This is a genomic window from Bifidobacterium longum subsp. longum JCM 1217 (assembly GCF_000196555.1).
Lineage (GTDB): Bacteria > Actinomycetota > Actinomycetes > Actinomycetales > Bifidobacteriaceae > Bifidobacterium > Bifidobacterium longum.
The window spans coordinates 864,240-1,320,978 of sequence record NC_015067.1; the positions used below are offsets into that span (position 1 = coordinate 864,240).

Annotated in this window: 441 protein-coding genes, 29 tRNA genes, 1 other RNA gene and 2 pseudogenes (1 of these 473 running past the window's edge); 200 read left to right on the forward strand and 273 right to left on the reverse strand. The window is 62.0% G+C overall.

The window, feature by feature from the left end:
• Positions 1–574, reverse strand: the 5' portion of a protein-coding gene (locus BLLJ_RS03545; protein WP_007053428.1) for a pyridoxamine kinase. It extends 299 nt beyond the left edge of the window; only the first 574 of its 873 coding nucleotides appear in the window; the start codon lies at positions 572–574; its stop codon lies beyond the left edge, outside the window.
• Positions 575–1,047: 473 nt separating this feature from the next.
• Here BLLJ_RS03545 and BLLJ_RS03550 point away from each other — a divergent pair, with 473 nt between their 5' ends.
• The 3 genes from BLLJ_RS03550 (at position 1,048) to BLLJ_RS03560 (ending at position 6,188) form a co-directional block, all read left to right on the forward strand.
• Entirely contained in the window at positions 1,048–2,364 is a 1,317-nt protein-coding gene (locus BLLJ_RS03550; RefSeq protein WP_007053427.1) for an O-acetylhomoserine aminocarboxypropyltransferase/cysteine synthase family protein, read from the forward strand.
• 348 nt (positions 2,365–2,712) lie between these two features.
• A complete protein-coding gene (locus BLLJ_RS03555; protein WP_013582511.1) occupies positions 2,713–3,504 on the forward strand; it encodes an ABC transporter ATP-binding protein in 792 nt (263 codons plus the stop codon).
• Between the two features lie 41 nt (positions 3,505–3,545).
• Positions 3,546–6,188, forward strand: a complete 2,643-nt coding sequence (locus tag BLLJ_RS03560) for an ABC transporter permease (protein ID WP_013582512.1) — start codon at positions 3,546–3,548, stop codon at positions 6,186–6,188.
• Positions 6,189–6,279: 91 nt separating this feature from the next.
• On the opposite strand, the gene BLLJ_RS03565 is transcribed toward BLLJ_RS03560, so the two are convergent.
• Together BLLJ_RS03565 and BLLJ_RS03570 are read right to left on the reverse strand one after the other, a co-directional pair.
• Positions 6,280–7,026, reverse strand: coding sequence for a response regulator (locus BLLJ_RS03565; protein WP_013582513.1), 747 nt, complete (start codon positions 7,024–7,026; stop codon positions 6,280–6,282).
• A 76-nt stretch (positions 7,027–7,102) separates the two neighbouring features.
• Positions 7,103–9,712: a sensor histidine kinase gene (locus BLLJ_RS03570; RefSeq protein WP_013582514.1), complete on the reverse strand. Its 2,610-nt coding sequence runs from the start codon at positions 9,710–9,712 to the stop codon at positions 7,103–7,105.
• A gap of 177 nt (positions 9,713–9,889) precedes the next feature.
• On the opposite strand from BLLJ_RS03570, the gene BLLJ_RS03575 reads away from it, so the two are divergent.
• The 3 genes from BLLJ_RS03575 to ychF all read left to right on the forward strand — a co-directional run bounded on the left by BLLJ_RS03575 (position 9,890) and on the right by ychF (position 13,223).
• Positions 9,890–11,233, forward strand: a complete 1,344-nt coding sequence (locus BLLJ_RS03575) for an alpha/beta fold hydrolase (RefSeq protein WP_013410963.1) — start codon at positions 9,890–9,892, stop codon at positions 11,231–11,233.
• 74 nt (positions 11,234–11,307) lie between these two features.
• Entirely contained in the window at positions 11,308–12,108 is an 801-nt protein-coding gene (proC, locus tag BLLJ_RS03580) for a pyrroline-5-carboxylate reductase (protein ID WP_013582515.1), read from the forward strand.
• Positions 12,109–12,125: 17 nt separating this feature from the next.
• Complete coding sequence (ychF, locus tag BLLJ_RS03585; protein ID WP_003836618.1) at positions 12,126–13,223, forward strand: redox-regulated ATPase YchF; 1,098 nt, start codon at positions 12,126–12,128, stop codon at positions 13,221–13,223.
• A 247-nt stretch (positions 13,224–13,470) separates the two neighbouring features.
• Here ychF and BLLJ_RS03590 read toward each other — a convergent pair whose 3' ends face one another.
• Positions 13,471–13,836, reverse strand: coding sequence for a YccF domain-containing protein (locus BLLJ_RS03590; RefSeq protein ID WP_013582516.1), 366 nt, complete (start codon positions 13,834–13,836; stop codon positions 13,471–13,473).
• A 605-nt stretch (positions 13,837–14,441) separates the two neighbouring features.
• Here BLLJ_RS03590 and BLLJ_RS03600 point away from each other — a divergent pair.
• Both BLLJ_RS03600 and BLLJ_RS03605 read left to right on the forward strand, forming a co-directional pair.
• Entirely contained in the window at positions 14,442–16,493 is a 2,052-nt protein-coding gene (locus BLLJ_RS03600) for an MDR family MFS transporter (RefSeq protein WP_013582517.1), read from the forward strand.
• A gap of 312 nt (positions 16,494–16,805) precedes the next feature.
• Complete coding sequence (locus BLLJ_RS03605; protein ID WP_013582518.1) at positions 16,806–18,296, forward strand: MFS transporter; 1,491 nt, start codon at positions 16,806–16,808, stop codon at positions 18,294–18,296.
• Positions 18,297–18,333: 37 nt separating this feature from the next.
• Here BLLJ_RS03605 and BLLJ_RS03610 read toward each other — a convergent pair whose 3' ends face one another.
• The gene (locus BLLJ_RS03610; RefSeq protein ID WP_013582519.1) at positions 18,334–20,034 is read right to left on the reverse strand and encodes a serine/threonine protein kinase; all 1,701 of its coding nucleotides are present in this window, start codon (positions 20,032–20,034) and stop codon (positions 18,334–18,336) included.
• Positions 20,035–20,095: 61 nt separating this feature from the next.
• Positions 20,096–20,536, reverse strand: a complete 441-nt coding sequence (locus tag BLLJ_RS03615; RefSeq protein WP_013582520.1) for a helix-turn-helix domain-containing protein — start codon at positions 20,534–20,536, stop codon at positions 20,096–20,098.
• A gap of 433 nt (positions 20,537–20,969) precedes the next feature.
• Here BLLJ_RS03615 and BLLJ_RS03620 point away from each other — a divergent pair, with 433 nt between their 5' ends.
• The 3 genes from BLLJ_RS03620 to BLLJ_RS03630 all read left to right on the forward strand — a co-directional run bounded on the left by BLLJ_RS03620 (position 20,970) and on the right by BLLJ_RS03630 (position 24,051).
• Complete coding sequence (locus BLLJ_RS03620; RefSeq protein ID WP_007055486.1) at positions 20,970–22,514, forward strand: DUF6591 domain-containing protein; 1,545 nt, start codon at positions 20,970–20,972, stop codon at positions 22,512–22,514.
• Positions 22,515–22,597: 83 nt separating this feature from the next.
• On the forward strand, positions 22,598–22,804 hold the full coding sequence (locus BLLJ_RS03625) for a hypothetical protein (protein ID WP_022527556.1): 207 nt from the start codon (positions 22,598–22,600) through the stop codon (positions 22,802–22,804).
• An 83-nt stretch (positions 22,805–22,887) separates the two neighbouring features.
• Positions 22,888–24,051 (forward strand): SPFH domain-containing protein, encoded by a 1,164-nt coding sequence (locus BLLJ_RS03630; RefSeq protein ID WP_013582521.1) that lies wholly within the window; start codon positions 22,888–22,890, stop codon positions 24,049–24,051.
• A 119-nt stretch (positions 24,052–24,170) separates the two neighbouring features.
• Here BLLJ_RS03630 and BLLJ_RS03635 read toward each other — a convergent pair whose 3' ends face one another.
• Complete coding sequence (locus BLLJ_RS03635; RefSeq protein ID WP_007052097.1) at positions 24,171–24,725, reverse strand: helix-turn-helix transcriptional regulator; 555 nt, start codon at positions 24,723–24,725, stop codon at positions 24,171–24,173.
• Between the two features lie 155 nt (positions 24,726–24,880).
• Here BLLJ_RS03635 and BLLJ_RS03640 point away from each other — a divergent pair, with 155 nt between their 5' ends.
• From BLLJ_RS03640 to BLLJ_RS03660, 5 genes are all read left to right on the forward strand, one after another.
• The gene (locus BLLJ_RS03640) at positions 24,881–25,462 is read left to right on the forward strand and encodes a haloacid dehalogenase-like hydrolase (protein WP_013582522.1); all 582 of its coding nucleotides are present in this window, start codon (positions 24,881–24,883) and stop codon (positions 25,460–25,462) included.
• A 50-nt stretch (positions 25,463–25,512) separates the two neighbouring features.
• Positions 25,513–26,343: a histidine phosphatase family protein gene (locus BLLJ_RS03645; RefSeq protein ID WP_007053407.1), complete on the forward strand. Its 831-nt coding sequence runs from the start codon at positions 25,513–25,515 to the stop codon at positions 26,341–26,343.
• 104 nt (positions 26,344–26,447) lie between these two features.
• Positions 26,448–27,737 carry a uracil-xanthine permease family protein gene (locus tag BLLJ_RS03650; protein ID WP_007052100.1) on the forward strand — a complete coding sequence of 430 codons (1,290 nt, stop codon included), beginning with the start codon at positions 26,448–26,450 and terminating at the stop codon, positions 27,735–27,737.
• A 360-nt stretch (positions 27,738–28,097) separates the two neighbouring features.
• The gene (locus BLLJ_RS03655; protein ID WP_013582523.1) at positions 28,098–30,284 is read left to right on the forward strand and encodes a DEAD/DEAH box helicase; all 2,187 of its coding nucleotides are present in this window, start codon (positions 28,098–28,100) and stop codon (positions 30,282–30,284) included.
• A gap of 198 nt (positions 30,285–30,482) precedes the next feature.
• Positions 30,483–31,067: a TetR/AcrR family transcriptional regulator gene (locus tag BLLJ_RS03660; protein WP_007053405.1), complete on the forward strand. Its 585-nt coding sequence runs from the start codon at positions 30,483–30,485 to the stop codon at positions 31,065–31,067.
• A 28-nt stretch (positions 31,068–31,095) separates the two neighbouring features.
• On the opposite strand, the gene BLLJ_RS03665 is transcribed toward BLLJ_RS03660, so the two are convergent.
• Complete coding sequence (locus BLLJ_RS03665; protein WP_007057983.1) at positions 31,096–32,361, reverse strand: alpha-amylase family protein; 1,266 nt, start codon at positions 32,359–32,361, stop codon at positions 31,096–31,098.
• Positions 32,362–32,635: 274 nt separating this feature from the next.
• On the opposite strand from BLLJ_RS03665, the gene BLLJ_RS03670 reads away from it, so the two are divergent.
• The 4 genes from BLLJ_RS03670 (at position 32,636) to BLLJ_RS03685 (ending at position 37,103) form a co-directional block, all read left to right on the forward strand.
• On the forward strand, positions 32,636–35,035 hold the full coding sequence (locus BLLJ_RS03670; protein WP_007055496.1) for a carbon starvation CstA family protein: 2,400 nt from the start codon (positions 32,636–32,638) through the stop codon (positions 35,033–35,035).
• Positions 35,036–35,092: 57 nt separating this feature from the next.
• Positions 35,093–35,290 carry a YbdD/YjiX family protein gene (locus BLLJ_RS03675; RefSeq protein ID WP_007052106.1) on the forward strand — a complete coding sequence of 66 codons (198 nt, stop codon included), beginning with the start codon at positions 35,093–35,095 and terminating at the stop codon, positions 35,288–35,290.
• A 119-nt stretch (positions 35,291–35,409) separates the two neighbouring features.
• Positions 35,410–36,462 (forward strand): inorganic phosphate transporter, encoded by a 1,053-nt coding sequence (locus tag BLLJ_RS03680; RefSeq protein ID WP_007052107.1) that lies wholly within the window; start codon positions 35,410–35,412, stop codon positions 36,460–36,462.
• Positions 36,463–36,479: 17 nt separating this feature from the next.
• Positions 36,480–37,103 (forward strand): DUF47 domain-containing protein, encoded by a 624-nt coding sequence (locus BLLJ_RS03685; protein WP_007052108.1) that lies wholly within the window; start codon positions 36,480–36,482, stop codon positions 37,101–37,103.
• A 183-nt stretch (positions 37,104–37,286) separates the two neighbouring features.
• On the opposite strand, the gene BLLJ_RS03690 is transcribed toward BLLJ_RS03685, so the two are convergent.
• Together BLLJ_RS03690 and BLLJ_RS03695 are read right to left on the reverse strand one after the other, a co-directional pair.
• On the reverse strand, positions 37,287–37,940 hold the full coding sequence (locus BLLJ_RS03690) for a response regulator transcription factor (protein WP_007052109.1): 654 nt from the start codon (positions 37,938–37,940) through the stop codon (positions 37,287–37,289).
• On the reverse strand, positions 37,940–39,292 hold the full coding sequence (locus BLLJ_RS03695) for a sensor histidine kinase (protein ID WP_013582524.1): 1,353 nt from the start codon (positions 39,290–39,292) through the stop codon (positions 37,940–37,942). The genes BLLJ_RS03690 and BLLJ_RS03695 overlap by 1 nt, the downstream gene beginning before the upstream one ends.
• A gap of 385 nt (positions 39,293–39,677) precedes the next feature.
• Between BLLJ_RS03695 and BLLJ_RS03700 the strand changes: the two genes are divergently transcribed.
• The 3 genes from BLLJ_RS03700 to BLLJ_RS03710 all read left to right on the forward strand — a co-directional run bounded on the left by BLLJ_RS03700 (position 39,678) and on the right by BLLJ_RS03710 (position 43,399).
• A complete protein-coding gene (locus tag BLLJ_RS03700) occupies positions 39,678–40,661 on the forward strand; it encodes an ABC transporter ATP-binding protein (RefSeq protein WP_007057287.1) in 984 nt (327 codons plus the stop codon).
• Positions 40,662–40,761: 100 nt separating this feature from the next.
• Positions 40,762–42,000: an ABC transporter permease gene (locus BLLJ_RS03705; protein ID WP_007052113.1), complete on the forward strand. Its 1,239-nt coding sequence runs from the start codon at positions 40,762–40,764 to the stop codon at positions 41,998–42,000.
• The gene (locus tag BLLJ_RS03710) at positions 41,987–43,399 is read left to right on the forward strand and encodes an ABC transporter permease (RefSeq protein WP_007052114.1); all 1,413 of its coding nucleotides are present in this window, start codon (positions 41,987–41,989) and stop codon (positions 43,397–43,399) included. The genes BLLJ_RS03705 and BLLJ_RS03710 overlap by 14 nt, the downstream gene beginning before the upstream one ends.
• A 4-nt stretch (positions 43,400–43,403) precedes the next feature.
• On the opposite strand, the gene BLLJ_RS03715 is transcribed toward BLLJ_RS03710, so the two are convergent.
• Positions 43,404–44,882, reverse strand: a complete 1,479-nt coding sequence (locus BLLJ_RS03715) for an ATP-binding protein (RefSeq protein ID WP_013582525.1) — start codon at positions 44,880–44,882, stop codon at positions 43,404–43,406.
• A 251-nt stretch (positions 44,883–45,133) separates the two neighbouring features.
• On the reverse strand, positions 45,134–45,748 hold the full coding sequence (locus tag BLLJ_RS03720) for an isochorismatase family protein (RefSeq protein ID WP_007052116.1): 615 nt from the start codon (positions 45,746–45,748) through the stop codon (positions 45,134–45,136).
• Between the two features lie 158 nt (positions 45,749–45,906).
• Here BLLJ_RS03720 and BLLJ_RS03725 point away from each other — a divergent pair, with 158 nt between their 5' ends.
• Positions 45,907–46,308 carry a VOC family protein gene (locus tag BLLJ_RS03725; RefSeq protein WP_007052118.1) on the forward strand — a complete coding sequence of 134 codons (402 nt, stop codon included), beginning with the start codon at positions 45,907–45,909 and terminating at the stop codon, positions 46,306–46,308.
• Between the two features lie 88 nt (positions 46,309–46,396).
• Here BLLJ_RS03725 and BLLJ_RS03730 read toward each other — a convergent pair whose 3' ends face one another.
• On the reverse strand, positions 46,397–47,335 hold the full coding sequence (locus tag BLLJ_RS03730) for a cobalt transporter (protein ID WP_013582526.1): 939 nt from the start codon (positions 47,333–47,335) through the stop codon (positions 46,397–46,399).
• Positions 47,336–47,622: 287 nt separating this feature from the next.
• On the opposite strand from BLLJ_RS03730, the gene BLLJ_RS03735 reads away from it, so the two are divergent.
• The 3 genes from BLLJ_RS03735 (at position 47,623) to BLLJ_RS03745 (ending at position 49,074) form a co-directional block, all read left to right on the forward strand.
• Positions 47,623–48,444 (forward strand): alpha/beta fold hydrolase, encoded by an 822-nt coding sequence (locus BLLJ_RS03735; RefSeq protein ID WP_013410947.1) that lies wholly within the window; start codon positions 47,623–47,625, stop codon positions 48,442–48,444.
• A gap of 153 nt (positions 48,445–48,597) precedes the next feature.
• The gene (locus tag BLLJ_RS03740) at positions 48,598–48,858 is read left to right on the forward strand and encodes a DUF2975 domain-containing protein (RefSeq protein ID WP_008782983.1); all 261 of its coding nucleotides are present in this window, start codon (positions 48,598–48,600) and stop codon (positions 48,856–48,858) included.
• A gap of 6 nt (positions 48,859–48,864) precedes the next feature.
• Positions 48,865–49,074 carry a helix-turn-helix domain-containing protein gene (locus BLLJ_RS03745; protein WP_003829211.1) on the forward strand — a complete coding sequence of 70 codons (210 nt, stop codon included), beginning with the start codon at positions 48,865–48,867 and terminating at the stop codon, positions 49,072–49,074.
• A gap of 129 nt (positions 49,075–49,203) precedes the next feature.
• On the opposite strand, the gene BLLJ_RS03750 is transcribed toward BLLJ_RS03745, so the two are convergent.
• On the reverse strand, positions 49,204–50,568 hold the full coding sequence (locus BLLJ_RS03750) for a nucleobase:cation symporter-2 family protein (protein ID WP_007052123.1): 1,365 nt from the start codon (positions 50,566–50,568) through the stop codon (positions 49,204–49,206).
• 50 nt (positions 50,569–50,618) lie between these two features.
• Positions 50,619–51,200 (reverse strand): xanthine phosphoribosyltransferase, encoded by a 582-nt coding sequence (locus BLLJ_RS03755; RefSeq protein ID WP_007057285.1) that lies wholly within the window; start codon positions 51,198–51,200, stop codon positions 50,619–50,621.
• A 116-nt stretch (positions 51,201–51,316) separates the two neighbouring features.
• Between BLLJ_RS03755 and BLLJ_RS03760 the strand changes: the two genes are divergently transcribed.
• The 5 genes from BLLJ_RS03760 (at position 51,317) to rpsD (ending at position 57,665) form a co-directional block, all read left to right on the forward strand.
• Positions 51,317–54,019, forward strand: a complete 2,703-nt coding sequence (locus BLLJ_RS03760) for an ATP-dependent helicase (protein WP_013582527.1) — start codon at positions 51,317–51,319, stop codon at positions 54,017–54,019.
• 144 nt (positions 54,020–54,163) lie between these two features.
• Positions 54,164–54,562, forward strand: coding sequence for a DUF4418 family protein (locus tag BLLJ_RS03765; RefSeq protein ID WP_007052126.1), 399 nt, complete (start codon positions 54,164–54,166; stop codon positions 54,560–54,562).
• A gap of 90 nt (positions 54,563–54,652) precedes the next feature.
• Positions 54,653–55,870, forward strand: a complete 1,218-nt coding sequence (locus BLLJ_RS03770) for an ABC transporter permease (RefSeq protein WP_007053390.1) — start codon at positions 54,653–54,655, stop codon at positions 55,868–55,870.
• A gap of 1 nt (position 55,871) precedes the next feature.
• Positions 55,872–56,840, forward strand: coding sequence for an ABC transporter ATP-binding protein (locus tag BLLJ_RS03775; protein WP_007052129.1), 969 nt, complete (start codon positions 55,872–55,874; stop codon positions 56,838–56,840).
• A gap of 198 nt (positions 56,841–57,038) precedes the next feature.
• The gene (gene rpsD, locus BLLJ_RS03780; RefSeq protein ID WP_007052130.1) at positions 57,039–57,665 is read left to right on the forward strand and encodes a 30S ribosomal protein S4; all 627 of its coding nucleotides are present in this window, start codon (positions 57,039–57,041) and stop codon (positions 57,663–57,665) included.
• A 90-nt stretch (positions 57,666–57,755) separates the two neighbouring features.
• On the opposite strand, the gene BLLJ_RS03785 is transcribed toward rpsD, so the two are convergent.
• Positions 57,756–59,720 (reverse strand): acyltransferase family protein, encoded by a 1,965-nt coding sequence (locus BLLJ_RS03785; protein WP_007053388.1) that lies wholly within the window; start codon positions 59,718–59,720, stop codon positions 57,756–57,758.
• Positions 59,721–59,899: 179 nt separating this feature from the next.
• Here BLLJ_RS03785 and BLLJ_RS03790 point away from each other — a divergent pair, with 179 nt between their 5' ends.
• The 6 genes from BLLJ_RS03790 (at position 59,900) to mltG (ending at position 65,879) form a co-directional block, all read left to right on the forward strand.
• On the forward strand, positions 59,900–60,574 hold the full coding sequence (locus BLLJ_RS03790; RefSeq protein WP_007055085.1) for a histidine phosphatase family protein: 675 nt from the start codon (positions 59,900–59,902) through the stop codon (positions 60,572–60,574).
• Between the two features lie 202 nt (positions 60,575–60,776).
• On the forward strand, positions 60,777–61,175 hold the full coding sequence (locus BLLJ_RS03795) for a DUF948 domain-containing protein (protein ID WP_007052133.1): 399 nt from the start codon (positions 60,777–60,779) through the stop codon (positions 61,173–61,175).
• Positions 61,175–61,411, forward strand: a complete 237-nt coding sequence (locus BLLJ_RS11120) for a hypothetical protein (protein WP_007053386.1) — start codon at positions 61,175–61,177, stop codon at positions 61,409–61,411. The genes BLLJ_RS03795 and BLLJ_RS11120 overlap by 1 nt, the downstream gene beginning before the upstream one ends.
• Positions 61,412–61,538: 127 nt before the next feature.
• On the forward strand, positions 61,539–64,220 hold the full coding sequence (gene alaS, locus BLLJ_RS03805; RefSeq protein ID WP_007053385.1) for an alanine--tRNA ligase: 2,682 nt from the start codon (positions 61,539–61,541) through the stop codon (positions 64,218–64,220).
• 8 nt (positions 64,221–64,228) lie between these two features.
• Entirely contained in the window at positions 64,229–64,687 is a 459-nt protein-coding gene (gene ruvX, locus BLLJ_RS03810) for a Holliday junction resolvase RuvX (protein ID WP_007053384.1), read from the forward strand.
• A gap of 10 nt (positions 64,688–64,697) precedes the next feature.
• Positions 64,698–65,879, forward strand: a complete 1,182-nt coding sequence (gene mltG, locus BLLJ_RS03815; protein ID WP_013582528.1) for an endolytic transglycosylase MltG — start codon at positions 64,698–64,700, stop codon at positions 65,877–65,879.
• A 167-nt stretch (positions 65,880–66,046) separates the two neighbouring features.
• Here the strand turns inward: mltG and BLLJ_RS03820 are convergent, their stop codons facing one another.
• Positions 66,047–66,520 (reverse strand): prepilin peptidase, encoded by a 474-nt coding sequence (locus tag BLLJ_RS03820; RefSeq protein WP_007053382.1) that lies wholly within the window; start codon positions 66,518–66,520, stop codon positions 66,047–66,049.
• A gap of 63 nt (positions 66,521–66,583) precedes the next feature.
• On the opposite strand from BLLJ_RS03820, the gene aroC reads away from it, so the two are divergent.
• From aroC to BLLJ_RS03880, 12 genes are all read left to right on the forward strand, one after another.
• Positions 66,584–67,771 carry a chorismate synthase gene (gene aroC / locus BLLJ_RS03825; protein ID WP_007052139.1) on the forward strand — a complete coding sequence of 396 codons (1,188 nt, stop codon included), beginning with the start codon at positions 66,584–66,586 and terminating at the stop codon, positions 67,769–67,771.
• An 82-nt stretch (positions 67,772–67,853) separates the two neighbouring features.
• Positions 67,854–69,476: a bifunctional shikimate kinase/3-dehydroquinate synthase gene (locus BLLJ_RS03830; protein ID WP_007052140.1), complete on the forward strand. Its 1,623-nt coding sequence runs from the start codon at positions 67,854–67,856 to the stop codon at positions 69,474–69,476.
• 163 nt (positions 69,477–69,639) lie between these two features.
• Positions 69,640–70,086, forward strand: a complete 447-nt coding sequence (gene aroQ / locus BLLJ_RS03835; protein WP_007052141.1) for a type II 3-dehydroquinate dehydratase — start codon at positions 69,640–69,642, stop codon at positions 70,084–70,086.
• Positions 70,087–70,181: 95 nt separating this feature from the next.
• A complete protein-coding gene (locus BLLJ_RS03840; RefSeq protein WP_013582529.1) occupies positions 70,182–71,738 on the forward strand; it encodes a Sapep family Mn(2+)-dependent dipeptidase in 1,557 nt (518 codons plus the stop codon).
• 145 nt (positions 71,739–71,883) lie between these two features.
• The gene (locus BLLJ_RS03845) at positions 71,884–73,545 is read left to right on the forward strand and encodes a CTP synthase (RefSeq protein WP_007052143.1); all 1,662 of its coding nucleotides are present in this window, start codon (positions 71,884–71,886) and stop codon (positions 73,543–73,545) included.
• 246 nt (positions 73,546–73,791) lie between these two features.
• Positions 73,792–75,387: a L,D-transpeptidase gene (locus BLLJ_RS03850; RefSeq protein WP_013582530.1), complete on the forward strand. Its 1,596-nt coding sequence runs from the start codon at positions 73,792–73,794 to the stop codon at positions 75,385–75,387.
• Between the two features lie 223 nt (positions 75,388–75,610).
• Positions 75,611–77,110: a Fe-S cluster assembly protein SufB gene (sufB, locus tag BLLJ_RS03855; protein WP_007055081.1), complete on the forward strand. Its 1,500-nt coding sequence runs from the start codon at positions 75,611–75,613 to the stop codon at positions 77,108–77,110.
• 5 nt (positions 77,111–77,115) lie between these two features.
• Entirely contained in the window at positions 77,116–78,351 is a 1,236-nt protein-coding gene (sufD, locus tag BLLJ_RS03860; protein WP_007052146.1) for a Fe-S cluster assembly protein SufD, read from the forward strand.
• 25 nt (positions 78,352–78,376) lie between these two features.
• Positions 78,377–79,156: a Fe-S cluster assembly ATPase SufC gene (gene sufC, locus BLLJ_RS03865; protein WP_007053376.1), complete on the forward strand. Its 780-nt coding sequence runs from the start codon at positions 78,377–78,379 to the stop codon at positions 79,154–79,156.
• Between the two features lie 138 nt (positions 79,157–79,294).
• Positions 79,295–80,569, forward strand: coding sequence for a cysteine desulfurase (locus BLLJ_RS03870; protein ID WP_013582531.1), 1,275 nt, complete (start codon positions 79,295–79,297; stop codon positions 80,567–80,569).
• 11 nt (positions 80,570–80,580) lie between these two features.
• Entirely contained in the window at positions 80,581–81,135 is a 555-nt protein-coding gene (sufU, locus tag BLLJ_RS03875) for a Fe-S cluster assembly sulfur transfer protein SufU (RefSeq protein WP_007052149.1), read from the forward strand.
• A 6-nt stretch (positions 81,136–81,141) separates the two neighbouring features.
• Positions 81,142–81,735, forward strand: coding sequence for a metal-sulfur cluster assembly factor (locus tag BLLJ_RS03880; RefSeq protein ID WP_007052150.1), 594 nt, complete (start codon positions 81,142–81,144; stop codon positions 81,733–81,735).
• A gap of 89 nt (positions 81,736–81,824) precedes the next feature.
• Here the strand turns inward: BLLJ_RS03880 and glgC are convergent, their stop codons facing one another.
• From glgC to BLLJ_RS03895, 3 genes are all read right to left on the reverse strand, one after another.
• On the reverse strand, positions 81,825–83,069 hold the full coding sequence (glgC, locus tag BLLJ_RS03885) for a glucose-1-phosphate adenylyltransferase (RefSeq protein WP_007052151.1): 1,245 nt from the start codon (positions 83,067–83,069) through the stop codon (positions 81,825–81,827).
• 200 nt (positions 83,070–83,269) lie between these two features.
• Positions 83,270–84,148, reverse strand: coding sequence for a TrmH family RNA methyltransferase (locus tag BLLJ_RS03890; protein ID WP_007055088.1), 879 nt, complete (start codon positions 84,146–84,148; stop codon positions 83,270–83,272).
• Positions 84,149–84,208: 60 nt separating this feature from the next.
• Positions 84,209–84,296 (reverse strand) — tRNA-Leu (locus BLLJ_RS03895).
• A 95-nt stretch (positions 84,297–84,391) separates the two neighbouring features.
• Between BLLJ_RS03895 and BLLJ_RS03900 the strand changes: the two genes are divergently transcribed.
• The 6 genes from BLLJ_RS03900 (at position 84,392) to era (ending at position 89,883) form a co-directional block, all read left to right on the forward strand.
• A complete protein-coding gene (locus tag BLLJ_RS03900) occupies positions 84,392–85,189 on the forward strand; it encodes a 16S rRNA (uracil(1498)-N(3))-methyltransferase (RefSeq protein WP_007052153.1) in 798 nt (265 codons plus the stop codon).
• A gap of 48 nt (positions 85,190–85,237) precedes the next feature.
• Positions 85,238–85,576 carry a histidine triad nucleotide-binding protein gene (locus tag BLLJ_RS03905; protein ID WP_007057286.1) on the forward strand — a complete coding sequence of 113 codons (339 nt, stop codon included), beginning with the start codon at positions 85,238–85,240 and terminating at the stop codon, positions 85,574–85,576.
• Between the two features lie 18 nt (positions 85,577–85,594).
• A complete protein-coding gene (locus BLLJ_RS03910; protein WP_007052155.1) occupies positions 85,595–86,770 on the forward strand; it encodes a PhoH family protein in 1,176 nt (391 codons plus the stop codon).
• On the forward strand, positions 86,760–87,308 hold the full coding sequence (gene ybeY / locus BLLJ_RS03915) for an rRNA maturation RNase YbeY (RefSeq protein ID WP_007052156.1): 549 nt from the start codon (positions 86,760–86,762) through the stop codon (positions 87,306–87,308). The genes BLLJ_RS03910 and ybeY overlap by 11 nt, the downstream gene beginning before the upstream one ends.
• 75 nt (positions 87,309–87,383) lie before the next feature.
• Positions 87,384–88,817: a hemolysin family protein gene (locus tag BLLJ_RS03920; RefSeq protein ID WP_013582532.1), complete on the forward strand. Its 1,434-nt coding sequence runs from the start codon at positions 87,384–87,386 to the stop codon at positions 88,815–88,817.
• A 1-nt stretch (position 88,818) separates the two neighbouring features.
• On the forward strand, positions 88,819–89,883 hold the full coding sequence (gene era, locus BLLJ_RS03925; protein WP_007053368.1) for a GTPase Era: 1,065 nt from the start codon (positions 88,819–88,821) through the stop codon (positions 89,881–89,883).
• Between the two features lie 52 nt (positions 89,884–89,935).
• On the opposite strand, the gene BLLJ_RS03930 is transcribed toward era, so the two are convergent.
• On the reverse strand, positions 89,936–91,969 hold the full coding sequence (locus tag BLLJ_RS03930; RefSeq protein ID WP_013582533.1) for an AMP-dependent synthetase/ligase: 2,034 nt from the start codon (positions 91,967–91,969) through the stop codon (positions 89,936–89,938).
• A gap of 418 nt (positions 91,970–92,387) precedes the next feature.
• On the opposite strand from BLLJ_RS03930, the gene BLLJ_RS03935 reads away from it, so the two are divergent.
• The 3 genes from BLLJ_RS03935 to BLLJ_RS03945 are packed head-to-tail and all read left to right on the forward strand — an operon-like array spanning position 92,388 to position 95,296.
• Positions 92,388–93,551, forward strand: a complete 1,164-nt coding sequence (locus BLLJ_RS03935) for an NAD(P) transhydrogenase subunit alpha (RefSeq protein ID WP_007052160.1) — start codon at positions 92,388–92,390, stop codon at positions 93,549–93,551.
• A gap of 15 nt (positions 93,552–93,566) precedes the next feature.
• Positions 93,567–93,872, forward strand: coding sequence for an NAD(P) transhydrogenase subunit alpha (locus BLLJ_RS03940; RefSeq protein ID WP_010080599.1), 306 nt, complete (start codon positions 93,567–93,569; stop codon positions 93,870–93,872).
• Positions 93,872–95,296 (forward strand): NAD(P)(+) transhydrogenase (Re/Si-specific) subunit beta, encoded by a 1,425-nt coding sequence (locus tag BLLJ_RS03945; protein ID WP_007055089.1) that lies wholly within the window; start codon positions 93,872–93,874, stop codon positions 95,294–95,296. Before BLLJ_RS03940 ends, BLLJ_RS03945 begins: the two co-directional genes overlap by 1 nt.
• Before the next feature lie 135 nt (positions 95,297–95,431).
• On the opposite strand, the gene BLLJ_RS03950 is transcribed toward BLLJ_RS03945, so the two are convergent.
• Positions 95,432–96,469 (reverse strand): alpha/beta hydrolase, encoded by a 1,038-nt coding sequence (locus BLLJ_RS03950; protein WP_007053364.1) that lies wholly within the window; start codon positions 96,467–96,469, stop codon positions 95,432–95,434.
• Between the two features lie 428 nt (positions 96,470–96,897).
• Between BLLJ_RS03950 and BLLJ_RS03955 the strand changes: the two genes are divergently transcribed.
• The 4 genes from BLLJ_RS03955 to BLLJ_RS03970 all read left to right on the forward strand — a co-directional run bounded on the left by BLLJ_RS03955 (position 96,898) and on the right by BLLJ_RS03970 (position 101,002).
• Positions 96,898–97,518, forward strand: coding sequence for a 50S ribosomal protein L25/general stress protein Ctc (locus tag BLLJ_RS03955; RefSeq protein ID WP_007052163.1), 621 nt, complete (start codon positions 96,898–96,900; stop codon positions 97,516–97,518).
• Positions 97,519–97,742: 224 nt separating this feature from the next.
• On the forward strand, positions 97,743–98,870 hold the full coding sequence (locus tag BLLJ_RS03960; RefSeq protein ID WP_011068176.1) for a branched-chain amino acid aminotransferase: 1,128 nt from the start codon (positions 97,743–97,745) through the stop codon (positions 98,868–98,870).
• A 193-nt stretch (positions 98,871–99,063) separates the two neighbouring features.
• Complete coding sequence (locus BLLJ_RS03965; RefSeq protein ID WP_007053362.1) at positions 99,064–99,963, forward strand: MazG nucleotide pyrophosphohydrolase domain-containing protein; 900 nt, start codon at positions 99,064–99,066, stop codon at positions 99,961–99,963.
• Between the two features lie 247 nt (positions 99,964–100,210).
• Complete coding sequence (locus tag BLLJ_RS03970) at positions 100,211–101,002, forward strand: trimeric intracellular cation channel family protein (RefSeq protein WP_007053361.1); 792 nt, start codon at positions 100,211–100,213, stop codon at positions 101,000–101,002.
• A 251-nt stretch (positions 101,003–101,253) separates the two neighbouring features.
• On the opposite strand, the gene rpsT is transcribed toward BLLJ_RS03970, so the two are convergent.
• The gene (gene rpsT, locus BLLJ_RS03975) at positions 101,254–101,514 is read right to left on the reverse strand and encodes a 30S ribosomal protein S20 (protein WP_007052167.1); all 261 of its coding nucleotides are present in this window, start codon (positions 101,512–101,514) and stop codon (positions 101,254–101,256) included.
• Positions 101,515–101,660: 146 nt separating this feature from the next.
• On the opposite strand from rpsT, the gene lepA reads away from it, so the two are divergent.
• Positions 101,661–103,541 (forward strand): translation elongation factor 4, encoded by a 1,881-nt coding sequence (gene lepA, locus BLLJ_RS03980; RefSeq protein ID WP_007053360.1) that lies wholly within the window; start codon positions 101,661–101,663, stop codon positions 103,539–103,541.
• Positions 103,541–104,950 carry a radical SAM family heme chaperone HemW gene (gene hemW, locus BLLJ_RS03985; protein WP_008783712.1) on the forward strand — a complete coding sequence of 470 codons (1,410 nt, stop codon included), beginning with the start codon at positions 103,541–103,543 and terminating at the stop codon, positions 104,948–104,950. Before lepA ends, hemW begins: the two co-directional genes overlap by 1 nt.
• Positions 104,951–105,029: 79 nt before the next feature.
• Here hemW and BLLJ_RS03990 read toward each other — a convergent pair whose 3' ends face one another.
• Positions 105,030–106,130 carry a LacI family DNA-binding transcriptional regulator gene (locus BLLJ_RS03990; RefSeq protein ID WP_011068174.1) on the reverse strand — a complete coding sequence of 367 codons (1,101 nt, stop codon included), beginning with the start codon at positions 106,128–106,130 and terminating at the stop codon, positions 105,030–105,032.
• A gap of 186 nt (positions 106,131–106,316) precedes the next feature.
• Here BLLJ_RS03990 and BLLJ_RS03995 point away from each other — a divergent pair, with 186 nt between their 5' ends.
• Positions 106,317–107,447 carry a glycerate kinase family protein gene (locus tag BLLJ_RS03995; RefSeq protein ID WP_081291469.1) on the forward strand — a complete coding sequence of 377 codons (1,131 nt, stop codon included), beginning with the start codon at positions 106,317–106,319 and terminating at the stop codon, positions 107,445–107,447.
• Positions 107,448–107,824: 377 nt separating this feature from the next.
• On the opposite strand, the gene BLLJ_RS04000 is transcribed toward BLLJ_RS03995, so the two are convergent.
• The 4 genes from BLLJ_RS04000 to BLLJ_RS04005 all read right to left on the reverse strand — a co-directional run bounded on the left by BLLJ_RS04000 (position 107,825) and on the right by BLLJ_RS04005 (position 111,182).
• A complete protein-coding gene (locus tag BLLJ_RS04000) occupies positions 107,825–109,189 on the reverse strand; it encodes an MATE family efflux transporter (protein ID WP_013582535.1) in 1,365 nt (454 codons plus the stop codon).
• Between the two features lie 366 nt (positions 109,190–109,555).
• Positions 109,556–109,684 (reverse strand): hypothetical protein, encoded by a 129-nt coding sequence (locus tag BLLJ_RS11515; protein WP_007056674.1) that lies wholly within the window; start codon positions 109,682–109,684, stop codon positions 109,556–109,558.
• Positions 109,685–109,799: 115 nt separating this feature from the next.
• Positions 109,800–109,931, reverse strand: a complete 132-nt coding sequence (locus BLLJ_RS11520) for a hypothetical protein (protein ID WP_015512252.1) — start codon at positions 109,929–109,931, stop codon at positions 109,800–109,802.
• 297 nt (positions 109,932–110,228) lie between these two features.
• A complete protein-coding gene (locus BLLJ_RS04005) occupies positions 110,229–111,182 on the reverse strand; it encodes a hypothetical protein (RefSeq protein ID WP_007053354.1) in 954 nt (317 codons plus the stop codon).
• 587 nt (positions 111,183–111,769) lie between these two features.
• Between BLLJ_RS04005 and BLLJ_RS04010 the strand changes: the two genes are divergently transcribed.
• Positions 111,770–112,816 (forward strand): LacI family DNA-binding transcriptional regulator, encoded by a 1,047-nt coding sequence (locus tag BLLJ_RS04010; RefSeq protein ID WP_013582536.1) that lies wholly within the window; start codon positions 111,770–111,772, stop codon positions 112,814–112,816.
• 262 nt (positions 112,817–113,078) lie between these two features.
• Positions 113,079–113,267 carry a hypothetical protein gene (locus BLLJ_RS04015; RefSeq protein WP_007052178.1) on the forward strand — a complete coding sequence of 63 codons (189 nt, stop codon included), beginning with the start codon at positions 113,079–113,081 and terminating at the stop codon, positions 113,265–113,267.
• A 56-nt stretch (positions 113,268–113,323) separates the two neighbouring features.
• On the opposite strand, the gene BLLJ_RS04020 is transcribed toward BLLJ_RS04015, so the two are convergent.
• Positions 113,324–113,650, reverse strand: coding sequence for a hypothetical protein (locus tag BLLJ_RS04020; RefSeq protein WP_007052179.1), 327 nt, complete (start codon positions 113,648–113,650; stop codon positions 113,324–113,326).
• Positions 113,651–114,107: 457 nt separating this feature from the next.
• On the opposite strand from BLLJ_RS04020, the gene BLLJ_RS04025 reads away from it, so the two are divergent.
• Positions 114,108–115,133: an NAD(P)H-dependent amine dehydrogenase family protein gene (locus BLLJ_RS04025; RefSeq protein WP_008783636.1), complete on the forward strand. Its 1,026-nt coding sequence runs from the start codon at positions 114,108–114,110 to the stop codon at positions 115,131–115,133.
• Positions 115,134–115,185: 52 nt separating this feature from the next.
• Here the strand turns inward: BLLJ_RS04025 and BLLJ_RS04030 are convergent, their stop codons facing one another.
• On the reverse strand, positions 115,186–115,470 hold the full coding sequence (locus tag BLLJ_RS04030) for a substrate-binding domain-containing protein (protein WP_013410935.1): 285 nt from the start codon (positions 115,468–115,470) through the stop codon (positions 115,186–115,188).
• 343 nt (positions 115,471–115,813) lie between these two features.
• On the opposite strand from BLLJ_RS04030, the gene gltB reads away from it, so the two are divergent.
• From gltB to BLLJ_RS04080, 10 genes are all read left to right on the forward strand, one after another.
• Positions 115,814–120,385: a glutamate synthase large subunit gene (gene gltB, locus BLLJ_RS04035; protein WP_013582537.1), complete on the forward strand. Its 4,572-nt coding sequence runs from the start codon at positions 115,814–115,816 to the stop codon at positions 120,383–120,385.
• Position 120,386: 1 nt separating this feature from the next.
• On the forward strand, positions 120,387–121,922 hold the full coding sequence (locus BLLJ_RS04040; RefSeq protein ID WP_013582538.1) for a glutamate synthase subunit beta: 1,536 nt from the start codon (positions 120,387–120,389) through the stop codon (positions 121,920–121,922).
• Positions 121,923–122,110: 188 nt separating this feature from the next.
• Positions 122,111–123,751 (forward strand): peptide ABC transporter substrate-binding protein, encoded by a 1,641-nt coding sequence (locus BLLJ_RS04045; protein ID WP_007052185.1) that lies wholly within the window; start codon positions 122,111–122,113, stop codon positions 123,749–123,751.
• A 159-nt stretch (positions 123,752–123,910) separates the two neighbouring features.
• Positions 123,911–125,806: a DUF5696 domain-containing protein gene (locus BLLJ_RS04050; protein WP_013582539.1), complete on the forward strand. Its 1,896-nt coding sequence runs from the start codon at positions 123,911–123,913 to the stop codon at positions 125,804–125,806.
• A 107-nt stretch (positions 125,807–125,913) separates the two neighbouring features.
• Positions 125,914–126,378 carry a membrane protein gene (locus tag BLLJ_RS04055; RefSeq protein WP_007053345.1) on the forward strand — a complete coding sequence of 155 codons (465 nt, stop codon included), beginning with the start codon at positions 125,914–125,916 and terminating at the stop codon, positions 126,376–126,378.
• A 128-nt stretch (positions 126,379–126,506) separates the two neighbouring features.
• A complete protein-coding gene (gene glgA / locus BLLJ_RS04060) occupies positions 126,507–127,757 on the forward strand; it encodes a glycogen synthase (protein WP_007053344.1) in 1,251 nt (416 codons plus the stop codon).
• 151 nt (positions 127,758–127,908) lie between these two features.
• Positions 127,909–128,757: an ABC transporter ATP-binding protein gene (locus BLLJ_RS04065; protein WP_007053343.1), complete on the forward strand. Its 849-nt coding sequence runs from the start codon at positions 127,909–127,911 to the stop codon at positions 128,755–128,757.
• A 94-nt stretch (positions 128,758–128,851) separates the two neighbouring features.
• The gene (locus BLLJ_RS04070; protein WP_013582540.1) at positions 128,852–129,697 is read left to right on the forward strand and encodes a Cof-type HAD-IIB family hydrolase; all 846 of its coding nucleotides are present in this window, start codon (positions 128,852–128,854) and stop codon (positions 129,695–129,697) included.
• A 47-nt stretch (positions 129,698–129,744) separates the two neighbouring features.
• A complete protein-coding gene (locus tag BLLJ_RS04075) occupies positions 129,745–130,041 on the forward strand; it encodes a hypothetical protein (RefSeq protein WP_074709744.1) in 297 nt (98 codons plus the stop codon).
• Between the two features lie 39 nt (positions 130,042–130,080).
• On the forward strand, positions 130,081–130,629 hold the full coding sequence (locus tag BLLJ_RS04080; protein ID WP_013582542.1) for a peroxiredoxin: 549 nt from the start codon (positions 130,081–130,083) through the stop codon (positions 130,627–130,629).
• Positions 130,630–130,716: 87 nt separating this feature from the next.
• Here the strand turns inward: BLLJ_RS04080 and BLLJ_RS04085 are convergent, their stop codons facing one another.
• Positions 130,717–131,541 carry a hypothetical protein gene (locus tag BLLJ_RS04085; protein WP_008783627.1) on the reverse strand — a complete coding sequence of 275 codons (825 nt, stop codon included), beginning with the start codon at positions 131,539–131,541 and terminating at the stop codon, positions 130,717–130,719.
• A gap of 307 nt (positions 131,542–131,848) precedes the next feature.
• On the opposite strand from BLLJ_RS04085, the gene BLLJ_RS10895 reads away from it, so the two are divergent.
• Both BLLJ_RS10895 and BLLJ_RS04090 read left to right on the forward strand, forming a co-directional pair.
• Positions 131,849–132,358 carry a hypothetical protein gene (locus tag BLLJ_RS10895; RefSeq protein ID WP_126623110.1) on the forward strand — a complete coding sequence of 170 codons (510 nt, stop codon included), beginning with the start codon at positions 131,849–131,851 and terminating at the stop codon, positions 132,356–132,358.
• A gap of 559 nt (positions 132,359–132,917) precedes the next feature.
• The gene (locus BLLJ_RS04090) at positions 132,918–134,201 is read left to right on the forward strand and encodes an IS3 family transposase (protein WP_013582543.1); all 1,284 of its coding nucleotides are present in this window, start codon (positions 132,918–132,920) and stop codon (positions 134,199–134,201) included.
• Positions 134,202–134,287: 86 nt separating this feature from the next.
• On the opposite strand, the gene BLLJ_RS04095 is transcribed toward BLLJ_RS04090, so the two are convergent.
• The 3 genes from BLLJ_RS04095 to BLLJ_RS04105 are packed head-to-tail and all read right to left on the reverse strand — an operon-like array spanning position 134,288 to position 137,504.
• Positions 134,288–135,343 (reverse strand): tyrosine-type recombinase/integrase, encoded by a 1,056-nt coding sequence (locus tag BLLJ_RS04095; RefSeq protein WP_013582544.1) that lies wholly within the window; start codon positions 135,341–135,343, stop codon positions 134,288–134,290.
• A complete protein-coding gene (locus BLLJ_RS04100; RefSeq protein WP_013582545.1) occupies positions 135,340–136,305 on the reverse strand; it encodes a tyrosine-type recombinase/integrase in 966 nt (321 codons plus the stop codon). The genes BLLJ_RS04095 and BLLJ_RS04100 overlap by 4 nt, the downstream gene beginning before the upstream one ends.
• Positions 136,302–137,504 (reverse strand): site-specific integrase, encoded by a 1,203-nt coding sequence (locus BLLJ_RS04105; RefSeq protein ID WP_007053137.1) that lies wholly within the window; start codon positions 137,502–137,504, stop codon positions 136,302–136,304. The genes BLLJ_RS04100 and BLLJ_RS04105 overlap by 4 nt, the downstream gene beginning before the upstream one ends.
• A gap of 158 nt (positions 137,505–137,662) precedes the next feature.
• Between BLLJ_RS04105 and BLLJ_RS10085 the strand changes: the two are divergent.
• Positions 137,663–137,959, forward strand: a pseudogene (locus BLLJ_RS10085) (IS3 family transposase); the annotation flags it as partial.
• A gap of 743 nt (positions 137,960–138,702) precedes the next feature.
• On the opposite strand, the gene BLLJ_RS10355 reads toward BLLJ_RS10085, so the two are convergent.
• A complete protein-coding gene (locus BLLJ_RS10355; protein WP_074709755.1) occupies positions 138,703–138,927 on the reverse strand; it encodes a helix-turn-helix transcriptional regulator in 225 nt (74 codons plus the stop codon).
• A gap of 89 nt (positions 138,928–139,016) precedes the next feature.
• Between BLLJ_RS10355 and BLLJ_RS04115 the strand changes: the two genes are divergently transcribed.
• From BLLJ_RS04115 to BLLJ_RS04140, 7 genes are all read left to right on the forward strand, one after another.
• Complete coding sequence (locus BLLJ_RS04115; RefSeq protein ID WP_013582547.1) at positions 139,017–139,838, forward strand: ADP-ribosylglycohydrolase family protein; 822 nt, start codon at positions 139,017–139,019, stop codon at positions 139,836–139,838.
• A gap of 509 nt (positions 139,839–140,347) precedes the next feature.
• The gene (locus tag BLLJ_RS11395; RefSeq protein WP_013582548.1) at positions 140,348–141,238 is read left to right on the forward strand and encodes a hypothetical protein; all 891 of its coding nucleotides are present in this window, start codon (positions 140,348–140,350) and stop codon (positions 141,236–141,238) included.
• 52 nt (positions 141,239–141,290) lie between these two features.
• Positions 141,291–141,962, forward strand: a complete 672-nt coding sequence (locus tag BLLJ_RS11400; protein WP_231837335.1) for a hypothetical protein — start codon at positions 141,291–141,293, stop codon at positions 141,960–141,962.
• 14 nt (positions 141,963–141,976) lie between these two features.
• Entirely contained in the window at positions 141,977–142,915 is a 939-nt protein-coding gene (locus BLLJ_RS04125) for a TerB family tellurite resistance protein (RefSeq protein ID WP_013582550.1), read from the forward strand.
• A 24-nt stretch (positions 142,916–142,939) separates the two neighbouring features.
• Positions 142,940–143,932, forward strand: coding sequence for a hypothetical protein (locus BLLJ_RS04130; protein WP_013582551.1), 993 nt, complete (start codon positions 142,940–142,942; stop codon positions 143,930–143,932).
• Positions 143,933–143,959: 27 nt separating this feature from the next.
• The gene (locus BLLJ_RS11405) at positions 143,960–144,187 is read left to right on the forward strand and encodes an ImmA/IrrE family metallo-endopeptidase (RefSeq protein ID WP_016507610.1); all 228 of its coding nucleotides are present in this window, start codon (positions 143,960–143,962) and stop codon (positions 144,185–144,187) included.
• The gene (locus BLLJ_RS04140) at positions 144,187–144,678 is read left to right on the forward strand and encodes an ImmA/IrrE family metallo-endopeptidase (protein WP_013582552.1); all 492 of its coding nucleotides are present in this window, start codon (positions 144,187–144,189) and stop codon (positions 144,676–144,678) included. The genes BLLJ_RS11405 and BLLJ_RS04140 overlap by 1 nt, the downstream gene beginning before the upstream one ends.
• 308 nt (positions 144,679–144,986) lie before the next feature.
• Here BLLJ_RS04140 and BLLJ_RS04145 read toward each other — a convergent pair whose 3' ends face one another.
• The 3 genes from BLLJ_RS04145 to BLLJ_RS04160 form a co-directional block, all read right to left on the reverse strand.
• On the reverse strand, positions 144,987–146,762 hold the full coding sequence (locus BLLJ_RS04145; RefSeq protein WP_013582553.1) for a hypothetical protein: 1,776 nt from the start codon (positions 146,760–146,762) through the stop codon (positions 144,987–144,989).
• 475 nt (positions 146,763–147,237) lie between these two features.
• Positions 147,238–148,185: a zinc-binding dehydrogenase gene (locus tag BLLJ_RS04155; RefSeq protein ID WP_013582554.1), complete on the reverse strand. Its 948-nt coding sequence runs from the start codon at positions 148,183–148,185 to the stop codon at positions 147,238–147,240.
• Between the two features lie 235 nt (positions 148,186–148,420).
• Positions 148,421–149,356 (reverse strand): alpha/beta hydrolase, encoded by a 936-nt coding sequence (locus BLLJ_RS04160; RefSeq protein ID WP_008783478.1) that lies wholly within the window; start codon positions 149,354–149,356, stop codon positions 148,421–148,423.
• A gap of 256 nt (positions 149,357–149,612) precedes the next feature.
• Between BLLJ_RS04160 and BLLJ_RS04165 the strand changes: the two genes are divergently transcribed.
• Positions 149,613–150,572: an aldo/keto reductase gene (locus tag BLLJ_RS04165; RefSeq protein WP_013582555.1), complete on the forward strand. Its 960-nt coding sequence runs from the start codon at positions 149,613–149,615 to the stop codon at positions 150,570–150,572.
• Positions 150,573–150,612: 40 nt separating this feature from the next.
• On the opposite strand, the gene BLLJ_RS04170 is transcribed toward BLLJ_RS04165, so the two are convergent.
• Positions 150,613–151,245 carry an alpha/beta hydrolase gene (locus tag BLLJ_RS04170; protein WP_013582556.1) on the reverse strand — a complete coding sequence of 211 codons (633 nt, stop codon included), beginning with the start codon at positions 151,243–151,245 and terminating at the stop codon, positions 150,613–150,615.
• A gap of 82 nt (positions 151,246–151,327) precedes the next feature.
• On the opposite strand from BLLJ_RS04170, the gene BLLJ_RS04175 reads away from it, so the two are divergent.
• From BLLJ_RS04175 to BLLJ_RS04240, 15 genes are all read left to right on the forward strand, one after another.
• Positions 151,328–152,398 carry a tRNA (adenine-N1)-methyltransferase gene (locus tag BLLJ_RS04175; RefSeq protein ID WP_007054214.1) on the forward strand — a complete coding sequence of 357 codons (1,071 nt, stop codon included), beginning with the start codon at positions 151,328–151,330 and terminating at the stop codon, positions 152,396–152,398.
• Positions 152,399–152,503: 105 nt separating this feature from the next.
• Complete coding sequence (locus BLLJ_RS04180) at positions 152,504–153,061, forward strand: SixA phosphatase family protein (RefSeq protein WP_007052218.1); 558 nt, start codon at positions 152,504–152,506, stop codon at positions 153,059–153,061.
• 110 nt (positions 153,062–153,171) lie between these two features.
• Complete coding sequence (metE, locus tag BLLJ_RS04185) at positions 153,172–155,475, forward strand: 5-methyltetrahydropteroyltriglutamate--homocysteine S-methyltransferase (RefSeq protein WP_007052219.1); 2,304 nt, start codon at positions 153,172–153,174, stop codon at positions 155,473–155,475.
• Positions 155,476–155,533: 58 nt separating this feature from the next.
• A complete protein-coding gene (gene metF / locus BLLJ_RS04190) occupies positions 155,534–156,388 on the forward strand; it encodes a methylenetetrahydrofolate reductase [NAD(P)H] (protein WP_013582557.1) in 855 nt (284 codons plus the stop codon).
• Positions 156,389–156,521: 133 nt separating this feature from the next.
• Positions 156,522–157,475 carry a choloylglycine hydrolase gene (gene bsh / locus BLLJ_RS04195; protein WP_007052221.1) on the forward strand — a complete coding sequence of 318 codons (954 nt, stop codon included), beginning with the start codon at positions 156,522–156,524 and terminating at the stop codon, positions 157,473–157,475.
• A 55-nt stretch (positions 157,476–157,530) separates the two neighbouring features.
• Positions 157,531–160,761 carry a bifunctional [glutamine synthetase] adenylyltransferase/[glutamine synthetase]-adenylyl-L-tyrosine phosphorylase gene (locus BLLJ_RS04200; RefSeq protein WP_007052222.1) on the forward strand — a complete coding sequence of 1,077 codons (3,231 nt, stop codon included), beginning with the start codon at positions 157,531–157,533 and terminating at the stop codon, positions 160,759–160,761.
• A gap of 141 nt (positions 160,762–160,902) precedes the next feature.
• Positions 160,903–161,865: an aspartate carbamoyltransferase gene (gene pyrB, locus BLLJ_RS04205; RefSeq protein WP_007054218.1), complete on the forward strand. Its 963-nt coding sequence runs from the start codon at positions 160,903–160,905 to the stop codon at positions 161,863–161,865.
• A complete protein-coding gene (locus BLLJ_RS04210; protein WP_007052224.1) occupies positions 161,865–162,284 on the forward strand; it encodes an aspartate carbamoyltransferase regulatory subunit in 420 nt (139 codons plus the stop codon). Before pyrB ends, BLLJ_RS04210 begins: the two co-directional genes overlap by 1 nt.
• Positions 162,281–163,777, forward strand: a complete 1,497-nt coding sequence (locus BLLJ_RS04215) for a dihydroorotase (protein WP_007054219.1) — start codon at positions 162,281–162,283, stop codon at positions 163,775–163,777. The genes BLLJ_RS04210 and BLLJ_RS04215 overlap by 4 nt, the downstream gene beginning before the upstream one ends.
• 17 nt (positions 163,778–163,794) lie before the next feature.
• Positions 163,795–164,748, forward strand: a complete 954-nt coding sequence (gene pyrF, locus BLLJ_RS04220) for an orotidine-5'-phosphate decarboxylase (RefSeq protein WP_007052226.1) — start codon at positions 163,795–163,797, stop codon at positions 164,746–164,748.
• 135 nt (positions 164,749–164,883) lie between these two features.
• Positions 164,884–165,708, forward strand: coding sequence for a dihydroorotate dehydrogenase electron transfer subunit (locus BLLJ_RS04225; RefSeq protein ID WP_016507613.1), 825 nt, complete (start codon positions 164,884–164,886; stop codon positions 165,706–165,708).
• A 2-nt stretch (positions 165,709–165,710) separates the two neighbouring features.
• Positions 165,711–166,682: a dihydroorotate dehydrogenase gene (locus tag BLLJ_RS04230; RefSeq protein ID WP_007052228.1), complete on the forward strand. Its 972-nt coding sequence runs from the start codon at positions 165,711–165,713 to the stop codon at positions 166,680–166,682.
• 8 nt (positions 166,683–166,690) lie between these two features.
• Positions 166,691–167,386, forward strand: a complete 696-nt coding sequence (pyrE, locus tag BLLJ_RS04235; protein ID WP_007052229.1) for an orotate phosphoribosyltransferase — start codon at positions 166,691–166,693, stop codon at positions 167,384–167,386.
• Positions 167,387–167,494: 108 nt separating this feature from the next.
• Positions 167,495–167,647, forward strand: a complete 153-nt coding sequence (locus BLLJ_RS11260) for a hypothetical protein (protein WP_007054223.1) — start codon at positions 167,495–167,497, stop codon at positions 167,645–167,647.
• A gap of 214 nt (positions 167,648–167,861) precedes the next feature.
• On the forward strand, positions 167,862–168,983 hold the full coding sequence (locus BLLJ_RS04240) for a DUF2974 domain-containing protein (RefSeq protein WP_007054224.1): 1,122 nt from the start codon (positions 167,862–167,864) through the stop codon (positions 168,981–168,983).
• 154 nt (positions 168,984–169,137) lie between these two features.
• Here the strand turns inward: BLLJ_RS04240 and BLLJ_RS04245 are convergent, their stop codons facing one another.
• From BLLJ_RS04245 to BLLJ_RS04265, 5 genes are all read right to left on the reverse strand, one after another.
• Entirely contained in the window at positions 169,138–170,061 is a 924-nt protein-coding gene (locus tag BLLJ_RS04245) for a LysR family transcriptional regulator (RefSeq protein WP_007052232.1), read from the reverse strand.
• A 101-nt stretch (positions 170,062–170,162) separates the two neighbouring features.
• The gene (locus BLLJ_RS04250) at positions 170,163–170,792 is read right to left on the reverse strand and encodes an HAD family hydrolase (RefSeq protein ID WP_007056272.1); all 630 of its coding nucleotides are present in this window, start codon (positions 170,790–170,792) and stop codon (positions 170,163–170,165) included.
• A gap of 101 nt (positions 170,793–170,893) precedes the next feature.
• Positions 170,894–172,657 carry a bifunctional ADP-dependent NAD(P)H-hydrate dehydratase/NAD(P)H-hydrate epimerase gene (locus tag BLLJ_RS04255; RefSeq protein ID WP_007052234.1) on the reverse strand — a complete coding sequence of 588 codons (1,764 nt, stop codon included), beginning with the start codon at positions 172,655–172,657 and terminating at the stop codon, positions 170,894–170,896.
• Between the two features lie 39 nt (positions 172,658–172,696).
• Positions 172,697–173,887, reverse strand: coding sequence for a pyridoxal phosphate-dependent aminotransferase (locus BLLJ_RS04260; RefSeq protein WP_007052235.1), 1,191 nt, complete (start codon positions 173,885–173,887; stop codon positions 172,697–172,699).
• Between the two features lie 371 nt (positions 173,888–174,258).
• Entirely contained in the window at positions 174,259–174,948 is a 690-nt protein-coding gene (locus BLLJ_RS04265; RefSeq protein ID WP_011068129.1) for a virulence RhuM family protein, read from the reverse strand.
• 352 nt (positions 174,949–175,300) lie between these two features.
• Between BLLJ_RS04265 and BLLJ_RS10360 the strand changes: the two genes are divergently transcribed.
• Positions 175,301–175,723: a type 1 glutamine amidotransferase family protein gene (locus BLLJ_RS10360; RefSeq protein ID WP_230473300.1), complete on the forward strand. Its 423-nt coding sequence runs from the start codon at positions 175,301–175,303 to the stop codon at positions 175,721–175,723.
• Between the two features lie 79 nt (positions 175,724–175,802).
• Here the strand turns inward: BLLJ_RS10360 and BLLJ_RS04270 are convergent, their stop codons facing one another.
• Together BLLJ_RS04270 and BLLJ_RS04280 are read right to left on the reverse strand one after the other, a co-directional pair.
• Positions 175,803–176,183 carry an ATP-binding cassette domain-containing protein gene (locus tag BLLJ_RS04270; RefSeq protein WP_197530260.1) on the reverse strand — a complete coding sequence of 127 codons (381 nt, stop codon included), beginning with the start codon at positions 176,181–176,183 and terminating at the stop codon, positions 175,803–175,805.
• A 376-nt stretch (positions 176,184–176,559) separates the two neighbouring features.
• Positions 176,560–177,585 carry a hypothetical protein gene (locus BLLJ_RS04280; RefSeq protein WP_032740717.1) on the reverse strand — a complete coding sequence of 342 codons (1,026 nt, stop codon included), beginning with the start codon at positions 177,583–177,585 and terminating at the stop codon, positions 176,560–176,562.
• A gap of 185 nt (positions 177,586–177,770) precedes the next feature.
• Here BLLJ_RS04280 and BLLJ_RS11125 point away from each other — a divergent pair, with 185 nt between their 5' ends.
• From BLLJ_RS11125 to BLLJ_RS11320, 4 genes are all read left to right on the forward strand, one after another.
• A complete protein-coding gene (locus BLLJ_RS11125) occupies positions 177,771–177,971 on the forward strand; it encodes a hypothetical protein (RefSeq protein WP_013582563.1) in 201 nt (66 codons plus the stop codon).
• Positions 177,972–178,043: 72 nt separating this feature from the next.
• The gene (locus BLLJ_RS11130) at positions 178,044–178,472 is read left to right on the forward strand and encodes a hypothetical protein (protein WP_013140715.1); all 429 of its coding nucleotides are present in this window, start codon (positions 178,044–178,046) and stop codon (positions 178,470–178,472) included.
• Between the two features lie 79 nt (positions 178,473–178,551).
• Positions 178,552–179,202, forward strand: coding sequence for a signal peptidase I (lepB, locus tag BLLJ_RS04295; RefSeq protein WP_013582564.1), 651 nt, complete (start codon positions 178,552–178,554; stop codon positions 179,200–179,202).
• Between the two features lie 338 nt (positions 179,203–179,540).
• Positions 179,541–180,302: a hypothetical protein gene (locus BLLJ_RS11320; RefSeq protein ID WP_032738977.1), complete on the forward strand. Its 762-nt coding sequence runs from the start codon at positions 179,541–179,543 to the stop codon at positions 180,300–180,302.
• Here the strand turns inward: BLLJ_RS11320 and BLLJ_RS04305 are convergent.
• The 3 genes from BLLJ_RS04305 to BLLJ_RS04315 form a co-directional block, all read right to left on the reverse strand.
• Positions 180,196–181,770, reverse strand: coding sequence for an amino acid permease (locus BLLJ_RS04305; RefSeq protein WP_013582565.1), 1,575 nt, complete (start codon positions 181,768–181,770; stop codon positions 180,196–180,198). The two genes, BLLJ_RS11320 and BLLJ_RS04305, sit on opposite strands and share 107 nt — an antisense overlap.
• 320 nt (positions 181,771–182,090) lie before the next feature.
• Positions 182,091–182,723: an MFS transporter gene (locus BLLJ_RS04310; protein ID WP_007054235.1), complete on the reverse strand. Its 633-nt coding sequence runs from the start codon at positions 182,721–182,723 to the stop codon at positions 182,091–182,093.
• 31 nt (positions 182,724–182,754) lie between these two features.
• Positions 182,755–182,910: a hypothetical protein gene (locus tag BLLJ_RS04315; protein WP_007056283.1), complete on the reverse strand. Its 156-nt coding sequence runs from the start codon at positions 182,908–182,910 to the stop codon at positions 182,755–182,757.
• A 7-nt stretch (positions 182,911–182,917) separates the two neighbouring features.
• Between BLLJ_RS04315 and BLLJ_RS11525 the strand changes: the two genes are divergently transcribed.
• The 4 genes from BLLJ_RS11525 to BLLJ_RS04335 all read left to right on the forward strand — a co-directional run bounded on the left by BLLJ_RS11525 (position 182,918) and on the right by BLLJ_RS04335 (position 184,887).
• The gene (locus BLLJ_RS11525; RefSeq protein ID WP_007054237.1) at positions 182,918–183,139 is read left to right on the forward strand and encodes a YidC/Oxa1 family membrane protein insertase; all 222 of its coding nucleotides are present in this window, start codon (positions 182,918–182,920) and stop codon (positions 183,137–183,139) included.
• Between the two features lie 44 nt (positions 183,140–183,183).
• Complete coding sequence (locus tag BLLJ_RS04325; RefSeq protein WP_254150482.1) at positions 183,184–183,813, forward strand: membrane protein insertase YidC; 630 nt, start codon at positions 183,184–183,186, stop codon at positions 183,811–183,813.
• Between the two features lie 101 nt (positions 183,814–183,914).
• Positions 183,915–184,535: an NUDIX hydrolase gene (locus BLLJ_RS04330; protein WP_016507616.1), complete on the forward strand. Its 621-nt coding sequence runs from the start codon at positions 183,915–183,917 to the stop codon at positions 184,533–184,535.
• Entirely contained in the window at positions 184,528–184,887 is a 360-nt protein-coding gene (locus tag BLLJ_RS04335; protein WP_016507617.1) for a carbon-nitrogen hydrolase family protein, read from the forward strand. Before BLLJ_RS04330 ends, BLLJ_RS04335 begins: the two co-directional genes overlap by 8 nt.
• A gap of 649 nt (positions 184,888–185,536) precedes the next feature.
• Here the strand turns inward: BLLJ_RS04335 and BLLJ_RS11135 are convergent.
• The gene (locus BLLJ_RS11135; protein WP_012471870.1) at positions 185,537–185,830 is read right to left on the reverse strand and encodes a hypothetical protein; all 294 of its coding nucleotides are present in this window, start codon (positions 185,828–185,830) and stop codon (positions 185,537–185,539) included.
• Positions 185,831–185,922: 92 nt separating this feature from the next.
• The gene (locus BLLJ_RS04350) at positions 185,923–186,564 is read right to left on the reverse strand and encodes a YfgM family protein (RefSeq protein WP_007054242.1); all 642 of its coding nucleotides are present in this window, start codon (positions 186,562–186,564) and stop codon (positions 185,923–185,925) included.
• 745 nt (positions 186,565–187,309) lie between these two features.
• On the opposite strand from BLLJ_RS04350, the gene BLLJ_RS11140 reads away from it, so the two are divergent.
• The 4 genes from BLLJ_RS11140 to BLLJ_RS04370 all read left to right on the forward strand — a co-directional run bounded on the left by BLLJ_RS11140 (position 187,310) and on the right by BLLJ_RS04370 (position 189,936).
• Complete coding sequence (locus BLLJ_RS11140; RefSeq protein WP_003829406.1) at positions 187,310–187,564, forward strand: hypothetical protein; 255 nt, start codon at positions 187,310–187,312, stop codon at positions 187,562–187,564.
• Between the two features lie 162 nt (positions 187,565–187,726).
• Positions 187,727–188,533, forward strand: coding sequence for an Abi family protein (locus BLLJ_RS04360; protein WP_011068121.1), 807 nt, complete (start codon positions 187,727–187,729; stop codon positions 188,531–188,533).
• Positions 188,534–188,937: 404 nt separating this feature from the next.
• Positions 188,938–189,267: a hypothetical protein gene (locus BLLJ_RS04365; RefSeq protein ID WP_003829403.1), complete on the forward strand. Its 330-nt coding sequence runs from the start codon at positions 188,938–188,940 to the stop codon at positions 189,265–189,267.
• Positions 189,268–189,402: 135 nt separating this feature from the next.
• Positions 189,403–189,936 carry a GNAT family N-acetyltransferase gene (locus BLLJ_RS04370; protein WP_003829402.1) on the forward strand — a complete coding sequence of 178 codons (534 nt, stop codon included), beginning with the start codon at positions 189,403–189,405 and terminating at the stop codon, positions 189,934–189,936.
• A gap of 40 nt (positions 189,937–189,976) precedes the next feature.
• Here BLLJ_RS04370 and BLLJ_RS04375 read toward each other — a convergent pair whose 3' ends face one another.
• Together BLLJ_RS04375 and BLLJ_RS04380 are read right to left on the reverse strand one after the other, a co-directional pair.
• Entirely contained in the window at positions 189,977–190,159 is a 183-nt protein-coding gene (locus tag BLLJ_RS04375) for a DUF2316 family protein (protein ID WP_007054247.1), read from the reverse strand.
• Positions 190,160–190,316: 157 nt separating this feature from the next.
• On the reverse strand, positions 190,317–190,832 hold the full coding sequence (locus tag BLLJ_RS04380) for a GNAT family N-acetyltransferase (protein WP_007057098.1): 516 nt from the start codon (positions 190,830–190,832) through the stop codon (positions 190,317–190,319).
• A 178-nt stretch (positions 190,833–191,010) separates the two neighbouring features.
• Between BLLJ_RS04380 and BLLJ_RS04385 the strand changes: the two genes are divergently transcribed.
• The 3 genes from BLLJ_RS04385 to BLLJ_RS04395 all read left to right on the forward strand — a co-directional run bounded on the left by BLLJ_RS04385 (position 191,011) and on the right by BLLJ_RS04395 (position 193,800).
• Positions 191,011–191,469 carry an ASCH domain-containing protein gene (locus BLLJ_RS04385; protein ID WP_007054250.1) on the forward strand — a complete coding sequence of 153 codons (459 nt, stop codon included), beginning with the start codon at positions 191,011–191,013 and terminating at the stop codon, positions 191,467–191,469.
• Between the two features lie 61 nt (positions 191,470–191,530).
• A complete protein-coding gene (locus tag BLLJ_RS11410) occupies positions 191,531–192,133 on the forward strand; it encodes a type IV toxin-antitoxin system AbiEi family antitoxin domain-containing protein (RefSeq protein WP_016507619.1) in 603 nt (200 codons plus the stop codon).
• A gap of 653 nt (positions 192,134–192,786) precedes the next feature.
• On the forward strand, positions 192,787–193,800 hold the full coding sequence (locus tag BLLJ_RS04395) for a VanZ family protein (protein WP_013582570.1): 1,014 nt from the start codon (positions 192,787–192,789) through the stop codon (positions 193,798–193,800).
• Between the two features lie 22 nt (positions 193,801–193,822).
• Here the strand turns inward: BLLJ_RS04395 and BLLJ_RS04400 are convergent, their stop codons facing one another.
• Together BLLJ_RS04400 and BLLJ_RS04405 are read right to left on the reverse strand one after the other, a co-directional pair.
• Positions 193,823–194,437, reverse strand: coding sequence for an MFS transporter (locus BLLJ_RS04400; RefSeq protein WP_007054255.1), 615 nt, complete (start codon positions 194,435–194,437; stop codon positions 193,823–193,825).
• Between the two features lie 414 nt (positions 194,438–194,851).
• A complete protein-coding gene (locus BLLJ_RS04405; RefSeq protein WP_013582571.1) occupies positions 194,852–196,252 on the reverse strand; it encodes an amino acid permease in 1,401 nt (466 codons plus the stop codon).
• Between the two features lie 123 nt (positions 196,253–196,375).
• Here BLLJ_RS04405 and BLLJ_RS04410 point away from each other — a divergent pair, with 123 nt between their 5' ends.
• Positions 196,376–197,230 carry a deoxyribonuclease IV gene (locus BLLJ_RS04410; RefSeq protein WP_013582572.1) on the forward strand — a complete coding sequence of 285 codons (855 nt, stop codon included), beginning with the start codon at positions 196,376–196,378 and terminating at the stop codon, positions 197,228–197,230.
• A 129-nt stretch (positions 197,231–197,359) separates the two neighbouring features.
• Here the strand turns inward: BLLJ_RS04410 and BLLJ_RS04415 are convergent, their stop codons facing one another.
• The gene (locus BLLJ_RS04415; RefSeq protein WP_008783539.1) at positions 197,360–198,052 is read right to left on the reverse strand and encodes an SOS response-associated peptidase; all 693 of its coding nucleotides are present in this window, start codon (positions 198,050–198,052) and stop codon (positions 197,360–197,362) included.
• Between the two features lie 200 nt (positions 198,053–198,252).
• On the opposite strand from BLLJ_RS04415, the gene BLLJ_RS04420 reads away from it, so the two are divergent.
• From BLLJ_RS04420 to BLLJ_RS04485, 14 genes are all read left to right on the forward strand, one after another.
• Positions 198,253–200,340 carry a bifunctional indole-3-glycerol phosphate synthase/tryptophan synthase subunit beta gene (locus BLLJ_RS04420; protein ID WP_013582573.1) on the forward strand — a complete coding sequence of 696 codons (2,088 nt, stop codon included), beginning with the start codon at positions 198,253–198,255 and terminating at the stop codon, positions 200,338–200,340.
• A gap of 23 nt (positions 200,341–200,363) precedes the next feature.
• Complete coding sequence (gene trpA / locus BLLJ_RS04425) at positions 200,364–201,233, forward strand: tryptophan synthase subunit alpha (protein WP_013582574.1); 870 nt, start codon at positions 200,364–200,366, stop codon at positions 201,231–201,233.
• A gap of 112 nt (positions 201,234–201,345) precedes the next feature.
• Positions 201,346–202,293, forward strand: coding sequence for a prolipoprotein diacylglyceryl transferase (lgt, locus tag BLLJ_RS04430; RefSeq protein WP_007052284.1), 948 nt, complete (start codon positions 201,346–201,348; stop codon positions 202,291–202,293).
• A gap of 75 nt (positions 202,294–202,368) precedes the next feature.
• Positions 202,369–203,037, forward strand: coding sequence for a ribulose-phosphate 3-epimerase (gene rpe, locus BLLJ_RS04435; protein ID WP_007055745.1), 669 nt, complete (start codon positions 202,369–202,371; stop codon positions 203,035–203,037).
• A 62-nt stretch (positions 203,038–203,099) separates the two neighbouring features.
• On the forward strand, positions 203,100–203,363 hold the full coding sequence (locus tag BLLJ_RS04440) for a phosphoribosyl-ATP diphosphatase (RefSeq protein ID WP_007054261.1): 264 nt from the start codon (positions 203,100–203,102) through the stop codon (positions 203,361–203,363).
• Between the two features lie 11 nt (positions 203,364–203,374).
• Positions 203,375–204,226, forward strand: a complete 852-nt coding sequence (gene hisG / locus BLLJ_RS04445; RefSeq protein ID WP_013582575.1) for an ATP phosphoribosyltransferase — start codon at positions 203,375–203,377, stop codon at positions 204,224–204,226.
• A 13-nt stretch (positions 204,227–204,239) separates the two neighbouring features.
• Positions 204,240–204,857: a CDP-alcohol phosphatidyltransferase family protein gene (locus tag BLLJ_RS04450; protein ID WP_013582576.1), complete on the forward strand. Its 618-nt coding sequence runs from the start codon at positions 204,240–204,242 to the stop codon at positions 204,855–204,857.
• Positions 204,847–205,824 carry a DUF881 domain-containing protein gene (locus tag BLLJ_RS04455; protein WP_007052289.1) on the forward strand — a complete coding sequence of 326 codons (978 nt, stop codon included), beginning with the start codon at positions 204,847–204,849 and terminating at the stop codon, positions 205,822–205,824. Before BLLJ_RS04450 ends, BLLJ_RS04455 begins: the two co-directional genes overlap by 11 nt.
• Positions 205,824–206,156 carry a small basic family protein gene (locus BLLJ_RS04460; protein WP_007052290.1) on the forward strand — a complete coding sequence of 111 codons (333 nt, stop codon included), beginning with the start codon at positions 205,824–205,826 and terminating at the stop codon, positions 206,154–206,156. The genes BLLJ_RS04455 and BLLJ_RS04460 overlap by 1 nt, the downstream gene beginning before the upstream one ends.
• Positions 206,157–206,171: 15 nt before the next feature.
• A complete protein-coding gene (locus tag BLLJ_RS04465) occupies positions 206,172–206,993 on the forward strand; it encodes a DUF881 domain-containing protein (protein WP_013582577.1) in 822 nt (273 codons plus the stop codon).
• Between the two features lie 6 nt (positions 206,994–206,999).
• Positions 207,000–207,443: an FHA domain-containing protein gene (locus tag BLLJ_RS04470; protein ID WP_013582578.1), complete on the forward strand. Its 444-nt coding sequence runs from the start codon at positions 207,000–207,002 to the stop codon at positions 207,441–207,443.
• A 100-nt stretch (positions 207,444–207,543) separates the two neighbouring features.
• The gene (locus BLLJ_RS04475) at positions 207,544–208,176 is read left to right on the forward strand and encodes a MerR family transcriptional regulator (protein ID WP_013582579.1); all 633 of its coding nucleotides are present in this window, start codon (positions 207,544–207,546) and stop codon (positions 208,174–208,176) included.
• Between the two features lie 131 nt (positions 208,177–208,307).
• Positions 208,308–208,712, forward strand: coding sequence for a hypothetical protein (locus BLLJ_RS04480; RefSeq protein WP_013582580.1), 405 nt, complete (start codon positions 208,308–208,310; stop codon positions 208,710–208,712).
• 261 nt (positions 208,713–208,973) lie between these two features.
• Positions 208,974–210,179: a site-specific integrase gene (locus BLLJ_RS04485; RefSeq protein WP_013582581.1), complete on the forward strand. Its 1,206-nt coding sequence runs from the start codon at positions 208,974–208,976 to the stop codon at positions 210,177–210,179.
• A 75-nt stretch (positions 210,180–210,254) separates the two neighbouring features.
• On the opposite strand, the gene BLLJ_RS04490 is transcribed toward BLLJ_RS04485, so the two are convergent.
• From BLLJ_RS04490 to BLLJ_RS04565, 17 genes are all read right to left on the reverse strand, one after another.
• Positions 210,255–210,602 (reverse strand): hypothetical protein, encoded by a 348-nt coding sequence (locus BLLJ_RS04490; protein WP_013582582.1) that lies wholly within the window; start codon positions 210,600–210,602, stop codon positions 210,255–210,257.
• A 63-nt stretch (positions 210,603–210,665) separates the two neighbouring features.
• Positions 210,666–211,898: a DNA-methyltransferase gene (locus BLLJ_RS04495; protein ID WP_050579977.1), complete on the reverse strand. Its 1,233-nt coding sequence runs from the start codon at positions 211,896–211,898 to the stop codon at positions 210,666–210,668.
• A complete protein-coding gene (locus tag BLLJ_RS04500; RefSeq protein WP_230473301.1) occupies positions 211,895–212,155 on the reverse strand; it encodes a hypothetical protein in 261 nt (86 codons plus the stop codon). Before BLLJ_RS04500 ends, BLLJ_RS04495 begins: the two co-directional genes overlap by 4 nt.
• A 269-nt stretch (positions 212,156–212,424) precedes the next feature.
• Positions 212,425–213,240, reverse strand: coding sequence for a hypothetical protein (locus BLLJ_RS04505; RefSeq protein WP_013582585.1), 816 nt, complete (start codon positions 213,238–213,240; stop codon positions 212,425–212,427).
• Between the two features lie 99 nt (positions 213,241–213,339).
• Positions 213,340–213,543 (reverse strand): hypothetical protein, encoded by a 204-nt coding sequence (locus tag BLLJ_RS04510; protein ID WP_013582586.1) that lies wholly within the window; start codon positions 213,541–213,543, stop codon positions 213,340–213,342.
• A gap of 94 nt (positions 213,544–213,637) precedes the next feature.
• Positions 213,638–213,907, reverse strand: a complete 270-nt coding sequence (locus BLLJ_RS10400; protein ID WP_013582587.1) for a hypothetical protein — start codon at positions 213,905–213,907, stop codon at positions 213,638–213,640.
• A gap of 12 nt (positions 213,908–213,919) precedes the next feature.
• Positions 213,920–214,111, reverse strand: coding sequence for a hypothetical protein (locus BLLJ_RS04515; RefSeq protein ID WP_013582588.1), 192 nt, complete (start codon positions 214,109–214,111; stop codon positions 213,920–213,922).
• A 3-nt stretch (positions 214,112–214,114) separates the two neighbouring features.
• Entirely contained in the window at positions 214,115–214,660 is a 546-nt protein-coding gene (locus BLLJ_RS04520) for a hypothetical protein (protein ID WP_013582589.1), read from the reverse strand.
• A gap of 165 nt (positions 214,661–214,825) precedes the next feature.
• A complete protein-coding gene (locus BLLJ_RS04525) occupies positions 214,826–215,371 on the reverse strand; it encodes a hypothetical protein (protein WP_016507624.1) in 546 nt (181 codons plus the stop codon).
• A 255-nt stretch (positions 215,372–215,626) separates the two neighbouring features.
• Positions 215,627–215,956, reverse strand: coding sequence for a hypothetical protein (locus BLLJ_RS04530; protein WP_047379342.1), 330 nt, complete (start codon positions 215,954–215,956; stop codon positions 215,627–215,629).
• A gap of 3 nt (positions 215,957–215,959) precedes the next feature.
• On the reverse strand, positions 215,960–216,238 hold the full coding sequence (locus BLLJ_RS04535; RefSeq protein ID WP_013582593.1) for a hypothetical protein: 279 nt from the start codon (positions 216,236–216,238) through the stop codon (positions 215,960–215,962).
• Between the two features lie 47 nt (positions 216,239–216,285).
• Complete coding sequence (locus BLLJ_RS04540; RefSeq protein ID WP_013582594.1) at positions 216,286–216,774, reverse strand: hypothetical protein; 489 nt, start codon at positions 216,772–216,774, stop codon at positions 216,286–216,288.
• 37 nt (positions 216,775–216,811) lie between these two features.
• Positions 216,812–218,155, reverse strand: a complete 1,344-nt coding sequence (locus tag BLLJ_RS04545) for a type II toxin-antitoxin system HipA family toxin (protein WP_308761873.1) — start codon at positions 218,153–218,155, stop codon at positions 216,812–216,814.
• Positions 218,152–218,454: a hypothetical protein gene (locus BLLJ_RS04550; RefSeq protein WP_013582596.1), complete on the reverse strand. Its 303-nt coding sequence runs from the start codon at positions 218,452–218,454 to the stop codon at positions 218,152–218,154. Before BLLJ_RS04550 ends, BLLJ_RS04545 begins: the two co-directional genes overlap by 4 nt.
• A 161-nt stretch (positions 218,455–218,615) precedes the next feature.
• Positions 218,616–221,414 (reverse strand): DNA methyltransferase, encoded by a 2,799-nt coding sequence (locus tag BLLJ_RS04555; protein ID WP_013582597.1) that lies wholly within the window; start codon positions 221,412–221,414, stop codon positions 218,616–218,618.
• Positions 221,407–222,036 carry a DUF3841 domain-containing protein gene (locus BLLJ_RS04560; RefSeq protein WP_074709775.1) on the reverse strand — a complete coding sequence of 210 codons (630 nt, stop codon included), beginning with the start codon at positions 222,034–222,036 and terminating at the stop codon, positions 221,407–221,409. The genes BLLJ_RS04555 and BLLJ_RS04560 overlap by 8 nt, the downstream gene beginning before the upstream one ends.
• Positions 222,037–222,052: 16 nt before the next feature.
• Positions 222,053–222,400: a hypothetical protein gene (locus BLLJ_RS04565; RefSeq protein ID WP_013582599.1), complete on the reverse strand. Its 348-nt coding sequence runs from the start codon at positions 222,398–222,400 to the stop codon at positions 222,053–222,055.
• A gap of 168 nt (positions 222,401–222,568) precedes the next feature.
• Between BLLJ_RS04565 and BLLJ_RS04570 the strand changes: the two genes are divergently transcribed.
• Both BLLJ_RS04570 and BLLJ_RS04575 read left to right on the forward strand, forming a co-directional pair.
• Positions 222,569–222,847: a type II toxin-antitoxin system TacA family antitoxin gene (locus tag BLLJ_RS04570; RefSeq protein ID WP_032740723.1), complete on the forward strand. Its 279-nt coding sequence runs from the start codon at positions 222,569–222,571 to the stop codon at positions 222,845–222,847.
• On the forward strand, positions 222,844–223,335 hold the full coding sequence (locus tag BLLJ_RS04575; RefSeq protein WP_013582601.1) for a GNAT family N-acetyltransferase: 492 nt from the start codon (positions 222,844–222,846) through the stop codon (positions 223,333–223,335). Before BLLJ_RS04570 ends, BLLJ_RS04575 begins: the two co-directional genes overlap by 4 nt.
• Here the strand turns inward: BLLJ_RS04575 and BLLJ_RS04580 are convergent.
• The 3 genes from BLLJ_RS04580 to BLLJ_RS04590 all read right to left on the reverse strand — a co-directional run bounded on the left by BLLJ_RS04580 (position 223,332) and on the right by BLLJ_RS04590 (position 225,752).
• The gene (locus BLLJ_RS04580) at positions 223,332–223,751 is read right to left on the reverse strand and encodes a hypothetical protein (RefSeq protein WP_013582602.1); all 420 of its coding nucleotides are present in this window, start codon (positions 223,749–223,751) and stop codon (positions 223,332–223,334) included. The genes BLLJ_RS04575 and BLLJ_RS04580 overlap by 4 nt on opposite strands.
• A gap of 275 nt (positions 223,752–224,026) precedes the next feature.
• Positions 224,027–224,578 (reverse strand): hypothetical protein, encoded by a 552-nt coding sequence (locus BLLJ_RS04585; RefSeq protein WP_013582603.1) that lies wholly within the window; start codon positions 224,576–224,578, stop codon positions 224,027–224,029.
• Positions 224,571–225,752, reverse strand: a complete 1,182-nt coding sequence (locus BLLJ_RS04590; RefSeq protein ID WP_013582604.1) for an AAA family ATPase — start codon at positions 225,750–225,752, stop codon at positions 224,571–224,573. The genes BLLJ_RS04585 and BLLJ_RS04590 overlap by 8 nt, the downstream gene beginning before the upstream one ends.
• Before the next feature lie 164 nt (positions 225,753–225,916).
• Here BLLJ_RS04590 and BLLJ_RS04595 point away from each other — a divergent pair, with 164 nt between their 5' ends.
• Positions 225,917–227,188 (forward strand): IS30-like element ISBlo4 family transposase, encoded by a 1,272-nt coding sequence (locus BLLJ_RS04595; protein ID WP_008783747.1) that lies wholly within the window; start codon positions 225,917–225,919, stop codon positions 227,186–227,188.
• A gap of 137 nt (positions 227,189–227,325) precedes the next feature.
• Here the strand turns inward: BLLJ_RS04595 and BLLJ_RS04600 are convergent, their stop codons facing one another.
• The 32 genes from BLLJ_RS04600 to BLLJ_RS04740 all read right to left on the reverse strand — a co-directional run bounded on the left by BLLJ_RS04600 (position 227,326) and on the right by BLLJ_RS04740 (position 245,031).
• Complete coding sequence (locus BLLJ_RS04600) at positions 227,326–227,787, reverse strand: hypothetical protein (protein WP_013582605.1); 462 nt, start codon at positions 227,785–227,787, stop codon at positions 227,326–227,328.
• The gene (locus tag BLLJ_RS11030; protein WP_155244052.1) at positions 227,784–227,951 is read right to left on the reverse strand and encodes a hypothetical protein; all 168 of its coding nucleotides are present in this window, start codon (positions 227,949–227,951) and stop codon (positions 227,784–227,786) included. Before BLLJ_RS11030 ends, BLLJ_RS04600 begins: the two co-directional genes overlap by 4 nt.
• Positions 227,935–228,252: a hypothetical protein gene (locus tag BLLJ_RS04605; protein WP_126623111.1), complete on the reverse strand. Its 318-nt coding sequence runs from the start codon at positions 228,250–228,252 to the stop codon at positions 227,935–227,937. The genes BLLJ_RS11030 and BLLJ_RS04605 overlap by 17 nt, the downstream gene beginning before the upstream one ends.
• Positions 228,249–228,608 (reverse strand): hypothetical protein, encoded by a 360-nt coding sequence (locus BLLJ_RS04610; protein WP_013582607.1) that lies wholly within the window; start codon positions 228,606–228,608, stop codon positions 228,249–228,251. The genes BLLJ_RS04605 and BLLJ_RS04610 overlap by 4 nt, the downstream gene beginning before the upstream one ends.
• Positions 228,605–229,231 carry a hypothetical protein gene (locus BLLJ_RS04615; protein WP_032740727.1) on the reverse strand — a complete coding sequence of 209 codons (627 nt, stop codon included), beginning with the start codon at positions 229,229–229,231 and terminating at the stop codon, positions 228,605–228,607. Before BLLJ_RS04615 ends, BLLJ_RS04610 begins: the two co-directional genes overlap by 4 nt.
• Complete coding sequence (locus BLLJ_RS04620) at positions 229,231–229,482, reverse strand: hypothetical protein (protein ID WP_013582609.1); 252 nt, start codon at positions 229,480–229,482, stop codon at positions 229,231–229,233. The genes BLLJ_RS04615 and BLLJ_RS04620 overlap by 1 nt, the downstream gene beginning before the upstream one ends.
• A 1-nt stretch (position 229,483) precedes the next feature.
• Positions 229,484–229,660, reverse strand: a complete 177-nt coding sequence (locus BLLJ_RS11265; RefSeq protein WP_013582610.1) for a hypothetical protein — start codon at positions 229,658–229,660, stop codon at positions 229,484–229,486.
• Complete coding sequence (locus tag BLLJ_RS11035) at positions 229,647–229,817, reverse strand: hypothetical protein (protein ID WP_013582611.1); 171 nt, start codon at positions 229,815–229,817, stop codon at positions 229,647–229,649. The genes BLLJ_RS11265 and BLLJ_RS11035 overlap by 14 nt, the downstream gene beginning before the upstream one ends.
• Positions 229,814–231,085 carry a peptidoglycan bridge formation glycyltransferase FemA/FemB family protein gene (locus BLLJ_RS04625; protein ID WP_013582612.1) on the reverse strand — a complete coding sequence of 424 codons (1,272 nt, stop codon included), beginning with the start codon at positions 231,083–231,085 and terminating at the stop codon, positions 229,814–229,816. Before BLLJ_RS04625 ends, BLLJ_RS11035 begins: the two co-directional genes overlap by 4 nt.
• A gap of 120 nt (positions 231,086–231,205) precedes the next feature.
• Entirely contained in the window at positions 231,206–231,448 is a 243-nt protein-coding gene (locus BLLJ_RS04630; protein ID WP_013582613.1) for a hypothetical protein, read from the reverse strand.
• The gene (locus BLLJ_RS04635; RefSeq protein WP_032740730.1) at positions 231,445–231,999 is read right to left on the reverse strand and encodes a 5' nucleotidase, NT5C type; all 555 of its coding nucleotides are present in this window, start codon (positions 231,997–231,999) and stop codon (positions 231,445–231,447) included. The genes BLLJ_RS04630 and BLLJ_RS04635 overlap by 4 nt, the downstream gene beginning before the upstream one ends.
• A 5-nt stretch (positions 232,000–232,004) precedes the next feature.
• Positions 232,005–232,241, reverse strand: coding sequence for a cell division protein DivIVA (locus BLLJ_RS04640; protein ID WP_230473305.1), 237 nt, complete (start codon positions 232,239–232,241; stop codon positions 232,005–232,007).
• Positions 232,238–233,275, reverse strand: a complete 1,038-nt coding sequence (locus BLLJ_RS04645) for an RNA ligase family protein (protein ID WP_013582616.1) — start codon at positions 233,273–233,275, stop codon at positions 232,238–232,240. Before BLLJ_RS04645 ends, BLLJ_RS04640 begins: the two co-directional genes overlap by 4 nt.
• A 138-nt stretch (positions 233,276–233,413) precedes the next feature.
• On the reverse strand, positions 233,414–233,635 hold the full coding sequence (locus BLLJ_RS04650; RefSeq protein ID WP_013582617.1) for a hypothetical protein: 222 nt from the start codon (positions 233,633–233,635) through the stop codon (positions 233,414–233,416).
• Between the two features lie 616 nt (positions 233,636–234,251).
• Entirely contained in the window at positions 234,252–234,563 is a 312-nt protein-coding gene (locus BLLJ_RS04655; RefSeq protein ID WP_126623112.1) for a hypothetical protein, read from the reverse strand.
• 78 nt (positions 234,564–234,641) lie between these two features.
• A complete protein-coding gene (locus BLLJ_RS04660; RefSeq protein ID WP_013582619.1) occupies positions 234,642–234,971 on the reverse strand; it encodes a hypothetical protein in 330 nt (109 codons plus the stop codon).
• Positions 234,972–235,025: 54 nt separating this feature from the next.
• Complete coding sequence (locus tag BLLJ_RS04665; protein ID WP_230473306.1) at positions 235,026–235,430, reverse strand: hypothetical protein; 405 nt, start codon at positions 235,428–235,430, stop codon at positions 235,026–235,028.
• Between the two features lie 74 nt (positions 235,431–235,504).
• Positions 235,505–236,953 (reverse strand): RNA-guided endonuclease InsQ/TnpB family protein, encoded by a 1,449-nt coding sequence (locus tag BLLJ_RS04670; protein ID WP_231837336.1) that lies wholly within the window; start codon positions 236,951–236,953, stop codon positions 235,505–235,507.
• The gene (locus BLLJ_RS04675) at positions 236,950–237,372 is read right to left on the reverse strand and encodes a metallophosphoesterase family protein (protein WP_013582622.1); all 423 of its coding nucleotides are present in this window, start codon (positions 237,370–237,372) and stop codon (positions 236,950–236,952) included. Before BLLJ_RS04675 ends, BLLJ_RS04670 begins: the two co-directional genes overlap by 4 nt.
• Positions 237,369–237,974: a hypothetical protein gene (locus BLLJ_RS04680; protein WP_230473308.1), complete on the reverse strand. Its 606-nt coding sequence runs from the start codon at positions 237,972–237,974 to the stop codon at positions 237,369–237,371. Before BLLJ_RS04680 ends, BLLJ_RS04675 begins: the two co-directional genes overlap by 4 nt.
• Entirely contained in the window at positions 237,971–238,195 is a 225-nt protein-coding gene (locus tag BLLJ_RS04685; protein ID WP_013582624.1) for a hypothetical protein, read from the reverse strand. Before BLLJ_RS04685 ends, BLLJ_RS04680 begins: the two co-directional genes overlap by 4 nt.
• 42 nt (positions 238,196–238,237) lie before the next feature.
• Positions 238,238–238,744, reverse strand: a complete 507-nt coding sequence (locus BLLJ_RS04690; RefSeq protein ID WP_013582625.1) for a hypothetical protein — start codon at positions 238,742–238,744, stop codon at positions 238,238–238,240.
• Positions 238,745–239,290: 546 nt separating this feature from the next.
• Positions 239,291–240,298 (reverse strand): sortase domain-containing protein, encoded by a 1,008-nt coding sequence (locus BLLJ_RS04695; protein ID WP_013582627.1) that lies wholly within the window; start codon positions 240,296–240,298, stop codon positions 239,291–239,293.
• 53 nt (positions 240,299–240,351) lie between these two features.
• Entirely contained in the window at positions 240,352–240,693 is a 342-nt protein-coding gene (locus BLLJ_RS04700) for a hypothetical protein (RefSeq protein ID WP_013582628.1), read from the reverse strand.
• A 298-nt stretch (positions 240,694–240,991) separates the two neighbouring features.
• Positions 240,992–241,546 carry a hypothetical protein gene (locus BLLJ_RS04705; RefSeq protein ID WP_032740738.1) on the reverse strand — a complete coding sequence of 185 codons (555 nt, stop codon included), beginning with the start codon at positions 241,544–241,546 and terminating at the stop codon, positions 240,992–240,994.
• Positions 241,533–241,973, reverse strand: a complete 441-nt coding sequence (locus tag BLLJ_RS04710; protein ID WP_016507636.1) for a hypothetical protein — start codon at positions 241,971–241,973, stop codon at positions 241,533–241,535. Before BLLJ_RS04710 ends, BLLJ_RS04705 begins: the two co-directional genes overlap by 14 nt.
• On the reverse strand, positions 241,970–242,236 hold the full coding sequence (locus tag BLLJ_RS04715; protein WP_013582631.1) for a hypothetical protein: 267 nt from the start codon (positions 242,234–242,236) through the stop codon (positions 241,970–241,972). The genes BLLJ_RS04710 and BLLJ_RS04715 overlap by 4 nt, the downstream gene beginning before the upstream one ends.
• An 18-nt stretch (positions 242,237–242,254) precedes the next feature.
• Positions 242,255–243,031 (reverse strand): TPM domain-containing protein, encoded by a 777-nt coding sequence (locus BLLJ_RS04720; protein WP_013582632.1) that lies wholly within the window; start codon positions 243,029–243,031, stop codon positions 242,255–242,257.
• 19 nt (positions 243,032–243,050) lie between these two features.
• Positions 243,051–243,632 carry a LemA family protein gene (locus BLLJ_RS04725; RefSeq protein WP_013582633.1) on the reverse strand — a complete coding sequence of 194 codons (582 nt, stop codon included), beginning with the start codon at positions 243,630–243,632 and terminating at the stop codon, positions 243,051–243,053.
• Between the two features lie 20 nt (positions 243,633–243,652).
• The gene (locus tag BLLJ_RS11415; RefSeq protein WP_013582634.1) at positions 243,653–244,219 is read right to left on the reverse strand and encodes a hypothetical protein; all 567 of its coding nucleotides are present in this window, start codon (positions 244,217–244,219) and stop codon (positions 243,653–243,655) included.
• A gap of 11 nt (positions 244,220–244,230) precedes the next feature.
• Positions 244,231–244,497, reverse strand: coding sequence for a hypothetical protein (locus tag BLLJ_RS04735; protein WP_013582635.1), 267 nt, complete (start codon positions 244,495–244,497; stop codon positions 244,231–244,233).
• Positions 244,498–244,500: 3 nt separating this feature from the next.
• Positions 244,501–245,031, reverse strand: a complete 531-nt coding sequence (locus BLLJ_RS04740; RefSeq protein ID WP_013582636.1) for a hypothetical protein — start codon at positions 245,029–245,031, stop codon at positions 244,501–244,503.
• 14 nt (positions 245,032–245,045) lie between these two features.
• Between BLLJ_RS04740 and BLLJ_RS04745 the strand changes: the two genes are divergently transcribed.
• Positions 245,046–245,246, forward strand: coding sequence for a hypothetical protein (locus BLLJ_RS04745; protein WP_007054993.1), 201 nt, complete (start codon positions 245,046–245,048; stop codon positions 245,244–245,246).
• 2 nt (positions 245,247–245,248) lie between these two features.
• On the opposite strand, the gene BLLJ_RS10025 is transcribed toward BLLJ_RS04745, so the two are convergent.
• The 14 genes from BLLJ_RS10025 to BLLJ_RS04805 form a co-directional block, all read right to left on the reverse strand.
• Positions 245,249–246,184: a TPM domain-containing protein gene (locus BLLJ_RS10025; protein WP_158305763.1), complete on the reverse strand. Its 936-nt coding sequence runs from the start codon at positions 246,182–246,184 to the stop codon at positions 245,249–245,251.
• Entirely contained in the window at positions 246,181–246,684 is a 504-nt protein-coding gene (locus BLLJ_RS04755) for a DEAD/DEAH box helicase family protein (RefSeq protein WP_016507639.1), read from the reverse strand. The genes BLLJ_RS10025 and BLLJ_RS04755 overlap by 4 nt, the downstream gene beginning before the upstream one ends.
• The gene (locus BLLJ_RS04760; protein WP_013582639.1) at positions 246,678–246,920 is read right to left on the reverse strand and encodes a hypothetical protein; all 243 of its coding nucleotides are present in this window, start codon (positions 246,918–246,920) and stop codon (positions 246,678–246,680) included. The genes BLLJ_RS04755 and BLLJ_RS04760 overlap by 7 nt, the downstream gene beginning before the upstream one ends.
• Positions 246,910–247,230 carry a hypothetical protein gene (locus BLLJ_RS04765; protein WP_016507640.1) on the reverse strand — a complete coding sequence of 107 codons (321 nt, stop codon included), beginning with the start codon at positions 247,228–247,230 and terminating at the stop codon, positions 246,910–246,912. Before BLLJ_RS04765 ends, BLLJ_RS04760 begins: the two co-directional genes overlap by 11 nt.
• Positions 247,230–247,523, reverse strand: coding sequence for a hypothetical protein (locus BLLJ_RS04770; protein WP_013582640.1), 294 nt, complete (start codon positions 247,521–247,523; stop codon positions 247,230–247,232). The genes BLLJ_RS04765 and BLLJ_RS04770 overlap by 1 nt, the downstream gene beginning before the upstream one ends.
• 112 nt (positions 247,524–247,635) lie before the next feature.
• Positions 247,636–247,878: a WhiB family transcriptional regulator gene (locus tag BLLJ_RS04775; protein ID WP_050496084.1), complete on the reverse strand. Its 243-nt coding sequence runs from the start codon at positions 247,876–247,878 to the stop codon at positions 247,636–247,638.
• Between the two features lie 65 nt (positions 247,879–247,943).
• Complete coding sequence (locus tag BLLJ_RS11420; protein ID WP_013582641.1) at positions 247,944–248,102, reverse strand: zinc ribbon domain-containing protein; 159 nt, start codon at positions 248,100–248,102, stop codon at positions 247,944–247,946.
• 83 nt (positions 248,103–248,185) lie between these two features.
• On the reverse strand, positions 248,186–248,692 hold the full coding sequence (locus BLLJ_RS04780) for a hypothetical protein (RefSeq protein WP_013582642.1): 507 nt from the start codon (positions 248,690–248,692) through the stop codon (positions 248,186–248,188).
• A 2-nt stretch (positions 248,693–248,694) separates the two neighbouring features.
• Entirely contained in the window at positions 248,695–249,033 is a 339-nt protein-coding gene (locus BLLJ_RS04785) for a hypothetical protein (protein ID WP_013582643.1), read from the reverse strand.
• A 118-nt stretch (positions 249,034–249,151) separates the two neighbouring features.
• Positions 249,152–249,328 (reverse strand): hypothetical protein, encoded by a 177-nt coding sequence (locus BLLJ_RS11040; RefSeq protein WP_016507642.1) that lies wholly within the window; start codon positions 249,326–249,328, stop codon positions 249,152–249,154.
• On the reverse strand, positions 249,325–249,933 hold the full coding sequence (locus BLLJ_RS04790) for a hypothetical protein (RefSeq protein WP_013582644.1): 609 nt from the start codon (positions 249,931–249,933) through the stop codon (positions 249,325–249,327). The genes BLLJ_RS11040 and BLLJ_RS04790 overlap by 4 nt, the downstream gene beginning before the upstream one ends.
• Positions 249,934–249,938: 5 nt before the next feature.
• Positions 249,939–250,307: a hypothetical protein gene (locus BLLJ_RS04795; protein ID WP_013582645.1), complete on the reverse strand. Its 369-nt coding sequence runs from the start codon at positions 250,305–250,307 to the stop codon at positions 249,939–249,941.
• 55 nt (positions 250,308–250,362) lie between these two features.
• Positions 250,363–251,049: a hypothetical protein gene (locus BLLJ_RS04800; protein WP_032740741.1), complete on the reverse strand. Its 687-nt coding sequence runs from the start codon at positions 251,047–251,049 to the stop codon at positions 250,363–250,365.
• Positions 251,050–251,068: 19 nt separating this feature from the next.
• Positions 251,069–251,506, reverse strand: a complete 438-nt coding sequence (locus BLLJ_RS04805) for a hypothetical protein (protein ID WP_117823616.1) — start codon at positions 251,504–251,506, stop codon at positions 251,069–251,071.
• A 63-nt stretch (positions 251,507–251,569) separates the two neighbouring features.
• Between BLLJ_RS04805 and BLLJ_RS04810 the strand changes: the two genes are divergently transcribed.
• Positions 251,570–252,043, forward strand: a complete 474-nt coding sequence (locus BLLJ_RS04810) for a hypothetical protein (protein WP_013582648.1) — start codon at positions 251,570–251,572, stop codon at positions 252,041–252,043.
• 10 nt (positions 252,044–252,053) lie between these two features.
• On the opposite strand, the gene BLLJ_RS04815 is transcribed toward BLLJ_RS04810, so the two are convergent.
• The 35 genes from BLLJ_RS04815 to ssrA all read right to left on the reverse strand — a co-directional run bounded on the left by BLLJ_RS04815 (position 252,054) and on the right by ssrA (position 265,258).
• Entirely contained in the window at positions 252,054–252,425 is a 372-nt protein-coding gene (locus tag BLLJ_RS04815) for a hypothetical protein (RefSeq protein ID WP_013582649.1), read from the reverse strand.
• Between the two features lie 107 nt (positions 252,426–252,532).
• A complete protein-coding gene (locus BLLJ_RS04820; RefSeq protein ID WP_013582650.1) occupies positions 252,533–253,732 on the reverse strand; it encodes a transposase in 1,200 nt (399 codons plus the stop codon).
• A 181-nt stretch (positions 253,733–253,913) separates the two neighbouring features.
• Positions 253,914–254,111, reverse strand: a complete 198-nt coding sequence (locus tag BLLJ_RS04825; protein WP_013582651.1) for a hypothetical protein — start codon at positions 254,109–254,111, stop codon at positions 253,914–253,916.
• Positions 254,108–254,608, reverse strand: a complete 501-nt coding sequence (locus BLLJ_RS04830; RefSeq protein ID WP_230473309.1) for a hypothetical protein — start codon at positions 254,606–254,608, stop codon at positions 254,108–254,110. Before BLLJ_RS04830 ends, BLLJ_RS04825 begins: the two co-directional genes overlap by 4 nt.
• Complete coding sequence (locus BLLJ_RS04835) at positions 254,563–254,787, reverse strand: hypothetical protein (protein WP_231837337.1); 225 nt, start codon at positions 254,785–254,787, stop codon at positions 254,563–254,565. Before BLLJ_RS04835 ends, BLLJ_RS04830 begins: the two co-directional genes overlap by 46 nt.
• A gap of 418 nt (positions 254,788–255,205) precedes the next feature.
• Positions 255,206–255,388 (reverse strand): hypothetical protein, encoded by a 183-nt coding sequence (locus tag BLLJ_RS04840; RefSeq protein WP_032740746.1) that lies wholly within the window; start codon positions 255,386–255,388, stop codon positions 255,206–255,208.
• A 123-nt stretch (positions 255,389–255,511) separates the two neighbouring features.
• The gene (secG, locus tag BLLJ_RS04845; protein ID WP_013582655.1) at positions 255,512–255,754 is read right to left on the reverse strand and encodes a preprotein translocase subunit SecG; all 243 of its coding nucleotides are present in this window, start codon (positions 255,752–255,754) and stop codon (positions 255,512–255,514) included.
• Positions 255,751–255,939, reverse strand: coding sequence for a hypothetical protein (locus BLLJ_RS04850; protein WP_032740749.1), 189 nt, complete (start codon positions 255,937–255,939; stop codon positions 255,751–255,753). The genes secG (BLLJ_RS04845) and BLLJ_RS04850 overlap by 4 nt, the downstream gene beginning before the upstream one ends.
• On the reverse strand, positions 255,936–256,148 hold the full coding sequence (gene secE, locus BLLJ_RS04855; RefSeq protein WP_032740751.1) for a preprotein translocase subunit SecE: 213 nt from the start codon (positions 256,146–256,148) through the stop codon (positions 255,936–255,938). Before secE ends, BLLJ_RS04850 begins: the two co-directional genes overlap by 4 nt.
• Positions 256,149–256,339: 191 nt before the next feature.
• Positions 256,340–256,410 (reverse strand) — tRNA-OTHER (locus tag BLLJ_RS10910).
• A gap of 261 nt (positions 256,411–256,671) precedes the next feature.
• A tRNA-Leu gene (locus BLLJ_RS10915) sits at positions 256,672–256,745 on the reverse strand.
• A gap of 418 nt (positions 256,746–257,163) precedes the next feature.
• Positions 257,164–257,235: transfer RNA gene (locus BLLJ_RS04860), tRNA-Gly, on the reverse strand.
• A 41-nt stretch (positions 257,236–257,276) separates the two neighbouring features.
• Positions 257,277–257,346 (reverse strand) — tRNA-OTHER (locus BLLJ_RS04865).
• A 274-nt stretch (positions 257,347–257,620) separates the two neighbouring features.
• Positions 257,621–257,694, reverse strand: a tRNA-Ile gene (locus BLLJ_RS04870).
• 4 nt (positions 257,695–257,698) lie between these two features.
• Positions 257,699–257,771, reverse strand: a tRNA-Arg gene (locus BLLJ_RS04875).
• Between the two features lie 95 nt (positions 257,772–257,866).
• Positions 257,867–257,939: transfer RNA gene (locus tag BLLJ_RS04880), tRNA-Arg, on the reverse strand.
• A 105-nt stretch (positions 257,940–258,044) separates the two neighbouring features.
• Positions 258,045–258,115, reverse strand: a tRNA-Gln gene (locus BLLJ_RS04885).
• A 119-nt stretch (positions 258,116–258,234) separates the two neighbouring features.
• Positions 258,235–258,320, reverse strand: a tRNA-Ser gene (locus BLLJ_RS10920).
• Between the two features lie 81 nt (positions 258,321–258,401).
• Positions 258,402–258,486: transfer RNA gene (locus BLLJ_RS04890), tRNA-Ser, on the reverse strand.
• Positions 258,487–258,536: 50 nt separating this feature from the next.
• Positions 258,537–258,610: transfer RNA gene (locus BLLJ_RS04895), tRNA-Arg, on the reverse strand.
• Positions 258,611–258,792: 182 nt separating this feature from the next.
• Positions 258,793–258,865: transfer RNA gene (locus BLLJ_RS04900), tRNA-Leu, on the reverse strand.
• Positions 258,866–259,095: 230 nt separating this feature from the next.
• Positions 259,096–259,170 (reverse strand) — tRNA-Trp (locus tag BLLJ_RS04905).
• 51 nt (positions 259,171–259,221) lie between these two features.
• Positions 259,222–259,294, reverse strand: a tRNA-Arg gene (locus BLLJ_RS04910).
• 329 nt (positions 259,295–259,623) lie between these two features.
• Positions 259,624–259,695: transfer RNA gene (locus BLLJ_RS04915), tRNA-Phe, on the reverse strand.
• 164 nt (positions 259,696–259,859) lie between these two features.
• Positions 259,860–259,935, reverse strand: a tRNA-Lys gene (locus BLLJ_RS04920).
• A 10-nt stretch (positions 259,936–259,945) separates the two neighbouring features.
• Positions 259,946–260,929, reverse strand: a complete 984-nt coding sequence (locus BLLJ_RS10420) for an HNH endonuclease signature motif containing protein (RefSeq protein ID WP_080557736.1) — start codon at positions 260,927–260,929, stop codon at positions 259,946–259,948.
• A 58-nt stretch (positions 260,930–260,987) separates the two neighbouring features.
• Positions 260,988–261,059 (reverse strand) — tRNA-Gly (locus BLLJ_RS04930).
• A gap of 122 nt (positions 261,060–261,181) precedes the next feature.
• A tRNA-Ala gene (locus tag BLLJ_RS04935) sits at positions 261,182–261,253 on the reverse strand.
• Positions 261,254–261,257: 4 nt separating this feature from the next.
• A tRNA-Arg gene (locus BLLJ_RS04940) sits at positions 261,258–261,330 on the reverse strand.
• Positions 261,331–261,523: 193 nt separating this feature from the next.
• Positions 261,524–261,596: transfer RNA gene (locus BLLJ_RS04945), tRNA-Thr, on the reverse strand.
• Positions 261,597–261,725: 129 nt separating this feature from the next.
• Positions 261,726–261,790 (reverse strand) — tRNA-OTHER (locus BLLJ_RS10925).
• 92 nt (positions 261,791–261,882) lie between these two features.
• On the reverse strand, positions 261,883–262,647 hold the full coding sequence (gene istB, locus BLLJ_RS04950) for an IS21-like element ISBlo1 family helper ATPase IstB (RefSeq protein WP_012472066.1): 765 nt from the start codon (positions 262,645–262,647) through the stop codon (positions 261,883–261,885).
• Positions 262,648–262,664: 17 nt separating this feature from the next.
• Positions 262,665–264,167 carry an IS21 family transposase gene (gene istA / locus BLLJ_RS04955; protein ID WP_013140934.1) on the reverse strand — a complete coding sequence of 501 codons (1,503 nt, stop codon included), beginning with the start codon at positions 264,165–264,167 and terminating at the stop codon, positions 262,665–262,667.
• Positions 264,168–264,713: 546 nt separating this feature from the next.
• A tRNA-Tyr gene (locus BLLJ_RS04960) sits at positions 264,714–264,798 on the reverse strand.
• Positions 264,799–264,882: 84 nt separating this feature from the next.
• Positions 264,883–265,258: a transfer-messenger RNA gene (ssrA, locus tag BLLJ_RS10095) on the reverse strand.
• 1,145 nt (positions 265,259–266,403) lie between these two features.
• Here ssrA and BLLJ_RS04970 point away from each other — a divergent pair.
• From BLLJ_RS04970 to BLLJ_RS04990, 5 genes are all read left to right on the forward strand, one after another.
• Positions 266,404–268,947, forward strand: a complete 2,544-nt coding sequence (locus tag BLLJ_RS04970) for a bifunctional DNA primase/polymerase (protein ID WP_013582661.1) — start codon at positions 266,404–266,406, stop codon at positions 268,945–268,947.
• Between the two features lie 5 nt (positions 268,948–268,952).
• Entirely contained in the window at positions 268,953–269,627 is a 675-nt protein-coding gene (locus BLLJ_RS04975; protein ID WP_230473310.1) for a hypothetical protein, read from the forward strand.
• Between the two features lie 73 nt (positions 269,628–269,700).
• Positions 269,701–271,401 (forward strand): SpaA isopeptide-forming pilin-related protein, encoded by a 1,701-nt coding sequence (locus BLLJ_RS04980; protein ID WP_230473318.1) that lies wholly within the window; start codon positions 269,701–269,703, stop codon positions 271,399–271,401.
• Positions 271,402–271,520: 119 nt separating this feature from the next.
• Positions 271,521–276,623 (forward strand): InlB B-repeat-containing protein, encoded by a 5,103-nt coding sequence (locus tag BLLJ_RS04985; RefSeq protein WP_013582664.1) that lies wholly within the window; start codon positions 271,521–271,523, stop codon positions 276,621–276,623.
• A gap of 2 nt (positions 276,624–276,625) precedes the next feature.
• Positions 276,626–277,588: a class C sortase gene (locus BLLJ_RS04990; protein WP_013582665.1), complete on the forward strand. Its 963-nt coding sequence runs from the start codon at positions 276,626–276,628 to the stop codon at positions 277,586–277,588.
• A 90-nt stretch (positions 277,589–277,678) separates the two neighbouring features.
• Here BLLJ_RS04990 and BLLJ_RS10030 read toward each other — a convergent pair whose 3' ends face one another.
• Entirely contained in the window at positions 277,679–280,600 is a 2,922-nt protein-coding gene (locus BLLJ_RS10030; RefSeq protein ID WP_013582666.1) for a CAP domain-containing protein, read from the reverse strand.
• 261 nt (positions 280,601–280,861) lie between these two features.
• Positions 280,862–284,143, reverse strand: coding sequence for an FtsK/SpoIIIE domain-containing protein (locus BLLJ_RS05000; protein WP_230473311.1), 3,282 nt, complete (start codon positions 284,141–284,143; stop codon positions 280,862–280,864).
• Between the two features lie 63 nt (positions 284,144–284,206).
• On the opposite strand from BLLJ_RS05000, the gene BLLJ_RS05005 reads away from it, so the two are divergent.
• Entirely contained in the window at positions 284,207–285,481 is a 1,275-nt protein-coding gene (locus BLLJ_RS05005) for a hypothetical protein (RefSeq protein ID WP_013582668.1), read from the forward strand.
• Between the two features lie 95 nt (positions 285,482–285,576).
• On the opposite strand, the gene BLLJ_RS05010 is transcribed toward BLLJ_RS05005, so the two are convergent.
• The 4 genes from BLLJ_RS05010 to BLLJ_RS05025 form a co-directional block, all read right to left on the reverse strand.
• A complete protein-coding gene (locus tag BLLJ_RS05010) occupies positions 285,577–285,870 on the reverse strand; it encodes a hypothetical protein (RefSeq protein WP_013582669.1) in 294 nt (97 codons plus the stop codon).
• A gap of 45 nt (positions 285,871–285,915) precedes the next feature.
• A complete protein-coding gene (locus BLLJ_RS05015; protein WP_032740789.1) occupies positions 285,916–287,622 on the reverse strand; it encodes a PD-(D/E)XK nuclease family protein in 1,707 nt (568 codons plus the stop codon).
• 102 nt (positions 287,623–287,724) lie between these two features.
• Positions 287,725–288,042 carry a hypothetical protein gene (locus BLLJ_RS05020; RefSeq protein WP_032740791.1) on the reverse strand — a complete coding sequence of 106 codons (318 nt, stop codon included), beginning with the start codon at positions 288,040–288,042 and terminating at the stop codon, positions 287,725–287,727.
• On the reverse strand, positions 288,042–288,611 hold the full coding sequence (locus tag BLLJ_RS05025; RefSeq protein WP_013582671.1) for a hypothetical protein: 570 nt from the start codon (positions 288,609–288,611) through the stop codon (positions 288,042–288,044). The genes BLLJ_RS05020 and BLLJ_RS05025 overlap by 1 nt, the downstream gene beginning before the upstream one ends.
• Before the next feature lie 351 nt (positions 288,612–288,962).
• Here BLLJ_RS05025 and BLLJ_RS05030 point away from each other — a divergent pair, with 351 nt between their 5' ends.
• Both BLLJ_RS05030 and BLLJ_RS05035 read left to right on the forward strand, forming a co-directional pair.
• Positions 288,963–289,754: a nucleotide-binding protein gene (locus tag BLLJ_RS05030; protein WP_013582672.1), complete on the forward strand. Its 792-nt coding sequence runs from the start codon at positions 288,963–288,965 to the stop codon at positions 289,752–289,754.
• Positions 289,727–290,161: a hypothetical protein gene (locus tag BLLJ_RS05035; protein WP_016507653.1), complete on the forward strand. Its 435-nt coding sequence runs from the start codon at positions 289,727–289,729 to the stop codon at positions 290,159–290,161. The genes BLLJ_RS05030 and BLLJ_RS05035 overlap by 28 nt, the downstream gene beginning before the upstream one ends.
• Here the strand turns inward: BLLJ_RS05035 and BLLJ_RS05040 are convergent.
• Positions 290,158–291,108 (reverse strand): hypothetical protein, encoded by a 951-nt coding sequence (locus tag BLLJ_RS05040; RefSeq protein ID WP_013582673.1) that lies wholly within the window; start codon positions 291,106–291,108, stop codon positions 290,158–290,160. The two genes, BLLJ_RS05035 and BLLJ_RS05040, sit on opposite strands and share 4 nt — an antisense overlap.
• Before the next feature lie 48 nt (positions 291,109–291,156).
• On the opposite strand from BLLJ_RS05040, the gene BLLJ_RS05045 reads away from it, so the two are divergent.
• Positions 291,157–293,526 (forward strand): hypothetical protein, encoded by a 2,370-nt coding sequence (locus BLLJ_RS05045; RefSeq protein WP_013582674.1) that lies wholly within the window; start codon positions 291,157–291,159, stop codon positions 293,524–293,526.
• A 48-nt stretch (positions 293,527–293,574) separates the two neighbouring features.
• Positions 293,575–294,645, forward strand: coding sequence for a DNA polymerase III subunit beta (locus BLLJ_RS05050; RefSeq protein ID WP_230473319.1), 1,071 nt, complete (start codon positions 293,575–293,577; stop codon positions 294,643–294,645).
• A gap of 83 nt (positions 294,646–294,728) precedes the next feature.
• Here BLLJ_RS05050 and tnpB read toward each other — a convergent pair whose 3' ends face one another.
• From tnpB to BLLJ_RS05070, 4 genes and pseudogenes are all read right to left on the reverse strand, one after another.
• Entirely contained in the window at positions 294,729–296,030 is a 1,302-nt protein-coding gene (tnpB, locus tag BLLJ_RS05055) for an IS607 family element RNA-guided endonuclease TnpB (RefSeq protein ID WP_013582676.1), read from the reverse strand.
• Positions 296,023–296,268, reverse strand: a pseudogene (locus BLLJ_RS05060) (IS607 family transposase); the annotation flags it as partial. The pseudogene BLLJ_RS05060 and the gene tnpB, both read right to left, overlap by 8 nt.
• Positions 296,269–296,275: 7 nt before the next feature.
• On the reverse strand, positions 296,276–296,923 hold the full coding sequence (locus BLLJ_RS05065; RefSeq protein ID WP_013582678.1) for a DUF2637 domain-containing protein: 648 nt from the start codon (positions 296,921–296,923) through the stop codon (positions 296,276–296,278).
• A gap of 20 nt (positions 296,924–296,943) precedes the next feature.
• Positions 296,944–297,219 (reverse strand): hypothetical protein, encoded by a 276-nt coding sequence (locus BLLJ_RS05070; protein WP_013582679.1) that lies wholly within the window; start codon positions 297,217–297,219, stop codon positions 296,944–296,946.
• Positions 297,220–297,294: 75 nt separating this feature from the next.
• Between BLLJ_RS05070 and BLLJ_RS05075 the strand changes: the two genes are divergently transcribed.
• The gene (locus BLLJ_RS05075; RefSeq protein ID WP_013582680.1) at positions 297,295–298,590 is read left to right on the forward strand and encodes a phage tail tip lysozyme; all 1,296 of its coding nucleotides are present in this window, start codon (positions 297,295–297,297) and stop codon (positions 298,588–298,590) included.
• On the opposite strand, the gene BLLJ_RS05080 is transcribed toward BLLJ_RS05075, so the two are convergent.
• A complete protein-coding gene (locus BLLJ_RS05080) occupies positions 298,587–299,510 on the reverse strand; it encodes a hypothetical protein (protein ID WP_230473315.1) in 924 nt (307 codons plus the stop codon). The two genes, BLLJ_RS05075 and BLLJ_RS05080, sit on opposite strands and share 4 nt — an antisense overlap.
• 32 nt (positions 299,511–299,542) lie before the next feature.
• On the opposite strand from BLLJ_RS05080, the gene BLLJ_RS10035 reads away from it, so the two are divergent.
• Positions 299,543–300,922, forward strand: coding sequence for a hypothetical protein (locus BLLJ_RS10035; protein WP_050579983.1), 1,380 nt, complete (start codon positions 299,543–299,545; stop codon positions 300,920–300,922).
• A gap of 15 nt (positions 300,923–300,937) precedes the next feature.
• The gene (locus BLLJ_RS05090) at positions 300,938–301,198 is read left to right on the forward strand and encodes a hypothetical protein (RefSeq protein ID WP_012577586.1); all 261 of its coding nucleotides are present in this window, start codon (positions 300,938–300,940) and stop codon (positions 301,196–301,198) included.
• On the opposite strand, the gene BLLJ_RS05095 is transcribed toward BLLJ_RS05090, so the two are convergent.
• The 6 genes from BLLJ_RS05095 to BLLJ_RS05120 all read right to left on the reverse strand — a co-directional run bounded on the left by BLLJ_RS05095 (position 301,195) and on the right by BLLJ_RS05120 (position 310,475).
• Positions 301,195–305,343 carry a hypothetical protein gene (locus tag BLLJ_RS05095; protein ID WP_013582684.1) on the reverse strand — a complete coding sequence of 1,383 codons (4,149 nt, stop codon included), beginning with the start codon at positions 305,341–305,343 and terminating at the stop codon, positions 301,195–301,197. The two genes, BLLJ_RS05090 and BLLJ_RS05095, sit on opposite strands and share 4 nt — an antisense overlap.
• Positions 305,344–305,374: 31 nt before the next feature.
• On the reverse strand, positions 305,375–306,586 hold the full coding sequence (locus BLLJ_RS05100) for a hypothetical protein (protein WP_126623113.1): 1,212 nt from the start codon (positions 306,584–306,586) through the stop codon (positions 305,375–305,377).
• A gap of 82 nt (positions 306,587–306,668) precedes the next feature.
• Positions 306,669–307,724 carry an ATP-dependent DNA helicase gene (locus BLLJ_RS05105; RefSeq protein ID WP_013582686.1) on the reverse strand — a complete coding sequence of 352 codons (1,056 nt, stop codon included), beginning with the start codon at positions 307,722–307,724 and terminating at the stop codon, positions 306,669–306,671.
• Positions 307,725–307,820: 96 nt separating this feature from the next.
• Positions 307,821–308,582: an IS21-like element helper ATPase IstB gene (gene istB / locus BLLJ_RS05110; protein ID WP_013582291.1), complete on the reverse strand. Its 762-nt coding sequence runs from the start codon at positions 308,580–308,582 to the stop codon at positions 307,821–307,823.
• Positions 308,579–310,036 (reverse strand): IS21 family transposase, encoded by a 1,458-nt coding sequence (gene istA, locus BLLJ_RS05115; RefSeq protein WP_013582292.1) that lies wholly within the window; start codon positions 310,034–310,036, stop codon positions 308,579–308,581. Before istA (BLLJ_RS05115) ends, istB (BLLJ_RS05110) begins: the two co-directional genes overlap by 4 nt.
• 127 nt (positions 310,037–310,163) lie before the next feature.
• Positions 310,164–310,475: an AAA family ATPase gene (locus tag BLLJ_RS05120; protein WP_013582687.1), complete on the reverse strand. Its 312-nt coding sequence runs from the start codon at positions 310,473–310,475 to the stop codon at positions 310,164–310,166.
• Between the two features lie 1,046 nt (positions 310,476–311,521).
• On the opposite strand from BLLJ_RS05120, the gene BLLJ_RS05125 reads away from it, so the two are divergent.
• On the forward strand, positions 311,522–311,746 hold the full coding sequence (locus BLLJ_RS05125) for a type II toxin-antitoxin system HicB family antitoxin (protein WP_126623114.1): 225 nt from the start codon (positions 311,522–311,524) through the stop codon (positions 311,744–311,746).
• Positions 311,747–311,807: 61 nt separating this feature from the next.
• On the opposite strand, the gene BLLJ_RS11610 is transcribed toward BLLJ_RS05125, so the two are convergent.
• From BLLJ_RS11610 to BLLJ_RS05140, 4 genes are read right to left on the reverse strand one after another with little or no spacing between them, the layout of a single operon-like run.
• Positions 311,808–312,110, reverse strand: a complete 303-nt coding sequence (locus BLLJ_RS11610; protein ID WP_080557737.1) for a restriction endonuclease subunit S — start codon at positions 312,108–312,110, stop codon at positions 311,808–311,810.
• Complete coding sequence (locus BLLJ_RS05130; protein ID WP_032740806.1) at positions 312,107–312,631, reverse strand: restriction endonuclease subunit S; 525 nt, start codon at positions 312,629–312,631, stop codon at positions 312,107–312,109. The genes BLLJ_RS11610 and BLLJ_RS05130 overlap by 4 nt, the downstream gene beginning before the upstream one ends.
• On the reverse strand, positions 312,618–314,420 hold the full coding sequence (locus BLLJ_RS05135; RefSeq protein WP_013582690.1) for an HsdM family class I SAM-dependent methyltransferase: 1,803 nt from the start codon (positions 314,418–314,420) through the stop codon (positions 312,618–312,620). The genes BLLJ_RS05130 and BLLJ_RS05135 overlap by 14 nt, the downstream gene beginning before the upstream one ends.
• Positions 314,420–314,650, reverse strand: a complete 231-nt coding sequence (locus BLLJ_RS05140; RefSeq protein ID WP_013582691.1) for a hypothetical protein — start codon at positions 314,648–314,650, stop codon at positions 314,420–314,422. The genes BLLJ_RS05135 and BLLJ_RS05140 overlap by 1 nt, the downstream gene beginning before the upstream one ends.
• Before the next feature lie 177 nt (positions 314,651–314,827).
• Between BLLJ_RS05140 and BLLJ_RS05145 the strand changes: the two genes are divergently transcribed.
• The 5 genes from BLLJ_RS05145 to BLLJ_RS11045 all read left to right on the forward strand — a co-directional run bounded on the left by BLLJ_RS05145 (position 314,828) and on the right by BLLJ_RS11045 (position 317,130).
• The gene (locus BLLJ_RS05145; protein ID WP_013582692.1) at positions 314,828–315,385 is read left to right on the forward strand and encodes an oligoribonuclease; all 558 of its coding nucleotides are present in this window, start codon (positions 314,828–314,830) and stop codon (positions 315,383–315,385) included.
• Positions 315,370–315,669, forward strand: coding sequence for a hypothetical protein (locus BLLJ_RS05150; protein WP_013582693.1), 300 nt, complete (start codon positions 315,370–315,372; stop codon positions 315,667–315,669). Before BLLJ_RS05145 ends, BLLJ_RS05150 begins: the two co-directional genes overlap by 16 nt.
• On the forward strand, positions 315,666–316,055 hold the full coding sequence (locus tag BLLJ_RS05155) for a hypothetical protein (protein ID WP_013582694.1): 390 nt from the start codon (positions 315,666–315,668) through the stop codon (positions 316,053–316,055). Before BLLJ_RS05150 ends, BLLJ_RS05155 begins: the two co-directional genes overlap by 4 nt.
• 14 nt (positions 316,056–316,069) lie before the next feature.
• Positions 316,070–316,753 carry a hypothetical protein gene (locus tag BLLJ_RS10040; protein WP_050496087.1) on the forward strand — a complete coding sequence of 228 codons (684 nt, stop codon included), beginning with the start codon at positions 316,070–316,072 and terminating at the stop codon, positions 316,751–316,753.
• A 236-nt stretch (positions 316,754–316,989) separates the two neighbouring features.
• A complete protein-coding gene (locus tag BLLJ_RS11045) occupies positions 316,990–317,130 on the forward strand; it encodes a hypothetical protein (protein WP_013582696.1) in 141 nt (46 codons plus the stop codon).
• Between the two features lie 94 nt (positions 317,131–317,224).
• Here BLLJ_RS11045 and BLLJ_RS05165 read toward each other — a convergent pair whose 3' ends face one another.
• The 4 genes from BLLJ_RS05165 to BLLJ_RS11425 form a co-directional block, all read right to left on the reverse strand.
• Complete coding sequence (locus BLLJ_RS05165; protein ID WP_013582697.1) at positions 317,225–318,217, reverse strand: hypothetical protein; 993 nt, start codon at positions 318,215–318,217, stop codon at positions 317,225–317,227.
• A gap of 119 nt (positions 318,218–318,336) precedes the next feature.
• Positions 318,337–319,338 carry a hypothetical protein gene (locus BLLJ_RS05170; protein ID WP_013582698.1) on the reverse strand — a complete coding sequence of 334 codons (1,002 nt, stop codon included), beginning with the start codon at positions 319,336–319,338 and terminating at the stop codon, positions 318,337–318,339.
• Between the two features lie 246 nt (positions 319,339–319,584).
• Positions 319,585–322,536 carry a VPLPA-CTERM sorting domain-containing protein gene (locus BLLJ_RS05175; RefSeq protein WP_013582699.1) on the reverse strand — a complete coding sequence of 984 codons (2,952 nt, stop codon included), beginning with the start codon at positions 322,534–322,536 and terminating at the stop codon, positions 319,585–319,587.
• Positions 322,537–322,664: 128 nt separating this feature from the next.
• Positions 322,665–323,615 (reverse strand): hypothetical protein, encoded by a 951-nt coding sequence (locus tag BLLJ_RS11425; RefSeq protein ID WP_230595065.1) that lies wholly within the window; start codon positions 323,613–323,615, stop codon positions 322,665–322,667.
• A gap of 58 nt (positions 323,616–323,673) precedes the next feature.
• Here BLLJ_RS11425 and BLLJ_RS05185 point away from each other — a divergent pair, with 58 nt between their 5' ends.
• A complete protein-coding gene (locus tag BLLJ_RS05185; protein WP_013582701.1) occupies positions 323,674–324,369 on the forward strand; it encodes a hypothetical protein in 696 nt (231 codons plus the stop codon).
• Between the two features lie 315 nt (positions 324,370–324,684).
• Here BLLJ_RS05185 and BLLJ_RS05190 read toward each other — a convergent pair whose 3' ends face one another.
• The 3 genes from BLLJ_RS05190 to BLLJ_RS05205 form a co-directional block, all read right to left on the reverse strand.
• Complete coding sequence (locus tag BLLJ_RS05190; protein WP_126623115.1) at positions 324,685–325,995, reverse strand: hypothetical protein; 1,311 nt, start codon at positions 325,993–325,995, stop codon at positions 324,685–324,687.
• A 474-nt stretch (positions 325,996–326,469) separates the two neighbouring features.
• Positions 326,470–327,999 (reverse strand): DNA cytosine methyltransferase, encoded by a 1,530-nt coding sequence (locus tag BLLJ_RS05200; protein WP_013582705.1) that lies wholly within the window; start codon positions 327,997–327,999, stop codon positions 326,470–326,472.
• A 99-nt stretch (positions 328,000–328,098) separates the two neighbouring features.
• Complete coding sequence (locus tag BLLJ_RS05205; RefSeq protein WP_230473328.1) at positions 328,099–328,563, reverse strand: hypothetical protein; 465 nt, start codon at positions 328,561–328,563, stop codon at positions 328,099–328,101.
• A 114-nt stretch (positions 328,564–328,677) separates the two neighbouring features.
• On the opposite strand from BLLJ_RS05205, the gene BLLJ_RS05210 reads away from it, so the two are divergent.
• Positions 328,678–329,757 (forward strand): hypothetical protein, encoded by a 1,080-nt coding sequence (locus BLLJ_RS05210; protein WP_117754937.1) that lies wholly within the window; start codon positions 328,678–328,680, stop codon positions 329,755–329,757.
• Here BLLJ_RS05210 and BLLJ_RS05215 read toward each other — a convergent pair.
• Together BLLJ_RS05215 and BLLJ_RS05220 are read right to left on the reverse strand one after the other, a co-directional pair.
• A complete protein-coding gene (locus tag BLLJ_RS05215) occupies positions 329,733–330,254 on the reverse strand; it encodes a hypothetical protein (protein WP_013582708.1) in 522 nt (173 codons plus the stop codon). The two genes, BLLJ_RS05210 and BLLJ_RS05215, sit on opposite strands and share 25 nt — an antisense overlap.
• 55 nt (positions 330,255–330,309) lie before the next feature.
• A complete protein-coding gene (locus BLLJ_RS05220) occupies positions 330,310–331,536 on the reverse strand; it encodes a DNA methyltransferase (RefSeq protein WP_013582709.1) in 1,227 nt (408 codons plus the stop codon).
• 444 nt (positions 331,537–331,980) lie between these two features.
• On the opposite strand from BLLJ_RS05220, the gene BLLJ_RS05225 reads away from it, so the two are divergent.
• Complete coding sequence (locus BLLJ_RS05225) at positions 331,981–332,532, forward strand: helix-turn-helix domain-containing protein (protein ID WP_032743305.1); 552 nt, start codon at positions 331,981–331,983, stop codon at positions 332,530–332,532.
• A gap of 49 nt (positions 332,533–332,581) precedes the next feature.
• On the opposite strand, the gene BLLJ_RS05230 is transcribed toward BLLJ_RS05225, so the two are convergent.
• From BLLJ_RS05230 to BLLJ_RS05265, 9 genes are all read right to left on the reverse strand, one after another.
• Positions 332,582–332,968, reverse strand: a complete 387-nt coding sequence (locus BLLJ_RS05230) for a hypothetical protein (RefSeq protein WP_226784158.1) — start codon at positions 332,966–332,968, stop codon at positions 332,582–332,584.
• Between the two features lie 100 nt (positions 332,969–333,068).
• A complete protein-coding gene (locus BLLJ_RS05235) occupies positions 333,069–333,743 on the reverse strand; it encodes an ssDNA-binding protein (protein ID WP_013582713.1) in 675 nt (224 codons plus the stop codon).
• 87 nt (positions 333,744–333,830) lie between these two features.
• The gene (locus tag BLLJ_RS05240) at positions 333,831–334,214 is read right to left on the reverse strand and encodes a hypothetical protein (RefSeq protein ID WP_013582714.1); all 384 of its coding nucleotides are present in this window, start codon (positions 334,212–334,214) and stop codon (positions 333,831–333,833) included.
• Positions 334,211–334,915, reverse strand: coding sequence for an HNH endonuclease (locus BLLJ_RS05245; protein ID WP_230473322.1), 705 nt, complete (start codon positions 334,913–334,915; stop codon positions 334,211–334,213). Before BLLJ_RS05245 ends, BLLJ_RS05240 begins: the two co-directional genes overlap by 4 nt.
• Complete coding sequence (locus tag BLLJ_RS11430) at positions 334,912–335,058, reverse strand: hypothetical protein (RefSeq protein WP_226784160.1); 147 nt, start codon at positions 335,056–335,058, stop codon at positions 334,912–334,914. Before BLLJ_RS11430 ends, BLLJ_RS05245 begins: the two co-directional genes overlap by 4 nt.
• Positions 335,055–335,816: a hypothetical protein gene (locus BLLJ_RS05250; RefSeq protein WP_013582717.1), complete on the reverse strand. Its 762-nt coding sequence runs from the start codon at positions 335,814–335,816 to the stop codon at positions 335,055–335,057. The genes BLLJ_RS11430 and BLLJ_RS05250 overlap by 4 nt, the downstream gene beginning before the upstream one ends.
• Positions 335,813–338,770 (reverse strand): hypothetical protein, encoded by a 2,958-nt coding sequence (locus tag BLLJ_RS05255; RefSeq protein WP_013582718.1) that lies wholly within the window; start codon positions 338,768–338,770, stop codon positions 335,813–335,815. Before BLLJ_RS05255 ends, BLLJ_RS05250 begins: the two co-directional genes overlap by 4 nt.
• 19 nt (positions 338,771–338,789) lie before the next feature.
• The gene (locus tag BLLJ_RS05260; RefSeq protein WP_013582719.1) at positions 338,790–339,185 is read right to left on the reverse strand and encodes a hypothetical protein; all 396 of its coding nucleotides are present in this window, start codon (positions 339,183–339,185) and stop codon (positions 338,790–338,792) included.
• A 4-nt stretch (positions 339,186–339,189) separates the two neighbouring features.
• Positions 339,190–339,552, reverse strand: a complete 363-nt coding sequence (locus BLLJ_RS05265) for a hypothetical protein (protein WP_013582720.1) — start codon at positions 339,550–339,552, stop codon at positions 339,190–339,192.
• A gap of 56 nt (positions 339,553–339,608) precedes the next feature.
• Here BLLJ_RS05265 and BLLJ_RS05270 point away from each other — a divergent pair, with 56 nt between their 5' ends.
• The 3 genes from BLLJ_RS05270 to BLLJ_RS05280 are packed head-to-tail and all read left to right on the forward strand — an operon-like array spanning position 339,609 to position 342,041.
• On the forward strand, positions 339,609–340,598 hold the full coding sequence (locus tag BLLJ_RS05270) for a hypothetical protein (protein WP_013582721.1): 990 nt from the start codon (positions 339,609–339,611) through the stop codon (positions 340,596–340,598).
• 38 nt (positions 340,599–340,636) lie between these two features.
• A complete protein-coding gene (locus tag BLLJ_RS05275; RefSeq protein ID WP_231837331.1) occupies positions 340,637–341,356 on the forward strand; it encodes a CHAP domain-containing protein in 720 nt (239 codons plus the stop codon).
• A gap of 40 nt (positions 341,357–341,396) precedes the next feature.
• Complete coding sequence (locus BLLJ_RS05280; RefSeq protein ID WP_032740823.1) at positions 341,397–342,041, forward strand: C40 family peptidase; 645 nt, start codon at positions 341,397–341,399, stop codon at positions 342,039–342,041.
• A 321-nt stretch (positions 342,042–342,362) separates the two neighbouring features.
• Here BLLJ_RS05280 and BLLJ_RS05285 read toward each other — a convergent pair whose 3' ends face one another.
• The 4 genes from BLLJ_RS05285 to BLLJ_RS05300 are packed head-to-tail and all read right to left on the reverse strand — an operon-like array spanning position 342,363 to position 344,676.
• Entirely contained in the window at positions 342,363–342,560 is a 198-nt protein-coding gene (locus BLLJ_RS05285; RefSeq protein ID WP_013582725.1) for a hypothetical protein, read from the reverse strand.
• Positions 342,561–342,580: 20 nt separating this feature from the next.
• Positions 342,581–343,423 (reverse strand): hypothetical protein, encoded by an 843-nt coding sequence (locus BLLJ_RS05290; RefSeq protein WP_013582726.1) that lies wholly within the window; start codon positions 343,421–343,423, stop codon positions 342,581–342,583.
• A 24-nt stretch (positions 343,424–343,447) separates the two neighbouring features.
• Entirely contained in the window at positions 343,448–344,377 is a 930-nt protein-coding gene (locus BLLJ_RS05295) for an HNH endonuclease family protein (protein WP_013582727.1), read from the reverse strand.
• Between the two features lie 2 nt (positions 344,378–344,379).
• Positions 344,380–344,676, reverse strand: coding sequence for a hypothetical protein (locus BLLJ_RS05300; protein WP_013582728.1), 297 nt, complete (start codon positions 344,674–344,676; stop codon positions 344,380–344,382).
• 257 nt (positions 344,677–344,933) lie between these two features.
• Here BLLJ_RS05300 and BLLJ_RS10045 point away from each other — a divergent pair, with 257 nt between their 5' ends.
• The 7 genes from BLLJ_RS10045 (at position 344,934) to BLLJ_RS05340 (ending at position 349,530) form a co-directional block, all read left to right on the forward strand.
• Positions 344,934–345,404, forward strand: a complete 471-nt coding sequence (locus BLLJ_RS10045; RefSeq protein ID WP_013582729.1) for a hypothetical protein — start codon at positions 344,934–344,936, stop codon at positions 345,402–345,404.
• A 38-nt stretch (positions 345,405–345,442) separates the two neighbouring features.
• Positions 345,443–346,081: a hypothetical protein gene (locus BLLJ_RS05315; RefSeq protein WP_013582730.1), complete on the forward strand. Its 639-nt coding sequence runs from the start codon at positions 345,443–345,445 to the stop codon at positions 346,079–346,081.
• Positions 346,082–346,096: 15 nt separating this feature from the next.
• Positions 346,097–346,360: a hypothetical protein gene (locus BLLJ_RS05320; RefSeq protein ID WP_013582731.1), complete on the forward strand. Its 264-nt coding sequence runs from the start codon at positions 346,097–346,099 to the stop codon at positions 346,358–346,360.
• 106 nt (positions 346,361–346,466) lie between these two features.
• Positions 346,467–347,240: an N-formylglutamate amidohydrolase gene (locus BLLJ_RS05325; protein WP_016507673.1), complete on the forward strand. Its 774-nt coding sequence runs from the start codon at positions 346,467–346,469 to the stop codon at positions 347,238–347,240.
• On the forward strand, positions 347,237–347,578 hold the full coding sequence (locus BLLJ_RS05330) for a hypothetical protein (protein ID WP_230473325.1): 342 nt from the start codon (positions 347,237–347,239) through the stop codon (positions 347,576–347,578). The genes BLLJ_RS05325 and BLLJ_RS05330 overlap by 4 nt, the downstream gene beginning before the upstream one ends.
• 9 nt (positions 347,579–347,587) lie before the next feature.
• Positions 347,588–348,532: a hypothetical protein gene (locus BLLJ_RS05335; RefSeq protein ID WP_230473326.1), complete on the forward strand. Its 945-nt coding sequence runs from the start codon at positions 347,588–347,590 to the stop codon at positions 348,530–348,532.
• 332 nt (positions 348,533–348,864) lie between these two features.
• On the forward strand, positions 348,865–349,530 hold the full coding sequence (locus BLLJ_RS05340; RefSeq protein WP_013582735.1) for a hypothetical protein: 666 nt from the start codon (positions 348,865–348,867) through the stop codon (positions 349,528–349,530).
• Between the two features lie 67 nt (positions 349,531–349,597).
• On the opposite strand, the gene BLLJ_RS05345 is transcribed toward BLLJ_RS05340, so the two are convergent.
• The 4 genes from BLLJ_RS05345 to BLLJ_RS05360 all read right to left on the reverse strand — a co-directional run bounded on the left by BLLJ_RS05345 (position 349,598) and on the right by BLLJ_RS05360 (position 353,751).
• Positions 349,598–350,560, reverse strand: a complete 963-nt coding sequence (locus tag BLLJ_RS05345; protein WP_013582736.1) for an adenine-specific methyltransferase EcoRI family protein — start codon at positions 350,558–350,560, stop codon at positions 349,598–349,600.
• 230 nt (positions 350,561–350,790) lie between these two features.
• Positions 350,791–351,870, reverse strand: coding sequence for an HNH endonuclease family protein (locus BLLJ_RS05350; RefSeq protein ID WP_256337107.1), 1,080 nt, complete (start codon positions 351,868–351,870; stop codon positions 350,791–350,793).
• Positions 351,871–351,893: 23 nt separating this feature from the next.
• The gene (locus BLLJ_RS05355) at positions 351,894–353,105 is read right to left on the reverse strand and encodes an adenine-specific methyltransferase EcoRI family protein (RefSeq protein ID WP_013582738.1); all 1,212 of its coding nucleotides are present in this window, start codon (positions 353,103–353,105) and stop codon (positions 351,894–351,896) included.
• Between the two features lie 178 nt (positions 353,106–353,283).
• Positions 353,284–353,751: a hypothetical protein gene (locus BLLJ_RS05360; protein WP_016507676.1), complete on the reverse strand. Its 468-nt coding sequence runs from the start codon at positions 353,749–353,751 to the stop codon at positions 353,284–353,286.
• 200 nt (positions 353,752–353,951) lie between these two features.
• Between BLLJ_RS05360 and BLLJ_RS05365 the strand changes: the two genes are divergently transcribed.
• From BLLJ_RS05365 to BLLJ_RS11435, 5 genes are all read left to right on the forward strand, one after another.
• On the forward strand, positions 353,952–355,274 hold the full coding sequence (locus tag BLLJ_RS05365; RefSeq protein ID WP_013582740.1) for a hypothetical protein: 1,323 nt from the start codon (positions 353,952–353,954) through the stop codon (positions 355,272–355,274).
• A 48-nt stretch (positions 355,275–355,322) separates the two neighbouring features.
• Positions 355,323–355,859 (forward strand): hypothetical protein, encoded by a 537-nt coding sequence (locus BLLJ_RS05370; protein ID WP_013582741.1) that lies wholly within the window; start codon positions 355,323–355,325, stop codon positions 355,857–355,859.
• A 2-nt stretch (positions 355,860–355,861) separates the two neighbouring features.
• Positions 355,862–356,680, forward strand: a complete 819-nt coding sequence (locus BLLJ_RS05375) for a Fic family protein (protein ID WP_176966546.1) — start codon at positions 355,862–355,864, stop codon at positions 356,678–356,680.
• 67 nt (positions 356,681–356,747) lie between these two features.
• Complete coding sequence (locus BLLJ_RS05380) at positions 356,748–358,169, forward strand: hypothetical protein (protein WP_013582743.1); 1,422 nt, start codon at positions 356,748–356,750, stop codon at positions 358,167–358,169.
• A 211-nt stretch (positions 358,170–358,380) separates the two neighbouring features.
• The gene (locus BLLJ_RS11435; protein WP_013582744.1) at positions 358,381–361,572 is read left to right on the forward strand and encodes an LAGLIDADG family homing endonuclease; all 3,192 of its coding nucleotides are present in this window, start codon (positions 358,381–358,383) and stop codon (positions 361,570–361,572) included.
• Between the two features lie 206 nt (positions 361,573–361,778).
• Here the strand turns inward: BLLJ_RS11435 and BLLJ_RS05395 are convergent, their stop codons facing one another.
• From BLLJ_RS05395 to istA (BLLJ_RS05420), 6 genes are all read right to left on the reverse strand, one after another.
• Entirely contained in the window at positions 361,779–362,813 is a 1,035-nt protein-coding gene (locus BLLJ_RS05395) for a hypothetical protein (protein ID WP_013582745.1), read from the reverse strand.
• Entirely contained in the window at positions 362,797–364,056 is a 1,260-nt protein-coding gene (locus BLLJ_RS05400) for a DEAD/DEAH box helicase (protein ID WP_016507680.1), read from the reverse strand. The genes BLLJ_RS05395 and BLLJ_RS05400 overlap by 17 nt, the downstream gene beginning before the upstream one ends.
• Entirely contained in the window at positions 364,053–364,835 is a 783-nt protein-coding gene (locus BLLJ_RS05405; protein WP_013582747.1) for a DNA polymerase beta superfamily protein, read from the reverse strand. The genes BLLJ_RS05400 and BLLJ_RS05405 overlap by 4 nt, the downstream gene beginning before the upstream one ends.
• Positions 364,832–365,152: a hypothetical protein gene (locus BLLJ_RS05410; protein ID WP_013582748.1), complete on the reverse strand. Its 321-nt coding sequence runs from the start codon at positions 365,150–365,152 to the stop codon at positions 364,832–364,834. The genes BLLJ_RS05405 and BLLJ_RS05410 overlap by 4 nt, the downstream gene beginning before the upstream one ends.
• 1,534 nt (positions 365,153–366,686) lie before the next feature.
• On the reverse strand, positions 366,687–367,451 hold the full coding sequence (gene istB, locus BLLJ_RS05415) for an IS21-like element ISBlo1 family helper ATPase IstB (RefSeq protein WP_012472066.1): 765 nt from the start codon (positions 367,449–367,451) through the stop codon (positions 366,687–366,689).
• A gap of 17 nt (positions 367,452–367,468) precedes the next feature.
• Positions 367,469–368,971 (reverse strand): IS21 family transposase, encoded by a 1,503-nt coding sequence (gene istA / locus BLLJ_RS05420; protein WP_013140934.1) that lies wholly within the window; start codon positions 368,969–368,971, stop codon positions 367,469–367,471.
• Between the two features lie 180 nt (positions 368,972–369,151).
• Between istA (BLLJ_RS05420) and BLLJ_RS05425 the strand changes: the two genes are divergently transcribed.
• From BLLJ_RS05425 to BLLJ_RS05435, 3 genes are read left to right on the forward strand one after another with little or no spacing between them, the layout of a single operon-like run.
• Positions 369,152–369,922: a hypothetical protein gene (locus BLLJ_RS05425; protein ID WP_074710120.1), complete on the forward strand. Its 771-nt coding sequence runs from the start codon at positions 369,152–369,154 to the stop codon at positions 369,920–369,922.
• A 39-nt stretch (positions 369,923–369,961) separates the two neighbouring features.
• A complete protein-coding gene (locus BLLJ_RS11440) occupies positions 369,962–371,011 on the forward strand; it encodes a hypothetical protein (RefSeq protein ID WP_013582751.1) in 1,050 nt (349 codons plus the stop codon).
• Between the two features lie 19 nt (positions 371,012–371,030).
• The gene (locus tag BLLJ_RS05435; protein WP_012577532.1) at positions 371,031–371,489 is read left to right on the forward strand and encodes a hypothetical protein; all 459 of its coding nucleotides are present in this window, start codon (positions 371,031–371,033) and stop codon (positions 371,487–371,489) included.
• Between the two features lie 135 nt (positions 371,490–371,624).
• On the opposite strand, the gene BLLJ_RS05440 is transcribed toward BLLJ_RS05435, so the two are convergent.
• Together BLLJ_RS05440 and BLLJ_RS05445 are read right to left on the reverse strand one after the other, a co-directional pair.
• The gene (locus BLLJ_RS05440; RefSeq protein ID WP_016507683.1) at positions 371,625–371,915 is read right to left on the reverse strand and encodes a VRR-NUC domain-containing protein; all 291 of its coding nucleotides are present in this window, start codon (positions 371,913–371,915) and stop codon (positions 371,625–371,627) included.
• The gene (locus BLLJ_RS05445) at positions 371,903–372,322 is read right to left on the reverse strand and encodes a hypothetical protein (RefSeq protein WP_013582753.1); all 420 of its coding nucleotides are present in this window, start codon (positions 372,320–372,322) and stop codon (positions 371,903–371,905) included. Before BLLJ_RS05445 ends, BLLJ_RS05440 begins: the two co-directional genes overlap by 13 nt.
• Positions 372,323–372,417: 95 nt before the next feature.
• Between BLLJ_RS05445 and BLLJ_RS05450 the strand changes: the two genes are divergently transcribed.
• Entirely contained in the window at positions 372,418–374,829 is a 2,412-nt protein-coding gene (locus BLLJ_RS05450) for a hypothetical protein (RefSeq protein WP_013582754.1), read from the forward strand.
• 448 nt (positions 374,830–375,277) lie between these two features.
• Here the strand turns inward: BLLJ_RS05450 and BLLJ_RS05455 are convergent, their stop codons facing one another.
• On the reverse strand, positions 375,278–375,559 hold the full coding sequence (locus BLLJ_RS05455) for a hypothetical protein (RefSeq protein WP_032740835.1): 282 nt from the start codon (positions 375,557–375,559) through the stop codon (positions 375,278–375,280).
• Positions 375,560–375,595: 36 nt separating this feature from the next.
• The gene (locus BLLJ_RS05460) at positions 375,596–376,582 is read right to left on the reverse strand and encodes a hypothetical protein (RefSeq protein ID WP_016507685.1); all 987 of its coding nucleotides are present in this window, start codon (positions 376,580–376,582) and stop codon (positions 375,596–375,598) included.
• A gap of 110 nt (positions 376,583–376,692) precedes the next feature.
• Between BLLJ_RS05460 and BLLJ_RS05465 the strand changes: the two genes are divergently transcribed.
• Genes BLLJ_RS05465 through BLLJ_RS11445 form a run of 3 tightly spaced genes read left to right on the forward strand, consistent with a single transcriptional unit; the run spans position 376,693 to position 379,280 of the window.
• Positions 376,693–377,730, forward strand: coding sequence for a hypothetical protein (locus BLLJ_RS05465; RefSeq protein WP_230473329.1), 1,038 nt, complete (start codon positions 376,693–376,695; stop codon positions 377,728–377,730).
• 43 nt (positions 377,731–377,773) lie between these two features.
• The gene (locus tag BLLJ_RS05470; protein ID WP_013582758.1) at positions 377,774–378,286 is read left to right on the forward strand and encodes a hypothetical protein; all 513 of its coding nucleotides are present in this window, start codon (positions 377,774–377,776) and stop codon (positions 378,284–378,286) included.
• 40 nt (positions 378,287–378,326) lie between these two features.
• Entirely contained in the window at positions 378,327–379,280 is a 954-nt protein-coding gene (locus BLLJ_RS11445) for a hypothetical protein (RefSeq protein ID WP_013582759.1), read from the forward strand.
• On the opposite strand, the gene BLLJ_RS05480 is transcribed toward BLLJ_RS11445, so the two are convergent.
• Entirely contained in the window at positions 379,270–380,664 is a 1,395-nt protein-coding gene (locus tag BLLJ_RS05480; RefSeq protein ID WP_032740836.1) for an SNF2-related protein, read from the reverse strand. The genes BLLJ_RS11445 and BLLJ_RS05480 overlap by 11 nt on opposite strands.
• Positions 380,665–380,737: 73 nt before the next feature.
• On the opposite strand from BLLJ_RS05480, the gene BLLJ_RS05485 reads away from it, so the two are divergent.
• Positions 380,738–380,986 (forward strand): hypothetical protein, encoded by a 249-nt coding sequence (locus BLLJ_RS05485; protein WP_013582761.1) that lies wholly within the window; start codon positions 380,738–380,740, stop codon positions 380,984–380,986.
• Between the two features lie 102 nt (positions 380,987–381,088).
• Positions 381,089–381,283 carry a helix-turn-helix domain-containing protein gene (locus tag BLLJ_RS05490; RefSeq protein WP_013582762.1) on the forward strand — a complete coding sequence of 65 codons (195 nt, stop codon included), beginning with the start codon at positions 381,089–381,091 and terminating at the stop codon, positions 381,281–381,283.
• 149 nt (positions 381,284–381,432) lie between these two features.
• Here the strand turns inward: BLLJ_RS05490 and BLLJ_RS05495 are convergent, their stop codons facing one another.
• The 10 genes from BLLJ_RS05495 to BLLJ_RS05540 all read right to left on the reverse strand — a co-directional run bounded on the left by BLLJ_RS05495 (position 381,433) and on the right by BLLJ_RS05540 (position 392,790).
• On the reverse strand, positions 381,433–381,687 hold the full coding sequence (locus tag BLLJ_RS05495) for a hypothetical protein (protein ID WP_007052874.1): 255 nt from the start codon (positions 381,685–381,687) through the stop codon (positions 381,433–381,435).
• A 23-nt stretch (positions 381,688–381,710) separates the two neighbouring features.
• Positions 381,711–382,430, reverse strand: a complete 720-nt coding sequence (locus BLLJ_RS05500; protein WP_007052873.1) for an HAD family hydrolase — start codon at positions 382,428–382,430, stop codon at positions 381,711–381,713.
• Positions 382,431–382,561: 131 nt separating this feature from the next.
• Positions 382,562–382,909 (reverse strand): RNA polymerase-binding protein RbpA, encoded by a 348-nt coding sequence (locus BLLJ_RS05505; protein ID WP_007052872.1) that lies wholly within the window; start codon positions 382,907–382,909, stop codon positions 382,562–382,564.
• 115 nt (positions 382,910–383,024) lie between these two features.
• On the reverse strand, positions 383,025–385,616 hold the full coding sequence (locus BLLJ_RS05510) for a DEAD/DEAH box helicase (RefSeq protein WP_007057119.1): 2,592 nt from the start codon (positions 385,614–385,616) through the stop codon (positions 383,025–383,027).
• Positions 385,617–385,628: 12 nt separating this feature from the next.
• The gene (locus BLLJ_RS05515; RefSeq protein ID WP_007052870.1) at positions 385,629–385,946 is read right to left on the reverse strand and encodes a hypothetical protein; all 318 of its coding nucleotides are present in this window, start codon (positions 385,944–385,946) and stop codon (positions 385,629–385,631) included.
• A 10-nt stretch (positions 385,947–385,956) separates the two neighbouring features.
• Positions 385,957–387,870, reverse strand: a complete 1,914-nt coding sequence (locus tag BLLJ_RS05520; protein ID WP_007052869.1) for a helix-turn-helix transcriptional regulator — start codon at positions 387,868–387,870, stop codon at positions 385,957–385,959.
• Positions 387,871–388,009: 139 nt separating this feature from the next.
• Positions 388,010–389,539: a UTP--glucose-1-phosphate uridylyltransferase gene (locus BLLJ_RS05525; protein ID WP_007057075.1), complete on the reverse strand. Its 1,530-nt coding sequence runs from the start codon at positions 389,537–389,539 to the stop codon at positions 388,010–388,012.
• Between the two features lie 216 nt (positions 389,540–389,755).
• A tRNA-Pro gene (locus tag BLLJ_RS05530) sits at positions 389,756–389,829 on the reverse strand.
• A gap of 64 nt (positions 389,830–389,893) precedes the next feature.
• On the reverse strand, positions 389,894–392,023 hold the full coding sequence (gene der / locus BLLJ_RS05535) for a bifunctional cytidylate kinase/GTPase Der (protein WP_007055764.1): 2,130 nt from the start codon (positions 392,021–392,023) through the stop codon (positions 389,894–389,896).
• A complete protein-coding gene (locus BLLJ_RS05540; RefSeq protein WP_007052866.1) occupies positions 392,020–392,790 on the reverse strand; it encodes a pseudouridine synthase in 771 nt (256 codons plus the stop codon). The genes der and BLLJ_RS05540 overlap by 4 nt, the downstream gene beginning before the upstream one ends.
• A 195-nt stretch (positions 392,791–392,985) precedes the next feature.
• On the opposite strand from BLLJ_RS05540, the gene BLLJ_RS05545 reads away from it, so the two are divergent.
• Positions 392,986–393,954: an MIP/aquaporin family protein gene (locus tag BLLJ_RS05545; protein ID WP_007055750.1), complete on the forward strand. Its 969-nt coding sequence runs from the start codon at positions 392,986–392,988 to the stop codon at positions 393,952–393,954.
• Here BLLJ_RS05545 and BLLJ_RS10450 read toward each other — a convergent pair.
• The 18 genes from BLLJ_RS10450 to BLLJ_RS05630 all read right to left on the reverse strand — a co-directional run bounded on the left by BLLJ_RS10450 (position 393,853) and on the right by BLLJ_RS05630 (position 407,204).
• A complete protein-coding gene (locus tag BLLJ_RS10450) occupies positions 393,853–394,155 on the reverse strand; it encodes a hypothetical protein (RefSeq protein ID WP_008783527.1) in 303 nt (100 codons plus the stop codon). The two genes, BLLJ_RS05545 and BLLJ_RS10450, sit on opposite strands and share 102 nt — an antisense overlap.
• Before the next feature lie 145 nt (positions 394,156–394,300).
• On the reverse strand, positions 394,301–395,938 hold the full coding sequence (purH, locus tag BLLJ_RS05550) for a bifunctional phosphoribosylaminoimidazolecarboxamide formyltransferase/IMP cyclohydrolase (protein WP_032740837.1): 1,638 nt from the start codon (positions 395,936–395,938) through the stop codon (positions 394,301–394,303).
• On the reverse strand, positions 395,886–397,265 hold the full coding sequence (locus BLLJ_RS05555; protein ID WP_016507687.1) for a cell division protein PerM: 1,380 nt from the start codon (positions 397,263–397,265) through the stop codon (positions 395,886–395,888). Before BLLJ_RS05555 ends, purH begins: the two co-directional genes overlap by 53 nt.
• 19 nt (positions 397,266–397,284) lie before the next feature.
• On the reverse strand, positions 397,285–398,196 hold the full coding sequence (gene sucD, locus BLLJ_RS05560) for a succinate--CoA ligase subunit alpha (RefSeq protein ID WP_007052862.1): 912 nt from the start codon (positions 398,194–398,196) through the stop codon (positions 397,285–397,287).
• On the reverse strand, positions 398,196–399,398 hold the full coding sequence (gene sucC, locus BLLJ_RS05565) for an ADP-forming succinate--CoA ligase subunit beta (RefSeq protein ID WP_007052861.1): 1,203 nt from the start codon (positions 399,396–399,398) through the stop codon (positions 398,196–398,198). Before sucC ends, sucD begins: the two co-directional genes overlap by 1 nt.
• A 96-nt stretch (positions 399,399–399,494) precedes the next feature.
• A complete protein-coding gene (locus BLLJ_RS05570) occupies positions 399,495–400,076 on the reverse strand; it encodes an adenine phosphoribosyltransferase (protein ID WP_007052860.1) in 582 nt (193 codons plus the stop codon).
• A gap of 63 nt (positions 400,077–400,139) precedes the next feature.
• Positions 400,140–400,559 (reverse strand): preprotein translocase subunit YajC, encoded by a 420-nt coding sequence (locus BLLJ_RS05575; RefSeq protein ID WP_010080657.1) that lies wholly within the window; start codon positions 400,557–400,559, stop codon positions 400,140–400,142.
• Positions 400,560–400,641: 82 nt separating this feature from the next.
• On the reverse strand, positions 400,642–401,706 hold the full coding sequence (ruvB, locus tag BLLJ_RS05580; RefSeq protein WP_007057107.1) for a Holliday junction branch migration DNA helicase RuvB: 1,065 nt from the start codon (positions 401,704–401,706) through the stop codon (positions 400,642–400,644).
• Complete coding sequence (gene ruvA / locus BLLJ_RS05585) at positions 401,706–402,332, reverse strand: Holliday junction branch migration protein RuvA (RefSeq protein WP_007057108.1); 627 nt, start codon at positions 402,330–402,332, stop codon at positions 401,706–401,708. Before ruvA ends, ruvB begins: the two co-directional genes overlap by 1 nt.
• Before the next feature lie 57 nt (positions 402,333–402,389).
• The gene (gene ruvC / locus BLLJ_RS05590) at positions 402,390–402,974 is read right to left on the reverse strand and encodes a crossover junction endodeoxyribonuclease RuvC (protein WP_007055752.1); all 585 of its coding nucleotides are present in this window, start codon (positions 402,972–402,974) and stop codon (positions 402,390–402,392) included.
• Between the two features lie 5 nt (positions 402,975–402,979).
• The gene (locus BLLJ_RS05595; RefSeq protein WP_007052855.1) at positions 402,980–403,735 is read right to left on the reverse strand and encodes a YebC/PmpR family DNA-binding transcriptional regulator; all 756 of its coding nucleotides are present in this window, start codon (positions 403,733–403,735) and stop codon (positions 402,980–402,982) included.
• Between the two features lie 138 nt (positions 403,736–403,873).
• Entirely contained in the window at positions 403,874–404,458 is a 585-nt protein-coding gene (locus tag BLLJ_RS05600) for an HIT family protein (RefSeq protein ID WP_007052854.1), read from the reverse strand.
• 52 nt (positions 404,459–404,510) lie between these two features.
• Positions 404,511–406,544 carry a threonine--tRNA ligase gene (thrS, locus tag BLLJ_RS05605; RefSeq protein ID WP_013582765.1) on the reverse strand — a complete coding sequence of 678 codons (2,034 nt, stop codon included), beginning with the start codon at positions 406,542–406,544 and terminating at the stop codon, positions 404,511–404,513.
• Between the two features lie 148 nt (positions 406,545–406,692).
• Positions 406,693–406,768, reverse strand: a tRNA-Gly gene (locus BLLJ_RS05610).
• Positions 406,769–406,799: 31 nt separating this feature from the next.
• Positions 406,800–406,872 (reverse strand) — tRNA-Val (locus BLLJ_RS05615).
• A 48-nt stretch (positions 406,873–406,920) separates the two neighbouring features.
• Positions 406,921–406,992 (reverse strand) — tRNA-Val (locus BLLJ_RS05620).
• A 41-nt stretch (positions 406,993–407,033) separates the two neighbouring features.
• Positions 407,034–407,104: transfer RNA gene (locus BLLJ_RS05625), tRNA-Cys, on the reverse strand.
• Positions 407,105–407,131: 27 nt separating this feature from the next.
• A tRNA-Gly gene (locus BLLJ_RS05630) sits at positions 407,132–407,204 on the reverse strand.
• Positions 407,205–407,363: 159 nt separating this feature from the next.
• On the opposite strand from BLLJ_RS05630, the gene BLLJ_RS05635 reads away from it, so the two are divergent.
• A complete protein-coding gene (locus BLLJ_RS05635; protein ID WP_007058657.1) occupies positions 407,364–408,197 on the forward strand; it encodes a PAC2 family protein in 834 nt (277 codons plus the stop codon).
• A 214-nt stretch (positions 408,198–408,411) separates the two neighbouring features.
• Here BLLJ_RS05635 and uppP read toward each other — a convergent pair whose 3' ends face one another.
• On the reverse strand, positions 408,412–409,296 hold the full coding sequence (uppP, locus tag BLLJ_RS05640; protein WP_007055147.1) for an undecaprenyl-diphosphatase UppP: 885 nt from the start codon (positions 409,294–409,296) through the stop codon (positions 408,412–408,414).
• Positions 409,297–409,440: 144 nt separating this feature from the next.
• On the opposite strand from uppP, the gene BLLJ_RS05645 reads away from it, so the two are divergent.
• Complete coding sequence (locus BLLJ_RS05645) at positions 409,441–410,232, forward strand: fructosamine kinase family protein (RefSeq protein ID WP_007055152.1); 792 nt, start codon at positions 409,441–409,443, stop codon at positions 410,230–410,232.
• Between the two features lie 46 nt (positions 410,233–410,278).
• Here the strand turns inward: BLLJ_RS05645 and dnaJ are convergent, their stop codons facing one another.
• Together dnaJ and hrcA are read right to left on the reverse strand one after the other, a co-directional pair.
• On the reverse strand, positions 410,279–411,424 hold the full coding sequence (gene dnaJ / locus BLLJ_RS05650) for a molecular chaperone DnaJ (RefSeq protein ID WP_007058814.1): 1,146 nt from the start codon (positions 411,422–411,424) through the stop codon (positions 410,279–410,281).
• A 55-nt stretch (positions 411,425–411,479) separates the two neighbouring features.
• A complete protein-coding gene (hrcA, locus tag BLLJ_RS05655; protein WP_007052793.1) occupies positions 411,480–412,598 on the reverse strand; it encodes a heat-inducible transcriptional repressor HrcA in 1,119 nt (372 codons plus the stop codon).
• A 374-nt stretch (positions 412,599–412,972) separates the two neighbouring features.
• Here hrcA and tkt point away from each other — a divergent pair, with 374 nt between their 5' ends.
• The 4 genes from tkt to BLLJ_RS05675 all read left to right on the forward strand — a co-directional run bounded on the left by tkt (position 412,973) and on the right by BLLJ_RS05675 (position 419,105).
• Positions 412,973–415,081 (forward strand): transketolase, encoded by a 2,109-nt coding sequence (gene tkt, locus BLLJ_RS05660; RefSeq protein ID WP_013140777.1) that lies wholly within the window; start codon positions 412,973–412,975, stop codon positions 415,079–415,081.
• A 172-nt stretch (positions 415,082–415,253) separates the two neighbouring features.
• The gene (tal, locus tag BLLJ_RS05665) at positions 415,254–416,357 is read left to right on the forward strand and encodes a transaldolase (RefSeq protein WP_013582766.1); all 1,104 of its coding nucleotides are present in this window, start codon (positions 415,254–415,256) and stop codon (positions 416,355–416,357) included.
• A 129-nt stretch (positions 416,358–416,486) separates the two neighbouring features.
• Complete coding sequence (gene brnQ / locus BLLJ_RS05670; RefSeq protein WP_013582767.1) at positions 416,487–417,824, forward strand: branched-chain amino acid transport system II carrier protein; 1,338 nt, start codon at positions 416,487–416,489, stop codon at positions 417,822–417,824.
• Positions 417,825–417,995: 171 nt separating this feature from the next.
• A complete protein-coding gene (locus BLLJ_RS05675; RefSeq protein ID WP_007054290.1) occupies positions 417,996–419,105 on the forward strand; it encodes a hypothetical protein in 1,110 nt (369 codons plus the stop codon).
• A 128-nt stretch (positions 419,106–419,233) separates the two neighbouring features.
• On the opposite strand, the gene BLLJ_RS05680 is transcribed toward BLLJ_RS05675, so the two are convergent.
• The 16 genes from BLLJ_RS05680 to BLLJ_RS05755 form a co-directional block, all read right to left on the reverse strand.
• Complete coding sequence (locus tag BLLJ_RS05680) at positions 419,234–420,790, reverse strand: aminotransferase class I/II-fold pyridoxal phosphate-dependent enzyme (protein WP_007054291.1); 1,557 nt, start codon at positions 420,788–420,790, stop codon at positions 419,234–419,236.
• A 110-nt stretch (positions 420,791–420,900) separates the two neighbouring features.
• Entirely contained in the window at positions 420,901–421,752 is an 852-nt protein-coding gene (locus BLLJ_RS05685) for an HAD family hydrolase (RefSeq protein WP_007054292.1), read from the reverse strand.
• Positions 421,749–422,699 (reverse strand): L-lactate dehydrogenase, encoded by a 951-nt coding sequence (locus tag BLLJ_RS05690; protein ID WP_007056108.1) that lies wholly within the window; start codon positions 422,697–422,699, stop codon positions 421,749–421,751. The genes BLLJ_RS05685 and BLLJ_RS05690 overlap by 4 nt, the downstream gene beginning before the upstream one ends.
• Before the next feature lie 101 nt (positions 422,700–422,800).
• A complete protein-coding gene (secG, locus tag BLLJ_RS05695) occupies positions 422,801–423,049 on the reverse strand; it encodes a preprotein translocase subunit SecG (protein ID WP_003829342.1) in 249 nt (82 codons plus the stop codon).
• Positions 423,050–423,112: 63 nt separating this feature from the next.
• Positions 423,113–423,916 (reverse strand): triose-phosphate isomerase, encoded by an 804-nt coding sequence (tpiA, locus tag BLLJ_RS05700; protein ID WP_013582768.1) that lies wholly within the window; start codon positions 423,914–423,916, stop codon positions 423,113–423,115.
• A gap of 55 nt (positions 423,917–423,971) precedes the next feature.
• Positions 423,972–425,177: a phosphoglycerate kinase gene (locus tag BLLJ_RS05705; protein ID WP_007056049.1), complete on the reverse strand. Its 1,206-nt coding sequence runs from the start codon at positions 425,175–425,177 to the stop codon at positions 423,972–423,974.
• A 168-nt stretch (positions 425,178–425,345) separates the two neighbouring features.
• Positions 425,346–426,296: a DNA-binding protein WhiA gene (whiA, locus tag BLLJ_RS05710; protein WP_007052782.1), complete on the reverse strand. Its 951-nt coding sequence runs from the start codon at positions 426,294–426,296 to the stop codon at positions 425,346–425,348.
• Positions 426,297–426,494: 198 nt separating this feature from the next.
• Complete coding sequence (rapZ, locus tag BLLJ_RS05715; RefSeq protein WP_013582769.1) at positions 426,495–427,481, reverse strand: RNase adapter RapZ; 987 nt, start codon at positions 427,479–427,481, stop codon at positions 426,495–426,497.
• Positions 427,481–428,452: a shikimate dehydrogenase family protein gene (locus BLLJ_RS05720; protein ID WP_007056051.1), complete on the reverse strand. Its 972-nt coding sequence runs from the start codon at positions 428,450–428,452 to the stop codon at positions 427,481–427,483. Before BLLJ_RS05720 ends, rapZ begins: the two co-directional genes overlap by 1 nt.
• Positions 428,453–428,560: 108 nt before the next feature.
• Positions 428,561–430,927, reverse strand: a complete 2,367-nt coding sequence (uvrC, locus tag BLLJ_RS05725; RefSeq protein ID WP_013582770.1) for an excinuclease ABC subunit UvrC — start codon at positions 430,925–430,927, stop codon at positions 428,561–428,563.
• Positions 430,928–431,076: 149 nt separating this feature from the next.
• Positions 431,077–434,097, reverse strand: coding sequence for an excinuclease ABC subunit UvrA (uvrA, locus tag BLLJ_RS05730; protein ID WP_032740838.1), 3,021 nt, complete (start codon positions 434,095–434,097; stop codon positions 431,077–431,079).
• Between the two features lie 279 nt (positions 434,098–434,376).
• A complete protein-coding gene (locus BLLJ_RS05735) occupies positions 434,377–434,943 on the reverse strand; it encodes a hypothetical protein (RefSeq protein ID WP_007052776.1) in 567 nt (188 codons plus the stop codon).
• A 166-nt stretch (positions 434,944–435,109) separates the two neighbouring features.
• Positions 435,110–436,294, reverse strand: coding sequence for a DUF3322 and DUF2220 domain-containing protein (locus tag BLLJ_RS05740; RefSeq protein ID WP_013582772.1), 1,185 nt, complete (start codon positions 436,292–436,294; stop codon positions 435,110–435,112).
• A 73-nt stretch (positions 436,295–436,367) separates the two neighbouring features.
• Positions 436,368–439,916, reverse strand: coding sequence for an ATP-binding protein (locus BLLJ_RS05745; protein ID WP_013582773.1), 3,549 nt, complete (start codon positions 439,914–439,916; stop codon positions 436,368–436,370).
• Entirely contained in the window at positions 439,913–440,587 is a 675-nt protein-coding gene (locus tag BLLJ_RS05750; protein WP_008783544.1) for a DUF4194 domain-containing protein, read from the reverse strand. The genes BLLJ_RS05745 and BLLJ_RS05750 overlap by 4 nt, the downstream gene beginning before the upstream one ends.
• The gene (locus tag BLLJ_RS05755; protein WP_013410832.1) at positions 440,584–442,215 is read right to left on the reverse strand and encodes a DUF3375 domain-containing protein; all 1,632 of its coding nucleotides are present in this window, start codon (positions 442,213–442,215) and stop codon (positions 440,584–440,586) included. Before BLLJ_RS05755 ends, BLLJ_RS05750 begins: the two co-directional genes overlap by 4 nt.
• Positions 442,216–442,416: 201 nt before the next feature.
• Between BLLJ_RS05755 and BLLJ_RS05760 the strand changes: the two genes are divergently transcribed.
• The 4 genes from BLLJ_RS05760 to BLLJ_RS05775 are packed head-to-tail and all read left to right on the forward strand — an operon-like array spanning position 442,417 to position 446,046.
• Complete coding sequence (locus tag BLLJ_RS05760; protein ID WP_007052771.1) at positions 442,417–443,064, forward strand: MptD family putative ECF transporter S component; 648 nt, start codon at positions 442,417–442,419, stop codon at positions 443,062–443,064.
• Positions 443,064–443,765: an energy-coupling factor transporter transmembrane component T gene (locus BLLJ_RS05765; protein ID WP_007054304.1), complete on the forward strand. Its 702-nt coding sequence runs from the start codon at positions 443,064–443,066 to the stop codon at positions 443,763–443,765. Before BLLJ_RS05760 ends, BLLJ_RS05765 begins: the two co-directional genes overlap by 1 nt.
• The gene (locus BLLJ_RS05770) at positions 443,765–445,378 is read left to right on the forward strand and encodes an ABC transporter ATP-binding protein (protein WP_013582774.1); all 1,614 of its coding nucleotides are present in this window, start codon (positions 443,765–443,767) and stop codon (positions 445,376–445,378) included. The genes BLLJ_RS05765 and BLLJ_RS05770 overlap by 1 nt, the downstream gene beginning before the upstream one ends.
• Positions 445,375–446,046 (forward strand): hypothetical protein, encoded by a 672-nt coding sequence (locus BLLJ_RS05775; RefSeq protein WP_007054306.1) that lies wholly within the window; start codon positions 445,375–445,377, stop codon positions 446,044–446,046. The genes BLLJ_RS05770 and BLLJ_RS05775 overlap by 4 nt, the downstream gene beginning before the upstream one ends.
• A 52-nt stretch (positions 446,047–446,098) precedes the next feature.
• Here BLLJ_RS05775 and BLLJ_RS05780 read toward each other — a convergent pair whose 3' ends face one another.
• The 3 genes from BLLJ_RS05780 to BLLJ_RS05790 form a co-directional block, all read right to left on the reverse strand.
• On the reverse strand, positions 446,099–446,467 hold the full coding sequence (locus BLLJ_RS05780; RefSeq protein WP_007052767.1) for a metallopeptidase family protein: 369 nt from the start codon (positions 446,465–446,467) through the stop codon (positions 446,099–446,101).
• Positions 446,468–446,537: 70 nt separating this feature from the next.
• Positions 446,538–447,245 carry an SDR family NAD(P)-dependent oxidoreductase gene (locus tag BLLJ_RS05785; protein ID WP_007052766.1) on the reverse strand — a complete coding sequence of 236 codons (708 nt, stop codon included), beginning with the start codon at positions 447,243–447,245 and terminating at the stop codon, positions 446,538–446,540.
• A 43-nt stretch (positions 447,246–447,288) separates the two neighbouring features.
• Complete coding sequence (locus BLLJ_RS05790; RefSeq protein ID WP_007052765.1) at positions 447,289–448,890, reverse strand: ABC-F family ATP-binding cassette domain-containing protein; 1,602 nt, start codon at positions 448,888–448,890, stop codon at positions 447,289–447,291.
• Between the two features lie 95 nt (positions 448,891–448,985).
• Here BLLJ_RS05790 and BLLJ_RS05795 point away from each other — a divergent pair, with 95 nt between their 5' ends.
• The gene (locus BLLJ_RS05795) at positions 448,986–449,141 is read left to right on the forward strand and encodes a C15 family peptidase (protein ID WP_007056704.1); all 156 of its coding nucleotides are present in this window, start codon (positions 448,986–448,988) and stop codon (positions 449,139–449,141) included.
• A 64-nt stretch (positions 449,142–449,205) separates the two neighbouring features.
• Here the strand turns inward: BLLJ_RS05795 and trpE are convergent, their stop codons facing one another.
• The 3 genes from trpE to hisF form a co-directional block, all read right to left on the reverse strand.
• On the reverse strand, positions 449,206–450,762 hold the full coding sequence (trpE, locus tag BLLJ_RS05800) for an anthranilate synthase component I (protein ID WP_007052763.1): 1,557 nt from the start codon (positions 450,760–450,762) through the stop codon (positions 449,206–449,208).
• An 80-nt stretch (positions 450,763–450,842) separates the two neighbouring features.
• Positions 450,843–451,238 carry a phosphoribosyl-AMP cyclohydrolase gene (gene hisI, locus BLLJ_RS05805; RefSeq protein WP_007052762.1) on the reverse strand — a complete coding sequence of 132 codons (396 nt, stop codon included), beginning with the start codon at positions 451,236–451,238 and terminating at the stop codon, positions 450,843–450,845.
• 133 nt (positions 451,239–451,371) lie between these two features.
• Positions 451,372–452,142, reverse strand: a complete 771-nt coding sequence (gene hisF, locus BLLJ_RS05810) for an imidazole glycerol phosphate synthase subunit HisF (RefSeq protein WP_013582775.1) — start codon at positions 452,140–452,142, stop codon at positions 451,372–451,374.
• Between the two features lie 174 nt (positions 452,143–452,316).
• On the opposite strand from hisF, the gene BLLJ_RS05815 reads away from it, so the two are divergent.
• Positions 452,317–452,865 carry a type 1 glutamine amidotransferase domain-containing protein gene (locus BLLJ_RS05815; RefSeq protein ID WP_007052759.1) on the forward strand — a complete coding sequence of 183 codons (549 nt, stop codon included), beginning with the start codon at positions 452,317–452,319 and terminating at the stop codon, positions 452,863–452,865.
• On the opposite strand, the gene rlmN is transcribed toward BLLJ_RS05815, so the two are convergent.
• The 4 genes from rlmN to pyrH form a co-directional block, all read right to left on the reverse strand.
• Entirely contained in the window at positions 452,866–454,035 is a 1,170-nt protein-coding gene (gene rlmN, locus BLLJ_RS05820; protein ID WP_013582776.1) for a 23S rRNA (adenine(2503)-C(2))-methyltransferase RlmN, read from the reverse strand.
• Positions 454,036–454,245: 210 nt separating this feature from the next.
• A complete protein-coding gene (locus BLLJ_RS05825; RefSeq protein WP_007052757.1) occupies positions 454,246–455,232 on the reverse strand; it encodes a phosphatidate cytidylyltransferase in 987 nt (328 codons plus the stop codon).
• A 22-nt stretch (positions 455,233–455,254) separates the two neighbouring features.
• A complete protein-coding gene (gene frr / locus BLLJ_RS05830) occupies positions 455,255–455,806 on the reverse strand; it encodes a ribosome recycling factor (RefSeq protein WP_007052756.1) in 552 nt (183 codons plus the stop codon).
• Positions 455,807–455,882: 76 nt separating this feature from the next.
• Positions 455,883–456,623 carry a UMP kinase gene (gene pyrH / locus BLLJ_RS05835; protein ID WP_007052755.1) on the reverse strand — a complete coding sequence of 247 codons (741 nt, stop codon included), beginning with the start codon at positions 456,621–456,623 and terminating at the stop codon, positions 455,883–455,885.
• Positions 456,624–456,739: the final 116 nt, after the last annotated feature.

Below are 456,739 nucleotides of genomic sequence, written 5' to 3' on the forward strand. Positions count from 1 at the left end.
CCTTCAGCACCACGTTCTTGGCACCCAACTCCAGCAGAGCACCAAGCAGCTCGTTAACCGTGGCCTCATCAATATCCTGGCCAGGATAGTCACGCTTGGTGAGAATGCTCGCTTCGGTGAGGTTCGGCATCAACACGTCGGCACCATCGGCCAGCGCGCCCATTGCCTCGCACAGCTCCGGTGTGTACGTGGGGTACATTTCGCCGGCGTCTCCCATCACCGGGTCAACCAGACGCAGCGCGTTCGGATATTCGCGGTAGAGACGCTGAATGATCGCCACCTGATCGGGGGAGCCGAGGAAGCCTGAATACACGCCATCCAGCTCCACGTCTTCCTTCTGCCAGGCATCCAAGTAACCGGAGAGAATATCCGTGGTGTCATGGAACGTGAACACTGCATAGCGTGTGTGCGCCGAGAACAGGGCGGTCGGCACCGGGCACACATCGCAGCCGGCGGCCGAGAGAATCGGAATCGCGGCGGTCAGCGAGCACTTGCCGTAGCCGCACATGTCGTGCACGGCGGCCACGCGCGGAATATAGTTCGGATCACGGTCATACAGAGTTACATCGGTCATGTCTGTTCGAATCCCTTCACCATGTTGGCGGAATAATTCATTGGCGATGTTTGACTGTAGTCGTTCGTCATGTAAACCATGTAACCGGGCGGCAGAAAAATGAAACAGACGTCATCACCGAGCGGGCAAACCGTCTTGGTGACGGGTGGAACAAGCAATCATCACGGACACTTGAGCCATGCGCGAAAGGCATGGCAGCGATATCACCGTGACCGCAGTCGACCTTGAAAGCGCATGCGTGCGGCCCGGCGTGTCGCGATAATTTCAACGACTTTTTCGTGACTTCTGACAGTCGCTCACGTCAATGATTCCAAGGCTTTATAAGCCCTTATAGGCAAGTCCGATAACGTTCAGCTTGCGCCGCGCGGCCCAAGCGTCGTAACTTCATAACCAACACCTCGCCAACCGCCCGAACACGGCAGGCGGGTGGCAAGGAAAAATCCTCGCGACCTAGCACAACCAAGGAGAATACCATGGCCGAGAACAACAAGAAGTACCGTTTTGAAACCCTGCAGCTGCACGTCGGCCAGGAGCAGGCCGACCCGGCCACCGACTCCCGCGCGGTGCCGATCTACCAGACCACCTCCTACGTCTTCCACAACTTCGACCACGCCGAGGCCCGCTTCGGACTGGCGGACCCGGGCAACATCTACGGCCGTCTGACCAACTCCACCCAGGGCGTGTTCGAAGACCGCATCGCGGCCCTCGAAGGCGGCACCGCGGGCCTGGCCGTCGCGTCCGGCGCGGCCGCCGTGGAATACGCGGTGCGCAACATCACCCAGTCCGGCGACCACATCGTCGCAGCCAAGAACGTGTACGGCGGCACCTTCAACCTGCTGCGCCACACCCTGCCGCGCGACGGCATCACCACCACCTTCGTCTCCGCCGAGAACCCGCAGGAGTTCGAGGACGCCATCCAGGAGAACACCAAGCTCGTCTACTTCGAGACCTTCGGCAACCCGAACGCCGACCTGCCCGACTTCGAGGCCATCACCGCCATCGCCCACAAGCACCACCTGCCGGTGATCGTGGACAACACCTTCGCCTCCCCGTACCTGTTCCGCCCGCTGGAGCACGGCGCCGACGTCGTTGTGGAATCCGCCACCAAGTTCATCGGCGGCCACGGCACCACCCTCGGCGGCGTGATCGTGGAAGGCGGCAAGTTCAACTGGGCCGAAGTGCCGGGCAAGTTCCCGACCCTGACCGAGCCGGATCCGTCCTACCATGGCCTGAACTTCTATGAGGCCCTCGGCGGCGCCGCCTTCGTGACCCGCGTGCGCGCCATCCTGCTGCGCGACACCGGCGCCACCCTGTCCCCGTTCGCGGCCTTCCTGCTGCTGCAGGGCACCGAAACCCTGTCCCTGCGCGTCGAACGCCACGTCCAGAACGCGCTGAAGGTCATCGATTACCTGAAGACCGTTCCGGAAGTCGAGTCCATCTCCCACCCGTCCATCGAAGGCCGCAAGGACAACGAGCTGTACAAGAAGTACTTCCCGAATGGCGGCGGCTCCATCTTCACCTTCGACATCAAGGGCGGCAAGGACGCGGCACGCGTGTTCATCGACAACCTGCACCTGTTCAGCCTGTTGGCCAACGTGGCCGACGCCAAGAGCCTCGTGATTCACCCGGCCTCCACCACGCACTCCCAGGAGACAGTGGAGGAGCTCGAGGATCAGGGCATCCACCAAGGCACCATCCGCCTGTCCATCGGCACCGAGAACATCGAGGACATCCTCGATGACCTGAAGGGCGGCTTCGAAGCCCTTCGCGCTTCCGGCTTGGCCAAGTGAGGTCGACAGGAAGGTTGACGGCCCGATGAGAAGGGGCGCGATGCTAATGGGGTGCATCACGAATCATCGAGCCGCATGGGGTGCCTTCCGCCTGATCGCTTGACCCAAGGAATAGAAAGCTCGCACTGATGTCATGCAGTGCGGGCTTTCTTGCGTCTGTATGCCTCACACTGTTTGCGCAGAGGCATGAATAGTGTGAGACCTGAGACGACATAATCCTCAAGGATGAGGGCCGGCGCGTGGCCGACCGCCCAATTCAGTCTGGCGCACGATGGGGCGCGCCGTTATTTCTTCATAAGTTGGAATCATCATCCGGGCATAAGGCCCGGCCCAATATGGAGAGGCATTATGAACGTGCAGAACCCGTCCGCATCGCGCGGCATCGTTATTCAGGCCGTCGACTTGGTCAAGAACTACGGCACCGGCAGCAATATGGTTCACGCCCTGCGCGGCGTGAACGTGAGTTTCGAACGCGGCAAATTCACCGCCATCATGGGCCCATCCGGTTCCGGCAAATCCACGCTGATGCACACGCTCGCCGGTCTCGACTCCGCCACTTCCGGCCATATCTTGTTCGGCGGCGCCGACCTGACCCGCATGGACGACAAGCAGCTCACCTTGCTACGTCGCCACAAGATCGGCTTCATCTTCCAAAGCTTCAACCTGTTGCCCATGTTCACCGCAGAGCAGAACATCCTCATGCCGCTGACTTTGGCCGGTGATAAGCCCGACCGTGCCTGGTTCGATCTGCTCGTAGAAACCTTGGGACTCAAGCAACGGCTCAACCATCGTCCGAACGAGCTGTCCGGTGGCCAGCAGCAGCGCGTGGCCATCGCCCGCGCGCTGATTACCAAGCCGAAGCTGGTGTTCGCCGACGAGCCGACCGGCAACCTCGACTCCGTCTCCAGCGCCGAAGTGCTCGGCTTCCTGAAGCGTTCGGTCAACGAACTCGGACAGACCATCGTCATGGTCACGCATGATGCGGTCGCCGCGTCTTACGCCGACCGTGCGCTCGTGTTCGCCGACGGCCAGATCGTGGCGGACGTAAACAAGCCGACAGCAGACCAGATGAGTGAACTGCTGATGAAGGAACGTGAGGCCGCCACAATGAATGTGGCTTCCGCGAGACATTCCCGCTAAACGCACTGTAGAAGCATTCGAAGAAGGGAACAGAATCCACCATGTGGTCCATCACTTTGAAACTCATGCGAAAAACCAAGCGCATGCTCATACCCGCAGGCATCGCCATCATGATCGGCACGGCGTTCATCGCCAGCACCTTCCTGTTCGGCAATGCCATGAACGACTCCCTGACACGGCAGCTGACCGCCATGTTCGGAAACGCCAACTATGCGGTGAGCATCAACAGCTCCGACCTGAGCGATAAGGAACTCAACGAGGCGTATTCCAGCACTGTCGGCGACTTTCATCTCGACCAGATCGCCGGCATCGAAGGGGTTGGCGGCGTCCGTGCCTCGGTGGAAACCGGCGTCAGCGTTTCCAAGGGAGACAGCACCGTCAGCGGCGAGATCATTTCCACCGCGGCACAGAAGAACATGCTCCCCGTGAATATCACGGAAGGGGACCAGCCGAAGGATTCCAACGAAGTCGCGCTGCCGGAAGACATGGCGAAACAGCTGAACGTCGGCGTTGGAGACACTGTAAGCCTGACCTCCCGATATGCGGTAGGCGACGATGGCAAAGCCAAGGCGGACAACGTGCGCGTGGTAGGACTCACATCCGATCCGAACGGCGCCTACTCATACTATGGTGGTGCGATCGTAGGATCCAACAATCTGCTTGCCGCAATGCAGGGAGTGGACGATTTCAACGCCACCGGAACAACAATGGTGTATCTCGACCTTGCCTTGGATGGAAACAGCGTATCCGCAAAAACCATCAACGGTGTGAAAGCGTTGCTGCCAAAGCATTTCGATCTGATGTCACGACAGCAAATCAGTGACGAAAGCATCAAATCCTTAAGCGGCAACCAAACCAACATCGTCACCACATTCCTTATGTGCTTCGGCGTGCTTGCCATGTTCGTGGCGGCTCTGGTGATCGCCAACACGTTCCAAGTGCTCGTGGCGCAACGCCGCCGCACACTCGCCTTGCTACGCACCATCGGCGCAAAGAAAGGCCAACTGTATGGTTCCGTGCTGTTCGAAGCGGTGGTGCTCGGCTTCGTCGCATCCGTGCTTGGCGTGGTGCTGGGAAGCCTGCTCATGTGGGGCATGTGCGTCAGCGACATCATGCAAGAGGGTATGCGATTCAATTTCTCTTGGCAAGCCGCCGTCGTACCCATTCTTTTCGGTATTGTGGTGACGGTGCTCGCATCCTTGGGATCCGCACGTTCCGCTACTGCGGTGACACCATTGGAGGCATTGCGCCCGATCGAACTGACCGACAACCGTCGTTCCAGCCTCACGCGAGCCATAATCGGTATTCTGATGGTGGTGGTCGGTATCGCCATGGCAGTATTTTCCATCTGGCAGGTACAAGCCACCAATGGCGGCGAGGAAGCGAACAGCGATCAATTCACGATGATTCTGCTCATAGCCATCGCCGGTGCCGCACTGGTGTTCCTCGGCATGGTAGTCACCGCGGTGTTTTGGATGCCGGCCCTCATGAAGGGCGTTGGAGCGTTGGCCTCGCTGACAGGCCCTTCCGCAACGGTTGCGCACGCCAACATTCAGAAGAATCCGCGACGCATCGCAGCAACCGGTGCCGCTCTGCTCATCGGCGTCACCCTGGTTTCCACCATCGCAACCGGTGCCGCTAGCGCCAAAGAGACTATGAATGGTGCGCTCGCCACCCGTTATAGCGTCGACATCGTGGCCATGGGCGATGACATCAGTCAGCAAATGGTCAAGGATGTAGCCGACATCAACGGCGTGTCCGACACATTGTATGCGCCGGCGGTTTCCGTGACCTTGGAGAAAGCGGATGGAACCCAGCCTACGTCCGCATTGCTGGTCGGTGTGAAGAACATCGATCAGGTCAAGCAGGTCATGCGTGCCAACTTGGGTAACGCCTCCATCGACAGTGATAGCGTGCTCATGCCAACATACAATGCGCAAACCGGCAAGGAACTGCAGTTCGCCAATGGCACGGCTGATTTCTCCACCGAATGGAATCAGGACGGCGTCACTACGCGTTCGCTGACATTGCAAGCAAACCAAGCCGACTACCGTCGCGTATCCGCACAGTATGGAGCTGTCGGATTCGTGGATGAAAGCCATTTCACCAATGGTGACCTTGACGCCGCCACCCATGTGTTGCTGGTCAAGGCAGATACTGACAAATCGGGAGTTTCCGTTGACGGCATCTACAACAACATGCAGGCCGCATTGGAGAAGAGCACTGATGCAACAGTGACCGGACCGATTGCCGAACGCATCGAATGGGCGAACATGATCGACTCCATGATGATGCTTCTGGTGGGGTTGATCGCCGTGGCCGTGCTCATCGCACTTGTCGGCGTAGCCAACACGCTGTCGCTGTCAGTGATCGAACGCACCCGAGAATCCGCCACACTGCGTGCCATCGGCATGACTCGAGGCCAGTTGCGACGCTCCCTCGCGGTGGAAGCCCTGCTCATCTCGCTGGTATCCGGCATCTCGGGCGTACTACTTGGCACCCTGTTCGGCTGGCTGGGCGCATACGTGGTGTTCAGTATGTACGGCAAAGTGGTGTTCCCGTTCGAATGGGGCATTAACGGCATCGTACTCGCCGTGGCAGCCGTGGCAGCATTGCTCGCCAGCGTATTCCCCGCACGCAGGGCAGTGAGCACGCCTCCTGTTGAGGCGCTCGCCGAAGCCTAAGCTTCATAGCAAACACAACGAAAAGGACTCCTGCCACAAACATGGCAGGAGTCCTTTTCGCGTATCATGCATACGCAAAACAACAAATCAATCAGACCAAATGGTTTTCGTAAGCGAACACCACCGCCTGCACACGGTCACGCGCATTGATCTTCGCCAGAATATGCGCCACATGCGTTTTCACCGTCGGCAGGCTGATGAAAAGCTTATCGGCAATCTCCTGATTCGACAATCCATGCGCGATCTCAATAAGCACTTCGCGCTCGCGATCGGTCAGTTCATCTAATTCCGGATCGGTGTACGTCGAATCAGAAGTGGAAGAAGCAGTGGAATTTCCATGTGCGCCAACATTCGCAGCCATGAAATCGCCTTCCATCATTTTCTCGATAAGACGTTTCGTGGCGGACGGTGCGATAATCGCATTACCTTGAAAAACCGTGCGAATCGAATTCAACAACGTTTCCGGTTCCGTATCTTTCAGCAGAAAACCGGAAGCCCCGGCAGTGATCGCAGCCATAACATATTCATCCAAATCGAATGTCGTCAGAATGATCACTTTGGTATGAGTGACTTCTGATTGCGTTCCATCGGCAGCAAAGCGATGCTGCAACGCACTGATCTGCCGAGTCGCCTCAATACCATCCATGCCGGGCATACGCACATCCATCAACACCACGTCAGGATGCAGCGTTTCCGCCAACGCCACAGCCTCTGCACCATCGCGAGCCTGCGCCGCAACCGTCATATCAGGCTGGGAGCCGATCACCATGGCGAAACCGGCGCGTACCAATTCCTGATCATCGGCAATGACCACACGAATCTTCTGTTCTTCACTCATACTCTCCACCTTATCGGCATTGTTCCGCTCACAGCGCGAAACAAACCCTTAAATCTCCCTGAAAAACTTGAATCGGCTATCGAGGCACGCGCTGCAGCTGCTCCTCCAATGGTGCTGCGGGCCTCAACTGCAGTTCGCTCGCACTACCGGCATGAGCGTCATCGCTGAAACCAGTCTCACGAAGCACGCCAAGCAATTCGCGCATACGCTTAAGCGCGGCGCGCCCCTGCTCGCCAATGGCTTTGAACGCTGCGGAAATCTCGTCGGCGGTAGTCTCTTTGCCTTGTGCTTCGGCGCTATCCAGCATGCGGATACCATCGACGGCTTGACTAATCACGCTGTTCAACGTGGCGGTGACTTCAGCCTGAATGCTGGCACTGATACGGTCACGTTCCATATTCGCCGCGAGAATACGCTGCTTCTCCTGCTCGGCCACCAGTGCCTCTTCGCGAGCCTGCAACACCAGTGCGTTTGAATCACTGGAACGCGCCCAACGTGCCCACGCCATGATGCCGGCGCACAGCATCAGCACTGCAACCGTATACATGACGCCGGTAAAGAATGCTGCACTACTACTTGACGTGGCTGAAACCGGTTTTGTTAAGCCCACGGAAGCGGCGATGGCGCCGAACAAGGTAGTGTATCCGTGTTGATCAGCTGCGATTTTCAAGCCCATCAGAGCTGAACAGGTGACAGCGGCAAGACCGGTCCAACGCCATGCGTGTTCACGCCCATACAATACGGCTGAATACAGCGCACACAGCGACGCTACGATATGTCCAACCTCAATCAATCCCAAAAAAACCAATTGCACAACCGACAATACGAACACAATAAGCGCGCAAGTCTCGGGGAACCTGCGTCGAAGAGCCAGTGCCAGCAAGCAGCATGCGGCGATCGCATGAGAGAGCTGCGCATCGCGTGAACTATCAAAAAAGAATGTAATCGACATGCGATTCAGCAGCATGACCAATACCACGGCACCAACGGAATCCATGAGCACATAATGGTGCTGCGTCCACGCGGAAACACGTTCCACCCAATTCAGCCCTCGCGAATTGGATGTATTTGCAAGTTCTACGGATTTCAGTTTCAGCGATGTGAGCAAATCATGCAGATTGGGTGCGGTGATGCGCAAGTGTTGCAGGGCGTTCGAACGATGGTCGCGACCGGTTGGTTGGTTGGTTTCCTGCGTCTGTTCCGATGGTTGATCGGGGATTCGCGCCGATATGTTGACGGCTGTGTGAGATGCGATTGCTTCGTCGGATAATTTCGCTTTGCTGGATATGGCAGTTGTGTTGCAAGATTCGGACTGTTCCGAGGCATACTGTTCGCCGGTTTCGTCTGTCGCTGGCTCTTTACCGCCGTAAGGCAGGGTGGCCATAACTTCGAAGCCTCCGCCGAGTTGAGGGCCAGCCTGCAATGAGCCTCCGGCCGATTCGATGCGTTCCTTCATGCCCAACAGGCCGTAACCTGGCGTATGCCCGTCGATATTGGCCGCCGCGCCACGACCATTGTCGGTGACGGTCAAAGTGAGTAAACCGTTGTTCCATGACTCTTTAATATGCACATCGACGTGCGGCCCCGCATACTTGCGGATATTCGTCAGCGCCTCCTGCACTACATGGTAGGAAGCTATCGAGGCTTGTTCACCGAGTTGTTCTGGGCTGGCGGTGCCGGTGATATTCCATCGGATTCGAATGTCGGGGGAGACGTTTCGCGCTTGTTCCACAAGATTGCCTATATCGTTATAATCGGCGTGCGGTGAACCCCCGAATACTCCCAGAAGACGTTGCATGTCATGCAGTGCGCGTTCCGATTCGTGTCGAATCGTCTCCATGGTGTTTCTAGCCACCGCGGGATCATGCGTGCCTGCATAGCGGCCGCCATCAGACTGCACGATGATGATTGATAGGGTGTGCGCCACCACATCATGCATGTCGCGTGCGATGCGTGCTCGTTCCGCCAACGCGGCGATATCGCGTTCGTCCTGGTCTCGTGCGGCGATCGCCTCATTGCGTTCCCGCATCATACGAACGGTTGCCAGACGGGCACGCTGCCAGAACGCTACAATGACGGTGGAAATAATGCATACTTCGAAAATCGGCGTCAGCACCAACATGTATTGCGCCACCATGTTGGCGACTTCCGACATGGATGTTCCTGTGTAGATGGAGCCGAGAGTGTCTTCCGTGACCATTGAGCCATTTGGATTTGAGCCATTCCAACTGCTCCACGTATGCACTTTGCCACCGGTGAGCAGCGGCCCATTGGTCATGGTCCATGCCATCAACGCCGAAGCCAGAAGACCGATGGCCAACGCTAGAATAATGAAGGCTTTCGTGTTTTTGGGATTGCCGTAGACGATCACCGAATACAGCATGACCAATGCCAGAATATCGGCGCCCAATATGCAAGGGCCGAATATGAGATGCGTCAAGGCCAATGCCACACAGAGCAACGCTCCGGTCTGTGGCCGCCATCGACGGATCAGCAGCGGGATCAGCATTGCCGCTTCCCACGCCATCTGTATGGAAGGATTAAGGTCAAACAGCAATCCCGGATTATAGGTGATGCTGCCGGTCACGCCGAACAGCAGAACACCTATGACAAGCGTGAGGATGAGATCGCCTGCGAAGACATGACCATGCATCCACGACAGGAAACGCTGCTTGAAATTCGACATACGCTCCACCCTAGCGCCAGATATGCTGTGACGCCATCGTGCGCAGGAATGAAATAACGGTAAGATAAAGCCGCTTTTGTGAGGTAAGGTTATCTCCGCATGTGGGTGAGATGGAATCCATCAAGAAGTCACTACCCGCATTGAATATGCCGATGACGCCAAAGGAAAGGTGAATGCATGACGTTGCTGAGCGAATACTACGTGCCCGGATTGCATATTGAGGATCGTTCCATCAAGGTGCCGTTGGATTGGGCGGGTCACGAGCCCGGTCATGGGTTCGATGGCGAATCGATCAGCCTGTTCTACCGTGTGGTCACCGCTCCCGAACATGTGCATGACGACCTGCCGTTGCTCGTGTTCCTGCAGGGTGGTCCCGGTGGTTCCGGTCCGCGTCCGCTCGGCCCAAGTTCCGATGGTTGGATCGAGGAAGCGATCAAGCATTTCCGCGTGGTGTTGCCGGATCAACGTGGTACGGGGCGTTCGTCTCGTGTCGACACGCATGTGATTGAGGGCATGGACGGCGACGGCAAGGCCGGTGCCGCGTTTTTGAAGCGTTTCCTCGCTGATTCGATCGTTCGTGATTTCGAGCATCTGCGTCGCACCGAATTCGGGGGCGCACGTTGGGTCACGCTTGGTCAAAGCTATGGCGGATTCCTGACGTTGACGTATCTTTCGCTGTTCCCGCAAGGAGTTATCGCCAGTTTCACCACGGGCGGCATTCCTCATGTTCCCGCCGATGCGACCGACGTGTACCGTCATACGTTCCCGCGCATGGCGGCAAAGACGAAGCAGTTCTACGAGCGTTACCCGATCGATATCGAACGTGTCGTGGCCGTCGCCGACATTCTGCAATCGCGCAAGGTCACATTGCCGAACGGCGACCCGCTCACGGTGGAACGCTTCCAATGCTTGGGATCCGATTTCGGTATGAAGCCGAGTTTCGAACGCGTGCATTGGATTCTTGACCAGGCATTCCTTGACGGCGACGGTTCGGCCTCGACCTCGGCGGAACTGTCTGACGAATTCCTATCTTCCGTGATGGAGGCGACCTCGTCTCGCCCACTGTATTGGCCGTTGCAGGAGTTCATCTACGCCAACGGCGAGCTGAAAACGCCGATTTGCTGGGCCGCCCAGCGCGTGCGCGGCGAGCATCCGGAATTCGCGGGTGACATTTGTCCGCTTAATTTCACCGGCGAGGCCATGTTCCCGTGGATGTTCGAGCAGGAACGTGCGTTGCGTCCGTTCAAACCAGCCATGGATGTGCTTATGGAAGACACGCATTTCGGCACGATCTACGATGCCGACCAGTTGGCGCGTAACGAGGTGCCGTTGCAGGCCGCCGTCTATTTCGACGACATGTACGTCGACTCCGGTCTGCAATTTGATACGCTGTCCCGTGTGGGACGATCGCACTATTGGACCACCAACGAATTCGAGCACGACGGTGTACATGGTTCCGTGGTGTTCAAGCACCTGTTCGACGAGGCGTTGAACAGGGGAGACCTGGAAGAACTGTTCTGACATTCCCGAAATTCTCCGAAACCATCGCATCCAAAACAATTACGTCCATTAGAAAAGACGACAAGGAGGACACCATGTCCAATCCAACCATCGGATTCATCGGATACGGCAACATGGCGCAGGCGATCGCCGAAGGCCTGGTCAATGCCGGCACAATCAGCGGCAACGACATTGTGGCTTGTGCGGCACACTATGACAAGCTGGAATGTAACGCCGCCAAACTTGGTGTGAAAGCGGTGCATACCGCTGCACAAGTGGCCGAAGCCGCCGACGTGGTCGTTATCGCCATCAAACCGTATCAGATTGAAGCGGTGATTTCACCGATTGTTGATAAGCTGGCGCAGCCAAACACCATCGTCGTGTCCATTGCGGCAGGCTGGGATCTGAACAAATTCCGCGACCTGTTCGGAACGTCTTTCGAACAGGCACACATCCAATGCACCATTCCGAACACGCCGATGGCTGTCGGCAAAGGCGTGCTGGTCACGGAAATCGACAACACGCTCACGCAGGAACAGACGGAAACCTTCGAAAGCCTGTTTTCGTCAATCAGCCTGATTGAACACGTGGACACCGCACACATGGGCATCGGCATGTGCATCGCCGGCTGCGCGCCGGCCTTCACCGACATGTACATCGAAGCATTGGGCGATGCCGGTGTGAAATATGGTTTGCAGCGTGCCACCGCGTATCGTCTGGCCGCCAAAATGGTGGAAGGCGTGGGTGCGCTCTATCTGGCCGACGAAACGCATCCGGGTGCCATGAAAGACGCTGTCTGCTCTCCAGGGGGCACCACCATCAAGGGTGTCGCATCGTTGGAGGAAAGTGCGTTCCGAGGTGCCGTGATCAAAGCGGTCGACGCCATCGAAGCCTAATACTAAGCTAAGGAACCATGTCTCTTACTATCGGAATTGTCGGACTGCCGAACGTCGGCAAGTCCACCATGTTCAACGCATTGACCCGTAACAACGTTCTGGCGGAAAACTATCCGTTTGCCACCATCGAACCGAACACCGGCATCGTGCCATTGCCGGATGACCGTCTGCCGGTGCTTGCCAAGCTCGTGCACACGGAGAAGATCGTGCCGGCCACCGTCACCTTCGTCGACATCGCAGGCATCGTCAAGGGCGCTTCGGAAGGCGAAGGCTTGGGTAACAAGTTCCTCGCCAACATTCGCGAAGCCGACGCGATCTGCGAGGTCGTGCGTGCCTTCGAAGACGATGATATCGTGCACGTCAACGGCAAGGTCGATCCGTCCGACGACATTGAAACCATCAACACCGAGCTGATCCTCGCCGATCTGCAGACCATCGAGAACGCGCTGCCGAAGTTGGAGAAGGATTTGCGCGGCAAGAAGATCGAACCGGCCTACATGGAGGCCGTCAAGCAGGCGAAGACCATTCTTGAAGCCGGCGAAACCATTGATAAGGCGGCTCGCGAAGGTCGTTTCGACAAGGATTCCGTCTACGATCTGCACTTGATGAGCGCCAAGCCGTTCATCTACGTGTTCAACGTGGATGATGCCGAACTGCAGAACAAAGACATGCAGGCCAAGCTCGCCGCATCCGTGGCTCCGGCTCCGGCCATTTTCCTCAACGCGCAGTTTGAAGCCGACCTGACCGAACTCGACGAGGCTGACGCTCGCGAGATGCTTGCGGACGCCGGTCTTGAGGAGTCCGGATTGGATCAGTTGGCGCGAGTCGGCTACGATACTCTCGGCCTTTCCACCTTCCTCACCGCAGGCGAGAAAGAAGTGCGCGCATGGCAGATTCACAAGGGCTATACCGCTCCGCAGGCTGCCGGCGTGATTCACACGGACTTCGAAAAGGGCTTCATCAAGGCCGATATCGTCTCCTACGACGATTTCGTGGCTGCCGAAGGTTCCATGGTCAAGATCAAGGAGGAAGGCAAGCTACGTCAGGAAGGCCGCGACTACGTGATGCAGGACGGCGATATCGTCGAATTCAAATTCAACGTCTCCAAAAAATAAGTGTTTCTCTGGCTCCCCTCTTTTGAGGGGAGCTGTCGCTACAAGCGACTGAGGAGCGGCACGGATAAGGCCTGAGAAGTCGTCTTCTCAGGCCTTTGTCATGACATTGTTCTGCAAGGACTGGCTGCTGCGGCAGCATAATGTGTGTTTTATTATTCGGCCTTGGCGGCTTGCTGGTCAATCCAATTGTTAACGTCGGTGACCGCCTCGTCAAGGGTTGCTTTGGCGGCTTTGTAGTATTTGGAATCTACAGGTTGACGATTTCCGCGCCGAACGGCCAGAGTGCGAGCTTGGCCATCTTGAACGATTGCAGTCCGAACGGAATACCGATAATGGTGATGCAGTTGAGTACGCCGGCTCCCAGATAGCCGAGCGCCATCCAGCAGCCGACCAGCACCACCCACAGGATGTTGGCCAAGGCAGAGCCGACTCCGCCGCCGTATTGCACGGTTTTGCCAAACGGCGTCAAGGTGAGTCCCGCCATCTTGAACGCTTGAATGCCGAACGGGATGCCGATGATGGAGATGCACAGAATCAGTCCCACCAATGCCCATCCGATTGCGATGGCCAATCCACCAAGAATGATCCACAGGATATTGCCGAGAACTCGCATGATTAGTCCCTTTCCGATTCCGGTCGATTCCGCGCATGTTCAGCTTCACTATTTTGCCAGAAATCATGACGGAAACACGAGATGCAACCCTTAGCTCGCCCCTGATTCATCCCCGGACCGTTATTCAGGCGGAGCGTATGCGGTAAGCCCAATCCTTTTGTGAAGATTTTGTGTATTGTCAGGCATGCGTGGGTTTCACCGTCGATTTGAATGATGATAAGCTTCTCGATGTCTGCCGTACGAAGACCCCATCAAGGAGATGCCATGAACCTGTATCGCTACGCGATGTTCATCGCACGCGCCTGCCGTGGGTCGTTCGTCGGCAATGTTCTGTTTGCCAATCCACGAATGGCCCTATTCTCGATGCTGGTGTAGCGGGGACACGCCTTATGCCGGGATGTACCGATGGCCCATCCGCAGTCGACGTCGCATGAATCGCTCACCATAGCCATCAACTTACGCAAAGCCGCGAATCGTTTGCCGTATATGAATGCGGAACGGATGGCGGCTTTTCCTTTACGTCCGGACTCATCGGTGTCCTCGTGTCTTGACACAAGCATGGGGCCGGATCGCCACACATGACGTTACCAACAGAAGGAAATGCTGTGACCTCACAGAAAAACGCGGAACTCGGGTCCGCCACCAGTTCCGTAAAGCCTATTGATCCGCACACCCGATTCATCGTTGTGGGTGTGATCGTCGTCGGCTCGTTCATCGCGCTGCTCAACCAGACCGTCATGTCACCGGCCTTGCCGGCACTGATGCGTGATTTCAATATCACCACCGGCACCGTGCAGTGGGTGACCAGCGTCTACATGCTGGTCTCGGGCATCATGGTGCCGATTTCAGGCTATCTGATTGATAAATTCTCCACCCGAAAGCTCTTCGCCGGAGCTCTTGCCACTTTCATGGTCGGCACACTGCTGTGTGCCGTCGCGCCGAATTTCATGCTGTTGCTCGTCGGGCGCATACTGCAATCCGCCGGCTCCGGCGTGCTGTTGCCATTGGTCGCCGTAGTGCCGATGCTCGTCTATCCGCCGGATAAGCGCGGCACCGCCATGGGACTGGCCGGTATCGTCATGGCCGCCGGCCCGGCTATCGGCCCGGTTGTCGGTGGTCTGGTGATTGACAGTTTCGGATGGCGCCCGATGTTCATTGGCATCGCAGTCGTGGCACTGGTCATCCTTGTCGGAGGCACGATGATGCTCAAGAACGTCAGCGAGTTGAAGAACCCAAAGCTCAACATCCTGTCCGTGATCCTTTCGACCATCGCGTTCGGTGGCCTGCTTTATGGCTTCTCGTCCGCTTCCACGATGGGATGGAGCAATCCGGTCGTCATTATCTCAATCGTCGTTGGTCTTGTGGCCTTCGTCGCATTCGTATACAAGCAAGTCAAGCTCGATGAGCCATTGTTGCGCGTTGATACCCTTGCCACCCGCAACTTCCGCAACTCCGTGATTCTGGTCACTCTGATCAACGCCGCAGTCGCCGCAACCAACGTGACGTTGCCTATCTTCATCCAGAATGTGCTCGGCCAATCCGCCACCGTCACCGGCATGGTCATGCTGCCCGCCGCGGCGGTCGGCATCATCCTGAGTCCGGTCGCCGGCGCCGCATTCGACAAATTCGGCCCTCGCGGCGTGGGCATCGGCGGCCTTGCGCTCATGACCATCTCTCTTGGTCTTCTCGGCACCATCAACACCAGGACATCAGTGCTGTTTGTCGCCGTGTTCTGCGCATTGCAGGCATCCGGTCAGGCTATCGCCAACATGCCGATCAACACTTGGGGCGTCAACGCTTTGCCGAACGACATGATCGCCCATGGAAACGCCATCGCCAACACCGGCCGCCAGATCGCGGCAGCCATTGCGACCTCGCTTCTGGTCACCGCAGAAACATCCATGACCGCCTCGCACATGTCCCAGGGTGTGAAGTCCGCCACGGCCAGCGGCATCGCGTTCTCCTACCTGCTGTGCGCCGCCATCTCGCTGGTCGCCCTGATTATCTGCATCTTCACCGTCACCAGCCGTGCCAAGGAGAAGGACGCGCGCAACGCCAAGGCCTCCGAGGCGCAATCCTCCGCCGAAGTCGCGGCCGAAACCACTGAAGGCCAGCCCGCCGAGCATCACTACGCCGGCGCATACGTGGCCCCCGCCGCCTCCCTGTTCAAGCAGGCCCAGGAACAGTCCATCGGCGGAATCATGGACGATCAGCCCTACAGCTGCCTGGACAGCGATGACATCACGCATGTGGTGCGCGAGTTCATCCGCCTCAACGTCTCCAGCCTTCCCGTGGTGAACGGCAATGGCAGGCTCGTCGGCTTCGTCAGCGACGGCGATGTCATGAAATCGATTGCCACCTATGAATCCCGTACGGTTTCCACCGGCACCGGTTCGACGATGGTGGTGTTCGACGACGAAACCGTGGCCTCCAAGGTACAGGCGCTCTCCGGCAAGAAGGTGATGGACATCGCCACGCGCAAGGTCGTTGCCGCCACGCCCGACCAGCATGTCGGAGAGGTGGCCCGAATCCTCGCCAAGAAGCAGTTCAAGAAACTGCCGGTGGTGGATGGTGATGGCAGACTCGTCGGTGTGATCCGCCGTAAGTCCGTGATGGAACATGCCTTCGATGCGCTGTTCCCAAAGGATGATCGGTGATTAGGCGCCATCATCGCTGAATAGAATGAATGGAATATGAGGCTTCCCTTCTCGCGGGGGGAAGCCTCATTGCTTTGTCCGCGGAGTCTTACGGCACCTGCGCAAGGGCAACGTCACGCCTTCATGATACACTATTGAACAGTGTGTTCCTATCGTTGCATGGTGACGCTAACGCATGGCGTCACGATACTGAAGTCTGCCATCTAACGGCGGGTACGGCTCGTTGCTGGAGTCGTGCACGCATACGCGCGTCGGCGTGCGTATGCCGTGATGTGACCTTTGTAGTGGAATTGAAGAATTGAGAACACTCGTATGTCTTCTAGTCAAAAAACAACTGAACCAACTGTGCGCGAAACACCCGAGGTTTCCGACGATGACAATGTGAATGCGCGCGCAGCGGTCCATAGCGCGAACAAACCCGGTGCCGCCTATGCCGCAGCAGTGGCCAATGAGGAATCCGAGCGTGCGTGGATCCGCCGTGTAGTGCTTCTACTCACTGGCCAGGCGTTCTCACTGCTGGGCTCCAACATCGTGCAATATGCCATCTGGTGGTGGATTGTGATGCAGACGAACAGCGGCATGGGTATGCTGCTGGCCACGTTGTTTGGCGTGATGCCGCAGGCGATCGTCTCGATTTTCGGCGGCTCCTGGGCCGACCGTCACAGTCGCAAGTTGCTGATTATGCTGCCGGATATGGTGATTGCTGTGGTCACCGTCGTGCTGTCGCTGAGCTTCGCGATGGGATGGGTGAGTCTGACCATGATTTTCGTGGTGCTGTTCATTCGTTCGGCGGGCGGCGGTGTGCAGACGCCCGCTGTGCAGTCGTTCTTACCGGATGTTGTTCCCTCGGGCAAACTATTGCGCGTCAACTCAATATACGGCGTGATTAATTCGGCGAATATGATTGTGGCACCTGCGGTGGCTGCTGTGCTTATCAACACAGTGCCGCTGTGGTCGATTCTGTTAGTCGATGTGACCACGGCCATTATCGGCGTCGGCTTTGTGGCGTTGATCAAAGCGCCGAAGAAGAGCGCGGAACATGTTGCGAGGCGTATGGCTGAAGCGGAGAATAGCGGGCAACCCGCACTCGAACCGATGTCGGATGCCAATGCTGATCGTTCGCTGATTGCCGGCGTCCGTCGTGTGTTTGCTGACTTGAAAGATGGCTTCAGCTACACATGGCGCCGGGCGAACCTGCGCAACGTGGTGCTCGGTGACACCTTGGTGTGCTTCGTGGCCGTGGCGCCGATGAACCTTACGCTGTTGCTCATGACCCGCGAATATGAGGGCATCGATTTGAATCTCGGATTCATCAACCTGACCACCGCCTCCGATAAACTCGCCGCCAACGAGCTGGAATGGAGCATCGGTATGCTGCTCGGCGGCGCGCTGATGTCTACCATCGGTGCCAAGCTCATCCGCAACAACATGCGCGTGGTCGCCTTCGGCATCACTCTGGTGGGCGTCTCCGTCGTTGGTCTTGGCGTGGTTCACAATCTGCTGGCGTATTTGCTGATTGATGTGGTGAACGGTTTGGCTTCGGCCATCTGCATGGGCCCGATGCGCACCATCATCCAGACCGAGGCCGATGAGAAGATGGTGGGCCGTGTATTCGGCCTTGACACCACCATGAGCACACTCAGCATGCCGCTGGGTATGTTGATCTTCGCGCCGTTGGCCGACGTGATCCCGATTTCGCTGGTGTTCATCATCGGCGGTGTGCTGACTCTGCCCATCGGCATCTATCTGTTCGGCCAGGCGCGCCACAACACCAGTGCACAGGTGACTCGGACACAAGCCTGACAGTCGCCTGACAGCCACCTCGCAGGCGCAAAGTCAACTACCCTATTTGCGCATACAGATCGTAAGATGCATACTTCGGTAGATCGTAGACGGTGATCGAGAATGGTGCGGATCGGCCATTGCCCGGCCAATCCACGAATGTGATATCTCCATAGATGATTGCGTTCTGTGCGTTGCGCAGTACTAGGGAAATCTTGATTTGCTGCCCATCGGATGGCTTGAATCCGTCTGTTGTGGCGCGGACCTCGCCATTGAACGTCGTGCCGCCGTCCCTGTTGTCTATTTTGGATGTTCCGCTGATGGGGAAGGTAGCGGTTCCTTGAGCCTCGGTGACGTTGTACGTATCAGGGCTAAGCACAACGAAATCTACGGTGGCCGGGGCCGTGCCCTCGCCCGCTTGGCCGGCGTTATATACAGTCTGATTCGGGAATGCCATAATCAGTGTTTGCGTCTGCGAGAACACGATGGAACCGCCTTTGGCCCGCCCCGTAATGGTAATCTGCGGATACTGCACCTGCTGGGTCGTACTGGTGTTGCGCAGGGCGAAAGCGTAGTGGACATACCCTTGCTGGTTCGCCGACCAGCCGGATTCCACTATTTTCAGAGGATTATCGGTGACGGTGTCTTGGCCGTTTCCATCAGCGCCGTCAGTGCCGCCTACTCCGCCCGTGCCATTGGCATTGTCGGTTCCTGCCCCGTTCGAGGAGTGCCCGCCATCGGCCTTATCGGTTGATTGGCTGCTGGATTGTGTCGAGGAATCGGGTGATGTTGCCGACCCGATAATGCCAAGTTGGCCTGCCAACACAATGCCTCCCGCAATAGCGGCGACCACCAGCGCCGCTCCGACGATGGACCACAGCACGATGGCGCGTTTGCTCAAGTGCAGACGCCGAAATAGTCGAGACGCCGACGTGACGTCGTTCGTTGTGCTCGGTGATGGCGGATTTGCCGATGATGCGTTCGGCATGGGCGGATTGGACTGGGAGAACAGCGCCTGGCGAAACTCCTGGACGCTCTGTGGCCGTTTGCTGGGCTCGAATGCGCACGCATAGCCGATGACGGCGCGCAGTCGTGCCGGTACTGCGGCATCATCGGCAAGTCGCTGCTCGTAGTCGCTGGCATCGGGATATACGCCGGTCAGCATGAATCCGAGCAGTCGACCAAGCGAGAACACGTCGGAACGCGCGTCGGTTTTGGCGAAGCCATATTGCTCGGGCGAGGCGAAACCATAAGTGCCAAGCGCCGTGGTGTCCCGCGAGCGATTGCTTGACGCTGACCATATGCGCGCAATGCCGAAATCGATGAGATGCGCGCCGTCCCGAGCCAGGATGATATTGGCCGGCGTGATGTCGCGGTGGATAACGCCGTGCTGGTGAAGCTCCTGCACGGCTTCGCAAATTTGGTCGATAAGCTGCACGGCCACATTCGGCGCAAGCCGCCCGTTTTCCTCCACAATTTGCGCAAGCGTGCTGCCCGGCACGTAATCGTAGACGATGACGAACCGGTCGGGCAGCTCGTACGTCGCTTCCACGCGCGGCAGACGATTACTCTGGCAGGCGCTGAGCACCGCCCACACATTGCGTTGCGCTAGGGGAGAGGGAATCTTCTTGCGTACGAACGGGCCGTTGCCGTCAATGCTCACCAGTTCGGTGACGCCGGAAGGTCCGCGAGCAAGCGTGCGCTCAACATGGTACGCATCGTCGATGCTCATCGCATGCATCGCTTGCTTATCGTCCATGTCTCTCCTTGATGCCCTCTTACTTGCGTCTCACTGGTGAGTGTTGTTGGGCCGAATGTCGTCAATCGGCCGGCAGCAACGTCGCCTCTCCCATACGATACAACTCGTCGTCCGTGGCAATGCGGTCGAATCCATTGCGTATGCACCAGATGATAATCGCGTCACGTCGCTGTTTGCACCACAGTTCGGAAACGCCTGCAAGACGAAGCAGCCGTTGGGTTTCGCGTAATGTGCACTTGAGACCAAAAGCCAGCATGATGGCGTGATCTCGGCCGGGGCGGCTTTTGCCGGAGAAAATGTCATAAACCACTGTGGCGTTGAGGCCGGATGCCCGCACCACGTCGGCTCGTTTCAGGCCATGGGCTTCCATACGGTCGAACAGATAGTCGGTCAGCGTGCGTGCGCTGACGAGTCCCTCATCGAGATACTGCTCAATGCTGGCGCTGGCGAGCAGCCGATCCAGCAGTTCCTCGGTCAAATGTTCTTCGGGGATGTCTGCCATTGCCTATGCTCCTTGTCGCTGTGTTGCGGGTGCTGTGCTGCGCCATCGTACGCGGTTGCTCGATTCCCAGCGTACAGGACGCCGACTTTTCGGAAACACGCCGAAAAATTCAGTTGTCAGCTGATGTATGGCCCGCGCGTGTCGCCGACAATGGTCGATGCCATCCGTGTAGGTGCGGTGGCGGAAAGGATGTTCATGCGCGGTATCAAGCATCGACAATAAAGCTAACATGCATACAAAATGCTAATTTGCGTACATAATAACAACGCCATACACTGGTTTCGATGTATCGCAGAGCAAAGCGAGCAATAAGAAGGGACGCAATGATGAGCGAACGATACCGGCTTGCCATGGCAGTCGGATTGACCGTAACGGTTGCCGGGCTTGCCTCTTCTGTGCTGGTAATGCTGCTGCTTAAGGAAAGAAGGGCATCATGACAACGCCATTTGATCAACAACCTCAGCCGGTTCCACCGTCCGAAGGCACGAATGACGCACCGGAAGATCGCGCGAATGCGCCTACCGTGCCGAATACTGTACCGGCTGGCCAACCGAACGTAGCGTCTGATGGTGCTACCACCACTCCGATGGCTCCGGCTACGGCATCGCAGCGGCCCGCCGGCGCGCCATTTGATCGTGTATATGCGGTCAGTCCGCAACAGCTGTTCCAAGTTATTCACGACCAGCTGACTACTGGCGCCACGTTTACCTTGGATAACGAAAACACCCAGACCGGAGCGTTTTCCTTCCACTCCTATGATGGGGTGAACTGCACGCTAACCGTAGTCCCGCAGGGTGCGGCAGGGGCCGCCATTCGTCTGGAGGCGACTGGAAACGAAAGCGCCAAGCGCGTTGATGAGTTCCTCGCCGCTCTGGACAAGCGTATTGGTGTGGCTCCTGCACCCGCCACACATGGTGCCGGTGCTGCCACTGGTTTTGCTGGTGCCGCTGCGCCTGCCGTGCTTGCTCCGAATGCACAAGGGGTGAAGAAGACTTCCAAGCTGGCTGTGTTCGCCATTATTTGGGGAGTGTTGTTCGTACTCGCCCAATTTGTGGATGTTTCTGGCCGATCCTGGGGCGGACTGCTGTTCGCCACGGTGATTCCGGCACTGCTCTCAGGCTTCGCCGTATACGTGACCCGCCCGAGTGGCAAGGTGCAAGGCCGAGTGCTGGCCTGGGTGGCAGTCGGTATCACCGTTGTGGGTCTGGTAATCGGTGGCGTGTTCGTAATTCGTGACGATGCGAAGGCCAAGGCTGATCGGGCGGAATTGGAAGCATCGCTCGCCACCAAGTGCGAAGCATATTCATGGCCGGAGTCGGATATCGCGGCGCTGCTGCCGCAGCCGAAATCCACAAAGGGTGAAATTAAAAGCGAGTCTTCGGACTATTTCTCCATCGAGGTGTGCGGTACCGACGCCAAGCAGTATGCCGACTACGTCAAGTCCGTGCAAGACAACGGTTTCACCGTGGACTATAGCAAGTCCGCTGACAGTTTCAATGCCAAGAACGCCGATGGATACAGTGTGAGCGTTTCTCGTAACACTGACGACGAGACCATCATGTCCATCACTATCCAGGTTCCGGAAAAGAAGGAAGATACGTCTACGGACGGCGACGCCGCGAAACAGGATGATAAGAGCACTGGTACGGGCACTGATTCCAGCGATGCCAACAAGCAGAGCGACCAGTCTTCGGATCAGAAGGCGCAGCAGAACACCAATGACAGTGCTGACTTCAAGGCCACGATGGACAGCTACGAGGCCTTTATCGATGAGTATGTTGCCTTCATGAACAAATATCAGAAATCCGACAACGTGGTCAGCATGGCTACCGACTATGCCAGCATGATGAAGCGTTACTCTGAGTTCTCCCAGAAGGTAGACGCCATTGACGAAAACTCCCTCAGCAGTGAGGATTCGGCCTACTACACCGAGGTCATGACTCGATGCACGCAGAAGCTCGCATCGGTGGGCCAGTGATCAGACTGGCGTATCGAGGTAACGGTTTTCCAAGAAAGGAACGATGACGATACATGGGTATACGCGGCAGACAGTACACGCCAATGGATGAGCCGGTCTTCAACAAGGCCATCCCCGGAACGGAGGCTCTGGCCGGGGCGCTGAAGGACACTTTTGGCGCATTCCGTAGTGGGCTTGGGATTACCGAACCCGTGGTTTCGGTGAATTGCGAAGGTTGTGGCGCTCCGCTTTCCGGTCATCGCAAAGAAGTCGTTCGATGCGAATACTGCGATCGCGAAACGCAGCTATAACCAACATGCCAGCATAACGGCCGGTCTTGCGATTGCATAGTCGCAAGATCGGCCATATGCATGAGATATCGAGGAAAAAACAGATGGCAGTTATTAAGGCGTTCGCCGGCGCGCTCGGCGGTACATTCGCGGACCTGTGGCGTGATATCATCACCGCTGGTCCGTTCACGGAACACACCGTCGTTGTGCCGGGCATTCCCCGCGGAAGCAACAACGATCGCGGTTCGAATGAATACGGTTCCGAGGGAATAATCACCAATGGTTCGCGTATCTATGTGCCAGAGAATACTGCGGCGTTCATTTTCTCTGAAACAGGTATCGAAAACGTCATCACCGAGTCGGGCGGTTATGAATATCGCAACGGGGAGCAGAGCGTGCTCGCCGGAGACGGCATCGGATCGTTCTTCAATCAGGTTGCCGATCGATTCACCTTCGGAGGTCAGCCTGGCCGCACCAAATATGTGGCCTTCGTCAACCTGCGTGAGATTCGTGGCATCAAATTCGGCACTTCTGCGCCGCTGGTGTATAACGACCGGTTCTATGGCGTCGATTTGGAAATTCGCGCACGCGGATCCATGTCGCTAAAGGTCGCTGATCCAGTTCGATTCGTTCGTAACTTTGTGCCTGCCACTACCGTGTCGTATTCATTCGATGATGAAGGGCCACGTAGGCAGATTCTGTCTGAATTCGTACAGTCGTTTATTGTGGCCATCAATTTGCTGTCCAATGAATATCGTATTTCGCAATTGCCCGGCAAGGCGAATGACATCGCAGCATGCGTGCGTGGCGATCGGGCCAATGCAGGTACGTGGAATGATCGTTTTGGCTTTGAAGTGTCCAGTGTGGGCATCGAAAGTATCGAGTTCACCGAGCAATCACGTCAACTCGTGCAGCAGTTCGCCTCGAATAAGATGAATGTTGCCGCATACGAGGGCGTTTCCCAGCAAGCTGGCAATATGGCTGCCCAGCAGCGCATTGCGCAAGGTATTCAAGACAACGGCTTTGGCGATGGCGGCATGTTGCTTGGTATGAATATGGCGCAAGCCATCAATCCTATGACTGCCGCCCCGGTTCAAGCGCCGGCACCTGCGCCGGCACCGGAAGCCGCTGCTCCCGCCTCTCACACGGCATCCATGTCTGTGGAAGAACAAGTCGAGGCGATGAAGAAATTGAAGGAATTGGTTGATATCGGCATTCTCTCCCAAGAAGAATTTGATGCAAAAAAGCACGAAATTCTCGGCCTATAAACGGTGCATTCATGCAACTCGAAACAGCTGATAATGAGGGAAACGCTGGTGCGACACGGACAAAATGGTGCTCAGGGCTTCGAACTGGGTTGTTCAATCCGTTTCGATATTTCGGCGACTCAGCGCTTGTTCGGGCCGCCGTCCGGGAACATCAAGTAGGTGATGATGCCGGCGGCGGTTCCACTGGCCAATGCGCCGGTGATGACGGCGAGAGCCTGCATCGCCGTGCTGAGCGTGGGCTTGCCCGTTGCGGCAGTCTTTGAAGCCTTCAATGTGGCGGCACTGGGCTTGCGTTTCTCGGTGGCGGCGTTGTCGGCAACGTTGCCACCGTCCGTATTGACTGGGGCATTGTCGGCAACGGCCTCGCCGTCCTGCTCTTGAGCGCGCCGTTCGCGAATGCGTTGCTCAATGGGATCGTCGACCAAAGTCTTGATGATGCGTGCCAGATCGCGGTCTTCACGACGTGCGATTTCGGCGCTGAACACCGTACGTAAAGCGAGATACTGCAGTTTGGTCATCGGGCTTTTGCCGGTCTCCAAGTTAGACACCGTCTGTCGCGCGACTCCCAGCTCGTCGGCCAGTTGCTGAGTCGTCCATCCGGCTACCTTGCGAATCGGACCCAGGTTCTCCTGAAACTTATCAATCCACCATTGTTCGATTTCAGACGCCGCCATTACGCACCTCCTTCCACGCTGTCACCAGTGTACGTTACCTGTACCGAAATCAATCCAAAAAACAGTGTTCATGTGAAATTCACTGCGTATTTGCGCTTTCGCCGGCTTACCGAGATTAGCCTTAAACAAGGAATAACAGAGTAGAAGCAGAAGGTATGCGCGTATTCGATTTCGACGGAACCATCTATGATGGCGAAAGCCTGTTCGACTTGTACCTGTATTCCGCCCGGCACGACCCGAAAGTGTTCCGCTACATCGCCCCCGTGCTGCGGTACGCAGTCAAATACAAGCTTGGCCGGGCCACGCTTGAACAAATGGAATACGGCGTGGGTAAGATGACCGAAGGCTATCTCACGGAACTGAGCCGATCCAAACGGGTGGCGAGCGTCGAACAGCTCGTGGACGACTTCTGGGATAGGAACTATTCACGCATCAAGCCCTGGTACCAGCCTGAGTCGGACGACGTGATCCTCACCGCATCCTTCAGTCTGACGGTGGGGGAGGCCTGCCGCAGACTCGGCGTGAGGAATCTCGTGGCCAGCGAGGTGGATGTGGAGACGATGAAGGTCACGTACCTCAACTTCAGCACCAACAAGGCCAAACGGTTCCGCGAACTGTACGGTCCGGACGTCGTCATCGACGAGTTCTACACCGACTCCAAATTCGATCAGCCGATGATCGACATGGCCCGGCACGCGTTCATGGTCAAGGGGAACACCATCACGCAAGTCAAGTAGGAAACAACAGAAAACAACACAACGTAACCAATAACGAAAGGGGAACATATATGAGCATGCCGCTCGATCTATACGTAATCCGGCATGGCGAATCCGAAGCGAACGTCATCGTCCAGGCGGGCGAGCAGGGCGACAATTCCCTGTACACGCAGGACAACGTCACCGTACCCGACCGCTCCTGGAGACTCACCGCCACCGGACGCAAGCAGGCCGACTGCATCGGCCGCTGGCTGGTCAGCCAGCAGCAGCTGTTCGACCGCTACATGGTCTCGCCATACGTGCGCACCCGCGAAACCGCAGCCACCATGGCCCTGCCCAAGGCCAAATGGGAGGAGAACCGTGTGCTGCGCGAACGTTCTTGGGGCGAGATCAACACCATCACCAAGGACGAATTCAAAAACAACTACGCGCGCAACTGGAACTTCAAGAACACCGATCCGCTGTACTGGCGTCCGCCGGCAGGCGAGTCGATTGCCGATGTGGCCGAGGACCGTGTGCACAACATCCTGACCTCGCTGAGCCGCAAATCCGATTCGGAATCCGTGGTCATGGTCACCCACGGCGACTTCATGCTCGCCCTGATGCTCACCATCGAGGATTTGGCCGACGAGGAATTCCTGCATCGCGCCGATTCGGACGACTGGAAGATCACCAACTGCACCTGCCTGCACTATACACGCCGCGACCCGGAAACCGGCCGCACCTCCAAGCGTGTGCGCTGGGAGCAGACCGCCCGGCCCGTGCTCGACGAGACGACCGGCCGCTGGGAGGTCAAGGTGGAGCCGTGGCGCGAATTCAAGCGCCCGTATCTCTCCAATGGCGATTTGGTGGATGTGGTGCAGGCCGTCGACCCACACCTGCTGGAGTATTACGGCAAATAGCCTTTCCCGGAAGAGAGACTTCACAAAATCTTCGTGAGCTAGAATGGTGCGTGGTGCGGCTGGTTGTGAATGCCGTGCCCCAAGCGAGAGCGAGGAGAGTAGTAATGTCCAATATCTTCCAATGGCAATTGCATGGCGACGGCAAGACGCTGGCGCCCGGCGAGGTAGTCGAGCCCGATGAACGTCTGACTTGGGTGCGCACCGCCGGTATCGGCGCACAGCACGTCATCGCCATGTTCGGTGCCACCTTCCTGGTGCCGATTCTGACGGGCTTCGACCCGTCCACCACCCTGTTCTTCACGGCTATGTCCACCGCACTGTTCCTGCTTATCAACAGGAACGTGCTGCCGAGCTATTTGGGCTCGTCCTTCGGCTTCATTGCACCGATCACCGCGGTCTCCACCGCCAACAAGGGCATTGCGGTCGCCAGCTTCGGCATCATGGTCACCGGTATTCTGCTGGCCCTGGTTGGCGTGCTCGTGCATTACGCCGGCTCCAAATGGATCGACATCATCATGCCGCCCGTGGTCAACGGCGCGATTGTGGCCATCATCGGCTTCAATCTGGCACCTTCCGTGTGGACCAACTTCCAAGCCGCGCCCGACACCGCACTGGTTACCCTGTTGGCCGTGCTGCTCGTGGCCGTGCTGTTCAAGGGCTTGCTGGGCCGCCTCAATATTTTGGTCGGCGTGATCATCGGCTATGTATATGCCTGCATCCGTGGCCAGGTCGACTTCTCCGCCATCGGCGACGCCGCATGGATCGGCTTCCCGAAGTTCCACCTGCCGCAGGCCGATTTCTCCATCCTTCCCATGTTCATCCCCGTTGTGCTCGTGCTTGTGGCTGAGAACGTCGGCCATGTCAAGTCCGTGGCCCAAATGACCGGCCGCGACTACGACAACCAGATCGGCACCGCCCTCATGGCCGATGGCCTGGGCACCACGCTCGCCGGCTTCGGCGGCGGCTCCGGCACCACCACCTACGGCGAGAACATCGGCGTGATGGCCGCCACCAAGGTGTACTCCACCGCCGCCTACTGGTGCGCCGCCGCCTTCGCCCTGATCCTGAGCCTGTGCCCGAAGTTCGGTGCCGTGATCAACACGATCCCCGCCGGCGTGCTCGGTGGCGTGACCACGCTGCTGTATGGCATGATCGGCATGATCGGTATCCGCATCTGGGTGGAGAACAAGGTCAACTTCGACAAGCCGCTGAACATCATGGTGGCAGCCATCACCATGATCATTGCCATCGGCCAATTCGCGTTCACTGTTGGTGGCATTTCCTTCAACGGCATTGCCATTGGCACGATCGTGATTCTTGTGGCCTACCACGGCCTGAAGGCCATTGGCAAGGCAACCGGCACTATTGCCAAAGACGATCCGGATATTTTGTAGTGTGTTTTAGGGCTACTGGGCTGTATTTTGGCTCAGCCCTTTTGCACAATGGCCCCTACCTTCACGGGTAGGGGCCATTTGCGTGTTCCATGGAGCGGTGCTCGCCTTACGTGGTGGTAAAACCCATGGGGCGGCAAACATCCCATGGGGTGGTAAAACCCTCATGGGGCGGTAGGTGAAAATGGCTTTATTCTGCGGTTTCACAATTTCTTCAAACCGCCCCATGGGCAAGTTACCGCCCCGTGGGGTCATAAGTAAAGAGTGGGATGACAGTGTGGCGAGCACCAAGCAAAGTAGGGGGCTTACGCTAAGCTCGGAAAGCTTGCGTAATTTGCGTAACCTTTGACATGAAAGGCCACTGTGCCCCGTAATAATTTCGATGATCGTGACGATTCCGCTGATTTCCAGATGAACGACAGCGCGGAATCCCGCCCCCTTACCTTTGGCGAACTTGGCGTACCCGGACCGCTGGTGCGCGTGCTTGCGGCAGATGACAAGAAGACCGCATTCCCCATTCAGGCCGACACCCTGCCCGATTCACTGGCCGGCCGCGACATTCTCGGCCGAGGGCGCACCGGCTCCGGCAAAACCCTCGCATTCTCCATTCCGCTGGTCACCCGCCTCGGTTCCTACGATTCGTTCGGCGAAATCGCGATGGAGGAGTTCCGCAAGGAAATCAAGCGCCGCAAGAAGGCCAGCCTGGAAGAGCGCCGCGCCGACGACTTCCTACCGCACCCGCGCGGCCTGGTGCTGGCCCCCACCCGCGAGCTCGCGAACCAGATCAACGACGTGCTGATGCCGCTGGCCCACACGTTCGGCATGAACACCACCACGGTGTACGGCGGCGTCAAGTACATCCACCAGATCCGCGATCTGAAGGCCGGCGCCGATATCGTGGTCGCCTGCCCGGGCCGCCTTGAGGACCTGCTGCGCCAGCAGGCGCTCACGCTCTCGTCCGTCGAAGTCGTGGTCATCGATGAGGCCGACGAAATGGCCGATATGGGCTTCCTGCCACCGGTCAAGCGACTGCTTGAGCAGATTTCGCCCGACGCCCAGCACATGCTGTTCTCCGCCACGCTCGATCACGGCGTGGATGAAGTGGTGAACACCTTCCTGCACGATCCCAAGGTGCACGAGGTCGATTCGGCCACCGCCGAACCCGACCTGATGACCCACCACGTGTTCGAAACCACGCGCGGCGACAAGCACGAACTCGTGCGCATGCTCGCCTCGGGCGAAGGCCGCCGCATCCTGTTCACCCGCACCAAGTTCCAGGCCAAGAAGCTCGCCAAGAACCTGACGCAGAACGGCATTCCGGCCGCCGAGCTGCACGGCAACCTGAACCAGAACCAGCGCGATCGCAACCTCGCTGCGTTCGATTCCGGCGATGTGCGTGTCATGGTGGCCACCGACGTGGCCGCCCGTGGCATAGACGTCGGCGGCGTGGAGCTCGTGGTGCAGGTCGAGCCGCCGGCCGACCCGAAGTCCTTTGTGCACCGCTCCGGTCGTACCGCCCGCGCCGGCAAGGCGGGCGACGTGGTCACCCTCGTGCTGCCCGAGCAGCGCCGCGAGACGCGCCGCTTGCTGAACCAGGCCGGCATCAAGACCAAGATGATCGAAGTGACCCACGATTCGCCCGAAGTGCTTGAGCTTGTGGGCGACCGCGCCGAGCGCGTGGATGGTTGGAGCCTCGACAAGTCGCAGCCCGTGGGCAACCCGCGCAAGGGCAAGAACAGGGGCGCCAAGAACGCGGCGGGCGACGAGTCCGGCCGCGGCGGCAAGCGCAAGCACAATCGCAATCGCAACCGTGACGAGCAGAACGTTGCCGAGACCGAGTTCCAGCACGAGAACGCAGGCGGCGAGTTTGTTGCCGAAGGCGAGCCGCAGCGCAAGCACGGCGACAAGGCCAGCAAGAAGGCCGTGAAGAAGAACCGCAACCGTGCGGAACGCCGCGCAGGCATGAGCAACCCCGAGGCCGAGCGCCGCGACTATCTGTTCGAGCATGGCGATGACCGCCGCGAGGAGCGCCGCAAGGGCGACCGTCGCGACGGATACGGCAAGAACCGGTACGACGAGCGTCAGGACAATGGCCGCGACCAGCACGGCAAGAACCGTCGCAATGATCGGTACGGCAAGGGCGACAAGTTCGATAAGCGCGACAGGGCCGGATACGGTCGCAACGATGATTTCGGCAGCCGCAGGCACAATGCGGGCCGTGATTTCGAACGGTCCGATTCCCGCGATTTCGAGCGTCCGCGCAAGCCTCGCCGCAATGAACGCAGCCACGAGGATTACGGCTTCTCCTATGACGAGCGCTCCCATGACGGCCGCAGACAGTCCATGCGCAACACCCGTCAGGGCGAAGGCGGCAAGCGCATCCATCGCAAGAACGAGAACCGCATCGTACGCGACGAGCGTTCAGAAGGTGCCAAGCGTCACGAACGCCGCATGATCGCCAAATACGGCAACACGGAAGGCCCGAACCGCCGTCATTCCAAGAAGAATCGCCACAATGCGCCATTCCGTATGAAGTCTGGACGCCGTTAGTCCGACAGCGCGTATGAATCAGGCCCGACGACCTTTGATGGTCGTCGGGCCTGATTGTGTTATAGGCCGGTGTTTGCGATGCGGATGCCTGTTCGCCTGCCTAGCGGCCATGACGATTGCACTTATCGCCGCAGTCGTTGTGATCGTGGCCATGCCGAAACGGCGGTAATGGCCTGTACGCACCCTAGAATAACGGATATGACGCAATCGCAGCCCCGATCCAAACGCACGCCCACCCTTGAAATCCACGGGAGAATCCTTGACGCGGCAAGGCGGATCGTGGAACGGGACGGTGTGGATGGTCTGACCATCCGTGCGCTGTCCGCACAGGCCGATGTGTCGCCCACCAGCATCTACCAGCACATCGGCGGCAAGCAGGCGGTGTGCGATGCGCTCATCGACACATACTTCACCGATCTGCGCGAACAGCTCATCGCCATTGACGAATCCGACCCCGTGCTGCGCCTGCGCAGGGCGGGCATAATCTACCGTGAACACGCGCTGGACGCCCCCGGCATTTACGCGCTGGTCTGGATGGGGCAGGCGTCGGACTCGGCCCAGCACTGCCTGGACGCCATCACGCAGATCATTCGATACGGCCAGGCAGCATCTGTATTCCGCGGCGATGACCCCCATCTAATCGCATCCTCCATCTGGGTGTCCATACACGGGTTCATCCAATTCGAACTGCGTTCCGCACAACCCCGCACACGCGGCCGCGAGCGGGTCGACCGGTCGTACGGTTACCTGCTCGACCTGCTGATCCGAGGCATTCAGAGGTGAATGAGTTAGCTCCCTCTGATGAGGGAGCTCAGTATTGATACGCTGTACTGCCATCGGCGTTGCGGATGGTGAAAGTGGGGGATTGCTCGATGTTGAGGTCCACGGTCAGGGAATGCTGGGCGTCGGCGCTCGTCGAACGATAGACGAAGTGCTTGTTTTCCAGCTTCACGGCCTCGGTACGCGCATCCAGCAGCCATGGGTTGCGACGGCGCAGCGCGATCAGCGCCTGATGCAGCCGGTATGTCGGCTCTCCCAGCGTGGACAGTTCGGCAGGGGAGTCGGGGAACTTCGGACGTACGTCGTCATCGCCGCCGAAACGCTCCTGCTTGACGCCCACATAGCCCTGTTCGTCGCCGTAATAGATGCTTGGTACGCCGCCGACCGTCATGAGCACCGCCAATGCCAACGCCGCCTTGGCCGGGCCAATCTGCGATGCGATACGCGTCACGTCATGGTTGCCGATGAACGTCTGCGGCACGAAGGAATCCAGGAACGCGTTGTGCCGCTTCAAGTTCCAATCCAGCTCGAAGAAGTTCTCCGTCTCCAGCGCATGCTGGATCGACTTCCATAGCTCGTATTGCGTGATCGAATCCATCGTGGATTCCTCGATGATGCGCGGGTAATCGCCATGGATCACCTCGCCGAAAATCCACGAATACGGGTGTGCGGCTTTGACTTGCGGCAACACGCGCGCCCAGAACGGGCTCGGCACGGCATACGCGGCGTCGAGGCGCCAGCCGGCGGCTCCGCGATCCAGCCAATGGCTCATCACATGGGCCACATAGTCAACGGTCTCGTCAGCCGAATGGTCCAGCGCCACCAGATCCCCGTGCCCCTCGAACACATCCAAAGCGGGTTCGCCATTATCACCGACATGCGCGCGGACCAGACCATGCCACGGGTTGTCGGCCGGATTCAAGCGTCCGGCGGTCTCGTCAAGCGCCGTCTGAACGGCCGGATGATTGCGGCTCACATGATTGAACACGCCATCCAGCATCACCTGCAATCCCATGTCCCGGCAGGCCGCGACAAGCTGATCGAACGCGGCATCCCCGCCCAATCGCACATCGATATGCATATGGTCGAGCGTGTCGTATCCATGCGTCGCCGACTCGAACACCGGACCCAGCAGCAGGCCGGACGCGCCTAGATCGCGCACGTACTCCAGCCAGGGAATTATCGCGTCAAGGCCGCGGCCATGGAACTGGCGCGGGCCGGCGGGCCTGATATCGGCACCGCAGAAGCCCAGCGGATACACGTGCCAGAACACCCCGTACTTCACCCAATCGGGCATTGTGCGGCTCGAATCCATGCTTACAACCACTGTGCACCTCCTGATTGACACCGTGTCCATTTTCGCACATCGCGGTGCGAATCCCGGGTAATCGGCATGAAACGCAGTCCGTGAACATGTGGCCAAGCTCACATATTGGGACATTTTCCTGAGGCGCTACATGCCGTGGCTACGCTTCCAACCAGTGCCATAAGCAGACGAGAGATACCCCAAAAGGGTCGCAATGAAGAGAACCTTTCCCGCAAAGGTTATTGAAGAGGAACAGAGGGTTATTATGACCACCGCCGCAGCCCAGGCCCCGGCACCTGGCAAGTTGGAATTCAAGGACGATTACACGCCGGACGAAGCCGAACGTGTGATTCGCAATTCGAAGGGACTGCCCGTAGGCGTGCGTCCCAAAATGGTATGGACATGGAAGAAGGCCCTGCTGTGGGCCGCCATCGCCATCGTATGTGCCTGCGGATGGGCGATTCTGGCCGTCTCGCGCGGTGAGCAGATCTCCGCCATCTGGTTCCTGGTCGTGGCGCTGAGCTCCTACGCCATCGCCTACCGCTTCTATGCCTATTACATCCAGATCAAGATCATGCGCACCGACGACGCGAACGCCACCCCGGCCGAGCGCGTGCATGACGGCGCGAACTTCGAACGCACCGACCGCCGCGTGCTCTTCGGCCAGCACTTTGCCGGCATCTCCGGCGCCGGACCGCTCGTCGGCCCGATCCTGGCCGCGCAGATGGGCTACCTGCCCTCCACTCTGTGGATCATCCTCGGCGTGATTTTCGCCGGCGCCGTGCAGGACATGCTGGTGCTGTGGATCTCCGCCAAGCGCCGCGGTCGCTCTCTGGGCCAGATGGCCACTGATGAAATGGGTAAGTTCGGCGGTATGATCCTATCCATCTTCCTCGTGGTGATGACGGCCATCGCCATGGCATTCCTGGCGCTCGTGGCCATCAAGGCCATGGCCGCCTCGCCGTGGGCCGTGTTCTCCATCGGTATGACCATCCCGATCGCCCTGATCATGGGCTGCTACCAGCGTTTCCTGCGCCCCGGCCGTGTCATTGAGACCACGCTGCTCGGTTTCGTGCTGCTCGTGCTCGACATCGTCGCCGGCGGATGGATCGCCTCTATCCCGGCCGTGGCCGCCGTGTTCACACTGGACGCCAAGCAGCTCGTCATCGCCCTGGTGATCTACTCGTTCGCCGCCGCCGCGCTGCCGCACTGGCTGCTCGTCACCCCGCGCGACTACCTGTCCACGCTGATGAAGATCGGCACGCTCGTGCTGCTCGTCATCGGCATCATCATCGCCAACCCGTCCGTCAAGGTGCCGGGTCTGACCGAACTGGCCTCCACCTCCACCGGCCCGACCTTCTCCGGCAACCTATTCCCGTTCCTGTTCATCACCATCGCCTGCGGCGCCCTCTCTGGCTTCCACGGCGCGGTGAGCTCCGGCCTGACCCCGAAGGCCGTGGAGAAGGAGAACCAGATTCGCATGATCGGCTACGGTTCGATGCTCGTCGAATCGTTCACCGCCGTCATCGCGCTGATCGCCGCGATCACCATCTCGCAGGGCGTGTACTTCTCCACCAACATGTCCGCCGCACAGATCACCGCCGCATCCGGCGTGAGCATCTCCGCCACCTCCACGCCGGGCGAACAGGCCGATGCCGCCGTCAAGGCCGTGGAGTCGATGAAGGTCTCCGACATCGAAGGCAACCAGATGCAGGTCACCTGGGATTCCGTGGACGAGAACGGCGCGGCCAAGACCTACGAAGGCGCCGCGGCGCTTGAGCAGGCCGCCGCCGACATCGGCGAGACCTCCATCGTCTCCCGCACCGGTGGCGCCACCACGTTCGCCATGGGCATGGCCAACTTCCTCAAGTCCTACCTGGGCGGCCACGACTCGATGGCCTTCTGGTACCACTTCGCCATCATGTTCGAAGCCCTGTTCATCCTGACCACCGTGGACAACGGCACCCGCGTGGCCCGCTACCAGATCGGCGAAATGCTCGGCAACGTGCGCAAGCTCAAGAAGTTCGCCGACCCGACCTGGAAGCCCGGCAACATCATCACCACGCTGATCGCCACCGCGCTGTGGGGCGGACTGCTGTGGATGGGCGTGTCCGACGCGAACGGCGGCATCAACGCGATGGTGCCTATCTTCGGCATCTCCAACCAGCTGCTCGCCGCCGCCTGCTTCGTGCTGATCACCGTGTGTGTGGCCAAGATGGGCTACTGGAAGCACCTGTGGATACCGGTGGTACCGCTCGTGTGGGACATCGCCGTGACCTTCACCGCCGACTTCCAGAAGATCTTCGGGCCGCTGAGCTACTTCACCACCGCCTCCAAGTATCAGGCGCAGATCGACTCCGGCGAGCTGACCGGCGAGGCGCTGACCAACGCCAAGGCCGCGCTGTCCAACGCGTATCTGGACGGCGTGCTCTCCGTGTTCTTCCTGGTCATGATGGGCGTCTTCGTGGTAGTCGGCATCGTGGTCGTGGCGCGCACGTTCGCCGCTGGCAAGTACGGTGCCGAAACGACGTCCGAGGAGCCGTTCGTGGAATCCCAGTGGTTCGCGCCCTCCAGCCTGGTCGCCACCGCGCTTGAGAAGAAGGTGCAGCGCGAATACAGCGCCAAGCTGCATGAGCTTGTGCGGAACGGGCAGGTTGCAGCGTAGTGCGTCATTGGCTCCCCTTTTTTCAAGGGGAGCCAATAATCAGCGAAAGGAGACAAAATGCTCGGCAAACTCGTTGCCGTATGGCACGGCATCGTCTGGTATCTGCGTGAGATCAGCGGCGAGGCCCGCTACGACCATTATCTTGAGCATTTCGCGGCCGAGCATCCCGGCGAAACACCGATGAGCGAGGTCGAATTCATTCGCGCCCGCGAGGAATACGACCGTCTCCACCCCAATACCAGTTGTTGCTGCTGACAGGCCGCAATAGCATAACAACACCATAAAACCCGCGCGCCATGGGAACTACGTAGCCATTCTTCCGTTACAATCAGTGTGACGGCTTCCGCCCCCGAAGAAGAAGGTGTTAATTCCCCTTGGACGTCTCACTGGCGCATTTCCTCCAACAAGTGCTTTCCAACCCGGCTCTGACCGTCACAACGTTGCTGACGCTGGGAGTCATCTTCGTCAACGGCTGGACCGACGCACCCAACGCCATCGCCACCTGCGTGACCACACGATGCATGCGCGTACGCTCCGCCGTCATCATGGCGGCCATCTTCAACTTCCTCGGCGTCTTCATCATGACGCAGCTCAACGCCTCCGTGGCCTCCACCATCAGCAACATGGTCGATTTCGGCGGCGACACGAACGCGGCGCTCATCGCCCTATGCGCGGCGCTGTTCTCCATCGTCGTATACAGCGTGGGCGCCTCGCTGCTCGGCATACCCACCTCCGAAAGCCACAGCCTGATCGCCGGCCTGTCCGGAGCGGCCATCGCCATCCAAGGCGGCATCGGCGGCATCAACATGGGAGAATGGGTCAAGGTGCTCTACGGTCTGGTCGCAAGCCTCCTGTTCGGCTTCGCCGTCGGCTGGTTGGTATGCAAGGCCGTGACCCTGATTTGCGCTGGCATGGACCGCCGCCGCACCAACGGGTTCTTCACCTACGCGCAGATCGTGGGCGCGGCGGCCATGAGCTTCATGCACGGCGCGCAGGACGGCCAGAAGTTCATCGGCGTGCTGTTCCTCGGCATGGCGTTCTGCAATGGCCAACCCAGCGTGACCGGTGTGATGATTCCGATCTGGCTCATGATTCTGTGCAGCACCATCATGGGCGTGGGCACGTCCGTCGGCGGTGAACGCATCATCAAATCCGTGGGCCAGGACATGGTGAAACTCGAGAAATACCAAGGCTTCTCGGCCGATCTGTCAAGCGCGCTGTGCCTGCTCGTCATGACCGTGCTCGGCATCCCCGTCTCCACCACGCACACCAAGACCAGCGCCATCATGGGCGTGGGCGCGGTACGCCGCCTCTCCGCCATCAACTTCGGCGTGGTGCGCGACATGATGCTCACCTGGGTGTTCACCTTCCCTGGTTGCGGTCTCATCAGCTTCGTAATGGCCAAACTGTTCATGGTCGTGTTCTAGAAAGGAATCCACCCATCATGGCGAGACAAAAAGACACGTTCTACTTCGACGGATTCCGCCGCAGCGCGGACTACGCATGCCAGGCCGCGAAGCTGCTGTCCGAGGTCATGCACGACTTCAATCCGGGCCAGCTGCGCGAACGCATGGACAGCATGCACGCGATTGAGAAGTCAGCGGACGAGGTGCGCCACGACATGATGGACGAACTGGTGACCGCGTTCATCACGCCGTTCGACCGCGAGGACATCGACGAGCTCGGCCACGTGCTCGACGACGTGACCGACAGCATCGAAGGCGTGCTCAACCGCATGTACTACGACAACGTGACCGACATGCGCGACGACGCGGTCCAGATGTCGGATATGGTGGTGCGCGCCACGGAAAGCATCTGCGAGCTGGTCAACGAACTGCCGCGATTCCGGCATTCCAAGACGTTGCGCGAACTGGTGTTCGCCATCAACACGATCGAAACGGACGCCGACCACCTGTTCATCGAGTCGATGCGCACGCTGCACACCACCTGCACCGATCCGCTGCAGGTGTTCGCCTGGCATGACGTCTACCGTCACCTCGAACAGTGCTCCGACGACTGCGAGCGCGTGGCCAACACCATCGACAGTATCGTCATGAAAAACAGCTGAGGTTGGTTTTTCACAACCTCCCTCTGATGAGCCGAGCCGTGAAGAAAACGCCGGAGGCGTTTTTAGGCGAGGGTGAGTGACAACGAGCGAATAAGAGGTCAGCTGCAAGCTGTCCTGAATCGCGTTCGAGGTGGCATCGCGAAGCGATGTCGGAGGGAGAGGCCTACTTGACCAAAAGCCCCCTCACCTATGGGCGTTGAGCCAGAGGATGGCGAGTTGGGTGCGATTGGTCAGGCCGAGCTTGTCCAGTATCGCGCTGATGCGATTGCGGACCGTGCCTTCGCTCAGGAACAGTCTGGCGGCGATGTCGCGGTTATCGAGGCCCTCGGCGACCAGCGCGGTGATCTCACGTTCGCGCTCGCCAAGCAGGCCCTCGATGGAATCGGCGGTATCTCTGGAATCGTCGGAATCGGCAGGATCCGGAGTTCGTTCGGTGAGCTTGCCGAGCACTTCCGCGCCGAGCACCACCTGACCGGCCATCACCGCCTGCAGCGCGGGCCCGACCGCCGCCACATCCTGTTTGATGAGATAGCCCTTGGCGCCAAGTCCCATCGCCTGCGCGATATACGACTGGTCCGCAAACGTGGTCAGGAACAGTATGCGCGCGGCCGGGTCCGTGGCCAGAATCTCGCGCGCGGCATCCAAACCGCTGGTGCCGGGCATCTGAATATCGATCAGCAGCACGTCCGGTCGGCTCGCCGGTGTCTCGAAATAACGGCGCACGGCGGCGTCTCCGTCATTTGCCATCCATAGCACCTCGGCCGTGCCGGTGGCCGTCAGAATCGTCTCCAACGACTGGCAGACGATCGGATCATCATCCACGATTGCGATTCTCATCAATCCCTCGATTCCATGGTCCAACGCTTCTTCGGCACGGATACGAACACACGCCAGCCGTCCTCATACGGCCCGCAGACCGCGGTGCCGCCAAGGGCGCGCACGCGCGATTCGATATCCGCCAAACCCATGCCGCGCATCAGCTCATCGGCCGAACCACGCATATCGGCAACGCCGTCGGCGGCGAGTCGCGAGCCGACGTGCGTGGCGCGCATCGCACGCGGGCGGGCAGCGGCCGTCCGGGACCCATCGGACTCGGACACGGCCGGCCCCGGATCCTGAATGACCAACTGCCAGAACGCGGGGAAGTCACGCAACGTCACGCTCGCCTCGCGCGCCGCGCTGTGATGCACCACGTTCGACAATGCCTCGCGAATCACGGTCGCGAAACAGCGCGAGACCGGCGCAGGCGCCTTGGCGATATCGTTGGCCAGCGTCACGGCGAAACCGGGGGAGATGCCGTCGAACGACGTGACGGCATCATCGATCTGCGCGGCGAAATCAGTGCCATCATCCTCAAGATCATGCACCGAACGGCGCACTATCGTCATCGCATCATCCAACGTCGCACCCAACGTGGCGAACCCTTGCGCAGCGACCGTATCGTTCGTCGCCTTGGCCACCGTTTTGCCGGCCTGCGCCTGCATGATCGCGCGGGTCAGCAGATGGCCCACATTGTCGTGGATCTCCCGGGCGATACGCGTGCGCTCGCCGAGGGTCGCCATGCGAATCGACTGGGCGCGTTCCTCATCGATGTCGGCGATGCGCGAACGAGTGGCCCGCGAGGATTCGCGCGCCCTGTCCTGCGCGTGCAGCAACGCGCGCCGCGCCTCGTCCGAGGAGGCGCGGGCCCGGCCCAGAACGAATCCAAGCAGGGCGACCAGCGTCATCACCAGCGTCTGGAGACGGTCGGTGCCACGGGCGAACCAGAGCGCGATCAGCGGCAACACCCATATCCAGCGCGCGGCGGCCGAAAGCCACGGGGCCGAACGCATTGCATCGGCAAGGGAACGGCGAGAGGCCGCGGTCCGCGAGACACTGGGGGAGCGGCCACTTGCCGCAGTCCGTGCCCCAGCCCGGGCTCCGGTCGAGGCGAGGGCCGGCAGCCGTGCAGTATCGTAGGCGATGAGCGGCATGAACGCGCACCATGAAGGCACCGCCACGGCGATGACGAGATACGCCGTACACAAGACCCAAGACCATTGCGCGGGACGCAGCCATTCCACCAATCCGGCGACGGAAACGGCCAACAGCAGGCCGGCGATGAACACGCCATCGGACCGTAGCCTGACAAGCCAGGCCAAAGCCAGGCCCAACACGAGTAGCAAGCCCATCTCGGCCAACACGCGCATGGCACCTCCCCGGCTCGACGCTCTTCCACCACCAGTCTAGCGGTGTGCGGAACACGACGAACTTGACGGGCGTGCGGAATTACCCGCATGACGGTCCAAGACAACGGGCCTACACTTCCCGAATAGATGAGGCACAAGCGTCGGATGTCGTCGACACAACCGTAAAGGGATGATACCGATGATTACGCAAAGCCACAGGGCGTCCAACTATTCGATGGACGAGATCAGCCTGATGCCGGTCGATAAGGTGTACAAGGCCATGCAGACCGACGCCGAAGGACTGTAATGACAAATGTCACGCCTGTACGGCCAAGTCGTGACGTTTGCCTGTGGCGGCGTCCGGCCCCTTCTTGGGATGATGGAATCGCCAAGGAAGGGAGTGACTATGACAACCGACAACAGAGCTTCCGAACACGACTCGACAACCAACCCGGCTCTGGCCGTGCACGTCAGCCAACTGGTCAAACGCTACGGCGACATGGTGGCGCTCGACTATTTTGACCTTGACGTGAACCAGGGCGAGATTTTCGGGCTGCTTGGACCGAACGGGTCCGGCAAAACCACCGCGATCAACTGCATCCTCGCGCTGCTCACCTACGATTCGGGCACGATTCGCGTGTTCGGCCAGCCGATGACGCCGACCTCCTACGCGCTGAAACGTCGTATCGGCATCGTGCCGCAGAACGTGGCCGTGTTCAACGAACTGACCGTCACCGAAAACATCGACTACTTCTGCTCGCTGTACGTGCCGAAGAAAACCGACCGCGCGCCGCTGGTCGAGGAGTCCATCGAATTCGTCGGACTCCAGGACTTCCGCAAGTTCCGGCCCGGCAAACTGTCCGGCGGTCTGCTGCGACGCCTGAACATCGCCTGCGGCATCGCGCACAAGCCTAACCTGATCTTCTTCGACGAACCCACGGTCGCCGTCGACCCGCAAAGCCGCAATTCGATTCTGGAAGGCATCCAGCGGCTCAACCAGGCCGGCGCCACGGTGATCTACACCAGCCACTACATGGAGGAGGTCGAACAGATCTGCGACCGCATCCTCATCATGGACCACGGCCGGCACCTGGCGCTCGGAACCGCCGACGAGCTCAAGAACATGATCGACACGGGCGAGCGCATCACCATCGAAACGCTCGATCTGGCGGATTCGGCGATGGCCGAGGTCCGTGCGCTGCCGTGCGTGATCGAAGCCACCTACGACGGCAAGGAACTCGACGTGCGATGCCGTCGCGGCGAACACAACCTGACCGACGTGCTCGACGCGGTGAAACGCTCCGGCGCCAACATCGGCCACCTGACCAGTCGCCCGCCCACCCTCAACGACGTGTTCCTCGAACTCACCGGCAAAGCACTGAGGGACTGACCATGCTCCCCTCAGTCGGCAAGCAAATAACTTGGCTCCCCTCTCCGAGGGGAGCTGTCACCAAAGGTGACTGAGGGGAGTTCCTGAGTAAGGAGACATCATGTGGACCACATTTCTGGTCGCATTGAAAGCGAACTTGCGTAACCGGTCGGCGTTGTTCTGGATGACCGTGTTCCCGATTGTGCTGGCGACCATGTTCAACGGACTGTTCGGCGGGCTGGCCGAAGCATACGAACTCAAGCCGGTGCCGATGGCCGTCATCGAAGACACCCGTTGGCAGCAGGCGGACGGTGCCCGCACCTTCGTAGACGCGCTGGCCGGGGAAACGGAATCGGCCTCAGACGACACGACCTACGCCGAAATCGACCAAAAGCTGCTGACCATCACCACAGTCGACACCGTGAAGGAGGCCGAACAACGGCTCGCCGACGGCACTGCCAACGGCTATCTGACCGCCGACAATAACGGCCGATTGGCGATGACCGTGAGCCGGGAAACCGCCGTCACAGCCAAGGACTCCACGCAAAACAGCGGACTGGACATTAGCCTCGCGGCCCTGCGCAGCGTCATCGACCTGTACAACCGCACCGACGCCGTTACCCGGCAGACCATCGCCGACAATCCACAGGCCGCGCTCAGCCGGAACTTCTGGAACAGCGTCGGGCAGAACGTCGACATGACCCATGAGACGACGCTCACGCATTTCCAGCCTGACGAGATCGCCCGATACTATTACGCGCTGCTGGCCATGTCCTGCATGATGGCCATGGGATACTCCATCAGCACAGTCGCCGCCGCACAGGCGAACCTGTCCGCGCTGGGCATACGGCGGACCGTAGCGCCGCTGAGCCGGGCCAAACAGCTCGTCGCGGGCTTCCTCTCCTGCTGGCTGTGCTCGTCGGTCGCCCTGTCCATCGCATTGGCCTATATCCGGCTCGCCTGCAACGTCTCGCTCGGCGGACGCGAACCGGCGGCGATCCTCGCGGTCATCATCGCCTCGTTCATGACCAGCTCAGCAGGCACCCTGCTCGGTGCGGTGCCGAAGCTCTCGTACAACACGAAATACGGGCTGTCGACCGGCATCTCCTGCACGCTGTCGCTGTTCACCGGACTGTACGGCGGGTTTGCCATGCAGATCAGCGACTGGATAGCCCGCAACGCGCCCATACTCGGCACCATCAACCCCGCACAGCAGGTGACGAACCTGTTCTACGACATCCTGTACTACGACAGCTACCGGCCGTTCATCACCACCTGCATCATTCTGCTGGCGATGAGCGCGGTATTCCTCTTGGCCGGCATCGCAATGCTGAGGAGGCAACGTTATGAACACCTGTAAAGCCACGCTGCGCGTGCTGTTCGCGCACCGGGTCTACCTGATGATCTACCTCGTATTCATAGGCATCCTGATGATGTCCATCAGCTGGGCGATGCTGACCTCCGCATCCGGCTCCATGTCCGCGGTGTTCGAATCGACCAAGACGCGCGTCGCCATCATCGACCGCGACTCCGACCGGGGTGATATCGCCACGTCGATGCGCGCCTACCTGCGCGATTCCAGCGAACTGGTGGACCTCGACGACACCAGCGAAACGCTGCAACAGGCCGTCGCCTCGAACTGGGTGGACCTGATCGTCATCATTCCCGACGGATTCGCTGACGATTATGTCGCCGCGGCGGCGGACGGCGACAATCCGCCGAACGTGGACACGGTTACCAGCTACGCATCCGGCTCCGGGTCGATGGCGCGGATGAACGTCGGCGGGTTCCTCTCGCTCACCCGCACCGCACTGATCGGCGCGCAGACGAGGGTCGACCAGGCGGCGCTCGCCGGCATGATGAACGCTACAGGAGGGGCCGCCGGTTTTGATGGCGCGAGTCTGGACCAAGACATGCTGGACTCGCTGCCGGAAGGGCAAGTCGACAAGCCGGATATCAAGGATCTGTCCCAGGCCGCCAAAATGGCCGCCGAATCGGCCAGCGATACAGACGTGAACCATCAGATCGCCGTGGTCGATACGCCGACCGAGGAGTCGGCAAGCGCTGCGGATACGGCGGTCAGCGGATTCGGCGGCACCATGAAAACCGCGCTGTACCCGCTGTCCCTGGCGATGACCATCTGCGGATCGATGATCCTGGGCGCGTTCACCACCGGCGAGGTGCGGCGGCGTCTCACCGCCTCGCCCCGACGCATGGTCCTGATGGGACTCCAGCGGTTGCTGACGTTGGGCGGATTCGCGCTCGTCGTATGCGTCGGCTATTTGGTGCTGTCAATCGGTCTGATGATGGCGGCGGGGCTCGATCCGTTGCACCTGAGCGTCGGGGGAGTGCTGATGACGTTCGGCGCGACCTGCGTGTACGCGCTGATGACCGTCGCCTGCGGATTCATGCTCAGCGAGTTCGGGCTCTCGGAAGAGGCGGCCAACGGGTTCGCCAACATCTTCGGCCTGCTCATCATGTTCACGTCGGGTGTCGCATTGCCGATTGACATGATGCCCGGCGTGATGGTGACCATAGCCAAGTTCCTGCCCGGCTGGTGGTATTGCACCGCGATCGACAACGCGCTCGGCTTCGGCACGGCGGCGGAAACCGGCATAAGCGTCGCCGGCTGGTCCGGCTCGCTGGGATTGGTCGCACTGTTCGGTGTGATGTTCATCTGCATCGGCCTGGCCGCCGGCCGCTTCCGCCGATCCCGCCCCGCCCTGGCCGCGCCTGCCACCACGCAGCTGGCCGAGTGAGAAATCAGCCTTTCAACCGATACCGCTGTGCCGGGTCGTCGGCGAACTTGACTTGGGCGACCCGCCCTTCCTTCATCAGCTCGCGCATACCGGATGTGGCGGCCAGCGGCGTCAACTGTAGTTCGCGCATGATCTCCTTGACGCTCATGGCCGAATGCCGCTCCAGTACGGTCATAATCGCCTTGACCACGTCGCCCGGTGAACTGTTCGCCATCGTGCGCTGCTTGGTGATGGTCATCGTGAACGTGTTGATGTCGTTGCGCGTGGTCGCCGGCTCGATGCCGGCCTCGCGCAACGCGGCGGCGATGCGCTGGTAGCCGTCGCCGCCTTCCGGGTTCACAAACCCGCCGCCCGGATACGGCGTGGACTCCAGCAGCGTGAACAGGAACTGGTTTCGGGTGGAGACGAACGGCGCGCCCGTCACCGGATGAGGGCTCGCCAGCACATCATGTGTCACCATGCCGTACAGGCCACCCGGATTGGTGATCTCGATGCGATCGGTGAACACGCTGATATGCACCTGCGTGCCGCGCGCATCGGGCGAATAATCACGGTGGGTGAGCGCGTTCGCAATCGCCTCGCGCAACACGAGCGGCGGATAGTCGGGCTTCTTCGCGCCAATCCAACGCATCAACGAGTCGACCGCATCGTCGATCATCACCGGAATCGAACCGACCACCGACTTCGAGGCGACCAATCGTTCGTCGCCCCGGAACACATCGTCCCGGCTCGTCCCCGGAAACACGGCTATCGAAATGCCGAGCCGCGGATAGAACTTCTGCGGATAGCGGCCCAACGCCAGCAGTCCGGCCAAGGTGGGGCGCAGGATTCCGCCGACCTCCGACTCGTCGGAATCATCATGGCGCAACACCTGCAGATCCAGCAGCACATCGATGCCGTCTCGGTCGGCGAACACGCGCGGATGCTGTTCGCGCACGCGTGCCAACAGTCCGGCAACAAGCTGCGGGTCGAGGTCATCGGTCGTGGCGTCGGGCACGATATCCAGATCGTATGTGGGCTGCAGATGCTCCTCGATGAGCCGGTCGACCTCATAGGAGGTCATGCGCCGGTCGCCGTCGCCGGTACGGATGAACGAGCCGCCGTGCGGTCCGAGCGCGGTGGTGAAGCAGGGCTTGTCGCGCGGCAGCATCTCGTCGATGCGCGCGAACACCAGATTCGCGCCTTCGAACGGGCAGGTGACGATTACGGGCCGCACCACCGGCGTCATCTTCTCGCACGCCTGGCTCAGCGCCTCCTGCATGGCGCGCGCGTCGAATCCCTCGACCGGCGTGAACCCGTTCTTTTCGGACAGGCCCAGGATAATCCAGCCGCCGGAGCCATTGGAGAACGCGGACAGCGTATCGGTGATGGTCGAGGAGATCTTGCGCTTGCATTCCTTGACCTCGCACTGTTGCGTATCGTTGCCGATCAGACGCATGAGTTCGATCAGCTCAGTCATTTTGGCAGTATAGTCATCGACCATGGCGGCCTCCTTGAAACCATTGTGCCCCATAATCCGCCGCCCGCTCGCCTCCAGCCCCGCCAGTTCACCCCAATTCATGCAGAATTCATGGGCCAAACCAGACGAAACGAACGTCGATGTAGGGTTCGGTTCCGCGTGTTCGCCGATGATATCGGCCGGTCGAGGCGGGCGGGCTATGTTGGGTGGCGTGGGAATCTTGCGCGTGATTGATGCTACGGCTGTGTGCTTCGCTCTGGGTATATCCGGCCCGATCAGCGGGACTCAGCCAATGTGATGCCGCCCGCAGCCATCTGCTTGCGGGCCGCAACACCAAGTTCCTCGCTGACCGGCACGGTCAGATCCTCGAACACGGTGACCTCGAAGCCGAGCTTCTTGGCATCGAGCGCGGTGTCCTTGACACAATGCGATTCGGCGATGCCCACCACATCCACGCGACTCACGCCGGCGGCCTTCAGCGCGTTGGCCAGCGTCTTGCCGGCGGATTGCTCGGCCTCGACCTCCTCGCGGGTCTGGATACGGTCGGTATTGTCCTCGATACCCTCAAAACCGGAATATGCCGCCGAATACTGGCCCTTCTTGAAATGATGCTCGATATTCAGCGCCTTGATCGCCGGATGCAATTCGGCGTTCAGCGTGCCGGCCGCACCATGCTTCGGCCACGTGTCCACGAAATCCGGCTCCGCCGACCAGTGCGCGCCCGGCTCGATATGCCAGTCCTGCGTGGTTGCGATATACGCGTACTCGCTGCGATGCGCGTTCACATAATCGGCAATCCGCTCGGCGACCGCGTTGCCGCCTGCGACACCCAGTTCGCCGCTTTCACAGAACGTCGGCTGCACATCCACCACAATCAGTGCCTTGGTCATCGTCATTCCCCTTATTGCCTTGGATTCGTTTTGAATATTGTCTCGAACTCGACGTGCGATTGCTCTCATCATAGCCATGCGCGGCCCTGTGGGAAACGTTCGGGCTTACACTGCAAGCAGCAATCGAATACAAGAACCAGGGGAGGGCGACCAAGACCATGCTGGACCATCTGACGTTGCACGTGAAAGACATCGACCGTAGCATCACATTCTACAAACAGGCGCTCGCACCGCTCGGCTATATCGTCAAGGCGCATCATGAGCCTACGCTCGGATTCGGCGTGGATGACGGAACCCTGCACTCCGATTTCTACGTGTCACCGATTGAAGGGCTGGAGGCGGAGGCTTCGCCGGTCACGCCGGTCACACACATCGCGTTCTTGGCTGACAGTCAGCAAGCCGTGCAGGCGTTCCATGCAGCCGCGCTCGCCGCCGGCGGCCGAGACAACGGCGCTCCCGGTCCGCGCCCGTACCATCCCGGCTATTACTCCGCATTCGTGCTGGACCCGGATGGCAATAACATCGAAGCCGTCGTGGATTGGGCTCATTCGAACGAGTAAAAACATATCCGTATCGTGCCTCAGGCGGCATCGACGGCGTAGGCTCCAACCAGTCGGATTTGTGGTCGCAACGGCGGTATAGGTCACATCACGCAAGCGTGAAGGTGATGGTCTGCTCGGCGGTTTCGGTGCCGATCCATGTGCCGGCTTTGCGGTTCCAATCCATGCCGTCCGCGTGCAGTGCGTCAATGCCGTATTGACGTGCATGCGTGACCAGCCAGCCTGCCGTCTGCCAGCAAAGTCGAGTGCGGTTGTCGGCGGACAGGCCGTCCGGCAGCGTGATCGTCAACGTTGTGCTGGCCGTATTGGTCGCAGCGCCGTTGTTCGTGCCGGTTTTGCCATTTGGGGGCACAACCGAGACATTGACATTCGGCAGTGTACCTCCTATGGCGACAACCAACCCGTCCGCGTCCGAGGAGGTTGCTGGCTCCAACGCGCACGTGACGCCCGCCGACCGTTCACCGGTCAGCCCCGAGGCCCAAGCGCGTGCCATCGCATCCCATGCGGCATATAGTTCCGGGTAGCCTGAGCGCTGCACCTCCTGCGCGGCGTCCTCCACCGGAATCGTCTCCCAATCCGGCACCTGCAGCAGATGATCGTAGAAGATGTTTGTCGCATAGGTCATGTCGGACACCTGCTCCGCCGTGCCCCAGCCTTGGCTGGGCCGCTGTTGGAACAGGCCGAGCGAATCCAAGTCGCCGTAGTCCAGATTCGTCAGCCTCGACTCCTGCATGGCCGTGGCGATGGCCACCGTCGCCGCGTGATCCGGCAGTCCGCGCGTGACGGCGATGTTCGCAATCAGCGCCGCGTTCTGCGCCTGATCAGGCGTCAAGGTGCGGCGGGCTCCGTCGGACGACACCGCCGCGCAATATGCTTCCTCGGCCGTGCGCGCGGTCTCGCGAGGCGTGAATAGCCGTGGCAGCAGCGTCCATGCCGCGATCAGCGCCGCAACAACAAGTATGACGGCTGCAATCAGCGCGCCCGCGCCATGGGAGCGGCGTCTGCCGTACCGCACCTGTTGTCCCATTGCGCCTCCAATATTTCGGTGTCATGGCTGACCGTGACCGGCTGGCCTATGCAGCATGCGGGATTTGCCGTGTTCCGGCTCGGCCGTCATCATGACAGCGTGGCATATCCACCTGAACGGCGGCTGCGTCATCACGCGACTTTGTGACAAGTCTTCACGCTTCATGACATCCGCGCAAATCAGCCCCTCGAAACCGAGAATGGCGGTCGGGATTGCTCCGACACCAAGGGAGCTGCTGCCGCTATTGTGTGAAAGGCGATTTGTACCGGGTTGAAGGAGAGGAACACATGGCGCAATTGCAGCCGTACTGCGCGATTGAGGGCAATGATGATGGATTGCCCGTCGTGTTCGTGCATGGCATGGGTGTGGACCATCGTTCGCTGATGATGCTCGACAAGGCGTTTGACGGCAATGATTCAATTCGCCGTATATATCTGGATCTGCCCGGTTTCGGCCGTACGCCGGCATTGCCCGAGCATGCCTGCGGGCTGCCGGAAATGGCGGATTGGCTGCAAACGGCCATTGACGGTCTTGTCGGTAAAGCGGCTCCATTCGCCATGGTCGGCAACTCGATGGGCGGTGCGCTTGTCCGCGAAGTATTGGCGCGCGAACCTCGCCGAGTGGCCGGTATGGTATTGATCGCGCCGGTCGTGGACCCGCAGCATGCCGGCCGGCATGTGGCCGAACATGTGGTTGCACAGCCCAATCCCAAGCTGACGCACTCCTTGCCGCAGGAACAGGTGTTCGATTTCATTACCATGGGCGTCAACCAGTCATTCGACGCGTGGCGACGCTACCAACGGTTCATCCTGCCCGGCGTGGCGTTGTGCGACCGTGCGGCATGCGAACGACTGGATCAGCGCTATTGGCTGGCCGATAATCCCGAGGAAATGCTCGGCACATATGCGGGTCCGGTGCTCATCGTCACCGGCAAGCAAGACCAGATCGTCGGATACGAAGATCAGCAAGCCCTGTTGCCGCACTATCCCAACGCCACCTTCGTGACGCTGGACAATGCCGGTCACAACGCGCACATCGACCAACCCGAAGCCGTCATCACGCTCGTGCGCGAATGGGTGGCTCATATGGCGTTCGCTCCGTTGAGCTGACGGTCTGCTGACAGTCTGCCGAAGCCTATATGTATACGAGCGACCAATGCCGGTTGACGCAATACGCCTTGCAAGGTATATCGTTTTTCGATATAGTCATATCGATGTTCGCGGTGTCGCCAAAAAAACGTCGGCACCTGAAAGGACCGGGCTATGAAAAACTACATGAACCGATGGGTGTTGCTCGCGTTGAAAGCCATCGTGATTCTGGTCTGGCTGGCCTGCCTATGGGGCCAACTATTCGCCGTACCGGGATTGAGCGGCGCGCTGGCCGGCCTCTACCCGAGCCAGACGTCGATGCACTGGCCATATCTCATTATGGGCGTGCTGTTCCTGTTCTGCATCGAAGCGGCGTTCGTGGCCGTATGGAAACTGTTCTCCTTGTCCGGCTCGGGCGCGAACTCGAGCAGGTGATTTGAGATGACGATTCGCATCAATCTCGACGTCATGATGGCCAAACGCAAGATTGGCGTCGGCGAGCTCGCCGAACAAATTGGCATCACTCCCGCCAACGTGTCCATTCTGAAGAACGGACGTGCCAAAGCCGTCCGCTTCACCACGTTGGACGCCATCTGCAAGGCACTCGACTGCCAACCCGGAGACATCCTCGAATGGGAAGATGACGATTGATCGACACGCCACCGGCTCGAACTCATGGTTCAACTTGTAGTCTCTCCCAAAATCAATGATGCCCTATCATCCTGCAAGACGATAGGGCATCATCATGTGATTATGCGCAGCTGATATGTTGCGTTGTTATCACTCGGCGTCCGCGGCCGGTGCCTCCTTGGGCGCAGAGAGGAAGTGCTCCTCGCTGGGCAGCACGGTGTTCAGGATCACGGCCACCACGAACGCCACGGCGATGCAGTTCGAGGCGAAGATTTGTTGGAACAGTGCCGGGAACTGCGTGAAGATGTCGCTCACCTGGGTGAAGCCGATGCCGATGGTCAGCGAAAGCGCCGCAATCGTGATGTTGCGCTGCGTGAAGCCCGCCTCGGCAATCATCTGGAAGCCCGAAAGAATGATGTTGCCGAACATCATGATCGTGCAGCCGCCGAGCACCGCCTGCGGCAGCGAGTTGAACACCTCGGCGATGGCCGGCACGAAGCTCGCCAGCACCAGAATCAGTCCGCCGGAGAGAATCACCTTGCGGTTGACGACCTTGGTCATGGCCACCAATCCGATGTTCTGTGCGAACGAGGTCAGCGGCAGACAGCCGAACAGGCCGGATACGGTGGAGATCAGGCCGTCGCCGGCGATGGCGCCCGCGGTCTCGCGTTCGGTGGGCGTACGGTTCAGGCCCACCTTGGTCAGCGCGGCGGTGTCACCCAGCACCTCGACCGAGGAGACGACGTAGAGCAGGCCGATGGAGATGATCGAGCCCCAGTCGAACTCAGGCTTGAACGGCATGAACTGCGGCACGGACACGATGGCGAGGTTCTGGAAACCGGAGAAATCGACCTTGCCCATGCAGATAGCCGCCACATAGCCGACCACCAGACCGAACAGCACGGACAGCTGCTTGGCCGTGCCCTTCATCAACAGCTGGAACGCCAGGCAGGCAACCAAAGATATAAGCCCGAGCGTCAGGTTCTGCCAGGAACCGAAGTCCTTGGCTCCGCTGCCGCCGCCGAAGCTCGTGGCACCCACGTTGAGCAGCGAGAAGCCGATCGACGTGACCACGATGGCGGAGACGATGGGCGGCACGAACCGACGCCAATACTTGGCCGTCAAACCCAGCACAAGTTCCAGCAGACCGCCGACCATTACCGCGCCGACCACCGCGCCATAGCCCTTGTCCGCGCAGATCGCCACGGCGGCCGCCACGTAGGTGAAGGAGATGCCGGTGACCATCGGAAGTCGCGAGCCGATGAGCCACGCGCCGTACAGTTGCAGGCAAGTGCCCAGGCCCGCAACCAGCAGGCCGGACTGGATGATGGTGGCCGATTGGGCCGGGGTCATCTTCGCGGCCGAGGCGACGATGAAGATCGGGGCGAGGTTCGCCACGAACATGGCCATCACATGCTGCAGGCCGAACGGAATGCCCTTCCAGAAGGATACTGGCGCGTCCAGCGAAGACAACGCCTCAAAGGATACGGAATGATTGGTTTTCTTCTCTGACATGATTCTCTTCTTCTCTCTGTTGCTCCCGCCGGCGGGAGCAGCCAATGTGCTCAGTGCCTAAATGTGATTTCGCCGGTCTCGGGATTCATGGACTCGACGATGGCCAGCGAATCCACATCGTAGCCTTCAGCGCGCAGCGCGTCACCGCCGCCCTGGAAGCCCTTCTCCACGGCGATGCCAATGCCCTCGACCGTGGCACCGGCTGCTTCGCACAGATCGATCAGACCGCGCAACGCCTTGCCGTTGGCCAGAAAATCGTCAATAAGCAGCACATGGTCGCCGGCGTTCAGATACTTCTTGGCCACGATCACCGGGAACTCCTTCTGCTTGGTGAAGGAATAGACCGTGGTGGTGTACTGGTCGCCGTCAAGGTTGATGGACTGCGCCTTCTTGGCGAACACCACCGGCACATTGCCGAAATGCTGGGCCGCCACACACGCAATGCCGATGCCGGACGCCTCGATGGTCAGAATCTTGGTGATGTGCTTGCCGGCGAAATGAGCGGCCCATGCCGAACCCATGCGGTCGAACAGGCGTACGTCGCACTGGTGGTTCAGAAACGCGTCCACCTTGAGCACATTACCCGCCTTCACCGTTCCCTCGCTTTGGATTCGCTCCTCAAGTTCCTGCATTGAACCTCCCATTGTTGTATGTCAGTGAATGATATGGATACTCGTAAGTGTACGTTGTCCTGCGCTGACCCGTGCATGTGGTAAACATGAATGTCGCGATTCAAAGGGAGGCAACAGTGTACGACGAGCCGGAAGTCATCGCACGCAGCGCACAGGAACTCGTGGGCGACCTGAACCCGCAGCAGGCGGAAGCCGTGCAATACCGCGGTCAGGCGCTGCTGATCGGAGCCGGTGCAGGCTCCGGCAAAACCCGCGTGCTGACCCGCCGCATCGCCTGGATCTTGAGCCAGTTCGGCGCATGGCCGAGCCAGATTCTAGCCATCACCTTCACCAACAAGGCCGCCGCCGAAATGCGCGAAAGACTCGGCTCGCTGATCGGCCCGGTGGCCCAGCGCATGTGGGTCTCCACCTTCCACTCCGCCTGCGTGCGCATTCTGAGGCGCGACGGCAAGTCCATCGGACTCAAGTCCGGCTTCTCCATCTACGATTCCGCCGACTCCGAGCGACTCGTCAAAATCATCGCCACCGAATTCAACCTCGACATCAAGCGCTACACTCCACGCTCGATTCTCGGCCATATCTCCGACCTCAAGAACAATCTGACCGGTTGGAAGGAAAACCTCGCCGTTCACGCGCCCGACTTCACGCCCGGCCAGCGCGGCTACCAGTTCGGCACGGTGGGCGACCTTGAAGCCATCTACGCGGTGATCTACGCCGAATACGAGCATCGCTTGGCCCTGGCCAACGCCGTCGACTTCGACGATCTGATCGGCCGCACGGTCGAGTTGCTGCGCACTGACCCGGCCGTCGCCGAGTACTACCATCACCGCTTCCGTTACATTCTGGTCGACGAGTATCAGGACACCAACCACGCCCAGTACGTGCTCGTGCGCGAGCTGGCCGGCGTGGACACGGGGGAGAAGGCCATCCCGGGCGCGCCTAACGCCGGCAAGTCCGGCCCCGCCTGGATCACCGTGGTGGGCGATTCCGACCAGTCCATCTACGCGTTCCGTGGTGCCGACATCCGCAACATTCAGGACTTCGAGCAGGACTTCCCGAACGCCAAGACCACCATGCTCGAACAGAACTATCGTTCGACGCAGACCATTCTGGATGCGGCCAACGCGGTGATCAGCAACAACGAGGGCCGCAAGCCCAAGAAACTGTGGACCGCGCTCGGCAAGGGCGAGCCGATCGTCGGCTACGCGGCGGACAACGCCCAGCAGGAGGCCCAGTGGGTGGCCACCGAAATCGCGCGCCTGCACGCCGAAGCGGGCATCGCCTACTCCGACATGGCGATCATGTACCGCGCCAACGCCCAATCCCGCTCGCTCGAAGAGGCGCTGATCAACACGAATCAGCCGTATCAGCTCGTCGGCGGCACCAAGTTCTACGAACGTCGCGAAATCAAGGATGCGCTGGCCTATTTGCAGGCGCTCGTCAATCCGGACGACGATGTGAATCTACGCCGTATTCTCAACGTGCCCAAGCGTGGGCTTGGCGACCGCGCCGAAGGCGTGCTGCTCGCCTACGCGCGCGAGCATGGCACCAGCTTCTTCTACGCACTCATGCACTTGGATGAGATCGAGGTGCCGACACGCACCGCCACCTCGCTACGAGCATTCCGCGATCTGATGGGCGCGCTCTCGCAGTTCACGCGCGCGCACGACTCCAAGCCCAGCGAGATCGTGGCCGAAGTATTGGAGAAGTCGGGCTTAAGGGCCGAACTCGAGAAATCCGTGGACCCGCAGGACGCCTCCCGTCTGGAGAACCTCTCCCAGCTGCAGTCCACTGCCGCCGAATTCGAACAGAACACGCCTGACGCCACGTTGTCCGCATTCCTGGAGACCACCGCGCTTGTGGCCGACTCCGACCAACTACCCGGCGAGGCGGAGGACTCCGGCAAGGTGACGCTTATGACCTTGCACACCGCCAAGGGCCTCGAATACCCGGTGGTGTTCCTGACCGGCATGGAACAGGGCACCTTCCCGCATTCGCGTTCGATGGAAGACACCACTGAACTGCAGGAGGAACGCCGACTCGCCTATGTGGGCATCACGCGCGCCAAGCAGCGACTGTATGTCACGCGCGCCGCCGTCCGCTCCCAGTGGGGCCAGGCCGCCGATATGATGCCCAGCCAGTTCCTCGACGAGATTCCGGATTCGCTGATTGATTGGAAACGCCGTGAAGCCGGCGTGGAGCGTATGCGCGCCAGCTGGGAGACCGATGGATTCGCCGACGATTTGGGCGGCTGGGATGATGACGATTTCGGCGGCGCCGCGTTTGGCGGGTCGTCGACGTTCGGCTCGCGTGGTTCGTCCGGTTCGGGTTCGTCCTATGGGTCGCGGTCGCGGTATGGGTCGTCGTATGGCTCGGGTTCCGGCTCTTCGTCGTATGGTTCCCGTTCATCGTCGTATGGTTCCCGCTCCGGCTCGTCCTCCTATGGTTCCCGCTCCCGTTCGGGTTCGTCCTATGGTTCTTCAGGCTCCGGTTCGAGGTCGTCCTACGGGTCGCGTTCCCGTTCCGGTTCTTCGTCCGGTTCATATGGTGGCACCCGTGGCGGCAAGGTCACCACGCGCCGTACCGCACCGAAATCCGATTCGACCGGCTCTGCCGTGCCTAGCTCGAAGCTCACCAAGGACAATGGCCTGAATATCGCCGACTTCGCCGTGGGCGACATGATCAGCCACGACCAGTACGGTCTCGGCAAGGTCACCGACGCACAAGACAAGGGCCGCAATTCGGTAATCACCGTGGACTTCGGCTCCGCCGGCGTCAAACGCCTCATGCTCCGCGTAGCGCCGATTGAGAAGTTGTAGATAAATTGGCCCCTCTGACGAGGGGCTGAGTTATATACCAAATAAATTCGCAAAAAACAAGACTTGTGTTCTTCATCACAGTGTGGGCATAATGCGGAGGTTGTGCCTACGAGCCCTGGGAACAGGGGAGAGGAAAAAGTAGTTATGAAGAACAAGCTGTTTGCATCCGTGCCCAATATTCTGTTCGGCGCGCTGATCACCATCGCGCCCCAGACCTTTGCGCACGCCTGCACCGGCCATGACATGCCGGGTGCCTGCCACTACTCGCAGCAGGCGGCCACCGGCATCGGCGTCGTCATCCTCGTGTTCGGCGTCGTGGCTTTGTTCGTCGCCCCGCAGATTCGCATCGGCCTCAATATCGCCGCCGCAGCCGACGCCCTGCTACTACTCGCCGTACCCACCTTTCTGATCGGCATCTGCAAGGGCGCGATGATGCACTGTCGCATGGTTATGCTGCCCACGCTCATCGTGCTCGGCGTGCTCACCATCGTGTTCGCGGCCATCGCCATCTGGCTCGACTCTCGCGCCGCCAAGCGCAACTGATCGAGCAGACGGCCGGAGCCCAGCCATTCCGAACGCTGGACTCCGGCCTCGCTTATTGCAACCGCACTATAAGCAACATAAGGATTCATCGTGCCATCCCATATCGCATTGCGCGGCCTTCCGATTGAAAACCTCAAACGCAAGCCGTTCCGCACCGGCGCACTGCTCGCCGTCGTCACCATCCTCGCGCTGACATTCTTCGGCGGCACCATGCTGACCATGAACCTCAACACTGGCATGACCAGTATGGAAAAGCGCCTGGGCGCCGACCTCATGGTCGTGCCGCAAAACACCGTGCAGAAGGCCGAAGCGCTGCTCACCAACGGCAATCCCAGCACTTTCTATTTCACCAAAGACATCGCCGACGAGGTCATGCAGGCCGACGGCATCGCACAGGCCACCGAACAGACCTATATATCATCGCTGGCCGCCGCCTGCTGTGCCGAAAAGCTGCAGATCATCGGTTACGACCCGGACACTGACTTCGTCATCGAACCATGGGTCGCCTCCCAGTTCGAAGGCCCCCTTGAAGACGGTCAGATGATTGCAGGCGCAAACGTCAACGTGTCCACCGACGGCACCATCGAACTCTACGGCCGTTCATGGCCGGTCGTCGCCCAGCTCGCCAACACCGGCACCAGCCTCGACAACTCGGTGTTCATCAACCAAAACACCGTGCCCGACATGGTCGCCGCCTCGGCCAAGGTCTCCAAGCAGGTCATGTCCGCCGAATATGCCGGCAAAGCCGTCTCCACCGTGATGATTAAGACGCAGCAGGGGTACGAAGCGCAGACCGTAGCTGAGAACATCAAGCGTCTTGATTCCCGATTCGCCGATTTGGGGTACGTATACCCCGGCGGCATCACCGCCAACACCAGAACTTCGCTGACCGCGCTTGTCACCTACCTCAAGATTTTCGTGGCGGTGATCTGGGTAATGGGCGTGATTGTGCTGCTCGCCGTATTCGCCTCGTCGGTGAACGAACGCAAACGCGAATTCGCGTCCCTGCGCATCATGGGCGCCACGCGCGGCATGTTGAATGCCATCATTCTGAAGGAATCCGCCATCATCGGTCTGATCGGTGGCGTAATCGGCGTCGGCGCGGCCAGCCTGGTGATTTTCCCATTCAGTTCGCTGATCGGCAAACAGCTTCAATTGCCGTATCTGCAAGCCAGCCCGGTTGCGGTGATCGGATTCATTGCCGTGACCATTGTGTGCTCTACGGTCATCGGCATCATCGGTTCGCTGGCCACCATGTGGCGTCTCGGCCGGCCCGAAGCCTACCTGACCCTGCGAGAGGGGGAGTGATATGACTGAGACAACTACGCCGCTTCAGCCGACCACGGTTGAGCCGACCAAGCTCCAGCCGACCACGCCAGCTCAGCCGAACGCGCCGACTGCGCCGGATTCGCCGCACGTAACCGAGACGCCCTCCCCGGACCATCTGCTGACCTTGACGGACCTGACCCGCCAGTTCGTCCGCCGCGGCACGCCGTTCGACGCCGTCAGCCACGTGAACCTCACCGTCGATGCCGGCGAATTCATCGCCATCGTCGGCCGGTCGGGCAACGGTAAAAGTACGTTGATCAACATGGTCGCTGGGCTGATTCGCCCGACCTCGGGAACCGTGAGCGTGGCTGGACGCAATGTGGCCGACTTGGGCGATAAAGCACTGTCCGTGCTGAGGAATCGCACCATCGGATTCGTGACTCAAAGCCAGACCCTGCTCGGCAACCTGACCGTGCTCGACAACGTGATTCTGCCCGCAACGATGTTTCCGGAGCCGCTGCCGTTCGCCCAAAACGCAGAAGCAACGGATGCCGTGGCGCAAGCCGCTGCCACCAATGATGAAGCGGCCGCCGATTCAGCCGCCGACCCGTTCATGCCGGATGTCATTGCGCCAATCACAGACCGGGAAAACACGCCGTCAAACACGGCTGCGAGCCGTTCGGACCTGTTCGCCACCCGAGCTCGCACGCTGTTCACCCAGCTTGGTGTTGCCGATCTGGCAGACAGCTACCCGCGCGAGCTGTCCGGCGGTGAAATGCGGCGCGTCTCCATCGCCCGCGCGCTGATGAACCAGCCGAGCTTGCTCATCGCCGACGAGCCGACCGGCGACCTCGACCAAGAGAGCACCGACATCGTAATGCGTCTGCTCAGAGACCAAGCCAACAACGGCACGGCGATTCTCATGGTCACCCATGATCCCGATGCACTCGAATACGCAGATCGGGTGTATCGCATGGACGCCGGAGTGCTGTCCATAGCCTCGGTGTAATATGGTCTGCTGGTGTCTGCCAACAGGTAGATACCGTCTGGAGTCATAGCCCATCAGCGGGTCGGCGGTAGGTAATCGCAAGAAAACCAACCCGTTCGTGTTTATTCACGACGAAGCGCTGGGGAGGCCCGACTCAGCGCTTGTTAGGCATATGCAAGGCAAGCGTTCCGTTCAGATAACGACAGAAGGATTAATCCAATGACGAACGTTCAGCGTTCTCGCCGTCAGGTGCGTCTGTCTCGCGCCCTCGGCATCGCACTGACCCCCAAGGCTCAGCGCATCTTCGAAAAGCGTCCGTACGCTCCTGGCGAGCACGGCCGTGACCGCCGCCGCACCGAGTCCGATTACGCGGTGCGTATGCGCGAAAAGCAGCGTCTGCGCGCTCAGTACGGCATCTCCGAGAAGCAGCTTCGCGCCGCTTACGAGAAGGCCACCCGTACTGCCGGCCAGACCGGTAACGCCATGCTGACCGACCTCGAGACCCGTCTCGACAACCTGGTGCTGCGTGCCGGCTTCGCCCGCACCACCGCCCAGGCCCGTCAGTTCGTGGTGCACCGTCACATCCTCGTTGACGGCAACATCGTGGACCGCCCGTCCTACCGCGTCAAGCCCGGCCAGACCATTCAGGTGAAGGCCAAGAGCCAGACCATGGTTCCGTTCCAGATCGCCGCCGAAGGCGTGCACCGTGACGTGCTGCCTGCGGTCCCCGGCTACCTCGACGTGAACCTGCCGTCCCTGAAGGCCACTGTGACCCGTAAGCCGGAGGTCGAAGAGATCCCGGTGCAGGTCAACATCCAGTACGTGGTCGAATTCTACGCCCGCTGATTCGGGCCCTCTGGTCAACAAATCCAGGACATACCGCTCGAACCCCGCGCTTCTTTCGAGAAGCCGCGGGGTTCCTGCGTTGTAGGGCGATTACTGGCCGCACACCGCCTGGCGAATCATCGTCGCGTACGCATAGGCACCGGTCATATTCGGATGAATGCCGTCATCGTTGAGGTATTCGCTATGACCTTCGCTATACCCATGCCAATCGATGATGCCCACGTTCTTGTTCTTCTTGGCGGCCTCACGCAGCATCGTATTGTTGTTGTTCTCCTGCCACGGGTATGGCATACGGATGGTGATGAAGTATGTCGGCTTGCCGCCGGTCAGGTCAATGAGCTGTTGCACTTCCTGCTCATTCGAAATCACGCCGTTCGTGCCGAGGCCAAACACCACCACACTGCCACTGTGGCCGGCAGCGGTGTCCTGCTGATACACATCCACCGCCTGCGGCAGCTGACGGTTCGGCAGGCCATCGATAAAAGCGTTCGGGAATGCGGCCTGGATGGCGTCCGAAGTACCCGACGTCACTGAATCGCCGACCATCATCATATCCGCGTTGCAGCTTTCCGTTGCCGGATCATAGGCGTACTTCGAAATGTCAAGATTGTTTGGCACCTTTTCCGCAATCGGTTTGATGATGGGCGGCTGAGAATCCGAACCGTTCTTATTCGCGTCAGCGGTATTGGTTTCGCCGTTCGCGGCATTTATGGCAGAAGACTCGGGCTCGGGCTTCGCCGGTTTCTTGACCGGCTTGGCGGGTGCCGCGAGTTCGGGGCGCAGCTGAATGGCTCGCGCTTGAGCGATGCCATTCCAGTCCACCGGTGCCCACGTCAGCGCCACAACGGTCACCAATCCGATAACCGACATGACCCACGCGCCCGGGCGCAGCCGGTAGCCGGCTTTCGGCAGCGGCTTGGCGTGTTGGCTACGAGGCATCTGCACCGATTTACGGGCCGCCTCGACCAGCTGGTAGAAGGCTTCCGACGCCGCCAACACCACGACGGCCTCAAGAACCCAACCCCACCACGGCAACGCCTGCGTTCGTGTCGCCGGGTTCATGAACTGCAGCAGCGGATAATGCATGACGTACAGCGAGAACGATCGCGACCCGATATAGCGTAGGGGAGCACAACCCAGCACGTGCGACCAGATTGAGTCATTGTTCACGGCACAGGCCAAGGCGCACAACGATATGAACGCGGTAATCAGGTACCCGCCTTGGTACATGTACGACAGATACCCGTTGGCGAACCAGAATCCGGTCAGCAGTGCCGCCAAAGCCGCGGTGCCAAGAACATTGCAGACGATAGTGAGACGGGCGCCCGTCTTGTCGCCGGCCTGACGTTCGATCTGCACTGTTTGCGAAGCCGCTCCAGCTTCCGCAGCTTCCGTACCTCGCGAGGAAGGCGCAATCCAGATAGCCAACAGTGCGCCGGCGGCCAGCTCGGCGAGGCGAGTATCGGTACCGTAATACACGCGGGAGGTATTGGCCGGGTCAAACAGCAGCACCATGTCGGCGGTGGAAGCAGCCATGATGACAAGAATCGCCATGGAGCGCACCCATTTGGACTTGGTGATTTTGCCGAGCACCACCATCAGCAACGGCCAAACCAGATAGAACTGCATCGTCACGCCCAAGAACCACAGATGGGTCAGAGGAGAAGGCAATCCGGCCGCCTCGAAATACGGCACCTTGCGGAAGATGTACACCCAATTGCTGGCGAACAAGGCGCTCGGCAGCGAATCGGAAACCACTTTCTGCAACAGGCTGGGAGCGAACATCCAAGTGAGCCAAGGCACCACGGCAATGGTCGCCAGCATCACCGGCCATAAACGAGTAATGCGGCGGATCAGATATCGGCCATATCCAAAGGACCCGGTGCGGTCCACCATGTTCAGTACCGAACGTGTGGCAAGAAAACCGGTGATAACGAAAAACATCGTCACGCCAATGAATCCGCCCTGCAATAGCGACGGGCGGGTGTGGAATGCTATGACTCCAAGAATCGCCAGAGCGCGCAGTCCATCGATACCCCTGAAATGGGCAGGCACAGACGATCGAGATGGTGCAGGTTTCAAGGTTATGCTCACAGTATTCTAAGTGTACTCTCAGGAATCGTTAGGTATACTGCCCGGATTACGCATATCTCAGGTAGTGACCTATGCCGTTATGACTTATGACTTCCGGCAACCCGCACCGAAACCGCCGGAATGGTGACATAATCAGAACCATGATTCTTCATCTGCATCTGGTCCGTCACGGACAGACCTATTTCAACCGATACAACCGTCTGCAGGGATGGTCGAATTCGCCGCTGACCGAGTCGGGCGTCGCCGATGCCGTCAAGGCCGGTGAGCGACTGAAAGGATTGACGTTCGCCGCCGCCTACTGTTCGGACACCACGCGTGCCCAGCAGACGGCCGAGAAAATTCTCGACATCAACGAAGCCGCGGGTAACCCGCGCCCCGCACTCGTGACGGACATGCACTTCCGCGAGCAGTTCTACGGCTACTACGAGGGACTTGACATGGCCATGGCCTGGTACGCCGCGGGAGCGCCCCACGGCGTCAAAACCTACAACCAAATCGTCGAGAAGTTCGGGTTGGGGGCCTCGCGTGATTTTCTCAAGGAAGCCGATCCCTTCCACGACGCGGAATCCGATGAGGAATATTGGACGCGCGTCGAAGGTGCGTTCCGTCTTATCGCCGACAACCCGAATCTCAAGGACGGCGACGATGTGCTGCAGATTTCGCATGGCAACACACTGCTTAGCCTCGGTCACCGGTTCGGCGGCCCTGACCTCGATCTGAACGAACGCCCGGCCAATGGTTCGGTAACCGTGATCGACTTCGACACCGACAAGCCGTTCGGCGAAGCCGTGACCATCGTTTCGTACGGCAAGTAGCAAATAGCAAGCAATACATATCGAATAGCACGTACGGTCCACGGCGGCACGCCGCAAACGAAAGCGTCAGCAGGACAGCCTTTCGCCTATAGCCGCATACGCCTACGCGCACGGTTTTCGCCCTGCGCATGCAATGGTATGCCAAGAAATAGGGAAGGAGTGCTACCCTTAGGCGAGTAAGTGTGACCGCAAGGAGGAAACAATGGGAGTCGGAGAGATCGCTGGCCTGATCGCGGCCATCGCGTTCGCAGTATTGGCCGGTTTCATGATCTATCCGCTGATCAGGCTGGGCAAGATGTTTGATCAGATATCGCAGACGGTCCGGGAGTCCGGTGAACACGCCATCCCCGCGCTGGACGAAGGCGTGACCACCGTCAAGCAGGTCAACAAGTCGCTCGAAGACGTGAACAAGATTTCCGCCGCGGCTTCCACCACCGCCAACAACGTTGGTGCGTTGACCGATCTGTATGGCTCCTTCCTCGGTAAGCCCATCATCAAGATCGCTTCCACCTTCTACGCGCTGAAAACCACGGGTCAGTCCTTCCTTGCGAAGAACGCCGCGAAAACCACCGTCAACGACACCGCCGAGAAGGGGGAGTGATGTTCAAACGCATCTTCTGGGTCGGCGTCGGCGTGGCCATCGGAATCGTTGCCGTCACCAAGGCACAGGCCTATGTCAAGGCCAATACGCCTGATGCGGCACGCCAGTTCCTGCTTGGCCCCGATCAGGACAATGTGCCGATGAAAACACTCGAAGGGTTGGTCAACGAGTTCAATGCCACCCGTCGAGCCCGCGAGGCTGAGCTCAACCGTCAGTACATCGAGCGCGCCAACTGACACGCGCATGCCGCCTTGCCATCTAGTCACTGAATCAGCTAGAACAAACTAATCCTCATAATCCAGTCTTTTCCACCAATACCAGGCGCAACTGCGCCCATTACCCAAACAAGGAGTTCATCCGCTCATGCGCACTGCGGACATCGCAAAGCGATACCTCGATTATTTTGCCAAGCACGACCATCTCATCGTGCCCTCGGCATCCCTGATTTCCCCGAACCCCACCACGCTTTTCACCATCGCCGGCATGGTGCCGTTCATCCCGTACCTGATGGGTGAGCAGACCCCGCCGAAGCGCCGCATGGCCTCCAACCAGAAGTGCGTGCGTACGCTCGACATCGACGAGGTCGGCAAGACCACCCGCCACGGCACCTTCTTCCAGATGCTCGGCAACTTCTCCTTCGGCGACTACTTCAAGGAAGAGGCCATCCACTACGCCTGGGAGCTGCTCACCACCTCGCAGGATGAGGGCGGCTACGGCTTTGACCCCGAGAAGCTGTGGATGACCACGTTCACCGACGATGACGAAGCCCGTTCCATGTGGATCAACGAGGGCGTGGACCCCGAGCACATCCAGAAGATGGGCATGGAAGACAACTTTTGGACCACCGGTGGCCCCGGACCCGGCGGCCCCTGCTCCGAAATCTACGTGGACCGCGGCCCCGCCTTCGGCAAGGAAGGCGGCCCGATTGCCGACGAGAACCGCTACATCGAGATCTGGGACCTCGTGTTCGAGAACTACGAGGTCGACAACGTCAAGTCCAAGACCGACCTGCACATCGTGGGCGAGCTTGAGAACAAGAACATCGATACCGGTGCCGGCTTGGAACGTCTGGCCTACCTGCTGCAGGGCAAGAACAACATCTACGAGACCGATGAGGTCTTCCCGGTCATCGAGGCCGCCGAGCAGCTCTCCGGCCTGAAGTACGGCGAGAACGAGGACGCCGACGTGCGCTTCCGCGTGGTCGCTGACCACGTGCGCTCCGCCCTGATGATCATGTCCGACGGCGTGCGCCCGTCCAACGTGGGCCGTGGCTACGTGCTGCGCCGCCTGCTGCGCCGCACCGTGCGCTCCATGCGCATGCTCGGCGTGACCGATCCGGTGCTGCCCACCCTCTTCCCGACCTCCAAGGCCGCCATGGAGGCCAGCTACCCGGAGCTCAACGACACCTTCCATGAGGTGTCCGAATCCGCGTATGGCGAGGAAGACGCCTTCCGCCGCACCCTTGAGACCGGCACCACGATTCTCGACGTGGCCGTCAACAAGGCCAAGAGCGATTCCGCCGAGCCCGTCGTGGCCGGCGAGGACGCCTTCAAGCTGCACGACACCTACGGCTTCCCGATTGAGCTGACCCTCGAGATGGCCGCCGAACAGGGCGTGAAGGTGGACGAGGCCAAGTTCCGCGAACTCATGGCCGAGCAGAAGTCCCGCGCCCGCGCCGACGCCCTCAAGAAGCGTCACAACGTGGATCTTTCCGTTTACGACGACTTCAAGAAGACGCTCGTCAGCCCGATCGACTTCCTCGGCTACACCGACATGTCCGCCCGCGCCAAGGTGATCGGCATCATGCAGGAAGGCAAGGGTTCCGTGCCCGCCGTGACCGGCCCGGCCAACGTCGAGGTCATCCTCGACCGCACCCCGTTCTACGCGGAGGCCGGCGGCCAGCTCGCCGACCAGGGCGAGATCCTGTCCGACGACGGCGCCGTGCTCGAAGTCGACGATGTGCAGAAGCCCATCAAGGACCTCATCGTCCACCAGTGCCGTCTGACCGAAGGCACGCTGGTCGTCGGCGCCGAAGTCAACGCCAACATCGACCTGGCCCGCCGTGGCGCCATCGCCCGCTCGCACACCGCCACGCACATGGTGCACAAGGCGCTGCGTGAGGAGCTGGGCCCGCAGGCCACCCAGCGCGGCTCCGAAGACGCCCCGAACCGTCTGCGCTTCGACTTCCAGTGGTCCAAGGCCCCGGCCAAGTCCGTGATCTCCGCAGTCGAGGAGCGCGTCAACGACAAGCTGCGCGACAACCTCGCCGTGACCACCAAGGAAATGAAGTTCGACGACGCCATCGCCCTCGGTGCCATGCACCTGTTCGGCGAGAAGTACGGCGACATCGTACGTGTGGTCTCCATCGGCGAAGACGGCTGGAGCCGCGAGCTGTGTGGTGGTACCCACGTGGACCACGTCGGCAAGATCGGCATGGTCAACATCCTGTCCGAAGCCTCCATCGGCTCCGGCGTGCGTCGTGTCGACGCCGTCGTGGGCCAGGGTGCCTATGACTTCAACGCTCGTGAGCACGCGCTGGTCTCCCAGCTGTCCGACAAGCTCAACGCTCGTCCGGACGAGCTCGCCGAGCGTGTGAACGCCCTGCTCGCCAAGCTCAAGGAATCCGATCGTCGCTTGGCCTCCATGTACGAGTCCCAGCTGGCCGCCTCGGTTCCGGCGCTGGTTGCTGACACCAAGAACTCCGCGGCCCCGGTCAAGGTGGCCGTCAAGAACGTGGGCCACTTTGGCGCGGTCGATGCCCTGCGCAAGACCGTACTCGACGTGCGCGCCCAGCTCGGTGAAGACGCCCCCGTGGTGGTGGCCCTTGCCGGCGTGAACGAGGATGACAAGCCGATGGTCGCCGTGGCCACCAACGAGGCCGCCCGCAAGGCCGGCATCAAGGCCGGTGATCTGGTGCGTGGCGCAGCCAAGGTCCTCGGCGGCGGTGGCGGCGGCAAGCCGGACTTCGCCCAGGGTGGCGGTGTCGATGCCTCCAAGATCGACGAGGCCCTCGAAGCGCTCAAGCACGAGGCGCAGAAAGCCTGATTCCGCCAGTGGTGTGGTTAGGCGTTGATTTGGGTAATGCCCGGGTCGGACTGGCACTGTCCGACCCGGAGCTTACCTTTGCACATCCTGCTGGCAACATTCATGTTGCCGGCGACTATTTCTTTGCTATTGACGAGGTCCTGAACGTCATCGAAGACGAACATGTGGACCATGTAATCGTCGGACTGCCCCTGCAGATGGACGGTACAGAAGGCAAAAGCGCCAAAAAAGCGCGCAGGTGGGCGGCCAATCTGGAGAAGAGGCTGCAAGCAGAGAGTGAAGACAGTGATTCTACGGAGTATCAGATTCCGCAGGTATCATTGATAGATGAGAGATTGACAACAGTCAGTGCGCATCGTCAGCTGTTCGAGGCCCATAAAGCTTCGAACAAGCACAGGCCGGTGGTTGACCAGCAGTCGGCAGTGGTGATTTTGCAGACGGCACTCGACCGTACCCGGGAGCAGTGAGGTATCGGTTATGACCGATGATTTTAACGAGTTCTTTGATGACAACACGCATTGGGTCGAACAGGGGTCAGAACCAATGCGCGGGGCCGAGCCGCCAGAACCGCCGAAATCCCGCAGGGAGATGCGCAAGCGACGTGCACAGCGCAGGCGCAAGCGTATCAGTGGCATTATCATCGCTATCGCCATCGTCGCCCTGCTTATCGGCGGCGGCTATTTCGGCGTAACCAAGCTCATCGCATGGCGCGACAGCCGGAGCAACCAGTCGACGGCCATCGCGGACTATCCGGGACCGGGCTATGGCGAGGTCGAATTCACCGTGAGCGAGGGCCAAGGCGCGGCGGAGATCGCCGATAATCTGCTCAAGGCCGAAGTCATCAAGTCTACTGCCGCGTTCACCAGCGTGGTCAACGCCAATAGCACGACACTCTATCCGGGAACGTTCACATTGAAGAAGCATATGGCCGCATCCAAAGTGATCGACGTTCTCTCCGACACCAACCAGGCGGCGGGCTTCCTCGAGGTTCGTCCCGGTGAACGTGCCACCGATGTGTTCGCCAACGCCGCGAAGCTTTCCGGCATTGCCCAAAGCGAATTCGACACGATTATCAAGAACGAGGGTAAGGATATTCTGCCCAATGAAGCGGGCGGTAGCTTTGAGGGATGGCTGGAGCCGGGAACCTACAACGTCAAGAGCATGAAGAGCGCTTCGGAAATCCTCAAGGCCATGGTCGATAAGCGTATCGCCAAGTTGGATGAATTGGGCGTGCCGGCCGGCGGTGACCGCGAACGGGTGATGATCATCGCCTCTATCGCCGAGGCCGAGGTCAACAAAGCCGATTACTACGGCAAAGTGACGCGAGTCATCGAGAACCGTTTGGAGCAGGGCATGTCGTTGGGCATGGATTCCACCGTGGCCTATGGCAATAACGTCAAGCCCGCGCAGGTGACCACCGAGATGACCCAAGACGAGTCCAACCCGTACAACACGTACAAGATCTCCGGCCTGCCGCCTACGCCGATCAGCAATCCCGGCGATAACGCCATTCAAGCGGCACTGCACCCCGAAGGCGGCAATTGGCTGTACTTCTGCACGGTCAATCTGGACACCGGCGAAACCAAGTTCGCCGCAACCGCCGATGAACATGACCAGAACGTGGCCGAACTACGCAAGTGGCAAGCCGAAAACCAGTAGTCATCCCGTTAGCTTCCTTCGCTTGGGGAAGCTGATCGGACGTTGGTCTCTTCATTGGCTCCCTCGCCGAGGGGAGCTGTCCGCAAAAAAGCGGACTGAGGGGAGCACTGCAGGGAATGTAACGCTCAACTTAAGCCCGGGGCTCCCGCGAAGCGGATGGAAGAAATCTAGGACAACACCCCAACAGCCACCGCCACAATCGCGCCCGCCAATATCACCGGCACATACGGCACCTTGCCCGCATGTGCCGGTGATGTGCGTTGTGGGTCGAATCGCGTCCACAAGGCAATCCATGTGATGCCGGCAACGCCCATCGCCAGCCACCAGACCACCACAGGCAACAGGCCAAACAGTCCGACAGACAATCCCATAGGTATCAGGGCGGTCACATCGCCGAATCCCAATGACCGAGGCACCAGCAACGCCAACGCGAACTGGATCAGGCAACATAGCACGGTGAACAACAGCGCCTGCAACAGCACGAACAGGTCGTTCACCACCACTCCATACGCGAAATCGGCGGCCAGCTGAAGCAACGCGCCCGCAGCCACCCACGCGATCGGCACCCGCCGATGACGAACATCCTCAATGGACAGTGCAAGCCCACATAGCAGACCGGGTAGCGTGAACAGGTATGGCATGGCTTAACATTAACCCCTAGCTAGACGTACACATAGACGTACACACATGAAACGAGGGAAGTTATGCTGCGTTGGCAGACGGCAGGGGAGTCTCACGGAGAAGCATTGGTGGCCATGATTGAAGGGTTGCCGGCCGGCGTGCGTATTAGCACGGACGATATCGTTTCCGCACTGGCACGCCGTCGACTTGGATATGGTCGCGGTGCCCGCATGAAGTTCGAGCAAGACAAGGTCCGTCTGCTGACCGGTGTACGCCACGGCCTGACCCTCGGCTCGCCGGTGGCCATCGAAATCGCCAACACCGAATGGCCGAAGTGGACCGAGGTCATGAGCGCCGATGCACTCGACCATGACCTGCCGCGCGAAGGCCGCAATGCGCCGCTGAGCCGCCCGCGCCCGGGCCACGCCGATCTGACCGGCATGCGCAAGTATGGTTTTGACGACGCCCGCCCGGTACTGGAGCGCTCCAGCGCCCGTGAGACCGCCTCCCGTGTGGCTTTGGGCGAGGTGGCCAAGCAGTTCTTGGATCAGGCGTTCGGCATCCGCACCGTAGCCCACGTGGTGGCGCTTGGTGGCGTGCAGACCAACCCCGACCTGCCTCTGCCCACCCCCGACGATCTGGAAGCGCTTGATGCCTCGCCTGTCCGTACGCTGGACAAAGAGGCCGAAGCCCGCATCATCGAACGCATCAACGAGGCCAAGAAGGCCTCCGATACGTTGGGCGGCGTGATTGAAGTGCTGGCTTACGGTGTGCCTGCCGGCATCGGCACGTATGTGGAGTCCGACCGCCGACTGGACGCGGCTCTGGCCTCCGCGATCATGGGCATTCAGGCGTTCAAGGGTGTGGAGATCGGCGACGGCTTCCTGGAAGCCTCCCGCCCCGGTTCGCAGGCGCACGATGAGATCGTGGTCAACGCCGACGGCCGTATCGACCGTCTGTCCAACCGCGCAGGCGGCATTGAAGGCGGTATGTCCAATGGCCAGGTGATTCGCGTACGCGGTGCCATGAAGCCGATTCCGTCCATCCCCAAGGCCCTGCGTACGGTCGACGTGCTGACCGGCGAATCCGCACAAGCCATCAACCAGCGTTCCGACAGCACCGCCGTGCCTGCGGCATCCGTGGTGGCCGAGGCCATGGTGCGTCTGACTTTGGCGAAGTACGCGCTGGATAAGTTCGGTGGAGACAGTGTTGCCGAAACACGGCGCAACCTTGAGTCGTATCTCGCCTCGTGGCCGGAGCACATGCGCTGAACGAAGGGCGTATGGTTTCGTGACGACTGCCGCGGAACCATCAGCAACTGTACTCACCAATCGTCGAGAGGATTCGTAGATTATGACCGCACGCCCCCGCGCCGTCATCATCGGCATGATGGGAGCCGGCAAAACACGTGTCGGTAAGGAAGTGGCGCATATGTTGCGTCTGCCGTTCGCCGATGCCGATGTGGAGATCGAACGTGAAGTGGGCATGAAGATTCCCTCCTACTTCGAGGAATACGGTGAGCCGGCATTCCGCGAGGTCGAGGCCGATCTCATCGCCGATATGCTTGAGGATTTCGACGGTATCTTTTCGCTGGGCGGTGGCGCTCCCATGACGCCATCCACCCAGCATGCCCTCGCCTCCTACATCGACCATGGCGGTCGTGTGGTCTACCTTGATGCCGATCCGGCGGAAGCCATGGAACGCGCGAACCGTGGGGGAGGCCGGCCCATGCTCAATGGCAACGCCAACTCCCGTTGGAAAAAACTGTTCAAGCAGCGTGACCCAGTATTCCGCGAGGTCGCCAACGTTCATGTCCATACCCGGGGGCTTACGCCTCAGGGCGCAGCGAAGAAAGTGATTGATATGGTATCTGAGCGAGCAGTGCATGTTACCGGAGCGGCAATTGAGCCGTATGATGTGGTCATTGGCGAAGGTGCCATGAACCATCTGGTCGACGTGCTGGGACCCAAACCCGCCAAAATCGCGCTTATCCACACTCAGCCGGTGCAGCGACACTCCGATCGTGCCCGCGCCCTGTTGCGTCAGGGCGGCTATGAGGTTTCCGACATCGTGATTCCGGATGCCGAACCCGGCAAGACCATTACCGTGGCCAACGGCATTTGGGAACGCCTTGGCAACGAAGGTTTCACCCGATCCGATGCCGTGGTGGGGCTTGGCGGCGGTGCCGCAACCGATTTGGCCGGTTTCGTGGCTGCCACGTGGATGCGCGGCGTGCGCTATGTAAACTGCCCGACCTCGCTGCTGGCCATGGTCGATGCCTCCACCGGTGGCAAAACCGGCATCAACACCCCGCAGGGCAAGAACCTCGTCGGCTCGTTCTACACGCCTGCCGGTGTGCTGGCCGACACCAAGACGCTGGCTACGCTGCCCAATGACATCTTCATCGAGGGTCTCGGCGAAGTCGCCAAATCCGGTTTCATCCGCGACCCCGAAATCCTGCATATCCTCGAAGACCACGCAGCTGAACTGCGCGCTTTCGACGGCTCTACATTCCTCGGCTCGCCGCTCGAAGACGTGGTTGCCGAGCTCATTGAGCGCACGGTAAAGGTCAAGGCCTACCACGTCTCCTCCGATTTGAAGGAGAAGGGTCTGCGTGAATTCCTCAACTACGGGCACACGATGGGCCATGCCATCGAAAAGCTCGAGCATTTCCGCTGGAGGCATGGCAATGCGGTGGCCGTCGGTATGGTGTATGCCGCCGAGCTGGCCCATCTGATCGGTTACATCGATCAGGATCTGGTTGACTATCACCGCTCGTTGCTTGCTTCGATGGGTCTGCCGACGTCGTGGAATGGCGGCTCGTTCGACGACGTGCTCGCATTGATGCATCGCGACAAGAAGGCCCGCGGCAATGAGCTGCGCTTCGTGGTCCTCGACGAGATTGGTCACGTCGTACACCTCGACAACCCGCCCGCCGAAGCCGTGGAAGAAGCATTCCGTCGTATCCAGCAGTAATTGAACGGCCGTAGGCCGTGCCGTTCGCCATCCCCTCAGAAAAAAGTACTTGGCTCCCCTCTAACGGAGGTACCCCGGAGTCGGATTTACCTTCTACCTCCCTCTGATGAGGGAGGTGCCCCGAAGGGGCGGAGGGAGAGAAGCACAAACAAAAGGAGTCCCAATGACCAAAGTCATCGTTGTCAATGGCCCTAACCTCGGACGTCTCGGCGTCCGCCAGCCCGACGTCTACGGTCGTCAAGACCTCGACACCCTGCGCAAGCTCTGCACCGAATGGGGCAAGGACCTCGGCCTCGAAGTCGAGGTGCGCCAGACCGACGACGAAGCCGAAATGGTGCACTGGATGCACCAAGCCGCCGACGAGAAAACCCCGGTGGTCATGAACCCCGCCGCCTTCACGCACTATTCGTATGCTCTCGCCGACGCCGCGCACATGGTCATTGACGAGAACCTGCCGCTTATGGAAGTCCATATTTCCAACCCGTCCGCCCGCGACGAGTTCCGCAAGCGTTCCGTAATCAGCCCTGTGGCCACCGGCACCATCACCGGCATGGGTTTCTACGGCTACAAGCTCGCGCTCGATGCTGTGGCGCACTTGCTGAGCGAATAGAACCAAGCCCTCCAGCCAATCCCGGGTAGCAGTCGACGTTGCGCCCGGGATTCCTGTTACCTGAGGAAACCATAAGCGTCCAAGTAAAGGAAGCCATGACTCTCACCGCCACGGAACGTGATCTCGTCGATGCCGCGTCACGCTGGTTTGACGCCCACCGCGCACAGTTCGTCGATGAGCTGTGTGAGCTGCTGCGCTACCCGTCGGTTTCCGACGAATCGGACCCGAATCCTCGTCCGGGCGCGCCTTATGGACCCGAAGTACGCCGTGTATTCGACCATATGCTGGCCAAGGCAGGACGAGACGGGCTGCCTACGCGCGACTACACCGGCCACGTCATGGAAGTCGTTTATCCACAGGAGAACGTGGAGACCGACCGTGACATCGCCTTCGTCGACCACCTCGACGTAGTCCCCGCCGACGACGGTTGGACGCACGATGCCTTCGATCCGCAGGTTATTGGCGATATTGTTATCGGTCGCGGCTCATTGGACAATAAAGGCGTCGCGCTGACCAGCTATTTCCTACTCCGTTTCTTCAAGGAACACGACCACCGTTTCCGCCACCGCGTACGTATACTGTTCGGCGGCTCCGAAGAGATCGCGCTCAACGACATCAAATGGTTCGTCGCCAACATCGGCGCGCCGTACCAGGCCATCGTCACCGATGGTCCCTTCCCGGTGAACAATATCCAAAAAGGGCTGCTCGATGTGGATGTCGAACTGCCGGTCGGGCCGCAATTGCGCGGTTGGCATGCCGGCACCGCCACTAACACGGTTCCCGGGGCCGCCGCAATCACCCTCACCGGCGTCGACGAATCTACCGTGCGGCAAGCATTCTGCCAGAGCGGCAACATCGCTCCAGATATCGCCGAGCGATTGCATATCAACGCAACAGCGCAAGGCGTCACGATTGAGGCCACCGGTGTCGCCGGTCATGCCTGCCAGCCGTCCGGTACCGTAAACGCTATAGCGGTGCTCACTACGGCGCTTGCCCGGTCCGGTCTGCTCGAAGGCCGTGACCTCACTGCAGCGCAGGCGATTGCCCAATGGACAAAAGACTCATATGGCACCGGCTTGGGTATCGATTGCGAGAATGCGGAAAGCGGACCGACTACCGCCAATGGTGGTTTGATTATACCGGCGAATGAGTTCGCTGAAGCAGACAAGGTATTAGGCGCGGTATCAGGTGAGACTTCTGAAGATGCCATCGTATTGCACTTCGACATCCGTTATGCGGTAGGCCAGGCACACGAACAAATCATCGAGCGTATTCAAGCACAAGCCGAAGCGGCGGGCGGCCGCATTGTCGACATCCTTAACGATGACCCATACTACGTGCAGGCTGACGACCCGCGTGTCCAGTTGCTCACCGCAACCTACAACGACGTGCTCGGTTGCGAGGCTCGACCCGTGGCTGTCGGCGACGGCACCCACGCCCGCTTTATCCCGCGCGCACTCAACTTCGGTCCCGAATTCCATGCCGACCATGTGCCGGCGGTCGACGGCATCGACCTGGAGACCCCGCCATTCATCGCACCAGGTGCCGGCAACGCGCACGGTGCCGATGAATGGGCCTCGCTGAAAAACCTGAAAACAGCGTTTGTCCTATATGCGTTAGGCCTAGTGCGTCTCGACCAATACCTGCAATAGCTGGCGGATAAGACGTTTGACGTGATTATGACCTTGCGTATGCTTTTTGACGAGCCTACTATTCGTATTGTTCAAGTACGCCATGTCGGGGCCGACGCGTCTGGTGAACACGCCGGGTCATACACGGATGATAGAGTGAAATTCCATGGTTAGAAGAACACATGGTAATTCTCAAGAACACGTCACCAAGCATATTTTCGTCACTGGCGGCGTTGTCTCCTCTCTCGGCAAGGGCCTGACCGCATCTTCGCTCGGTCGTTTGCTGCGCAGCCGCGGTATCCATGTTCTGCAGCAAAAGCTCGATCCGTACATCAACGTCGACCCGGGCACCATGAACCCGTTCCAGCATGGTGAGGTCTACGTGACCGAAGACGGTGCCGAAACCGATCTCGACATCGGCCACTACGAGCGTTTCCTCGACGTCTTCCTGAGCCAGAAGGCCAACGTCACCACCGGTCAGATCTATCAGGAAGTGCTGCGCAAGGAGCGCGCCGGCGAATACCTCGGCCAGTGCGTGCAGGTCATCCCGCACATCACCAACGAAATCAAGTCTCGTATGCGCGCCCAGGCTTCCGATGACGTGGATGTGATCATCACCGAAATCGGTGGTACCGTCGGCGACATCGAGTCCCAGCCCTTCCTTGAGGCCGCCCGCGAAGTGCGCCGCGATCTCGGCCCGGACAACTGCATGTTCGTGCACGTTTCCCTGGTGCCGTACATTTCCGCCGCCCACGAGCTCAAGACCAAGCCCACCCAGCACTCCGTGATGATGCTGCGCCAGCTCGGCATTTCCCCGGACGCCCTTGTGCTGCGCTCCGACCGCCCGCTCAATCAGTCCATCAAGGACAAGATCTCCCTGATGTGCGATGTCGATGCCGAAGGCGTGGTCAACTGCGTGGATGCGCCGAGCATCTACGATGTGCCGAAGATCCTGTTCGAGGAGGGCCTCGACGCCTATGTGGTGCGTGAGCTCGGCCTGCCGTTCCATGACGTCGATTGGGACGAATGGGCCGACCTGCTGGAGCGTGTGCACCACCCCAAGCACGAGGTCAACATCGCCATCGTCGGCAAGTACATCGATCTGCCGGACGCCTACCTGTCTGTCACCGAGGCCATCAAGGCCGGCGGCTTTGCCAACTGGGCCAAGGTCAACGTCAAGTGGGTTGCGGCCGATCGTTGCGAAACCACCGAAGGTGCGGCCGCCGCTCTCGACAACGTCGACGGCATCGTGATCCCCGGCGGCTTCGGCATCCGCGGCATCGACGGCAAGATCGGCGCTCTGAAGTTCGCCCGTGAAACCAAGCTGCCTGCCCTCGGCCTGTGCCTGGGCCTGCAGTCCATGGTCATCGAATACTCCCGCCACGTGCTGGGCATTGAAGACGCGAACTCTTCCGAGTTCGAGCCCGATTGCGCCAACCCGGTGATCGCCACCATGGAAGAGCAGAAGGACATCGTGGCCGGCAAGGGCGACATGGGCCACACCATGCGTCTTGGCTCCTACCCGGCTGAGCTGGAGGAAGGCTCGCTGGTCGCCGAACTGTACGGCACCACGCATGTCACCGAGCGCCACCGCCACCGTTACGAAGTCAACGTGGCCTACAAGGATCGTCTGCGCGAAGGCGGCCTGCGCATCTCCGGCCAGAGCCCGGACGGCGAGCTCACCGAGTTCGTGGAACTGCCGCAGGACGTGCACCCGTTCTATGTGGCCACCCAGGCTCACCCGGAGTTCAAGTCTCGCCCGACCAAGCCGCACCCGCTGTTCGCCGGCCTGGTCAAGGCCGCGCTCGACCATCAGGCGGCACGCTGACTCACTTTTGTGCCGTGCATAATATCGCGGCATGATGTGCTGGCTGCCGTCATCGGCGTAGCGCAAGACATACGGTAAAGACGTGGTGGCGAAACATCTAATGATGTTTCGCCACCACGTCTTTTTTTGTTGTATGAGCATCATGCAGCATGATGTATTGGAAGGCGACGGTAAAAAATTACCGTTTCTATGGTGTGTTGGTAGTATGCAGATAACGCTTAGTAGGCCATCGCAGAAAGACCGACCATGACCGAACACCTTGATGACTCGACCCAGCAGTTTGCGCCTCTGTTTGGTGCGAATAATGCCGTCAGCGGCACTGTGGCAGACAGTGTGGATGCTGCTGCATCAGATTCCATTCAGGGCGATGAGATGAGGAGGCGCCGCATCTGGCCGTGGGTGGTGATTGCTTGTCTGCTGGTTGCCTTGGGGGCTGCCTGTGGCGGCGGTGTTTGGTTCTTCCAAGATCACGTGCTGCCTGGCACAACGCTATGGGGAAATTCAGTTACCGGCAAAACCGAGCAGGAGATTGTCGACCTAATCAACGACCAGGTCGACAACACCGCGGTACGAGCGAAATACCAGGGGCAGTCGGCGACGTTCACGCTGAAAGATCTCGGCATCGAAGTTGATGGTGAAGCAATCGCATCCGATGTCATCAATGCCCAACGCGGTGACGCATGGTGGCAACAGTATGCGTTCTGGATTACGCATGATGTGGCCCCGCAAATCAATCCCGAGCTCGCTGATGGCAGTGTGGTAGATAAGGCGCTGAACATTGATGCACAAGAACCTGTTGACGCGCAAGTCGCATTGAACGATAACAACAGTGGCTTCAACGTTATTGCGGGAGAAAATGGCCAGGGAGCCAACGCCACCAGCATTGCGAAGCAAGCCATTTCCACAGTGGAGTCATTGGGCAGTGTCCAGCCACAGACCGTTCGGGTGGAACTCGACGTAACCGAACCGACGATTACCAATGCAATTGCCGATGAGGCGAAAACCACGCTGGAAACCCTAGTGAACAATGCCGTGGCCATCAAGGTGGCGGATAAAGACATCGCCACCGTGAATGCGTCCATGCTGGGTTCGGCCATGCGCATCGACGCCAACCAGCAGTCAAAGCTGAAAGACAATGAAGTACGTAATGGCTACGTGGTCTTTGATGCCGATAAGCTGCAGCAATACTATGACGAGCAAATCAAGCCGAATCTCAAATTGGAACGTGAAGACAAGAAGGTCGTCGTCAATAATGCTGGCGAGGTGCTGAGCACTGAAACAGAAGGCCATGATGGCATTGTGATTGCCGATGGCGCGGATACGGAGGTTGGTGCTCGCTTGGCTCAGGTGCTGGCCACGGGAACTGGCTCAGTGAATGTGGACGGCAAGGTAGATCCCAAACAGGAAGTCAAGGTCGCTCATCGCGTGGCGATTGACCTGTCCGACCGTAAGCTCTATGCCTATGAGAATGACACGGTGGTCAAGACATTGAATGTCGTGGTCGCGGAGGGCAACGACAACGTCACCGGCGAATGCGTTGGCATGATGTGTACGCCGACAGGTGACTTCAACGTATGGCAAAAGTTGCCCAGTCAAGATATGAGCGGCACGCTGAATCTTGCCGATGGCACGGTGGAAACATGGGATGTCAAAGACGTGGGCTTCGTCAATTACTTCTCCTCCGGTTGCGCAATCCACCGTATTGCCGGCGGATATGTAGCGGATGCCGTAATGCCCTCCATTGCCAACGGATCTCATGGTTGCGTGGGTATCGGATGGGATGTGGCCGAATGGTTCTACAACTGGTGCAATATGGGCACGAGCGTGCATATCCAAGTGTGATATGCAACAGTGTGATATGTAACAAATACGGCATGCAGTGGTGCGACACATAATGCCGCATACGCGATGTTCGGTGTGCATGGGACAAGCTTGCCCGGCTCCAATATCGCTGTATCGCATTCGTGTAATCAAGCCCACAGCCAATATGCGTCAGGGCGGCTAGTGTTTGCACTTGGGTTCTGCTAGGTTTTCATAGGATTAAGTGTGATACAAGGAAGGCAGGATGGTGACCGAAAACACAGCACCAAACGCCGCCGCTGACGTGGAGATGAGCCAGTATGTGGCTGATCGTACCCGCGTCAACGAGGACAAGATCAAGAAGGATGACGAGATCATCAGCCAGTTCGGCGACTACAACTATGGTTGGCATGATTCTGATGCCGCCGGCGAAGCCGCAAAACGAGGCATTGATGAGAACGTCGTACGCGCGATCAGCGCCGACAAAGGCGAGCCGCAGTGGATGCTCGACATGCGTCTGCGTGGATTCAAGGCGTTCCTCGAAAAGCCCATGCCCGATTGGGGTGTGGATCTCTCCGGCTTCAACGCAGACGACTTCAAGTACTACGTCAAGCCAATCGACAAGCAGGCGAAAAGCTGGGACGAACTGCCTGACGACATCCGCAACACCTACGATCGTCTCGGCATCCCGGAGGCGGAGAAGAACCGCCTCGTCTCCGGCGTGGCCGCCCAGTACGAGTCGGAGGTCATCTACAACTCCATCCAGGAGGACCTGAAGAAGCAGGGCGTCATCTTCGTCGACACGGACACCGCTGTGCGCGAATACCCTGAACTCGTCAAGAAGTACTTCGGCACCGTCGTGCCTCCGGAAGACAACAAGTTCGGTGCCCTCAACACCGCGGCATGGTCCGGCGGCTCGTTCGTATACGTGCCGAAGGGCGTGCATGTGGACATCCCGTTGCAGGCGTACTTCCGCATCAACACCCCGGCCATGGGTCAGTTCGAGCGCACGCTCATCATCGCGGACGAAGGCTCCTACGTGCACTACGTGGAAGGCTGCACCGCCCCGATCTGGTCCGAGGACTCGCTGCACGCCGCCATCGTCGAGATCATCGTCGAAAAGCACGCCCGCGTGCGTTACACCACCGTGCAGAACTGGTCGAACAACGTCTACAACCTCGTCACCCAGCGTGCCTACGTGCGCGAGGGCGGCACGATGGAATGGGTCGACGGCAACATCGGTTCCAAGGCCACCATGAAGTACCCGGCCTGCATCCTCGCCGAACCGTACGCCAAGGCATCCACCATGTCCCTCGGCTTCGCCGGCAAGGGCCAGTACCAGGACACGGGCGCGAAGATGATTCACCTCGCCCCGCACACCAGCTCCACCATCGTCGCCAAGTCCATTTCCCGTGGTGGTGGCCGCTCCGCCTACCGCGGTCTGGTCAAAATCGTCAAGGGCGCGTACGGTTCGTCCAACTCGACCGTGTGCGATGCCCTGCTGGTCGACGACTTCTCCCGCTCCGATACCTACCCGCATGTCGACGTTCGCGAAGACGACGTTTCGATGGCCCACGAAGCCACCGTTTCCAAGATTTCCGAAGACCAGCTCTTCTACCTGATGAGCCGAGGTCTCACGGAGGAAGAGGCGCGAGGCATGATCGTGCGCGGCTTCGTCGAACCGATCAGCCGTGAGCTGCCGATGGAATACGCGCTTGAACTCAACAGACTTGTGGAACTTCAGATGGAAGGATCGGTGGGCTGATTCCGATGACCGACAACACAACACCCGTCAAGGAAATCAAGATTCCGGTCGCCGACCCCAACGACCCGTACGCGATTCCGGCCGCTATGCCGTCCTCCGTGGACCATGCCGTGCGCTCGTTCAACGCAGGCGACTACCCGGAGCCCAGCCGCAAGCAGGACGAATGGCGCTACACGCCTATCGAGCGCATCAACGAGTTCTTCACCGTGTTCAAGCCTTCCGGCGAAACGCAGATCGAAGTCTCCATGATTGACGGCTCGCCGTTGGCCGAAGGCGTGAAGCTCAGCCAGATCAAGCTCGGTGAGGGCCTGTCCGGCACTGTGTCCAAGCCCAACGACCGCGTCTCCGCAGTCGAATGGGAATCCGGCCGCACCGCAACCATTCTGGAACTGTCCGGTGAGATCGCCCAGCCCGTGCTCGTCAAGGTGCACGGCGCGGGGGAGGACCTCGACGCTTTCCATCTGGTGATCGCCGCCGCCGACAAGGCTCATGCGGACGTCGTCGTGGAACACGACGGTGACGCACGACTGGCCGAAGGCGTGGAAATCACCACCGGCAAGGACTCGCACGTCTCCACCACGTTCGTTCAGGAATGGGCCAAAACCGCCAAGCATGTGGCCAACCACCGCATCCACGTCGGCGAAGGCGCATCCCTGCGCCACTCCGTCGTGACCTTGGGCGGCGACATCGTCCGCATCCGCATGGATCAGGACTTCGGCGGCGAACAGGGCGACCTCAACATGCTCGGCATCTACTTCGTGGACCCCGGCGAGCACATCGAACACCGCACGATGGTGGTACACAACCACCCCGACTGCAAGTCCCGCGTGGTCTACAAGGGCGCGCTTGACGGCAAGGGCGCGCACTCCACTTGGGTGGGCAACGCGCTCATCCAGCCCACCGCCCCCGGCACCGACTCCTACGAGCTCAACCGCAACCTGGTCCTGACCCCGGGCGCCATCGCCGATTCCGAGCCGAACCTCGAAATCGAAAACGGCAACATCATCGGTGCCGGTCACGCCTCTTCGGTGGGCCGCTTCGACGACGAGGAACTGTTCTACCTCGAATCCCGCGGCATCCCCGAAACCGACGCCCGCAAGCTCGTGGTGCGCGGCTTCTTCGGCGAACTCGTCGAGGAGATCGGCATTCCCGCCATCTCCGAACATCTGATGACCGTGATTGACCGCCGACTGGCCCGTGGTGAAAACGACGCCATGGCACAGGTCCTCGAAGACAAGTAAGAACAGCATTTTTAGGAGCACAACAATGTCAACACTCGAAATCAAGGACCTGCACGTCCACGTCGAAACCAAGGAAGGCATCAAGCCGATCCTGAAGGGTGCCACCCTGACCGTCCACTCCGGCGAAACCCACGCCATCATGGGCCCCAACGGTTCCGGCAAGTCCACTCTCGCCTACACGTTGGCCGGCCACCCCAAGTACGTGGTCGACTCCGGCGAGGCCCTCCTCGACGGCAAGGACATCCTCAAGATGACTCCGGACGAGCGCGCCAAGGCCGGCCTGTTCCTGGCCATGCAGTACCCGGTCGAAATACCGGGCGTGTCCATGACCAACTTCTTGCGCACCGCCAAGACCGAAATCGACGGCGAGGCTCCCGGTATTCGCCAGTGGGCCAAGGACCTGTCCGCAGCCATGAAGCGCCTCAAGATGGACCCGAAGTTCGCCTCCCGTTCCGTGAACGAAGGCTTCTCCGGCGGTGAAAAGAAGCGCGCCGAAGTGCTGCAGCTCGAACTGCTGAAACCGAAGTTTGCCGTCCTTGACGAAACCGACTCCGGCTTGGACGTGGACGCCCTGCGCATCGTGTCCGAAGGCGTGAACCGCGCCAAGGAAGCCAACCAGTTCGGCATCCTCATGGTCACGCACTACACCCGTATCTTGAAGTACATCAAGCCGGACATCGTGCACGTGTTCGCCGACGGCCACTTCGTCAAGACCGGCGGCCCTGAGCTGGCCGACGAACTCGAAGAGAACGGCTACGACCAGTACCTGCCCGAAGGCGCCGACTCCGAGTCCGCACTGGCCTGAGTCCGTGACCGTGGGAGTCTGACATGCCCTATTCTCGACACGCTCCGGGCCGCTTAGGCCAGGTCTTTACGGTCGCGAACAGGCCATGTCAGACTCCCACTCGTTTCGTACAATTGTTACGTAAGTAGGGGGAACATAATGGTTGATTTTAAGGCGATTCGGGCGCAGTTCCCGATTCTGGATCAGGAGATTCACGGGCACCCGCTCGTGTACCTGGATTCTGCGGCCACCTCGCAGAAGCCGAATGCGGTGATCGACGCCGAGGCGAACTTCTACCGTACAATTAACGCCGGCGTGCACCGTGGTGCGCACGAGCTGGCCGCCCGTAGCACCATGGCCTTTGAGGAGGCCCGAGCCAAGGTGGCCAAGCTGGTCGGCGCGAATGCGGCCGAAGGTGAAGAGGAGGTCGTCGTCACCGGTGGTGCCACGGCCGGACTGAACCTGCTCGCCACCGCATTCGGCAATGCATCGCTGGGGCGTGGGGGAGAAGCCGCCAAGCGTTTTGCCCTGAAGCCGGGCGATGAGATCGTCGTCTCGCGTGCGGAACATCATTCGGTGCTGCTGCCGTTCCAGGAGCTGTCCTACCGTACCGGCGCCACCTTCAAGTGGATCGACCTGACCGAGGACGGCCGTGTGCGTACGGACAACCTCGACGAAGTCATCACCGAGCGTACCAAGGTCGTGGCCGTCACCCACGTGGGCAACGCCACGGGTGCCATCACCAACATCGCCCCGATCATCAAGCGTGCGCATGAAGTAGGTTCGATCTTCATCTTGGACGCTTGCCAGTCCGTACCGCACCTCAAGGTCGATTTCCACGCGCTTGATGTGGACTTCGCCGCCTGGAGCGCGCACAAGATGTACGGTCCTACCGGCGTCGGTTTCCTGTACGGTAAGCGCGACCTGCTCGAAGCCCTGCCGCCGGCCAACTTCGGCGGCTCCATGGTCGAGCTCGCCTACATGGACCACGAGGCCCAATACATGGCCCCTCCGGCCCGCTTCGAGGCCGGCACCCGGCCGGTCGCCCAAGTGGTGGCCGCAGGCGTCGCCGCCGAATGGATGATGAACATCGGGCTCGAGAACATCGAAGCCCATGAGAAGACCATCGCCGCCGAACTGCTCAAGCTCGGCGACGTCGATGGCATTCGCATCCTCGGGCCGCGCGAAAACGTGGACCGCATCGGCACCGTGGCGTTCGACGTGGCCGGCGTGCATCCGCACGATGTGGGCCAGTTCATCGACGCCCAGGGCATCGCGATTCGCGTGGGACACCACTGCGCCCAGCCGGTACACCGCCACTTCGGCCTATACGCATCCAACCGTGCCTCCTCCGGTGTCTACAATTCGGTCGAAGATGCCCAAGCGTTGGTCGAAGCGGCCAAGGGCATCCGTAAGTTCTTTGGAGTGGAGTAAAACAGAACACCATGAACGAATTCGGTATGAGCGGGGATGACCTCGAACAGATGTACCAAGAGGTCATCCTCGAGGCGTCGAAACATCCGCATGGCAAGGAATCCTTTGCGCCCAACGCAGCGGTCGAACAGTCCGCGGACGCAGCGGCCAATGTCACCGTACAAGCCAGCCACGAATACTGCACGCCCGGTGAATCGCACCAGTTCAACCCGACCTGCGGCGACGAGGCGACCATCCATGTCGAAGTCTCCGATGACGAACCGCACACCATCAAGCGATTGGTGTGGGACGGCCACGGCTGCTCCATTTCGCAGGCCAGCCTGTCGGTGATGGTCGATCTGGTGGACGGCAAAACCGTTGACGAGGCCATGGATCTGGAACAGACATTCCACAAGCTGATGGAATCGCGCGGTGCCGGTCTGGACGACGAGAACCTGGAAGAAAAGCTCGGCGACGCCGTGGTATTCCAAGGCGTGTCGAAATACCCTATGCGCATCAAATGCGCTCTGCTAGGCTGGGAAGGGCTGAAGGACTCCATCGCCAAAGCCCTCGCTGCAAAGAACTGAGGAAATATGTCCAACGATAATTTGGTTCCCGAACCACAGCCGTCCGTTTTCGATGCTGTCAACGGCGTCCTGCAGGACGAGGAGGCCGCTCGCCGCGTGATGGCCAACCCGGCCTTGGCCAAGGGCTTCCCGAACGGACGCCCGATCGAGCACTCTGCTGCGTCCGGCGATGACACCTGTGCGTGTGGCGGTCACCACGGCAAATGCGGTTGCCAGGATGACGAACAGTCCGATGGCAGCGAGATTCCGATCAAGGCGATTGACGATATCGGCCGCGCCACTGCCGAAGACGTGCGCGAGGCACTGCATCAGGTGATTGATCCGGAGCTTGGCATCGACGTGATCGATTTGGGTCTGGTCTACGGCATTGAGATCGATGAGCTAGGCCGCGCCATTATTACGATGACGCTGACCACGCCGGCCTGCCCGCTGACCGACCTTATCGAGGACGAATGCGCATCCACGCTGGCCGGTCTGGTCGAGGAGTTCCGCATCGACTGGACGTGGGATCCGCGCTGGACCATGGAGCGCATCACGCCCGAAGGCCGCGACCAGCTCGCCGCCCTAGGCTTCAGCTTCGACAATATGCCAAAGTACTGATAGCGCTTAGTAAGTTCCCTCATCAGAGGGAGCTCTATACGAGAAAAGCCCCGCATGATGCGGGGCTTTTCCATGTCTGGACTGGTCAATCAGTCATCGACGATGGTGTTCTTCGGGACAACCGTGATGCCATCCGGCGTGACGGTGAAGCCACGGGCCAGATCGTGCTCGGTATCGATGCCGACAGTGGAGTTCTCGGTGAGCACCACGTTCTTGTCAAGAATCGCCTTGTACACGCGGGCGCGGCGGTTGATGACTACACCGTCGAACAGCACGGAATCGACAATCTGTGCCCACGAGTGGATACGCACATTGGGGGAGAGCACGGAGTGGTGCACTTCACCGCCGGAGACGATCACACCGGGGGAGACGATCGAATCGGTGGCGTGGCCCAGACGGTCGCGGCCGGCGTGCACGAACTTGGCCGGCGGCAGGTTGCCGGACATCGTGTAAATCGGCCAATCCTGGTTGTACAGGTTGAACTCGGGCACATAGGCGATCAGATCCATGTGCGCATCGTAGAACTGCTTAATCGTACCGACGTCGCGCCAGTAAGCGTGATCAGTGGCCGTGGAGCCCGGAATCTCGTTCGAGTTGAAGTCGTAGACGCCGGCTTCGTTGCGGGAAGCGAAGTACGGGGCGATGTCGCCGCCCATGTCGTGCTTGGTGTCGGCAGCCTTCTCATCGAGAGCCAGAGCCTCGAACAGGGCCTTGGTGTTGGCGACGTAGTTACCCATGGAGGCCAGAATCTGGTTCGGATTGTCCGGCAGACCGGTGGTGGTGGGCGGCTTCTCCTGGAAGTTCTTGATCATGTTCGGGTGATCGGGATCGACCTCAATCACACCGAACTGGTTCGATTCCTCGATGGGCTGGCGGATACCGGCCACGGTGAACTCGGCGCCGGACTCGATGTGCTGCTGTACCATCTGTTCGAAGTCCATGCGGTAGACGTGATCGGCACCCACGATCACCACGATGTCCGGCTGGACATCCTCGATGATGTTGATGGTCTGGTAGATGGCGTCGGCGGAGCCGAGATACCAGTGCTTGCCGAGACGCTGCTGCGCGGGCACAGGGGAGACGTACGAGCCAAGCAGCGGGGAGAAACGCCAGACCTGGGAGATGTGGCGGTCAAGCGAGTGAGACTTGTACTGGGTGAGCACCACGACCTGACGGTACCCGGAGTTCACCAGGTTGCTCAACGGGAAATCGATCAGACGATACACACCACCGAAGGGAACGGCGGGCTTCGCGCGATCACGGGTTAACGGCATCAGGCGGGTCCCCTCACCACCTGCAAGCACAATCGACAGAATCTTGGGATTCTTGGTCATCGTAACTGTCCTCTCTGTTACTGAGCGTCTTTCGACACCGCACTGCCGGGCCGGATGCTTCCTTGCATTCGGTTTACATAGTTAATAATTGCAGAAAAAAACGAACATGCAAGGCTTTCGCCCCCGCGTGCCGTGAACTTGCGATGAACAGTTTCGTAGATTTGTTAAGGATCCGGCCTTTTCGGAGCGCGTGCGATTCCTTAGCGTGTCGCGTAGAACGCCACTGCGCTGGATGCCGCCACGTTCAGGCTATCCACGCCGTGGCTCATCGGAATCTTCACGGTCAAATCGGCGCGGGCAATCGTATGGTGGGACAGGCCGTCGCCCTCGGTACCGAAGATCAGCGCGAGCTTGTCGATATGCGTCGGATCTTCGGCAGGCGCGTGCAGACGGCGTGTCAGTTCGTCCAACGAAATCGAACGATCCTCCAATGCCATGGCCACGGTGGTGAAGCCCAGCGACTTCAACTCGTCGATGCCCTGGAACGGCCAGTAATGCTTGTTTTCGGTGCCGTCGTCGTTGAACCCGGTGATACGGGTCCACGGAATCTGGAATACGGTGCCCATCGACACGCGGGCGGCGCGTCGGTACAGCGGATCACCGCAGGAGGGTGTGACCAGCACGGCATCCACATCGAGCGCGGCCGCCGAACGCATCAGTGCGCCCACATTGGTGTGGTCCACGATGTTTTCCATTACTGCCACGCGGCGGGCGCTCTTGCAGACCTCGGCTACGGAGGGCAACGGCCAGCGTCGCATCGCGCATAGGGCGCCGCGATGCAAACGGTAGCCGGTCAGACGCTTGAGCTGCTCAGGTGAGGCCACGTAGACGGGAATATCCGCGCCCCAGCGCCCGTCGATGAAGTCGAAGGTGTCTTTCATGCCCTCCAGCCAAGGTTCCTCGACCAGCAGTGACAGCGGTTCGCGGTCAGCGGCCAGCGCGCGGTCGATAACCTTGGGGGACTCGGCGATGAACACGCCCTTGGCTGGTTCCAAGCGATTACGCAACTGCATTTCGGTGAGGCTCACATACGCTTCGACGCGCGGGTCGTCGACGGTGTCCAGCGTGATGAACTGCATTGGTGGCCTTTCGTGTGTGCAGATAACGAAAAACCCCTTGCAATGCAAGGGGTTTATCTGTGCCCGAGACGGGACTTGAACCCGTACGCCTGTATAAAATAGGCACTAGCACCTCAAGCTAGCGCGTCTACCATTCCGCCACCCGGGCAGGTGTCGTTTGGACAACGAGTAGATAGCTTAGCATGAAATTACAGGGATGCAATTCGCGCGTGTGCCCGGCGTGTCGCGTGTAGCCTTGAAGTCATGACTGATGCCCTTTTTCTTTTCGACCCGCAGGTCGACGACGTCCCGGTGAACAGCGACGAACTCCACGCCGGCTGGAAGCTAACCCTGCCCGCTCACATCAAGCGCCATGCCGTGCAGGCCATGCGACTCAAGGCAGGGGACAGCCTGCAACTTTCCGACGGCAACGGCTTGAGAATCCAGGCAGTGATGGCCGATCCTGAAGCCGGACTGGCTGAAGTCGTGGAAGTGGGGCGCGAACCCGAGCCGCTCACCCGTTTGGCGCTGATTCAGGCATTGGCGAAAACCGGCCATGATGAGCAGGCCATCGATATGGCTACTCAGATTGGCGTCGACCAAGTGGTGCCATGGCAGGCGGACCGATCCATTGCCAAGTGGAAGGTCGGCCGTACAGACAAGAAGTGGAATTCGGTACTGGATGCCGCCACCGAGCAGTCGCGGCGCGCCTTTAAGCCGCAACTGGAGGCGTGCGCGTCCAGCAAGGAGGTCGTGGCCATCTGCCGCAGGGCCTGCGTGCATGGCGATGTGGTGATTGTGCTGCATCAGGATGCTACCGATACGTGGTCCGGCGTGGAGGAGAAGGTTGCGCAGTTGGTGGAACGCACGCTCCAGGACGGCCGGCCGCGGACTGTCAGTGTGGTGGTCGGGCCTGAGGGCGGCATCAGTGAGCAGGAGGTAGCTGATTTCGTCAAGGCCGGAGCGGTGAGCTGCGTACTGGGGCGCAATATTCTGAGAGCCGCGACGGCCGGTCCTGTAGCGTTGTCGCTGTTGTCTCGGGTGTTGGGACGTTACGAGTAACGCCCACGCGCTAAGCTGGTGCGTAGCAACATCAAACCAAGGAGCATGATGAGCGAATCCGACGATTGCCTGTTCTGCAAGATCATCGCAGGGCAGATTCCCAGCAGCAAGGTCTACGAGGACGAGACGACCTACGCATTCAACGACATCAATCCCAAGGCCAAGGTCCACGTGCTCGTGGTGCCCAAGAAGCACTACGCCAACGTCGCCGAACTTGCCGCCGGTGACCCGACCGAGCTGGCCCACATCGTCTCCATTGCGCAGAACATCGCCGACAAGGAATTTCACGGCGCCTACCGACTGGTGTTCAACACCGGTCTCGACGCCGGCCAGACCGTCTTCCACGTGCACGCGCACGTGATGACCGGCGAAAAGCTCGACGAGTAGTAGGGGAATATCCGCTTCGTGGCAACGACTACACGTACCATCACCATCCCGCCCCAACTTGACCCCGTCGCCGTGCTCGGCCCGGTTGACGAGGTCATTCGCGAGGTAGAGCGCGCCTTTCCGGACCTGACGATTATCGTGCGCGGCAACCGCGTGGCGATCGTCTCCCGCTCCAAGCAGACCGAAGCCCAGGCCGCACAGGCCGAGGATTTGGTCAATACCATCATCCAAGCCGCCTACACCGCGCCTATGGACGCCGACACCGTGCGTCGCATGCTCGACCAGAACGTGCTCAAGAACCACGTGCGCCTCGAACATCCCGGTCACGGCCCGGTGCGTGACAAACTGGCGCAATCGACCTCAAACGAACGCGCCCATGCACGTTCTGCCGGCTCCCACGACCCGACGTACCGCAAGCCCACGGTTCCCGGCGTCATCACCTTTGCTGCCGGCGTGCCGGTCCGTGCGAAAACCGCCGGACAAGTGGCCTACGTGAACGCCATCGAATCGCACACCATCACCTTCGGCATTGGCCCCGCAGGCACCGGCAAGACGTATCTGGCCGTGGCCAAGGCTGTGCGTGCCTTCCAGGACAAGCAGATTCGCCGCATCATCCTCACGCGCCCGGCCGTGGAGGCCGGCGAAAGCCTCGGCTTTCTGCCCGGCACGCTGAATGACAAGGTTGACCCGTATCTGCGCCCGCTGTACGACGCGCTTGGCGACATGCTCGGCGCCGACCAGCTCAAGCGGTACATGGACGACGGCTCCATCGAAGTGGCGCCGCTCGCCTACATGCGCGGCCGTACGCTGAACGACGCGTTCGTGATCCTCGACGAGGCTCAGAACACCACCGAACAGCAGATGAAGATGTTCCTGACCCGTCTGGGCTTCAACACCACGATGGTCATCACCGGCGATATCTCGCAGGTGGACCTGACCGTGCCTCGCTCGGGACTGGCCACCATCGAACGCATCCTGGGCGGCATCAACGACATCGCATTCGTGCATCTCAAAACCGAGGACGTGGTACGTCACCAGCTGGTCGGACAGATCGTGGCCGCCTACGACCGTCACTCCGCCATCGCCGGCGACCACCGCGACATCGAACGCAAGGGCCGCCGCAACCATACCGACTTCGATGCCCGCCAGCAAGCGGATTCAACCAACCAAAGCGAGACAGACGATGAGCGTTGACGTCACCAATGAAACCCAGTGGGTCATCGACCCCAAGGTCTTCTCCGATTTGGGTATTTGGGTACTCGACCAGATGCGCGTGAGCACCCAGTCCGACCTGACCATCATGTTCGTGGATCCCGATCCCATCGCCGAACTGCACATGCGTTGGATGAACCTCGAAGGCCCGACCGACGTGATGAGCTTCCCGATGGACGAGCTGCGCCCCGGCGACGGCAAAACCGTGATGGAAGGAGTGCTCGGCGACATCGTCATCTGCCCGTGGGTCGCTGCCCAACAGGCTGCCGCAGCCGGGCACAGCACCATGCAGGAGATGCTATTGCTCACCATCCACGGCATCCTGCACCTGCTCGGCTACGACCACGTGACCCCCGAGCAGGAGCGCCAGATGTTCGGCCTGCAGCGACAGCTGCTGCTCACCTTCTTCGCCCTACGCCACGATGCCAACGTGCAGGCCACGCTGCCCGCCGGCACACCCGACGCGCTGGCCCTGTACGACGCCGCGCACGGTGCTGGCCGCGACCTCGATTCCAAATAAGCTCCCAAATCAATCACACCAAATCCGGATTATTCGATACCGTTCAAGGACATTCAAGGACACCGAAAAATCATTATGGAGTATTCCAGTACCACGCCGATCGCCATCACCGTCATTCTTGTACTCGTGGCGGCCCTGTTCGTCTGGCTCTCGCTGACCATGGCCGCCGCTGAAGGCGCCGTGGCCCGCGTAACGCGAGCCAGCCTTAACAATCTCATCCTCGAGGTGCAGACCGACTCCGAAGCAAGCCAGTTCCTCAAGATGAAGAAGATCGACAAGATTCATCGCGTGCAACGGCTCATCGCCGACCGTTACGCCACCGCCGGCAGCTGTGCGTTCTTCCGCATCGCCTGCAATGTGCTCGACGGCGTACTGGTGTCTTCCATCGCATCCCTGTGGGGTGCGGAACTGTGGATTGAACTGCTCTCCGGATTCCTGGTCGCGATTATCGTAGCCGTGGTCTCCGTACTGGTCCGCCCGCGCACCGCCGGCATGGCCAAGCCGGTCGGCATCATGATTTCCAACTCGCGCATCGTGTCGTTGGCCACCAAGCTCACGCCGTTCGCACGCATCGGTGGCGACAAGTCCGGTTCCAAGGGACCGGGCCGCCGCTCCAAGGACTCCGATCTGTCCGACGACGAGGAGCTTGAGAAGATTCAGCTCGAGCAGGGCAAGGCCGCCATCGACCGACTGGTGGAGTCCAACGACTTCGATCCGGAAGTCTCCGAAATGTTGCGCAACGTGCTCACCCTGTCTGATACGTTGACTCGCGAGATCATGGTGCCGCGCACCGATATGATCTGCATGGAGCGCGACTCCACACTGTCTTCCGCGCTGAAACTGTTCTCCCGCTCCGGCTTCTCCCGCGTGCCGGTGATCGGTGAGGATGTGGATGACCTGATCGGCGTGGCCTATTTGAAGGATGCCGTGCGTGCCACCGCCTTCAACCCGGCGGCCATGGAGCGCGCGGTCGAATCCATCGTCCGGCAGCCGCTGCTTGTTCCCGAATCCAAGCCGGTGGACGACCTGTTCCATGAGATGCAGCGTTCCCGCCAGCATGTGGCCGTGGTGGTCGATGAGTACGGCGGCATCGCCGGCATGGTGACTATCGAGGATGCCATCGAACAGATCGTCGGCGAGCTGGAAGACGAGCACGACCGCACCCAGCGTACTGAGCCGGAGAAAATCGGAGACAACAAGTGGAAGATGCCCGCCCGTACGCCGATTGCCGATCTGGAGGAGATCTTCGAGATCGACATTGATGAGGACGATGTCGATACCGTGTACGGCCTGCTGACCAAGATTCTGGGCCGAGTGCCGATTGTCGGTGCCTCGGCTGTGACGCGCGGTCTGCGACTGACCGCCGTGGACTCCGCCGGACGCCGCAAGAAGGTGTCCACCATCGTCGTAGAACCGGCGCACGTCGAGGGCGGCGAGGAAAATAACAAGACCCATGAGGAAACTGACGGCGAGCCCGTCGAAGGCGATGATACCGCCAGCAAGGAGTGATATGACCGATCAGAACAACAGCACGAACGACGTCGATGACATTGACGTTACCGATGCTTCCGATGTTGCCGGCGTTGCCGAAGTCGACGCGACCGGTGAAACGGCGAACGTGACCAAGCAGGACGTGCCGTATCGCTCCGGATTCGTGGCCGTGGTCGGCCGCCCGAACGTCGGCAAATCCACGTTGATCAACGCGTTGATCGGCAAGCAGATCGCCATCGCATCCTCTCGCCCGGAAACCACCCGTAAGGCGATCCGCGGCATCCTGACCGCCGACCACGCGCAGCTCGTGCTCGTGGACACGCCCGGTATTCACCGTCCGCGTACGTTGCTCGGCCAGCGTCTGAACGACGTGGTCGACGAATCTCTGGCCGATGTGGACGTGGTGGCCTTCCTGCTGCCCGCCGATCAGGAAATCGGCCCCGGCGACAAGCGTATTCTCTCCCGACTGCGTACCGACTTCGCCACCAAGCGTGAGGACGGTACGTTCAAGTGGCGCATCCCGCTGATTGCCATCGTCACCAAGATCGACGAGCTTGGCCGTCAGCAACTCATCAACAAGCTCATCGAAATCAACGATTTCGCCGATTTCTCGGACATCGTGCCGGTGAGCGCCCTGAAGCACGACAATCTGGCTGAAGTGAAGAACGTGCTCATTGAGCACACGCCCGAGGGTCCGCAGATGTACCCGGACGATCAGATCAGCGAGGAGCGTCCGGAAGACACCATCGCCGAACTCGTGCGCGGTGCGTTCCTTGAGACCCTGGACGACGAGCTGCCGCATTCGCTGGCCGTGGTGGTTGATTCCATCGACTATCCGGAAGACAACGAGACCGGTCAGGGCTATGACGGCAAGGCGCAGGTCAACGTGTCCATTTACGTGGAGCGTGACTCCCAGAAGCCGATCATCATCGGCAAGGGCGCCTCGAACCTCACCTACGTCAAGAAGAAGCTGCGCACCCCGGTCAACCGCATCGTCGGCCAAAAAGCCAAGCTCGACCTCCACGTCAAGGTAGCCAAAGGCTGGCAGTCCGACCCCAAGCAGCTGGAGCGCCTGGGCTTCTAAGGCTTATAGACGAAAAAAGCTCCCTCGTCAGAGGGAGCTTTTGCTATACGGTTTACTTCCGCTTCGTGTACATCTGGGTGTTGAGGAGGGTGGAGTAGCGCTTGATGACCTTGGGACGAATCACCTTCATGGAAGCGGTCATCAGGCCGTTTTCCTGAGTGAACTCCTCGGGCAGGATGATGAACTTGCGCACGGACTCGGCGCGGGAGACGCCCTCGTTGGCCTGATCGACCCACTTCTGCACTTCGGCGCGCACGGCGGCGTTCTTGGCGGCATCCTCCAGCGGCATGTTCTCGTCCAGGCCCTTGGCGGCCAGCCACGGGCGCAGCGACTCCTCGTCCAGCGTCACCAATGCGGAGATGAACGGACGCTTATCACCCAGCACCAGCGCCTGGGAGATGAACTCGCAACGCTGAATGACTTCCTCGATCGGGCCGGGGGAGACGTTCTTACCACCTGCAGTGATAATCAGATCCTTCTTACGACCGGTGATGTACAGGAAGCCATCGTTGTCGATACGGCCCAAGTCGCCGGTGACATACCAGCCATCTTCGGTGAACGACAGCTCAGTGGCCTCGTCGTTCTTGTGATAGCGCGGGAACACGGCACGACCCTTGACCTGAATTTCGCCGTCCTCGGCGATGCGCAGGGAGAATCCGGGGAATGCGATGCCCACGGAACCAGCGTGGAACGGCGTACCCAGCGGGCTGAACGCGCACGGTGCGGTGGTCTCGGTCAGACCATAGCCCTCGTATACAGGCACACCCGCGCCACGGAAGAAAGCCAGCAGTTCCGGGTCAAGCGGGGCACCGCCGGCCACAATCCACTTGGCGCGACCGCCGAGCACTTCGCGCAGCGAAGAGTAGACAATCGGATCGAAGGCAGCGCGGCGAGTGCGGGTCAGTGCACCTGCCTTGCCATTGGCGGAGACCTCCTTCATATAGTTCTGCGCGGCCACCACGGCGGAGGCGAACACCACGCCCTTGGGGCCGTGGCCGGCCTTCTGGGACGCGGCGTTGTACACCTTCTCCAGCACGCGCGGCACCACGATCATGAGAGTGGGCTTGGCCACCTGCAGATCGCTGATCAGCGTCTTGATGCCGGTGGCGATGTAGATGCGGACGTTCGAGGAGACGACGATGTAGTTGATGGCGCGGGCGAAGGAATGGGCCTGCGGCAGGAACAGCAGGATGGTGTTCCTCTTGTCGTGCAGCAGATCGGGCATGTAGGCCGGCAGATTCAGCGCGGTCTGGCAGTAGTGCTCGTGGGTCATCTCCACGCCTTTCGGCGCGGCCGTGGAACCGGAGGTGTACACGATGGAACACAGGTCGGTCTTCTTGACCGAATCGATGCGCTCGTCCAGCTCCTCGTCCGAGACCGTGGTGCCGTAGGCCTTGATCTCGTCCAAGCCACCGGTCTCGATGGTGATGATGTGCTCCAGGGACGGGCACTCTTCGACGGCCCCATCCGCCTTCTTACGCATGTCCGTGTCCTGCACGATCAGCAGTCGGGCATCGGAGTTGTTGACGATATTGCGAATCTGCTCGGCGGAATCGGTGTCGTAGATGGTGGCGAGCACGCCGCCGCACGCCATGATCGCCGCGTCGGTCAGGTCCCAGTCGTAGGAAGTGCGGCACATGAATGCCACGGCATCGCCCTTCTTCAGGCCGTAATGAATCAGGCCCTTGGCCACGGCACGCACGTCAGCCAGGAACTCGTTGGCGGTGACGGTCACCCAATCGTTGCCGGACTTGTAGGTGTACAGCGGCTCATCGCCCATACGTTCGGCGCGGTCCGCATACAGGTCGTAGATGGACGTACCTTCGTCCAGCGGCGGATTGCCTTCGGTGGAGGTGGTGAGCAGGCCGGTGGCGGGGTCGATGTCGGTGACGGTCAGGTGGCCGTCGTCCCAATCGTCGCTGTGAGGCAAAGCGATATTGGCCTCGACCGGCACGTCGGCGTTGGACAGGTAATCGGGCTCGTCCGGGGTGTCGTCGTGGACCGGGTGGACGAAGTCGGATCCCAACCTGAGCGCCTTACGGGTGAGATTGATCGTGTGCTGCGTGAAGGAATTGATAACCGACAAGTCTTGCTCCTGTAAACCTTTCAGTGTCGTCCAGCCATGAGGCGAACGCTTCTCAAAGTTCAAATTGTAATCGCCCAAACCGAACTCGTCACCTTACGCAACCGTAGGATTCTGGCGGGTTAGGGGAGTGCGTGGCAAAATATTGCACAGGTCCCGATATTGTTGAGTAACCGTGAGCTACGAAACGGTGATTGTCGATAATTATTGAGCGGTTGGTTGCTGATCGATGCCGGGTGATTGTTGGACGACTTCCGAGCAATTCATCCGCAATGCACATGGACACATTCGTATTTCTTACTAATTTCGGGTTCGTTTCTATTTCGATTGGCGGAATCTCAAGTCATGGTCTTTACCTTTCGACTACACTTACCATGCGGATAACCATGTCCATTTTGAAGTAGAACAAGAAAGGGCTCTCATGGCGCAAAACCCAGAAGCCACCGTGGTGTTCGGCGTTTTGAACGAAACGTCCGAAACGGAATCCCGCGTCGCGCTGACGCCGGATATCGTCACCCGGCTGAAGAGGAGCGGTGTCTCCTCACTGATTGAAGCAGGTGCCGGCATTGCTGCCGACTACACCGATGAGGATTACGAAAAGGCCGGTGCGAAGGTGACCAGCCGTGACGAGGTGCTCGCCGAAGCCGACGCGCTCGGTTTTGTGGACCGACCGTCCGCCGAGACCGTGGCCAAGCTCAAGGCCGGCCAGTGGGTCATTGGCATGCTCGGTTCCTTCACCGATGCCGATTACGTGGCCGCGCTCGAGAAGGCCGGTCTGGTGGGCATCGCCATCGAAAAGCTGCCCCGTAAGCTTTCCAGCGCCCAGTCCATGGATGAGATGACCTCTCAGAACTCCGTGATGGGCTACAAGGCAGCCATCACCGCCGCCGATGCTTACGGTTCCTTCCTGCCGATGATGACCACCGCCGCCGGCACGATTCGCCCGGCTAAGGCGCTGGTGCTCGGTGCCGGCATCGCCGGCCTGCAGGCCATCGGTACGCTGAAGCGTCTTGGCGCGGTCGTCACCGCGTACGACGTGCGTCCCGCCTCCCAGGGCGAGGTCGAGTCCCTCGGCGCGAAGTTCCTTGATCTGGGACTTGACTTCTCCAAGGGCCAGGGCGAGGGCGGTTATGCCCGCGCGCTGAGCGCCGAAGAGCAGGCTCAGCAGCAGGCTGCCGTCGACGAAAAGGCCGCCGGCTTTGACATCATCATCACCACCGCCAAGGTCCCGGGCCGTAAGCCCCCGGTGCTGCTCACCGCAGCCGGCGTCAAGGGTCTCAAGCGTGGTGCCGTGATCGTGGACTGCGCAGCATCCGACCTCGGCGGCAACGTCGAAGGCTCCGCCGTTGGTGAGCAGGTCACCGAGGGCGGTGTCAAGCTGATCGGCGCTCCCTACCTGGCCTCCGGCGTCGCCACCACCGCATCCAACCTGCTTTCGCGCAACGTGGCCGACATCCTCGTGCACTTCGTGCGTGACGGCAAGCTCGGCCAGGATCTCACCGAAGAACTCGACGACGCGCTGGTGGTTGCCGGCCGCGCCGCCGCCCCGGCAGCTGCTGCCGATGCCGAGAAGTCCGAGAAGTAAGGAAGAAGGAATACCATGCCTACTCTCGTCGTTTCCATTACCCTGTTCGTCCTCGCGCTGCTCATCGGCATCGAGGTCATCGGCAAGGTGCCCGCCACCCTGCACACGCCGCTTATGTCCGGCGCGAACTCCATCCACGGCATCGTCATCGTCGGCGTTGTGATCGTGGCAGCCGAAGCCAATAGACCGCTGGCCTACGTGTTCATCTTCCTGGCCGCTGTGCTGGGCACCATGAACGTCGTTGGTGGCTACGTGGTCACCGACCGCATGCTTGAGATGTTCAAGTCCAGCAAGAACGAGAAGAAGGGGGAGTCGAAGTAATGACCTCCGCAACCGTTGGCGCCATCGACATCGTCGCTTGGTTCGTCTACCTGTTCTCTGCCGTCCTGTTTGTGGTCGGTCTGCATTTCATGAATTCGCCGAAGACCGCCCGCAAGGGTAACCAGATCTCCGCGTTCGGCATGGTCGTGGCCGTGCTCATGGCGTTCATCGTGCTCTTCGCCAAGGGCTTCGTGAACATTGTCGCCGTGGTGGTGCTGGTCGTCGGCATCCTGATCGGTGCCGTGGCCGGTGTCGTCTCCGCCAAGAAGGTGAAGATGACCGATATGCCGCAGCTGGTCTCCGTGTTCAATACCGTGGGTGGTGGCGCCGCCGCACTCGTGGCCCTGAACGACATCCTGACCAAGGAAGGCACCCCGGACATCGTGGTGCTCATCACCGCTGGTCTCGGTATTCTCATCGGTTCTGTGACCTTCACCGGCTCGCTCATCGCAGCCGGCAAGCTGCAGGGTATCAAGTGGGTCAAGAAGCTGAACCTGCCGGGCAAGGGCGTATGGAACATTCTGTTCGCCGTGCTGTCTGTCGTCTCGCTGGTCATGCTGTGCGTCCAGCCCGAACAGCGTCTGCTGTGGTCGATTCTGACCACCGTGTTCGCCCTGTGCTACGGCTTGGTGTTCGTGATTCCGATCGGCGGCGCCGATATGCCCGTCGTCATCTCTGTGCTCAACGCATGCACCGGTACGGCTGTGGCTATGTCCGGTCTGGCGATTGACAATGTCGCCCTGATCGTGGCCGGCGCACTCGTCGGTTCCGCAGGTGTGACCCTGTCCATCCTCATGGCTCAGGCCATGAACCGCCCGCTGCTCTCCGTCTTGGCCGGTGGCTTCGGCGGTGGTGCTGACGCCGCCGCTGCTGGCGATGGTCCGGAAGGAACCATGAAGGAGACCACGCCGGACGATCTGGCCGTTCAGCTCGTCTACGCGCAGAAGGTCATCTTCGTGCCCGGCTTCGGTTTGGCTCAGGCTCAGGCCCAGCGCGAGCTCGCTGACCTCGGCGAACTGCTCAAGGGCCACGGCGTGGAAGTCTCCTACGCCATTCACCCGGTCGCAGGCCGTATGCCTGGCCACATGAACGTGTTGCTGGCCGAGGCCAACGTGCCCTACGAGGAGCTCGTGGATCTTGATGAGATCAACCCGCAGTTCCCGCAGGCCAACGTGGCTCTGGTCGTCGGCGCCAACGATGTGACCAACCCGGCTGCTCGCCGTCCCGGCACCCCGGTCTCCGGCATGCCGATTCTCGACGTCGACAAGTCCCAGAACGTCGTGGTCATGAAGCGCGGCCGCGGTATGGGCTACGCCGGCATCCAGAACGAGCTCTACTTCGAAGACAACACCCAGATGCTGTTCGGTGACGCGAAGAAGAGTCTGCAGTCCGTCATCGCCGCCGTCAAGGAATTGCTCGCGTAACCATTCTTGGCTCCCCTCTGTGAGGGGAGCTGTCGAACGGAGTGAGACTGAGGGGAGTAGCCCATACGCGGGTGCTCCCCTCAGTCAGCTTCGCTGGCGGCTCCCCTCACAGAGGGGAGCCGAGCTCTATATCTACTACAGCCCAAACACCCGCTTAACAAAGCTGTTAACGCGACGCCAATAGCGGTCCGGATCGGTGCTGGCGCTCATCGTGTGGTCGGCGCCGGGAATCAGCAGCTTCTCGCGGTCGATGCTGGCGCAGGCGTTGTAATTGATGTCCAGATACTTCGGATTGACAAAAGTATCCGCTCCGCCATGAATGAACATCATCGGAATAGTCGCGTGCCGTAATGCCTTCACACAGGAGGCGTCCTCAAACCGGTATCCAGCCTTGCGTTCAGACACATGACTGGCCACTTTGACCAGCAGCACGGCCAACGAGTGCGGCAAACGGAACATCGCCTCGGCATTATCCGTAAACTGCGAGACCACGGAACTGTATCCGCAATCGGAAATCGCGGCGACGACGTTGCGGGGGAGTCGCGCATCGCCGGCCGCCATCATCACCGTGGCGGCGCCCATCGAATTGCCATGCAACAGAATGCGTGCATCCGGATCAGCTGCGGTGATCAGCGAAACCCAGCCCAACAGATCGTCGCTTTCCAGCAATCCCATACCCACGTAACGCCCTTCGCTCAACTCATGGGCGCGCTGCGCGGGTAGCAGGACCGTAAAACCGAGTTGCGCATAGCGATGCGCCCATTTGGCCATTTCCGCGGGCTCTCCGGCATAGCCATGGCAGCAGATCGCGTATAGATGCGGCTGTGGGTCGGAACAATCCGGGTCCAACAGCCAGCCGTGGAGTTTCAATCCATCATGGCTGCGCAGCGTGACCGATTGCTTGGCCTCCTCGAACCACCGGGCGGCCTCAAGCTGCTCGGACATGTCGAATTCGATGCCTTTCGGTGTCTCCTCGTGCGGCATGTTGAACATCGAACGTTTGGCCTTGGTGTCCAGCGCGAACGTGAACATGACGTTGGCGGCCGCGGCTGTGACGCCGGCTCCTGTGGCGGCTATCGCGGCAAGTGCCGCAGCCATACCCCTGACAACGCGAGTGTGTGCGGCGATGACGTCATGGCCATCCTCATTGATGACGTCGTCCGAACGAGTCATATCAACCTCCCGATACGGTACTCACCATCGTACGTTATTTTCGAAATCATCCCCAACTTCGTGAAAGACCGTACACTGAGTGTCGCTGAGCGTACGATTTTCACGAAATGGCGGACGATTTCGTGAAAACCGTACGTTGAGAACGGGTAAGCGTACGTTCTTCACAAAGTTAGGGATTATTTCGCGGAAACCGTACGTTGACGTGGCTGGGACGGCCGGGATGCAGTGTCATCGAAGCATCACCGCGCCAAAGTCCGGAGTTGGCGTATACTTGACAATTGTTGCTTTGGCGAGGGAAGTGTGCGTGCTGACACATGACACAGCTTCCGTTATCGACTCGGTGTATTTCACTCCTTGTAGGGTGTCTTTCGGCGTGTCGTGGCGTCTGAGCGAGACAGAACGAAACGAAACTACAAGGAGTATCCATTATGGCTACCACCATTAAGCTTGAGGGCGAGGCCCGTTCCGAGTTCGGCAAGGGCGTTGCTCGTCGTCTGCGCGTTGCCAACAAGATTCCGGCCACCATCTACGCCGGCGGCGAAGAGCCCGCCTTCGTGACCTTGCCGATGCGCGAGACCACCCTGGCCCTGCGTCACACCAACGCCCTGTTCACCATCGCCTTCGACGGCAACACCAAGATGGCCGTCGTCAAGGACGTGCAGAAGAACCCGGTCAAGCGCATCATCGAGCACGTTGACTTCCTTGAGGTCAAGGCCGGTGAGAAGATCGACGTCGAGGTGCCGGTCTTCGTTGAAGGCACCCCGAAGGGCGCTGCTGTGGCATTCGTCGACATTCAGGAGCTCAAGGTTCGCGCTGACGTCGCCAACCTGCCTGAGAAGATCGTTGTGAGCGTCGAGGGCCTAACCGACGGCACCAAGGTGTTCGCTAAGGACGTTGTTCTGCCTGAAGGCGTTGAGCTCGACGTTGAGGACCCGGAAGAGTCCGTCGTCACCGTTGAGGTGCCGGAAGATGCTTCTGAGTCCACCGCCGCTCCGGAAGCTGCTGCTCCGGCTGCCGACGCTGCTGCTCCGGCTGCCGACGCCAAGTGAGTCGATCGCTTCGATAGCGAACAATTCAGAACATAACTGAAACGTGGAAGCCCGCAGCCGTTGAGAACGGTGCGGGCTTCTTCGTTTTTTCACCATGTGAACTCTGCCACACGAGTAACACATGGGTGTGCAAAAGTATGCAACAGAGCTCGCGCCACAAGCGCACAGCACACACCCCATATGGTGGCTTTCGGGCCGCCAAAGTCAAGAAGAAGTAGCTAGTAATGACTGAAAACACGCACCACGATCCGGCAGCGCTCGACAAGCTCGCCGAACCGTTCACCGTACTGCCGAACGACAACCCCGCATCCGATGAGAAGCGCCAGTCCCTCATCGACAAGCCGGCTTTCGGCCAGGTGTTCTCCGACAACATGACCCACATGACCTGGACCAAGGGCGAAGGTTGGTCCGACCGCCGCGTCGAACCGTACGCACCGCTCAAGATGGATCCGGGTGCTTCCGTGCTGCACTACGCACAGGAGTGCTTCGAGGGCCTCAAGGCTTACCGTCATGCCGACGGCTCCACCTGGCTGTTCCGCCCGGATGCGAACGCCGAGCGTTTCCAGAACTCCGCCAAGCGTCTGTACCTGCCTGAGCTGCCGATTGACGACTTCCTCGGTTCCGTGGCCGCGCTGGTCAAGCGCGACGCCAACTGGGTGCCGTCCCGCCGCGAGTACACGCTGTACATGCGTCCGTTCATGTTCGCTTCCGAGCCGTTCCTCGGCGTGCGCGCCCCGCAGGAAGTCGACTACTGCGTGATCGCCTCCCCGTCCGGCCCGTACTTCCCGGGCGGCGTCAAGCCGGTGAGCATCTGGGTTGAAGACAAGTGGTTCCGCACCGGCCCTGGCGGCACTGGTTTCGCCAAGTGCGGCGGCAACTACGCCGCCTCCCTGCTCGGCGAGTACAAGGGGGTTGAGAACGGCTGCGAGCAGGTGTGCTTCGTGGACGCCGCCACCAAGACCTACCTCGAAGAGCTCGGTGGCATGAACATGATGGCCGTGCACAAGGATGGCCACGTGGAGACCCCGTCCCTGACCGGTAACATTCTGCCGGGTGTGACCCGTCGCTCCCTGATTCAGCTGCTGCAGGACAAGGGCCACGACGTAGTCGAGACCATGATTGCCCTCGACCAGCTGCTCGAGGACATCAAGTCCGGTGAGGTCACCGAGGTGTTCGCTTGCGGCACCGCAGCCATCATCACCCCGATCGGTCGCTTCAAGTCCGAGAAGTTCGATGTCGCCGTCGCCGACGGCGGCTCCGGCAAGCTCACCTGCGAACTGCGTGACGAGCTGCTCGGCATCCAGCTCGGCGAAGTCGAGGACCCGCACAACTGGATGTGGAAAGTGTGCTGAATCGCCTTTTGTTTCTGACTAAGACCCCTTGGAACAGCAACAATTCCAAGGGGTCTTGGCGTATTGGAAATGTTCTTGGCTAGAGAGATACAGATGGATTTAGCAACATTCCGCAACAAATAATATGATCTAGGTCTTCTGCACGTTGCGGGGGGTGGTTATGGTTCATCCAGATGAGAACAGGAGCAAACCTATGAGCAAGATGAGTGACATGACGGAATACCATGCTTCAGCCTACCGTTTGCCGTCAGGCTTCGAACACTGCTCGAAATTGAAGCCGGTGGCTGAGGCAGCGACGGCGCTGGACCGGGTCAAGGCCGTGGTGGATGTGCTGTATTCGCCGGGCGGCTGCCCGTGGGACGGCAAGCAGACGAACAAGTCGCTGCTCAAGAATCTGCTCGAGGAAACCTACGAATACGTCGACGCGGTGGAGACTCACGACCGTGACAACATGCGCGAGGAACTGGGTGATGTGTTGCTGCAATCCGTGTTTCAGGCGCGGGTCTGCGAATCGGATACTGAGGACCCGTTCGGTATTGATGAGGTCGCCGATCGGTTGGTGAACAAGCTCATCACTCGGCATCCGCATGTGTTTGCGGCTGATGATGCCGGCAATTCCTCTGATTCTTCTGATGCTTTTGATGCTGACAGTAACGACGGGGGAGAAGCTGCCCAACCCGAATCCCCGGAAGCTGTGCTGGCTCTATGGGAAAAGATGAAACAGCAGGAAAAGCATCGTAAATCCGTGCTTGAGGGCATTTCCCGCGTTCAAGGTGCGTTGCCTCGCGCGGCCAAAGTCGTTTCTCGTATCTCCAAATCGCCGAATGCTGATAGATTGTTCGCGGCGTTTGATGAGTCGGCTGCGGCTGATGCTCAGCGAGATGATGTACATCCTCAAGCGGCGAACCAATCCGAATCAAGCGGCGACAATTCCGCTGAACGGGAGAAGGCCGATGCCTACGCCGATGAAATCCTCGCCGTCGTGCGCAAGGCCCGCGTTGACGGCATCGATATCGAGTCCGCACTGCGCAATCGCTTGCGTGATGTCGAAGAAAAAGTCGCCTTGATTGAATCAGAAATCAACAACGATTAAGTCCATACATGTTTTTTGATCACGGATCGTAAAACTTAGAGGTGCTGAGTTGCCAACGACTACCGGCAAGCTGGCGTCATTGCCATCCTATTCACGTCTTAGTGGCCCCTTCCTCCCCGGCCATACTACTCAGGCAAGGCCTGTTGTAGGCTCGGGTACGACGGGCTGTAGCGCCGAATAAGGATGAACGGGAACAGAACGAAGACGGACTGAGACGAACCGAAGCGGTACCAGAGGGGAGTGGCTCATGCAGGTGGCGTTGGAGAACAACATCGTTTTTGTGGTCATCGAGTATTTAGCAATCCTGTGTTGGGGATTATCGGGCGGACTTGCCGCCATTCGCAAGGGCTACGACATCTTCACCATCATGCTGTGCGGATGGCTTACCGCACTCGGCGGCGGTCTTGTGCGCGACGTGATGCTCGGTGCCCTGCCGCCGGTCGGCATCACCGACAAAGGCTATGTGCTCACCACGCTGTTTTCCGGCATTATCGTGGTGGTGGCCCATCCGGAGATCACCAAACTCAAATGGACGATGACTGTCATCGATGCTCTGGGCCTCGGACTATTCGCAGTCAGCGGCACCGCAAAAGCTCTGGCCTACGGTTCCTCAGGCATGACAGCCGTATTCCTTGGCATGTTCACAGCACTGGCCGGCGGCCTCATTCGTGACATCTTCATTGGCGACGTGCCAATGATTATTCGAGACAAACACCTCTATGCTGTGCCTTCGTTCATCGGCTGCATCCTGACCGTGCTGGTATGGCGCGGCGTAAGCTACGGCTGGTTCGACATGCGCTCGGAAATGCTGCTCGACGTGCTGATCGTCATCATCGTGGTGGCGCTGCGACTGCTCTCGGTAGGCTTCAACGTCACTCTGCCCGGAGCCGTCGAACGTCATCGCGTCTACCTGCCCAGCGAAAGCCGATATCTCAAGCGCCCGGTCATCCATCCGCACGCCGATACCGTCGATCCCGGCGATACCACCAAGGACGAAGAAGACAAGCCTCAGGATGGTTCAAGGCCGCCTCAGGGCTAACTGTCTTCAAAGAGGTACATCTGGCCTTCTGCAGAATGCTAACTGCTTTCAAAGAGGTACCTGAAGCACGAAACGTTGAGTATAAGTGTTGCAATGATGGCGTTTATAGTTGGTTTTTCCCGTATTCGGTACCTCTCTGAACGGAGATGTCATTTCGCAAGACCGCCAATGTACCTCTTTGAACGGAGATACAAAAAGTCCCGCAAGCCAGATGACTTGCGGGACTTTCTAAAACCTTAAGAGGCTTATGCTCACAGAGCGTTGATCGCAACAGCGAGGCCGGACTTGCGGTTGGCGGCCTGGTTCTTGTGGATCACGCCAGCGCCAGCAGCCTTGTCGAGCTTCTGGGCGGCAACCTTGTAGGCGGCCTCGGCGGCAGCCTTGTCACCGGCGGCGATGGCTTCGCGGGTGGCGCGGATGGCGGTCTTCAGGCCGGACTTCACAGCCACGTTGCGAAGGTGCGCCTTCTCATTGGTGAGCACGCGCTTCTTCTGCGACTTAATGTTTGCCACGTTTACTCCAAACGATGTGTGTTATAAGGACATACAAAAGTTAGAGGATAGCATGAGCCCCGGAAAAACCCGCGCAATGCCACGCCGAATACAGTCCCTCGGCTACACTAGGTGAAGTTTGAGTATATGCCAAGAGGAGGAATGCGTTGGTCGTCCAACACAATCAGCCGGGTTCCACGGATCAGTCGGTGATTCGCAACTTCTGTATCATCGCGCACATCGACCACGGCAAGTCGACCGTGGCCGACCGCATCTTGCAGTTGAGCGGCATTGTGCCCGAGCGAGAGATGCGCGATCGCTTCCTCGACCGTATGGATATCGAGCAGGAGCGTGGCATCACCATCAAATCCCAGGCCGTGCGCGTGCCGTGGACCTTTGACGGCACCGAATACACGCTCGGTATGATCGACACCCCCGGCCACGTGGACTTCACCTATGAGGTGTCCCGCGCACTGGCCGCCTGCGAAGGCGCGGTGCTGCTCGTCGACGCCACCCAGGGCATCGAGGCGCAGACCCTGTCCAATCTGTATATGGCCATCGACCATGATCTGGCCATCATCCCCGTGCTCAACAAAATCGACCTGCCGTCCGCCGAGCCGGACAAGCATGCCGAGGAGATCGCAGGTCTGATCGGCTGCGAGCCGAGCGACGTGCTGCGCGTCTCCGGCAAAACCGGCGAAGGCGTGGCCGACCTGCTCGACCAGATCGTCATGGACGTGCCCGCCCCGCACGGCGACCCCGATGCCCCCGCCCGCGCGCTGATCTTCGATTCCGTCTACGACTCCTACCGCGGCATCGTCACCTACATCCGTATGGAGGACGGCGAACTGCACGACCGCGAAAAGGTCCACATGATGGGCATTGGCATGACCCACGATCCCATTGAAATCGGCGTGATCAGCCCCGATATGACCCGCACCAAGGCACTCGGTGCCGGCGAGGTCGGCTACATCATCACCGGTGCGAAAGATGTGAGTCAGTCCAAGGTGGGCGACACCCTGACTTCGGCCGTCCGCCCGGCCGCCGAGCCGTTGCCCGGCTATCGCGACCCGAAGCCGATGGTCTACGCCGGTTTGTTCCCGATCGACAACGCCCAGTTCCCCGAACTGCGTGATGCACTCGACAAGCTCAAGCTCAACGACGCCGCCCTGATCTACACGCCGGAAACCTCCGTGGCCCTAGGCTTCGGCTTCCGCTGCGGCTTCCTGGGTCTGCTGCACATGGAAATCGTCAACGAGCGACTCTCCCGCGAGTTCGGCCTCGACCTGATCCAGACCGCCCCGAACGTCACCTACGACGTGACCGCCGAGGACGGCAGCCAGCATCATGTGACCAACCCGAGCGAATTCCCGGACGGCAAGATCAAGAAGATTGTCGAGCCGATGGTTGCCGCCGACATCATCACGCCCAAGGAATTCATCGGTGCGGTGATGGATCTGTGCCAGGACCACCGTGGCATTATGGGCACGATGGAGTACATCTCCACCGATCGTGTCGAGATGCACTACCGCATTCCGCTGGCGGAAATCGTGTTCGACTTCTTCGACCAGCTCAAGTCCCGCACCAAGGGCTACGCTTCCCTTGATTACCATGAGGATGGCGAGCAGTCCGCCGATTTGGTCAAGGTGGACATCCTTATTCAGGGCGAGAAGGTCGATGCGTTCAGTGCCATCGTTCACCGCGATAAGGCGTATTCGTACGGTGTGATGATGACCAAGAAACTGCGTAGTCTGATTCCGCGTCAGCAGTTCGAGATTCCGATTCAGGCTGCGATTGGTTCGCGCATCATCGCACGTGAGAACATTCGTGCGTTACGCAAGGACGTGCTCGCCAAGTGCTACGGCGGCGACATCACCCGTAAGCGCAAGTTGCTCGAAAAGCAGAAGGCTGGCAAGAAGCGCATGAAGATGCTCGGCCATGTGGAGGTGCCGCAGGAGGCGTTCATCGCAGCCCTGTCCACCGGCGAGGACTCCAACGACCGCGACACCAAAGACAAGATCCGCGCCGCTCAGAAGACCGAGGGCTAGTGTTCGAGGTCTACATCCACGTCCCGTTCTGCTTGCGGCGCTGCGGTTACTGCGACTTCAACACCTACACGGCTACGGATCTTGGTGCGGGGGCCTCGCGCGGCAACTATGCCAATATGGTCATTCGGGAAATGAAATTGACCAAGCAGTGGCAGCTCGACCACGGCATCGAGGAGCCGCCGGTTTCCACCGTGTTCTTCGGCGGCGGCACCCCCACAATTCTCGCCGCCCGCGATCTGGTCGCCATGCTCGATGCCGTCCGCAAGATCTGGAGCATCGCGCCCGACGCGGAAATCACTACCGAAGCCAATCCGGACACGGTCAACGAGTATTACATCAATGAGCTCGCTGCCGGCGGCTTCACCCGTGTTTCCTTCGGCATGCAATCTGCCGTGCCGCACGTGCTCAAAACCCTCGACCGCACGCATACGCCGGCCAACGTGGCCGTAGGCGTCAATGCGGCGAACAAGGCTGGGCTGCGCTCCAGCGTGGATCTGATTTACGGCGCTCCGGGGGAGAGCCTTGACGATTGGCGCACCTCGGTCACGACCGCCATCGATCTTGGCGTAAACCACATCTCCGCCTACGCATTGACCGTGGAACCCACCACGAAAATGGGCCGTCAAATCGCGGCCGGCACTCTGCCCAAGCCCAATGACGATGACGAGGCCGCTAAATACGAGATCGCTGACGACCTGTTCGCCGCCGCCGGCCTCGAATGGTATGAGGTCTCCAACTGGGCTCGCCCCGGATACGAAAGCCAGCACAACCTCGGCTACTGGCGCAACGTTGATTGGGCCGGTCTAGGGCCAGGTGCCCACTCCCACTACAACGCGGTGACCGAGGCTGACCACCCCCAGTCGGCTTCGCTGACAGCCCCCGCTGGCGGGAGCAAGTCCGAAGCCATTGCCTCTGCCTCAGCTGATGGACAGGCCAACGCCGAACTAGGTATGATCAACGCGCATGGGAACAACTCCCAAGAAATTCATGCCCCCGCTGGCGGGGGTTGTCCGGCGGATGCCGGACTGGGGGTGGTTTCTGTCTCACACGGTCTGCGCAGCTGGGACATCGCGCACCCGCGTTTGTGGGGCACGGCCATCAACGAGAACCGTGTGCCGTGGGCCGATAGCGAGACGATCACTCCCGAGGAAAACCTCGAAGAGCTCATCATGCTCGGGCTGCGCCTGCACGAGGGCCTTGACCTCGACCGCATCAACCGCGCCATCAACGATGCGGGTATGAGCAGCACGCCCCAGACTCTCCGTAATGTTTCCCTTGACCAACTCGCCCCAATGGTCAGCGAAGGCCTGATTACCGTATCCGATAATCATCGAGTGGTGCCCACTCGTCGTGGCCGGTTGCTCAATGACTCGGTAATCGAACAGTTCTTCGATTTCGTCGGTGTATGAGTCGGTGGTATGGTGCGCGGCAGTCGCCATTACCTGTTCGCTAGTTGTGGTTACACCGTCAGAGGGAGCTATTTTTGTTTTACCGGCGGGGGAGGGAACCGCGTAGGACTACGTCCGGGGCGCTTTGCACGTAGATCAGGCGGTTGGCAGTGCCGCCGGTGGCCTCCCCGTCATCGCGGTTGGACAGGATGCTGTCCACGGCGGCCTGGCCCATTTCGGCCAGCGGCAGATGCACGGTGGTCAGTGGCGGAAACACGTCGGCGGAGTAGGGGATGTCGCCGAAACCGGTGACGCCGATTTCCCGACCCGGCTCGATGCCGTTGGCGCGCAACGCGGTCATCGCACCGATGGCCATCACGTCGTTGAGCGCGATGATTGAATCGATGCCTTTGCCGTCGTACAGTGCGCCTTCGCCCGGCTTCAGCAGTCCGGATCGGGCCATTTGCATGACGGCCGCATAGCCGTCGGTACGGCTGAACTTACCATTCGCCACGGCTTTCGGATCCACGGTGATGCCTGCCTCGTCCAACACTTCCATCACGCCGGCCAGTCGTTCTTTGGAGGAGCGATGTGCGTCATCGCCCTTGAGAATCGCAGGGCGCGTATACCCGGAATCGACGATCAGCTTTGCGATGGCGCGCGCGCCGACATCGTTCGCCATGTCCACGGCCGGGAAGGGCAGGTTGCGGTTGAGCACGAACACGGCACGTCCGCCGGATGCTTCGTACTGGGTGAGTTCCGTCTGCAACGCCTGGCGTTCCGGCGCGTCGGTGTATTCACTTTCGGAGATGATGATGCCGCGCGGCCTGGTGGATACGGACTTACGCACCGCCTCCAACTCTTCGTGCGGGGTGGCTGCCACGCCGATGGTCACGGAAATGCCGCGTTCGGCCGCCGCCTTGACCACGCCTTGAGATACGGATGCGAAGTAGGGATCGGAGATATCGGAGACCAGCAGCACGATGTTCGGTGCGGTGCCTTTGGCCACTGCCTGAGCATAGGCGTTGGGACGATAGTTGAGCTTGGTGGCTGCTTCCATCACCTTGACATACGATTGGTTGCGTACCTTGCGGGTGCTGCCGTTGAGCACGCGGGATGCGGTGGCGATGGAGACTTGGGCTTCTTTGGCGACATCCATCAATGTCGCTGGCGATTGCGCCTTATCGTTCTGTACAGCCACGATCGAATCGATCCTTTTCTTCCCTGAAACGGAAAACGTGTCTAAACGTTTACCGCAACGATATCGCATTTTTGCTTGCAATAGTAGCATTGTGGATTGGAAAGCCTGAATTCTGAACAAAAAAATAATCACGCGAATTACGGAAAACGTTTACCGTTTCGTCGTGTCGTGCGGTATGCTCGAAGCATGACGCGATACTTATGCGCCCCTGACTCCTTCAAAGAGAGCCTGACCGCCATGGAGGCGGCCCGGGCGATGGCTCAGGGGATTGAGAATGCCGACCACGATGCCGAGGTCCGTTGCCTTCCCATGGCCGACGGCGGTGAAGGCACCGCACGCGCGCTTGTCGACGCCACCGGCGGATCGATGCGCGCCGTGCCGGTCCACGACCCGCTCGGCCGGCCTGTCGAAGGCCACTTCGGTCTGCTCGCCGACGGCACGACCGCCGTGGTCGAGACAGCCGAAGCCAGCGGACTGGCACTGCTTGAAGCCAAAGAACGCAACCCGTTGATCGCCTCCTCCTACGGCACCGGCGAACTCATGCTCGCCGCCGTCCGTTCCGGAGCCAAGCGCATCATCGTCGGGCTCGGCGGCAGCGCCACCAACGACGCCGGTGCCGGACTTCTGCAGGCCCTCGGCGTTCGTCTTCTGGACAAGAACGGTAACGACTTGGCACACGGGGGAGCGGCCCTCGCCAATCTGACCACCATCGATATCAGCACGATGGACCCGGCTCTCAAGAACGTCGCCATCACCGCCGCCTGCGACGTGACCAACCCGCTGACCGGCCCCACCGGCGCCAGCGCCGTGTTCGGCCCGCAGAAAGGTGCGTCCAAAGATGATGTCGCCACATTGGACGCCGCCCTCGCGCATTTTGCGCAGGTAATCGACAGCCAGCTCGGCGTTGCCGTGAACGACGTGCCGGGTGCCGGCGCGGCCGGTGGCATCGGTGCAGCGCTGAAGGGCTTCCTAAACGCCGAATTCCGCCCGGGCATCGCCATCGTCATCGAACAATCCGGACTCGATGCGGCCGCGCAATGGGCTGACGTGGTGTTCACCGGCGAAGGCTCCATCGACTTCCAGACCAAGTTCGGCAAGACGCCGGCCGGCGTGGCCGAAACCGCCAAGCGCCACGGCAAGCCGGTCATCGCAGTAGCCGGGCATATTGGCACCGGCATCGATGAGCTGCATGAGGTCGGCATCGACGCGGTATTCGGCATCGCGCCCGGAGCCGCCAGCCTCAGCGAACTGCTGGCCGACGCGGCCGCCAACGTGACCCGCACCACCGAACAAATCGTACGAACCCTACAACTGTGAGCAGGCTCCCGCTGGCGGGGGCTGGCGGGCTTCGCCCGACTGGGGGGGGCAGCGCTGAGAACCACCCTCAGTCTCGCTATGCGAGACAGCTCCCGCAGCGGGAGCGAGTACCGGAAAGGAAGACGTGCGCGCCACACTGGAAACCGTGAGCTGCGGCGAACTGACCGCCGTGTATCGCAAAGATAGCGACACCGGCATCGTGGAACTGGTATCATGGATCGTCGACGCGAGCTCGGTCTTGTGACATGATTGGTGGTGATGGAATCAACGATGAGTCCAACAAAACGGCACCGCCTCCCATTGCGCAATATCGCGCGCAATATTACGCAGCGTATTGGCTCTCCGAATGCGTGTCTGCTAAACCTCGTGTTGCTCTATCAGCGAGCTTTCCGACTGCGCAGCTCAGGCAACATCACGACGAACAGGATGACCGCCACAATCGCGGTCAGCAGATCGGCGATGGCCTGCGCGGCGATTACACCCTGATAGCCGGCCAGCCGGGAGCCGACGAACAGGGTAATCGCCAGCATCACACCCTGCCTGCTGATCGACAGCACAAAGGCGCCGACCGCCTTGCCTGCGGACTGGAAGGTGCAGGTCGTGACCATCACGACGGCTACGCACACCAGGCTCAGCAGCTGAACCCGCAGCATGCCGGCGCCCAGCGTGATGATGGTGGCGTCCTCGATGAAGAATCCCATCAGTAGACGGTCGGACAGGCTGAGCACCACGGTCATCACCAGGGCGAACAGGGACAGGAACAGGTAGGAAAAACGCAGAATGCCGCGCAGTCGAGGCATATTGCGGGCGCCGTAGTTGTAGCCGATCAGCGGCTGCGCGCCGAACGCGAATCCCACGAAAACCAGCACCGCGATCATGATGACTTTCAGCGCGATGCCCATCGCGGCTACCGCGTCGGTACCGTAGGGGAGCAGGAACAGGTTGATCATGACGATGCCGACGCTCTGCGTGAGGTTCGTGATCGCCGAGGGGATGCCGATGGCGAGGATGCTCCCGACCTCCCGGGCCGTGACCGCCAGACGCCGGCGCGCGCGGTCGATGACGGTCCGCGGGTCGATGGACAGGTTGCTGCTGTGACGCAGCGTGAACCAGACGAAATAGGCGTCGGTGCAGATGTTGGCGATCACGGTGGCACCGGCCGAACCCGCAGCACCCCAGCCGAATCCGTGGATGAACAGGGGATTGAGCACGATGTTGACCGCCGTGCCGGCCACCGAACCGATCATGGACTGCACGGCGTGGCCTTCGGTGCGCAGCAGGTTGGACGGCGTCATCGACACGATGATGAACGGCGAGCCGACGATGATCAGCGTGTAGAAGTCGGAGGCATACTGCCAAGTGTCGTCAGTGGCGCCGAGCAGCGCGAGCATCGGGTCGCGGAACGCCAGGCCCAGCACCAGAATCAGCAGGCCGGTGGCGATGGCGGCATAGAAGCAGAACGCGCTGAGTCGCTTGCCGTCGGCGAACCGGTGTTGGCCGAACAAGCGCGAGATGACCGAACTGCCGCCGAGGCCGAAGATGTCGCCGAGGGCGATCATCACGGTGAACACTGGCGCGGTGAGGGAGACGCCCGCCACCATATCGGTGTTTCCCGTATGCGCGATGAAATAGGTGTCGACCATGTTGTACACCAAGGTGACCAGCATGCTGAGCACCACGGGCATCGCCAGCGAGAAATACGCCTTCGGAATCGGCGCCTTTTCGAAGAGTTCGTTATCCATTTCCGTCCCTTGGTGTTTCGTTCTTCAGTCACTGTGCAGGATGCCGTTCGGCGTGCATCACAGGCATTGTAGAGGCAACAGTGTGGACAACGGACGGGGGAGTATCTCATGATGCGGTGAGGGCGTTGATGATGACGCATCGTGTATTGGCGGCCGTGTGCATCGTATGTGAACCTGTGCTGGCGCGGCGTACGCACGATGGGAAAAGAAAGAATATATGGACCCCGTTGTCCCGGTTATTGTTCAGTTTTACTGTGTTGAATTATTGCGTTATTCAATTATTGTGGTGTGCCGGCCGATTGCGGCCTGCGGGGGATTGCCTTCGTATGTGTCGTGCAATCTCATGAACGGGATTGTTCGCTAGATTCAGCGAGCGTCCTTGTTGGCGGCGTTGATGATGTCGGCGAACATCTTGGAGTCGGCGTAGCCGGCGCGGGCGATGGCATCCATACCGGAGAGGGCGAGACCGCGAATCATGGAATCCTTGAGAGACATAATCATTACCTTTCGTTTGCGCATCGCCGTGAGCGGCTTTGCGATTGTTGTTTAAGCTTTGTTGTTATGGGGTCCGTGGCTAATCTGATTGGATTGCCGGACCGGAGCCGATGGCTCAGCGAGCGTTCTTGTTGGCTTCGTTGATCAGGTCGACGAGCGTGCTGCTGTTGGCGCGACCGCACTGGCTCATGGAGCTCAGGCCGTACACAGCCAGACCGCGAATCATGGAATCCTTGAGAGACATCATGTTTCCTTTCGTTGGTCAAAACCTTGGGGCTTTGAGTTTTGTTTATCGGCTTCTTTCTGAAACCGGTTTCAGAATAACGCAGTCCGATGACAAACGCAAGGGGACTATTCCGCTCTCGGCGTTTCTGGCGGAATATCGCCGTTCTTTAGATACCATTCGGTAGTTAAGAGGTTGTCTAGTCGACCTTCTGACGGCCTTGTTCTGAGCGTACGGTTTTCACGAGGTATGGCCTCATGTCGCGGAAATCGTACGCTGAGTCGTCGTAAGCGTACGGTTTTCACGAAATGGGGCCTATCTTCACCGGATTTTGGGCACACCGGCCTTGAGCAGCTTGGTCTCAAGATTGATGGGGCGTAGCAGATCCTCATAGAACACATGGACGATTTCGGTGACGCCCTGTTCCCGGAGATGCCGATCACGTCTGCGGTCGTACTCCATTTTCGCCTGGAGGCTTGCGCGATTCTTGTTGCTGATGTCGGCGTATTTGGCCATGCCGTCGTATTCTGCCACGATGATGCGGCCGTCTGCGAGCTTCCAACAGAAATCGACGCGATATGACATTGCGGGATTGTCGGGATTCATGAACTGCACCTGCAGCAGGGGGATGCCGAAAGACAATTCGGTGATCTGGCCACGCATCAATGATTCGCCGCCGTTTTCGCTCAGGGGATCCGCGTACTTCAGCAGCTTGGTCACGGAGACCTCGTCGCAGACGCTTTGAATCATCAGCGACTGCACCTCTTCGATGGTCGTCAGGGACTTTCTCAGAGCCGAATCGTATATGGGCAGCGCCTGTGGGAATGGGAATGCCGCGCAGTCGAGCAGCGTTCGCGCCGGAGTCGTCAAGAGAATGCCGTTATGCTTCCGCGTCGGAATCCGATTGATATAGATGCGGTTGAGACGCGCCTCGTCTCCGCCGCCGATGCCGGACTTCGAGGCGATGTGCACTGTGCCGTCGTGCAGGGAATAGTTGTGCTGCAGTCCGTATACGCACGCCGCACTCAACCCCGCAAATACCCACTGAGGGTGGATTGCGGACAACGCACGTATGACCTGCAATGACTGTTGCTCTCTGGTCATGGTGTTCCAAAGTGTTCGGTCGGCGTACAGGTTCTTATACGGTGACACCAGCTCCCCGGCATGCAGGCGACGTTTCAGGGCGCGCCGTTGCGCATCACTGGTGCCATAGCAGCAGCGACGCTCCTGCTTCGCCTGCTGCAGCAGTGCAGAAACTTCCTTGTGTTCTTTCATATCTCGACGCTAAGGGTGATTTTGATCGTTGCACAAGCTCAACCGGCAAATGTGGATACTATGTCACGCGAATTGTTGCTGTGGATAACTTGAATCGACGTCGACGGCTTTGCCGACGGTCTTGTCGGAGGCGATATTAGCCTAGGACACCTTGCTGCGCCGCCTTCCATACCGAAAACAGTCATCAGTGACACCGGGGGCATCTTCAGCGTACGTTCTTCACGAAATCAGCTGCCATTTCGTGAAAACCGTACGCTCAGAATGACTCAGTGTACGTTCTTCACGAGATGAGGCCCCATTTCGTGAAAACCGTACGTTGACGACGATTCAGTGTACGTTCTTCACGAAATTAGGGATGATTTCGCGGAAACCGTACACTCACCGCAACTCAGCGTACGGTTTTCACGAAGTTATCGATTTGGGTATAGGTTCCCCCGTCATGAACTACAATGAATCGCGGCGAAAAACGGAGAACCGAAGTCGGAGCGCGGCTGAACGGATATGGGTGTGACTGGATGGCTGTCATAGTGATGCCGGTTCTCTAACATACGCAATAACAACAACTGACAACAACAGGGGAGACAAGGATGGCGAGAAGTGCGGGCCGCACCCGGCCGGTGATCAAGGACGTGGCCAAACTGGCCGGAGTCTCGGCACCGACCGTCTCCCGGTATCTCAACGGCACCGTCAACGTCACCGAAGACAAGCGTGAACGCATCGCCAAGGCCATCAAGGAGCTGGGCTACGAGCCGAGCATTGTGGCGCGCGCTCTGTCGAACCGGGAGATGGACTCCGTGGTGGTGTTCGCGGCCAATCCTTCCGCCTTCTCCACGTCCGAAACGAACCATGGGGTGGAGGCCGCCGCCCGTAAACGTCGGTTCCTGCTCAATATTGTTTCTTTGGACGAGTCCGACATGGACTCCGTCAAGGCTCGCGTGCGCATGGGTTTGTCGATCAGGCCGGCGGGCGTGATCGTCTACGAGTACGACCGGGCCGGCATCGCCGCACTGGAATACATTCCCAAAGATATGCCGATGGTCGTGGTGGGTGGCAGCCTCGGCGACGGTGAATACCAGGTCATCAACGCCGAAAGGGATGGCGGCCGTTGGATGACCATGCATCTGCTGGATCTCGGCCATCGCACCGTGTTCCATGTGGGGCGTCCGGAAGGTCCGACCGATAACACCCGCACCAATGGGTGGCGTGACGCGCTCAAGGAGCGCGGCGTCACGGCACCTGACCCAATCATCGTGCCCGACGATGATTTGGAGGAGTCGGTCAAGGCTGGACGCACCTTGGGCCGTCGTGGTGATGTGACTGCGATTTTCGCCGGCAACGACGAGACTGCCATCGCTGTGATCCGGGGTCTAAGGGAGGTTGGTCGCCGCGTGCCTGCTGACGTGAGCGTCGTAGGCTTTGACGACCGCAACTTCGGTGCCATGTGGAATCCGGCGCTGACCAGTTACACCCAGAACTTCCTGGACATGGGGGAGCGGTCCTTCCGAATGCTGTTCGAACAGATCCAGGCCAAGCGCGCCGGCGATGACGCGCCGCCCTCGCAGGTCGAGGTGGTGCAAGGCAAGCCGTGTCTGCGAGCCTCCGAACGCGCGTACGGCGACGGTGAAATCGCGTAGTCGATGGGGCGTGCGTATCAATCATAGTGACTGTAGCGCATCCATATCGTGGTGAGGAGTCTCTCATGCCGAACTGTAAGCGCTTACCTTAAGTAGTTTGTAATATGGTTTACGTCATACTAATAGATATTCTAAATCATAGTGTTTTGCAAGGGCTTTTGCGGAAAATGGCTATTTATCAACAGTTTTCGAAAAGTCCGCATGACGGGCGACTGTGAGCACGCTTTATGGTAACCGCTTTCTGTAGCATTATCGTTAGAGTATGACTTTTGAACAATCGGCAACTCTGAAGACTCAGCCCCAGACCTCGGGCACTATCTCAGCGGCAGACGCCGTGATGCAATCGGCCCGCGACGAACGCATCCCCGGCAAACTCATCTGTACGATCATGGCCGTGGTCATTGTTATCGTGTTCGTCGCCATGCTCCACGCCCTACGTAACCGGAAGTAGGTTGTAGGCGGGATTGGTCTGACTGGTATCCGCCACAGCCGGGTTCGGTAGAGCGGCTACCAATCGGCCAGTGTCTCTATGGCATCGAATCCTGTTCTGCGATGTTGTTCGTCAAGGTTGTTCCAGTAAGGTGATTCATCGGTGAGCATGTCGTACGGGAGCTTGATACGTCTGCGATCCGTGTGGCTATGTAGTCGCCGAGTTTCGGCATCAGGGTCGGTGATGAGGGATGCGAGCATTGCGGCATCGTACAGATGTCTATCTCCATATCCGGCATGGTCTGCTTGGTATGCGGCGCTCTTAAGAATCAACGCGCCAAGCAGATCCGCGTCGGTAGCGGGACGCACGTCGAGACCGCCCATGATGGCGTGCAACTGCACCATGAGACCGCCGGTGAGCAGTCATGATTCGGCAATGCGCTCGGCCACCATGTATACGATATTCCACGGATGAGCGCCGCTGGGGATTGCAATGCGGGAAATCATTGCTCATTTCCTTGTTGTATGCCGTGATGAGTTCTGTAAGGGTTTCGAGCCCCTGCGCGTCGTTCTCTCGGGTCGTTGGATTCGGCCAGATCAGCGGCGCATACGCCGATGGGCATGGGCCCCTGCCCGGCGGGCAGAAAATCAGCGAGATGCCGTGATTCGGCGGGAGGACCTGTACTGGCCCAGCCCTTCTGTTCGGTAGTGGTACCGCTACACCGACTCTCCCCGACACTCCAGTGCCGCCGATATCAGTGAATGCCCAGCCTGATGTCGGTAGAGTAAAGGCTATTGGCTTGGTCTCGACGGCGAGACTTCTCCAATGGCCAATATGCACTGTTGCAAAGGAGCATGCGGTATGCAACCAATCAAAGCCATTCAATACGGCTGCGGCAAAATGGCGAAGTACACGATTCGCTATATGCACGAGAAAGGCATTCAAATCGTCGGTGCCATCGACGTGAACCCGGAAGTCGTGGGCATGGATGCCGGTGTGTTTGCAGGCATCGGCCCCATCAATGTGCCGATTCGCGCCGATGCCGAGGCTGTACTCAACGAGTGCGACGCGGATATCGCGGTAGTCACGCTATTCAGCTTCGAGAACGAAATCGCCACCATGTGCGAGCAGTGCTTGGCCCGCGGCATCAGCGTGATCACCACCTGCGAGGAATGCATCTACCCGTGGACCACCGATCCGGCCACCACGAACCGTCTCGACATCATCGCCAAGGAAGCCGGTGCCACCATGGTCGGCTCCGGCATGCAGGACATCTACTGGGTGAACATGGTCTCCACCGTCGCCGCCGGATGCCACAGCATCAAGAAGATCACCGGTGCGGTGAGCTACAACGTCGAGGAATACGGCCTGGCTTTGGCCAAAGCGCACGGTTGCGGTCTGACCGCCGAGGAGTTCGAGGCCGAGCTTGCGCATCCCGAAACCGTGGTGCCCTCGTATGTATGGAATTCCAATGAAGCGCTGGCCCAGAAGCTTGGGCTTACCATCGCATCGCAGACCCAGGCCAGTGTGCCGTATTTCAGCGATGTCGACGTGTATTCCGAAACGATGGGCGAGATGATTCCGGTCGGCAAATGCATCGGCATGTCCGCCGTGGTAACCACCGAAACTAATCAGGGCATCACGTTGGAAACTGCCTGTATCGGCAAGGTGTACGGGCCGGATGATGGCGATATGTGCGATTGGAAGATCGAGGGTGAACCGGACGTGGAGTTCCACGTGGTCAAGCCGGCGACCGTCGAACATACGTGCGCCACAATCGTCAACCGCATTCCGGACGTGCTCAACGCGCCAGCCGGATATGTGACGGTCGATCAGCTCGATGAGATTTCGTATCTTACGTATCCCGCCGCGCTGTACGTGGCATAGCCTTCATATTTTCAAGGATGAAGGCCGGCACTCATAAGGGTGCCGGCCGGTATCAGGCGGCCAGAGTCGACGTGCGTGGCATCACCTGGAACTGGATATGGTCATGGGTGATGTCATCGGGCCGTTCATGCCGTAGGTTCGACTCGTTCAGCGTCACCATGCGATCGATAACCGTACGAGCCATTGCGGGGACGTCCATCGCCACAGTGCTGATGGGTGGGTTGGTGCAGGCGGAGAAGGGGATACCGTCGAATCCCATGAGCCGTACGTCGTCGGGCGCGTGGATGCCATGTTCGGTGAGTTCGCGGAGCGCGCCGATCGCTATGGTGTCAGACATGCACAGTTCTCATGTTCCCGCTGGCGGGAGCTGTCATGCGAAGCATGACTGAGGGTGGTCCACAGCCGCCAATCCGTAACATCACCCAACGCAGCATTTCACGATACGGACGTTTCCGTATCGTATTTTCGTGTGGTCAAATAGACATTTCGAGCGAAAAAGTTCGAAATACCCCCATAACTGGCCATAAAAAAATTGCTTGAGAATCACTATTGACTTTTATGGCGACTCGGTATATGGACACATGAAACGTAAATGACATGGAGCGACGGTACTGTGTCAACAGCAATGAACGAAGAGGCATGATTTTCTTACGTGCCCACAACCAATTGAGGTGATTTCGGTGACATTCAAAGCCCCGCTCGATCTCACGGTCCACGCTCCGGACGGTATGTATGATCCCGCCAACGAGCATGACGCCTGTGGTGTGGGTATGGTCACCACTTTGAACAAGCGTCCTGAGCGCAAGATCGTCACCGACGCCATTGAGGTGCTGGTCAACCTTGATCACCGTGGTGCCGTGGGTGCCGAGGAGAACACAGGTGACGGCGCCGGCATTCTGATGAGCATGCCGGATGAGTTCATGCGTGCCACCGTGCCCGCCGAACTGCCGGAAGCCGGTCACTATGCGGCAGGCATCGCCTTCCTTGACCGCGACATCGAAACCTCCGGTCAGCAGGAACAGGCCATTGCCAAGATCGTGCGCGAGGAGGGACTCGAAGTCCTCGCATGGCGCGTGGTGCCCACCAACCCGGACGGCCTTGGCCTGCAGGCCCTTGCCGCCATGCCAGGATTCAAGACTCTCGTGGTCGCCTCTCCGGACGGTGCTCTGGCCGGCGTGGACTTGGATCGCAAGACCTTCCGCATCCGCAAGCGCGTCGAGCATGAGGTGGGCGTCTACTTCGCATCCCTGTCCGCCCGTACCATCACGTACAAGGGCATGCTCACCACCATGCAGCTCACCCACTTCTTCGAGGATCTGAACGACGAGCGCATGAAGGCCACCATCGCCATCGTCCACTCCCGCTTCTCCACCAACACCTTCCCGAGCTGGCCGCTGGCCCAGCCGTTCCGTCTGCTGGCCCACAATGGCGAGATCAACACCATCCAGGGCAACCGCAACTGGCTCTCCGCCCGTGAAGGCCGCCTGAGCAGCGAACTGCTCGGTGAATTCGAGCCGCTGCTGCCGATCACCACCCCGGGCTACTCCGATTCCGGCACCTTCGACGAGTGCCTCGAACTGCTGCACCTCGCCGGCCGCTCCCTGCCGCACGCCATCTGCATGATGCTGCCGCCGGCTTGGGAGAAGAACCCGGATCTCGATCCGGACGTGCGCGCCTTCTACGAGTACAACAACACGCTTATCGAGCCGTGGGATGGCCCGGCCGACATCGTCTTCACCGACGGCACCCAGGTCGGCGCCCTGCTCGACCGCAACGGCTTCCGTCCCGGCCGCTGGCAGCTCACCGATGACGGCTACATCGTTCTGGCCTCCGAGGCCGGCGTTCTGCCGGAGATCGCGCAGGAACACATCGTGTCCAAGGGCCGTCTTGAGCCCGGCGAGATGTTCCTGGTCGACACCGCCGAAGGCCGCATCATTCCCGATGAAGAGGTCAAGAGGAACCTCGCTGCCCAGCACCCGTACCGCAAGTGGGTGGAAGGCAACTCCGTTGAAATGAGCGACCTGCCCCGCCGCGAGCACGTCAGCCACTCCGGCCAGTCCGTCCAGCGCCGTCAGCGCGCCTTCGGCTACACCGAAGAGGATCTGAAGCTCCTGCTCACGCCGATGGCCAACACCGGCAAGGAACCGCTCGGTTCCATGGGTAACGATGCGCCTATGCCTGCGCTTTCCAGCCGCAGCCGCATGCTGTTCGACTACTTCACCCAGAAGTTCGCGCAGGTCACCAACCCGCCGCTGGACTGGGAGCGTGAGGAGATCGTCACCTCGCTCGAATCCGCCATCGGCCCCGAGCCGAACCTGCTGGCCGATTCCGAGCTGCACGCCAAGAAGATCCTCATCCCGCTGCCCGTGGTCAACTCTGATGAGATGGCCCAGCTCAAGCGCCTTGACAAGGCCCGCATCCTCGGCGGCTACTACCGCCCGTACGTGGTCAAGGGCCTCTACCAGGTCGCCGGCGGCGGCAAGGCCCTCGAAGAGCGACTTGACGAGATCTTCGCCGAAATCGACGAGGCCATCGCCAACGGCAAGAACTTCATCGTGCTCTCCGACCGTGAGTCCAACCATACGTGGGGTCCGATCCCGTCCCTGCTGCTGACTTCCGCCGTGCAGCACCACCTGCTGCGCCGCCACACCCGTACACAGATTTCCATGGCCGTCGAGGCCGGTGACGTGCGCGAGATTCACCATGTCGCGCTCCTCATCGCCTATGGCGCCGCCTGCGTGAACCCGTACTTGGCATTCGAATCCGTGGAAGATCTGGCCCGTAACGGCTACCTCAAGGTCGACGCGGACACCGCTGTGAAGAACCTCACCAAGGCCCTCTCCACCGGCGTGCTCAAGATCATGTCCAAGATGGGCGTCTCCACCATCATGAGCTACCGTGGCGCGCAGCTGTTCGAGGCTGTGGGCCTGAGCCAAGAAGTCATCGACGAATACTTCACCGGCACCACCTCCCGTGTGGGCGGCGTGGGCCTTGAAGAAATCGCCGAAGAAGTGGCCATCCGCCACCGCGTGGCCTACCCGAACCAGTGGAGCGCGTCCCCGCACCGCAACCTGCGCACCGGCGGCGACTACAAGTGGCGTCGCACCGGCGAGGACCACCTCAACGATCCCGAGGCCATCTTCCTGCTTCAGCAGTCCACCCAGCGTGGCGACTACCAGATGTTCAAGAAGTATTCGCACCACATCAACGACACGTCGAACCGACTCATGACCCTGCGTGGCCTGATGAAGTTCAACACCAACCGCAAGCCCATCGACATCGCCGAAGTCGAGCCGGCCTCCGAGATCGTCAAGCGCTTCTCCACCGGTGCCATGAGCTACGGCTCCATCTCGCAGGAAGCACACGAGACGCTCGCCATCGCCATGAACTCGATTGGCGCACGCTCCAACTCCGGTGAGGGCGGCGAATCCGACGACCGTATCAATGATCCGCAGCGCTACAGCCGCATCAAGCAGATCGCGTCCGCCCGCTTCGGCGTGACCTCCGATTACCTCGTGCACGCCACCGACCTGCAGATCAAGCTCGCCCAGGGGGCCAAGCCTGGTGAGGGTGGCCATTTGCCCGGTGCCAAGGTCCCGCCGTGGATCGCCAAGGTCCGTCACGCCACCCCGGGCGTGGAGCTTATCTCCCCGCCGCCGCACCACGACATCTACTCCATCGAGGATCTGAAGCAGCTGATCAACGATGCGAAGATGGCCAACCCGAAGGCACGTATCCACGTCAAGCTCGTTTCCGAGTTCGGCGTCGGCACCATCGCCGCAGGTGTGGCCAAGTGCCATGCCGACGTGGTGCTTATCTCCGGCTATGACGGCGGTACGGGTGCAGCCCCGCTCAACGCCATCAAGCACGCCGGCACCCCGTGGGAGATCGGCCTGTCCGAAACCCAGCAGACGCTGATCCTGAACGGCCTGCGCTCCCGCATCGTCGTCCAGTGCGACGGCGAGCTCAAGACCGGTCGTGACGTGGTCATCGCCGCTCTGCTTGGTGCCGAGGAATTCGGCTTCGCTACCGCAGCCCTGATCGTGGAAGGCTGCGTCATGATGCGCGCCTGCCAGAAGAACACCTGCCCGCAGGGCATTGCCACCCAGGATCCTGAGCTGCGCGCCCGCTTTAAGGGCAAGCCCGAGTACGTGGTCAACTTCTTCATGTTCATCGCTGAGGAGGTGCGCGAGATCCTCGCCCAGCTCGGCTTCAGGACTCTTGAGGAGGCCATCGGCCACGTTGAGTGCTTGGATCAGGACGAGGCCATCAAGCGCTGGAAGTCCAGCGGCATCGACCTGTCCAACGTGCTCAAGCAGGCCGGCCCGGTACCCGGCACGATCCTGCACCAGACCATCGAGCAGAACCACGAGCTGGAGAAGGCGCTGGACAACAAGCTCATCGAACTTGCCCAGCCGGCCCTCGAACACAAGGAACCCGTGCGCATCGAAATGCCGATTCGCAACGTCAACCGTACGGTCGGCACCATGGTCGGCTACGAGATCACCCGCCGTTACGGCGAGGAAGGTCTGCCGGACGACACCATCGACATGACCCTGCACGGTTCCGGAGGCCAGTCCATCGGTGCGTTCATCCCGCGCGGCGAGACCATGCGCATCTACGGCGAAGTCAACGACTACGCCGGCAAGGGCCTGTCCGGCGGTCGCATGATCGTGCGCCCGGAAGATAGCGTCACCTTCGACAAGCACAGCAACGTCATCGCCGGCAACGTCACCGGTTTCGGCGCCACTTCCGGCCAGATGTTCGTGGCCGGACGCGCCGGCGAACGTTTCGGCGTTCGTAACGGCGGTGCTACGTTTGTGGTCGAAGGCGTGGGCGACCACGGCTGCGAGTACATGACCGGCGGCACTGTTGTGGTGCTCGGCCCCACCGGACGCAATTTCGGTGCAGGCTTCTCCGGTGGTAACACTTATGTGCTTGACCTCGATATGAAGAAGGTCAACCCGGGTGCCATCAAGTCCGGTGCACTGCTCTTCAAGTCGCTTGATGCCGAAACCTCCAAGCTGGTGTACGCACTGGTCAAGCAGCATGCTGAAGAGACCGGTTCGCAGTTCGCTGCGGCTTTGCTGGAGGACTGGAACGAGACCGTCAAGCGGTTCACTCACGTGGTGCCGAAGCAGTTCGTGGCCATGACGAAGGCCATGGAAGAGGCCAAGGCCAACAATGTAGATTTCAATGCGCCCGGCGCCTGGGAAAAGGTGTACGAGCAGGTTATGGAAGGAGCGCGCTGACATGGGCGACCCGAGAGGATTTCTGAAGGTCCGTACCCGCCGAGAGCTGGCTGAACGCCCCGTTGAGGAACGTATCAAGGACTGGTTCGACGTTCACGCCGAAACCGGCCTGCAACCGTGGACCCAAGCGCAGGCGGCCCGCTGCATGGATTGCGGCACCCCGTTCTGTATGACCGGATGTCCGCTGGGCAACCTGATTCCTGAGTGGAACGATCTGGTCCGTCAGGGCAAGTGGGAGGACGCGTACAACCGTCTGTCCATGACCAACAACTTCCCTGAAGTCACCGGTCGTATCTGCCCGGCTCTGTGCGAGCAGGCCTGCGTGCTCGGCATCCACCAGCCGCCGACCATGATTCGCAACGACGAATGCACGATTATCGATCAGGCCTGGGATCTTGACATCGTCAAGCCTTTGCCGCCGCAGCGTCTGACCGACCAGACGGTCGCCGTCGTCGGCTCCGGCCCTGCCGGCCTCGCCGCCGCACAGCAGCTCACCCGCGCCGGCCACACCGTCGTCGTCTACGAGAAGGACGACGCCATCGGTGGTCTGATGCGTTACGGCATCCCGAACTTCAAGCTTGAAAAGGGTCTGATCGACCGCCGTGTCAAGCAGATGGAGGCCGAAGGCACCCGCTTCCGCACCAACGTGGAAATCGGCAAGGACATCACGTGGGATGACCTGCGTGACCGTTACGACGCCGTCGTAGTGGCCATCGGCTCCCGCGTGCCGCGCGATATGAAGATTCCGGGCCGCGAGCTCGACGGCATCCACTTCGCCCTCGACTTCCTGCCCGACGCCACGCGCCGTATCTTCGGCGTCAAGCCGGTGCACGACATCACCGCCAAGGACAAGCACGTCATCGTCATCGGCGGTGGCGACACCGGTTCCGACTGCCTCGGCACCTCGATCCGTCAGGGTGCGAAGGACGTCACCGTGCTACAGATCATGCCGAAAGAGCCGTCAAGCCGTCCGGACAACAGCCCGTGGCCGACCTTCGCCCGCACCTACCAGAAGACCTCCTCCATGGAAGAGGGCGGCGAGTACATCTACTCCACCGACTCCGTGAACTTCGAGGGCACCGAAGAGGAGAAGGCCAAGGTCACCATTGATAACTCGACCACCGCCGAAGGCTTCGTGGCCGATGAGCGTGGTCATGTCACCGGCTTGAAGGTCGTCTCCGTGGCTCCCGGCGAAAATGGTCCGTTCACCCGCCAGCCCGGCACCGAGCGCGTGCTGCCCGCCGATCTGGTCCTCATCTCCGTGGGCTTCCTGCACCCGGACACCGAGACCATCCTCGACCAGCTGCCCGTCGAACTCGACAAGCGTGGCAACATCGCTCGCAATGACAAGTTCGCCACCTCCCAGGATGGCGTGTTCGTGTGCGGCGATGCCGGCCGTGGCCAGAGCCTCGTGGTCTGGGCCATCGCCGAAGGCCGCTCCTGCGCCGCAGCCGTGGACGAGTACCTCTCCAAGGAAAAGAGCGAGCTGCCGGCCCCGATCAAGTCCAGCCAGCGTCCGATGATGCTGCCTCGCTGAATACTTTCCAAACAGAAACATGAAAATCCCTTCTTCATGAGGGGATTTTTGCGTTTCTGGGATTAATTACTGCCTTGAGTCTTAAGTAATGTCTATATTTCGAGAATATTGCATACGTGGTTAACATGAAGCTCCTATGGTGTCTTTCGTCGCCAAAAAGACGACGCCAGAATATTTGGGAGAGATTCATGAACACACGTCATGTCACTTCACTGGTCGCGGCCGGTGCGGCAATCGTCATGCTGCTCAGCGGCTGCGGATCGACCGGTACCTCCAATTCCAGCAATGCTTCAGATTCCAATATCATTTCCGTGTACGGCAGTGAGCCGGCACACCCACTATTCCCCGGCAACACCACTGAGGCCGGTGGCGGCAAGGTTGTAGACCAGCTGTTCGCAGGTCTGGTGACCTACGATGCGAAGGGCGGCATCCACAACGAGGTAGCAGACAGCATCACCTCCAGCGACAACGCCACGCATTACGTCATCAAGCTCAAGAGCGGATGGAAGTTCACCGACGGCACTCCGGTGACCGCGCACTCCTTCGTAAACGCATGGAATTACACCGCCAACAGTGCCAACAAGCAGGCCAGCGCCAGCTTCTTCAGCACAATCGAAGGCTATGATGATCTGCAAAAGCCGGACGTGGACCCCAAGGCCACGCTGAGCGGCCTGACCGTCGTTGACGACAACACCATCGATGTCAAGCTCAGCCAGCCCGACTCGGCATTCCCGGTCAAGGCCGGCAGCCACGCCTACATGCCGTTGCCCGAATCCGCGTTCAAGGACCCGAAGAAGTTCGGTCAGCACCCAGTGAGCAACGGCCCATACAAGTTCGTGTCCTGGCAGCACAACCACAGCATCGAAATGGTGAAGAACCCTGACTACAAGGGCAATCGTGTCGCCAAGAACGATGGCCTGAACTTCAAGATCTATACCTCGCCTGATTCGGCATACGCCGACCTACGCGGTGGCAACCTGGACTTCACGAACACGATTCCTGACACCGCACTTACCTCCTTCCAATCCGACAAGTCGCTGAAGGCATACAACGAGCCCGGTGGCAATACGCTCACCTTCACCATTCCTGAATGGCTGGAACACTTCGGCCAGAACGAGGAAGGCAACCTGCGTCGTCAGGCCATTTCCATGTCCATCGACCGCAAGACCGTCGCCGAGAAGATCTTCCACGGCACCGCCACGCCCGCCGTCGACTTCCTTGCAGCCCCAATCAGCGCCTACTCCAAGGAACTCAAGGGAAATGAAGTACTGAAGTACAACCCGTCCAAGGCCAAGGAACTGTGGGCCAAGGCCAACGCCATCTCCCCGTGGAGCGGTGAGTTCGGCATTGCATACAATGCTGATGGCACTGCGAAGAACTGGGTTGAGGCAATCTGCAACTACATCAAGAACACGCTGGATATCGATGCCAAGAGCATCCCGATGTCCACTTCCGACGAGTTCCTGTCCAATGTGGATTCAGGCAAGATGACCTCCGCATACCGTAGCGGTTGGGGCCCTGATTATCCATCCGCGGACAACTATCTGGTACAGCTGTACGATTCCAGTTCGGCCGACGGCAAGGGCGGCAACAGCGGCAACTACAAGAACCCCGAGTTCGATGCCATGATGGACAAGGCTCTTTCCGCCCCGTCCACCGAGGAAGCCGACAAGTATTATCAGCAAGGTGAGGAGATTCTGCTGCAGGACCTTCCGGCTATCCCGTTGTGGAACCAGAATGCCACCGCAGCCAGCACCTCCGCAATCTCCGGCGTCGCATTCGACTACGGCGGCGGCCCAGTGTTCACCGCACTGACCAAGAAGCAGTAAGCAGTAAGTAATAAACAGACAGCGCTAGCCCCCCGCTGGCGGGGGCTGTCGGCAAAGCCGACTGGGGGTGGTCTCAAACAGCAGACCACCCCTAATCTTGTTATATGAGCGAGCTCCCGTAAGCGGGAGCAATCGAGAACATACAGGAGCACATTAACTATGGAATTCACCGTATCCGGCACTACCGTGCGATTCGATGAACGAACAATGCAGTTCGCTTTTACGCGCGACGGTGCCGAATGGAATACCTGCGCTGATTTCAAGCCGACCCTGCAATGCGCGCAAGGCACCTTCGCGTTCGCGGATGCCACTTCCATCACCCATGAGCAGCGTGAAACCGGCACGGGAACCGGCATTCGCAGCATCTTCACCGGCTTTGGGCACAGCGCATACTCCTTTGAAACCTATGTATGGGTGGAGCGTGCCTCAGGCGATGTGCTCTTCGAATGGATTCCGCTCAATGAGCAAGGCCTGAACATCACCAATGTGACGTGGCCCGCAGCCATGGACTTCGATTGCGCCGACGACCATGACACGACACTCATCACCCATGAGCAAGGTGTGATGATCCCCAACACATGGCCTACCGCCGTGAGCACCAAAGACATCGCCTTCGACGGCCGCTTCGAAACGGCTGGCGGTTACATGCCGTGGTTCGCGCAGCTCCGCGCAGACGGACACGGGTATATCGCCATCTGCGAAACTCCATGGAATGCCGGTTACGGCATCGACCATCCCAGCAATGGCCCGTACACCCATATCAATACTTGGTTTGAGCCAAGCCTCGGCACAATGAATTATCGCCGCGTGGTACGCTACCAGTTCCTCGACCACGCCGATCACACGGCGGTGTGCAAGGCCTATCGTTCGTACGTCAACGAACGAGGTCGCCTGCGTACGCTCGCCGAAAAGGCGGCGCGCAATCCCTCCGTGCGTGACCTGATTGGTCGCTCGTGGGTGCACATCGGCATCAAAACCAAAGTGCAGCCCGACTCGTACTACTACGATAAGGACCACCCCGAGAAAAACGAGTCGCTGGTCACCTTCGCACAGCGCGAAAAGCAAATGCGAACACTGCACGGCATGGGTGCAGGCCGACTGTACATGCACTTGGATGGTTGGGCACAGCCCGGATACGACAACGCACACCCCGACTATCTGCCGGCCTGTCAGGAGGCAGGCGGCTGGGAAGGCATGAAGTCGCTGGTCGACGCCTGCCATGAGCAAGGCGATATTTTCGGCACGCATGACCAGTACCGCGATTACTACTTCACCGCGCAAACCTTTGATGCCAACAATGCGATTCGGCTGGCAGACGGTACGATGCCCGAACACGCACGCTGGGCGGGCGGCCGCCAGACCTACCTGTGCGCCGAGCTCGCACCGGACTACGTGCGCCGCAATTTCACCCAGATTGCCGCGCATGGCATCAAACTCGACTGTGCATACTTGGATGTCTTCACCTGCAACGAAGGCGACGAATGCTCGAACCCCGAACACCGCATGACCCGCCGCGAATGCTTTGACCGCCGCGCCGAATGCTTCGAATATCTGCTCTCGCACGGCATCCTCTCCTCGTCCGAAGAGGTATCGGACTGGGCAGTGCCAAGCCTGATATTCTGCCATTACGCGCCATACGACTTCCAGATGCGCTCACCCAACGAGCCGCGCCAAGGTGTACCGGTGCCGCTGTATAACCTCGTCTACCATGATTGCGTTATCGAGCCGTGGATGATGGAGCGTGTGGTGGACGGCGACGATTACATGCTGTACGCCTTGCTCAACGGCGGAGCTCCATACCTGATTCGCGATGCCGCATACATCGGCGTTGACGGCGACATGGACGACGAACAGCGCGCTCGCACGGAAAACGACATCGAACGCTGCCATACGGTCGCTGCATTCCATGAGCGGGTCGGCATGCAGGAACTGGTTCGTCACGAGTTCGTGGATGATGATCCGCTGGTGCAGCGTTCGGTATTCGCGGACGGCACTGCGGTCACTTGCGACTTCCATACGCAAACCTATCGCATCACCGACTGCCCGCATCACTGACTGAAAATACAATGACACACAGTGGGTTCCGATGGACTGGTGGCAAATTGCCGCCGATAAGCGAGTAATATAGCCAACAGTGTCACCGTCGAAACAGGAGTAGTGAAATGCCGAATCGTGCAGAACGCCGTGCCCAAGCCAAAGCAGGCCGCAGGGGAGTGCCGTCGCAGTATGACCAGACCCGTGGCCGTGGCCGTTCGGGAATGATTGACGAATACCAGCTGCAGCAGAAGTCCCAGCGTCTGCAGGACGGCACCGACGGCACCGAATGGAAGCCCAGCGGCGGTACGATTGCGGACACCGAAACCCTGCTGACCACTAACCCGAACTACACGAATCCGAAGATGTTCAAGGCACCGCATTCGCTGCGTCAGTGGTTCCGTGTGGGCAGCTGGACGCTGATCGCCATCGCGATTATCGCGTTCTTCGTGGTTATGTGGCTGCCAAGCCATCCGATGTGGCTGATCATCACCGTTTCCGCGGTGTTCATTGTGGGTGTGCTGAGCCTGTTCTTTACGGCTGGCGATTCCAAGCATAATCCGAATTTGGATCAGAACGGCACGGCAGTCTGATCTTTTGCCCGGTAAATCCGGCTTGAAAAGCAAAACGCACGACGGAAGTTGTGCGTTTTCTTGTATGCGGTGCCCTAAAGTAAGAAGTGCTTGAGTTTCTTTCTGACGCACGAAGGAGAGGCAGTCCGATGAAAGTTGATATTCTAACCCGCGAATACCCGCCGCATGTCTATGGTGGGGCCGGTGTACACGCCGAGGAACTGTCCAAGGTGCTTGCCGAGCGCATCGACGTAACCGTTCGTGCGTTTGATGGCAAGCGCACCGAGGCGGACATTCCTGCTATCCCGAATGCTGCCGATGCTAAGGGCAGCTTGAAGGTCGTCGGCTATGACACGCCTTCTGAGCTGGCTGATGCCAACCCCGCATTGAAGACCTTCGGCGTTGATTTGCAGATCGCCAATGATGTGGACGCCGACATCATCCACGCGCACACCTGGTATGCCTGCCTGGCGGGCTACATGGCCAAGATGCTGCACGGCACTCCATTGGTTATTACCGCGCACTCTCTGGAACCGTTCCGCCCGTGGAAGCGTGAGCAGCTCGGCGGCGGCTACAATCTGAGCTCCTGGGCTGAGAAGGATGCTTACGAGCACGCCGATCGTGTGATCGCCGTGTCCGGTGGCATGCGCAAGGATATTCTGACTGCTTACCCGAACCTCGATCCGAACAAGGTGGTTGTGGTGTACAACGGCATCACCATGGCCGACTTCGCTACCCCGGCACCAGACGATCCGGGTTGGAAGGTGTTCGAGCGTTACCACATCGACCGTTCGAAGCCCACCCTGCTGTTCGTGGGCCGTATCACCCGCCAGAAGGGCCTGCCATACCTGCTCAAGGCACTGCACCTGATTTCCAAGGACATTCAGGTGGTGCTGTGCGCCGGTGCTCCTGACACCCCGGAAATCGCCGAAGAGGTCAAGATCGCGTTCGCCAAGCTGGATGAGGAACGCGGCAACATCGTCTGGATTGAAGAAATGCTGCCGAAGCCTGAGCTGAATGCTTTGGAACACGGCTGTGATGCCTTCATCTGCCCGAGCATCTACGAGCCGCTGGGCATCGTGAACCTTGAGGCCATGGCCTGCGGTCTGCCGGTCGTCGCATCCGCCACTGGCGGCATTCCGGAAGTCGTGGTCGACGGCGAAACCGGCTATCTGGTCCCGATCGACCAGCTGCACGACGGCACCGGCACCCCCACCGATCCGGACAAGTTTGTGCACGACATGGCCGCCGCCATCGACAAGATCATGGCTGACCCCGAACTCGCCAAGAAGATGGGCCAGGCCGGCTACGAACGCGCCCGCGACGTGTTCAGCTGGGAGACCATCGCCGACAAGACCGTGGAAGTCTACCAGTCCGTGCTCGACGAGCAGAAGAAGTAAGTAGCGCTGCAACGAGTGCTCCCCTCAGTCCGGCTGCGCCGGCCAGCTCCCCTCAGGTACCGGTTTCTTGGCTCTCCTCTCTGAGGGGAGCTGTTACCGCAGGTGACTGAGGGGAGTCGTCAGACCGCGAATCATAGGTAGTATTTCACTCATGACAAACACCGTCCTCCAACTCGACAACGTCGAATTCCGGCGTAACCGTCGCGTCATTATCACCGACGTGAACCTCACCATCAACGCGGGGGAGCGTTGGGTGCTGTTCGGTCCGAACGGCATCGGCAAATCCACCGCGGTCGGCATGCTGGCCACCCGCACCTTCCCCTCAGAGGGCCGCGTATTCATCCTCGGCCATCAACTCGGCAAATACGACGTATTCAAACTGCGCACCCGCATCGGTCTCGCCTCTGCCGACCTGGGCCGGCAGTTCCCCGAGTTCGAGGACCCGCTGGACGCCGTGGTCACCGGCCTGTCCGCCGTGACCGGGCGCTGGCGCGACACCTACACGCAAGAGGAATACGCCCGCGCCCGCCAGCTGCTGCGCGATTTTCGCGTCTCCTATCTGGAAGGCAAGGAGATGTGGCGACTGTCCGAAGGCGAACGCACCCGCGTATTGATCGCCCGTGCGCTGATGGGAGATCCTGAGCTGCTCATCATGGATGAGCCGACCACCGGCCTTGACCTGGGCGGCCGCGAGCAGGTGATGCGCACATTGAGCCGAATCGGCGAAGAGAACTCCGAGCGTGCCGTGGTGCTGGTCACCCATCGCTTGGAGGAGATTCCGGCCGGTTTCGACCACATCGCCATTATGGGACGCAAGCCGATTCCCGCTGAGGACGCCACCGAAGCGGGCGTGGACTCAATGGGTAATCCCGGTGCTGGCACCATCGTCTACACCGGTTCGTTGGAGAATGGCCTGACCGACGAACGCTTGTCGGAATTGTTCGGTATGCCCATCGAAGTCCAGCACACCCACGGCCGCTGGGCCGCCTACGCCGTGTGATGCTTGTAGGTTTTTAGGCGGGATTTTCTTCGCCCCCTCTGGAGAGGGGCTGTCAGCGTAAGCTGACTGGGGGCAACCAGTTACGAAGGCAACCATGACAACCAATAGCAAACTCGTATTCATCGATATCGACGGCACCCTAGCCGACGAAAACCACGTCGTACCCGAATCTGCCAAAATCGCTTGCAAACAAGCCCAGGCCAACGGCCACAAGCTCTTCATCTGCACCGGGCGTTCCGTGCCGAAAATCGAGCGCAGCATCCTCGACCTCGGTTTCGATGGCGTGGTTTCCGTGGCGGGCGCTCAGGCGAATATCGGAGACAGGCTGCTGTTCCAGCATCTCGTCCCTCCTGAAGCGGTCGATGCGGCGATGGCGTATTTTGCCAAGCATCATATCGAGAGCTACCAATGGCAAGGTGCGGATGGCATGTACATCTCGGAAGGCTACCGTCAACATCTGGAATCGAAAGGCAAGACCTGGAATCGTGGCGAATTCGCGCGATTCTGGCACCTGTTGGATGAGGTGGAGGTGCCGGCTGGCTCGACTTTGGGACAGACGATTCGTGTGAGCAAGGGGTCATACTTCACCTCGCCGAATCCTGACGTGACTTTCGAGGAGACTCAACATGATTTGAGCCCATGGTTTGAGCTCGTGCATGGTTCGTATGACAAGATTTCCCCGAACAATGGCGAGTTGCTGATTAATGGCATCGACAAAGGTACCGCTGTGCGCGACGTGGCTTCTTTGCTGGGCTACTCCGTTGCCGACACCATCGCCATCGGAGACTCCGACAACGACACTGCCATGCTCAAGGCCGCCGGCACATCCGTAGCCATGGGCAACGCCATTCACGGCATCCAAGCCTTCTGTGACTTCACCACCACCGACATTCACGAGGACGGCCTGGCCAACGCCTTCAAGACGTTGGGACTGGTGTGAGGCTATGTCGTTTGCTCTCAGACGGAGGATCCTTTCGTGCTGTAGTATTGCGACGCGGCACAACGTATGCTGCGCCGAGCATAGAGAATTATGAATTCAAAATGGTTTGTTCATCATGCGAAGATAGTGGTCATCTGTCCGTCGCGGTTGCGCAATTTACGGTGGCGGAGGAGCCGGAACGGAATCTGGAGATCATCGACGGATTCGCGCGTGATGCTGCGGTGGGCGATAGGGAAGCCGATCTCATTACTGCTGAGCTGAGTCGTGAGTGTCTTGATTCCGCGCGTCGAACATTGCCGGTGTTGCAGAATCGCCGTTTTGCCGATCCGCAGTTGTGTGACTGACCTCTAAATAACTTTACTAGCGCTGTTGATAAGGGTTCTATGATGGGAATCATGACCACTACTGTTGATAGCTCTGATTCAATGCCGGAACGTCTGCAAGAGGGGAGCGCGGCGCCCGATTTCACTCTGCCGGCGGTTATACCTGGGTTTACAGAGAGCGGATCAATCAACCTGTCTGACGTGCTTGATGCCGGCCGCAGGGTTGTACTGTACTTCTACCCGGCCGCGATGACGCCCGGTTGCACCACCGAGGCTTGCGATTTCCGTGACAATCTCGCCCGATTGGCGTCGAAAAACGTTACGGTGCTTGGCGTCTCCAAGGACTCGCTTGACAAGCTGCGCAAGTTTGCACAGCGTGATCATCTCACGTTCCCGCTGCTGTCTGATCCCGACCTGACCGTGCACAAGCTGTACGGCGCATATGGCGAAAAGAAGCTCTACGGCAAGATACACGTAGGCGTGATCCGTTCGACGCTCGTCATCAATCCCGACGGCTCCGTGGTTATCGCTCGTTACAACGTACGTGCCAAAGGCCATGTCGATTCGCTATTAAAGGCACTGGAAAAGTTGGAGAAGCTGGAGAAGTAGTGCGTTCTCGTTGTTCGGACACAGTGGTTCGTGCGGTATGCGCCGTATGAACCACTGCCGTATGAACCGCCGGTTGACTTCTCGGACTCACCGGCAAATAGTGAGACCGTGGGCGCGCAGTACGTCTATGGCTGGCATGTAATCGAGCGATGTTGCGGTGGGATTGAGCATCAGTTCGCGGATGGCGGCGGATGCTGAGGACTCGCTTGTCTTCGAGGATTCTGCGGCCGGGAACAGAGCGTCGGCGATTAGGGAGATGATACGGGAACGTGCATCGCCGGCATTGGCATTGTTGCTGCTGTTGCCGGCGTCGGCAGTGGCGGATTTGCCAATAATTGTGGAGCTGTTTCGTAGAATCGTATTCAACGCTGCGGCAAGCGGCTCGGGATTGTTCTTTGTCGCTTCGACAATGTCATCGAGCTGATCGAATAAGGCGAACAGCCATGCACGGCGTTGCCCCTCATCGTTGCCAGCCGCAAGCCTTTCATTGGTGACGCGCACGAGTTCATCAATCGGTACTGCTGGCGTCTTTGCCGGATCGCGATGCTCGCGGTTGTCTTCGATATCTCCCATCAGATGCTGGATTTTGCACTCGTCCTGCAATACGGTGGTCTCGGCAAATGCGGTGGCGATGGCGTCCGCATCGATGAACTTGCCACCCTCGGACTGGAAGCGCACGCGCTTAGGCTCGCTGTAATAATGCGACATGCCGAATGTGATGTACTGCGGCATCTCGTCCTGCAATTGCTTGACCGCATCCGCCACTTTGCGCATGTCCGCAAGCTGCTGATGCACCACAATAAAGGCAAGCACTGCTTTGGCGTCGGCGAGAGTGAGCGGCTGACCGATGCTGGCTCCATGATGGTGCTCATGATGCGCGAACATGTTCTTCAGCGAATCAAACAATCCCATAATGTCCTCCTTCGAACTGGGCGAATTAGCTGCATCTGCCATTCACACTAGTCCGGAATGTATGAGAATCATCGTGGAACGCCGAGAGCGAATTATTGACGCTGCACGCAGCAACGTGAGAACTGAACCGACACCAAGAACACGGGGCATACCTGCAGCATGTCGAGCAATGCGATGGCATTGTTTGTTAAGAGCTCGAAAATATCGCACAGGACGTAGAAGTGCTTGTCCGAATCATGTATGGCAAGAAGGCTCTACAGTTTGCTTGTGAACGACTCCACTGGCTAACTGGTAGAGAAGTAGCGGTTTGGTATACGCAAACAGTGCGATCGGCGATGAAGATGACTGTGAGGTTGTCATGTGTATTCCTCAGAACGATGAGCAAGAGCCATGGACTTGGTGCGTAATAGCAAATGTCGTAGATGAGCATGAGGTTGGTGTTGACCATCATATTGAGCATGGAACGAAGATATTCAGTCCTGGAACAAAAGTGTATGTGTCGACTGAATGGAGGACGAGCCTAAAGGATGACGGTGGAACATTGTTTGTGATTGGGAAAGCGCGTAAGCAATGGCGAATGGTAGGTATGTTCATTCCACGTAATCGATTGACGAACTTTCGAGTTGGACGAGTATTCGATCCACGTGTACTGCGGCGTATGGCTAAGGATTGCAGGCAATCAGTGCCAGATCCGTCTGAATGGGGTTGGCGCTGGTGGGGCAATGATGAGGATGCCCACCAAACAGTCATTAAGAGGGTTGAATACTTCAGTCAAGATGGATTTTCGTTGCCAGAAGCTGGGGCTGAAGATGATTAGAATCAGGTGAGTAACACGATGCTGAAGAATTCTGATGCGTCTAGTCTTTCTTCTTGAGGGACCTTCCACCGCCAACACCGCGACCAGGACGGCTTGCATTCCAATCATCTATTGTTCAGGTAGCTAACCTTTAGTAGTGCCATATATACGTCAGGTTCCGGCAGCTTATATACTGATGCGTTCTTGACGCCGAGGCGCTCGCTAACTTCTTTGGTGCTGAGAAACCTAAGTGCCATTTGAGTTCCTCTCATCTTCGTGGAGATTTCAGTACGTCGGTATATTGAGCATACCTGCATATTAGCGAGGCAAATCCTCTAGTGAATTGAGATCTTGACTCACTGATAGGCGGTTAGTGAAGCGATTCTGCGGTTAAGCCGAGCTTTTGCTTCGCTGAGCAGTCTCAGTGAGACAAATCCTCGGGCGGACCGAGGCATTGCTCTACTAAAAGGCCACTTAGCGAGGTTTTTCCTCTACTAACTCTCTGAGTTGCTTCGCTGACGACGATTCAGCGGGGGGGTGGTGACGTTTTCTTGGACTGTGATCCGAGGAGGAGACGGCCATGGCGAAGTACACGAGGGAACAGCGGCAACGCGCGGTCGAGTTGTATGTGAAATACGAGTGCTGCGCGGCGGATGTGATCCGCGAGCTGGGGTATCCCAGCCGGGAGGCGTTGCGCATGTGGCACCGGGACTGGCTCGACGAACAGGGGACGGGCGTGTCCTCGCAGCGTGGTGAACGGTATGCGCGCTACACGGAGGAGCAGAAGCGTGCGGCCGTGGACCATTATCTGACGCATGGTCGGCGTGCGAGCCGCACGATGCGTCAGATGGGGTATCCGAGCAAAGAGGTGCTTGCCTCGTGGATCGACGAGCTCGCGCCGGGCGAACGCCGGATTCGCCGTGGCCCGGTTCCCGGGGAATTGAAACGGGATGCGGTCCTGAAGGTCGCGTCCGGCGAATTGAGTTCGCGCGAGGCCGCGGAGGCGGTGGGTGTGGATTCGTCGGTCGTGCGAAACTGGAAGCGTCAACTGCTCGGAGACGCGAAAGGACTCATGGTGGCGAAGAGGGAACCGGAACGCGGGGATTCCTCGCAGCAGGACGATCCGGACGCGCTGCGCGGCGAGATCGCCACGTTGCGCGCCGACCTCGAGCGTCTGCGCGCCGAACAGCGGGCCATGGAGATCCGGTTGGCGATCATGAAGGGTGCGGCGGAACTGGTGGGAAAAGAGCCGGGCGCAGACCCGGACAACCTGACAAGCCGAGAGAAGACGACCCTGATCAAGGACATCAGTGAGACGTTGGGCGTGAACGCGGAGAGCCTGCTGAAGGAGGTCGGCATCGCGCGCAGCACGTACTACTACCAGTTGAAGGCCATGCGCCGGCCGGACAAGAACGCGAACCTCCTGTCCCTGGTGCGCGAGGCGTTCGGGAGCAGCAGGAGGCGTTACGGGTACAAGCGCATCCACCTCGAGCTCAAAAGCGCGGGCATCATCGTGTCGGCCAAGCGCATCATGCGCCTGATGACCAGCCACGGCATGGTCCCCGTGCTCAAGAGCGCGAAGCGCTACAGTTCGTACAAGGGCGAGATCGGAGGCGCGCCCGCGAATCTCGTGAACCGCGACTTCCACGCCACCGCGCCGAACCGGCTGTGGGTCACGGACATCACCGAGTTCTCGATCCCGGCGGGCAAGGTGTACCTGTCGCCGGTCATCGACTGCCACGACGGCATGCCCGTCGCCTGGACGATCGGCACGAGCCCCAACGCCGCCCTGGCCAACGGCATGCTTCGCGACGCGTGCGCCACGCTCAAGCCCGGCGAGACGCCGATCATCCACTCGGATTAAGCCGGGTTTGTTGTTAAGCCGGGGAACGGTTCGGGGTCTTGGTGGCTGGCCGTGTCCCATGTGGTTTCCCGGCTTAACGTTCCGGGTTATTTGAGGGTGTGTAGTTGTCGGAGTCGTTGCTCGCTGAGCCATGTCTCCTTGGAGGGGTCGGGGCCGGGGTTGGCCGCATCGACGGCTTTGCGCATCATGTCGAGGGTCGCGAACGCGTAGAACGCGCTGGTTGTGCTCATGCTTTCGTGGCCGAGCAGTTGCATGATGAGCGGTAGCGGCACGCCCTGTTGGTAGAGGTCCATGGCGCGGGTCCGGCGGATCAGGTGGCAGTGGACGCGTTCGGGCATGGACGGGCACGTCCCGCGGCGTGCTCTGGCCGCCGCGGTTTTGAGGATCTCGTCGATCCGGTCCACGGAGAGCGGCTGGATGGCGCCGTTCCTCGTCGAGTGGAACAACGGCCCGTCGCCGTCGCGCATGGACGGTCCGGGATGGAATTCCTCGAGGTAGGCGGCCAGGTGGGTTCGTGTCCTTTCTCCCAGGGGCACGACCCGGCTCTTGCCGCGTTTGCCGGTGAGCGTGACCCTGGCCGGCTTATCCATACCCACGTCCGCGATGGTCAGTGCGGCGAGTTCGCCGATCCTGGCGGCGGTGTCGTACATGAGGATCAGGAGCATGCGGTTCCTGCGCGATTTGGCGTCGCCGGTGCCCCATGCGGTCAGCAACGCTTTGGTGTGCTCCTCCCCGAGGTGGTCGACGGGTTTGCGCGCGGGTGGTTTGACACGTATGCCGGCCGCGTCGTTGCCCAGCGCGGTCAATGCCGGGTGTTCGAGGCCCGCGTGGTCGAGGAACACGCGCATCGTCGTCATCCTCAGCATGATGGTGCGGTCCGAGTACCCGCGCTCGGTCCGCATCCATTCGACCCACCGGCCCAGGCGCGCCCGGTCGAAATGCCCGAAACCGATGTGGCTGCGCTGCGTGCCTTCCGTGGTTTCGAGCCATCGGACGTAGGATTCCAGGCCGATGCGGTACGCCTCGACGGTCTTCGGCGAGCTGCCCCGCACCTTGGGCAGCCAGTGGTGCAGCCAGTCGCGCGCGACTCGCCAGAAGTCCGGTTCACCGGAGCTGGCGGCCGTTTTCCTTGCCTTGCTCATGGTTCCTCCGTTTCCGGGACCACGCGTTCGGCGTCGGCGACGAGGTCCGCGTATCCGTCCATGAAATCGAGGCTGGCGTGCACGTAGTAGAGGGTGCTGTCGATGCCGGCGTGTCCCATGTAGGCCGCCAGATAGGGCAGCATCGCCATCACGTCCACGCCGTCGCGAGTCCACCGCTCGATGTTCGCGAACGCGAACCGGTGCCGGAAATCATAGGGCCTGGGCCGTTTGCCGGCTTGTGGCCACTCGAGCCCGGCCCGCGTCCAGACGCGGCGGAACACCACGCCGGGCATGCCCGGGGAGACCGGATTGCCGGTGGAGGTGACGAAGAACGCGGGACGGTCGTCTCCGAAGCGTTCGCGGGACCGTTGGTCGCATTCCAGCAGTTCGGCGGCGACCTCGTCGCCCACGGGCAGCCTGCGGCTGCGACCGGCCTTGGAATCGACCACGTCGATGGAACGGGCCTTGTGGTCGACGTGCCCGACGGCGAGTCTCCTGACCTCTCGGGTGCGCAGCCCGCAGCAGGCCATGAGCATGAAGAACGCGCGAGACTGCCACGCCCACGGCGACGGAGACTCCAACGTTCCCGCGGCCCGCAGGAACAGGGCGGCCTCGCGGTCCGTCAGCAGGTACGGCGTCGGACGCGGGGATCCGGCCTTCCACTGGTCGGAGAGCACGTACGCGTCGGGATCGTGGGCCAGTCGCATCCACCTGCCGAAGTCCCTGATGTACGAGAACCACGAGCGGCAACCCCCGGGATTCGCGTCGATCCTATGGGCGATCCATCGCTCCACGACGCCCCGCTCCAGACGCACGGCCCCGTGTTCGAGGCAATGCCGGTCGAACGAGCGCAGGACCTGGACGCGGGTGGCGCCATGCCTGCCCATGGACGCCTTGAAACGGATGTACTCCTCCAATTCGCCGGCGAGCGGGCCGACGAATCCGTGTTCCGTGGGTCTCATGACGATCCGCCTTCCGGCACGGGCAGCACGCACGCGAGCATTCCCCCGCGGTGCGTGGCCATGTAGACGCGTGTGGAATCGGGGTCGGCGTGGCCAAGCACCGCGCTGATCGTCGGCAACGGCGTGGCCGCCTCCAGCATCCTCGTCGCCGCGTTGCGCCGCAACAGCCTGGAACCGCCCCGGCGTCCGAGCCCGGCGTGCCGCATGACACGGCTGATCGCCTCGTACACCGATGAATGACCCCGAAGCGCGACATGGGGCGCCTTGTACCGCACGAACACACGGTCGTCGTCGGTGGCGGGCCTTTCGTCCAACAGCCAGGACGCCAGCCTCGCGGCCAGCGGTCCCGTCATCGGCACGGTCAACGGATTGCCCGTCTTTCGCTGCACCAGACCTATGCTCATGGAATCCCAATCCACGTCGGCGATCCTCAGACCGATCACATCGCATGCCCTCAGCCCGCACGTCAGCGACAGCAGGGTGATCGCCGCGTCCCTCGACGGCACCGACCGCGAGGCGCACGCCTCCAGCAAGCGGCGGTGCTCGTCGTCGGGCAACGTTCCCGCGATCGCGTGGGTCCTGCGTATGCCGGCCAGGCCGATCGCGTCCGCCAGGTCATCCCGCCCGAGCCATCTGAACAACGGGCGCAGGTCCGACGCGGCGTGCCGCATCGACGACTCCGACCAGCGTGAACGCAGCCCGGCCAGGAACCCCAGCACATGCGAGCCATCCGAACCGTCCAACGACACGACCCCATGAGATTCCAGCCACGTGAGGAACAAGCCCGCCATCCGACGGTAATGCCCCACCGTCGCCGAAGCCAGTCCCGAACCGGCGAGATACGCCTCCCAACGCTCCATGACCACGGCCAAACCCGGAACCACCGGCTCCGCAAGCCTGCTCCTGCGCCACTTGCCCAGGTCCACCGAACCGGACCGCAGATACGAGTCGCACAAACGCGCCAGCCTGCCGTAATCGAACCACCGCTGCCTGCTGAAACCGCCCGTCCGCTCACTGAAGGTCGACGCGGCGAACCCCGCGCCCAACCCACGCGTGTACACCGCATCCGGGCCTCCGGCGTACCGTTCCAACGCCCTGATGGACTTGCGGTACTGGCCTATGGTGGATTCCATATAACCGGCCCCGTAAAGCGCGCGGACCACCTCGCCCGCGACATGGCCAACCGTCGTCTCACCCATGGCAAACTCCTTCGTTCGAATCAAATGGGACAAGACGAACATAACCCGGAACGTTAAGCCGGGAAACCACATGGGACACGGCCAGCCACCAAGACCCCGAACCGTTCCCCGGCTTAACAACAAACCCGGCTTAATCGGAGTTAAACCGACATCGGTTTAACAGTGACAGGGGTTGCCATTACCGGTGGCCGGAATGGATCCGCATCTGCACCGAGCACGGGCTGACCCGGTCGATGAGCGCGAAGGGCTGTTCGCCGGACAATGCGGCCGCGGAGGGGTTCTTCGGCCGTCTCAAGCAGGAGTTCTTCCACAAGAGGAGCTTCCGGGGCGTGACGATCGACGAGTTCACCGCGATGCTCGACGAGTACATGGTCTGGTACCGCGACAAGCGCATCAAGACCGAATACGGCATGAGCATCATGGACAAACGCATCCAGCTCGGGCTCGTCGCCTGAAACCATCCGGTACACTGACCAACGACCATACAGACAACGAAGTCCAACAAAACGTCACCACCCCCGGGTATTCCCTTGACCTATCCGTGTTTTCGCTCTGCAAAGTAGTTCTGAGCGGCGGATCGATACTCACACAGATGTGTACGGTGTGCTGTCAGCGTCTTTGTAGTTTCGCCGGTCAGTTGCCTGGTAATCCAGGATAAATCAGTCATGGTTCCTCACTTCCATGTGAGGCAGTACACTTGGGTACTGCCTCTATTGAGTGCATTGATAAAGGTCAGCCCCGCAAGCGCTACCAACATTTGCGGGGCATTTAAGTTTTGATACAACCGAGAGGAAACCGGGGCTGAAACCCCGGCGCGATAGCGTGTTATCCGACGTTCAGCGTCAGCACTTCCACGCCATCAATCAGGACAATCACCCTAGGGTAATCGTCTATGATTAGCAGAGTATGGTATTCGCCGCAGCAATCGCAGCGCCATACGGTGCCGAGACCATATATCATGGTTAATATCCTCTCGGTTGTAGGATGACCCGCACGTTTGTGTGGGCCAAGTTCCGCAAGGGAACACGTAAGCCGCAAGCGTTCACAGCACTTGCGGCTTTCGCTTTATGTCCCGAACGGAACAACCGAGGGGTCAAACGACCCAGTGCCTAGACTATGGGGTGAACCCAGTGAGTTTAGGCCGACTGCATACGATGCCTACAGTCGGGCGAAGAGTTGAATTGATTAGGGCACACACCTAGCTTTCGCTAGTGTTTTCTTTCGGCCTCTCAGCCTCTAACAGTTTGCGAGGGTTACTGACCTTGAGCGCGTCACATAACTTGATAGCCATGCCAAGACTCATATTTTCGATAGGTCTTGAACCAGTCTCAGTCGCGGCGATTCGCGTGTGCGGCACACCTGACTTGTCAGCTAGTTGACGCTGGGTTAACCCGCGCTTCTGCCTTAACTCCCTAAGACTCATTACCCACCTCGCTTATGCTCAGTGGGCCCGATTATACCTATCGTTGAAACATCTGTAGAGTGAGGGGCATAAATCGAAAGGCGTCAATGATGAACGGAACATTCGAGCAGTTAAGAGCAGCCGTGTATGGCCAAGCAGTCGGTGATGCCTTGGGCGTACCTTATGAATTCATGCCGAGAGATACCTTCCGATGCGAAGGTATGACGGGATACGGTACGCATAACCAGCCGATTGGCACATGGTCGGACGATACCAGCATGATGCTCGCCACATTGGACTCGCTGATCGCCAATGAATGGCAAGTCAATACTGAAGATATGCGAGAGCGATATCTGGCATGGCTGAGTAATGGCGAATACGCGATTGACGGACGAGTCTTTGATTGCGGGCGAACGGTCTCCATCGCGTTGCAGCAGCGTGTGGGCTTAAGCGGTGAACGAGACAATGGCAACGGCTCACTGATGCGGATCATGCCGTTGGCGTTCGCGGATGCTTCCGCGGATGACGTACGTGCCGCATCTGCAATCACGCACGCCCATGCAATCTCGATGGATGCCTGTTCGAGCATGGTGGATGTGTTGCGCGACGGACTCATCAAAGGCATATGGCCGCAAGAGCTGGATGATGAACCGCTACGCGGTATGCCGCGTGATGAAGTTGGTTCGAGCGGCTTCGTCAAAGACACGTATGAGGCGGCGCTCTGGTGCCTCGCGAATACCGATGATTATGCGAGTTGTGTGCTCGCCGCCGTCAACTTGGGTGACGATACAGACACGACCGCCGCCGTCGCCGGATACCTGGCCGGCATCAAATATGGATTCGATGCCATTCCCGCTCAGTGGCTGGCGGTATTGCGCGGACGTGAGTTTATTGAGGATGTGCTTGGACGGACGGAGTCGGCGTGGCATTAAGGCGCTCGCGGCGAGTAGCAACCTACTGTTTCTGTATGCGATGAAGATGGCCAGTACGCCACCATCAACAGTGAGGACTCCCTGCCTACTGTTCTCCACGATCACGCCCAAGCACTGGACACTCCCATGTCTCGTTCCGCTGAACATTGCCGAGAACTCCCTTCTTCTGGATGCGCATCATCGAATCCCACTTGCTCGACGCCCAGACTGCTTTGGACGGGGATACGCCGCTAGTGGGGGACAGAGATTGAGACGCATCCGGGTTCGAATAGTGTGAGGGATTTGGCTTTGCCAACGGTTGTTGGACACATTCCATACGGTGGTGCCTGTGTTGTTCGCAAAAGTATGTCTATCTAATCGTTAATCGAGGATGACGATATGGTGAGTTTTTCTGCCGCTATAATGTAGGATTATTAACAGGTTACGGCTGAAGAACTGATTACAGTATTAGAACATTTTTTTCTGATATATGTGGTTGGCGTAGATGTGGCATATACGAGGGGCATCCTATGGCGGATGATGAAACTCATATCGGTCGAAATAACGAGGAACGCAAGGAAGACGAAAACCGTCGCATTATGGGAAAGGCGCTGGAAGGTGCTGCGGCGGAAACCGTGCAACGCTTTGGTTCTGCCGTCAAGGAACATTTAGCGGCCTATGCGGGTGATAGAGAGAATGCTGCCGATGGTAATTCCAAACTGTCTAAGACCTTGAAGTCCATTGCTGAAACGCCGACAAGTAATGAATTCAAAAAGCAGAACATAGCTCAGCAAGCGGGTTTTAGTGCCGAGGTTGAGTCGGTAGCCAGGAAGAACGCCGATAACATTATTGCTGGCAACGATACGCGATTCAAACGATATGATGACGTGAAGCATTCAGATGGACGGCAGACATCGAACGACCCCATCGTGGATATTGTCGAAGTGGATGGATTGGGCAAAACGATCATCGGCTCCGAGGCTCAAATGAAGTTCGTCGGCAGTAGCCCGAAAGAGCTGCTTAATGCGTTGAAAAGCAAGGAATATGCGAAATATCGTAATGAAGGCGTCATCATGAATATTCCGGATGATTATTACGATGTACTGATGGGTGATGGGCCTGACGGCATCAACGGACAGATACGAAAACTTCAGGGCGAGCTGGATGGAGATCGGCTTGCCGGCAAGAATTCTCCAGAGTCTATTCAGCAGCAAATCGATGATCTGAAACAGATTAAGAAAAGCCTGCGGAAAAGTGGACTTACCAAGCGAGAAGCGTTGTATGCGCGAGAACATCCCAGACGCATGGTGGCGAAAGATGTAGCCAAAGTTGCCAATAAAGCCGGTCTGCAGCAGGCAAGGAATGGTGCGCTGATTGGTGGTGGTGTTTCTCTGATTCGAAATATGGTTGCCATGCATTAATGGCTCTATTGAGCCAGCGGAGGCAGCGAGAAACGTCGGCGTCGATGCAGGCTTGGCTGCGGCGTTCGGCTATGTCACCGCTTTTTCCGGCGCTGCCATTAAGGGTGCCATGCAAAACGCGTCGAGCGAGTATCTGCGTAGTCTATCGAGAACGAACGTTGCAGCTACGATGGTCTCCACTGTAACGGATGTTTCCAAGGTGGTTGCACTGTATTGCCGCGGCGAGATTACTGGAGCTGTTTGTATAGAGCGCCTCGGCCAGCAGGGAATGGGGCAGCTCGGAGGAGTGATGGGCGTTGCCGTGGCGATGGCCGCAATACCTGCAGATGGTGCTTTTATGGCTGCGATGGTTGGTATGGCTGGAAGCACCTTGGGATATGCTGCAGCTGTTGCCATATATGAGGAATTATCCACTGCTCTGCATGACTATGAGCTGGCGAAAGAGGAGCGTATTCGTGTGGAACGCGAATGTGCGGAAGCGGTGGAGCTCATCCGCCAATATAGGCGTGATATGTCTAGGGATGTCGAGAATTATCTGGCGACTCATGATGAATTGTTTAATAGAGCATTCGATGCAATGGATCAAGCGTTGATTTCCAATGATATTGATGGATATTTGGCCGGAAACGCCGAGATTCAAGAATCCTTGGGATACTTGCCAAGGTTTCGGACTCAGCAGGAGTTTGATGATTTGATGGCGTCAGACGACAATTTCGTTTTATAAGGAGGAGCCAGTTAATGAAGTACATCAAAACACGTGATGCATTACAAGCATTTTATTATCTGATTGCTGTCGATGGATCAGTCCGTGACGACGAACGCGCACTATTCGATCATATAGGTGACAATTTGGATGCAAAGCACTTCCATGATTATCGCAAAGAGATTATCGATTCGTGCGATGAGCGTATAAACCAGTGCCACGATTCCGATGATCGCTACGACGTAATTGTTGAGGGTGTTGATGCAGTCTTGTCGCATCGAACGGATAAAAGAGCTGCAGGAATTGCACCAAGGCTGCTTCTGTGGAATATGTTGTCAGTTGCCTTCGCCGATGGGGAATATGATGCAGTAGAAAGCAGACTCATCAGACATATTGCCCGGACGATGATTGCCGATCGTTCCATATACCCCGAAATGGAACATCTTATGCGCGCGGCGTATGACGTGCGAGGCGAGCTCGACTGGATCAGCAATTCCGAACTGCCATATAGTGAAGTTCGCCCCATGGTGGATCAGCTGGAAGAGCGCGTGAATGTTCTCCAAAACGCTGCCGTGTTGCTGATTGAAGACGAGACAGCCGCGCCAGCCCCGGAAGTCATGGTTCCAGAGAAGGACGTGTTTGATCAGACCAAGGATGCCGTTGACTCGGTGGTCGCTCCGGTTGTGGATCAGGTTCAGCAGGGTGCTCAGGGAGCCGCGGATGCGGTGAAGCATACGTTTGACAATAATGTTGCTCCTGTTCTCAACCAAGTTGGCGATGCGCTGAAGCCGGTGAATGATGCAGTGCTGAAACCGGTAGGCAACGCAGCCAATGAGGTTGCGAAACGTGCGGGTGACGCAGCCAATGAGGCTGCAAAACGTGCGGGCGATGCGGCCAATGAGGCTGCAAAACGTGCGGGCGATGCGGCCAATGCTGTACAAGGCTTCTTCGGTGGCCTCTTTGGACGCAAATAAGAGAAACCCAGGAAGGAATTCACTATGCCATTTTTTGTTGTTCCACTATTCATCGGAATGGCCGCTGCTGCCGGTACCGCAGGCGTGGGTATGGCTGCCAAAGGTAGTCTTGATCAGCACACGGCGAATCAGCTTAACGACAATTCCGGAGCACGCATTCGATGGGCAGCTAATAACCTCGAAAAGCTTCGTGGGCAATGTTCGGATTCCCTGAATGCCTTGGGCAAAGAGAAAGTCATCATTTTGGATGGGAGCGTTCAGCGCTTCCTTGATGCTTTTCAACAGTTGAAAAATGTTGATTTCACCGCGTCCGAAGGGCTTGATGAACTCAATAAACTGCGCATAGACAAAGCGGCTTTTGATGAACTTAAAACCATGGGAAACATAGCTTCGTCTTTGCTGGAAGGCGGTGTGGCCGGGGCAGCCAGCGGTGCATTGGCTGCGTTTGGCGCATATAGTGCCGCGTCGGCACTTGCCACGGCTTCCACAGGAACTGCGATCAGTGCATTAAGTGGTGTGGCTGCTTCCAACGCCACGTTGGCGTTCTTCGGGGGAGGGTCCTTGGCTGCAGGTGGCTTGGGCATGGCCGGTGGCGCCGCTGTACTTGGAGGTTTAGTCGCAGGTCCTGCATTGCTGGTCATGGGCGTTATCATCGGTGCCAAGGGTGGCAAAAACCTTGAGGAAGCGAAGACCCAGTCTGCTGAGGCAAGCAAATATTGTGAGCAGATGATGGCCGGTGCGGACCAGTGCGTTGCCATTCGTCGGCGTAGTTATATGTTCCACGCTTTGCTTGCCCGTCTTGATGCTAAATTCCTGCCTTCAATTCTTGAAATGGAAAATATCATAAAGACCGAGGGAACGGATTATTCGCAATTCCGTCAGGAAAGTAAGAAGACTATTGCCGCAGCTGCGTCCACTGCAGCATCAATCAAGGCCGTGCTAGATACTCCTCTGCTGGCCGAGGATGGGTCACTTACTTTGGAGTCGGAGAAGCTGATGAAGAACAGTGGCATTTGATGGGATGAGGATTCCGGAGCTGGACTGATGGTTCTGTGTCTTCTTCCGTTGATTTTGGGATATGGCGAGAATCCGTTGCCCGAGATGACGAGTCTTGCGGAAGCTCATGGCATTCGACTATTTAGTCTGCCGACTGTCGGACGAGAAGTGGATGCTTTCAGTTTTATGTTCGATGGTGTGCCGTATATCGCGGTAGATACCAGCAAGACCGCAGAACGTGTCCGTTTTGATATCGCACATGGAATGGGCATCTGATGATGCGTGAAATGGTATCCGAGGATGTAGCTGCCGCAGTAACGCGCGATATCGAAGGTGAAGCTCATTCGTTCGCCGCGAATCTTTTGATGCCGAAGCGCCGTGTTCTGGGCATGGTGCCGACTCACGCTTCAGTGTCGCAGATTTTGGCTGCGAAACATTATTTCAAGGTTTCCGCAATGGCTATGGCTCGCCGGGCCTATGAGCTGGGCCGATTGTCTGAATGGGAATATCGGCAGGTTTGCTCAGAACTGACGGTTCAAGGATACAAGAGTGGCGAGCCACGTGATCTGCGCCCAGAACAGTCGAAGGTATTCCGATTCGTGGCTGATACCAATAGGCAGAAGGGCATATCGGTTTCTACGGTGAGTGAGGAGACCGGGCTTGTGCCCAAAGAATTGCATGGATTGTCGTTTGGAAATATTTGGGCGGTTACGGGTGGGAGTAGCCTGAGTCAGAGAGCCATCTTGGGTCGAAATGAATCTGTTTGAGCTGACATCGCAATCTGGGTTGTGCAATGACTGAGTAACCCCTTGTTCTTTTGAGAGGTCGCTTCGCTGGTTTCCGTTGGTTTCGTTAATCGCATTTTTCGTTGCAATGACGCCGTTCTGGTGACGTTCGCGAGATTCGTTGATTGCTGCTGATTTCGCTGTTCTCTGCGGTCATTGTGTCCCGGTTGTGTCCACAGCGGCGCGGGTGTTCCCCAGTCAAATGAACTGGAATGACTGAGGAACAGCGTTGGACACCAATCAACTTGTCCGATTCTCTCCTATGAACTCTTGGAGCTGAGCATGTTGGTTTACTTACCATCCCTATGGTCACTTTCGTCGAGCGGGATTAGAGTAATGTGCGAGAAATCTATTACATCGCCGAAGAATACTTGTGATTCGTATTTCCGGACCTTGGCAGTGGCTGTGACAATTTTCTTAGCCACCACGCCATTGACTCCATCCATCGGCAGCAACCTGTATTCTCCGGTTTTCTCGGAAATCGTTTTGCATCCAGAGACGTTTGCGTACCACTGATAGTATCCAAGGAAGACTTTCCGCCTTCCCACATAGGCATTCAAACGGCTGACTCCATGAATGCAAGAAGGGAAACTCACCTTGCGTATCGACATGCCTGGATTAAGAGTGAAGGATAGTCCGTCCCACTTGTGGAAGATATAAGCATTCTTATGTTCCAGTAGAGCCAGAGCGATAATGTCGTTCTGGATGTCGAAGTCTCTGATTTCTTTGAACTCCGGGAACAAGATCTCTGACGAGGAACGCCGCTGAAGATCACTGTACAGCTGGGCAATTTCTTGCAGCTGCGCAAAATCAGGAAGATTATTAGTCGGCAAGTTGTCAATAGACAGGAAGGCTTCACCGTCAGGCGAGTGAAGGTTGAACTCCGATCCCTGCGAGAGCTCCTGACAAACGGTTATGGCGTCTTTGACCTTATCAACCGGCTTGCCCACTATATTTTTGATGGTGAAATTCATCTTGACCGTCGTGGTCGCATCACCATCAAAAATAAGTTGGACCCGAAGGCACTCGCTTTCATCCTCACCAGTCCATTGAGCACCGCCTTCAATCCCGTGAGTGCGCTCAACCTGTTTAAGCGACACGGAAGCAGAAGGCGAGGCCAAGATAAGCTCTAAATCATTCCCTTCATTCTGCGGGAGAATGAACGCCCGGCAGGACTGTATCTGCGCATCGGGCAGCGTGTCCTTCAGAAACGGGATATTGCCAGTATCCGCAAGACGAACAGGGAAATCAGCAAGTGAGGTGCCATATTTTTTGAACGACTCAAGCTGCTCACGTTGCTCTTGGTTCTGTGGCACAAACTGCACGGGGAAGGTTATCTTCGCGAATGACGTCGCTTCCTTGTACTTGGCGATCACATCAACGGTGATTGACGACCCGTCCGGCCTCTTTTCCAAAAAAGAGAAAACGAGGTTCGGTCTCGTAATGAAATATGAATGCTCGTCGAACTTACTGGCGATGTTCACGGTATAGGCATAGTTGGGATCACGATTTTCCAGCATGTCACAAATCGAGTGAAGTTTCGACAGCAGCGCTTTATCATCATGCAGATCGTCCACACGAGCGGCTTCGATAAATGTATGGACCAATCGCTCCACTTCGCGTATACCGTTACCGAGGAAATAGTCATAGACCTCGGGCATATCGGTAGCCCAAGCTTGGATGTTGGGTAGCCCGACCCAATCACAATTATATGGCAGTTCCTTCGTTATTTCCTTGAACCATTTCAGATTCTGCGGAGTTGGATCCAAGGGCAAGACCAGATACCAGTTCGCCACCTTATAGCCGGTTTCCCGGATATAGTCGTTCAGCGACTTCAGCGACTTCTTAATCTGACTCTTCTGGCTGGTTTTAAGAGTATGGGCAAACTTCTTCACCTGATAAACGTCATAGGTGCCATCACCGTTCTTCACCTGAAGATCTATCCCATTGTCACCGGATGAAGGGCGAACACGGTTTGCCTCAGGACGCTGCTTGCAAATAAATACGGCAAGCAGCGTCTCCATATCCTCGCCGGACAGATTCCCCCATGGAATAGGATCAACCACGAAAACCTCGCTTCTTGCCAAGTCGGCAACTACCCATTATCATCAGCTCTAGCTTGGTTGATTCGTCTTTGGCGCGCCGCTTGTGCCGCAAGTAACCCGCTTTGTCACGTATCTAACGAGCCGGAACCCTTAGAACATATGTTCTAACATGTGGCCTTGACGCAAGCCTACGGCGGCGGCAATCGCTGACTTCGGACGGTTGATGACAAACAGACGTACCTCGACTTGGCTAAACACTAGTATTAGCTGAGTCCAGACTCTAGACGGATTGGAGATTCGCAAGTGAGCAAGAGCCCGGTAGCTCATCCCACCAAGTATGACCCCCGGCCCACGCCCCGTTGCCGGAGACTGACCGAGCCGGATCGTGAGTCGGCTCATGCTCCCGCCAGCGAGGGCGTGAACCGACGAACCATTCCTCTAGGCGAATGGTCGGGACAGCATAGCCGAAGTACGCTGTCCCAGCTGACTCCATCCCTCACTCGTAGCTGATGACCAGACGGCCGACCACGTCGCCGCGCTCCAGTCGTTCGATCGCCTCCGGCACCTCGTCGAACGAGACGGTCGTGGTGACCGGCGTGAGCTTGCCGGTGCGCATCAGCTCGTAGACGCCTCGGATGTCGTCGGGCGTGCCGCCGTTGGATCCGCGCAGATCGCACTGGTTGACGATGAGCGACTTGGCATCGATGGTGGTTTCCAACCGGCCCATGCCGACGAGCACCACCACGCCGCCCAGCCTGATCACGTCCACCGCGTCGGCGGTGGTGTCGCCGAATCCGGCGAAGTCGACGATCACATCGAAGAATCCCTTCGGATAGTCCGTGATGGACTGGCGCGCGTCCACCGCGCCCAGTTCCTTGGCCAGCGGCCAGATATCCTCCTTGATCTCCGCCACATGCACCTCGGCGCCCAGCAGATGGGCCACGCGGGCGCCGATCTGGCCCAACCCGCCCAATCCGATGATGCCGACCCTGTCGCCGGCCTTCACGCCGCCACGGCGCACCACGGCCGCGTACGAGGTCATGCCCGCATCGGTGGCCGCGGCGCCGTTGACGAAATCCACCTCGTCGGGAATGCGCACCAGCGCCTGCGTGCCCACCACGATCTTCGGGCCGAATCCGCCGTCGAAGGAGGACCCGGGGCAGCCGGCCGGCGTGGTCGGGCATATCGCCACGCGGTCGCCCACCTGAAAATCGTCCACGCCCTCGCCGACTTGGCTGATCACGCCGGCATCCTCGTGGCCGAGCGTGACCGGCACCTGCGCCAGCATCGTCATCCAGCCCGGATCGGTGAGAATGCCCACATCGGTGTGGCAGATGCCGGCCGCCTTCACGTCGACGACGACCTGCCCCGGTCCGGCGGTCGGCTCGGGCAGCTCGGCGAGCTGCAATGGTTCATTGGTGCCGGTGAATCTCCATGACTTCATCATGACTCCTTAACTTCAAGGCGCATCGTCGCGCCATTCGGCCGAGCCCCTCGTCCCGGGCACGGACTGCGCCGTTGGGAATACGGCGACACCCTCTATCGTAGGGCAGCCGGGCGAACGACCCACGCGGCCCGTTGTCTACTTAGAAGTGCAACATCCTTTTTAAAGGGTGTTGCACTTCTAAGTAGACAACGGGATGTTTGGGTCGCACTATCTGCCCAAAAGCATGATGTGTTCAGCTCCGCTCACGAATGAAATCGAAGATCACGTCGAAGACCTGCTGGCTCCAGAAATCGTACTCATGTTCGGCGCCGTCGACTAGCACCAGCTGCGCGTCCACGCCGTGCTCGACCAGTTGGTCGCGCATCTTGACGGATTGATGATAGGGGACCACGGTGTCGGCGGTACCGTGCAACAGGAGCATCGGCGGATACTGCTGGTCATCCCGCACCTGCAGGTAGGGACTCATATCAGCCGCACGCTGACGGACCTCGGCATTGATGCCGGTCTCATGGGTCGCACCCACCACGGCCGCGAACGGGCCGAAATAATACAGCCGGAATGGATTGGTCTCATCGTCGAATGCGTCGACAGCTTCAAGCATGTCAGTGGGCGGGAAGCAGCTGACCACGTACTTCACCGCATCGCTTTCATCGGCATTGGTGCCATCCTCATACCTCGGATCGTCGGCGGTCAACCCCACCAGCAGCGACGTGTTGCCGCCGGACGACGTGCCCCAGATACCGAGACGGTCGGGGTCCACGTGCCATTGACGTGCGTTTGCCCTGAGATAGCGGATGGCTGCTTTGACGTCCTCGAGATATGCGGGGAACATGTCGTGGGGGTCGCTCGAGGCATCGCGATGATTCACCGTAGCCACCACAAAGCCTTCGCGGGCCAAAGCCGAGAGCTGCGGGATCTCGTAGTCGCGATGCGGCGTGGTCCAGGCGCTGCCTTGCACGAATACCACGGTGGGGTAGCGGCGGTCATCGTCATCGCCGGTGGATTGTGGTGAGATGATATCCATCACCAGGTTATCGGCCCCGGTCTTGTACGCCACGTTGCGGGTCAGCGTGGCCAATCCGGCAAGCGTGGGATTGTGCGGGATATGGATGACATTGTTTGCGCCGGCGTTGGCATCACTGACTTTGGATGAATCGGTAGTGTTCATGGAATCCCCCTAGCTCTGTTGCTATAGAGGTCATCATACAAGAAATAGGCATGATCACGGCACAACGATGTCTCGATCACAGCGAAGACATGAAGACGCGAAGACGCGCCCGGCAGCGCGCGCTGCCTGCCTGCGAGTTGCCTTCAAGTGCACTTCAAGCGATAAGGTGACATAAGCCGCGGCAATGGAGATTGCTGCCCGGCAACGAGGCGGACAGTGCCCGTTCGCCGATTCACGATAACAGAAATGAGACACTATGAAGACTCAGGAAATCGGACAATCCGGCATGATTGCGTCACGAGTGGCGCTGGGTGTGATGCGCATGGACGCGCTGGATGCCGCCGATGCGGCACGTACCGTGGCCGTGGCCCATGATTCTGGCATCGACTATTTCGACACGGCGGACATCTATGGATTCCATGATCATGCCGCGCACGCCAGTTCGAAGCGTTTCGGCCAAGCGTGGAAGGACGCAGGACTCGACCGCAGCACCATCTTCATCCAAACCAAGTTCGGCATCGACTACAGTTTCGGCGAAAACGATGGCGGCGCCAACGGATATGACTTCAGCGCCAAGCATCTGATTGACGCACTCGATCACGAGCTTGAGGCTTTGCAGACGGATTACGTCGACGCCGTGCTGCTGCACCGTATTGACACGCTGTTTGAGTTGAACGAGGTCGCCGAAGCATTCGACGCGTTGGAATCAAGCGGTAAAGTGCGTCATTTCGGAGTCAGCAATATGGGCCCGTGGCAGATCGAACTATTGCAAAGCGGCCTTCGTCAGAAATTGGAAATCAACCAACTGCAGTTCGGCCTGATGCATACACAGATGCTCGACGCTGAAATCCAATTCAATATGGCGAGCGATCCCGCAGCCGATCGCACCGGCGGCATCCTGCCTTATTCACGGCTGAAGCATATGACCATTCAGGCATGGTGCCCATTCCAATCCGGCACGGAATACGGTCCGTTCGTCGGCAACGAGCATTTCCCCGAGCTGAACGCCGAATTGACCCGTCTTGCCGGCAAATACGGTTCCACGCCCAACGGCATTGCCGTCGCTTGGATTCTGCGTCATCCCGCCGGTATCCAGCCGTTGCTCGGCTCAATGACACCGGAGCGCATCCGCCAGATGGCGGCCGGTGCCGATATCGAACTCGAACGCCGTGACTGGTGGTCGCTGTATCAGGCAGCCGGCAATCCGTTGATGTGATTGCGGAACCACTCGACAACCCGTGTTTCACTCACCGGCATCATATGGCACGTAGGAAATCCCGGATATCGGCGATTTCCTCATCACAGATGGCATGGGCCATGCCGGAATACTCGCGATAGGTCAGATGTCCGGCCCGTTCAAGGACCTGATGGGCCGTTTGCTGGTCGGGCAGCGGAATCGTGCGGTCCTGCGCGCCATACGCCAGGAAGAATCGGGTAGGGGAGTCAAGCGCCGCCTGTTCCTCGCCCATGAACGAAGGACTGAGCAGGATCGCGGCATCGAACAACGTCGGATGCACCTTGACCAGACGATACGACAGATAACCGCCTTGGGAGAAACCGATCAATATCTTCCTGCGATGGGCGAATGCCGAGGCATCCAGCAGTGAAGCCACCGCATCCCCGACCGCCGCGCATTCGCGTTGGCGCTCGTCCACGCCGCAGCCGTCGGGATACCAGTAATTGCCGCCCATATAGGGCCTCGCGTAGGTGGCGCGGAACGAGATATAGCTGGGTACGGCGGCAATTGCGGCCGGGGCCGCATCGGCTCGCGTCGGCGCATATACGGCGTCGAGAATCCGCATCATCTCGCTTTCGTCGTTGCCGTAACCGTGGAACATCAGGAAAATGGGGTCATTGCCGCCGGCATCGATCTGGCTTGTCATCTGCATTCGCATCGTCATCACCTCACCAGCGAGCTTACATGCATTAGACTTGTAGCGATTGACCCACCGAGCACGCAAGGAGCAAGTTATGGAGCCGAGGCGCGGGCCTCTCACCGCAGGCGAGAAAGTGCAGTTCACCGACCGCAAGGGCAAGAAGATCACCGATCAGCTTGTGGCCGGCGGCTCCACGCAGACCGAGCATGGCCTGATTCTGCATGACGATGTGATTGGCAAGACCGAAGGCACCGTAATCCTCACCGTGCATGCCAAGCGCGAGGCACAGGTCAATCAGGTCTACCCCGAGAAAGACAAGAACAAGCCGTGGAAATCGTCGCGCGCCATCGGCGGCTGGGAGTATGCGGTGATGCGCCCGCGACTGGCCGATTATGTGCTTTCGATGCCGCGCGGCGCGCAGATCATGTATCCGAAGGACATCGCCCAAGTTATTCAGCTCGGCGACATCCGCTCCGGCATGCGCGTGCTTGAGTCCGGTGCCGGCTCGGGCGCGATGAGCGTGAACCTGCTGGACGCCGTGGGCGAGCGCGGCCACCTGACCACGATCGAGCTGCGCCCCGAATTCGCCAAGGTCGCCCAAGCCAATGCCACGCTGTACTATGGCGAGGCCCCCAGCTGGTGGGATCTCAAAACCGGCGACTTCGATTCCGTTGCCGCCGAACTGCCCGAACACTGGTTCGACCGCATCATGCTCGACATGCTCGACCCGTGGAACAGGCTCGAGCAGGCATACCGCGTGATTGCCCCCGGCGGCGTGTTGGTCAGTTACGTAACTACCACCACGCAGATGAGCCGCATGGCCGAAGCCCTGCGCGCGGCCGGCTGCTGGACCGAGCCGCAGATCCAGGAATCGTTCGAACGCACATGGAAGGCCCAGGGCCTCGCCGTACGCCCCGACCACCAGATGATCGGTCATACCGGTTTCCTTGTTATCTCGCGCGCCATGGCCTCCGGGTTCGAGGCGCTCAGAAAGCGCGATCGCGTGACCAAGGACACACAGACCGACATCGACTCGCTCACCGACGAACAGCGTGAAGCGCAGATCGAGGAACTGGAACTGCGCGACATCTCCGACCACAAACTACGTAAGGTGTTGCGCGACCTCGACCGTCAGGTGGGAGAACTTGGCAATACGCACGAATAACCGCCAAACGATGAGTTTGTGAACGCTCACACACCTCTATACTGGAAGCAATACCACACCGCCACACCGCCACACCGGGCAGACGGTTCGTGAAGGGAGCCACGGATGGGCATCAAGCTGAGTAAAGTCGCCAAAGCGGCGAAGAAATACGACCATATTCTCATCATCATGAGGCATGCCAAGGCTGAGCCGTTCGGCGACAAGGGTGACTCGGAGCGCGAGCTCACCGACAAAGGTCTGAAACAGGCGAAGGCCGTGGGCAAGGGCATCGAGTCGTTGGGACTGGTGCCCGACCAAATCTCCTGCTCGTCCGTTACCCGCACGCGCCAGACGTTGGACCGCATGCTCAAGACCTTTGGCGACAAGCCAATCGTCGACTACCGCATCAGCCTGTATGACGGGGGAGTGCAGGCGGTGTTCGACGAGCTCGCCCACGTCAAGGCCAAGAATCGCGTGTTCATGATCGTGGGCCACGAGCCGACTGTGTCGATCAGCGCCCAATGGCTCGCCTCCGCCGACTCCGACGGCGAACGACTCGACCTGCTGAATTTGGGACTTTCGCCCGCATCCATCGTGATCATGGGATCGAACAAACCGTTCGACGAATGGCAGGTGCACAGCGGCGAACTGCTCGCGGTCATCAATGTGAAAGACTTCGACTAAAGCGGATATAAATTCCATCTATAACGACACTCTGCGGCCATTTATAAGGGCCGGAATCCGGATGTTTTGCTACCCTAAGTCGGGTTACGAACGCATACATTGGAGGATTCATGTCCACTCTGACTTCCGTCTCCGGCTTCCCCCGCATCGGGCAGAACCGCGAACTGAAGAAGATCATCGAAGGCTACTGGAAGGGTGCCAACGACCTCGCCGCCGTCAAGGCCACCGCCGCCGAACTGCGCGCCAAGCACTGGAAGCTGCAGCAGGCCGCCGGCATCGACCTCATTCCCAGCAACGACTTCAGCTACTACGATCAGATGCTGGACACCGCCATCCTTCTCAACGTGATTCCGCAGCGTTACGCACGTCTCTCCTTCGACAACCAGGAGGACACGCTCTTCGCCATGGCCCGCGGCTACCAGGGCGACAAGGGCGACGTGACCGCCCTGCCGATGAAGAAGTGGTTCACCACCAACTACCACTATCTGGTGCCCGAAGTCGAGTCGGCCGCGGAGATCAAGCTCAACTCCACCAAGCCGTTCGACGAGTTCAACGAGGCCAAGGCGCTGGGCATCGACACCAAGCCCGTGTTCATCGGCCCGTACACGTTCCTGAAGCTCGCCCGTACCCCGGAAGCCACCGAACTCGAGCTCGACAAGGGCCTGGTCAACGCCGTGGCCGCCGTCTACGTCGAAGTGCTCGCCAAGTTCAACGAGCTCGGCGCCGCATGGGTCCAGCTCGACGAGCCGTACCTCGTGCTCGACAAGGAGCCGGGCGACGTTGAACTCTTCAAGACCCTGTACACCAAGATCCTGTCCGCCAAGGGCAATGTCAAGGTGCTGCTCAACACCTACTTCGGCCACATCGCCGACGTGTACGAGACCGTCAACCTGCTCGGCTTCGACGGCATCGGCTTGGACCTCAACGAAGGTCGCGAGGAGAACCTCGAAGCCGTCGCCAAGTATGGCGTGGCCTCCAACACCACCATCTTCGCCGGCGTGATCAACGGCCGCAACATCTGGCGCAACAACTACGCCACCTCCCTCGGCCTGGTCGACGCCCTGAAGCAGGTCACCGCCAACGTGGCCGTCTCCACCGCATCCTCCCTGCTGCACGTGCCGTTCAGCACCGAAGGCGAGACCGGCATCCCGGCCGAAGACCTCAAGCACTTCGCGTTCGCCGTCCAGAAGCTCGACGAGCTCAAGGAAGTCGCCGCCCTGGCCGACGCCACCGAGGACGAGAAGAAGGCATCCGCCGCCCTCGCCGCCAACCAGGCTCTGTTCGACGGCACCCGCGTGGCCGCCGACCCGGCCGTCGCCGAGCGCATCGGCAAGCTGTCCGACGCCGACTACGTGCGTCAGCCTGCCCGCGAGGAGCGTCAGGCCCTGCAGCGCGAGGCCCTCGGCCTGCCGCTGCTGCCGACCACCACCATCGGCTCCTTCCCCCAGACCAAGGAGATTCGCGCCGAGCGTGCCAAGCTGCGCAAGGGCGAGGTCACCAAGGAAGCCTACGACGAGTTCATCAAAGCCCAGATCGACGCCGTCATCAAGAAGCAGGAGGAGATCGGCCTCGACGTGCTGGTCCACGGCGAGTTCGAGCGTAACGACATGGTCGAATATTTCGGCCAGAACCTCAACGGCTTCCTGTTCACCAAGAACGCTTGGGTCCAGTCCTACGGCACCCGTTGCGTCAAGCCCCCGATCGTCTGGGGCGACGTTTCCCGCGCCAACCCGATTACCGTGGAATGGTCCGCGTACGCCCAGTCCAAGACCGACCATGTGATGAAGGGCATGCTCACCGGCCCGGTGACCATCCTCAACTGGTCCTGGCCGCGCGAGGACATCACCCACGAGGAGCAGACCAAGCAGCTCGCCCTCGCCATCCGCGACGAAGTGCTCGATCTCGAGGCCGCCGGTATCAAGGTCATCCAGATCGATGAGGCCGCCCTGCGTGAGAAGCTGCCGCTGCGCAAGTCCGACTGGCACGTCAAGTACCTCGACTGGGCCGTTCCGGCCTTCCGTCTGGTGCACTCCGCCGTCAAGCCGACCACCCAGATTCACACCCACATGTGCTACTCCGAGTTCAACGACATCATCCGCGACATCGACGCGATGGATGCCGACGTGATCTCCTTCGAAGCCTCCCGTGGCGATCTGGTGGTGCTCGACGCCATTCATGACGCGCACTTCGAGACCGAGGCCGGCCCGGGCGTCTACGACATTCACTCCCCGCGTATTCCTTCCGAGAAGGAGATCGAGGATCGTATCTACGAGATCCTTGACAAGATGGACGTCAAGAAGGTGTGGATCAACCCTGACTGCGGTCTGAAGACCCGTGGTAACGCCGAGACCTGGCCGAGCCTGGAGAACCTGGTCGCCGCCGCCAAGGCCGTGCGCGCCAAGCTCGACAAGTAGCGGAAATCACCGAGCTCCCTCTGGATGAGGGAGCTCGGGTTTATGTAAGGAAATCAGCATGCATTCCCCGATGTTCACCCTTGAGGTCTTTCCCCCGAAGCGCAACGCGCCTGTTGGCACCATCTACGACACCCTCGACGGACTCGAAGGGCTGAACCCCGACTTCATCTCCGTGACCTACGGTCACGGCACCCATTCCGACCGCACCGCCACCGCGCGCATCGCCCACACGATCAGCAAGGAATACGGCATCCCCGCAGTCGCCCACCTGACCGCGCTCTACTCCGACAAGGCCAAGATCGATGAGGCTCTCGACATGTTCGAGGAAGCCGGCGTGAGCGCTGTGCTCGCGCTGCGCGGCGACTACATCGACGGCGAGCAGCTGGTCGGCGAGTTCAACCACGCCAGCGACCTCGTGTCATACATCCGCTCCGTGAAGCCGGACTTCAAGGTGTTTGGTGCTTGCTACCCGGAAGGCCACTATCAGGCTGACTCGCTGGACCAGGACATCGAAAACCTCAAAATCAAGGTCGATGCCGGCGTCACTCACCTGATTTCCCAGCTCTTCTACGACAATGAGGACTTCTACCGCTTCCTCGACAAGGCGCGCGCCGCCGGCATCACCGTGCCGATCGAGGCGGGCATCATGCCGGTGCGTGGCGCCAAGTCCGTGCATCGCATGGCCGAGCGCAACGCCTCGCGCATCCCGGACAAGCTCAACACCCTGCTGAACAAGTGGGGGGACGACATCCAGTCCCTGCGTGCCGCCGGCATCCTCTACGCTTCCGAGCAGATCGCCGACCTCGTGGCCCACGACGTGGACGGCGTCCACCTGTATTCGATGAACCACCCCGCCACCACGCGCCGTATCTGGCGCAATGCGGAACCGTTGTTCCGCGGTACGCAAGGTTGACGCATATCGCGGCGCGGCGCATCTCAATGCGTCGCGCCGCACGTTAATCTGCTGGCGAAACCCAGAGTTCCCCCAGCGGCCGATGGGTATCATGAACGTGCAATCCAACCAAAGCGATGGAAGGGAGTCCGTTATGTGCACTGGTGTCCGTTTCTCCGATGATGAGGGCAACACCTATTTCGGCCGTAATCTCGACTGGAGTTTCTCATATGGGGAGACCATCCTGGTCACTCCGCGCGGCTACCACTATGACACGGTGTTCGGTGCGGGCGGCAAGGCGAAGCCGAACGCGGTGATCGGCGTGGGTGTGGTCATGGCCGATAGGCCGATGTATTTCGACTGCGCCAATGAACATGGTCTGGCCATCGCCGGCTTGAATTTCCCCGGCTACGCCTCGTTCGTCCACGAACCGGTCGAAGGCACGGAAAACGTCGCCACGTTCGAATTTCCGCTGTGGGTGGCGCGTAATTTCGACTCCGTCGACGAGGTCGAGGAGGCGCTCAGGAACGTGACGCTCGTCTCCCAGATCGTGCCGGGACAGCAGGAGTCTCTGCTGCACTGGTTCATCGGCGACGGCAAGCGCAGCATCGTCGTCGAGCAGATGGCCGATGGCATGCACGTGCATCATGATGACGTCGATGTGCTGACCAATCAGCCGACGTTCGACTTCCATATGGAAAACCTGCGCAACTACATGTGCGTCAGCAACGAGATGGCCGAACCGACTTCATGGGGCAAGGCCTCCTTGACCGCCTGGGGTGCGGGTGTGGGCATGCATGGCATCCCGGGCGACGTGAGTTCCCCGTCGCGCTTCGTTCGTGTGGCCTACACCAACGCGCATTACCCGCAGCAGAACGATGAAGCCGCCAATGTGTCGCGCCTGTTCCACACCCTCGGCTCCGTGCAGATGGTGGACGGCATGGCGAAGATGGGCGACGGCCAGTTCGAACGCACGCTGTTCACCAGCGGATATTCGTCCAAGACCAACACCTATTACATGAACACCTATGATGACCCCGCCATCCGTTCCTACGCCATGGCCGATTACGATATGGATTCCTCGGAGCTCATCAGCGTCGCCCGATGACTCCTTCCCGGCTCATGCCCCATTCGGAGGGCATGAGCGTATATAGTGGAATCTTATGGAATCGTCGATCTTCAAACCCAGCTCCATGGACCTCATCAGGGCAGGTCTGCAAGACCTCGACAAGGCCCGCGCCTTGTTCGACCAGCTCAAGGCGGACGACATTCCCGATGAGCGATGCGCCGAACTGCTGAGCGCGCTGGCCCACGCCTGCGACCCCGATATGGCATTGAGCAATTTCGTGGATATCGTCAACGCGATGCAATCCAGCCAGCGCGATCTGGAACACGTCATCCCCGACAACGACGCCCTGAAGCGTCTGGTCACGGTGCTCGGCGTCTCCGACGCGATGGGCAAGTTCATGCGCTTCAAGCCGCAGCTTGTGGAGGCGGCAGCAGTCGACAACTGCAACAGCCATCTGTTCAATCACGCGCAACGCCGTGCACGTCTGCTCAAGGCGGTCGGCGCGGACCCGGACGAACCGGCCATGCCCGTCGCCTCCAAGGATCTGGCCGAAGCGGCCACGGCCCTGCGTTCCAGCTACCGGAACCAACTGGCCGCCATCATCGCCCAGGATGCCGTGGCGGACGACCCGACCTCCATCCAACCGACCATCAGCCGCGAACTGTCCGACCTCGCGGACGCGGCGCTCGAAGGCGCGCTGGCCATCGCCCGCCACGAAACCGAGGGCAGCGAGCACGTGCGCTTCACCATCATCGGCATGGGCAAACTCGGCGCACAGGAACTGAACTACGTCTCCGACGTGGACCTCATCTACGTGGTCGAACCGGCCGACAAGGATGTGGACCATCAGACGCTGATTCGCGTGGGCACCAAGATGGGCACCATGTTACAGCGCGTCTGCCAGTCCGCCATCATGGGCGTGGCCGAGCAGCCGCTGTGGCAGATCGACGGCGGCCTGCGCCCGGAAGGCAAGGACGGCGCGCTGGTGCGCGTGCTCTCCTCGCACAAGAACTATTACGAGCAGTGGGCCGAGAATTGGGAGTTCCAAGCGCTGCTCAAGGCCCGCCCGGTGGCCGGCGACCCCGACCTCGGTCAGGCCTACATGGACATGACCCGGCCGTTCGTGTGGAGCGCATCCAAGCGCAAGAACTTCGTCTACGACTGCCAGAAAATGCGCAAGCGCGTGGAGGATTTGATTCCCGCGCCCCTGAAGGACCGCGAGATTAAGCTCGGCCGCGGCGGTCTGCGCGATGTGGAATTCACCGTGCAGATGCTCCAGCTCGTACACGGCCGCACCGACGAATCGCTGCGCACCAGCAACACGCTCGACTCGCTGCAGCGCCTGTCCGAAGGCGGCTATGTCTCGCGCAAGCAGGCCGTGCGCATGTCCCAGGACTACCGCTTCGAGCGCGTGATGGAACATCGCCAGCAGATCTGGTCCCTGAAGCGCACGCACCTGTTCCCGGACCTCGGCCGGGCCTCGGTCGGAGGCCTCGAAAAGAAGCGCGACATCGACGTGGACGAGCTCAACCAGAACCAGGAGCTGCGCCGACTCGCCCGCGCATTCGGCCTGCACCCGGAAGAACTCGTCGACAAGTACGACGACACCCGCCGCGAAGTACGCCACCTGCACCTCGACATCTACTATCGCCCGATGCTGCCGGTCAACGCCCAGATGGAGAACGACCAGATCGTCCTGAGCGTCGAGGCAGCACAGGAACGATTCGAATCCATCGGTTTCGGCGACCCGGACGCCGCCATCCGCCACGTGCAGGCGCTCACCGCCGGCGTGGGGCGCGCGGCCAAAATCAACCGCATCATTCTGCCCGCCGTCTTGCAGTGGCTGGGCGAGGGCCAGAACCCGGACATGGGCCTGCTCAACTGGCGCAAACTGGAGGAGAACTTCGGCACCGAATCCGGCTACCTCGGCTTCCTGCGCGACTCCACCTCCGCCGCCCAGCGCCTGTGCCACATCCTGTCCAACTCACGATTCCTGGGCGACGCGCTCAACAAGTCGGTCGAATCGATCAGCTGGCTTGGCGACGACGACAATCTGCAGGCCCGCACGCGCGAGGCCTTGGACGTGCAGACCGGCTCGGCGCTGGAACGTTTCGGCTCGAACATCAACGAGTTCGCCACCTCCATGCGCGCCATGCGCCGCCACGAAATCGAACGCATCGGCCTGTCTTGGATGAGCGGTGTGATCAGCGACTCCGACAGTCTCAAGGCCATGACCGACGTGTATGACGCGATCATCGATGCCTCCCTGACCTGGGCCGTGCGCCACCAGATCGCCGAGTTCGGCGTCGAAACCGCGCCGGCCGGCATCACCGTCATCGCCATGGGCCGTTACGGCGGGCGCGAAGTGAACTTCAGCTCCGATGCGGATGCCATTCTCATCTACCGTCCGGCCGACGATGCCGACGACGGCCAAGCCAACGCCTTCGCCAAGAAGGTCGTGGAAGACCTGCGCAACATCCTGCAAGGACCGACGACGCTGGAACCCAAGATCGAACTCGACCTGGACCTGCGCCCGGAAGGCAAGAACGGCCCGCTCGTGCGCTCCTATGCCTCCTGCGAGGAATACTACGAATCCTGGGCTTCGACCTGGGAGCGCCAGGCGCTGCTGCGCGCCCGGTACGCGGCCGGCGACGCTGAACTGGCGCGGGACTTCCTGATCAACATCGCCGACCCGCTGCGCTACCCGACCACGGAACTGACTGAAGCAGAATTGCAGAACATCCGCAAGCTCAAGGCCCGCATGGAAGCCGAGCGTCTGCCGCGCGGCGTGCGCCGTGAACGGCATCTGAAGCTCGGCAAGGGCGGCTTGTCTGACGTGGAATGGACCGTGCAACTCATGCAGCTCCAGCACGCCGGCGATATCAAAGATCTGCGCGTCAACGGCACGCTGGAGGCATTGGACGTGCTGGAAGCCAAGAAGCTCATCAGCGCTATCGACGCGATTCAGCTGCGCAAGGCATGGACGTTGTGCACCGCGGCCCGCAACGGCAGCTATCTGTGGAGTGGGCGCGCCAACCAGGCCGATATTCTGCCTGATGACATCTATTCGCTGGGCGGCATCGCCGTCTACCTCGGCTACGGCGCCCACCGCGGCCAGCATTTCGAGAACGACCTGCTGGCCGTGATGCGCAAATGCCGTGACGTATGCCAGCGCTTGTTCTATGGGAAGACCGAAGGCGAGGCGGCTGCGGCAACCACCGCCACGGCCTCCGCCGCAACGCAGCAGCCGCAAACCGCCCCTCGCCCGCGTATGCACGTGATCGCACCGCGACTGGAACGAAATCGACGCCGCGCGCAGCGATAAGGCAGCATATTCGTTGGATTTTCAGGTGGACACTCGGTGAATGCGGCTGTCCGAAAAATGGCGTAAGTTAGATTAGGTCACGCAAGGGTGGCCACCTGAAAACCACGAGCGAAAAGGTGAGCCTTGTCTGAAGAAACGCCAATGGTCGGCAAAAGCGTCGTAACGCTGGACGGCCTGTCTACAAACCAGATTCTCGACCTGCTGCATAAGGCCGAATACATCGATTCCCACCGCAAAGAGATTGCCCATACCTGCGATGGGCGAGTGCTGGCCACGCTGTTCTACGAGCCCTCCACCCGTACGCGCCTGAGCTTTGAGACCGCAATGCTACGTCTCGGCGGCAAGGTCATCGGATTCGCCGGCGCGCAGCTGGCCTCCGTGACCAAGGGCGAATCCATCGCCGACACGTTGAAGACCGTGTCCAACTACGTGGACGTGGTCGCCATCCGTCACCCGAAGGAGGGTGCCGCGCTGGTGGCCTCCCGCGCCGCATCCGTGCCGGTAATCAACGCCGGCGACGGCGGCCACATGCACCCCACGCAGACGCTGGCCGACCTGGCCACGCTGCAGTCGCGCTTCGGCCGCATCACCGACCTGACCGTGGGACTGTGCGGCGATTTGACCTTCGGCCGCACCGTGCACTCCCTGATCGAGACCCTGTGCCGCTTCGGCAACGTGCGCTTCGTGCTCATCAGCCCGGACGAGCTCAAGACCCCGCAGTACGTGATCGACCGCATCAACGCCACCGACAGCTGCTCCTACGTGGAAGTGCGCGACCTGGCCTCCGTGATCGGCGACCTCGACGTGCTGTACATGACCCGCGTACAGAAGGAACGCTTCTTCAACGAAGACGACTACCTGCGCCTGCGCGACACCTACATTCTCGACGAAGAGAAGCTGCAGCTCGCCAAGCCGTCCATGGCCGTGCTTCACCCGCTGCCGCGCGTCAACGAAATCGCCGTGGACGTGGACGACGACCCGCGTGCCGCCTACTTCGAACAGGTCAAGAACGGCATGCTCGTGCGCATGGCCCTCGAAAGCACCGTGGTGGGCGACGAACTGCCCGGATACGAACCGCTCAACCCCAAGGAGGTTCAGGCCTGATGGAAGTCACCAGCATTCAGAACGGCATCATTATCGACCATGTGCCGGCCGGAACCTCGCTGAAGGTTCTCGAATACCTGAAAATCGACCCGGCCAAAACCAAGCTTGCGCTCATCATGAACGCCGACTCCAAGCGTTACGGCTCCAAGGACATCATCAAAATCGAAGATGACAAGGACATCGACCTCGACGTGCTCGGCTTCGTGGCCCGCCAAGCCACCGTGGACGTGGTGCGCGGCGGCAAGATCGTCGAAAAGAAGCAGCCGAACCTGCCCGAGCACATCGTCGGCGTGATTTCCTGCGTGAACCCGCGCTGCGTGACCACCGCCGAGCCCGGCATCAAGCAGATGTTCCACCTCGTGCACTCCGAGCGGCTCGAATACCGCTGCGACTACTGCGACGAGGAAGCCAAACTGTGAGCATCACCCTACGCAACATCAAGGTCTGGAACACCGGCGAGGTCATCGACCTCGTGGTGCCCGGGACCGCTGCCGCCTACTTCGCCGACACCTCCGCCGTGGCTGACGGCGCCGACATCGACGCCACCGGCCTGACCGTGGCCCCCGGTTTCGAAGACCCACACGTCCACTTCCGCGATCCCGGCCAGACCTACAAGGAATCGATGGTCTCCGGCTGCCGTGCGTCCGCATCCGGCGGATACACGAACGTGCTCATCATGCCGAACACGTTGCCGGCACTGGATGGGCAGACCGTGTCTGGCCCGGAAGCGACCGGTGCAAAAGAGGTTCTGGATGCCGGCTTCGACAACGTCATCGACTTCCTGCAGCAGTACGATACTGCGCATGACGTTCAATTGCCGGTTCGTTACGATCTGTGCGTGTGCGCGTCCAAGGATCGCGCCGGTCATGAGGCAAGCGACGTTGCCGATTGGCTCAAGTACGTGCCCGGATTCGAGGACGACGCCAAGACGCCGGCCATGCTCACGCACCCCATCACCGCAATCAGCGACGACGGTTCCGCTGTGACGCCGGAGATCCTGGACCAGGTGCTGGAGAACGTCAAGGCCTCCGACCTGTACCTGATCGAGCATTGCGAGCATCACGATACAGGTGCCGTGAACGAAGGCCCCGTTTCCCGCGAGCTTGGCGTGCCCGGCATTCCGGAAGACACCGAGCTCAAGATCGTGGCCCGCGATATCGAAGCGGCCCGCCGCACCGGTGTCCACGTGCACTTCCAGCATGTGAGCACTGCCATCTCGTTCGAGGCGATTCGCAGGGCCAAGGCCGAAGGACTGCCGATTACCTGCGAGACCGCGCCGCACTATCTGGCGTTGAGCGACGAGGCGCTGCTCAAGTACGGCACGCTCGCCAAGATGAATCCGCCACTGCGCTCCGAAGCGGACCGCAAAGCCACCATCGCGGCCATCGCCGACGGCACCGTGGATCTGCTGGCCACCGACCATGCGCCGCACACGTTGGCAGAGAAGGAACTCGGCTTCCTTGAGGCGCCCAACGGCATCATCGGACTGGAATGCGCGTACGGCGTGTGCCACAAGGTGCTCGTCGACGGCGGCTTCATTTCCGATGAGCGTCTGATCGAGCTCATGTCCGTTGGACCTGCCGAACTCATGGGGCATGTGCCAACCGACGTAGCCGCGCTGGTCGAGGACTACGCCGAACCCGCGCCCACCGGGGATGATCCGGATGGCGTGATTGCGGGGGAGAGCGACGCTCAGCCGCAGCGTGAAGGCGTCAACCGACTGCTCGACTTGAGCCGCGTGGATGACGCCGACAATGTCGACCTCGTGGTGCTCAACGCCGCCGAGGAATGGACCGTGGACCCCGAACAGTTCCACTCCAAGGCTCGTAACACCCCGTTCGGCGGCTGGCAGGTCACCGGACGCCCCCTCGCCACAATCATCGGCTCCCAGCTGATGTTCAGCCGTCTGTAGATAACACAAGGAGCAGCATGGATCGCCTGATCGAAGCGATTGACAACACTCAGAACCCCAGCGTCGTGGGCCTTGACCCCACTGAGGCGCTGGTGCCGCCGCAGGTCGTGGCGAGCTTTGCCGACGAGGTGCGTGACTCGGTCGAATCCCCGGAGGAAGTCGAATCCGCGCAGCTGGCCGTCGCCTACTTCGAATACAACCGCACGATCATTGACGCCATCGCCGACATCGTGCCCGCCGTCAAACCGCAGATCGCCATGTACGAGGCGCTCGGCCCCGCCGGCGTGGACATCTACACGATGACCTGCGAATACGCGGCCCAGCAGGGCCTCTACGTGCTCGGCGACATCAAGCGTGGCGACATCGGCTCCACCGCAGCCGCCTACGCCCACCACCTGAACGGCGTGGGCGACTTCGACCCGTGGCATGAGGATGCGGTGACCGTCAACCCGTATCTCGGCACCGACGGCATCACCCCGTTCGTCGAGGCCGCCGCCGAAGCCGACAAGGACATCTTCGTGCTCGTGCGCACCTCCAACCCGTCCTCCAGCGAACTGCAGATGCTCGACCTGGCCGACGGCACGAAGGTCTACGAGCACGTGGCCGATCTTGTGGAAGGATGGGGCGCCGAGACCATCGGCAGCCACGGCTACTCCCGCGTGGGCGCGGTGGTCGGCGCCACCCACCCCGAGGAAGGCAAGGCGTTGCGTGAACGTATGCCGCACACGTTCTTCCTCGTGCCGGGCTACGGTGCGCAGGGCGGCACGGCCGCGGACGTGGCAGGCATGTTCGACAAGCAGGGCAGCGGCGCCATCGTCAACTCGTCGCGCGGCATTATCGGCGCATGGAAGAAGAGCGGCAAGTACTCCGAATCCATGACCGCCGACGAGGCGCTGGACCTTGTGGCGAGCAGCGCGCGCCAGGCGGCGCTCGACATGCGCGATAATCTGCGGGTTGCCGTATATAGGTAGGTAGATTGTCCGGCTGTGGGCTATACGTGAGTGTGGGCTGGAAACCGGAGCCGAGTGTGTTTAACTACCTCTCAGTCAACCTGCGGTTGACCGCTCCCCTGATAGGGGGAGCTTGATGTGCTGAATAGGAATGAAATGACAACTTTCACCCCCACCCATGATGTGGTTACGGAAGCGACTGCGGCCGGATTCTTCCCGCCGCGCCACAACGTCGAAATCACGCAGGTTACGGAACTGACCGACCGCGTGATGCGACTGACGTTCCGCGACCCGTTCATCGCCTCCCATGCCAAGCCCGCCCAGTTCGTCAACCTGTTCACGCACGACGACTTCATGCTCATGCCGCGTCCGTTCGGCGTCAGCGAAGTCGACGGCGACGAAGTCAGCGTGATCTTCGCCGTCGTGGGACACGGCACCGAACAGTTGGCAGGACTGCAGGCCGGCGACACCGTCGACGTGCTCGGCCCGCTCGGCCGCGGCTTCAACCTCAAGGAAGACGCCAACTACATTCTTGTCGGCGGCGGACTCGGCGTGCCCCCGCTAATCTACGCCGCGCAAAAGCTCGCCGAACACGACGCCTCCTTTGCCACCGCCATATTCGGTTACCGCAACGACCACTTCGCCGAGGAATACGTCTCCCGGTACGCGGACTGGTCGTGGAGCATCGACGACGCCGAAGGCAACGTGGTCGACCTGCTCAACAAACTGGAACAAGGCGACGACCTGAAGGCCTACGATCGCAAGCCGATCATTCTGTCCTGCGGACCGCTGCCTATGATGAAGGCCGTGGCCGACTGGGCCGCCGAACGCGGCATCCCCGCGCAGCTGAGCATGGAACAGCGCATGGGCTGCGGCTATGGCACCTGCGTGCTGTGCACCATCGACACCGTGGACGGCCGCCTCAAGGTCTGCTCCGACGGACCCGTGTTCACCCGCGAACAGCTCGGATGGGGGAAGTGACGATGAGCGCAAACAACCAGTCCGCGCAGGGCGGCGACAACCACATCAACCTGTACGAGCCCCACGTGTGGAAGCACCACACCAAGGTGGCCGGTCTGGAATGGAAGAATCCGGTCGGCACCGCCTCCGGCACCTTCCAGTACGCCGCCGTCCGCTGGTTCTACGACGTCAGCCAGCTCGGCGCCGTATGCACCAAGGGCGCCTCGCCCGTACCGTGGGAAGGCAATCCCTCGCCGCGCACCGCCGAATCGCCGGCCGCGAACATCAACGCCGTGGGCCTGCAGAATCCCGGCATCGACCATTACTTGGCCGAGGACCTGCCCAAGCTCAAGGCCGCGGGCGCGTTCGTCATCTCCAATGTCGCCGGACATTGCGATGACGATTACGCGGCGGTCGTGGAAAAGCTCGCCGACTCCGACGCGGACATGCTGGAAATCAACGTCAGCTGCCCGAACGTTTCCGCCGGCGGCATGAGCGTGGGCACCGACCCGGTGGCCCTCGCCAATCTTATGGACCGGCTGCGCCCGATGACCGACAAGCCGATGATCGTCAAACTCACGCCGAACGTCACCGACATCACCGTGCCGGCGCGCGCGGCCGTGGAACATGGCGCCGACGCGTTGAGCATGATCAACACGCTCAAAGGCATGCGCATTAACATTCGCACCGGCAAGCCGATCATCGCCAACGTCACCGGCGGCGTATCCGGCCCGGCCGTGCTGCCGGTCGGCCTGGCAGCCGTCTATCGGGTGCGCACCGCACTGCCGGAGATTCCGATCATCGGCCTCGGCGGCATCGACAGCGGCGAGAAGGCGCTCGAATACCTGTACGCCGGCGCGAACGCCGTCGAAGTGGGTGCGGCCGCGCTCTTCGACCCGGTGGCCCCGCTGCGCGTCGCCCGCGAACTCGACGACCTGTTGGACAGCCGTCCCGAACTCGCTGCTAAACTGGCCGCAGGACAGACTTGGAGGTAAGGAACATCATGGCAGAAACACTCGCACATCGCTTCACTGAATTCCTGTTGGAATCCAACGCGCTGAAGTTCGGCGACTTCACGCTGAAGTCCGGCCGCAAGAGCCCGTACTTCATCAACGCCGGCGCCTTCGACGACGGCAAGAAGATCGCCGCGCTCGGCGCGTTCTACGCCGAAAAGATTAGCCAGGCCATCGTGCACAACACGATTCCCCGCAACATCGACACCGTGTTCGGTCCCGCCTACAAGGGCATTCCGCTGGCCGTGTCCACCGCGATCGCGCTGACCGCCGGCCACAACATGACCGTCGGATACACCTTCGACCGCAAGGAGAAGAAGGACCACGGCGACGGCGGCTGGATGGTTGGCACCCCGCTGACCGACGGCATGAAGGTGCTGCTCGTGGACGACGTGATGACCGCCGGCACCGCCGTGCGCGAAGTCATCCCCAAACTCAAGGCCGAGGCGAACGTCGAGGTCGTGGGTCTCGTGCTCTCCGTGGACCGCATGGAGAAGACCAAGGACTCCGACATGTCCGCCGTGAAGGCCGTGGAAGCCGAATTCGGCTTCCCGGTGCTCTCCATCGCCAACGTGCGCGAGATCTTCGACGCCGCCGCCAAGATGAAGAACCCCGACGGCACCCCGCTGCTCAGCCACGACATCCAGCAGCGCGCCGCCGCCTACCTTGAGGAATACGGCGCCTGATCGTCTTCAATCTAAAAACCAAAAGCGGGCTTGCGAGCCCGCTTTTTTTATTACGTTCCATGAACAGCAGCACCATATTAAGGCAAAAGCTTTGGTAAGGAGCGTGCTATGAACTGGTTAGTTGATATAGGGCTGTTTGCGCTCGTGGGGATATGCAGTTACTTCGGCATCGAGCATCATCTGGACAGCAAAGCGAACAAGTTGTCGCAAGGTAATGAAGAAGACCGCCGAGATGCTGATGCCCAAGTAGAAGCAGCATGAAAATGGCGGAATGACGTTGGGGTGACGCCGCTCATACTCGGGATATGACGGATGAACAGCCTCTTGAAACGGAGATAAATGTCTCCAGAAGGCCAAATCAGCTCCCTTGAAAGCGAGATAGGGTTCTAAACTCTGGGACCGACTCGCCTGTGATGAAAACCCGCTCGGCGTAGAATTACCGTAGGTTCGTTGCATTCGAACAAGGAAGGCCGCTATGGGGAACATCACCGACGATATTCGGCAACATTTCGACACTTTCGCCGAACTGCCGTTCACCGAGGCGGATAGCCTCGCTTTGTCCCAGTTGGCCTATGCTCGCATGCCGGATAACGTGCCGCGCTATCACGAGAATGCAGAGACCGCCGACGGCATGATCGCCACGGTTCCGATTCACGATTTGCTGCGTGCCGAATGCTATGACGACATGTTCGGCAAGGTGTGGTCGCCTTCGATGAATGTCGATCTGTTACGTGCGATGAGCGAGAGCCCACGTTGGAGGAACCTACGCGTGGGCGCATACGTGGACGAATTCGATGCCGAAACCACCAAGCAGTTCTCGGCCTGCGTGTTCGAACTGGGTAACGGCACGCTCTATGTGGCTTTTCGCGGTACCGACAGCTCAATCGTCGGGTGGAAAGAGGACTTCATGATGGCGTTCCGCCGCCCGGTCGCCTCGCAGGAGGCCGCCGCGCGTTATCTGACCGAGCTGGCTGGCCATTGGGCCGGGCCGATTATGGTCGGCGGCCATTCCAAAGGCGGCAATCTGGCGGTGTATGCGGCGGCCAATGTGCCTAGCGAGATTCAGGAACGTATCACGGTCGTATATTCGCACGATGGGCCTGGATTCGATGAGGCGTTCTTCGATGAGGACGGGTACGTACGCATTGCGTCGAAGATTCATAAATCGGTACCGGGCTCGTCGATCATCGGCATGCTGTTTGAGACTCGTGAGCATGTGGAAGACGGCTATACGGTGGTCAGCAGCGACGGTGCCAGCATCATGCAGCATTTCGCATTGCACTGGCAAGTCGATCATGGCCAATTCGTACAGGCTGATGGACTGACAAGTAGCGCGCAATACCTGGCACGCACGATCAACGGATGGATGGCAAAATACGACGACGAGCATCGCCGCAAGTTCATCGAAAACCTGTTTGCCATCTTCGAGGCTGGCGGATACGACACATTCGGCGACCTCACTTCGCATTTGACACAGTCACTGCCGATTATGCTCGCCGCGGCCCGCAACATTGATGTCGAAGATCGCGACGTGATGATTGAAGTGCTCAAAGGCTTCGCCGCGACAGCCGCCGCGTCGGTAATCTTGGCCAAGTAGTCGGAGGCCATCAAACTGGTTTTGCCAGTCAGTCTCAATAGCGCAAAAGCCGGCCCCTGAGATACTCAGGAGCCGGCCCTTACTTCCATTTCCCCAGCGGGGTTGGCTTAATCGCAGTATATCTCACTGCTGACCATGCCTGTTTTACTTACTCCTAATCAATGAGCTTGTAGCCGTGGTCGGAGACTACGGACTTGAGCTTGTCGAGATAGGTTTCGGCGGCCTTGGAGAGCTTGGAACGCTCGTTCGTGATCCAGCCGACCAACATCGTTTCGTCGGTGTCGAGCGGCACGGTGACGATCTTCTCGTTGTTGAGGTCGCCGTTGTCGATGCCGGTGCACACCGTGTAGCCGTTGAGGCCGATGATGAAGTTCAGGATCGTGGCGCGGTCGGTCACGTTGATCTGCTTGGGGGAGTACTCCGGCCAGACCGCTTCCTCATAGAAGTAGAACGAGCCTTCCTCGCCCTGCTCGTACTGGATGAACGGATAAGGTTTCAGGTCCTCCATGGTGATGACCTTCTTGGCGGCCAGCGGGTTGTTGCGCGAGATGAACACGTGCAGCGGCGCGCGGAAGAGCGGGTGGAATTCGAGGTGCTTCTCGCGCAGGAGCTTGCCGATCACGTCCTTGTTAAAATCGGACAGGTAGATGATGCCGATTTCGGACTGCATGTTGGCGACCTGGTTGATGATGTCGCGCGTGCGGGTCTCGCGGATGGTGAACTCGTATTCGTCGGACTTGATGGAGTTGATCATCTCCACGAACGCCTCGACGGCGAACATGTAGTGCTGGGTGGAGACCTGGCACAGCTGCTTGCGCGGTTTGGCATGCTTATAGCGCTCTTCGAGCAGGTCGGCCTGGTCGAGCACTTGGCGGGCGTAGGTCAGGAATTCCGCGCCGTCCACGGTCAGGGCGATGCCCTGCGAGGAGCGGGTGAAGATCTCGATGCCCAGCTCGTTCTCCAATTCCTTGACCGACGAGCTCAGGGCCGGCTGGGAGACGTACAGGGCATGGGAGGCCTCGTTCATCGAGCCGCACTCGACGATTTTGACGATGTATTTCAGCTGCAGCAGTGTCATAAAGTCTATTTATATCGCTAGGGATAGTCGCCACACGGCCGGTCACCGTCGTCAAGGACGGGTCCATAGACTTCAACTGCCGCGATGCAACGTTTGGCGACTTACAGACGTACGCCGAGTTCTGCGAGCGATTCGCGTGCCTGCAACGCGTTCTCGAAGAGGATGCCGTGGATGCCGACCTCGTTGGCGCCGACGATGTTCTTGGCGGTGTCGTCGAAGAACACGCAGCGCTCGGCCGTGAGGCCGAAACGGGTCAGGGCCAGCTCGTAGATGTCGGCGTTCGGCTTATGCATCTTCTCCACGCCGGAGACCACGGTGCCCTGCAACAGCTGTTCAAGGCGCGGGTACTTCTCGAAGGCCAGGTGGAAGGTCTCATGCGACCAGTTGGTCAGACCCCATACGCCGTAGCCGTGGGCCTTCAAATCCGCCAGCAGCTCGACCATGCCCGGAAGCGTGCGGGGCAGCGCGTCCGCGTAGTGGCCGATGTAGAACTTGAAGATGTCGGCGAGTTCCTGGCCTTGTTCGCGTACCACATCCGGGTAGATGTCCGCGAAATCCTCGCCGGTGTCCATGCGGTCCTCGTAGCGGAAGAAGCCGCAGGGGTCGTCGTCGGCGCAGATGCGTTCCACGATCTCATCGGGGAATCGGCCTTCCAGGCATGCGCGGGTGTTCCAGTCCAGCAGCACGCCGCAGAAGTCGAAAATCACGTCGGTGATGGGGGAGTTGGCCATGATGCTCCTTGTGTTGTTGGGGCCGTTGAGTGGGGTCTGCGATTTAGTATAGGGGGTTTCATACGTTGGCTCCCCTCTCTGAGGGGAGCCAACGTACGGAATCATGCGATGACGTCGGCGATGGCTTCGGGGATGGCGTGGGCCACGTCGCCGGCCACAATCGGGTGGCCGAGCGTCATGAAGCGCTGGCGATGCTCGCGGCCGATCAGTTCCGGCTCCTGCCAGCCTTGTTGCTCGGATTCGGAGGCGATCGCCGCCGCCAGGCCATGCAGGTAGGCGGCCGAGGCCACGGTCTCGCCCGTGGTGGCCACGTCATCCTGCTGGGCGAGCAGGGCGCCGGTCAGACCGGCCAGCACGTCGCCCGCGCCGGCGGTGCCCAGCCAGGCCGGTGCGCTACCCGACGCATAGACGTGGTCCTCATCCACCACGATGGTCACCGCGCCCTTCAACAATACGGTGGCGCCGGTGAGCTCGTGGGCACGCTTCGCGCTGGCCAACGGGTTCAACCGCACGTCGTCGGCGGTGTACGGCTCGTGCGAATCGGCATGCTCCGCGGTGCTGGCGGCGGTTTCGAACCGGTTGAGCAGTTTCGCCATCTCGCCGGCATGCGGCGTGATCACCACCTGGCCGGGCACACGCTCCGGCAGCAGGTCGAGTGCGCCGGCATCCACCACGATTGGCGGCATGTCGTAGGCGTCCTTGTTCTCATCCTCGCTGCCGAGCGCGTAATGCTTGAGCAATGCGGCGATGGTGTCCCGCTGCATATCGCCGTCGGTGCCCTCGACGCTAGCCTCGGGCACGCCGGACCCCACGACCCAGGACTGCACATGTCCCTTGCCGATCACGGCTTCCGGCAGTGCGGCGAGCACCATGTTCTGCGCGCGCTCCGGGCCCAGATACCGGACCATGCCGGTGTTCGCGCGGGCGGCGGCGCTGGCGGTGAGCACGGCGGCACCGGGGTAGCGCTGCGAGCCGGTCACCAGACCAACCACGCCCCGGGAGTATTTGGAATCCTCGAACCTGGGGAGACGGACCGCGTCGGACGCGAACGAATTATCCACCACCTCGACGTCCGGATCCTTGTCGTCGATATCGAATCCGAAATCGAGCAACTCGATACGGCCGCAGGCGAACGTGGCGGGCGGCAGCACCGCGCACGGCTTCATCGCGCCGAACGTGACCGTGACCGTGGCCGGAATGTACGGGCCGGGCAGAGAACCATCGTTCACACCGACGCCGGATGGCGTATCCACGGCAAGTACCAGCGGAAAATCGCCTGACGACTCACGGTTTGGCAGGGCGGGCTCATCGGGAGCCTCGCCGTCGAGACCAAGGGCGGAGGCGAGTGCGGCGGGGATGCCGCGTAGCGAGCCTTGGATGCCGATGCCGGTCATCGCGTCGATGATCAGATGCGATTTCCTGGCCACGGCGATGGCGGTCTGCAATCGCTCGCCGGCCTCACCGGCGGAAAACCCGGACGCGCAACCGGGAATATCAGCCGCGGGATCAAGCACCAGCACCTTGCCTCCGGCGCGCACGAATGAGGCGAATCCGGCCTCATGCAACGACCGGCCCACGGCGATGGCGGTGACGTTCGCGCCCTCCTGGGCCAGCGCGGCGGCCGCGAACAGACCATCGCCACCATTGTCTCCGGCCCCGGCCAGCAGCACGATCGACGTGTCCTCCAGCGCCAGATCCTCGTCGTCCAGCATACCGGCCGCCATGTGGGCCGCGGCCTGGGCGGCCATGCGCATCAGCGGCACGCCTTTGTCCAGCAGGGGTCGCTCCATGGCCCGGACCGTATCGGAGTCATAGGCGCTGTGCAGCAGCAGTTCGCGACGATCGGCGTCTTCGGTGTATTCCATGGCAACCCCTTTCTTGTGTTTGTTACTTGCGGTCCGTGTTTACAGGCCGTACACCTCGTGGGCGAACTTTTCGAACACGGGGATCGAGCGCTTGACCTTCTCCGTGTCGATGCAGTAGGCCATGCGGAAGTATCCGGGCACGCCGAAGCTGTCGGACGGCACAAGAATCAGGTCGTATTCCTTGGCCTTCATGCAGAACGCCACGGCGTCGTCCTCCAGCGCCTTGGGGAAGATGTAGAACGTGCCGCCGGGGCGTACCACGTCGAAGCCGATGCCGGTCAGCGCATCGTAGAGCAGGTTCATGTTCGTCTCGTAGACGTTGAGATCGGCGGTCTGGTCGATGACCTTGGCCACGCCCAGCTGAATCGAGCTCGGCGGGCAGTTGTGGCCGGTGCCGCGCGAGATCTGGCCCATCATGGGCACGAGCAGGTCGGCGTCGGTGGCTGTGGGATTCACCGCGACATAGCCGATGCGTTCGCCAGGCAGGCTCAGCGACTTCGACCACGAGTAGCAGGTCAGCGAGTTCGCGTAGAAGCTGGCCGGGTAGGGCTGGGTGGCGCCGTCGAACACGATTTCGCGGTACGGTTCGTCGCTGATCAGGAAGATATCGTGGCCGTATTCGACCTGCTTGGCGGTCAGGATCGCGGCCAGACGCTTGAGCGTGTCCGCTGAATACACCGCGCCGGACGGGTTGTTCGGGGTGTTGATAAGCACGACCTGCACGTTCGGGTTAAGTGCAGCCTCGAATGCGTCGAAGTTGATTTGGAAGTTCTCGGTGTCGGCCGGCACGATGGTCAGCTTGGCGCCGGCGCCCTTGACGTACGGCTGGTATTCGGGGAAGTAGGGGGCGAAGGTGATGATCTCATCGCCCGGCTTGGTCACCGCACGCATCGCGTGGGACAGCGCGCCCGCCGCGCCCGTGGTCGGGAAGATGTGGTTGCCGGTGTATGCCATGCCGAAACGTTCGTTGAGGTTTTCGGCGATCGCGTCCTTGACGGATGGGATACCGAGCGAGGGAGAGTAGCCGTGGATGGCCACCGGATCGCCGTTTTCGTAGAGGTCGACCATGGCGTCGGTGAAGGATTTCGGAGCCGGCACCGAGGGATTGCCAAGGCTGTAATCGAACACGTTCTGGTAGCCGATTTCGGCACCGCGGCTCGTGGCGTACTCGCTCAGCTCGCGAATCACGGACTTGCCGCCAAGCATGGCCTTGTATTCCTCATTGATCATGGCTGTTCTCCTCGCATGGTTGTACTGGTATGCACCACGCTACTACTATCGCGGCCGGTTTGCGCCATTTGCCGCGCCGTGCCTAAGCTGGCTGTTCTATTTGTTCTATTTGTTCTATTAACTGTCGAAACCGCGGAATAACGCCGATTTCCGCTACAGCTCCATGATTATCCACAACCGTTCATAGCGAGCGCTGTGGGACGGCGGGCGGAAAACGGCCGAATCCGCGTGCCGTCCCACACCTCGTGCAATCCACGTTTCGGGAAAGCACCACCGTAAGACCGGCGCGCATCCGCATCCACGACAGGAGCCTTACCGGCCGTAATCCCGCACTCGATTATTTTTTCTGACAGGGAATCGAACCCGAAACACTAACCCATGCACGCCCCACCGCAAACAGCGAATAACCAAATGTATGCATTTTCGGCACCATGAGCGAAGGAGTTCGCAAACACAACAGTGATTGGCATATACGGCATCGACCGGATGAACAGCATCGCGTCCTCATAGGTCAAGACCCACTGGGACTCGTCGCCCTTGGGTATAGGGACATTGCCTGTGTCATAGTCGTTAAGCAGCACAAGACTCGGCAAATATCGTTCCAAGATCTCGGCGGTGCCAGCAATTTCCGGTTCGGTGGACCTCGATAGCACCTTGACGACGGCGTGAAGTGCGTCAAGCCGCTTGCGATTGATGGTATAACCATCAACGAGATGCTGCTTCAGAACTGAGTTGGCCCATCGCCGGAAATAGATGCCTTCCTTGGATTTGACGCGGTATCCGACCGACAGGATCATATCCAGGTTGTAATGCTCGACTTGGTATGTCTTACCGTCAGATGCAGTTGTCGCAAATTTTGCGACAACTGAAAATCCATTGAGCTCTTCCCTTAATGCATTGCCGACATGCTTGCCGATTGTTTTGATATCGCGGCCAAACAGCAAGGCCAATTGCTGTCTGTTAAGCCACACCGTGTCCTCGTCTACCTTCACATCGAGGTGCACGGTGTGGTCCGCGCTCTCATACAAAGCAATCTGCTGCTTCAGTTCCTCGCCAGTCATGAGATCGCCTTTCTTTTTTCGGGCGTCTGTAAATCATGTCGTTGTCGTCGCTAAATTATGCATCCAGTTTATCAGGGCAGTCGAACGTTTGTTCGATTACTGTATCTCTCATATTTGTATGACTTTCCCGACGACGTATTGGCTATGACGGAGGTAATGGGCACGGGGATAATGCTGATGATGGGCATTTCCATCATGCAAAAACCTATGCCCCGTATTGAAAAAAGCTATTGGACCAAGCCGTTGGGCTTAGGCCATGATAATTGGGCCATTGCGCGGCTTATCCGTTCGACGGATGTTCCGGATTTGCGATGGCGTTGAATTGCAATTATCAAATGAAAGAGCAAATTGTATGAGCGAAAACAATGATGCCAAACACGTGCTGTTGGTGTTGATCAGTCACTCCGATTTGGGAGGTGTGAGACCTACTGGCTTTTATGTTGATGAGGCCGCACATCCTTGGCAGGTGTTCAGACGAATGGGCTTCACTGTGGGCCTTGCATCCATCGCTGGTGGCGTACCGCCGCAGGCTGGCCGTCATCCCGGTGACCCTGTGCAAGAGCAATTTCTGCATGATGCGGATATATCACGCCAGCTAGTGAATACGCGCGCCTTGGCTCAAGTAAACGCGAACCGATATGATAGCGGTGCTATTCGTTGGCGGTCACGGTGTGATGTGGGATTTCCCCAACAATTCTGTGGTGAACGCCGTCGGCCGGAACATCTGGGAGCGCGGCGGCATTGTGCCATGGGCCTGCGGCATTGGTGGATATGACGTTGTCGGATGGCAGTTATCTGATTGCCGGCAAGCAGGTCACCGGATTCACCAACGGCGAAGAGCAAAATCTCGGGTGTTATCCGTGGCTGCGGCGGGCGAATAGAAGGGAGATTGAGATAGAGGCAGGGGAGATGCCGGGTGCATCGCCGGCATCACGCCTCCGTGAAATACTCGTTTTCGTCCGCAAGCCGGCCGCCTTTGATGAACAGGAATCGCTCGCACAACTCCTGCAGCTGGAGATGAGCATGGCGATGCTGCGGTCGCAAGCCCACTGTCTGAGCACGGCGATGAGCTGGAGCACGCCGTCCGGGTCGAGGTCCACGAACGGTTCGTCGAGAATCAGGAACTCCGGATCATTGACCAGCGCGATGACCAACGCAAGACGCTGTTTCATGCTGAACGAGAAACCGGCGGGCCTGCGGTCACGGTACGGCCAAAGTCCCACAAGTTCAAGCACCGGGCGGATTGGGAGGCGCGAGCGGTGGGTCGGACGATTACAGTGTGAGCCGAATACGTTCATGAATCATCGAATCACAAGGCGAGGCGGACCGCAAGTATTCGAGAGTCGCCAGTTCGGTCGATTTCAATGACAATGGTGTGGACGATTACGCGGATATCGTGGCGGGTGCGCGCAAGGACGCCGAAAACCATCCGGCTTACGATTCCGGCTACTATCAGGGCGGCTATCCGCCGGCCGATCGCGGGGCGTGCACCGTACGTGATTCACAACATGGCGCAGCGGCAGCGCGAAAACGACTACTTCGCCTTCAAGAAGCACATGACGGTCACCGGGCACTACCGTTTCGACGCTTCGAAAGTGCTGTAGAGCGTACTCAGGGCTTGGCGGTGACGGTCGGAGCGGCGTCGGCATTGCCGGCTTTGGCTCCGACTGCATCAGCTGAATCGGTGCCGGCCGCACTGGCGTTAGCACTATCGTCAGCGTTGGCACCGCCGGCTTTGGCCTTGGCATCAGCCGCGCTCCCGCCATCGATCACCAGTCGCAGATAATCGCGGTCGGCGGACTTGCGGCGCGGCACGAACCGACTGATGATGGAGTTTTTCTTGCCGCGGTTCTTCACGTACAGGAAGCCGGACACGGAGAACACGACCGCGCCGATGAAGTTGACGATAAGATCCTCCATCGTGTCGATCAGACCGATGTCGAGGTAGCCGCCGAGGCCCAAGTCTTGGCCATTGACCGTGACCTGGGTGATGTCGTTGATGCGAATCGCATGGTTGGTGTGCGTGGGGTCGAGCATCACCGAGCTGATGGAATGCACGATGGCGTCTTTCTGCATGTCGAATCCGAACAACTGGTCCATGCCGAATTCGAAGAACTCCCAGATCACGCCGATGGTCATGGAGAAGCAGAAGGAGACGATCGCCAGATACAGGGGCGAAAGCTCGAACTTCACCCGGTCGGACCGGTTGAGCAGGTCGACCAGCGAGAAGCCGATCGCCGCGGCGAGGAAGCCGTTCATCGTGTGCAACACCGTGTCCCAGAACGGGAAGATCTCATAGAACGAACTGATCTCGCCAAGAATCTCGGACGAGAACACGAACACCAGCACGATGACTTCCAGCACCGAAGGCAGCTCGATGCGGAACTGCACCTGGATGAACGCCGGCGCCAACAGCAACAGCAACGTCAGGATGCACAGGAACACATTTTCGTAGTCGCCGTTAAAGAACTGGAGTATTGCCATGGCGAGCACCAGCATGCGCAGCACCACATAGACCGCGAATGAGCTTTTGTGTTCGCGGATTTCCATGCCTACGGCTCGGCTCATGGTCTTCCAGCGTACGCGCCAGGACGGTTTGCGTTGTGCGTCGTGCTGTTGTGACCGTTTCCGGGTCATTCTTGCCTCTTTCTCGCATTGTTCTCGCGCCAGTCTATCCGAACCTGCTTACAGGCAATCGGCAAGAACGGGCGATAGTCTGGCCGCATGAACCGAATGGAAACCGATGCTGCCTCGATTGTGGACCGCACGAATCATGCGGCGATGCTCGATAGGGCCATTGTGCCGGCGGCACGCCACCGCGTGTGCTGATTGCAGTGCTCGCCGTGCTGCTGTACCGCCGTATGGGCATGATTACACCGCCGATCGTGGCTCATGGCATGTATGACGTCTCCGCCGCCATGACCAATCTGACCGGAATCGCCGGCTCCTCATGGTCACTGGTCGTAGGGCTGGCAATCATGGCCATGCCGGTGGTTTGGGCTATCGTGAGGTGTGCGAGATAGGCTTTGTACCGGTTGGCAGCAAATCAAACCAGCGAGACAACGGAATGAACGAAGCGAAAGGAACGGTATCTGATGACTCCGATTGAATTGTCAACCCGACGCCGGGTTACGGGACTGACTTCGGATGAGTTCGCCAGGCTGTTCGTCTCTTTGCAACGCGATGTGGACGGCGAAGCCGCGCATTGGAGCGCCACGGACGTCGAATCCTGGGAGCTGGTCGGCCCGCCGGTGACCGCCGAACAGCATCTTATCGACACGTTCGCCGCGGCCAACGAATTCGTGGCCACGCTTGCGGACCGTCTGTACCACACGATCATGCCAGTCACGGAAGAATCGGTCATCACCGCATACGCTGATGACCTCACATTCTGGGCATCGCATCCAGACCTTGGCGGAGTGCCGTGCGCATTATGGAACATCGCCGCACTGCAGGCGGCCGAATGGGCCCGCAAGGAAACCGGCATCGCCTGTGAACTAGACGTGCGCGAACCGCTGGTGTGACAGCTGAGCTCAAACATGGGCGTAGGTAACGGCATGGTTTGAGGACTATGGTGTTGCGTTACCGGTCGGAAAGGATATGATGGTGGGGCGTCATAGCAAAAAAGCGCGTGGACAGTCGAGGAGACATGCGCGAAAGTCCTCCGTTTGGAGTGAAATTCGCGGCTATCTGCTGACGGTGATCGCGGTGATGCTGGTCGTGTTGCTGGGACGCACCTTCGTGTTCAACGTCTATGTGATTCCATCCCGTAGCATGGAAGACACGTTGCAAATCGGCGACCGCGTATTTGCCTCGCGATTGACTCCGAGACTCTTTGCACTGCACCGTGGCGACATCATCGTGTTCAAAGATCCCGCAGACTGGATGGAGGGGGAGCAGCTTCCCACCAATCTGATGTCGATAATCGACAGCAATCGTTACCTAATCAAACGTGTCATCGGTCTGCCCGGCGATACCGTCACCTGCAAGGGATCCGGGGAGCCCATCACGGTCAACGGCAAACCCATTGATGAAAGCGCTTATCTTAAGTCCGGCGTGAATCCAAGCGACAGTCCTTTTTCCGTAACCGTTACTGACGGCAACGTGTTCGTGCTTGGTGATAATCGCTCCAATTCCAGAGATTCTCGATACCATCTTGACGACGGCAACAATGGGCTAGTGCCATACGACGATATCCAAGGTGTGGCGTTGTTCCGCTTCTGGCCATTTACGAGAATCGGCTTGCTCAATTGAGTTTGGCGTGAATACGCAAGTTGACATGTGTCGCACGGCCCGGTGCATCCTGCAGTCGGACCGTTTCCGGAACCCTCCCCCCGAAATCTGACGACCCCCCTGTCTCACAGCTATCGCACAGCTCCGATACGGGAAACGTGCGGGTGATTCCATAACGACTACGTACTTCAGGAAGTGACGTGTATCGCATTATGGTCATGTGTTCAGTGCCGCAGATAGGCGAAGTTTATTCATGAGCCGAATAGGGCCGGTGAAGCGGGCTCTCACTGCGTTCATAATACGGCATATCGTGAACGGCGTTATCATCACAGTCAGGCCGAATTAAAGGAGGCTCGGTCATGGTCGCCGCATCCACGGCATTCAGCCCGTCAAGCACGATGACGGCCAGTTTGGTGGAATCGACTGGCCTGCCCAGTGCCGCTATTCCTGTGCACGAGGATGGTAACAACGGCAACGGCGACAGTAGTGCCGATGGCAGCGGCGACGACGGCGGCATGGTCAGATCGCTGAGCCTGTGGAACTACTTCACCATGGGATTCGGCGCAATCATCGGCACCGTATGGGTGCTGCTGGTCGGTGACTGGATGATCGTCGGCGGTGGCCCGGTCGAGGCGATGATCGCCTTCGTGCTGGGCGCCGTGTTTCTGCTGCCGATCGGCTCGACGTCCGGCGCGGTTACCATGGTCGGGTCGTTTCTGCCCGGAGTGCTGGTGATGACGCCGCTCTTCTACACCGGTTTCGACACGATTCCGCAGAGTGCCGAAGAGGCAAGCGAAGGCCTTGACTGGAAGAAGTTCGGTATGGTCATCTCAGCTTCGCTGCTGGCCGCCGGCCTAATCATCATTGGCCTGCAGGTGCTGCCGTTCTCCCCGGCCGCGCTCAAACCCACATCATGGGCAATCGTGGCGGTGTGGATTTGCTGGGTCTGGCATTGCGTTGGATCAGTGCACGTTCACGGCGCGAATAGCGGTGCGCCGGTAGGTCGCGAGCCGTTCAGTCGCGCGCGACCCAAAGCGTATCGAGGTCGTCGGCCTCGGTCGCCTTTTTGCGCTTGCGTACCCACTGTTGCAGGAAATACGCCCCATAGCAGGCCACGATGAACACGAGCTCGGCCACGAGCGCGAACCGTTGCTCCACGTCGAAAATCACCAATACGAACGATGCGGTGCACAGGATGAACGCCGCCCAAGACACGTACGGATAGCCGGGCGTGCGGTATTTGAGTTCGCTGGTGGAATGGCCGGACTCCAGCCAACGGCGACGGAACACGATCTGGCAGTAGGCGATGGCGATCCACACCACCACGGCGGACAGGCCGGAAAGCGCCACCAGCACCAGGTACACAGTCGAGGCGGCGATCACGGAAGACAGGAGCGCCAGCAGGCCACCGGCCATCGCGGCGCACAAGGCGAGCATCGGCACGCCGCGACGGTTCGTTTTGGCGAACCAGCGCGGAATCATGCCTTCGTTGCCCATCGACCACACCATGCGCGTGGAGGCGTACAGGCCGGAATTCGAGGCGGAGAGCACGGCCGTGAGCACCACGAAGTTCATGATGTCTCCCGCATAGGGGATGCCTATGCCGTTGAACACGAGCACGAACGGGCTTTCGCCCACGCCGGCCTTGCGCCACGGGATCAGCGCGCACATCACGGTGATTGAGCCGATGAAGAAGAGCACCAGACGCCACAGGGTGGTGTGGATGGCTTTCGGCACGGCGGTTTGCGGGTCCCTCGTCTCACCGGCGGTCACGCCGATGAGTTCGGTGCCGGAGAACGCGAAGTTGACGGTCAGAATCGTGGCGAACACCGGCATGAAGCCGTTGGGGAAGACGCCGTCCTTGATGAGATTGCCGAACATCGGGGCATGTTGGTAGCCGGCGACCGGGATGACGCCGAAGATGGCGAGCGATCCGATGACGATGAACGCGCAGATGGCGAACACCTTGATCGAGGCGAACCAGAATTCCGCTTCGGCGAAGAGCCGCACCGACAAGGCGTTCAGGGTGAAGATGAGAATGATGCACGCCGCGCTCCACACCCATGTGGGGCTGTCCGGGAACCAGCGTTGCATGAGCAGGCCGGCGGCGGTGAATTCGGAGCCGAGCGCCACCGTCCAGGTGAGCCAATACTGGATTGCGATCACGAAGCCGGTGCCAGGGCCGATGAACTTCTCGGCATACACATGGAAGGAGCCGGTCACCGGCATGGCCACGGACAGTTCGCCGAGCGTGAGCATGACCAGGTAGACGATCAGCGCGCCGATGCTGTATGCCAGGATCGTGCCGATGGGGCCCGCCTGCTGGATGGTGTATCCGGAGCTCAGGAACAGGCCGGTGCCGATCACGCCGCCTAATGAGATCATCTGCAGGTGGCGGGATTCCATGCCGCGCTTCAGGTTGGTATGTAGGGCGTGCTCGTCTTTGCCATCATGTGACGACTCGGACTGGCTGGTTTGCGCTGGTTGATTCATCTGTTCCGAATGGCTTCGACGGCCATCCGTCTGAATCTGCGGTTCCTGTTGCGAGGACGGCGACTGTGCCGCCGTGTCGGTGTCGGGCTGACTCATGTTTCTCTCTTTGCCATGCGTGCGTTCCATAGGCGTCGTCGTGACGGCCCGGAATAGTATACCCGCACCGAGGATATAGCTGCGCTGCATGATGCTGAGTCAAAATCAGCTTCAAGGGGCTGATTTGGCGTTTGCCGGAGGTCTACTTCCGTTTCAAGGGGCTGGTCAACTGGCGGAACGCAGATAGAAATGGCATTGTTCTATCGCTATTCCGCCGTTTTTAACCAGTGGCTACTTTGGCATCAGCCCCTTGAAACGGAAGTAGATGTTCCGCAAAGTCAAAATCAGCCCCTTGAAACGGAGATAGGCACTCGCAGCGGCTACTTCACCTTCTGGATACGCAGCACGAACACGGCAGCGCACACGGCCATGACGATGGAGATGGCGAACGCCGGCGTGTAGGTGCCGGTCGTGGTCTTGACCACGGAGGTGATGGTGGGACCGACTGCTTGGCCGAGCGTGGTGGCCAGGTTGAGGATGCCGAGGCCCTTACCGGCCTCTTCCTTGTTCGGCAGCACGTCGACGTTGAGCGCTTGGTCGATGGCTGAGTACACGCCGTAGCCGAAGCCGGCGATGCCCGCATACAGGTACATGCCCGTGACGCTCGGCATGATCCACGGCATCGCGGTGCCAATCGCGAACAGCAGCGAGGCGATGATGACTGGTACCTTGTGCGTGTGCATCTTGTCGGAGATCGGGCCGGAGATCAGCGAAGCGGTCAGGGAAACGACCATGGTGATGATGGACATGGTGGCGATGGTGCCGGCAGCCTCGGTCTTGGTCTGGTGCACGTAATCCTCGACGATGTAGAGTTGGTACACGGAGATCATCTGGTAGCTGAGCAACATGCACACTCGGCAGCCGAACGCCTTGTAGAAGTCACGCGAGGTGGAGAACTTCGGGAAGTGGAAGGAGACAGCGAGATCCTTGAGCGTCATCTTGGTGCGTTCCATGTCCTTTGAGGATTCCTCGCGAGGTCAGATGTCAAGCGCCACGAATCCGGAAGCCCATGATCACGGCGCCGATGATGAAGCCGGCTTGCGCATTGTTGATCATGCGAGAGCCGATCATGGTGCCGATGGGCTGGCCGGTGACCATGCCGCCGCCGTAGAAGGAGTCGGTGCCGCACAGCTTAGGCATCGCGATTATGTGCCTCGTGCTCATCATCCGTATCTGTCTATTGCCTCTCTTCTTCTCCCAAATGCGCGCGACGCAGCGTATGCAGGTGCTCCAACCGCAAATCCAACGTATCCAACGCAAGTACGCCGCGCGTAAGGATCCGCGTTCCAAAGAAGCCATGCAACGTGAAATTATGGCTTTGCAGCAGCGGCATAACGCCAATCCGCTCGGTTCATACCTGCTTCGCTGATTCAGGCGCCGATTCTGTGCTCGCTGTTCTACACGCTGCAATCCCTGCCCGCAAGCGCCGCCGGGAATGCGGAACCGTTGAGCGGCATCGACCGCGTCATGGCGGGCGACATCGAATCATCGTCCATATTCGGCGTGCGCATCGCCGACTCGTTCGGCACGGTCGTCTCGCCGCAGTCGCACGTCGTCATCGGCGTGGCCGTGGCGTTGATGTGTCTGATGTTGTTCGCGATGCAGTGGCTGCTCATCCATCGCAATACGCCGAAGGACGCCATGGATTCACCGCAGTTCCGCACGCAGAAGCTGACCGCGTTTGTGTTCCCGGCCATCTACGTGGTGTCGGGCGGCACCTTGCCGTTCGGCGTGCTGCTGTACTGGCTGACCAATAACCTGTGGAACTTCGGCCAGACGCTCTGCCAACTGCGATGGTTTCCGGCGCCCGGATCCGAGGCGGGGAGCGCAAGGCCGAACGCGACCATGAGCGGGAGAACCGGCATCGCGCCGCCTCCGGATTGCCGTCTTTGGAAGAAGAGCGCGCGGCGGCCGCGCGTGAGGAGGCCCACGTGCGCCGCGAGCGTGAAAAGTCGGTCGCCAGCCGCAATCGCAGACAGCGCAAGAACGTGCAGCTCGCCAAGCGTTGATGGCACATGGGAGAGGTTACGGGGGATGCGCTGAGACCCTCGTCCCCGGAACGGTTCGAAGTGCTAAACTGCTTGCACTACGCTGCGATGCCTGAGCGCAAACGGATCCAAGACCTTACGATGACAGGATGAACGATGATGGCCACGAACCGCACGTTACTGGAACAGGCCCGAGAATTGCAGGCGCTGGCCCAGACCGGACTGATGTACTGCAAGGACCCCTTCGACCGGGAGCGCTACGAGCGTATCCGCGCGATGGCGGTCGACATGCTCTCCACGCAGGTTGATGCGCCGGCCGGACAGGTGAGTCGACTGCTCAGCGCCGGATATCCGACGCCGAAACTCGACACTCGTGCGGCCATCTTCGATGAAGAAGGCAGGATCCTCATGACGCATGAGAACAGCGGGGAATGGTCACTGCCCGGAGGCTGGGTCGACGAGAACCAGTCCATTCGGTCCAACGCCGTCAAGGAGGTCAAGGAGGAGACTGAGCTCGATGTGAGGGGCGAGCGACTCATCGCGGTGCAGGACTGCGCCAATCACAACGCGCTGACCTATCCGTACGGGGTGCTCAAGTTCTTCGTATTGTGCAGCCGCGCCGGCGGTTGGTTCTCGGCCAACATCGAAACGACGGAAATCCGCTACTTCGAGGAAGACCGGTTGCCGCGGCTTTCGGAAACAAGAAACACCGCGGAACAAATCGCTATGTGTTTTGCGGCCCACCGCGATCCCGACTGGATGACGCTATTTGAGTGAACCCCGTGAAGGCATCCGCACATGCGCGTTGCGCGGTGCCGCCTGGTCATCGTGCCGACGGCGAGCATCGGTTCCGAACACTGACGCCGAACCGTCGAAGCCGTTCCTGTGGAAAATCCGTGTCCAGGCCATGCAGAACCAGGTGGCCATCGTCATGTGCAACCGGGTCGGCAAGGAAGGCGATGTGACGTTCGCCGGCCAATCGGTGGTGGTGGACCCGTACGGCAACGTCGTCAGCAAGGCCGACGACCAAGAACAGTTGATTATCGCCGACATCGATCTCACACAGACCGCAGCAGCGCGCAAACAGCGGCCATTCCTGGAACTGCGACGACCCGAATGGTACGACTGAAGGGGCGAATGGGCAATAAGCAATGTCACGATTCGCCGCACCCATCAGCCGCATTCGTGCCGGCCTACAGATACATGACCATACGCAGATTGCAGCCAGCTGGTGCAAGGCGGGAATGTGAAGTCATTGTGCGTTTGCTTCGCGAAGCCGCGCAATGCCGGATTCAAAGCAGCTGCTCATCATTGCTATGGATGCGGGACTGAATGGTCACTTCTCTTGGACCGCCGGTCTCACTGGGAGCTAGCGCGTCACCGTCGTTGTTCCAGAAGCGCAATGCGCCTTGTCGGGTCTCATCGTTGACGGATAGCAAGAGATCTCCCTCAAATAGTGTGCGTGCTGTGCGATGCTCCGAACGAGCATCTTGATGTTCTGCACGAAGCATGAGGTTCCTGCCCCAACGATCCGGCATGCAGTCTTGAAAGATGCGATGCATCGCATTATGCTCGGCCGGGAACGTTCCGGGGGGAGAGGGGCATCTCTGGACAGAGGGATACTGCGTTTGAAGAGCGCATATAGGCCGTATCGTATGTGAAATGTGCCGATTCGATGCCGCGCCTGATACTGGTGAATAATTTCCCGACGGTGACGTCTGTGCCGTTGAACTGCAGGGTGACGATTGCTTCCATGATGTGTTGCGCCTCCTGCTGTACTATCGAATACGTTTTGGAGTGTCTTCGTCGGCGCGTAATTTGCCGATATCTGTGTTAAGAGGGTCCGTCGCTTGCTGTACGCCGTCCAGCAGTCCAAGCAGACGAGCAATGCGGAGGAAGTTCTCAAAGCTGCCATTACCCGTACGCAGCATTTTGGTGACCGTTGGCATGGATAATCCAGCCCGCTCGGCCAGCAAGGCTACGGGAATGCGCTGTTGTCTGCGCGCCAAATCGAGGTTGGCGGATATCTGACGCATCGCCCGACTGACCGGGATTGGTGTGCGTGTCGGCATATTGGCACCTCCTATCCCAAATTTAAACATAAATTTGTATGGACTAGCCTTATGCGGAGGTTACGCCAATATACGACAAGAACGAACCAACGTCAGCCCGGAATCTTTTCGACGATGGTGTTCAAGGTGTCGAAAGTCTCATCGATTTGGTCCACTACCTGCTTGCCCTGGTTGACCATTTCGGTGATCTGTTCCGTGCGGGGTTGCGGCAGCGCATGAATCGACGTCTTGACGCGCTTCAAGACCGCACCGGCGTCGGACAGGTCCTGCTTGATGGAAGCGATTTTGGGAATGGAAAGCGTGCCGTCGGAGAAGTTCATGCCGGACAGCAGCTCTTCGATATTGAAGTCCACCAACGTGCCCTGCGCGGCACTGTCGATTTTGGGCAGGGCGTTGGTCGCGGCGTCGGCGGCCGCATCCAGCATGCCGCGCACCGCCTTCACGTCCGAACCGTAATACAGCACGTATTCGGCGGCCTGCCATAGCATGCCCTGGGTTTCGTCTCGCGCCGCGACGATGTGACTGCCAGCGCTGTCCATCTGCTCAAGCGCCTGCTTGAAGTCGCCCTGCCCGACGGATTGCTGTGCTTCAGCCGCATATTCGCCCGCCTGCTGCGCCTCGCCGATCACCCGTTGTACCGACTGCCAGAACAGCCAGCCGGAAACGCCCGACGCCAGCAGAGCCGCGACCAGTATCGTGAGAATTACGGTGCCGATATGTTTGCGCTTAGCCATAGGACCAATGTACCTTTTGTCCCATCTAGCGCCATTGTGTTCTGGCCTTTAGTCCATCAAAGTGTCCAACAGACTTGTCTTCTCTGAAGAAGCGCATGGAAATCAGTTATAGTCGATTCTCTCCTGTAGCTGGCGAAAAACAGATATAGTTGAATTGGACTAACGGGTTTTATGTAGGGATGCCGAGGAGGACAACCATGAATCAGGGGAGGGCTCGACTGGAACGAATTCGGTGATGGAGGGCTTTGCGAAATCCCCGGTCAATCGATTTGCTGACTGGTTGGGATGGGGATTCGTCTTCCTCGGAGCGGGTATAGGAGCGTTTCTGGGTGTCGTCGCGTACGTTCAACACTGGATTAGCTGACGGCTTCGAATAGTTCTCCGACCGCTTCTCGGATTTGCCGGGTGGCATGAGGTTTTCGACCGCTCACGTAGTGGCGGCGACCTCACGCTAATCAGTAATACACACTTTGATCTAGCAGACCCTACGGCTAAGGCTAGGAGGCCGACGATGGGAAACCGCGTATGGAAAGGTGAACCTTCCGCCGGTGGCCGGGCCGGAACGGTCATCGCTTTGGGCATCGCGGCGTTGGTAGTGGCGGGAGTATGGTTCGGATGGACTCGATACTAGGGCTATAGTCCGGTTTCGAATCTGTCGCAGACGTTCTCGATCTCATTTTCCGAGGATGCGCGGGCAATCGTCAGCAAGGACGAGGAAAGCTTTCATGGGGACGGATACCGGTACGTGAAGGTCGCCGCTGACCCAGAACAAGTCGACGGCACCATTCTGGACGGCAGGGATTACTCCAGTGGCCAACTGCCCCAGGAGAACATCCGCATAATCAAGGAAGCGGATGCGACCCTGCGATTGAACCTGGGAACACAGCTCGATGCGCTCTACGACCGGCCTCATAAGGAGATAACCAACGAGGGCGGCACGCTGATCATCATCCATGATGCCGATTCCTCGGAATGGCATTTCTTCGAATGCCTCGTCTGAAAGCTGAGCACTCCCGAAACATATGCGATTGTCCTGAAGAAGAGCCCAGACCAACCAAGCCCCGATTATCCAGATAAAAAGAAACCCCCAGTGCATCACGGCTGAGTCGAAGACCGTCCGGAGAGGCCCTTTGGGGGAATTCTTGATATATCATAATGAGCCATGAGCCGACAGTCAAATTCAACAACTGATTTCCTCTCACGGACTCCAAGGAAAGGAAGTCCGCGGGAGAAGGCGCTGCGCGCGTGCATTACCGATGAACGGCTTGCCACCTACAATTATGAGGCTCAAAGACGTTCATGCCCAGCGCTAGAGCTGTACCTGTGGGATCACGACATGGCCAGCGCCTGTATGGGCGACATCGCCATCCTCGAGGTCGCTCTGCGCAACCGCATGGACCGGCAACTCTCCCTCCTCGCTCTGGAGCAGAATGGCACTGAAGACTGGTATATGGCAGGGCTACAATTCGATGACCGAACCCAGTACCAGATTCGTGAAGCGTGGAACCATCTCACCCCGCACCAGCGAAAAAATCATACGCATGGCCATCTCATAGCGTCATTGACATTCGGATTTTGGCGCAATCTCTTGGAAGACGGCGGAACAATCCACACGAAGTGGCCAGACCAGCGCCGTGCAGATTATGAGAACGATTTATGGCGCAAAGGACTCGATAAGACATTCTCCAATGGGCGCCAGTATGCCCGTGCAGTGGAAGAACGCTGGACGAGAAAGTACGCGCTGGATATCGTAAAAACAGTGCATGCCCTGCGTAATCGGGTCGCTCACCATGAGCCGCTTGTCAACGGCATACCTCTGCCGGGTGAGAATCGACGGATTGCATTGGAGAATGCGACGCAGGCGTGCTTCGCTCTGGCGATGATCCTGGACCGAGACCTACACGCATGGTTGATGGATAACAGCAAGATGAAACTTGTGCTCGAACACGAGCTGAAGCCTAATGAATAGGTAGTGAGTATCGTTTTCGCCAATCATCTCTTCAGTGGGAATGGCAATGAGCTGCAGCGACACCAACAGATTCCTTAGGATCCGACACCGGCACGTCCGGCCTGGTATGCGGGTTATGGCAATGCTCGATCGCCACCGCGGGCGAACCCGTGCCCCACATGACATGGAAGTCCTTGGATACGGCCGAGATCATCACATCGCATCCAGGGCGAACGGATCATTGTCCAATACGGGCGATACGGATCGACCGCGCCGCAGCCCCGGTCATGTCATCATGTCCCATGCCGCTCATCGTGGCCACGGTCGCAGCCGGACAAAACCTGCTATCATGCGATTACTTGACACGATGTTGCGCTTTTGGCCATGCGCAGGTTGAATGGGATTGCGCCACGAAAGGATATGCCATGAACGATCTGCTGATTATCGACATGCTGCCCACGTACGGGCTGCTGTTCTACCTGCTGATCTCGGTATTCGTCTTCGTGGGATGCCGTGGTCTGCGCCGGAGGACCTCGGATCGTGGCCTGCTGCGTTTTGCCGTAGGCGCGTTCTTGGTTGTTTCCGCGCTCGGCGCCGTGTTCGCTGCGCTGGTGTATATCATGGCAGCGCCTTTGGCGCAGCCGGATATGGTCGACTTCTACCGCATGTACCGGCCAGGAGCTCTGATCTTCCTGCTGGGATTGTTCATCATACAATTTGTCTTCGGCGTCGCTGCCGTGTATCGGGGAAAGTAACCTGGTATATCCTGCGATAAACGCATTGGCAGACACTTGCTGCCTATCTGTAAACACACCCTAGATAAGGCTTGCGGCCGTTGGCCGAGCACAGTAGTAGTGTGGTCTGCTGTGTCAACAGGAGGAGTGTGACCAATGCGGCTGATTGAGACATGGCTGGCGGACCAGGAACGCGCGTTTGACTTGTTCGCGAAATTCCCGGCGGAGGAGACGGGATTCGAGAACCCAGCGGCCGGCATGAATCGTGAACGGTTCGCCGCATATGTGCGAGGGTTGCGTGATGAGTCGCTTGGCGTCGGCCTGCCGGACGGCTGGGTGCCAGCCACCAAATACATTCTCGTCAACGATGAGGGCGACTATGTGGGCATCTTCAACCTGCGTCACCGGCTCACCGACTTCCTGCGCAACGGTCCGGGCCACATCGGCTACGGTGTCGCCCGCGAATACCGCGGTCACGGCTACGCGACCGCCGGGCTCAAGCTCACGCTTGCCAAGGCCCGCGAGCTCGGCATCAAGGAGGCTTACCTGAGTGTCCACAAAACCAATCCGGCAAGTCTTGCGGTGCAGCAGCATTGCGGCGCACGTATCGACCATGAGGACAAGACGGAATACTACACACGCATCGCCACCTGCACGGAGAGCGATGGCCTCTATGCGCGAGGCGATTGACGGCGCCTCTTGCGTGTAAATGGCCGATTATCAATCGGTTTTAATCGATTTCGCCTCGGTCGATAAAGTCGCCGTCGAGGAACCAATAATCGTGCGGATTTCCGCGTAACGCCATGAACGGCGTGAGTTCCACGCCCTGTGTCTCAGCTCTGCTCAGCAGATAGGCTCGGATAATCCACGGATACTCCAGCACGCCCGACTTGAGGGTGATGATTTGCTCCACTCTGCTGCCGCTGACGCCAAAATCCCTGCCGCCGTTCGGCGGTCAGACCCAGCCGGCTCATGTTCTCCTGAAATTCGCGGATAGTCGCCGCGCGTTGCTCACTGTTCAAAGACATGGCTTCATGGTAGCGCCGGACGCGTGTGGGAGGTCGGGCTGCTCACTGGAATACGCCGTCAGAGTAGTTGATCATTTCGAGTTCCGGGCCCATGTCTTCGGTTTGAGTCAGGCCGGTCTCATGGAAGCCGATGTGACGGTAGAAACCTTGGGCGTTGGTGTTGAATCCGGCGACCCACAAGGCGAGCCGATCGTTGCCGATGGCGCGTTGGCCCGCCTCAACCAAAGCACGGCCAACACCATGACGATGGCAAGATTCCAACACATATAGCGAAGCCAGTTCCGCAGCCTCGGACCGTTTGATTGGCGAACGCGGCGTTTGCAGAAGCTCAGCAAAACCAATCACGTGGTTGTTCTCCAAAGCGACCAATACGACCTGATTGGGGTCTTTGGCGTGGCTGCGCGTCAGTTTGAGCGCGAATTCGGGAGTGATCGCATCCACGATTTCCTGCGGAATATGCCCCTGATTGAGTTCGCGCCACGTGCACGACTGAACTTGGGCCTTTTCCTCAAACCATGGCGGCTCAATCGAAACAATACGAATCGTCATGCCGCCCATAGTAGGCCGGTTCGTGAGTACAGTGTCACTTGTTGTCATGTGATTGCTTGGCATCAGGTTGTATTGACCGTAATGGAGGCCACTGGATCAGCGCCGGAAACTCATGGAATTCGGGCTATTATGATGGGAGTAAGAAAAGCACAGCACAATTGAACATAAAGACGATCTGGAGCATTGCATGAGCGTCAATACGGCATTTGAAACCAGTGATTTGCCCAAAGCGGAGTTTATGTTTCCTGGGCCTGAACGCGATCGCTTGGTGAAGCTCATTCTGGACGGCGTAAAAACCGCCACCGCTGCGCTGATGATTGAATATGAGGAAGAGGTCGAACCGCTGCCGTGCGTTGGCGCGCATTCGGTGTTGGTGGATTCCGATGAACGACCCGTAGCCGTACTCGTCACCACTGCGGTTGACGTGATTCCGCTCGGAAAAGTCACTGACCGGTACGCCATCGATGAGGGTGAAGGCGACGTCACGGCGGCCCAATGGCGGAGCGCACACGAATCTTTCTGGAATTCGGCGGAATACCGCGATGAATTCGCCAACCCAAACTTTCCGTTGAACGACAACTCGCTCATAGTATTCGAGCATTTCGAAGTCGAGCAACGGTTGGAGTCGAATAACGCATTAGGTTAGGCGATAGCAAAACTTTTCTTCAGGCAACTCTCCGAGCTCCGCAACATCTGAAGGAGTGCCCATGTCCACTAGAGCGACAGAAGCGGAAAGCGTATTGAAGGAGCATATGGGATATCTTCCGGTATCGGAAATGGAGCGTCGAGGAGTTTCCCGCACGGAGATTTCGCGATTCGTGCGTGAAGCCAAGCTTGAGAAAGCGGCAAAGGGCTTATATGTTTCACCGAATGCGGAGTCCGATCCGCTGTTCGAATTGCAGTATCGATATCCGAAAGCCATTTTTTCGCATGAAACTGCGTTGTTCTTGCTTGGAGAGGGGGAGCGAGCCCCCCTGACACCGACGATTACCTTACCGCAATCATCAGGTACGGCTCGTCTCAAGAATGAAGACATAACAGTGAGAAAGGTGGCCGACAATCGCTTTGCAATTGGCCTGGCGTCGGCTATCACCATGTTCGGGCATACGGTTCGCGTTTATGATTTGGAACGAACCATTTGCGATTTGTTCCGCTCCCGCAGCACAGTGGATCCGCAAGATTTGCAATCCGCCTTCCAGAATTACATGAGATCCGCGCACATTGACTTGGTCAAACTCATGAACTACGCTCACGAATTTCGGCTCGTGAACGTGATGCGTCCTTACCTCGAAGCGGTGATGCCAGCATGAATGAGAGTGAAATCAGACCCGTGGGACGCTTATAGAAAGCGGTACGGCTATGCCGCGTGACTATTCTTTTAGCGATGCAATACGGGCGTTGTCGGCTTTATGCGAGGCGATGGCCACGGCATAATCGGCAGCGAAGCATACGCGTATTCATGCAACGGCAAGTCGTACATCATATGTGCATCATAAGGAAGAAGTATTTACCCACGCAGCCATTCGACGATTGTCAGGATGCATTGCTCAGCGAAACAATCCACGGCATCGACGGTGATGCCGGCATGGTTCACCGGCGAATTCATCTTGTAGGCAGATTCAGCATCTTGTAGGTAGCTGGCCTTGGCGCGAGGTCATTGCAATGGCGGTATTCCGATCATCGCCATTGGAATCATCTGCCTACAAGAGCACGAAACACCCTACAAGATGAGACGGGCCAGTTGGGTCAGTCCCATTCATCCTGCCGGTTCGCAGGCCGCAATTGTCAGTCACAACTGGTGTACCTCCCTCATCCATGCGAATGATACGAATCGCCTTTCATCCCAATGATTTCGCTCTCGTGGCCGATACCCGCGTGCCGTCATGTTCCGTACCTTGGAATCAGAAGTCGAGAGATATGGTCCGAAACCGAATGGAGCGGACCGAAGCAGGGAGCATTGAAGATGGGATTTCTCAAGAACTTTTCCGAACCGTTTGCGTTCGCGCTGGCATTGTGGCCGTTTGTGTCCATGCTGCTGACGGTGCCGGTGCTGGCGTTGCTGTATCATCGCGACAATCGCATCCGACTGTCGTCGGCCATAGTGGCGTATGGCACGGTGCTGTACCTGCTCGGCCTGCTGTGCTTCACACTGTATCCGATGCCGGCCGATGCGGCAGCCTATTGCGCCGCGCACCATCTGACGCCACAGCTCAATCCATTGCAGTTCATCGGTGACATCCGTACCGATGGTCTCACCGCCGTACTGCAAATCGCGTTTAATATCGTGTTCTTCCTGCCGTTGGGCTTCATCATGGGCCGTATCTGGCGTTGGCCGCTGCCGGTTACCGCAGTACTGTCATTCGCCACGTCGCTGTTTCTGGAGACGATGCAGCTGACCGGCCTCATGGGCGTGTTCCCGTGCGCCTACCGTCTGTTCGACGTGGACGATCTCCTGTGGAACACGACCGGCGCGCTGATCGGATTCGCGCTGGCCATGCTTTCGCTGCGCCTGATTCCGGCGCGGGTCGCCGATATGACGCCGACCACCACACCTGGCTTCATGAGGCGGCTGATCACGTTCATCATCGACATGACGCTGATCGGGTTCGCCGTGATGCCGACGCATCTGTTCGTCATGATCGTCCGCTCAAACCTGCCCTCGGGCTCCAACGGCTCATGGCAGTCGATGGAACCGTTCGACTGGACCGGCTCGATCCTCTTCCTGGCGGCGCTCATCCTCTTCGAGGGCGTGGTGCCATGGTTGCGCGGCGGCTGCACGCTCGGCGGCAGCTTCACGCACATGACGATAGAGACCCGGCCGCGCGAAGGGTGGCTTCGCGTGGCGTTCTATGTGGCGCGCATGGCGACGCTGATCGCCGTGGTGTGGTGGCATAGTGGCGGATTCAATCTGCTGGTGTTCATCGGCCTCGGCATCTTCTGGCTGGTCAAGCGTCAGATGCCGTACGACCTGATATAAACCGGCGCTCCGCTGCTTGGCGTTACAGGAAAACCTCCGACCACTGGTCGGGATTCGGAATGCTGCGCAGCGGGCCGGCCAACGATACGGCCAATCCCGCTACGGAACAGACCACGGCTACGGCCATCACCGCCGTGAAACCGAGATCTGGCTGTTGCAACAGCCAGCCGACCATCGCCGGGCATGCTGCGCCCAGTATGCCGACCGTGGTTTCAAATACGGCAGAAGCCCGCCCCTGCATGTTGTCGGGTGTCTTGCCGTAGAGAAAGCCCAGCAGGCCAGCGTTCAACGCGGGGAACGGCAGGCCGGCCAGAATCTGGCAGATCAGAATGGCCGCGTAGCTGTGCAGGAATAGCAGTGGCATCTGGCTGACCACGAACAACGTCAGCGCGCCCGCAATCAGTTTCCCTGTGGGAACCATATCGACTAGCTTGTTGGCCAACAGCGAGCCGACCAAAGTACTCACGCCCATTGCCGTGCCGAGCAGTCCGATCATGACCGCGTTGGCGCCACGGGCGGCCAACATGATCTGCGCGCCGGTGATACTGGCTACGCAGGCGATGTTCACAATTGCACCGAGTATGATCGCGGATAGGAAATTCCTTTTGGTCAGGGCCCATCGCCAGCCTTCGACCAAGTGCGTGGGAAATGGCACAACAGAAGTGCCGTGGGCCCAAACGGCGACCACGGCTTAGCGCGACGAGTCAACGCGCATTAGCTGTCTGCGAACGACACCAACACCTTGTGCATAACAATGCCCCTTTGCAAAAAAACAAACTCCAATTATTGTACCAGTTCGAGCATAGAACCAGGCGCGTCACTGGGCACAACATAATCGGCCATCAATGGTTTCTCGGCTTCGAGGGGCTGATTTCGTCCGGTGGGGACATCTACTTGGCTTTCGAGGGGCTGCTCAAACGCCAAACCGCGAGTATAAACGGCTTTGCGGCAACGCCATTACGCCATTGTGGAGCCTTGTCTACTCGGGCATCAGCCCCTTGAAACGGAGATAGATCTCCGGCAAGTGCCAAATCAGCCCCTCGAAATCGAGTTAGGCGTTGTTTTCGCGTTTGCGCTGCCGTTCGAGTGCGTAATAAGCCGCGTAGCAGCAGGCGACGAACGGGATCATGCAATACAGGGTCGAACGCTGCGTATCATCGAGCACCACGAGCACCAGCGCGCCGATGCACATCACGATGGCCAGCCACGGCAGCACCGGGAAACCGGGCGCACGATAGCCGAGCTCATCGGCGCTGTGCCCATCCCGCGCCCATTCGCGCCGGAAACGGATATGGCACACGCATACGGAGAACCACACCACCAGCGTCGCCAAACCTGACACGGCGACCAACACCAGATACACGGTCGAGGCGGCGATCACGGAAGACAGCAACGCCAGCAGTGAGCCCGCCATGCTGAACAGCACGGCCCACACCGGCACACCACGGAAATTCGTCCTAGCAAAACGTTCGGGAATCAGCCGCTCCTTGGCCAGCGACCACACCATGCGCGAACACACGTACAGGCCGGAGTTCGCGGCGGAAAGCACGGCCGTCAACACCACGAAGTTCATGATGTCGCCGGCGAACGGCATACCGATTGACTGGAACACCAGCACGAACGGGCTCGTATCCACGCCGGCCTGATGCCAGGGGATCAAGGCCGCCATCACCAGAATCGAGCCGATGAAGAAAATCGCCAGGCGCAGCACCGTGGTGTGCACGGCCTTGGGAATCGCACGCGAGGGATCCTTGGTTTCGCCGGCCGCCACGCCCACCACTTCGGTGCCGGAGAACGCGAACACCACGGTCAGCAAAGTCGAGAAAATCGGCGCGATGCCGCTCGGGAACCAGCCGCCGGCCACGAAGTTGCCCAGCAACGGCGCGGAATCATGACCGGCAATCGGTATGGCGCCGAAGATCGCCAGCAGGCCGATCACAATGAACGCGATGATGGCGAACACCTTGATTGACGCGAACCAGAATTCCGCCTCGCCGTACAGCCGCACGGACATGATGTTGAGCGCGAACACCACCACAATGAACACGGCCGACCACACCCAGGACGGCGAATGCGGGAACCATCGCTGCATCAACAGCCCTGCGGCCGTGAATTCGGAGGCGAGCGCCACCACCCAGTTCAGCCAATACAGGATGGCGATGGTGAACGCGGTGCCGGGGCCGATGAACCGCTTCGCATACATGTGGAAGCTGCCGGCGTACGGCATGGCCACGGACAGCTCGCCCAACGACACCATCACGCAGTAGACGAGCAGGGAGCCGGCCGCGTAAGCGAGGATCGCGCCCAACGGTCCCGCCTGATGAATCGCGTAGCCGGAGCTGACGAACAGGCCGGTGCCGATCACGCCGCCCAGGGAGATCATCGTCAGGTGACGCGACTCCATCTTCCGTTCAAGGCCGGTATCGTCCTTGGGTGTGCCGGCTGCCGCCATGCTCGGGTCTCCTTTGGTCGGGTGAACAGTTGTGTCTCGTGTCGGTTGTGCGGGCGGCGCTCGATGCCGCCTACCATATGATAGCGGTAACACGAACAGCGAGTGGAACACGAGGAGTTTGGAATGATGGAACTGTATATCGGATCGCATCTGTCGACGGCCGGCGGATGGAATGCGCTGCTGGAACGTTCCCATGAGGAGGGCGGTACCGCGTTCGCGTTCTTCCCGCGTTCCCCGTACGGCAAGCGTTCGAAGGCGCTCGACCCGGCCGGCGCGGCGGCGTTCGGTGCGCGTCTGAAGGCTGAGGGCTATGGGCCGTTGGTCGTCCATGCGCCGTACGTCTACAATCTAGCCGGCAAGGATGAGGCCAAGCGCACATTCGCGATCGAGGCGTTGGCCGAGGACATCGAGCTGCTGACCGCCATCCGCGAGGCCGGCCAGGAGGTGTATATCAATATTCATCCCGGCGCGCATGTGGGCCAAGGCACCGAGACCGGCTGCCGGCTGATCAGCGAGGGACTGAATCAGGTGTTCGAGCGTACGACCGGCGTCATGGTGCTTCTGGAGACCATGGCCGGCAAAGGCACGGAATGCGGGCGCAACTTCGAGGAGCTCGCCACGATCATGAACGGCGTGGAGAACAAGGCGAACGTCGGCGTCACGTTCGACACCTGCCATGTGTTGGATGCCGGCTACGATTTGGTGCACGACTACGACGGTGTGATGCGCCAGTTGGATGAGGCGATCGGCTTGGCCGAGGTCAAGGCGATTCACGTGAACGATTCGCAGTTTGGCCTCGGCTCGCATAAGGATCGTCACGCCAACATCGGGCAGGGTCAGCTCGGCATCCCGTTCTTCACGCGACTGGTCAACGACCCGATCATGGCCAAGCTCCCGATGATCCTCGAAACCAAGGAGCAGACGCCCGCCACGCATCGCGACGAGATCGAGTTGTTGCGCGGATTGGTGCAAAAGTAGTCGTAGTCGACCAATGTCGAGCAGAAGAGACCTGTTTTTGGCTGAGGGCCATACGAGGTTAGCTATCAGCGGGGCGTTGATTGATCCGTCTTCATATACAGCTGCATAGCCGGTTCCAGCTGCAAGAGCTCAAAACAGACGCATGGGTTCGGTGGAATCCAATGGCTGAATAAGACGTTTGCCGTCGCTGTTCAGTGGCGCGACTTCGTGAAATTGCAGACGCCGGGAAAGCATGGTACCCGCTTCCCGCATGGAATCTAACAGTGCGGCTCCGTCAACGGAGCGGTCCAGCCATGAGGCAACCATGTTCCGAGGAGCCAGCAGGGGCATGCGATCATGCACCTTGACGAACTCGTCCGCGGCAGGGCAGGTGATGATGGTTGCGGTCAGCTGCCATGGCGATGCGGGAGACGGCCTCCACCATGAGTACAGGCCGGCCAAAGACAATAGTTCATCATGTGGCGCGTGAAAATAGAACGGCCTGCGACCTTTCCATTCGTAGTAGCCGGAAGCGGGGATGATGGCTCGCATGGATTTTGTGGATTCGGTGAACGCCGGCTTGACATGCGCAGACTCCACACGCGCATTATATGTGGGGTAGCTCAGCACTTTGCTGGCGCTCCATCGCGGCACCAGCGACCAATAGGCACCGGTCAGATGACGGCGGCCATCCTTGCCCTGTGCCACCACGCCAATGTTCTGCGTGGGTGCGATGTTGCAGGAAGGCTGTGGCAGAGTGTCAACGCGCACGTCATCCTCGTCTACCGCGAACTGTGAGGCCACGGCATCCCAATCCAAGTCGAGCGCGAATCTCCTGCACATGCGCTCAGTTTATGCCATCAATGGAATCAATCCCAGGCCGTATGACCGATATTCATGGCGATTTTCCTTTTTGTTGGCCGCTCTGGTTCCGTAGCGATACGAACCAACGAGGAATAGCCCAGAATGTAGGACGGGTTCGGCAATCGGGACAGGACGTGACCTAGAGTGGCGCATGACCGAACACCAACAAAGGGAGGACCATGTCGGTTTTGGACGAACTGGTGGCGGGAGCGCTGGAGGATCAGCGCGCCCGTGAGCTCACCGTATCGCTTGAGGACGTGAAGAAGGCCGCGCTGGCGGCCCCGGCTCCGATTGACGCGACACGATGGCTTAAGCGCGCCGACGGCATCCCCGTGATCGCCGAGATCAAGCGCGCGTCCCCGTCCAAGGGCCACCTGTCCGACATCCCGGACCCGGCCGCGCTGGCCCGCGAGTACGAGAGGGGCGGCGCAAGCGCCATCTCCGTGCTCACCGAAGGCCGCAGATTCCTCGGCGGCCTTGACGATTTCGACAAGGTCCGCGCCGCCGTGCACATTCCGGTGCTGCGCAAGGACTTCATCGTCACCGACTACCAGATCTTCGAGGCCCGCGCCCACGGCGCCGATCTGGTGCTGCTCATCGTCGCCGCATTGGACGACGCCCAGCTCAAGCATCTGCTCGACCTGGCGCACGAGCTCGGCATGACCGTGCTGGTGGAGACGCACACTCGCGAGGAGATCGAACGCGCACGCCAGGCCGGAGCCAAGGTGATCGGCATCAACGCGCGTAACCTGAAGAACCTCAAGGTGGACGTGAACAAATACAACGAACTCGCGGCCGATCTGCCCGATAACGTCATCAAGGTGGCGGAATCCGGCGTATTCGGCGCGGTCGAGGTCGAAGACTACGCCCGTGCGGGAGCGGACGCGGTACTGGTCGGCGAGGGCGTGGCCACCGCCGATGATCATGAACTTGCAGTGGAACGACTAGTAAAGGCAGGAGCACAAGTGAAAGCATCCGAAACGACCCCGCTCAGCGAACATCAGGGACCGTATTGGGGCCAGTTCGGTGGCCGCTATGTGCCCGAGGCCCTGATCACCGCCCTCGACGAGCTTGAGCGCGTCTACAATGAGGCCAAGGCCGACCCCGAATTCCACAAGGAATTCATGACGCTCCAGCAGCGTTACGTGGGCCGCCCGAGCCCGCTGACCGAAGCCCCGCGCTTCGCCGCACTGGTCAAGGAGAAGACCGGTCTCGACGCCCGTATCTTCCTCAAGCGCGAGGACTTGAACCACACCGGTGCGCACAAGATCAACAACGCGCTCGGACAGGCCCTGCTCGTCAAGCGCATGGGCAAGACCCGCGTGATCGCCGAGACCGGCGCCGGCCAGCACGGCGTGGCCACCGCCACCGTGTGCGCCATGCTCGGCCTCAAGTGCCGCATCTACATGGGCCAGATCGACGCCCGCCGTCAGGCCCTCAACGTGGCCCGCATGCGTATGCTCGGCGCCGAAGTGGTCGAGGTGACCCTTGGCGACAAGATCCTGAAGGACGCCATCAACGAAGCCCTGCGCGACTGGGTCACCAACGTCAAGGACACGCACTACCTGCTCGGCACCGTCGCGGGCCCGCACCCGTTCCCGGCCATGGTGCGCGACTTCCAGAAGATCATCGGCGAGGAGGCCAAGCAGCAGCTCCAGGACTGGTACGGCATCGACCATCCGGACGCGATCTGCGCCTGCGTGGGCGGCGGCTCCAACGCCATCGGCGTGATGAACGCCTTCCTGGACGACGAGCGCGTGAACCTCTACGGCTACGAAGCCGGCGGCAACGGCCCCGAATCCGGCAAGCACGCCATCCGCTTCGCCCCCGGCACCGGCCAGCTCGGCATGTTCCAGGGCGCCAAGAGCTACCTGCTGGAAACCGACGAAGGCCAGACGCTCGACACCTACTCGATTTCCGCAGGCCTCGACTACGCTTCCGTGGGCCCCGAGCACGCATGGCTCAAGGACATTGGCCGCGTGAACTACAGCTGGGCCACCGACGAGGAGGCCATGAACGCCTTCCGCGACCTGAGCCAGACCGAGGGCATCATCCCCGCCATCGAAAGCTCGCACGCCGTGGCCGGCGCGTACAAGGCCGCCGCCGATCTGAAGGCCAAGGGCTATGACAAGGCCGTGATGATCGTGAACATCTCCGGCCGAGGCGACAAGGACATGGCCACCGCCGGCAAGTGGTTCGGTTATCTGACCGACGACCAGGCCGCCGCGCTCGATGTGGCCGGCGCCCACGGCAATACTGTCGCCTGAACAAGAAGAGGAGATTTTTGATTATGACCAATGAAGCAACCACGCCGTCCGGCCAGCCGCTGGGCATCAGCCACAAGCCCAGCAAGTCGGGCGCTATGTTCACCAAGTTCAAGGCCGAGAACAAGCCCGCCTTCATCGGCTACCTGCCCTACGGCTTCCCTAACCCGGACGTCTCGCTTGACGCCTTCAGGACGATGGTCGAGCACGGCGTCGACGCCGTGGAAATCGGCCTGCCGTACTCCGACCCGGTCATGGACGGCCCGGTCATCCAGGCTGCCGCCTCCATCGCCCTGAACAACGGCGAGACCATCAAGCGCGTGTTCGAGGCCGTCGAAACCGTGGCCAACGCCGGCGGCGTGCCGCTCATCATGAGCTACTGGAACCTCGTGTACCACTACGGCGTCGAGCGCTTCGCCCACGACTTCGAGAACGCCGGTGGCGCCGGTCTCATCACCCCGGACCTTATCCCGGACGAGGCGGGGGAGTGGATCGAAGCCTCCGACCGCCACGGACTCGACCGCATCTTCCTGGTCTCCCCGGACTCGTCCACCGAGCGCCTCGAAACCGTGGCCCGCAACGCACGTGGCTTCGTGTACGCGGCCGCCCGCATGGGCGTCACCGGCGAACGCGCCACCATCGACGCCTCGCCCGAACTCCTCGTGGAACGTACCCGTCAGGCCGGTGCCGAGAACGTGTGCGTGGGCATCGGCGTGTCCACCGCCGAACAGGGCGCCAAGGTCGGCTCCTACGCGGACGGCGTCATCGTCGGCTCCGCGCTCGTGCACACCCTGCTCGCGGACGACAACAAGACCGCACGCGACCCGAAGGAAGGCTTGAAGCTGCTCGCCGCCAAGAGCGAGGAACTGGCCGAAGGCATCCACAACGCCCGGTAAACACCCGGTGCGCCTCACGCGGGTTGTGCCGTGACACGGTAGGGTAGTCACAGAGCGTCAAGCACAACCCGCGCGTGGACACACACCATGAGCACCAGCAAGTAGAGGCACGATGAATCTGGCTTATATTCCCTCGCCGACCTTCTCCAAGTTCGAGATCGGCCCGTTCACTATCCACATGTACGCGATCTGCATCCTGATCGGCATCTGCGTGGCCGTATGGATCCTCGCCACACGTTGGAAGCGGTACGGCGGCACCTTCGACCAGATTCTCGATACCACGCTCGTCACCGTGCCCTGCGCACTGGTGGGCGCGCGCCTTTACCACTGCATCACCACGCCGGCCGACTACTTCCCGCCCACCGGCAACTTGGTCAACATCCTCAAGGTGTGGGAAGGCGGCATGGCCATCTTCGGCGGCATCTCCGTCGGCACCTTGGTGGCGTTCCTGTGGTGCCGTCACAAGCACTATCCGTTCGCGATCTTCGCCGATGCCATCGCCCCCGCGCTGCCCGTGGCCCAGGCCATCGGCCGACTCGGCAACTGGTTCAACCAAGAGCTCTACGGCTGGCCCACCACGTTGCCGTGGGGCCTGAAGCTCAACGACGCGGACGCCATCGGCAAATCCGAAATCTGCTATTCTGGCGCGCAATGCCCGGACTACAGGACCACGCTGTTCCACCCGACGTTCCTGTACGAGATGATCTGGAACCTCATTGGCGCCGCGCTCATCATCTACCTCGGCCACAAGCTTGCCGACCGGCTCAAGGCCGGCCAGCAGTTCGCCATGTACCTGATGTGGTACGGCCTGGGCCGCACCTGGATCGAGAACGTGCGCATCAACTATTCCACGGTGATCCTGGGCCTGAGGACCAACGTGTGGACCGCGATCATCGTCTTCGTGCTCGGCTGCATCCTGTTCGTCGTGCTCTACCAGTACGGGCCGGACCCCAAGGCGCAGGCGCGCGGGCTTGCGGCGGTCACCGCCGACGAGCTCGAACGCCAGAGCATCGAAGAGGAACAACTTCGCCAGAAAAAGCAAACCAATCGCACTAAGTGACACCACGATAAACAGCGCCGAAACAGCGCGAAACACGGGGCTCCAAGTCCCATTGCACAGATAAGGTAGGAAACCATGAGCAATATCGCAATCGCACCCAGCATCCTGTCCGCTGACTTCTGCAACCTCGAACGTGATCTCAAGGCCATCGCCAACGCCGACTTGGTCCACGTCGATGTCATGGATCATCATTTCGTGCCGAACCTGACCCTGGGCGAGCCGATCGTCGGCCGCATCTGTCAGGTCACCGATCTGCCGGTCGACGTGCACCTCATGATCGAGGACCCGGATCGTTGGGCTCCCGAATACGCCAAGCTCGGCGCCGCCTCCGTCTCCTTCCACATGGGTGCCACCCACGCCCCTGTGCGTCTGGCCCGCCAGCTGCGCGAGATGGGCTGCAAGGCCTGCTTCGCCGTGCGTCCGGCCGAACCGGTCGAGCCGATCTTCGATATCCTCGACGAGTTCGACATGGTCCTCATCATGACCGTTGAGCCCGGCTTCGGCGGCCAGAAGTTCCTCGACAACCAGATGTCCAAAGTCCGCCGCCTGCGCGATGAGATCACCCGCCGTGGCTTGAAGACCCGCATCCAGGTCGATGGCGGTGTGAGCCCCAAGACCGCGCACATCGTGGCCGAGGCCGGTGCCGACGTGCTCGTTGCCGGTTCCGCCGTGTACGGCGCCGAGAATCCTGCCCAAGCCATCGACGACATCCGCACCAAGGCCGAGGCCGCGTTCAAGGCCTGAGCTCCAAGCCTGAACCGCAATCCACCTTTCATTCATAACCACAAGAAAAGAATCTGAATCACATGAAGACGTTTGAATCCCTGTTCGCCGAACTGTCCGAAAAGGCCCAGACCCGCCCCGAAGGCTCCCTGACCGTCGACGAGCTCGACAAGGGCACCCACTTCATCGGCAAGAAGATCATCGAAGAGGCCGGCGAGACCTGGATGGCCGCCGAATACGAGGGTGCGGACCGCACCGCCGAGGAAATGAGCCAGCTGCTCTACCACGTCCAGGTCATGATGATCAAGCACGGCCTGACGCTTGAGGACGTCTACAAGCACCTGTGAGAGGAACGCAAATGCTGAGAATCGCAGTGCCCAACAAGGGCATGCTATCCGAACCCGCGTGGAACATGCTGGCCGAGGCCGGCTACCGTCTGCGCACCAACCCTCGCCAGCTGGTCGTGCAAGATCCCGACAATGGCATCGAGCTGTTCTACCTGCGTCCGCTCGATATCGCCGTATACGTGGGCCGCGGCGCCATCGACGTCGGCATCACCGGCCAGGATCTGCTCAAGAACTCCGGTACCGCCGCGCTCGAGCACATGCCGCTCGGCTTTGGTACTTCGACCTTCCGTTTCGCCGCACCGAACGAATCCCCGATCACCACCCTGGAGGATATTCAGGGCAAGCGCGTGGCCACCACATTCGATAAGCTTGTACACGACTATCTGGTCGAGCACGGCATCCAGGCCGAGACCATCCATCTGGACGGTGCGGTCGAATCCTCCGTGCAGCTGGGCGTGGCCGACCTCATCGCAGACGTGGTCTCCACCGGTACCACCCTGCGCAACGCCGGCCTGCGCGTGTTTGCCGAACCGCTCATGCACTCCGAAGCTTGCCTGATTCGTTCGCCGCGTCTGAACGAGCAGGACCCACGTCTGGCCGTGCTGACCCGCCGTCTGCAAGGCGTGCTCACTGCGCATCAGTATGTGCTGATGGACTATGACATTCCGATCAGCAAGGTCGCCGCCGCCGTGGCCGTGACCCCTGGCTTTGAAAGCCCGACGATCTCCCCGCTGCACGACAAACAGTGGAACGCCGTGCGAGTCATGGTTCCCAAGGCCAAGGTCAACCAGCTGATGGATGATTTGTACGAAGTCGGCGCACGCGGCATCATCGTTACCGCTCTGCAAGCCTCCCGCATGTAGACTGTTAGTCGATATGACCAACCAGAAAGTCAACGCCAGATACAGTCCGGAAGCACGTGACATCTATTTCACTGTGCCCAATTTGATCAGCGCGCTGCGAATCATCTCGATTCCTTTCATCAGCGTGCTGATCTCCAAGCACGAGATGATTGCGGCGCTAGCCCTGATCGCCATTTCCTCGGCTTCAGACGGACTTGACGGCATCATCGCGCGCAGATTCAACCAAGTGAGCAAGATCGGTCAGATTCTTGATCCGATCGCCGACCGACTGCTCATTTTCTGCTCGATTCTGGCTCTCAGCGTCGCCGGCATCATCCCATGGTGGATGCTGATTATCGTGGGACTGAGGGATCTGTGGATGGCGATTCAGGTGCTATGGCTTGCCCAGTACGGTTATGGTCCGCTGCCCGTGCATTTCGTGGGCAAGGCCGGTACCGCGCTGCTGATGATTTCCATCGTCGGTCTGATTTTCGCCGATTTGTGCACCAGTACGTTTTTCCACTTGCTCTACATCGCCGCGCTGGCCGCCGGCATCTGGGGCATCGCCATGTATTGGCTCGCCGGATATATCTATACCAAGCAGGGCGTCGGATTGCTACGCAAGGAACTGGGGGAGAAGTATGGCGCTTGAGGCCACGGCCCCGGTCTCATTCCCCGTACCCAAGGAGAATGAGCCGGTACGACGCCGCGCCGTGTTCTCCCACTCAGTCCGAGGCGCGGAATCACATCATGCGCTTTCCCCGGATGACGCCGCCGCCATCCGCACCAGACGTCGCCGTAAAACCAACGACGATTCGCTTCAGCTCATCGATGATCTTGTCAATCGTCCGATGGATCCGATGTTCTCCGACTCACGACTGGTCCATGAGCATCGTTCGACCTTCTCCATCTGGTTTAATCGCATCGTCGTATTCATCATCTGCGTCGGCGTTGGCTTTGCCTGCAGCCTATTCGTGCAACAGTTGCAATCCGATCCGCGTAAGCAGGTACGGCAGACTTTGGCCACGCAATTGGAGAATCGCAACTCGCAAATAGACGAACTCACCACGGACGTCAATAATTTGCGCTCCCAAGTTGACGAACAGTCCAAGAAAATATCCGGCAGCGTGAAAAGCGATACGCTTATCCAAGACGAAATGGTCAATGGTGCCACGGTGGTCGAAGGCGAAGGAATCACCATGACGCTGGCCGATCCAATCGCGGCAAGCCAGTCGGATCAATCCTCCTCGACGAGAGTCGGCACCTCCACGAACATCCGAGTCATCACCGATCTGGATCTGCAGCAACTGGTCTCCCTGATGTTCCAAAACGGAGCCGAAGCCATTGCCATCAACGGTAATAGGCTCGGCGCGCAAACCTCGATACGCAAGGCCGGCGGGCATATTCTCATCGGCATGACCGCGATACAAAGCCCCTATACCATTGAAGCCATAGGCGATAAGAGCGCCTTGGCCGAAGCGATGGGGAAGAAGAAACTTGCAAGTCTTTACGATTCCTTCAAGGAAGCCGGTATCTACCCGCAGGTAAGCAAATCCAATTCGATTACACTTGAGGCAGCAGTCACTGGCGAAGTGAAGTACGCGGAAAGGAATGAATAATGGCAGCCGTTCTGGGACTGATCATCGGCGTCGTCATCGGCGTGTTCGTCAAGCCGGACATTCCGATCATCGTGCAGCCTTATCTGCCGATTATGGTGGTCGCTGCTCTTGACGCCCTGCTGGGTGCCGCGCGAGCCTATTTCGAGCGCAGCTTCTCCGACCGCGTGTTCGTGATCTCCTTCCTCGCCAACGTGGTGACGGCAACACTGCTCGTGTTCCTCGGCAACCAGCTCGGCGTCGGTTCGCAGCTGCAGACAGCCGTCATCGTCGTACTCGGCATCCGCATCTTCTCCAACGTGTCCGCGATCAGACGCTTCATCTTCCGAGGCTGACAAGGGTACTGACGTATGGCACGTAAAGCACAATCAGACAACATGCTGGAGAAAATGCGCGACCAGCATGTACAAGACAAGGTCAACGACCGGATGGAAACCGGGTCGTTTCCCACGGTGCGTAAGAAGCCCCGGAAGGATCTCAACCGTGCCAGCAACAAATCACGGTTACTATCCTCGATTCTCATCGCTCTGATGTGCGCGTTGTTGGGTTTCGCCTACATGAGCCAGATCAATAACACTAAATCCACGTACGAAACGATGGACGAGAGTGAACTGGTAAGGCTGCTGAACGAGTCGAATACGCAAATCTCCAATCTCGAGCAGCGTAAAACCCAGTTGAACAGCCAGCTCAACTCGCTGAAATCGGCGGCTAACGAGCAGGAGCAGGCGCGTAAGATCGCCAAGCAAAACGAGGAGACCAGCGGCTTGATCTCCGGCAGACTCCCGGCAAAGGGTCAAGGCGTGACCATCCGAATCGGACGAGGCTTGACGACTAAAGTGGACGCCTCAATCATGTTCAACCTTATCGAGGAACTTCGCAATGCCGGTGCCGAGGTAATCGCCATCAATAACGTGCGCGTCATCACCTCCACCTACATTCAGGACGCCGAGGAAGGTTTGATTGTGGATGGCACCACCATCAAGCCCACATACACGGTGAAGGCCATTGGCAATCCGCAGGAACTGTCCAACGCAGTCGATATCGCCGGCGGTGTGGGCGCTCAGCTCCAGGTGAAATACGGGTCCAACGTCAATGTACAGCCTTCTGACAGCATCATTATCGACGAAGTACGCGAAGCTACGCAAAACCAGTATGCAAAGACGGTAGAATAGGGGATTATGACCAACCCGATTCCTAGCGCAGGCGAAACCACCATTATCGGCCTGCCCGCGATTAATGTACTGCCCATTACCACCACCGGCGATCGACCGCTGACTCAAGAGGATCTGGACACCATCACCAGATTGTCCGAGGGAACGGCATTGCTGATTTCCGCCAGGGGAGCGGTCTCAGGTTCTCGTTACTTGCTTGACGAGGATGAAATCACCGTCGGCCGTGATCCGCGAGCTGATATTCTGCTCGACGACTCCACCGTATCCCGTCAGCATGCCGTGTTCCGCAGGGTCAACGGTCAGTTCTTTGTGGTTGACGCAGGAAGTCTGAACGGCACCTACGTGAACCGTCAGCGTGTTGATCAGGCGCCGCTGAAGAACGGCGACGAAATCATGATCGGTAAATTCCGTCTCGTGTTCTTCACGAAATCCGCCATTATTTCCCAATAGTCCACACCCAGCACGGGGTTAGACTGATTGCAGAAATTGCAATCATGTGATTACACCAGTGTGAGTCACATGCGAGACACGCATGAGTTAGGGGAGTGCCATGGGACAGACCGGGCTGCATCTTCATGTTTCGCTTGAGGACCGTCAGAATCTGAACGCTGACGCGATTCAGGGGGAGTTGTTCTCCAACGTCGATACTGAGGAGATCAAGCGCGGCTACCGTGGCACTGTGGCCTCCAAGGTGGCCGGCATCACGTACCGACAGCTCGATTATTGGGCACGCAAGCAGATTGTTGAGCCGTCCATCACGCCGTCTCATGGCTCCGGTTCACGACGACTATACTCGTTTAAGGATGTGGTGATTCTCGCTGTATCCAAGAAGTTGCTTGATGCCGGTGTGAATCTGCAGAACGTGACGGCGGCCATCGGATTCTTGACTCAACGCAGCACCGATCAGCTGGCCAATGTGACCATCATGTGCGATGGTCAAAACGTACATGAATGCACAACCAGCGAACAGATGCTCGAACTGTTGCAAAGCGGTAAGGCAGTGTTCGCCGTGTCGGTGGGTTCGTTGTGGCACCAGATTGAGACGGCCTTGGAACAGGAAGAATATGTTGATCTTGAGGCCAAGCCGCTGACGATTGCCACGGGCCGTCCGATTGATGAACTGACCGCCATGAGGATGCGCAAGAAGCTCGAGGCACAGCGCTTGCGACGCGCAACCGCCTGATACATGTATGGTTGTTGGCGACTTGCCGGCTTTGGTCGGCAGGTCGCTTTGTTGTATGTGTTGCTTTTATTGCCTGCCATCTTATGTTTTTTATATGTTGCGGTGATTATTATGACTGATTGGAGGATCGGGTGAACGGGATTGTTGTCGGATTGTTGCCGGGCGTTCTGTGGATGGTCGCCGTCATCTTTGCTGTGTCCATCATCACTATAACGGTCAGCCGAGGCCATCTGTTCACGCCGAGACGCCGGCGACCGCCGGTCGATCCGGTCGACTGGTCGATGGTGAAAACGCATTTCATGTCGTTTGCGGCGGCGCTGATTCCGTTTCCCGTGTTGACGTTCACCGCAGATCTGATGGATGCTCGCATGCTCGCGTTCTACGACCACGCGCAATTGCCCGGAGCAATCATCATATTCGTGCTGGTGCTGCTGGAACTCATCGCCATGTATCTGCAGGCACGCAACGCCTCAGAAACCGAAATGGATAGGCGTTTAGGTGTTGCTTCTCACCGGAATAAAGATGATATTGAATAACCGATAATGTACGTTATGTCAGATTAGGTTTTCGGAAGAAACCGGGAAGTGGCCAAAATCAGCGGAAAACGGCGGGATAACGCCGTTCTTCGTGCGCGCGTCATGGAAGGACGGCACTCCCGTTTACGGCTATATCCGGCTATTTTCGGCTGGAATAGGCACACGATAGGCACACGTTCGGTACACGCACCACGCCGACCGGACCGGGCCGATACGCATACCGGGGGTTGTCATCACACGACGAACCCGGAAGGCGACGACATGGCGGACACAGGCGGACACGCGACAAGACGAGACAAGGGAGCCGGCGCGATCACGAAACTCGGCAACGGCAGATACCGGGCGTTCGTCGAACTCTCCCCCAACCCGGCCGACGGCTCCAGACGACGCACCAGCGCCACCGGCCACACCCGGACCGAAGCCCTGAACAACGCCCGCGCCAAAGCCCGCCGCATCGAGGAGGACATCACCCTGGTGGACGAACCGCCCACCGTGAACGAATGGATGCGACGCTGGATCGACGAGATCGTGACCCCCAGACGCGCACCCAACACGACCCGGTCATACCGGTTCCGCATCGAACACGACATTACCCCCGTCATCGGCGCCGTACGCATGGACAGGCTCAAACCCGCCCACATACGCCTCGTCGAACGCCACTGCCTCGAAGGAAACCCCGCGAAAGGCATCCAGGGCAAATCCCCCGCCACGGCCGCCCTGACCCACACCGTCCTGTCCGAGGCATGCAAGGCCGCCGTCGCCGAAGGCATCATCCGCAGCAACCCCGTGGACGCGGTCGAGAAGAACCGGGTGCCGCCCGCCCCAATCGCCACCCTCACCCCCGGACAGGCCGCCATGCTCATCCACGCCGAAACCGACCCGCGATGGAGCATCATCTGGCGGCTCCTGTTCATCACCGCACTGCGCGAAGGCGAAGCCCTGGGCGTCACGCGCAACGAGATCGTCCGCTCCGACGGACTACCCTGCCTGCTCGTCGAATGGCAGCTCAAGGAATTCGACGGCATCACGGACATGCCCGCCGGCTTCGAGGCCCGCCGGCTCGACGGCCGCACATGGCTCACCAGACCCAAGACCAGATCCGGACGCCGGCTCATCCCCCTGCCCGCCGACCTCGCCGCCGACCTCGCCGCCTATACGGCCGACCATCCCGACATCGACCCGGACACCCCATTGTTCCGCTCCGGCCGAGGCAACCCCATCCGCAAGGAAACACTCCAGAACGCATGGCGAAAAGCGTTGGAACGGGTGGGACTGCCCCGCGTGCGCGTCCACTCCGCACGCCACACGGCGGCCACCGCCATGGCGCGCATCGGCGTCTCCGACCTCGCCCGCCGTGCCATCATCGGCCACGCCGACATCGGCACCACGGACGCCATCTACACGCACGTGGACGCCGACATGCTCGCCGGCGCCATCGACGGCGTGGAACGCCTCATCGAAGGATAGTCAGTCGATCACCGCGAGATCGACGAGCCCGTCGCCCGTGGACACGGCCGCGCCCCCAGTGGTCGATTACGACAATCACTCCGCGTAATACGCGGCCGGATTGTTCTGCAGGTCAATACGCCGCCATGCTTTGACCAGTTCGACGGTAGGCGCGTACCGTTCGATGGCCGACCGGCTACCGTCGTACCGTCCGGCCATATCATTGTCAAAAGAGATAACAGTGTCTGCCATGATATGACGCGCTTCCTTTGCCGTAATGGCCTCGCGATGCCAATTACCGTCAAAAACGTCGTCGGCAACCCAAGCGTCACGTTCCGCCATCGAGTCAAACACGTAGAGATTGCCCGGCCATGACCCGTCATTCCATGTCGTGCCGATACCGTAGGTCCAAGAAAAAGTGTAATAATAGCGAGTTTTAAACATGATGCACACTCCTCGTATCGTCCCGATATCATCGACACGGGCATGCATGCGTCCCCGGCGATGTCAGAACAGCACCGGGGACGTCGGCCTCGCCATCCGGCGGGCGATGAGCCGCACGTAATCCGAATCCATCTCCGCCGCCACGCAACGCATGTTTTCGACCCGGCACGCCTCCAACGTGGCGCCGCTGCCGGCGAACGGCTCCAACACGAGCCCGTCCGGCGGCGTGACCAGACGCACCAGCCAGCGCATCAGCTCCAACGGTTTCACCGTCGGATGGCGGATCCCGTCCACCGTCGGCCTCTCCCCCGGTCCCGCCTTCGGACAATACCGGAACACGGGATAGAAGCGGGATGCGCCGCCCATATCGTCATATTCGGCACCCGTATGGGTCATGCCCCAGCCGTCACCGGGTTTCGTGCTTGCGCGTGATTTGCCTTTTCGACTGACGGTGACGCCGGACTGCCGGTCAAGCTCTCCGGCCATGGTCCGGTCGAACAGCATGTTCGGCGCGAACCGGGCGTCCGCCTTATAGTCGGTGCGATTCGCATTATCCGCGCCGTATACATGGTTGTCCCGCGGTCCGGAACCGAACCGTCCATGCCGGTTCTTGTTCTTCGCCTCGGTCTCATCCGCCGGGTTGCGGAATGGGACGCGGCATGCGTCGATATGCAACGCGCCCGTCCCGTGTCCGAGCAGATTGTGGGCGAGTGTCCCGTCCAACGGCTTGCGTGCGAGGCAGATGGGTTCGTGCGCGGGCTTCAGCTGGCTGTACCAGCCGGACCATTGTTCGCCCTGTTCGGTGGCGGGCGCATCCCATTCGGATTTCGCCTTGCCGCCGTTCGCGGTGCTGGAACCTCCGAAGCCGTTGGTGTCCGAATATCCTGCGCCAGCATGACCTTTACCGGCCACATGGGTGCGTTCCGCACCCAATTCCCTGTCCACGAGCAGTCTCGCATCCGAACCGTGTGGCATGCCGCTTGCGTACACCCAGTCGATCTGGTCGCGGATTTCGAAGCCCGCGTCCTCGATCGCGCAGGCGAGCCGATGATATGTGCGGCTCGCGCCGAACGCGGCCACATGCCCGCCCGGCTTCAGGACGCGCAGAATGTCCTTCCACAGGATCACGTCGAATGCGATGCCCGTCGAATCGAAGCCCAGGTTCATGAAACCGATCTCGTACGGCGGGTCGGTGACGACGGAAGCCACGCTGTTGTCCGGCAGCATGGCGATGAGGTCGCGGCAATCCCCCGGCATCAGACGGATGCGGCCGTCATCCCATCGCATAAGACTCATGGCTTCACGTATGCGTTCCCGCCATGCAGGCGCGCGCCGGGCATGAGCGCGCGGGGACGCGCATCCACGTAGGCGAGCCGACGGCTGTCGCCCGGATAGGTGCGCACGTTGCCGCCCCCATCCCGGGTCTCATAATAGACGACCGTCACCGGCCGGCCGTTCAGGCTCGCATCATCCCAGCCGACCACCCTGACCGGCATGCTCCCCGGCCCGTAGCCGCCCGACAGGAGAAGCCTGGCGAGCAGCCTCTCCTCCATATCGCGTCTCGAAACAACCATGGGAACCGGTATGCGTCACCCGACACCATGCAAATCCGGAGGGCCCATGCAATTCTTGTTCCATATGCAATTCCGAACCCGTTTCTTAATGTCCGGATCACGTCGCAAGCCGTTGTTCCGGCATGGGAACAGGGCGCGGGCTTCGATGGTCGTATGTCATGGCCTGCCGCTGATGTCGAGCGTCGCCATCGTATCGGCGTCCTCGCCGTCCGTGATATATACTCCGATGATGTATTTTCTTCCGGCCATCACGTCCCCCAGCCGACCGGGATGTCCGCGCTTTTCGCCGTCTCCAACAGGAGCCGGAACAGCTGGATGGTATCTTCCTTGCCTTCCATGGGGTCGAACCGGATGCCGTCATTCTCCGCCATGGCGGTCTCCAACATGGAAGCCACCTGACTGTCCGCGCCGACGAACGCGAACCCGGAACCGGCTTCCACCCACTCCCGGCGGCCCACGTCCCACCGCAGGTTCAGATACCGGCCGAATCCACGATGCATGTCCGCGCCGATCCACACGGAACGGCAGCAGTCCAGGAACTCGGATGACGTGACATCCACGCTCAACCCCGATTCGACCGAACCGGACACGAACGGGATGCGAGCCGCCAGCATGGCGGCCAACGGTCTTAACCATTTCGCATCACCGCCGGACGCGATACGCTCCCCATCCACGATGGATTCGGCGATATGTCCGAACGCCTCCACGATGGCCGTGGAATCGTCGGCGCCGGAGGGAATGTCCCCTTCGCCGGTCATGCGGGACACGCCGTCCGGGTCGAACTCCCAATCGTATTCGACTGGATTGTTACAGGTCTTTGTTACAGGTTTCGTCATTGGTTTCCACGATGATGCGGTGAACCTCCCCGACCTTACGGTCGGGGCTTCCGTGCCTTCCGCAGAGTTCAATCGGGCAATGGTGAATTCGTAGGCTGTGGTGAGGCCGTCGTAGAAAGTGTATTTTTCCAACAGTTCCTTGTCCGGGGTTTCGGAGTCTTTGACGGCCTTGTCCCATTGTTGTTCCAACCATGCTATGAGGTCGGATTTAAGTTCTGACTGATTCATGTGGGGGTTCCTTGTTGTGGATGCTTTTATGTGTGGACGCAACCAATGTCCATGAGTTCTGTGAGGTTCAAATGGTTCAATCCTTGTTTCCTTTCTGCCTTACTGCGGAACGTTTTCTAACGGCACGAGTTCGGCGCCGGCCTGTTTGGCGTGCCGCTGGCAGACGCCGCCGAAGCTTTCCCCGTCGCCCTCCGGCCATCGACGGATTGCCACAATGGGTTTGCCGCACGGGTACATCCAACCGTCCGAATCGGTCACGGTATGGGCGCAGCCAATGTCCATGAGTTCTGTGAGGTTCAACATGATTCATCCTTTCCAAAGTTGAATGCTCTGCCATAGTTTGAATCGCTCGGCTATTGCCTTCGGAGATTGCCCAAACGCATTCTCATCGTCCTCTCTACCTTTCCCCGCAATCCCAACGGTCGTAGCATGCGGGGCATTCGTATTGCGCGTATTCGGGATTCCACTTGGCGTGCTCACGGCATACCAGACGCCAGCAGGCCTCACATATCTCGCCGCAGTCCGTGCAGTTGACGCGCCCGCAACAGGGGCATTTCCTCGCATGCTCCTCACATAACGGTATGCCGCAACCGCCGCAGTGGTCAGCCACGTCATCCGACTCGTACGGGCCGTGGATTGAATCTTCGCAGGTTTCGTTCGCGTTCATGATGGTTCCTTTTCATTCCTTGCCTAACAGGTCAAGTCCGGCGCACACCGTCTCCCATACGGTCTTGCCGTCGAATGCGATGAGCATGCCGGATATGCAGTATTCGCTGGCGTGCGGCGCGGGCTGTCCGCAGTCCACGCCTTCCTTGCCCAGCCTGTCCAATAGGTCGCGGACGGATTGCAGCGTCTTCTCGATGTTCAACATGGTTCACTCCTTGTCCAGTCGGCGCACGCTGGCCAGCATGCGCGACGCGGCCTGACGGCGCGTCTCATACGGGGTGCCGAGTTCCTCGCCCAGCAGCCACCCCTCGAACACGGACACCGGGTCATGTCGGCCGGAGTATTTGTTGTTGCAGGATTCGCACACATGCATGTAGTGTTCGGCCATGTCTTCCACATCCTTCGCCTCCTGTTCGTCGCCAAGCGTGTTCCGGCACCATTCGGCGGTCCTGTCGAACTTGTCTTTCAACCGCATGAGACGGTCGGTGCGCGGCATGGGCGAAGCCAGCAGGCGTGCCAGTTCGTCCAATGCCCGTTCCTCGCCCATGTCGGCTGTATCGAGGACGGTGTTATCCTCGACAAGCTCGTACTGCGTGCGGACGATGCTGATGGTGTCGCTGTCGGGAAGGTTGACGGTGACCTCGTATCCCGCTTGAGGGTCGAATGCGGTGATGCGTCCGAACTGGTGGTCGTTGTACACATGCCAGTCCGGCAGTATGCGGGTGACGATGCTGAGGATGTCGCGTGTTTTCATTCCGTCAGTTCCAGTTCTTCGGCGCGACGACGATCCAGCCGCGATGCCTGTCGGCCTCACGCCTCTCCTATTCGTCCGTTAGCCATTGCTCATGCGTTTCCGCTTCCTGCCTGTCATCGAACTGCTTGCCATCCGAAGTGGTGTATGCGATGCTTGTTTCGACACTCATGATTCCTCCAACTGGTATCCGATGTGGCGCAGCGCGTCCGTGATGGTTTCGCCCGGTTCGCCTTCAAGCGGTCGCCCGCCATACTTGTCGTATATCCGCCATTCGCCGGGTTCGGACTGGTAGGCGTATACGGTGCCCGCCGGCTTCCCGTCCGGCGCCGTCAGTTCGATCGGCTTCGATTCGCCCCGCTCCGACCGCCATCGTGCGATGCCGTGCTTGCGTTCCATGAGCGTTAGGCTCGCGCCGTCCAGTCCGGCTTCCAGCAGGCTCATATATTGGCTGTCATCGTTTTCGCGGATATGCCAGTCATCGCCGTAGTCGTCCTCCATGCCGATCAGGAGCAGGGGCAGGCCGGTGCGACCGCGCCCCTCGTCGCGCACGATTTCGAACGGACGGTCCAACTCGTTGAACGCGGTCTGCCAGACGATCCAACCCTTGTCGCTGACGCGCGGCGAATCCGGGCCATACCCGTCGTCCTGCCGGTCACCATAATGGAATCTGTCGAGCAATTGGTGTTCGATTTTTTCGCCAAGCGGCTTCATGGTCAGGTTCCTTTCTTTCGAAAAGCGTGGTTGTCGCATCCTCAAGAAATGCGGTGAACAGATCGTAGGGTTCGGCCTGATTGGGATTCAGATACCAGTCCATAGGTTTATAGCCCAGTTTCATGCACGGGAGTTTCGTGCCGATATACCGGGTGACCCGGATATGCCGGAATACCCATCGTATGATGTCGATTCCGAGCCCATATTGTTCCGCATATTCCTTATACGACTTCACAATCGACCCTTTCCTCCGCTTCACTGGTGCGCCTTCACGTATTCGGGTCCGTGGTAGTGCGATCGGCATGCGTATCGTTCGGTGACCGGGGTTTCGAGAATCCGGTCCACATCCAACGTCACGGTCTCCCGATCCGTTCGGGCGAGGTATTCACGCAGCCAGTCGCCAGCGTTGAAACTGTCCGCACACCATGCCGGATCGTCCGTCAGCTCTTGGATGCGCCGGACGCCGTTCGGGTCGTCGAGGAGCCCGGGGTTCCAGCCTGCATGCTCGCAGACCACGTCGATCAGCGGGTCAAGCCGGCTGATGGCGCGTGTTCTGCCGGGCGTGACGATCACCGTGCTCCTCATCGTTCAGTCCTTCTTCTCTTCGAGATCCTTGAACATGTCCCATCCACCGCGTCCGATATCGGCGTCTTTGCTGCCGATTACGACGATGCCGCCGCCTTTCTTGAGCCGCCGCGTGCAGACTGGGTCCGTGTTCTCCTTGCCGTAAATGTCGAAGCTCTTGAGCGGGATCGCCCGCAAACCGTATTCGTAATCGTCGTTGATGCGGTACACGGGCAGGTCGCCGTACCGGTCGCGGATGGCTTCGAGCTTCTCGATGAGTTCGGTGATGGTCAACGTGTCCATGGTCGGATGCCTTTCTTACGTCCGCATCCCACGCATGCGTCCCCGGCTCACAGGCCCTTCGCCTTGAGGATCCCGTCCGCCTCTCTGGTGAAGTCATGCCGGCGGCGCAGCCGTCCCGCCTCGTAGCGCGCATCACGCGCCGTCGGGTCGATGTCGCGCGCGAATCCGGCCATCACATCCGGGTCGATGCGGTGCGCGTATCGGAGCGCGATATACGGGTCGGCCGTCCGGACGAGAGCGTGTTCGCCGCCCGGATGCTTCTCGCACGCGATCAGCCATGTGCCCGGATCGTCGCACCAGCCGATGAGGCGTTCCAACTGGCCGGGCGTGCACTCCTGGCTGGCGATCAGCTGGTAGGCGACGTCCGGCGACCATGACGGGTTCGACTCCTCCATGAGCCGGACGAGCATGCCGATCTGTTCGGGACGCAGTCTCGCGCTCGCGGCCAGATCCGTCATGACGCCGTCCCCGTGCTCGAACAGGGCGAGCAGCTGGGGTCCGTCCAGGGTGGCTATGAAATCGTCGAATCGTTTCATGCCCTGGGTATGCGTCCCCCTAATCAGGGAAACGGGGTCAGCGGCTACGCCAGTATCCACTGACCGGATATCCGCTTCGGATATGAGGGCTCACCCAGACGCCGCCCCCGCCGAAGGATGCCGTATTCGCCTTTGGCTTCGGCATCCTTCCGTGCAGTGGCTGGATGTTCTCGTTTGCCTTCGAAACCGCCTTACGCATGGATTCCCTCAGCGAATCGGGCAAACCGGCCGATGCCTCATCCAGATGGTCGAGAACGGCTCCCGCCATGGTCCGGGCGATATGCGCCACACGCTCCCCGTCCAAACCGGCCTCCTCCGCGAAGGCCTCCCAGTCGGATGGGGTGAGCAGTTCCGCGAATTCGACTCCGTTGATGGGCATCGCCATCTCCTGATCCACATGAGGCCATATTCTGGTGACCGTCATGTCGTACATCGGCGCGAAACGGAACCCGTTTTCGGCAAGAACAATCGAATAGTTCTTGCCATGGGAGTCCGAATCGCCCGATGAGACGTTGAAGGCAAGCCGGCGAACCCACTCGTATCCGGTTTCATCGCTTGCATCGAAATGATGCAGGAAACGGACGCAGCTTGCGGCGTCGATTTCATACTTGGATTCGGGATCCATGCCCATGGCCTGCGCTAGATCCTCGCAATGGATTCGTCTCACGTTGTTTCCATCCACGATGCGGTCGAAACGTCGGGTGATGAAGGCCTCCGTCCCATTCGCGGTGAGAACGCCATGCTCGGATACCGGCAATCCGCAAAGAGTCCCGAGCGTCAGGGTGGCATCCTCCACCCTGTGACTGCCGGGGCAATCCCTCATTTCAGGTTTGATGATATGGGTGGAGGGGATGGACGCGTTGGGCCAGAGCCAGACACCGGCACGTCGGGCGAGCGTGAACTTGGGCTGGCCTCCGGCGATGGAGAAACGGCATTTCGGCGTATCCCGCTCATAGAACTCATCCTCATCATCCCGTGCGAACCAGTTGTATCCGTTCGCACGCACATATCCTATCTGATTGCCGATTTCCTCCTCGTCGAGGGGTTTCGCCTCGATGGGATGATGCGGGAGTTCGGGCTTGTCCGAGAATACGAGTCCGCCTACTGTATCCGCATCCGCAAGAAGTTTGAACATGTCCGTCGAATCCAGATGGAGTCGCAGCGCCATCCTACGACGGGCGTTCTCATCGTCGGGAAGCAGGTTTTCGAGAAAGGCCGACGCCGTTTTTCCGGAAGCTTTCCCGGTTCTGGGCAGACTGAGGCTTATCGGCGCGCCTTCCTTGGAATCATAGTGGAATGAAACACGTCCGCCGGAGGTTCGTATGAATTCCCCCACATGGTTTCCGTCGGCCCAGACATGCAGTCGTTCTCCTCGCATCATGCCTCCAGATATTCGGGCGGAACCCTATAGGGTTTGACGCCGAGTGTGGCGAACACACGCAGGGCCGCTTCCAACGGTACGATCCCGCGTTCCGCCATATCGGTCACGATGCTTTCGGAGACGCCGCTTCTGTCCGCGATTTCTGACGGGGTTCGGCCGATTTCCGTGATTCGTGCGGAAATAATCTCGCCCGCCTTTTCCAATGAGGGCATGTCGCGAATGCCGTCATGCGATGGTTCTTCGCTGATGGAGATCTCATCGGTTTTCGACGGCAAGGCGTCGAATTCGCTGTAATCCATTTCTCTTCCGCTCCTTTCCGGAAAAAGCATGCGTCCCGAAAACCAGAGGATTGCGAATCAGGCTGCTCGAACCATCATAACGTCGAATGCCTTATTCCGGCACGCGCCAGATGACGGCGGCGTGAAGACCGGCTGCCTGGCCGGGTTCCCGTCGAAAGGCATCAGGACGCCTCCCCCGTGAGCCGCGCGTACCCGTCGAACAGGACCTTCAGGCGCGTATCGTCATCGTCCTTCAGCCATTTCCCCGCGCCGAACGCCACGTCCGCGATCTTGTCCAATTCCCGGTGGGCGGCGCGTAGGTCGGTCGGCATGTAGTCGGGATCGTACAGGTCTGCCAGGGACTGGCCGGGATGGTTGGCTCGAGCCACCAGCACGTTCCTGCCGGCCTCGATCAATGCGGCGCGGGTTTCATCGTCGAGGGCGGGCAGGGGCAGGTTGTTCCAAACCACCGTGTTGCTGAAACGGCAGCGTGATTCCAGTCGCCCTCCAATCGTCTGCTGCCATGTCATGAACATGCGTGATTCGATGACGGCGAATGCGAGGCCATCCCGGTCGGGACTGGTGTACACCATGTCGCCGGCGATGATGTCCGGCGTGTACCAGTCGCAGGTCATGTATTCCCGATCCTCGCTGAACACCTTCGGGATCGCAAGATAGTTCATGGACGGCTGATGGTCGTCACGGAACAGCCAAGGTGTCGCACGATGCCTGTAGGCATCGCCCTTCATTGGAGCATTGCGACGGTATTCGGCGCATGCGTCGACACGCTTCTTCAGGAACGAGGATTTCCTCAGTTCCCCCGGCTCCGCGTCCCTGAGCCATAGGCACCAGCGGTCCGTGCCGTTGATGAGCTCGCGTCCCATGCGAAACGGCCGGACGAAGCGTGCGGCGATGGGATCGGCCATGGCCTTGGCATATTCCTCACGGTCGGCGAGCAGCAGGTTGCCTCCATCCAGGGGCATGGAACCGGAATCGGTGACATCGAGAAGAGGCGAGACCGGTCCCGTCTTCTGGCTTCGTTTGCCTACGTACAGGTCGGGGCCGTCTATGAGATACCCGTTGATGTTGTCCACGGTGCGGGCGGTCGGTTCCCCATTGATGTCCGCGTATTCGAACAGTACGGGCGCGGGCTTCGCTTTCCTGTCCAGGCCGATGATGACGACGTGGACGTGCGCGTTGTCCGTGGACTGCGCGTCCCATGCGAACGTGCGGTGCGCGAAACGGATATGCCAGCCGTCCGCATGCAACGGTTTGAACAGGGGTTCCACGGGCTGCCCCTGGGTGATCGAATTGGTGGTGACGAATGCGAACGCCGCATCCGGTTTAGACAGGTAGGAGGCGGCCTTCCGGTACCATCCGGTCGCGTAGTCGAGATATCCGTCATACTGGCGGCCCCACACGGTCTTCAGATCATCGGTCTGACCGGCGGTCTTGGTGACGTGTCCGATGAACGGCGGGTTGCCCATCACATAGTCGCAGTGGTCGCCGGGTAATAGTTCGTTCCAGTCGAGGCGCAGGGCGTTGCCTTGTTGAATATGGGCCGTATCGGTGAACGGGAGCCGGGGCAGGCCGCTGATGGTCGACTCGGTGTCGTCCAATGCTTGCTGTTCCGCGATCCAGAGCGCGGTGCGGGCGACCGCGCAGGCGAACCCGTTGATTTCAATGCCGTGGAAGTGGCTGATGCTGACTTTGACGGGGTTGATGTCGTCGCCGAGGTCGAGGGCGAGTTGTCCGTCCTTGTCCAAATCGGCGAGGATCCGGTTCTCGATGCGACGCAGTTCCAGATAGGTTTCGGTCAGGAAGTTGCCGGAACCGCAGGCGGGGTCGAGGAACCGGAGGCCGGCTATCTTGTCGTGGAGTTTGTTGAGCGCGTTGGTGCGGGAACCGCCTGCGACCGGCCTGGCCTCCGCCCCCTCGAGTTCGGCTTTCAAACCGTCGAGGAACAACGGGTCGATGAGCCTGTGGATGTTCTTGACGGACGTGTAGTGCATGCCTCCCTTGCGCCGTTCGTCATGGCTGAGGGTTTCCTCCATGAGGGAACCGAAGATGACGGGGCTGATGCCGCTCCAGTCGAAGCCTTCGCTGATTTCCAGCAGGGCATCACGCAGCTCCCCGGTCAACGGGGGCACGTCGATCCGGTCGGCGAACAGGCCGCCGTCCACGTAGGGGAACGCTTTCAACGGTTCCGGCAGGTAACGACGCCGCTTCTCGATTGGTGTGTCCAACGCTTCGAACAGGTCGTACAGGTCTTCGCCCAGACGTTCGGGCGTGGATGCCGCCACATAGTCGCGGAGCGCGTCCGGCCGAAACAGGTTCGCGTCCTCCGCATACAGGCAGAACACGAGGCGTACGGTCAGCATCGCCAGCGCATCATGCTCCGCCGGATCATCGGGATGTTCGAAGCATTCCGCCAAAGAGTCATGGAGTCTGGCGACCCGTCGGCCGGCTTTGACGGACAGTTTCTCCTGTTGGACGACACGGGAGTGCTCGTGGGCGAACAGGCGGCCGATTTCGTTGATGTGCTCCGGCAGGCCGGCAAGCGTGAACTCCGATTGCGGGGTGCGGGCCAACGGGTCGGCTTCCAGATCGTAGAGGCGGAATGTTCCGAAATTGCAGGTGATGAGCACGGACGGGTGTTCCGATGGCGGCAGGCTGTCGGAATACCGTTTCGCCTGTTCCACCGGGGTGACCATGGTTCCCTGACGTGGTTCCGGCCTGTCCAAATCCACGCCGAGGCTCTTCTGTTCGACGAGCACACGGGCTTGGATCATGAGCGCGTCGATGAACCCGTCCAATGCGGTGCGCCGTTCGAACCAGAGCGTCTGCCTGTCGCTCGTGTTCGGGATGAGCAGCACCTTGTCCAACAGGTCACGCCAGTACTGTTGGGTCTCGGATTTCTCGTCGCCTCGTCCCGCCCATGATTCGGCGAACTTGGCCGCCCTGCTCTTCAGATCATCCATGATTCCCAATGGTATCCGGTTTTCCGCATGCCGGTCGGATATCGACCACATCATGCGGCGTGATCGTCCATAGGCAGGCTTGGATCCACCGGTCCGGCAGCCGTTTCGGATCCGCGATCGCGTTCGCCCTGTACTGGAGCCGTTTCTTTTCGGCCGGATCGTCCCAATGCTCGTCCAGCCACCGGTCGTATTCGGCGGGAGTCCACCTGTCGGCATCCAGCGGGGCGCACGGCCACCGGTTGATGACGCAATGGTATTGGTCGAAATCCGTGCAAAGCACCCGGTTCTCATCGACCCGCAGATGCAGGAGCTCCAACCCGTCGTACTGGTGGCGGAAGCCCGGATACCGTCGGTCGGGACGCGTATGCGCCCTGCCTTTCGAATCGACCCAGCGCGCCCACGCCCACAAGGGGGCCGCGTCCGGGTCCGGACGCGGCATGCCGGCATGCTCCATTTCGCCCATCATCCACTCATAGGCGGGGCTGATGCCGTCCCACCAGTCCGCGTCGCCGTCGGCAATCGACCGTTCGCGGGCCGCCTTCCATGAGGGCGTGTACGAGCCGGAACGGTCGAACGCGGCCCTGACATCCGGCCACCGTTGGAACGAATACAGATCGATCAGAAAAAACCTCCTTTAGTCAGCATTCCCATTTGACGCGGCGACGGTACAGGCGGGGATCGTCCCAATCGTCGTCCATGAGGCCGGTATCCGCCTCGCGCACGGCGAGACGGCAACGATCGCGAACCGTATGGCGGCCCACGTAATCCGGATACCGGTCATCCTCGTAGTCATGCCAGCTGTGCCAGCGCCGGCCGGATGGGATGTGCGCCTTCCGGCTCTGCGAATACGCATATGCGGTCACGTCGCCTTCAAGGGTCGGCGGTTCGGTCGGGTGCATCCAGTTGTGTCGCAGGTACGCGTACCCGTGCTCCAGCGCCTCGCGTTCGAGCACACGGTACGGCTTGTCCTTGAACGTTCGGGACATTCGTTTTTTCCTTCCATTAGGTTTGTTCGCCTAGTGGAAGTCGTGAGAGAGCAGCATCGCTTTTCCTTTCCGATGGCCAACTATACAAAGAACAAACGAATAGTCTTTGCTGTTATTGCGTATCCAATGTATTGATATTGTACGTCAAGTTGACGTACAATACACGGTATGACAAGCACTATTACGGAACCGGCACGCAGCTCACGCCTCAACATGCGCCTCACGCCAGAACAGCGCCAAACCATAGATATAGCGGCCTCTCTCAAAGGCTCCTCCATAACACAATGGGCCATCGACCATCTCGTCACCGACGCGCGCCGGGATATCGAAGAGGAGACCGTCACCCGTCTGCCCTCCAAGGCATTCGACGAATTTCTCAAGGCGCTTGACAGACCCATGCCGAAGGCCGCGAAGGATCTCATCGAAATGGAACCCGACTGGATATGAGATTCACCACACCACGGCGCATAGAGTCCTCCGACATGCTCGATGGCTTTGACTGCGGCATTACGCCCATTGATGAATGGCTGTCCACGAGATCCCGTTCTGCCGAAAAACAGGGAACGGCCGTCGCGTACGTCACCTACGCCGAATCAGGGGAACTCGCCGGATTCTACTCTCTCAGCGCACACGCGATGGAACGCTCCAATATCGCCGGCGGATGGCTACAGAGGAACGTTCCCGAGCGAGTGCCCATGATACTGCTCGGCATGCTCGGCGTGGACAGACGTTTCCAAGGCGAAGGCCTCGGCAGGAAACTGTTGCACGATGCGGTCATACGTTCCTTGAACATCAGCTCCGAACTCGGGGCGAGGGCCCTCATAGTGGATCCCGTGGATTCAGCCGCAGCTAGATTCTACGAGAACAACGGCTTCCAGCACATTCCGGAATCAGAACGAATGTTCCTCAAACTCGCGGGCAAGCATCTCGTCTAGCATTCTTGGCTTCCTCCATCCAGCAGATCGCACAGCACCCACAGGGCGAATCGGGCGCCGTTCAGCGCATCCTCGGGAAGGCCGCACGGATATGAGGCCTCGACCCCCGCATGCACGTTCCCGTCCGCATCCACGCCATCCAGCACGGTGACGGCCAGGGTCAGGCATCGCAATCCGCGTTCGGGCGTCGCGTCCCCGCGGACGAGCAGCCAGACTGGCGGCATCGCCATCGGCTTGCCGGGATCGAACGAACGCGCCTCGTCGGCGACGATGCCCGGTCCGAACGGTTCCCGCAGTTCCAGCCCGTACGTGATGTTCCCGGCACGATATTCGAGCTTGATGCGGGCCGTCGTGCCGGACGGTTCGGATGTTTCGGATTCGACGGCGTACAGCCGGTAGCGGATGGAATCAAGCATTATCCCCATGGTAGTCCGGGTGCGCGGTTCCTGTTCTCGTGGGGGCCGCCGCGTGCCGTCCGCGTTGAACTGGGCGAGCTGCCCGATCGCATTGCCCGTGTTCTGCAACGCGCCATTGAGTAGACGCACACGCTCCCCCCATATCGTTGGTCTCCAACGCGAGACGCAGCTGGCCGATGGCCGCGTTCACCTGATTGCGGTACGTGTAGTTATTGTTCTCGGATGGCGCCGTCATGCCATCCGCCTTCCTTTCGTCCTTAGAACTGATATGCGTTTCAGCGAATCAGCTCCAGAAGCCCTCGGTTCTCGTTCCTGCCGAACCGGTGCAGTCTTGAATATTCCTTGAGCGCGTGTTCGAGCCGGCCGGGCTCGGCCCAGTATCGTTCCAGCCATGCGCGGCTTTTCACCTGCTTCATGCCCAGTTCTCTTTTGCAATAGTCGGAGGGCTTCAGCCGTGTGGAGCCGTTCGTGTATTTGCCGTACATGCCCTCGTTGATGATGACCAGCATTTCGATTTCGGGATGGGTTCGCAGGTTCACGACCTCGGCCGCATGTTCGTACCCTCGAGGTATGCGCAGTACATCCGAGTCCGAATCAACTATTCGGACGATGAGCAATGGATGTTCGCCGTATGACATGTTGAGGAACCGGTCGAGCATCTGTTTTGATTCCTTGCGCGTGAAGTACCATGTTCCGCGCAGCTGGTTGGGCACGATAAAATCGGCCGGTATTGTCAGTTCCCCTCGTTCGAGGAGGGTCGTGAGTATGTACTGTTCGGCCACGCCCTCGCAGACGAACAGCACATACTGGCCTTCCGCGTTAAGCATGCACGTACCTTTCCGCATAATCCTGGAGGGCGCGGACGGCCGCGTATGAGGGCGCGGTACCGGGCACCCGGTTGGCGAAGAAGGAGACGCTCTTCTTCAAATCGGTGCGGCCCAGGTATGCGCCCAGATTCCGGAGGGCGAAGCCTTTTCCATCGCGGACGGCGAACCATATCGAATCCTTGCGGGTGAAATGGTCCAGCAGCTCCGGATAGTGGGTGGAGAACAGGAGGGTGGCCCCGTGCGGGTTCGTGACCGGGGAGGCGAACAGGTCCATGATGGTGAATACGAGCTGCTTGTTGATGCTGTTCTCCAGTTCGTCCACAATCAGATAGCCGCCCGCGCGCAGTGTCTCCAATGCTCGGCCGACCAGTGCGCCGCCTCTCAGGGTGCCGGATGAGACCATGTTGACCAGCGAGTTCGGGGTGACCTCCCGCTCCTTGCCCTCATTGCGGAATTTCAGATGGATTCCGTCCTTGTCGTAGTCGAGGCGTTCGATGCTGGCATCGAACAGCGTCACGACGGGGCGGGCCGGGCTGACGGTGAGCGTCGGGGACACCGGCAGCAGTTCGGTCGCGATGTCGGTGTCCTTGACGAAGGCCCCGCAAATACTCCGGTCGGGCGGCAGATACCGTTTCGCGTCGGCGGACAGTTCGCCCCGGACGCCGGGCCTGCCCACGTTGCGGGATGAGAGCACGGTCCACCGTTCCGGATCCAACGTGCCGTTCATGGCGGAGGCAAGCATTTTCTTGCTGAGCTTGCCATGGTGGATGCTCAGGGTCTCACGGATGAACCTCAACGGCGTGCGACCCTCGCCTGTCCGCTCGAGCAGGCTGTCGATGAGATGGAAGCGACCGTCCTGTTCGAACAGCGCGCGCACCCCGATCCGGTCGTCCATGGTGTCGTACAAAGGGAACAGGTCGGGGTTCAACGATCCCAGCGACATGCCGCCGGCGACGGCGAGGGCGAGTTCGGTGACCCTCAACGCGGTGGTCTTGCCGGAGGCGTTGATGCCGGCGACGCCGATGGCCGTGTTGATGCTGATGTTGCGTGCGGCGCCGTCGAGCATGTGCGTGTATCCGGGTTCCCTTACGGCGTCGATGGCGTACAGGTCCATCCTGCATTCATGGTTTTCGTATAGGCGCAGGCCGCTGATGGCGTAGCTCAACAACCTCATGCTTTCTCCCTTGTAAACGTTTTTTCTGTATACATAGGCTATCACTGAATGGAGACCGTCGATACCCGGAAACCGTCAGAACGCCTCCCCCCCCCCTGACTCCCAGGCAGCCGGGCGGGTTCTAGTGATCGTTGCAACACCTGACCTACCGCAAGGAGGGTCAGGTGACCAGAAGCCACCGAAACGAAGACCGTGGCGGGGAACACCGTTGGACGTTCAACGGCGTCGAATATCCGACGAGGAAGCTGATGTGCGAGGCGAGACGCGCCGAGTACGTGCGCCTGCTGGACGAGGAAGGCATGAACTTCACCCAGGCCGCGCACGCGGTCGGCGTCTCGAAACGCACCGGCAAGGCGTGGCGCAACGGCAGGACGCGCGCCACGGGAAGGAACGAGAAACCCCTGGTGGACTGGTATCGTTCCACCATGGACAAACCCAAGACCCTCCATCCGCGCTACCTGAGCCAGGAGGAGCGCATCCAGATCGCGGACCGTCTGCGTCTGGGCGATTCGATCCGCGCCATCGCCCGCCTGCTGGGCCGCGACCCCGGCACGGTCAGCCGCGAGGTCGAGCGCAACAGGAATCCCGAGTCCGGCGGTTACGAGCCTTACCGCGCCCAGCAGAAGGCCGCGGACCGGCTCAAACGCCCCAAACCGCGCAAGGCGGCCGAGGGCACGCGACTGTGGGACGAGATCGCCGCCGGGTTGCGCAGGCATTGGAGCCCGGAGCAGATAGCCAACCGGCTGAGGCTGGACTTCCCGGATAATGGGGATATGCACGCGAGCGTCGAGACGATCTACCAGGCCATCTACCTGCAGGCCAGGGGCGAACTCAAGCAGGAGCTGAAACGCGCCATGAGGCAGGGGCGAACCGCCCGCAGACCCCAAGGCGGCCAAGGCCGCAAACCCCGTTTCCGCGAACCCATGGCCATGATCTCGGAGCGACCCCCGGAGATCGAGGACCGGGCGGTCCCGGGCCACTGGGAGGGCGATCTCATCACCGGCAGCCGCAACAAAAGCGCCATCGGCACGCTCGTCGAGCGCACCACCAGGTTCACGATCCTGCTGCACCTGCCCGACGGGCACGACGCCGAACACGTCCAGCAGGCCATCATCGACAAGATGCAGCACCTGCCCAAACTCCTGCGCAACAGCCTGACCTGGGACCAGGGAGCGGAACTCGCCCTGCACAAACGGATCGGCGCCTCGCTGGACATGGCCGTCTACTTCTGCGACCCGCACTCCCCGTGGCAGCGCGGCACCAACGAGAACACCAACGGGCTCCTGCGCCAGTACTTCCCCAAAGGCACCGACCTATCCGTCTACCCGGAGGACTACCTCGACGCGGTCGCCGAGGAACTCAACGACCGGCCACGCAAAACCCTCGGGTTCATGAAACCAAGCGAGAAGATCATCGAACTGCTCGACGCCGCGTGATAACCTCAACAACCGACAACGTGACCATGGAAGGCCGCTCAAACCTCAGGTGTTGCAACCACCACTAGAATCTGCCCCGGGCATGCCGCCCCGCGACGGGTCGGGCATGAACTGCTCCGGATTATCCCCGACCGCCGTCAGCAGAGCAGGCGGATGCCGGTCGCATCCAGGAGAACATCGCCTGTCAGGGCGTTCAGCGTGTTCGCGAGACGTTTCGCCGTGTTCTCGCCCGGCGTCGGCTCCGACGGGATGATGAGGCCCCCATCCGGGGTCTCCGCGATGAAGCAGGCGCATCCTTTGGCCATCTCCATGGGTTTCATGCCGTCGGCGATCGGGTTCGGCTCCCACTTGTCGCCATCCGTGAGATGACGTGCGCAGGATTCCAGATCCGAGAGGAGCGCGTCCGCGTTCATGTACGTGTCGTACAGGCGTCGCCAATGGGCGCGAACCTGTTCCATGATCTGCGGGTCGTCGCAGGACAGATGGCCTATCCCGTTCTCCGCGTCGTTGATGGCGGCGGCGAGCCCGCGGCGGGCGACCGCCAGCATCATCCTCGCCTCGGTGTTCTGTTCGAGCGTGAAATCATGGTTCGGCATCATTCGCCCCAGCTTTCCCTGTTCGTCCGGATTTCGCTACGTCTGACGGCGGCGCGCGTGCGCAGCCGGTTGGGGCGCGGATCGTGAGCGCCGGCCTTGTTGGAGCGGCGGATGAGCTGCATCGCCTCGATGTACATGGGATTCGCCGTCCTATTCGGCCGTGCCATGATCGGCCTCCAATGCGATGTCGTGCAGGATGCGGGAGAGGCGCAGCGCGGTCTCCCGGTCGAGGATGAGGCTTGCCGACCGGTAGGTGGTCCCATGGTCCGGGTCGGTGTCCTGCCGGGCTATCGCGATGCCGACCGTATCCGGCCAACGCCCGTCCGTCCACCGGCGGCGGGTGACCTCCGCCCGGTCGACGACCGTCGTATCCGAGCCGCACGGGATGGTCAGCATGACCCCCGTGTGTTCGAGCCCGCCGGCCGCGATCTCCACCTTCGATTCCCTGACGTTCGCATCCGTCATCATCCGTTCCTTTCCTCGTTGGCCTTCGACCCCGCGGGCATGCGTCCCGGTATGCCGAGCCGACGGCATTCAAGGCATTGCCCGTCCGTCCAGCCCGTCGGGTCGAGCATGATGTTCGCGCAGGATACGCATTCGGGAAGCCGGTGCGCCGGGCAGTAGTGCAGGTCGCGGTCGAGTCCGGGATGGTCGTCGGCGTACAGGATCTGCCAGCCGGCGTCCATGCGCGCATCGTTCAGCAGCTCATCCTCGTCCGCCCGCCATTCGCTGTCGTCATACCGGTTTTCGCAGCCGGGCGCGTCACAGGCGAGCATGAGCAGGGGCGTCGCGTACCCGTCGAACCGTTGGGCGAGCATGGTCATCTTGGCGTCACCCGTTTCGGGCGACGGTTCACGTCCGGCAACGGGTCGATGCCGGCCGCCTGGCGCAGCAGGTTCCCGATCCGGCGGCATGGCTTCTGGTAGAGATGCCGCCGGTCGCCGCAGGGGCCCCACATGCGGCGCAACGGCCCGCCGGCGGGGAACACGAGGTTCCCGGCAAGACGGTCGCCGTAGAACACTGGGACCGTGGGCTCGCCGTAAAGCCCGGCGAACGCGGGCCCATACGACCATCCGTCGCCCAGTTCCCCGGCCAGCGCGTTCAATCGGAGCCGCATGCAGCCCGTGACGTCCGTGGCATCGTTTTTTCCGGCTCGCCGTCCGGAGTCGGCGACGCCTTCCGCCTGCGCCCGTTCCAGTTGGGCGACCGTGCAGTGCACGCATTCCGGGTGCATGCCCGCCCAGACGCCGACCATGAACGCCATATGCCCGGTCTCGCCGGTCAGGCTTCCCATGAGGGGACGCGCCTCCCATGAGGGGAGCGGCCGCCAGCCGTCGCGCCAACAGTCCGACTCGAAGCCGATGTCATGGGTCCTGGCGGCCTTCGACGGCCATACGTGGATGAGGTCGGTCTCGACGTGCAGCGCGTATCTGAAGCGTATCGCCATCAGTCCCGCCTCTCCTTTTCGTGTTCGAGTTCGTTGACGCAGCAGGCACACGGTCCGTCCATCAGATTGGGGACGTCGTCGCCGCAGCGGCGGCAACAGCCGGCCTCCGGCACGCGGGCCATGCGGTCGAACAGGTAGTCGCCCATGTCGTTGATGTCGATGCGGCCGGCCTTGCCGTGCAGGTATCCGGCCAGCATGCCCTTCAGTTCGCGGCGGGCCACCTGCCTCGTTTCGAGATCTTTCAACGCCATGTCACCCCTCTTTCAACCGGATTTCGTATTCCGGGGTTTCGGCCATCCTGTCGTCGAACAGGAAGTCGCCCATATGCTCCACGTCGATCGGGCAGCCGCCGCCGTACGGGTATTCGGCTATCGCGTTCTTGATCTCGCGCCTGTTGATGACGCGCTCGTCGCTGTCATGCCTTGCCAAGGGTGTTTCCTTTCCCGTATTCGCCGATGCGGGCCAGCAGTCCGCCGAACATGCGTGATATGTCGCGCGCCGCCATACCGTTGTCCCAGGTCGTGAACCGGTGCAGCTCCCACTGGTCGGCCGCGGCTTTCGCGCTTTCGTCAAGAGGATTCGTCATCGACCGGCTTCCTTCAGTAGTTTGATTGTGTGCGCGGCTTCGCTGAGCTTGTATCGGATCGTGCTGGTCGGTAGAGTGCATGCTCCAACCAGCTCCTCGGCATGCCCGTCGAACCCCTGCTTGAATTCCAACACCCCACGGCCCTCGTCATCCGGGTCGTTGAATACGCCGGTGATGCCGTACATGTTGAAGCGTGGCATCCGGCTACGGTTGACGCACAGGCGGAGCATTCCCTCATGGACCAACAAGGCGGGAGCCTGATACGAACGGTATTCGGGGAGCGCGCCGGCTGTCAGATACACGATTTCACGCCGGTGTTCCACGAACAGGGCGCATGCCGCAGGAATGACGCTGCCGCGGGAAGCCAGTGCGCGCGCCTCGTTGAGGCGGTGTTCCATGGCGGTCAGGTTGCGGGTGATGTCGTCCTCCTGCCGTTTGATTCGAGATGTGGGATGATTCTCGTATTGGGTTCGCAGCAGGTCCAGCCGTTCGGCGAGTTTGTCGTATTCGGCGGTCAGTCTGGTCAGAAGTTCCCCGGCGTGGATCTCGGCGAGCATGAAACGGGCTCGGCTTCCGAATGTCTCCTTGAACCGGCGGTAATAGTCTTCGTCGCGGGCCGTGAAGCCGCGTCGTCCTGCGGTCTTCCGTTCGATGTCCACGAACGTGCCGAGCTCATCCGCACCGAGTTCGCGTACTCGCACGCCTGACGTTCTCGCCCGGTTCACGCTCCACCGGGTGCGCGGCTTATAGGAGGCGAGCAGCGTCTTCTCATCCTTGATCCCGTCGAAGGTTCTGATCCAATTCCAACGGTTGACGACTTTTCCGTATCCGGTGTCGAATCCCTGATGCCTCCAGCCGCATGACCGGTAGGCGTCGAGGATCATCGTGTCGGGGGCCCCGATCGGGTTCCCGGCCGCGTCATGCCTTTGGTATTCGATGTTCGGCCAGCATGTGACGGACACGGCATGGCGGCGGCGTGCGGCGAGCCGGATTCCACGGGTCATGTGTTCGAGGAGTTTCGGATCATCGAGCGCGCATAACGGTCCGAGCCAGATGCTGCCTTCCGGGCCAAGCCGGCCTCGTGTCCACGCGATCAGGCAGCCGGCCGATAGAACGCCGTTGCGGGTCACGCCGATCAGATCCGTGGCGTCCACGTCCGGTTCGGCGAGATGAGCCATGTGCCCGGTCTGCTGGAATCCGCCCTGCGGATGTCCGGCAGACAGCAGATCCAGTTGGTTGAAGGTGATGGGTGTGATGTCGTAGATCAATTCAGTCCTTCCATTATGAGACCGGTTCCGGCATGAAGAGCGTATGTGAAGCGGATCATCATCGATATCCCCCCTACCCTCCCGTGTTTGGGTTCGTCTAGGATCAGGGGCACGGCGCTCTCATCCAACGGGTTCGTCATCGCGGCCTCCCTCGTTCGCGATCGTCTGGAGAATGCCCGCCAGGCAGCCGATTTCGCCGGGGCTCAACCGGATTCGGCGGATCGTGCCGCCGCTGTCGGTGGACAGCACCCACGTGCGGACGCCGTGTCGGCCGTCGCCCGGCAGCCAGATGAGGCTCACATGCCCGCAGGAGGCGCCCGTGATCATGCCGGCGCGGCGTTCGACTTCGATTTCCGGCTTCATCGCACGCCTCCCAGGATCAGGGGCACCGCGGCCCACCGGCGGAACATGCGGCCCGGCGCGGCCGTGCAGTACGCATGATCGGGATGCAGTACGGTCACGCCCTTCGCGGCCATCGCCTCCAATGTGACGGGCCTGTCGTCGATGAGCACGTCCGGTGTGAGCAGCGTCTTGTCGCCGTTATAGTAGCCGTCGAACTGGAAGCCGTTGCGGTGCAGCCAGCGTTGGCTTTCGCCGCGCCGGTCGTCCGCGCGGCTGGTCGCCATGATGACGTTCCAGCCCGCATCGTGCAGCTGGTTCAAGGCTTCGGCGGCTCCCTCATAGGGTTCTTCGCGTGAGTAGAGACCGTCGGCGACGGCGCGCGTATGCCACCAGCGGAACGATTTCGCGTCGCCGCTGAACGGCCATCCGCCGGTCAGCGTGAAATCGTAGGCCGTCGGCTCCGGGCACGGGCATTCGTCCTCGCCATGTCCGCATTCGCGGATGTAGTCGCGCAGACCGTTCGTATAGTCGGCGATCGTGTTGTCGATGTCCACCATGATTGTCCTGGTCAAGGCTGTCACCTCTTTTCAAGCTGTTCCGCCAGTTCGTCAAGCCAGGCATCGACGGCTTCGCTCTCATACCCGTAGGAGCCGCAGGGCAGGTTCAGATGCCTGATCTCGTCGGCGGCAAGGCCTCCCGGCTCCCCGGGGTGGGCCAGGGTGAACGAGGCGAGGCGCTGCACCAGGTCGACGGGTACCGGCATGTAGGATGCGGGAGCCGATACGAGCGGGAACATCGGGTATGCCATGCTCATAGTCCGTTCTTCGTCAGGTATTTGTTGTTGATGATTTTGAAGCACCGATTGGCTCCCAGTTCGTTCGCCAATCCTTCGGACAACTGCTGGTCTTCGCGCAGATGCCAGACGATGCCCTCGTCCAGACGGTCTTTGGTGACGTTGCCACGCAACCCGTCTACTTTGGCGATCATGTCGTCCACGCTCCCCGTCAATGCCCACTCGTTTTCGTCGAGTTCGGGAACGGCAAGATTCGGCATTCCCGTCGGCCACTGGTCGCGGTCGATCTTGTGATGGTCTTTCCAGACGGCGAAGACGAACGGACGTTGGGCCGGCAGTTTCAAACGGTTTGATTGGATACCGGGGCCACATAGCTCGAACTGGACGGCCATGCCGGGCCATAGCATCTTGTCCAACTGGAATCTTTTGGCGAGCCGCATGTTCGAGGACATGGAGTCAAGCTCCCAGTTGCGTGAGTACACGTGGACTTGTCCTCGTTCGTCCATGCTGAGCGTGGTGCTGGCGCCATCGACCTTCACGGTCGGCACGGCTTTCAACGTCTTGATTTCATCCCAGTGGTCGGTGAGCGTCTGCAAACGTGGCGCGTCCGACTTGGAGCAGGGCGCGTCGAACCGGCCAATCTGAGCACCGCCCATCGGCAGGGGCTCCTCGTATTTGAGCACATTCGCCTTATCGGTGATGTCCGTGCCGACAGGGGGCGTATACCGGAATCCGAGTTCATCCAAACGCATGATGAGACCCTGCGAATACACTCCGCGCAGTTTCACGGTGCGCAGCACATGGCCGGTGATTTCCATGGAACCGACGATCATGGTCTTCTGACCGCGAGCCTGGAACGCCTTGTAACGCGGGTCATAGGCGGGCAGAAGACTGTCCGTCTCGAAATAGGCGACCCTGTCCCCCGGCTTCAGATGCATGTCCTTGCCGACGACCACACGCCACCCCAATATGCGGGCGACTTCGATGCGATCGGCCCCCTCGATGGGCTCGATGTTGGTGATTTCCTGTACGCTGACGAGTTTCCTGCTGCTCATGCCGCGACTCCCATGCTGTATCGTTCGGGCGAGATGGTGATGATCATCTCGTTTTCGTCGTAGGCTCCGTCTTTCATGCCTGTGACCTTTGTCATATTCAAACCGTGTCCATGTCCCGCTCCCCGCCGGTTCGCGTGGTCAGACGGGGCATGGGGCGCGCCCCTCGGACACGGTGTCCGATTCGATGGTCAGGACCGGTTCGCCCTCGTCGTCGACGAGCGTGGCGGGCCGTCCCGTCGCGTCCGCCGCGGCGCGCGTGGCGGCGAGCATGCCGGCGAACGTGAGCCCGCCGGGCAGTGGGGTCGTGTAGTCGACGGGCCCGTAGGCGCCGTCCCGGGTCGCGTGGATCTCGTATTCCATGCCCCCGGGTATGCGTCCCCATACACGCGGTCCGGGTGTATGCATTCCGGTCCGCGTGTATGCATCCGTATGCATCCGGGGATGCATACATCTTTTCTTTCCGTTTCGGCTTGGTTCCGACGTTCCGGGGATGGTCCGGAGGCGTGTATGCATTGTATGCATCATTCCCTTATAGGGGATTCGGGAAAAAGGAAGGAAACCCCATATATTGATGCATACAATGCATACAAGATAAAGGAATTATATTTTTTCCTTTATTTATAAGGGTTTTCGGGCTTTTTCCGGGCTTTTTCTGTATGCATCCCCGGATGCATACAGATGCATACACGCATACAAAACGGGCCGGAAAACTATACAATATTGTAAAGGTCGGAGGTGAGACTTTACAATATTGTAAAGCCTCACCTCCGGGATGCGGTCGCCCCGCCGGCACATCGGGATGCCTTTTTTTCAGTTCGCGACCAGATCCGACGCCATATCCATCGGCTCGCCGCCTTGGCCCCGCCGTTCCGGCGGGGCGCGCGCCGAACCTCACGGACAACGGTTCCTTGCCCAAATCGGGCTGGAAAACGGCTGATCCGGTTCTGAAGAGCCGGGCTTGCGCCGCAAAAACCGGTCAGGGTTTTCTCCTGTCCAGGTCGAGTTCGAGAAGCGTGCGCACCCGGTCGAGTTCGCCGGCGACGTCCGTCATCCACGCGGCGGCCCGTCTGAGACCGTCCGGCGTGACCGTCCCGCCCGGCGTCGGACCGCGCCGGGCCCGGAGCCGGATGCCGCCGGCGGGCGTGGGGCAGGCGTCCACGCGGGGCGGCTCCTCCGGGTCGCCGTCAAGCCGGAATCCCGTGACCCGGTAGCGGACGGTCCCGTCGTCCCGGCGGATCCAGTCGATCCGGTAACGGCCCGTATGGCCCAATGTCAGGACGTCGTTCATGGCCGCCCCGTCCGGGGCGTGCGGCGCACGACCCATTCGACCGGCCGTCCGCCGGGCAGCCCCTCGGGGCGGATGGTCTCAGTCGACATAATCGTATCCCGTCCAGTCGCGCAGCAGCTCGCATACGGTGACGTCTTTGACGAGCAGCACGTGATGATGGTCCTCCGCGTCCTCGAGCGTGACGAGCGCGCACCCGGTGCGGTCCGGCTTCGGGTCCATGGGGTCGGCGACGTCCTCCCATGCGACGGGCGTGCTCCCGTCCGCCATGTTTTCGTCGTACGGGGCGGGAGCCCACGTGCCGTCCGGCAGACGTTCGAACGTGTCCGTGGAATCCCGCCAGGCGTCCATGAGCCGTGTTTTGAGATGACCGGTGATGATGGCCCTGAACTGATGATCGTTGTCGTTCATGCCCCGTGGCATGCGTCCCCGGACGGGCATGGGACGCGTCCGCGGCGAAGCGCCTCACCGGGCGTACGGGATCGCGTGCAGGCCGGCCCCGTCCGCCAGCAGCATGCCCCGGTCGCCGATCGGCGTGCCGTCCGGCATGGTGCTGAACGTGTCGCACAGCCACACGCCCTCCACGTTACCGGCCGACGGGACGGGCGTATGGCCGGACACCTGGGTCAGGCGGCCGTCGTAGTCCCCGTGGCCGGGACGCGCCCACAACGGTCCGTCGTCGTCCATGTACAGGGCGGCCAGGCTTCCGGGACGGTCCGGCAGGCGGTTCAGACGGGCCGCGATCCGGTCGGCGGTCATGCCCGTCCAGGCGTGCCCGAACCGGCGGATCCCCCACCGGCGGGTGAGTCCCGCGTGCGTGGCGACGATCGTGCCGTCCGTCCATGCGATCCGCGTCGGGATGTCCTTCATGAGCTCTTGACGTCCTCCCCTCGGCTGAAGCCGGGGGATTCCTCCCGTCCTGACGATGGGAGAGGTTCTGGTCTCTAAGAGACCGCCACGGATTCGCGTGTAGCGTTTCCGTTGGTCTTACGTCCCTGTTCGACCGGGGTGCCGTCCGCGCCCCACAGGTTTTCCGACGTGACGGCGAGCGTGTCCAATCCCCGTTCGAGGATGTTCCGGGCGGCGTTCACGTCGGCGTTCGCCGTGTACGAGCATTTCTTGCAGACGAAGACCGCTTGGCTCTCGCGGTTCTTCTTGTCCACATGCCCGCATCGGCTGCATGTCTGGCTCGTGTAGGCGGGGTTGACGAGTATCATGCCCACGCCTTCGGCCAGTCGGGTCTTGTAGGCGAGCATGGAGGACAGTCGTCCCATGCTCGCCTGTCTCAGGCTCCGGTTGAGTCCGTGTTTCGCGGCCTGCCCGTTGGGCAGGTATCCGCCCTCATGCAACGGGTCGGGAACAGGCTTGTTGCGGCGGCTCATGTTCGCCAACCGTAGGTTCTCCAACACAATCAGGTCGTTCTCGCGCACGAGCCGGGTCGTGTACTTCTGGTACACGTCGTCCAGTATGCGCTTGGATTTCGCGTGCAGTCTCCCGATTTCCAGCCGTGTTCTCCGATACGCGCGGCTGGTCTTGCCGCTCTTCGCGTACTCCCGTTCACTGGAGTATCCCGCGTTCCCAGCCCTGCGGGCTTGGGCCTTCTGCCGTTTCCTGATTTCACGGTCGATGGCCTTCAACCTGTCTTTCGGCAGGTCCATGAACCGTCCGTCGGAGTCGGCGGCGGCGTGCACGCATCCACGGTCGATGCCGACCGCCCTGCCGGTCGGCTCATGCTTGACGGGCGTTGGGGTGTTGTTGAACACGACGGTGCGGTTCGTCCAATCCACTTGGATGGCCGTGTATTCGCGTATCGGCTGGCTGACTCGCACGTGCAGGAGGATGCGGTAGCGTAACGGTTCACCCGGCAATGACATGCCTTTGGGATTCTGTCCGGTGATGGTTATGATGCCGTGGTTGCGGTTGACCTGCCGGTATACGGCGTTGCGTCCCCCGTTGTGCCAGCAGACGAAACGCTGCCCGTCACGCTTGTATGATTTGAACCGGGGCATTCGTCCCGGCTTCAACCGTTTGCCTAGCAGGGTCTTGCGTCGTTGCACGGCGGTGAACCATTCGACCCGTTCGATTCGTGTCGGTGACTCCAATATGAGGGACGGCACCGCCGCCAGCCAAGAACATTCGCTTCGGGACCGGCTGACGCTGCGAGTGTCGGGTTCGCCTCCGATGGGGACGAGGGTTTTGTCCTTGCCGTATTTGCAACGGTTGGAACGCAATTGGTTGAACCGGTATCGCCAAGCGTCGCACAGCCAGTCCATCGCCTGACCGCCCGAACGCGCGTACAGTCTTTCGGATTCGGGGTCGTGCCGGTCGGCGTAGCCGGTGAACGGCTTGGCTCCGTCCAACGTCACGCGTTCCAACACGACTTTCTGACTCATAAGGCTGATTCTACCACATTCGCGTATAATATGGGAATAGTAATGCCGTGATTCCTCCCCACGCCTAAAGGCGGGGGCACCCTCACGGCAAAACGGTGGACGCGGCGCTGCGCGCCTGGTTTGAAGCCCGGCGCCTGGGCGCGTACGCGCGCGAACGAGGCGGATCCGCGTCGCATGTAATACGGGACGTCATGGTTGCCGAGCAGCGGGACGATCTCCCGTCGCCCGGATTCGGCCCGGTACCATGAGGCGAACCGTTCCATGAACCGTATCATGCCCGTGTTCGACACATGCCAGTCGTCGCATATGTCGCCGAGCAGCACGATCCGGTCGGCATGCTCCCGGTCTGCCATGTTCGAGATGAAAGGCAGCAGGTCGCCTTTCGCATGCAGGTCGCCGGCGAACAGGGTGCGGTTCACGCCCCGCCCCCTTCCGGCAGGACCGCCGTGCTGTCCGACGTGGCGACGGACACGAGGCCGGGACGGGTCAGGAGCACGCCGGTCCTGACCATGGCGTCCGCGTCCAGCCACCAGATCGCGTACCGGCGGTTCGCGTGTACGACCCGGACGGGCGTCTCCGGATCGTCGGGGTCGAGGACGCGCAGGACGCGGACCGGCCGGGTCGCGTCCACGCAGCGCATCACGGTGTCCGCGGGCGTCCAGTCCCAGGTGGCGGCGCGCCAGCCGGCCAATGCGGCCAGGGCGAGCAGGAGGATGACGCCCAGCGCGTTCTGGCCGGCCATGAACGAGACGACGGCGAGCAGGAGCACGCCCAGCATTTGCAGGATCATGGGCGTCAGGGCGCGACGCCATTCCGTGCGGGTCGGCCGGGGCACGGGGCTCCACGGGTCGCGCGGCCGCGTCTTCGTTTTCGCGGGTCTCGGTCCGCCCGTGGGCCGGACCGAGGGCGGACGGTCCGGTTTCACCTCGTGGAATGTTTCGGTTCGTTCGTCGGGGCCGGCGTGCGGACGGTCGGCGGCCAGGCGTCGTTCGAGCTCGTTGACCGCGCTCACCGCGCTCACCTGGCCTTCTTGCCGCGACGGCGGAGGATGACGCCCGGTTCGACGATGTGGTAGCCGCCGCATTCCGGGCATTTGCGGATCGTCTTGCCTTCCGGCAGGCGGCCGAGCGCGATCCGGGCGTCCACGGGGGTCGCGTAGCGGGTGCGGGAGCATTTGCGGCTGAACATGGCGTCGGCCTTCAACGGGCGGGGCTGGTTTTTCTCAAGGTTCCTGCGTGGCATGGAATGGTTTTCCTTTCGTTTGCCGGGTTGCTGTGCGCCGGTTCAGACGGCGGCTTCGATGGCGAGGCGCGACAGTTCCGCCGAGTCGAACGCATGTTCGGCGATCCCCTTGCCGAGGGTGACGGTCACGCCGCCGGACCGGCCCGGCTGGTATTTCACTCCGTCCGGTATTTCTCCCCCGTGTTCGCGGATGAGACGTTCGAGGAAACGTTCGCCCATGGCGTTCGGGGTCGGGTAGTTGACGGTGATGACGGCCGGCTGCCCCTCGCAGTCCAGTCCGTAGTGGCTGAGGAAGTCCGCGTAGGCGAGCGGATCGTCCACCTTGTAGTAGCCTTCCCCGTCCCTTTTCACGAGCACGGTGGCCGCGTCGAGGCCGGCGAACACCGCGTTCTCCTTCGGACTGTCCGCGTCATGCGTGCGAAGATACTGGCGTTTCGCCCCGTCCAGCGCCTTCGTGATCTTCTTCTGGAGGATGGCCAGTCCGGCCATGTGGGCGAGCAGCATGTCGGGCGTCATCTCCGACCAGTCGCATGGTTCGGTTTCCGTCATGATTCTTCCTTTCCTCCCCCGTCCGGCACGGGGGTCTTGTCCGTATCCGCGTATGCGTCCCCGTCCGTGACGCATACGCGCCCGTATGGCCGGAAATCGGTGGAATTCCGGCCATCGTGCGATGCCAGGGCTAACGCCGACGAAGCGCGAACCAGGCGGCGGCGAAAACCGCGCAAGACCTGGAGCGGACGGCCGCGGGACCGTCCTGCAAACTAGGGCAAACCAGCCTGCAACGGCGCTCCCACCGGCCGTCCGCGCCTCTTTCCCGCTTCCCGCGTGTATCGGATGATGGGGGGCGGGGGCGAGCAGGCCCGCCGCCAGGACGATGAGCCCGATCCCGATCCCCATGGGCCGGGGTATGGGCGTGATCGCGAGGAACACGCCCCACATGATCCACCACATGGGCGTGATCGCGAGCATGAGGGTCCTGCATCGTCTCAGGACGCGCACGTCCGGGTCGGCGCGCCGCATGCGCCGCCGGCGTCGCGTGCCGCCGCTCACCCGCACCGGCCTCAAGGTCCTCGTCCTGTCGTCCATGCGCGCCGCCTATGCGCCCGTCAAGGACGGGCCGGTGGAGAACAGGGGGATCGTCGCGTCGAGCCAGGGGCTGAGCCACGCCCATTCGGCGAACAGGATCATGGTCCAGAACAGGATGAAGAGGATGATCCGCAATGGGACGGGTCCCGTCTGGAGACGCCAGGCGAGGGTCAGCGGATTCCATGTCGGTTCGCGCCGGGGCCTGCCCCCATGCCATATGAGCCATGCGAGGCCGGCGAGCAGGAGCCAGGCGCCGCCCGCGGCGGCGGCGAGGACGCGGCTGACGGGCATGCGCACGCTTATGCGGCGTATGACGCGACTGGCCGCCATGCGCGCCCTGACGGCGGGTCTCGAGGTCCCGTCGGCGAGTTCGGCGGGGATCCCGTCCCCCACGTCCGACCATGATTCGAGGCGGCCTCGTATGATGAGGCGCGCGGACAGGCTGTCGGCCTCGTCGAGCGACCATTTGCAGGTGGTGAGCGTGATCGAGCGGGTGTCCCCCTGACCGGGCTGGTCGGCGACGACCGCGACGTCGTCGGGCGTGGTCATCCAGGATGACTGCACCTTGTACACGTACCAGTGCCGGGCGGTCTGGATGACGATCGGGTCGCCGGGCCGCAACGTGTCGGCGGCCCCCAGGTCGCCGGGCGTGCGGTGTCCCGCGTACGCGCTGTTGCCTTTCCCGCCGGGCATGGGCGTGTGCCCGTAGTGGCCTATCCCCTGGTTGGCGAGCACGTCCGTGCCGGTGCCTTCCTGGATGGCGCGTTTCCAGTCGTGGCCGAACCGGGGTATCCACATCCAGCCGATGACGGCGCCGTGGCCGGGTTCGGTTTCGGCCGGCGGGTCGCCGCCCCGGGGTTCGGCGATCCGGGTCGCGTCGCCCGCATCCACGTCCTTGACGCCGTGGCGGACGGCGAGGGTCTGCTGCGTGTGGATGCCGTCGAACGCGTCCCCCCACCACACCCAGCCGACGTGGAACACGCACAGGATGGCGAGCGTGAGGCTCAGCCCGGACACGAATTGGAGGATGCGCCGTCCCGTGCGGGCGCGTGGGCGCGTGTGCCGGCCGGTCAACGCCCTTCCCCGTCCCCATGGCGTCCGAGGGTTCGTGTGACCGCGTCGAGGATGACGAGGTCCGCATATCCGGGCGTGTCGGGGAAGGGGAACATGGCCTTGTAGACGAGGTCGGGCCGGACGACGAGGTTCCTGGCGGCGAGCCCGTCGAGGACGAGTCTGACGATCTCGCGGAACGCGGGCATCGTGTCCTCGGGGTCGAGGGGGATCATGATCCCGTTCGCCGCGTCGTATTCGCGTGCCAGCTGTTCGCGCAATCGTAGGATCTGCGGGTCGTGGCTGACGTAGTCCCAGTTCACGGCGTGCGTGTATTTGTCCCTGACCGGATCGTCGCCCATGGGCGGCCTCCCCTTCCCTTGTCCCGTGTCCGGCGCGGCCCGGCGGGCGCGTCGGATGCTTTCGCGTGAGGGTATGCGTTCCGGTGCGTGGGGTCTGGCCGGGGTGTCGTGTGGCGTTTTTCGACCGGGTTGACGAGGCTGATGTCCCCGCGACGCGGGTGGACGATGATCTTCGTGAACTCGCGTACCGACTTCGGCGTGATGCCGGTGAAAATGATGAAGCCCACCTTGGCCGAGGTTTTCGATTAGCCGTGTTCCGGACCGTCCGGTTCTCCCCCGATGCGATTCGTGCGGCGGTTCACTGCTTGTGCGTCTTCCGGCACAGATCGAGCATGGGGCGCAGGTCCGGGCTGCCGCCCTCGCGTTCGATCCGCACCGTATGCGCGGCCAATGGCAGCAGCCGTTCCAGGTTCGAATCCATGGTCTTACGATTCAGGACACTGTCCCAATCGGTGGTGATGCGGCGGAACGCATTTTGGAATTGCTCCACCACGACGAACCTGTCGACATCGGAACCATACACGATCTCCGGTGTTTCCGGCATGCGCCCCGAAGCGAGCTCATAGTCCCCCGCCTGTCCGTCAAGCAGTCGGGCGAGGACGATGGCGTTGTCTTCGAACCTGTCCGCCGGCAGGCCGAGCGCCCGCATCCCGTTCGTCGCCCACTCATGGTCGACGGAGGGGAGGCGCCATGGGCAGCCGCCTCCGTTCAGATGGAACTCGTACCCGTATACGTCCTTCAGGACCTTCGCGGCGGTCTCCCGAGGATGGTCCTTTTGCATCCGATGCCATGCGCGTAAGGCTTCGCACAGCATCGCGTAACAGCCGTTCAGCTCCTCGTCACGGACGCCCATCGACGGTCCCCCTCCCGTCGGATCCGGCATTCCCGCCGGCAACCAACCTGATTATCGTATCGGCCGTTTGCGCGGATTCGAGCAGCGTCTCCTCGCAATCCGCGAACTCCTCCAGCCGCTCCCAGAACATGTCCAGTTCCGGATCCGGGGCGGGTTCCGGATCGTATTCGAGATCGATGCCCTGTTCGTCGGCCGCCCGCCTCTTGCATCCCTCGAACCATTCCGTCTCCGAGGCCCACAATTCGTAGGCGAGCCGTCGAGCATCCCTGGCCGCCTTCGCGTAGGCGGCCAGGGCCTTCGCCAGTTCGGCGCGCTTGCGCCTGCTTGGTTTGAACAGCCGGTCGACCCTGTCCGCGAACCGGCGCCACTTCAGCTGGTCTTCGAGGGAATCGTCGTCGGGAATGCCGGACATATCCAGGGCGCTCACTTTTTCTCCGATCGTCCGGCCGCGTCGATACTCCGTCCGAGACGGCGGATGTCATCCCGGATGTCGACCGACGCCAGCGAGAAAGCGGCGACCGGTCCGCCGGATACGGAGACCACGTGCAACCCGGACGGGAGCCACGGGACGCCGAACTCCAGCCGGGCGCAGACGAACGCCGACAATGCCGCGGTCAGGGTAATGATGAACGCGATCGCGCCGACAGTCAGCAGACGGCTCGATTTGATGAAACGTATGAAACCATGCATGATTCCTTCCTTCCCCTCTTACCAGCTGCCGGATGCCCCGCCGCCGCCGGATGAGCCGCCGCCGAACGAGGAACCACCGTCTGAAGAGCTTCCTCCGGACCAGCCGCCAGAAGAGGAGCCGAGCGAAGACCACCCGTCATCGGAGGATGAAAGCGACGATGGATGGCCGCCCGATCTGATGAAATCACGGCACACGAGAATGCAGCTTCCGAGAAAGAACACGATGAGCATGACGGCGATCGTGATGCCACCGGCCTGTTCCTTCTTCCGTTGCGCCGTCAGGTATTTCGTGGGGGAACCGTCCTCGATACTGGTTTCGATGCCGTCCACCACCTTGTTGACCCCCTTGCTCCAGTCGCCGTCCTTGTAATCGGAGTGGGCCGTATCGATGATGTCGGCCGCATCCGCATCCGGAATCACGGATTCGAGCCCGTATCCGACCTCGAGACGATCCTTGCGATCTTCGACGGACAGCAGGTAGAGGAGTCCCGTGTCCTTGCCCTTCTCTCCCGGCTTGTATTTGTCGAACAGTTCGGTCGCCTTGTTCTCGATGCTGTCCCCGTCCAATGATTTCAGGGTGACGACCAGCAGCTGGGGTTTGTCCTTGCGTGACTCCCATGATTTGTTCAGGCCGTAGATCCGTTGTTCCGTGGCCTTGTCGAGCACGTCGCCGATGTCCTTGACGAAGATGTTGCCGGCCGGATCATCCGGCGGCACATACGTGCCCGACCTGTCGGAGGCCGCGACGGAACCGCAGCCCGCCAACAGGAGCAGTCCGGCGATGATGCCGGTCATCGCATGGCGTATCGTGCCCCTATTCAAGATTCACCTCCGGAACCTCATCGGAGCCGGCCGGAGCCTCATACTGCTGCAGCTTCTGGAAACCGAACATGCCGGCCACCAGATTCGCGGGGAACGACGTGACCTGGCGGTTGTACGCGTTCACCTGGTCGATGTACCGTTTGCGTTCCACGCTGATACGGTTCTCCGAACCCTCCAGCTGGGTCATCAGTGTCTTCACGTTCTTGTTGGATTCCAGCTGTGGATAGTTCTCGTGGATCGCGTTCACCAGGATCGAGGTCTGTTCGCCCAGCTTCCGGTCGGCGGCGAGCTTGTCGTTCGGGTCGGTCGCGGCGGCGTATGCCTTGCGTGCGTCGGCGATGGCGCCGAACACCTTCTGCTCCTGTTTCATGCTGCCTTTGACCGCGTTGGTCAGGTTGGGGATGAGGTCGTGCCGGCGTTGCATCACGTTCTCCACCTGCGCCCATTTCGCGTCAACGTCGAGTTTGGCGGTGTTCAGCCCGTTGTATGTGCCGCCGAGAATCATCGCGATGATGAGCACGATGGCGACGATGATGCCCGCCGGCATCCACTTCTTCAGAGTCTTGTTATCCATTTTTTCTTCTTCGTGTCTGTTTAGAGGTATTCGTATCTGATCGGCGCCAGTACTCCGTTGCGCGCCAATGCCTCGCACAGCATGTCGTATGTGAGGAACCGTTCCCGCTCATGGAGAATGCTCGGCGGCTCGTCGTACTGGACGTGCGAGCATCCGCTCCAGCAGCCGTGCAGATGCCAGTCCAACGCGGTGAACCAGCGGCCGCACGAGCATTGGGCTTTGAACGGACGCTCCGGATCCGTGGCGCCCGTATCCCGGTGCAGGATGAACGTGGAGAGCTCCCTGGACGGAACGGATTCGCGTCGGACATGCGCACTTGACGTCTTCGTCACCGTTCGTTCCAACTGGTCTTCCTCCATCACCAGAATCGCGCCGCCGAACAGTTGGCTTCCGATAAACGAGCAGATCACGAACGCGGCAACCAGAACGGCAAAAGGGGTTCCCGTCAGGGGGACACAGGCGCCGAACGCCAGTGTCCCCACTGCAATCAGCATCAGAACCGCCCCGGCCTGCGCGAACCGTATGGCATGGGCTGTGTTCCGTTCGATGAGTCCGATGACGGAATCCGGGAAAAAGATGTTCCTCATGATTTCCTCCTTCACGCGTTCGTATGGTCGAGGATCCACCGGGCGACGCTTCGGGCGGTCTCCTCGGGCACGTCCACCTGCATGGAACCGTTGCCGGCCTCCATATAGAAGCGGATGAGCCCGTTGCCCGTGAGCCGGTCGACTTCCAGCAGATTGTCGGCATCCTCGGCACGGCAGTATTCGCTTGTATCGTTCTTCGCCCGTTCGCGCAGATGTTCGGGCAGATATTGGTTGGCGAGAATATCGCGGCGTAGTTCGTCGCTGTCGGTGAATTCCATCGGCTACCCTTTCGAATGTTTCGCGCCCGGCTTCCATACCGGTGTCCCTGGATTCACCGGGGAAACAATCATCCCTTGGTTATCGCGCAGTTCGACGTTTGCCCCGTCGATGTCCAGCGTGCCTTCGACGCGCCGCCCGTTCCGCTTCCATGAAACCCGGTAGGATCCTTTGATTCGGGGGAAACCGGACAACGGGTCCATATATCCGGGTTCGGCGATCGCGAGACCATCGAGATTCCACACGTCGCCCACATACTCGTCCATGGTCTTCGGCTTCGGGCCTCGGGGGCTCCAGTTCTCGGCCGGGGACATGAGCGCGAGGGCGGCGAACGGCAGCAGCACCGATGCGCCGACGAGCCTGACCTCGTCCATCGTGAGATTAGGAAAGCCGTTCCGTGCCATCACCAGGCAATAGGCATACGCCATGAGCGGAATGTCCGCGAGAAAGGCATACCAACCGAGAGCATTCAGGACCCTCAACAGCAATGGCATCCGCGAATGGTCCACCGCCTGAGCGTATTCGACAAGCTCCATCAGCTGAACCTCCAATGCAGTTCGTGCTGGTTTCGCTGGCCGATGAGCCGTACCTTGACTTCGATTATCCTAGTTTCCATGTCTTGGGTTTTCTTCTCTACGAGATTGCTAATGCCGGATTTTCTTGTCACCAGCTGCCGGTTGCTCCGCTGCCAGTGGATGTGCCTCCGCCGAATGATGAAGAGCTGTCGAAGGATGGTGATGGGCCCGTATAAGGCTAGGGGTCATCGTTGATGGAATCATTTTCGGAGGAACGATCGTGCTCCTGTCTGTCCGGTCTCGATGCAAGCGCGACGGCTTGGGTGAGGATTATCGCGTCCCGAGCATCGAATCCACGAGAGGGTGCGGCTTCTGCAATATAGGATGGGTCAAGCGGTGCTCGGCCGGTGTCCGGCTCGGAATGGTCCCGCTGCGCGTTGTCTAGTTCGGAATAATCCGTTTGTTCACTCTTGTCATCTGACTGCAATCCCCATATCAGCAAGAGCACCGAGCCGACCACAACAATCACCACGCCGAGAACCCCGGTCCATGCCGGCATTGGTGCGGGGGTTGTAGCCGACGTTGATGCGGATGAAATCTCGGGCATGTCTTGCACTGTTGAAGCGATATTGTCCAGGACTTTGCTGATGCCGGCGTTCCAGTATGATTTCTTATAGTCCGCATGCCCGGAGTTGATGATGCTCTCGCACGTGGATTGGTTGAATGTCTGTCCAATCCCCGTGCCGACGGTTAGCCGGTCCTTATGGTCCTTGATGGACAGCAGGTATACGAGGCCTGTGTTCTTGCCTTTCATGCCGGGTTTGTACCGGTCGAACAGTTCCTTCGCCTTCCGTTCGATGGGCACACCATCCAAAGTGGAGACGGTGACGACGAGCAGCTGCGGCTTGTCCTCACGTGACTCCCACGACTTATTCAGGTCGTAAACATGTTTTTCAGTTTCAGCGCTGAGTACGTTCGCCTGATCCTGCACGAAGATATTGCCAGCAGAATCGTTCTTCGGAACATACGTATCATCGGTTGCGGCCAATGCCGGCATGGAAATGCCGGCCATGATGAACAGTGTGGCGATGGCCGCGATGATTCCGTTAACCAGTTTGCCCATCAGGTTTCCCCTCGATATGCCTCTTGTTCCAAAACCCGCAGAAAATCTCATATAGCCACCACCTGTGGTCTCTCGCGACTCGTGGATTCCCAGATTCCCATCCGAGCCCACGGCATGCCGGTGTATTTGGATGAAAATATGTCCAGTTCTGCCCATGCGGACCATTGCTCCCGGTCTGGAACCAGTTGGACGGACAGGATAATCGGGATACGGGCGTCACTCTCCCTTACCGTCTCCATCAAAGCTGAATCGTCTTCAAGACCCGGATTCACATGGTCGATAATCAGAAAGGAATCCGGCTCTTCCAAGATGGACGTGGGATCGTTCACCGGAATCACACCTTGCACGGGCTTGGTATAACCTCGATCCACATACCCGTCAAACATATAGACCCGTTGCCCCATTTCGTTGAGACCAGGTATCAGGGTGTGTGTCAGCCACCAGGTCTTGCCGCATCCCGCGCCACCCGTCACCAGTAGGTTCCCATCGGAAACCGGGTTCCATGTCGCAACGCCATCATCGACCAATCCGATTGTGAGGCTTTTCACCATGCGCAGCTCACCTCCATCCAGATAAGCCCGCGCCCGTCCACAATCGATTTGAACTCGTCTATCCGCCAGCGGAGCGCGGCCGAATCGACCTTGAATGATTCAAGCCCGCCGTCGCGCAACGATTCGAACAACGCGTCGGCCTCGGCCCGGGTTCCGAACGGTTCCGGCCATGCGACCCATCGGCCGGGATAATCGGCTAGCCGGCGGGCCAGCTCCTCGTATCGCCTATCGTCCATCGGTCTTCTTCTTGTCATTTGGCTTGTGGTCGCGGACGATGAGGATCATCCAGCCGAAGCACGGGAGCATCCGGTATTCGCCGTACCGGGTCAGGGCGGCCGCCAGGCGTTCCGCGCCGGGGCGGGTGGTCCATTCCTTTGAGTCCTCGTCGTAGTCCTCGGCGATCCAACCCTTCTTCAGCAGCCCGTAATGCGCCTTCTTCCACGCCCAGCTGACGATCGCGCCGAACAGATTGCCCGTCAGATACAGGAGCAGGATTCCCAGTATGATCGCGAACGGGGTGAGCACGCCCCACCAGTACCCGTCCATCAGAACCGCCCCAACCGGTGCAGGGCTTCGACCGAATGGATGCGGGCCTGTTCGCCGCCCGCTCCCCCACTGGCGTTCACGGCCGTCTCGTTTTCGGCCGGCGTGGCGAACGCCGCGGGCTCGTCCCGGCATACCAGGCGGGCGAACGCCCTCGCCTCCCCGTCCGACAGCACGACCCGGCCCTCCGACCCCTCGCGCATGCCGGCGACCGTCCACAGGCCGGACTTCGGATCGCGCCACGCGCGCCCCCATTCGCCGAGGAAATGATATCCCTCCGGAACATGCAGACCCATACGGACCCCTCCTTATTCGAAACGACGATTCCCGGTCGGCGAAGGGTATGCGTCACGTCGGATCCGACCGTCTCCGTGGCGCGGCCGTGCGGATCGGGACGATCCCACGCGGTCAGCGCGCGAGGCCCCGCATCCGGACGGCGGCGATGCGACGGCGCCGCATGTCCCGGCGCGCCAGATCACGCCGTTCCTCCGGGGTCATGCCGCCCCAGATCCCGTACTGTTCGCCCGTCTCCAACGCCTGGCGGAGGCATTCGGCCCGCACCGGGCAGGACAGGCACGCCTGTTTCGCGATCTCGTTGACATCCTCCCCGCGGCTAAAGCCGGGGGATTCCCTTCGCAGATCGGACTCCAAGGGAACTTCCGGCCTGGGTTGAGGGGTTGACGCTTCATCGGGCCGCCAACGCGGCCCTCCACGTCCTAGGCGGTGCCCCCGCCCGTTTGAATCAAAGCACGGCCCAATATGTTCTTGGCCGCGTTGACGTCCGCGTTCGCCTCATACCCGCATTCGACGCAATGGAAGACCGCTTGGCTATCACGGTTCTCCTTGACGCCATTGATACGAACTTTCTGGCTCATCGTGGACCACCTCCTTCCGTTAAGGCTCTATGCGTCCTGGCCTTGGACCCCAGCGCTGAAGCGCGGGGCATGAATTTTTTCGGTCATGCGTCCCGCCTCACGGCGGCGATGGCGGAGCCCAAGGGGCCATGCCCTTCGGCGGGTCGCCCCGGATACCAGACGGCCCAATCGCCCCCGCGCGCCCGCAGTCCGTCCATGAACCGCTCGTACCGTGGCACGCCGGACATGAGCAGGAGCGTGCGGCGCGGAAGCCTAGGGTTCGCGCCCAGCCATGACGCGATGTCCGAGACGACGTGGACCGCGTTGCCCGCCCGGTAACGCCGGGGCGGTGTGTAGTCGGCTCCCCCGCACAGGTCATAACAGTCGACATCCACGTAACGGCCGGCGAACAGCCCCGCTTGCACGCCCACGTAGCCGCCCAGGTCGACGACCGTCCAATCGGCGGGGACGAGCGGCGCGGCCGCCGCGTACAGGTCGGTGAGGCACAGGAACGTCGGGTCGATCTCGATGTCCTCGAAACGTCCGTACCAGCCGTCGATCTGCGCCATGTCGAGCCGGCCGCCGAGCGCCGTGTATTCGTCCGCGTCCACGGCTATTCCTTCCCCGCGCACCAGACGCACCAGCCCGGGACCGCGCTTTCGCAGTCCTCATTGAGCAGGACGCCGCATCCCGTACAGTAGTCGTACATGTCGGAGCTCCAGGCCTGCCCGCATATCGCACCCGCAGCCGGGGACGTCAGGGTCCAATCGGTCCTCACCTCGGCCTGCGGGAGGTCAAAGCCGCCACGGCCGTAGGCGTAGTTTTTCGCCGTCTCGACCAGCAGGTCGAGGTCCGCGCCCGTGCGGGGCGCGCCCAGCACGTCCTCCGTCACGTCACTGCCATCCCAGACCGTGACATCCAGCGTCCGGCCTTTGTTGTCCGTGTATATCATGGGCTTATCCTTTTCTCAGTACGTCCAGCACGTCGTCGGCGCAGGAGGTCATAGTCGCGGGTCAGGTCGGCCACCATGCGCATTGACGCGCAATGCGCGGTCATACGGTCCGCCATGCTCATTTTCCCGTCTCCCATCTCACCGTGTACTCCATGCAAGCCGTGACATCGACGACGACCCCGCACTCGTCGCAGTGGAACCTGTGGGTCTCCCCGTCCAGCATCCCCCAGTCGGCCATGCGCCCATCGATTTCGTTGCCGCATTCCGGGCAAATCAATGCGTCATTCACAATCATCGTCCGTTCGCCCTCTCGTATCGTTCCATGGCCTTTTCGCCCAGTCCGGTCAGCCCGTCGCATCGGATGGTGTCGGGGAACCGGTAGCCGCGTATCACCAGTCCCATGCCTTTCAGGCGCTTGTAGTCCCCGTCGGGCAATGTGACATGCGCCTGCGGGTCGCGTGCGATTCCTTCGAGAAGCCTGTAATCGTTCCCGTTCAATGCGGAAGGCTCGTCCCCGATGGGACCATGCAGTTTGTCGGCGATGTCGGCCAGCGACTTCCTGCGGGCCTGCAGATTATCGGGCAACGGCGTCTCCTCGCCGCCGCACAGCTCCCTCCACTTGTCCGCGATTGCCTTGACCTCGCCCTCGTAGTGGCGGGAGAGCCGTTCGATGACACGCAGACGGTATTCGTTGAACGCGACCTCCTGCCGCGTGAACCCGTCGTAGAAGCCGCCGTCCGGTAGGATACACCGCTCCTCCACGTATTCAAGGTCGGGGATGGAGATGCACGCCACGGCGTCCTCACCCACTGGGTCGGACAGTGCCATGTCCACGCCGATGGCGGCAAGTTCGGCCTGTAGTGTGCGTATGTCCCTCAATGACTGTTCGATTCTCAGCATGGCATTCAGTCCTCGATTCGGTAGTATTCATCGTCGGGGTCGTAGTCCAACGGGGCGCATTCGCAGTCGCCTGCGTAGTGGAAGACGTGGCGGGGCCTGCCGCACATGACGCAACGGTTCAGCACATCGTCCACTATGTCCCTCGCGTCCACGTCTGCCATGTAGCGGCGCGTCCAGTTGGGCTTGGGTGGGTTGTCCCCGTAGATGAGTACACACTCGTTCCATACGCTGATATGGATGATGCCGTCTTCGAGCGTGGCCCTAATCCAGCCGTGATTCGGCATGGAGCCTTCCAGCGAGCTTTTGTCCTCGTTGAATTCGATACCGCATTCCGCCCGCGATAGCCCCTGTTCGAGTCGTTCGATTCTCAGCATCGGGGGACTCCTTTCCCTTTCGCCCCGTGCCATGCGTCCCGGAACCGACGGAGCGTCACTCCCCTCTCAGCACGTCCAGTACGTCGTCGGCGCAGGAGGGCCTCACGGCCGGCGGCCGCGGGTCGGTGCAGCGCTCCGCCAGCGCGGGCGGCAATACCGTGCGCCCGACCGGCACCGGCCTGCCGTCCCCGTCGTGCAGGACGTGGAGCGGGCAGAAGGCGTGGCATTCGCCGTCGTCGCCCTTGATCATCGCCCAGCGTCGCGAGTCGTGCACCGCCGTCTCGGCCGCGTCCTCGTCCGGATACCACATGGCGCCGAACGGCTCGTCGGCGAACACGGCGCCGCAATGCGGATACTCGCAGATGGGAAGCAGGAAGGGATGGTCGGCCGTGACGAGCTCCGAATGGAGCAGGGCGTCGAGCGCGCCCCGCTCGCAGTCGGGATCGGGCAACGGCTCTCCCACATGGCCCTCATAAAACCCCGCCAACGCGGCCGTTTCCGGCACCACACCTTCCGGGTCGTAACGGACAAGCCGGCCGTCACCGTCGTAGAGCAGATGCTCCGGACAGATGCAGACCGGCTCATCGTGCCGGCCGTCCAGCACCAGCCAATCGTCCTCCCACGCCTGGTCGAGGGCCCAGTACGGGTCCGTCCACCACTCGGCCTCGTCCCCGTCGTATTCGTTCCCGCAGCCCGGAAAGGCGCAGACGGGGCGGTGGAAATGCCTGATGTCGTATCGCATGATGTTCTCCGGCTCCCCTCTAATGGCAGTTGGGGCAATACCTAAGATCGCCCTCGTATGCATCGTCCAGGAATGCGCCGCACTCACTGCAACGTTCTTCTTCGCACCAACACTTGTTCGACGCCTGTCCGCAGAACGGGCACCTGTACCAGATGTCCTCCGCGATGGCCTCCGGGTCGGCCGGATCGTATTCGTGCGTCCAATCCGGCTCGGGCATGGAAGTATATTCATACGGGTTATCGCTCCACGCCCTGACAGACACCCTGCCGTCCCCAGCCACCGTGATGCGGGCGAGGCCGGTCTGTTCGCCGTCGAACTGGTCGCGCAGGCCGCATTCCAGCATGCCGTCGTCCAGTCGCGTCCAGTCGCCCTCGTATTCGAGAGCCTTTTCGATTCCGGCCAGCATGTCGACCTTGTCGCTCTTGTCTTCGCCGCACGCGATGCACTCGGTCATCATCGGCTCCTTTCCGTTCATTCGTTCCGGTCGCATGCGTCCCGGCCGCGACGCATGCGACCGGACATGGAATCCCTATCCGACGGCATCGATTGGGCCATGGTCGCCCAAGCCCGCGAACCGCATCCCGAACGCCTGCACCTGGTCGAGGACGAGCGCCGCGCCAGACGCAAGGCGGCCGACGCGGCCTATTACCAGGCGAACAAGGAGCGCATCGATCGGCGCAACAGGGCCTGGCGCGAGGCGAACGAAGAGGAGATGCGCCGGTATGACAAGGCGTACGCGGCCTCGCACCGCGAGGAGCGCCGCGAGGCCGCCCGCCGCTGGCAGGCCAGGTTCAAGGCCGAGCACGGCGTCAGCTACTCCGCCTGGCGGCGCAGGCGCCTGAGGGAGACGGACCCGCAGACGGCCGCCAGCACGCCGCAGACGGCCGCGCCCGCGAGGAACACGGGCGAGAACGGGCAGGCGGCGGCCGATAACAACATCAGGTCGGTCAGCGCCGCGTCGGCGGAACCCCACAGGTCCGGCCGGCGCCTGTGACGGGCCCGGCTCACAGCCAATCGCCCCCGATGACGTTGCCGGACGTGTCAAGCACGCCGTTTTCCACGAGCCAGTCGCGGATGTCCGCGTCGAGGGCGGCCCGCTCCCCTTCGGTCAGCCGCAGGTCGAAACGCCCATCCTCGTCGCCGAGAAGATAGACGCGCAGCTCCGCATGGACGGGGCCGCCCAACCGGCCGCGCGCCACCCAGCGCCAGTCGAGACACGCGATGGCCAGTCCGTCGCGGTCCCCCACGCCGTACGCCCCGAGCGCGCCGCACCGACGCATCCATTCGTCCTCCATGCCGCCCTCATCCAGATCGGCCTCCCAGCCGTCCGGCGCCGTCAGCTCGTACGTATTCCATCTATTCAGTCCGAAATCCATATCCGGCCCCTTTCCTTCCGCCGACAGGCATGCGTCCCAGCCGAAAAACGGAAGGCCCCGTCGCATCCGTTGTCGGATGCGACGGGGCCTTCCGTGTGGAATGGCGCCTACTTGCGCTTGCCGAGGATGGCGAGCGCGATGGCCCCCGCGGCGAGCACCACCACGGCCACCGCAACGACCGCCACTGCGACGCCGGTGGAGGCGAGCCCGTCTTTCGGGGATTCGGCCTTGGCTTTGGCTCCGTTATGGAGATATTGCCCCGGCTTAGCCGGATCAGGCTTCGGCTTCGGGCGCCTCGTCATGGCCTTGACGTCCAGGTCCTCCATGGCGATAAGGATGTTCTTTTGGGCGAGCCTTGTCGTGGTCTTCTCGATCCAGTCGTTCCGACGTCGGACGATACGGCCTTGCAGAGCGTTGAATCGGCTTAGCGTCTTTCGCCTGCGCTTGGAAACGAATTTAGCGGTCCTGCCGCTCCGTGCCTCGTTGACATGGTCCTGCCGGGCCATCCGGCGCTGAAGATACTTCAACCGTTTCAATTCGGCCTTCGACGGCTTCGGCATGTCTTCGAACGTTCCATCAGACGAAGCGAGCGTATGTACACAGCCGCGGTCGAGGCCGATCGCGCCATCACCGGTCCTCGGCAACGGCAATGGCATGTTGACGAACACGAGGCTACGATGGGTCCAATCGACATGGACGCTCGTATACGGCCGTATCTCCTGACCGACACGCACATGGACGATGATGCGCCAATGCGCCTTTTCGCCGGGTTTGACCCATCGCTTCGGGTTCATGCCTGTGATGACGACCACGTCGCTCTTCCGGCCGGTCTTATGGAATATGGCGTTGCCTGATCGGGAGGCGTTGCGCCAGCAGACGAAGCCCAGGCCGCGATGGCGCGACTTGAAGCCGGGGATGCGGCCTCCAATGGTCTTCCTGCGTTTGAGTCCGGCGAACCATTCGGTATTCTCGATCCTGTCCGTGCTGGACAGTATGGGCGCCGGAATGCCCGCCATCCACGAGCATTGAAGACGCGCCTCCCTGTCCGAGATCAACTCAGGTACGTCAGGGCCGCCCAAAGGCTCCTTGACCCAGTCGACGACTTCACCTGTCGCATCGTCTTTGACGGGCACGTTGCGCGTGCGTTGCTCGCGCCTTTGGTTGAATCTGGCGCGCCATCCGTCGCACAGCCACACCATGACGCGCTCGGGATTACGCGTCCAGCATGGGTTGCCGCAGCGGTCCACGCCGAGGAAGACGCTCGCGCCGGTGTGCTTGACGCCATTGATGCGGACCTTCTGGCTCATCGTGGACCACCTCCTTCCGTTAAGGCTTTATGCGTCCCGGCCGCGAACCCCAGCGCTGAAGCGCGGGGCATGATTTTTTTCGGTCATCTCGCACGCGTACGCCCCGTCTCCGACCGGGTAGAAGATGTCGGGATCCAGCCGCGAGCATGCGGCGCGTCCCCTCCAGTCGGGCCCTTTCAAGTCATGCCCCTCCCGGTCGCCGGCGTACGGCCGGTTCGATGAATTCGAGACGGGGCACGGGGCCGCGCGTCCTGTCACGGACCATGCGGATCGCCGTGGCGACCGTCCGCCATGGCAGGCCTGTCCTCGCCGCCAGTTCGGTGGCGCTCATGCCCGCCCTGTGCGCCTCGGCCAGGCGTTCCGATTGCTCATCGTTCACGCGATCTCCTCCAACAATGCGGGCGCGGCCTTGGCGCGCGCCGTCCAATCGTGTATCACCGTGTCCTCGGGCACGCCTTCGACACGCCGGTAGGAGACGGCGAGCCCGCCGTCATGCTCCACGGCGTCCAGGATCACGCCGACGGGAATTCCGGCCGCAATCAGGATGTCGCATGCGATGCCTTTCAGATCACGGCGCGCGAGATGCCGTACGGCCTGCTCGACCCGCTCCTCGCGGTACAGGCCGAGCAGGCTCGTGGGATCGGGACCCTCCATCCCGTCGTCACGCTCCCATGAGCCGTCGTTGAGGACGCGCGTGGCGGGCGCGCCCGACACGACGACCACGCAACGCGACCCGCAGACGAACGCCTCCCTCACGTCCGCCCGGTAGCCGAGACGGTTCAACGCGGGCAGGAGGCTCGCGTAGGAGGCGGACAGTCGTGACGGGCGCATCATCGGCCGTCCTCCCCCATGCGGCGCATGTGGACCGCGCCCCAATGGAAGACCAGCAGCAGGCCGCAGCCGGCGAACAGTACGGACGAGACGGCCATGAGCCATCCATGGGTCTGCCACATGAGCATGCCGCCCGCCACGCACAGTATGACGAGCACCAGATTCGCCATGTGTTCGAATTCGCTTTCCAAGGCCGTCCCCCGTCCCGTATCGCACGTTTCCATGCCCCGCGTATGCGTCCCCGGTCAGCGCCCGTCCGGCCGTATGCGATCGCCCCGACGGGCGGCCATGCACAGGGCTGCGGTGAAGAAGCCAAGGATGAAGCCCGCGAACAGGCATATGACGGCGATCATGATGATGTCCTTTCGTTTTCTCCGGATGCGCGTGCCGCTATGCGACAAGGCAGGCCCATGCCCTCGGACATGGGAGGGTGTTGTTCCGCTTGATTTTCCTTGCGGAGCCGAGCGACGGCCATGATGCTTCTTGCTTCCGGTGATTCCGCCGGACAAAAGGAAATCCGTGAACAAGATCGTGGCCTATCGCTGTATCGTTTTTTTGAGGACCGTCGCCCCCTCTTCTGCGACGATCCACCTGTTTCCGTTGTCTGCTCGGCTGTTTCGGCGGCTTCCGTTCCGCTGAGGTTCACTGGTGGAGGAGTTTTTCGAGTTGGATTTCGGCGATGGCGGCGTTCATGTATCCGCGCGTGTGGAAGTGTTTCGGGTTGAGGCAGCCGATTGTCCATGTGATGCGTCCGGTGGGATTGTCCACGTGGCGTCGTGCCTCCATCGGCCGCCCGCAGTTGGGGCAGAACCAGTCGTTTTTCAATGGTTGTCCTTTCTGTCAGAATCTGAGTGTGATGCCGCCTGGCATAGGGCTGCGGTGAAGAAGCCAAGGATGAAGCCCGTAAACAGGCAGATGATGGCAATTGGCATGGTCTTTCCTGTTTCGTCAGATGGTTTTTGCGATGAGGCTGATTGAGACGATCAGCACGGCCCAGAGGATCGCGATGCCGACCGTCCAACGGTTCAGGTTCCTCTCCGCGACCCCGGAGGTGCCCGCGTTGGCGGTCAGGCCGCCGCCGAACATGTCGGACAGACCCCCGCCCTTGCCCTTGTGCAGGAGGATCAGCAGGGACAGCAGGACGCTCAGGACGGCGACGATGGTTTTCAAGACGATGACGAGAACGGTCATGGGGTTCCTTCGTAATAGAAGACGACGATGATGACGATCAGGGCCGTCAGATACGCGACGGCCCAACGGCGATAGGTGCTGCGATGCTCCGGGTCGTCCGTCCATACGCTCATGAGGAGGAACGCGGACGAGGCGATGAGCATCCATAGCAGCATGGCAAGGATCACGGGATGTGTTACCGTCACCCGAACACCATGAGCGTGAGTTCGCCGAACCCGAGATCCATGCCCGCGGCCAATATCATGGGCAGGATGACGAACACGAATGAGGTGATGCTCCAGGCCGGCCATTCGCGGGCGGCCGGAGTCGCGGTCTTGCGCAGTTCGTCCACGATCTGCCGGCAATATCGGCCTATCGGCTGAAACGGGTCTGATGCCAACGATTTCCTTTCCATGCTTCCTCCTATGCGTCCGGAAAACGGAAAAGCCCCTCCCGCGCGGGAGGGGCGGAACCGTTCCGGCATGAGGAACGGCGGATGGGCCATGCGAGCAAAGGAATTCTTGTCCCGCGACCGGCTCATGCCACCGATCGCAGACTATCTCCCGTTCGGGAACCCGGCGTTTCGCATGTGGCCGCCGGGCCCATCGTGCTTCGACGGGATTCGAACCCGCATCACCCCAAAAACGGGGCATCCTGACCGATTGAACGACGAAGCCATGTTGCGGATACGATGCTGGAGAGGCGGTTCCGTTCAGGCCACTGAGGTGCAGGCCTGCGCCTTGACCATCGTTCCACTCCGCCCCAATATGGCAGCGGGCGGGTGGCGGCGTTGACATCGTATTCGCAAGTTGGGTGCGGAAGCGGGCGCTGCAACGGTTACGGGTCCCAGTTATGAAGAGAACCTACCGTGGCATCGTTCCCTTTCCGGCAGACGTTCGAACCGGATCGGGCGGCGTTGACGCCCGTGTTTCCGCCAGTGCTTTCGCCGGGATTCGAACCCGGACCGGACAGTTCCTTGGATTGTCGCCTCTACCGGTTGGGCCACGAAAGCATGCGCAGGCAATCCGCAGGGATATGCCCGCGCAGTCCACTGTGGATCCGGCCACTCGTGCCGAATCCTGCACTCATGCTTGCGGTGGACGCGCATACTGCAACACGAGGCATGACAGGGATCACAGGGGCTGAACCCCCATGCTCCACCGAGACCGTTCCCACATCCTGTGGGTCGGCTGACAAGAAACGCGGTCGCCCGCGTTCCAGGAAACCTTTCCCGCACTGGGCGGATAGGCTTTATCGGATTCGCACCAACCCTTCCGACAGAGAGCTGTTCGCATCATCCACCCATAGGATGATGGGCGCTGACGATATTCACGTGTCCGTCGAACAAACGGAGGCGTGAACCATCGGACACGACCCGCATGGTCATGACTGCCCCGCCGGGAACTCCCAACGGGCATGGAATCGTATCGAGCGGTGTACGGGAATCGAACCCGCATCATCAGTTTGGAAGACTGAAGCACTGACCATTGTGCTAACACCGCAAACAGGAATCCGCACACCGTATCAGAAGCGGATTCCTTAGCGGACGCCACGGGATTCGAACCCGGATCTCCACCCACAGGGGGTGGCGTGCTGCCATTACACCAGCGCCCCGCACGGGTCATGAACTCCGTGCGTTCGCCTAGCCGTGATTCGTCAGGGTTGAGATCGGCTGGAACTCCGTTGCCCGTATCCGTGGAATGCTTTTTCATTCTGCAGATACCCCTTTCGTCGTGACGGTCAACTGAGACGACGCGCATCGAACGGCAGCACGGTACCGTGCCACCGTGGGTAGGAGCCATTCGCCGGGTCAGCGTCCGGCCCCTCTTAACCGTCCAATGGTTCTATTTTTTTAGGGTGCCGGAACCATCAAAGATATGGCACTCGTGCATTGCGCTGGAATCGAACCAACGACCTTCCCGTTATGAGCAGGGTGCTCTAACCGACTGAGCTAGCAATGCAAAGTGCCCAAGGCCGGAGTCGGACCGGCTGCGCCCGGTTTAGGAAACCGGCGCTCTATCCGTTGAGCTACAAGGGCGTTGCCTCGTAATGCACGAACCGTACGAGGCGCGACGGCGTGAGAGAGAAGAGAAGAGAGAATCCGCTCATTATGGTTGACGGAGTTTTCGTGCGTGCCCTCAACGAGAATCGGACTCGTGGCCTTCCGCTCCGGAGGCGGACGCTCTATCCACTGAGCTACAAGGGCGTGGCGTCGTTTCGCGGCTTGGGTGACGCCTGACCCTGTATGTCCGGTACAACAAACATCGAATCGAGTGTAGAGGGAAAACCGATTCGACGTGCTGCCGCCAAGCTCCTCCTCCTGGATTCGAACCAGGACCAAAGGTTCCAAAGACCCGTGTGCTGCCGTTACACCAAGGAGGAATGCGCGCGAACGCATCGGACACGTATGCCCGACTGCGTTCCGCCATGCCGATCCAACCCGTTTTTTGCCGGCCGGATTCCAGGCCCTATCCCGTGGCCTATCACTGCAGATCGGCTAGCGGATGGTGCGAGAGTCGAACTCGCCAGGGACTTCCGCCCCAACAGTCTTAGCAGGACTGCGCCTTTGCCGCACGGCCCACCATCCATGCCAGTGTTTGCGATTCAGGGGCACACCGGCCAAACCTCGATAAACCCCTCATGGGAACGATTTTCATGCGGGGGTTCGCGGAGTAGGGAGGATTCGAACCTCCGGGGGCTTGCACCCCTGCTGCTTTCGGGACAGTCGCATTCGACCGCTCTGCCACCACTCCACCGATCCACACGAAGGAACAAACTGGTCGACGTATTCGTGCGGATCTCGTGCTCCCGGTGGGATTCGAACCCACGACCATAAGGTTAGAACTCTTCTGCTCTGGTCCGCTGAGCTACGGGAGCAAGGTGGATGCCTACTTCGGTTCAGGAAAAGCGACAACCCTTTTCCAAAGGAGTAATTCGTTTTTTTTGGAATATTGTTGTTACTTAGGCATCCACGTTTTCCGCCTTCTTTTCGCGCGTGGTCTGCGGATACCACCGTATTTGCGATGTTGCGCTTACGCATGGCCTTGTGCCATGCGTCGTGTTCCCGGCAGGCTTCGAACCTGCGCCGAACGCCGTTTAGGGGCGTGCCTCTGCCGGTTGGGCTACGGGAACCTGGCCGACTGTTCCTCACCAAGGTCGACCTTCGTGGCCGATATCAACCTGAGCATCCCGCAAGAGAGAAGGAAATGGGATGCCGGTCATGGGGAAGAATGCGGGGCGATGGCTCCGGTCGAACAGCCGAAGAGAATAGAACATCCTTCAAACGACGATCGGAACCGGGTGGGACGGTATCATTCGGCTTGACGAATCCGTGAGTAGTAAGGAGCCAAACGATACCGTCCTGGCGCGTCGGGTGAGTCTCGACCTCACACCCACCGGTTTTGGAGACCGGTACTCTGCCGTTAAGCTACCGACGCATGTGGAGCAGGAAGCCGAAGATAGGCAGCGGAATAGCTTCCTGCTCCGAGTGCCCTCAACGAGAATCGGACTCGTGGCCTTCCGCTCCGGAGGCGGACGCTCTATCCACTGAGCTACAAGGGCGATGGCACATTTCGTTCCTTTAACGACGTACGCCTGTGCCGGGCCGTGTTCGGCATGGTCCTCATTGATGTCGCTCCGGAGACCATCGCTGCAAAAAGAGCGTCCTCCCCACCCGTCCTGAATGACGGATGGAGGGAATCGGGAGACTGGATTGGGTTTTCACCAGCAACGTCGAGGACAAACGGGAAGGTTCAGATCCCCTCTGGACGTGCCGCATGTTCGGTCGCAAACCACCCTGCCGGGCCATGCTCGCCTTGGGCGTCCCGTTTTCGATACGCCTGTTCAGCCACTCCCATGAAAACGACTCATTGATCGGATGAACCGTTTCGTGCCTCCGTCTGAAATCGAACCAGCATCCACGGTGCTTCAGACCGTTGCTCTACCGTTTAAGCCACAGAGGCGCCGTGCGACGGACCGTCATGGGATCTGGGTTACAGGCCCTTCCCCGGTCCGTCGCACCAGTGTGTTTCCTTCCCCTGTTTCGCGCGCGGCCGGAGGAAGAAGCTGCCGCAGCCTATCTGATAATAGATTGATGCGCTTATGCATGGCGATGTACCAAGCATCGTGCCCCCCGTGGGATTCGAACCCACGACCACAAACGGATTAAAAGTCCGGTATTCTGACCGCTGAACTAGAGGGGCTTTTCTGATATCAAGCAACAGGAAGGAATTTTGAATTGCTTCCAATGCGCTCAGGGAACCTATCGTCGACGTTGAAAATCGAAACCTTGTTTCGAAGATTTCCTGCGGCGATGACCGCATCATTCAGATCTCGATATTCACCACCGTAGAATGTTTCCCCTTTTCGGGTTACATTGACTTGCCATCTTTTATCTTTGTTGGACCAGCTCACATTGAGATGGCCACTCCGTGAATTTGTTGTTGTCGAGATATTTTGACGATTTAATTCTTGGGTGCCGAGTCTCAAGTGATTTGGATTCACACATTTACGATTGCGGCAAATGTGATCAATGATCAAGTCGTCTGGTATGAAACCATTGGCGATTCGATATGCGAATCGATGAGAACCGTAACGTTGGCCTCCATATCCGAATACTCCGTAGCCGCATCTAAGAGAGCCCGTCCATTCCCAACAGCCGTATGTCATCCGCTGGACGTTAGACCAAAATCTGACAGCGTTCTGTCGATCGACTGGCTCATTGATGCTTTTACGTCCTCCACCTTCTTGAATGGGAAGATGAGGTAATAGATGATCAGGATTGAAACAAAGCGGATTTCCACAGATGTCATCCATCCAGTTGCAATCTCCCTCATCACCTTTGAATAAACGATAAGCTATCCTTTTCAGAGGAATGGACTCATTGTTTACATAGATGCACAAATCGGCTCGACTGTTGTCTTTCACGATTACACACCCGTTATCCAATTGAGTGGTGAGCTCATCGAAGTCCTCCACAGAGAAAGACTTGTGATGTCTGAGTCTATGTATCGGCTTCCCTCGATACCACTGCTGATAATGTCCGGTGCAAAATCCTCTTGCGAGAACCTTTTTGGCGCATCCCGGAAAGGTGCATTGTGCCATATATTCCTTTCTCCTTGGGTATAAGAAAAAGAAAGCATGGAGTGTTTCGTTCCGTTTACGGTGTCCACCCACTTCGAGGTCGTGTTCGTTCATGCGTCTCCGGATTCCTCGGCACGAAAATCAAGGAATAATAGATATTGCATCCGGATAGAGCGGATGACGGGGTTCGAACCCGCGGTCTCCTGCTTGGGAAGCAGGCGTGCTGCCACTGCACCACATCCGCGTCGCGGGGGACGGGCCGGCCGGCCCGCTGTCTCGCGTATTCCATTCCGGGGGCGCGCCGTCTTGACATGACGTCGTCCCTCGGAATGTCCGCGCTTACACGCGGCGGCATGCCGCGTGTCGTGGAGCCGGCGGGGTTCGAACCCGCGACCTTCCCGTTGCGGACGGGACGCCCTGCCACTGGGCGACGGCCCCGAAGCGCCCCTGACCCGATTCGAACGGGCGACACCCGGATCCGGAATCCGGTGCTCTGTCCCCTGAGCTACAAGGGCGTGCATCCGCCATGCGACGGCATGCGTCCCCGCACTGGGCGGGGGGGATTAGGGCGGGATCATGGCGCTGGCATGGTCGCGGACGGGAGAATAAAAGAAGAAAGAACCCGTCTCGCATGCCATCGTTCCCGCACGCGCGGAGAGAAGAGTCCGGCGTCGCGTGCGGGCGGCGTTCACGCCATGAGCCGCTTCGAGCCCCGGGCCGGACACGATCCGGCGACCTTCCGCTTACGAGGCGGACGCTCTACCGGTTGAGCTACCGGGGCGGATGCCGGAAACCCCCGGCCGTCCGGCGACGGCCCCCACGCGCCCGTCACGGGCCATGGGGCCGGACCGGGAGGCGGGCATGCCGTCGTCCGGTCCGAGGGGCGCGCCGTTTCCGCGGCACGGGCCTGCGCGCCATGGAGGAGTCGAACCTCCGTCTACGGTTTTGGAGACCGTGTGTTTTAGCAAGTTGGCGTCCGCTTTGTGAGCGGTGTTTTTCCGCAGTGTAGGCAGCGGGTTTTCCGCAGGGTGTGCGGTATCGGCCGCTGCCTGTCTGCGTTGTGTTGGTTATTTGGTCATGAGGGCGTGTTCGCTTCGGTAGGAGCGGCCCTCGAATCTGATGAGCCGTCCGTGGTGGACGGTGCGGTCGATGAGGGCGGCGGCCATGTTCTTGTCGCCGAGCACGCGTCCCCATCCGCTGAATTCGATGTTGGTGGTGTAGATGATGCTCCTTGTCTCGTAGGAATCGGAAATGATCTGGAAGAGGAGCCTGCTGCCCTCCTCGTCTATGGGCAGGTAGCCGAACTCGTCGATGATGAGAAGTCGGGCCTTGCCGATGCTCGCGAGTTCCCGGTCGAGCCGGTTCTCCTGCTGGGCGCGGCGCAGACGCATGAGCAGTCCGGTCGCGGTGAAGAAGCGCACCGGGACGCCCCGCTCGCAGGCGAGCCGTCCGATCGCGATGGCCAGGTGGCTCTTGCCGGTGCCGACGGGCCCGTAGAGCACGAGGTCCTCGCATCCGGCGACGAAGTCGAGGTTCTCGAGCTGCGCGCGCCCCCAGTCGGCGGGCATCTTCAGGTTGGTCCAGTCATAGCCGTCGAGGGTCTTGTCGGCGGGGAAGCCGGCCTGTTTGAGCAGGCGCAGGCGTTTGGATCGCTCGCGCGAGTCGAGTTCGGCCGTGAACCATCGTTCGATGAAGTCGAGCTGGTTGGGCGTGGCCTCGGCGAGCGTGCCCGCGAGCACGCTGCGTGTCAGGGTCAGGCTGCGGCTCATCTTCAGGATCCTCTCGCTCTTCTCGGTCGTGGACGCGCGACGGCGGCGGGTCTCCGGGATCACCGGATCGGGTCTGACGCTCACCGTTCTTCCCCTCCGTCGTCCGTGCCGGTGATGAACCGGTCGTAGCCGCTCAGGTCGGGCTCCTCGATCCCGCCGGGGTATTCCCACTCGCCGTCGCGCATGCGCAACGCGATAGGGGTGAGCGAGTCCGCGTGCAGGCCCATGTCCCTGTTCGAGCGCAGGATCTCGCCGCACGCCTGCATCGCGGGATCGAACCCGGCCGCCCGGCACGCGTCCCCGATCGCTTTGAGGCTCTCCCTCAACGTCTTTTCGTCCATGGAATCAAGCCACGCGCGTATATCGTCGGGCACGTCCGGGCGGATCGAGCTTTCCCGCCACGCGCGGGGTTTGACCGCGAGCCGGGGAAGCACGAGCGCGGGATCCTCCACATTGCGCGACCGTCCGTACTGTCTGGGATACTCCGCGAAGAGCTCGCCGGTGGCGGGCGAGGTGAGCGTGACCGTGTCCCACCGGATCGCGGCCAATACCCTGGAACGCGCCGAATCGGGGCCGGCGAGGTACCGGTTCGAGTCGATGTCGACCAGCCCGTACTTGTCGGCCGTCCGGCTTTCCCAGCGAACCGGGTCGAACGCCGTGGACGGCAACGGCATCAACGCGGCCCTCTCCTCGTCGAACACCTCGGCCACGGGCACGTCCAGCAACCTCGGGCAATACGAGTCCCTGGCGAGCCCGTCGCACCGCTCCAGCAGGAGACGGCTCAACTGCCCATACGATTCCGCGCGCATGGGCGGCACCATGAGATTGCGCCGCAAAAACCCGACCGCGTTCTCCACGCTGCCCTTCTCGTTGCCCGAATACGGGTTGCAGAACCGGACCTCGAGCCGGTAATGCGCCACGAACGCGGAGAACACCCCGGTCAACGCGACCTCGCCCTTCGCGTTGCGCCGGCCGGCACCGGTCGCGTTGTCCATCACGATCACGGGAGGAACACCCCCGATATGCTCGAACACGAGCATCAGGCCATGGCACAGACACTCCGCGTTCTCGCCCGGCAACGCCACGCACAACCGCATGTTCGAATACGGCAACGAGACCACCAGGCAATGCACGTCCGCCATCTCGCCAGCGATCCGGGCCCGGGCCACGCCGAAATCGACCTGCATGCTGCCCGCCGCCCACTCGAGCCGCACGTACCCCTCGCGATCCGGCACGCCGCGGTTCGCCTCGCGCCACCGGTGCACGTAACGCATCGTGGTCGAATACTCGCCGTCGTAATCCGTCTCCGCCAGCAGACGGTCGTGCACGCGCCTGATCGTGTGCCGCTGCTTCCTGGGCAGCAGACGATCGGCCTCCAGCCACTCGTCCACCAGATGCGCGTACGGGTCGATCTTCGACCCGTACCTGCGATCCGCCTTCGGCTTGGGCGAGCAATCCTCCATATCCGCGTACTTCGCGACCGTCCCGCGATCCACGTGAAGACGCCGCGCTATCTGCGCGCGCGACATTCCCTGCCGGTCGAGTCTCCTGATATCTTGCACAATGGGCATCGGTATCGCCATGTTCCTTTCCTTCCCGAGCGCCGGCCGGCGGCAACCGGCCGAATCAAAACCGATTGGCAACTCGGGAATATACAGGCGGCGGCACCGATGCCTATCACATCACCGGGAAACGATGACGACACCGGGGAAAACCATCAGCCCACACTACGGAAAAACACTGCCGAACCTGTCGAACAAACATTGAAGCAAAACAGAGACCGTCGGGCTGCCGCCGTCCCGATGGCGCGTTCATTGTTTCCGCTCTTCGGTTTTCAACCATGCCATGCCGGCCGTGTCCGCGGCGGCATGGCATGGTATGCGTCTCCGGACGGCAGGCCGACGGAACGCGTTCCGCCGGCCGAGTGGTTCCGGGCGGCTTCGCTCCGCCGGCCTGTCCGATTGATTCGGGCCGTTCCGCCGGATCGGGCTACGAAACCGACCGGAATCCCGTCGTCTCATGACCAGGTGTCATCCCGGCTTCCACCGTTCGCCGTCGATCCAATGGGACTGGCCTGACAGGCGGATCAAACCGCCTGTCGTCGATCCGCCTGTTTGCGGCCAGGCGGATGGTGGTGGCGGGAGGACTCGAACCTCCGGTGTTTCTCTGTCGCAGAGTTACAGTCTGCTGCCGTCGCCGCTGGGCCACGCCACCGGTGCATCGCTTTTGCCCGTCACGGTGCGATGCGTACCGTGCCCGGTTCATCTGTGCCCGCAAGCTCATGGGAGATGGATCGGGTCGTGGAGCTGCCGGGAATCGAACCCGGGTCTGGCCTGCCGTCAACCATTGCTTGCCGTCACGTGCGTATCCGACGCTTGACGCTCATCCGTGGACGGGTGCGTTCGGCGAACCCGCACGGCTTGTAGACGATGTTCGTATGCTGGCCGGGCGAATCCATCGTCCGACTGTCCGACCAGTCCGATTCGAAGTTCTCCGGCTTTGACCCGTTAATCGGCAATGGGATCAAAGCCGGGTTTCACGCCGCGAGGGTGAAACGGGAAGAAGAAACGGTGTTGGCGTTCGTTCTTGTGGCAAGGTTGATGACGGTTGTCCCTGCCGGCCTCCGGCACGTAGCGAATGGTCTCCGGCAGGCCATCGAAAGCCTGTCAGCCCCGTGACATGGGTCGGATGGCGTGAACATCAGCCATCCGACCCATGTCTTCAATGCCGCCATCTTGCAGGGGTGGCGTCTGGTCCAAGGTCTTGTCCTCACGCCCATGCGGGTATGAGTCGCCTTGGACAGGAATGTTTCTGATGTCGCTCTTCGGTTTTCAAGTCTCGTCGCCGACCGTCCGTGCGGTGGCATGCGACGGTATGCGTCCCCGGTCGCGGCGATCCCCTATGCGGGGGCGTGTATGCATTCCGGCCGGCCTGTATGCATCCGTATGCATCCGGGGATGCATACATCTTCTCTTCCCGTTTCGGCTTGGTTCCAACGTTCCGGGGATGGTCCGGGGGCGTGTATGCATTGTATGCATCATTCCCTTATAGGGGATTCGGGAAAAAGGAAGGAAACCCCTTATATTGATGCATACAATGCATACAAGAGAAAGGAATTCTGTTTTTCCCTTTATATATAAGGGTTTTCGGGCTTTTTCCAAGCCTTTTTTGTATGCATCCCCGGATGCATACAGATGCATACATGCATACAAGACGGCCGGAAGAACTTCACAATGTTGTAAAGTCCGCGCATGCGGCTCCACGGCATCGCGAACCCCCCGGGGAGCCCGGCGAAACGGATCGGAGGATCGCTTGACGTCCTCCCCTCGGCTGAAGCCGGGGGATTCCTCCCATCCTGACGATGGGAGGAATCCCTCCCCACGCCTGAAGGCGGGGGCACCCTCACGGCAAAACGGTCGGGGCGGGCATCGGGGCTGTATGCATTCCGGTTCGCGTGTATGCATCCGTATGCATCCGGGGATGCATACGTCTTTTCTTTCCGTTTCGGCTTGTTTCCAACGTTCCGGGGATGGTCCGGGGGCGTGTATGCATTGTATGCATCATTCCCTTATAGGGGATTCGGGAAAAAGGAAGGAAACCCCTTATATTGATGCATACAATGCATACAAGATAAAGGAATTCTGTTTTTTCCTTTATTTATAAGGGTTTTCGGGCTTTTTCCGGGCTTTTTCTGTATGCATCCCCGGATGCATACAGATGCATACACGCATACAAAACGGGCCGGAAAACTTTACAATATTGTAAAGGCCGGGACCATGCCCGTCCGGCCCCGCCCCCGCGTGACGCATACATGCGCGCATGATCGAAAACCAGTACGGCCGTCCCGGCATCACGGGCCCGGCCACCCCCGGGCACGCGGACGGGGCGTTCCTCGCCCGCGTCGCCGACCAGCACGTGCTGCTCAGAAACCCGACGGGCGTGACCGGCGTATGCAACACCATCCACCCCATGGCCGGCGACCCCGCGACCGACATGCCCGGCATCCCCATGCTGCGGAGCCTCGTGCAGAGGGACGGGGCGAGCACATGGACATGGACCGATCCGAGCGGCCTCATGCCCATGTGGGCGATCCGCATGATCAGCGAGATCGTGTGCCCCGACCCCGACCTGCGCGTCCTGCCCGACCCGCAGGCGCCCGGCAAGGGCATCCTCTACCGGCGCGTCCTGCCCGACCACACCGTCGAACGCGCGCCCAGCCGATGGGCGCCCATCGGACCCGTGCGCATCGCCTACGGCGGCTCCAAGGCCAAGGACGACCAATTGGACGGGGACGACGGATGGGTCAAGGACTCGCTCCTCCTCGCCGGACAGACCATACGCCGCGGATGCAGCTTCATGTGCACGGACGGGGAGATCCGCTTCGAACACGACCCCGTGTCCGGCGCGTGGACGCGCACCGAGACCCGATCCGGCGTCACCCGCTCCTGGACCGGCGCGAAAGACCTCGAATGCCGGGAACCGGATTTCAGGACGGCCACGCTCCGGGAGACGACGCCGAACCGGGTCGACGAGCCCATGACCTACACGGTGGAGACCGGATGCACGTGCGAACAGGCCGCGACGCTCGCGAACGAGGCCGGATGGATCCTCGACCAGTGGACCGGCCAGGACACGGACAGCACCCTCAACCTGCAACGCTCGCTCGCCGCCCCGTTCCTCCGCAGCCATCCGGAATGCGCGTACGTGTACCAGGGGCCGGGCGGCACCGGCAAAAGCACGCTCGCCAAGGACCTCATGGAGCATCTCGGCGACCAGGCCACGACCATGAGCCTCGACCTGCTCGCCCAGCCGACCGCCATGAGCGCCGAAAACAAGATGGGCGACCTGATGAGCCACCTGCTCGCCCTGTCCGACGACTACGATCCGACCCACGGACGGTTCGAGAAGAGCCTGCCGAACCTGAAGACCCTCCTGACCGGGCTCCTCCCCTTCTCCGCGCGCCGCCAGGGCGAGAACAGCGTGGACGGCATGCCGCAAAGCACGCATCTGATCACCACGAACTACCATCTGCCCGTGTCCAGCTCCGAGGCCGAACAACGCCGCTTCGCGTTCAGCACCATCGCCTCGCAGACGACGCGCGCCCGCCACTATCTCCCGTTCCGCCGCAAACACGGTTTCTGGCCGTTCATGCTGGTCGGCGCGATCACATGGCTGAAGATCGGCGACCGGCAATGCCGGTCCGTCGCGTTCGTCGACCTGGAAAGCCTGTCCGACATGGAGGTCGCCGCCATCCGCAGCGTGCTCGACACGGGCGTCGTGATCCCCGACCCCGGCATGCGCGTCAACTGGAAGAACATCGGCCTGGTGCGCACCAGCACGCGTATCGGCAGCGAGGACGGGCGTCCGCACACCGCGTACCGGCCCGCCCCCGAGGGCGACGGCCTGCACGCCGTATGGAAGGCGTGCGCGGCCGCCGTGTCCGGCATGCCCGCCGACGAGCCCGAGATCCGGCCCGTCCCCGACCGGGATCTCAAGGTCACGGACCCGGACGGGTGGGCGGACATGATCCGGGAGGCGGATCCGCGGATCTTCCCCTGCCATGCGGACAAGAGCCCGTCCAGCGACGTGCCCCACCATTCGTGGAAGGACGCGTGCCAGGATCCGCGGGTGGACATGTCGCACCGGATCGACCCGTCGAAGCCGATCTACGGGACGACCGTCGCCGACGACTACATGTGGGTGGACCTCGACTGCCACAAGCAGGATCAGACGTCCGGCTGGGAGCAGATCCAGACGGACGTCGGCCCGTACGGGACGCCGCTCCTGCCGCGCACGTTCGCGGTGCGCACCCCGTCCGGCGGCGTCCACCTCCTCTACCACATCCCTGACGGGGCGCGCCTGAAATCCAGGACGCACAACGGAGGCCAGATCGACTTCAAAATCGGCCGCGACGGCTACGTGGTCATGGGCGGGTCCGTCCTGCCCGACGGGCGGCGCTACACGCCGATAGACCGGCCCGAGGATCGGATCCCCGACCTGTCCGACGCGTTCCTGCGCTGGGCGGAACGCGTCGACGCGACCGACAAACCCCGTCGCCCCGCCCCCGCGCGGACGGCGGCCGCGCCGGCGGGCGGCGCGTACGATCCGCTGGCCGCGTTCGACCTGCCCTCCCCCGGCGTGGCCGGGGGCCCGGAGGGGGAGCCGGACATGAGCCCCATCCCCGAGGGGCGGCGCAACGACACGCTCTACCGGTGGGGGTACGGGCGTTGGAAGAACCATCCCGAGGACGGGGAGCGGATCGCGCGGGACATCATGGAACGCGGACGGATCAGCGGGCTGCCCGATCGCGAGACGCTTCAGATCGTGAAAAGCGTGAGAAGTTCGGTGGAAGGAGACCGATGACGGGCATGAGCACGGACGAATGGCGGCTCCTGGTCTCGACGCGCGCCACGGGGCGCGGCGACCGGACGGCAGGCAGGGACGACAACAGCTGCGGGGCGCTCATCGACGGGCGCGGCGAACGGCACACCGCGTTCATCGACCACATGCCCGAACATCCGAGCGACGAATACAGGCAGTTGCACGAGTGGGCGGACGGATACGGGTGGATGCTCACCCCGGCCGCGGACCGGCTGGCCGACCGGATCATCGACGGCATGGGCCCGCATCCCGCGCCCGCCGTCGCGGCCGCGCTCGCCTCCTGCTATCCCGACCGGCTGATCATGGCGGACACGCGGGCCGTCCGCCGTCCCGCGGAACGATGGTTCCACGAGGCCGGACCCCTGCGTCTCGACCGGTACATGCACGGCGGCATGGGCGACGTGGCGCGCATGATCGTCCACGACCGGCTGCACCCGGACATGCCCGTCCTGGCGGGACGCCGCCTGGACGAGCTGATCGACGCCCACGCGTACGACGCGCTCATCGCGACGGGCATGGGCGACATGCTCACCGTCGCCCAATGGACGAGTATCGCCCGCCACGGCGATCCGGCAGCATGCCGGATCCTCGACGGGATGCGACGCGGCATGGACGACGCGTTCGCCTGCGGGCGTCTGCGCGGCATGTGCACGCCCGCATAGGCCCTCTCCGGCGGATCCCGCGCGCGCGGGACGCCGGAAAGGGAACCTGAGGAACAACAAGATCGTGACGGCAATGGCCTGCGCGACCGCGAGCATGCTGGCCGGCCTGGCACTGGCCCCATCCGCAATGGCAGCCGACACGACCATCACACTGCAAGGCGCAGACGGAGCAAGCCTGGCCGGACACACGTTCAACGTCTACCAGATAGGCACATACACCGGAGTGGTGCTGAAAGGCAACCAGATCTCCAGCCTCGGAATCCAAGGCACCACCGAATCCAACGCATGGGCGGATGACGCCATCACCATCGCCAACGGTTACGACAAGGACACGTCCGACGACATCACCAAGGTCGGCGGATACGATGCCGCAGGCAGCATCGCCGCCATCGACATGGCCAAGCAGGCCAAGCAGCTGAGCAACATCCAAGCCGCCCTCAACGCCTCCAGCAGGAAGCCGGCCACCGTCACGGGCGGAGCCGACCTGACCACGCAGGATGCCACCCTGAACATCACCGTGCCGGAAGAAGGCCTCTACTACATCACCGACTCCGCAGGCAGCCCGATCATCATCGGCACCAAATCCGGTGCAGGCACCGCCATGAGCGGCGCCCCCGGCCGAACCCTCGGCGTCGCGGTCATCAAGTCGAAGAGCGTGACAACCGACAAGAAGGTCGTCGTGGACCGTGACGGCCGACAGGTCTCCAAGCAGGGTGATGCCGCCGACCCGGTGGCCGTGACCGTGGGCGATACCGTCACCCACACCATCGACGTGACCGTTCCGAACACGGCCGTCAAATTCAAGCTCGCCGATGCCCCTGCCGGACAGGAATACGTGAAAGGCAGCCTGAAGGTGGCTTTGAGCGGGACTGCCACTGACGTGACCGCCGATACCGTCATCTACGACGGCGAAACCCAGCACGGCGCGAAAACCCTGCCAGGTGACGCCACTCTCAAGAAGGAAGACAGAACCCCGGCCGACCCGGATATCACCGTTCCGGCCGGAGGCTGGGCTCTGAACGCCACCAAGCTCATCACCACGCAGGGCGGCAAGAAGATCACCATCACCTACCAGAGCGTCGTCACCAAGGCCACGGCCGAGAAACCATCCGAAAACTCGGTTTCCGGCACCGCCATCTTCAAGGACGGAGCCCACTACACCGTCGTCACCAATGGCGACAAGGTTGACCTGAAATCCTACGATTTCACCCTCAAGAAGGTGAGCGCAGCCGACGTGAACACGCTCGTGGATGGAGCTGAATTCCAGATCCAACGCGGAGACAAATACCTGAAGCTGGATACGACGACCGGCGAATGGTCCGAAGCCGCCGACCAGGCTTCCGCGACCACATTCACCACCGGTGACTCCAACAACGACGGCAAGGTCGACCATAAGGACAATGCCGCGCAAAAGGGTCTTATCGCATTCAAGGGTCTCGGCTACGGCACCTATACGGTGACCGAAACCAAGGAGCCCGCCGGCTATGCCTCCTATGCGAAGCCGAGCTTCACCGTCACCATCGACGATGCAGGCACCGCCATCAGGTTCGCCGGCAAGGATCAGCCGGGCCTGACCACCGGCATCGACAACAACACGGTCCAAGTCAAGAACATCACCAACCTGACCCAATTGCCGCAGACCGGTGGAGCCTTGGCCTTCGCCTTCTGGCTGGCGGTCTCCTGCCCATTGTGGGGCAGTGGAATCGTCCTCGCCGAACGCAGCCTGAAGAACCGTCGCAAGGCAGTCAATCTGGCCGGCAACGGTCTCGCCTGATCCAAGAGAGACCATGACGCGGGACGTGCGTCGGAAAACGAAAACCCGTCGAACGTCCCGCTCAATACCTTTTTTCCAAAACCATGCCGAACATGAGATTCAGGGGAAGAGAAAACACAATGCACAGCATATTGAAACGTTCCGCCGCACTGATCGCATCCGCGGCCACGCTTCTCGGCGGAGGCATGCTCATGGCGGGCACCGCGCAGGCGGACGGGATCGGCCTGCCGGTCATGACCATCCATCCGGCCGCGAGCACATCGTATCCGAAGGAGCTGGTCAACGGCGATTTCCAGACGTTCGGCAACCGGATCGTCGACAAACGTTCCGGCGGCCGGCAGTACCTCTCGTTCGTCGACGGCAACGGCATGGCCATGGAAGGCTCGAGCGAGCGACCATGGGCGAAGGTGGACGGCTGGGATGCCGTGAAATTCGGCTGGAAATCCAATGATTCCGTCAGCGGGCACAGAGGGATCGTGGAAGTCCAACGCTTTAGGACGGCCGTCAAAGGCAGCACGGGCAACGTGTGGGGCGAGATCGCGGCCGCCACGCAGGGCAAATACCTCTACCAGGACATCGACACGGCGAACACATCCGACGCCATGTACACGGTCCGTCTGAAGCACGCCAGCCGCAACAAGGACGCCAGGGACAGCATGCAGGTGCTCGTCGGCGCGCCCGGCCGGGAGAAGCCGGTCACGATGCGCCGCACCATCGCCAATGCGGGCGACAAGGCCGGCGAGGAATCCACCACGATCACGTCCACGGGAACCGGCCAGGACGACCAGTGGGACACGTACGAGGGCACGGTCCTCGTCCCCAGGGGACAGGATGTCACACGGTTCACGTTCAAAAGCGTGGCCGATTCGAACAGTGCCGGCCGTCCCGACAGCGCGGAAGGCAACCTGATCGACGATGTCGTGTTCACCAAGGCCTACCAGCTCACGTACGACGCGAACGGAGGCGTGAAAACCCGGACCAGCCAGATCGACTACACGACAGGCGGTGAAACCCGGGGCAAGGTGAAGACCGTGCGGGATTCGCCCGCACCGCCCGCAGGCCAAGAGAAGATCGTCAACGGCGACTTCGAATACTCGGGGACCGGGGCGGGCCTGTCCGACTCCCCGTTTAACTACGTGAGCCTGAGCCGGAAATCCTACTATTACAAGGATTCCAGGAACGTCAACCACCGTGTCGCCCTGCCCGCCGGATTCGACGCGAAACGGTTCGCATGGAAAAGCGACCAGACCGGCAAGGATCTAGGCAACCCGCCCTACGAACAGGCCGGCGACGTGCAGGTGTGGAACAGGTACGACGGCTCCAACCATTACGCCGAACTCACGGCCGCCCAGGCCGGATCGGCCATCTACCAGGACATCGACACCGAATCCGACAGCGACGTGCAGTACATCGTCAGCCTCAGGCACGCGAGCCTGAACGCCAGCCACCTGGACAGCATGCAGGTGCTCATCGGCGCTCCCGGCCACGAGACCCCGGTAACCATGACCCGCGTGACCGCCAACGGGTACGGCGACAAGGTTGGCGAATCCTCCGACACGATCGCCACCAGGGTGTCCAACCCGAAACCCGCGGACAGGGAGGACTCCGACCATACAGGCCAATGGGAGACGTACACGGGAACCGTGACCGTGCCCGCTGGGCGGCCGGTCACCCGGTTCACGTTCCGCAACGTGTCGTCGAAGAGCGCATGGAACGGCAACCTCATCGACGACATCGCGTTCACGAAAGCCCGCAGGCTCGACTATGACGCGAACGGGGGAACCAAAGCGCAGGCCAGCCAGATCGGCTACAGGACCGACGCGACCCAAGGCGCGGTGGAGACCGTCGCATCCAAGACCCTTCCCACCGAACTGGTGAACGGTTCGTTCGATTATCTGCTGGATGGCGGTTGGGATACTATCAGCCCGGTAGGTCGTGGCGGATACGCTGATGACCGTGGTTGGGGCAGGTTCACAAGTGTGGACCCCGCTAGCGGCGAATACATCCAGAACGCCGGACAGAATCCGGCAACATTCGATTCCACCGGCAAGTGGGTGAAGTGGCCCGGTTTCGATGCCGCGAAGTTCGGCTGGGCTTCGGACCAAAAGGGCGGACAGCCGCAAGGCGGAGTCGGGTTGACCGACCGGCCCAATGCGGTCGAATTGCAGCAGGATTCCGTGACAGGCAACACGTATGCGGAGATCGTCGGCTCGGAGAGGGGCAAGGCGATCCTACAGAAGATCGACACGCAGCATGATTCGGACACCGTATACACGGTGCGTTTCGACCATGCGAGCCTGTCCAAGGAGCACGCGGACTCGATGCAGGTTTTGGTCAACGGCAAGCCCGTGACCATGACCCGCGTCACCAGCAACAAGGCGGGTGACGAACAGGGTTGGACCGGTACGAGCATCACCACGCACGCGACCAACACCAACCGTTTCCAGCATGACGGCCAGTGGGCGACCTACGAGGGCAAGGTCACGATCCCGGCGAACACGCCTGTCAGCACGTTCACTTTCAAAGCCCTGAACGCCGTGGACCCGACCAAGGGCAACCTGATCGACAATCTGACGTTCAAGATCGCATACAGGCTCAGCTACGACGCGAACGGCGGAACCGGCCAAGTGCCCTCGCGCACCGAGACGGGCAGGACCGAAACCGCCGCCTCCAGGATGAACGGCACGGTCAGGCTTGCGGCCGACAGGGACACCGAACCGGAGTCCGGAACCACCACCGACGATCGCAAGGTGCTGACCGACACGATCGCCAGACAGGATGATGGGACCAGTCAGCGGACGATCACCCGATCCGACGGCAGCGTGCAGGTGCAGACCATCGCCACGACGGGCGCCGTATCCGGCTGCCAGGTCTACTATCCGGCCGGCGCCAGGATCACCCTGGCGACCGCGAAAGCCGACTCCGACTGCTGGGATTCCAGCCAGATCGGCAAGACCAACCGCACGTTCTACGGGTGGAGCGCGAACACGGACGCCAACGACAGGGACGTGCCCGTCGCCGACACCATGGACCGCGCCACCCTGGATGCGAACGTCAGGACGGAGATCGTCATGCCCGCCAGGGCGAAGACCGTATACGCATTGTGGGCCATCAACCCCACCCTGTCGTACAACGTGAACGCGCCCGCCGGCAGCAACGCGCCCGGCACGCCCGCATCGCAGACCGTGCCCTACAACACGGCCGCCGCCGACAAATCCGGTTGGGCGGCCGGCGACACGGGCAAGATTCCCGGCTACCGGTTCGACGGCTGGTACACGGCCCCGAACGGCGGAAACAAATACGATTTCAACACGCCGCTCACCGGCAACGTGACCGTATACGCGAAATGGACGGCCAACGGCTACACCGTGAAATACGATGCGGGCGGCGGCAACGGCACCATGAGCGACCAGAAGTTCACGTTCGACGTGCCGCAGAACCTGAGCCCGAACACCTTCACTCGCGACGGGTACACGTTTACGGATTGGAAGCGTGCCGACACCGGAGACTCCTACACGGATGGGCAGCAGGTCCCCAACCTGACCAGCACGCCCAACGGGGTCGTCACATTGGTCGCCCAATGGACGCCCAACCAGGCGGCGATCAACTACAACGCGAACCCGCCGACAGGCAGGACGCCGGGTGGTCAGGGCACCGCCAACTGGACGGGCCATACGGGTGATACGCCGACCATCAGCCAGAACGGCTGGACGGTGGACGGTTACACGTTCACCGGTTGGAACACGCAGGCTGGCGGCAAGGGGCAGGCTTACGCGCCCGGCACCAAGTGGGCCGCGAACGGCACGCTCACCCTGTACGCGCAGTGGACTGCAGGCGAGGCCAGCCTCTCCTACGACGGCAACGGGGCGACCGGCGGCAAGACCGACCCGCAGACTGGCAAGACCGACGAGAAGATCAACGTGCGCGACAACGGATTCACCCGCGACGGCTACACGTTCGTCACGTGGAACACTCAGGCCGACTGCAAGGGCAATGCAGTGAAACCTAACAGCGAGTGGACGTTGCGTGGTTCCAGCACCCTATATGCCTGCTGGGCCGGTAACGCACAAACCCTCACCTATCACGGCAACGGCGCAACCGGAGGCAACACGGCGGCACAATCCGGCAAGACCGGTGACGAACTGACCACAAACGCCAATGGTTTGACCCGCGACGGATACACGTTCGTTCGTTGGGACACCGCCAAGGACGGTTCCGGCACCGCATACGGCGAAGGCAAGAACGGCGTCAGCCGGTACACGATGAAGCCAGCAGGCAACGACCTGTACGCGATCTGGCAGGCCAACCCCGCCAGCATCCAATACAGGGACGACTGGGGGGCCACCGGTTCGACGCCCGACACCACGGGCGTCACCGGCCAGAACGTGACCATCGCCCGAAACGGGTTCACCCGCCCCGGCTACACGTTCACCGGCTGGGCCAGGGACAGGCGCACGAATCCGAGCCTCCAGTCCGGAGGCCGGTACACGCTCACTCCCGGCACCACGACACTGTGGGCCCAATGGAAGGCCGACCCGGCGCACCTGATCTACAACGCAAACACCGGCTCCACCAGCCAGACCCGCAGGACGGACGGCGTGGTCGACCAGACGCTCACCGTCATCGCCAACCCGTTCACCCGCCCCGGCTACACGTTCACCGGCTGGAACACGCAGGCCGACGGCAGGGGCAGGGCGTACACGGCGGGCAACGGGTTCAGACTGGTCGCCGATCCGAAGAGCAACCCGGTCAACACGAGCGTCCTGTACGCGCAGTGGAGGATCAACCGGGTCACCCTGAAGTTCAATCCGAACGGGGGAACCGGCGGATACCCGGACATCACCATCGACGCGTTCACGACGGTCACCATCCCGGCCGACGCGAAGGAGCCCAAGGTGCAAAGGCCCGGCTTCCGGTTCACCGGCTGGGCCATGAAACCCACGCCCGGCGCCGGTGACACGATCCTCAGCCCCGGCAAGGGCACGGTCAGCATACCCGACCGGGGCAGCATCACCGTGTACGCGCAATGGGCGCCGGCCATGACCACGCTCCCGTTCACCGGCGGCCACGCCCAGGTGCCGACCATCGGCCTGTACGCGGGCCTCGCGTTCATGATCCTCGCCATGGGCGGGCTCATGCCCGTGATCCGGCTGCGCATGGCCGCGGCCCGCAGGGGACGCCACGCCGGCGGCACGGGCACGGCCGGAAGGCATGCCAGGTGAGTATGGGCACGGCCGCACCCGACGTGTGGGAGACCATCGCGGAAGCCGTCCGCGACCGGCGGGACCGTGACAGGCGGGCCCGCCGGCTCCTCGCCCGCAGCCGCATGTACGCGGCCGCGGCCCTCGCCTGCCTGATCGTCGGCGGCATCCTCATCTGCATGCCGCGGATCCAGCAGCTGATCGGGGACCGGACCGTCGACCGGCAGGCGCGCGGCGTCAGCCAATCCGCGGCCATGTTCCCCTCATCCAGCCGCCAGGACGCGATCCGCAGCGCCGTCGCATACAACGAACGGCTCTACCGGAGCGGGCAGCCCCAGATCGGCGAACCCGTGTTCGACGGCAAGACCAAGGGAAACTTCGAGGGCGACGACGAATACCGGCGCCAACTGTCCGTCAACGGGTTGGACGCGATGGGTGAACTGCTGATTCCGAAAATCAGCGTGGATCTGCCTATCATGCACGGCGCGAGCCAGGATGTGCTCGAACATGCTGCGGGTCATCTGGCCGGCACGAGTCTGCCTGTCGGAGGCAGGAGCACTCGTGCCGTGATTACCGGGCATTCGAACCTGAGGGGGGCGACCCTGTTCACCCGGCTCGGGGAACTCGATGAGGGGGACCCGTTCTATATCAAGGTCATGGGCAACACGCTCGCCTACCGGGTCAACGACATCCGCATTGTCAGCCCCACGGACACGAAGGCGTTGAAGATCCGGAAAGGACGGGACGAAGTCACGCTGCTGACCTGCACCGGGCAGGGCAACACGCTCCGTCTCCTCGTCACCGGGGAACGCAACAGCATGCCCGACCAGGCCCCATTGCCCGGCGATGCGCCGAGCGACACGAAACAGGCGATCGTCATCTCGCTGATCGTCATGGCCGGCGTGCTGATCAGCGGGTTCGCGGCCTGCCGCAGCCGGGATGTGTTCGGCCGGCATGTTGGAGGTCATGGGAACGGACGTCGATAGCCGTCCCATACGGATCAAGGACCCGTCTCATCCGTGATGTTGCTTCGCGGATGAGACGGGTCCTTGATGTTCCCGGCGGATTGGAATCCGTCAGTCGTTCACATGCCATCCGTCCGCATGCTTGGCGGCACGCACCCTCACGAGCACGCAGCCGGCGCCCGCGATGGTCATGATCGCCGCCAGCGTGGCGATTGCGGTGGTGTCCGATCCGGTGGAGGCCAGACCGTCGCCGGTCACGCCTGCGGCCTGCTTCCTGGCCTGTTCGGCCTTCTGCTTCTTGGCTTCGGCATCCTTCTTGGCCTGGTCGGCCTTCTTCTGGGCTTCCTGCTGCTTCTTGGCTTCCTCCTCGGCCTTCTTCTGGGCTTCGGCTTCGGCCTGCTTGGCGGCGGCGAGCTCCTTGTCGGACGCCTGCTTGTCGGCGAGCTTGGCGTCATAGTCGGCCTTGGCGTTGGCGTATGCCTTGTCGGCCTCATCCTTGGCCTTGTTCGCCGCGTCCAGCTTGGACTGAGCTTCCGTCAGCTTCGCGTTCGCCTTCTTGAGGTTCTCCTCGGCGTTCTGCAGACGCTTGATGGTGTTCTGGGCGTCGTGGAGCTTGCCGGTGGCCGTGTTGAGGTCGTCCTTCGCCTTCGCGTATGCGGCCTTGGCGTCGGCGATGGCCTCGTCGGCGGCCTTGACCTGCTTGTCGGCGGCTTCAACCTTCGCGTCGGAAACGGTCTTGGCGTCGAGCGCGGCCTGCTTGGCCTTCTCGGCCTCGGCCTTCGCGGTCTTGGCGGCGGCCAGGTCGGCTGCGGCCTTCGTCTTGTCCGTGTTGGCCTGCTTGATCGCGGCTTCCGCATCCGTCTTGTTCCTGGCGGCGGTTTGGGCCAGCTTGTCGGCGGTATCGATCTTCGCCTGTGCGGCGGCGACCGCCGTGTTCGCCTTGTCCACTGCCGTCTGGGCTGCGGTCTGGGCGTCGGTGGCGGTGGCGGCTGCGGTCTGGGCTTCCTTGGTGGCCTGCTGGGCGGCGGAGTACGCTTCGTTCTTCGCCGTCTGATCCTTCCTGGCTTCCTCCAACGCCTTGGCCTTGTCCTCGTTCGCCTTCACGGCCTCGTCATACGCTTTCTGCGCCTCGTCGGCGGCAGCCTGCAAATCCTTGGCCTTCTGAGCGGCCTGCTGGGCCTTGTCGGCGGCCTTTTGCGCGGACTGCTGGGCGGCGGCCAGCGCCTTGGCCGCGGCGGAGGCGTCCTGTGCGGCCTGCTTGCTCTTGGACAATGCGGCCTGCCAGTTCGCGTCCGCGTTGGTCAGCGAATCACGCCATGCGGTCAGATCCGCCAGATACGCGTCCACGTCCATGACACGCCCCGACTGGTCGGGGGCCGCGTACTGGAACGTCTGCCCGTGCGTGGTCCCGTAGCCGAGCGTCCCGTTCTGGCTGATCGCGAAACCGGTGACCGCGTAGCTCTTGTTGACGACATTCAGATAATGGCCGGTCTCGCCCACCGCGTTCCCGTCCTTGTCCTGGCCGTCGAGCACGCCGTCGGTCATGTCCTTCTCGTAATTGGCCTTCTCGGTCGTGTACCAGCCGTCGAACGGGTCCTTGTAACCCCAGGCCATGTTCTCGCCGACGTCGAACTGGCCGGAATGGCCGATGTTGTCGTCGGACCAGTCGACGTTCGCCATGCTCATCGCCATGAGCGTGTCCGACACCTTCAACGGCGCCAATCCCTCCTTGGCGCGAAGCTGGTTCGCCTCCTTGATATACGAGAGCGCGGCGATCATGTTGTCGAGGCTGGTCGCATCGCCCTTCGCCCCGTTCTGGATGCTGGACAGGTAGAGGGTCGTGTCCTTGTCGGTGAGGACCTTGACCGCGTCCGACGCGTTCCGGTCGCCGAAGTAGGCGACCGCACCCTGCGAGAGCTTCGACTGCGCGTCCGCCGCGACCTGCTTCAGCCGGTCGGCCTCGGCCTTCGCCTGTTCGGCGGCCTGCCGTTTCGCCGTGGCGTTGGAAGAGGAGTCGGACACCGTCTTGTCCGCGTCCTTCCGCGCCTGTTCCGCCTTCCGCTGGGCGGCCGCGGCATCGGCTGCGGCCTTCTTCGCCGCTTCGAGCTTCGCGGCCAGGTCGGAAAGACCTCCATCATCCTTGGACAATTGCTCGACCTTGGCATCGGCCTTCCGCTTGGCTTCAAGCGCCTTGGCCTCGGCCTGCTCGGCCGCGGCCAGCTTGGCCTGCGCGGCGTTCACCGCCTCGTCGGCCTTCGTCTTGTCGCCGGTCGCCGTGGCCTGCTGCTGCTTGGCCGCGGCCAGCTCCTTCTCGGCGGCCGCCTTGTCGCTCGCGGCCTGCTTCGCGTCCGCGTCGGCCCGGTCGGCCTTCTTCTGCGCATCACTGATGGCGGTATCCGCCTGATCGGCCTTCTTCTGCGCGTCCGTGGTCTGCTTGTCGGCCGCGTCGATATCGGTCTGGGCCTTGTCGGCGTCCTGCTGATGGGAGGCGGATTCGGCCGTGGCCTCATCCTTCGCGGTCTGTGCGGTCTGCTTGTCGGCTTCTGCCTTCGACTGGTTGTCGGATGCCTGTTGCATGGCCTTGTTGGCGTCGTTGATGGCGTTGGACGCGGCGTTCGCGGCCTGCTGGGCGGCGGCGATCTTGTCGGCCGTGTCGGTCGCATCCTGTGCGGCCTGCTGCTGGGCCTTGCTGGCATCGTCATAATTCTTCTGGGCCTGCTGCTGGCCGTTCGCGGCTGTCTGCTGCTGGGCGGCGGCGGCGTCGAGGTTCCGCTTGGCGGTGTCCAACGCGGCTGCGGCGGCGTCGGCCTTCGCCTGCGCCTCGGTCACGCCGGTAGGCGCGGCCTGCGCGATCGCCTGATTGGCGTCCGCCGTGCTTTGTCGGGCCTGCGCGACACTGTCCTGCGCCTGCGCGATCGCCTGACCGGCCTGATCCGTGGTCGTGGTCTCGTCGGCCATGGCGACCGCGGGGGCGGCGAGCGTGGCGAGCGTGGCCGTCGCGGCCACCGCGACTGATGTGAGTTTGCGTGACATGTTCGAATCCTTTCTTCCGGGACTTCCTCATCCAACCCTCCATCATAGGAAAGAGTGGACCATATCCGACGGTCCCGTCTCATCATGCGACGCACGGACCCGCCGGCATGCCCCGTATGCGTCCCGGGCGCATCCGCCATGACATCGCGGACCGGGCGATCCCCGACCCGTTCCCATGGGCGTATGCGGACCATCATCGACATGAATGCGGCGTACAGGCCGCTCCCGCCGCCCGTACGCCTTCCCTAGTCGAGCACCCAATCATCGTCGTCCGGGTCCGCGGCGACGTTCACCGTCGTATCCCCGTCCGCGTCCGACGATTGGTCGACGACGCCCACCTGCTTCGGTTTGGCCGGCAGCAGATCCGACCAGTCGACCGGCGTCGCGTCCGGCACGCCCGCCATGCGGGCCCGCACGTCCGCGTTCGGACCGCACCACCAGCATTGCACCATCTGCAGGCCGCGCCCCATGCGCTCGTACACGCCCCTGCCTTTCGGCATGCCGCCCGAATCCATGGCCTGACGGATCAGCCGGCCCCCCCTCCCTCTCGTTCCGCGCGCTCACGTTCCCCCTCACGTCGCCCGCGCCGACGAACAGGCGGCCCATCTGGCTCTTCGCCAGCCCCGCGTCCGGCAAAGCGTCCATGCTCTCCGCCTTCATCATCTGCGAGCCCAGGATCATCGTGATCCCCTGGGAGCGATGCTGGGTGAGGATATGGCTCACCGACGCGCCGATCCGGCGTTTCAGCCGGTCGCGCCACGCGTCCATCATGATCATGTTGTCCACATCCGGGTCGCCCGTCGGATTCCGTTTCACGCCCTTCGACAGTTCCAGGAGGCTCACGAACTCGTCCAGGAACACGATGATGCGCGGCGGGCGGATGCCGGCCGGCAGCATGTCGATGTTCTCCGCCCCATGCTCCTTCTGCAATGCGAGCCGGCGCCGCCCCTCACGGTCGATCCAGTCGAGCATGGCCGCGCACTCGTCCAACCCGGTCGCGAACCCGGACAGTTTGCCTTTCACGGGCGCGAAATCGTTGCCCGACTTCACCGGATCGCCGACGAACGCCTGCCAGCCGTGCAACAGGGCGGCGTTCACCAGGGTGACGGCCGCGCTCGTCTTGCCGCTCATCGTCTGCCCGGTGATCAGCAGATGCGCCGTGTCATGAGGGTCGAACAGGACCGTGCGCCCGTCGTCGCCGACCGCGAACGGCAGGCCCGTCGAATCCGGGTCCGCGCCCATGAGCCGCCAGTCCGCCATGACCCGTTCCGGCAGCGGATCCATGCGTGACAGGAGGAGCGTGAGCGGCGCATCTCCCCTGACGCGGCGCGCGTACATGAACCCGCCGGTCGCGCGGAACGCGTCCAGACGGCCCATCGCGCCCTCCACGCCCAGGCCGGCCGGCAGGGCGAACGACGCCTTGACGAGCCGGCCGCCCCCGTCCTCGACGCGCAGCGTGGTCACGGGACGCCCGTCCGCGCCCGTCGCCTTGGACGCGGCCCACGCCTCGTCCAGGCGCAGCCTGATCATCCGGTCCATGTCCCGGCGGGAACGCCAGTCGCGCGCGTCCATGCTCGGCACGCCGCCCGCCCACAGGATCGCATGCCCCTGGTCGCGCCACTCCCACAGCGTCTCGTCCGCACCCATCGCGCTTTTCAGACGTTCCTGCACGCGACGCAGATCCGACGCGGTCAGCCCGCCCTCCAGGCGGATCGGGATACGCCATGCGCTGTTCGCGCCCACGCCCAACTGGCTTGCGGCCCCGACCGTGGGCGGCGTCTTCAGGGCGAGCGCGCACGCGTGCGACACGATGACGCGCGCCAGGAGGCTGCGCGCCCTCGAATCGCCGGTCAGGGCGCGCAGCGTGTCCGGCATCCCCCGGTTGTCGTCCGTGTTGGGCGCGTGCACGAACTGGAGGAGCCGGGAGCGGGGCCGGTCTCCTTCCAGCCAGGGCAGGAAGTCCGCGATCGGGCTTTCCGAGAACGCGCCGCGCAGGTTCGAACGCATGTAGTCGGCGGCCGTGTACGCGCGGCCTATCGCCATCGCGTACGATGTGATCCGCCAGCCGGCCGGATCGGCGATGATTTCCGTGTTGTCGTGGAAGATCGTTTCGGGGGCGGGCAGTTTCACGGGTTCCAGGCCGCCCGACATGATCGATTTCAACCGTTTGTCCTCGCCGATCAGCCGCATGTAGCGGACCGGATCGTCATGGCGGCGGGTCAGCGTGTCGGACATGAGCGGCCGCATCGTCTCCACGTCCCATTCATAGGAGTCCCAGTCCGCGTCCACGCTCACCCAGCCGTGCCCGCCGCCCGGATCCGCGGTCACCAGTATGTTCTCCGTGTTCATCCAGTCGCCGAACGCGCCGGGCGCGGCCCCCTTCAGCCAGTCGCGGGAGATCATGTCCCAGTCGGCGTTCGACCCGTCGATGCGGAACGAGCGGACCGCGGGCCTGCCGTCCCGGGACGCGACGATCCTCACGTCCGTGACGCGTCCGGGGAACGCGCCGTACATGGCGCCCATGCGCGTCTCGTCGACCATGAGGCGCGCTTCGAGCATCGTCCGGTCGGCGAGCAGGTCCGCCGGGTCGGGCGCGTCCGCGGGGCAGACGGCGACCGTGACCCGCGTCCTGTCGCGCCCCATGAACGCGAAGCCCGCAAGCATGCCGTCCGCCTGGGTGACGGGCGTGAACGTCTTCATGGTCGAATCGTTCGCCCATTGGACGGCGTTCGACACGTCCAGTTGGAAGACGCGCGACCCGTCCGCGCCGACACGCGTGTCGTGCGCGCCGCCGGGCAGCGCGTCGAACGGCGGCTTGTTCAGGCCCGCGATCCACCGGCCGACCATGAGGCGGCTCTCATAATCCGTATGGAAGCGTTTCCGGTTCGCCCGCCATGCGGGCCACATGGGGGCGGCGGCGCCCAGGCACATGAGCATGGGCATGGGCCACCAGACGCCCGTCCACGCGGATTGGAGGACGCCGAGAACGAGTCCCGCGCCCAGTCCCGTGAGTATCCACGGCAGCCGTTTCCTCGCCCATCTGACGCGCATGCGCCGCATGTTCGAATCCAGGCCGCGCACGGTGCAGGTCATGTCGCGGCGCTGCTGGCCGACGCCCATGACGGCCAGCCAGCAGGCCAGCATGTCCGCGCCCGCCATGATCGGACGCCACGTGCCGGACGCGGACGATATCCACCCGTAGTCGAGGCATGCGATCGCCATGGCGGGCATCGCGTCCGCATACAGGGGAGACAGCCCGCCGTCGAGCCAACGGGAGGCGCGACGCCATGACGCCTCCATGCGCCGCTCCCTCTCGTCCCCGGGCGCCGGCCGGCCGTCCAGACCCTTGCCGGACAGGACGGGACGCCGGGCCGTCAGACGGGCCGCCAGCCAGCCCAGACACCAGACGGTCATGCCCGGCAGACGGAACGCGGTCAGCATGAGCGCGACGACGAGCGTGAGGACACGGACGAACGCGTGCGGGCTGGACGGTTCGTCCCGTTTCGTTTTCGGCCGCGACCGGCCGTTCCGACGGTATGCCATGCGCGCCGCCTATGCCGGCCCGCGCATAGGCGCCCCCGCAGACGACCACGGAAAGGAGCCATCATGGGCGTGGACAGGAACGGGAGGAGCCACAGGCCGAGCGGACTGCCGCAGGGGTATGCGGGCACGTTCGACAGGACGGGCGGGGATGCGGGCGGCGACGTGGCCCCGCCCGACCCGCTGATCGCCATGGCGAGCGAAAGCATGCGCATGCGCGCGCTGACCGACCATACACAGGTGAAAAGCGCGTCGGAGACGCGGGGCCTGCTCGACATGGCCGACCATGTCGAATACGGGCCGGACGGCGCGATCCTGTACGACGGGGACGGGAACATCCTGTTCCGTGAGGATCCGTCCGTGCCCGGACTCGACTCGACGGTGATGCGGCACGATCCGAAAACGCAGGCCGCGGTTCGAGCCGCGTTCCAGGCGGACCTGGGCGAATACCCGGCCGCCGGCCGGCGCGCCCTGATCCGTGCCGCGAACCGGCATGCGAGCGCGTATTCACGGCGCCGCGCCATCGATTCGAGCCCGAACCGCAGGTATCTGCCCGCATCCACGATCGCGTCGAGCCTCGCCCGGCGTGCCGACCGGGACACGGCGGACCGGATCCTGCGCGAACTGCACTACGAGGACGCGAACGCGAGCGCGAACGTGATCCGCGCCGGCTACCCGGACGACAAGGCGAGCGCGTTCAAATTCATCAACTACACGAAGATCCGACGCGACAAGGACGGCAGGCCGGTGCACGGCGAATGGACCGACCGGGACGGGAAGCGCAAGAGCGGGATCATGCCCGAACCGCGGGGGGCCGCGTCCCGCGCCTACCTCAGGATGCTGTACCAGCCGACCGACGGCGTCCCCTCGAAGCAGGAGTGCGACCGCATGGCCCACGTGTTCGCCCGCATGGACGATCCGGACATCCAGGCCAGGGCGTTCTGGAACCTGTGCCACGGCAACGCGAACCCGGACGACCGGTGGGACGACGTGAACTTCGAAATCGGGCTGATCGGCCAGAAAAGGACGGACAGGGGCGGCGCCGCGCTGCTCGACGCGTACAGTCGGCGCAAAGGCGGTCAGGGCAACGCGGCGCGCATGCTCGCCTACAGGAAATGCATGAGCCGTGACGCGGCCGTCCGTTTCCTCGCCATGGACGACATGGACGCGCGGCGCGCGCACACCCAGTACACGCGCCGCCGTCGCAGCAGGACGACGGGGCTCATGGAGGACGTGAAGCCGAAACGGCTCACCGAGATGCGCGCGTTCATCCACGCGGTCTACCAGATCCCCAACCGTGAGGTCGACGAGTACCGGGCCGTACGGGACGCGGACGCGTGACGATCAGGGAAGAAAAGAGGGGGCCGTCCGGTTCCCGCCTGCCCCGATGGGGTTGCGGGACCGGACGGCCCCTCTTCCTGTGCCGGAACGGCCCGTCATGCGACGGGTCGGGGTTCGGCGGGCTCCCAGTCCTCGCCGATCTCCTCCTCGTTGACCCAGTCGCGCTCCCACAGGGAGTAGCCGCCGGCCAGCGCGTATTCCACGCCGGTCAGGCCGTTCAGGTCGGCCACGTGCAACGCGTCCTCCTTGGACGCGCACCATGTGGCGTTCTGCGCGTCCGGCTCCCATGCGCCGTCCGTGCCGTCAAGGTCGGCGTCGTACAGCCATGCGCCGTCCATATCGCGGCGCACCGCGTATTCGACGCCGCCCTTACCGTTCAATCGGACCATGTCGTCTTCCTTTCGTCCATGATTGATGCCGTTTTCCGAAGCCCGCTATGCGTCCCCGCGCAGCATGCGCGTGGATTCGGCGAGCATGAGGGCCGCGAGGCGTCCCGCGGCGCGGATGCGTTCCAGCCGGGCGTCCAGCGTCCCCTCCCCGTCCCCGTCATGGTCGAGGATGAGGCGGATCACGCGTTCCACGTCGCGGGCGAGCGTGGAGTCCAGCCACGCGAACAGGGCGGCCCGTTCCGGCCGGCCTTCGGCCAGTCCGGGCACGTCGGGCACGATCGGCCCGTACGCCTTGCGCGCCGCCGCCCATTGGACGCGCAGCAGTTCCAGCGCGATCGGGCGGATGCGTTCCGTATGCCCGTCGGCGAGCAGGCCGGCGCGGGCGAACGTGAGCGTCAGCTGCGTGAACCCGTATCCGGCGACGTTGAACCCGTGTTCCGACCAGGACGGGTCGTACGGCCTGCGCTCCGCGAGCGTCACCTCCGGCACGGGCTCCGGCTCGGATGCGGCGGATTCCGGCGCCTGTTCCGGCACGGGTTCCGGCTTCGCCTCCGGATCCGTCGCGGGTTCCGTCCCGGATGCGACGGGTTCCGGCTTCGGCGTCGGATTCCACGGATCCTCGCCCGGACCCGAACCCATCCACCGGTCCATCGTCTCACGCCCCTGCGGCGTCTCCCACGGATCCGGCGCCGGGGCGGGCAGGCCCGCGCGAGGACGCGCCACGGCCTCCCCCTCCGGCCCCGAGGGCTTCGCCTCCGCGACGGGGGCGTCCAATCCGAACAGATCAAGCATGACGGGCTCCTTTCCCACATGATTCCAACCGCCGGTATGCGTCCCCGCGAACCCGACGCGCGGATCGTCCGGACCGACGCTCGACAAGGCGTCCCGCCGGCCCGACGGTATGATCCGGGCCAGCGGGCAGGCGCGCGCCACCGGACACCAGGCGCACAGGCCCGACGGCCTCAACGGCAGGACGCCGTCCCCGTCCGCGCCCGTCGCGCGCACAATCCCGTCCCACGCATGATGGAAACGGGACACGGTGTCCGTGCACGCCGCATCCGACAGGTCCGCGGCCGCCCACGCATGATGCTCCACATACACGTCACGCGCCGCACGCACCTCGCACACGCCGTTCGCCTCCAGCATCAGCCGGTACAGGCGCAGCTGGTCCGCATGCCGCCGGCGGGCGTCACGGTACTTCGGCGTGCCGCCCGTCTTCCAATCCACCACCGTGCCGTCCACGTCACGATAGTCCACGGCGCCACGCAACGGGATGCCGTCGACATCCGCCTCCAGATCCTGCTCCAACGCGGCCGGCTCCAACACGCGGCCCAACGCGTCCGTCAAAACGAACCCCGACAGCTTCGCCGCCGCGGCCCCCACCCAATCATCCTGCGTGGCGGGCGAACCGTCCGGCATCGCCACGCCGGGCGGGATCGGCTCATCGCCCCAACCCCGCGCCCTCCACCGCTCGTACTCCACGCCGACGCCCCTGGCGCACAGGGCCCGCCAATCCGGGGCGACACGATCCGGCGTACGGCAGGCAAGCTCCAACGCGGCGTGCGCGATGCCGCCCAGGACGAGCGGACTGCCCCACAGACGGGGCTTCGGCATCAGCTTCTCCGCCGCCCAACGCGCCGGGCACGACATCCACTTGTCCAACGCGCTGAACGACGCGTGCGAGGGACGCGCCAGACGCGCACGGGCGACACCCGCCCCCATATCGAACGTCATCAACAGTTCATCACTCATACGCGCGCTTATGCGTCCCCCGAAAAAAAACAGGCCGGGGCCCGCCGGCCCCCTCCCGGAAAAGGAAAGGGACGACGGGTCCCGGCCCATGTCGCCGCCGGTTCAGGCGGCGAGCCTCCACGCATGGTCCAGGCACTCCCACAAGGGGCAGTACCGGCGCGACGCCCACTCGAACCCCCTGAACGGGGGGACGGTCAGCCGCGGGTCGATCCGCGCGAGCTCCCTGTCGCACAACGGGACGCCCAGACGGCGCAGCCACGGCAGACGCGCCATCGCCGCCCTCACCATGCGCGCGTCATACGAGCCGTCCGCCGACGGCCGGGGCAGCGCATGATGTTCGGACAGGAGCGGGAGGAACGATTCCGGCACGTCCAAAAGACGCGCCGTCTGGCCCGCGGCCAGCATGCCCGGCATCACCATCAGGCCAACCCCCTGACCGCATCCACATCCAGGCCGGGCGCGGCGGACGCCAGCGCGTACTGCAGGTCGGTGGGCGACGAGCCCGTCGGCTTGACCGAACCCGCCAGATCCGGGTCGAGCGCGAGCGCGACCCTGGCGGCGCGCCTGACGCCCGCCATGTCCTTCTCCAACGCCTGGCCGACCAGGATCGCGCGTCGCAGCGGATCCGTCTCGTCATGCCATGCGACAAGCAGGCCGACCGGCGCCGACAGGCCGCCCTTCAACACGGCCAGGGCGAGACGGTCCGCATCGTCCGCGTCCACGTCCGCGGCGGACGCGACCACGCGGCGCGTCCGCCCGTCGTCCAGCAGGGCCAGCGCCTCGCGCGCCTGACGCACCCGATCCGCGGTCCACGCGAACGCGGGGCGCGCGCGTTTCGGACGCGGCCTCGCCTCCACGGCCTTCGGCTCCGCCGGCCCCGCGTCGGCCTGCGGTTCCGGCGCGGCCGGAACATCCGGCACGGGTTCCGGCACGGGTTCCGGCTGCGGGTCGAAACCGTTCCAACCCCGATCACCATCGAACATCGACATGCTATTGCTCCTTCAATCCAGGGACGGATATCGTCACGCCGCCCCTATGCGCGTGCGACGCATCATGCCACGCCCCGTCGAACAGACGGCGGCGCGGCCGGCGGGCGTCCGGCGCAAGCCGCGGACGAAAACGAAAAAAAGGAGACAAAGAAAAGGAAAAAGAGAAAAAGAGCAAAAGAGGAAAACACGATACGACACCATCCCATCAGCCATCGGAAAAGAAAAAAGACAGGACACCGACACCCAGGAACACACGCGACGGACATCACACCACAAAACAGCATCACATCAAGGGGAGGGATCGTTTTTCCTTGCAAAAAACCGGGTTTCGGGGGCGCATAGCCGCCCGCCATGACTCAGGCGGCTATCACGTTCGTGACCGGCGGATCCGGCGGCATCGGCAAAAGCACCGCCGCCCGCATGCTCGCCCACGCGCTCGGCTCCGCCCGGCTGCGCACCGCGCTCGTCGACGGCAACCCCGGACAGCAGTCCCAACGCGCCTGGCTGAACGTCCCCGATTCGAAGGCGTTGGAATACGCGTTCGTCGACGGATTGCAGTCCGCGCTCGTCCGGCCCCGGGACACGGGCGGCATGTTCGCGCTGCTCGCCGGACCCGCCGACCCGCATTCCAGGGACATGACCCACGACTACCTGGAAGCGGTCATCGGACTGCGGGCCATGTGCGACATGATCGTCGTGGACGCGGACCGTGTCGACGGGCGCCTGTGGGACGATCCCGCTTCGTTCGCGGGCGGCGTCATGCGGCCCATGGTCGAGACGGGCGGGGCGCGCATCCTGTTCAGGATCGGCCAGTCCGGCTCGCAGACGGACGACGGGCTCGCCGCATTGGACGCGATCCGCCGGCCGGACCGGATCCGCGCGGTGGCGGTCGCGCCTCCCGGCGTGAAGCCGTGGCCGGCCCGCCGCTGGCGGGCATTGCTCGACGGGCTCGCCGAATACGGGGGCGTGGACGAGTGGGATGAGGCGAGCCGCCGGCTCATCGACTCGCATGCGTGCGGATGGGCGCATGGCATGGAACCGGATTGGCTGCGCGGCGCATGCATATGGATGGGCGTCGACCCTCATGCATGGAACCCGGCGGAGGGGGGGCGATCATGGCTGCCATGGTCCCGGACGCGATGAGCGGCGTCCAGGCGGCGCGGGACGCGAACCTGATACGCGCGGAGGCCTTGGTCGCGGTGCGCGCGAAGGCGGAGCGCGGGGATTTCACGCATGCCCTGTCCGACCTGCTGCGTGACGCGTTGGGATCGAGGCCGCTGCTGCGCCTGCACATCTGGCGTGTCGAACAGGCCGCGTTCGACAATCGGACGGCGACATGCAAACGGCATGCGCGCATCGCGGCCGGATGGTGCGGGGTGGACGGGGCGCGCGCCGGATCCCTGACGCTCGCCTGGCTGTTGGACGAGCGGACGGGCGGCGCGAGGCTCGCCGCATGGCTGCTCGCCATCAGCCTGGACATGCGTGACGCGCATGGCGGGCACGCGTTCCGCCTGTCCGGCCCGGACCCGTTCGCGCATGTACGCTCCTAGTCGCTGATCAGGCGGGCGGCCATGGTGCCGAGCTCCCTGATCACGTCGAATTCGGTGACGTCGTTGGCGGCGGCGACCCGTTGGACGGCGCGTTTCAGGTCGGGCTGCCAGACGCGCCGCCGGCTGGTCTGGGTCGGCCAGTAGAGGCGGACGGCGTCATGCATGCCGGTCCACGGATGCGGGTCGTGTTCGAGGAGTGGCGCCATGTCCTGCGGGATGGGGGCGAGCATGAGCATGCACGCGGTGTTCGCGTCGAGCCTGTCGAGCGTATGGTCCCACAGGCCCGCGTCGCGTGCGATCCGGATCGCGTCCTCGCATGTGCCGTCGGTCACGGCGCGCATCATCTGCTCCCTGATCCGGCCGACGGGGCGCGGCACCCTGAGCGTCGGATCGCGTTCGAACGGGGCGGACGCCATGCTGCCGCCGGCCACGCTCGTGCTCGACGCGTCGTCGTACACGGGATTATGCCCGTCCTCGGTCTCGAACGCGCTCGCGCTGGGCGTCCTGGTTTTGAGCACGCGTTTCGCGTTCCACTGGGCGAGCGGCAGGCTGATGCGCCGAACCCATCCGCAGAAGCTGGTGGGTTCGGTCGGATCCCACAGGCCGTTCCAGTTCCATTGCGTGCTTTTCGATTCGACGGGCACGCCCGTGATCTTCTCGAACACGCGGACCGTGACCCAGCGGGTCATGGTGTCCCGCTGCTCCTCGACCGGGTAGAGGCGTCGCATCTCGCCTTCCACGAGGTCGGTCTGCTGCATCCACGCGGCGGCCAGCATCCGTTCCCGGGATCCGAATTCGACGGCCCTGTCGGTCCAGTCGATGCCGCGCACATGCCGGTCGAGCTCCTCCCTGGCGGCCGGATCGTCGGCCAGCCTGTGTTTCGGCTTCCATTCGCCCATCATGCGTCCGATCGAGGTCGCGATCCCGTGCCGCGCATCCGCCCCCATCGGCCTCCTTTCACGCGCGCGTATGCGTTCCGGGGCATAGGGGCGGGCATGTGGTTCGAACTGGTTCCCGCGCCGCGCGCGGATGAGACGGATGACGATGTGAGGTTCCAGCGTGACGCGAAGGCCATGGCCGACGCGATCGGCTTGTCGTCGCGTCCCGGATGGCTGGACTGGTGGAGGCATGACGACGGGTGCCGGCTCGTGGCGGCCGGCGAACGCCGGTGGGTGGAGGTGTCCGACCGGTACGGGCAGAAGGCGGGCGAACTGGTCGCCCGTGCGGCGCACGCGTCGATTCGCGCGTGCGGGCGGCCGGACGTGCTGGACCGTCCCCGCGTGTGGGCGCACGCGTTCGTCCCGATCAGCGCGTCCCTGGCGCGTACGGCGCGCGACGGGGAGCCGAGCATGGAGCGTCCCCGCCTGGATGCGGGCGAGGACACGGTGATCGTGGTGAACGTGCGCCGGCTCGGCTGGGTCGAGTCGGGCCGCCTGTCGGATTGGCTGGGCGACGAGTACAACATGCAGGCGGACACGTCGAAGCTCAGGGGCGAGGGGTTGGGCGCGTGCCGTGTGATGGCGGGCGGCGCGGATCCGCGCACGGCGATGGATCAGGCGAAGCGGGCGGCGAACGCGTTGAACCTGGGCCTGGTGCCGGGCCTGTCCGCGCATGTGAGCCGTCCCGGCCTGGGGTTCCTCCTGTGCATGCTCCTCCTGACGGCCGTGTCCGTGCCTGCCGTCCTGCTCCTGCCCGCCGCGCCCGCCTGGCTCATGACCGTCCCCGCGTTCATGCTCGCCGGGACGGCGGGGGCGGTCGTGCGTTGGCGTCTGCGCCATGATCCCGTGAACGATCTGGCTCAGAGGCCCCGCCATTACTGGTGGCGTGCGCGCAGACGGTGGGCGCGCGCCGCGGATTTGAAGACCCGGATGGCGGGCGACGATCAGAACGCGGACGGGCCGGGCCGGAAGCGGCGCGTCCACGCGTACGCGTTCCAACGGTCCACGCTGCCGTTGCCGTGCGGCGCGCTGGCCGCCCTGGCGGTCCCGTCGGGACGGCGCAACGCGTCGGTGAGCGCGCTGACGGTCATGCCCGACCAGTTGGACGGGTGCGACGGGCCCATACTGGGCGTGGACGCGGAACGGCGCACGGTGCGCATGAGCGTGGACGCGTTGTACGGCGGCGTGTTCCTCATGGGCGAGCCTGGCGGCGGGAAAAGCAACATGATGCATGGGGTGGCCGGGTGGATGGGCGGCCGGCATCGGACGGGCGACGTGCTCGTCGACTTCGAATCGAAGGGCGTGGACGCGCAGCCCGTGCTGAAGCGTCTCATCCCGGGCCTGCTCGTCGTGGACGTGAACGATCCGGGCACGCCGATGATCGACCTGCTGGGCGCCGGGTCGAACGTGGAGCGTGCGGGCCGGTTCGCGGATCTCATGCAGGCCGCGTTGGGCGTCCAGCAGATCGGCCCCCAGTCGCGCATCCAGTTGCGTGACGCGACGTTCGTCGCCCTGGAGGGTCTGGCGGCGGCGGATCTGGGGGCGCGGTGCAACGCGTGCTCCGTTCCCGTGCCGGATGGCTGGGTCGAATATGCGGCGCGCCTTTTGGGACGTAACGGGGTGATGGATGCGCGCATGCTGGGCCGTGCGAGCGTGTTCGCGTGCGACACGCGTGGGGTGCGGGACGCGGTGGAGCGATTGCATGGCGGCGTGTCGGACAAGGGGACGCCGAAGATCCGCGACGGGGAGCTTGCCGGCCTGCTGCGCGCGCCCATGAACAAGATGGACGTGCTCGCGTCCGCGGGCCGCGTGTTCGCGCCGTCCCGGCGCGTCCTGTCCTGGGCGTCCGTGATCCGCCGGTCCGCGCATGCGGGCGACGTGCGCATCATGGTCAACCTGGGCGCCGCGATCCGGACGGGCGCGGACGGCCGGCATGCGGATCTGCCCGACGGGGCGCGCCGTCTGATCGGCGCGCTCCTGTTCCGCGGCCTGAAGGACGAGATCGTCGCCTCCTGCGCGGGCTGGCAGGCGCGGGGGCGTGCGGCGCGCATCCTGGTCGACGAGCTGACGGACGTGCTGGGCGCGGACGGCGACACGGGTGGCGGCAACGCGGACATCCTCGCCTGGCTGCGTGAGAAGGGGCGCGCGTACGGCGTGCAGCTGGTGGCGGGCACGCAGAACGCGGTCCAGTTGGAGGGCGGGCTGCTCGCCTCGGTGACCGGCCTGATGACGGTCGGCACGTTCGTGTTGCGCGCGGATCTGACGGCGGGCCCGTCCGCCGTGGCGGTCGGGTCGGATCCGGCGACGGTGCGCGGCCTGCCGTTGCACACGGTGCTGGTGCGCACGGTCGGCCCTCCCCCGGACATGGCGGGCCTGCCTCCCATGATCCTGTCCGTCCCCCATTTCGACGCGGGCGCGCCCGTGTGACGCATACCCGGGTCGCAAACCGTTGTTTTGTGTGGAAAGGACATGATGGTGAGGGTATTGGTCGATGCGAGGGAGTTCGCGAACATGGTCGCGCATGCGGCGCGCGTGCTGGAGCGCGACAACCCGTATGTCGCGTTGGATGCCGCGGATGACGGCCTGGCGATCGGCGCGGCGGGCGACAGCCAGTGGTCGCATGGCCGTGTGGACGCGACCGTCCTGGAGGCGGGTTCCGCGGTCGTGTCGGGCCTGTGGCTGAACGCGTTGGCGAACGCGATGCCGTCGGGCGAGATCGGCGTGGAGGCGGATGGCGTGTATCTGACGTTGCGTGGCGGCGAGGCGTCGCTGCGCATGCGTGTGGGCGATGAGGGGGATCGTCCGGCCGAACCGGCCGCCCCGGAGCGGATGGTGCCCGTGGATGCCGACGCGTACGCCGCGTTGTGCGGCAGCGTCGCCCCGGAGGCGGGCGGCACGAGGGACCAGCCGGTCCTCGCGTCCGTCAGGTTCGTCGCGGCCGGCGGCCTGCTGACGGCGACGGCCACGAACCGGTACATGGCCGGCCGCAGGTCCATCCCGGTCGGCGGCGTGCCGGACGGCGAATGGCTGGCGGACGCGGATTGGGTGAAACGCAATGCGAAGGGGGTGAACGCGATCGGGTTCACGGACCGGATGATGGTTGTGGATACGGGTGGGTTCACGGACGCGATCATGCTGACCGCCGGACAGTATCCGATGGTGGACCGCCTGTTCGACAGGCCGGGGGATCCGGCGGGCGTGGCGGTCGTGGACAGGCGCGCCCTGATGGATGCGGCGCGCATGCTGAAAAGCGTCTGCTTCGACTCGCGCATGGGCATCATCCCGCTGATCCTGGACGAGCGGGACGGGATGCTTCGCGTCCGGTATGCGGGCGACGGGCAGGATGCGGATTCGCAGGGCGTGCGTCTCCTGGAGGCGGACATCACCGGGGATGTGGACGTGAAACTGAACGCGGATTACCTGCTGACCGTGCTTGCGGGCATGGATGCGGACAGGGTGTCGGTGGTGAAGACCCGTGAAATGAAGCCCGTCCTGTTCGAACAGGACGATTCCGCGGTGGAGCATTTGGTGATGCCCGTCCGTTAGGATTGTCCCCGACATGCGGGGGAAACGGTGTCGCGTCCGGACGGACGCGACACCGTTGTAGATGACTTTGTTTTAGCTTGTCGCTAGAGCGAAGTCATCTGCATGGCCTCGTTGCCGAGACCAGCTCCAAGCCTCACGCGGCTCTCGCCGCCGCTTGGTTCGCGTTTCACAGGGGTCGGCATTGTCCGACTGCTGCCGGTCTGTCTTACGTCCCCTCCACGCGCGTTTAACGTCTCCGGGGCACTCCCGGCGACTTGGATGTTGATGGCCGCGTTCAGATCGCGGTCGATGACAAGCCCGCACTCCTCGCAATGGTAGACGCGCTCGGACAGGGACAGTTTGGCTTTCACCGTCCCGCAGCTCGAGCATGTCTTGCTGCTTGGATACCAGCGGTCGATGACGTGGAGCCTCGCGCCGGCGCGTGCGGTCTTGTAGGTCAGTAGACGTCGGAACTCCGCGAACGCGGCGTCCTGAATCGATTGGGCGAGCCCGTGGTTCTTGACCATGCCCGCCACGTTCAAGTCCTCGATGCCGATGTCCGCGTAGGCATGGGCGAGCATGGTGGTGGTCTTGTCCAGTAGGTCGCGGCGTAGGTCCGCCACGCGGGCGTGCAGACGCGCGACTCTCGTTCTCGCCTTGCGGCGGCGGTTGGAGCCTTTCCGTTTGCGGCTCAGATTCTTCTGTTCCCGCCTCAATCGTCTGAGGTTCGAGTCCAACGCGCGTGGATTGCGGATGATGGTGCCGTCTGACAGTGTGGCGAGCTGTTTCACACCCAAATCGATGCCGACACTACCACCTTTCAGCGGCGTGGGCATCGGACCATCCTTGCGCTCGACGGTCAAACTCGCCATCCAGCGTCCCGCATGCCGGGATACGCTCATGCGCAGTATCTTCGCGCCATCCACCCGCTTGGATACGTTCTCCATGCAATGCACGCGGCCTATCTTCGGGAGCCGCAGCGCATAAGGGTCATAGTCAATGAGACCAAACGAACCCGTCGTGTACGCGAAGCGGGGTGTCGCCCTGTCCTTGGACTTGAATCGGGGGAAGCCGACCCTGCGCCCCTTCCTCAATCCCTTGCGAGACTTCGACCAGTTCGACAGCGCGTCCGCCAAAGACTTAAGACCAGCGTTGTACGCCTCCTTACTGTTCTTCCGCCACCACGTTTCGCCCGTCACGGCGTTGACGGCGAGCGTGCCCTTGGCCTGATTCCACCACCCGCGCAGCGCGTAGTATGACCATTCCGGCTTCTCCTGCCGTTCAAGCATGTCCTTGACGTGCGCCAGTCCCGCGTTGTACGCGAATCGCGCCGCACCAGCATGGGACTCCAAGAGTCGTTCCTGCCGTGGCGTCGGGTCGAGCGCCACCTTGACCGCCTCAAGCATCGCGTGCCGCCCTCAACGCCGCGTCCGTCTTGTGCTTGGCGGCACGCCTTCCGTACAGTCTCGCGCAGAACGAGGTCAGCACCTCGGTCATATCGCGCACCAAATCGTCATCCAGTCCCGTGTCATCCACCACGATGATTCGGCGTCCCTGCGCCTTCAACGCGCTCTCCACCAAGCCCGCGTTCATACGGGCGAGCCTGTCGCGATGCTCCACGATCAGCCCTTTTTTTGTCCGGTCCTGGCCGTCAGGGGCGCGTGTCGTGCGCGGCGAGCATCCTGTCGGCGAGGCTGTCCCCGGCGTCGCCGAGGGCCTGCGCCCAGCGTCGCCCCAACGGCTCCCCGTCGGCCGGCCCGGGCGTGTCCGGTCCCGGTTCCGTATCGTGATCCGTCTCGATGACGGGTCCGGGGTCGTCCGGTCCGGGCGTGATTCCGGGCGTGGGCTCCGGCGTCGGAGCCGCCGAAGGCCCGGCCGGGTCCGGCGACGCGGCCTCGGCCATGGCCTGCCGGTCGAACGTGCGGCCCGCGGCGAGCACGATCATGTGCGTGGTCGCGAGCAGGGCGACCGGCGGCACGGTCATGATGACCGGCGGCACCCAGTCGGGCAGCAGCATCCCGTTGACCCGCACCGGATGCGCGTGCAGCGCGTTGCCGGCCAGGCTGATCACGCTGAACAGGACGAGCATGAGCCACGGGTACAGGGTGCCCATGCGCCGCGTCTTGAACGCCCACGCCGCCCACGTGAACGCGAGCGTCGACCCGTCGATGATGATCGGGAACATCCACGCCAGCGACGCGTTGATCCCGCACGCGAGCCCGACGGCGCGCAACGCGTCGAAGCTGATGATGAACGCGAGCAGGGCGAGCACGACCGCGACCGTCACGCCCGGCCACATGCGCGCCTCGCGCCCCCCGTTCACATGGCCTCCGTGAGTTCCGCCGCCACCCGGTTCAGCAGTCTCGCATGTTTGAGGTCATGGGCCTTCACGCACGTGTCGTACAGGCCGAGCGCCAGGGTGGCCGCATGCGACGGGTCCGCCGCCCGGGCGACGCGGGCCGGCTCCACGCCCGCCTCTTTGAACAGGTTCAGGGCATGACGCGCCCTCGCCCGGCGTCGATCGTACTCGTTGTCCTCAAGCCAGGCCTCAATGACGCCGGCCAGGCGGCGCATGTCCTCGATCGTCTCGTCCATGGGTGGTCCCCTTTCTCGATGGTCAACCGTCCGGCCTTGTATGCGTCCCCCGGCCCCGCGCATAGCCCGGCATGCATGAAACGTCTCCTGCCCTTCCTGCTCGCCGCCGGCCCGCCGGCGCTCGTCCTGCTGCTCGCGCTCGCCATGGTGGTCGTGGGCGCGCCCGCGGGCATGACCGCCACCACCATGGCCACCATGGCGGACATGGCCGACTGTACGGACGACACGGACACGACGGCCGCGGCGGCGACGGGGACGACGGTCACGCCCAACGACGTGGCCGTGTCCCTCGCCAGGGCGTTCGCCAAGGCCGGGTATTCGAGGGCGAGCACGGCGGGCGTGCTCGGCGTCATCCAGTTCGAATCGGGCATGAACCCCGCGCAGGAGCAGATCGGCGAACCCGATCCCATGCTGCGCGGCTACGGGCTGAACCAGTGGACGCCGCGAAGCAAGATCCGCGACTGGATGGACGCGAACCACGTGTCGGGCGAGGATTCCGACGCGGACGTGCAGATCCGCATGCTCGTCGCCACCGCGCAGACCGATTTCAACAACCATTTCCTCGCCGCCGTCAGGGCCGAGGGGCACGAGCCCACCGACAACGACCTGCACACGTGGTGGCTGAAGGCCGACAATCCCGAGGATGCGGCCGTCGCCTGGATGGCCGGCTACGGGCGCCCCTACTGGGCGGACCGGCATGAGAAGGAACGCGAGCAGTACGCGCGCTCCTACTACGATTCGAAGGAGCTCGCCGACATCGACTTCCCGGCCGAATCGAAGCCGGACGGGAAGAAGGACGCCGCCTTCCCGTCGGACACGTCGGACACGGACGCGTCATGCGACGCGGATGCGGACGATTCGTCCGACGGGGACGCGAAATACGGGGATGTGGGCGGCGCTCCCACGAACACGCATGACTTCGGCTGGATGTGCGCCACGAAGCTGAAGATCTGCCATGCCGGGGACATGGGCGCCCCTCCCCTCGACTGGCAGGCCGTGGGCGACTACCAGTGCTACTGGTATTGGCTGGCCCGCTCCTGGCTGGTGCATGACGGGGACGTCATCAACCCGCACACGGCGAACGGCGGGCAACTGTCCGACTGGGCGGCGGGCACGAAGGGGTGGACGCGTTCCGACGAGCCCAGGCCGGGCGCGGGCGTCTGCTTCTGGGGCGGCGGCAACAACCACGTCGCGTTCGTGGAGAAGGTGGACAAGGATCCGTCCGGCTGGAAGATCATGATCAGCGAGGGCAACTTCAACGACGGGGGCGCGGGCCTGTGGACCAGCTACAACGCGCGCTGGCTGACGAAAGGCGAATACGCGGCCGCCTCCGGCAACGGGTTCTTCTGGAAGGACAGCTGGAAGCTCTAGCAGTAGCCCGGGTTCTGGCAGGACTGGCCGTCGCCGACCCGCACGGGGATGCTCCCCCACAGGCTCATGTCCACGTTTTCGTCGGCCATGAACCGGGTTTCGGGCGGGATGACGGTCAGCCCGTCGCCGGTCAGCGCCCCCCAGTCGGGTTCGCCCCTCACGGGGATGCCGACCCTTCCCCGGCCGTTCATCCGGTCGCCGATGCCCGTGTCCCATACGCCGAGCCACGGGTCGATCCACCAGGGGTCGGCCTGCCGGTGGCGGATCCCCGTGATCCGCCCGTCCCGGACCGTGAGCCTGTCGTCCACCGGATAGTCGATCCAGGTGGGCGTGATCCCCCACCAGTCGTCCACGTGCAACGTGTTCGGGTTCTGGTTGCCGGCCAGGTACATGAAGCGGACGGTGCCGGTCACGCGTACGCCCGTCCCGTCCGCGGCCGCGTGGGGGCCGTCCGTCCACCGGCTCCCGTACCCCCAGGCGATGCGGGCGAGCCATGCGGCCGCGTCGAGCCCGTCCGCGCACCAGGCGCGTTCGCCCGTGTCGCCGACCTGGTCGAGCCGCCGGTAGGCGCGGCATGCGGGGTTGGCGGCGTGCGGGCCCGCGTCCGCCTGGCGGGCGGGCAGGTTCTCGCCCGTGGCCGGATCGTCCGCGGGCGGCGTGCCGTGCAGTGAGGCGAGCACGCTTCCCGCGTCCTTTCGCGCGAGCGTGTCGGCGCGGATGGTGCTGTCGGCGCCCCATTCGCGCAGGCGTCTCTCGAACGTCGCGGCGTGTTCGACGGTCTTCGCGTCGGGCGCGGCCGTCACGGCCTGCGGTTTCGTCCCGGTCTTCCCCGTGTCGGTCTCCTGCCGCGCGCATCCGGCGGCCAGTATGACGCCGGCGAGCGTGGCGACGGCTATGAGGGTGCGCGATCGTGGTCTCATGCGCGCAGGCTATGCGCGCATAGGCGTCGCACATGCCGTTCAATCCTTTCGCCGCCGGTCCCGCCGAACCCGTCGCGGAGCCGTCGCCGGCGGAGCCGGCCGATGGGGGCGCGACGCGGGAATCCGACGTCGACGACGGCTGGTGGGATTTCGGGAGCGGACCGGATGCGGCGGACGCGACGCCGGACCCCGATCCGGCGGACGCCGCGGCGGACGACGGCCGGCGGGATGCGGACGGGAGGGGCGGGCGATCCGAAGACGCGCCCGATCCCATGCCGGACGACGGGGCGGACGACGACTGGTGGGGCATGGCCTCCGATGCGGGAGGGGACGACGCGCCCCCGGCCCGGACGGCGCGGGACCCCGCCGGACCCGCCGCCCATGCGGGCGACGACACGGATGCGGACGACGACTGGTGGGGCATGGCCGGCGGGGAGGCCATGCCGGGCCCGCCGGCCGGGATCCCGGCGCGCACGGGGACGGACGAGACCCCCGGCATGGACGCGGACGACGACTGGTGGGGCATGGCCGGCGGGGACGGGCCGCGATCCGACGACGCCGATCCGACGCCGCGGCTCGTCAGCGTGCCCGGCACCAGCGTGCGCATCCCCGCGGACTTCGACTGGGGCACCGACACCCCCGCGGCCGGGCCGGCCGACGGCGTGCGGGAGCCCGCCCCGGCCCCCGCACGCCGGCCCGGCCCGTCGCGCCGCATCCTCATCGCCGCCACGGCCGCCATCCTCGCCCTCGCCCTCCTGGCGGGCGGCGTCGTCGCGGCGCGCACGCTCATCGCCTCCGACCGGCAGCGGAAGGCCCACGACGAGGCGTGCGCGACGCTCACCGCGCAGGCCGGAACATGGGACGGGCTCGCACGGCAGGCGAAGACGCTCGGCGTGAAACCCGGCGACGGGCCCGACACGTCCTGCAAGGCGGACACGGACACGCTCAGGGCCCGGGCCCGCACGCTCAAGGCCCGAGCCCGCACCCTCGCCAGGGCGAACCGGAACGCGCTGGACGCCGCATGGGAAAACCTGTCCGGCCGGATCGCGGCAAGCCGCAAGAACCATCCGAAGGCCGGCGGGCAGACGCTCGCCGCGCTCGAAACGCTCGCCGAGACCGCGCCCGAGGACGCGGACGGCCTGGCCGCGAAGGAACGCGAATTCGAACGGCTCGACAAGCAGGCCGGACGGGAGCAGCAGCAGGCCGAACAGGAGGAGAAGGCGGAGGCCGAGGCGCGACAGGAGGCCGAACGGGAGGCCGAGGCGCGACGGGAGGCCGAGGCGCAGGACACGCCCCAGACCGCCGCCCCCACGCCGGCGCCCATGCCGCAGACCACCCCCACGCCGGCCCCGCAGCCCACGCCGACACCCACACCCACACCGGCGCCCGGCAACGCGGACGCCAGCATGTGACGCATACCCGACCCCATGAACGACGCATACGAACGACTCACCATCGGCCAGGCGCAGACCCTGGCCCGCATCATCGACGGCCTGCGCGACCACGGGTTCGACCCCGACGGGCAGGGCATCCACACGCCCAACCTGCACGTCGAACCCGGGGACGGGACACGCGTCAACTGGTGGCTCGACGGCGACACGGCGTTCGCCAACGGCAGCATGGACGCGCAGGGGCACGGCGTATGGTGGACGCGCCGCGCCTACGCGCCCACCCTGCGACGCTCCTAATCCAGGGAACCGTCGACGCGCACCACCACCGGGATCGCGCTCGCCGCATCCCCCACCTGCAGGTAGGCGACCGACCCGCGCAGCAGCCCGCCCGTCTCCGGATCCCTCAACGGGTACAGGCTCTCCCAGTCCGGGGCCCGGGAATCCGGATCCACATACCTGTCATGCATCATGCGCGCATGCATGCGCCCGTCCAACGGCTGGTTCGCGAGCCGGCAGGCGGCCTGCGCCTGGCTGTCGCGGCCCGAACCCTCGTTGCGGGCCCCCACGGCCAGCACGTACACCTTGCCGACGAAATCCTCGATCCCCGCGTCCACGAACTCGTCGGCCTTCTGGGAGAGCATCATCACCATGTAATGCTGGTCGCGGGCCAGACGGCCCATACGGTCGACGACGCTCCGGCCGAACCGGTCCTGCAGCAGGCTCCACGCCTCGTCGATGACGACGGCCCCGTTGCGGCCGATCACCAGGCAGGAGGCGCCCAGCGCGGCCATGCGGCACACCCAGCGCTGCACGTCGGTGGGCGCGCCCTGGATCTCCTTGTCGGTGATCACGTTCAACGAGCCCGCGCTGATCAGGGTCATGCCCTGGCTCAGGGACAGGCGGCGCCCGCCCGGCTCCGTCCCGTAGATGAGCGGCATCAACGGGTCGTTCTTGACGGCACGGTCCAACACGGGCCGGATCCTTTCGACGAGCGGGTCGATGTCCTTCGCCTCCCGCCCCCTATGGGAATACTCCTCCCAGGCGAGGCGCACGCATTCGCCCAGACAGTCGGCGCCGTGGCGCAAACCGTAGCCGACGATGCTGGACACGCCCATCTCCCAGGCGCGGTCCGGGTTCGCGCCGCCCGTGATCTGGCTGAGCATCGCGACCGACGTCTGCACGATCGTGTCCGTCATATGCCTGGGGATGCAGCGCAGCGGGTCGAGGATGCCGCGCGCCTCCGGCCGGTCGAGCTTGACGACCACGCCGCCGCGTTTCCTCACGAACGGTTCGAAGTCGGATGATTTCGGTTTCGGATCCCAGAAGACGACGGGGATCTGCACGCCGGGATGCTCGGGGTCGGGCAGACGCCCCCATTGGGCGGCGACATGCAGGCCGAGCCGGGTGTTATGCGTGGGCACGTAGCCGCCGATCAGGTACGTGCGATCGGGGCTGGCAATGCTCAGACAACGGTGCGGGCAGTCGGCGATCGGCCGGATGCCTTTCACGTACAGCCATTTCGAGGTCTCACGCAATTCAGTGGGGAGAAGCGCGCGTTTGCGCGGCAGGGAGAACACGGGCAGGCTTGTGGTGAACGTGAGGCGCAGACGGTCGCGGGTCTCGTGGCGTTCCCCGTCCGCCGTGTATCCGGCCTTCGTGCGGGTGGCCTCGTGCACGACGACGCCCAGGGAGCGCAGAAGACGGGTCAGCCCGTCGACGATCGGCTTGTGGTCGATGGACTGGGTGAACTCGACGCTCCCGTTCCGGTCGATGGCGCCGTCCTGGTCGAGCAGGCCTCGCACGAGTTCGAGCCTCTGTTCGACATCGGCATGGAAATAGGGTTCGGGGATGTGCTTGTCGCCGTAAAGCCCGTTCGCCCGGAGCTGTCGGACAAGGCGTTTCGCGTAGGTCTTCTGCGGGTCGCACGCACTCCGGGTGACCTCGTATCCGGCGGTTCGCAGACGGTTCTCCAGATGGTCGAGGTCGCCGTTCGACGGGTCGGAAGCGAAGCCGCCGCCGGTCTTCGACCCGTCAGCCAGCCATGCGCCGAGCGTCCACGGGTCGATGGGCAGGTCCGTGCGGACGCCCTGGACGGGGGCCGTGGCGCGGATCGCCCAGTTCGCCTGCCCGCCGTCGGCGAGCAGCCCCTCGTCGAGCATCTCGCGGGTGGTGACGGTCTGTTCGCCGTGTCCGGACCCGGGTTCGTCCCGGTACCGCCAGCCGATGCGGTCGGCGAGGCGGGCGAGGGCGAGCGGCGCGGGCCATGCGACGCGCATGCGACGGGCCGTTCCCGCAGGCTCCGCCCGCGGCCCGTCGTAGGATCTCAGGGCGGACTCGAACGCGCCTTTCGATACGCCGAGGTCCCCGAACCGTTCCAGGAGCCAAGCCGTGTCGATCGGTTCGGCGGGAGGGTCGGCGATGAGCCCGTCGAGCCTGGCGAGCCGCAGCGCCCTGGCTTCGACCCCGAAACCGTTGCCGACGGTGTGCTCCCACCTGTCGCGGATGTGCCCGAGCAGCGGGGCGGGCTCGTAGAAGCGTCCCCCGGGCCTGTTGCGCGCCCTGCCGGGCTGCATGCGGGAGGGCACGTCGGCGAAGCGGAGCGCGTTCCTCACCCACGTCTCCCCGCCCTTGCCCGCGAACGGCGCGACGAGGGGCCGGACCTCGCGCCAGATGCGTTCGCAGTCCCACCATTCGTCCATGCCGTGTCCGGCGGCCATGGCGCGCAGCCGTTCCTGCGCCTTCCGGACCCGTTCGCGGCGTTCGAGGCTCTTCCGGTGTTTGCCGGTGCGGGCGAAGTTGCGGTCGCGCCATGTCCACGCGCACCATTGATGGTCGCCGCTGGCTTTGATCCTCTGCCCGTCGGACAGGACGATCTCGTACATGTCGTCGTCACCGATGGGGCTCATGCCGAGAATCGGGTAGGTTTTCCCGTCGCGCGCATAGAGCATGTCGCCGTCCTCGAGGTCGCGCAACGGCACGAGGCCGCCCTCGGGGAACCTTTTCTGCGGGGGGACGGGGAGAGGCGTGTCGAGGGAAACCGATTTTCCGGATCCTGTGCTGCCCACGATTATGGAAATCGCTTTCCCGCTGCGTCTGGACGCGGCGAACGGCGAATCGTAGACCGGCTGCCCGTCCGCCTCCGTGACGCCCACGAACGCGCCCGGCAGGTCGGAGTCCAGGCCGCGCCCCGAATCGTCGCCCGTCATGGAACAGCCCGCGAGCCCGCTGAACGCGAGGATCGGGGCCGGCCAGTACAGGGGGGACGGATCGTATTCGATCATGTCGTCGGAACCGATCTGCATGTCCTCGAACGCGGCCTCCTGACGGTCCGGGTTCAACCCGACGTGCCCCGGATAGGGGACGCGGTTCGACTGCTCCACGATCATGGGCAGTGCGGCGTGCGCATGCGCCTGGACGAGCGTGGGCCACGGCTTGCCGTCCGCCTGGTATTCGCCGTTCGCCGCCTCCAGCTCGCGCGCCACGCCCAGGTTCGCCTTGCGGCCGCCCGCCGCCTGCTCGTACGCCTTGTCGAGCACCTTGTCCGCGTCCTTGTCCAATTGCTCGCGGGTCATCTCCCCCGGTTCGACCAGGCCCTTCACGCTGATCGCGACCGCCCCGCACCGGCTCGCGTCCAGGAGGCCGGCCGCCCAGTCGGAGCCGGGGGCGGTGTTGTTCTCGCCCTTGAAGGGGAGCACGCCGAGCGTGACCACGGTCAAAGGGTAGGAGCCGGGAATCCTCGCCGACCATTTGCGGCAGTCGTCGACCTTCTCGCGCATGCGGGCCGCGACGAACGCGGACCGGTAGTCGGGGAACGTGTGCATGTGGTCGTGCTCGACCATGACGGGCAGTCCCTCGGGCTTGCGGTCGGTGGGCCAGAACGCCATGGCGCGGCGCATCGTCGCGTCGGACGGGATGCGGCAGCCCGCGTCCTCCATGAGGGCGCGCACATCCTCCAGATCGTGTTCGAACGCGTCGTCGGGCGTCCACCCGTCCTCGTCGGCGACGCCTTTCAGGAACCCTTTCACGCCGCCCTGCCCGCCGCCCGTGTTCAGCCGGACGCCGAACAGGGTGAACCGGTCGCGCACGGCGAGCCCCTCCTGTTCGGCGGCGAGGCGCAGCCGGTTGTCCGGGTCGAGCGTGGGACTGGGTTCGAAGGGGCGGGAGCCGCTGACCGCGAGGATGTGGACCCGCCGGTACAGGCCCTTCATGGCCTTGCGTCCGGCGAATGGGACGCGCGGCGTCCGGTCGGCGAGCCCGCCGAGTATCGACAGCATGGGGCGGGCGGCCTTCAAACGCTCCTCCATGCCGGACGCGTCCGTGACGGACGGCTGGTCGGGCATCCTCATGTACAGCCATGCGGCGCCGTTGACCGTGCGCACGAACCCGCCGCCCATATGCCGGGCGAACGTGCCCGTCTCCCTGACAATGCGTTTCCTCGTCATGCGGCGCGCCTATGCGCGCGTCGCATGACGGTCAGCCGAGCGTGGCGAGGATCGCGCCCAGACCGTCCGGATCCGTCGGATCCGAGCACAGGCGCGCCAGCAGGCCGGCCGCCTCGCGCATCGCGCGCCGCGCATCCGGCGACCCCGCAGCCAGCAGCCGCAATTGGCGTGGCGTGTAGCCGCCGTGCCGTCGGCGCCGGTAGAGCACGTCCATCGCATGCGCGTCCGCGTAGGCGAGCAGCATGTCCACCTGCGCGGACGACAGGCCGTCGCCGAGGCGGGCGAGCGTGGCCGCGCCCGAACCACGTTCGAGGATCATGTCGACGCGGCGGGGCGTGAACATCTGCCTTTCGACGCTGAGGGAGAGGCGTTCCAGCAGGCCGGCCGACCCGTGCTCCGCCCAATGGTCGTACAGGGTTTCGGTCAGGCGTTCGCGGCGCGGATCGTCGTCGGGCATCCAGCCGGACAGGTAGGAGCCGACCATGTCCGGGTCGCCGTGTTCGAGCAGGAGGCGGATGTCCTTCTCCGTGAGCGTGGGACGGTCCGAACCGTCGCGTGCCGCGGCGTCCGGCGCGTACAGGCTCCAGCACGCCCGGTCGGCCAGGCCGGATTCGGCGATCCGGCGCAACAGGGCCGCGTCCGGCCGGCCGTACCGGAGCACGAGCCATGCGGCGTCCGGGCTTCCGGTTTCGAACAGGCGGACGGCGCGGTCGGCGATCCAGCCGGGGGCACGGTATTCGAGTTTCGTCAGGACCCCCGGGTCCGTCTCCTTGCCGAACACGTGCAGACGGTCGTCGGGCGTATGGTCCACCAGTTCGAGGCGCACCGTCGGATCCGGATCGTCCAGGAACGAATCCAGCCGGCCGTCCGTCAGCATGCCCATATGCTTCAACGCGTCCAGACGGATTTTCGGATCCGGGTCCGCGAGCACGAGGCCGGGTTCATGCGCGGCGAGCGCGCGGCGTATGGCCTTCGGCAGCGGTTCGCCCGCCTCCGCCATGCGTATCGCGTCACGGGCCGTGTCGCGTCCCATGCCGGTGACGGTCAGGCGGCGCGCGCGCCAGCCTCCGGCCGCATCGTCCACGGCGAAGCAGCCGGTGCGGGCGGCCGCGCGCGCCGCGTTCGCGCTCGCCGCCTCGAACGAGTTCGGCACGGTCCCGCCCCATCGTTCGCGGGTCTCCGGCTCGCCGTAGTGGGCCATCAGCAGGTTCCATTGGCTTTCCGACAGTTTCCTAAGGCTCATCGTGTTCTCCCGTCATCGCGCCCCGGCATCGTCGCCGCGACGCATGCGTCCCCCCCCCGGCGGACGTTTTTTTCAGCCCGATTCAGAACAGGCTGTCCTGCACGGGCATGGGCGGCCTGGGGCGGGCGAGCCGGCCCATGAACCCGGCGACCGCCGGATCGGCCTTCACGTCGCGTGCCGTGAGCGGCCGGTCGAGGCTCAGGCCGGCCAGGGACGTGCACCGGCTCAACGCGACGTACGCCTGCCCGGCGGCGAACAGGGGGCGCGGGCCGAGCTCGAGCCGCACCCGGTCGAACGTCCTGCCCTGGCTTTTGTGGATGGTGACCGCCCAGCCGGGCCTGAACGGCAGCTGCCGGTAGGAGCCGACCACCACGTTCTCCAGACGCCCGGGCTTGTCGGGCTCGTCGGGGTCGCGGACGATGCGCGGCGCGACGATCTCCCACGCGTGGACGCCCACGTCGGCGACCGTCCCGTCGTCCATGCGGACGGTCGCGACCGGGCCCGCCGGGTCCATATGCTCCAGGACGCCCATGGTGCCGTTCGCCCACAAACCCGTCGGATCGTTGGACAGCATCATGACGCGCATGCCGGGCTTCACGTCGAGCAGGCGCGGCGCGGGCTCCAGGGTCTGGTTCCATTCGCCGCCCGCCCGGGCGGCGAAGCGCATGGGCGGGGCGGGCAGACGGTCGAGCATCGCCTTGTTGATGGCGTCGGCCCGCCGGTTGGCGGCGCACAGGACGACGCTCCCCCCGGGCGTCCAGGGGGCTCCCGTCCGCCGGTTGATCACGGCGAGCGCGGCCGGTCCGGGCGTCCCGTCGCGCAACGCGTTCAACGCGTTGACGAACACGGGGTCGGACTGCCGGTGCACCCGGGCGAGCGCGACGCCGGCGAGCAGCCCCCGGTCGAGCAGGCGGGCGATCGCGTGGGATTGGAAGAACCAGGGGCCGTCCCATTGGCCGCCGGGCCGGAACGCGGCGCCTTCCCGGCGTTCGTCGACGACGGGCGGCAGTTGGGCGAGGTCGCCGACCAGTATGGTCCTGAGGCCGCCGAACGGGCGGTCGTCGCCGCGCGCGCCTTGGAGGAACCGGTCGAGGCAGTCCATGAGGTCGGCGCGCACCATGCTGACCTCGTCGATCACGATCGCGCCCAGTGTATTTAGTCAAGTCGGTGTTTCGTGTTTCGTCACTAATTTTTTTCGGTTTTCGGCATGAGGAGTGCCGGCCGGTGGTTTGTTTTACTGGTTGTCCGTCTTGCCGAACATGAGGGCCTGGCTGACGCGTCGGCTGGGGCCGGTGAATTCGATGAGGCGTCCGTGGTGGACGATGCGGTCGATGATCGCGGCGGCGAGTTTGTCGTCGGCGAAGATCGTCCCCCATTTGCTGAACTCGATGTTCGTGGTGAAGATGATGCTGCGCCGCTCGTAGCTGCCGGCGATGATCTGGTAGAGGAGGCGGGCCCCGTCGATGTCGAAGGGCACGTAGCCGAACTCGTCGAGGATGATCAGGTCGGCACGGGCGAGGTCTTTGAGCAGGTTGTCGAGGGCGCCGTCGCGTTTGGCCTTGCCGAGCTGGAGCACGAGCTCCGCGGTCTGCCGGAACCTCACGCTCCTGCCTTGCTCGATGGCGAGCATGCCCAGGGCGGTGGCCAGGTGGGTCTTGCCGCGTCCCGTCTTGCCGTAGAACACGAGGTCCTGCGCCTTGGCCACGAAATCGAGGCCGGTCAGCTGCTCCTTGGTGTATCCGTCGGGCAGGCGCACGTTCGCGAAGTCGTAGCCGTCGAGGCTTTTGGGCACCGGGAACCGGGCCTGGCGCATGAGCCTTGCCCGTTTGGAGGCCTCCCTGTTGGCCAGTTCCGTGGCGAGCATGCGGTCGATGGCGTCCAGTTGGCGGGGCGTGGCCCATTCGAGCGTTTCGTCGATGGTGGCCTGCGAGATGAACAGGCTCCTCGCCCGCTCGCGCAGCGGGCCGGGGTCGGTCCGTCCGTTCTTCTGGTTCACTCGTCCTCCTTGGTGTAGGCGATGTCGTATTCGCTCAGGTCCACGGGGTCGTCGTAGGCCACGGGTCCCAGGCCCGAGGCGTGGCGTGCCGCGGCCAGACATACCCCGGCCCGGTCCGTGCCTCCGGTGGATTCGAGGATCTCGAGCATGCCGGCCACGGCCGCCCGCCAGCCGCTCTCGCCGTCGGCGTGCAGCAGGGCACGCAGGCTGTCGCGCCGCGTGGCCTCGTCCTGCGCGTCGATCCATTCGCGAAGCGGGTCGGGCATCGCGTCGCGCACCCGGCTGTTGCGCCAGGCCGCCGGCCGGTCGCACAACAGCCCGAGCTGGCTCGACGGGTCGCCGCTGTCGGTCGGCTTGTCCCCGTAGGACCTCGGATGCGTGATCACGCGTTTGCCTTCGGCATCGAGGATCTCCACCTCCAGGGCCCTCAGGCCGACGATCATCTCATGGCCGGCGTGTTCGGGTCCGGCCGCGTACCGGTGGCGGCCCTGGACGGTGACGTTTCCGTATTTGTCGGCCTTCATCCTCGTCCACGTGACCACGTCGAACGGCTTGGCGGGCAGGGGCAGCAGCGCCTTGCGATCATCCTCGAACAGGCCGGCCTGGCTCTCGCCCTTCCTGTAATGGTCCTTGTCCCCCAGCTCGAGACAGCGGTCGGGAAGGCGCAGGTTGAAGTTGTCGAGGCTCCACACGCTGGGCACCGGCACGAACAGCCTTCGGCGCACGGCCCCGACCCTGGCCTCGACCGCGCCCTTCTCGTGGCCCGAGTACGGGTTGCAGAACGAGTACTCGAACCCGTAATGGGCCTGGAACGCCTGGAACAGGCGGGTCAGGCGGATCTCGTCGAACCGTCGGCGGCCCACGCCGGCGGCATTGTCGTACACGATGCGCCGGGGCACCCCGCCCAGCCATTCGAACAGGTTAAGCAAAGCCTGACACGTGCATTCCGCGTTCTCCCCGGGCATCAGCTGGCACGGCGAGATGTTCGAGTACGGGAAATCCAACACGAAATGCCGCATCCGCGTCACGACGCCCCGGTAGCGCACGTCGACCTGGCCGAAGTCCGCCTGGCATTCGCCCGGATGCCACGACAGGTCCAGGAAACCCATCTCGCGCTCCGCCATGAACTCACGCTTCAACCGGGCCACCGTCCGGGTCACCGTCGACAACGACGCCTCCACCCCGTACTCGTCACGCAACCGCTCGTGGATGCGCGTCGCCGTGTGACGTTGCTTGTGCCAGGTCTCCCGGTCCTCGGCGAGCATGCCCTCGATCACGGGAATCCACTCGTCGAGCACCGAGCCACGGCGTCTCCTTACCGGAGGCCTGGCCGACAGGTCGTCGGCCTTGAGATACTTGCGCACGGTCGGCTCGCTGACCTTCTCGCCGCGCGCGATCGAGGCGACGGACTCCCCATTCCTGCGCCTCTGACGGATAGACTGTATTTTGGGCATGCTGATCATTTGCCTTTCCGGCCCTTTCCCGAATGGATTCGAAGCACCATCAGGCTAAGGCCCACGGGTGGTCGGCATGCCTTTCTGCCTAAACCCGAAAAAACTACGTGACTAAAACCTCAACTCCCTATTGAACACATACAGCGCCCAGCATCCGGTAGAGGGGGTCGCGGGCGTTCTCGCGTCCCTTGCGGGCCGCCTCGGCCGGGGTGACGCCGGGCTTGGCGTGGATGAACCGGTGGATGGTGGTCCCGTTCACGTTGAGGGCGGCGATGCCGGTGGGCGCGAGGGTGAGCGTGTTGCGCGGCGCGATCGTGCTTCGCCAATGGTTGACGAGGGTGCTTTTGCCCGTGCCCGCCTTGCCGGTCAGGATCGAGACGCCCTGGGGTTCGGACAGCATGGCGAGCGCCTTCGCGTCGAAAGTGAGGTCTTCGGTCATGCGCCGGGGTATGCGTCAGTCGGCCTCCGGGCCGTGTATGCATTCCGGCCGGGCTGTATGCATCCGTATGCATCAGGGGATGCATACACGCCCGTTCTCCGTTTCGGCTTGTTTCCAGCGTTCCGGGGCGGCCTCCACGCGTGTATGCATTGTATGCATCATTCCCTTATAGAGGATTCGGGAAAAGGAAGGAAACCCCATATATTGATGCATACAATGCATACAAGATAAAGGAATTATATTTTTTCCTTTATTTATAAGGGTTTTCGGGCTTTTTCCGGGCTTTTTCTGTATGCATCCCCGGATGCATACAGATGCATACATGCATACATCGGGGTGAAAACAGTACACTGACGGACTGTTTTCCAGGCCCTTCCGACCCCGATACGGTGGATCCATGGCCCCGGCGGGCATGACGAGGGGCGGCCGACAGTACACAGACGGACTGTTCGCGATTGAACGCCCGGATCGCCGACCCGTATGTTCCAGAGGGAAAGGAGTCTCGCGATGGAAGACAAGGACAGGCTGGAAGGGTTCGGACAGCATGGCGAGCGCCTTCGCGTCGAAAGTGAGGTCTTCGGTCATGCGCCGGGGCATGCGTCCGATCGGCCTCCGGGCCGTGTATGCATTCCGGGGCGCGTGTATGCATCCGTATGCATCAGGGGATGCATACATGCCCGTTCTTCGTTTCGGCTTGTTTCCAGCGTTCCGGGGCGGCCTCCACGCGTGTATGCATTGTATGCATCATTCCCTTATAGGGGATTCGGGAAAAGGAAGGAAACCCCTTATATTGATGCATACAATGCATACAAGAGAAAGGAATTCTGTTCTTTCCTTTATATATAAGGGTTTTCGGGCTTTTTCCAAGCTTTTTCTGTATGCATCCCCGGATGCATACAAATGCATACATGCATACAGAACAGGCCGGGGGGACGTCACGATTGGCTGTACAGATGGACGCTGTACAGCCACACCGGGGCGTTGGTGAGGAAAATCCTCGCTAAGGACGTCGGACTGTCGGAGGTCGAGATTCGGGAGATACTCAAATGAGCGCACACGTGAAATCAGTGAAGATCGTATACCACCGTGACGAGGGCGCATGGTGGGCCGACTCCCCGGACATGCCGGGATTCTCCGCCGTCGGGGACACCTTCGACGACACGAGGAAGCTTGCCCTCGAGGGCATCCCCTTCTACTTCGATGGCAATAGGCCCGATATCGTGGACGAGCGCATGGAGAACGGGGCGAGCCTGAAGCCCACGAGACCGTAAGACGCAACCCGGACGCCGTTCCGGGGGCGCATGTCACATCAAAGCTTAGAATCCCCCGGCTTTAGCCGTGGGGAGAAGTCAAATCATCCGAAGCGAGAAAAGGCCGGTCTTGGTAGAACGTCTCGCCAACACTACCGTTGTAGCATACGGTAATTGTATTGGCTGGGTGCATATTCTCGGTATTACCGACCATTGCGGTGCAACCGTTGTTCATCGCAGAAGAACCGATAAAGCGTATATCACCCGGAATCATATTTGCTTTTGTCAGCCTTGTTCCTTTAACAACGTCAAACAGCTTCCAAATAACAAACTCCTGCCATTCGGCTATGCCCAGCGCATGCTTGCTCTCATCGGCTTGCCTCAGCCTCTCAAGGCTTGCTTCAGACTCTCAAGGCTTGCTTCAGACTCTTTCATGACTGCCGACATGTACTCGTCCATGTAAGCCCAATCAGGCTCGCCGGACGTATCAACGGGCAAACGAATCATTTCGTCTTCTATAGTCTTGGAATTTAACTGGTCAGAATACGTATATTTGGTCAGTGACTGGCGAATCACAGACGAAACAAATAGTCCCGACAGTTCTGTTAAACCTGCATTGTGCAACATCAAGATTGCAGAACCAGCACCACCACGACCCAGAAAAGGCTTGGCTTGATAAAAAGCTGAACCATCAATCGGACTTACTGTGATGCAATTTCCTGCATCCAGCACTTCATCATCTTTTGGCTTACACCACTTAGTGACACCATTGTTGAAATTTCCAGATGCAACAAAAGGAATATTTCCGTCTTCATACTTTGCTTGACTACGAGCAACTGGTCGCTTTATTTCAAACAACTTACCTATCTTGAACTCTTTCCATCCGTTCGTATCAATCTTCGCCATCGCCGTCTCCGCCTTTCCTCATGGTTACGGTCACGGACTTGTCATCGGCGCTCACTCGGCTCGAATACATCGCTGTGTCCAGCAGCTTCTCGCCGAACTCCTTTGCGTCGATGCCCTGCCGGAACATCAGGTAGTCCATCGCCGTCTTGCGGAAGTCCTCCTCGAATATCTCGAACGGCTTCTGCGGCATCTGATAGGACAGGTGCTCGGCGGGGTTCACCCACTGGCATGTATCGTCGCCGGACTGCTTCTCGACCACATCGACCCAATGAGCCTCAATGGCCGCCCACTTGCCGTAGACGTCATGGCGTCCCTTGTTCTTGACCGTCGCCAGACCATCGGACTCCATGTAACAGGCGAAAAACTCCTTGCCGTCCTGTCCGACGCCCGCCTCGAACACGAAGATGCTCGTGGTCACGCCCACGCCGAAGAACAGGTCTTCCGGCAGCTTGATGACCTTGCGCAGGCGATGGTTCTTCAGAATGCGCTTCATCTGCGCCTTCGATGCTTTCTCCAGCTTCTTGTCCGGCAGGATGAACGCGCACTGGGTATGTGCGGGAACGCTGTCCATCACGTTCTCGACGATGGTCATGCAGCCGTACTTGTTCTCGTACGGCGGGTTCATCAGCACCTTCGTGATCGGCTTGGACTGCATCCATTCGTTGGCTGCATCCGTGCGAGTATCCATCTGTTCAAGGTTCGTCTTGCCGTCCTTGTGAATCAGCATGTTCGCGCACGCCAGCGCGTAAATCTCGCGGTCGAACTCGATGCCGTAGAGCTGCTTGGATTTAATCTCGCCGGCCTTCTTCGTTTCCATGCCGCCGGCCTCGCGAATCATGTTCGCCATGGCCTTCACGAGGAAGCCGCCGGAACCGCACGTGGCGTCCAGAACGCAGTCGTCCATGTTCACTTCGAGAATCTTGTATATGAAGTCCGTGATGTGCTCGGGCGTGAATATCTGCCCCGATTCGGACTTTTTCTTGTAACGGTTGAACTCGTTGAAGAAAATGCCCATCACGTCCTCGCCGCGCCATTCGTTCGAGTTGACGCACTCGGAAATCTCGACGACCCAGTCGATGAAGTCATTGATTGCCTTCTGGTTGTCGGTCGTGTTCATCTTGATGTCGGAATATTCCTCCAGCAGGATGTCAATTTTCGCATTCTGTTTGCGACTGGCTATCAATGATTTTGCAAGCGTCGAGTGAATCGCCGTATGGAACGTCTCATACCCAAGGTCTTTCAGACGCTTCAATCCCGCACCGTAACGCTCGGCAACCAACGCGCATGCCGTGAAAATCATGCGGTGGTACAGGTTCTTGATGCCGAACTCGAAATGCAGGCAGTTGTTGATACGTGCCGTCAGCTGGTAGATGCGCTCCTTGTCGATGCTATCGACGGTATAGAGCGACAGGTAATAGCCGACATGCTGCAACTTGTCGGGCGTCTTGACTTCCTCCTCGCCCTTGAACACGCGCACATCCTCGCCGTTGTACAAAACGCCGACAACCTTCTCATATTGTGTCTGCATGATGCGGACGTTCTTCAGCACCTCGTCCACCTGCGCCTTGCCCAGGGCAATGCGCGTCGCCTTCGTCTCCAACACCAGCGCTACATCCGCCTTGTTCTTCGGTAGATACCAGCCGTCCGGCTTGTCGGCAATGCCTGAAAATCCGAGCTGGTTGAACGTCGTGAGCTGGCCAACGCCGGCACAAGCCAAATCACTATCCGCAAGTCCAAGAATGTCACGTGCCAAATCGCGCACGGCATCCTCTGTCATATTCTTCGCCACTACTCATCCACCTCCTCAAGATACTCCTGCACCCACTCGTGGATGATTGCGGCAATCGTCGTCCCACGCTCCGCAGCCGTCATCTTGAGCGCCTTCTTGTCGCTCACGGTGAGCGACAGCGAGAGCGTGGTGCGCTTCTCGTCCGCCGTCGTGTCGGCGACGACGGCCTCCTCTGTCTTCTTCTGCCCGGCCTCGCGGTCGGCGGCGTATTGCTCGAACATGTTCGCCATGGCCCGACCTCCTTTAATCATTTGCACAATTGCACAATCATACATCTTGCTTTATGGGATGCGCAGACGGAACATCGCCCTGACCTCCCAGAAGTGCCGGGACCGCACCCCGCGGAACCTTCCCAAGCATCCCCGTGGGATCCGCCCCCGTGGAATGCGTGACGCATACCCGGGGGCATGAGCACACACGACAATGATGACAAGCCGGTCCGCCTCCTGTGGGTGGACACGGAGACCACGGGCCTCGACCCACGCAAGGATCCCATCCTCGAGATCGGCATGATCGCCACCGGCCCCGACCTGAAGCCGGTGGACGACGGGTTCCACACGACCGTCCACTGGGAAGGCAAACCATCCGAATTCATCCAGGGCATGCACGGGCCCAACGGACTGCTCGCCGAATGCGCGCACCCGAGCGCCCCCCACATGTTCGCCGCCGCCCTGTCCGCACGCGACTACGTGGCCCGACACCTCGGCCAGGGGGTCCGCCTCCTGCCCGCCGGCAGCACCGTCCGCTTCGACCGGGACATGATCGACAGCTGGATGCCCGGCGTGCTCGACGGCTGCTCCCACCGGTCCCTGGACATCAGCGCCGTCTGCGAGGCCGTCCGCATGTGGAACCCCGCGATCCTGCCCGACATGGAACCGTCCACCGACCACCGGGTCATGCACTGCCTGGCCGACACGCTCCGCTACGCGCGCGCATACCGGGGGCTCATATGCTCGATCGGCTGAAACACGCGCCCGCCCGCCTGTGGGCGTGGCTGAAACGCCTCCCCCGCCGGATCGGCGCATGGACCATGTCCGAGCGCGGCCGCATCGTATGGACGCGCCTGCTCGCCGCCCTCCTCCTGCTCCCCCTCACCCCGTCCCTGACCGTCGTATGGAAGATCATGTTCGAGGGCGGCACCATCGCCGACCAGACCGTCGTCATCTACATCACGATCCTCATCCTCCTGATCCGGGGCATGCGACGCGGCCTGAAACGCCATCCCCGCGACAAGGAGGACGAGCGGTGAGACGCCCGCCGCGCGGGTTCACCTCCTACGCCGCCTACGCCCTCTGGCATGCGGCCGTGTTCGCGTCCATGAACCTCCTGTACTGGCCGGCGGTCATCCCCGGACTCGCCGGAACGGTCCCGCCCGCGGCGGGCGTCCTGGTCGCGGGCATCGGGATCACGCTCGCCGCAGGCGTCGAATGCACGCAGGGATACGGTTTCGAGGAGGCACGCGAAGGCGGCTTCCATACCGGCCTCGCGGTCGCATGCCAGATGCCCGCCGTCTGCTTCCGCCTCATCCTCCTGACCATGGGAACGCCGGACGGAACCCTGTTCTGGACGCGCACGCTCGCCGTCCTGGGCGTGCTCGCATGGCAGACATGCTGCATCGTCATGGACCGGCTGTGACCACAATGGGACGCATGACCAGACTCATCGACTACGGGGCGTGGGCGTCGTCCCGCTCCGACCCGTCGAAACGCCGCACATGGCCGTTGCGCCGCGCCGGATGGCGTTTCGACCGCGCGTCCGGCGCATGGGACGGGCCGGACGGCGAACGGCTGACCGTATCCTTCCTCGGGTTCGCCATCCTCGAACGGGAGGACGCGGACTGGGAGCATCCCGGCACGGGCTACGGGACGCAATGGCATGGCGGCAGGTACGGCATGCCATATGCCCGACGCGTCGACGGCGACTGGAGGCCCCGCGTGGCCGTCATGCTCGCCCGGAACGCCGTCAAGGTCCAGGATCTGATGCTCTCCCGTCCCCTGACCGCCGTGTCCGCGGCGGACGCGCGCCGGCTCCTCGTCCGGTGCCGGCGCGCCGCCGACCTGTATCCGCCCGACGATCCGGACCTGTTCCGGCGTCTCATGGACGGATTGGAGGAGAGGACGACGCGTATCGGATCGTACGCCATGGTGGAATACCGGCGGGGGTTCGCCGGCCCGGTCCTCGCCCTGGCGGGCGGCCTGCTCACCCCGGTCGGCTCGTTCCTCCTCGGATCCGATCCGGCGGGGTTGGCGGGCATCGCCGCGCTCGCCGCCGGACTCGCCTGCTCCGGACTGTCCTCGCTGATCGACGGGACGGAACGCGCGGGCGGCGCATAGGCGTCGCGCCGACGGCATGATCCGTTCATGAAAAGCGATATGCCATGACCAATCCGAACCCAACCAATCTCAATACGCGCAACCAGCCTACGGGCAGCCGAACTATGCGCCGCCAGTTCAACCCCGTATACCCGCAGCCCACGGCATCCTATGGGAGAACCCCCTCCGACACAGGCTCCTTCGGTTTGGGCTGTTCTCGGCTTCTTCATTCCTCTGGTCGGGCTTGTTTTCTGTGGATGATCTGGAAGAACGATCGTCCTGGTGATGCGGGCATGGCAGGCAAAGGCGCACTGGTTTCAGCGATCATCAACGTCGTGCTCTTCATCCTATGGATCGTGTTCGCAGGCATCCTATTCGCCGCATCCGGCTCCTACTAAAGAGACAAACCGAAACGACAGTCCCATAAAAGACGAGGGTGGCACATCCCATATCAGGATGCGTCACCCTCCTTCAAGCGGAAACTGAAAGCGATTAGTTGCAGGGTACCTGGACGCCTGGTTTGCCACTGGTATCAACCGCCCAGCAAATATCCTCGTACCCGTCATCACCGCCGCCGCCCTGGGACGGCGGTGGCGCGGGCTGCGGCTGTGGCGTCGGCGTATAACCGCCTCCGGTCGAACCACCTGTGGACTGCTGTGGCATGTACGCGTACCCGCCCTGGGATTGCGTGTAGCCTCCGCCCGTGTATCCGGTGTAGCCTCCGGTTGTATCGCCCGTGTAGGAGCCGCTGTTATCCGTCTGCGCCTGGGCGGCATTGTCGGCCGCCTGCTTCTCCTTTTCGGCCCTGGCATTCGCGTCCGCATCCGACTTCGCCTTGATGGAGTCGTTGACCGCCTTCACCGCATCCGAGATCGCCTTCCCGTCCTTCGATTTGATGGCGTTCTCCAATGCGGCGCGAACCTTGTCGTCCTTCACCCTGCCCTTCGAATCATTCAGGATCCTGGTCGCGTCGGCAACAATCTTGTCGAGCTTCGAGGCGTTCACGGCCTCGGCCTCGGCCTTGACCTCGCCTACGGTCTTCGCGTACACGTCCGCGGTCTTGTCGAGCCACGCGGTCACGGCCTTGATGTCCTTCAACCCATCCGCCGGGCATCCGGGGATATCGGTTTTCGTCTTCGAGGCCGTCTTCACCGTCGAAGCCAACGTCCCGACCGTTTTCGCGTCCCTGACCTCCGAATCCTTGACCCTGATCGCGGTCTGCAGGGCGTCCGACTTCAGGTATTCCGTCAGCTTCTTCCGCGCCTTCACCGCCCTGTCGTATGAGGTGGCGCATTCCTCTGAAGCCGCCGTCAACCGATCATGGTTCCAATACAGGCATCCGCCGATACCGCCCGCCGCGAGGACGACGGCGCATCCGCCCGCGATCACCGGCACCAGCCATTTCGGGCGCTTCGGTTTCGAGGCGGCGCGGGCGGCCCCCGACGGTTCCGTCGGGGGCTGGGGCACGGGATTCGATCCGCTCATGTTATGTTCCTCTTTCATGTTTCCGCTACGCGCACGATGATAAATCATCAAAACAATAAAGAGGTGTGGCATATCCCATTATGGGATATACCACACCTCTCACGCGGAAAGAGGAAAGATCAACTGCAGGGAACTTGGACGCCCGGCTTGCCACTGGTATCACCCACCCAGCAATCTTCATAATAACCGTCATCACCACCAGAGGAGCCTCCGTTGCCGCCGCCCTGGGAAGGCTGCTGTGGCTGCGGCTGTGGCGTCGGCGTATAGCCGTCTCCGTTACCGGTGGGCTGCTGTGGCATGTACGTGTAGCCGCCGCCCTGGGATTGCGTGTAGCCTCCGCCCGTGTATCCGGTGTAGCCATCGGTCGTATCGCCCGTGTAGGAGGAGCCGTTGTCCGGCGCCTGGGCGGCATTGTCGGCCGCCTGCTTCTCCTTTTCGGCCCTGGCATTCGCGTCCGCATCCGACTTCGCCTTGATGGAGTCGTTGACCGCCTTCACCGCATCCGAGATCGCCTTCCCGTCCTTCGATTTGATGGCGTTCTCCAATGCGGCGCGAACCTTGTCGTCCTTCACCCTGCCCTTCGAATCATTCAGGATCCTGGTCGCGTCGGCGACGGTCTTGTCGAGCTTCGAGGCGTTCACGGCCTCGGCCTTGCCCTTGACCTCGCCTACGGTCTTCGCATACGCGGTCGCGGTCTTGTCGAGCCACGCGGTCACGGCCTTGATGTCCTTCAACCCATCCGCCGGGCATCCGGGGATATCGGTCTTCGTCTTCGAGGCCGTCTTCACGGTCGAAGCCAACGTCCCGACCGTTTTCGCGTCCCTGACCTCCGAATCCTTGACCCTGATCGCGGTCTGCAGGGCGTCCGACTTCAGGTATTCCGTCAGCTTCTTCCGCGCCTTCACCGCCCTGTCGTATGAGGTGGCGCATTCCTCCGAAGCCGCCGTCAACCGATCATGGTTCCAATACAGGCATCCGCCGATACCGCCCGCCGCGAGGACGACGGCGCATCCGCCCGCGATCACCGGCACCAGCCATTTCGGGCGCTTCGGTTTCGAGGCGGCGCGGGCGGCCCCCGACGGTTCCGTCGGGGGCTGGGGCACGGGATTCGATCCGCTCATGTTATGTTCCTCTTTCATGTTTCCGCTACGCGCACGATGGTAGCATCATGCGTGGCTTGTTCCGGTCGGTTTCCTCACATCCCGGGGATTCATCCATTCCTGGCGCTTGCCTCGGCTTCAATCATCCCACGGTATGCGTCCCTCGGGAAGCCAACGGATTTAAACCATGAAAGTGAACCGGGTGCCGCATCCCCTGCGGCCCGTCATGGGCCGGGGGGGATGCGGCACCCTTTGCCGTCCCGCGTGTCAGGCGCGCCTGCGGTTGCGCAGCGCGAACGCGGCGCCCAGGCCGGCGAGCAGCATGCCGGCCGCGACGGCGGGCAGGACGCCCGTGCCGGTGGAGGCGAGCTGCTTCTCCCTGACGGTCACGGTCTCGTTCGGCTTGCGCGCGTCGCCATAGGAGACGAGCCTGCCCGTCTGGTCGTACACCTTCTCACGCCAGTAGTAGGTGCCGGTCTCCTTGACGGTCACGGTCGGCGAGTGGACGCCGTCCTTCGCGCCGACCTTGCCGGTGACGGTGATGAGCACGTCTCCCGACTGGTCTCCGTTGGCCTGCTTCCACAGTTCGAATTCGGCCTTGGCTGCCTGCTCGCAGTTCTTGAGCAGGAGCTCGTCGTGCAGGTCGGCCCTGCCGTTCTCCAACGTGACCTCACCCTGGCTCCTGGTGGACACCTCGCACCTGGGCGTTTCGGGCTTCCTGCCTTGGACGCGCACGATTTCGGATGCGAGGCCGAAAGCGTGCTGCACCCTGCCGTGGGTGAGCTGACGCCAGGCCAAGGCGGCGAGCGGATTATGGTTCTGGTCGCCGGTCAGGCTCGGTGTCATGACCCAATGCCAAGCGTAGGTGCCCGATTCGGTCAGGGTGAACGAGTCGGTCGTGTAGGTGCCGAACCTGGTGACGTCCTTGATGTCGGCCTCGTGAACCTTCACCGCGTTTTCGGGCACGGTGTCGGTCTGTTCGATCGCGGCGGACGGGTCGTCACTCACCTTGTAGAGGACGCCGTGGAAGTCGAGGCTCAACGGGGTGCTCTTCGCGGTCTCGCCTTCGGTGACGTTAGTCTCCGGGTAGGTGGGCCACACGTCCTTTTCGTTGGTCTTGGCGACGACGAGCTTGTCGATGGTGGTCTCCCCCGCCTTGACTTCCTTGCTGGACACCGTGGAGTCGAGCTTCGGGGTGAGGCGGAACATGACGGTCTCATCCGCGGTGAACGGAGCCTCATGAACATCCTTGGCGAACGGATAGTCCCTGGACGGTTCGATGCCGGTCTGGTTTTCCGTGTCCTGATCCTTGTTCGCGATGTCGAACACGAACGTGGCGTATCCGGATGGCAGGTTCGTCAGATTCACACCATCCTCGGCCTTCCATTGGGCGACAGGCTTGTCCTCGTCACTGCTGGAAATCAGGTAGTCGCCGGCCTTGTTCGTGGTGAACGTGGCGGTGGCGAGCTTCACGGCCTGCTTGGGCAGTTCGACGGTCTTGCCTGCGGCGGTATCCTTCTGAGCCTGTTCGGCCTGTTCGCGGGTCATACCACCGTAGATGGTGCCATTCACGGTAAGCGTGATCTGGTTGTCTTCCGTTTCCTTGCCTTCGCCCTGACCGTCCTTGGTGTGCAGCCAGTCCTGGGTGTCGACCTTGCCGTCACCGTTCACGTCGGTCACGTTGAGTGTGACCTTATCGCGGATGACGCTGCCCTTTTCAAGGTAGACGACATCGGTCTTGTCGGATGCCTGAGCGGAACCGATTTGCACGCTCGGACGTTCGGTGCCGTCGGCGCCGGTCACCGTGCTCTGATCGGTCTTGTAGGCGTCGCTCACACTCGACTTGATGGTCGGCTGCATGTTGCGCACGTGCTGAGTGGATTCCGCTTCGAGCACGTTGTCGGACCAGTCGTAGTCCGTGGACAGGTACTGCTTCATGTTGGCGTCCTGCATGTCGGGCGTGATCTGCCACACCCACGTGTACCAGCCGGTGTCCGGCAGGCTCGACGGGGTGGCTCCCGGGTGCGTCTTCACGAAGTCGGGGTCCATGGTGATGGAGGCGGCGTCCACGTGATTGGTGGCGCCGTCCCTGTCGCCGGCGGCGGTCGCGGTCGCGGCCTTCACCCCATCCTTGACGGTCGTCCGGCCTTCGACCGGCTTGTTCGCGAAGTAGTAGAGGGTGCCGGTGCTCTTGATGGTCGCGCCTTCAATCCAGTCGCCGCCCGTCGGGTCCACATGCCAGGTCAGATCGTCTTCGGGCGCATGCCCGTATTCGATGCGATGATCCGACTGGTCGGACTGGATGGTCGGCTTGAAGTTGTTCAGCACCTCGAACTGGATGTTCTCCGACACGGTCTCGGGATCAGAGGGACCCATCAGGTTCTGGTTCGGGGAGCTCAGCTTGACGGCCTTCGGGATCTTTCTCCATACGCTCCACGTCACTTTGCCGTTGCCCGTTGCCGTCCACGGAAGGTGGATCGCCTGACCTGTGGTGGTGCCGCTGATCGTGTTCGTCTTGGTCTGGTCGAACACGGCCGGGCCGTTCAGGGTCGCCGTGTACTGGATGCCCGCGATTTCGACGCCGTTCTCGGTCGTGATGCTCGGGGTGACCGTTCCCTTGCGTTTGCCGATGGTGTACTGGTATCTCATGTCGAGGTTCGAGGGCGTGTTGGCGACCGCCTCCGTCCACAGGCTGTTCATTTTGGCCGTGTACGTGTCCCAGCTGGTGCCGTCCTTCCAGCCGAGGCGTTCGATGCCCGACAGGTATTCGTTGCCCATCGGGTCGAGCTTCTGGTGGATGAGGCCTGCGATCGCGGCCTGCGTGAGGTCGTCCGTGTTCCCGTTGTACTTGTCGGTCAGCCATGCGAGCCGCTGCGCGTCCGGTTTCGTCTTCGCGTCGGTCCACTCGCCCCACGTGCCCGCCGTGCCCGTGTAGAGCGTGTCGGCCTGGATGCAGTACACGTTCTTCCCGTTGACCTTGTCGACCACGCCGAGCGACTGCTCCATGCCCTCGTACTTGTGTCCGTTGCTGAACGTGATCGTGCCCAGGTTCGCCCACAGGCCCGGGTTGCCGTTCTGGATGGAGCGCTCAAACGGATCACGCATGTCGGCCGCGTCCGCCGTGCCCGCGACGAGCATGCCCGCCGCCAGGGTGGCGGCTGCCGCGACGCCCGCGGCGAGCGTGCGCGCCCAGTGTCTGTCGTTATGAGTCGAACCCATAAGGATGTTTCCTTTCTGTCGGATAGGGGACGGCGTACGTCCGCCCCCGCACGCGCGTCTATGCGGGCCGGAAAGGCATGATCGTCCCGGGACATGGAAGAACGGCATGGGATTGGATTTGACGGTTTCTAGCCGAGCGCGTCCCTGACCTTGACGACGATGTCGAGCAACGGGGACAGGAGACCCGTCGGCCCGTACGTCCTTCGCAGCCGATCGTATTCGACGCACGCGTCCCGGACGGTCACGTCCCAGCCCTCACGGGCGATTAGCGGATACCGGCCGGCCGTGTTCAGGCTGCGGCGCACCGGCCCGAACATCAACCGGTATCGGAGCCATGCGAGACGCGGCCGCGCGGAATCCTCCAACGTTCGCGCCCGGTCGAGGATGAGCGTCGCACCGTAACGCAGCATGCAGGCGCGAACCGTCATGTCAAGGTCCTCCGCGTCGCCGGTCCGGTACGTCCACCCGGGGTATGGGACGCGACGGGAGCGCATGCCGTCCATCAGGCCGCGCCGTTCCCGCCCGGCCACGCATACGCTGGCGCTTAGGCCGGTGGCCCGGCCCATGACCATGAGCATCGCGGAATCCCCCGCCGTCCGCCCCATGACCAGGCTCCGCTCGGAATAGCGGAACGGGGACCGATCCCGTCTCCACGAGGCGTCCCGATGGAAGTAGCGCGCCGGGTTCGCGTCGAACACGCCGTGCCCGATGAGGAACGGCCGTATCGTGATATGCCCCTGTCCCGTCATGGCGGCCCATGGTACGCGCGTCCGAACCGGCCGGTCCCGTCGTGTCCCGTGATGCGGACGGGGGATGGCATCCCAGCCGGCCGCGTAGCCGACGGCCAGGAGCATGAGGCGCGGAGCCCACACGCCGCCGGCGGCGAACGGGGCGAGCACGGCGGCGAACAGGGCGAGACGCGCGGGCCATGGGCCGGGGCCCGCCGCCCGCGCCCACCGTTCCCGGCCCGCGTCCAGGAGCATGAGGGGGACGAGCCAGCGCAGCAGGATTCCCGCGGCCGGCCAGAACAGGATGACGATCGGGGTCATGCCTCCCGTATGCGTCCGTCCGGAACGCATACGGGAGGCATGCAGCAGGGGACGCCCGTCCCCGCACCCACAAGGAAAGGAAACCGTCATGACCGATCAGGAGCCGGGAGCCCAGCTCACCCAATCATACGAATCCCAGTCATACGCGCCGCAGGAGAGCAAGCGCCCCGAAATCACGACCGTCGCGTTCGGCGGATACCGGACGGAGGATGTGGACCGTCTGGTCGACCAGTACGAGGAGAGGATGGCCGGATACCGGCGCAGCCTCGCCCGGCAGATCGCGATCGCCGACAACCTGAGGAACCTGAACACGCGGCTGACCGCCCAATTGGAGGCCGCCTGCCGGGAACGCGACGAACTGCGCCACCGGGCGGAAAGCCCGTTCGAGGCGGCCGGCAAGGCCGCGCAGGACCTCGTCGACAACGCGAGGAACACGGCGCGCGACACGATCGCGGAGGCGCGGGCGCAGGCAAAAGGCATCCTCGACGAGGCGAACGCGAAGGCGGGGGACGTCGTCGCGTCCGCGAAGCAGACCGCCGACGGGCTCGCCGAGGAACACAAGAGGGAGCATGACAAGGCGATGGCCGACCTCGCCGAGCAACGCGACGCGTTGAAGACGGAGCACGCGAAGGCCATGGCCGACATCGAAACGCGCCGCAAGGACGCGCAGACCGCGATCGCGGAACGCGAACGACGGGCGGGGGAACTCGAACAACGGGCCAGAGGGACGGTGGACGAGATCCGGGAGACCCTGAAGAACGCGATCCGCACGCTCGACGACTGAAAACGAACGGGATCAAGGGGATGCGGGCATGCGGCCGTCCGGACCGTTTCGCCCGCATCACGATCCCCTCTCAAGCGCATACCGGGTGCGCATTCTCCCAACGAAACGCGAACCAAGCAGCCCCATGATGGCGTGAGACGTGGAGCGACCACCCGCAAGGATGGCCTGCAAGCCAGAACAAACCAGTTTGCAACGGACAAGACCATACCCGCGTCCATACGCCGGATCGGTCCAGCCCGGTTCGCCGCATGGACGCGGGTATGGTCGGGCGGACGGCGACGCCCAGGAGCATCCACGCCCAGACGTTGACGGGCGTCAGACGGCGAGCCTTTCGCGCACGCGGAGCGCCCAGTCGACCGCCATGGCGGCCTGCGGGGGCACGACCCCGTTGCCCAGGGCGCGCAGTTGGAGGTTCCTGTGATTGCCGTCCACATGCCGCCAGATCGCCGGATCGGTGACCCAGCCGTCCTCCAGGCCCATCATCCATTCCACGAACCTCGGGGATAGGTGGGCGGCCGACGGGAACCGGGGGCCTTCGAATCGGGTCTTCCAATAACCGAGCACGCTTTTGTCGGGCAGACGGGTCGCGGGGATCGGGATGTCCGGGTCCATGTCCTTGCAGCCGGGCCAGAACATGGGGTCGATGAGGCTCATCCCCCGGTCGGTTTCACGCCAGAGCGCGAGCATGCGGTCGCGCATCGGCTGGTCCAGCCGGGCTTTCGGATGCGCGTCGAACGGGGCGTGGCGGGCGAGCCAGTACGGTTCGAACAGCGTGGGGTCGTCGGCGTTCGCCCCGACCCAGCGGCGCAGGCCGCCGGTCGCCTGCGTGGGACAGGGGGCGGGACGGCCGGACACCCGCTCCCAGCGGCGGATCGCGGCGGCGAACCGGCCGAAGCGCACGCCCCGCCCGTCGTCCAGACCCCAGAGTCCCCCATGATAGGGGCCGGGCGCGGGGATCGCGCGCGTCCCCTGTTCGACGGCGCCGGTCATGCATGTCTGGTCGTTCCTCTGATTGCGGCCTTTCACGTCGCTGGCGCGCGGCGTGGGCATCATATCCACATCATCCGTCATCACGTCCTCCCTCAGGTTCCCGGTCGAATCGCGTCGGCTCCCGTCCCGGTCGCCGCGACGCAGGACGCGTTCCAACGCGGCCCCGTCGCGGGGCGCGATCGCATCCATGCAGTTCGGCGTGGCGAACAGGCGGGCTTCCGGCAGGATGTCGATGTCGTCGCTCTTCTCCGCCCAGTCGGCGACGGTGACCGCATGCCCCATGGCCGCGCGGCGTTCCGGGATCATCGTGCCCCCGTTCCACTCGTTCGACGTGGGCGTGGGCAGGTGGTCGATGTCGTCGCGCAGGTTCCGGTAGCCGGCGCCTTTTCCGGCGCGCGGCCGTTCCGCATCCGCATGCGGGGGCAGCATGTCCATACAGTTCGGCGTGCCCGGCAGTTCGTTTTCGCTCATGCCCGTCGTATGCGTTCCCATGATCCGGATCTCCCCCGCGTCGAGGATCGCGTTCACCAGGGCGACGCCCCGCCAGTTCTCCCCCGGCCGCCAGCAGCCGCGCACCGTATGCCGGGTCGCGTCCATCACCGTCGGCGTGGGCAGCCACAGATCGTCATCAGTCATGGCCACGGGTATGCGTCAGGCGGGGCAGGCGTATCGGATCATGGAAACGGGACGGTCCCCGCCGTTCCAGACCCTTAGTCTTGGCCGCATGGACATCATCCGCTTGACTTCCTCCCCCGCCTAAAGAGGCGGGAGTCTGCGCCACCCAAACAAAGATCAAGACTCCCAGTATTTCCTTCATGCCCGATCCTCCCCCATGCCAATCCAATCTCACGAAATCGCGGGAATGGCCGAACAAGGTCTTCCCCCGATGGTCACGAACATGGACGGGTGGTCGCCCATGTGGTCAAATACGCGAACGAGGCGGGGCGAGCCCATGCCGCTGCGATCCCGGTTCGGGTATCCGCTTTCCATACGAGGATCGCGCGATCCGGCTGGAATGGCGCGAGACGGGACCCGAAGGGCCTATGGACAAAGAAACCCGGCATGCCCGCGATTTCTCCATGCGCAACGAAGCCGACCATGCCCCGGGTCCTACAGGAGATTGATCGCATCCGCCAATCCGAGCTGCGCGCCCCGCCTCCGGCGGCGGACCGCATCCTCCGCTGTGCCCGCCTTCACGCTGTCGTACAACGCGTTCGGCGTGGGCAGCATGACGGCCGCCGTCCGCAAATCCGGCGCCCCGTCCCCGTGCACGCCCGCCCCGTTCGCATCGTTCGCCCTCGGGGTCGGCAGCTTCGAATCATGCTCCCTGACCTTCTCCGGGTCCATACGGCCCGGCAGGTCCATGAGACGCACCTGCGTGGACAGGAACGTGCTCCTGTCCAACGGGCGGCCCGACGTGGCCGGGGCGGCGAACACCCCGTCCGACTGCTTCGGCGTGTACAGGAACCCGTCGGCCGGGATCCCCGCAGCCTGCGCGGGCAGGGGCGCATCCCCCGTCCCATACGCCTGGCCCGGGCCGCCCTTCGCCCCGTCGGACGCCTTCGGCGTCGCCAAAACGGAACCGGCCGCCGGCTCCGGGACCTTCAGCCACGATTCGGGCACCGTATACACGCGGCCGGCGGCCATCACGCCGGACTTCGGCCACGCGTCCATGAACACGTCCACGTCCCCGAACAGATCCGGCTCGCCCGTCGTCCACACATCCCTGTCCGCATCCCACACGCCCCATGCGCGCCCCCTCGGCCTCATGGGCGGCAGTTGGGCGAGACGCCTCAGCCGGGCGTTCGACGGTTCGCGCGCCGACTTCGGATCGCGCGGCCATGCGGTCACGAAGATGCGCAGCCTGTGGTGGGGGGCGCCGATGTCGGCCGCCTCAAGGCCTCGCCACACCGCGTCGTAGCCCAGATTCGCCAGATCGCCCAGCACACGGCCGAGCGCCCGGATCGTGGGCGCCGTATGCACGCCGGACAACCGTTCGTCATCCGCCAGCACCATGTCGCCCCTCACCTCGAACACGCGGCGGCCGCACTGCCTGCACGTGACGGGCGAGCACCGCTCCGGATCCGCATGCAGGAAACCGCGCAGGACGACGGCCAGGGGCTGCGAGGTTTCCTCCTTGGGATCCGGGGCTTCGAATCCGTCGGGCAGTTCGAGGTCCGGAATTTCGCAGGAGCATAATCCGGCCTTGTCCAACGCTTCGGAGCGGAGCGCGTCCATGCGCTCGTCCTCCTTGGAGACGCTGATGCCGCTCAGGAGTCCGGCCACGTTCTCCGCGACCACGAGACTGGGGCGGATGATGCCGATTCCCTTGGCGTAGTCGAGCCACAGGCCGCTTCGCGTTCCCGCCTTCAACCCGGCACGGAACCCCGCAAGAGAAAGGGACTGGCAGCAGAATCCGCCGGCCATCACCTCGATGTCCTTGTATTTCTCCCAGTCGATTTTCGTGATGTCGCCCAATCGGCGGGCTTTCGGCGCGTGATGGGAGCCAAGGGCGAGAGGCCCGGGTTCGATGTCGGACCATCCGACCAGTTCCCCCTCGCCGATCGCCTTGGATACGCCGATGTCGAGGCCGAGATAGCCGGAGAACAGGGAAATCGTCTTGTATGTCTTGTTCTGCATACGCGGCTGTATGCGTTCCGAGGCATTCGAAAAAACCCGTCAGCCGTTGCAGATGACTTCGCTCTGGCGACAAGCTAAAACAAAGTCATCTGCAACGGATCAATCCTCGACGATCCCGTCGGGCGTCCATTCGCATGCATAATAGGGTCCGTTGTCGGTCATCCACCCGTCCTTCCCGTCCGCCGGACGCCCCTCGTAGCGGCTGATGTCGGCGATGGCCGGATCGTCGGTCTTGTGGAGGCGGATGAGGTCGCCCGGCTCCGGTTCGCGCCGTACGGCCTCGGGCAGCACGGCGTCCGGGTCGGGGAACGCGGAGCCGTCCCCGACCCAATGGTCGGTGCAGTCCGAGTCCACGATGTAGGATTCGCCCGCATCGGTCCTGCCGGCCAATGCGGGGCGGAAGCGCGACCATTCGTCGCCGTCCCGTTGGATCAAGATCCCGCCTTTGATGCGGTCGAGGAGGCTTGCGGGCAGGTTCTCCCAACCGATGATGTCCTCGTTCATGCCCGCGCGCATGCGTCCCCGACGCATGGCCTCCGGTTCCGCGGACGGGTTCGAGGACATGGTGCTCACGGCCGTCGACCTCGGCATCGGCCCGACGACCATTCCCATCCGACGGACGGTCCACAAGACGACGATCCGGCTATGCGCCGTCGCGGGGGCGCATAGCCGGATCGCATGGTCATGGACAGGAACAATCGAAGCCACCGGGCGAAGGGCCTTCCCCAAGGGTGTGCGGGCACCTTCGAGCCGGCGTCCGGCACGGCGGGCGGAGACGTCATGCCGCCCGCCGCCGAGGATCTCGACCCGAAACGCTACGGGCACAAGAGGGCCGTCAGGCTTGTGAACTGGCGGGTCGAACACGATCCGACCAGCCTGTGGCTGCAAGACCGGCTCAAGGCCACCATGCCCGGCGTGGACGCGGACGGCAACCCGTTCGACTACCGGGACGAGCCGGTGCTCGACCCGGCGGCCGAGGCGCGCATGATCGACGACGCGGTCTACCGGGAGGATGCGGACGGACGCCCGCACTACGGGCGGATCATGCGCGCCCTCGCCTCCTGGTATCCGAACGAGGCGGAACGCTTCGACATGGCGCGCAGGATCGCGGAGGACCGGTGCGACGCGCTGCGACGCAACGTGATCGGCGACCCGGCCCGATGCTACTCCGCCAGGCTCGTCGGCTACGCGCTCACCCGCCCCGTGCGCATGGAGGCGATCCTCGCCCGTCCGCCCTACAATCTGAGCGCGCACCGGATGCGCGTCGGCAAACGGTACATGGACCGGATCGGCGCGTACGCGCGCGAACACGGCGGACGACTGCCCGACAAAAGGCAGCGCGACCGGATCTGGGACGAGAACATGGGCGACTTCATCCACGAGAAGATCGCGAAGGGCGTCCAGTACGGGCGCGGCATGTACTATTCCGACGGGTCGAACGCGCGCCCCGAATACCATGGGCGCCCGCCCCGTCTGGACGCGGACGGGAACCCGTTCAACGCGCGCGAGGACTTCGAACGCATGCTGGCCGCCGGACGTGCGGAGCTCGGTCGGACGCCCGCCGAATTCGACGACGTGGTCAACAGGATGGACGCGCATGCGGCGTTCGCCCCGGGGGGCGCGGACGCGCACGCCGCATGGGCGGAGGCGCGCCGGCGCGGCCTGGACGTGCGCCTGGTCGAGGCCGCGCTCGACGTGGACGCGTCGGACGCGGCCGCATGGGAGGCGGAGTATCAGGCGAGCTCGGGCACCCGGTAGGTGCGGGGCACGGCCGCGCCCGCGGGCCACATGTCATGGTCGCGGGCGAACCTGACCGTCACGTTGACGACGGTCCCGGGCATGGGGCGGGCGAGCATCGCGTCCAGGCCCTTTTTGTCGCCGGCCAGCCAGAACACGAGGAGCGCGAGGTCCATGGCGCCGGCCGCGCATCCGGGCCTCGTCCCGACGAGCGTCGAAAGCGTGTCGCGCGCGGCCGTCAGCCGGCCGGGCCTGGGCGTGACGGGGATGGGACGGCGGCGCAGCACGTCCATCGCCTCCCCCATGCCGGCGGGCAGGCGCGGGTGATCCGCGGCGCGTGCGGCGAGCGTGCGCGCGTCGCACGTCGGGTCGAGGAGGGCGAGCGCCATCATGTCGCGTCCCCTGGGATCGTTCAGGCCGGCGGCGAGCCGGTCGGCGGTCTGGTCGTTCATCCACGTGCCCGCGCCGCCTTCGAGGCGCGCGATCCACTCGTTGGCCAGGTTCATGTAGTCTTCCATTGCCGTTCCTCCGTTTCGACGGTGTTGTGCGCCCCGGGTATGCGTTCCCCGTCCGTCAGAAGAGCGGGAGGCTTGCGGGGCGTTCGAGCCGGTCGGCCGTGAGCGGCAGGTACGTGGGGTCGAGCTCCGTGGCCGCGCACCGCAGGCCTTCCCGCCGGCATGCGTCCAGTGTGGTGCCGGAGCCGGCGAACGGGTCGAGGACGAGGCCGTGGGGCGGGCATGCGAGGCGGGCGAGCCATCGGGTCAGGTCCAGGGGTTTGACGGTCGGGTGGGCGAGCCGTCTTTCGCCCGCCGGCACGGTCAGGGCGAGCGCCGCCGTGTCGAGCAGGCACGCGGGGTACGCGTCCGCCCCGGATTCGAGTCCCAGGCGCGCGCAGCACGCCTTCCACGCCTTGTCCCGTGTCCGGGGGCGGACGATGCGTTCCAGGACGCGCACGGGCCTGTCCTGCGCTTTCGGGCAGTAGTAGAAGCGCGGCGCGTCCGCGGGCAGGAGCCGGGCCATGGCCTTGTCCATGAGGACGTTCGACGGGTGGCGGCCCGGTATGCGCGGCCCCATGGGCCTGGGCGTGTCCGAATCGCGGAACGTGTCGCCGCCGCGCGGCGCGTCCGGACGCCCCCCGGCGGTCGCGTTGAGCCGGTAGCGGCGCCCCAGCTCCCCCATGTCCGCGTCCAGGGCGCAGGCGGCCACGTTCAGGGCGCCCGTCCCGTGGTCCATGAGGTTGCGGCCGAGCATGGACTCGCGGGGGCGCTGGGCGACGAGGATCGGCTCCCATGCGGGTTTGAGCGCCGGGTTGAACCCGCGCCAGGGCCGCGCCTCGCGGGTCTTCGCCTCGTAGCGTTCCGTGTAGGCGACGTTGCGTTCCAGGGACGCGGAGTCGCGTATGACGCCGGTCCGGTCGTCCTTCACGCCGAGCGCCCGGTCGACCGCATGGTCGCCCCATTCGCCCTTCGGCATGCCGGACGCGTACAGCCAGCAGAACTGGTCGCGGATCAGCCAGCCCGCGTCCTCCATGGCGCAGGCGAGCCGGTGCCAGGTGCGGGGCGAGCCGAACACGAGGGCGAACGCGCCGGGGCGGACCATGCCGAGCATGGCCGTCCAGAATTCCGGGTCGAAGGCGATGCCGGTGGAGTCCCAGCGTTTCACCTCGCCCGCGGTGCCCAGGCCGAGCTCGTAGGGCGGGTCGGTGACGATCGCGTCCGCGGGCGCGTCGAGGAGGCCGGGCAGGCGTCTCGCGTCCGCGTTGTACAGGGTCAGGCCGTCATGGTCGATGAATGGTCTCATGGGCCCCGTGTATGCGTCCGCCGGGGCGGGCGTCGGGCCCGTATGCATTCCGGGCGGGCTGTATGCATCCGTATGCATCGGGGGATGCATACATCTTTTCTTTCCGTTTCGGCTTGTTTCCGACGTTCCGGGGATGGTCCGGAGGCGTGTATGCATTGTATGCATCATTCCCTTATAGGGGATTCGGGAAAAAGGAAGGAAACCCCATATATTGATGCATACAATGCATACAAGAGAAAGGAATTATATTTTTTCCTTTATATATAAGGGTTTTCGGGCCTTTTCCCAAGCCTTTTCTGTATGCATCCCCGGATGCATACAGATGCATACACGCATACAAAACGGGCCGGAAAACTTTACAATATTGTAAAGCCCCGGCCCCGGACTTTACAATATTGTAAAGTCCGGGGCCGGGGAGCCCGGCGAAACGGATCGGAGGATCGCATGGAAGACGGGAACGTGAAGGCGACGCTCGACATGCTCGCCGGACTGGGACTGGACGTGCGCGTGATGCGCGAGACGCCGTTCCTCGCCGTCGTGGAGAACCCCGCCATCCCCTCGCGCAGGGTCGCCGTCGCCGTCCCGGACGGGGACGGGCCCGCCCGGGCCGCCATGTTCGAAACCGACCCGCGCACCGGCCGCAACCGGCCGCACGGGGATTCCGCGGCCGTCCCCCGCGACGACCCGTGGCCGACGGTCGCCGGCATGTGCCGGACATGGCTGGCCGGGCTCGGCGCGCTCGGGGACGCCGCCGGGCTCACCCGGGCCGAACTCGCCCGCAGGACGGGCGTCGCGGCCACCAGGATCAGCGAATACGCCCGGCCGCGCCCCGGGCGCGCGGATCCCGCCAACATGACGCTGCGCACCGCCCGCGCACTGGCCCGCGCGCTCGGCGTCACCATCGACGCCCTGTACGACACCATGGCGATGCGCATCCCGGAAAACGGGCCGACGGCCCGACAGGCGGGAACATCCGATCCGGCCCGCCGGGCATGAAAAAAGGCCCGCACGGCACGTCGCCATGCGGGCCCGGGATGCGCCCCGGCTAGGGGCGGACGAGCAGGAAACGGTACGGGAGCGGATCCGTCTCGCCGCGCATCCACACGCGCAGCAGCGGCCACCCCGCGGCCCGCGCCGCCGACGCCGCATCCGACAGGTCCGAGACGGCGTCGACGATCAGGTTCGCGATCCCGTCCGCGGACACGAACGCGTCAGGCAGGCCCGGGATGCGCGCCGGCAGGCCGTCGCGCTCCATACGGTACAGCTCCCACACGTGCAGCACGCTCGCATCATACGGGTGCGCTTCCGGCCCCGCATGATCCGACCCGTCGCGCAGACGCCCGGCGGCCGCGAGGGCGGCCGCATGCGGCAGGATCGCGACGAGCCTGTCCGCACGCCTGTCGAACTCGCGGACCGTCATGCCGGACGGCATGTCACGGCTCGAATCCCACGCCACGTGCACGTTCAGGACCCCGTCGAACGTCTCGAACGGGGTCAGCTTCGAATCGGCTATGATACGCCCCCTCTTCCGGTCAGACGCCCATGCCCGCGAACGGGTCCGGGACGCCGGCCGCCGACGCGTCCGGCAGGCCGAACGCCGCCAGCGGGTCGGTTTCGCCGCCGATGCGCTCCCCGTCGCCCGTCTTGACGACCGCGTTCAGCATGGCGCCCACGCCCGAATTGTCCTGCCTGTACGGGTACAGCCAGATGTTGGCGCGCACGATCGCGCCCGAATACAGTTCGTTGGCGGTCAGACGTCGACGGTTCTGGTCCACGACCCAGCCCGCGGCGACGAGGTCGTTCTTCGTGCCGGCCTTCAGGATCCAATGGCCCTCATACTCCTTGTACACGTCCTTCTTCAGCTTGCCCACGTTGTCGCCCCTGGTGAACACGGCCGTGTCCCCGTCCTCGACGGGCAGGCCCAGGCGCTTCACCCAATCCGCGTCGTCCATGCTGTGCCCGGCGAACGGCGCGTACGACTTGCCGTCCCTGCCGGGTTCGCCGTCGATGCCGCGGCGGATCGCCTCCGTGCATTTGGCCTGCAGGTCGCGCATCATCTTCTGGGCGTCCGGATCCTTCTTGTCGAACAGGATGGACAGCGTGTACTTGCCGTTCTTCGGATCCGTGTCGAACAGGTGCGGGAAGTTCGCGATCCCGGGCACTGTCACGAGGTTCAGGCGTTCCGCCTGCTGGTTCTGGTCAGCCATCAATGGGCTCCTTTCCGATCATGGTGGGCCGCCCCACGATGGTTGCGGTCCGACGGTTCCCGTCAGCGTCCGGTATGCGTCCCCGGCTCACGCGCGGATGCTTTCCGGCCGGAAGCCCACGTCCTGGATGTCCGGCCCGTCGATGCGCACCGTCGTCAGCTCCCGCCCGTCGAACAGGGCCGCGTACGCGCCGTCCGCGAACGGGATGGAGTCGCCCGCGCACAGGGCGCCCGCCTCGTGGGCGAGCCGGCGCGCCTGCTCCCCGTCGCCCAGGTCCGCCAGCGATTCGATCCGGTCCTTCAAACCCCAGGCGCGCGCGTCGTCCTCCACGCCGCGCGCCCGCCCCCGCCGGCGGGCCGGCGGGGGCGGGACCACGTCCCCGCCGGCGGCCCGCATGGGCGCGAACGTGCCCGCATACCCCTGCGGCAGGCCGCCCGGCCTGTGCGCCCTGTTGTTCCTGTCCACGCTCATTCCAGCTCCTTCCGGTCGTCGTCCCGCATGCTATGCGCCCGCCCGTCCGGCCACGCGTAGCCGCGCAGACGGGCGGGGAAATATTTCAGGCGCGACCGGTACAGCAGCCACGTGCGCAGGAGGGTCGGTATCCCGTCCGACTTGCGCAGGTTGTGGCGGGCGCACAGGCCGACCAGATTGTGCCGGTCCGTGGCCCCGCCCCTCGACCACGGGTAATGATGGTCCATATGCTCGATCGGCCCCCGGCATCGCAGCAGGCCGAACAGGCCCCGATGCTCGCACCGGCCGCCCGCCGCCATGCGGATCCACGTCCGGTCCGCGTCCGGAAACAGGCGGACCGGATCCCGGTCGAACGGGTTGTCGGGCTTCGGCATGCGCAGGTTCGCGAGGGCCAGGAGCGCGATCAGGACGACGGCCGCGGCCAGAATCGGGACGAGGCGCGCGCCCGACGCGTCCCGGATCTGACGGAGCATGCGCGCCAGCCCCGCCGCACGCTCCCCCGCATGCCACGGGTCCACGGCCGTGTCCGCCGCGTATTCGGGCGAATCCTCCGCCAGGCCGGCCCTGAGCCGGCGGGCCAGGAGCGTCCAGTACGCGCCCGCCAGGCCGCCCGCGCCGGCCAGCGCGCCCGCCGCGTACGAGGCGACGCGGAGCAGACGGTACGCCTCCCAGGCGCGGCGGATCGTGCGCCGCACGCTCACAGCAGCCCGATCAGCCAGGACAGGAGCCGCCACACGGGGATGAGGAGGAACGAGCCCACGCCGATCAGGGCCGCCCACGGCGACCACCGGTCCGTGTCCGACGCGAACCGGTCGCGTTCCCTGTCCTCCGATTCGCGGCTCATCGCAACGCCTCCATGTCCCCGTCGGACGCGAGCCCCATGCGATTGAGGAGGCGCATCGCCGCGACCGCGTCCCCGTGCAGGTCCGACACCCATGCGGCGAGCGCGTCCCGGTCGGGCCGGTCGGGGAACAGGCCGGGCCAGACGCGCATGGCCGCGCGGATCACGCCCGTCGCCCCCTCCCGGTCGCCGTGCGCGTCCATGTCGAGGGCGCGCATGCCCGCCAACGCCAGATTGGCCGTCAACGCCAGGCCGGCCGTCCGCCGGGCGAACCCGATCTGCTCGCCGGCCGGATACCCGCCGGGCCAGGCTTTCAGCATGCGCGCGCGCATCCGTTCCACGACCAGCATCGTCCCCGCGTCATCCGCGTCCCCGTCGAGGGCGGCGAGCGTGCGGGCCGCCGCGTCCGCGTCCGACGGCGCGTCCTCCACGGACGCGTACCAGACGCCGTCCCCCGTGTCGGCGAGCAGGCCCATCGCGTCCAGGGCGACGGTGACGCGGGTCGCGTACCCCGGGTCCGTCTCATGCGGGTAGCGGGCCCAGATCTCGTCGGGCAGCCATGCGAACGGGAGGGCGAGCAGTTCCATGGTGCGCGGCGAATCCGGTCTGACGGCCATGGGTTCGGGTATGGGCAGCGGGCCCGTGCCGGGGGCGAGCAGCCATCCGGGCGGCGTGCCATGCCCCAGCTGGTAGGCGACGGCGGTCCGGTTGGCTTCGAGCAGTCGCGGGTCGGACAGGAGATACGGGTTGTGTTCGCTCATGCGCCCCTCCTATGCCGCGCCGTGTTCGCCCGCTGTTCGGCGAGGAACCTCCGGTAGTTCGGATCGTTGCTCTCGTCTGATATGTCGCCCCGCTGTTCGGCGCGGCTGAACCGCCGCTCCTCCGTGCTGCGCGCCCGTTCGCGTTCCAGGAGCGCGCGCGTCGCCTCGCTGTTCGACGCGGGTATGCGGATCGGACGGGCCGGCGTGGCGGCGCGTCCGGACGCGGGCCGGTTCGTCCGGCCGCGCCGCCGCATGTCGTTCAGGAGGCGTTCGCCGACGCGTATCAGCGTCCGCTCGTCCAACCCGTTGTTCACGGTCAGCTTGTAGCCTTTCCCGAAGCCGGCCAGGAGGGCGTTCTTCGACGGGGCGAGGGGCCGGGCGGGCGCGTCGGGGCGCGCCCCCGGACGGCCGGCCGGGGGCCGGGACGCGTCCGCCCGGCTCGCGGGGCCGTTCGCGGCGCGCATGCGCGACTGCGGGGAACCCTGGGCGAACGCGGGCCGGGACGGTGGGCGCGGGGCCTTCGCCTGCTCGTGGATGTCCTCGGCGAGCTGGCCGATGTCCTCGGCCGCCGTGTCGGAGCGCATGATCTTCCTCACCTGGCTTTCGAGCTCGTCGCCCCGCAGGGATTTCGCCAATTCGGCGCGCACCTTGTTCTCGTATCGGACGGTCGCCAGCCGGTTCTCGTCCGGGGTGGGACGGTTCGCGAGATATTCGGTTCTCGCCCGCGCCTCCTTGTCTCTGGCGGCGATGGCCGCCTTGTCCGCCTGGCTGGGCCCGTGCCCGCCGGCCGACCGGCCGCCGCCCGTCATGCCATGCATGGCCGGCCCCATGCCCGCCTTCACCCCGTTCATCGCGGTCCCGGCGAACCCGCCGCGCCCACCGTCCTTCATGGCCATGCCCGCGGAGCCGAGCGCCATGGCGGCCGAGCCGCCGGTCGCCACGCACACGCCCGCCGCGATCGCGGCGCCCGCGGCCATGGTCAGGCCCCGTTTCATGCCGTTGCCGAACCCGGCGAGCTGGGCGAGGCCGGGCAGGCTGAACGGGTTGCCGATCCTCCACACCTTCACGCACAGGAGCTTCACGGCCTTCACGTACAGGATCGGCAGGAAGATCGCCGCGACGAGCAGGCCCGCGACCCCGCCCTGCGTGTTCCCGTCCGCGTCGACCAGGCCCAGGAGGGCCATGCCGATGTTGGTGAACAGGATGCCGAGACTGCCGAACAGGGCGACGACCGTGGGGCCCGCCACCCATGCGAGCATCTGGACGAGCGCGTTGCCGACCGCCCGCCGGCCCGCGTCCGGGCTGACGGCGAGCAGGAGCAATGCGAGGAACAGGCCGAGCGCGGCCAGGCAGGCGACGAGCATGCTCAGCGTCTGCAGGCTGCCGCACAGCAATCCCCAGACGATCAGGTTCACCTCGCCGGCCACGCCGTTCAGGAACCCCTCCGACAGGGTGCCCAGGGAGCTTTTCCCGTGCTGCTGGTCGATGAGCCGGTAGGCGGCCGTGTTCTGCTGCATGTTCCCGCCGCCGTTCGTGAACACGAGCTGCTGCCAGCCGCTGGTCGCCGTGTTCACGTCGAACAGGAGCGTCAGGTTCGCGATCTCGCTGCGCTTGTTCGTCTTGTCCGAATCGTCGGTGACGGGCTTCGCCTTGTCCGCGTCGCCGCGCGTCACATAATACGTGTCGTTCCCGTCCGGGTCGATGCCGGTCAAAGCCGCCTCGCAGGAGGATGCGAGCGGCCCTCCCGCTTCCCGGCTGACGACGCCCGCCGCGGAGCCCGCCAGGGGTTTCCTCTCGATCGCGCCGACGAACTTGAAGCCCGCGCGCGCCTTGAACGAGCCGTCCGCATCCACCTTGCACACGTTCCACAGCATGACCCACCGGTCGAGCATCTGGGTGGTGGAATCCGCGGGCAGTTTCAGCGTGTACTGGACGCGCAGGTCCTTCGCCGTGCTCATCATGGTCGGCCAGAACGCGATCGCGTTCTGCTGGACGGCGTTCAAGCCGCCCATGCCCGCGGTCGTGATGTCGCTCATCGCCTTCGCGTCCGCGCCCGCACGGTATTCCAGGATCCGGCAGAACACGTTGCTCGCGTTCGCGCCCGCCCCGTAGGAGCCGCGCATCCACACGCGCAATCCGGTCTCCTCCCACATGAGGTTCACGCCGTCCGACATGGCGTTCCGGTTCTTGCGGGCCGCCTGGTTCAATACGGACGTGTACCGTCGGCAGGACGCCATGTTCGACTGGTCGGACGGGTCGGCGACCAGTCCGCCCGTCTTCTCCAACGCGCCGTTGAACGCCTTCGTGACGCCGCCGCCCGCCTCGTCGACCACGCTTTTCGCCGTGGACACCAGCCAGTACGGGGTGCCCGGGTACGCGTCCGTCGGATGGGCGGCGCTCGTCGCGCCCATCATGTAGAACAGGCCGAGCGCGAGGAACAGGCAGACGAGCCGTCTGGCGAGCACGCCCGCCCCCTGCCGCATGTAGACGGCGACGACGCCCGCCACGATGGCGACGAGGACGGGGATGGCGAGGAAGAAGCCGATGGTCGCCGGATCGAACAGGGCCTTGTAGATGCCGGCCGCCATCGTGTTCGCGGCCGGGCCGGCCAGGGCGATCGCCTTGTCCGACCCGGCCAGGACGCCGCCGTCGGCCAGGTTCGCGGCCGCCGCCCACATGCCGTTGCCCACCGCGTTCAGCATGTGGCCGAGCGAGTTGCCGATGGCGTCCGTGAAGTTGAGCATGTTCACGATCTTCGACGCGAAATCCTCGCGGCTGGTGCCCGATATGGTGGCCGTCGCCCACCGGTCGACGGGCAGGCAGTCGAGCGCCCTGCAGACCACGTCCGTGTTGAGCGTGTCCGCGCTGGCGGGCGCGCCCGGCGTGACGCCCGCCCCCTGCCCGCCGCCCGCGTCCTGCGTGGCGAGCACGATCATGTCCGACATGAATCCCATGCGGGATCCTCCTTCGTTGTCAGCGGTCGATCACGTGGTCGTGGAATTCGATGAGCTCGTAGCCGCCCGGATCGTACGGTTCGAGGCTTCCCGGACGGACGAACCGGCCGTCCATGCCGTGCCGGCGCGCCATGATCCGGTCGATGCGCCGCATGTTGCGCTCCCCCTCCACGCTGCGCCGGCGGACGAACAGGACGAGCGCGGCGACCATGCCCGCGGGGATCAGCAGGTACGGCCACCATTGGCCGGCGGCGGCCGGCAGCACGCGTACGAGCGTGGCGAGCGCCGCGCCCGCCACGGCGCCCGCCACGGCGATGAACAGGTTCGTGCTGGACACCCATTGGCGTCCGCCCAGGTGCAGTTCGTCGACCTGGGAGACGCGCTGGCCGCTGACCGACGTCAGATCGAACAGCATGATCCTACAGTCCGAACACCTGGGAGATGACGTTCAACACGATCTGGAACAGCATGGCGACCAGTCCGGCGGCGAACGGGAGGATCTGGGAGGGCAGGATGCCGCACAGGCCGAGCGTGATGCCCGCGCAGCACCATCCGACCGTGCCTCCCCCCTGCAGCGCCTGCCCGATCTGCGTGGACGGCCACCATTTGCGCAGGACGAGCAGCACGACGCAGGTGATGATCACGACCGCGCCGAGCAGGACGAGCAGGGTCGCGAGCGCCGCGTTGCCCGTCACAAAGCCGCACAGTTTCGCCACGCCGTCCATGATGGGCCGCACGATCTGGGGTGCGGCGGCGACTTCCACGCTTCGCATGGCTTCCATCCTTTCCTTCCGACGTCATGATGCACGCCCCCTATGCGGCATAGGGGGCGTGCATCATGCGAAGGAAAAGAATCGACGAGGACGCGGGCTGGCGCGCCCCCGACCCGAAACGCGACGGCGACCCGGACCGCCAGTTCTCGAGGCGCGCGTTCCGCCTCACCGGCCTGCGGCTGCTCAGATGGCAGCGGTGGATCGCGATCATGCTGCTCCTGATCGTCGCCTATCTCATGTCGAACCCGCCGGACGCGTCGAAGCCCGCCCCCGCCGCGGACCTCGATCCCGCGGGACGCGTCGAATCATGGGCGTTGACGGAGCAATGGCTCGCCAAGGGCGCGTTGGGCGCGGACGCGCGGATCGTCAGCTGGAACGGACAATCCCACGCCACCGTGTCGGACGGGTCCAAGGACATGACATTGAGCGTGAACACGCTGATCGTGGACTCCGCGGCCGGCTGGTGGCGGGTCAGGACCACGGTCACGCCCGACGGGCGCCTGTCCGGCTGGCCGAGCGTGGAACGACTCGGCCTGGCGGGCGCGGACGACAGGGGCGATACGGGCATGTGGAAGGACACGCTCGGACAATTGACCGCGTCCGACATGCTGGACACGACCGTGCGCAAATGGGCGGACGCGTTCATGGGCTCCGATTCGGACATGCTGACCGTGCTCGTCAACGATCCGGATCCGAACGCCTGGTATCGGGCGCAGGGGCTCGGCAAGGCGGCGGCGGCCACCATCGACGGGGGCGCCTACCTGGACAAGGGGAACGTGGACCGTAACGAACGCAGGTCGGACCGGGCGGCGCTCAGGGTCACCGTCACCGTCGCGCACGCGGACGCGGGCGACGGTTCGGCCGCCCAATCCCAATACTCGTACGATCTGCTGGTCGCCGACCCGGACGGCACGCCGCGCATCCTCGCCTGGGGGGCTCCCGGCACGGGCGCGACCCTCAGGGAGCATGGGAACCGGGCGCCCGGCGCGCGCCCCGCGCACGACGCGTCATCCGACACGTCCGCGTCCGCGGGCACGGGGGGCGCGGCGAAATGAGGGGAACGCATACCCGGGTCCGGCATGGGAGGACGGACATGACGGCGGACACGAGACGGGATCGGACCAGACTGCGGCGCGGGCGCGTCAGGCAGCGGCATGTCGCCCTGCTCCTCCTGTTCGCGCTCGCGGCGTCGGGCATGGGAGCATGGCTCGCGAACCCCGCGCCCGCGACGGCGGACACGACGGTCCGCGCCTCGATCGGCGTGCAGGGCCGTCCCGACCCGTTCCCCGCCGCGGACCGCGACCGGACGCGCACGGACCTGACGGTGGACGGCACATGGGATATGGGCGACCGGCCGGAGGGCAAGCTCACCATCATCCACGCGGACAATCCAACGGTCCGTGACCTGATCAACGGGCGCGACGAGGATCAGACTCCGACCGGATTCAATCCGGACCATGCGACCGGCGACACGGGCAACGCGTACGCGTACGGGCAATGCACATGGTGGGCGTATGTGCGGCGCACGCAACTGGGATTGCCGGTCGGCAGCCGGCTGGGGGATGGCGGCATGTGGGCCGATTCCGCCAAGGCGCTCGGCTATTGGGTGGATGATACTCCCCGACAAGGGGATGTGATCGTGTTCAGCCCGGCGCAGGTCAACAACGCATGGGGGCACGTCGCCATCGTGGAGAAGGTCAACGGCGACGGTTCCATCGAGATCAGCGAAGCGAACGTGAACGGGCAGGTCGGCCCGTTCCGACGCGCCATCGAGGCGAAACAGACGCATGCATACCAGTACATCCACTATTAGAAGAGCTCCCATTGTCCTGACGGTTCTCCTGCCAATCGTCATGCTCGCCATGCCGACGATCCCGGCATGGGCGGACGCCGCCGATTCGGCTCCAATCCACATGGCGAGCAGTGTCAGATCGTTCCCGAAACACTTGGTTCCGCATCGTTCGTTCAGTGAGGCCGTATCGACCGACGTGGACGGCTCATGGGGAGGCATCGAAACCCTGGACGTGCCGCATGCGGAAAGCCCCGAGGAACAGGCCACGCGCATCCAGGCCGAACAGGCGCGACAGTCGGAGGCCGCGTCACGCGCCGAGCCACGCACACCGGCCGTATCGGCGCCGACGACAGGTGACAAGGAGAAACCCGCCTCGGATACGGCCGCCGCCCTGGTCTCCTACGCGCTCCAATACCAGGGCGCGCCATACGTGTACGGGGGCAATACGCCTGCCGGCTGGGATTGCAGTGGTTTCACCCAATACGTGTACGCGCGGTTCGGCATCCAATTGCCGCACCCGTCCGGCATGCAGGCCACGATCGGCACGCCCGTTACTGACCCGCAGCCGGGTGATCTTATGGCAAACGCGGGGCATGCGGGCATTTACATCGGCAACGGTCTGATGATCCATGCGATGAACCCGGTCGACGGCACGAAGGTCACGGCCGTCATGCCCGGCATGGGATATTATCGCCTGCTCGGCTAGGGCACGCTATACTGTGTGGAAAGGGTCGGCGCGCGTTTTCCGGTTCTCTGTCCGAACGACGCGCGTCGACCCTTCTTTGTCACCGGTTGTTGTTGGCGTACGGGTTTTGCGTATTGCCTGATGTTACGGGCGGTTGGGCCGCCTGCTGTGGAGGCGCGTATTGGCCTGCGTCCGGCGGCGGGATCATGCCATTGCCGGTACCGGGCACCTGAGGCGGATACGGGTTCACCGGAGGCAACGGCCCCCGCGCCCGCGCGGCGGACGGTGTCCGGGTCGGAAGGATGGCCCGTATGGCGTGTTCCCGTAGTGGTTTTTGTCCGGTCAAGCCGCATCCTCCCGTCCGCATGCGGGTCCCAGGGGGCCGGCGGGCAGCACGATCATGACCTTGCGGCCCCGATCGTCCGCCAGGGCGGCCCGCATGCCCCGCCGTCTCGCCTCATGCAGGACGGACAACGCGAGCATGTCCGGATCCGATCCGTGCAGGACGGTGCGTTCGCCGCCGATGATGAGCATCGCCATCGCGCGTGTCTCCTTCGCCTTCAGTCGATGTTGCCGAGCAGTCGGGCGGCGAGCCGGTAGCGGCGGTCCATCCCGCGCGCCGCCGTCCCCGGATCCGCCTCCTCGCCCATATGCGCGTCCGTGTCCTCCAAAAGGATCCGCTCCCGTTCCGGATCGAGCCCGTAGCGGCCGGCGAGCGCACGGGAATACTGTCCCACGCCGTCCCCCTCCGCGATGCGTTCGCCCAACGCGTCCCATTCCTTCTCGTCCGCCAGGGCGAGCATGTTGTCGCGCCGGACCTGCTCGTTGAGCTGGCGGGCTTTGGCGAGCATGTAGGCGGCCGCCTCCCTGGTGCCGGAGATCTCCTTGCCGCGTTTCTCCTCATAGGCGCGGATCTCGTCCGGATGCCTCCGTCGATGCCGTTCGAACGCGTCGATCGCGTCCACATGCTTCTTCGACGGTTTCGGCTCCTGCCTCAACCGTTCGATCTCCGCGTCCACCCACCGGTCGAGTTCGCCGAATTCGGGATCCCGTTCGCGTTGCAGGTCGCGGCGGGCGAGCATGAACGCGGCCGCCTCCCGGTCCGACGAGATCGGGTCGCGGCGTCGGGCGACGAAAGCGCCCGCCTCGTCCGCATGCCCCGCCCGCCATCGGTCGAACGCGGCGGCCCACCGGCGGGTCGTGCGGTGTCTGACGTCCCGTTCCTCCAGTTCGAGCAGCCGACCGTAATGCCCCTCCATGAGGGAGACGAACCGGGCGTGCCCATCGTCCGTCACGGGCGTGGGCGCGGCGACGTCATCCGGGGCCGCGCCCGTGTTTTTCGCCTCGTATCGGCCGCCTTCGGGCGTGCCCTTCGGCTTGTGGCTCCTGTTGTTCCTGTCCACGGTCAAGACGCCGTTCCCCTTTCCTTACTGGTTCTTCCCGGCCACACAGCCGGCGAGGTAGGTGACGGTCTGCTGTTTCTCCCTCGGAGTCATCGTCAGACCGTATTTCGTTTTGATGCTGACGCGTTTCGCCATGTAGTCGCACCGGTACGCCTTGTTGTCCGGCATCCAGATGTCGGGCGCGCCCGTATGCTGCGTCAGGTATCCGGATCGTCCGTTCACGTCGATGCCGCTCCCCTTCGCCATGTTCGCCGGCCCGTCCGAGGCGAGGAGCACGTCCGGATCGTTCGCGTATTCGACGCGTTTCGCCTGATCCCAGTCGCGGGCGCCGGACGCCCAAGCGTCGTACAGGGACACCACATGGTCGATCTGCACGTCGGCGCTCGTCTTCACGCCCCGTCTGAACCCGATGGTCCCGCCCGTGTACGGGTCGCGCAGCGTGCCCGACACGACCCGGCATGAGGAGTCCTTCCTCACGCCGGTCATGTCACGGGCGAGGATCGTGTCCCTCGTGGTCGCCTTCCCGCAGCCGGACGAAGCCCAGCCGCCGAACCGCGTCTCACGGTCGTAGCCGCCCGGCCTGGCGTCCGCCGTGCCTATCCGGCCGGCCGCGTCCAACTGGGCCCGCCATGCGGCCGCATCCCCCGTCGGGGCCGTGTCCGGGGTTCTCCCCGTGCCCTTCGCCCCCGCGTCCGTCTCCCCGCCCGTATGGACGCCGAACAGGGAGAGCAGGCCCGACAGGCTTTTGGCATCCGGGTTGCGTCCCGCATCCCCCTTCTTCGATTCGGCCAATGCGGCCGTGGACGCGTCCGGGTTCCCGACGCCCAGCGTCTCGGACACGGTCCGCCAGCCTCCCGAGGAGACGAGCACGACGACAAGCACGCCCACCATGACCAGGGTCGCGATCATGGACAGCAGCTGCCGGAACGGGCCTCCCCCATCGCCACGTCGCATGGTCACGCCTCCGGGATGTAGACGGGGGCCTGCACCTGTTCGAGCAGCCAGTTGATCGCGGGCGTCAATCCGGTCATGTTCAGGCCGAGCACGCCGAGCACGCCCATGATCATGATCGCGGACAGGAGCAATGCGAGGACGCGCAGGCCCATGGAGAGCGCGGACTGGGCGCGGTTGAACGCGAAGCCCACGAGGAGCGCGATCATGAGGACGATGAAGTACACGCCGAACGCGCCCGGCGCGGTGACGCTCGACCAGAATGCGCGCCAGCCGGTGACGCCGATATCAACAATGCTCATGGCCTCCCCCTATGCCCCAAAGGGGCCCGTCGTACGGGACGACGGCCCCCGGGGGGGCGAGGGACATGATGGCGGATGCCGATGGACGGGATCGGCCCGTGACGGGCGTGGAACGAGAGGCTGCGGGCGTGTTCGACGAAAACGCGCGCCTGCGCGGACCCGACCCGCGGGCCGCGGCCGGCGATGCATCATGCCCCGTTGCGCACGCATAGCCTCCGCACGCAACGGGAACCGGAACGGGCGGAGGAAACGGCGTAATGACCGTGGACAGGAACAACAGGAGCCACAAGCCGAAGGGCACGCCCGAAGGCGGCCGATACGAGACGAAAGGCGGCGCCACGGGCCCGGATGACGTGAGGCCGCCCACCACGGCCGAAAACGCGTCCGACATCCTCGACCGGGCACGGGAACGCGGCCTCGACTGGGATCTGCTCGCCGGACGAAGCGAGAACGGGCGCAGCATCAACCTGGACGCGCGGGGTCACGGCGACCGGCGCGTCCACGCGGAACCCGACGGGCACGGCGGCTGGGACCTCGTCTACCGGGAATGGAGGAAACCCACATTACGCGAATACAACGGGCCCGGCATCCACCCGTTCGGCGTATTCGGCTGGATGTCCGACCGGATCAACGGGAACGCGGAGACATGGATCCCCATCCGTCGCGGGCACGCCGCCAATGACGACCAGCTGCTCGACGCCGCCGCCGACTGGTGCGGGACCGACTGAAACGGGAAGCCGGCCGACGGCACGCATAGCCATCCCGCATGAGCAAAGACACGCACGGCCGGACGCACCGGCCCGCCGGACTGCCGAAAGGCGTGGCCGGCACCTACGACAGGAATCCCGGCACGAACGGCGACGACATCGCCCCGCCCATGCCCGTCCACGACGATCCGGACATACTGCGCCGCGAACTGGCATCCATCCCCCAGCGGGACGGTCCGGAATACGACGGGCTGCGCACCAGGCTCGCCCGCGCCGAACTGAGGCAAATGGAATCGAAAGAGAAGCATGCCACCGCCGCCGACATGTTCCGCTCACTCAGCGAAACAGGAGGCGGGACATGGAGTCCGCGAAACGACGCCACTCCCGTTGTCGGGTTCTGCCATTCACCATACCCCGAACGGAGCAGGGTCGTGGCAATGCCCTCCACCACCGATGATTTCGCACGACTGTCCATGGAATATCTCATGGACAATCGCGATCTGCTGTCGAAAGACGGCAACTATCTGGGATTATGGCGCAACCCGGCCGACGACAGATTATATGTCGACGTCTCCGTCTGCGACATGGACGCGCATGACGTCCGGGACGCATGTGCCAAACATGATCAGATAGCCTTCTGGGACATCCAATTGGGTGAAGAGGTCATCGTGAATCCAGACGCGCGATCAGGACAATAAACAAGGAGAACGACAATGGCACGACAGCTTGAAGGCCTATACGATCCGAAGACCGGAGCCGTAGGCATGGCAAAGTTCAGCGTCATGATGATGCGTAAACTCAACGGGCACATCACCAGCCGTCAGGAAATCCTGGACATGCAGGACACGCTGGGCCGCGAATGGACGGAAGAGGAGATAAAGGAGATCCTCAAGGCGAACGGGACGTCCGCCGACGATCCGTCGCAGACAGCCTTACGCGCATCGACATGCGGGGGCACGCATAGCCGTCCCGCATGAGCAGAGACATGCACGGCCGCGGCCGGACCGCCGGATAGAGGACGGCCGTCCTGTCCGCGATCGCGCATGCGCCCCCGCGCGCCCGGGACGCATAGCCGGAACCATCATGAACGATAAGCCTCTCTTCGAAATCCGGCAGGGCACGACGCCCATGCTCGTCCACACACCACACGCGGGCCGGCTCGTCCCCGACGGATTCGACCGCACCCGCCTGACGGACGCGGAAGCATTCGACCAGACATGCGAACAGGTACGAGACCGGCACGCGGACACGCTCGGCCTCATGATCGCCGCCCGGCTCCACGCAACCATCATGCTCGACCACACGACCCGCATGTGGTGCGACCCGGAACGATACCCCGACGACCGGGAGGAGATGAACACGGCCGGCATGGGCGCCATCCCCACACGCGACATCGACGGGCATCCCCTCTACAAGCCCGGACAGGCACCCGGCATGAGGGAACGCGGACAACGGTTCCGCCTCCTGTACACGCCATGGCACCGCATGCTGCAAGCCCAATGCCGGACCATGCTCGACACGTACGGACGATGCACGATCATCGACGTCCACACCCACCCCAGAGAACCACGCCCGTTCGAACCGCACGCCGACCAGCCGCGCACCCAGACCATCATCGGCCACAACAACGATCCCGCATCCCGGGCGATCGGGGCACGCGCCGCCGCGCTCCTCATGGGCCGCGGCCTCACCGTCGGCGTCAACACCGCACACCGGGGCGCCATCACCCCCGACGGCATACACGACATACGGCTCGCCAGCATCATGGTCGAAACCAGATGGGACACGGCCGCCGACCCCATGGCGCGCCATGACATCGCCGACGCGATCGCACGCGCCCTGGAGGGACGCGCATGAAACCACGCATGCAATACCGGAGCCGACGCGTCCACGGCATCCTGTTCGAACCCGACCATGCGAGCATGATCATCCGCAACAAGCCCGGCCGCCACTACCTGATCCACGGCGACGACACCCGTCTCATCACCGGGTTCGACACCCCGCTGGACGCGCCCGACACCATGGGCTACGGCATCTACCACGAAGCCGACCGGCCGAACACCATGTGGATACGCGACCGGACCGGCCTACGCCGCATCCAAGGCACGCCCGCCACGCCGCTCGAACGCGACGCGCCCTGGAACCGCGTCGCCACCCGCATCCCCAACCATCCCATCCCCAGCCCATACGCATAGGCGCACCGCATGAGCACAGACAGGAACAACCGGAGCCACAGGCCGAAAGGCCTGCCCCCACGCGTGGCCGGAACATTCGAACCGGAAGCATGCGGCGGCCACGAGACCGGCATACGACCGCCCGAACCACCCGACCGCATCGAACTCATGGAACTCGAACGCCTCGCCCGCACCATGCCCGCACCACGGCCCGGCGACATCGCATGGCGTTTCGGCACGCACACCATCCCCCAGCAGGCCATCGACATGCGCTACGGGCGCGACGACATACGCCTCCAACGGCTCGTCATCCTCACCCACGCGGACGAGGACACGCGCCGCATGCTCGCCGCACGCATGCACGACCACGATTGGATTCGCAGCCACGCCACACCCCTGTTCAAAGACCGCGCATGCATCATCATCCCCGAACCGGACCCCTGGGATGAACCCGGACACGAACCCGGCCGGCCGGACACACGCCCCGTCTGGCCGCACCCCATCGACACGCGCATGATCGCCGAAGACTGCGCCGCCCACCTCGACATCCGACGCTCATACACGCCCACGCGCGTCAGCCGCACGGGGAACGAAACCCACGTCGAATGCGTGGACGACACGACCCACACGTCCCGCTCCTACCGGACCGGAACGAACATCGCGCATCTCCCCGACGGAGCCTGCATCGAACATGCGGCCGACGGACGATGGCATGTCATCCACGACGATCCGCCGCTCCCCCCACGCCCCGCCGACAGGCCGCACGCACGCGAAGACACGCGCCCGCACGACCCCCGACCCGACACGGAACCGGAACCGGAACCAAACCCGGATCCGCCCGGGCGATCCGACGAAGCGGACAGGCCGCGACGCCCGGCCTCCGACCCGCGCATGCGCCAAGCCTGGATCCGGTTCCTCACCGGACTGTTCCAGGGCGTGTCCAGCATCATCCGCGAATCCAGGCGCGCCCACTGACAGGGGGCGCCATGCGCGCCGTCCGGCGCACGCCGCGGACGAAAACGAAAAAAAGGAGACAAAGAAAAGGAAAAAGAGAAAAAGAGCAAAAGAGGAAAACACGATACGACACCATCCCATCAGCCATCGGAAAAGAAAAAAGACAGGACACCGACACCCAGGAACACACGCGACGGACATCACACCACAAAACAGCATCACATCAAGGGGAGGGACCGTTTTCCCTTGCAAAAAACCGGGTTTCGGCATGGTTTCCATGCCCGGACGCCGGGATTTCCCCTTCATGAGGGACGCATACCCGATCCGCAAGGGACGATGGAAGGGGAAGGCGTATGATCACCGTCAGTTTCGACGACACGACGGCCGGGCCGGACGACCTGCCGTTGCTTCGGATCGCGGACGCGGCGAACCGGATCCATGGCATGGACGCGCGGCGGCTGCCCGGCCTGCTGGAATCATCCTGGCTGGACTGGGCGCCGCCCTCCTCGCGTCTGCCCGACGTGGGCATGCCGTCGCCGCCCGGCCGGGACGATTGGCTGTGGGCGCGCGGGCATGCGGGGCTGCTGGGGTTCGACGTGTCCGCCTACGGGTCGGGCATGATGTTCGCGTCCATGCTGGCGAAGCGCGTGGGCGTGCGCCGGGCGGGCTGGTGCGCGCTGGCGTTGGCCTGGTGCGCGCGCATGGCCCGGTTGGATGCGCGCGCATGGACGCTGGCCCTGCTGGAGCATGATCCGGCGCGCGTGCGGGCCGATTCGCTTCGGCTTGTGCCGGTGGGCCCGTTGTCGGGGTTGTGGAGCGTGTGGGCGTCGCCCGCGTTCATGCCGGGCGTGACGGGCGTGGATGTGGCGTGCGCGTTGATGGATTGCGCGCGTGCGGGACGCTACCGGTCGGATCATGTGGTCGCGCCGGACGGCCGGACGGTCCGAATCCCGGATATGGTGTGGGATCGCGTGGATTCGATGGGATTGGCTTCCGTGTTCGCCGACACGGGGTTCTAGAACAGGGGCGTCATCGTCCCCTCGTCCGGCGTGCTGTTTTCCCGTCTGCATGCGCGGGCGGCGTGGATCATGCGTCCCGCGTCCGTCTGACGAGCAGCCGCTTGTACAGTCGGCGTCCGTTGACCGTCGGATCGTCGAGCTTGCCGAGCAGCATGAACCCGTTGCCTGGCGCCCAATGTTCGAGGAAGTTCAACGGGACGCCCATCGGCCCGTCATGATCGTCGGGCATCATGCGCATGGAGTCCACGTTGATCGCGTCGTAGGCATCATATTCCGGATATTCGTCCTCATGTCCCCGGTACGTGTGTCCCGTGGGAGGCTGGGTCTTGTCGGCGCGTGCGGCGGCGAGGCTGGTGAGCCATCGGATGCTGTTGACGCCGACCGTGCCGTCGGGCCGGATCATGCTTCCCGTCTTCGGCCGGTCGTCGGGCAGTCGGAAGAACATGCTGCCCGAGTGGATGCTCAGGCCGACGAGGCAGCGTCCCCCCTTGACCATGGGGAATACGTCGTTGGCGGTGGCGAGGTTCAGGTTGGCGACGATCAGGAAATCGGTGTCCGGATGCCGGCGGAGCATGCGCATGAACCGGATGGCCTTGCTGAACGGCGGGTTGGTGACGACGATCGCGCCGGGCCGGTCGAGCAGGCGTTCGCATTCGGGCGAGTCGAACGAGCCGTCGCCGTCCAATGGGCGGGCGGCCAGGTCCGCGATCGAATATCTTCCCTCGCGGCCGTCGTTGTCCACATGCCATTGCATGGCGGGCGTCCCGTCGTCGAACAGGGTGTCATGGTCGGGTTGGAAGCTCGTGCAGGTGAGGGACGCGATCCCGTATTCGCTCATGTGGTCGAGCGTCCATCGGACGAACATGCTCATGCCGGGCCGGTCATTGCAGTCGCAGATCACATGCCGGCCGGCCAGGTCATGGCGGTAATGGGACAGTTCCCTGTCGATCGCGTCGTACGTGGTGTAGAATTCGTCGGCCTTCGCCTTGCGCGCGCCGGTCAGGTACCGGTGATGCTTGTGTGTTCCCATGCCCCGTCGTATGCGTCAGGGGCACGGTTTTCCGGTCGGCTGTCAGACGGCGGGACCGTTGCAGTCTCACCCCCGGATGCCGGTCGGCGGCATGTCATGCGGGGACGAATACGGTTTCGACGTGAACCAGCCGTGCACGCCATGACCCGTCCTGCGCTCCGATACGGACGGGGCCATTCCAGGGGTCCGCAAAGGCGCGGGCTCCGGGGCGGCCCCTTTTCCTTTCCGTCCTACCTCTGCGCGCCCTTGCGCAGGTTGCAGTCACGGCACAGCATCTGGCAGTTGTCCGGCACGGTGTGCCCGCCACGGCTCCACGGGACGATGTGGTCCGCATGCATGTCCGCCAGGCCGAACTCGCCGCCGCACACGGCGCACCGGTGCCCTTGGGCTTCATAGGCGGCGCGCTGGGTGCGTTTGTCGAACGCCCGGATGCTGAGTCTCCGCTCGTCGCCGTCGAGCAGATACCGGTAGACGCCGCTCTTGCGGGTCACGTCCTCGTCGGCCATCAGCTCTTGGACGCGGGCCTCAAGCGCGTTCGGGTCCAGGTCGGTACGGTCCCGGTTCGCATCGTACATGGGACCCCATGGCAGGCCCTTCATCTCCCGCCGGTAGACGGGGAACACGGCCTGCGCCCAGTCGAGCACGCTGCGGAAGTAGCTCCACAGCGCCTGCGCGGTCGGGTCGTGCTGGTGTGTGCCCATGTAGTCCTCGACGCTCGCGCCGTGCCGTGCGGCCGCCCAGCCGAGCACGGTGGCCAGATAGTCCTGCCGGATGGCCGAGCCCTTCAGCCAGTCGCCGCCCACCTGGACCGCGGGGCCGCCCGGCTTGCTGAAGCGGGCGCGGGCGTCCGCGACCCATGGGCCCGCGTATACGGCGTTCAGCAGCTCCTGGTCGTTCAGCTGGACGCCGGCGATGTTGACGATGCGGAACCAGTCGAGCTTCTCCGACTCGGTGCCGGAGCATACGTACACGGTCAGCGGGTAGCCGAGGATACGCTCCTTGACGTCGCGGGGCAGGTTGAAGAAGAACCGCCCGTCGAGGCTGTACTGTCCGGCCACGTATGAGCAGACGCTGATGGTGCGCTGCTGGCCGTCCATGACCTCGTAGCGTGGCCGCGCGTCGGGTCCCCGGTCCACCCAGTACATGACGTTCAGCGGGAGCCCCTTGAGTATGGTGCGCACCACCTCGTCGCGCCGGTCGTCCCGGTAGACGAACTCGCGCTGGTAGGGCGGGCGCACGTCCAGGTCGCCGCCGTAGGCGGTCACGCCCCCGACCGCATTGTCCGTGTAGCCTTGGCTCAGGTCGCGCACCGCGACGGTGATGGGTTCGACGTTCAATTGGATGCCTCCTTGCGGCGGATGAGGATTCGCCTGTATGTCTCCTGGCCGTGTATGCGCCCGTTCATCAGACCGGGCGCACGGCGGGTCATGTTCGGATAGTCGCGGTCTATCGGCTCGGTCTGCGGCGTATGGTGATGCGGGCGTACTTCGATTTGCCGTTGACCATCGTGTCCTTCGGATTGTTGAACAGCCCGGCTATCGCCGTCGCCGGACGAGTATGCGAAAGTACGGTTGTACTCTCTCTCTCTTTCTCGGGTGAAGACCAGGTCGCGTCCGTCATCGCCCTTGCGGAACGCGACGATGTCGAATTGGTCCGGGTTGTACTTGTCCATGAACGTGATGGGCACGCCCATCACGCCGTAGTAATCCTCGGGGATGTCGGCCACCTTCGACACCTCGATGGCGTCGTGGTTGTCGTACTTCGGGTAGTCGGTCTCATGGCCCTTGTACCGGCGATAGAGCAGCAGGTCCTCGTGGCGCTTTTTGATGTCCAGGTTGGTGTACCAACGGCACAGGCCGTTGACTTGTTTGGTGGTCCCCTCGCCGGGGATGGTGAAGTCGGACGGCGAGGTGAAGCCCAACCAGACCTTGTCATCGCGTAGGAGCGGAAAGATCTCCTTGTAGGTAATGGCGTTCTTGTTGCCCAGTACCACGAATTTCTTGCCATGTTCCACGAGCGTCGCCACATACTCGCGGAACAGGCTGAACGGCGGATTGGTCACGACGATGTCGGCCTCGTCGAGCAGTTCGAGGCATTCACGGCTGCGGAAGTCCCCGGCTCCGTATTCGCCGTCCCCGTGGAGCTCGGCCACCTCGTTGCCCGGGGCGTTCAACAGCACTTTGACGTCCTCCATGTCGAAGCCGCCGTCACCGGTCGTATCCTCCACGTGGGTGACGATGGCCTTGTAGGCGTGACGCGACGGCGCGTCCGGTTCGTCGCCGAACAGCGACGGCTGGTACTCGGCCCCGGCGATAGGCGAGCCGCAGTAGCTCGTCGCCATCAGCTTCTTCAGTCCCAGATGGTTGAAGTTCAGGGCGAAGTACCTGAAGAAGTTCGACTCGTAGGGGTCGTCGCAGTTGCAAAGCACGGTCCTGCCTTTGAAATGCTCCGAGTAATGCCTTAGCTCGTTCTCGATGTCCGGCATTCGTGTGTAGAACTCGTCGTTCTTGGCCTTCTTGGCGGCTGATAGTTGGTTGTTGCCCATACCGGGCGCTATGCGTCGCGGCGAAAGGAAAGGTGCCGCCGAAGCCTTTGGCGGCACGGCCCGTCCTGGGCGGATACGCCGACGGGCCGCCGCCAATAAGCCGGAAGTCCCGCACCGTTTGCCGAACATGACAGGAGGCCGCCTCATGGGATAATCCCGTGGGGCGGCCTCCTTACGACTATTCGACGCGTTCCACCTTATCGTCGAACAGATGGAACCCATGGCGTGCGGCGGCGACGCCCTGCGGTGTCCTGTCGGCCAAACGGCGTAGGTCGCTGTCGTCGTACGCTTTGATGGTCAGCGTGCAATGGTAGCCTCCCTCGCCCTTGGTCAGGTCCAGGTCGGGGTCGGCGAGAAGCCCCTCGCGGTCGGGCTTGCTTCCTTGGGGATAGCACAGTTTGAAACGGACGGTCCAATCGGCGGGCTCGCCGATCTCATACTCGTCCGACTTTGCGCCGGGAATCCTCGCGGTGATGTCCGCAGCCTGACGGTTCGCCCGTTCGATGCGGTCCGCCTTGCCCTGATGACGGTCGAGCCAAAGATTCACCGCATGGGACACGTCCGCCCCTTCGGATCGGGTGCAGTCGCAGTCGACGTGGACGCGAAGCGCATCCTCATCCCCGTCATATCCGGCCGTGACGATCACAGCCTTGTGGCAGATGGGACATTCGCGCCCTGCATATAGGTCGCGGAACCGCTCGAACGATTCGACGCAACGATTCCACCTCCAGGCGCGCCCGTACAACAATTCCTCATCGTATCCATGCAGGCCGGAACATGCGGTCCCGCCCCGTATAGCAGGCAGCAGCCGGAACAGGATCCGGTATTCGTGGAACGGAGACGACCATGACGGCAGACAGGAACAACAGGAGCCACAGGCCGAAGGGCCTGCCCCAGGGGGTGGCGGGCACGTTCGACACGACGGCCGTGACGGCGGGGATCGACGACGTCGTCCCGCCGTCGGCCGGCGGACGTCGGCTGGACGATGCGATGCTCACAGCCGAAACATACATCATCATGGATCCGGATGTAGCCGACTGCGCGGGATACGCCGCCAGACGATTGGGTGAGCTCATCGCCCGTCCGGCGAAACCGGGCGAAACCGATGACATGCCGTTGATCATTGAAAACCTGCGATACGATCCGCAGGCCCCGGGCGGCTCCCATGCCGACTATATCGCCGACCATATAGAGGCCGCCTATGACGGCATACCGGTCAAAGCGCCTGACCGTACGCAATTGGAACAGGAAACCCGACAGCATATCCTCGAGACCGCGTTGGATCCGAACCGGGAGCTCCGCAAGCTCGGATTGGAGCCCGTACGGCCAGACGAACACACGAACGCATACGCGGGACCGCAGCCGGAGGATTGGGTAAGCGACTACGACGAGGAGACCGCCGAACGCCGCCACGAAGCCGCATGGAAAGGCACCCGGACCAAACAGGCCCGATATGCCGCGGCGACGGAGAAACACCTGTCACCGTTGAACGATGACATGCGCGACCTGTACAAGACGAACGTCGACCGTGGACTGATCAACGGCAGCGCGTTCGATGACAGGATGGCGTTCGCCGACACGCTGCACGAATTGCAGGAGGATGGCTGGAACCCGCAGGCGGGGCGCGAATACCGGAAATCCAAGGAGTTCAGGAAACTGGAGAAACAACTGCTGGACGGGCGGAAACCGACCCGACGATACCGGCAGCTGCGCGACGCGTTGTGCGACGACGAACACGGGTACCGGGCGTTCATGGCCGCGGATCCTGACGTGTTCGACCCGGACGAGAGAATCGTGAAGCCGTTCGCCGGACTCGGCCCCGACGTCGGCCAGGCCGCCATGCTGCGCCTGGCCGCCAAACACCGGGGCGTCACCGGGGCGCTCGCCCTGGCACGCTGGGATCCGGGCATCGAATACGTGACGGCGGACGCGAAGACCCACACGTTCCGCATGGAGCATGACCGGCCGGGAATCGGGTATTACAGCGACGGCTCCACCTATCCGATCGGGCACACGGTCATCACGGCGAACGGGATCAAACCCGCGAGCGTGATGAGCTGGATACACAACGAGAAGCCGGGCACGCCGGAATGGGAGGCGCGGACCCGCACCCGGTTCGAGGAGTCGAACGGCGGCGAATGGAAGCCCGCCGAAACCGACGTAATCTAATGGGGACGCATGCGGAATGCCGTAGGATTGGAATCGAAGGAGGACGTGATGGAAGAAGAATCCGTTCGGCTCGCTATCCGGCTCAAAGATGATTCGGTGTGGAAGATTTCCAATCTTTCCGGCACCGTCATACCCTACAAGGCAGCCGCCGGCATCGTCCACCACGGAAAGGGTCTTGCAGGCCGTCCCGTCGAGGAGACGGTGTTGTTGTACCGTCTGTCGAACGCATTGGAGACGACCATCGCCAATGCAGATCATCCACTTGATGAAGACCTGTTCGATTGCTTCAAGGAGCAGTTGGGGGCTTCGAAGGACATTCCCCTGCCGGATCACACCAATCCGACGGAGGAAAACGCCACGGACATGTTTATGGAGCTTTGGAATCAGGATAGGATCCTCGCCGCCGTGTGCGCGAACCATCTTCTCGTCGAAGGCGGCATCGGCCTGTTCGGAACCTACCCCGACCAGCTTCCGGCATTGGAATCCGCCATAGGGGATTCCAAGGAAGCCGCCATCTCCTATATTCACGACAATGCGGTAGAGCTTCTTCCCGGAGGCCTCACCCGGAACAGGATGCCACAATGACCATGGATGCGAACAACCGGAGTCATCGTCCCGCCGGACTGCCACAAGGCGTGGCCGGCACGTTCGATACGACCGTATCCGGAGTGGATGATGCCGATGTCGCCCCTCCCATGGGGGCGGGAACCGTTTCCAATGCGGAGGCATGCGTCAATCTGGCGAAACGCCGCACCATCGACCTGCTGTGGAAGACCGCGAGCATCGAGGTCAGGGGTCTCACGTTCCCCGATACGCGCGACGTGTTCAAGGGCATCACGCCCGGGGATGCGAGGGCCAGGGATGTGATGGTGCTGAACAATCTGAAGCACGCCTGGCAGTTCCTTTTCGACAACACGGATTGGCCGGTCGACTGGCAGTATCTTTCCGAATACAACCGGCTTGTAGGTGACGGGCTGGAGCCCTCCCCCGGCAGGCTGAGGAACGACATGGTCACCATCGGAGGCACCAGATATGTTCCCCCTGTTCCCTCGTATGATGGGGTCAGGGATCAAATCGGAAAGGATCTCGGGCTTGACGATCCGGAGGATAGGGCGTTGAACCTGTTCGCATCCATCAGCCGGGGCCAATGGTTCAGCAACGGCAACAAGCGGACTTCGGCGATGGCCGCCAACCATTGCCTCATCCATGACGGGGTCGGCATATTCGCATTGCCTCCGGAACGGATGGATGACGAGTTCAGGGACAGGCTCATCGGCTTTTACGAAAGCGATGATCGCGGACCGTTCATCGACTGGCTGAAATACCATGCGGTCGGACGTCTGGTGGACAATGGGCTGACTTCGGCGCAGAAAAACGGGGATGATCCGATCCACGACGATATGTGATATTCGACAATGACGGGGACGCATGCGGGATGCCATAAAGGATTTCTCCGCATGCAAGGAGCCCGTCATGGCCGAAAGAATCACCACACTGTTACAGGATCGTCTCCCGGTGGATTCGGACCGTCGTCTGAAGGTGCCGGCCATCCGGCCGGAGGACGACATGGTCGCCGTCCGCCGCCGTCTGGGCCGCTACCTGTACGATTCATTGGAGAAGGACACGGACCGCAAGGCGGTGGCCAAGGCCACCGCGAACGCGATCTGGCCGGGCTGCACGCCCATCGACCGCGACACGGACGCGGAGGTCGCGCGCGACCTGAGGCGCACGGAATCAAAGACCGGCAGCCCCGCGATCGCATTGCGGCATCCGGCGGGGCGGATTCTCATCATCGGGCTCGGCCCGCACAAACCCATGCTGGCGAGAATCGACTACAGGTACCGTCTCTCGAAGCGCACCGTGGACACGGTGAGCCTGCCGAGCCTGCTGGCCGCCCGCATGATCATGGAGCATATGGCGAACCCGGATCCGGAGGGGCCGATCCGCGACCTGCTGACCGACGACCGGCACACATGGCAGTATTTCCGTACGAACATGGATCGCCGGTTCGAAGGCGTGGACGGGCTCGTCGTCTCCTGCAACACCCGCGGCGTGAGCCTCCCCGACCCGCCCGAGGCGGGCGATGCGAAGGCGTTGCTGGCATGGACGGTCGGGGCGGGACTGATCGGATTGGACTGCGATGACGAACGCGCGAAAAGGCTGCTGGCGGAACGCCTCGAATGGGTGCGGTGGACGGCGGAGCTGCGGCTTGCGGCCGAGACCATCCTGCGCGTCGAATCGGATTGGCGCATGAACCGGGATCTCGCCCGCCGCACGGAGGCCGGAGTATCGGCGACCGTGTTCGAGGACAAGAAACACCGTGATCCGAAGCACGACAAGGCCGGGCAGGCCAGCCCGTTCGCCATGGACTTCGACCGGATCGAGGTCGAGGACGACGTGGACCTCGCCCTGTTCGCCCGACTGGGAGCCGAATGGGAGGCGTTGAAGCCCGCCGTCCCCATGTCCGGGACGCGCGCCGCATTGCGCTTCCGCTACACGGGACGCCACCGGGCGGACGGCGTCTACCACACCGGTTTGCGCGCGATCGCGATAGACCCGCGCCACCCCGAATCGTTCGGCCACGAGCTCATGCATCACCTCGACCACACGTGGGGCGGAACCGACCTGAGCCTCGACCCGCTGTTCCGCCCCCTGCTCGACCACTATCGTGAGACCGTGGACACGGCGCGCATGAAGGGCGCGAACCCGGACCGGTGGCTCGCCCCCGCGGAGGCGTTCGCAAGGGCGGGCGAGATTTGGCTGCACATGCGACTCGACGGCGCCGAAAACAGTCTGCTCTCCGACGGCGGGCATTACGAAACGGATTGGGCGTACGCCCCCTACCGGGGCCGGTGGAATGAGATCGGGACCGTGTTCGACCGGCTGTTCGCCTAGAACACGGCGTCGCGTATCCGCCATACGCCGCCCGTCGCATACGCGACATCCCGGGTGACGCACGTGACGCCGGCCGGCACCGGACCGCAACGGTCGGCCGGCCGGCGTTCCGCATGGCCCGGACCGTGACCGCGCAAAAAACGTCGGACGGCGCGCACTCCAGGATTTCACGCCCTCCCGTAAGCGTCCGGGCCCGGCATAGCCGGCACGCATGATCAGATTCGAATACGAATACCCCGTCCGCGTGAAGACCCAGGCAGGCGACAGCGTCGAATTCGACCCGGCGAACAACGGCGGCCACCGGGCGCTCCTCGACCGGCAGATAGCGAAATGGCAGGCCGGGTATCCGGAGGCCAAGGCCGCCCGCCTCGAATTCATCGACCGGGACCGGCATGTCGCCGTCCTCGTCGACCGGCAGTCGTCCAGCGTCGACATGCGCGACGATTCCAGCCTCGAAGTCAATCTGAGCGCCGAACATTCGAAACCCAGCAAGGGCGCCGAGGTGCAGGCCGTATACGAGACGAAATACCCCGGATACCGGCTCACCGTGTTCCACCCGTACGAAGGCAAGGCGCTCCTCGAACGGCTCACGGACGCGCAGGCCACGGCCCGCGCCCAGATCGCCACCGAACTCGGCCTGCACGACTGGGATCTCAGGGTCACGCCTTTGGAGGACGGCGGATGGAAGGTCCTCCTCGACGAGGGCATCACCTACCAGCCGTCCAAAATGGACACGCGCATGGAGAAGGCCTGCCTGACCGTCGGCCGGCTCGGCTGGTGGTTTGACGCCGACCCCGACACCGGCGTCATCGAGATCCATCCCGGCGAGCCGCCCACCTTCCCCAAACTCGTCCCCTTCCCGTTCGACCGGATCGGCGACCCGACCGTCCGCGACAAGACCCCGTTCGGCATCCGACTGGCCCGCCCCGGCGAGACCGGCGAACCCGCGTTCGTCGACTGGACCCAATCCCTCGGCCTCCTTATAGCCGGATTGTCAGGTGGCGGCAAGGCTCTTCCCTTGGATGCGCGTATCCCCGTGCCCGTCTCCGAACGCTTCCCCGCCGGCTGGGCTAGGAACCGGGACCTCAAAGAAGGCGATCCGGTGTACGGGCGCGACGGGCGGATCATCCCCATCAAGGACTTCAGCGACGTGGAGGAGCTGCCCATCTACCGTCTGACCCTGTCCGATGGCCAGATTCTGGAATGCGCGGACAACCATCTGTGGACCGTATCGGATTCCGTCATGCGCCAGGCCATGTCCGACGAACGAGGCCGGGAGCGACGCGAACAGACCATCCGGCTCGTGAATCGTTTGCGTGACGAAGCGGCCACGGTCGGGGATGGCGTGAGAGCCAACCGACGCCATATCGCCATCGACCACGGGCTGCCCCCTAATGTGACCCAGAACTGCGCGGAACGGCATGATCTGGTCGGGTCGGATGGCCTGTGCGACGAGGCGGAACTGCTGCACGCCATCGCCGACGAACGCGAATCCTACGTCATGCCCGGCGGCGTATGGGCGAACACCGTCGAAACGATCCTCACTGCACGCGAGATATCGGAGAATCCGAAACCTCACGGCAAATGCTGGGGTATCCGCCTTGCCAATCCCATCGAGAATCCGGACGCCAACCTGCCGCTCGGCCCGTATTTCCTCGGCACCTGGCTTGGCGACGGCATCTCCCGTGCCGGGGCCATCTGTCTCAACGATGACGACGAACCGCATATGCAACCCGACATTCTCTCCAGTCTGGGTGGTTCGATCCGTCGCGGAAAAGTTGAACACGGGGCGCATACCTGGTTCTATGACATGGATGACGGGCGCATCCTCGTAACCGAACTCAAAAGGCTCGGCCTGTACATGGACAAGCACATCCCCGCCGTCTATCTGCGCGCCTCCAAGAGCCAGCGCCTCGCCCTGCTCCAGGGGCTCATGGATACGGACGGTTCGGTTTCCAGTCGCGGATCATGCGAACTGTGCTTCACCAATCAGCGGCTTGCCGAAACCGCATTGGAGCTCATCCGCTCCCTGGGCATCGCCGCCGGCATGCACTCCGGACGGGCGGGCTATACAAAAGACGGCGAACGTGTGGAGGCCGGCATCCGGTATCGGATCCGTTTCACCACCTCCAAACCCGTGTTCCGCTTGCCCCGCAAACTGGCACGGCTCAAGACCGACACCCGTTCCACGCAGGATTGGCTGTACATCACGTCCTGCGAGCCGACGGGGCGCACGGAGCCGGTCCGCTGCCTGAACGTGGCGACCGACGACCACCTGTTCCTCATGGGCGGGTTCGTGCCCACGCATAACAGCGTCACCATCAATGACGTGACCACGTTGGGCATCGGCACGGGCGCGGAACTGTACGTGATCGACCATTCCACGAAGGCCACCGACTACTACTGGTGCCGGCCGTGGATCGCGGACCGGGGCTGGGGCGCGGATTCGCTGCTCCAGACCGCCGGACTGTTGAAATGGCTGCTCGACGACATCGAGGACGGCGGCGAGCGCGCCAGGGCGTGGAAGAGCCACGGCTGGCAGAACTGGTACGACGACCTGTCAGACGAGGACAAGAGACGATACCCGTACCGGCTGATCGTCGTGGACGAGCTGTCCCAGCTGACGGTCGGCGCGAAGGATGCGACCAGCCTGCCGAAGAACCCGCTGCCGCCGGTCATGGAGAAGATGTTCGAACAGCAGGTGAAGGCGCTCATCCTGTCCACCCTGATCCGCATCCTTCAGATCGGCCGAGCCTATGGCTACCGGGTGGTGGTCGCCACCCAGATCGCGTCGTCGACGACGGGCATGCCGCCCGCGTTGCGCGGCAACCTGGGCAACAAGGTCATCATGGGCGCGAAGGTCAACGACGCGCAGAAGAACCTGATCTTCAACATCGCGAAGGACGTGCCCGACATTCCGGCGAACGTGATCGACGAGGGCGTGTCCAAGGGCGCGGGCCTGAGCGAGATGGAGGGGCAGCCGCCCTACGATTTCAAGAGCTCGTTCCCCATGCTTGGGCATCATGCGGGCGTGGCGGCGCTCGGCAAGGCTTTGGCCGAACGGATCGGCCTGCCCGACGGGATCGGCATGGACGAATACCTCGACTCCCTGGACAAGGACACGCCTTCGAACCCGGAGTTCGAACAACGGGTCATGGAACGCATCCGGTTCCCCGAGGCGGAATCATATCTGCGTTTCCCGTTCCTGCAGGCCATCAAGGACAAGTGGGATGAAAGCCTCGACGAGTACGGGGGCGGCCCGGCCGATGCCGGATCCGGGGGGAACGGGGATGACGGCACCGCACCCGCCGGCCGACCGGTCGCACCGGCCGCCTCCGGCCCGGAACCGTCCGGCCCGCTCATGGACGCGGCCGAACTGGCGCGCATCATGCGCCGGGGCTGATCCGGATCCCGGTCTCCGGGCCCATCCTGTTCCAATCGGCCAGCCAAACGACGATCCGATCATCATCATGCATGTACCAGGCCGGCCGTTCAGAAGCGCAAACCGACCGTATCGCACTGATACGGGACTCCCATGCCTCAGGCATGGGAGGACGTCAACGTATCGGCTTCCGATGCTAGCGCATGCGCCTTGTCCCCGGCCGGTGGTCATCCATGCGCCGGATAAGCGTCCCGTGGCGTCCCGTCGTCGGCGATGCTCGCCCAATGGTATCCGTAGGCGACGTGATCCGGGTCGCCCGCCACATGCCCGATGTTGGTGGCCGACCCGGCGGGCAGTCCCAATGCGACTGCGGCGGCGCGCAACGACGGGTATATGGTTCCCGTCTCCACGCAGCGGATGGCGTGCCGGTTGCCTTTCGGCGCGGATCCCGCCCTCAGCCGGGCCAGGAGCGCCGGATCAGCCGAGGCCAGCCGGGCCAGCCATTCCGGGCTCGCCCAATGGAAGCCGCCGGCGCGGCGATCCGGATTGTCTCGCACATGGTTGATCAGGTCGCGCATGCCGGGCGTGTTCCTTGTCCGGCCCGTCAGGGCCAGGGTTTCGGCGGCGCGCATCGCGTCCCCGTATTCGACGCCCGTCTCCACGCATACGACCGGGCCGCGCAGCATGGTCTCGCGCATCGTCCTGCGCCAGGCGGCGAGCAGGCCGGGATGCCGGCGGCGTATCCGCCCGTACGTGACGCCGTCGACCCAGTGGACGCCCCCGTTCCGCCTGTCCAGCCGGTTGCGCTTCTGCAACCGGGATACGGGCATGCCATGCGCTTCGGCGGCCAGCGTCATCGTGTCGTACGCCTCCCCCGTTTCGGCGCACACCCACAGTCCCCTGAGCCGCTCCCCCTCCACAAGCCCCCGCAGCCGGCGGCGGCCTTGTTCGCCCAGCGCATCCCAGCGTCCGGCGGAAATCCAGTGCGCGCCGCCGGCGCTGCGACGCCATGGCTGCGCGCTTCTGGCCGCCACGCTGATCCTGCCCACGGCCGCCCCGGTCTCATCATGGGCGGCCTTCAGCGTGTCGAACCGTCTGCCGTCCTCGATGCGCACCACGCCGGACAACCGTCGCGGCTCGAACTCGAATCCCGCGGCCTCCAGACGACGGGTCTGCCCCGCGTCGAGCCGGCCATGCCGCCACGCGTCGCGGATCCGCGCCGCATACGCCTGGTATCGTCTGGCTTCAACGCTTGTCGCCACGGCGTTCCCCCAATCGTCGGATCACGTATTCGATCTTCCCGTCCATGCTCATGCCCAGCATGTCCTCCAGACGGGAGGCGAGGATGCGGATGTCGGCCGTCTCGTCCACGATCCGCATGCCCGCCAGCGGGTTTCCGGCATCCATATCCGCGCCGCCGGCCGCATCCGCGGGGGTTCCATGGGCGAGCAGCCATCCCAGCCCCGAATAATTGTCCGATATGTCGAACACGAGGGGCGTCCGGTTGCCCGTCGCGTCCAGGACGCGCCCCAACTGCTGGAGGTACACGTGCGGGCTTGTGGTGGCGCGCAGCATGACGATCGCGTCCACGCCGTCCAGATGCACGCCCTCGTTGAGCATGTCCACGCAGTACAGGATCTTCCGCCCCGGCGCCGAATCCGCCTCGAACGCGCGGATCGCGCCGTCGGGCCGCCCGTACCGGCTGTGGATCGCGTAATCCCTCGCATCCGGGCCGAACCATTCGCGGGCATGGGCGCGCGCCCCCTCCAGCCGGGTCAGGTCGGTGCAGAACACGATGACGTGCGCGTCCGGCGGCAGGCGGCGGGCGAACATGGCGTCGACGCCTGCCATGCCCGTCACGGCGCGGCGCAGCCGTTCGAACAGGCGGCGCGCGTCCGGCGTCCCGCACCGTTCCACGCGGGGGCGGACGCGTCCGATGAGCGCATCCCCCTCGTATCCGGCGATGACGTATTCGGGGACGGGCAGTATCCGTCGCGCCCATGCCTCGCTCAATGTCATGCGGGAGGCGACCCGCCCGTCGAACAGCTCGTCGGTCATGTCCCTGGCCCCGTCCCCGTACCGTCTGGGCGTGGCCGACAGTCCGACGATCCTCGCCCCGGGGTTCGCGTCCAGGAGACGGCGCACCCCCGCGCCCCAATGGCGGGCCCCGCAATGATGGTATTCGTCGAGGATGATCAGGTCCGCATGCGGCATGGGGTTCCCGCGGCGCGTGCCGATCATCAGCTTCGCGTAGGTGAGGACCGTCACCCGGTCGGCCCGGAAGCCCGGGATGTCCCGTTCCAGGCATGGCAGCCGGCCGTCGGTGATGGTCCTTGACGGAGTGCACCAGATGACGTCCCATGACGGGCGGGCGGCGATGAGCGCGGCGGCGACGTAGGATTTGCCGGTCCCGGTCGGCTGGATGACGGCCGCCCTGTCCGTCATGTCGAGCATGGCCTCCAGTCCGCGCAATGCGGTCCGATTATGCGGGAGCAGTCCGTTCATGCCGTCGGGTATGCGTTCCCCTCGCGTTTCTCGAACGTTTCGAGCATGGCGGGCACGCCTTCCATGGGGAACGTGGCCGTCGTGCCGAGGATGACGCCCTTCAACAGGTTCGCGGCCACATGCTCCGCCTCCCGGACGGCTTTCGTGTTCGAGGCGGGACGCCGGTGCGCGGCCGCGTACTCGCGCATGACGGGCAGTTGGCGCGCCAGCTCGTCGTCATGCATGCCGTGCGCGCGGATGCGCCGCAATTCCGCGAGGTCGTCGTCCGGCAGGCGGCACGGCCATGGGGCGGACGGGTCCGCGCAGACGAGGCCGGCGGCGAGCATGAGCCGCATCGATTCCGCCTGCATTTTCCGCCGCCGCCGGGCGTCCATGTCCCGTTCCAGCAGATGCAGGTTCGAGGCGACGTTGCCCAACGCCATGTCCACGGTCCGCCGTGTCGCCAGACCGGCCGCCAGGGGCTTCAGACCGTCCGGCAGCCCCGCGTCGAGGAGCAGGCACCCGTCCGGCAGGGACAGGGCCTCGAGCATGTTCGGGGATCCCTTGGCGACGCCTTTCAGGAACGCGACGGGCGTCATGATGGTGATGTCGGGATCGTGCAGCCCGATCGTCGCGTCCGCGCGATCCAGGAGGATGTCCTCCGGATCCGGCGCGATGACGATCCTCAGGTCGATGTCGCTGTCCGGACGGGCGAGCCCGTGCGCGTGGCTGCCGCCCACCCATGCGGCGAGCACGCGACGGGCCATGTGGGGTGCGAGCGCCTGTTCGAAACGGTTCATCGTTCGATTCCCAACGATTCGAGGTAGTCGTCGCCGAGCCGGGCGGCCTGCCGGCCTTCGCGGCTGTGGTTGATGCGGTCGGCCACGTCGCACGCCTCGCGGACGAGACCGGCGAACAGGCGGGCGTCGCCGGCGTCGCGGGCGCCGATGCCGGTCCATGCGATGCGGGCCTTGCCGTATTCCATGCGGATGGTCACGCAGGCCGGTTCGCCGAGGCGCGTGGCGTCCGTCCCGTTGTCGATCCGGTATGGGCGTTCCGGGTCGTCGAGACGGTGGACGGTGAAGTGTTCTGTGGAGAATGCGATGCGATCGTTCATGGAGGGATGCATGCGTCCCCGCGGACGGGTTCCGTCGGGCTTTACATTATTGTAAAGCCCCGGCCCCGGACTTTACAATATTGTATAGTTTTCCGGCCCGTTTTGTATGCGTGTATGCATCTGTATGCATCCGGGGATGCATACAGAAAAAGCCCGGAAAAAGCCCGAAAACCCTTATATATAAAGGGAAAAACAGAATTCCTTTCTCTTGTATGCATTGTATGCATCAATATAAGGGGTTTCTTCCCTTTTTCCCGAATCCCCTATAAGGGAACGATGCATACAATGCATACACGCCCCCGGACCATCCCCGGAACGTCGGAAACAAGCCGAAACGGGAAGAGAAGATGTATGCATCCCCGGATGCATACGGATGCATACACGCGCCCCGGAATGCATACACGGCCCGGGGCCGGCGACCGCCGGCCACCGTTTTGCCGTGAGGGTGCCCCGCCTTTAGGCGTGGGGAGGACGTCAAGCGATCCTCCGATCCGTTTCGCCGGGCTCCCCGGGGGTTCGCGATGCTGTGGAGCCGCATGCGCGGGACCGTGTATGCATTCCGGTTCGCGTGTATGCATTTGTATGCATCCGGGGATGCATACAGAAAAAGCCCGGAAAAAGCCCGAAAACCCTTATATATAAAGGGAAAAACAGAATTCCTTTCTCTTGTATGCATTGTATGCATCAATATAAGGGGTTTCCTTCCTTTTTCTCGAATCCTCTATAAGGGAATGATGCATACAATGCATACACGCCCCCGGACCATCCCCGGAACGTTGGAACCAAGCCGAAACGGGAAGAGAAGATGTATGCATCCCCGGATGCATACGGATGCATACAGGCCGGCCGGAATGCATACACGGCCCGGGGCCGGCGACCGCCGGCCACCGTTTTGCCGTGAGGGTGCCCCGCCTTTAGGCGTGGGGAGGACGTCAAGCGATCCTCCGATCCGTTTCGCCGGGCTCCCCGGGGGTTCGCGATGCTGTGGAGCCGCATGCGCGGGACCGTGTATGCATTCCGGTTCGCGTGTATGCATTTGTATGCATCCGGGGATGCATACAGAAAAAGCCCGGAAAAAGCCCGAAAACCCTTATATATAAAGGGAAAAACAGAATTCCTTTCTCTTGTATGCATTGTATGCATCAATATAAGGGGTTTCTTCCCTTTTTCCCGAATCCTCTATAAGGGAATGATGCATACAATGCATACACGCCCCCGGACCATCCCCGGAACGTCGGAAACAAGCCGAAACGGAAAGAAAAGATGTATGCATCCCCTGATGCATACGGATGCATACAGCCCGCCCGGAATGCATACGCGCCCCGGGGCCGGCATAGCCGCGCCGCATGAACGGCTTGAGACCATACGCGGTCCGGTTCACGGTGTCCGCCTCCCTGTGGATGACGACCACCGGCGACGAGGTGTGTTTTAGCAAGTTGGCGTCCGCTTTGTGAGCGGTGTTTTTCCGCAGTGTAGGCAGCGGGTTTTCCGCAGGGTGTGCGGTATCGGCCGCTGCCTGTCTGCGTTGTGTTGGTTATTTGGTCATGAGGGCGTGTTCGCTTCGGTAGGAGCGGCCCTCGAATCTGATGAGCCGTCCGTGGTGGACGGTGCGGTCGATGAGGGCGGCGGCCATGTTCTTGTCGCCGAGCACGCGTCCCCATCCGCTGAATTCGATGTTGGTGGTGTAGATGATGCTCCTTGTCTCGTAGGAATCGGAAATGATCTGGAAGAGGAGCCTGCTGCCCTCCTCGTCTATGGGCAGGTAGCCGAACTCGTCGATGATGAGAAGTCGGGCCTTGCCGATGCTCGCGAGTTCCCGGTCGAGCCGGTTCTCCTGCTGGGCGCGGCGCAGACGCATGAGCAGTCCGGTCGCGGTGAAGAAGCGCACCGGGACGCCCCGCTCGCAGGCGAGCCGTCCGATCGCGATGGCCAGGTGGCTCTTGCCGGTGCCGACGGGCCCGTAGAGCACGAGGTCCTCGCATCCGGCGACGAAGTCGAGGTTCTCGAGCTGCGCGCGCCCCCAGTCGGCGGGCATCTTCAGGTTGGTCCAGTCATAGCCGTCGAGGGTCTTGTCGGCGGGGAAGCCGGCCTGTTTGAGCAGGCGCAGGCGTTTGGATCGCTCGCGCGAGTCGAGTTCGGCCGTGAACCATCGTTCGATGAAGTCGAGCTGGTTGGGCGTGGCCTCGGCGAGCGTGCCCGCGAGCACGCTGCGTGTCAGGGTCAGGCTGCGGCTCATCTTCAGGATCCTCTCGCTCTTCTCGGTCGTGGACGCGCGACGGCGGCGGGTCTCCGGGATCACCGGATCGGGTCTGACGCTCACCGTTCTTCCCCTCCGTCGTCCGTGCCGGTGATGAACCGGTCGTAGCCGCTCAGGTCGGGCTCCTCGATCCCGCCGGGGTATTCCCACTCGCCGTCGCGCATGCGCAACGCGATAGGGGTGAGCGAGTCCGCGTGCAGGCCCATGTCCCTGTTCGAGCGCAGGATCTCGCCGCACGCCTGCATCGCGGGATCGAACCCGGCCGCCCGGCACGCGTCCCCGATCGCTTTGAGGCTCTCCCTCAACGTCTTTTCGTCCATGGAATCAAGCCACGCGCGTATATCGTCGGGCACGTCCGGGCGGATCGAGCTTTCCCGCCACGCGCGGGGTTTGACCGCGAGCCGGGGAAGCACGAGCGCGGGATCCTCCACATTGCGCGACCGTCCGTACTGTCTGGGATACTCCGCGAAGAGCTCGCCGGTGGCGGGCGAGGTGAGCGTGACCGTGTCCCACCGGATCGCGGCCAATACCCTGGAACGCGCCGAATCGGGGCCGGCGAGGTACCGGTTCGAGTCGATGTCGACCAGCCCGTACTTGTCGGCCGTCCGGCTTTCCCAGCGAACCGGGTCGAACGCCGTGGACGGCAACGGCATCAACGCGGCCCTCTCCTCGTCGAACACCTCGGCCACGGGCACGTCCAGCAACCTCGGGCAATACGAGTCCCTGGCGAGCCCGTCGCACCGCTCCAGCAGGAGACGGCTCAACTGCCCATACGATTCCGCGCGCATGGGCGGCACCATGAGATTGCGCCGCAAAAACCCGACCGCGTTCTCCACGCTGCCCTTCTCGTTGCCCGAATACGGGTTGCAGAACCGGACCTCGAGCCGGTAATGCGCCACGAACGCGGAGAACACCCCGGTCAACGCGACCTCGCCCTTCGCGTTGCGCCGGCCGGCACCGGTCGCGTTGTCCATCACGATCACGGGAGGAACACCCCCGATATGCTCGAACACGAGCATCAGGCCATGGCACAGACACTCCGCGTTCTCGCCCGGCAACGCCACGCACAACCGCATGTTCGAATACGGCAACGAGACCACCAGGCAATGCACGTCCGCCATCTCGCCAGCGATCCGGGCCCGGGCCACGCCGAAATCGACCTGCATGCTGCCCGCCGCCCACTCGAGCCGCACGTACCCCTCGCGATCCGGCACGCCGCGGTTCGCCTCGCGCCACCGGTGCACGTAACGCATCGTGGTCGAATACTCGCCGTCGTAATCCGTCTCCGCCAGCAGACGGTCGTGCACGCGCCTGATCGTGTGCCGCTGCTTCCTGGGCAGCAGACGATCGGCCTCCAGCCACTCGTCCACCAGATGCGCGTACGGGTCGATCTTCGACCCGTACCTGCGATCCGCCTTCGGCTTGGGCGAGCAATCCTCCATATCCGCGTACTTCGCGACCGTCCCGCGATCCACGTGAAGACGCCGCGCTATCTGCGCGCGCGACATTCCCTGCCGGTCGAGTCTCCTGATATCTTGCACAATGGGCATCGGTATCGCCATGTTCCTTTCCTTCCCGAGCGCCGGCCGGCGGCAACCGGCCGAATCAAAACCGATTGGCAACTCGGGAATATACAGGCGGCGGCACCGATGCCTATCACATCACCGGGAAACGATGACGACACCGGGGAAAACCATCAGCCCACACTACGGAAAAACACTGCCGAACCTGTCGAACAAACATTGAAGCAAAACAACGAGGACGTGATCGAACGGAAACGGCGGCGGGGACGCCTGCGCGCCTACGGACGGCAGGTGTGGCGGGAGGCGAAGACCGCGGGCGCGCCCCGGGTCAACCGGTACATGATGCTCGTCACCGTGGGGGGACGCCCGGAAAGCCCCGTGCTCGCCGCCGAGACCCTGAAGCCCCTGATCGACGCGGGCACGGACGAGGCCCTGTGGCCGGACGACGACCCGTACCATCGCGTGATGACCTGCTATCTGAGGGATCCCCGCCCCCTGCCGGGCGGCCGGGCGGAACTGTTCATCTGGGTGATCCCATTGGCCCCCGGCGTCGACCCGCTGGCCCGGCTGCTGGCCCGCGTGCCCGGCTCCAAAGCGACCCTGGCGCGCGCCACGTTCGGCGAGGATTCGTGGCTGACCAGCAACATGCGCATGACGGCCCGGGAGCGCAAGGCGATGCAGACGCGTGCCATGCGCGCCTGCCAAGGCGCATGGCACGCGAGCCCGGGCGCCTGCTGCGGCGTCGTCTGCCAGGTCCGCTACCCGGATCCGAGACGCGAATACAAGGGCGATCCGGACAACGTGGCGGAGACGGCGACCGCCATGTGGGGCGTCGGCGTCATGCAGGGCCTCCTGCCCGCCAGCCCGGGCGTCTTCTGCTTCATGCTCGCCGACGGGGAATCCGAACCGAAGCACCATGATCTCGACATGCTCGCGTTCACCGTGCCGTCCGACGCGGACTGGCCCCGCCTGCTGCTCGGGGACGCATAGGAGCATGGCGAAAACGCAACCGACCGGAGGGAGGCCGTCATGGTCATGGACAGGCATAACAGGAGCCACAAGCCGAAGGGCACGCCCGACGGCGGCCGATACGAGGCGAAAAACGGTTCGGCCGGGTCGGATGACGTGGCCGAACCGTCGGGGGCGGACCCGTCGGCCCGCATCATCGGCTCGCACGAACCCCTCACCGGGGATGACATCGAGTACATTCGCACCGTCTCCGGCCCCGACACGATCGGCCTGATGGCCGCCCACCGGCCCGAGGTGGACGCGTGCCTCGCGTCGAATCCGAACCTCACGGAGGATGACGTGGACAGGCTCGTATTCCGGCAGAAGTCGAATTCGGCACGCGCGGACACGGTGTCCGGCGCCTGCATGCGCCCCGTCATGTCGGACGCGTTCCGCGACCGCTGCGTGGGCTGGATGCGCGACCAGACCCCGCGTATCAGGCACGCGGCCATCGACGCGATAGGCTCCAACCCGCACGCGGCTCCCGAACTCGTCAAGGAAAGCCTGTGGGCCGACCCGTGCATGCGGCAGGCCGTCCGCGTGGCCGCGAACCCGGCGGCGGACGATTCGACGCTCGCCCTCGCCGTCAACATCCACCCGCGCGACAGCAGCGTGTTCGCGGGCAAGGTGCTCCGCCATCCGCATTGCGGCCCCGACGCGCTGCACGCCATCGACGAGAGGACCACGGACCCGTGGATCCGAGAACGCGTGTGGAGCCATCCGCGCATGGACATGGCGACGCTCGCCGACTGGAAGAGCCACGTGTCCTACGACCGGTACGAGGCCGCGTTCGGCGCGGCCATGAGCCCGAAGCTCGACTTCGCGCTCGCCTCAAGCCTTGCATCCTTGAACAATCCGGATGTGGACAGGCGGCTCGCCTACAATCCGAGGACGCCGTCGGAGCTGCTGGGCTCGTTCGCCGGACGCGGCGACCGTCAGACCGACCTGAACCTGGCCGGCAATCCGAGCCTGCCGTTGGCGAGCCTCAAGGTGCTGCGCGACCGGTATCCGGACGATTCCGACATGCATGCCATACTGGCCGGCAATCCGGTCCTGAGCGGCCTGCGCTGAAAAGGAAAGGAAAACCATCATGGTCATGGACAGGAACAACAGGAGCCACAGGCCGAAGGGAACGCCCGACGGCGGCCGGTACGAGCCGAAGAACGCCGCCGGCGTATCGGGGGATGTGGCCGCGCCCCGGAACACGCCGGACCCGCATGATCTGGCCGCGATCTTCGACCGGCCGGACCTGGCCCGCCAAATCGACTTCACGCTCGCGGACGGCAGCCATGTCAACGGGTACGCGATGGACTGCGAACGCCTCCCCCGCGAGCATGTGCCCGCCGGGTGGCATGTGTACGCGATCATGGAAAGCGAATCCGACGACGACGATCTGGACATCATGACCATCAGGGAGAACACGTGGGTGAATCATCGCATGGATTTCGCCACCGACCGGGACCTGACCGGCGTCATCGACGATCCCTCGTTGGAGAACGTGGCGGACTGGGGGTTCACCGACCGGACGCTTGCCGACGATCTCGCCTGATGTCAACGACCGCAATGACGAGCATTGCGGCTTGTCCCTGTCCGGTAGTGCCAATGGAAACCGCGACGGCCCCGCATTCCGGAAGGGAGGCGGGGCCGTCGCGCATGCATTGCGGCCGTGAAGACGCGCCCCGGACTATCCGACCTCATCCCCCATGATCATGTCGAAGAACGCGTCCGGATCGTCCACGACCCACACGTGGAAGCCGCGTGTTTCGAGTTTCGCGAACATGGCGCTCTGGCTGGCCCTGGGCTTTCCTCCCGGCCGTTTCAGTTCCACGAGATACAGCCTGCCGCCGGGCATGAACAGGAGACGGTCGGGCACGCCCAACCGTCCGGGCGACACCCATTTCAGGGACAGTCCCCCATGCCGTCTCGCCAGCATGTTGAACCGGCGTTCCACCGTGTTCTCCCTCACCGCCGCCATCCGAACCCCCTCCGCGCGTCCGGCCCGTCCGGCTCGACGGGGAGCATGCGGATCAGGCGCGCCCGTTCCGGGAAGCCGGCCGCCTCCAGGACGCGCGCATCCAAGTCCGTGCCGAGCACGCGCAGCGTCTCCGCGTCCAGATCGGTCCGGGTCGCGAGCACGCGGCGCACGCGCGCATCCCGGTCATGGGCGAGCGTGGACATCAGCGCCGCGTCCAGGCCGGGCCGGGCGGCCACGCGGGCGCGCACGCAGGCCGCCGGATCATCCGCCAGACGTTCCACGACACGGTCGGGCAGCGGCATGCCCGCCGCATGCGCGCGCACCACCGGATTCGGGTCGAACGCGGCCCGACGCGCGTCCCCCGACCCGTCCAGCAGGGCCAGGACCCTGTCATGCCAATCATCCATGCCCCATCGTATGCGTTGCGCGGTTGCGCATAGACGCATTCCGACGCGTGCGGGGCCGGTTCCAGGCCCGCACGACGATTCGGAAAAGGAGAACCATGGACAAACGAATCAGCAGGACCCTGGCCGCGACGCTCGCCGCGGCCACCCTGGCCGGCGGGACGGCCGCACCCGTCTGGGCCGACCAGCCGACGGCGGGCGGGGCGGCGACCCGCACCGGACAGCGCGCGCCCATCGCCGGCCTGGCCGGCGTGACGGCCCGGTGGAGGGACGCGCAAGGCGGCACCGGCCCCGTCACGGGATTCGATCCGGCCAACGGGAGGGGAGGCGACGTGCCCGCCGGCACGACCGCGGTCACCCTTGACGGCCTGCCCGACGGATGGACCCAATCCGTCTCCAAGGACGATCCGCTGACCGTCACCCTCGCCGCGCCCGATCAGGCCCAGTCCCGCACCTACACGTTCCGCGCCGTGTCCGCCGCCGACCGGTTCAGGGAATCATTGAAGAAGGCCGAAACGATCCGCGACGACAGGGACGCGACGGACGCGTACGACCGGGCGAGCCTCGACGCGCTCGGCAAGGCGATCGGCGACGCGGGGAAACTGGACGCGGACACCGCCGGCGACCAGATGCTCGCCAAGGCCGCGGACGGCCTCGACCAGGCGGTCGCGGGCCTGCGCGTCGTCAACTGGACGTTCCACGGCCAGACCCTCGCCTACGACGTCGCGTCGAAGACGTGGACGCCCGCCACCCCGTTGGGCCAGGCGCCCGGCACGGACGAGAAGATCACGGGCGGCAGCACGTCCAACCGGATCGAAGTGTCGACCACGGCCTCCGCACCCGACGTCAGGAACACGCTGGCCGGCGTCACCGAAACGGATCAGGTCCTGACCGCGTCCCACGGCGGCGAATCGTTCCGCATCCCCATACGCATCGTCCAGGGCACGGAGATCACGTTGAAGGACGGGACCCGTTTCACCGGTTCGGAGAACGGCTCCGAATGGACCGTCACCGACACCGGCCACCGGCTCGACAAGGACAACATGCCCGACACGGACAAGGTGGAACTGTCCGACGGATCGACGCTCCCCGTCGCCTGGGGCAAGGCCACGCTCGACCCGTCGGGCGCGGCCGGCCCCGTATGGACCATGAGCGGGAAGGCCACGCGCACGCTCGACAACGGGCAGACGCTCACGGTGAACCTGACCGCCAGCCGCGCCTGGGACGCGAAACTCAGCATCGGCGTGGAGCATCGGACCGCCGACGGGAACACGACCCTCATCCCCGGCGTCGACCTGGAGGACGCGACCGCCGCGGACACCCCGTTGGACGTGACCCTGCCCACGCTCCCCTACGCCGCGGCCGGCGACCAGTACGCGCCCGCCGTGACCGGCGGCGACGACGCGACGGTCACGTTGAAACCCACCGGGCTCGGCGATGACGGGATGCGCGTGTTCACCGGCACCGTCAAGGCGACCAGGACGGACGGCACCATCGTGACCCGCAGGTTCACGATCCGCCAGCCGTTCGACAAGCCGTCCAGGACCGTCGGCGCGCCGGACGCCGCACTGGACGGGCTGCTCGTCAACGGCCAGCCCATCCAAGGGTGGGATCCCGACATCCTCGAATACACGATCACCGCGGGCGAGGACGACAAGGTCACGGTCAGTCCCAGGGCGAAGGCCGGGCAGACGGTGAAGGCGTCCGACACGACCCTGACCGCGCACAGCACCGTCCAGCATTGGACGGTGACCGGGCCGGACGGCGGGAACCGTACGTACACGGTCACGCTCGTCCGCGACCACAGGACCCCCACCGCGGACGAGGCGTTCAAACCCTCCGATCCGAAGGACACGGGCGGCACCCGGGAGGCTCCCGGCCCGGACACGGCCACGCTGAAAAGCGTCGGCTGGACGAAGGACGGCACGTACCACGCGGAGAAGGGCGACGAATACCTGATCCCGGAGGGCGGCTCGTTCGCCTACGAATCGTACCTGGGCCAGATCGTGAAGATCACGCCGGGCCGCGACCACGGCATGACGTGGAAATACCGGATCGGGGTGCTCGCCCCCGACGGCGTCACCTACCGGACGCGTACCGTCACGGTCACCTACCTGACGGAGGCGACCCACAGGGCGGGCCTGACCGGGTTGAGTGTCGACGGGCGCGACGTGGACGGGTTCTCGCCGGACAGGCTCGAATACACGGTCGGGGTCGCCAACCCGGAACGCTACGTGGTCACCCCGTCGTGGGACAAGCAGACGGGCATGAGCGTCACCAAGCATGTGGACGGCGCGGACACGACGCTCACCGTGACCAGCGCCGACGGGCTGACGTCCGTCGTCTACAGGGTGCACGTCGAATACGATGCGGGGCTCGCCGCCACCGGCGCGGGCGTGACGGGCGTGATCATGATCGCCGTCGCCGCCGTCCTGGCGGCCGCCGGCACATGGTTCGCGTCCCGGCATAAGCCGCATGATCCGGACGGGGACACGGACGCGACCATGTGATCCGGATACCCATACGCGCGGGAAGGCCGGATGCGGGGGGCGCGTGTTCTCCCCGCATCCGGCCTTCCCGCGCGTATGTTCACACTGTTGGTCAAACAGGGCGGTATCCGTTATGAGGTGACACCGGGTGGTCAGAAGGTATACGATCCGCATGAGATCGACCGGTACATGGCCGAACGTCAAGGCAAGCCGATCCCCGAGGGGAAGCTCGTGTTCTATGTGCGTGACAGTGAGGGGAACATCGTTCGCATGAACACGCAGGTGGAACGGTTGACGGTCGCATACGGCAAGCCGGTGAGGGGCCGGCATCCTTCCACTCCCAAGGACTACCAGGAGTGGCGACGGCGACTATCCGGAATAAAAGGAAGCAGACAACCACCGTCACACTACGGGCCAGCGTTGCCATGCAGTTATGGCAGGAACCACAACTACCTCATCCCGAATAACCCTAGGCGGCCGGGTCGAGGGCCGCGGCCCGCCTGGTGGCGAGCATGCCCGCACGGCACATGATCGACGCCTGGGCGGGCGTCAGGCCGCCGCCGAACCGTCCCATGAGACGGAACGCGTCCTCCATTAGAATCCGGTCCGTTCCGGGCAGTGTTTCCAGGCATCTGGCGGCGCGGGCGAACACTTCCGCATCATGCTCCAGCATGGCGTACGCGTCCATCATGCGCGTCCCGCCCTCACGGCTGATGCTCTCCGCCGCGCGATCCCAATCCATTCCGGTCATGCCCCCGTATATGCGTTCCGGCCACCCGCCTGTCGCTCAGCCATGCCAATGCCCGCGCATGCGCTCCGGCAGCCGCCATGAGGCGGCGTTCGGCAGGCCGAACACGCGGCCGAGCCTGTCCATGTCATGTCCCGTCCACCCGTCCAGGGGGACGGGAATGCCGGGTGAGGGCGTCCACCCGTCCGTCATGAAACCGCCGGCCATGACGGACGCCGCGTCGCCCGCATGCTGGCGGGAGCGTGCCGCGCACAAGCCGTCCAACCGTTCCAGGATCCCCGTGTTCCCGTCGCCGCGGCCGGCCGACAGCCACAGGACATGCGTGTTCCGGCAGGCCGGATGGTCGAGCACCCTGTCCCACCGGCGGAACTTCGTCTCCAATGACTGTCCGGTGGACGCGGTCAGTTCCACGCATACGAGCAGGCCCTCGCCGATGAGCGCCAGATCGGGGCCGCCATGGCCCATGATCGGATCATCGCAGATCCGGTCGAACCGGCACCACGCCTCCCCCGCGGTCAGCCACCCGTCGCGCCGGGCGCGGATGGCGAGCCCCGTGCAGATCAGGTTGTGCCGGTCGTACTGGCGTTGCCCGCGCAAAGGGCCCGGCCCGATGTCCGCGATCTCGACGGGCGTGAGGCCCAGCCGGCGCAGTTCCGGGTCGATCGCGTGGTGGACGGGCAGGCGGACGGCCATGAAGCCCGCGCTTTTCGGCCCCCATCCGCCGCGCCCGTTCACGTTGATGGGGAAGCCCAGGTCGATGAGGCGCATGCCGGCGAGCATCATCCACAGCGTGGACCGCGGGTCGGCGGGCAGCCGCGGGTCGAGCTCGTGGAGTTGGCTTGTCTCGCAGGTCCTGTGCGAGCGGATGAGCGCGAGCGCCGCCCCCGTGACGGGGGCATGCCGTTCCAGCCATGCGAGCGCCCTCTCCCGGTCGGGGAGCCATGCGGGAGGGTCGGCCACGCGGCTGTCCCACCAGTTGAGGGCCGATCCCGCCGACCACCATGATTCGTCGAAAGCGTCGAACATGACGGCCGGCTATGCGGGTCGTCCGCGTACGGCGTGTCGCCTTGCGCCGGCCGGGATGCGGGGTGGTGGCGAAACGCATGGTATGTGTCCCGGGACGCATACGCGCCCGCATGTCAGACGATAACCTCGCATGCACTCCCGCGCAATGGGAGCGGATCATCAGCCGATACGCCGACCCGGCCCGGTCGAACTCGCCGGCGGGCCGGGTCGCCGCCCTGCTGCGCGACGACGCGCGCGCCTCCGACCTGGTGCGCGAATGGGTCGAGGACCAGGCCATGCGATGCATGGCGAAGGGGCAGACGGTCACGCCCACGCTGCTGACCATGATCTGCAAACGGTGCAGCAAGGAGGCGATCCTCCACAGGGAGCTGGGCGTGAGCGTCAAACTGCTGCGCGCCGGCGCCGCCTATGAGAAACGTCTCGCCGAATACCGTAACGATCATGCGTCCGCCCACCCCTCCCGGCCGGTCAGGGAACGCCTGTGGGACGAGGCGGTGGACGCGCATATCCATGGTCAGATGGAGCGCGGCGTGAGCAGCATGGTGTTCCTGCCCTACCATGACGGGCGCAACTCGCATCCGGGCTCGTCGAACCTGCTCGCATGCGGCGGCCTGCCGGAATGGGAGGCGCTGTTCGGATCGAAGCGGCGTCGTTTCGCCCCGTTGGAGGATGTGGACGAGGATCATGATCCGGCGCTCATGGACCATACGGGCGGCATGCCGTTCGAGGTGACCGCGGAATGGCTCGAACGGCATGGGATCACGCCCGCCATGCTGAACCGTCTGACCGACACGGATCTGGCCGTATTGGGCGTGGACGTCAGGTCCGCGCGCCTCGAATCCGCGGGCGGCGTCCTGGACGGGGTGGCGGGCCGCCTCGACCTCATATTGGACGATCCGCGGGCGAGCCAGGCCCTGGCGGCCGGCCGGCCGATGCTGGGGGCCGTGGAGATCCTCCACTCGCTGGGCATGGATGTGGGCATGATCCGGGCGGGCATGCGGCTCGGCCGCTGGTCGCGGGCCGGGGACGTGCACGATCCGGGCATGCTGCGCGCCGCATGGGACCGGATCCCGGGCCGTGGGGGCACGTACGACGAGTATCTGCGCGCCGTGTCCGACATTCTCGACAAGGCCCACGCCCTCGCATAGCGAGGCGATGAACGTTGTTTTCCCGAGGGAAAGGAGACCGGTCATGACCGTTGACGCGCATGGGAGAAGCCACAGGCCGTCCGGACTGCCCCAAGGGTATGCGGGCACGTATGACGGGGGCACGGGCGCGTCCGGGGGCATGGACGTGACGCCGCCCTCCTCCTATTACGACGGGCGCATGGGCGAGGCGGAACGCGCCGACCGGCCGACCGGCACGTGCCAGCGTCCACCCTCCGAAACCTCGCATGCAGGACAATTGCGCCGTCTTCTGGGCGACGATCCGGTCGAGGGAAGCGTTTCGAGCGTCGCCGGATCGTACCCGGGCCCGAACGCGCGCCTGTACGCTGACTTCGTGCGTCATCCGCGCCGCCGCACCTACACGCTGGAGGGCGAGACCATGACCCGCTCCCAGGCCCGCGACTACGCGCGCGGCATGCTCGTCGAATCGGCGCGCAACGATGCCGGGGCGTGGGGCGACGGGTATGATCCGGACGCCATGGCCGAACAGGCAGGCGACTGGTTCGACAGGACATATCCCATGCCGAAACGACGTTGACGGAGATCCATGACGGAGGGAAACGGTATCATGGGCGACCGTGACCGGATTCATACTGATCTTTGCCCTACTGTTCCTTCTCGGCATGATCGCCCTGCCGTTCATCCCCGTCATCGCGATCATCCTCCAGCGTCGGCATAACAGGAAACGCGCGCAAGGAGGCGTGTTCGTCTCGCATCGGAGCGAATACGCGAACATGGAGCCTTCGCCCGCGGACGTGGCGCACGTCGCCGCACGATACGGGATAATGCCCGATGCGCGTGGATGGATGGGATGGCGGTGCGTGACGCATGATGCGGGCGGCATGGGGGACAACATCCGCGGGGTCGCCGCGACCGTGGATCTGAACGGCTTGGCGACATATGGGCTTGTGCGCGGCGTGCCCGGCTCGGGTCTGGAAGACTCCTCGTTCACCGCGGATCAGATAGGCGCGGGCATATGGGGGGAAAGCCTGCTGGCCCGCGCGATCATGGCCGGCCGGCCGCGAGTCTTGTCATGGTGGAGCCTGTACGGTTTCGACGAATGCCTGCGCCTGTCGGACAGTGACATCGACTGCGTGCTGGTCGGGATTCGTCCCGACGGCAGGCCTGTCGCATGGTTCGTCGACGCGAAACGGTACAAGGGCGGTTCGGACACGAGTTACGTGAATGTGGATGCGTGGCATCTGGCGCGCGTCAGCCGGGCGAGACGCGCGTTCGTGCTTGACTCCGCGGGCCGCGCGTGGACATCGATGAGCCCGAACATGTGGGAGCAGCGGGAACGGTGGCAGGGTCTGCTGGCCCGATACGGCGTCGTATCGTATTGGGTGGTGTGCGTGACCCCGCCGGGCGGGCATGGGACCCCCGATATGACCACTGCCGTATGGCCGGGTGGCGTGACCTGCATGGACATACCATCGCTTCGCGCGATGATCGATTCCGTGTGTGTTCCGGACATGTTCGCCGCGATCCCGCCCGGACTGGTCTCCCTGCTTGATTCGCATATCAAATATTAACGCCCGCCGTCTCTCCTTCCAATGCGTCCATGACCGCCTCGTGCAGCATCATGCGGCCGGTCAATACGTCGAGCTTGCGACGGTCCACGGTGTTCGACTCCAATAACCGGTGGACGCGCACCGTCCTTTTCTGCCCCTGACGGTGTAATCGGTCGCATGCCTGACGGTAGTCGTCGAACGACCAGGGCAGGCTGGTCCACACGATCTCGTGTCCCCCGTCCTGGATGTTCAGCCCGTATTTCGCGGCCTGGGGGTGGGCGGCCAGGAGCGGGACGCGGCCGTTGCGCCATTCCTCCAGCACGCCTTGCTCATGCACCTCGCGCATGCCGGGGAAGCGTGCGCGCATGCGCTCCAATTCGTCGGTGAACTGGTAGAACACGAGCACCGGGCCGTCCGCCGCTGATATGATGTCCGCCAACGCGTCGAGCTTCACGTCGTCCACGTGCCGGATCGTCCCTTCCGGATCGTCCGCGTCCGGGTACAGGCAGCCGCACGTCAGTTGGGCCAGCTTCGCGGTCAGGACGCCCGCGTTGGCGACGGTGACGGTCGTCCCGTCATCCAGGTCGGCGACCATCTGCCGACGCAGCCGGTCGTACGTGTCCCGGGTCGGTTTCGGCATGTCGAGCCAATGGTCGGTCTCGATCAGGGACGGGAGTCCGGGCAGTTTGTCGCTTGCCTTCATGGAGAGGCAGAACGGTTCGATGAGGTCGAGGATCTCCTGTTGGGCGCCGTCGCGGGGCGTGTAGTCGATGGGCTGCCGGCGGCCGCCCATGTCGATGTACCGGGTGGGCGTGAACCAGCGTTCCCGGTAGCGGGTCATGGACCGTTCCAACGTTTCGGACCGGTCGATGACCGCGATTTCGCCCCACAGGTCCAATAGGTTTTTGGTGGCGGGCGTGCCGGTCAGTCCGAGCGCCCAACGGGCCTTCCTCGCATGACGGCGCAATACGAGCCCCCGGTTGGAGCGGGGCGTCTTGTAGCCGGACAGTTCGTCCACGACGAGGCCCGTCCACGGCCAGTCCCCCACCTTCCCGTCCAGCCATTTGAGGTTGTCCTGCCCGATGACGGTCACGTCCGCGCCGGCGTCCAGCGCCTGCGACCGTTGCCGCGGCGTGCCGACGGCGACCGCCCAGGTCAGGGAGTGCATGCCCTTCCAGCGTTCGAGCTCGTCGGGCCACGAGTTGCGGGCCACCAATGCGGGCGCTATGACGAGGAACCGGGCGTGCGGGTCGGCCGCGTGCATGATGTCCATGACGGCGATGCTGGTCAGCGTCTTGCCGAGCCCGGGTTCGAGGAACAGGCCGCATCCGCGGGACGGGGAGGCGAACGCCTTCAGGGCGAACCGGATGGCCTGTTTCTGGTAGTCGTGCAATGGGGTTTCCATGCACGCGCGTATGCGTCAGAACCGGGACGCATATGACGGGTTCGGTGGAGGACGTCCGGAAAGGGGTTCCGTCATGTTTGATTCCGTCGTGGCCTGGTATGGCATGCTGCCCGTCGGGGCGAGGGGCGCGGTCACGCTGGCCGTGGGCCTGCTCGTCGCCTGGATCGCGTTCAGGGTGGCGGTCAGGCTGGTGAAGGGCCTGGTCCGTTCGATCGTGGCCGCGGTGCTCGCGTTCCTGCTGGCGACCGTGCCGGGCAATCTCATCCTGCATGACGCGTACGCGCAGCTGAGGGAGAGGGCGTCCATGTCGGCCGTCATGTGACGTATGGCGTCCGTCCGCCTCCGGACGCGGGTCCCGGACGTCCTTTGCGGGAAACGCATATCCATGGGTGTCCATCGTGTTTCCCGTCGTAAGGAGCCTGACATGGCCGACAAGCCGTTCGTCCCCGTCGAGCATCGTCTCGCGCTGACCGTCCCCGAGGCGGCGGCCCTGTGCGGCATTCCGGAGAAGGTGGTGCGCGCCGCGGTCGTGCACGGCGATCTGAGGCATTTCGAGAAGGGGTCCACGACCGCCAGGATCCGCAGGTCGGATCTGGAGGATTGGGTGGCCTTGCTGTGAGTCCGACACGGATAGGCACACTTAGGCACACATGCCGTGTATGATGTTCTCCAGATGCGCGTGATTCCGCCATTCCGTGGTGCCGGCTGACTTAGTGTACGTTATGTCAGATTAGTTATCCTTGACAAGGATTCGGTCGCCTGTATCAACTAGTCCACGCATACCAAGGCCGACAGCCAAAGGAGCACCGGAGCATACCAGGCCGACAGCCAAAGGAGCACCGGAGCGACCACCGCAATTGCAAGAATCGCCGTGCCTTTCAGCCAATCCTTGTCATCTCGTTTCCAGTGGAATGCTCGCCAAATGAACCATATCAGCATGGGAATCTCATACAGCGACAGCAATGGCAAACCGATGAAAACCAGGTCGAAGCCCGCGGCGCAGGCTCCATCGCATCCCATCATGAAGAAGTCCTCGCCGTTGTGTTTCAGTGTGTTTGGAAATAACGGTTTACGGCTTCTTCGATCTGCTCGGGCTTCTCGATGATTTCGTAGGCACCGTGTTCTTCCATCTCACCGGCCGGAGCGTAGCCCCAGCGGCAGCCAATGGCGTCCAGATTGCAGGCGTGGGCGCCGTCGATGTCGGTGTAGCGGTCGCCGATCATCACGGCCTTGTCCCCCGCTGCAGCATCAAAACCGATTTTGTCGAAGCAGTACCGAATCACCTGATCCTTGTCCAAACGAGAGTTATCCCTGGATGCGCCATAGATGCCGTCCAACAGCTCGGTCAGATGGAAATGCTCACAGATCGGAACGCATTGGTACTCGGGCTTGCAGCTGGCCAACGCCAGATAATAGCCGTCGGCACGCAGCTTGAGCAGCTGTTCGCGGATACCGGGAAACACGACGTTCACCAAGCGGCCGGGAACTTTGTTGCCGGGCTCGTTCGGATCATCGAACACGGCGCGATCCGCATAGTAGCTGCGGTAGATGGTGACCGCCCGGTCAAGCTCATCCTCCGGCACATGGTTGCGTCGCAGCGATTCGATGATGGCCGGACCAATGAAACGATGCAGCTCGGCATCGTCGGGAACCGGGCGACCCAATTCCTCGAACGTCTTGACGACGGAGGCGATGATGCCGCCGTCGGACTTGGTAAGCGTGCCGTCGAGGTCCAACAGGACCACTTTCATCGGATGCTGTGCCATTGAGATTCCACTCCCCTTTGTTCATGTCGACTGCTTTGAATGGTCGTCAAACGATATGCGACTTGTTCCAACAATGATTATGCCCAGTCGGGATGACTGGGCATCAAGTTCACGTGTTGTTCAGTAGGAGATCACTCGTAGTCAGGAATCCAACCGTCACGGTGCATTTGCAGGCGCTTTTCGAGTAGGGTGGCCAGTTCCTCTTCGCTACGGCGTTCCAGCAGCATGTCCCAGTGGGTGCGGGTGGGTTTGCTGATCTCGTCGCCCTCACGGTCGGCGTCGCCCTCACGGTGGGCCACGGAACCACAACGGCACTCCCACTCGTCCGGGATTTCGGCACCCTCGGCAAACGGCAGGATGGTGCGGTGGCCCTTCGGGCATACATACGCCACATCGTTTCGTGCGGCGAAATCGACGTTGTCGTCGGACTCCAGCGATTTCGCTCCGATGCTCATGCCCCTGAGGCTACGTTCTGCCATATCGGCATCCTCCTTGAAAGATCTTTAACCCTACTAATTTACGCAACAGTTCGGACTTGGCCGCTATTCCAAGCTTCCGACGTCGGCTGACAAACTCCCATCAAACGGCCCCCCGTCAGTCCACGCCGGAGTAGGCCACCACGCCACGATTGACCCGGTCGGCCGCTTCGTGGGCGAGGCCTGCCAGCCGCTCTCCCCCGTCGAACGGCAGCGGCTGGGCGACAGCGATCTGCTGCAGCACGTCAGCCAGTCGTTTGGCAGTGCGCACGAAGTCGCCGCCGGTCATGTCGGTGCCGTACAGGCACGATCCCAGCGAACCGCCATCCGCCCATTCATACATGATGTCGAGAATGCCGAAGTCCGGCCGCTGCATCTCGTCCAGACCGTGATCCTCGCACAGGATATCGATGTCTTCACAGATGCCCTTGAGCTTGGACGAAGCGATTGCGATGGGCCCGGAGATGCCGCCCGGGTAGTGCCTCGGTTCGCCGTCTCCCCCGCGTCTGGCCTCGTATACCAGTGAAGAGAGCACAGCGGCCAGTCCGTTGGCGTCGAGCTTGTCGAACGTGCCGGCGAGCAGCGCCTCGCACAGTTCCAGGTCATGTTCACTGTAGATGCGGCGCAGCAGCGAGCCTTTTTCGGTCAACGTCATGTCAATGTGGCCGGCCGCATTGACATGACGTTCGAGGTAACCAAGCCCGGTGAGAATATCGCAGATGCGATCGAACTGACGGGCCACGGACCCGGTACGGGAGTCGTAGCGATCGGTGACGCGCTGCAGTTCGCGGGTCTCGCGGGCCCAGCGGTGGCCCCACTTGAGGTGTTGCTGGAGGTCCGGGCAGTTGCGGCATGGATGCTCGTGCTCCGCCTTGCGCAAATCGCGAATGCGCTGGTCAAGGTTCTGGAAGGCGCGTGAACGCTCCTGATCGGTCAGGAACACTTCGTGCTTCAGTTTGCGGCGGCCTTCCTTTTCGATGTCGCTCAGCTCCATACGCAGGGTCATGAACTGTTTGAAGTCGCCGTGTTCGCATGCGAACGCCTGTTCGTATCCGGCCAGCGCGTTCTTCAGTGTGTTGATCTGCGATTCCAGCTGCCAGGCCGATTCGTTGGCCTCCCACTGGGCAAACGACTGGTCCAGGGTAACGTGCGCGGTCTCGTAGTCGCTGGAGTTGAGCAGGTTCACGGCCATGTTGAACGTGGGTCGGAAGCTCGAGTGCAGCGGGTAGACACGCTTGGATGACAGCGCGGCGGCCGTGGCGGGCACAAAACCGTGATGGTCAACCACGATGGCGTGGCCGATGGTGTCGATGCCGCGCCGACCGGCACGACCGGTGAGCTGCGTGAATTCGCCGGGCGTCAGGCCCACATGACCGGTACCGTCGAACTTCTCGAGTTTCTCTACCACCACGCAGCGGGCCGGCATATTGATGCCCAAGGCCAGTGTTTCCGTGGCGAACACCATTTTGACCAGACCTTCTTCGAACAATCGTTCGACTATCTGGCGGAACAGGGCAATCATGCCGGCATGATGCGAAGCGAAGCCTTCTTCCAACGCAAAGCGGAACTTGGAGAACTGCAGGGCTTTCAGGTCTTCCTGAGTGAGTTGCCCCTCCACCATCTCATCCACGATGCGGCGAATCTTGGTCACTTCCTCATCGGTGGTGAGCTCCAGTCCAGCGTTGATACACTGTTCCACGGCCTGGTCACAACCGTTGCGCGAGAAGATGAAGTAGATGCCGGGCAACATTCCCAGAAAGTTAAGCTCGTCCACCACGGCCCAGCGGCGCGGGGTGTGGCGTTCCGCTTTCGGGGCATGGCCCTTGGCGCCTTTGCCGCCGCGGCCTCTGCCGAAGCCCTTGCGCTTATCGGGGCGTTCCTCGCCGCGCCGGCGTGCGGCCTTGCGGTCCAACTGGTCGAGCCGGTTGATGAGTTCGGCGTTGAGCTTGGTGGTCTGCTCGCCGTTGCCGTCGCGGCGATAGAGATCCAGCACCTCAGGCTCGGTGTGTTCGTCCGCCTGCACGATGACGTGCTGTTCCAAAGGCACGGGGCGGTGTTCGCTGATCACCAGTTTGGTGTCGCCTCGCACCGAGGCAATCCAGTTGGAGAAATCCTCCACGTTGGACACGGTAGCGGACAGGCCGACGATCTTGACCGTCTTGGGCAGGTGGATGATGACTTCCTCCCACACGGGCCCGCGGAACCGGTCGGCCAGATAGTGCACTTCGTCGAGAATCACGTAGCGCAGTGCGTTCAGCGTGGTGGAACGCTCGTAGAGCATGTTGCGCAGCACTTCGGTGGTCATGACCACGATGTCCGCCTCGGAGTTGATCGAGGTGTCGCCGGTGAGCAGGCCTACCTTGTCCGGGCCGTACACGTCGACCAGATCATGGTATTTCTGATTGCTCAGCGCTTTGATCGGTGTGGTATAGAAGGCTTTGACGTTGCGTTCCTGGGCGAGATAAATGGCAAAATCCGCCACTACGGTTTTGCCGGCACCGGTTGGGGCCGCGACCAGTACGTTGCTGCCGGCTTCGAGCGCGTCATTGGCTTCGGTCTGGAAGTCGTCCAGTTCGAAGGGCAGGGATTCGGCGAATCGCGCTGCTGCGGACGCCCGATGGCGCTGGACTTTTTGGAATGATGCGTACCGCTGCGAAGGGCTCAGCGTCTGGGAATCGGCATTGCCCTTATGGTGTTGGTGACGTGCCATTGCTGCTTTCCGTTAGTTGTTGAATCGCTTCCAGCGGGCCCATGCCTGGGTGTGGCGTTCGCGCTTGGCGGCCTTGCTGCGAATCACGTCCGCATGGGCCTCGGCATAACGATTCTGTGCCACGCTGAGCGGCTGAGTGAACAGAGGCGGCTCGCTGGTGTCGGCAGAGGTGCCAGACTCCCCCATCGCGGCCACGCGTTCACCGAGTTGGCCGCCGATGTCGGACATGTCTTTCAAGGCACGGATTCCATGAAGGGCTGCATAGATGAGTCCGGCAACAATCATGGCCAGCATGAACAGGGCCAGAATCAGCCATATCCACCAAGGCATGAAAGGCTCCTTACTTGTTCTCGCTGATGCTCAGTTCGCGTTCGGCGCGTGCCACGATCATGGTGCGCAACGTTTCCGGGGCGACCGCCGTGATATGACGCGCGTGTGCGATGCAGAAGGCCACGAACCAGGAGTCGGAGGAAACGGTCAGATGCACCTTTTCACCGGCACCGCATTGTTCGACGGTAGCGCCCGGCAATGTCTTGATGAATGCCAGATCGCGCTGATCGGTGATGAACACCGCGTCGGTACCGTTGTCGAAACTCCACTTGCGCAGTTCGCTCACCGGCATGTTCGGGATGTTGATCTGCTTGGTGGGCTTGACCAGTTCCGCCTTTTCGATACGGGCCAAGCGCAGCACCTGCCAGATGCGCGGCTTGCCGTTCGCCTTGTCGATGGTCTTGTCTTTGGAGACGTAGGCCTTCTTGTCCTTAGGGGCGGCGGAACCGACATCCGTGTAGACGGCGGCATAATACACGCCTTCGTCGATGAAAATCTTGGCGGGGGCCACCAGCTTGCGACGGGTACTACCGGTACCGTCGGAGTACTCCATGTCCAACAGCGAATCGGTGTTGATCGCGCGCTTGACGATGGAGAAGCTTCGGGGCTCCAGCTCATAGCCGGTCAGGCTCAGCCACGGGGTCTGGCCCGGGCTGACATGGCGGCGCAAACGCTCATACAGGGATTCGGCCTGCCCACGCTGCTTGTCCGGCAGTAACGGCGAATGCGCCAAGTAGCTGACCGAGGCGGTGAGCATGCTGAGGTATTGCGGCGAAATGCCGGCAAGACGTTCAAGGCCCAACGAATTGGTGGCGGAAACAATACCCTCGGCATCCAGCAGCGGCCAGTCGATATCGAAGAACTGGCTGCCAGCCATCTCACCATCGTCGGAAACGGTGGTCAGGGTGTTGATGTCCTTATGAATGATGTTAACGAATTTCTTGAGCTCGTCGTCGTTCTTCGGTTTGCCGATAAAGCGCTCGGCCAGCTCGCTCATCGAGAATTCCTCACCCAGGTGAGCGGAGAGGAACAGCATCAGACGCAGGCGACGATCCACCTCGCTGCCCGTTTGGAAAGCGGGGCCGTTCTTCTTGTTCTGGGCCTTGATCGACTCGGGATCACCCGGCTCACGAACATCGCGACTAATCGACGGGGAAACCACCGAGGCGCTTACAGGGCTGGCGGATTCGTCAGCCAGAGTGAATCGGCTGGCGGCGTGCAGGCGGCGATGATAGGCGTCCACAGCCTCCTGCGGGCTGACAATCGTGGCACCCGGATGCTCCAGCACAAACATGGCCAAATCGTCGGAATCGGTGTAGGCCACGTTCAGGTGTTCGCCGTCCACATCAACGGTGGCGGCAAAGCGACGCGAATCGATAACCTTGACCAGCGAGTCCGGAATGGGCTGCGTGCCCAAGCCAGGCGCAATCGAATCCAAACCGAGACCGGGAATAGGGGTCTGCGGCACACGCGGCGTGGTGCGCGACGCATGTTGGGCGAGCTGGGACTGATCCGGCTCGGAGGAAATCGACATCGAACGAGCCAGATAGTTGGCGGCGGCAAGCACCGGCATATCTTCCGGCTCGAACATCAGACGGATGCGCGGTTCGTCGCCCAACTGCAGACGGTAGGACGCGAAGTCCTGGCCTTCCGACTTGGACGAATACTCAGGCTGCCGTGATTCGATGGCGATGCCCATAGCGGCGAGCTTGGCGCGATCACGCTGGAACTGCTTGGCGAACGCGGCCTTGGCGGCCTGATCTGCCAGCTCTCCATACGAGTCGGCGTAAGCCTTGACGCGCTGCGCAATTTGGCGGGATGTGAGCCATTGCGGGAACGCGGATGACAACACAGCCAGTACGTCCAGCTCGTGCTTGCCCCATTTGTCGGAAAAACGCCGACGTCCGCTTGTGCCCTCTGCCATTAGTCCTCACGTATAGTTATTGTTTCGTTATAAGTGCGTATGAGTTTCCTCACACTCACTCTATCTTAGAGGCTTTTTCCGCACTTGAGCGCCATTTCACAAAAATAATATCTTTTTTATCGTTCGACCGTGTTGTAAATCACACCCAATCGTCCGGTTCGATGCCTTGCGGACCAACGTATTCGCCGTTCGGCACATAGCTTGGCTCGCCTTTATCTTCAAGTTTGGCGTCGGCGAACATCATGACGTCACGTCCGAATGTCCAGTCGCCCTGAATGGAAACCGAGTTGGCTGCGGCCAAAGATGGCACGGCGTAGGGGAACCGTTCGTCGAAATCGCGGATGTTCTTGTAGTATCGCGGATCAAGTTCGACGTTCGGGAAGATGTAATTGCCGTCTTCCATCTCATACGTGTCCGTCAGGTGGAAGCGATCGGAACGCATAATGAACAAATCATTGGTGGTTTTCACCGGAAGGAAGCGCATACGATCCACTTGGACGCAGATGGAACCGTTGAACAGACCGATTGCGGCACCCATGGCGGTTTCCAGCTGAATCACCTGTTCGGAGTTCGGGTCCGTGGGATTCACGGTCTTTTTGTTACGAATCACCGGCAACGGCAACACACCATCGCATTCGGCGAGCTTGTCTTTCAAAGCGTCGATGCGAATCCAGATCGAGTTGGTGTTGAAGTAAGGATGCTTGGCGATGTCTTGGGCCGCTTCCTTATCATCCGGATGGACCTGGCTCATTTCACGCAGGATCAGGCGACCAGTGGCCTTGTCTCGCACGATATGGCCTCCCTTGCGATCGGCCTTGGTGCGGATGGCCACTTCAGCCATAAACGGGGCACCTGTGTTTTCGAAGTGCTGGGCCAACGTACGCGAGGGGCGTGCACCGAGATTGTCGGAATTGGAGATGAACAGGTACTTGAAGCCGCGCTCCTCCAATACGTCAAGCAGGCCGGACTCCCAGATGGTGGAGAACAGGTCGCCGTGGCCGGGCGGGCACCATTCCAGCTCCGGGTTCATGGGGTAGCTCACCGGTTCGCCGGTGGCGGCCACGAGTTTGGGTTCCTGATGCTGGATGATTTCCATCGGCACGTCATGCTGGCTGAACTTGCGATGATGCTTGAGCGCCTTCATCGTGTCCGCCGAAGTGTGGAAGGAGTTCATGAACGTCAGCGGCAGTTCGACGTTCAGGCGGGTGCGAGCGGTAAGCACCTGACCGATGATGATGTCGATGAAGCGCATCTGCTTGGCCTTGTGCCTACGCACCGGCAACAGCGACTTGGCCTTGTCTAATCCCATGGAGGTGCCCAGACCGCCATTGAGCTTGAGGAATGCGGTCTTGGCGAAGGCGTCCACGGCCTTGTCGTGGTTGATGGTCTCATAGACGTCGTGGAAGCTGGGCACGTGGCCAAGCGGCTCGATGTCGTCCTCACGAATCCAGCTGGAGGCTTCTTCATGGCGCCATACGTCATACAAATGGTGGAACTGGTTGATGGCGGTTTCGCTCATGCCGTGCTCGCGCATCTTGGCGGCCGAAAGCTCGAAAGTCTCATCCACTTCGGGGGTGTTTACGGTTTCTTCGGGGGTGTCCGAGGTGACGGCGTCGGTGTCGTCAGCGGCGGCGATATCCAGTTGGGCCTTATCGTTTATTTCGGTCAATTCGGGTCCCTTTCGTCAAATCAATAGGAACCAGTCTAGCCCCTGTTTGGGGCAAACGCATACGACGGGGGTGCGGAGGCGGTGAATTGTCGGTGATAATTCATTACGAATGGCTTACAAAGGTAAGTCCGTCGTCATGTTGTCTCATATTGTCTGAAAACGGAAAAACCCCGGAAGACAACCACTCAAAAGTGGCAGAATTCCGGGGCTAATCGGTCGGGCCGGCGGGATTTGAACCCGCGACCCCTTGACCCCCAGTCAAGTGCGCTACCAAACTGCGCTACGGCCCGATGGTGCAAAAGCACCGAGTAGATAATTTACCAGATATTTGAAATCTGGCAAATTACGCGCGTGTCACTTCCGCTTCTTCTTCTCGCGGATGTTCACGGAGATCTGAATCGGCGTGCCTTCGAAGCCGAATTCCTCGCGCAGGGAACGCTCGATGTAGCGGCGGTAGCCGTGCTCGAGGAAGCCGGTGGCGAAGATCACGAAACGCGGCGGGCGCGTGGATGCCTGCGTGGCGAAGAGGATTCGCGGCTGCTTGCCACCACGCAACGGGTGCGGGTGGGCGGCCTGAATTTTGCCGAGGAAGGCGTTGAGCTTGCCTGTAGGAATACGCTGATCCCAGGATTCCAAGGCCTTATCCATGGCTCGCGTCAGACGGTTGGTGTGCCAGCCGGTCTTGGCGGACAGATTCACACGCTCGGCCCACATCACACGGTCGAATTCGGTGTTCCACAGGCGTTCGAGACGCTGCTTGTCGAACTCGTCCATCGCATCCCACTTATTGAACACGAGCACGATCGCACGGCCCGCATCCACGGCTGTGGACATGACCTTCAAATCCTGATCGGATACCGGCTGCGAAGCATCAAACAGGATCAGCGCCAATTCACAGCGCTCGATGGCGGCCTGCGTGCGCAGAGAGGAATAATATTCCGCGCCTGTGAGCTTGTGCTGGCGTCGCTTGATGCCGGCCGTGTCGATGAACAGCCAGTCCTCGCCATCGATGTTGACGATTTCGTCGACGGGGTCGCGCGTAGTGCCGGCCAAATCGTTGACCACGGCACGTTCTTCGCGCGCCAGCTGATTGAGCAGAGACGACTTGCCCACGTTCGGGCGGCCCACCAGAGCCACGCGGCGCAGGCCGGAAGGCGTGAGGTAGCCGGAAGTCTTCTCGGCCTGCTTGAGCTTGTCGAGCGCGACGTCCAGCAGGTCGCCCACTCCCCTGCCGTGCATGGCGGAAATCGAGTATGGTTCGCCGAGGCCGAGCTTCCAGAATTCGGCGGCAAGATATTCGCTGGCCTGGTCGTCGATCTTGTTGACGGCCAGCACGACCGGCTTGCCGGCGGCACGCAGCATCTTGACGATGCGCTCATCGGTGGTGGTCATGCCCACTTGACCATCGACAACGAATACCACAGCATCGGCCAAGGTCACGGCAACCTGTGCCTGTGAGGCGATGGCGGATTCAATGCCTTCCACGTCGGCTTCCCAGCCGCCCGTGTCCACCAGCTTGAAGTCAGTGCCGGCCCATTCCGCGTCATAGCTCACACGGTCTCGCGTAACGCCCGGCGTGTCTTCCACAACGGCGGCACGGCGGCCGAGGATACGGTTGACCAGGGATGATTTGCCCACGTTCGGACGGCCTACAACAGCCAGCACACCCACCGGCTTGGGGCCGGCCTTGCGCGCGCCTTCCGTGAAACCGCGGCCGGAAATCAGATCCTCATCGCCTTCGTCCAGCTCATAGCCTTCGAGATTGGCGGCATACTGCTCGTACTCCTGGTTCTCGATGGCGTCCTCGACCAGACCGATGAGCAGATCGAGCGTGTGGGCGAAGTCCAAATCGGAATTGTCGATGGTAGTAACGCCATCGGCGGCGGTCAGGAAGCTGGTGACCTTGGAATCGGCCTTGTCGCGCGCAGCCACATCCTCAGCACCCACGCCCTTGACGGCTTGGCCGGTGCGACGGGCCTGACGGACCTCCTCACGGGCGGTCAGCAGCACGCGCACCTCGGCGTCCGGGGACACCACGGTGGTGATATCGCGGCCCTCGGCCACGATGCCCAAACCCCCGGAGAAGGAGTCGGCCGACGCTTCGCGGGCGATGTAGGCGCGCTGGGCGGCGATGAGCACGTTGCGCACCGGGATGACGTTCGACACCTTGGAGACATGGCTGGAGACTTCGGAGGAACGAATGGCCTCGGAGATGTCCTCGTCGTCGGCGAATACGCGGGGGTTGTCCGGGTCCACGGAGATATCGAAATGGTCGCCGGTGAAGAACTCGCCCACCGCTTCGGTGATGACACGCTCATCCACGGTTTCGGCGTCCAGATCGATGTCCTGCTTCAGACACCACCAAGCGCAGGCACGATACATCGCGCCCGTGTCAAGGTAAGCGTATCCGAAATACTTGGCCAGCGCCTTGGACGTGGACGACTTGCCCACGCCGGCGGGGCCGTCGATGGCAACGCGAATCACAGACCAACCTCCTTGGACAGCGAACGGACTTCCGTCTGGGACAGCACGCGGTAGGAACCGGGCTTCAAATCACCGAGCTTGATCGGGCCGATCTGGGTGCGCACCAAGCGCTTGACCGGGAAGCCGATTGAGCCGAAGATACGTCGCACGATGCGGTTCTTGCCGGAGTGCAGCACGACCTTGACCATCGTGTGGTCACGCGAGGAGTCGATGATCGCGCAGTGGTCGAGCTTGATCCAGCCGTCGTCGAGCTGCACGCCGGTGGTCACGAGTCGACGGCACACGGTGCCGGAGATCTTGCCTTCCAGCGTAGCGACGTAGGTCTTCTCGACCTCGTACTTGGGGTGCATGACGTGCTGCGAGAGCTCGCCGTCGTTCGTCATGAGGATAAGACCCTCGGAATCGTAGTCGAGACGGCCCATGTGGAAGATGCGCTCGTACTTGTCGCCCACGATGTCGCGCAGCGTGTAGCGGCCCTTCGGGTCGTCCATGGCGGAGAGCACCTTGCGGGGCTTGTTCAGCGCCAGAGTGACGTGGTTCGGATTGACGCGTACGCGCGAACCGTCTACGCGCACCTGCTGCTTATGAGGGTCAACGCGAGTTCCGAGCTCGGTGACCAGTTCACCGTCGACCTCGACACGGCCTTCGGTGATCATGTCCTCGCACTTGCGGCGGGAACCGAATCCCGCTTGGGCAAGCAGCTTCTGGAGTCGAATGGAATTGGAATCGTCTTGCGCTTTCGCAGCGCGGGAATATGCGTTTGGCATCGTTCTCCCAACGTGGCCGGACAGATTCTGTCATCGCAGAGACTGTCGATTTGTATACATACTTCAGAGTTGGCGGACTGGAATCCCAGTCAATTCCAACCTATATATCATACCGCAACGTAGGACTGCTGCTAGACTGGCAACCGTTTGTGCGGGTTCGCCCGTCTTCCAACAGATGAAAAGGAATGAACAATCATGGAAGAAACCAAGCAACAGCCGCTGGCTCTGCGCGTGTGCGCCGAATTGGCCGGCAGCTTCCTGCTGTGCTTTGCCATTTACGCCTTCTCCACATGGGGTTCGGCCGTGTATGGCATCAATATCGTGTTCTTCGCGTTGGCTACCGGCTTGGCATATGCCGCAGTCACCGCCATCTTCTCCCGCGTGTCCGGTGGCCAGCTGAATCCGGCCATCACCGTAGCCTCCGTGCTGGTTTCCAAGACGAAAATCCTGGATGGCATCCTCTATGTGATCGCTCAGGTCATCGGTGCCATCGCCGCCGGCTTCGCCGTGGTCAAGCTGCTGCCCACATCCGAGCAGGTAGCTGCCAAAGTGTGGCTGACTCCGGCCGTTAACGGTTTCGAAAACGGCTCCGTGTCTTACTCGCTGCTGACCCAGTATGGCATTACGTTCTCGATTACGCTGGCGATTGTCGTCGAGGTCGTTGCCTCTCTGATTGTCGTTGCCACCGCCATGTCTTCTCTGGGTGATCACGGCGAGTCCTCGGACCGTCATGTCATTGCCATGGGTCTTGCCTATGGTCTGGCCACCGCCATCAGCTACCCGGTTACCGGTGCCGGTCTCAATCCCGCCCGTTCCACCGGCATCGCACTGGCCGCGATGAATGAGGGTCTTACGCAAAATCCGCTGCAGCAGCTGTGGGTATTCTGGATTAGCCCGGTCTTGGCCGCCGCTGTGGTGGCGTTGGTCATGATCATCGCGCAGATGATGACCACTCCCAAAGTGCCGGCTGCCGCCGATCTTCCGCAGACGGATGCCGATGCAAACGCGGACACGCTCGACGATGGCGAATTCTTCGATCAGGCCGCCTCGTCTGATGGCGATTCAGCGGAAAAAGATGTTGCCGAAGAGTCCAAAGAAGCTGAAGTAGGTAATCAGCAGGCCGATTCCCAAGGCGATGCCGATGAAGGAGTCGAACGCCACTGAGCGCACTTTCCATGGGCTTCTGTCCTGAAGAATCAGGCGAACAAGCCCGGTGATGATGGCCGTCACGGCAAGTATGACCGTGGCGGCCATCGTATATCCGAAAGCAACCAGCAGTGTGATGACGGCGACGACGCCGAGTACGCACCATTCAAACCATGGCTTGCCCTCATGTGCTTCGGATACATAGGGATGGTTGTGCATGTTGCGATTCCTTCTGTCGAACGGTTACGTGACCACAATAGCAGGCGAATAGCAAAGGTGGGATTCCGCTTGGACCCGTTGACGGGTCAGGCGGAATCCCACCTTTGTGCGTTTTGGCTGAGCTGCTCCCCTCAGAGAGTCCCGATCAGTGGAAGAAGTGGCGGGTGCCGGTGAGGTACATGGTCACGCCGGCCTTCTTGGCCGCTTCGATGACCTCCTCATCGCGGATGGAGCCGCCAGGCTGCACGATGGCCTTGACGCCCGCGTCGATAAGCACCTGGGCACCATCGGCGAACGGGAAGAACGCATCGGATGCCGCGACCGCACCGGTGGCGCGATCGGCACCATCGGCCAGCGTGTTGGCGCGCTCGACGGCCAAATGGCAGGAGTCCACGCGGTTGACTTGGCCCATGCCGATGCCAACCGTGGCCTGGTCGTGGGCCAGCAGGATGGCGTTGGACTTCACGCAGCGGATTGCACGCCATGCGAACACGAGGTCCTTCAGCGTGTCAGCGTCGGCGGCCTCGCCGGCCACGAGCTTCCAGGCGTCCGGATCGTCGCCGACGGCGTTGATCAGATCAGTGTCCTGCACAAGCAGGCCGCCATCGATCTGGCGGATGGCCTCGTGGCCCTTCGGCGGCTCGGCCACCTCGAGGATGCGCAGGTTCTTCTTCTTGGTCTGCAGCAGTTCGAGCGCGGCCGGCTCATAGTCGGGGGCGACGATGACTTCGGTGAAAATCGGGCGCACGCTTTCGGCCATCTCAAGGGTGACCTTGGAGTTGCAGGCGATCACACCGCCGTAGGCGCTCATCGGGTCGCAGGCGTGAGCCTTCTTGTGGGCCTCGGCCGCGGTCGCGCCGATGGCCAGACCGCACGGATTGTTGTGCTTGACTACGGCCACGGCAATGGCGGGAGCCATATCCCATACGGTGCGCCAGGCGGCGTCCGCGTCCACGTAGTTGTTGTAGCTCATCGGCTTGCCGCCGAGCTGCTCGGCGTGGGCGAAACCGGTCTGGTTGAGCGGGTCGATGTAGAGGGCGGCCTGCTGGTGGGAGTTCTCGCCGTAGCGCAGGGTGTGCGCACGATCCCAGGTGCGGGTGAACTGGGCCGGGAACTTGGCGGAATCGACTTCAGTGCCCTGATCGTCCTTGTCCACCTCGACGGCGTCCAGAGAGGCCGGCTTGGGCCAGTGCTTGGCGGTCCACTCGTTGATGGTGGCGTCATAGGCGGCGGTGTGCGCGAAGGCCTTGGCGGCAAGCCACTTGCGCTCGTCCAAGGAGAAGCCGGTGCCGTCGGCCACGCGGGAGGCGACCAGTGCATAATCGGCCGGGTCGGTGACGATGGCCACGGTGGCGTGGTTCTTGGCCGCGCCGCGCACCATGGAGGGGCCGCCGATGTCGATCTTCTCGATGGTATCGGCCTCGTTGGCGCCGGAGCGCACGGTGTCGGCGAACGGGTACAGGTTGACGACCACCAAGTCGAACGGCTTGATGCCGAACTCCTCGAGCTGCTTGGCATGCTCGGGGTTGGTCATATCAGCCAGAATACCGGCGTGAATGTACGGGTGCAGCGTCTTGACGCGGCCGTCGAGGCATTCGGGGAATCCGGTGACATCGGACACCTCGGCTACTTTGACGCCCAGTTCGGCAAGCTTCTTGGCGGTCGAACCAGTGGAAACGACTTCGGTGCCGGCCTTCACGAACGCTTCCGCGAGTACTTCGATGCCTTCCTTATGAAAGACCGAGACCAGTGCTCGACGTATCGGTCGGTTCGTGTTTGTCATCCTGTTCCTCCTTGGATTCTTGTGGTTGTGACGCTAGGAACCGCGCCTGATGAACGGTGGCGGTCTTCGATGTCGCGGCGGTGGTGCGGGAATCCTTGATTCTCTCAACCAACCAGACTATCGGAAAAACGAGCGCTGTGCCAATCAGCGCGAGCAGCCATGCCGCGGTAAGTCCCAGTGCGGTCGAATGACCGACGACTCTGGTGGAGGCCATGACGTCGACGCCTATGTGAGCAAGACGATGATCGCCAAGCGATCCATTGGACAGAGCGAACAGCAATGTGGATGCCAGTGAGATCAGCATCGCGCTCAGGCAGAATGCCCCGGCGGAGTAGATCAGCGAAACCAGTACCGGGCCGCGGGTGGACGTATCCCGTACATTCAACGGTCTGCAGGCGAATCCTTGCGGTAGGAATACAGCCAGCAGGCCCACGAGCGCAGCGATGGCGAGAGGCGCGTTCAAGGCAACGGTACGCCATAGTTCGCTGCTGACCGGTTCGGGCAGAATACCGAATACCGGAATTGCAGGAAGCTCTTTGGATTGGCCGAGCCATAATGTGAAACTGGCCAAATCACCGATGGCGAATCCGCCGCCGAAGAGCCAGGAAACAGCCCAGAGCATGACGTTGGGTAGCCAGATCAGCATGGCGACGGTGGTGAGAATTCGTGAACCTGTTTCCATCCCGGACAATTCGAACAACGATACGACAGCGGCATGGTTGCGTACCGACCATACGATGACGGTAATCAATCCAATTGCCAGATATATGCTCAGTATCGCGACGGCCAAGGCGACGCCGATTTTCAGGCAGTGGCGTATGTCCGCCGGCACCTGCTTGCGAGTCCAGTCCCTGAATGCTCGCATTTTGGCTGATTCCGGTACGGCTGCGCATAGGAAACCGATCGAGAATACGATGGCTGCTTTCAGCAACACCAGCCACTGGTCATCGACAAGACCTAGGTGCACGGATTGCCGGAATGCCTCGTTCAACCCGAGCCAAACAATCAATCCGGCAACATACGCATGCGGCCCGTATGCCTTGATTCGCATGGTGAGTGCATTGATCAGCCATATCAGCAGTATGGTCAACAGCAATGGCGTGATGGTGAGGGTGAACGAATCGGTTCTAAAGCCCGATCCCTCACTCAGAAGCACAACGGCCTGTGTCAGCGAGGTTGTGCCGACGGTGAGATTGTCGCCGCCCTCTTCCATAGAGACGACCAATAACATCAGCGCTGTATAGCAGCCTAATGCAACGGCATAGATGGCCATGGATGCGAGGGCGACTATGGCTCCCCGCACCCATTGGCGAATCACGGCTTTCATCACGATTGGTTGGAACCGATCAGTCGATGTTGGCCTTGGCGAGTACGTCACGCATGATTTCGGCGGCCTGGCCCGGGGTCTTGCCCACGGGGATGCCCGCCGCCTCGAGCGCGTTCTTCTTGTCCTGGGCGGTGCCCTTGCCTCCGGAGACGATGGCGCCGGCGTGGCCCATCTGCTTGCCTTCGGGGGCGGTGAAACCGGCGATGTAGGCGACAACCGGCTTGGTCATGTGCTCCTTGGCCCATGCGGCGGCGTCCTGTTCGGCGAAGCCGCCGATTTCGCCGATCATCATGACAGCCTTGGTGTCGGGGTCGGCTTCGAATGCCTGCAGGGCTTCCAGCAGCGTCGTGCCGACGATCGGGTCGCCGCCGGCGCCGAGACAGGCGGTGAAGCCGATATCGGACAATTCGCCCATGAGCTGGTAGGTGAGGGTGCCGGATTTGGAGACCAGTCCGAGCGGGCCGCGGCCGACGATGCCGTCGGGGATGATGCCCAGATTGACGCCGGGGTTGCCGAGCGTGATGAGACCAGGGCAGTTCGGTCCGATGATGCGCACGCCCTTCTTGAGCGCCAGTTCGACGAAGTATGCGGAATCGGCCACCGGAATGCCTTCAGTGATGACCACGATGAGTTCGATGCCGGCTTCGACGGCTTCGACCACGGCGGACTTGGCGAACTTCGGCGGCACGAACACCACGCTGGCCTTGGCGCCGGTGGCTTCACGTGCTTCGCCGCAGGTGGCGAACACGGGGATGTCCGCGTCGGCACCGTTCTTGGCACCGGGGAAGGTGACGGATGTGCCGGCCTTGCGCGGGTTCACGCCGCCGACGATATTGGTGCCGGCCTTGAGCATGCGAGCCGTATGGGTCATGCCCTGATGGCCGGTCATGCCCTGGACGATAACGGGAGCGCCGTCTTCGATGAACAGCATCAGCGAACCTCCTTGGACTGGGTCGCCTCACCGGCGAGCTGCGCGGCCTTGGCTGCCGCGCCTTCCATGGTTTCGGACACATGGATATTCGGGTTATTGGCGGAGGCGAGGATATGCAGGCCCTCGGCGGCGGCGTTGCCATCGAAGCGCACAACGATCGGCTTGGAACCGCCGAGCTTGGCGACCGCTTCGAGGATGCCGTTGGCGACTTCCACGCAGGAGGTGATGCCGCCATAGACATTGATGAACACGGATTCGACCTGAGGGTCGGACAGTACGATCTCCAGGCTTTCGGCCATGACGGCTGCGGAGGCGCCGCCGCCGATGTCCAGGAAGTTGGCGGGCTTGATGTTGGTGCCCTGTTCCTCGCCAGCGCCGGAGACGGCATCCAGGGAACTCATGACGAGTCCTGCACCGTTGCCGATCACACCGACCTCGCCGTGCAGGTGCACGTAGTGCAGGCCGTGTTCGCGGGCGCGCTGTTCGAAGGGGTCGGGAACGATGGGATCCACGAAACGCGCCCAGCCGTCATGGCGGAAGGAGGCGTTGTCATCCAAGGAGATCTTGGCGTCCAAGGCGCTCAGCTGCTTGGTGGATTCGTCATCCGGGTCGCCGATCTTGGCGAGCGGATTGATTTCCACGAGCGTGGCGTCGTTGTCTTTGAAGCAGCGCCACATCTTGAGCAGAATCTGTGCGGCCTGATCGACGTCCGCGTGGTAGAAGCCGATGCTCTGTGCCATTTCGGTGGCAGCGGCCAGGTCGAAGTCACCGAGCGCATCGATGTGCAGGCGCTTGACGGCCTCCGGATGTTCCTTGGCGATTTCCTCGACTTCGGTGCCGCCGTTAGCGGTGGCCAGCACGTCGAAGTCGCGCGAGGTGCGGTCCACGGAGATGGACACGTAGTATTCGTGCAGGATGTTCTTGGCTTCGGCTACAAGCACGCCGGAAACCTTGTGCCCGTGGATGGTCATCGGCAGGATGGACTCGGATTCAAGAATCGCCTCGTCGCGGTTATGGGCGATCTTGACGCCGCCGGCCTGACCACGATGACCGATCTTGACCTGCGCCTTGATTACGCAGGGATAGCCGATTTTGTCCGCCGCTTCTGCGACTTCATGGGAGTTCTGGGCAAAGATGGCGTCCGGGGTGGGAATGTCCTGTTCCTCGAGCAGCTGACGCGCCTGGTATTCGTAAAGATCCATCGATCCTTCCCTGACTATGTAATTGGTCCGGCATGTAACTGTACACAGTACATGCCGGACCTTGAAAACTGACTGTACGTTGGGTGAGACGAAATCTCAGGCCGGCATCGCGATCAGCGAGCTGCTGGGCTTGCCGTCGAGCTTATCCAGACCGTCGAGGCCATCGAGCCGCATCACGAAACTGAAGCCCACCACGGTGCCACCGGCCTTTTCGATAAGGTCGGTGGCGGCTTTGGCGGTGCCGCCCGTGGCGATGAGGTCATCGACGATGAGCACTCGCTTCCCTGCCTGTACGGCGTCGGTTTCGATTTCGACACTGGCCGTGCCGTATTCGAGGTCATAGGATTCACCGATGGTTTCAGGCGGCAACTTGCCGGCCTTACGCACGGCGATGAAACCCTTGCCCAAATGGGCGGCCATGGCCGGGCCGAACAGGAACCCGCGCGATTCGAGACCGGCAATGGAGTCGAATTCGCTCGGGGACACCGGCAGGGCCTCTTCAAGTGCTTTGAGCAGAATCTTCAAGCCCTTGGGGTCGGCGAGCACTGGCATGAAATCACGGAAGATGATGCCTTCCTTGGGAAACCCCGGTACGGAACGCACCAAGGACACCAGATATTCGGCGTCCTGTTGCCCTACCTTGCTCAATGCGTCGATGGTGATGTCCGACTGTGCCATAGTGCTCGCCCCTTTTATGCCTTTGCGATGCGATACGCGGATGGTGCTACCGAATCGAACAGCTTACTTCGTCTTGGTTTCGTTGTCGTCACCGGTCTCGTCAGCGGTGTCTTCCTCGGACACGACGGACGCCTCGATCGGAACCTGACCAGCCTCATCGTTAGCCGGAGCCTCGGTGTCTTCGTCGGGCAGCGGGTTGCCGTTCTCGTCGACCTCATCATCGGACACATAGGCCGGGCGGGTGTACTCACGGGCGATGGCGTTGAAGCCGAAACGCAGCTTGGAGCCTTCGGAGTCGATGACGATCTCCTCATACTGCTCGTCGACTTCGACGACCTTGCCGATCACCTGGCCGATGGTGATGACCTCGGTGCCGGGCTGCAGGTTGCGACGGAAGTCCTGCTTCTCCTGCTGTTGCTGCTTGGCCTTCTTGGACTGCCACCACATCATGCCGCCGAACACGACGACGATCACGATGAGCATAATGTACTGTTGTTCCACGAAACAACTCCTTCAAACGAGCGACATTGACGAAACGCCGCCAAGTGTGCAAACAGGAGAAAGTCTAGAAGAGCTTGCTGACATCATCTTTGGGCGTAATTCCCAAATGCTGCCATGCCTTCTCGGTAGCCACGCGGCCTTTGGGCGTGCGAATCATAAAACCTTCGCGCACGAGATACGGCTCGCACACGGTTTCCACGGTTTCCGATTCCTCGCCCACCATGGCCGCCAGATTGTTCAGGCCCACGGGTCCACCGTTGAAGTTGCGCACGATGGCATTGAGCACGGCGATGTCCAGCCGGTCGAGGCCTTCGGAGTCGATCTGGTACAGGGCCAGCGCCTCCTTGACGTCGTCCGGCCGCACCACGATCAGGTCGTGGACGATGGCCCAGTCGCGTACACGGCGTAGCAATCGGTTGGCGATACGCGGCGTGCCGCGCGAACGCAACGCAAGCTCATGAGCGGAACCCGCATCAAGGTTTACGCCCAGTACGTTGGCCGAACGTTCGATGAGCTTTTCCAACTCCTCATGCGGATAGAAGTCGAGATGTGCGGTGAAGCCAAAGCGTGCGCGCAACGGGCTTGGCAGCATACCTTCGCGCGTGGTGGCACCGATGACGGTGAATCGCGGCAGGGTCAGCGGGATGGAGCTTGCGCCCGGGCCTTTGCCGACCATCACATCGACGCGGAAGTCCTCCATCGCGATATACAGCAGCTCTTCGGCGGCGCGCGGCAGACGATGGATCTCGTCGATGAACAGCACTTCGCCGACGTCGAGGGAGCTCAGAATCGAAGCAAGATCACCGGCATGTTGAACCGCAGGGCCGGAAGTCACGCGAATCGGCACTTCAAGCTCATTGGCAACGATCATGGCCAACGTGGTTTTGCCCAAGCCAGGAGGGCCGGCAAGCAGAATATGGTCCGGTGGCACATCGCGTTTGCGGGCCGCGTCCAGGAACAGTTGCAGCTGGGCCTTGAGCCGTGGCTGTCCGATAAAGCCTTCGAGAACATGGGGGCGCAGCTCCTCGTCGCTGACCGGCTCGTTGCCGATCGGCTGGGAGGAGACCATGCGCAACGACTCTTCGTTGGCACCGGTGTTGGAGGCTCCGTAATCCGTTGTCTCGCTCATCAGCGGCCCCTATCCATCAGCGCCAAAGCCAGACGTAGCACACGCGGCACATCGTCGGTGGCAAGCGGCGTGGGAATATCGTTTTCGGCGCAAGCCTCGGCAACGGCCTGTTGGGCGTCCTGCTGACGCCAGCCAAGTGAAATCAGTCCTTCGACAACCTGTTCCGTACCGGTATCCACCGGAGACTTGGATATTGCCGCCTGAGCGGAAGCACCCTCGATCTGACTCAAATCAATAGAGCCCTTAAGCTCGAGGATGATTTTCTGTGCGCCCTTCTTGCCCAGCCCCGGAGCCTTGGCCAGCGCGGTGGCGTCGTTGTCGGCGATGGCGTGGGCCAGCTGACTCGGCGTCAGTGTGGAGAGTAACGATTGGGCCACTTTAGGTCCAATGCCGGAGACCTTGATGAGTTGCAGAAAGGTTTTCTTGGCGTCCCGATCCAGGAATCCATGCAGGGTAATGGCATCCTGAGAGAGGTTCATATAGGTGAAGACGCGGGTGTCTTGCCCGGCGTGCAGACGGCTCAGGTCGGTGGCGGACATGCGCACTTCGTAGCCCACTCCCCCAACATCAATCAATGCGGTATCGGTTTCGACCGATTCAACCCGCCCGGTCAGCATGCCGATCATACAGGTACTCCTTCAGGGCTCCAGGATTCAAGACTCGAACAACTGTTCGAAAGTATACTACATGCCTCGGTCGTGGTTGATGCGGCGGCGCGTGGATTTCTGTGCGGCCTCAGCCCACTGGCGTTGCGCGGCGGTCAGATGTTGTTCGCGTTCGCCGCCCTGCAATGCGCCTGCCGGGCGCAGCGCATGGCAAATGGCCAAAGCCAAGGCATCGGCGGCATCGGCGGGAGTCGGCATTTTGGTGAGGTTCAAAATACGTGTCACCATACGCTCCACCTGAATCTTCTGCGCCTGCCCGTTACCGGTGATAGCCAGCTTGGCTTCGGTAGGCGTATGCAACGCCACGGGAATATTGCGTTGCGCGGCGGCGAGCATGGCGAGGCCGGCGGCCTGTGCGGTACCGAGTACGGTGTTGCGGTTGGATTGTGCGAACACTCGTTCGATGGATACGGCATCGGGTGCGAAGCGATCCATTTTCTCGGACAGGCCGTTGTAGATGGCCAGTAGACGCAGATCCTGGGTGATATCCGGTGAGGACCGCACCACGTCCACGTGAATAAACGAAAGCCGGCGGTGCTCGCCGGCTTCGATCACGCCGACCCCGCAACGTGTGAGCCCGGGGTCGACGCCAAGGATAATCACGAGGATTACTCCTCGTCGAGCTGGGCCATCACCTCGTCGGAAGCGGTCCAGTTGGAGTAGATGTTCTGCACATCGTCGAGGTCATCGAGGTTGTCGATGAGCTTGGACACCTTGCGGGCATCCTCAAGGCTCAACTCGACCTCGTTCTTCGGCTGCATGACCTGGTCGGCGGAATCGTAGTCGAAGCCGGCTTCCTGCAGAGCCTTGCGCACGGTGAACAGGTCGGACGGACCGGTCACAACGGTGAACACTTCACCGTCATCGGTAACGTCCTCGGCACCGGCTTCGGCGGCGGTTTCGAACAGCTTGTCGAAGTCCACGCCCTCGGACGGCACCACGATCTGGCCCTTGCGCTCGAAGTTGAAGGACACGGAGCCGGAGGTGGCCAGAGAGCCGTTGCCCTTGGTCAGGGTGGAACGGACTTCGGCGGCCGCACGGTTGCGGTTGTCGGTCAGGCATTCGATGATGAGGCCAACGCCGGCAGGAGCGTAGCCCTCGTAGACGATGTCTTCGTAGTTGGCGGCACCATCTTCAGCACCGGCACCACGCTTGACGGCGCGAGCGATGTTGTCGGCCGGCATGGAGGCCTTCTTGGCCTTGTAGATGGCATCGTACAGGGACGGGTTGCCGTCCGGGTCGCCGCCGCCGAGGCGGGCGGCGATTTCGATGTTCTTGATGAGCTTGGCGAAGAGCTTGCCGCGCTTGGCGTCGATGGCGGCCTTCTTGTGCTTGGTGGTCGCCCACTTGGAATGACCTGACATAATGCTCCTAGCAATTATTGAAACGGATGATGTCAAACGAAACGATTGTAGGCCGTTAATCAGACATACCCGTAATGTTTCCGATGATTGTCTTATTGCGCGTACCGATAAAACCGGTTGCGCGGGTGCCGCACCCGGTCAGGCAAGCGGCAAATGATACTGCGGGGCCAGCTGTTCGAATGCCTGGGCATAGGCGTCTCGCTGGTCGGACAGCAGAATCGGCATGGTACGCGTCTGGGCGACGATGGGCATGAAGTTCGCATCGCCATTCCAACGCGGCACCACATGCTGGTGCAGGTGCGCGGCGACTCCGGCACCCGCGACCTCGCCCTGATTGATGCCGATGTTGTATCCGTCCGGACGGGAGACGGTCTCCATCACCTTCATGGCGAGGGTGGTGGCCTTCTCGAATTCGAACAGTTCGGCATCGTCGAGTTCGGTGATGAATCCGACGTGACGGTACGGGCAAATCATGAGATGCCCGACATTGTATGGGTAGAGGTTCATGATGGCGAACACGTGCGTGCCACGCCAGGCGATGAGGCCGTCTTCGTCGGATTTTTTGGGTCCGGCGCAGAACGGGCATTCCTTCGTCTTGGGCTTGGTTGGGCGATCCTCGCTGTTGCGCAGCACATAGGTCATGCGCTGCGGAGTCCACAGTCGTTCGACCGTGTCCTCCTGAGGCGGAAAGTCCGCCGGATTATCGACACGCACGTCAGTCATTTTCGCACCCTTTCTTGGCTCCCCTCAGAGAGGGGAGCCAGTACCATTCACATCACTCAGCCACAGCAGCGTTGAAGTCGTCGGCGGAGTTCACCTGGACGCGCTTCTTGATGACGGTGAGAATCTGCTCGCGAGCAGTGTCCACCGGCACACCGTTGAGCTGGCTACCGTCGCGGAAGCGGAAGCTGACCGCGTTGTTGTTCATGTCTTCCTCACCGACGATGAGGATGAACGGCACCTTGGACTTGGAGGCGTTGCGAATCTTCTTGCCGAAGCGATCGTCGGAGTAGTCGATCTCGCAACGGACCATCTCATCTTCAAGGGACTTGACGAAGCCGGCCAGATGCGGGGCAAACTCGTCGGCAACCGGCACGCCGAGCACCTGCACGGGGGCCAGCCACGCCGGGAAGGCACCTGCGTAGTGCTCGAGCAGCACGGCGAAGAAGCGTTCGATGGAGCCGAACAGGGCGCGGTGAATCATCACCGGGCGCTGGTGGGTGCCGTCCTTCGCGATGTACTCGAGCTGGAAGCGCTCCGGCAGGTTGAAGTCGAGCTGGATGGTCGAGACCTGCCAGGTGCGGCCGATGGCGTCGCGGGCCTGCACGGAGATCTTCGGGCCGTAGAAGGCGGCGCCGCACGGATCGTCGACGAGCTCGAGGTTGGATTCCTTGGCGACCTCGGCGAGCGTGTTGGTGGCCTCCTCCCAGATCTCGTCGGAGCCGACGTACTTGTTCGGGTCCTTGGTGGACAGCTCGAGGTAGAAGTCGGTCAGGCCAAAGTCCTTGAGCAGGTTCAGCACGAAGGTGAGCAGGCTGGTGAGCTCGTCCTTCATCTGCTCGCGGGTGCAGTAGATGTGGGAGTCGTCCTGGGTGAGGCCGCGCACACGGGTCAGGCCGTGGACCTCGCCGGACTTCTCGTAGCGGTACACGGTGCCGAACTCGAAGAGGCGCAGCGGCAGCTCGCGGTAGGAGCGCTGGCGCGACTTGAAGATGAGGTTGTGCATCGGGCAGTTCATCGGCTTGAGGTAGTAGTCGGCGCCCGGCTTGGTGATGTTGCCGTCCACGTCCTTCTCCTCGTCGAGGTGCATGGGCGGGTACATGCCGTCCTTGTACCAGTGCAGGTGGCCGGAGGTCTCGTACAGGCCGCCCTTGGTGATGTGCGGGGTCTGCACGAAGCTGTAGTGGTGCTTGCGGTGCATCTCACGGGAGTAGTCCTCCATAGCGTTGATCACGGCGGCACCCTTCGGGTGGAACACGGCCAGGCCGGGGCCAATTTCATCCGGGAAGGAGAACAGGTCCATCTCGGCGCCGAGCTTGCGGTGATCGCGCTTGGCGGCTTCTTCCAGGCGGGTCTGGTAGGCCTTGAGGTCTTCCTTGGTGGCCCATGCGGTGCCGTAGACGCGCTGCATGGTCGGGTTCTTCTCGGAACCACGCCAGTAGGCGGCGGCGGAACGCTCGATCTTGAAGGCCTTGATGTAGCGGGTGTTCGGCAGGTGCGGGCCGCGGCACAGGTCCTTCCAAACCACATTGCCATCACGGTCTACGTTGTCGTAGAAGCTGAGCTCCTTTTCGGAGATCTCGGTGGCGGCGGCCGGGTCGAGGTGTGCTTCCTTGTCTTCGATCAGTTCGATCTTAAAGGGCTGGTCGGCCTCTTCCTTCAGAGCCTCTTCCTCGGTCACGGAACGGCGGCGGAAGGACTGGGAGGACTTGATGATGCGCTGCATGCGCTTCTCGATGTCCTTGAGGTCGTTCGGGGTGAAGGGCTGGTCGACCTGGAAGTCGTAGTAGAAGCCGTCCTTGATGACGGGGCCGACGCCGAGCTTGGCGTTCGGGTAGACTTCCTGCACGGCCTGGGCCATGACGTGGGTGGCCGAGTGACGCATGATTGCGAGGCCGTCTTCGGAGTCGAGGGCGATGGGGTCGACGGTGTCGCCATCGTTCAGCGGCGTGTACAGGTCACGGTTCTCGCCGTTGATCTTGACCGCGATGATGTTCTTGTCTTCCGCGAACAGTTCTACGCCGGTGGTGGTTGCTTCCACCTCCTTCGCTTCGCCGTTGACGGTTATGGAGATGGTAGCTTGCGCCATGATTTGTCCTTTGCTATCGGGGCCCGCGGTACTAATGTGCAGGCCTGGACTGGTTAATCAACGTAGGACACGATAGGTTGGGCGTGCGACAAATACCACCAGCATCTGAACCAATACGAAAAAACCTCGCCGAAGCGAGGTTCCGTTGTGGAGCGGACAACGGGACTCGAACCCGCGGTCTCAACCTTGGCAAGGTTGCGCTTTACCAACTAAGCTATGTCCGCAAAGGAATCCGCCGTGAGAAGCGGAATCCAGTGGGCGATGTAGGAATCGAACCTACGACCCCTTCGGTGTGAACGAAGTGCGCTAGCCGCTGCGCCAATCGCCCGAATATTCGGTTCTTTAGTTATATCCAGTCGAATTGCTTCGACTTTCGTGGGCGATACAAGATTCGAACTTGTGACCCCTTCCGTGTCAGGGAAGTGCGCTACCACTGCGCCAACCGCCCGGGTCATATTTCATTCCATTGAATTGCTTCGCTGGTCTGAGAGGTGGGTACGAGAGTCGAACTCGTCTATACGGCTTTGCAGGCCGCTGCCTAACCGCTTGGCTAACCCACCGTAAGGTCTGTCAACTCACGGACCTAGAGCGGACAACGGGACTCGAACCCGCGGTCTCAACCTTGGCAAGGTTGCGCTTTACCAACTAAGCTATGTCCGCGTGTGTTTCCTTGGCGAGGTCTCCCTGCCGAAGCACGAGTGTTTACTATACACACATGCGTGTAGTTCGTCCAGCTGCGGCGTGTCGCCTGTAATTGCATACTCTCGCTTATGGCTAAAGCGTGCGCTTCGGGCAATGAACTCCAGTTACTCTAGAGGTATGAGTGAAGCAGCGAAGGACACCGGCGCAGTATTGATCGCCGCATTCGAGGGATGGAATGATGCCTGTCAGGCGGCGACGAACGCGGTGCGCCATCTGGTCAAGCGATATGAGTCCCGCGAGATTCGTCATATTAGATGTGATGATTTCTATGACTATCAGGTTGCCCGTCCTATGCTGTGCCATGTTTCGGGACGCACCAATCTTATCTGGCCGCAGACCACGTTCTACGACATCACGTTGGACGCAGGCAAGCATATCTATGCGCAGATCGCCCCCGAACCGAACTATCGGTGGAAGGAATACTGTAGCCAGAGTCTGGCCATTGCCGATGAGCTGGATGTCAATCGGATCATTACGTTAGGTTCGATGTTCTCCGATTGCCCGCATACCCGTCCGTTGCCCATCGCCGTCAGCGACGGAGACTGTCAATGCGAAGGAGACCGGTCGTATAACGGCCCGGTAGGCATTCCTACCGTTTTGGATGTGGCCGCCGCGCAGCAAGGTTTTGCTCATTCCTCGATGTGGGTGTCCATCCCCCAATATTTGGGCAGCGACGAATGTTCTGCCGGCACTATGCGATTGCTGGATGCGTTGGGCAAGCATATCGGCTTCACCTTCGATACGGCAGATCTGAAGCAGAAAGCCGAACAGTGGAAGGCGCAAGCCTCGATACTGGTTCGTTGTAATGACCAGCTTCACGATTACGTGGAGCATTTGGAGCACGACTACGACTTGCAGCAGAAAGCCGAGGCGGAGGCTTCCTTGGGAGCGCCCCAGGCCGAACAACTAGTCAAAGAAGCAGAAGCGTTTCTGCGCCAGATGGGCAATTAGCCCATATATGGTGTGCTCCCGCTGGATGAACAGCCCTGTGGGCTGTTCATAGCAGTGCACCATGTGCACGTCGCACAAAATGTCGGGAGCTGGCTCGCGTAGCGAGACTGAGGGTGGTTCTGCTGGCATATTCCAGTGACCACCCCCAGTCAGCTTCGCTGACGGCTCCCGCCAGCGGGAGCACCATTATATTGGAGTCGTCTATCGACCCGTCTTATGCCGCAGCCGCCACGGAGGGATCGATGGCCGGCAGCACGCCCACAATCAGCAGCAAGGCGACGACCACAGCCAAACCGATGCGGTAGATGGCGAAGGCCTTATAGGAGAAGTTCGATACGAACTTCAGGAATCCGATGATCACGATGTAGCCGAGTACGAAGCTGATGACCATGGCTACGAGGGTCGGCCCCCAGCCGGGGAACATCGCATCGGTTTTGTAGTTCTTCACGGCCTTGATGGCTTCGAGCAAACCTGAGCCGAACACCGCGGGGATGGCCATCAGGAAGCTCAGACGTACAGCGGCCTCACGCGTGTAGCCCAGTGCGCGACCGACGGTGATGGTGCCGCCGGAGCGGGACACACCAGGAATCAGCGCCATGGACTGGCCCAAACCGAAGAGGAACGCATCACGATACGTCATATCATTCATGGTTTTGTTCTGGCGAGCCTTGGCATCCACCATCCACAGCAGAATGCCGAATACCAACAGCACGGTTACCGTAATCCACAGGTTGCGCAACGAGGTCTCGATGACGTTCTGCAGAGTGAAGCCGAGGATGATAATCGGAATCGAGCCGACGATAATGTTCCAGCCGAGTGTGGCGTAATTGTCGCCGCGGCCCATGCGGGCCTTCCAATCCTTGCCGTTCTTGCCGAACAGGCAGCTGAACCAGTGAGTAAGGATATTGATGATGTCGTGACGGAAATACAGAATCACCGCAAGTTCGGTGCCGATTTGGATGATGGCGGTAAACGCCGCACCGGGATCAGAGCCCAGCATCAAATCGCCGAAAATACGGATATGCGCGCTGGAGGATACCGGGAGATACTCGGTCAGCGCCTGAACGATGCCGAGAATGATCGCTTGGAAAAAATTCATGACCCCTCGTGATTTCTAAGTATTTGATGTGTTATGACGATGAACACCCTATCCAAGGGGGTGTAGAACAACACTAAGAATCGGTAACATCCACGGCTTCTACAATGAAAGTGGATATAGTACGTAAGCGACGAAGGGAGCATTATGGCCACGTATCGCAAAAGCAGGGCATTCGCACCGGAAGGATTCTTCGAATGCGAGGGTCGAGGACTCGAATGGTTGGGAGCGGCTCATGCGCAGGGCGGCCCGCGCGTGGTGCAGGTATACGGCTGGGGCAAGGATTATCTGGATATCGAACGTGTGGGCAGCGCGTCCCCCACGCCTCAGGCGGCACGAGCTTTTGGTGCGGCTCTGGCCCATATGCATGATGTGGGTGCCGAATATTTCGGGTCTGCGCCTGACGGATATAACGGCACATGCTATTTCGGACCATTGCAGGACCCAGTGAAAATGGATACCGGCGAGTGGACCGACCCGATCAGCTATTTCGCTGATGGACGTCTGCGCCCGATGGTCAACCTTGGTGTGAGGCGTGGCGAGCTGGATAAGCGCGATGTCGAACTGACCGAGCGCGTGATTGAAGCGTTGCCGGATCTGATGGGCCGAGCCGCGTCCGACAAGCCGGCGCGCATCCACGGTGATCTGTGGAGCGGCAATGTGATGTGGACCGCCGATTCCGGGCAGCCCGAGGCTGTGCTCATCGACCCGGCGGCACATGGCGGTCATCGCGAGGAGGATCTGGCTATGCTGCACCTGTTCGGCATGAGCTATCTGAGCGAAATCACCGAGGGCTACCAGTCCGTGCATCCGTTGAAGGCCGGATGGCAGGAGCGTATCACGCTCTGGCAGCTCTACCCCATCGCCGGCCACTGTGTCTTCTTCGGCGGCGGCTACGTCAACGAATACCGCTCCATGTGCCGCTCCATGCTGAAGTAACAGACTTGGCTCCCCTCTCTGAGGGGAGCCAAGAACGCATCCACTCTCAGCTCAGCGCGTCCTTCAACTTGCTGAAGAAGCCTTTCTTTTGGCCAGCCTGTGGACGGGATGCCTGGGAGACGTGCGTGGCGCCTGAATCGTGCGAGGCGGCGAACTGTTCGATGAGGCCGCGCTCGGTTTCGTTGAGCTTGGTGGGAATCAGCACATTGACGTGGGCGATGAGGTTGCCGCGCTCGTCCTTGTTGCGGATGTTCGTGACGCCCAGTCCCTTAAGCGTCACAGTGTCCTCAGGCTGGCAGCCGGCCGGGATGGACACGGTCTTCTCACCATCGAACGTGTCAATGGACAGATCGTGGCCGAGCACGGCCCAGCTCATCGGCACCTGAATCCAGCAGTGCAGGTCGTCGCCATCGCGGGTGAACTGCTTATCCGCCTTGATGCGAATGTCGATGTACAGGTCGCCGGCAGCGCCGCCGCCCTCACCCACTTCGCCCTGGTTGGCCAAACGTAGACGCGCGTTGTCGTTGATGCCGGCGGGCACGGTGACGCCCACGGTACGTGTGGTACGCACACGGCCGTGGCCCATGCAGCTGGGGCACGGGTTCTTGATGATGGTACCGTGGCCCTCGCAACGTTCGCAGGGGGCGGAGGTCATCATCTGGCCGAGCATGGTGCGCACGACCTTCTGCATGAATCCCTGGCCGTGGCAGTCGGGGCAGGTGACCGGCTGTGCGCCGCCCTGGGCGCCGGAGCCGCCGCACTCCTGGCACAGGGAGAACGTGCTGATCTTGACGTGCGCGGTGCCGCCGAACACGGCGGTCTTCAGGTCGATGGACGCGGAGGCCAGGGCGTCGCGGCCGGGCTGGGTACGCGGCACCGGGCCCTGTGAGCCACCACCGAACGCGGAACCGAAGAACGTGGAGAACACGTCGCTCATATCGCCGAAGCCCGCCCCGGAGAAGCCGCCGGCACCGGCGTTCGGATCGTTCGGGTCGACGCCCGAATCATACATACGGCGCTTGTCCGGATTGGACAGCACATCGTAGGCGTTGTTCACTTCCTTGAACTTGTCCTCGAATTCAGGGCCCGCGATGTCGGGGTGGTACTTACGGCTGAGCTTGCGGTATGCCTTCTTGATCTCGTCGTCACTGGCGCCGCGTTCCACACCCAGCGTCTCGTAATAATCTGCCACTTGATTGATCCTTTGTGTTCGTTTGGTCTGCGGGTCATTGTGCCACAGACGGCGGTCAGTCTTGGGTCCGGCCCTCGGAGAGGAAGGCGGTCAAATATCTGGCTACGGCCCTGACGGCGGCCATAGTGGCCGCATAGTCCATGTGGGTCGGCCCTATGGAGCCGACGAAGGCGATGGGTTCCGTGTCGTTCGTCTGGCTCTCCGTCTCGGATTCGGTTTCGGGTTCGCCTACGGGATCGTTCCCCGCCGGTTCGCCCGCCGCACCGCTGCGCCCATAGCCACTGCTGACCACGGAGGCATGCAGTAGGCCGGGAGTGTGCATTTCGGAGCCGATGGCCACGCCCACGCCGGATGCATTCGTCTCCTCACTCAGGTTGCTCATGAGCTTCATCAGCACGACCTGTTCTTCCAGCGCGTCGAAGAGCGGGGCCAGATCGGCCAGGGACCGGGAGTGGGCCAGGTGCGAGGTGCCGGACATGTACAGTTCGTCCGCGCGTTCGTCCAATGCCATCGATTCGAAGGCGTCGGCCAGCGCGTCGGCCACGCCGCGCACCGACTCGTAGCCGGCGCTGGCGGCGATGGATCGCACGGTCTCCGCGGATTTCGATAGGGACAGTCCGACACATTGTTCGTTGACGGTGTTGGAGAGCCGGTTGATCTCGTCCACGGCGGGCATGGATGCGATGGTCAGGCCGTGCTGGGCCACGCGGCCGGTGTCAGTAATCACCACCGCGAGCAACGTGGTCATGGCAACGGGCACCATCTCCACGTGCCGCAATGTGGCCTTGGCCAGCGATGGCGAGGTGACTATGGCCACTTGACCGGTGATTTCGGACAACAGTCGTGCCGAACGCTGCAGCGCGTCCTTGAGACTCACCGATCCGGACAGGAAGCTGTTGATGCCGCGGCGCTGCGCCTCGCTGAGCGGCACCACGGTAGCAAGTCGGTCCACAAAGTATCGATAGCCCTTTTCGGTGGGCACACGACCGGCCGAAGTGTGCGGCTGAATCAGATATCCTTCATCCTCCAGAGCGGACATGTCGTTACGGATGGTGGCCGAACTGACGCCGAGATCATGGTCGCGCGTCAGCGAAGTGGAGCCCACGGGCTCCTGAGAACGGATGTAATCCTCCACCACGGCGCGCAGCACCAGCATGCGTCTTGATTGCGTCATGCGCGCCTCCTTATATATGCATACATATTCATATCAGTCACGGTTCACTCAGGGCGTACCCCGACGGTCGGTTCGCCACGCCGCGACACGCGGGAACCCAGAAATATTGCCTCTTTCTTGGCTCCGCCACGTGCAGGTGGCGCACTTCACCTTAGAACATTGTATTAGCACTCCTTAGGCTTGAGTGCTAATGCGTTCGTTTGCAGCGTAGCAATGTTCACTGTGAACGCTAACAGAACACAAACTACCAAAACACGCCAAAATTGCACCGCAACGTCGCAAACCGACGCTAGCATGGTAATCGCAATGTGAGGGCGTCAAGCGCCCGGCACAAGCCGGATACGCGGCCCGACCAATTGGAAGGAAAGTAATCCATGACCGAATTCAAGGAGACCGAGCTCGACGAGCGCGCCATCAAGATGGCGAAGGTCCTTTCGGCTGACGCGGTTGAGAAGGCAGGCTCCGGCCACCCCGGCTCCCCCGTCTCCCTGGCGCCCGTCGCCTACACGCTGTACCAGCACTTCATCAAGCACGATCCGAATGATCCCAACTGGGAAGGCCGCGATCGCTTCATCCTTTCCGGTGGCCATGCCTCCCTCACCCAGTACGTCCAGCTGTACTTCTCCGGCTACGGCGTGACCCTGGACGACCTTAAGAACTTCCGTGGCGGCGCTGCCACCCGCACCCCGGGCCACCCGGAGTACGGCCTGACCCCGGGCATCGAAATGACCACCGGCCCTCTGGGCCAGGGCTTCGCCTCCGCCATCGGCTTTGCCTACGGCGAGCGTTTCCAGCGCGGTCTGCTTGACCCGGAGACCCCGAAGGAAGATTCCCCGTTCTACCACAAGATTTGGGCCATCTGTGGTGAAGGCGACATCGAGGAGGGCATCTCCGGCGAGGCCGCTTCCCTGGCCGCCAACCAGAAGCTCGGCAACCTGACCGTGATCTTCGACGCCAACCGCATCCAGATCGAAGGCGACACCAACCTGGTGCTGGCCGAGGACGTGCTCAAGCGCTTCCAGGCCTACGGCTGGTACACCGACGAGTTCAGCTTCATCCAGCCCGACGGCTCCTACAAGGAGGACATCGAGGGTCTGGCCGACGTCATCGCCAAGGCCGAAGCCGCCGCCCCGGACCAGCCGAAGCTCATCAAGGTCCACTCCCTGATCGCCTGGCCGACCCCGGGCAAGACCAACGACCCGTCCTCCCACGGCTCCAAGCTGGGCGCCGAGGCCGTCGCCGGCCTCAAGAAACTCCTCGGCTACGATCCGGAGGAGTCCTTCCACGTCGACGAAGAAGCCCTGGCCCACGCCCGCAAGGTCGCCGATCGCGGCCTGGAGGCCCACAAGGCCTGGGACGAGAAGTTCGACGCCTGGCGCAAGGCCAACCCGGACAAGGCCGCCCTGTACGACCGTCTGAAGGCCGGTGAACTGCCGGAAGGCTTCGACAAGGCCCTTGACGACCTTGAGGCCACCTTCGAAGTCGGCAAGGGTGTCGCCACTCGTGGCGCCTCCGGCTCCGTGCTCAACGCCATCGCCGCCGTCATGCCGGAACTCTGGGGCGGCTCCGCCGACCTCGGTGGCTCCAACAAGACCGACCTCAAGGGCGCTGCCACCTTCGCCCCGGCCGAGTGCGCCACCAAGCAGTGGCCGAACTGCAACGAGTTCGGTCGCCAGCTGCACTTCGGCGTGCGCGAGTTCACCATGGGCTGCATCACCAACGGCATCCTGCTGGGTTCCCACACCCGTCCGTTCGGCGGCACCTTCTTCATGTTCTCCGACTACGAGCGTTCCGCCGTTCGTCTGGCCGCCCTCATGCAGATCCCGAACCTGTACATCTGGTCCCACGACTCCGTCGCCGTCGGCGAGGACGGCCCGACCCACCAGCCGGTTGAGCACCTTGCTTCCTTCCGCGCGATTCCTCAGCTTGAGGTCATTCGCCCGGCCGATGCCTTCGAGACCGCCGAGGCTTACCGTTACTTCTTCGAGAAGAAGAACACCCTGCCTGGCGCCATGGTTCTGACCCGTCAGGGTGTCCCGGTTCTTGCCGAGACCGCTGCCAAGGCCAAGGACGGTGTCAAGAAGGGCGCTTACATCCTGGTCGACACCGAGGGTACTCCGGACGTCATCCTCATGGCTTCCGGTTCCGAGGTCCAGTGGGCTGTGGCTGCCGCCAAGACCCTGGCCGGCGAGGGCGTCAAGGCTCGCGTCGTGTCCGTGCCGTCCATGGAATGGTTCGAGGAGCAGGACGCCGAGTACAAGGAGGCTGTGCTTCCGGCCGCTGTCAAGGCTCGTGTCTCCGTCGAGGCCGGCGTTGCCATGCCGTGGTACAAGTACCTCGGTTCCTACGGCAAGCCTGTCTCCATCGAGCAGTTCGGCCTGCAGGGTGACGGCGCTCAGAACATGATCGACCTCGGCATCACCGCCGAGCACGTGGTGGAAGCCGCCAAGGCCTCCATCGCCGAAGTCGAAGCCGCCAAGTGAGCAACTAAGCAATAATTCAATAATTGTTGGCTCCCCTCCCTGAGGGGAGCTGTCAGGCGAAAGCTTGACTGAGGGGAGCAATGCTTGAGCCCACTCCCCTCAGTCCGCGTTGCGGACAGCTCCCCTCTCCCAGGAGAGGGGAGCCTAGGGCTTGAATCCAAGGAGAAAATAAATGACTGAAGCAACTCAGCGTACGTCTGACAACGGCGTTTCCATCTGGCTGGACGACCTGTCCCGCTCCCGCATCGAGTCCGGCTCCCTGCAGGACCTCATCGCCAACAAGAACGTCGTCGGCGTTACCACCAACCCGTCCATCTTCCAGAAGGCCCTGAGCCAGGTCGGCCCGTACGACGCTCAGCTCAAGGAGCTCGGCAAGGTTGACGTTGAGACCGCTGTCCGCGAGCTCACCACCACCGACGTGCGCAACGCCACCGACATCTTCCGCGAGATCGCTGAGGCTACCGACTTCGTCGACGGCCGCGTCTCCATCGAGGTCGACCCGCGTCTGGCCCACGACACCGAGAACACCGCCAAGCAGGCTGTGGAACTCTGGGAGAAGGTCAACCGTCCGAACGCCATGATCAAGATTCCGGCAACCCTCGAAGGCCTGCCGGCCATCACCGCCACCCTGGCCAAGGGTATCTCCGTCAACGTCACCCTGATCTTCTCGCTCGAGCGCTACGAGCAGGTCATCGACGCTTACATCGAGGGCATCGCTCAGGCTGCCGCCAACGGCCACGACCTGAAGCACATCGGCTCCGTCGCTTCCTTCTTCGTGTCCCGCGTGGACAGCGCTGTCGACAAGCTGCTGGAAGCCAACGGCTCCGACGAGGCCAAGGCTCTGGAGGGCAAGGCCGCTGTGGCCAACGCTCGCCTGGCTTACGAACTCTTCGAGAAGAAGTTCGCCGAGGATCCGCGTTGGGCCGACCTGGCTGCCAAGGGCGCCAAGGTTCAGCGTCCGCTGTGGGCTTCCACCGGCACCAAGAACGCCGCCTACTCCGACTGCAAGTACGTTGACGAGCTCGTTGCCAAGCACATCGTCAACACCATGCCGGAGAAGACCCTGAACGCTCTGGCCGACCACGGCAACGGCGCTCCGTCCATCGAGGGCACCTACGAAGAGTCCCACGCCATCATCAACAAGCTGGCTGAGCTCGGCATCAACCTCAAGGACGTCACCGACAAGCTGGAGGCCGACGGTGTCGCTGCCTTCATCAAGTCCTGGGATTCCGTGCTGGCTGACGTCCAGTCCGGCATCGACCGCGTGAACGCCTGAGATTTGACGACTGATGCGTGTTTAGCGCACTAGTTGATTAGATCACAGAAGCCCCGACCCCAACCGGTCGGGGCTTCTTTCGTTTGTTGCTACAGTGGTACGAGCATATGAGAGAAAGGCCGAACCGTAATGAACAAACTTGTCGCACGCCAGCGGTTGGTGATGACCTTCACCTTCTTTTCGATGTTCTTCGGAGCGGGCAATCTGATTTTTCCGCCGTTCGTCGGCGCTCAGGCCGGTTCCGCGACCATACCGGCGGCCATCGGTTTCATCGTCTCCGCAGTCGGCCTGCCGATTCTCGGCGTGCTGGCGGTCACCTTCGCCGGCGGTTTCGACAAACTCGCCAGCCGGGTCTCCCCCAAATTCGCCTTGTTCCTCGGCGTGGCGATCATGCTCACCATCGGCCCGTGCTTTGCGATTCCACGTACGGCGACCACCTCATTCGAAATGATGGTGGCTCCTTTCGTACCGTCCTCCTATGGCTGGCTGGCCCAACTCATCTACTCGCTCGTGTTCTTCACACTGGCGTTCCTGTTCGCCCAGCATCCCGAGAAACTCTCCAAAGTGCTCGGCCGATTCATGGGGCCGTTGCTGCTGGTGCTCATTGCTGTCCTGTTCATCGCCTGCCTGATCCACGGCATCGGCATCCCGGCCAACCCGATGGGCGACTACTCCACAAACCAGATCGCACGCGGCTTCCTCGACGGCTACCAGACCATGGACCTGCTCGCCGCGCTCTACTTCGGCATCGTGATCTCCGCGAATATCCGCGCCCAACAAGTCGATGACGAATCGCAAGTGCAGAAGGAGACCGCGTATGCCGGGCTCGGCACCGGCGTACTGCTGATCGTGATCTACGGCGCGCTAAGCTACGTGGGCGTGGTGTCCGGAGCCATCGCCACCATCGACCCCACCAAAGACACGGGCGCGACCGTGCTCACCAACCTCACCTCCTCCCTGTTCGGCACGTTCGGTACCGCGTTCCTTGGCGTCGTGTTCGTCATCGCCTGCCTCAACGTATGCACCGGACTGATCGGCACCTGCGCCACCTACTTCCATACTCGGTTCCGGACCGTCGCCGGCCGAACGTTGAGCTACCGCACCTGGCAGGTCATCTTCACCGTGTTCAGTTTCATCGTGTCCAATGCCGGGCTGAGCGCGATCATCAAGGTTTCCGTGCCGGTGTTGTCCGCACTGTATCCGATCGCCATCGTGCTGGTACTGCTGACGCTGACCCACAAGTCGCTCGGCGCGCGATTCCCGCGCGTCTATTTCTGGACTGTGCTGCTGGTGGGCATCGCATCCTTCGCCACCTGCATCTCCAGTTTGGTCGCCGTCTTCGGCGGTTCCATCGGCTGGCTGGACGCGGCGCTGGCTATGCTGCCTTTGCAGCAATACCAGCTCGGCTGGGTGGTCCCGGCTATCCTCGGTGTTGCCATTGGTATCGCCGATGCTCCGCGACGGTAGTTTTCCCGGTCTGTGCCGGAGTCTGGCGGTCGGTCGGTGATGGCGGCTGCCGCAGTATCCCTCCTATAAAGCGGCATACAGAATTCCTGTATGCCGCTGGTCTCCGCCCATCTGCCATAGTTATACTGGCATCATCGACGACGGCGATAACAGCATAAGGTGGGGCGAGTCATGGACACCAGTGATAGACAGGTAGCGGAAACCGGCCGGAATCGCGAGCTTGGGCTGATTCCGGCCATGGTGATGGCGGTTGTTGCGACGCTCAGTGGTGCCGGTGTATCGTTCGCGCCATTATATGAGCGCATTTGGGGCGGCATGATGTTGCATCCGAATTGTCCGGCGATTGGCAGAATGACCTACTATCTCTCGGGCCAAGCAACTGACGATTATGGAGCCTGCGTCACCTCACCACTGTGGTTTATGACGGTGACTGCGCTGAGTGTTGTCGCGATTCTCTGTCTGACTGTTGCGGGAGTACAGGGCTTTTCGCGCCATCGGCTCTGTTCGGTGTTTAGTGTTCTTATTGCGGCAGTGGCTGTTGCAATCATATTGGTGTTGAGTGCGAATACCAAGATTGTAACGTTGTGGGCGATGTATGCGGTGACGTGGCTGGTGCACGCCATAGTCACCTCATATCTGAGCAACGGTTGGATACGAATCGCGCGACTGTTGTTCGTATGGCAGATTGGCGTGATGCCGGTATTCGTCACCGAATATTCAGTATCCGACGAGGTCAACTTCAGCGGCGGCGCAACCATCGCTTGCGGACTTGGACTTGCGGCATATGCGCTGGTGCAATACGCCTCTCTTACCATCGACTCGCAAAACAACAGTAATCGAATCACGCCAGAACGCAGTGGTATACGGGCTACCTCCTTGCACGACCTGTTCCACACCATCAGCATCAACGCATCCGCCATACGCAATTGCTCTGTTCCCGTTGCCCTGTTCTGGTCAGGTATCACGTTCTTTACCTACAGCTACAACACTGGTAGACACACCGATTTCTGCCCAGCGCTATCGGCAACTGACAATGCAGGTCTTGTCGCTTATTGCATCGGCCATGAAGCTTTGGGACTGCTGACCGTCGTGTTGTGCGTGCTGCCATTGTTCTCCCTGCTTTCGGCGATTACGGCCATCACGTTGGCTGCACGCAACGCAAATAACGGCGGTAACGCTGCCAATGCCGATGGCTCTCGAAATTCAGCCGCCGTGTGCTATCTGCTCCTGGCAACCGCACTGTCCGCCACGGCCTTCGTCATCGCCTTCACCTTGGCATAGCGCGGACCACCATGCCGCAGTTCGCGCGATCGCTGGGATACAGCGCTTCCTGCGCACGACGCGACACCACCGGCATAAGATCTCCTTTATATCACGAAACAATCGAGCGTGTTCGTTTGCGCCAAGGATCAGCTCTGCCAGTAGTAGCTGAAGAAGTCGGAGATCTCCCCCATGGTTTCGCGCAGCATGCCCATGCGCGGCAGGTACACCACGCGGAAGTGGTCGGGGCGATGCCAGTTGAACGCGCCGCCGTGGCTGATGAGGATGTGCTTGTCATGCAGCAGGTCGAGCGCGAACTGCTCGTCCGAGTGGATGTTGAAGCGTTTGACGTCGATCTTCGGGAAGATGTAGAACGCGGCCTTCGGCTTGACGGCGGTGATGCCGGGGATCTGGTTGAGCATGTCGTAGACGAGGTCGCGCTGGTCGTGCACGCGGCCGCCCGGCACGATGTAGTCGTTGACGCTCTGGTGGCCGCCGAGCGCGGTCTGCACCACGGACTGGGCGGGCACGTTCGAACACATGCGCATGTTGGCGAGCATGTTGAGGCCCTCGATGTAGTCCTTGGCAATGCGCTTGTTGCCGGACAGGATCATCCAGCCGATGCGGTAGCCGGCGATCATGTGCGATTTCGACAGGCCGGAGAAGGTCACGCAGAACAGGTCCGGGGCCATCGAGGCGATGGAGATGTGCTGCAGGCCGTCCATGACGAGGCGATCGTAGATTTCGTCGGAGAAGATGATGAGCTGGTGTTCGCGCGCGATGTCGACGATCTGCTGGAGCACTTCCTTTGGGTAAAGTGCGCCGGTGGGGTTGTTCGGGTTGATGATGACAATCGCCTTGGTGTTGCTGGTGATCTTGGAGCGGATGTCGTCGATGTCCGGATACCATTCGGACTGTTCGTCGCACAGGTAGTGCACGGCGGTGCCGCCGGCCAGGTTCACGCAGGCGGTCCACAGCGGGTAGTCCGGGGATGGCACGAGCACTTCGTCGCCGGTGTCGAGTAGCGCGGACATGGACAGGTTGATGAGCTCGCTGACGCCGTTGCCGGTGTAGATGTCGTCGATGGTGACGTTCGGGATGTTCTTCAGCTGCGCGTACTGCATGATGGCCTTGCGCGCGGAGAACAGGCCCTTGGACGGCGAGTAGCCTTCGGTGTCGGTGAGCTGGTGGGCCATGTCGTAGACGACTTCGTCCGGCGTGCGGAAGCCGAAGGGTGCCGGGTTGCCGATGTTCAATTTCAGGATGTGGGTGCCGTTGGCCTCCATGCGCATCGCCTCGTCGGCGACCGGGCCGCGCACGTCGTAGAGCACGTTGTCGAGCTTGTGCGATTTGCCGAAGGTGCGGCGGCGGCCCACGGGAATCTCGCTGTCCGTCTGGGGCTTGGAGGCACCCGTGGCAAGCGGTGTGGCGGCGTGTTCGCCGTCCGTGACGCTGTTGGAGGCGTCCGAGTTCAATTGCGTGGTGGATTCCTCTCCGCGCAGCCAGTTCATGTCGACGTCCAGTTCGCTGGCCAGGAATTCGAGCACGTCCTCGCGGGGCATGGTCTTGCCGGCCACGTATTGGCTGATGTGGCTCTTGCCCATCTTTACACCACGATGTTCGGCGGCGTGCACCAAATCGACCTGCTTCAGTCCCCTGCTGTTCATCGCATTGCGCAGACGTTCCGCAAACACCGATACGCTCATATCCTTATGCCTCCAACCGGGAGTTCAATTTATCTTTTGAACAACGGTTCAAAGCATACCCCCGGTTCAACACAAGTTCAATTTTGGCGTGTTCTCGAGTCTCGACCGGTTCAGCCCAACTGCGCTTCAATCCATTGGGCGACGCCGTCCTCGTTGTTGGACGGGCAGATCTCGTCGGCGATGGACAACACCTTGGGGTTCGCGTTGGCCACGGCCACGCCCCGGCCGGATTCGCTCATCATGTTGATATCGATGAGGTCGTCGCCGAAGGCGGCTGTCTGTTCAAGCGGCACGTCCAGTCGCTCGCACAGCAGGTGCAGCGCGTGCTCCTTGTTGGCCTGCGGGTTCATGAGCATCCACATCACGCCTTCGCTGATGGAGATGTCGAAGTCCGGCGGAATCAGCGCACGCAGCTCGTTCCACTGTTCAGGCTCGGGGAAGATGGTGATCTTGTCCGCCACGCCTTCGGGCACGTCGTGGAAGTTCGTGTATTGGAAGGCCTGAGTTTTCCAATACACGCGCACATCGAAGTTGGTGTAGCGCACGTCGTTCATCACGATGCCGAGCTTCAGGCCGGGCATGCGATCGAGCAGGAACAGACAGACTTCGCAGGCACGCCGTGAGGAGAAGCCAATCTTGATCAAATGGTTCTCATCGGCCGGCGTGGCACCTGAGGTGAGCAGGTCGAAGTCGGAGTGGGCCGGGTCGAAATCGATGAGGGCGCCGTTCAGATAGATTACGGCGTCCACCGGCAGTTTTTCGGCGAACTGGAGACCGGTACTCACCGGCCGCGCGGTGGCGATGGCGAATTGCATTCCGGCATCGTGCGCGCGGTTGATGGTGTCGATGCTGCGCTGGGTGATGAACCGGTCCTCGAATACCTCGGCGTCGTGCAGCAACGTGCCGTCGAGGTCGGCGACCAGCAGTCGGGGTTGTTTCGGCGTGATGGCGTCGAGAATCACAGCAGCCCCTCGCAGTGTTCACGCACGAGTTCGGCGGAATGGTGCAGTTTGGCCCGCTCGTCCTCGCTCAGATCGAGTTCGACGATCTCGTTGGCACCATTGGCGCGCAGTTCAGTGGGGACGCCGAGGAACACGTCATGTTCGCCGTATTCGCCGTCCAACAGGGTGGAGACGGGCACGATGCGGCGTTCGTCCCACAGGATGGTCTGTACGATGCCGGCCACGGTGGAGGCGATGCCGAAGTTGGTGCCGCCCTTGGCCGCGACGATCTCATTGCCACGGGTGCGGGTCTTCTCTTCGATTTCGGTGGTGGACACAGAGGCGAAACGGTCTTGGTTGTCGGCCAGGAAGCGGGCGAATGGCTTGCCGCCGAGCGAGACGGTGGACCATGCGGTGAACTGGGAGTCGCCGTGCTCGCCCATCACGAAGCCGCCCACGTTGCGCGGGTCGAGGCCGGTCTCTTCGCCGATGATGGTCTTGAGACGCGAGGTGTCGAGCGCGGTGCCGGTACCGAGCACCTGGGTGCGAGGCAGACCGGAACGTTTCCAGGCATACCAAGCCATCACGTCGACCGGGTTGGAGACCATGACGATCACGCCGTCAAAACCGGAGGCCATGACGTTGTCGACCACTTCGCCCACAAGACCCACGGTGAAGCCGAGTTCGGCCATGCGGTTGGAGTTGGCCGGCGGCTTGCGGCCCACGGTGATGACGACGATGTCCGCATCCTTGCAGTCGGCGTAGTCGCCGGCGCGCACCTTGACGTGGCGGTCCTGGAATTCGCTGCCATCATCGAGGTCGCGGGCCTCCCCCAGGGCCTTGGCGGCGGAACAGTCGATGAGCACAAGCTCATTGCACAGGCCGTGCGTGACGATGCCGAAGGCGGCGGTGGCACCGACCTGGCCGGTGCCGACGATAACGACTTTGTTGCGGTTCATAGTGACCATGGTGATGTCCTTTCGTAATACTCGATAGAACGCATACGACCCATGACCGACGGTAACGGTCATGGGTCGCGAGCGACAAGTCTATATGGCGTGCAAGCCGATCAGCCGAGGTTGAACTTGGTCATCATGTCGAGGCCGATAATCAAGGCCACCCACACCAGAGCGATGATAACGGTCCAACGGTTCAGGTTCTTTTCGGCGACACCGGAAGTACCGGCGTTCTGGGTCAGACCGCCGCCGAACATGTCGGACAAACCGCCGCCCTTGCCCTTGTGCATAAGGATGAGCAGGGTCAGCACGAAGCTGAGCAGCACGACGATGACTTGCAGCGTGATCTTAAGAGCGGTCACAGGGTACCTCCGGATTGATTGGACTGTTGACCAGCATAGCGCACACACGGGAAAACCGTGGTATTAGTTCCGTGATTTCGTGGATTTCAGTGCCAGTCGAGCGATTTTGGCGAGTTCCTCAACGTCCAGGGCCGCCCCTCCGATCAGGAAGCCGTCAACGTCGGGCTGGGAAATGAGTTCCGCCGCATTTTTCGAGGTGACCGATCCGCCGTACAGGATACGTATGCTATCGGATACCTTCGTGCCAAAAGTGGTCTTCAAATCGTTGCGGATGGCGTTTGCGGCATCCTGGGCGGATTGCGGAGTGGCCACCATGCCGGTGCCAATGGCCCAGACAGGTTCGTAGGCCACGATGAGTTTGGCGGCTTGTTCTTCGTTGAGATCGCGGGTGACGTCTCGTACCTGGCCCACGGCGAAATCGAGTTCAATGCCTTGACGTCGTTCCTCGAAGCTTTCGCCGACGCACAAAATCGGCTGCATGCCGGCGGCGAGCACGGCACGTACCTGATCGACGATATTGGCGTCATCTTCAGGATGGTATTTGCGGCGTTCGGAGTGGCCGACGATGACGTATGAGCAGCCGAGATGGGCGATCATGTCCGCGGACACATCGCCGGTGAAGGCACCTTGGGTGGTCACGGAAACGGATTGTGCGCCGTAGGCGACATGGAGCTTGTCGGCTTCGACCAGCACCTGCACGCTGCGCAATGACGTGAACGAGGGGAAAAGCGCGACTTCGCAGCGTTTAAAGTCGAAGTGAGCGTCACGCAACAGCCATACCAGCTTCTGCACGAAGTAAGTGGCTTCAAGATGGTCGAAATTCATCTTCCAGTTGCCGGCCACCAACGGAATGCGTTTGGACGCCATATGTTTCCCTTCTAAAAAACGTAGCTCCCCTCAAGGAGGGGAGCTAGAAAATGGATTACTCAAGCACCTTCAGGCCAGGGAGCTCCTTGCCTTCGAGGAACTCGAGGGAAGCGCCACCACCGGTGGAGATGTGGGAGAAGCCGTCCTCCGGGAAGCCGAGGTTGCGCACGGCGGAGGCGGAGTCGCCGCCACCGACGATGGTGAACGCACCGGCTGCGGTGGCGTCGACCAGACCCTGGGCCACGGCCTTGGTGCCGGCGGCGAACTCAGGAACCTCGAACACGCCCATCGGGCCGTTCCACACGACGGTCTTGGAGTCGACGATCTTGTCGTGGAAGAGCTTCTGGGACTCCGGGCCGATGTCCAGACCCATCTTGTCGGCCGGGATGGCGTCGGCGGCAACGACTTCCGGAGCAACCGGGGTGTCACCGGCCGGGAAGCCGGCGTTCACGACGACGTCGGTCGGCAGCACGAGCTCAACGCCGTTCTTCTCGGCGGTCTCGATGTAGCCCTTGACCTTCTCAAGCTGGTCCTCTTCAAGCAGGGAGGTGCCGACCTCGTAGCCCTTGGCCTTGAGGAAGGTGAACACCATGCCGCCGCCGATGACCAGACGGTTGGCCTTGTCGAGCAGGTTCTCGATGACGCCGAGCTTGTCGGAGACCTTGGAACCGCCGAGCACCACGGTGAACGGACGCTCCGGGTTCTCGGTGGCCTTGGACAGGGCCTTGACTTCCTTCTCGACCAGCAGGCCTGCGGCGGCCGACAGATCGGCGGCAACGTCGTAGTTGGAGCCCTGAGCGCGGTGGACCACGCCGAAGCCATCGGAAACGAAGGCCTCGCCGAGGGCGGCGATCTTCTTGGCGTAAGCGGCGCGTTCGTCGGCGTCCTTAGAGGTCTCCTCCGGGTTGAAACGAACGTTCTCAAGCAGCACAACGTCGCCATCGTTCATGGCGGCGACCTTGGCCTGAGCGTCCTCGCCGTAGGTGTCCTTGGCCAGCGGCACGTTGGTGCCGAGCAGCTCGCCGAGGCGGGCGGCAACCGGGGCCAGGCTCAGCTCAGGAACGACCTTGCCTTTCGGGCGGCCAAGGTGGGCCATGAGGATGACCTTGGCGCCTTCTTCGCGCAGGGTCTTGATGGTCGGCAGAGCAGCCTTGATTCGACCGTCATCGGTGATGGTGGTGCCGTCCAGCGGAACATTGAAATCAGCGCGAACCAGAACGCGCTTGCCCTTGAGATCTCCAAGGTCCTTGAGTGTCTTCATGAATATCCTTTCCTTGACGAATCGCACGTCAAAGTGGCCAATTTTGCCACTTTGCATATTACAGGCATTCCGGAACAAAACACCGCATTCGTCTACTGACTGAATGCGGTGTTTTGTCACATCGTTGTCGCGTTTTGCCGAATAGGCACGGCAAATCGGATTGTCGGGTTACTTGCCTTCGGCTGCGCGAGCCTTCTCCGTCTTCTCGGCAAGTTGAAGCAGTCGGCGAATTCGGCCGGCAATCGCATCCTTGGTGATTTGCGGTTCGGCGATCTTGCCGAGCTCCTCGAGGCTCTTGTCCACGTGATCGATGCGCAGCTGGCCGGCCTGACGGAGGTTGTCCGGAATGTTATCGCCGAGTACTTCGAAAGCATGCTGCACTTTTTCGCTGGCTTCGGCGGCGGCCTTGGCGGAACGGCGCATATTGGCGTCATCGAAGTTGGCCAGACGGTTGGCCTTGCCGCGGGCCTCGCCGTCGGAGCGCTTGCCGGTCCATTCGCGGGCCGAACGGGTGGCGCCCATGAGCTTGAGCATGCGTTCGATGGCGTCGGGATCCTTGAGTGTCACGCGCTCGGAGCTACGCAGCGTGCGATGCTTGGCCTGGATGCCTAGACGACGGGCCACGCCACACAGGGCCATGGCGGCCTCTTCCGTGGGGCAAGCGATTTCCAGGAAGCTGGCCTTACCGGGATCGGACAGGAAGCCACGGGCCATGAAGGCGCCGCGCCATGCCGCTTTGATTTGGGCGATGGATCCGTTGACCACTTCAGACGGCAGTCCACGGACCTGCTGCTTGCGGCGGTCGACCAGTCCGGTCTGCAAAGCCAAGGCCACTACGTTGCGGGTGACGAGCACCACATAGGTCTCGACAGGGCCGTTCGGGGTCTGACGTGTGAGGTGATTGACCTCGGCTTCGTGCCCGAACGTGTTCCTCAACGTGTTCTTCAGCCATTCTGCAACGTCAAGCGAGGTGAATACGGCTTGGATAACGTATGTATTCTGTACCGGTCGAAGACCGCCGCCAAAACGGATCATGGCCGCAGCTTGGGCCTTGATCGCGGCTGGCGAATCGCCTTCAAAGGCTGCCAACTCGCTTTTGACATCGTCCAGAAGAGCCAAGATCTACCTCCTACAGTCCCGTTCTTCTCAATGCTTCAGGCGCTTCGTGCCGTTATCTGCTGTCACACGGTCGGAAGCCATCGGCTTTCTGTGATACCTAATCTGGTGGACAAGCGAACCCGTTTGATACGTATTATGGGCTCTGCTTTCTCGCAGTGTGGTCACCGAACGCTTGCCCGATGACCGCTCGACGCCTGCTTACGATGAGTGACGCTTGTGCTGTTCTCTCGCGGAAACGGTTACGTTGAGCCCATGTGCGCGTAAGCGGCGAGCCAGCTCTTCGCTCATCGCCACCGACCGGTGCTGACCACCGGTGCAGCCGACGGCGATGGTTACGTAGTGCTTGTCTTCCTGGGCGTATCCTTCCAACGCAATCTCGATAGCTTTCTCATAAGCGTCGAGAAATTCCTTGGCTCCCTTGCTGGAAAGCACGTAGTCGGCGACCGGCTTGTCGTGCCCGGTAAGCTCGCGCAGGCTGGGCACCCAGAACGGGTTGGGCAGAAAACGCACGTCGGCCACGAAATCGGCGTCGATGGGCATACCGTATTTGAAGCCGAAGCTGAAGATGTGTACTGCCACGGTGGTGGGGCCGGAGCCGAGCATCGCCTCGTAGAGTTTGGTGGACAGCTGGTGGATGCTCAGGGAGCTGGTGTCGATGACCCAGTCGGCTCGTTCCTTGAGGTCTTCCAGCAGGTGACGTTCCTCAAGGATGCCGTCGACCAGTCGGTTGCCGTGCTGCAGCGGGTGCGGGCGGCGCACGGATTCGTAGCGCTTGATGAGCACTTCGTTGCTGGCGTCGAGGAACAGAATACGGGTTTTGACGCCGAGATCATCCAGATGGCCGAGCACGGCGGCCAGCTCGTCGAAATAGCTGGAGCGCACGTCGATGACGGCGGCAAGCTTGTGGACGCCTGACTCCGATCCGGAACCGGAGGTGGTCATCATGTCGACAAGCGGGATAAGCAGTTTGGGAGGCAGGTTGTCGACCACATACCATCCCATGTCTTCCACGCAGTCAGCGGCATGAGAGCGGCCTGCGCCGGACATACCGGTGATGAGCAGCACTTCGAAGGCATCAAGCGGGGTCGGCTGGTTGTCCGGAGTCGATGTGGATGTCGCGGAATTCGCCGGCGCATTCGTGGCGGCCGCCTCGCCGGTATCGCGGTTCGTTGTCTGTTGATTCATTACAGCGCCTCCTCAAGAGCTTTGCGCATCGCGATCTCCAGCTGGTCGTCTTCGGTGGTGGTGTCCTGCAGACGCTGGTCGGCATCGCTGGGCGGGTCGTCATCCCAGATACCGGTCATCAGCAATACCTGTACGAGAGCTTGGTACAGCAGCATTTCTTCGCCGCCGATGGCGTGACCGCCATGAGCGCGCCAGGCTTCCATGAGCTTGGTGGGGCGTGGATCGTAGATCACGTCCAACAGCAGTCCGGAGAATGGCTCGGTTCCGGCATCGGCGAGGGCATCCGCGACGTTGTCGGCCGCGTGTCCGGGAATCGTGTTGATGACATAGGTGGCGTTGCGGGCTGCCTCGAGCAGGGCCTGATCGTCGCCTAATTCGATTTCGTTGTACGGGTTATGCACGTTGACGAACTTTTCGGCCACTGGTTTAAGCCCGGTGTTTTTTCCGGGGTGGCGGGCGGCGACGACGATATGGCCGATTTCGGGCATCATGCAGCATGCGGCCAACGCCGAAGTGGCGGTGTTGCCATTGCCGATGATCAGCGCGGTGCCGCTTCTCGACGCGGTGTGGTGTTCGCCGAGTTCGCGATTGGCATGGTCGAAGGCGAGTTGGATGCCGATGACATCGGTGTTGTATAGCTTGATGCCCGGCTTGCCGTTCGGCCAAGCGGGATCATCGGCAGCCACGCTCCAGTCGAATACCGCGGTATTCGCCACCTTCAGTTCCTTGGCCCACAAATTTTCCGGAACACCGTACGGTTGGATGGTCTTCTTCAACGGCATGGTCAGGCTCAGGCCAGCCCACGTCGAGTCAAGGCCTTTGAGGAAAGCGTCGAGGTCGTCTTCCCCCACCTCGTGCTTGTCGTACAGCCAATCGTCGAGTTTCAGCGAACGGTAGGCCGCGTTGTGGAGCACGGGTGACAATGAGTGTGCGACGGGTTTGCCGAGTACAGCGCAACGATGATTGGCCATATCCCCTCCTTGATGTCTGTTCCCATGCTAGCCGACACTTTGCTTCGAATATGTCAACCACAGGCCCCGCAACCGAAAATTTACTCTGGGCTGCTGGACCGGGCCGGCTCACTGCTCGTGCAGCGCGGTGTACAGCGCTTCGGCTTTGGCGTGGCCGATGCCTTTGACCTTCTCGAAGTCCTCGACACTGGCTTCGCGCATGGCTTTGACCGAGCCGAAGTGGTTGAGCAGCCGCTTCTGGTAGCTTTCGCCGATGCCGGGAATCTCGTCGAGCGCGCTGCGCAGGGCGCCTTTGCGCCGCTGCTGGCGGTGGTAGGTGATGGCGAAGCGGTGGGATTCGTCGCGCACACGCTGCAGCAGATACATGCCTTCGGACTGGCGTTTGAGGATGATCGGATAGTCGTCGTCCGGCACCCACACCTCTTCCAAGCGTTTGGCCAGTCCGCAGACGGCCACGTCGTTCACGCCACAGTCCTCAAGCGCCTTGGCGGCGGCCATGACCTGCGGCTTGCCGCCATCGACCACCACCAGGTTCGGCTTGTAGGCAAAGTGATGCCGGTTTGTGTTCTGCTGGACGATGTCGGGCGGGGACTCCCGCGCATCGTTCTGCACTCCGACCGGCACCGCGTGCCCCTTGCCACTGATGCCGGAACCGCCCTCACCATTGTCGTTACCGTTCGCAGCGATTGTCTCCGCCGCCACGGCAGTGGTCATCTTGCCGGCGGCCGAGGCCACACGCTGTTCCGCGTCGATGCTTTCGCCGGAGTCGCCGGCGATGTTGCCGTGCTTGAAGCGGCGGGTGAGCGTCTCGTAAAGCGCGGACAGATCATCCACCGCGCCTTTGCCGTCCTTGCCTCGGATGGCGAAGCGTCGGTATTCGGATTTCTTGGCGATCGCGTCTTCGAACACCACCATGGAGGCCACCTGGAAGGCACCGCCCACAGTGTTCGAAATGTCGTAGCATTCGATGCGCAGCGGGGCTTCCGCGAGTCCCAATGCCTTGGCCACATCGTTCATGGCCTGGGTGCGTGCGCCCATGTCGGAGATGCGGCTCATCTTGCTGCGTTGCAGTGCTTGGCTGGCGTTCTCGTTGGCGCGGTCCATAAGCTGCTTCTTGTCGCCTCGCGAGGCCACACGGATGGTCACCGCTCCCCCGCGCAGATTGGTCAGCCAGCCTTCGAGTTCCTCACGGCGGGCCGGTTCGACGGGCACGATGATTTCGCGCGGTACCGGTGCGATGGGTGCCAGCAGGTCCGCGCGCCCGGTGGTCTCCTGACGGGTGTTGCGTTCTCGGGTGGCCTGGGCGCGTGCCACAGCGTCCGTGGCCGTGATGGTTTGCGTGGAGCCGATGGCCTCGCGATTAGTGGAGATGGTCGCGGCCGACTGGGGGTGATTGTCCCCGGCGGCGTCCGAATACACCTGCACCAGAAGGTCGGCCATCAAGTCGGCGTCATCGATGTCCTCAACTCGTTCGACGCTCCAGTTGCGTTCGCCGCGAATCGAGCCGGCGCGCACATAAAAAGCGTGCACGGAGGCTTCGAGCTCGTCGCTGGCGAAGCCGAACACGTCCGCGTCCACATCCTGGTCGAAGACGACGGCGTTCTGTTGCACCACGGTTTCCAGCATTTGGATCTGGTCGCGCAGTCGGGCGGCTTTCTCGAATTCGAGTTCGGCGCTGGCCTCTTTCATGTCGCGGGTCAACTGGGCGATGTATGGCCGTCCGAGTCGTCCGGTCATCACACCGACCAGCTGTTCGCACAGCCTCCGGTGTTCGTCCGCTTCAATGCGGTTCACGCAGGGTGCGGAGCATTTGCCGATGGAAGCGAACAGGCATGGCCGTCCGGTCAGTTGCGCCTTATGGAACACGTTGGTGGTGCAGGTGCGTACCGGGAACGTGCGCAGCAACCGGTCAAGACTGTGCCGCAATTCCCACACTTTGGCATAGGGGCCGAAATACCGGGTATCCCGCCGTTTGCGCGACCGCGTGACCCACACGCGCGGAATTCGCTCCCCCGTGCTGACCGCGAGATACGGATAGGTCTTGTCGTCGCGGAACTGCACGTTGAACCGTGGGTCGAATTCCTTGATCCACGTGTATTCCAACGTCAGTGATTCCAGTTCGGTGGCGACGACCGTCCACTCCAGGCTGCGTGCGGTCAGCACCATGGTCTGCGTGCGCGGATGCAGCAGATACAGCGGCTGGAAATAATTGGTGAGCCTGTTGCGCAGGTTCTTTGCCTTGCCCACATAAATGACGCGCCCTTCCCCGTCGCGCCATTTGTACACACCGGGTTTGGCGGGAATATCCGAGGTCTTGGGTCGGAACAGGTCGCGAGAATCCCCCAGCAAAGGTGCCCCATTCGCATTCACCTTCGCCGTCGTTTCCCCGGCACCCACAGCTATGCTTTCCGACATTAACGCCGCCGCAGTCTTCCGCCACTCATCCGGACTATGCCGCTCAATATCGTTCGTCATAATCCTCCTCGCTATTAAGCAAAACCAATCATCAGGGATTGGGTGGGTTGGGGTGTGTGTTGCTGGACCGTAAAGACTTGACCTGAGCGGCCCGGAGCATGTCCAGCAACAAACACCCCAACCCACCCGAGGTCAGCTGCAATGGAAGGCTAAAGCATGGGTTTCAGGAACTTGCCGGTCCATGAGGCTTCGCATTCGGCAACCTGTTCGGGCGTGCCCTGCGTGACGATGGTGCCGCCTCCGTCGCCGCCCTCCGGACCGAGATCGATCAGCCAGTCGGCCTCCTTGATCACATCCAGATTATGTTCGATGACGATGACCGTATTGCCCTTGTCCACCAGGGACTGCAGCACCTTGAGCAGCTTGTTCACGTCTTCGAAGTGCAGGCCGGTGGTCGGCTCGTCGAGGATGTACACGGTTTTGCCGTCGGATCGGCGCTGCAGCTCGGTGGCAAGCTTGACGCGCTGCGATTCACCGCCGGACAGGGTGGGTGCGGGCTGGCCGAGTCGGATGTAGCCGAGGCCGACGTCCACGAGGGTCTTCAGGTATCGGGAGATGCCGGTGTACGCCTTGAAGAAGTCGGCGGCCTCCTCGATGGGCATGTTGAGGATGTCGGCCACGGTCTTGCCGTTGTACGTGACTTCGAGGGTCTCGCGGTTGTATCGTTTGCCGTGGCAGACCTCGCAGTCCACGTAGACGTCGGGCAGGAAGTTCATTTCGATCTTCAGCGTGCCGTCACCGTGGCAGGCCTCACATCGGCCGCCTTTGACGTTGAAACTGAAGCGGCCGGGGCCGTAGCCGCGCACCTGGGCTTCGGGAGTCTTGGCGAACAGGGTGCGGATCTTGTCCCACACACCGGTGTAGGTGGCGGGGTTGGATCGCGGCGTGCGGCCGATCGGGTTCTGGTCGACGTGGATCACCTTGCGCACCTGGTCCACGCCTTCCACGCGCGTGTGGCGGCCGGGTACGATGCGTGCACCGTTGAGCTTGTCGGCGAGCACCGGGTAGAGGATCGTGTTGACCAGCGAGGATTTGCCGGAGCCGGAGACGCCGGTGACCACGGTGAGCACGCCGAGCGGGAAGCTCACGTCGATGTTCTTGAGGTTGTTCTCGCGGGCACCCACGACTTTGAGCACCTGGGTCTTGTGGATCTTGCGGCGCTTGGCGGGCACGGCGATCTCTCGCCGGTGGGCGATGTAGTCGCCGGTGATGGAGCGCTTGGCTTCTATGAGGTGCTTGGCGGGGCCGGAGTAGATGACTTCGCCGCCGTGTTCGCCGGCGCCGGGGCCGATGTCGACCACCCAGTCGGCGCGGCGTATCGTGTCCTCGTCGTGTTCGACGACAATCAGCGTGTTGCCGAGATCGCGCAGGTGGTGCAGGGTTTCGATGAGGCGTTCGTTGTCACGCTGGTGCAGGCCGATGGACGGCTCGTCGAGCACGTACATGACGCCGACCAGACCGGAGCCGATCTGCGTGGCGAGTCGGATGCGCTGCGCTTCTCCGCCGGACAGGGTGGCGGCCGCGCGCGAGAGGGTCAGGTAGTCGAGGCCGACGTCGTTCAGGAAGCCGAGTCGGGCCTTGATCTCCTTGAGCACTTCGCCGGCGATCAGCTGTGCCGAGCCTTCGAGTTCCAGGCCGTTGATCCAGGCGAGTTCGCGTACGACGGGCATGTCGCACACGTCGAAGATGGATTTTCCGTCCACAGTGACAGCGAGCACTTCGGGCTTCAGACGGCGTCCGTGGCAGACCTGGCAGGGCACTTCGCGCATGTACGACTCGTAGTATTCGCGCATGGACTGCGAATCGGTTTCGTCGTGGCGTCGCATGAGCGTGCGGATCACGCCTTCGAAGCCGGTGGAGTATTCGCGCAGGCGTCCCCAGCGATTGCGGTAGGAGACGTTGACCTTGAAGTCGTGGCCGTAGAGGATGTCGTGCTTGACGTCGTCCGGCAGGCCCTTCCAAGGGGTCTTCATGGAGAAGCCCATTTCCTTGGCCAGACCTTCGAGGATGTGGCCGTAGTACTGGGAGGTCATCTTGGTGCCGCTCCACGGTTCGATGACGCCGTCGGCCAGTGACTTGTCCGGGTCGGAGATGATGAGGTCCGGGTCGATTTCCAGTTTGAAGCCGAGACCGGTGCAGGCGGGGCAGGCACCGTAGGGGGCGTTGAAGGAGAAGGTGCGCGGCTCGACCTCGTCGAGTTCGAGCGTGTGCCCGTTCGGGCAGCTGCGGTGTTCGGAGAACGGCTGGCGGCGGGCCGGGCTGCCTTCCTCCTCGTCCACGAAGTCGATGACGATGCTGCCGTTGGCGAGCTTGAGGGCGGTTTCCACCGAGTCGGTCAGGCGTTGGCGGATGCCGTCCTTGACCACGAGTCGGTCGACCACGACCTCGATGGTGTGCTTCTTCTGCTTGGTGAGTTTGATGTCGTCGGACAGCTGCGTCATCTCGCCGTCGATGAGCGCGCGGGCGTAGCCGTCGGAGCGCAGCAGCTCGATCATATCCACGAACTCGCCCTTGCGGCCCTTGACCACGGGCGCGAGAATCTGGAATCGCGTGCGCTCCGGGTAGCCGAGCAGTGTGTCGACGATCTGCTGCGGGGTCTGGGAGGCGACGGGCTCGCCGCATTCAGGGCAGTGAGGGATGCCGGTGCGGGCGAAGAGCAGTCGCAGGTAATCGTAGATTTCGGTGATGGTGCCGACGGTAGAACGCGGGTTGCGGTTGGTGGTCTTCTGGTCGATGGAGACGGCCGGGCTCAGGCCCTCGATGAAGTCAACGTCGGGCTTGTCCATCTGACCCAGGAACTGGCGGGCGTAGGCGGATAGGGATTCGACGTAGCGTCGCTGGCCTTCGGCGAACAGGGTGTCAAACGCGAGCGAGGATTTGCCCGAACCGGACAGGCCTGTGAACACGACCATGCGATTGCGCGGAATCGCCAGGTCGACGTTCTTGAGGTTGTGTTCGCGCGCACCCTGAATCGTGATCTTGAGATCGTTCGGGATGTGCGAGATATCAGCTACCAGCGAACCATCGTGTTCAATCAGCGGCGCCTTTTTGATCTCCCGGCTCAGGAAGGAGTCGCTGGTCATCACCTTTTCGACGATGACCTCACCGTTCTTGCCCTTGCCGGTTTTCGCGCCCGTTGCGCTTGTTGCGCGCCTTGCGCCAGTCTGCATTGCCGCCACAGCCACACCCCACCTTCCATCTCACCGTTCCCGCGCGCACGGTCATGCGCGCGCCAAATCTGTCCCAAGGATACCCGAACACACGACCAAATTCGAACGCTTGTTCGATGGCGTGTCAGGCCGGAAAACTGAACCAGAGTATGCAAAATTCCGGACCATCAGTGGACCGAAACGCAAGAGCCGGCCCCCAAGATACTCGGGGCGTCCGGCTCTCACTTCCATTTCCCCAGCGGGGTTGGCTTACCATGAAGTATACACGGTTTTAGGACATCAATCACTGTCGATGAACACTGTTCGAACATGGCCGAGGAATTCATCGTATCTTCCAGTACCGGCCTGGGCATCACCGTACGCTCCTAGCAGCTGATCAGGGAGCCATAGCCTTGCATCAGTCTCCCCTGCACAGAGTTCGACACGAATTGGCCCGATAAATCTGCGGCTTCTCAATCCATCGATGAAACGGATATCGTTCCTGTCCTGTGAAATCTCGCGCCGTTCAAGCACAAGCGTGTCCACGTTGTATTCTGTTTCCAGCAGAGGCAGAAGACGTTCCAAACATTTACGGCGAGCGCGTTCGGCGGTATTCCACTGGCTCATTGGTACCGCAGCCACAATGACATGATCAATGTCCATTGCAGCCATGGCATCAACGACTTTGCCACGCAATGATGGCCGCATGTCTCGCCAGTGCAATTTCCTTGCTCCTTTGGGCTTAAGCAACGCCAATCTTTGCCTTGTTTCGGTTTCCGTATCATCACATACGCATGCGCCCATCAAGTACATAGGCGAGGGAACTCCGGTTTTCCGCACACTCTCGTCACCCCAAGCGGTTGCCATGTTTGTCCCTTCTCGCGCAACGCAAAACAACAGTTCGATAGTATCGGATAGCAGTGCCGGACCTTGCAGCTATGCAATGCCGTTGCATTATTAATCGGAAGGCATAATGTGAGACGAGAAAAAGCTAAGCCGTTCTAGCTCTTGGCAACATCCCCAATCACTCAGCCTAAATCGGCAAATCCTGATTTTCAATGGACTCCACGGGGATGCCAAGCTTGCGTAATTCGTCAACTGCATCACGCATGGGAATGCGTTCCTGTTCGATGCGCCGATAAGCGATGGTTTTGTCAGCACACAGTCGTTCATAAAGACGTCGCTCCGCCGATTGAAGGCCGGGCGTCGGCTTAGGCTCCCGCATAGCAATCTTCGCGCTGCGTTCAGTACGATCGGTACCAAATCTGTGGTACCGATCGTATGCATCGCAATCCATCAGGATGGAGTCGCATTCGATACCTGATTCACGTAATGTCGAAAGTATTTCCAGTCCATCCGCATCCATATCACCCCAATACACGATACGCATGTCACGCAGTGCAGGAACCGCAGGTACAGCATCGCTTACAGCGCGACCAGAACCCCATATGCAGATGCCCTGCGCAATCGGCGGCATAGTCTGATACGTGTCTTTGTTCTCAACGATGACAGCATATTTAATGCCGGATAACGCTTCGCCTTCCCACGGACACCATATGATGCGTTCGAGCTCAGCATCGTCGCGGACCGGATCGAGATAACGGAACCGCAGTTCGGTCGGCCGTTTTGACAGACCCAACGTTTCGACACCGAGCAGTCGGCAAATGGCCTTACGACGATTGGTTTTTGACTCATTCAGCCATTTGCCGCTGAATCCTGTCAGTGGAATCTGTCGCGGCGTCATACCGGTCACGTCATGATGCCTGAAATATCGAACTGCGCTGACAAGCAGATCGAAGTCGTCAGGCTGTTCATGGCCTGTCATGCGAGCGGCCGATTCGATTGTTTCCGGAGCAACGTCACAAGCAGCAACCAGACATGCTATGCGGCGGCGCGCTTCGCGACATTCCGCCGCCAGCGTACGACCAACCACACGCATGGCTATTGATTCGTCAGGAACGACGACTTTGGAGATCAGCTCGACAGAGGTGCCTATGGTGCGATGCTTGGTTATGATTTCGCAACCATTCTTGCTTGCCCATTGCCGTATCTCATTGTTGTTGTCATGCACCGCAATCGCATTGGTTTCCAAAAATGCTTGGTCCGGCAATCCCACCGGCACGGGAAATGGCCATGCCGGTTCGATGTCGTACATATGTGAACGCATATGTTTCTTCACGCATGTGGTGATCGCAGCGATGTCTTTCATGCCGGCCATAGTTCCCATCACCTGCTTTCGAACATCGTCGAGTCGAACCGAATCGTCTTAATACCGGCGACGCCAGGACTGCTCATTCGGCAACCCCGTCATCCTTCAATATATCCGACGATGATTCATCGTCCATGTCATTCTGATGCAGCACGGCCTCGCGCAGGGAGGTGAGGCCGGTGTCGGGGTCCTTGTAGGTCACGTAGGCCTTGGTGGAGACCTCGAGGATTTCGCCGGTCTTGCTTTCCGGGGCGGAGACGATGACCTGGAATCCGAGGCGCGGCAGCACCGTGAGGGCGCGCTGCGTGTAACGGCCGTCGGCCTTGATGAGCGCCTCGTCGAGGAACAGCGTGGTGTACGAGGGCTCGCTGGTCAGGCCGCCGCCGAGCAGGTAGATGAGCGCCGCGCCGTATACGAATGAGGTAAGCTCCTGCAAGGCGCCGCCCGAACGGCCGCCGGTGGAGGTGATGCGTTCATCCGGGCCGTCGGCATGATGCACGATGGCGTAGAAGGACGAGCGGCAACGCGGGTCGAGGTTGCGGGCGCCGTAGCTTTTCACGCCGTTCGCGTCCTTGACCTGCGCGAGTTCGGCGCGCAGCAGCCCGACCATCGGCGCGCAGGCCGCGAAAGCCTTGCGCGAGGCGTCGGAATCGTTGACGTCGGCGGATTTCCAATCGTTCAGGGTGCCGATGACGCGGATGAACTGCGCCCAGAAGGTGCGCTCGGGACGGCGCACGTCCGCGTGCAGGGACAGGCTGCCGTGCTTGGGACCGAACTGCTGGCCTTTGAGCATGGCGTTGATGCGGTCAAGCTGGTCGTGGATGTCGCTGGCATCCGTGTCGATGGCGCGTTTGATGGTCAGGAAGCTCCTGAGCAGCTGTTCGAGGCAGCGCCGGTATTCGGCGTCGGTGGCGGCAACCGCGGCCAGCTGGGTGAGGCTGGCGAGTTCGTCGAGATAGTACCGGTAGTCCTCCACGCTGGCGGTCAGCGAATCATCGTCGGCCGCGTAGAGCGCGATGTAGGTGCTCATTTTCGATTCGACGCCGGTGCGTGCGGCATCGGCCTGGCCGTTCAGCAGGTTGATGCGGGAGGCCATGTCCTTGCCGATGCCGGCGATGGTGCGTTCGGGGAAGCTCTCCCCCGGAGCCTGCGTTCCTGCCGCGCCCGCGCCGATGATCATGTGCGCGCGCATGGCGGCGTCCGCCAGTCCGGCGAATCGGTTGTCGTAGGATTCGGCGAGCGCCGCCGTGACTTCGTCCGGCAGCGGGCCGGACGCGGCGTCATCGTCATTGTCGGCGGTGGCACCGGCGGCGTCCGTCGTGCCGGTGTCGGCATGGTCGCGCAGCCAGATGAGCGCCGCTTCGACGGCGCTGCCGGCGCGGGCCGCGGCCTGGTCGGATTCGATGCGCTGGCGTTCCACACGGTCGAGTTCGGCGTTCAGTTCGTCGCGCTGTTTGGCGAGTTCGGCGAGCTTGGGATCGTTTTTGATGGATGCGATGGCGTCCTGCGTGTCCGTGATGGTCCGTTGCGCGCCGGCGATGTCGATGCGCTCCCAGGACGTGTAGGCGAGCTGGTTGGCCAGTTCGAGTTCGCGGTGGAGGTTATCGGACTGTGTTTTGGCGGCCGTGTAGTCGGTGTCGGCTTGGCTGAGCGCGTTGCGGGCGGCGTCGACCTGCGCTGCGAGCGCGTTGAGGTAGGTTTCGTTGACGAATCCGATGACCTGGGCGCGGTCTTTGGTGCCGTGCTGGCCGCGTGCGCCGGATTTGATCTGACCGTCGGCCTGCACCTGACGGTTGGTGCGGTCGGTGTCGTCGATGGCGGTGACGCATAGGGCGTCGAATCGTTCGTCCTGGGTCTGCGAGCGCAGCCAGTCGGCGAAGGGCGAGTCGTCGCGGTAGCGCAGTTTGCCGGACAGCCAGTCGCCGTCCTGTTCTCCGGTGAGTATGTTCGCGTGCGCGCCGGTGTCGTCGTAGTGGCGTGCGGTGTCCACGAACTGCCAGGTGCGTCGGGGCATGGTGCGCGGGTCGATGGTGCTGACTTTGGCGGCGAAGCCCTGTTCGTGGCGCTTGTCGACGAGGATGGTCTGGGCGATGGGCGCGTAGGCGACGTTCATGGCGAGACGCCAGTCTTCCTCGTGTTCGTTCACGTCCATGAGTTCGGCCACGTACGGCAGTTCGGCGGGGGTGAGTCCGGTGGCGCGACAGAGCATGGCGCGGGTTTCGTCCATCTGCTGGGAGATGCGGGTGCGCTGGGAGCGTTGCCGGTCGAAGTCGCGTTGCAGTCGTTCGAGGTCGCCGCGTGCGCCGGCCCGCGCGTTGATGGCGGCGGTGAGGGCTTCCTCGCATTCGCCGTCTCGTTTGTTGTATTCGCGTTTGAAGTTCACGGCGTTGATGCGGCGTTCGTTCCAGGCCTGTTCGTCGCCGGGCAGCGTCTCGCCGATGGATGCGAACGTTTGTTCGATTCGTGTTCGGTTGGCTTGCACGTCTTCGAGGGTGCGGCGGGCCTGGTCGAGTTCGAGTTCGAGTCGGGTCAGGTCGCCGCCGTCCAGACCCTGCATCTGGCCTCGGATCATGTCGAGACGGGTGCGCAGGTCTTCGGTTCGGCGGCGCAGCAGCTTGGCTTCCGCCTCGCTGTTCTGTTGTTCGGCGCGATCGGCGGGCAGTTGGACGGCGACTTCGCCGCGCATGCGGGCCAATGCCCAGTCGCGCAGCACGGCCGGCACCGTGCCGTCGACGGCCGGCTTGACCGGTTCGAAGGCGCGGGCCTTGCCGCGTGCGGCGGCGTATTCGCCGTAGGCCTGTTGGATGCCGCGCAGCGTGTCCATGCGGCGGGTCTTCTCGTCCATGGCGTGGAAGTTCTCGTCGTAACGTTCGTAGTCCTCGACCGTGGTGCGGGCCAGGTCCAGGGCTTCGGGCACGCCGAGCACGCCTTGTTTGAAGATGTCGTCGAGCCGGGAGGGCGCGTCGGCGGACTGGATCTTGTGCAGCAGTCGGCAGGCGGCCTCGCTCAGGCCCATTGCGCTCCAGATGTGTGTGTGGAACGCTTCGGCGCTGGGGAATGTGAGGCAGTCGGGGTAGGTGGCTTTGAGCTGGGCCGGCGTGAACGGGGCGTCACGGTATTGGTCCATGCGCCTGGGGTCCACGGGCTTGCCCCAGACCACGTACTGTCGGCGCACGTCGCCGCGGCCGTCGCCGGGCATCAGGTAGAGGAATTTGGCGCAGGAGAGCACCTGGCCGGTGGTCTGGTTGCGATAGGTGTCCACGATGGCGCCCCACACGGGTTGCGGTGCGCCGTTCTCGTCGCGGCCGCGCAGGTAGAGCGGCTCGTCGCCGGTTTCGGTGCTGCCCACGCCGACCATGCCGCGCAGGTAGGTGTAGTCGCTGCGTTCGGAGCGGCCGGAGTTCGAGGCCTTGTTGAACGGCGTGCCGGTTGGGTACAGCAGGGAGATCTGCGCGTCGACCAGCGTGGATTTGCCGGATTCGCTGGCGCCGGCGAGCAGGGTCACCGGCAGCTTGTGGTCCGTGGAGGGGCGGAATTCGTGGTAGCCCTCATAGGAGCCCCAGTTGATGAGTCGGCGGGATTCCAGCATCCACCGGTCCGCGATCATCTGCACGTCTGTCGCCTGCATCATTCGGCTCCCTTCTCGTCGTCATCGTCATCTTCCGTGTCGCCGTCGCCGTGTTCCGCGACGTCGAGCCAGGTGTCGGCCAGTTCGCGGTCGAGCACCACGGGCACGAGCGGCGTGATCTGGTACATGGCTTCGTCGTCCAGGCGCACCAAATACCCGTAGGTGATCATCGCGGAGACGATGGCGCCGATCTGCTTTGCCACGCCTTCCTCGTCGTTGCGGGCGGCCAGATAGCCGGCGCCGGTGGCGAGCGCGGCGCGGATCTCCTCAAAGCTGACGAGCCAGTCGGCGGGGTCGGCGTGCACGTTCTCGTATTCGAGGACGCGGATGCGCAGGAAGGCGAGCAGCGCGGCCTCCTCGCGTTTGAGGCTGACACGGGTTTTGAGCGAGCGCAGGGTCACGTCGTCGCCGGCCACGGGCGTGGCGTACATGATGCGGTAGCGTTCGTTGATCACCAAGTCGAGCAGGTCGTTGTTCAGGGAGCGTACGACGGCGTCGCGGTTGTCGAGCACGGTGTCGTAGGTGGGCCCGCTGATATAGCGGTCACGTTTGAGGGCGATGGCGGCCATGCGTGCCTCGGCCGGCATGTCGCCGGTGTCGCCTTCGAACAGGGCGTACGGGTTGGCGTTGTCCATATGCTCCTCGTGTTCCTCGTGTTCCTCGGCCACGGTCATCCTTCCTCCACAATGATGCTCAGCTCGTCCATGTCGGCCAGCACCGGTCTAGTGATCCAGTTCCGGGGCTCGCCGTCGATCGATACGCAATGCCAGGTCGCGGTATCGCCGCGCTGCGCCGGGGCCGGCTCGGTGGCGATGTCGCTGTCGACCCCGACGCCGACGCCGTCAGTGGACGGCTCGTCGGCGATGGCGTTGCCGCTTACGGCTCCCAGCCCGCCCAGGAAGCCGACGATCTCGCTTTCGCGGCGTTCGCTTTCGGGCAGCCGGTTGAAGCTGGCGGCGATGTCCACGAGGGTTGCGCCGGGCCTGTCATCGGACCTGTCAACGGTCACCGGGTTGCGCCGGATGAGGCTGACCATGCGCAGGAGTCGGGGGCCGCCGCTGTTGACCATGTCCCGCAGATCGGCCACCGGAGTCGACTGCGGGGCTTCGGCGGCGAGGTCGCTCAGGCCGGGTGCGGTGGCGCGGGTCATGGATTTGGCCGGGCGCATCGGCAATGGCGCGAACAGCGCGTCCGAGGTGGCCGTGTCGTACGGGCGCGAGGCGTCTCCCATATGGGTTTTCGCATCCGCGTTGAGGCGCGCGTACAGTCGGTTCAAGCGGGTGAGCATCGTGCGGTAGCGAGTGTCGGTTTGCTGGCGCACGAGCCGGCTGATCGCCTCGTCGGAGACGCGCATCTGGCGGCGCACGGCTTCGATGCCGTCGTAGATGCGGGCCAGTTCGTCGCGTATCTGGCCGAGCAGCACGCCGGATTCGCCGGCCAGATACGGGGTTTTGGCGATGGCGCGCAGGGCTTCGTCGATTTGCTGGCGGCCCTCGTCGGTGATGATCACCTGGAAGGCGTCCTCGAAGCGGCGGCCGCTGTCTGATTCGCTGAACGAGCGGCGGTATTCATCGTGGTAGCGGGTCAGGTTCTCGTCCACGCTGATGTCGCCGGCCTGCATGCGCCGGCGCAAGGCGTCGCCGTTGTCCCGCTCGTCGAGCACGAGTTCGCGCAGGTCGATGGGCACGCCGCGCAGCGTGTTGTGGATCACGGCGATCACGTCCTCCACCTGGGCTTCGCTCAGCGTGGCATGCTGCTTGCCCTGTTGGATGCGTTTGATCTCGTGCTTGCGTTCCTTGATTTCACGGTTGAGGAGTTTGATGCGCTCGCCGGGGTCGGCGGTCAGCTGCATGCGCGCGTGCTCGATTTCCATGATGATGCTGTTGGCCTGCGCGCCGGACAGGGCGCGTGATTCGTCTTCGAGCCTGCTCAGCGCCTCGATGGCGCGGTGGGCGCGGGCCGTCAAACGGTAGAGGAATCGGTGTGAGGCCGCATCATGCGAGTTGGCGAGCCAGGCGTAGTCGCCTTCGCCTTCACGGGTCAGGTCGGCGAGGATCTGATGAGCGGCCTCGGCGAAGGTCTGGTCCTCGCGCGGCGCATATTCGCCGGCGTCGGCCAGAGCGTTCAGACTTTGCGCGAACCGCTCCTCCACGGTCTCGCGCGGCAGCTCGCCGGTGAGCGGGTCGAACGTGGAACGCAGCAGCGACACGTACAGCATCGCGTTCTGGCGCAACAGCAACCGCAGGACGCCCGTCTCATACACCGGTCGCAGCCGTTCCAGCTCCCGCATCACATCGGCCACAGCATGCCTCCCTCTGTCGTGACCGCACCATACTAGCCGATAGCCGCGAACCACACCCCGCCCGCGCCACGCCCTTCGCCCCCCCCACAGGGAGGGGCGCCAAGCCATGCTAAAAATCACAGACAGGCTATTGCCTTTGCGGGAAATCATCGTTAGATTGGCGAGAGGAATATTGTCAATGCATACGAAACGGAAAACATCGTGACCGCACCGAACACGCCCGCCGAAACCTCTGACCAGCTCAACAAGCCCGCCAAATCCGGCAAACTGGAGGTCTCCGACCTCATCACCATCGGCGTGTTTGCGGCCCTGTACTTCGTGATGGTGTGCATCGCCACACTGGTGAGCACCCTGTTCACCGGCGGCTTCGGCTCCATCTTCCTGCCCGCCATCACGGCCCTCATCTCCGGCTGCGTGTACATGCTGCTGGCCGCACGCCTCGGCAAATTCGGCGGCATCACCGTCATGGGCGTGATCATCGGACTGTTCCTGTTCATCTCCGGGCATTTCGTGCTTTCGTTCATCGCCAGCATCGTGTTCCCGGTGGCGGCCGACCTCATCGCGCGCGCCGGCAAGTATAAGAGCAAGGCGCTACTGCTCGTCAGCTACGTGGTGTTCTCCTACGGCCTGACCGGCCCGATCCTGCCCCTATGGTTCATGAAGGACGCCTACGTGGCGAGCCTGCAGGCGCGCGGCAAGGACGCAGCCTACATCGACGGCGTATTCGCCAACATCAACACCGGCACGTTCTTCATCTCGATGATCGCGATTCTGGTGTGCGCGGTTCTCGGCGGCTGGTTCGGCCAGCGCATGATGAAGAAGCACTTCATCAAGGCCGGTATCGCCTGATGAATCCTGCCCGCCGGACGCTCGATCCGCGCGCGAAACTCTACCTTCTGCTGGTGGCGAACCTCATGCTGTTCTTCCACGTAGGGCTCGCCACGCAAATCGTCATGGTCGTGCTGTTCCTGCTACCCCTGCTGGCGGCCGCCCGATGGCGAACCGCGTTGAACTTCGGCGTGACCTATGCCGTACTCACCGCGCTGGGAATGCTCGACCCCGATGCCCTGGGACTGCCGTGGCTGCATGTGGTCTCCGCGCTGGCCGTGGGCGTCACGATGATGCTGCCCTGTTTCATCACCGGCGCGTATACGTTCACCACCACGTCCGCGAGCGCGTTCATCTGCGCGATGCGGCGTATGCGCGTGCCTGAGGCCGTGGTGATTCCCTGTGTGGTGGTCATCCGCTTCTTCCCGACCATCGCCGAGGATTACCGGCAGATTCGCAATGCGATGGCGTTGCGCGGCATCGCCTCCGGCGGCTGGGGGCTGGTTCGTCACCCGGCCCAATCGTTGGAATACATTCTGATTCCGCTGCTGATGAACGCCACCAATGTGGCACAGGACCTGTCGGTGGCGGCACTGACCAAGGGGCTCGGGCGTGAGGGCGAGCACACCTCGCGCACGCTGATCCGTATGACCGTGGTCGACTGGCTGGTCATGATTGTGGTCACTTTGCCGCTCGCGCTCGATATCGCGGGGGTGATCTGATGGGTGGAAACCAATCGCAGCCGAATGCAACTGCCATTATTGGGACCGGCAAGGGTGGCCCACTCGACACGTCTGCGGGAACCATCGCCTCCCGTGGCATCTCCTTTACCTATGACCATGCCGCAGAGCCGGCATTGCGCGACATCACGTTGACCGTGCCCGCAGGCGAGTGCATCGTGCTGTGCGGGGCGAGCGGCTGCGGCAAAACCAGCTATACGCGCGTTGCCAACGGGCTCATCCCCTCATTCTTCCATGGTGCGTTCGCCGGCAACCAGACCACGTGCGGGCTGGATGTGGAGACCGTGCCGATCGACCGGCTCACCCCGCTGGTCGGCAGCGTGTTCCAAAACCCGAAAACCCAGTATTTCAACGCGAACGTCACCGACGAGCTCGCCTTCCCGGCCGAAAACATAGGGCTGCCGGCCGAGGACATCAATCGTCGTATCACGGCCGTGGCTGAGCGCTTTGGCATTGGGCATCTGCTGCATCGCAGCATCTTCCACCTGTCAGGCGGCCAAAAGCAGCGCATCGCCGTGGCGGCGGCCACCATGCTGGGGCCCAGGCTCGTGGTATTGGATGAGCCGACCAGCAATCTCGACGCGAACGCCATCGCGGACATGCGCGCCATGATCGAGCAGATGAAGGACGAAGGGCTCACCATCGTAATCGCCGAACACCGACTCGCATGGCTCAACGGCGTGGCCGACCGGTACGTGGTATTCGACGGCGGGCATATCGTGCAGGATTACGAGGCCGATGAATTCCTGTCCCTCTCCCCCGGCTGCGTGGCCGCCATGGGATTGCGGGCGTTGGACCTGCAACCGTATCGGCGCCGGATTGCGGCGCTGGCTTCAAGCCCAGCCGCGGATGAGTGCACTTCAGTATTGCTCGGCACCCATAACCTCACCATCGGATACAAAGGCAAGGACGGCTTCACCCGCGCCATCCCGGACCTGCGGTTCCGTGCCGGCGAAATCACCGGGCTCATGGGCAACAACGGCTGCGGCAAGACCACGCTCGTGCGCACGTTGACCGGACTCATCAAGCCTGTTTCGGGCCGCATCGAGCTCAACGGCGTGCCCGCAAAACCGCGCGACCTGACCCGCGCCGGATTCCTGATCATGCAAGATGTCAACTACCAACTGTTCTCCGACAGCGTGCGCGAGGAACTGCTCATCGGACTCGACGAGACGGATGCCGGCATCACCGCTCAAGCCAATCAGGTCATGGCCGATCTTGACCTTGCAGCGTTCGCCGAACGGCATCCGATGAGCCTGTCCGGCGGGCAGAAGCAGCGGGTTGCCATCGGCTCGGCATTGATGTGCGGCAAGGACCTCATCATCCTTGACGAGCCCACCAGCGGACTCGACCGCTACCACATGGAGCAGGTCGGCGAACTGCTGCGGCAACTGGCGAGCCAAGGCAAGGCGATTCTCGTGGTCACCCACGATGAGGAGCTCGCCGCCGGCTGGTGCGACCGCATTGTCAATCTTGGCGCCGACGATTCCGGGAACAACGGCTCGCATGCCAGTAACCCAGATGCCAGCAGCCCCAACCCTAATGCCTCTACCAATTTCGCCACCGCATCCACCCATGAAAGGAACGCGCAATGACCGCCAGCAACACCACGGATTCCACGGCCTTCGACATCACCGACTGGCTCGGTGAATGGGAAAGCTTCGAGCATTACATTGATTCGGATGACGCCGCCATCCAGCAGACCTGGGAAGCCGCCGAGCAGGCGGTGCTCGCCAACCCGAAGATGGCCCCGATGGCCGCGCGCGGCATCAGGACGTTCTGGTCGATGGCTTGCTCCACCACCAGCCCGGAGAACATCATCCATATCGGCTACTGGCGTGTGAACGAGCCGGCCGCCGAATCCGGCTCCACGGACGATGCCGCGCTCGCCATCGAATGGTTCGCCGAGGACGACACCAGCCTCGACACCTACGAATACACCATCGACCATGTCATCGAGCACGGTCTCGAAGGCTCCCCCACCTTCGTGTTCCACACCACCGATCCGGCCGCCGAAGACAGCCCGTTCCGCTGGCTACTTGCCATCAATCCGCTGCCTTCGCGCAAGGCGTTCGCCGAGGGCGGGCTGCTCAGCCACCTGCATTTCCAGTACGCCAACGATCTGCACACGCTCGTCGCCACGGATGAGGCCACCGGCGTCGAGACCTTGCGCAATCCGCGTTGGTACGCCACCATGTGCGCCAACGAGGGAACCGTCGAGGACCGTTGCGCCATCATCCGCGCGTTGCACCACTTGCAGTAGACCTGGCAACATACGGCAGTGACGGCTCCCCACTAGTGAAACTAGCATCGCTTCAGTAGCCGTGCGAGTGCAGATACTCGTCATCGAAGCCGAAAAAATGGCCGATCTCGTGCAACACGGTTTTGCGGATCCGTTGGCGCAGCTCGGCCTGCGTTGAGCATACGCGTTCATGCGGCCCCTTGAACAGGGTGATGACGTCCGGCATCACGCCGCTGTAGCCCGTAGTTCGCTTCGTGACGGGTATGCCCTCATACAGTCCGAGCAGCTCACCGCACGGATTGCTCATTGTAGCCAGTTCGCGCTCATTGGGTTCGTCCGCAACGACGATGCCGACATTCTCCAGCACCCGCGCAAACCGTTCAGGCAAATCATCCAACACCTGTTCAATGGCCCGTTCAAACTCATCGTCACTGATGTGCATTCGCTCTCCACACGCGAAATGCCTTGGCACCAAGTATGTACCAAGGCGCTGAAATCTCAGACTAGCAGGCTCAGCTGTTGCGGTTGATCTCGATGTCGGTGACGGTGAGGTTGGCCTCGTTGATCAGGTTGAAGAGGATGACTTCGGCCAGCGGGCCGGGCTGCATGAAGGTGTGCTGCTTGGCCTCGGAGACGTAGTCGCGACTGTCACGGTAGAAAGCGGTATCAATGCCGCCCGGATAGACGGCGACCACCTTGACACTGGTGCCCTTGTATGCGGCCTGCAGGCTCTTGGTGTAGCCTTTCTCACCCCACTTGGTGGCGCAGTACACGCTTTCGTTCGCGTTGCCGCGTGTGGCGGCGGTGCTCATAATCTGGGCGATTTTCACGTTCTGCTCGCCGCAGGCCTTGAGGGTTTCCACCGTCCACAGAATCATGCCTTTGAGTCCCTTGAGACATTTGTCGACGTCGGCGGCCTCGTAGGCGGTGGGCACCTTGAACGAAGGCTGGCCGGCGTTGTTGATGAGCAAATCGATGTGGCCGAGCGTGGCGATATCCGCCACGGATTCCTTCACGAACGCTTCGTCGGTGATGTCGCCGACGTAGGCGCGGTAGGAGTCATCGGGCCACTGCGCGGTCAGTTCGGCCTGACGTTCGGCATTGAAGTCGACACCGGCCACCAGCCAGCCGTTGGCGATGAGCTGGCTGGCGAGCTCGTAGCCCAAGCCCAGCGCGCTGCCGGTGACGATGGCGATTTTCTTACCTGTTGTGGTTGGCATGGCAGACCTCTCCTACTACTATTCTTCGGCTACGAGTTTACTACTATTCTTCAGCTACGAGTTCGAGATACGAATCATTCCAGAGGTCTTCGTCGCCGTCGGGCATGAGGAGCACGCGCTCGGGGTTGAGCGCCTCGACGGCGCCCTCATCGTGGGTGACGAGCACGATGGCGCCCTCATACTTGGCAATGGCCTTCAGAATCTCCTCACGGGAAGCGGGGTCGAGGTTGTTGGTGGGCTCGTCGAGCAGCAGCACGTTGGCTCGCGAGGTGACCAGCGTGGCCAGAGCCAGACGGGTCTTCTCACCGCCGGAAAGCACGTGAGCCGGTTTCATCGCGTCGTCACCGGAGAACAGGAACGAGCCGAGAATCGAACGGGCCTGCGTGTTATCGAGCTCGGGCGCCACATGCTGCAGGTTCTCCAACACGGTGGCGTTCAGATCCAAGGTGTCGTGCTCCTGCGCGAAGTAGCCGATCTTGCAGCCGTGACCGTATTCCACGGAACCGGTGTCCGGCTCCTCGATGTGGGCCAGCAGGCGCAGCGTGGTGGTCTTGCCGGCACCGTTGTAGCCGAGGATCACCACACGCGAGCCCTTGTCGATGGCCAGGTTCACGCCGGCGAACACGATGTTGGAACCGTAGGCCTTGGAAATATCCTTGGCCATGATCGGCGTGCGGCCGCAGGGCGCGGGCTCGGGGAAACGGATGTCCGCCACCTTCTCGGCCTTCTGCGCCTCGGAGGTGTTTTCCAGCAGCTTTTCGGCACGGCGCATCATGTTCTGCGCCGCCACGGCCTTGGTGGCCTTGGCGTGCAGTCGAATGCCTTGCTTCATGAGACGGTCGGCCTTCTTCTCGGCCACTTCGCGTTCGCGGCGGCGGCGCTCCTCGTCCACCACGCGCTGGTGCAGGTAGGCCTTCCAGCCAAGCGAATACATGTCGATCTGGCCGAGCTGCGCGTCCAGATGCCAGACCTTGTTCACCACTTCGTCCAGCAGTTCGGTGGAGTGGGAGATGACCAGGAAGCCGCCCTCGTACTTCTTCAAGTAGCCGCGCAGCCATTCGATGGAATCGGCATCCAAGTGGTTGGTCGGCTCGTCGAGGATCAGGGTGTCGGCATTGGAGAACAGGATGCGCGCCAGCTCGATGCGGCGGCGCTGGCCACCGGAGAGCGTGCCGAGCTGCTGCTCCATGACCTCCTGCGGCAGGCCGAGCGAGGCGGCCATGGAAATCGCCTCGGACTGGGCCGCGTAGCCGCCGGCCTTGTCGAAGTCCTGCATGGCCTTGTCGTACCGGGTCATGGCCTTGCTCATCACGTCCGGATCCGGGTCGGTCATATCCTTTTCGGCCTTGCGGATGCGGTTGATGATGGTGGCGATGTCGCGCGCGCTCATCATGCGGTCGAGCGCGGTCTGTGTGGGATCGGAGGCATGCGTGTCCTGCGGCAGGTAGCCGAGCTTGCCGGAGACGCGCACCTTGCCGGCGGTGGGCAGCATGTCGCCGGTGATCACGCGGGTCAGCGTGGTCTTGCCGGCGCCGTTGCGGCCCACCAGACCGATCTTGTCTCCCTTGGCCACATGGAAGTTGGTGGGGTGAAGCAGCGTGCGCGCGCCGATCTGAATTTCAAGTCCCTGCACCTCAATAGCCATGAATAACCTACTTGCCTGTTACGAATACTGTCTCTTACCAAAGTCCGACTGTCCATCATAGCGAACACCATGCCGACCGGGCTCAGCCGACGCTCATGCGTCCATACGCAGCCGCGCAACTGATCGGCAAGGTGAAGAATGCGACGCCCGGTATGGTGATCGCGACCATGGCGCACGGTATCGAAGCTGCCATCGAAGCCGCTGTGAGCACCGAAACCGACGCCACCGACATCATGGGCGAAACCCACTAACGTACAGACAGCGATGCCCCCGCCGACAACTTCTGTCAGCGGGGGCATCGCTATGCGTTGAACGTTACAGTTCGCGCAACTGGGCGGCGATCTGGATGGATTCGACGCTGGCCTCGGCCTTGTTGCGCGTCTCCTGCCATTCGGTGGCGGGCACGGAGTCGAGCACAATGCCGGCACCGGCCTGCACGCTCGCCTCATGGTCGCGCAGGAACGCGGTGCGGATGGCGATGGCCATGTCCATGTTGCCGGAGAAATCGAAGTAGCCGACGGTGCCGCCGTAGATGCCGCGGTCGGCCGGTTCCAACTCGTCGATGATTTCGACTGCGCGCGGCTTAGGCGCGCCAGACAGCGTGCCGGCCGGGAACGCGGACTTGAACACATCGAATGCGGTCAGCGAGGGGTCGACCTTGCCGGTGACCGTCGAGCAGATGTGCATGATGTGGCTGAAACGCTTGATGTCCATGAGCTGCACGACTTCCACGGACTGCGGCACGCACACCTTACTCAGGTCGTTGCGAGACAGGTCGACGAGCATGATGTGCTCGCTGCATTCCTTCGGATCGGCAAGCAGCTCCTTGGCGAATTTCTCGTCTTCCTCAGGGGTGGCGCCGCGAGGGCGGGATCCAGCAATCGGGAAGGTCATCGCGTGGCCGTTGTCCACCTTGATGAGGGTTTCCGGGCTGGAGCCGATCACGTTGAAGTCGCGGCCCTGAGCGTCGGTCAACGCCATGAAATACATGTACGGGCTCGGGTTCAGCGTGCGCAACACACGGTACACGTCGAACGGGTCAGCAGGCGAATCGATGTCGAGGCGCTGGGAGATGACCACCTGGAACACGTCGCCGTCGACGATGTACTGCTTGGCTCGTTCGACGGCCTGCTCGTAGTGGCTCTTCTCGGTGCGGAAGCGCAGCTCGGGTTGGGCGACCGTTTCGTCCAGGATGTTGACGCGAGACTCGTCCGGAGCCGGGGTGGCGGCATCGCGCTGCATCTGGTCGAGTCGAGCGACGGCCTCGTTGTAGGCAGCGTCGGCGCGAGTGGATTTATCATCCACATTCACCGCATTGGCGATGAGCCATACCGAACCGGATACGTGGTCGACCACGGCGATATCGGTGGCCAGGGCAAGCACGGTCTCAGGCTGGCCGGTCTCGTCCGGAGCTTCGGCGCGCAGGGTCGGTTCCCAGTGGCGGATGGCATCCCAGCCGACCGTGCCGACCAGACCGCTGGTCAGGTTCGGCAGGCCTTCCACATGCGGGGCCTTCAGAGTCTTCAACGTGGCGTGAGCGACTTCGACTACGTCACCGGTGACGGGCACGCCGACCGGGACCTTGCCCAGCCAGTCGGCCTGACCGTTGTTGGAGCGCAGCTGGGCCATCGAGTTGACGCCGATAAAACTGTAACGGCTCCACGTGCCGCCGTATTCCGCCGATTCGAGGATGAAGGTGCCGGATCGGCCGCCGGCGAGACGCTCGTAGAAGCCGACCGGGGTGAGCGAGTCGGCGAGCAGACGGCGCACAATCGGAATCACACGGTATCCGGCGTCGGCCAGTTCGTGGAACTGTTCGCGACTGGGCCAGGTGGCGCCCCACTTCAGGTGTTTGACGCTGCATTCGCTCATATTCGCTCCTTTGCTTACAACTCGATGTCTTGTTTCATAGTACGCGGTCGCTCGGCTTCCCCCAGTCAGGAAAGCCCGTTCTACTGCTCGGCCGGGCGATGGCCTTCGACCACGGGCAGGGGGCCGCCTTCGAGGAAGCAGCTGCGCTTGCCGGTGTGGCAGGCGGCACCGACTTGGTCGACTTCGACGAGCAGTGCGTCGCCGTCGCAATCCAGGGACACGCCCTTGACGTATTGCACATGGCCGGAGGTATCACCCTTGCGCCAGTATTCCTGACGGGACCGGGACCAGAAGGTCACGCGGCCGGTGGTCAGCGTACGGCGTAATGCCTCGTCGTTCATGTAGCCGACCATCAGCACCTCGCGTGTGTCGTACTGCTGGATGACGGCGGCGACCAGCCCCTTGGCATCACGCTTCAGGCGTGCGGCAATACGGGGATCGAGTTCAGTGGAATTGTCGTATGTAGTGTCTGTCATACCTATCTTCTTTTTGTGGACCACCCTCAGTCAGCTTCGCTGACAGCTCCCGGATTATGTGCGACGTGCGCATAGCGCATTGCCACGAACAATTCACTGGATTGTTCGCCCAGCGGGAGCAAGGTGTATTCGTTTAGCGAACGGTGTAGCCGTGCTTCTTGAGTTCCGCCTTGACATCGGCGATAGTCAGGATGCCGTAATGGAACACGGATGCAGCCAGCACCGCGTCGGCACCTGCTTCGATGGCGGGCGGGAAGTCCTCGACCTTGCCGGCACCGCCGGAGGCGATGATCGGAATCTTGACTTCCTTGCGCACGGCGCGAATCATCTCGAGGTCAAAGCCTTCCTTGGTGCCGTCGGCGTCCATCGAGTTAAGCAGAATCTCGCCGGCGCCAAGCTGCTCGGCGCGCTTGACCCACCAGATGGCATCAATACCGGTGGATTTGCGGCCACCCATCGTGGTGACCTCAAAACCGGACTGCGTATGCTGCTCACCCTTTTCGCGGCGGGCATCCACGGAGAGCACCAGCACCTGGTTGCCGAAACGATCGGCCACACGGCTGATAAGCGACGGGTCGTTGATGGCCGCCGTGTTGACACCGACCTTGTCTGCACCGCAGCGCAGCAGTGAGTCGACGTCCTCGGGCGTGCGTACGCCGCCGCCCACAGTCATTGGGATGAACACCTGTTCGGCGGTGCGGGAGACCACGTCAATCATCGTGTTGCGGTGGGAGCTGGATGCGGTCACATCCAGGAAGGTGATCTCGTCGGCTCCCTGACGGTAGTATTCGGCCGCCAGCTCCACCGGGTCACCCGCGTCCTTGAGGTTATCGAAATGCACACCCTTCACCACGCGACCGGCGTCAACGTCCAGGCACGGGATGACTCGTACCGCCAACGACATGCTTCACTCCCCTGTTCGGCTTTGCATTACAGTCCTTCAGACTACCTACCGCCCGTTACATGCGCCGCACCTGTTTCTGGAATATGAGAATCATCATATTGAGCACCGACATGGCAGCCGCTCGGCGTGAGAGAATGGCTCGTGGAAGTTGTCCGCCGAATCAAGGAGATTGGCATGGCTGTCGAAAACAGCAAGGTACTGATCATCGTCAACAACTGGGGTATCGAGGAGACCGAGCTGACGCGCCCGCTGCGCGATCTCAAGGCCGCCGGCGCCAAGGTGACGCTTGCCGCCACTACCTTGGACCCGTGTGAGACGGTGCAGCACGACCGCTACGAAGGTGAAACGCTGACCCCGGACGCGCGCCTGTCCGACGTGCAGGCTGCCGACTACGACCTGCTGGTGGTGCCCGGCGGCACCTGCAATGTGGATCGTATCCGCGTCAATGAGGATGCGATCACGCTGGCGCAGGAGTTCGCGCACGAAGGTAAGCCGATCGCCGCGATCTGCCATGGCGCGTGGCTGCTGGTCAACGCGGGTCTGGTGGCTGGCAAGACCGCCGCGCCCTGCCGCTATATCGCCGCTGATATCGAGAACGCGGGCGGCCATTACGTCGACGAGCAGCTGCACGTGGACGACGCCAACGGCTTCAAGCTCATCACGTCCCGCAAGCCCGACGATCTGGACTACTTCGTGGGCGCAATCAAGGATGCGCTGAAGTAGCTACCGCTCCTTGGCAGCGAGCTGGCCGCAGGCGCCGTCAATATCCTGACCGCGGGTGTCACGCAGTGTGGCGGTGATGCCCGCGCGGTGCAGGATCTCCAGGAACCGCTGTTCGTCTTCCGGCTTGGAGGCGGTCCACTTCGAGCCCTCGATGGGGTTGAGCGGAATCGGGTTGACGTGGGCCCAGTTGTCGCCGTAATGGTTAAGCCTCTTGGCCAGCAACTGCGCATGCTCGGCCTGGTCGTTGATGCCGCGCATCAACGCGTATTCGATACTGACGCGGCGCTTGGAGGCCAGCCAATAATCGTGCGCGGCATCCAACACCTGCTTGGTATTGAAACGCTTGTTCATCGGCACCAGCTCGTCACGCAGTTCGTCGCTGGGGGCATGCAGGGAAACGGCCAGACGCACGGGAATGCCTTCGGCAGTGAGCTTCTTGATGCCGGGGACCACGCCCACCGTGGATACGGTGATGTTGCGCGCGGAAATGCCGAAGCCTTCGGGAGGCATGGCGGAAATCTGTCGTACGGCGGACAGCACGGAGTTGTAGTTGCCCATCGGCTCGCCCATGCCCATGAACACGATGTTGCTCAGGCGGCCCTCTCCCCCGGCCACTTCGCCGTCGCGCATCATCTTGGCGGCCACACGCACCTGTTCGATTATTTCACCGGTGGACATGTTACGGGTCAGGCCAAGCTTGCCGGTGGCGCAGAACGGGCAGTCCATGCCGCAGCCGACCTGCGAGGAGATGCACAGCGTGGTGCGGGTCGGGTATCGCATAAGCACCGATTCGATGAGGGAGCCGTCGAACAGCTTCCACAAGGTCTTGATGGTGGTGCCTTCGTCCGCCACTTGGCGGGTCACCTCGGTGATGAGCCGCGGGAAAAACGCGGCGGCGGCCTCGCTGCGCTTGGCTGCCGGAAAATCAGTGAATTCGGCGGCATTCACATCGAAATGGCCAAAGTAATGGTTGGCGAGCTGCTTGACTCGGAACTTCGGCAATCCGAGTTCGGCCGCTTTCTCGACGCGCTGCTCGGGCGTCATATCCACAAAGTGCAGCGGCGGCTTACCACGGCGGGCATGGTCCTTGGATAGCACGTCACGGAAGGCACCTGATGTGCCGCCGGGAGTAATGCCGGTTTCCGGAGTGTCAGGATGCTGTGTGGTCATGATGGGTTCGCTTCGCTCTCAATATCAGAAAATAGTCAAACATGCAATAGTAATATCAGAATCCACCATACGGCGTGCCGCATACGAATCAGATGGCCCATGTCTTAGCCCATAGCGAACGCATATTGAACGATGATTTCCCCATATATGGCATGTGGCACCGTGCGATATACACACGATGCCACATTGTTCATGCACGAGACATGCGAATCACAGTCCGGTGATCCACAGCAAGGCGCAGGTGAACGGTGCACTCATCAAAATGGAATCCACACGATCCATCACACCGCCGTGCCCCTTGAGCAGATGGCCCATGTCTTTGATACCGATATCGCGCTTGAGCATGGAAGCACACAAATCACCGAACGTGCCCACGGCACCGATGAGAATACCCGCCACGATCGGCACCCACCAACGAGTGGCCCATTTCGAGGCATCATACGTGCATGCGAATACGGCAAATGCGCCAGCCATGGCGAAGAGCATCGAGCCGACAAGGCCCTCAACGGACTTCTTCGGCGAGATGCGCGGGCTGAGCTTGTGTTTGCCGAGCCAGGCACCGGCAAACAAACCGCCCGTATCGGATAGGGCGGGTAGGAACACCAGCATGATGGCGTGTGCAATCGGATGCCCATTAAAAGTCAGTGAGATGATGACGCAGCTGGCCAACAACGGAATATACAACACGGTAAGCACGGACACAGCCACATGGCTGAGCCGGGAATGATGCTGTTCCCCGCCCTCATGATTAAACGAGGATTCGAGGCGCGCGCTGGCATCCGTGTTGGACAGTTTGCCGGCAACCGCCAGAGATAGGCGGTTGCCGACGCTGATTTTTGCGCTGGCCGCGATGGCGACCAGAATAATCGACACGATGATACTCAGCGACATCGTGATGAGATGGTACGGGGAATAGTAGGTGGCAATGAGGGTGAAGGACGAGCACAGCCACAGCATAAACACCGGGAGGTGCAGGCCCACGGTGGCGAAGTCCACCCTGAGCTCCCACAGCGCCAGAATCATGAACACGACTACCAGCAGCACGAAGAGGTCGACGCTGAGCAGCAGGCACGCGACAATAAGGATGACCAGTGCCGCGCCTGTGGCGATGGCCTGCGGCATGTTGCGGCCGGTCTTCTTGTTGATCTGGTCGAGCGTCTCCTCGGCCTCTTCATGGGGTTGTTCGTTGCGTTCCATAATTCTCCGGACCTGGTCTGAATCAGACCTCCATGATCTCCTTCTGCTTGGTCTCCAGCAGAGTATCGATCTCGTCGGTAACGGACTTGGTGACCTTGTCAAGATCCTTCAGCAGGCGATCGCCTTCGTCCTCACCCATCTCGCCGTCCTTGACGGCCTTGTCGATGGTTTCCTTGGTCTTACGGCGAATGTTGCGCACGGCGACCTTGCCATCCTCGGCCTTGCCCTTGGCGAGCTTGACGTATTCCTTACGACGATCCTCGGTGAGTTCCGGCATGGTCAGACGGATGACGTTGCCATCACGGTTCGGGCTGATGCCGAGGTCGGAGTTGCGCAGGGCCTTTTCGACGGCACCGGCCTGGGAAGCGTCAAACGGGGTGACGGACAGGGTGCGCGGTTCGGGAACGCCGATGGAGGCGACGGCCTTAATCGGGGTGGGGGCACCATAGTAGTCCACGGTGATGCCGTTGAGCAGGGCCGGGTTTGCGCGACCGGTGCGGATGCCGGAGAAGTTTTCCTTGGTGTTTTCCACGGTCTTGGCCATCTGTTCCTTGGCCTGGTCGATAAGAGACATATTCACTCCTTGTGTGTTGGTGTTCGTCAGTGTTGTTCGTCTATGAACGCTTGATTCGATTGTGGGCGTTTGCGGCTTACTCGGCCACGCGCGATTCGGCGGTGGAGACCAGCGTGCCGATTTCATCGCCGACGAGGGCGCGGGTCACGTTGCCCGGCTCTTCGAGGCCGAAGACGCGGATGCGCTTCTTGTTGTCGCGGGCCATGGACAGTGCGGAGGCGTCCATGACGGCCAGATTGTCCACGAGGGCGCGATTGTAGCTCAGGGTTTCAAAACGCTTGGCGTTCTCGTCCTTGCGCGGGTCGGCGGTGTAGACGCCGTCGACGCCGTTCTTACCCATAAGTACCTCGTCGCAGTGGATTTCGAGGGAACGCTGGATGGAAACCGTGTCGGTGGAGAAGTACGGCATGCCGGCACCGGCGCCGAAAATCACCACGCGACCCTTTTCAAGGTGACGGATGGCCTTGAGCGGAATATACGGCTCGGCGACCTGTCCCATGGTGATGGCGGTCTGCACGCGGGTGGCCTGCCCCTCCTGCTCCAGAAAGTCCTGTAGAGCGAGGCAGTTCATCACCGTGCCGAGCATACCCATGTAGTCGCCACGGGAACGATCGATACCGGCCTGCTGCAGTTCGGCACCGCGGAAGAAGTTGCCGCCGCCGACCACGATGGCCACCTGCACACCCTGTTGTACGGCCGGAACGATCTCCTCGGCAATGCGACGAATCACCTGGGTATCGATGCCGACCTTGCCACCACCGAATGCTTCGCCGGACAGCTTGAGCAGAACTCTGCGCGGATTGTCGCTATCAGTCATATTGTGCCTTTCTCAAAACCGAAAGTGCGAAATTATCCGTAGACAAGCGTATCGGTTTACGACGACACCCCCTAGCAACGACACCCTTGGAATAGCGAAACGCCATCCGATTATTG

Bases quoted from the DNA above. Each gene is read 5' to 3' on its own strand.
- metE (WP_007052219.1), top strand. From the start codon at position 153,172: ATGTCCACTCTGACTTCCGTCTCCGGCTTCCCCCGCATCGGGCAGAAC.
- BLLJ_RS04540 (WP_013582594.1), bottom strand. From the start codon at position 216,774: ATGAAACGATTCGACGATTTCATAGCCACCCTGGACGGACCCCAGCTG.
- BLLJ_RS04735 (WP_013582635.1), bottom strand. From the start codon at position 244,497: ATGGAATTCACCGACAGCGACGAACTACGCCGCGATATTCTCGCCAAC.
- BLLJ_RS04280 (WP_032740717.1), bottom strand. From the start codon at position 177,585: ATGACCCGGAAACGGTCACAACAGCACGACGCACAACGCAAACCGTCC.
- tal (WP_013582766.1), top strand. From the start codon at position 415,254: ATGACTGAAGCAACTCAGCGTACGTCTGACAACGGCGTTTCCATCTGG.
- BLLJ_RS05260 (WP_013582719.1), bottom strand. From the start codon at position 339,185: ATGCTGTTCGATCTGACGTCGGTCAGCGGCCAGCGCGTCTCCCAGGTC.
- BLLJ_RS11525 (WP_007054237.1), top strand. From the start codon at position 182,918: ATGTGCCTCGTGCTCATCATCCGTATCTGTCTATTGCCTCTCTTCTTC.
- BLLJ_RS10420 (WP_080557736.1), bottom strand. From the start codon at position 260,929: ATGAACGAACACGACCTCGAAGTGGGTGGACACCGTAAACGGAACGAA.
- BLLJ_RS04665 (WP_230473306.1), bottom strand. From the start codon at position 235,430: ATGAAGGACATCCCGACGCGGATCGCATGGACGGACGGCACGATCGTC.
- BLLJ_RS03870 (WP_013582531.1), top strand. From the start codon at position 79,295: ATGGTTGATTTTAAGGCGATTCGGGCGCAGTTCCCGATTCTGGATCAG.
- BLLJ_RS05280 (WP_032740823.1), top strand. From the start codon at position 341,397: ATGCTCGCCATGCCGACGATCCCGGCATGGGCGGACGCCGCCGATTCG.
- BLLJ_RS03710 (WP_007052114.1), top strand. From the start codon at position 41,987: ATGAACACCTGTAAAGCCACGCTGCGCGTGCTGTTCGCGCACCGGGTC.
- BLLJ_RS05040 (WP_013582673.1), bottom strand. From the start codon at position 291,108: ATGGGGGCGGATGCGCGGCACGGGATCGCGACCTCGATCGGACGCATG.
- BLLJ_RS04180 (WP_007052218.1), top strand. From the start codon at position 152,504: ATGGGCATCAAGCTGAGTAAAGTCGCCAAAGCGGCGAAGAAATACGAC.
- BLLJ_RS04490 (WP_013582582.1), bottom strand. From the start codon at position 210,602: ATGTTTAAAACTCGCTATTATTACACTTTTTCTTGGACCTACGGTATC.
- hrcA (WP_007052793.1), bottom strand. From the start codon at position 412,598: ATGACGCAATCAAGACGCATGCTGGTGCTGCGCGCCGTGGTGGAGGAT.
- BLLJ_RS05635 (WP_007058657.1), top strand. From the start codon at position 407,364: ATGAGTGAAGCAGCGAAGGACACCGGCGCAGTATTGATCGCCGCATTC.
- BLLJ_RS05445 (WP_013582753.1), bottom strand. From the start codon at position 372,322: ATGGATGATTGGCATGACAGGGTCCTGGCCCTGCTGGACGGGTCGGGG.
- metF (WP_013582557.1), top strand. From the start codon at position 155,534: ATGCATTCCCCGATGTTCACCCTTGAGGTCTTTCCCCCGAAGCGCAAC.
- BLLJ_RS05140 (WP_013582691.1), bottom strand. From the start codon at position 314,650: ATGGCGAACATGTTCGAGCAATACGCCGCCGACCGCGAGGCCGGGCAG.
- BLLJ_RS05720 (WP_007056051.1), bottom strand. From the start codon at position 428,452: ATGGCCAATCATCGTTGCGCTGTACTCGGCAAACCCGTCGCACACTCA.
- BLLJ_RS04610 (WP_013582607.1), bottom strand. From the start codon at position 228,608: ATGACCATGCTCGCCCAACGGTTCGACGGGTACGCGACGCCCCTGCTC.
- BLLJ_RS05450 (WP_013582754.1), top strand. From the start codon at position 372,418: ATGGACAAACGAATCAGCAGGACCCTGGCCGCGACGCTCGCCGCGGCC.
- BLLJ_RS03615 (WP_013582520.1), bottom strand. From the start codon at position 20,536: ATGGCAGACATCCCCGAAGAACATTTGACCGAGGAACTGCTGGATCGG.
- BLLJ_RS04790 (WP_013582644.1), bottom strand. From the start codon at position 249,933: ATGCTGAGAATCGAACAGTCATTGAGGGACATACGCACACTACAGGCC.
- BLLJ_RS03690 (WP_007052109.1), bottom strand. From the start codon at position 37,940: ATGAGAATCGCAATCGTGGATGATGATCCGATCGTCTGCCAGTCGTTG.
- BLLJ_RS05470 (WP_013582758.1), top strand. From the start codon at position 377,774: ATGACCGTTGACGCGCATGGGAGAAGCCACAGGCCGTCCGGACTGCCC.
- sucD (WP_007052862.1), bottom strand. From the start codon at position 398,196: ATGCTGTTCATCGAAGACGGCGCTCCCGTTATCGTCCAGGGCATGACC.
- BLLJ_RS03640 (WP_013582522.1), top strand. From the start codon at position 24,881: ATGCGCGTATTCGATTTCGACGGAACCATCTATGATGGCGAAAGCCTG.
- BLLJ_RS04225 (WP_016507613.1), top strand. From the start codon at position 164,884: ATGACAACTTTCACCCCCACCCATGATGTGGTTACGGAAGCGACTGCG.
- BLLJ_RS04360 (WP_011068121.1), top strand. From the start codon at position 187,727: ATGAGCCGACAGTCAAATTCAACAACTGATTTCCTCTCACGGACTCCA.
- BLLJ_RS10355 (WP_074709755.1), bottom strand. From the start codon at position 138,927: ATGAGTCTTAGGGAGTTAAGGCAGAAGCGCGGGTTAACCCAGCGTCAA.
- BLLJ_RS11135 (WP_012471870.1), bottom strand. From the start codon at position 185,830: ATGCCGACACGCACACCAATCCCGGTCAGTCGGGCGATGCGTCAGATA.
- BLLJ_RS05250 (WP_013582717.1), bottom strand. From the start codon at position 335,816: ATGAGCGAACACAACCCGTATCTCCTGTCCGACCCGCGACTGCTCGAA.
- era (WP_007053368.1), top strand. From the start codon at position 88,819: ATGACCGATCAGAACAACAGCACGAACGACGTCGATGACATTGACGTT.
- BLLJ_RS03575 (WP_013410963.1), top strand. From the start codon at position 9,890: ATGACGTTGCTGAGCGAATACTACGTGCCCGGATTGCATATTGAGGAT.
- BLLJ_RS05410 (WP_013582748.1), bottom strand. From the start codon at position 365,152: ATGAACGATCGCATCGCATTCTCCACAGAACACTTCACCGTCCACCGT.
- BLLJ_RS05145 (WP_013582692.1), top strand. From the start codon at position 314,828: ATGAGCACACACGACAATGATGACAAGCCGGTCCGCCTCCTGTGGGTG.
- hisI (WP_007052762.1), bottom strand. From the start codon at position 451,238: ATGACAGACACTACATACGACAATTCCACTGAACTCGATCCCCGTATT.
- BLLJ_RS04740 (WP_013582636.1), bottom strand. From the start codon at position 245,031: ATGGAGCTTGTCGAATACGCTCAGGCGGTGGACCATTCGCGGATGCCA.
- BLLJ_RS04370 (WP_003829402.1), top strand. From the start codon at position 189,403: ATGCGGCTGATTGAGACATGGCTGGCGGACCAGGAACGCGCGTTTGAC.
- sufD (WP_007052146.1), top strand. From the start codon at position 77,116: ATGACCGACAACACAACACCCGTCAAGGAAATCAAGATTCCGGTCGCC.
- pyrB (WP_007054218.1), top strand. From the start codon at position 160,903: ATGGTCGGCAAAAGCGTCGTAACGCTGGACGGCCTGTCTACAAACCAG.
- alaS (WP_007053385.1), top strand. From the start codon at position 61,539: ATGCGCACTGCGGACATCGCAAAGCGATACCTCGATTATTTTGCCAAG.
- BLLJ_RS05435 (WP_012577532.1), top strand. From the start codon at position 371,031: ATGGTCATGGACAGGAACAACAGGAGCCACAGGCCGAAGGGAACGCCC.
- BLLJ_RS04525 (WP_016507624.1), bottom strand. From the start codon at position 215,371: ATGAAGCCGCTTGGCGAAAAAATCGAACACCAATTGCTCGACAGATTC.
- BLLJ_RS05030 (WP_013582672.1), top strand. From the start codon at position 288,963: ATGACTCAGGCGGCTATCACGTTCGTGACCGGCGGATCCGGCGGCATC.
- BLLJ_RS04140 (WP_013582552.1), top strand. From the start codon at position 144,187: ATGATGCGTGAAATGGTATCCGAGGATGTAGCTGCCGCAGTAACGCGC.
- BLLJ_RS03675 (WP_007052106.1), top strand. From the start codon at position 35,093: ATGCTCGGCAAACTCGTTGCCGTATGGCACGGCATCGTCTGGTATCTG.
- thrS (WP_013582765.1), bottom strand. From the start codon at position 406,544: ATGGCGCAAGCTACCATCTCCATAACCGTCAACGGCGAAGCGAAGGAG.
- BLLJ_RS03745 (WP_003829211.1), top strand. From the start codon at position 48,865: ATGACGATTCGCATCAATCTCGACGTCATGATGGCCAAACGCAAGATT.
- lepB (WP_013582564.1), top strand. From the start codon at position 178,552: ATGGTGGGGCGTCATAGCAAAAAAGCGCGTGGACAGTCGAGGAGACAT.
- BLLJ_RS04255 (WP_007052234.1), bottom strand. From the start codon at position 172,657: ATGGAATACACCGAAGACGCCGATCGTCGCGAACTGCTGCTGCACAGC.
- BLLJ_RS05225 (WP_032743305.1), top strand. From the start codon at position 331,981: ATGGAAGACGGGAACGTGAAGGCGACGCTCGACATGCTCGCCGGACTG.
- BLLJ_RS03665 (WP_007057983.1), bottom strand. From the start codon at position 32,361: ATGCCCGATTGGGTGAAGTACGGGGTGTTCTGGCACGTGTATCCGCTG.
- BLLJ_RS05065 (WP_013582678.1), bottom strand. From the start codon at position 296,923: ATGTGGCCGGGCGTGACGGTCGCGGTCGTGCTCGCCCTGCTCGCGTTC.
- lgt (WP_007052284.1), top strand. From the start codon at position 201,346: ATGAATCTGGCTTATATTCCCTCGCCGACCTTCTCCAAGTTCGAGATC.
- BLLJ_RS04470 (WP_013582578.1), top strand. From the start codon at position 207,000: ATGACCAACCCGATTCCTAGCGCAGGCGAAACCACCATTATCGGCCTG.
- rlmN (WP_013582776.1), bottom strand. From the start codon at position 454,035: ATGACCACACAGCATCCTGACACTCCGGAAACCGGCATTACTCCCGGC.
- BLLJ_RS04605 (WP_126623111.1), bottom strand. From the start codon at position 228,252: ATGATGACGGATGCGAACGTCAGGGAATCGAAGGTGGAGATCGCGGCC.
- BLLJ_RS03730 (WP_013582526.1), bottom strand. From the start codon at position 47,335: ATGGGACAACAGGTGCGGTACGGCAGACGCCGCTCCCATGGCGCGGGC.
- BLLJ_RS04245 (WP_007052232.1), bottom strand. From the start codon at position 170,061: ATGACACTGCTGCAGCTGAAATACATCGTCAAAATCGTCGAGTGCGGC.
- BLLJ_RS05265 (WP_013582720.1), bottom strand. From the start codon at position 339,552: ATGGAAGCCATGCGAAGCGTGGAAGTCGCCGCCGCACCCCAGATCGTG.
- BLLJ_RS04690 (WP_013582625.1), bottom strand. From the start codon at position 238,744: ATGACGGAAACCGAACCATGCGACTGGTCGGAGATGACGCCCGACATG.
- glgA (WP_007053344.1), top strand. From the start codon at position 126,507: ATGAAAGTTGATATTCTAACCCGCGAATACCCGCCGCATGTCTATGGT.
- BLLJ_RS05520 (WP_007052869.1), bottom strand. From the start codon at position 387,870: ATGGCAGAGGGCACAAGCGGACGTCGGCGTTTTTCCGACAAATGGGGC.
- BLLJ_RS11040 (WP_016507642.1), bottom strand. From the start codon at position 249,328: ATGATTGTGAATGACGCATTGATTTGCCCGGAATGCGGCAACGAAATC.
- pyrH (WP_007052755.1), bottom strand. From the start codon at position 456,623: ATGACTGATAGCGACAATCCGCGCAGAGTTCTGCTCAAGCTGTCCGGC.
- BLLJ_RS04500 (WP_230473301.1), bottom strand. From the start codon at position 212,155: ATGGAGGAGAGGCTGCTCGCCAGGCTTCTCCTGTCGGGCGGCTACGGG.
- BLLJ_RS05220 (WP_013582709.1), bottom strand. From the start codon at position 331,536: ATGAGACCATTCATCGACCATGACGGCCTGACCCTGTACAACGCGGAC.
- BLLJ_RS05495 (WP_007052874.1), bottom strand. From the start codon at position 381,687: ATGATGGGATGCGATGGAGCCTGCGCCGCGGGCTTCGACCTGGTTTTC.
- BLLJ_RS03705 (WP_007052113.1), top strand. From the start codon at position 40,762: ATGTGGACCACATTTCTGGTCGCATTGAAAGCGAACTTGCGTAACCGG.
- BLLJ_RS03620 (WP_007055486.1), top strand. From the start codon at position 20,970: ATGACAACGCCATTTGATCAACAACCTCAGCCGGTTCCACCGTCCGAA.
- BLLJ_RS05540 (WP_007052866.1), bottom strand. From the start codon at position 392,790: ATGCCAAACGCATATTCCCGCGCTGCGAAAGCGCAAGACGATTCCAAT.
- BLLJ_RS05765 (WP_007054304.1), top strand. From the start codon at position 443,064: ATGAATCCTGCCCGCCGGACGCTCGATCCGCGCGCGAAACTCTACCTT.
- BLLJ_RS05515 (WP_007052870.1), bottom strand. From the start codon at position 385,946: ATGCCTTGGTGGATATGGCTGATTCTGGCCCTGTTCATGCTGGCCATG.
- BLLJ_RS05320 (WP_013582731.1), top strand. From the start codon at position 346,097: ATGGCACGACAGCTTGAAGGCCTATACGATCCGAAGACCGGAGCCGTA.
- BLLJ_RS03550 (WP_007053427.1), top strand. From the start codon at position 1,048: ATGGCCGAGAACAACAAGAAGTACCGTTTTGAAACCCTGCAGCTGCAC.
- uppP (WP_007055147.1), bottom strand. From the start codon at position 409,296: ATGAATTTTTTCCAAGCGATCATTCTCGGCATCGTTCAGGCGCTGACC.
- BLLJ_RS03890 (WP_007055088.1), bottom strand. From the start codon at position 84,148: ATGCAGTTCATCACGCTGGACACCGTCGACGACCCGCGCGTCGAAGCG.
- BLLJ_RS04100 (WP_013582545.1), bottom strand. From the start codon at position 136,305: ATGAGACCCACGGAACACGGATTCGTCGGCCCGCTCGCCGGCGAATTG.
- BLLJ_RS04090 (WP_013582543.1), top strand. From the start codon at position 132,918: ATGGCGAAGTACACGAGGGAACAGCGGCAACGCGCGGTCGAGTTGTAT.
- BLLJ_RS11415 (WP_013582634.1), bottom strand. From the start codon at position 244,219: ATGAGGAACATCTTTTTCCCGGATTCCGTCATCGGACTCATCGAACGG.
- BLLJ_RS05275 (WP_231837331.1), top strand. From the start codon at position 340,637: ATGACGGCGGACACGAGACGGGATCGGACCAGACTGCGGCGCGGGCGC.
- BLLJ_RS05205 (WP_230473328.1), bottom strand. From the start codon at position 328,563: ATGTCCTCGAACCCGTCCGCGGAACCGGAGGCCATGCGTCGGGGACGC.
- BLLJ_RS05790 (WP_007052765.1), bottom strand. From the start codon at position 448,890: ATGGCTATTGAGGTGCAGGGACTTGAAATTCAGATCGGCGCGCGCACG.
- BLLJ_RS04670 (WP_231837336.1), bottom strand. From the start codon at position 236,953: ATGAGTCAGAAAGTCGTGTTGGAACGCGTGACGTTGGACGGAGCCAAG.
- BLLJ_RS10040 (WP_050496087.1), top strand. From the start codon at position 316,070: ATGACCAGACTCATCGACTACGGGGCGTGGGCGTCGTCCCGCTCCGAC.
- BLLJ_RS04820 (WP_013582650.1), bottom strand. From the start codon at position 253,732: ATGAGCCAGAAGGTCCGCATCAATGGCGTCAAGCACACCGGCGCGAGC.
- secE (WP_032740751.1), bottom strand. From the start codon at position 256,148: ATGGAAAGGAAATCGTTGGCATCAGACCCGTTTCAGCCGATAGGCCGA.
- BLLJ_RS04310 (WP_007054235.1), bottom strand. From the start codon at position 182,723: ATGGAACGCACCAAGATGACGCTCAAGGATCTCGCTGTCTCCTTCCAC.
- tnpB (WP_013582676.1), bottom strand. From the start codon at position 296,030: ATGCTTGAGGCGGTCAAGGTGGCGCTCGACCCGACGCCACGGCAGGAA.
- BLLJ_RS05185 (WP_013582701.1), top strand. From the start codon at position 323,674: ATGACCGATCAGGAGCCGGGAGCCCAGCTCACCCAATCATACGAATCC.
- BLLJ_RS04200 (WP_007052222.1), top strand. From the start codon at position 157,531: ATGGAATCGTCGATCTTCAAACCCAGCTCCATGGACCTCATCAGGGCA.
- frr (WP_007052756.1), bottom strand. From the start codon at position 455,806: ATGTCTCTTATCGACCAGGCCAAGGAACAGATGGCCAAGACCGTGGAA.
- BLLJ_RS05405 (WP_013582747.1), bottom strand. From the start codon at position 364,835: ATGAACCGTTTCGAACAGGCGCTCGCACCCCACATGGCCCGTCGCGTG.
- BLLJ_RS04380 (WP_007057098.1), bottom strand. From the start codon at position 190,832: ATGGGCGGCATGACGATTCGTATTGTTTCGATTGAGCCGCCATGGTTT.
- BLLJ_RS05000 (WP_230473311.1), bottom strand. From the start codon at position 284,143: ATGGCATACCGTCGGAACGGCCGGTCGCGGCCGAAAACGAAACGGGAC.
- BLLJ_RS11435 (WP_013582744.1), top strand. From the start codon at position 358,381: ATGATCAGATTCGAATACGAATACCCCGTCCGCGTGAAGACCCAGGCA.
- BLLJ_RS05460 (WP_016507685.1), bottom strand. From the start codon at position 376,582: ATGTTCGACGCTTTCGACGAATCATGGTGGTCGGCGGGATCGGCCCTC.
- BLLJ_RS04585 (WP_013582603.1), bottom strand. From the start codon at position 224,578: ATGCTTAACGCGGAAGGCCAGTATGTGCTGTTCGTCTGCGAGGGCGTG.
- BLLJ_RS05750 (WP_008783544.1), bottom strand. From the start codon at position 440,587: ATGACCGTGGCCGAGGAACACGAGGAACACGAGGAGCATATGGACAAC.
- istA (WP_013582292.1), bottom strand. From the start codon at position 310,036: ATGCCCAAAATACAGTCTATCCGTCAGAGGCGCAGGAATGGGGAGTCC.
- BLLJ_RS03755 (WP_007057285.1), bottom strand. From the start codon at position 51,200: ATGCAGGAACTTGAGGAGCGAATCCAAAGCGAGGGAACGGTGAAGGCG.
- BLLJ_RS04460 (WP_007052290.1), top strand. From the start codon at position 205,824: ATGGCAGCCGTTCTGGGACTGATCATCGGCGTCGTCATCGGCGTGTTC.
- ruvA (WP_007057108.1), bottom strand. From the start codon at position 402,332: ATGATCGGCATGCTGACCGGGCGGGTTGAATCGGTCGAAACCGATACC.
- BLLJ_RS03670 (WP_007055496.1), top strand. From the start codon at position 32,636: ATGACCACCGCCGCAGCCCAGGCCCCGGCACCTGGCAAGTTGGAATTC.
- BLLJ_RS05745 (WP_013582773.1), bottom strand. From the start codon at position 439,916: ATGATGCAGGCGACAGACGTGCAGATGATCGCGGACCGGTGGATGCTG.
- pyrF (WP_007052226.1), top strand. From the start codon at position 163,795: ATGGATCGCCTGATCGAAGCGATTGACAACACTCAGAACCCCAGCGTC.
- BLLJ_RS05100 (WP_126623113.1), bottom strand. From the start codon at position 306,586: ATGAGCCTTAGGAAACTGTCGGAAAGCCAATGGAACCTGCTGATGGCC.
- BLLJ_RS03950 (WP_007053364.1), bottom strand. From the start codon at position 96,469: ATGACTCGTTCGGACGACGTCATCAATGAGGATGGCCATGACGTCATC.
- BLLJ_RS04755 (WP_016507639.1), bottom strand. From the start codon at position 246,684: ATGGTGAAAAGCCTCACAATCGGATTGGTCGATGATGGCGTTGCGACA.
- BLLJ_RS03685 (WP_007052108.1), top strand. From the start codon at position 36,480: ATGGCGAGACAAAAAGACACGTTCTACTTCGACGGATTCCGCCGCAGC.
- BLLJ_RS05740 (WP_013582772.1), bottom strand. From the start codon at position 436,294: ATGGCCGGCATGAAAGACATCGCTGCGATCACCACATGCGTGAAGAAA.
- BLLJ_RS03905 (WP_007057286.1), top strand. From the start codon at position 85,238: ATGAGCGAATCCGACGATTGCCTGTTCTGCAAGATCATCGCAGGGCAG.
- BLLJ_RS04980 (WP_230473318.1), top strand. From the start codon at position 269,701: ATGGCCTGCGCGACCGCGAGCATGCTGGCCGGCCTGGCACTGGCCCCA.
- uvrC (WP_013582770.1), bottom strand. From the start codon at position 430,927: ATGACGAACGATATTGAGCGGCATAGTCCGGATGAGTGGCGGAAGACT.
- BLLJ_RS05240 (WP_013582714.1), bottom strand. From the start codon at position 334,214: ATGAGCGTGGACAGGAACAACAGGGCGCACAGGCCGGGCGGCCTGCCG.
- BLLJ_RS03735 (WP_013410947.1), top strand. From the start codon at position 47,623: ATGGCGCAATTGCAGCCGTACTGCGCGATTGAGGGCAATGATGATGGA.
- BLLJ_RS05785 (WP_007052766.1), bottom strand. From the start codon at position 447,245: ATGCCAACCACAACAGGTAAGAAAATCGCCATCGTCACCGGCAGCGCG.
- BLLJ_RS05125 (WP_126623114.1), top strand. From the start codon at position 311,522: ATGAGCGCACACGTGAAATCAGTGAAGATCGTATACCACCGTGACGAG.
- BLLJ_RS03565 (WP_013582513.1), bottom strand. From the start codon at position 7,026: ATGAGTGAAGAACAGAAGATTCGTGTGGTCATTGCCGATGATCAGGAA.
- BLLJ_RS04785 (WP_013582643.1), bottom strand. From the start codon at position 249,033: ATGATATACACGGACAACAAAGGCCGGACGCTGGATGTCACGGTCTGG.
- purH (WP_032740837.1), bottom strand. From the start codon at position 395,938: ATGACAAACACGAACCGACCGATACGTCGAGCACTGGTCTCGGTCTTT.
- BLLJ_RS04550 (WP_013582596.1), bottom strand. From the start codon at position 218,454: ATGGATTACAGCGAATTCGACGCCTTGCCGTCGAAAACCGATGAGATC.
- BLLJ_RS03610 (WP_013582519.1), bottom strand. From the start codon at position 20,034: ATGGACGATAAGCAAGCGATGCATGCGATGAGCATCGACGATGCGTAC.
- BLLJ_RS04000 (WP_013582535.1), bottom strand. From the start codon at position 109,189: ATGGATAACGAACTCTTCGAAAAGGCGCCGATTCCGAAGGCGTATTTC.
- BLLJ_RS05355 (WP_013582738.1), bottom strand. From the start codon at position 353,105: ATGGGCAACAACCAACTATCAGCCGCCAAGAAGGCCAAGAACGACGAG.
- BLLJ_RS04015 (WP_007052178.1), top strand. From the start codon at position 113,079: ATGACTTTTGAACAATCGGCAACTCTGAAGACTCAGCCCCAGACCTCG.
- BLLJ_RS10025 (WP_158305763.1), bottom strand. From the start codon at position 246,184: ATGAGATTTTCTGCGGGTTTTGGAACAAGAGGCATATCGAGGGGAAAC.
- BLLJ_RS04230 (WP_007052228.1), top strand. From the start codon at position 165,711: ATGAGCGCAAACAACCAGTCCGCGCAGGGCGGCGACAACCACATCAAC.
- BLLJ_RS05480 (WP_032740836.1), bottom strand. From the start codon at position 380,664: ATGGAAACCCCATTGCACGACTACCAGAAACAGGCCATCCGGTTCGCC.
- BLLJ_RS11130 (WP_013140715.1), top strand. From the start codon at position 178,044: ATGACTCCGATTGAATTGTCAACCCGACGCCGGGTTACGGGACTGACT.
- ychF (WP_003836618.1), top strand. From the start codon at position 12,126: ATGTCTCTTACTATCGGAATTGTCGGACTGCCGAACGTCGGCAAGTCC.
- BLLJ_RS05335 (WP_230473326.1), top strand. From the start codon at position 347,588: ATGAGCACAGACAGGAACAACCGGAGCCACAGGCCGAAAGGCCTGCCC.
- BLLJ_RS03635 (WP_007052097.1), bottom strand. From the start codon at position 24,725: ATGGCGGCGTCTGAAATCGAACAATGGTGGATTGATAAGTTTCAGGAG.
- BLLJ_RS04040 (WP_013582538.1), top strand. From the start codon at position 120,387: ATGGGCGACCCGAGAGGATTTCTGAAGGTCCGTACCCGCCGAGAGCTG.
- BLLJ_RS05555 (WP_016507687.1), bottom strand. From the start codon at position 397,265: ATGAAAGCCGTGATTCGCCAATGGGTGCGGGGAGCCATAGTCGCCCTC.
- BLLJ_RS05485 (WP_013582761.1), top strand. From the start codon at position 380,738: ATGTTTGATTCCGTCGTGGCCTGGTATGGCATGCTGCCCGTCGGGGCG.
- BLLJ_RS04530 (WP_047379342.1), bottom strand. From the start codon at position 215,956: ATGAGGAGCACGGTGATCGTCACGCCCGGCAGAACACGCGCCATCAGC.
- BLLJ_RS10035 (WP_050579983.1), top strand. From the start codon at position 299,543: ATGCCGTTCAATCCTTTCGCCGCCGGTCCCGCCGAACCCGTCGCGGAG.
- BLLJ_RS04405 (WP_013582571.1), bottom strand. From the start codon at position 196,252: ATGGCGGCAGCCGGCACACCCAAGGACGATACCGGCCTTGAACGGAAG.
- BLLJ_RS11405 (WP_016507610.1), top strand. From the start codon at position 143,960: ATGGTTCTGTGTCTTCTTCCGTTGATTTTGGGATATGGCGAGAATCCG.
- BLLJ_RS11320 (WP_032738977.1), top strand. From the start codon at position 179,541: ATGGTCGCCGCATCCACGGCATTCAGCCCGTCAAGCACGATGACGGCC.
- BLLJ_RS05080 (WP_230473315.1), bottom strand. From the start codon at position 299,510: ATGAGACCACGATCGCGCACCCTCATAGCCGTCGCCACGCTCGCCGGC.
- BLLJ_RS05325 (WP_016507673.1), top strand. From the start codon at position 346,467: ATGAACGATAAGCCTCTCTTCGAAATCCGGCAGGGCACGACGCCCATG.
- BLLJ_RS04765 (WP_016507640.1), bottom strand. From the start codon at position 247,230: ATGGACGGGTACTGGTGGGGCGTGCTCACCCCGTTCGCGATCATACTG.
- BLLJ_RS04005 (WP_007053354.1), bottom strand. From the start codon at position 111,182: ATGAAAGAACACAAGGAAGTTTCTGCACTGCTGCAGCAGGCGAAGCAG.
- BLLJ_RS03625 (WP_022527556.1), top strand. From the start codon at position 22,598: ATGGATGAGCCGGTCTTCAACAAGGCCATCCCCGGAACGGAGGCTCTG.
- BLLJ_RS10030 (WP_013582666.1), bottom strand. From the start codon at position 280,600: ATGTCACGCAAACTCACATCAGTCGCGGTGGCCGCGACGGCCACGCTC.
- sucC (WP_007052861.1), bottom strand. From the start codon at position 399,398: ATGGATCTTTACGAATACCAGGCGCGTCAGCTGCTCGAGGAACAGGAC.
- BLLJ_RS03820 (WP_007053382.1), bottom strand. From the start codon at position 66,520: ATGCCATACCTGTTCACGCTACCCGGTCTGCTATGTGGGCTTGCACTG.
- BLLJ_RS04590 (WP_013582604.1), bottom strand. From the start codon at position 225,752: ATGAGGTTGTTGAGCTACGCCATCAGCGGCCTGCGCCTATACGAAAAC.
- BLLJ_RS11395 (WP_013582548.1), top strand. From the start codon at position 140,348: ATGGCGGATGATGAAACTCATATCGGTCGAAATAACGAGGAACGCAAG.
- BLLJ_RS04165 (WP_013582555.1), top strand. From the start codon at position 149,613: ATGAAGACTCAGGAAATCGGACAATCCGGCATGATTGCGTCACGAGTG.
- brnQ (WP_013582767.1), top strand. From the start codon at position 416,487: ATGAACAAACTTGTCGCACGCCAGCGGTTGGTGATGACCTTCACCTTC.
- BLLJ_RS04505 (WP_013582585.1), bottom strand. From the start codon at position 213,240: ATGAATCAGTCAGAACTTAAATCCGACCTCATAGCATGGTTGGAACAA.
- BLLJ_RS03965 (WP_007053362.1), top strand. From the start codon at position 99,064: ATGAGCAAGATGAGTGACATGACGGAATACCATGCTTCAGCCTACCGT.
- ruvB (WP_007057107.1), bottom strand. From the start codon at position 401,706: ATGAGCGAGACAACGGATTACGGAGCCTCCAACACCGGTGCCAACGAA.
- BLLJ_RS05015 (WP_032740789.1), bottom strand. From the start codon at position 287,622: ATGAGTGATGAACTGTTGATGACGTTCGATATGGGGGCGGGTGTCGCC.
- BLLJ_RS05675 (WP_007054290.1), top strand. From the start codon at position 417,996: ATGGACACCAGTGATAGACAGGTAGCGGAAACCGGCCGGAATCGCGAG.
- BLLJ_RS04125 (WP_013582550.1), top strand. From the start codon at position 141,977: ATGAAGTACATCAAAACACGTGATGCATTACAAGCATTTTATTATCTG.
- BLLJ_RS04620 (WP_013582609.1), bottom strand. From the start codon at position 229,482: ATGGCGTTGAAAGATCTCGAAACGAGGCAGGTGGCCCGCCGCGAACTG.
- BLLJ_RS04450 (WP_013582576.1), top strand. From the start codon at position 204,240: ATGACCAACCAGAAAGTCAACGCCAGATACAGTCCGGAAGCACGTGAC.
- trpA (WP_013582574.1), top strand. From the start codon at position 200,364: ATGACCAATGAAGCAACCACGCCGTCCGGCCAGCCGCTGGGCATCAGC.
- BLLJ_RS05075 (WP_013582680.1), top strand. From the start codon at position 297,295: ATGAAACGTCTCCTGCCCTTCCTGCTCGCCGCCGGCCCGCCGGCGCTC.
- BLLJ_RS04615 (WP_032740727.1), bottom strand. From the start codon at position 229,231: ATGGCGATACGCTTCAGATACGCGCTGCACGTCGAGACCGACCTCATC.
- BLLJ_RS10450 (WP_008783527.1), bottom strand. From the start codon at position 394,155: ATGCACAACCATCCCTATGTATCCGAAGCACATGAGGGCAAGCCATGG.
- BLLJ_RS05165 (WP_013582697.1), bottom strand. From the start codon at position 318,217: ATGAGCGGATCGAATCCCGTGCCCCAGCCCCCGACGGAACCGTCGGGG.
- BLLJ_RS05505 (WP_007052872.1), bottom strand. From the start codon at position 382,909: ATGGCAGAACGTAGCCTCAGGGGCATGAGCATCGGAGCGAAATCGCTG.
- BLLJ_RS04010 (WP_013582536.1), top strand. From the start codon at position 111,770: ATGGCGAGAAGTGCGGGCCGCACCCGGCCGGTGATCAAGGACGTGGCC.
- BLLJ_RS04115 (WP_013582547.1), top strand. From the start codon at position 139,017: ATGAACGGAACATTCGAGCAGTTAAGAGCAGCCGTGTATGGCCAAGCA.
- BLLJ_RS05120 (WP_013582687.1), bottom strand. From the start codon at position 310,475: ATGACCGAAGACCTCACTTTCGACGCGAAGGCGCTCGCCATGCTGTCC.
- rpsD (WP_007052130.1), top strand. From the start codon at position 57,039: ATGACGAACGTTCAGCGTTCTCGCCGTCAGGTGCGTCTGTCTCGCGCC.
- BLLJ_RS04705 (WP_032740738.1), bottom strand. From the start codon at position 241,546: ATGGGCGTCCGTGACGAGGAGCTGAACGGCTGTTACGCGATGCTGTGC.
- BLLJ_RS05150 (WP_013582693.1), top strand. From the start codon at position 315,370: ATGCTCGATCGGCTGAAACACGCGCCCGCCCGCCTGTGGGCGTGGCTG.
- BLLJ_RS04395 (WP_013582570.1), top strand. From the start codon at position 192,787: ATGGGATTTCTCAAGAACTTTTCCGAACCGTTTGCGTTCGCGCTGGCA.
- BLLJ_RS05500 (WP_007052873.1), bottom strand. From the start codon at position 382,430: ATGGCACAGCATCCGATGAAAGTGGTCCTGTTGGACCTCGACGGCACG.
- BLLJ_RS05035 (WP_016507653.1), top strand. From the start codon at position 289,727: ATGGCTGCCATGGTCCCGGACGCGATGAGCGGCGTCCAGGCGGCGCGG.
- BLLJ_RS03920 (WP_013582532.1), top strand. From the start codon at position 87,384: ATGGAGTATTCCAGTACCACGCCGATCGCCATCACCGTCATTCTTGTA.
- BLLJ_RS05455 (WP_032740835.1), bottom strand. From the start codon at position 375,559: ATGACCGGAATGGATTGGGATCGCGCGGCGGAGAGCATCAGCCGTGAG.
- BLLJ_RS04685 (WP_013582624.1), bottom strand. From the start codon at position 238,195: ATGCCACGCAGGAACCTTGAGAAAAACCAGCCCCGCCCGTTGAAGGCC.
- BLLJ_RS04265 (WP_011068129.1), bottom strand. From the start codon at position 174,948: ATGACTGGCGAGGAACTGAAGCAGCAGATTGCTTTGTATGAGAGCGCG.
- BLLJ_RS04535 (WP_013582593.1), bottom strand. From the start codon at position 216,238: ATGGACACGTTGACCATCACCGAACTCATCGAGAAGCTCGAAGCCATC.
- BLLJ_RS05295 (WP_013582727.1), bottom strand. From the start codon at position 344,377: ATGCGACGTGGCGATGGGGGAGGCCCGTTCCGGCAGCTGCTGTCCATG.
- BLLJ_RS04240 (WP_007054224.1), top strand. From the start codon at position 167,862: ATGGGGAACATCACCGACGATATTCGGCAACATTTCGACACTTTCGCC.
- sufC (WP_007053376.1), top strand. From the start codon at position 78,377: ATGTCAACACTCGAAATCAAGGACCTGCACGTCCACGTCGAAACCAAG.
- tpiA (WP_013582768.1), bottom strand. From the start codon at position 423,916: ATGGCGTCCAAACGCATTCCGTTGGTGGCCGGCAACTGGAAGATGAAT.
- BLLJ_RS04600 (WP_013582605.1), bottom strand. From the start codon at position 227,787: ATGATGCCGAACCATGATTTCACGCTCGAACAGAACACCGAGGCGAGG.
- BLLJ_RS05375 (WP_176966546.1), top strand. From the start codon at position 355,862: ATGGATGCGAACAACCGGAGTCATCGTCCCGCCGGACTGCCACAAGGC.
- BLLJ_RS04715 (WP_013582631.1), bottom strand. From the start codon at position 242,236: ATGCATGGTTTCATACGTTTCATCAAATCGAGCCGTCTGCTGACTGTC.
- BLLJ_RS04700 (WP_013582628.1), bottom strand. From the start codon at position 240,693: ATGGGCGACGATCCGGTCAGGGACAAATACACGCACGCCGTGAACTGG.
- BLLJ_RS04800 (WP_032740741.1), bottom strand. From the start codon at position 251,049: ATGCGATACGACATCAGGCATTTCCACCGCCCCGTCTGCGCCTTTCCG.
- BLLJ_RS11120 (WP_007053386.1), top strand. From the start codon at position 61,175: ATGTTCAAACGCATCTTCTGGGTCGGCGTCGGCGTGGCCATCGGAATC.
- BLLJ_RS11260 (WP_007054223.1), top strand. From the start codon at position 167,495: ATGAACTGGTTAGTTGATATAGGGCTGTTTGCGCTCGTGGGGATATGC.
- BLLJ_RS05775 (WP_007054306.1), top strand. From the start codon at position 445,375: ATGACCGCCAGCAACACCACGGATTCCACGGCCTTCGACATCACCGAC.
- BLLJ_RS04970 (WP_013582661.1), top strand. From the start codon at position 266,404: ATGATCGAAAACCAGTACGGCCGTCCCGGCATCACGGGCCCGGCCACC.
- BLLJ_RS03630 (WP_013582521.1), top strand. From the start codon at position 22,888: ATGGCAGTTATTAAGGCGTTCGCCGGCGCGCTCGGCGGTACATTCGCG.
- aroQ (WP_007052141.1), top strand. From the start codon at position 69,640: ATGACCAAAGTCATCGTTGTCAATGGCCCTAACCTCGGACGTCTCGGC.
- BLLJ_RS03660 (WP_007053405.1), top strand. From the start codon at position 30,483: ATGACGCAATCGCAGCCCCGATCCAAACGCACGCCCACCCTTGAAATC.
- BLLJ_RS03845 (WP_007052143.1), top strand. From the start codon at position 71,884: ATGGTTAGAAGAACACATGGTAATTCTCAAGAACACGTCACCAAGCAT.
- BLLJ_RS03940 (WP_010080599.1), top strand. From the start codon at position 93,567: ATGCCTACTCTCGTCGTTTCCATTACCCTGTTCGTCCTCGCGCTGCTC.
- trpE (WP_007052763.1), bottom strand. From the start codon at position 450,762: ATGAGCGAATGCAGCGTCAAACACCTGAAGTGGGGCGCCACCTGGCCC.
- BLLJ_RS11520 (WP_015512252.1), bottom strand. From the start codon at position 109,931: ATGATGTCTCTCAAGGATTCCATGATTCGCGGTCTGGCTGTGTACGGC.
- BLLJ_RS04070 (WP_013582540.1), top strand. From the start codon at position 128,852: ATGACAACCAATAGCAAACTCGTATTCATCGATATCGACGGCACCCTA.
- BLLJ_RS03900 (WP_007052153.1), top strand. From the start codon at position 84,392: ATGACTGATGCCCTTTTTCTTTTCGACCCGCAGGTCGACGACGTCCCG.
- BLLJ_RS05440 (WP_016507683.1), bottom strand. From the start codon at position 371,915: ATGGCGGCGGTGAGGGAGAACACGGTGGAACGCCGGTTCAACATGCTG.
- BLLJ_RS04990 (WP_013582665.1), top strand. From the start codon at position 276,626: ATGGGCACGGCCGCACCCGACGTGTGGGAGACCATCGCGGAAGCCGTC.
- BLLJ_RS03590 (WP_013582516.1), bottom strand. From the start codon at position 13,836: ATGCGAGTTCTCGGCAATATCCTGTGGATCATTCTTGGTGGATTGGCC.
- BLLJ_RS05575 (WP_010080657.1), bottom strand. From the start codon at position 400,559: ATGCTCATCGTGATCGTCGTCGTGTTCGGCGGCATGATGTGGTGGCAG.
- BLLJ_RS05210 (WP_117754937.1), top strand. From the start codon at position 328,678: ATGGTCATGGACAGGAACAATCGAAGCCACCGGGCGAAGGGCCTTCCC.
- BLLJ_RS04975 (WP_230473310.1), top strand. From the start codon at position 268,953: ATGAGCACGGACGAATGGCGGCTCCTGGTCTCGACGCGCGCCACGGGG.
- rpe (WP_007055745.1), top strand. From the start codon at position 202,369: ATGAGCAATATCGCAATCGCACCCAGCATCCTGTCCGCTGACTTCTGC.
- BLLJ_RS04045 (WP_007052185.1), top strand. From the start codon at position 122,111: ATGAACACACGTCATGTCACTTCACTGGTCGCGGCCGGTGCGGCAATC.
- BLLJ_RS11045 (WP_013582696.1), top strand. From the start codon at position 316,990: ATGATCTGGAAGAACGATCGTCCTGGTGATGCGGGCATGGCAGGCAAA.
- BLLJ_RS03790 (WP_007055085.1), top strand. From the start codon at position 59,900: ATGATTCTTCATCTGCATCTGGTCCGTCACGGACAGACCTATTTCAAC.
- BLLJ_RS05170 (WP_013582698.1), bottom strand. From the start codon at position 319,338: ATGAGCGGATCGAATCCCGTGCCCCAGCCCCCGACGGAACCGTCGGGG.
- BLLJ_RS05270 (WP_013582721.1), top strand. From the start codon at position 339,609: ATGCGAAGGAAAAGAATCGACGAGGACGCGGGCTGGCGCGCCCCCGAC.
- BLLJ_RS04260 (WP_007052235.1), bottom strand. From the start codon at position 173,887: ATGATCAATGAGGAATACAAGGCCATGCTTGGCGGCAAGTCCGTGATT.
- BLLJ_RS04105 (WP_007053137.1), bottom strand. From the start codon at position 137,504: ATGGGTGAGACGACGGTTGGCCATGTCGCGGGCGAGGTGGTCCGCGCG.
- BLLJ_RS05600 (WP_007052854.1), bottom strand. From the start codon at position 404,458: ATGACTGACGTGCGTGTCGATAATCCGGCGGACTTTCCGCCTCAGGAG.
- BLLJ_RS03935 (WP_007052160.1), top strand. From the start codon at position 92,388: ATGGCGCAAAACCCAGAAGCCACCGTGGTGTTCGGCGTTTTGAACGAA.
- BLLJ_RS04455 (WP_007052289.1), top strand. From the start codon at position 204,847: ATGGCGCTTGAGGCCACGGCCCCGGTCTCATTCCCCGTACCCAAGGAG.
- BLLJ_RS04795 (WP_013582645.1), bottom strand. From the start codon at position 250,307: ATGCTGAGAATCGAACGACTCGAACAGGGGCTATCGCGGGCGGAATGC.
- BLLJ_RS03720 (WP_007052116.1), bottom strand. From the start codon at position 45,748: ATGACCAAGGCACTGATTGTGGTGGATGTGCAGCCGACGTTCTGTGAA.
- BLLJ_RS05005 (WP_013582668.1), top strand. From the start codon at position 284,207: ATGGGCGTGGACAGGAACGGGAGGAGCCACAGGCCGAGCGGACTGCCG.
- BLLJ_RS05400 (WP_016507680.1), bottom strand. From the start codon at position 364,056: ATGAACGGACTGCTCCCGCATAATCGGACCGCATTGCGCGGACTGGAG.
- BLLJ_RS05815 (WP_007052759.1), top strand. From the start codon at position 452,317: ATGGCTGTCGAAAACAGCAAGGTACTGATCATCGTCAACAACTGGGGT.
- BLLJ_RS05300 (WP_013582728.1), bottom strand. From the start codon at position 344,676: ATGAGCATTGTTGATATCGGCGTCACCGGCTGGCGCGCATTCTGGTCG.
- BLLJ_RS05190 (WP_126623115.1), bottom strand. From the start codon at position 325,995: ATGACTGATGACGATCTGTGGCTGCCCACGCCGACGGTGATGGACGCG.
- BLLJ_RS04985 (WP_013582664.1), top strand. From the start codon at position 271,521: ATGCACAGCATATTGAAACGTTCCGCCGCACTGATCGCATCCGCGGCC.
- BLLJ_RS04645 (WP_013582616.1), bottom strand. From the start codon at position 233,275: ATGAGCAGCAGGAAACTCGTCAGCGTACAGGAAATCACCAACATCGAG.
- BLLJ_RS03850 (WP_013582530.1), top strand. From the start codon at position 73,792: ATGACCGAACACCTTGATGACTCGACCCAGCAGTTTGCGCCTCTGTTT.
- pyrE (WP_007052229.1), top strand. From the start codon at position 166,691: ATGGCAGAAACACTCGCACATCGCTTCACTGAATTCCTGTTGGAATCC.
- BLLJ_RS04640 (WP_230473305.1), bottom strand. From the start codon at position 232,241: ATGAGCATGGCATACCCGATGTTCCCGCTCGTATCGGCTCCCGCATCC.
- BLLJ_RS05285 (WP_013582725.1), bottom strand. From the start codon at position 342,560: ATGGCGATGCTCATCATCGGCGGCGAACGCACCGTCCTGCACGGATCG.
- BLLJ_RS11440 (WP_013582751.1), top strand. From the start codon at position 369,962: ATGGTCATGGACAGGCATAACAGGAGCCACAAGCCGAAGGGCACGCCC.
- BLLJ_RS03840 (WP_013582529.1), top strand. From the start codon at position 70,182: ATGACTCTCACCGCCACGGAACGTGATCTCGTCGATGCCGCGTCACGC.
- BLLJ_RS04570 (WP_032740723.1), top strand. From the start codon at position 222,569: ATGACAAGCACTATTACGGAACCGGCACGCAGCTCACGCCTCAACATG.
- BLLJ_RS05825 (WP_007052757.1), bottom strand. From the start codon at position 455,232: ATGGAACGCAACGAACAACCCCATGAAGAGGCCGAGGAGACGCTCGAC.
- BLLJ_RS05230 (WP_226784158.1), bottom strand. From the start codon at position 332,968: ATGCCGTCCGGCATGACGGTCCGCGAGTTCGACAGGCGTGCGGACAGG.
- BLLJ_RS05490 (WP_013582762.1), top strand. From the start codon at position 381,089: ATGGCCGACAAGCCGTTCGTCCCCGTCGAGCATCGTCTCGCGCTGACC.
- BLLJ_RS04415 (WP_008783539.1), bottom strand. From the start codon at position 198,052: ATGTGCAGGAGATTCGCGCTCGACTTGGATTGGGATGCCGTGGCCTCA.
- BLLJ_RS04815 (WP_013582649.1), bottom strand. From the start codon at position 252,425: ATGGATTTCGGACTGAATAGATGGAATACGTACGAGCTGACGGCGCCG.
- BLLJ_RS05070 (WP_013582679.1), bottom strand. From the start codon at position 297,219: ATGGACGAGACGATCGAGGACATGCGCCGCCTGGCCGGCGTCATTGAG.
- BLLJ_RS04485 (WP_013582581.1), top strand. From the start codon at position 208,974: ATGGCGGACACAGGCGGACACGCGACAAGACGAGACAAGGGAGCCGGC.
- BLLJ_RS03970 (WP_007053361.1), top strand. From the start codon at position 100,211: ATGCAGGTGGCGTTGGAGAACAACATCGTTTTTGTGGTCATCGAGTAT.
- BLLJ_RS03700 (WP_007057287.1), top strand. From the start codon at position 39,678: ATGACAACCGACAACAGAGCTTCCGAACACGACTCGACAACCAACCCG.
- BLLJ_RS04545 (WP_308761873.1), bottom strand. From the start codon at position 218,155: ATGATGCGAGGAGAACGACTGCATGTCTGGGCCGACGGAAACCATGTG.
- BLLJ_RS04520 (WP_013582589.1), bottom strand. From the start codon at position 214,660: ATGAAAACACGCGACATCCTCAGCATCGTCACCCGCATACTGCCGGAC.
- BLLJ_RS04170 (WP_013582556.1), bottom strand. From the start codon at position 151,245: ATGCAGATGACAAGCCAGATCGATGCCGGCGGCAATGACCCCATTTTC.
- BLLJ_RS05770 (WP_013582774.1), top strand. From the start codon at position 443,765: ATGGGTGGAAACCAATCGCAGCCGAATGCAACTGCCATTATTGGGACC.
- BLLJ_RS03740 (WP_008782983.1), top strand. From the start codon at position 48,598: ATGAAAAACTACATGAACCGATGGGTGTTGCTCGCGTTGAAAGCCATC.
- BLLJ_RS11420 (WP_013582641.1), bottom strand. From the start codon at position 248,102: ATGAGCCAGAAAGTTCGTATCAATGGCGTCAAGGAGAACCGTGATAGC.
- BLLJ_RS11515 (WP_007056674.1), bottom strand. From the start codon at position 109,684: ATGTCTCTCAAGGATTCCATGATTCGCGGTCTCGCCCTCTCCGGTATG.
- BLLJ_RS04330 (WP_016507616.1), top strand. From the start codon at position 183,915: ATGATGGCCACGAACCGCACGTTACTGGAACAGGCCCGAGAATTGCAG.
- BLLJ_RS05365 (WP_013582740.1), top strand. From the start codon at position 353,952: ATGACGGCAGACAGGAACAACAGGAGCCACAGGCCGAAGGGCCTGCCC.
- BLLJ_RS03560 (WP_013582512.1), top strand. From the start codon at position 3,546: ATGTGGTCCATCACTTTGAAACTCATGCGAAAAACCAAGCGCATGCTC.
- BLLJ_RS05215 (WP_013582708.1), bottom strand. From the start codon at position 330,254: ATGGAAGACTACATGAACCTGGCCAACGAGTGGATCGCGCGCCTCGAA.
- BLLJ_RS04250 (WP_007056272.1), bottom strand. From the start codon at position 170,792: ATGGCCAACTCCCCCATCACCGACGTGATTTTCGACTTCTGCGGCGTG.
- BLLJ_RS04065 (WP_007053343.1), top strand. From the start codon at position 127,909: ATGACAAACACCGTCCTCCAACTCGACAACGTCGAATTCCGGCGTAAC.
- BLLJ_RS05200 (WP_013582705.1), bottom strand. From the start codon at position 327,999: ATGCAGAACAAGACATACAAGACGATTTCCCTGTTCTCCGGCTATCTC.
- BLLJ_RS04565 (WP_013582599.1), bottom strand. From the start codon at position 222,400: ATGTCCCGAACGTTCAAGGACAAGCCGTACCGTGTGCTCGAACGCGAG.
- BLLJ_RS04350 (WP_007054242.1), bottom strand. From the start codon at position 186,564: ATGGCTAAGCGCAAACATATCGGCACCGTAATTCTCACGATACTGGTC.
- BLLJ_RS05380 (WP_013582743.1), top strand. From the start codon at position 356,748: ATGGCCGAAAGAATCACCACACTGTTACAGGATCGTCTCCCGGTGGAT.
- BLLJ_RS04030 (WP_013410935.1), bottom strand. From the start codon at position 115,470: ATGTCTGACACCATAGCGATCGGCGCGCTCCGCGAACTCACCGAACAT.
- BLLJ_RS11030 (WP_155244052.1), bottom strand. From the start codon at position 227,951: ATGGCACGGCCGAATAGGACGGCGAATCCCATGTACATCGAGGCGATG.
- BLLJ_RS05025 (WP_013582671.1), bottom strand. From the start codon at position 288,611: ATGTCGATGTTCGATGGTGATCGGGGTTGGAACGGTTTCGACCCGCAG.
- BLLJ_RS04725 (WP_013582633.1), bottom strand. From the start codon at position 243,632: ATGGATAACAAGACTCTGAAGAAGTGGATGCCGGCGGGCATCATCGTC.
- BLLJ_RS04210 (WP_007052224.1), top strand. From the start codon at position 161,865: ATGGAAGTCACCAGCATTCAGAACGGCATCATTATCGACCATGTGCCG.
- BLLJ_RS04440 (WP_007054261.1), top strand. From the start codon at position 203,100: ATGAAGACGTTTGAATCCCTGTTCGCCGAACTGTCCGAAAAGGCCCAG.
- BLLJ_RS04745 (WP_007054993.1), top strand. From the start codon at position 245,046: ATGCAGTTCGTGCTGGTTTCGCTGGCCGATGAGCCGTACCTTGACTTC.
- BLLJ_RS03995 (WP_081291469.1), top strand. From the start codon at position 106,317: ATGACGCGATACTTATGCGCCCCTGACTCCTTCAAAGAGAGCCTGACC.
- BLLJ_RS04305 (WP_013582565.1), bottom strand. From the start codon at position 181,770: ATGAGTCAGCCCGACACCGACACGGCGGCACAGTCGCCGTCCTCGCAA.
- BLLJ_RS05680 (WP_007054291.1), bottom strand. From the start codon at position 420,790: ATGAGCGTATCGGTGTTTGCGGAACGTCTGCGCAATGCGATGAACAGC.
- BLLJ_RS03725 (WP_007052118.1), top strand. From the start codon at position 45,907: ATGCTGGACCATCTGACGTTGCACGTGAAAGACATCGACCGTAGCATC.
- BLLJ_RS05735 (WP_007052776.1), bottom strand. From the start codon at position 434,943: ATGGCAACCGCTTGGGGTGACGAGAGTGTGCGGAAAACCGGAGTTCCC.
- istA (WP_013140934.1), bottom strand. From the start codon at position 264,167: ATGGCGATACCGATGCCCATTGTGCAAGATATCAGGAGACTCGACCGG.
- mltG (WP_013582528.1), top strand. From the start codon at position 64,698: ATGACCGATGATTTTAACGAGTTCTTTGATGACAACACGCATTGGGTC.
- BLLJ_RS11425 (WP_230595065.1), bottom strand. From the start codon at position 323,615: ATGCGTTCCGGACGGACGCATACGGGAGGCATGACCCCGATCGTCATC.
- BLLJ_RS04385 (WP_007054250.1), top strand. From the start codon at position 191,011: ATGAGCGTCAATACGGCATTTGAAACCAGTGATTTGCCCAAAGCGGAG.
- BLLJ_RS05595 (WP_007052855.1), bottom strand. From the start codon at position 403,735: ATGTCAGGTCATTCCAAGTGGGCGACCACCAAGCACAAGAAGGCCGCC.
- hisG (WP_013582575.1), top strand. From the start codon at position 203,375: ATGCTGAGAATCGCAGTGCCCAACAAGGGCATGCTATCCGAACCCGCG.
- BLLJ_RS04510 (WP_013582586.1), bottom strand. From the start codon at position 213,543: ATGTTGAACCTCACAGAACTCATGGACATTGGCTGCGCCCATACCGTG.
- BLLJ_RS05345 (WP_013582736.1), bottom strand. From the start codon at position 350,560: ATGGGAACACACAAGCATCACCGGTACCTGACCGGCGCGCGCAAGGCG.
- BLLJ_RS05545 (WP_007055750.1), top strand. From the start codon at position 392,986: ATGGAAGAAACCAAGCAACAGCCGCTGGCTCTGCGCGTGTGCGCCGAA.
- BLLJ_RS03605 (WP_013582518.1), top strand. From the start codon at position 16,806: ATGTCTTCTAGTCAAAAAACAACTGAACCAACTGTGCGCGAAACACCC.
- sufB (WP_007055081.1), top strand. From the start codon at position 75,611: ATGGTGACCGAAAACACAGCACCAAACGCCGCCGCTGACGTGGAGATG.
- BLLJ_RS03750 (WP_007052123.1), bottom strand. From the start codon at position 50,568: ATGTCAGAGAAGAAAACCAATCATTCCGTATCCTTTGAGGCGTTGTCT.
- hisF (WP_013582775.1), bottom strand. From the start codon at position 452,142: ATGTCGTTGGCGGTACGAGTCATCCCGTGCCTGGACGTTGACGCCGGT.
- BLLJ_RS03775 (WP_007052129.1), top strand. From the start codon at position 55,872: ATGACTGAGACAACTACGCCGCTTCAGCCGACCACGGTTGAGCCGACC.
- BLLJ_RS05510 (WP_007057119.1), bottom strand. From the start codon at position 385,616: ATGGCACGTCACCAACACCATAAGGGCAATGCCGATTCCCAGACGCTG.
- aroC (WP_007052139.1), top strand. From the start codon at position 66,584: ATGCTGCGTTGGCAGACGGCAGGGGAGTCTCACGGAGAAGCATTGGTG.
- BLLJ_RS04655 (WP_126623112.1), bottom strand. From the start codon at position 234,563: ATGAACGACGTCCTGACATTGGGCCATACGGGCCGTTACCGGATCGAC.
- sufU (WP_007052149.1), top strand. From the start codon at position 80,581: ATGAACGAATTCGGTATGAGCGGGGATGACCTCGAACAGATGTACCAA.
- ybeY (WP_007052156.1), top strand. From the start codon at position 86,760: ATGAGCGTTGACGTCACCAATGAAACCCAGTGGGTCATCGACCCCAAG.
- BLLJ_RS04160 (WP_008783478.1), bottom strand. From the start codon at position 149,356: ATGAACACTACCGATTCATCCAAAGTCAGTGATGCCAACGCCGGCGCA.
- BLLJ_RS04555 (WP_013582597.1), bottom strand. From the start codon at position 221,414: ATGGATGATCTGAAGAGCAGGGCGGCCAAGTTCGCCGAATCATGGGCG.
- BLLJ_RS03880 (WP_007052150.1), top strand. From the start codon at position 81,142: ATGTCCAACGATAATTTGGTTCCCGAACCACAGCCGTCCGTTTTCGAT.
- BLLJ_RS04085 (WP_008783627.1), bottom strand. From the start codon at position 131,541: ATGGGATTGTTTGATTCGCTGAAGAACATGTTCGCGCATCATGAGCAC.
- BLLJ_RS04130 (WP_013582551.1), top strand. From the start codon at position 142,940: ATGCCATTTTTTGTTGTTCCACTATTCATCGGAATGGCCGCTGCTGCC.
- BLLJ_RS03955 (WP_007052163.1), top strand. From the start codon at position 96,898: ATGGCTACCACCATTAAGCTTGAGGGCGAGGCCCGTTCCGAGTTCGGC.
- BLLJ_RS04660 (WP_013582619.1), bottom strand. From the start codon at position 234,971: ATGAACGACAACGATCATCAGTTCAGGGCCATCATCACCGGTCATCTC.
- BLLJ_RS04835 (WP_231837337.1), bottom strand. From the start codon at position 254,787: ATGGAAACGTGCGATACGGGACGGGGGACGGCCTTGGAAAGCGAATTC.
- BLLJ_RS10400 (WP_013582587.1), bottom strand. From the start codon at position 213,907: ATGAACGCGAACGAAACCTGCGAAGATTCAATCCACGGCCCGTACGAG.
- BLLJ_RS04080 (WP_013582542.1), top strand. From the start codon at position 130,081: ATGATGGGAATCATGACCACTACTGTTGATAGCTCTGATTCAATGCCG.
- glgC (WP_007052151.1), bottom strand. From the start codon at position 83,069: ATGACCAAGAATCCCAAGATTCTGTCGATTGTGCTTGCAGGTGGTGAG.
- BLLJ_RS04495 (WP_050579977.1), bottom strand. From the start codon at position 211,898: ATGAGTCTTATGCGATGGGATGACGGCCGCATCCGTCTGATGCCGGGG.
- BLLJ_RS10360 (WP_230473300.1), top strand. From the start codon at position 175,301: ATGAGCGAAAACAATGATGCCAAACACGTGCTGTTGGTGTTGATCAGT.
- BLLJ_RS04580 (WP_013582602.1), bottom strand. From the start codon at position 223,751: ATGCTTGATTCCATCCGCTACCGGCTGTACGCCGTCGAATCCGAAACA.
- BLLJ_RS04315 (WP_007056283.1), bottom strand. From the start codon at position 182,910: ATGCCTAAGCTGTGCGGCACCGACTCCTTCTACGGCGGCGGCATGGTC.
- BLLJ_RS05315 (WP_013582730.1), top strand. From the start codon at position 345,443: ATGAGCAAAGACACGCACGGCCGGACGCACCGGCCCGCCGGACTGCCG.
- BLLJ_RS03945 (WP_007055089.1), top strand. From the start codon at position 93,872: ATGACCTCCGCAACCGTTGGCGCCATCGACATCGTCGCTTGGTTCGTC.
- BLLJ_RS04760 (WP_013582639.1), bottom strand. From the start codon at position 246,920: ATGGACGATAGGCGATACGAGGAGCTGGCCCGCCGGCTAGCCGATTAT.
- BLLJ_RS04365 (WP_003829403.1), top strand. From the start codon at position 188,938: ATGAACGATCTGCTGATTATCGACATGCTGCCCACGTACGGGCTGCTG.
- BLLJ_RS11430 (WP_226784160.1), bottom strand. From the start codon at position 335,058: ATGAGCCGCGAATCGGAGGACAGGGAACGCGACCGGTTCGCGTCGGAC.
- BLLJ_RS05010 (WP_013582669.1), bottom strand. From the start codon at position 285,870: ATGGTCCGATTGAACGGTAAGGGCGGCGTCGAATACGCGGTGCGCCGC.
- secG (WP_013582655.1), bottom strand. From the start codon at position 255,754: ATGACCGTTCTCGTCATCGTCTTGAAAACCATCGTCGCCGTCCTGAGC.
- BLLJ_RS05370 (WP_013582741.1), top strand. From the start codon at position 355,323: ATGGAAGAAGAATCCGTTCGGCTCGCTATCCGGCTCAAAGATGATTCG.
- BLLJ_RS05235 (WP_013582713.1), bottom strand. From the start codon at position 333,743: ATGGCTGACCAGAACCAGCAGGCGGAACGCCTGAACCTCGTGACAGTG.
- uvrA (WP_032740838.1), bottom strand. From the start codon at position 434,097: ATGCAGACTGGCGCAAGGCGCGCAACAAGCGCAACGGGCGCGAAAACC.
- BLLJ_RS03795 (WP_007052133.1), top strand. From the start codon at position 60,777: ATGGGAGTCGGAGAGATCGCTGGCCTGATCGCGGCCATCGCGTTCGCA.
- BLLJ_RS03645 (WP_007053407.1), top strand. From the start codon at position 25,513: ATGAGCATGCCGCTCGATCTATACGTAATCCGGCATGGCGAATCCGAA.
- BLLJ_RS03555 (WP_013582511.1), top strand. From the start codon at position 2,713: ATGAACGTGCAGAACCCGTCCGCATCGCGCGGCATCGTTATTCAGGCC.
- BLLJ_RS05175 (WP_013582699.1), bottom strand. From the start codon at position 322,536: ATGGGTTCGACTCATAACGACAGACACTGGGCGCGCACGCTCGCCGCG.
- BLLJ_RS04630 (WP_013582613.1), bottom strand. From the start codon at position 231,448: ATGAAGCCGGAAATCGAAGTCGAACGCCGCGCCGGCATGATCACGGGC.
- proC (WP_013582515.1), top strand. From the start codon at position 11,308: ATGTCCAATCCAACCATCGGATTCATCGGATACGGCAACATGGCGCAG.
- BLLJ_RS04055 (WP_007053345.1), top strand. From the start codon at position 125,914: ATGCCGAATCGTGCAGAACGCCGTGCCCAAGCCAAAGCAGGCCGCAGG.
- BLLJ_RS05795 (WP_007056704.1), top strand. From the start codon at position 448,986: ATGCGTCCATACGCAGCCGCGCAACTGATCGGCAAGGTGAAGAATGCG.
- BLLJ_RS04465 (WP_013582577.1), top strand. From the start codon at position 206,172: ATGGCACGTAAAGCACAATCAGACAACATGCTGGAGAAAATGCGCGAC.
- BLLJ_RS04025 (WP_008783636.1), top strand. From the start codon at position 114,108: ATGCAACCAATCAAAGCCATTCAATACGGCTGCGGCAAAATGGCGAAG.
- BLLJ_RS04720 (WP_013582632.1), bottom strand. From the start codon at position 243,031: ATGACCGGCATCATCGCCGGACTGCTCCTGTTGGCGGGCTGCGGTTCC.
- istA (WP_013140934.1), bottom strand. From the start codon at position 368,971: ATGGCGATACCGATGCCCATTGTGCAAGATATCAGGAGACTCGACCGG.
- BLLJ_RS03715 (WP_013582525.1), bottom strand. From the start codon at position 44,882: ATGGTCGATGACTATACTGCCAAAATGACTGAGCTGATCGAACTCATG.
- BLLJ_RS05090 (WP_012577586.1), top strand. From the start codon at position 300,938: ATGAACGACGCATACGAACGACTCACCATCGGCCAGGCGCAGACCCTG.
- BLLJ_RS05780 (WP_007052767.1), bottom strand. From the start codon at position 446,467: ATGCACATCAGTGACGATGAGTTTGAACGGGCCATTGAACAGGTGTTG.
- BLLJ_RS03650 (WP_007052100.1), top strand. From the start codon at position 26,448: ATGTCCAATATCTTCCAATGGCAATTGCATGGCGACGGCAAGACGCTG.
- BLLJ_RS05340 (WP_013582735.1), top strand. From the start codon at position 348,865: ATGATCACCGTCAGTTTCGACGACACGACGGCCGGGCCGGACGACCTG.
- BLLJ_RS05465 (WP_230473329.1), top strand. From the start codon at position 376,693: ATGTCAGACGATAACCTCGCATGCACTCCCGCGCAATGGGAGCGGATC.
- BLLJ_RS04020 (WP_007052179.1), bottom strand. From the start codon at position 113,650: ATGGTGCAGTTGCACGCCATCATGGGCGGTCTCGACGTGCGTCCCGCT.
- BLLJ_RS04810 (WP_013582648.1), top strand. From the start codon at position 251,570: ATGGAATCCCTATCCGACGGCATCGATTGGGCCATGGTCGCCCAAGCC.
- BLLJ_RS05570 (WP_007052860.1), bottom strand. From the start codon at position 400,076: ATGGCACAGTCGGACATCACCATCGACGCATTGAGCAAGGTAGGGCAA.
- BLLJ_RS04410 (WP_013582572.1), top strand. From the start codon at position 196,376: ATGATGGAACTGTATATCGGATCGCATCTGTCGACGGCCGGCGGATGG.
- BLLJ_RS11035 (WP_013582611.1), bottom strand. From the start codon at position 229,817: ATGACGAATCCTCTTGACGAAAGCGCGAAAGCCGCGGCCGACCAGTGG.
- BLLJ_RS03695 (WP_013582524.1), bottom strand. From the start codon at position 39,292: ATGCGCGTGTTGGCCGAGATGGGCTTGCTACTCGTGTTGGGCCTGGCT.
- BLLJ_RS04155 (WP_013582554.1), bottom strand. From the start codon at position 148,185: ATGAAGTCATGGAGATTCACCGGCACCAATGAACCATTGCAGCTCGCC.
- BLLJ_RS04650 (WP_013582617.1), bottom strand. From the start codon at position 233,635: ATGGAATACGAGATCCACGCGACCCGGGACGGCGCCTACGGGCCCGTC.
- BLLJ_RS11410 (WP_016507619.1), top strand. From the start codon at position 191,531: ATGTCCACTAGAGCGACAGAAGCGGAAAGCGTATTGAAGGAGCATATG.
- bsh (WP_007052221.1), top strand. From the start codon at position 156,522: ATGTGCACTGGTGTCCGTTTCTCCGATGATGAGGGCAACACCTATTTC.
- BLLJ_RS05130 (WP_032740806.1), bottom strand. From the start codon at position 312,631: ATGGCGAAGATTGATACGAACGGATGGAAAGAGTTCAAGATAGGTAAG.
- BLLJ_RS05705 (WP_007056049.1), bottom strand. From the start codon at position 425,177: ATGAAGACACTCAAGGACCTTGGAGATCTCAAGGGCAAGCGCGTTCTG.
- BLLJ_RS04175 (WP_007054214.1), top strand. From the start codon at position 151,328: ATGGAGCCGAGGCGCGGGCCTCTCACCGCAGGCGAGAAAGTGCAGTTC.
- BLLJ_RS04515 (WP_013582588.1), bottom strand. From the start codon at position 214,111: ATGTTGAACATCGAGAAGACGCTGCAATCCGTCCGCGACCTATTGGAC.
- BLLJ_RS03765 (WP_007052126.1), top strand. From the start codon at position 54,164: ATGAAGAACAAGCTGTTTGCATCCGTGCCCAATATTCTGTTCGGCGCG.
- BLLJ_RS05045 (WP_013582674.1), top strand. From the start codon at position 291,157: ATGTGGTTCGAACTGGTTCCCGCGCCGCGCGCGGATGAGACGGATGAC.
- BLLJ_RS03570 (WP_013582514.1), bottom strand. From the start codon at position 9,712: ATGTCGAATTTCAAGCAGCGTTTCCTGTCGTGGATGCATGGTCATGTC.
- BLLJ_RS04770 (WP_013582640.1), bottom strand. From the start codon at position 247,523: ATGGGTCTGCATGTTCCGGAGGGATATCATTTCCTCGGCGAATGGGGG.
- BLLJ_RS05690 (WP_007056108.1), bottom strand. From the start codon at position 422,699: ATGGTCACTATGAACCGCAACAAAGTCGTTATCGTCGGCACCGGCCAG.
- BLLJ_RS05095 (WP_013582684.1), bottom strand. From the start codon at position 305,343: ATGACGAGGAAACGCATTGTCAGGGAGACGGGCACGTTCGCCCGGCAT.
- BLLJ_RS05255 (WP_013582718.1), bottom strand. From the start codon at position 338,770: ATGGGATTCATGTCGGACATGATCGTGCTCGCCACGCAGGACGCGGGC.
- BLLJ_RS03830 (WP_007052140.1), top strand. From the start codon at position 67,854: ATGACCGCACGCCCCCGCGCCGTCATCATCGGCATGATGGGAGCCGGC.
- rapZ (WP_013582769.1), bottom strand. From the start codon at position 427,481: ATGAATCAACAGACAACGAACCGCGATACCGGCGAGGCGGCCGCCACG.
- BLLJ_RS04575 (WP_013582601.1), top strand. From the start codon at position 222,844: ATGAGATTCACCACACCACGGCGCATAGAGTCCTCCGACATGCTCGAT.
- BLLJ_RS03960 (WP_011068176.1), top strand. From the start codon at position 97,743: ATGACTGAAAACACGCACCACGATCCGGCAGCGCTCGACAAGCTCGCC.
- BLLJ_RS04050 (WP_013582539.1), top strand. From the start codon at position 123,911: ATGGAATTCACCGTATCCGGCACTACCGTGCGATTCGATGAACGAACA.
- BLLJ_RS05020 (WP_032740791.1), bottom strand. From the start codon at position 288,042: ATGGTGATGCCGGGCATGCTGGCCGCGGGCCAGACGGCGCGTCTTTTG.
- BLLJ_RS04095 (WP_013582544.1), bottom strand. From the start codon at position 135,343: ATGAGCAAGGCAAGGAAAACGGCCGCCAGCTCCGGTGAACCGGACTTC.
- BLLJ_RS04805 (WP_117823616.1), bottom strand. From the start codon at position 251,506: ATGATGACCGAGTGCATCGCGTGCGGCGAAGACAAGAGCGACAAGGTC.
- BLLJ_RS04420 (WP_013582573.1), top strand. From the start codon at position 198,253: ATGTCGGTTTTGGACGAACTGGTGGCGGGAGCGCTGGAGGATCAGCGC.
- BLLJ_RS10045 (WP_013582729.1), top strand. From the start codon at position 344,934: ATGACCGTGGACAGGAACAACAGGAGCCACAAGCCGAAGGGCACGCCC.
- BLLJ_RS05645 (WP_007055152.1), top strand. From the start codon at position 409,441: ATGGCCACGTATCGCAAAAGCAGGGCATTCGCACCGGAAGGATTCTTC.
- tkt (WP_013140777.1), top strand. From the start codon at position 412,973: ATGACCGAATTCAAGGAGACCGAGCTCGACGAGCGCGCCATCAAGATG.
- BLLJ_RS04475 (WP_013582579.1), top strand. From the start codon at position 207,544: ATGGGACAGACCGGGCTGCATCTTCATGTTTCGCTTGAGGACCGTCAG.
- BLLJ_RS05330 (WP_230473325.1), top strand. From the start codon at position 347,237: ATGAAACCACGCATGCAATACCGGAGCCGACGCGTCCACGGCATCCTG.